Here is a 461,373-nt window from a genome sequence, read left to right on the forward strand (position 1 = left end):
GATGAGCTGGAAGAAAATGAGCAGAAAAAAGAGTATTTGCTGCCAACGATCATCGGAGGACTGCTGAAAGAGGGAAGGATTCAGGTTGAAGTGCTGCAGTCAACAGACCGCTGGTTTGGAGTGACTTATAAAGAAGATAAGGAAGATGTGACAAGAGAGATTCGAAAGCTGATCGAGTCAGGTGCTTATTGTAAGACCTGCTGATCAAAAAATATACTTTTATTGTGGGGTGAGATGTTGTGAAGAGGAAACAGATAACAGCGATTGTGCTCAGTGCCGTGTTGGCCTTCGGCACTGCAGGAACCAGTCTGGCGGCAGCGCCGGGCGTAGAATACCAGACAGCAGTTCTGGAAGAAGGACAGAGCAGCCAGGAAGTGACAGATGGAACCGGAGAAGAGACACAATTGCCAGGGGAAGGAGCCGGTGAAAACGACGGAACTGTAACAGAGCCTGGTCAGACTCCGGCAGAAGGAGAAGATCAGGAACCGTCAGGGTCTGATGAAACTGCAAATCCCGGCAATCCTTCAGGAGAGGAAGGAACGGAACAACCGGGAGATTCCCAGGATCAGGGTGAGTCCGGAGAAACCGGAGACGAAGGGAATACAGGCGAAAGCGGAAATCCGGAAGATCCCGGAGAAGTAGAAGAGCCGACAGCCCCGGTACTTATGTATCGTGCACATGTGCAGAGCTACGGCTGGAATGAATGGGCCGAGAATCAAGAAGATACATGGATCGGAACAGAAGGCGAGGCAAAACGTCTGGAAGCGCTGGAACTTAAAATTGACGGTGCAGAGGGCGAGGATGGAATTGAGTACCGCGCCCACGTGCAGAGCTATGGCTGGCAGGACTGGAAGAAGAATGGAGAGACTGCCGGAACGACTGGCCAGACTAAGAGACTGGAAGCTGTTCAGATCCGCTTGACCGGCACATTGGCAGAAAAGTATGATATTTACTACCGTACTCATGTAGAGAGTTATGGATGGCTCAACTGGACAAGCAATGGTGAAAAGTCAGGAAGTCTGGGCTATGCAAAACGCCTGGAGGCCATTGAGATCCGTCTCGTGGAAAAAGGCGGAGCAGCGCCGGAAGGTGAAGGTGACAGTTACAAGTATCCTGTTATTTCTTATAATGCTCATTCCCAGTCCATTGGCTGGCAGGGCGAAAGATTTAACGGACAGCAGGCTGGCGTAACCGGTCAGGCTAAAAGAATGGAAGCCATTAAGATCAAACTGCCGGACAGTGAATACGAAGGCGGAATCGAATACCAGACTCATGTGCAGTCTATTGGCTGGCAGGGGTGGAAGAAAAACGGTGAACTTGCCGGAACAACCGGTCAGGCGAAACGCCTTGAGGCCATTCAGATCCGTCTGACAGGAGATATGGCGGATTATTACGACATCTATTACCGCGCCCATGTACAGAGTTATGGATGGCTTGGCTGGACAAGTAATGGAGAGAAAGCCGGAAGCGCCGGATATGGAAAGCGTCTGGAAGCACTGGAAATCCGTCTTGTGAAAAAAGGTGATGAAGCACCTGAAATTGGCGCAGAGAGCTATAAATATTCATTGGTTTCTTATAGCGCACATTCTCAGTCTGTCGGCTGGCAGACGGCAAAATACGACAATGAAGTGGCTGGCGTAACCGGCCAGGCGAAACGTCTGGAAGCCATTAAGATCCAGATTCCGGACAATACATATGAAGGAAGTATTGAGTACCGTACCTTTGTACAGAGCTACGGATGGCAGGATTGGAAAAGAGACGGACAGATTGCCGGAACAACAGATCAGGCAAAACGGATGGAGGCTATCCAGATCCAATTGACTGGAGCGTTAAAAGACCACTACGATGTATATTACAGCGTTCATATGTCCAAGATCGGATGGATCAATTATGCATCTAACGGCGAGATTGCCGGAAGTACAGATTTGAGCAAACGGATTGAGGCGATCCGCATTCAGCTTGTAGAGAAAGGCGGGAAGGCGCCGGATACAAGCGGTCAAAAATATATTGAAGGGTACCAGACAGCAGACTTTACCTATTCCGGAACTATACAGGGAAAAGGTGACAGCGGAGCAGTCCAGATGGGCGGAACATTGGGAACAACTGGCCAGGGAAAGAGACTGGAAAATATTACGCTGCATTTGAACCGGAGAACAGAAAACATGCCGGAAGGAGAGATTACCTACGCTACTCACCTGTCCAGCCTGGGATGGCAGGAAGCTACCGGACTGGATACGGTAAACGGATGCACAGATGGCAAGTACGGCATGGAGGCAGTCAAAATTTCTCTGTCCGGCGACCTGGCAAAATACTATGATATCTATTACCGCGCTCATGTAGAGAAATACGGCTGGCTTGGCTGGGCGAAGAACGGACAGGCAGCAGGTACGACCGACATTGGTTACCGTCTGGAAGCACTGCAGATCAGACTGGTGTCCAAGGATGCCAATGCGCCGGGACCAAACAGCAATTACTATACGAATCTGAAAAAGCGGAGATATCAAAATCCGAGTCAGTATTATCAGATCAAGGATTCCATCACCCTCACCGGAGGAGGATATAATCTTTCCTACGGCTTTGAAGGGGTAAAGGTAATGCAGGTTATCCGGAGGCTTGGCCTTGGAAGCGGAATCGGCATGGGCGGAGCTTTTTACGGAACCAATGTGCAGAATGCCGTCCGCAATTTCCAGAGAAAAAATGGTTTGAGCCAGACCGGAAATGTGGATCTTCTGACCTGGCTGAAGCTTGGATTTAACCAGGTACAGTGGGAACAGTGGGGCGCGTATGTAAGTCCTATGAAGGTGAATCGAGACAGTACGAGATCTGACCATATTGAGGCGATGATCAGCACCGCTTATTCTTACATGGGAACAGCCTATGTGATCGGAGCATCCGGCCCTCCGGGAACCGGAATCGACTGCAGTGGACTTGTGATGCAGGCTCTTTATGGAGCCGGACTTGATATTTCTCCTATCAATCCGGTAAGACACGCTCACCCGGGTTATGAGTATGAGTCGAGAAATATGTGGGCATCACCGAAGTTTAAGCATGTACCATATAGTCAGAGACAGAGGGGCGATCTGATCTTCTATCAGAACAGCTCCGGAGTAGTGATCCATGTAGCGATCTATCTTGGAAACAATCAGGTAATCGAATCCTGGCCGAATCAGGTTGTAGTATGGCCGGTACAAAACGGACAGAGATCGAATATCAAAGGAGTCGTAAGACCTTTTGTATAGAAAACCGTGGAAAATAAAGGATAGCAGGGGCATTTCCTTGCTATCCTTTATTTTTATATGGTATAATATCCGCGTAGGCAATGAACCGTGCAAAAATGTAAGAGGGACAAATGAATGCTTGCATGCAATTTGGACATCTTGCATTTTTATAGGGCGAAAGCCCGCGAGCGAGAATCCGAAGGATTCGAGCTTGCACGTTGTATGAGAAAAGAGGAAATAATGCATAAAGCGCCCGCGGGGCTTTAACAGCTCTTTTGTCAGCTTCAGAAGAAAAACGGGGATACAAATAAGGAGGAAATATATGAAAAGAAAATGGAGAAAATGGGTTGCCCTGATCCTGTGCATGGGAATGCTGTCAGGAAGCAGCATTTTAACCTATGCTGATGAACCGGCAATGGCAGAAAGCCAATCAGCGGCAGAGGAAAACACGGAACAAACGGCAGCGTCCGAAACAGAAGAGATGGACGCGGCTTTAGAAGTTTCAGAGGAAAATGAAGAAGTGCAGTCAGAAGCAGAGCAGACGGGAGAGAGTCAGACGGCCGATACATCCTCTGGGGACCAATCCGGCGCTGACGCCGGAATGTCTATGGCTGCCAAAGAAGTCTACAGTATAGATGAAAATGGAAATGTGTATCTGCTGGAAGAAGATAACGGGGGAGTTGTAGAAGAAAGCAGCGCGAGAAGATATGCCAGGGCTGCTTCAGAAAAGATCGTAAACTTCCGTGCCAATGCCAGCGGACAGACAGTCAGTGATATTACAGAATATACAGAATACAATACCGGAGAGTCCGGCTATGTATATGGCAGAAGCGGCGCTGATGCAGCGTACCTTGGAGAAGTGAACGGAAAAGTAAAATTCATGATAGCAGGCGTTGTGGGTCTGGTGGATAAATCCAAGGTTCAGGTAGTCAACCTTAGCAGCGCCAAAAGCTATAGCTGTTACTATGCCGATGGCACGAATCTTATCCATAACATTACGATGAATATGACAACACCTGGGTATGGGGGATACGTCAATGTGGGGCCGCAGCAGTCCTATATGAAAACAGGACAGACATATTACAGTTATGATGGACACTATTTCTATCAGAATTACAGCACAATGCTTTCTGATTACAGGAATAATACAAGAAAGAACTCTATCAACCCCGACAATCCATATTATAATTATTTCCAGTACCTCCCATTGAGAAGTCAGACGGGATATTCCGGAAGTGCGCTGAACAATATGATCAACAGACATGCTTCCGGTAATTCCAAGATGAACAATACAGGTGCGAATTTTGTGAACCGCCAAAATTCTTACGGCACAAACGCACTTATCATGGCATCTGTGGGAGCGATTGAAAGCGGCTGGGGAAGCAGCAGTATTGCCCAGAGTAAAAACAATCTGTTTGGACTGAATGCGGTAGATTCCTCACCGGGAGAGAGTGCTGATACATATAAAAGCGTAGACGCATGTATCCAGACATTTTCAGAGACCTATTTATCCAAGCGGTATTTAAGAGCAGGGTGGTCCTTCTATCATGGCGGATTCCTGGGAGATAAAGCGAGCGGTATGAACGTAAGCTATGCTTCGGATCCATACTGGGGTGAGAAGATCGCTAATATTGCATGGCAGCTGGATAATGAAAACGGGCAGAAAGACCGCTATAAATATACGATCGGGATCAAAGATACCATCAATACAAAATACAATGTAGTCAATGTAAGAAAAGAGGCCAATACGGCATCCAATGTTTTGTATACAACCACAAGTTCCTCCGGGCGTTCTGTTTCCAATTATGCAGTATTGATAAAAGGAAGCAGCGGAAGCTTTTACCAGATACAGAGTGATCCGGTGCTGAACAGTGGAAGAACAGCAATCAATTCAAGTTCCGGAGCATATAATTTTTCCAATATGTATGCGTATATCAGTAAAGATTATGTGACAGTCGTATCCGGAAAAGTAAGCGGCGGCGGTGATACTCAGACACCTTCCGCCTCCGAAGGGATTACCTATTCTGTCCATGCTCAGACCTATGGCTGGATGGGCGAGCAGAAGGACGGAGCAATGGCTGGAACAGAAGGAGAAGCGAAGCGGCTTGAGGCTGTTAAGATCAAGCTTCGGGATCCATCGGTCAGCGGTTCGGTAAAATACAGAAGCCATATTCAAAGTATCGGCTGGACGGACTGGAAGTCCGACGGCGCTATGTCCGGGACAGAAGGCCAGGCAAAGCGGATGGAAGCGATCCAAATCCAGCTGACAGGAAAGATGGCAGAAAAATATGATATTTATTACCGGGTACACTGCCAGACTTACGGCTGGCTCGACTGGGCGAAAAACGGCGAGACAGCAGGAACGACAGACGGGGCAAAGCGGATGGAGGCATTGGAGATCCGGCTTGTGAAGAAAGGCGGGGCAGCTCCGGGAGAAACTATGCGTACCTATGTACAGCCGCTGCTGCAGTACCAGACCCATGTACAGACCTATGGCTGGCAGGAAATGGCAGAAGGCGGCGTAAAGGCCGGTACGGAAGGCCAGGCAAAGCGGATGGAAGCGCTGAAGCTTTCTCTTGTGAATCAGAAGTACAGCGGGAATATAGAGTATAAAGTCCATGTACAGACCTATGGATGGATGAACACGATGCGAAACGGTGCGCTTGCAGGAACGACAGGCCAGGCGAAACGGATGGAAGCCATTCAGATCCAGTTGACAGGCCAGATGGCAAAGCAGTATGATATTTATTATCGGGTACATTCCCAGAGTTATGGCTGGCTTGGCTGGGCCAAAAACGGTGAATCTGCCGGGACAAAAGGACTTGCAAAGCGAATGGAAGCCATTCAGATCGTTCTTGTGAAAAAAGGCGGAGAAGCTCCGGGAAGTACAGATCAAAGATTTGTAAAAGCATAAGATATAAAAGGGAAGAATCAGAGAAAAAAGGAGGAGTTTACATTGAAAAGAAACTGGAAGAGACTGACAGCGCTGGCTTTGGCAGTATGCCTGACGGCCGGAATGGCATTTTCAGTAGACTTTAGCAGTAATGCGGCAGAAAATGACGGAACAGCTGCAGTTTCAGAAGAAAATGGAACAGAAGCGCCTGCGACCGGACAGGATGATACAGCATCTGATCAGGAGACAGGCAGCGGTTCAGAGGGGAGCGGCACGGAAACAGAAGGGACCACTGAAGATTCGGCTGAAACTTCTGACGGGACAGGAGACAATGCGGCAGTAAGCACAGAAGAGAGTGGGGAAGCAGAAGAACAAGCATCAAATGAAGCGGCAGAAGAGCAGTCAGAAGAAGAACCACAGACTCGTCTGGCAAACAGCTGGAGATACTCCAACGGTCAGCCGATTCAGAGCAAAACGGCAAGATCAGCACGTGCAGTTTCCAATGCCTGGGAAAAGGTAAATGGAAGATATGTCAACTCCTATGGAGATCCTATTCCGGGAGCGCAGCTGAAAGGTGTGGATGTCAGCGAGTGGCAGGGAAGAATTGACTGGGCAAAAGCAAAAGCAGACGGTATCGAATATGCGATCATCCGTGTGGGCTGGCATGGAAACAATGACAGCCATGTAGATGACTGGTTTGAATACAATGTTTCCGAGTGTGAGAGGCTGGGTATTCCATATGGCGTATACCTCTATTCTTATATTACAACGACGGCAGGAGCTACAAATGCTGCAAATTTTGTATTAAATCAATTAAAAGGGCATACTCTTTCCTATCCGGTATATTTGGATCTGGAAGATAATAGTACGATCAATACAGATCATGGCGCCATTGCACAGACCTTTTTAAACAAAATCACAGCAGCCGGTTACAGAGGCGGCGTCTATGCCAATCTGAACTGGTGGAATAATTATCTGACAAGTTCTGTATTTAACAATGCGGCATGGTCAAAATGGGTGGCACAGTATAATTATGAGTGTAATTATACAGGTACTTATGATATGTGGCAGTGTACCTCTTCAGGTAAAGTTGACGGAATTTCCGGCAATGCAGATCTCAACTTCTGGATGGTGAAGACCTATGATCAGCAGCCGATTGAGGTGGAAGACCCGAATATCATCAGCTATTCGTCTCATATGCAGACATTTGGCTGGCAGCCGACGGTTCAGAACGGATATCAGACCGGAGTGACAGGATATTACAAACGATTGGAGGCTGTTAAGATTAGTATTGGCGACGGCTATGGCGATCTGGGCGTAAGGTACAGTACGCATGTGCAAAGTTACGGCTGGATGGATTATGTGGAAAACGGAGCAACTTCAGGAACAACCGGGGAAGCGAAACGAGTGGAAGCCATTAAGATCGAGCTGACAGGGAGCGAAGCTGATAACTATGATATTTACTACCGGGCACACTGCCAGACCTACGGCTGGCTTGACTGGGCCAAGAATGGAGAAGCGGCCGGAAGTCAGGGCTATGCGAAGCGGCTGGAAGCTATTCAGATTGTTGTAGTTCCGAAAGGATCCGAGGCTCCGGGAAGCACTGAGAAACCATTTGAAAAGAAACCGATGGCTGTGAAATATCAGACGTATGTAAACGGATCCGGATGGCAGGCAGCGGTGGAAAATGGAGCGACTAATGGAACAACGGGTCAGGCAAAATCTTTGGAGGCTTTGAAAGTTACCATTACAGATTCTGACTATACCGGCGGAGTGAAATATGAAACTTACATGCAGACATACGGATGGAACGGAGAAAAATCAAATGGAACAGAGGCAGGTCTTGCCGGAGGAGGCAAGCGCCTGGAGGCAGTAAGAATGTCTCTGGAAGGCGACATTGCGGAACATTATCATATTTACTACCGCGCTTACGTACAAAGCTATGGCTGGCTTGACTGGGCGAAGGACGGAGAAGCGGCTGGAACTTTTGATTATGCCAAGAGAATGGAGGCAATCCAGATCAAACTGGTGGAAAAGGGCGGAGCAGCTCCGGGAGAGACAGATACTCCGAGCAAACAGGCTCTTTTGAAATACAGTACTCACATCCAGACTTATGGCTGGAAGAGCTGGAGCTTTGATGGGGAACAGAGCGGAACCACAGGCCAGGCAAAACGTCTGGAAGCGATAAAGATAGATTTTGCTAATTCAAAATATGCAGGAAAGCTTCGCTACAAAACTCATGTACAGACCTACGGTTGGGAGGATAACTGGACAAAAGGTGGACAGATTGCCGGAACCACAGGCCAGGCAAAACGCCTGGAGGCTATTCAGATTGAATTGACAGATGAAATGGCAGAACAATATGACATCTATTACCGTGTACACTCTCAGACATATGGCTGGCTTGGCTGGGCGAAAAACGGCGAGTCTGCCGGAACAGAGGGACTGGCAAAACGTCTGGAAGCTATTGAGATCCAGCTGGTAGAAAAAGGCGGAGCAGCTCCGGGAAGCACAGAGCAGGCTTTTATAAAGGGTGAATAGAAAGAAAATTATCGAGGTGAGAGAAGTTGAGACGTTTAAAAGGAGTGACAGCCATTGTACTGAGTGCATTTCTGATTTTTGGAAGTGCGGGAAGCGCTCTGGCATCAGAGGGAACAGAAACCAGTGCTCAGGTTACTTCAGACACCGCAGATAACAGCTTAGAGGATCAGACGGAAAATGGCGGCGTTACGGGGGAAAAAGGTTTGGAGGAAACAGCACCTGAGACTGGAGATGAACAGAAAGAGACAAATCCTACTACAGATCAAGGTGAAACTGAAAAAGCAGAAAGCGACGAAACGAAGGATTCTTCTGCAGAGATGACAAATCCCAAAGATATAGCAACAGAGGATCCTGCTGCAGGAGAAGAGACAGGTACGGAAGGAACTGGTGAGGAAACCGGAGAGGGAAATGAACAGGATAAGCCGGAGGAAGAGCAGATTCCTAAGCTTTCCTATCGTGTTCATGTTCAGAGCAGCGGCTGGAACAACTGGACAGAAAACAGTGGAATCATCGGTACAACCGGAAAAGGGAAAAGACTGGAAGCGATTCAGTTGAAGGTTGAAATGCCGGAACAGGGAGCAACGGAAACACCTGTAGAAGGAAGGGATCCAGGAGCAACAGGGCTGGACGCAGCAGAGGTGGCTACGGAAGAACCGGAGCAGCCGGCTGGAATCGAGTACCGTGTTCATGCTCAGAGCTATGGCTGGATGGACTGGGTGAAAGACGGCGCACAGGCTGGAAACACAGGCCAGGGGAAACGATTGGAAGCCATTCAGATCCGTCTGACCGGTTCTCTGGCTGATCAATATGATATTTACTACCGTGCACATGTAGAAAGTTATGGCTGGCTGAATTGGACAGCTAATGGAGAAAAGTCCGGAAGCCTGGGCTATGGAAAACGGATGGAGGCCCTGGAGATTCGTCTTGTAAAGAAAGGGGAGGCAGCTCCGACAGGTGAGGGAGACAGCTATAAATACCCTGATCTTTCCTATCAGGCCCATGTACAGTCTGTTGGCTGGCAGGCGGAGAAATTTAACGGACAGACAGCCGGAGTGACCGGGCAAGCCAAGAGAATGGAAGCTATTAAAATCAAACTGCCGGACAGCGAGTATGAAGGCGGAATTGAATATCAGACACATGTCCAGTCTATCGGCTGGCAGGGCTGGAAGAAGGACGGTCAGATTGCCGGGACAACCGGACAAAAGAAGCGCCTGGAAGCAATCCAGATTCGGTTGACCGGTGAGATGGCAAATCAGTATGATGTTTATTATCGTGCCCATGTACAGAGTTTTGGCTGGCTTGGTTGGGCGAAAAACGGCGAAGAAGCCGGAACCTTGGGCTATGGCAAGCGGATGGAAGCGTTAGAGATCCGGCTGATAAAGAAAGGGGAAGATGCGCCCGCACAGACAGCGGAAAGCTTTAAGTATCCTCTTGTATCTTACCAGGCACATTCACAGTCTGTAGGATGGCAGGAGATAAAAGCTGATAACGATATTGCCGGAGTAACCGGAAAAGGCAAGAGAATGGAAGCTATTAAAATTCAGCTTCCGAATATTGGATACGAAGGAAGTATTGAATACCGCACTTATGTACAGTCCATCGGCTGGCAAGGCTGGAAGAAAGACGGACAGATTGCCGGAACCACTAATCAGGCAAAACGAATTGAGGCTATTGAGATTAAGCTGAGCGGGGAAGTGGCAGAGCACTATGACGTATATTATAGTATCCACATGTCGAAGATTGGCTGGACAAATTACGCAGTAAACGGTGAAACTGCCGGAAGTACTGACTTAAGCAAACGAATTGAGGCCATTAAGATCCAATTGGTAGAAAAAGGCGGAAAGGCGCCGAATACAAGCGGCACAAAGTTTATTGAGGGATATAAAGCCAGCGACATGTATTACAGTGGAACAATCCAGGGAAAAGGAAACAGTGGAAATGTTCAGATGGGTGGAACGCTTGGAACAACAGGTCAGAGTAAACGCCTGGAGAATATTACTGTTACGCTGAACCGCAGGACAGAGGCGATGCCTTCCGGAACTATTAAATATGCAGTGCATCTTTCAAAAACCGGGTGGACCGGCTGGTCGGAGGCGGGAAAAGTTTCCGGATGTACAGACGGCTCTAAAGGGATAGAGGCTGTGAAGTTTAGTCTGTCAGGCGACCTTTCCAAATATTATGATATTTATTATCGTACCTATGTACAGAAATATGGATGGCTTGGCTGGGCGAAAAACGGGCAGGCAGCAGGAACTTCAAAAATCGGCTACAGACTGGAAGCATTACAGATCAGACTGGTTTCCAAGGATGCCAGCGCACCGGGAGCCAATAGGAATTATTATACAGAACAAAGAATTGTATCAGGTCCGGATGCAGGAATGTATGCACGGGCAAACCTTTACAGTAGTTCGACACCGTATATTATCATGGTTGACAGAGGAAACCGGAAGGTTGGTGTATACCAGGGTTGGAGAGGAGCATGGAAAAATGTAAAATACTGGTCCTGTACAGTTGGAGCACCAAGTACGCCTACAGTTTCCGGAGTCTTTAAAGTGGGAAGCAGAGGATATTATTTCAATTCCGGAAATGTACGCTGTTTCTGGTGGACACAGTTCTATGGTGATTACCTGTTCCATTCTACTACTTATTATCATAATGGAGCAGTAGCAGACAGCAGGCTCGGGCTCGCGTTATCTCATGGATGTGTGCGTTTGAATATCAACAATGCAAAATGGATTTATGATACCGTTCCAACTGGGTCAACAGTAGTTGTGTATAATTAGAAAGAAGAAGCAGTAATTGCATTTTCTGCAATTACTGCTGTCTTGTATATAAAATTGAAAACGGTAAGAGGGCATTATGAAAAAAATTGCAAGTATTATTTGTCTGATTTTACTGATTAATTCTTTTGCGTTTGATGTTCAAGCAGATGAAGATCAGAACATGGGACAGGAACAAAAGACGGTTGCAGAAGAAAATGAGACGGAAACAGAAATTGGTGAAGATGAATCACAAATAAAGGAAGAAAACAGTGGTTTAGAAAATGTTGAAGAGGAATCGGAAGTTGTTGAAGAAAATGCAGGGATAGAAGAAGGTGCGCTGCAGCAGGAAGCGCAAGATTTTTCTGACAATTATGTAATATGGGGAACAGGTCGGGGAATCACAAATGAAACAATTCAAAGTAAGGGAAACCAGTATGTCGCTGAACAGTTAAAAATTTCGAACATTACATTGACAATACAGCAAAAAGAGATGATTGATCTGTACTGTAGGAATAATGGCATAAGCGGATGTAATTCTGGTGATTTGTCTGCATATGCTATACCCAATGCAGTCTTTGTTAAATATGAAAACGCTTGGGTCTTCATATCAGAAGATAAAATTTATAGTGTGAAGAGTCCAATATTAAATGCATATATTGCGGCAAATGGCGCAAACAGTTTAGGAGCTCCGGTGGGAGAACAATATATCAATAATAACTGTATTTACCAAGCGTTTGAAAATGGGAATTTAACATATACTCTTGAAAAGACAAGTGATACGTTGTGTGTTCGTCGTGGGAATACCTATTATTTCAAATATTCTATAGGAAGTGGTGAAGCAGACAGAATCATTACTTATGGAAAAAAAACTGATAAAACAATAGTGGGAGATTGGGATGGAGATAGAACAGATACGTTGTGTGTCCGCCGTGAGAACCGTTACTATATAAAGAATAGCCTAGAGCCAGGGGAAGCAGATATTATAGTAGATTATGGAAAGAAAACAGACCAGGTGTACGTAGGAGACTGGGATGGGGATGGAACAGATACGTTGTGTGTCCGCCGTGGGAATCGTTACTATATAAAGAATAGCCTAGAGCCAGGGGAAGCAGATATTATAGTAGATTATGGAAAGAAAACAGACCAGGTGTACGTAGGAGACTGGGATGGGGATGGAACAGATACGTTGTGTGTCTGCCGTGGGAACCGTTACTATATAAAGAATAGCCTAGAGCCAGGGGAAGCGGATATTATAGTAGATTATGGAAAGAAAACAGACCAAGTATACGTAGGAGACTGGGACGGGGATGAAATAGATACATTGTGTGTCCGCCGTGGCAATCGTTACTATATAAAGAATAGCTTAGAACCAGGAGAAGCAGATGAAATAATTGACTATGGCAAAGCGACCGATTCTGTATTTGCTGGAATGTGGATTCGTGAAGAAGTGATAAATGAACCTGATATAGAGGAATTACAGTTTAATTCTTCTTTGGGTGTACAGTTTAATTCTTTAACATCTGGGTTTGCTGGTAATGCTGTTAATGGAGTTTCTTTTAGAAAAAATGCCATTACAACATTTATTGATAAAAATGGAAATGAAAATCAGATCTGTGCGTATTATGATTATTATGGAACGATTGTATTGGCAAAGAGAGTAAATAATGGGTCATGGACTTATGAATGGACTGGATTAAAAGGGGATATAACGGATGCACATAATACGGTTTCTGTAGCTGTGGATGGGAACGGATATATACATTTGGCATGGGGACAGCATGCTGGAGGGTTAAATTATGCCCGTTCCGAAGAACCTCTTAGTTTGAAAGTAAGTGTGAAGGACATGATTGGCAGTTTGGAAGATTCTGTGACATATCCAGAATTTTATAATTTGCCAGATGGCGATCTGTTTTTCCTATATAGAAATGGAAATGCTGGTAATGGGAATTTAGTCTTAAATAAGTATTATGCAGAACAGGGAGTTTGGGAGAGAACTCAAGATAATTTGATATCTGGAGAAGGCGAAAGATCCCCATATTGGCAGGCGACAGTGGATCATTCTGGAAAACTTCATATATCGTGGGTTTGGAGAGAGACACCGGATGTTTCTACAAATTATAATATTTCATATATGGTTTCAACAGATTCCTCCGGAACAGAGTTTACAAACTCTAAAGGAGAAATTATAAATCTGCCAGTAATAGAAGATACGGCGGAAGTTATATGTGAAATTCCTCCAAACAGTTCTTTGATTAATCAAACTTCTATGACAGTAGATACGAATGATATGCCTTATATTGTCTCGTATTGGAGAGTGAATGGTGCAGTTCAGTATAATGTGATAAGGTTTACTGGAGAACAGTGGATTATCTATAATACAGATATAAGAAATACGGATTTTGTGTTATCGGGAACAGCGACACAGAAATTGCCTTGCGCTCGGCCACAGATTTTGGTTAAAGGTGCAGGTGAGGATGCAAGTATATTTTTGCTATTCCGGGATGATGAAAGAAATTCATATGCCTCTGTTGCTAAATTATCGTTAAATGGAACGGAAATTGTTACGGAAAAAATGATAGACATTTCCAATTCTTCTTTGGGAGAGTGGGAGCCGAATTATGATGTTAATTTGTGGAATCAAAAAGGTGAAATTGTTTTATTGGTACAAAAAGAGTTTTATACAAGGGACGGATTGGAAGAAAGATACCGGGTTGAGAATATGTATGCGGTAAATATTTCTAATATTTGTAATTGAAAAGATTAGTGAGGATGCGCTAAAATTTTGAAGGGTATGAGAGTATTCCTAATTTGTATAAGGGACGGTAGTATTGACTTGGTATGCTCCTTTCTAGGTAGACAAGGAAAATAGAACTTGCTGCTTAGAAGGGGGCATATTTTGTGCCTGGAATGCAAGAGTAATATTGATAGAAGAAAATTATAAAGAGGAGATTAAAGGTTGTTTCATAAGATAAATAGTGATATAATCCTTTAGGATAGCTAATAGTATTGGAGTAAAATATTATTAAAAAGTAGTATGAGTAATAAAATAGAAAAACAGAAATCAATAAAAACTAATTTGATAGCAAATGGTATAAAAACTCTGATGACTGTTCTTTTTCCTTTGATTACCTTCCCATATGCCTCAAGAGTATTAGGTGCTTCAGGAATTGGAAAAGTAAATTATGCAAGTTCTATTATATCATATTTTTCTCTATTTGCTGCTTTAGGAATTAGTACTTATGCAGTTCGTGAAGGAGCACGAATAAGAGATGATAAGGAAAAATTTAATAAATTCGCTAAGGAAATGTTGAACATTAATTTTGTGACAACATTTTTTTCCTATATACTTCTTTTGATATTCCTGAGTCTCCCCGTTTTGTCAGGGTATAAGGATCTCTTGATTATATTTAGCATAGGTATTGTATTTACAACTATTGGAACAGAGTGGCTGTTTATTATTAAGGAAGAGTATGCTTATATAACAAAAAGAGCAATTCTTTTCCAAATTATATCAATGATATTATTATTCTTATTAGTGAGAAGTAAGGATGATTATAGGTGGTATGCATCATTAACAGTGATTTCTTCTGGAGGGTCAGCAATTCTTAATTTTTGGCATTCCAGAAAGTTTATAAACTGGAGAAAAAAATACCAGTATGAATATCGAAAACATATTAAACCAATTCTCTTGATTTTTGGGACAAGCTTGGCATCTAGCCTTTATATGACAATGGATACTACTATGCTCGGGGCTATGAAAGGTGATACCGCAACAGGAATTTATACAGCTGCCGTAAAAATTAATTCGGTTATTAATACATTGCTGAATACGATTTCAGCTACAATACTTCCAAGAGTTTCTTATTATCTTGGAAATGGGCTGAAAAATGAATTTCAGAAATTAATGCAGACTTCGGCTGATATTTTGTTCATGGCGGCTATGCCGATTGCAATAGGTATGATGTGTGTTAGCGATATTTTGATTGTAGTATTTAGCGGACCGGAGTTTATAGAAGGAAGCTTGGCAGCGAAGATACTTTCTGTAAAATTAGTGTTTGGAGCAATTGATCGTATGTTGGCATATCAGGTATGCATTCCTTATAAAAAAGAGAAGGAAGTACTAATTTCTACAATTGCTGGTGCAGGAGTTAACCTTATTGCAAATACTATATTGATACGTTTTTTCGATGTGACAGGGGCGGCAGTAGCAACATTGTTGTCGGAAATGGTTGTCTTCGTTATTTTGACAATATATGCTCGGCAGTTATTTGAAATAAAGTATTTATATAAGCGCCTGCCAATTTATTTCATAGCAAGTATTTGGTTTTTTGGAGTTAGGTGGATTGTGAGTAGCCAAACTTCTGACGTCATACTAGAGCTGTTATTAACCGTATCCATTTGTGCAGTGGGATATTTTATATTACTGATTATTTTGCGTGATCCCTATCTAGTGGGAATTATAAATAATATTTATGACAAAGTTAAAGAAAAATTAAGAGGAAAAGGACATAAGTAAAAATTTTTAGGGTTATTGTTAAATAGCTCTAATATGTATTGAAAGGGAAATATTATGTATGAAAGAATAGGCTTTGTAATATTACATTACAATGCTATAAAAGAAACGATAGATTGTGTGAATTCAATTATAAATAACATAGATACGGATGATTATTTTATTATTGTTGTTGATAATAAATCTCCGAATAATACGGGAGAAGACTTAAAAAAAAGGTATGCTAAGAATAAGAAAGTAAAGGTAATTTTAAATAAAAGTAATTTAGGATTTGCAGGTGGAAATAACATAGGATACCAATATGCTGTTGAAGAGTTATTATGCTCATTTGTCTGCATTTTAAATAATGATACTCTTATTATTCAGAATGACTTTTTGGGGACCATAAAACAAGAGTATCAAAGAAGTAAATTTGGAGTTATGGGTCCTATGATTATTTTGAAAAAAGGAGAAATTAATAATTTATATTATTCTCTTCCAGATCTTGAATTTTTCAAAAAAGAAAAAAAAATCATGGAAAAAGAGTATTTTATAGCTAGATTTCATCTGCGAATTCCAAATGCTTTATTTAAAATGATAAAAAATGTGTTTTGTAAAATTGTTCGCATAAAAAGAGTATCAAGATTTCATAATTATTTTACAACTGCGGGACTCAATAATAGACATGAAGATGTTATATTGCATGGGTGCTGCCTGATTTTTTCTCCTCTTTATATTGGAGCATATAAGGAGGCTTTTAATGCCAAAACATTCCTTTATAAAGAAGAGGAGTTATTGTATCTTCGTTGCAGGCAAAAAAGCTTAAAAACAGTATACAATCCCAATCTAGTTATTAGACATTTAGAAGACGCCTCTACAAATTCTGTATTGGAAAGTAATAATGCTAAACGAGTAAGATGGGCTAAAAATCAGATTGATTCATTGCAAGTAGTCATTGAGGAGATGGAAAATGAAAGACTTTAATCCTTTAGTAACAGTTATTATACCTATGTATAATAGAGAAAACACAATATTGGCTGCAGTTACTAGTGTTTTAAACCAAACATATAGAAATCTTGAACTGATAGTGGTGGATGATTGCTCGACAGATAATTCTGTAAAAGTTGTCAAGCAATTGGATGATGATAGAATACGATTGATATTATCAAAAGAAAATAAAGGGGCATGTGTAGCGAGAAACATAGGTATCGAATGCGCTAAAGGGGAATATATAGCCTTCCATGATAGCGATGATATTTGGCATAAAAATAAATTGGAAAAATCATTATATTATATAAAAAAAACAAAGGCAGATATGGTTTTTTCATCTTTATATAAGCAGGGAGAAAAAAAATATCCAACCGGCAGAATTATTCCTAGAACTAATTTAAATGATATGGAAGATAAAGTTGGAGTTCTATTGGGGAAAAATTGTATTAGTACTCAAACAATAGTTTTGAAAAAAGAAATAATCGAACATATTAGATTCGATGAAACATTGCCAAGATTTCAGGACTGGGATTTTGCCCTTCAAATTGCTTTGAGCGGATATAAAATATATTTTATTGAAGAGCCACTGGTAGATTGTTATGAGTTAGAAGATAGTATTACTAAAAATGGTACTAAAGCTGTTAAAGCATATGAAATTTTAGAAAAGAAATATCAAAATCAAAGAGAGAAAAATAAAAAAGCTAAGTATACTTTTTATAGTCTGGCAGGGAATTTACTAGAACAAAACAAAATTAGTGGCGCAAGTTATTTTAAAAAAGCATATGAACAAAGCAAAAAAAGAATAGACTGGCTTAGATATATATTAGCAAAAGTGAGACTTTTCAGATTTTGTACATTATGTGCTGATAAGCTTCACTTAAGTTAAGAAAAAAGAAGAAAGCTCTTTGAAAAGTGGGATTGGGTAAGTAATATTGATTTGAATGAGTGGTGAATAATATGAATCAAAGTATTGCGGCGTCTATTGTATTATATAATCCTCAAATAGATCGGTTGAGAGATAACATTGTGTCTGCAGCAGCACAAACAGAGTGTATAGTTCTTATAGATAATGGAAGTTCTAATATAGATGAAATAGAAAAGGCAGATTTTGTTGTTGAGCATTGCGTTTTGATAAAAAATAGTTCCAATTTAGGGTTAGCTACAGCTTTAAATCAGGCGATGCAGTGGGCTTATGAGAATGATTATGATTGGGTTTTGACATTAGACCAGGATTCTGTTTGTGAGAAAAGTCTTGTTGTAAATTTATCTAAACATGTCAATAAAGAAAGAGTAGGTATTATTGCACCTAAATTTATAGATAGAAATTGTAAAAGACTATCAGACAGTGAAACGGGATGGAAATATATATTGAGATGCATAACTTCAGCATCGTTGACTAATGTTAAAATCTGGAAAGAAGTAGGGGAATTCAATGAGGAACTTTTTATTGATTATGTAGATTATGATTTTTGCGCAAAATTGATAAGAAGTGGATACGCAATTATAAAGGATTCAGATGTATCTCTCATCCATGAAATCGGGCATTCAAAAAGGATATTTGTGGCTAAAAAGCATTCATATATATTATATAACCATTCGGCAATGCGAGATTACTATATTGTAAGAAACACTTTGTATTATTGTTATGAATATCCAGATGTTTGGAATGTGAAAAGAGAAAAAAGAGAATTGCTGATCAGATGTGTGATGATTATGCTTTTTGAATCGGACAAGCGGCATAAGTTTGCAGCAATGCTAAAAGGATGGAAAGATTCTAAAAAGCTTATTTCTAATCAGAAGAATCGAAAAAAAGAGGAAAAAGAGGAAATAAGAAAGAAAAATATTGAATATGTAAAATAGAAGTTTTAGAGGTATTGAGATTTAAAAGAAATTTGGCGGTTAAGTTTTAGTGGGGTATACATTAATAATTTAGAACTCTATCCTATGGTAAAAGAATTTAAAGTTCAGAATCAAGTGAACAATATTGAAAGATATAAGAAAAAGCAGCAGGCAAAAAGTCATCCGACTAATAAGCTGATAAGATTATTAAAAAAAGTGTATGAAAGAACATTTAAAAAGTTTATGTTCGTTCAAAAGTATATAATATCCCTGGTAAATAGGTCTCTGATTAAAATATGTGCTGTCTAAGTAAATAATAAAAGGACTATGGAGTATAAAGAACTATGGCAGATATAAGTGTAATTGTTCCGGTATATAATTCAGAAAGATATTTAGAAAAGACTCTAAACAGTATTTTGAAACAATCCTTTCGTGATTTTGAATTGATTTTGGTCGACGATGGCTCGGCGGATTTAAGCGGGGAAATTTGTGATAAATATGCAGAGAAAGATAAACGAATTGTCGTGATTCACAAGAAAAATGGAGGTATTTGCTCTGCCAGAAACGCAGGAATGGAAATTGCGAAAGGACAATATATAGCATTTTGTGATAATGATGATTTGTACTTGGATGGCTTGTTAGAAGATAATTATTATTTGGCGGATAAATATGATGCAGATGTGGTTCGCTTTTCTCGAAGAAGAACAGACAGCCTTAATGGAAAAGTGATAGCTGTTCGTGAGACAAAAGGATTTCAAACAGGTTATATTCCTTCAAGTAAATTTGAAAAATTTTATGAGCAAATAAATAATGCCGGGGAAGGAGTATGGGCTGGATTATATAAGAGGGAATTTCTGGAAAAATATAATATTAAATTTAATGAAAATATGAAATATGGATATGAAGATTTGTATTTCATGATTCAGATATATATGCATCAACCATCGATTGTTTTAAATAGTAAAGTTTATTACCATTGGATTATGAGATATGATCACAGTACTTCAGCTAAAATTAATAAAAATAATATAGATTCATTGATGGTATGCCTGCTGGAAAAATGGAATTTGTATAAAAAATACAGAATGGAAGAAACCAAGAAATATTTGTGGATAAAAGAGTTGTCGGCGCGAATTTGTCAGGTAATTAAATATGTGGGTCCCGAAAAGGCGGGATTAAAATTAAAAGAACGAATTGATGTGATAAAATACTTTGCAACATGTAGTGTTTTTGATGAAAGATTTAGATTTAATACCATGCTTAAGATGATAAAGCAAACAGGTGTGGGAAGTGCTGGGATATGTTGGATGTTTTCGCATCGACTGTATTTCGTGTTGTATTGTTTGATAATTGGAAAGAATTTTAGGATGTATTAACAACTAAATTAAAAAGATATTATATAGAAGGGGAATTTATGCACTCAATATTGGAAGAAGATTTAGAACTGATTATTAAAAGTGATATTGCTTGGGAAAATTATCGTAACAAAACCATTTTAATTACTGGTGCAACAGGACTTATAGGGTCGTTACTTGTTAAAACTTTTGTGCGTTTTAATAGAATTAGCCAGGGAAATGTTTTGATTATCGCTGTTGTAAGAAATGGAGAAAAGGCTAAAAGGATATTAGGCGAGGAATTAAAGGAAGCAGAGGTTAAGGTATATGTAGGAGATATTACAGAGGATATTTATATAGAAGAAGATATTGATTATATATTCCACACGGCATCGGTTACTGCTTCAAAAATAATGGTGGAAAATCCTGTGGAAACAATAGAGGTATCTTATCAGGGGACGAATAATATTTTGAAGTTGGCTCGTCAAAAAAGCGTAAAAGGTATGGTATATGTATCTTCTATGGAAGCTTATGGTATTTCAAATCCTGAATTAGAATTTGTAGAGGAAAAGGATTTGGGATATATAGATTTGGCAAATGTAAGAAGTAGTTACTCTGAAGGAAAAAGAATTTGTGAGTGTCTATGTACAGCATATATGTCTGAATATCAAGTCCCGGTAACTATTGCTAGGTTAGCACAGACGTTTGGGGCAGGCATTCTGGAGACAGATAACCGGGTGTATGCGCAGTTTGCTAAGAGTGTAATAGACGAGAAAGATATTATACTCCATACTGATGGGTTATCCGAAGGGAATTATTGTTATACCCGAGATGTGATTAGAGGGCTGCTGATTTTGGGATACTTAGGAGAGTCCGGACAAGCTTACAATGTCGTAAATTCGGAATCTCATATGCAGATACGGGAGATGGCACAACTGGTGGCAGAAAAAGTGTCGGATGGGAAAATAAAAGTGATATATGATATACCGGACAACCCATTAAAATATGGGTATGCTCCTCCGGTGAAAATGCATTTAAGTTCCAGGAAAATAAATGCTTTGGGATGGAAAGCAGAAGTAGGACTAGAAGAAGCTTATAAAAGAATGATAGCAGATATGAAAGAAGGGATACAATGAACTATGCTGTAATTTTTGCCGGCGGAACAGGTACAAGAATGAATACGAAGACAAAGCCGAAACAGTTTCTTACGTTACATGGAAAAGAGATTATAATTTATACATTAGAGCATTTTGAAAATCATCCGGATATTGATGGGATTTCTGTTGTATGTATTGAGGGATGGATTGATTATTTAAAAAAACTTGTTAGTAAATATCAATTAAAAAAGGTGAAATGGATTTCTCCTGGGGGAAATACAGGACAGGAATCTATTTATAATGGTTTAAATGCTATGAAAGGAGAAATTGGTGAGGAATCAATTGTGTTGATTCATGACGGTGTGAGACCATTAATAGATGGTGAACTGATTACAAAGAACATTGAAACCGCAAAAGAAAAAGGAAGAGCAGTAACTGTTGTTGAAGCAACAGAAACAGTTATGGTTGTAAATGAAAATGGAGAACTTGTAGAAAATGTGGATCGGCATAAATGCCGTTTTGCAAGAGCTCCTCAGACCTATATTTATCAGGAATTACTAAAGGCGCATGAACACGCCAGAGAGAAGGGAATCAATACGTTTATTGATTCAGCTACTATGATGCAGGCAGAAGGATATACGCTTTATCCTGTGATGGGAAAGCCGGAAAATATTAAGATTACGACACCTTCGGATTTTTATACATTTCGAGCTATAGTAGAAGCGGAAGAAAATTCACAGATTTTGGGTTTTTAGCTTATAACTAGGATAGAACTTGTGGCATATAGGCAGATTACCCCGTTTGGTTTAGTGTATGTGCCTTGATAACGTATAATTAATTTCGCAAAATCAATTTCATAAAAATAGACATGGTCTATAGCCGTTTGGTAAAATTAAGTCACCACAACCAAATCTATCAAAGGAGGCTATCGAACCATGTCTGATAAGATTATACAACTAAATGAGGACTTAATAAAGCACGATTTAAAGGATCTTGTCCGTAACAGTGTCGAAGAAACTTTAAACGCCCTGCTCGATAAGGAAGCTGACGAATTAGTCAACGCTGAAAAGTATGAGCGTTCCTCTAATCGTCAGGGATATCGTTCCGGTCATTATAAGCGGAATCTCCATACTACCGCTGGGGAAGTGGAGCTGAAAGTTCCAAAACTCAAAGGCATTCCTTTTGAAACTGCAATCATTGAAAGATATCGCCGCAGAGAATCCTCCGTGGAAGAAGCTCTGATCGAAATGTATCTGGCAGGTGTTTCCGTCCGCCGTGTGGAGGATATCACCGAAGCCTTATGGGGAACGAAAGTCTCTCCTGGCACCATCAGTAACCTGAATAAAAAGGCTTATGAGCATATCGAAACCTGGCGTACCCGTCCGCTTTCCGGGGACTACCCCTATGTTTACGTAGATGGTGTCTACTTGAAACGCAGCTGGGGCGGTGAAATCCAGAATGTTTCCATCCTCGTTGCTATTGGAGTCAGTCAGGATGGCTGCCGTGAAATCCTTGGCGCTGCGGAAGGTATGAAAGAGGATCGTGAAAGCTGGCGTTCTTTCTTCGTGTGGCTGAAAGAACGCGGGCTTACTGGTGTACGTTTGATCATTGGCGATAAAAATCTTGGCATGCTTGAAACCATTCCGGAAGTCTTTCCAGATGCCAGATATCAACGTTGTACGGTTCATTTTTACAGAAATATATTTTCTGTCACACCTCGTAACAAGATGAAAGCGGTAGCTCTTATGCTCAAGGCAATCCATGCACAGGAGAGTAAAGAAGCTGCTCGTGAAAAAGCGCTCCAGATATCGGAAAAACTCCAGTCTATGAAGCTTGCCAAAGCCGCCAAAAAGGTGGAGGATGGAATCGAGGAAACCTTGACCTATATGGATTTTCCCACACAGCATTGGAGCCGGATTCGGACCAATAACACGATTGAGCGTCTCAACCGTGAAATTAAACGCCGTACAAAAGCCATCGGTGCTTTTCCCGATGGACAGAGTGCCTTGATGCTCGTATGTGTGCAAATGTCAACCACTTTTTTACATTGTTAGGTAAGATGTTTTTTACACCGTATGGTAAGGAGTTTTTTACATCCCTTAGTAAGCAGATTTTTACATCGTAAGGTAAGCACTTTTTTACTTTACCCGGTAAGCAGTTTTTTACATCCCTGTTTCTCCCTTTGGGTAAAGGTCAGGGTGCTTCAGCCGGTACGATTCCCCGCGGAAAGAGTAACACTTGGCATGGTGCAGGATCCGATCCAGCATTGCAGTGGTAAGTACCGGATCCCCCATCATCTCAGCCCAGTCAACGATCTCTTTGTTGGTGGTAAAGATGATAGAACTGGTTTCATAGGTATCACTGATAAATGTGAAAAATCTGTTTGCCTGTCCGCGGCTGATCGGTGTGTAGCCGATCTCATCAATTATGACAAGCTGTGCTTTCTTGATATTTTTGAGCCGGAATCCGGCTGCACGCTCTGTCTCTGCGGTATCAAGGATCTTGATCAGACTGGTCATCTTCTCAAAACATACAGTATAGCCGCTGTTGACAGCCTGCAGACCAAGGCCACAGGCAACCATGGTCTTGCCGAGGCCCGGAGGCCCCGCAAAGACAAGGTTTCCGCAGTTGTCCAGCCAGGACAGTTCTTTCAAAACGGAGAGCTGTGCGTGGGTGATACCTGACTCCAGCTCTTCCGGATCAAACTCTTCCAGCGGCCGGATATTTGGTGGAAAATGCGCCGCGGAATAGTTACGCTTCCGACGCCGTTCATTCCGCCCTTTGACTTCGGTCTCAAGAACGGCCAGAAGAAATTCCCTGCAGGAGGAGTCCTGCAGATCCGCAGTTTCCAGAAGATCCGGAAGCATGCGCGCCGCGTGCTTTAAGGTAAATGTTTCGAGCAACGCTGTGAGCCGCTGTACAGGGATATGGCCGGTATCCATACTTTTTAAGATTTCACGGTTCATCGAGCAGCAGCCTCCTTCCTTTCTGTGCGTTCCTGAAAGGCTTTTGCATAAACAGAAAGATCCGTGTAGCTGACACTGCCGGATGGAACCTGGGCACGGCAGTCGTCTGTGGTCAGTTCCCGGCCGGCTTTTGCAAGACTGTAAACAACTTTAAACTGTGAGAACTGATACCGGTATTTCTGGCAGCATTCCTTCATCACCTGCGCTACCAGGGATTTATCCGGATTCTCAGAATCAAGGAACTGTTCAATTGCCCGAAGCTGTTTGGAGATATGCCGTGGATTTTCCTTTTTCACACCATTGATGAAGTGCTGGAAGTCATAGCAGTTCCATTTCCCACGGAGACGCTCCATGATCTCGATCCAGTCTCCGGAGTCCTGTTTCCGGTGTTCCGGGAGCTGATTAACACTTCCCTTCCTCTCGCTGAGATTATGGGAACAGATATAGTTCAGCTGGTCATCATAAATGTGGATCTTCCCACTGACAACTTTGAACTGTACCGTTTTGAAAGCATAATCACGTGGAACCGAATACCTGCATGATTTATACAGGACGTAAGGTATTGCCGCGATTTCATAAGTGCGGAATGTATTCGGAGATGTTTCATACACGGATGGAAGAAGAGGCCGCATGGCTGACCTTTCAATGCTGTCGTAGACTGCTTTTGGGACCCGTAAGGTAGAACGGTGGATCCGCTGGTTCTTGCGTTCCAGCCATCCGGGCAGGGAACGCCATACATCATCGATACAGGTGACCTTCCGCGCACTGAAGAAGTTTTTCTTCACGAACCCGACAGAGTTTTCGATAGGTCCCTTGCTTTCCGGATCCGCTTTATTACACACCCAGAGCCGGATATCCTGTTCAGTACAGAAATCTTCAAAGGTCCTGGTCTTGATGACTTCACCATAGGTTTCACTGGCGACAAACACGGCGTCCTGGTCAATGACCAGTTCTTTAGGACGCCCTCCAAGCCTGCAGAAACTACGGTAGATCGCCTTACAGGCCTCTTCCGAGTTATACTTGTGATCCTGTGCATAGACGCATAAAAAACGGCTATAACGCAGCAAAAGGCACATGAAATGGATATGCGTTGTTTTTGAGAGAGTCTCCTCACCGAAGTCAATCAGCATCTGTTCTCCGGGCGGGGTGTCAAAAACATAATCATAGATACGGCGGTGCTCAGGCTCCCTGTTGATCTGTCCGGAATCCTCAAGATAATGGATGTAGTTCCGGAGCGTCTGTTGGTTCCCGGGAAGTTTCTCATAGTCTCCGTTTTCGATGAATTTTTCTTCCAGAACATCGTAAACTGATGACATACAGAACGTTTTTCCGCTGTTTGTTTCAAGGATCCTGATAATCGTACTGCGGAAAGGTTCCGCATCAAAGGTTTTCGGTTTTGCGAGCTTAGCGCCGGGATCATCCGGGAGCACATCCATGTCATAATACTTGCTGATTGTGGGCCGGCTGGGAGGCTTGCGTCCCTGCGCTTCATAGTATCTGATAATATCAGCTTTTGTGTAACCTTGCAGTTTTAAATCCTGTATTTCCTGCATTTTTGTTTTTGTCAGCATAAAGGTCTCCTCTCTTGTGCACTGCTTACAGTATACAAAATCGGATGAACTGCTGACTCCTCCTGTGATAAAACTCGCCGCAGAGGATGTAAAAAAGTTCTTACCGGACGGTGTAAACAACTTCTTACCAACTCATGTAAAAAACTCCTTACCGCATGATGTAAAAAAGTTCTTACCGCGTCATGTAAAAAACTCCTTACCCTGTGGCTGTAAAATCACCTTACCACGCACACGTATGTGCCAGACTGCGTCATGTAGCAGCAACCAGCTGGGGAGCTAGACGCTATATGAATATGGATCATCTTTTCAAACCAGAAGAGAATCTGCTGTCTGATATCATAGCCGGCTGACTACCGGCTGCTAAACGGCTAGGTTTTGATTTTGCGAAAAACTATTGACACTATCTGTGCCTTTATCAGTTATAGGGGGATATATTTTGTACTTAATATTGAATATAAAATGGAAAAAGAAATAAAAACATACCCTTGGAACAAATTTAGTATAATCTGTTCCAAGGGTATGTTTTTTCGTTATATTATCTTATTGATTATTTTGAGTAATGAATTTGCAGATATATTCGCAGGCATGCCCTGTTTCATAACTTCCCAAATCTGCGAGATGCTTCTTAACATTTGTACTATATTTTTCGGAATCAAAGGATTCGATACAATGTTCCAATTCACTTGTGTTTTCAGCCAGGGGGAAGGGCCAGGTATGAATATCAGAGTAGAATCCCCGCTTCATGTCATAAAATTTAAGATCTGTGGCATATAGAAAACAGGGTTTTCCAGTCAATGCAAAATCCCACATGGACGAGGAGTAGTCTGTAATCAGAACATCAGAAGCATACAGGAGCTCCTGCATATCAGGGTAAGCGGAAGCATCGATGTATTCGGCTTTGTCCTTTAACTGATCTATAACAAAATAGTGCATGCGAAACATAAAATACCAGTTCCCGCCAAAGCGTTCAGTTAAAGCTTTTTTGATGGCAGAACAGTCGAACAGATATTCAGATGCGGTTTTGCTGTCACGATATGTTGGCGCATACAAGAGGATATGCGCATCTTGGGGTAAATGGTAGTATGTCTTGATCTTGGAGACCAATTGTGGACGATTTTGTTTGACAAGCATATCATTCCTGGGCATACCACAGGATAATATAGTCCCGTAATGGTGGAAGCTCTGATGAATAGTTAAATCAGTAAAGGCTTTTGAACTGGATACATAAATGCAGGGCATTTCTCGGGCAATTTCCGCGCGGATCTGTTTTCCAGGGGTTTCTTTTTGGTAAGCAGCCCCGACTCTTTTGTATGCGCCGCCCCCATGCCAGGTGTTAATATATACCTGCCTTTTCATAATGGGGAACCAGGCGGGGATTTCTGAATTTGTAACAATGAATTTAGAGGTCAGACAGATTCTTAGAAATCTGGGATATAAATATTTTACGGTCTTAATATTTCTTTTCTCCAAAGATTTAAAATGCTGCGGTTGTTTAAAAGCCCAGACAATTTCGTAGTCAGGATAGTGTTTCTGCATATATTCAGAAATATACTTTGGATTACAAGAATATTGTCTGCCAAAGTAGCTGAAAAAAACAATGCGTTTTTTGTGAAAATGGCCAATAGATAATACCCTTAAAAGGCTTCGAAGTCTTGGAGCCACAACTGTCTGTAAATGATCAAACATAATACTCTCTCCTTTTCGTATAACTAATGTAAACATTTTAAGAGTGAAAGTCAATATGTTTGATTTGATTTTTGCTATATAGTTAGCTATAATAGAAAAAGACTGGAAAGGAGACTGTACAATCAATTAGAGGTATTGATTGTATATTATTTATATGAATGTAGAATTAAGTGTTATCGTGCCTTGTTATAAAGCGGAGAAGTATGTGGCTAGATGTTTGGACTCACTTTTAAAGCAAACCATAAATGAAATTGAAATTATATGTGTGAATGATGGATCGCCCGATCATACAATAGACATTCTTAAAGGGTATCAAGAAAAATATAGCGACAAGGTAAGGGTTATTGATAAATGTAATGAAGGAGTATGGAAAGCAAGACTGGAAGGAGTTACTGAAGCAAAGGGAAAATATGTAGGATTTATTGATGCAGATGATTATGTAAAACCAAATTATGCCGAAATTATGCTTAATACGGCTATAAATTATGACGCAGATATTACAATTTGTGGTTTTGAAAGAATGGATATGGAAACTGGGATTGTATTTTCAAGAGAAATGTGTAAAAAAGAAAATGCATTTTCGCCTAAGAATAATCCTGCAAAGCTTATTAGCATCAATGGAGCGGTATGGAACAAGATATTTAAAGCAGATTTAATAAAAAGTATGAAAACGATTGCCAATCCTCCGACAATTTGGGAGGATATTGTGTTTCAGTTACTTTTATATCCAAAAGTAAAAAAAGTTGCGTATACGGGAGAATGTCTCATTTGTTATATGGTACATCAAAATTCTGCAATAAATACAGTGAAACTAGAACAGATTGAAGAGATATACTGTGCTTTGACTGAAGTGCGTGATATATATGCAGAGAACGCTACAGATATGTTATCATTATTTGACACTATTGCTTTTTTACACTTAGGTATTTCGTTGAATTTTCGATTATCATGTGATAAAACGCTGGATTTAAAGAGTATATTTCAAAAAAATAACGCAATCTTAAATCAAAAGTTTCCTCTCTGGAAGAAATCAAAATATCTACGGTTCTCTTATATGGTAAAGAACGGATTTGCTAACTGGAAACTATGGATTATGAAGCTGATATACCAGATGCATGGATTAAGATTGTTTTTGTCAGTATATCGTTTTATGATTAATAAATTAAAGATAGATATCAAGTGGTAGCAGAGGTAGAGAATAATCATGAATAAATATAAACGGAGAATTAGCCATAAAGAAATACAGGATCTTGAATACGATATCTTGAGAGAGTTTGATAAATTTGCAAAAAAAAATGGGCTTAAATATTTTTTGAGCGGAGGTTCATGCCTTGGAGCTGTTCGTCATCAGGATTTTATTCCCTGGGACGACGATATTGATATCTGCATGCTGAGGGATGACTATGAAAAACTGATTAAGTTAGTGAAAGATTCACGAACTCTGGAAGGAAGGCCGGAACTGCAGTTCTGTCTGCCCCTTGATGATAATTATGTATATCCTTTTATGAAGATAGTAAATAGAAATACTATTGTTTATGAAAAAGATCTACAGCATAGATTTTTGCTGGGAGTATGGCTGGATATATTTCCTATGGATGTATGGCCGGATGATAAAAAAGAATTGCGTAGGATTATGAGGAAACATAATTTTTATAAAACTATGAATAAGGTTTATGTGGCGGGCAATTTAACCACAGGAAAAAAGAAAGTGTTGGGTGCAATTGGGAAAACGTGTTATCGTATATTGTTCCCGGGAAAAGACTACAGATATTGGAACAAAAAAATTGTAGATCTTGTTACACCATGTCGCGGTACCTATATTGGAGATAGAATCTGGCCTGTGGCAGATAAAGAATTTTTTTCCAAGAGTGTATTTGAAAAAGCTGTATATGTAAAATTTAGAGATCGAGAATTTCCAATTCCTATTGGATATAAAGAATATCTTACCAAAATGTATGGCAATTATATGAAGCTTCCTCCAGAAAAAGATCGAATATATCATGATTTTGAAGCTTATATAAAATAGATTTACAGTTTGAAACGAAGAGGACAGGATATGAAGAGTGATTTGCTTATTGTTATCCCGGCATACAATGAAGAAGAAAATATCGAAAATGTAGTGACATTTATTCGGGAAAAGTATAGTCAATATGATTATGTGGTAGTTAATGATGGATCAAAAGACCGTACGGCAGATATTTGTCGTCAGAAAGGTTATGAGCTTTTAAATCTTCCGGTCAATCTGGGATTGGCGGGAGCTTTTCAGGCGGGACTAAAATATGCCTATGCAAAAGGCTATTCTTATGCGATTCAATTTGACGCAGATGGTCAGCACAGGCCGGAATTTATAGAGCCTATGCTGGAGCGAATCAAGGAAGGTTATGATATTGTCATAGGTTCACGATTCGTAAATTTAAAGAAGGGAAATTCCTTAAGAATGGTCGGCAGTAAGATGATTACGGTGGCGATTAAAATGACGACAGGGAAAAGAGTTTCCGATCCGACTTCGGGGATGCGTATGTTTTCTAGAGATATGATCAAGGAATTTGCACAGAACTTGAATTATGGTCCGGAGCCTGATACGGTTTCCTATCTTCTTAAAAATGGAGCCAGAATTTCAGAAGTTCCTGTATATATGGAAGAACGTCAAGCGGGAGAAAGTTATTTGAATCTTGCTAATTCCTGTAAATATATGACGAAGATGCTGATGTCGATTTTATTTGTACAGAATTTCAGAAAGCGAGGATAAAAATGTCAGTATATATAAGGGTTTTGCTTATTGTAGGTGCAGTAATACTGCTTGCTTTTATGGTAAAGAGGATTCGGCAGTCAAAGTTAAAAATAGAATATACAATATTTTGGATTGGTTTTTCAGCTGTTCTTGTTCTGATGGGGCTGTTTCCGGGGATTGTTTCCTGGATTGCACACGCTTTGGGCTTTATTTCGGCTGTAAATATGGTATTTCTGGTTATTATTTTTATTTTAATCGTAAAGCTGTTTTTTAATACATTGCAGATTTCAGCGTTGGAAAATAAAGTGGACAGCCTTGCACAGCAGATTGCTATTGATCGGAAGATAGATAATGATATGAAGAAATCAGATAAAGAGAATTAGTGTGACGGAGAGTGTATCGTGAAGAATAAAAAGTTTGAAGATATAGTCAAAATGATATTAAAAAAGAAATTTGTGATTATAGTACTTTTTTTATGGGTATTAATTTCGATTTCTATGTATTTTGCATATCGGAACGAATGGGTGCCAGCTATGGAAAGACCAAAGGTTATTTTTCAGGGTGGCATTCTTAAAGATGAAGAAAATGAACAGTTGCTTACATTGTCAGAAAATAAGGAAGTCAAACAAACAATTACAATGCCAAATAATGAGATTACTGGCTTTTCGATTTTTTTAAACGCAGAAAATAATGCTATGCAGGGTGCTTTACATGTTACGCTTCAAAATGAAGGAAGTGGAGATGTCATAGAATTATGGGAGTACAATTTGGAGGAAATGAAATCTAGAGGTTTTTTCTGTTTTTTATTTCCCGAAACAGTAGAAGTTGAAAAGGGCGAGCGATATGTAATTGCTGTCTCGGTGACGGATATAGGAGAAGTTGAGCCGAACATGGTCGTTAGCGGTGTGGGTGAAGCCAAAGATGCGGTTTTAGAAATAAATGGAGAACAGCAGGATGGCATCATACCATTTCAAATTCTTAATGGTAATCACGGAACATTAAAATATTTCTTTATTGCATTGTATATAGGAATGACCGCATTATTTTCTTTAGTTGGGATTATGTATATAAAACGTATCAAAGCTGAAAGGATGTTTGTGGGATTGGCAATTTGTATGGGAATTATTTATCTTTTTGTTATTCCACCATTTGTATCTCCGGATGAAGGCCTTCATTTTTTGACAGTATATGAAAAGAGTGAGAGGTTTTTGGGAAAATCAGTGCTGAACAGTGAAGGGAAGGTAGTTTTGCCCTCTGATGCTTTATGGGGGGGAGATAAACGCCAGGCAACAGCAGATACATATATTCAATTTATGGAAGGAGCACTAGGCCATTCAGAGAGTACTGATGAAGAAGTTGTGACAAGAGCTCCTATTACAGAGAGTCTGCACCCAGGATATTTCCCGCAAATAGTAGGAGTAATGTTAGCGGAAGTATTGTCTCTTAATTATGAGCAGCTTTTATTAATGGGAAGAATATTTGCATTATTGTGGTATTGTTTCATAATGTTTTGGGCTGTCAAGCTAATGCCATATGGGAAGATGTTTTTGATGATTGTTGGTTTACTTCCAATGACTATGCAACAGATAGTTTCTTATAACTATGATTCTGTTTTATTTGGAGTGTCTTTCTTTTTGATTGCTTATCTACTCAATTTTATTTTAACAGAGAGACCTATTAAATGGTTTGATTGGATTTTGCTTGGAGGGCTAGCAATAGCTATAGCATCAATTAAATTAGTTTATTTACCAATATTTGTTTTGGCTCTTGCAATACCTAACTATAAGTTTGGAGGGAGAAAAAGGAAGGTTTTGGGAGGAGTTTGGATTTCCATAATAAGCATAGGGACTATACTGGCAACAAGAATAGCTACAATTAGTTCATATACCGTGGAAGTGGGAGAACAAGTGGCTGGGACTGTGGAAAAGATGTCTATATCATATTGTTTGCATAATATAAAATGGACAATATTGGTGATTTATAGAACTTTTGAAAGAGAATTTGATCATTATTTATCAGAAATGATAGCTTCTCCATTAGGCTGGTTAGAAGTGGAAATTCCTAATATAATTATATTGGGATTTATACTGGTTATCCTATTAAGCCTTGTGAAAAAACAGGAAGTCGGAAGAAGAATTTCGGGAGCGATACAGATAGAAGCTATTTTTATTGTTCTAGCTACAATTGGTTTAATAATGGTGGCTACATTAAATTGGACACCGATAGATTCTGCAAAAATAATAGGTATACAAGGGAGATATTTTTTGCCGATTTTACCGTTGGCATTACTTGTGTTTGAAAATAATGTATTAGTTTTGAAAAAAAATATAGATTATTATCTAGTTTTATTTATGGTATACTTGCAATGTATGACAATATATTTCTTTACATTGACAGCAATTAGCAGATAAAGTATAGGAGAATTATGATGAAGCAAAAGTTTGTTATAGATAGTTACAGATTTCATGCAAAAGATAGGAGTAGATTTTTAGTACGTGGTTGGTTTGAAGATGAATCTTGCGCTGAAAAGCATAAACTAAAAATTTTGCTGGATAATGAAGAATTACCCAAAGAAATAGAAAAGAAAATCAATACTGGTATAGCATTATTTCCTAAAAAGGATGGAAATATACCAGTCTGGTTTTACTCTGTCTGGATCACATTGCCAGAAAATTTTGAAAGAGCTAAAGTATTAAAAGTAGTAGATTGTTTTCAAGGAGAAGAGGAGACTGTATATAAAATTTCAGGGTCTAAATTGAAGAAAAAGCAGATTCGTTTAGATAAATACATAGAAGGAGGAAAGCTTACGAGAGACGGATTTAAAATCCGTGGATGGTGTATACAACTGGATAAAGTGAAAATTCAGGTATATGATGAAAAAAAGAGGAAACTACCGGTTGAGATAAAGAGAAAAAGAAGAGCTGATATTCTTTTTCAGTTTCCAGAATGTCGAGAATCTGAAATTTTTTGTTTTGAAATTTTTTATAAGGGGAAAATCCCTAAAAGAGCAACCGTTTATTTGGAAGATGGAGAAAGAAAAGGACATTATAGTGTGATTCTTGAACCTTCGACTATAAAGAAAGGAGTTGAGAAAGTAAAAGAGTATAGTCAGAAAACCTATCAATATACAAAGGATTTTGGAATGACTAATATGATGGAGCGAGCAATCGTTAAGCTTCAGAGAAAAGACTTAGATCTTTATAATTATTGGAGAAAACAAAAGGCTGTAACTAAAAAGGAATTAAAGAAACAGAAAAATACAGTTTTTCCGATACAACCTAAGATATCTATAGTAGTACCTTTATATAAAACACCGGAAGAATATCTGAAAAAAATGATTACATCGGTGGAAAAACAAAGTTACACTAATTGGGAACTTTGCCTTTCAGATGGAAGTGGCGATAGTTCTCCTCTTACTGACATTTTAAAGAATTATATAAAAAGAGACTCTAGAATAAAAGTGGTAAGTAATAAGACAGCGCTTCAGATATCAGATAATACGAATAAAGCATTGGAAGTGGCCACAGGTGATTGGATTGCATTTATGGATCATGATGATGAGTTGACTCCAGATGCGTTATATGAATGTATAAAAGCAATAAATAAAGATTCTGAAATTGATATGATTTATTCAGATGAAGACAAGGTGTCTATGGATGGTAAAGAATTTTTTCAGCCTCACTTTAAGTCGGATTTTAATATTGACATGTTACGAGGAACTAATTATTTTTGCCATTTTACAGTAGTGAAACGAGAATTGTATCAGCAGGCAGGAAAGTTGAGGGGGGAGTTTGATGGAGCGCAGGATTATGATTTTGTGTTGAGATGCGTAGAGCATGCTAAAAAGGTGAAACATATTGCAAAAGTGCTTTACCATTGGCGAGCACATAGAGATTCTACAGCAGAAAATCCAGAAAGTAAATTATATGCATTTGAAGCGGGGAAAAGAGCAGTACAGGCCCATTATGATCGTGTTGGGATTCGTGCAAAAGTGACATCCACAAAATATTTAGGGATTTATAGAAGTAAATATGATTTTGATGAAAGACCATTGGTTTCTATTATTATTCCTAATAAAGATCATATTGAGGATTTGGATAAATGTATTTCATCGATAAATCAAAAAGGGACCTATAAAAATATAGAATTTATTATTGTTGAAAACAACAGTGAAAAGAAAGAGACTTTTGATTATTATAACGTATTAAAACAAAAGAATCCTAAAGTACGAATTGTAACATGGGATGGCCCATTTAATTATTCTTCTATTAATAATTTTGGAGTTACGTTTGCCAAGGGTGATTTTTATTTGTTTTTAAATAATGATACAGAGATTATTAATGAGGACTGTCTGGAAGAGCTTTTGGGATATTGTCGACGCTCAGACGTTGGAGCAGTAGGCGCTAGATTATTCTATAAAGATGGTACTATTCAGCACGCAGGTGTAGTTGTAGGAATGCAGGGTGTAGCAGGACATGAGGCGGCAGGGGAGCCTAATGAATTTCCGGGGTATTTTGGTCGGACAATTATTGCTCGTGATTGCAGTGCTGTAACTGCAGCATGTATTATGGTAAAAAGAAAAGTGTTTGAAGAAGTTGGAGGATTTAATCCTGAACTAGCAGTGGCATTTAATGATATTGATTTTTGTTTAAAAGTGCGGAAAGCAGGATATTTAATTCTGTATAATCCATATGCAGAATTGTATCACTATGAGTCAAAATCTAGAGGACAGGAAGATACAGAAGAAAAGATTCGCCGTTTTCAAAGAGAGATTGAAATATTCCATGAAAGATGGTATGATTTTCTGTTGAAAGGCGATCCATATTATAATTCAAATTTAACATTAGCAGAAACAAATTTTGGATTACGTCTCTAAACATAAGACATAGATTGCGGAGGATATATAGTGTCAATATATATACAGAATTTTAAAAAGTATAAGCCGTTATTAAATGAATTAATAGCCAGGGATATAAAGACAAAATATAGACGGTCATTATTAGGAGTTTTATGGACAATCTTGAATCCCCTATTGATGATGGTTGTGCTATCGGTGGTATTTTCTAATTTGTTCCGATTTGATATAGAATACTTCCCGGTCTATTTGTTAAGTGGCCAGCTTATTTTCAATTTTTTTTCAGAGTCTACTACGAATGCAATGTCTGCAATCATTGCGAATGGTCCCTTGATTCGTAAAATTTATGTTCCTAAATATATGTTTGTACTATCTCGCATTTTTTCAAGTGCTATTAATTTACTAGCATCTTTTACAGCTTTGATTTGTGTAATGTTAGTAATGAGAGTACGATTGCATTACACAGTATTGTTGTCAGCAATTCCCTTGACCTTGATTGTGCTTTTTTCTTTAGGAGCGGGAATGATTTTGGCTGCGCTGACAGTGAAATTTAGAGATGTTATGCATTTGTATTCGGTCTTTACTACAGCTTTAATGTACTTAACACCGGTTATCTATCCAATGTCGATTTTACCTTCGTGGTTAGAAAAAGTTGTCTTATTAAATCCGATTACAAATATTTTGATGATGTTTCGGGAATTTATGATTTATGGAACTTTACCATCCTTATTTTCAGTGTTTATCGGATTTGTCGAGGTGATTATTATTTTGATTTTAGGAATCTATATTTTTTATAAAAACCAAGATGAATTTATTTTGAATATATAGAAAGGAATTGAAAATGAATCAGCAAGATATTATCCGTGTAGATCATGTTTCAATGCGATTTAGTTTGGCTTCAGAGAAGGTTGATAGTTTTAAGGAATATTTTATCAAAACATTAAAAAAGCAGCTGTTTTATGACGAATTTTGGGCACTGTCAGATGTTTCTTTTTCCATTCAAAGGGGAGACGCTTTAGGTTTGATAGGTTTAAATGGAAGTGGAAAGAGTACGATGCTTAAAGTAATAGCGGGAGTATTAAAGCCAACTAAGGGGAGTGTGGAAGTTAGAGGGAATGTTGCGCCTTTAATTGAATTGGGCGCAGGATTTGATATGGATTTAACTGCTTCAGAGAATATATTTTTAAATGGAGCGTTATTAGGACGTTCTCATGAAGAGATGGAAGAACATTATCAAGATATTGTAGATTTTTCAGAGTTGCAAAACTTTATGAATGTTCCTGTGAAAAATTTTTCATCAGGTATGGTATCGAGACTTGCTTTTGCGATTGCTACAATAGGTACACCAGACATTTTAATTGTAGATGAAGTACTATCTGTTGGAGACTTTCACTTTCAGGAAAAATGTCAGGCTAGGATTCAGCAGATGTTAGATGCGGGAACAACTTTGCTTTTTGTCTCTCATAGTATTGAACAAGTAAAAATGCTTTGTAATAAGATTGTATGGCTGGAAAAGGGCTGTGTTAAAATGTTTGGAGAGGCAGAGAAAATAGCAGAGATATATAGTGCATCATAAATGTTAATTAGGAGCATATAAAGTATGAAGAAAAAAATGATGATCTTTTTGGCAAGTATTTTTTTTGTTGCGCTGGCAATGATTTATGCTGTGATTGATCGGACGACAGATATATATGATAGTAATATTGACAGTAGTGATTATAATGCGGTGGGTTTGACAAAGAGTGGGGTGGTAGAACAAGAATTTGAATCAGCAGAAGAGTATTTAGATGGGATGGCGGTTAAGTTAGATGCATCGGGGAATACAAATAAAATAGTTTTAGATTATGCTTTGCTTGATAAAGACACTCGGAAAGAAATTACACAAGGAGAAATTTCTTTGGAAGATGTACAATCAGGTAAATTTTTTCACCTAAAATTCGATCGAATTAATGGGTGTATGGGGGAAAGTTATATTTTTAAAATACAAGTAAAAGAATGTGATGAAAGCAGTGTGGTATCGGTCTATTATGCAAATGATGTCCTTGTTGCACGTACATTGAGACATGGTTTTGATTTGGAAACATTCATTATTACAATTTGTTTTGTGTTATATATTGTGTTGTTTATGAAGTGGTTGTCAAAATTATTTAATCAGGGAAACTGAATGTAGGATGAAATGAGGAGAAGGATATGAAAAATAAGTTTTTTGTGACTTCATGTAGATTCCATGTGAATAACAAAAGGAAGCTATTAGTTACAGGTTATTTTCGCAGGAATCAAATGGGAAAAAACAAACTTATTATTTTACTTGGACAAGAGTGCCTTCCAAGTAAAATAGAAGAGCATGAATTTTTAAATGGTTCTATGCGTAATAGTAGTGGTATGCCAATTACTAAACAATATTATCTATGGATTACACTTCCAGATACTTGGAGAGAAGAAAAGGGGATTCGTATTATCGAATGTGAAGAAGGGAATAGAAAACAAGTATGCTATCTTCCTATAAATAAAATAGAAAAAAAGTTACAAGAATTGCCTTGCGCTATCGATAAGACAGAGATAGGGCAGGGCTGTTTTTGGTTACGTGGATGGTATGTCAACAAAGGTGATGTAGAGATGAATTTCCAAGACCAAGGGGAACGGAATTTGGAGATGCATATAGAAAAAATACGCAGACCAGACATTTGTAAAAAGTTCCCAGAGTGTACGGAAGATGAGGTGGTAGGGTTTATCGCTACGTGTGAAAGCAAGAAAATAGTTCCGCGAAAGGTCGTTATTCATATTGTTTCTGTTGAAAATGCGTCAAAGAAAATATGTATACTTCAACCAACAAATATAGAAAAAATTTTTTCGAAATCAATACTAGTAATCCAAAAAGTAAAACTTTATTATCAAAAAAATGGAATACAGGCGGTAGTGAAACGCATATGGGATAAAATTACAAATCGAACAGAAATTTCTTATAAAGAATGGTATCGTAGAAATCGTCCTTCGTTTAGGAATCTAAAAAAACAGAAAAATGAAAAATTTGAATATTTACCTTTGATTTCTATTTTCATCTTTACGGGTAAGGCTTCGCAAACGGATATCTATAAAACCCATAAAGCATTGAGAAAACAATCTTATCCTAGATGGAAAGCATATGTATTTGAAGAAGAAAGAGCACTGATGAATGAAAAACAGGGAGAGTGGTTTGCTTTTGTAAGTGCTGGGGATATTCTTAGCCCTGATGCGCTATATGAGTCAGTAAAATTAATGAATATACATCGGGATGCTGAAGTGATATATAGCGATGAAGATAAAATTGATTTTCATGGAAAGAATCATAGTGAGCCAAACTTTAAATCAGATTTTAATAAAGACATGCTCTGTAGCATGAATTATATTGGCGATTTTTTCCTTGTAAGTGGGAAATTGTATCAAAGAGTAGGTGAGCTGAATATAGAGTTGGGAGCGGCGGCAAGATATGACTATTTATTAAGATGTATTGAAAAGACAGAAAAAATTTTCCATATTCCCAAAATACTTTATTCAAAGAAGATATCTCCGCAAAAGAGGACGGAATTTGAAGAAATATTTAAGCAAGCAATTCAAAATTATTATAATAGAACAGGAGTACAAGCCCAAGTAGTAGGGACAGAACATTTAGGAGTTTACCGATCAAAATACGAATTGGTATATGAACCATTAGTTTCTGTTATTATTCCCAATAAAGACCATATTGAAGATTTGAATAAATGTCTGCGTTCACTATTCGAAACAAATGTATATCAAAATTTGGAATGCATTGTGGTAGAAAATAACAGTATGGAGGAGGATACATTTGTTTATTATAAACAAATAATGGAAGAGTTTCCAAAAGTTAAAGTGGTGTATTGGAGTGGTACAGGATTTAATTACCCAGCAATCAATATGTATGGAGTGGAAGAAGCTAAGGGAGAGTACCTACTATTTTTAAATAATGATACTGAAATTATAAATGAAGATTGTATCAAAGAATTGTTGGGATATTGTATGAGAAAAGATGTGGGTGCAGTAGGAGCCAGACTTTATTATGAGGATAGAAGTATTCAGCATGCAGGAGTAATAGTAGGCTTGGGAGGAGTCGCGGCACATGCTTTTGTTGATATGCCAGGAGATAATCCGGGATATAAGTATCGTATTGTAGTAACACAAGATTATAGCGCTGTCACAGCGGCTTGTATGATGGTGAAAAGAAGTGTTTTTGAAGAAGTGGGGGGATTTGACACAAATTATGCTGTTGCATTTAATGATGTGGATCTGTGTCTGAAAATTCGGGAAGCGGGCTACCTAATAGTTTATAATCCATATGCTGAACTTATACATTATGAATCAAAGTCAAGGGGGTATGAAGATACTCCAGAGAAAATAGCGAGATTTCAGTCGGAGATAGAGAGATTTCATAAAAGATGGTCGAAAATATTGGAAAATGGGGATCCATACTATAATCTCAATTTAACTCTGGATAAAACAGATTTTAGTATGAGCGTAGTGCCTAGAGTGAAAGGATAAAACAGAAGATGAAAGTTGTTATTGTATTTGGAACGAGGCCAGAAGCAATAAAAATGTGTCCGGTTATTAAAGCAATTAAAAGATGTGAAGGCTTAGAATGTTGTGTATGTGTAACTGGGCAACATAAGGATATGTTGCAACAGGTTTTAGATGTATTCCATGTCAAAGCGGACTACAATTTGGATATTATGAGAGAAAAACAGACATTGTATGATATTACATATGCTGTTATGGAAGGAATTCGAAATGTAATACGGAAAGAAAGACCAGGTATTGTTTTGGTGCATGGGGACACTACAACAACATTTGCAGCAGCATTATCTTGTTTTTATGAAAAAATTCCAATTGGACATGTGGAAGCAGGATTGCGGACGCGAAACAAGTATTCGCCTTATCCAGAAGAGTTTAATAGACAAGCTGTAGATATAGTTTCTGATTTATATTTTGCACCAACAAATTCGGCAAAAGACAATTTGTTAAAAGAGGGTAAGAAAGAAGAGTTAGTTTTTGTTACAGGAAATACAGCAATAGATGCACTTAAGACAACTGTAAGGGAAGATTACAATCACGAGATTTTAAACTGGGCTGCTGGAAGCCGTATGATTTTGTTGACAGCACACAGAAGAGAAAACTGGGGAACATCACTTGAGAATATTTTTGAAGCGGTGAGAACAATAGTTGATGAACAGCAAGATATAAAAGTAGTTTGTCCGGTACATAAGAATCCAATTATACAGGAAACAGCACATAGGATATTAGGAAATCATAAAAGGATTAAACTGGTGAGTCCGCTTAATGTAATTGATTTTCATAATATTATTGCAAAAGCATATTTGATATTAACGGATAGTGGAGGGATCCAGGAAGAAGCTCCTTCGCTGGGGAAACCGGTTTTGGTATTGCGGGATATGACAGAGAGACCAGAAGGAGTGGCCGCTGGTAGTCTGAAGTTGGTGGGTACAGATAAAGAGCAAATTAAAAGAAATCTAAAGAACATTCTGCGTGACTCTAAAGAATATTTAAGGATGAGCAGTGCCCAGAACCCATATGGAGACGGTCATGCAAGTGAAAAAATTGTAAAAATTCTTATGGAGTGGAGGGAGAGGTATACAAAAAATGAAAAATAGTGAGACTGAGGCAATTAAACTAAATATTCGGGAACAAACAAAAATTTTGAACGATGTTCGTAATACAAAAGCATATAAAGCCGTAGAAGGTTATCATTTCTTGAAAGGGCAAAAAGGAATCGGAAAAATCCAAAAAACAGGAGAAGTATTAAAACATATCTGTTGTCAAGCGGATAAAAGAATACAGTCTCAAGATCCCTTGGAAGCAGTGTTGAAAATGCAGGCGGAAGGGGAAGAACAGATAAATTCTCTCGGGGTAGAATTGACGGAATATCAAGGATGCATGCAGATTTTATCAAAGATTCTGGAAGTAAAAAATACTGAGCGTAAAGTGATCTGTGTTTTTGCGCCTTATGAGATGATGGACCAGCCTGACGGTTATGCAAGACGAATAAAAAATATAGATGACTTACTAGGAGACAGAATGCTTAGAATTTATATTGCAAAGTCAAGTGTAGTGAATGCAGTGTTGCCGGAATGTTCGGAAAAGTCGGGAAATTATATATCTATAAGATACAATGATTTAAAAAAGCAACATTGTGATTTTGTTACAATAATAGCGCATTTGGTAGGGAGTGTTTATATTCACAGTGTTTACCAAGCGATGTTGTCTGTGGCACAAGATAGAAATATTATTAAGCTTTATGATTTTCATGGTGTTGTTCCTGAAGAGTTAGCTTTTATGGGGATGGAGAAAGAAGCGGAATACTATAGTAAGCAGGAAGCAGAGTTAATAAATAATAGCAATTATATTATAATAGCGAATCAGGCAATGAAAGAGCATATACTTTCGAAATATCCAGGCTGTAAGTCAGAGTTTATTCTTATGCCGATGAATAATGATGATAATAATCTTGATTTAATGTCAACGCAAACAGATAAATCTGAAATAAAACAGATGAAAGAAATTGTTGAAATGCCAAGAGTTATTTATTCGGGTGGACTTCAGAAATGGCAATTGATACCAGAAATGCAAGATGCGATTTATAATAATAGAGATAAATGTGAATATCATCTTTATGTTTCTAATCCAGATGAGTTTATGAAACTCTGGGGAGATAGAGAAATTCCGAAAAAGTGGGAAGTTACAACTAAAACTGCAGAAGAATTAAAAGAAGCGTATGGCAACGCACAATATGGTTTTGTGCTTCGAGATGATATTGTTGTTAATAAGGTTGCTTGTCCTACCAAGATAATAGATTATATTAAGTATGATATTATACCAATTATGAAAACGGTACATATTGGTGATTTTGGACAATATGGCTTGGAGTATTTATCTGTAGAAGACTTTTTGGCAGAGCGATTTCCGACAGAGGAAGAACGACTGGAAATGTGCAGTAAGAACAGGAGGATAATAAATAAAATATTTGAAGAATACCAAATTGGCAGGAACATGGTGAAAAAAATCATTATAGAGCAAAATGGGTAGAAAATCATTGGAGAAAGTGAAAAAGCAGAAATGAAAAAACCAGGTTATTATTCTTCCGGAGAGTTTGCCCGCATGGCAGGCGTTACTCTAAGGACAATCCGTTATTATGATAAACAGAATATCTTAAAGCCCTCGCTTGTGACAGAAGCGGGGGCTCGTTTCTATACAGACGAAGATTTTGCCCGGCTTCAGCAGATTCTCCTGCTGAAATATTTAGGCTTTTCTTTGGATGATATCCGGGAAATGACATTTGCGGATGCAGATTATCATTTTCTGTTGAACTCTTTAAATATTCAGCTGAAGCTGGTTCAGGACCGTATTGAGAAGATGCAGCTCATGGAGAGGGCTATTCAAGATACAGAAGAAGAAGTCCGGGCGACGCACACAGTGGACTGGAATAGGATGCTGAATCTGATTCACTTAACAGGCATGGAAGAAAGCCTGAAGAAGCAGTATCAGAATGCCTCAAATATTTCAGCCAGAATTAGCCTGCATAGCCTGTATTCTCAAAATAAGCAGGGATGGTTTCCTTGGATTTTTCATCAGCTTGGTTTGAAACCTAAAATGAAGGTGTTGGAAATTGGCTGTGGAGATGGCGCGCTTTGGAAAAGTAATATGCAAAATATCCCGGATGAAGTAGAAATTACTCTTTCTGACGTGTCAGAGGGAATGCTCCGGGATGCAAGAAGAGAGCTTGGCGGAGAAGATCAAAGATTTATTTTCCAGGCATTTGACTGCCATAAGCTTCCTTATGAATCTGAAACTTTTGATATTGTGATAGCAAATCACGTGCTTTTTTACTGTCAGGACATTCCAAAGGTATGCAGGGAAGTAAAGAGAGTTCTGAAACAAGGGGGAGTTTTTGTCTGCAGCACATATGGAAATCGGCATATGAAAGAAGTGAGCCTTCTTGTACAGGAATTTGATAATCGGATTGTTTTGTCGGCAGACAGGCTTTACGAAAGATTTGGTATGGAAAATGGCCGCGAAATCTTAGAAAAGTGTTTTCAAGAGGTAGAATGGCGATTATATGAAGATAGTCTTTTGGTAACGGAGGCAGAAGCTTTAATTTCTTATATTCTCTCCTGTCATGGAAACCAGGCACAGTATATCGGAGAGCGGTATACAGAGTTTCGCTCTTTTGTGAAAGAGAAGACAGAGGATGGTTTTTATATAACGAAGGAAGCAGGGATTTTTCTATGTGAAAATAGATGACATAATTATGGCGAAATATCTTGCTTTGCTATGATCTTTTCGTTATAATATACATAAGCGACTTATTTGAAATGGAAAGTTATTGTAGCGAAGGTTATTGGATTTGGAGGAAATTATGGTTGAAGTTAAAAATTTCTTATATTGTTTAAATATTAATACGGCAGATGGAAGGACTGATATTGTAGGAATCCTGACTGCAATAACCCCTGAATATATACCAGGATTATTTTCCTTTTCTATCAATTTTACACTTTTGAATTTGACTGAAGGGGAGCATGAAGTTACGATTAAATTCAAAAATCCGGAAAACGAAATAATAACCTCAATTGATAATGTTAAACTGGACTATAAAAAAGATGAGAATAGTAACCTTCCGGAACAATATTTGGGAATTAACGTGGCGGCTGGTCTTCAGAATGTTGATTTCAAAAAATCCGGTGTATATTCTACACAAGTTATTGTAGATGGAATAGATATGGGGAATTTTAAAATATTTGCCAAGGGAAAGAATGAGGAGTAATGGTAGGAACAAATTGTGTGCGGTTATCAAATGACGCTTCTTTTTTGAAAGAAAATAGTACTTCTAACAAAAGTAATATGTATGGGGATATGTTTTTTGATAAAAAGAATATCTTTCGGTTCCCGATTCATAATATAAGCAAGAGTGAGAAATCTGCCATAATATTAATTTATGACAATAGAAATGGAATGCTTTTTATGAATAATGACGTAATTGCCAGTATCAGGAGATTGGATGAAATAAAAGAGTTGCCATATGATTGGAATGGATATGGTGCGGCTCCTTTTTCATCTGAATTAATTGATAAATGTAAAAAAATCATAAATATATTATTGCCTCAACCACAAATTTATCCGACGGGGAGACAAAGCATACAGTTTCAATATGAGTTGAAAGATAAAAGTTATTTGGAATTTGAAATCTTTGAACATAAAACAATGTGTTTATTTGTACCTAAACGAATTTACACAGAGGCTGAGGAGATAGAAATCACAGATGCGGAAGAAAAACGGATCAAGGAGATGGTAGAAAAGTTTTATGGAAACAGTAGTACAGAGAGAAGAAATATTATATAGAGTCATAAAACGGTCACAGCCAGATACGGTAGATAATAATGGGCATCCGACATCAGCGCTGTTTAAGCAGGAAGACGGTGTTTCTGTAGATCGGGATGGGGAAAGAAGAGAAAGTACTATTATTGAAACATTCAAAAACAGATTTGAAAAGAGATTCAAGGGATTAGTAAAAGTTCAGGCAAGTGTTTGTATTGACAATGCCATGGCGGTAATTCCGGAAACAAAAAGTAATATATATCATGCGGAAATATTTGAAAACACTAATAAGGAACCATTAACTCAGCTAAAGGCATTAATTTTAGCAGATAGTTCTGAAATGGTGGTCTATGATTCCAGTGTTGAATGGAGATAGAAGCGTAATTTCGTAACAAATTCTTAATATTTTCAAAAAAAGCTTGAAGGTGACCTAAGGTCACCTTTTATAATGCATGTAGATGGAAATACTGAAAGAAAAGACAGCAATCAAAATTACATTTCAGGAGGATAAAAATGAAAGGTATTATTTTAGCAGGCGGTTCAGGCACACGGCTTTATCCATTGACAATGGTAACATCCAAACAGCTGTTGCCGATTTATGACAAACCGATGATCTATTATCCTATGTCGGTGCTTATGAATGCAGGAATCCGGGATATTCTCATTATTTCCACACCGCAGGATACCCCCAGGTTCCAGGAGCTTTTAGGGGACGGCCATCAGTTTGGCGTGGAGCTTTCTTATGCAGTACAGCCAAGTCCGGACGGACTGGCACAGGCCTTTATTATCGGAGAAGAATTTGTGGGAGATGATACAGTTGCCATGGTTCTCGGAGATAATATTTTTGCAGGACATGGCCTGAAAAAAAGACTTCGCGCAGCTGTGGAAAATGCCCAGTCCGGAAAAGGAGCTACTGTGTTTGGGTACTATGTAGATGATCCGGAGCGTTTCGGTATTGTGGAATTTAATAAAGAGGGGAAAGCGGTTTCTATTGAGGAAAAACCGGAACACCCAAAGAGCAACTACTGTGTCACAGGTCTTTATTTCTATGACAATAAAGTTGTGGAGTATGCGAAAAATCTGAAGCCAAGCGCCAGAGGAGAGCTGGAGATCACTGATCTGAACCGGATTTATCTGGAAGAAGGAAAGTTAAATGTAGAACTTCTGGGACAGGGATTTACCTGGCTGGATACAGGAACACATGAGAGTCTTGTAGATGCCACTAATTTTGTAAAAACAATGGAAACTCATCAGCACAGAAAGATTGCCTGCCTGGAAGAAATTGCCTACTTGAATGGATGGATCTCCCAGGAAGAAGTGCTTAAAGTTTATGAAGTGTTGAAAAAGAATCAGTATGGGCAGTATTTAAAAGATGTTCTGGATGGAAAATATCAGGACGGATTATACTAAAAAAGAAAGCAGATAGGAGTAAATATTATGAACATTATCGTTACCGGCGGAGCCGGCTTTATTGGAAGCAATTTTATTTTTCACATGTTAAACAAATACCCGGACTACCGGATTATTTGTCTGGATTGTCTGACCTATGCAGGAAACTTATCTACACTGGCGCCTGTTATGGATAATCCTAACTTCCGTTTTGTAAAGGAGAGTATTACAGACCGTGAAGCTGTCTATAAACTTTTTGAAGAGGAACATCCGGACATGGTGGTAAACTTTGCGGCAGAGAGCCATGTAGACCGCTCTATTGAAAACCCGGAAGTATTTCTTGACACAAATATTAAAGGAACTGCAGTTTTAATGGATGCCTGCAGAAAATACGGAATCCAGAGATATCATCAGGTATCTACAGATGAGGTTTACGGAGATCTGCCTCTGGACCGCCCGGATCTCTTCTTTACAGAAGAGACACCGATCCACACAAGCAGCCCGTACAGCTCGTCCAAAGCAGGCGCTGACCTTCTTGTACTGGCTTATCACAGGACATATGGACTTCCGGTTACCATCAGCAGATGTTCCAATAATTATGGACCCTATCATTTCCCGGAGAAGCTGATTCCGCTTATGATCGCCAATGCACTGAATGACAAGCCGCTTCCGGTTTACGGGAAAGGGGAAAATGTCCGCGACTGGCTTTATGTAGAAGATCACTGCAAGGCAATTGACCTGATCATTCACAAAGGCCGTGTGGGAGAAGTTTACAACATCGGCGGACATAATGAAATGAAAAATATTGATATCGTGAAGATTATCTGTAAAGAGCTTGGCAAGCCGGAAAGCCTGATCACTTATGTGGAAGACAGAAAAGGCCACGATATGCGTTACGCTATTGACCCGACTAAGATCCATAATGAGCTTGGATGGCTGCCGGAGACAAAGTTTGCAGATGGAATTAAGAAGACGATCCAGTGGTATCTGGACAACAAGGAGTGGTGGGAGACGATCATTTCCGGAGAGTATCAGAACTACTATGAGAAAATGTATGGAAACCGGAAGGAGATGGAATAATGAAGGTTCTTGTAACAGGTGTAGCAGGTCAGCTGGGCCACGATGTAATGAATGAGCTGGCGGGGCGCGGTTATGAGGGAATCGGATCAGATATCCAGGAAGTGTACAGCGGGATTCAGGACGGTACGGCCGTGACTTCTATGCCTTATGTGCAGATGGATATTACAGATGCAGACTGTGTAAAGCGCGTGATCTCGGAAGCTGCTCCGGATGCGGTCGTGCACTGCGCGGCGTGGACAGCAGTAGATCTTGCAGAAGAGGAAGAAAAGAAGCCGATCGTCCAGGCGGTAAATGTGGACGGCACAAGAAATATTGCCAAAGTCTGCAAAGAACTGAACTGCAAAATGGTTTATTTAAGCACGGACTATGTGTTTGACGGACAGGGAGAGACGCCTTGGGATCCTGACTGCAAAGATTACAAGCCTCTCAATGTTTATGGGCAGACAAAACTGGAAGGGGAGCTGGCTGTTTCAGAGCTTCTTACAAAATATTTCATTGTACGAATTGCATGGGTATTTGGGAAAAATGGAAAGAATTTCATCAAGACCATGTTAAATGTGGGAAAGAATCATGATACCATTAAGGTAGTCAATGACCAGATCGGCACGCCGACCTACACCTTTGACCTGGCAAAGCTTCTTGTTGACATGATCGAGACGGAAAAATATGGTTATTATCATGCTACAAACGAGGGCGGCTATATCAGCTGGTATGATTTTACCAAAGAAATCTTCCGCCAGGCTGTGGAAATGGGCCATGAAGAGTACAGTGAGGACAAGGTGAAAGTCCTTCCGGTCACAACAGAGGAATATGGTGTATCCAAAGCGGCAAGGCCGTTTAACAGCAGGCTGGATAAGAGCAAGCTGACAGACAATGGATTCCATCTGCTTCCTACATGGCAGGATGCGCTGAACAGATATTTGAAGGAAATCGACTTCTAAAAAAGTGGTTTCGGTGAAAAAGAGAAGAGGAGAAGATCATAAATGGGACAGATCAAAGTAGAAAAGAACGCTGGCGGCATTGAGGGCCTGTGCGTGATCGAGCCGGCCGTTCACGGCGATGCCAGAGGCTATTTCATGGAGACATACAATCAAAGAGATATGGAAGAGGCGGGGCTTACCATGCAGTTTGTCCAGGACAATCAGTCCTGTTCTTCCAAAGGTGTTTTGAGAGGGCTTCATTTCCAGAAAGAGTTTCCCCAGGGAAAACTTGTCAGAGTGATCAAGGGCGCTGTCTTTGATGTTGCGGTGGATTTAAGAAGCGACAGCAAAACGTATGGAAAATGGTTCGGCATCGAGCTGACAGAAGAAAATAAAAAACAGTTTTATATTCCGGAAGGCTTTGCCCATGGCTTCCTGGTATTGAGCGATGTGGCAGAATTTTGTTATAAATGTACAGATTTCTATCATCCGGGCGATGAGGGCGGACTTGCCTGGAACGATCCTGAGATCGGCATTACCTGGCCGTCTCTGGAGGGAGAGTATAAGGGAAGCGCTTCCGGGGAAGGTTATCATCTGGAAGATGGCACAAAGCTGAATTTAAGCGACAAGGATCAGCTCTGGAGGGGGCTTAAGGATACGTTCCACTTCTAGGAACAAAGAGAGTGAGGGCAGAAGCTAAGAGAGGCTTCTGCCTTTTTACTTTAATCAGGAAACGCTTGCGGAACTCTTTGCTCTTTATTGTGGCAGTTATGCGGTTTTTGTGGTAAAATGACATATAACCATGTGAAAGTGAAACAGAAAAGAAAAAGTGAGGATATAAATAGAAATATATGGAAACATATAAGATCAGCTGGATAAAGTTTTTAAAAAAATTATCTCCCTACAATATAAAAAAGGGGATTCTGTATTTTAAGCATTTTGGACCAAAGGAATTTTGGGTCAGACTGACAGAGCGGTTTCAGACAGATGATGTGGATTATGAGGAGTGGTATTGTAATCACAGGCCGCAAGAAGAAGAACTGGAGAGGCAGCGGAAGGAAAAGTTTGACTACATGCCGCTGATCAGTATTCTGGTACCTGTGTATAATACGCCAGAGGCATTTTTGAAACAGATGATCCAGTCTGTGAGAGCACAGACCTATGGAAATTGGGAGCTCTGTATCGCTAATGCGAATCCGGGAAACAAAGAGGTAGGAGATATCTTAAGAATTGCATCGGAAAAGGATCAAAGGATCCGGGTGACCGATGTTCCGGAAAATGAGGGGATTGCGCAGAATACAAATGCAGCCATGAAGATTGCTTCCGGAGAATATGTGGGACTTCTCGACCATGATGATCTTTTGACAAAAGACGCCCTTTATGAGGTGGTAAAAGCGCTTAATCAGCAGGAAAGGCCGGAAATGATCTATTCCGATGAAGATAAGGTGACAACAGATCTTACCGAACATTTTCAGCCTTATATGAAACCGGATTTCAATCTGGATCTTTTGAGATCCAATAATTATATCTGTCACTTCTTTGTGGCAAAGAAATCGCTGATCGAGGATGTGGGGGCATTTCGGGGAGAATTTAACGGAGCACAGGATTATGATCTGATCCTGCGCTGCAGTGAAAAAGCAGTGGGGATTGCTCATATTCCACGGATCCTCTATCACTGGAGAGTGCATAAGGCTTCCACAGCGGATAACCCGGCAAGTAAAATGTACGCCTTTGACGCGGGAAAGCGTGCCATCGAGGATCATCTTAAACGGTGCAGTCAGGACGGGGAAGTTTCCCATGCGAAAGATCTGGGATATTACAGAGTCAAATATGAGCTGAAAGGCAGTCCGCTTGTCTCTATTATCATTCCTAACAAGGATGAAGTGGAAAGTCTGGATAAATGTCTTCAGTCCATAGAAAAATCTACCTATAAAAATTACGAGATCATTGTTGTGGAAAACAACAGTGTAAAGGACGAAACTTTTTCCTATTATAAAAAAATTGAGGCAAAAGGCGTGAAGGTCGTATATTGGGAAAAAGGCTTTAACTATTCCGCCATCAATAATTACGGAGCCAGCTATGCGAAAGGGGACTATCTTCTGCTTCTTAATAATGATGTGGAAGTGATCACACCTGACTGGCTGGAAGAAATGCTTGGCAACTGCCAGAGAAAAGAAGTGGGTATCGTCGGCGTGAAATTATACTATCCGGACGATACGGTGCAGCATGCCGGAATTATTGTGGGAATCGGGGGTATTGCCGGAAATATTTTTGTGGGTCTCCCAAGGCGGTATACCGGTTATTTCCACAAGGCTTCCGTTCAGCAGGATCTCTCTGCAGTTACAGCGGCCTGCATGATGGTAAAGAGATCTGTCTATGAGGCCGTGAAAGGACTGGATGAGAAGCTTCAGGTTGCTTTCAATGATGTGGATTTCTGTCTTCGGGTGAGAAAGGCAGGATACTTGGTTGTGTATAACCCTTATGTGGAGCTTTATCATTATGAATCAAAGACAAGGGGCGCAGAAGATACCAAGGAGAAGGTGCGTAGATTTCAAAGTGAGATTGAATATATGCGAAGCCATCACCTGGATATACTGAAGAACGGAGATCCAATGTATAACAGAAATCTGACGCTGACAAAATGGGATTATTCCCTGAAAAACAATCAAAAAGGATAAAACTATGTGTAAAGTGACGGTTGTAATACCTAATTACAAAGGTGAAAAATATCTGCTTCCCTGTCTGGAGTCTGTGTATGAGATGACAGGGATACCAGTGCATGTCATTGTTGTGGATAATGGATCCACAGACAGCTGTATTGAGAAAGCAAAAGAGCGTTATCCGCAGACGGAGTTTATCTGTTTTTCAAAGAACTACGGCTTTTGCCGTGCGGTCAATGCAGGGATTAAAGCAAGCCGCACGTCCTATGTCATCCTGTTGAATAATGATACCAAAGTAAAAGAAGGGTTTGTGGAAAATCTGCTTCACAGAATAGAAGAAAATGAGAGATGTTTTTCGGTGGAAGCGAAAATGCTGCAGTACCAGGATCAGGATAAAATGGACAGCGCCGGAACCTTTTACAACGCGCTCGGCTGGGCTTTTGCCAGAGGACGGGACGGTAAGGCAAAGCAGTATGACAGGCCATGCAGCGTATTTGCCGCCTGTGCAGGCGCTGCCATATACCGACGGGATGTGTTTGAAAAAATCGGATATTTTGACGAAAGACATTTTGCTTATCTGGAAGACATAGATGTGGGATACCGGGCAAGGATATACGGCTATGTGAATCTCTATGAACCGTCAGCGGAAGTCATTCATGTAGGAAGCGCTTCCAGCGGTTCCCGGTACAATGTTTTTAAGACGAAGTATTCTTCCAGAAATAATGTTTATTTGATTTATAAGAACATGCCTTTTTTGCAGATTCTTCTGAACAGTCCCTTCCTTTTGGCCGGGTTTGCGGTAAAAACGGTATTTTTCTTCCGGAAAGGTCTGGGAAAGGAATATGTAAAGGGGCTGCTTGCTGGTGTGAAAATCTGCCGGAAGGAAAATAAAGTGTCTTTTCAAAAGGGAAATTTGAAAAATTATCTCGTAATACAGGCTGAATTGTGGAGAAATCTTTTTCGAAAGCGATCATAGCGTGAATGAAGGTTAATGAAGTCTTAAGATAGTTTCCCTTGCCCTCGGCGAAAAAGTATTGTATCATAATAAAAGTGTTTCTATAGCGTTGGTATGTACTGACGCTTTTATTTAAGTAAAAATGTCTGTTACCATGGAGAAGATAGATGCGAGAAGAGAAAAGAATAAAGAGAAGAGAAAAGGAACTGCAGAAAAGGAAGCGAAAGAGAAGAAGGAAAAGGCGTGTGGCGGTTCTTGTGATAGAGCTGGTTATTCTGTGTGTGCTTGGAGCAGTAGCCTTTGGTATGTTCAAACTGGATAAGTTGAATCATACGGTATTTAATGAAGACAGCATTTTGAATAATGGGGTTAACCAGGAAGGGTTTAAAAATATTGCACTGTTTGGAACAGACAACAGGGCAGGAGAGACATCCGGGGTAAGAAGTGACTGTATTATCGTGGCCAGTATCAATACAAACACGAAGGAAGTAAAAATGCTTTCTGTGTATCGCGACACCATGCTTCAGCAGGCAGATGGTACATATGATAAAGCAAATTCTGCGTATGCTACAGGCGGCGCTGAGGCGGCTATCAATATGCTGAATAAAAATCTGGACTTGGATATCACAGATTATGTTACAGTAAATTTCCTTGCATTGGCAGATGCGGTAGATTTATTGGGCGGAATTGAATTGGATCTTACAGAAGAGGAAGTTGTCCACATGAATAATTACTGCGTGGAAACTTCAGAAATTACCGGGAAAGATTATGAAAGAATTGAGCCGGAGGTTGCTGGAACCTACCAGCTGAATGGGGTACAGGCAGTTTCCTATGCCCGGATCCGTTATACTGCCGGAGGAGATTTTGAGCGTACCTCCCGTCAGAGGCTTGTGATTGAAAAACTGGTGGAAAAAGCCAAAAGCGCCAATCTGGGAACTATCAATAAGGTGATCGATGCTGTTTTCCCGGAAATATCAACAAGTTTTTCTTCCACAGAGATCATAGGACTTGCGGCTGATGTTTTCAATTATGAGCTGGGAGAGAACGGCGGATTCCCGTTTACACCGGAGACTCCGGAATCCATTCCGGGATATTCGGGGTCCTATGTAGTGGCTGCAGGTTTGGCGGATAATGTAAGGCAGGCCCATGAGTTCCTTTTTGGTGATGAAGATTATGAACCGACAGAAGTTGTTCAGGGAATCAGCGATGAACTTTCTGAAATGACAGGGATATATCCGCAGGCAGATGAGGAGCAGACGGAGGATACACAAAATGAAACCGGAAGTGAATAGGCGGATCGTAGATGTGATTATACCAGTGTATAAACCGGAAAAAGATTTTTATAAGCTGGTGGAAAGACTGGAGAAACAGACAGTTCCCATAAGGCATATCCACATTATGCACACGGTAGATGGTATGGATTTGTCAGAATTAGCCGGGAAGTATGAGAATCTTCTGCTTACAGAGATACGGCCGGAAAAGTTTGATCATGGCGGGACAAGAGATCAGGCTGCCCGTATGTCAGATGCGGATATTCTTGTGTTTTTTACACAGGATGCTCTGCCAAAGGGAAAAGATTTGATTGAAAATTTGATAAGGCCCCTTGAAAATGATAAGACGGCAGTCTCTTTTGCACGGCAGCTGCCAAGAGAGGATTGTGCTATTATTGAACGGTATGTAAGGAAATTTAATTATCCGGAGAAAAGCCGGATAAAGTCAGAAGAGGATCTGGAAGAACTGGGAATAAAAACCTTTTTTTCTTCGAATGTCTGTGCAGCTTACAACAGAAGAATTTATCTTGAGGTGGGCGGATTTGAAAAGCAGACTATTTTAAATGAGGATATGCTGTTTGCTGCCAGATGTATCAAACAGGGTTACAGCGTGTCTTATACAGCAGAAGCAAAGGTGATCCATTCTCATAATTACACACATTTGCAACAGTTCAGGAGAAATTTTGATGTGGCAGTTTCACAGGCACAGCACCCGGAAATTTTCTGTGGGATAAAGTCGGAAAAAGAAGGGATACGGCTGGTAAAGAGTGGGGCAGTATATCTTCTAAGGACCGGCAGACCGTTTAAAGTACTATCGCTGTTCTGGGGAAGCGCAGTAAAATATGCAGGATTTTTTATGGGGAAACATTACCGGAGCCTTCCTAAAAGGATGATTCTTTGCTGTACCATGTTTCCGGCATACTGGAAGCGGGTAATGTGAAAAAAGAGGGGTAAAATATTGAAAAAAAGCATAAAGTAATGTATTATGTTGTTTGAAATGTTTGAAGCGCGGAAAGAAACTGTACCAAAGAAAGGATGTTACCATGGCAGGTAGAGGGCGAAAAAGAGGCCGGCGTAAGCGCCACAGTTTTGCAGCGTGGTCGCTTGGGAAAAAAATAGGAGTCATTTTTGGCGGAGTTGCATTTGCGGTGCTTTCGACAGCGGCAGTGCTGCTGGCTGGAAAGATGAGTAAGATAGAAACAACCAAAATTGATACAGACAAGTTGAATATATCTTCAGAAGTGGAGCATGAGGAGGGATATACGAATATCGCTCTTTTTGGTCTGGATTCCAGAGAAAACAGCCTTGGAAAGGGAAATCGGAGCGATACGATTATGATCGCAAGTCTCAATAATGAAACAAAAGAGGTAAAACTGGTCTCCATATACCGGGATACGCTGCTCCAGCTGGATGACGGAAGTTATAATAAAGCAAATTCCGCTTACTCTTTTTATGGACCGGAAGGCGCGATTTCCATGATCAATAAAAATCTGGATATGAATATTGAAAAGTATGTCACGGTCAATTTCAATGCACTGGTAGATGTGATCGATGCAGTGGGAGGACTGGACATAGAAATGACGGAAGAGGAAGTTGTCCATATGAACAATTATTGTGTGGAGACTTCTGAAGTAACGGGTAAAAGCTACACAAAAATCGAGCCTGAGGTTGCGGGAACCTATCATTTAAATGGGGTGCAGGCTGTTTCTTACTCCAGAATCCGTTATACAGCCGGTGGAGATTTTGAACGGGCATCCAGACAGCGGCACGTGCTGGAACTGATTGCCAATGAAGCGCAGTCTATGAGCCTTGGAACCATTAATAAGATCATTGATGAAGTTTTTCCACAGATTTCCACTAATTTTACTTTGACAGAAATGGTAAGCTATGCGAAAGACTTTGCGAAATATACACTGGGAGACTCTTTGGGCTTTCCGTCAAAGAATACGACAGATATGCTGAATGAAGTGGGAAGCGTTGTCATTCCGGATACGCTTTCGACAAATGTGCAGGAGGTTCATCAATTTTTGTTTGGCAATGATGGATATACAGTCTCCAGTACGGTTCAGGATATCGAATATGGAATTTCAGAGAGGGCGTCCAGCTCATCCTATGACAGTTCCGGAGAGACCTGGGAAGATGACAGCGGAGAGACTTATGATGACAGTTATGATACGGGATATGACTCTTCCTATTATGATGATGGAACGGATGATTCCAGCTGGGATAGCAGTGGAACTGGAGACGGCGGATATACAGATACGGGGACATCGGATGGATGGACCGATTCCGGCACTGATTCCGGAACCGATTACGGAGATGGATCAACTGACGGAGGATATGTAGACGACAGCGGAGGCGGCAGCGAATATTCTGGTACGGAATAAATAATGCATAAGAGAGGTAATGGTATGAAATTGGTAAAAAAAATGACGGCAGTTATCATAGCGCTGTGTATGACTGTTATGGTTCTGCCTTTCAGCGTAAATGCAGCTGAACCGCAGCTTCGATTTTCAGATCCTACTACTACACAGGGGGCGACTTTTGATGTGGAGGCGACCTTCTATGCAGATGCAGGAATCGGTGATGTCAATGCAACTCTGACCTATGATGCGGCGGCATTGAAATTTATCAGCGGAGATGGAGCAACAGCCAGCAACGGACAAATCCAGCTGACCGGAAACGGCGGCGGAAGTACAGAGATGAAATGGACGCTTCAGTTCCAGGCACTGGCAGTTCAGACTACAAGCATCACGATTGCTTCAGTAAGCGCTTCTTCTACTGATGGGACATCGTTCCAGGTGGCACAGGGGAGCTCCACTATCACAATTGGCGAAGGGGATCCTTCTCTGATCGACAGCACAGATTCTTCAGGAGAAACAGGTGCTGCATCCGGCGTTCAGGTAGATGTTGACGGGCAGACATACAGCGTGGTGGACTTTTCTGATATTTTAATCCCTACGGGATTTACCAAGACAGAAATGACCTTTGAAGGGCAGACCTGTCCGGCAGCGTTGCAGGAGAGCAGCGGGAAATATGCGGTTTATCTTTCCGATTCGGAGGGAGAAGAGAATTTCTTTCTCTATGACCCGGACGGAGGAACCTTCTCTCCTTTTGAACAGATTGAGGTTTCACAGGACAGATATATTATTCCTCTGACAGAGGAGGTTGGAAGTCAGCTGCCAAGCAATCTTCAGGAAACGACTTTTACAGTCAATGGCAAAGATTTTCCGGCATGGCAGAATGTAGATTCGACGGACTATTATGTATTATATGCACTGAACAGTGACGGGGAGAAAGGCTTCTATCAGTATGATTCCATAGATGACACTTATCAGAGATATACCCCGGATACCTCCTCACAGGAAGAGGAGAACGAATCTTCTTCTCTGCTGGGGGGACTGATCGATACATTACGGGATAATCTGGACAGATTCCTTGTGGGGACCTGGGTATTATTCCTAATCTTCCTCATTATTATCATTATACTTGCAATCAAGCTTCGGCATCGTAATCTGGAACTTGACGATCTCTATGATGAGTATGATATTGATGTAGATGAAGAGGAAGATAAGAAGGCCTCGAAAAAAGCTGCAAAAGATAAGAAGGCTCCGGCAGCGAAAAAGGAAAAAGCGTCAAAAGCTAAGGCGGCAGTAATGGAAGACGATGATTTCGACGATGACTTTGACGATTATGATGACGGCTTTGAATATGAAGATGACGACTTTGATGATTACGAAGACGACGGAGAAGATTTTGAAGAGGATGATTTCTCGGCCAATGATGATTTCGAAGATTTTGAAGAAGACGATGATGATGTTTTCCGCGTACAGTCCCGTGAGTCGGTTGAAGACGATATAGATGACCTTGATGCTCTTCTGGAGGCAAGAGTTCGTGAGCCGGCTAAAAGACCGCCGCGTACGCCAAAGAAGAGAAGTCATGCTGAGGAAGACGATACCTTTAAAATGGATATTATCGATCTTGATTAAAAGAAGAAAAAAGGGAAGGTGCAGTTGCTGCAGCTTCCTTTTTTCTCGTCTAATAGGAAATTTCTTTGTCTTTACATGCAGATGCAAATTTGATACAATACAATTTGATAGTGCAAAAAAAACGGATGTTTGTACAAAGAGAAAGTAAAGGAGATAAATTATGTGTGGAATAGTTGGATATATTGGAAAGCTACAGGCAGCACCTATTCTCTTGGATGGTTTGGAAAAGCTGGAATACCGAGGATATGACTCTGCCGGGATTGCGGTCTATGACGGAAAGGAAATCAACATGCTGAAAGCTCAGGGACGCCTGAAGGTGTTGAATGAGATCAGCCATGGGGGAGAGAAACTTCCCGGAACCCTTGGAATCGGGCATACGCGCTGGGCCACTCATGGGGCTCCGTCCGATATCAATGCGCATCCACATTTTAATGCAGATAAAAGTATCGTTGTTGTTCACAACGGAATTATTGAAAATTATTTGAAATTAAAGAAAAAACTGGAAAAAAAGGGATATAAATTTGTCTCTGAAACGGATACTGAGATTATAGCACATCTTCTGGACTATTATTATGACGGGAATCCTCTCCGGGCGATTACAAAAGTTATGCATCGTATGGAAGGATCTTATGCACTGGGAATTATTTTCAGCGACCATCCGGAAGAATTGTATGCGGTGCGTAAAGACAGCCCTTTGATCGTAGGTCATACAGATGGAGGAAGCATTATTGCGTCTGATGTACCTGCAGTACTGAAATACACGAGAGATGTTGTATTTATAGAAAATGAAGAGATCGTGCGGCTGACAGAAGAAAGCATGGAGTTTTTCAATGTAGATGAGGAACCTATTGAGAAGACGGCAACTCATATTGACTGGGATGTGAATGCGGCAGAAAAAGGCGGATATGAGCACTTTATGCTGAAAGAAATGTATGAGCAGCCAAAAGCGATCATGGATACATTTTCACCCAGACTTAAAAACGGAAATATTGTGATCGAAGAGCTGGGAATGTCAGAGGAAGATATCAGAAGTATCCGCAAGATTATGATTGTGGCCTGCGGAAGCGCTTACCATACGGGTATGACAAGCAAGTATGTCTTTGAAGGTTTGGCAAGGATACCGGTAGAAGTAGATCTGGCTTCTGAATTTAGATACAGAAATCCAATCCTGGATGAAGGAACGCTTCTCATTGTAGTGAGTCAGTCGGGTGAGACAGCAGATACTCTTGCGGCTCTTCGGGAAGCAAAAGATAAAGGTGTCAGAGTTCTTGGAATTGTCAACGTAGTGGGAAGCTCTATTGCAAGGGAGGCAGATAATGTAATGTATACATGGGCCGGACCGGAAATAGCGGTCGCTACTACAAAGGCTTATTCTGCACAGTTGATATCTTTGTATCTGCTTGCAATGAAGTTTGCTCATGTCAGAGGAGAATTAAGCGACAAAGGTCTGGCAGATATGATAGAAGAGCTGAAGGAGCTGCCGACACAGGTGGAGATGCTTCTCAATAACAAAAACAAAATACAGAAGTTTGCAAACCGTTACCTTGCAGCCAAGAGCATTTTCTTTATCGGAAGAGGAATCGATTATGCAATTTCCCTGGAAGGGTCTCTGAAGCTGAAGGAGGTTTCCTATATTCATTCAGAAGCGTATGCGGCCGGAGAACTGAAGCACGGAACCATTTCTCTGATCGAAGAAGGTACTCTGGTATGTTCTGTCCTTACACAGGAAGAGTTGTACAAAAAGACGATCAGCAATATGGTAGAAGTAAAGACAAGAGGAGCATTTGTGATGGCGGTCACAAATGTGGACAATACGGAAGTGGAAAAGGCAGCAGATTATGTGATCTATCTTCCGAAAACCAATAAATATTTTACCAACTCCCTGGCAATCATTCCTCTGCAGCTTTTCGGATACTATGTTGCCGTAGGCAGAGGATGCGATGTGGATAAACCGAGAAATCTGGCAAAATCTGTCACTGTAGAATAAAAGGAGCTGAAAAGATGAAATATGACTATCTGATAGTGGGAGCGGGACTGTTTGGAGCAGTATTTGCCCACGAGGCGGGGAAAAAAGGGAAAAAGTGCCTGGTGGTGGATCGGAGAAATCATATTGGGGGAAATATTTATACAGAAGAAATAGAAGGTATCCAGGTTCATCGGTATGGGGCCCATATTTTCCATACTTCAAACAAGGAAGTGTGGGAGTATGTGAACCGGTTCGCAGAATTTAATCATTATATCAATTCGCCTATTGCTGTTTATAAAGATGAACTGTATAATCTTCCTTTTAATATGAACACTTTCAGTAAGATGTGGAATATAAAAACCCCCGCAGAGGCGAAGGAGATCATTGACAGGCAGATTGCAGATCTTGGAATTACAGAGCCGGCCAATTTGGAAGAACAGGCGCTGTCTCTTGTGGGGCGTGATGTTTATGAGAAACTGATAAAAGGGTACACAGAAAAACAATGGGGACGAAAGTGTACAGAACTTCCGGCCTTTATTATCCGCCGTCTGCCCCTTCGTTTTACGTATGACAATAACTATTTTAACGATCGGTATCAGGGAATCCCCATCGGCGGCTATACCGCGATTATTAAGAAGCTTCTGGAACAGGCAGATGTAAAACTTGGGACCGATTATCTGAAGGAGCGGGAAACATACAAAGATATGGCGGACCGTATTGTTTTTACCGGTATGATAGATGAATATTTTGATTATATACTGGGAGCGTTGGAATACAGGAGCGTCCGTTTTGAGACAGAGGTTTTGGACTGCCCTAACTACCAGGGCAATGCGGTGGTAAATTATACGGAAAGAGAAGTTCCCTATACAAGAATCATCGAGCATAAACATTTTGAGTTCGGCACTTCGGATAAGACTGTGATTTCCAGAGAATATTCATCAGAATGGAAGGTGGGGGACGAGCCTTATTATCCGGTCAATGATGAGCGGAACAGCAGTCTGTATGAGAAATATAAGGAGCTGGCGGAAAAAGAGAAACGAGTAGTTTTTGGCGGTCGGCTGGGCGCTTACAAGTACTATGATATGGATAAAGTGATTCTGGCAGCGCTTGAATTAGCTGAAAAAGAATTGAATTAGAGCAGCGCCGGTATACAAAGAAATGCGGCTGAATCCGTGAAAATTCTTTTGTATACTGACGCTTTCAACATTTTTTAATTGATTTATCACAATTTATACACAATTATAAGTTAGACTACAATCATAGAAACAAAAGAAAGACATGAAAGGAGTCTTAACTATGAGTAATGAGTATAATTATTACAATCCTAATCCAGAGGATTTCGATCATAATAATATTTTTGATGAACAGCCAAAACAGGAGAAACCAAAAAAGCCAAAAAAGAAAATGCCAAAATGGGCGGGAGTTGTCGGCCTGGCCCTTGTATTTGGAATTGTTGCAAGTGCTGCCTTCCAGGCAAGCAATGTGGTATTTGACAGGGTGACAGGAAATGATACAAAGACAGTGAAGCAGTCTTCCACATCAGGGAACACGCAGCTGACACAAACTGCCAGCACAGTGACATCGGATGTTTCACAGATTGTAGAATCAGCTATGCCGTCCATCGTGTCTATCACAAACATGAGTGTACAGGAAGTGCAGAATTTCTTCGGACAGACACAGCAGGAAGAAAGCACAAGCCTTGGTTCCGGTATTATCATCGACCAGAGTGATTCAGAGCTTTTGATCGTAACTAATAATCATGTGGTGGAAGGTGCAGATACACTGACAGTTACATTTGTAGATAATGAAAGTGTAGAGGCCAATATAAAAGGAACGGATTCGGCACGGGATCTGGCAGTAGTCGCAGTGCCGGTAGATTCTATTAAGGATTCCACCATGGAAGAGATCAGTATTGCCTCCCTTGGAGATTCTGATGAACTTCAGGTAGGCGAACCTGCCATTGCAATTGGAAATGCACTTGGATATGGACAGTCTGTAACAACTGGTATTATCTCTGCGACAGACCGGGAGCTGGATGGATTTGACGGAAAACTGATCCAGACAGATGCAGCGATCAATCCTGGAAATAGTGGAGGAGCGCTGCTTAACGCTAATGGACAGGTAGTTGGTATTAATACGGCCAAGATCAATTCCAGTGTTGCGGAAGGTATGGGATATGCAATCCCGATCAGTGACGCAAGCGATATCATTACTTCACTCATGAATCAGGAGACAAAGACAAAAGTTTCTGAAGAAGAGCAGGGATATCTTGGAATTACCGGAGTAGATGTATCAGATGACAGCTCTGAAATGTATAATATGCCTACAGGCGTATATATCAGGGAGGTATCTAAAGGCAGCGGAGCAGAGCAGGCAGGCCTTGCACAGGGTAATATTATAACAGCTATCAACGGAACAACTGTTGACAGCATGTCTACTTTAAAGGAACAGCTTACTTACTATAAAGTCGGTGAAACTGTGGAACTGACAGTACAGGTTGCAGCAAACGATGGTTCCTATCAGGAACAGACAGTATCTGTAACTCTGGGAACTGCAAGTGAATAAAAAACAAAAGTGCGGCGGTAAAATCCACCGCACTTCTTTTTATTATCCGGGATGTGTGGTATAATGTCCACGTAGGCAATGAGCCGTGCAAAAATGCAAAAGGACAAAATACCTGCTTGCAGGTATTTTTGGCGTTTTGTATTTTTATAGGGCGAAGCCCGTGAGCGAGAGCCCGAAGGGTTCGAGCTTAGCAGGGCGAATGAGATCTGAGTTTGCCGAAAAGGGGCGAAGCCCGTGAGCGAGAACCCGGAGGGTTCGAGCTTGGCAGGGCGAATGAGGCTTGCAAGGCTACTTAAAAAGGAGGAAAAGGATGTACGCTTTTGAGGACATTAGAAAAACGGACAGCGAAATAGCAGATGCTATTGTAAAGGAGATGGAAAGACAGGATTCCCATTTGGAACTGATTGCTTCCGAAAACTGGGTAAGCAAGGCAGTTATGGCGGCTATGGGAAGTCCCTTGACAAATAAATATGCAGAAGGGTATCCGGGAAGAAGGTATTATGGCGGATGTGATTACGTTGATGTAGTAGAGAATCTGGCAAGGGAGAGAGCAAAGAAACTTTTTGGATGCGAGTATGTCAACGTGCAGCCTCATTCAGGAGCACAGGCAAATATGGCAGTTTTCTTTGCCATGCTGAAACCGGGGGACAAGATTCTTGGAATGAATCTGGATCAGGGAGGGCATCTGACCCATGGATCACCGGTAAATTTCTCGGGAAATTATTTTCAGACCTCCTTTTACGGAGTAAATGAGGAAGGTTTTATTGATTATGAAGAGGTGCGCCGTATTGCTTTAGAGGAAAAGCCGAAACTGATCATTGCAGGGGCAAGCGCCTATGCAAGAAAAATCGATTTCAAGAAATTCCGCGAGATTGCTGATGAGGCAGGTTCCTACCTTATGGTAGACATGGCTCATATTGCAGGACTTGTAGCGGCAGGCCTTCATCAAAGCCCGATTCCGTATGCAGATGTTGTGACAACTACAACACATAAGACTCTGAGGGGACCGAGGGGAGGCATGATCCTTTGCAACCAGGAAGCAGCGGACAAATTTAATTTTAATAAAGCAGTATTCCCTGGTATACAGGGAGGCCCGCTGGAGCATGTGATTGCCGGAAAAGCAGTCTGTTTTAAAGAAGCGCTTCAGCCTGAATTTCGCGAATATCAGGAACAGATTGTAAAGAATGCCCAGGCATTGGCCCGGGCTTTGATGGAAAGAGGAGTAAAACTGGTATCAGGAGGCACAGACAACCATTTGATGCTGGTTGATCTAAGCCAGGAAGAGGTAACAGGAAAAGAACTGGAAAAACGTCTGGATGCTGCTCATATTACATGTAATAAAAATACAATTCCAAACGATGCCAGAGGACCGATGGTGACAAGCGGAGTGAGGCTTGGAACACCTGCAGTTACCACTCGCGGATTAAAGGAAGAGGATATGGAGCACATTGCAGAAGCTATTTCTCTTGTGATTAAAAGTGAGGATAATATTGGAAAGGCACAGGAAATCGTAGCGCAGCTTACAAAGAAATACCCGCTGATCTAACAAAAAAGTACAGGCCTGAAATAGAGGAGGAAGGCGAAAGAATGAAAACAAAACACAGAAATGATGAAGAATACAGAAAACTGATGAATCGTCTGAACCGCGTGGAAGGCCAGGTTCGGGGAGTAAAAAAAATGCTGGAAGAAGAGCAGTACTGTGTTGATATTCTCACACAGGTGTCTGCAATTCAGGCGGCGCTTAATTCTTTTAATAAAGAGCTTTTATCCAGCCATATACATTCCTGTGTGGTAAGTGAAATACAGAACGGAAATACAGAAGTGGTAGATGAATTGTGTGAATCTATCAAAAAGCTTATGAAATAGTGTGCTATCAGTAAAGGGCAGTCTCCCGGAGCAAGGGGACTGCCTTTTGTAGTATGATGCCAATCACATTTTTATTCCAATCCCATACAATAATATTGTAGATTGTTATGGAAGGAGTAATGACACATGCAGAATTACCGGTATCAGTCCCAGGACTGCAGGAGAGGACAGCAAAGAAGCTTTTCTGCTCAGGGAATGCAGAGACAAAGTTCGTGCTGCGCAGAAAGAAAAGAAGTAGCCGGTCTTTCAGACCTGGCCCTTGCCATGGCGTATGTACCATGGCAGGAGTGGCGTGAAATATACGATCTGGAGAAGGGATTTTGCTGCGGCACGATTTTTCGCGAGCTGCATAAACCATTTTTAGGAGCAGGAGGGAGAAGATAATGGCAGATAACAGGCCCTGCAGGAGAGACCTGCTTCAATGGATCAATGTAGTTAGTTTCGCCGTAGATGATGTAAAGCTTTTTCTGGATACCCATCCCTGTAATTCCCAGGCTCTCGCCTTTTTTGAGGAATGTCAGGAACAAAGAAATCGGGCATTGAAAGAGTATGCCAGGTATTACGGACCTCTGACTGTGGATGCGGCAGATCTGTCTCAGACAGACAGGTGGAACTGGATCAATGAGCCATGGCCATGGCAGGAAGGGGGATGTTAATTTATGTGGAATTATGAAAAAAGATTGCAGTATCCTGTGAAAATCACTCAGACAAATCCCAAAATAGCACAGGTGATCATCAGTCAGTTCGGAGGCCCTGACGGAGAACTCGGAGCTTCGATGCGCTACCTTGCCCAGAGGTATACTATGCCTTACAAAGAAGTGACAGGAATACTCACAGATATCGGAACAGAAGAATTGGCACATCTCGAGATGATCTGTGCAATTGTCTACCAGCTTACGAAAAACCTGACGCCGGAAGAGATTGAGAAATCCGGATTTGATAAATATTATGTGGATCATACTCTGGCACTCTGGCCGCAGTCGGCAGGAGGAGTGCCATGGAGCGCGACTACATTCCAGTCCAAAGGAGACCCTGTTACAGACCTTCATGAAGATATGGCGGCAGAGCAGAAGGCAAGAACAACTTATGACAATATTCTAAGACTTGTGAAGGATCCGGAAGTGGCAGATCCTATCCGTTTCCTGCGGGAAAGGGAGATTGTGCATTACCAGAGATTCGGCGAGAGTCTGCGCATTGTGCAGGATCATCTTGACAGTAAAAACTTTTATGCTTTTAACCCGGAATTTGATATGGGGAGATGTACGAAATAATATAAAGATAAACGCGGCTGGATACTTAGGAAAAATTCCTCATTGTCATTCCAGACATATGCCGTTATAATAATAGCGATTGGAGTGTAAATAAATGGAGAATAAAAATACGAAAGTAACACAGATTCCGAAAAGAGGCCGCGGTGAGCACAGAGGCCGGTCAGCGCAGGCCAGAGAGAGTATGGGGGCAAGAATGAAAAGCGGTATGAAATATTTTGACTACAGCCTTGTGGCGGTTATTGTATTTCTTATATGCTTTGGTCTGGTCATGCTCTACAGTGCCAGCGCTTACTCGGCAGAAGTCAATTATTCGGGGGACAGTATGCATTATTTTAAAAGGCAGCTGTTTTTCTGTATCGTGGGAGGCGCGGGAGCATATGTCGTATCGCTGTGGGATTATCATAGAGTTGCCAAGCATGCGAAAAAAATCTTTTTCTTTTCTATTTTCCTGATGGCTCTTGTAAAGACGCCGCTTGGAGTGGAAGTAAACGGGGCGACAAGATGGATTGCCCTTCCGTTTGGACAGCAGCTTCAGCCTGCCGAGGTGACGAAAATAGCTGTCATTGTTTTTGTCCCGGTCGTTATATGCCAGATGGGGAAAGAGATCCGGACTCTGGCAGGAGTGATTCGGGCAATCAGCTGGGGATTGCTGGCAGCAGGCTGTGTATATTTTCTGACAGAAAATTTGAGTACAGCAGTTATCGTGCTGGGAATTACCTGTATGATGGTCTTTATTGTTCATCCCAAGACAGCTCCGTTTATTGCCCTGGTTGTTCTGGGAATCATTGCTCTTGTAGTGGGGGCGACCATCCTGGGAAGTATGATACAGGCGGGTGATCTGGGAGATAATTTCCGGCTTCGGCGTATCATTGTATGGCTGGACCCGGAAAAACATGCTTCTGATTATGGCTATCAGGTCGTACAGGGGCTTTATGCTATTGGTTCCGGCGGCTTTTTTGGGAAAGGTCTTGGAAACAGTACGCAGAAACGACTGATACCAGAAGTGCAAAATGACATGATCCTTTCGGTTATCTGCGAGGAGCTGGGAGTGTTTGGGGCCATTATGGTCCTGGTTCTGTTTGGCCTTTTGCTGTACAGGCTTATGGTAATTGCACAGAATGCTCCGGATATGTATGGAGCTTTAATTGCCAGCGGTATCTTTTCCCACATTGCGCTTCAGGTATTTCTGAATGTTGCGGTTGTAATTAATTTGATCCCCAATACCGGAATTACGCTGCCATTCATCAGCTATGGAGGGACATCATTACTTTTTCTGATGTTGGAAATGGGTGTCGCGCTTGGAATTTCAAGAAAAATAAAGATGCAATGATAGAAAAGCCTTTTCAATCTTCCTATTATATGCTATGATATATAAGTGGTTTTTGAAACTACATACACTAGAAGTCAATGACGTTAATGCTAGATATTGAAGATAGAAATGTAGGAGGATGGAAGGAAGATGAGCTATAAAATAATCGTGGACAGCTGCGGAGAGCTGACAAAAGAAATGAAAGAGTCGGAGGTTTTTGAAACAGCGTCTTTGAGTATAGACATAGATGGCCATCATATTGTGGATGATGAATCTTTTGACCAGAAAGAATTTTTAAAAATCGTGGCGGAAAGTCCCAATTGCCCGAAATCGTCCTGTCCGTCACCGGAAGCTTATATGGAAGGATACCACTGCGAGGCGGAAAGGGTCTATGCAGTGACTCTGTCAGCAGAACTCAGTGGATCTTATAACAGTGCAGTGCTTGGAAAGAATCTTTATCATGAAGAGTATGGAGAGAAGGATATCTATGTTTTTAATTCACGTTCTGCATCTGTGGGAGAAACCCTTATTGCTTTGAAAATCGAAGAATGTGAGAAGAAAAATTTGAGCTTTCACGAAGTCGTCCGGCAAGTGGAGGAATATATTGAAGAACAAAATACGTATTTTGTTCTGGAAACTCTGGAAACATTGAGAAAAAACGGACGTTTGACGGGGCTGAAGGCAATTGTGGCAACGGCGCTGAATATAAAACCGGTAATGGGAGCTACACCACAGGGAGTAATCTGCCAGCTTGGACAGGCAAGGGGTATAAAGAAAGCTCTGGTGAAAATGGTGGATGAAGTTGTGAAAGATGTGAAAAGGCCCGAGGAGAAGACGCTTGCCATCAGTCATTGCAACTGCCTGGAGAGAGCGGAAGCGGTGAAGAGGATGATTCTGGAGAAGATTTCACCGAAAAAGGTCATTATTCTGGATACAGCCGGAATCAGCAGTATGTATGCGGCAGACGGCGGTATAATCGTAGTTGTATAATCCCTGCCTTTGTGATATAATGTTATCCAGTTGACGAAGGAGTACAAAGATATGAGTCAGGAAAAAGTAGATAAATATAAAAAGGAAAAGGCGAACCGTAAGCAGATCATGCAGAAACAGAAAGTGCGTCACCTGCTAAGGCGCTGCATAGTGGCAGTATTGGGATTGGCTCTGGTGTGCTGGATTGGTTATTCGGCATATGGCGTGTATGAGGACAGCAGACCGCAGGAGAGTGCGGAAGTTGATTATTCAGCCATCACTGACTATGAAACAAATCTGAACGGAACAGAATAGATGCTCATAAAAGTAAATTGTGAGACAAAGAACAGGAATTTTTTCCTGTTCTTTTTTTGTTGCACAGGAAAACTGGGTTCCCATCACATTTTATTAAGGAATTTTTAGAAAAAAGGGCTTGAAATCAATAGTAAAGTGGTTTACAATGGTTTCAAGTGGTAGAAAGTGGCGAAAAGTGGTATAAAGTGGTGCGAAAGTGGCAGACCGCTTTGAAAGAAGGTGAGTTCTAATGTTGAAAGGAGAATACAGTCACAATATCGATCCCAAAGGAAGGCTGATTATTCCGGCTAAATTCCGTGACGATTTAGGGGAGCATTTCGTCATAACAAAAGGGATGGAAAATTGCCTGTATGTATATCCGGAAAACGAATGGAACGCCTTTGAAGAAAAACTGAACGCCTTACCAACGACCACAGATAAAAAAGCCAGAGCTTTTGCATATTTCTTTCAGGGAAGTGCAACAGACGGCGACCTTGATAAGCAAGGTAGAACACTGATTCCATCTGTTCTTAGAGAATACGCTAAACTTGGAAAAGAAGTTGTGTTTATCGGTATGGGGAAGCGTGCCGAGATCTGGGACAAGGCCAGATGGGATGAAAAGAATGCTGAAGTGGAGCTTTCTATCGAAGATATTGCATCAGATATGGAAGCAAACGGATTCAGTATCTAAGAGGGAGAAGATATGGGATTCAGTCACAAATCAGTATTGCTTGAAGAAACTGTAAATGGACTTAACATCAAGCCGGACGGCATATATGTAGACGGAACGCTTGGTGGAGGCGGACATGCATATGAAATATGCAGGCGTCTCGGAAACAAGGGGAGTATTGTAGGAATAGACCAGGATGAAGCCGCCGTGGAAGCGGCAGGCATCCGCTTAAAAGACTTCGGGGAGAAAGTTACAATAGTCAGGAGCAACTATTGTGATATGAAGTCGCAGCTCCAAAAGTTAGGCATTGACAAGGTCGATGGGATCGTGCTTGATCTGGGCGTATCTTCCTATCAATTGGATACGGCAGAGCGGGGATTCTCCTATCGCGAAGATGCACCTCTGGATATGAGAATGGACAGGCGTCAGAAAATGACGGCCAGAGACATCGTCAATGACTATAGTGAGATGGATCTTTATCGCGTGATCCGTGACTACGGGGAGGACAAGTTTGCAAAAAACATTGCCAGGCATATTGTGGCGGAACGCGCGAAAAGACCCATTGAAACAACCGGACAGCTGGTGGAGATCATCAGACATGCCATACCGATGAAATATCAGAAAAAGTCAGGGCATCCGGCAAAGAGAACCTTTCAGGCAATTCGTATTGAGTTGAACAGAGAGCTGGAGGTTTTAAGAAATTCACTGGATGATATGATCGATTTGCTGAATCCGGGAGGAAGATTGTGTATCATTACGTTTCATTCACTGGAAGACAGGATTGTAAAGAGTGCATTTAAAAAGAATGAGGATCCATGTACCTGTCCCAAGGATTTTCCGGTGTGTGTGTGCGGAAAAGTTTCAAAAGGGAGTATTGTTACAAAAAAACCGATTTTGCCAGGTGAGGAGGAAATGGAGGAGAACAGCCGCTCTAAGAGCGCAAAACTCCGCATTTTTGAACGAAACTAAAAAAACGGCAGAAACGGAAATAGAAGGAGTATAAAAAAGAAAGGGGACGATGAAGATGGCAGCAGGAAGAACTTCAAAGAGGCAGACAGCAGCATACAGCAGAAGAAGCAATCCCCAATCTATGTATGTATATGGGAATGCAGTTCCAAAGCCGGAGTATACCCCGGAGAGGGAACCGGAAAAACGCAGGAGAGATCCGCAGCATACAAGAAGAAGCCGTCAGATTCGTCAAAACCAGAGGAAGGCTTTAAAAGTCAACAAGGGTTATGTTATTTTTCTTACGGTAGCAGCTGTACTTGCGCTGGTAATCTGCGTGAATTATGTGAGACTTCAGTCACAGATTACGAGCCGTTCCAGGAACATTACTGCAATGCAGGAAGAACTGGCGGATATGAAAGAGGAAAATACAACAAAGTATAATACGATCATGGATTCTGTCAACCTGGAAGAGGTGCGCGATAAAGCTATCAATGAGTTGGGCATGGTGTATGCCGATAAAGATCAGATTGTAGAATATGATAATCCGAATGGAGACTATGTAAAGCAGTATGAGGAGATACCGGATGACGGAATGCTTGCAAGCTCCAAGGATGTACAGAATTAAGGTGGGAATATGACAAAAAAAACTATGCATCGTTTGAGAAAAAAATTCCCTAAATTTATGCAGAAAAAGCTAGTCATCCTCTATTTGGGGATTATACTAGCTTTTGTTTTTCTAATAGGAAGAATTACCTATATTAATGCATCTGACGGGGAAGAATATACGAAAATTGTTCTGGACCAGCAGCAGTATGACAGCAGGGTCATTCCCTATAAGCGGGGAGATATTGTAGACCGGAACGGCACGAAAATTGCCACCAGTGAAAGAGTGTACAATGTCATACTGGATGTGAAGACTATGCTGAGTGATGAAGATTATGTGGAACCTACAAAGCAGGTCCTGAAAGACTGCTTTGGGATAGAGGAAGAGGAAGTAGATGCTCTGATCGAAGAGTCGCCTGACAGCAGATACAGCGTGCTGAAAAAAGGAATTGACTATAATACGGCCAAAGAATTTGAAGCCATTGATGAAGATGATGAAAATTATCCGGATGTAAAAGGAATATGGCTGGAATCAGATTATGTGCGCACTTATCCCTATAATACGCTTGCGAGTGATGTTATTGGATTTACAGTAGACGGAAACGTGGGAAACGGAGGCATAGAAGGCTACTATAATACGATACTAAATGGGACAGATGGAAGAGAATATGGTTATCTTGATGGCGGGACTTCTGTAGAACAGACTGTAAAAGAACCAATTAATGGGAAAACAGTGGTTTCTACGATTGATGTACAGGTGCAGAGTATTGTAGAAAAATATATCAAACAATTCAACGATGAAAGAAAGAATAATGCAACTGCCGGCGAGGGAAGCAAAAATACAGCTGTCATGATCATGAATCCGCAAAATGGAGAGATCCTTGCCGAAGCCAGCTATCCGAATTATGATCTGAATAATCCCAGAGACCTGTCAAGCTACTATACACAGGAACAGCTGGATGCCATGTCGGATGAAGAACAGCTGGATGCCTTAAACTCTCTGTGGAAAAATTTTTGTGTCAGCGATACTTACGAGCCTGGGTCGACGATAAAACCTTTTACTGTAGCAGCAGCTTTAGAGACAGGGGCACTGAACGGGGATGAAACCTTTTACTGTGAAGGAAGCCTGCATATTGGAGGATATGACATTCATTGTATCAATCGGGAGGGACACGGAACACAAACCTTGAAAGAAGCGGTGGAAAATTCCTGCAATGTGGCCCTTATGCAGATTGGAGAAAAAATCGGCGCCGAGGATTTCATTAAATATCAGCATATATTTGGATTCGGAGAGCTGGCGGGGATCGATCTTCCCGGCGAAGCCGCTACAGAGGGGCTTTTATATACAGTAGATAACATGGATGAAACCAGTCTTGCGACCAACGCATTTGGTCAGAACTTTAATGTAACAATGACACAGATGCTGGCAGGTTTTTGTTCGCTTATTAACGGCGGAGAATACTATGAGCCTCACATTGTAAAACAGATACAGGATGAAAATGGAAATGTAGTGGAAAATGAAGAGCCGGTTCTTGTGAAACGAACAATTTCGGAAGAGACAAGTACTCTCGTAAAAGATTATATGAGGGGAGTTGTTCAGAATGGAAGCGGTAAGCTGGCGGATCTGGAAGGCTATGAAGTAGGAGGAAAGACTGGTACAGCAGAGAAACTTCCAAGATCAGAAGGAAAGAACCTGGTATCTTTTATTGGATATGCACCCCAGGAAAATCCGGAGATTGCAATTTATGTTGTGATTGATGAGCCAAATGAGTACGACCAGGCCCAGAGTTCTCTGGCGGTGCAGATGGCAAGTGATATTATGAAAGAAATTTTCCCGTATCTGGGGATCTCCAAGACATCTGAAACAGCGGACGATACGGCAACGCAATAATATGAATAACCTCACAAAAGCAGTAATAAAGTATAAAAAGGCTTTTGTGAGGTTTTTTTGTGCGTAGTAAGACATATAATAAGAAGAAAATCCTGATCGTTTTTCTGTGCGCAGTTTTTATCATTCTGTTTTTGATGGGGAGACTTGTCTACCTGATGGTATTTGACGCCGAATATTATCAGGAGAAAGCGGAAGCCCTCCATGAAAGAGAGAGGGAAATTAAGGCGGCAAGAGGAGAGATCATAGATGCTTCGGGAAATATTCTTGCGACAAACCGCACGGTGTGTACGATTTCTGTGATCCATAGTCAGGTAACAGATCCTGAAGAGGTGATCACGGCTCTTTCCCAGGCTTTGGATATGGAAGAGGCCTCTGTGCGTGAGAAGGTGGAGAAGGTTTCAGCTCTGGAAAGGATTAAGACAAATGTGGATAAAGAAATCGGTGACCGGATTCGGGAGATGAATCTTAATGGTGTAAAAGTGGATGAGGACTTTAAACGTTATTATCCCTATGATGAGCTTGCATCTACAGTGCTGGGATTTACCGGGGGAGATAACCAGGGGATTATCGGCCTGGAGGTAAAATATGAAGAATACCTGAAAGGACAGAACGGGCGGATACTGACTACTACAGATGCAAGAGGCATAGAGCTTAAAGGAGTGGCAGAAGATCGGGTGGAGCCGGTTCCCGGGAATACCCTCCGGATCACATTGGACTATAATGTACAGATGTATGCACAGCAGATGGCGGAAAAGGTGATGGAAGAGAAACAGGCCGATGCAGTATCCGTTCTTCTTATGAATCCACAGAATGGGGAGATCATTGCAATGGTAAATGTTCCGGAATTTAATCTCAATGATCCCTTCACCTTAAATACAGGAGAAGATACATCGGGACTTTCAGAAGAGGAAAAACAGGATAAGCTGAATCAAATGTGGAGAAACCGCTGTATCAATGATACCTATGAACCCGGGTCGACTTTTAAGATCATTACAGCCTCTGCCTGTCTGGAGGAGGGAGTTGTTTCCCTGGACGATACGTTTCAATGTCCGGGATACCGGATTGTGGAAGACAGGAAGATCCGGTGTCATAAAGTGGGGGGACACGGACAGGAGACATTTGTGGAAGGGGTGCAAAATTCCTGCAATCCTGTATTTATGGATATCGGTCTTAGATTAGGAGCAGATAAATTTTATGATTATTATGAAAAGTTTGGTCTTCTGAATTTGACTGGAGTAGATCTTCCGGGAGAGGCGGGGACGATCATGCATAAAAAGGAAGATATTGGAACGGTGGAGCTGGCAACGATGACGTTCGGGCAGTCCTTTCAGATTACGCCTATTCAGCTTGCCTCCACAGTAAGTTCCATCATTAACGGCGGAGTGAGGGTAACGCCTCACATTGGGAAAAGCGTGATCTCTTCAGATGGGAAAACAGAGGAAGTTTTAGGAGCTGAAAAGGGGGACAGAATCCTTTCAGAAAAAGTTTCTGGTCAGATGAGGGAGCTTTTGGAGGGAGTCGTACGGGAAGGATCCGGGAAGAACGGAGCGGTGGAGGGTTACCGTATCGGAGGAAAGACAGCTACGTCGCAGACTCTTCCGAGAAGCGCAAACAAATATATATCCTCATTTCTGGGCTTTGCACCGGCTGACAACCCGCAGATACTGGGAATGTGTATTATTTATAATCCCCAGGGAATTTATTATGGAGGTACGATCGCCGCACCGGTAATGCGGGAGATTTTTGAAAATGTACTTCCCTATCTTGGCATTGAAAAAGAATAAGAAATGAAGTATACTGTTTTAAGCTGAATAACAAAAGAGATAAGAGGTGTATCTATGGATTATACAATTTTTATTCCGGTATTGATATCATTTGCATTGAGCGTTGTAATGGGACCGGTGATCATCCCCATTCTTCGCAGACTGAAAATGGGACAGACAGAAAGAGAAGAAGGAGTAAAATCTCATCTGAAAAAGGCGGGAACGCCTACCATGGGCGGGGTAATTATTCTTATTGCTGTTGTGGTGACCTCCGTATTTTACATTGGAGATTATCCCAATATTATCCCGATTCTTTTTGTTACACTGGGATTCGGACTGATCGGTTTTCTGGATGACTATTTGAAAGTAGTGCTGAAGCGTTCCGACGGATTGTTCCCGAAACAGAAAATGGCTCTTCAGATCCTTGTGACGGCAGTATTTGCCTTTTATATGGTGAAATTTACAGATGTTTCTCTCGCCATGTTAATCCCTTTTTCAGGGGGAAGATATCTGGATATCGGATGGCTTGCGATCCCGCTCCTTTTTGTGGCGGTGATCGGAACAGTAAACGGAGTCAATTTTACCGATGGGCTGGATGGGCTGGCTTCCAGTGTTACGGTGCTTGTAGCTACCTTTTTTACAGTGGTGGCGGTGGGAACCGAGAGTGGAATTGAGCCTATTACCTGTGCGGTAGTCGGGGCCCTGATGGGATTCCTTCTTTTCAATGTATATCCCGCAAGTGTATTCATGGGAGATACAGGGTCGCTGGCTCTGGGAGGTTTTGTGGCTTCCACGGCCTATATGCTGCAGATGCCGATTTTTATTGTGATCGTGGGGCTTATCTATCTGGTAGAAGTACTGTCTGTTATGATACAGGTTACATACTTTAAAAAGACAGGCGGCAAAAGGTTCTTCAAGATGGCTCCGATCCATCATCATTTTGAACTGTGCGGCTGGTCAGAGACAAAGGTAGTAGCGGTCTTTTCGATTATTACAGCCATTCTGTGTCTGATTGCACTGATGGCTATGTAAGGAGGACAAATAATGGAAAAAACGGTACTGGTATTCGGACTTGGGATCAGCGGGATCGGAGCAGCGAAGCTTTTAGAAAAGCGAGGGGCTGATGTGATCTTATATGACGGCAATGAAAAACTCAATAAGGAAGCAACACTTAAAAAGATGGGAGAAGGCACAAAGGCACGGATTATTACCGGTTCTCTTCCGGAGGAAGTGATGGATGAACTGGATCTTGTGGTCATCAGTCCCGGAGTGCCGACGGATCTTCCAGTCGTTCAGAAAATGAGAGAGAAAAAGATTGAGATCATGGGAGAAATTGAGCTTGCCTATCTGTGCGGAAAAGGAGAAGTCCTTGCCATTACAGGGACGAATGGCAAGACTACCACAACTGCTCTGTTGGGAGAGATTATGAAAAACGCTTCAGACAGTGCATTTGTAGTGGGAAATATTGGAAATCCTTATACGACTGTAGCGGAAGATACCAGGGAAGATTCTGTCGTTGTGGCAGAGATGAGCAGTTTTCAGCTGGAGACGATTCACACATTCCGTCCCAGAGTATCGGCCATTTTGAATTTGACGCCGGACCATTTAGACAGGCATCATACCATGGAGGCATATATTCAGGCAAAGATGAATATTGCCTCGAACCAGACGGAAGAAGATTTTTGCATCTTAAACTATGAGGATGAGGTGCTTCGCAGATTTGCTGCTGAAGTGAAGGCGAAAGTTTTTTTCTTCTCCAGTGTGCATAAGATGGAGAGAGGCATTTATCTGGATAACGGGAATATAATTTATAAGAACCCGGATGATGGAAATGCCGAAGGTACGCTGATCTGTAATGTAGATGAACTGAAACTGCTTGGTGTTCACAATTATGAGAATGTCATGGCGGCATCGGCTATGGCCGCTGTGTATGGAGTGTCCCTTGATATTATAAGAAAGACGCTTCGGGAGTTTGCAGGCGTGGCCCATAGAATAGAATTTGTAGCGGAAAAAGATGGAGTCGCCTATTACAATGATTCCAAGGGGACAAATCCGGATGCGGCTATCAAAGGAATCCAGGCAATGAGGCGCCCTACCGTTTTGATTGGAGGGGGATATGACAAAAATTCAACTTACAAAGAATGGATTGAAAGCTTTGACGGCAAGGTTAAACTTCTGGTCCTTCTTGGGGCTACAAGGGAAAAGATTGCAGAAGAGGCCAGAGAGTGCGGTTTTACAGATATTGCTTTTGCCGATACATTTGAGGAGGCTGTCCTTACGTCCGTAAAGGCGGCGCAGCCGGGAGACGCAGTGCTGCTGTCGCCGGCGTGTGCAAGCTGGGGAATGTTTAAGAACTATGAGGAACGAGGAGATAAGTTCAAAGAGATTGTAAATTCCCTATAAGGAGAGAACAAGATTGCCAGATTCAGTCAAAAAAAGAAAGTATGACTATACACTTCTTACGGCGCTGTTCTTGCTGCTGCTTATCGGACTTGTGATCCTGTACAGCACCAGCGCATACAATGGAGAGGTAAAGTTTCATGATTCCTTTTACTATCTGAAGAAGCAGGTGTTTGCCACCAGTCTGGGCATTGCAGGTATGTTTCTGATGGCGCAGATTGATTACCGGAGATTGCGGAAATTTGCAGTGCCGGCCTATCTTGCAGCAGTGCTTTTGTCTGTTGCAGTGCTTTTGGTGGGAGATGAGTATAATGGGTCCAAAAGATGGTTGTCTTTGGGCCCTTTTTCTTTTCAGCCCTCTGAATTTGCGAAAATAGCAGTCATTCTTTTTCTTGCTGCTGTCGTGACAAAGAATGCAGACAAAATGGGGCAGATGAGAACGCTTCTGAAGATCATGCTCAGTGTTCTTCCTATTGCAGGTCTGGTAGGCGCCAGCAATTTGAGTACAGCCATTATTATTCTCGGAATTGCGGTTACTCTTGTCTTTACGGCAAGTCCCAAATACGGGCAGTTTATCTGGATGGGAGTGATAGGCTGCGGATTTATGGCTGTGTTTCTTGCGTTGGAGAGCTACCGGCTGGAGCGGCTGGCAATCTGGAGAAATCCGGAGGCATACGAGAAGGGATATCAGACCCTTCAGGGGCTGTACGCCATAGGATCAGGCGGACTCTTTGGGAGAGGACTGGGGGAGAGCGTACAGAAGCTGGGCTTTGTTCCGGAGGCTCAAAATGATATGATATTTTCCATCATCTGTGAGGAGCTTGGCCTTTTTGGAGCAGGATTTATTCTCCTTCTTTTCCTGATTCTGATCTGGCGTTTCTTTCGGATCGCATCCCATGCGGAAGATCTTTTCGGAGCATTGATTGCAGCCGGAGCTATGGCTCATATGATGATCCAGGTGATTTTGAATATTGCGGTTGTGACAAATACCATTCCAAATACAGGTATTACACTTCCCTTTATCAGCTACGGAGGAACATCGGTTGTGTTCCTTTTGATGGAAATGGGGGTTGTGCTAAGTGTGTCATCTCTGGTAAAATAATAGCATTGGTTTACAAGGAGGATGCTTTTTGTGGAACGAAAGAGAAAAAGCGGACATAAAAAATCTCATAAAATATATGCATTTGTTGTAATCCTGCTGGGACTGGCAATTATTGCCCTGGCTGTGCTGCTGCTGTTCTATGTGCAGCGGATCGAGGTGACGGGGAACGAATACACATCCAGTGAGGAGATTGTTAATGTAGTGGAGGAGGATCAGGGATCTTTTAACTCCATTTACCTTTTATGGAAATATCATTTTACCGATTATAAAAAGCCGGACAGCATCCAGGATATGCAAGTGAGCCTGAAAGCGCCGTGGATCGTGCAGGTGAAAGTAAAAGAAAAGCCGATCCTCGGGTATGCTGTGGCAGAAAAATCCTACCTGTATTTTGACGGCAGCGGAGAAGTGGTGTTGGAAAGCTCCACATTACTTGAAGGAGTCCCGGCAGTGGAAGGGCTTGAAGTGGGAGATGCCTCTGTAGGAGATTCCCTGAGCAAGGGAAAGGAGCGGCTGTTCAAAGAGCTGACGGAGCTGAAAGAGGATATGGAGAAATTTGAATTGTCATCGGATAGAATTGTCTGTGACGGGAAACAGATTTACACATATTTTGGAGATGTTTGTGTGGCGCTGGGCAGCAGCATCACTACGGAAAAAGTATCACAGATATCACCGATCCTGGAAAAGCTGGGCGGCCAGAAAGGGACGCTGCATTTAGAATATTTTGCGGATGAGAACGATGTGATAACATTCGATAAAGACGAGCTGCCTGAAGCGGCGCAGGAATCTACGGATGGACAGACCGGGGAGACCGCGGAAGAAAATCAATAAAAATGGGCTAAAATCCATAAAAATAGAGAAAATTCTATTGATATTTTGCACAAAAGCTTATATTATATACTATATATGGCGGACTCCGAGTCTGCCGTTTATGGGATGTATAATTATATAATAAGGATAGAACAAAGGAGGAGAAACCCTTGCTAGAAATTAAAACAAACGAATCAGAAGCAGCGGCAAAGATAATTGTTGTGGGAGTCGGCGGAGGCGGAAATAACGCTGTAAACCGAATGATTGATGAACAGATTGCCGGTGTTGAATTTATTGCAATCAATACAGATAAACAGGCCCTTCAGTTATGTAAGGCGCCGACCCTTATGCAGATAGGGGACAAGATCACAAAAGGACTTGGTGCGGGAGCACGTCCTGAAATCGGTGAGAAAGCAGCAGAAGAAAGCGCTGAGGAAATTTCAGCTGCATTAAAGGGAGCAGACATGGTCTTTGTAACCTGCGGTATGGGAGGCGGAACCGGAACCGGTGCGACTCCTGTTGTTGCGCGCATTGCAAAAGAACAGGGAGCGTTGACAGTAGGTGTTGTTACAAAACCCTTCCGTTTTGAATCCAAGACAAGGATGAATAATGCGCTGGCTGGAATTGAAAAATTAAAAGAAAGCGTTGACACTTTGATTGTTATTCCGAATGATAAACTGTTAGAAGTGGTTGACAGAAGAACAACTATGCCGGAAGCTCTGAAAAAAGCGGACGAGGTTCTGCAGCAGGGTATCCAGGGTATCACAGACCTGATCAATGTACCGTCTCTTATTAATCTTGACTTTGCGGATGTGCAGACAGTCATGACAGATAAGGGAATTGCGCATATCGGTATTGGACAGGGCCGCGGCGATGATAAAGCGCTGGAGGCTGTAAAGCAGGCGGTTGCAAGTCCGCTGCTTGAGACAACAATTGCAGGGGCATCTCATGTTATTATTAATGTATCCGGTGATATTACTCTTATGGACGCATCGGATGCGGCAGAATTTGTACAGGAACTGGCAGGAGAAGATGCAAATATCATCTTCGGTGCTATGTATGATGATTCCAGAGCAGATGAAGCTACTATTACTGTAATTGCTACGGGATTACATAATGTAGGTGGGACGTCTTCAAAATTAAAATCAAGACTGGAAGGCGTACAACGCTCCGGTATGGTTCCGCCGGCAAGCAGTTATGATAAACAGCTTCATTCCAATCATACCAGCCACAGCCCGAAAGTTGATTTGGGAGCAGCTCCGACGACAAACGGTGGTACAAGCCTGAAGCGTCCGGTTGGAGGTACAACTCCGACTCTGGATACACCAAGGACACCGACCAGCAAAGTGAAGGAGCAGTCTATCAAGATTCCGGATTTCTTTAAAAAGTAAATAACGATTCAGGCAACAGACAGCAGCCATGACAGATTGTGGATTTTTTCGACCACAGTTGACATGGCTGCTTTTTTTGTCGAAAAAATCTGTTTTCCTTCTAACAGTATCTGACAAATTCTGAACCCTTCTTTTCTTTATAATTAATCCTGCCCAGATGAGGGCGCAGGCTTTCAGGCCGCCCTATGCCGGAAGTGCAAAAGAGAAAGAAGGTGGAACGTGTATTATGAACTGTATATAGACATACTGTTTCTCGTCAACTTTATGATGGACTACATATTGCTCCTGCTGATAAAAAAGATATTGAAATGCACTGCCACGCTTGGAAATATCTCACTGGGAGCATTGACAGGAGCTCTTCTTACCTGTCTGGTAGTCGCGCTTCCTATTCCCTGGCCACTTTTGAAAATTCTTCTGTTTCATGGCGTTGTGAATATCCTGATGCTGAAAATTGCTTTACGCCTCAAATGGGACAAAAAGCTGTGGAAAGCGCTTTTCCTTCTGTACATCACAAGTTTTTTGCTGGGAGGGATTTTGGAGCATGTACGTCAGTATGTGGAGATCGGAAGTCTTTTTTTTGTACTGGCAGTAGGGTGCTATTACATCTCATCGGGAATATGGAAGATTTTGGATCTGATCTTCAAGACAGGGCAGTGCCGGTGTGATGTGGAACTATATGTAAATGGACGGTGTGTGACAGTGCCGGCTCTGATAGATACCGGAAACACACTGCGGGATCAACTGACGGGAAAGCCGGTAAACATCATAGAGAGCCAGACGGCAGAAGAACTGTTTGGTAAGGAAATCCCGGAAGGAATCCGATATATTTCCTATCACACGATAGGCAGGAAAAACGCTGTTATGCCTGTTGCCGTTCTGGATAGCCTGCGTATTGCCGGAGAAAATGAGAAATGGGTGGATAAGCCGATGATAGGAATTAGTGAAGAGAAAATATCTTCAGATGGAGAATACAGGATGATCATAAATCCTGATACATAGATTGGAGGAAACGAAACATGATGATAAAAATAGCTGTGCCAAATCAATTTAAACTGAAAGTAATGCCGAATTTCCGTACGTTTTTTTTCCCGGATAAAAAAGACGTACACTATATCGGAGGATCCGATATTCTTCCTGCTCCGCTGGAAGTGGAAGAGGAAAGCCGCGCGATCGCAATGCTGGGAACAGAGGAAGACAAAAGCGCCCGCAAAATATTGATTGAACATAACCTCAGGCTGGTAGTGTATATTGCAAAAAAGTTTGACAATACAGGCGTTGGAGTGGAGGATCTGATATCGATCGGGACGATTGGGCTGATCAAGGCAATTAATACATTTGATCCGGGAAAAAATATCAAACTGGCCACCTATGCATCCAGATGTATTGAAAATGAGATCTTAATGTATCTTAGAAGAAATAACAAGACACGCATGGAGGTTTCGATTGACGAGCCTTTAAATGTGGACTGGGATGGAAATGAGCTCCTTTTGTCGGATATTCTCGGAACAGAGGAGGACACCATATATCGGGACCTGGAACAGGAAGTAGAGAAAAAACTTCTTGTGAAAGCTCTCGGGAGGCTGTCCGGCCGGGAGCAGACGATCATAAAAATGAGATTTGGTATCGGTATGCCGGATGGGGAAGAGAAGACACAGAAAGAAGTGGCAGATATGCTGGGGATTTCTCAGTCTTACATCTCCAGACTGGAGAAGAAAATTATGCAGCGGCTGCGAAGGGAGATGGTAAAATATTCATAGTCACTTTCTGAAAAAGGTGTTACAATGAAAAGAAAAAGGGGTTGGTGATATGCGTCTGAGCTTTATTGGAGCTGCCCATGAAGTGACCGGAAGTTGTCATCTTCTGGAAGCATGCGGAAAAAATATATTGATTGACTGTGGGATGGAGCAGGGACCGGATCTTTATGAGAATCAGAAACTGCCTGTCAGTGCCGGGGATGTGGACTATGTCCTTCTGACCCATGCCCATATTGACCATTCCGGAAACCTGCCGCTTTTATGCAAACAAGGCTTTCAAGGAGACATTGTAACCACGTTTGCTACTGCAGATCTGTGCAGCATTATGCTTCGTGACAGCGCCCATATTCAGGAATTTGAGGCGGAATGGAGAAACCGCAAGGCCAAAAGGAGCGGGGAAGAGCCTTACGAACCTGTTTATACAATGGCGGATGCAGATATGGCCATCTCTCTTTTGGCCCCTTGCGATTACGGGCAGAAGATCGATCTGTGTCCGGGCGTTCAGGTATGTTTCAACGATATGGGACATCTGCTTGGTTCAGCCAGTATAGAAGTGTGGGTGACCGAAGAAAATGTTACGAAAAAAATCGTATTTTCCGGTGATGTAGGCAACATTAATCAGCCTATTATCCGGGATCCCCAGCCGGTGAAAGAGGCAGACTATGTAGTGATCGAATCCACTTACGGCGACCGGACCCACGGGGAGGAGATTCCGGATTATGTGGGAGAATTTACAAGGATCCTGAAAGAAACCTTTGATAAAGGCGGAAATGTGGTTATTCCATCTTTTGCTGTGGGGCGTACACAGGAACTGTTATATTTTATCCGTGAGATCAAAGAGAAAAGGCTTCTCCCGGAATATCAGAACTTTGAAGTCTATGTGGACAGTCCTCTTGCAATCGAGGCAACTTCAGTGTTTAACAAAAACGTAAAATCCTGTTTTGATGAGGAAGCGATGGCGCTGGTGGAACAGGGGATCAACCCCCTTATTTTCCCGGGATTGAAAACAACCATCACAACAGAGGAATCCAAACAGATTAATCTGAATGAACGTCCGAAAGTGATACTCTCTGCCTCTGGTATGTGCGAAGCAGGACGGATCCGCCATCATCTGAAGCATAATCTGTGGAGAGAGGAATGTACCATCTGCTTCGTGGGTTACCAGGCAGTCGGCACGCTGGGAAGAAAGCTGCTGGAAGGAGCAGAGAGTGTGAAACTGTTCGGTGAGAACATTACAGTTAATGCAAGGATTGAGTCTATAAAAGGGATCAGCGGACATGCGGACAGAAACGGACTCTTAAACTGGCTGAAAGGTTTTGAGAAGAAACCGGATCGTGTCATTGTGGTTCATGGCGAAGATACAGTGACGGATGCTTTTGCAGAAACGGTAGAAAAGGAGATCGGCTGTCCGGCATTTGCACCATACTCAGGCGGATGTGTTGATCTGATGGAAAACAGAATCGTGACTGCCGGCATAAAGATTCCGAAGAAATCTGCAGAGAAGCCGGCAAGAGTCAGAGCGCAGAATGCGTTTGACAGAGCGGTTGCGGCAGCAAAACATCTGGTGGAAGTTGTAATGAAAAACGAAGGACTCTCCAACAAGGATCTTGCAAAGCTGGAATCTCAGATTCAGAATCTGGCGGACAAATGGGAACCATAGCAGTCTCTTGTGCAATAATGTGAAAAAGTGAAGAAAAAGTTTTGGCCCTTGTCAAGGGCTAAAACTTTTTTTATTTCCAGCTGCTACAGTATAAGGAAAAGACATAATGAGAAAAATCTTATTGTACGTAATCAAATGACGGCAGATACGTTCAATAAGGAGGATTCAGATTATGGCACAGGGTAAGGTTGAAATATGCGGCGTAAATACAGCGAAGCTTCCGCTACTTACAGAGGAGGAAAAAGAAGATTTGCTGGCGCGCATGAAAGAAGGGGATGAAGCGGCAAAGGAGGAATATATCAAAGGAAATCTGCGGCTTGTGTTAAGTGTGATCAAACGTTTTTCGGGAAGCAATGAAAATCCGGATGACCTTTTCCAGATTGGATGCATTGGACTGATCAAAGCAATTAATAATTTCAATACAGAACTTGATGTTAAATTTTCTACTTATGCAGTGCCGATGATCATTGGAGAGATCCGGCGGTATATGAGGGATAATAATTCGATCCGTGTCAGCAGATCCTTGAGAGATACGGCATACAAAGCGATTTACGCGAAAGAACACTACATGCGGGAGAACCTGAAGGAACCAACGGTACAGGAAATCGCTGATGAGATTGGAATTTCCAAAGAAGATATTGTGTTTGCGCTGGACGCGATACAGGTACCTATGAGTCTGCAGGAGCCTGTTTACAACGATGGAGGAGACGCCCTGTATGTCATGGATCAGATCAGCGATAAGAAGAACAGAGAAGAGAAATGGATTGAAGATCTTTCTTTAGAAGCTGCTATGGACCGCCTGACAAGCCGGGAGAGATATATTATCCGTCTGCGTTTCTTTGAAGGGAAGACACAGATGGAAGTGGCAGAAGAGATAGAAATTTCACAGGCACAGGTCAGCAGGCTGGAAAAGCATGCTTTGAAAGTAATGCGGCAGTATTTGAGTGCATAACAAATCTGAAAATATGAGAAAAAAATATTCCCGCCGGCTGGATAAAAGTATAAAAACAGAGCGGGAATGTTTTTTCCTTCAGGGCATTGAAATTTTGGGCGCTTCATACTATGATAGATGAAGAAGAAAGGAGCAACATATTATGAGAGGCTGTATTTTTGACTTGGATGGAACATTGACAGATACCCTGGATTCCCTAACTTATTCAGTAAACCTGACATTGGAAGAGATGGGGCTGCCTCGAATTACGGAAGAACAATGCAGGCTGTTTGTAGGAAACGGTGCCAGATATTTGATGGAAAAAGCATTGAAAGCCTCCGGAGATGCTAATTTAAGCCGTATTGAAGAAGGAATGGCGGTATATGGAAGAATATTCAGTGCAAACTGTACATATCATGTAACACCGTACAAAGGGATCTTAGAACTTCTGGAACAGCTTAAAGTGCGGGGAATCAAACTGGCAGTGCTTTCCAATAAACCCCACGGGCAGACGGTGGACGTAGTAAAACAGATATTTGGAGAGAATGTGTTCGACTATGTGCAGGGACAGTGTGAGAACCTTGCCAGGAAGCCGGATCCTTCCGGAGTATGGAAGCTTCTTGAGGAGATGGGGATATCACGGGAGGAATGTCTGTATGTCGGGGATTCGGAAGTGGATGTGAAAACCGCAGAGGCGGCCGGCGTTCAGGAAATTGCAGTGACCTGGGGATTTCGTGACCGGGTATCGCTGGAGAAGGCGGGGGCTATGACTTTGATAGACAGCCCGAGGGAACTGCTTGCATATGTATAGGGCACAACGCCGAGAGATCCCGTCAGGAAAAAGCATGCAATAAAAGAGGGAGGACAAAGCAATGTATGAGTATGATGAGGAATGTTTACAGGTGTTTTTGGAAAATCAAAGCCAGCTTTTTGATGAGCCGGTAGCAGAGACACCGGAAGAAGCAGAGGCATTTCTGGAGGAATGTATGGCGGTAGTAGTGGACAGCATTGAAGAAGTAGCTGCATTCTTTCGGGAAGAGGGCATCGACATGGAGGATATGTCTATGGAAGAGTTGGAAGAGGCTTCCGAAGTGTTTGCTCTCCCAAGCGGTAAGTATCTGATCGTAGAAGGTTAGCGCCGGTGCGCGAAGTCTTCCGGCAGGAGGCGTACCCACTTAGATAAAAAGATGTCGCTGAAGCGGCCGTACTTGATAAAGGAGTTCCGTTTGTGGAACTCCTTTTTATACACATGCCCTTCGTTTTTGGGTGATGTTATTCGATTTCGGCATTTTTCAGTGCATTTTTAATGGCGTCTATGATGATCTGCGAGGTGTATGCGGAATCTTCGGAATATTGGATGTTTTCCAGAGACTGTGTCTCACAGATCTGCTGGGCTATATCTTCCATGGCCGGCTGAACAAGCGGAAACATGGCATCTACTGTCTCATCCATATTGGAAAAACGGATGGAATCAATCTGAGATTCGTCGACGGACACCTCTACTTCCAGTTCCGTATTGTTTAAAGTGAAAGAAGAAGTGTATACTCCTTCTTTGTATTTTTTTTCGGGAGTTTCGTTTTTGCTGTGTCCGGGAAGAAACATAAATACAAGAAGAAGGATCAGAACGATAGCCAATACAGCAAAAACGGCGGTGTATATGATCTCTTTCATATGTAGCACAAAAATTTTAGTTTTGGAACTCATAAAGGCCTCCTGTGTCTGAATGTGTATTTGTACTCTATATAATATATGAGCGAAAGCAGAGAAATATTCCGGCAGGATGGGTTTTGCGTGACAAATCTGCCGGCTTCCTGTAGAATGGAAAAGTAAGAAATGAGGTGGAAGAACAAATGTTTATTATTGCAGGGCTTGGAAATCCCGGTCTGCCCTATGAGGGTACCAGACATAATGTTGGATTTGATGTCATAGATGCTATTGCGGACGAATATAATATTTCCGTGGATTACCGGAAAAACCGCGCCTTGATCGGAAAAGGGATCATCGAAGGACAAAAGGTGATTCTGGCAAAACCCCAGACTTATATGAATTTAAGCGGAGAGAGCATCAGGGGACTTGCAGATTATTATAAGATTGATGAGGAGGCAGAGCTGATCGTTATATATGATGATGTGAGCCTTGACGTAGGACAGCTTCGTATAAGAAAAAAAGGAAGCGCGGGAGGACATAACGGAATAAAAAGCATTATTTCTCATCTTGGGACAGATGTCTTTCTAAGAATTAAGGTAGGCGTCGGTGAAAAGCCGAAGAAATATGACCTGGCGGATTATGTGCTGGGGCATTTCTCCAAAGAGGAAAGGCAGCAGATGGAAGAGGGATATCACCGTGCAGTCAAGGCTGTGGAAATGATGGTATCCGGGGAGATCGAGGCGGCAATGAATGAATTTAACCGTAAAGCAAAGAAGGATGCTGCCCGGTCCGGTGAGGAGACAAAAAGATCATAAGAATAGGAGAGAAAGGATTATGGAAGCCTTGACAAGGCCCCTGCATGAACTGGCGGAATTTGAAGAAATATGGAAACAGAGAGAGAAAGAACCGGGAATGCTGCAGATATCGGGCTGCGTCAATTCTCAGAAAACTCATCTGATGTATGCGCTTGGCGATGGCTGTGATTATAAAGTCATCGCTTGTTCCAGTGAATCAAAGGCAAAGCAGATTTATGAGGAATACCGGTTCCTGGATGGAAACATATATCTGTATCCGGCAAAGGATTTTCTTTTTTACCAGGCGGATATCCGCAGTAAGGAGCTGATGCGCCAGCGAATGACAGTGATACAGGCAATCCTGGAACAGAAGAACATTACGGTTGTAACCAGTTTTGACGGATTTATGGACGTTCTGCAGTCAAGAGAAGTTATACAGGGAAAAGTACTGGAGATTAAAAACGGCGAAATCATAGATTTTCCGGAGATTCAAAAGGCTCTTGCGGCTAATGGATACGACAGGGAAGAGCAGGTGGAAGGCCCCGGACAGTTTGCAGTGAGAGGGGGGATCCTGGATATTTATCCGCTGACAGAGGAGCTTCCGGTCCGGATTGAACTGTGGGATGATGAAGTAGATTCTATTCGGACCTTTGATGTGGAAAGTCAGCGTTCCATTGAAAATCTGGAATCTGTCTGTATTTATCCAACAGAAGATATGGAAAAGGAGACAGCCGAAAGTGTATCTTTTCTGGATTATTTCCCAAAAAAGGGAACGTTGATTTTTCTGGACGAGCCGGCCAGACTTTTGGAAAAAGGGAAAGCAGTAGAAGAGGAGTTCGTAGAAGCACAGGCGAAACGACTGGAGAGCGGGTATGAGGTCAGCGACAGGGAGATGCAGCTTTACCATACTGAAAAAATTACGGAAAAAATAAACCGCCGCTGCAGTATCGGTTTCTGTTCTCTTGATACAAAGTGTCCTCAGTTTAAGGTACGGGCTAAATATCATATACAGACAAAAGGGATCAATCCCTACAATAACAGTTTTGAAATGCTGACAAGAGATCTGAAGAGACTGAAAAGGGAAGGGTACAAAGTTGTGCTTCTTTCCGGTTCCAGAACACGGGCGAAACGTCTTGCCGAGGATCTGCGTGATTATAACTTAAGCAGCTTTTACAGTGATGAAATGGATCGGCAGGTGCTTTCGGGGGAAATCATGACAGCTTACGGCCATGTGGCGGAAGGCTATGAATACCCTATGCTGAAATTTCAGGTCATTTCCGAGACGGATATTTTTGGAAAGGTCAGAAAGAAAAAGAAAAGAAAATCCTATGAAGGACGGAAGATCCAAAGTTTTTCAGAGCTTAAGCCAGGAGATTATGTTGTCCATGAGAATCATGGACTTGGAATTTATCAGGGAATTGAAAAGATTGTGGTAGATAAAGTAGCCAAGGATTATATGAAGATTTCCTATGCAAAGGGAGGCAATCTTTATATTCCGGCTACCCAGCTTGATCTGATCCAGAAATATGCCAGTGCAGACGCCAAGAAGCCGAAACTGAATCGCCTTGGTACTCAGGAGTGGACCAAGACAAAAACAAGGGTCCGGGGAGCGGTAAGAGAAATTGCAAGAGATTTGGTGCAGCTGTATGCGGCAAGACAGGAAAAGGAAGGCTATGTTTACGGAGAAGATACCGTCTGGCAAAAAGAATTTGAGGAGATGTTCCCTTTTGAAGAGACAGAAGATCAGCTTCTGGCTATTGAGGCGGTAAAAAAAGACATGGAAAGCCATAAGATCATGGACCGTCTGATCTGTGGAGATGTAGGATACGGGAAAACCGAAATCGCTATTCGTGCCGCCTTCAAAGCTGTACAGGAAAATAAACAGGTTGTCTATCTGGTGCCGACAACGATTCTTGCACAGCAGCATTACAATACGTTTTTGCAGAGGATGAAAGAATTTCCGGTCCGTGTAGATCTCATGTGCCGTTTCCGAACTCCGGCTCAGCAGAAAAAAACCATAGAAGATACGAAAAGAGGCCTTGTTGACATTGTGATCGGTACTCACAGGGTTCTGAGCGACGATTTAAAATACAAGGATCTGGGACTTCTGATTATTGATGAGGAACAAAGATTCGGCGTACAACATAAGGAAAAGATTAAAAAGCTGAAAGAAAATGTGGATGTTCTGACTTTGACGGCAACGCCGATTCCCCGTACTCTCCATATGAGCCTCATCGGAATCCGGGATATGAGCGTTCTGGAGGAAGCTCCGCAGGAGAGAATGCCTATACAGACCTATGTCATGGAATACAATGAAGAAATGATACGGGAGGCCATAGAGAGGGAATGTGCCCGGCAGGGGCAGGTATACTATGTCTACAACCGCGTGGAAGATATTGCCGAGGTGACGGCAAGAATACAAAGGCTTGTGCCGGAAGTTTCCGTTGCTTTTGCTCACGGGCAGATGAGGGAACATGAACTGGAAAAGATCATGTATGCTTTTATTAACCGGGAGATTGATGTTCTTGTCTCTACAACAATTATTGAAACGGGACTTGACATTTCCAATGTCAATACGATGATCATCCATGATGCTGACAGGCTGGGACTTTCCCAGCTGTACCAGCTTCGTGGCAGAGTCGGGCGTTCCAATCGGATGGCTTATGCTTTCCTCCTTTACCGGAAAGACAAAATGCTCAAAGAAGTGGCCGAGAAGCGATTGTCCGCTATCCGGGAGTTTACGGACCTTGGATCCGGATTCCGGATTGCCATGCGGGATTTGGAAATCCGGGGTGCCGGAAATCTTCTGGGAGCAGAACAGCACGGTCACATGGAAGCGGTAGGATATGATCTCTATTGTAAAATGTTGAATGAAGCAGTGAAACATTTGAAAGGAGAGATGGAGGAAGAGACTTACACAACGACGATAGATCTCAATGTGGATGCCTATATTCCGGAATCCTACATTCCCAATGAATATCAGAAGCTGGATGTTTATAAGAGGATCGCTGCTATTGAGAATGAAGAAGAGATGGAAGACATGTTGGAAGAACTGATCGACCGGTTTGGAGATATACCAAAAAAGGTGCAGCAGCTTCTTAAGATCGCAAATCTGAAAGCGATGGCTCACCAGGTTTACGTTACAGCAGTAGAACAAAAGGGAGAGCAGTATATTTTTACGATGTACGAGAAGGCCAGGGTAAACCCGGCCAGGATTCCGGCTATACTGGAAAGCTATAAGGGAAGTCTCGTTTTCCGGGCGGAAGAAACACCGTGTTTTATTTATCAGAAAAAAGGCTTTAATAAGAAGGAGAAAGACGAAGATATTCTGGAAGTAGTGAAAAATGTGTTAATTTCCATGCAAGGATTGCTTGAATAGAAGAAAAACGGTATAATGACAGAGTCAGCAATACGAAGGAGGGTGTAAAAACCATGAAAAAAAGAGCAGTTATCTGTCTACTGGCAGGGGTGCTGGCGGCGGCATCTCTGTCCGGCTGCGGAAGTTTTGACGGCAGTGATGTGGTAGTGACTGTAGATGATAAAGAGATCACGGCAGATCTTGCCAATTTTCTGGCGCGGTACACACAGGCGCAGTATGAGACATATTATGCAGGGTATTTGGGCGATGATATGTGGAACAGCGAGGGATCTTCAGATGGGGAATCCTATGAGGATACAGTGAAGGATTCTGTTCTGGAATCTTTAGAGAATATGTATCTGATGGAAGCTCATATGGGAGATTATGATATTGCTTTGACGGAGGAGGAAGAAAATTCCATCAAAGAGGCGGCAAAGCAGTTCGATGAAAACAACGGTCTTGAAGAGAAGGAAAAAGTATCGGGAAATACAGATACCGTAGAGCGTATACTGGAGCTTATGACGATCCAGAAGAAAGTGCAGGATGCAGTGATGGCAGGGGCGGATACAGAAGTTTCTGATGAAGAGGCAGCTCAGAAGAAAATGCAGTATGTGACGTTCAGTTTTACCACAACAGATGAAGAAGGAAATTCCAGCGAGATGACGGATGAGGAGAAGGCAGAATTGAAAACACAGGCAGAGGAATTTGCAGCAGGAGCAGCAGGCGCCTCAGATTTTTCTGCTTATGCGTCACAGCAGGGATATGAAGCTGTGGAAGGAACTTTTGATTCAGAATCTACCGGATATCCGGAAGAGCTGGTGGCTGAAATGGATAAGCTGGAGGAAGGCGGTACTACAGGAGTAGTGGAGAGTACAGGAGGCTATTATGTGGCCAGAGTGACCAGCCTTTTTGACCGGGAAGCCACAGATACGAAGAAGACAGAAATTGTGCAGGAGCGGCAGCAGAAGCTTTTGGACGATACCATATCGGAATGGCGGGATGACGCCAAGATTGATGTTAATAACCGCGTTTGGGATAAGGTAGACTTCAATAAATTGAGTGTGACAATGAAGCAGGACGAGACAGATCCGTATGCAGACGAAGTGCAGACAGACGATCAGGCAGAGGAAACAGAATAGTTAAAAACATAACAGGGGACGTAGTAAAATTGAATTTCAATGTCATTAAGTTTAGAAAATGAGTCCTCAAAAGAAAGACAGTGTTGATATCCAAATCTACGCTGTCATTCTTTTATGCAGACCGATAAAGCAGACCGCTGTCTGCTTCAAATTCCTGTTCCGTATTTTCCCCTTTTATGCTATCCTATAAGTGAAATAGATCACTGCTTTTGGGGAAAGTGTTCTGGGAAAACTTCTTTCCCTTCTTATTGGGACTTTATATTTAAGCAGTAATATTTCAACATCTGGCGGCGCTGTCCCATTTGGACAGCGCCATGATTTTAAGCAGATATCTACTGCTGTACTCAGGCTGATCTGATAATCATATTTCCAGGATGTTTTTTGGGGAAGCGAGATGTGAAACAGGATGCTTTTACAATAATTGAACATGATGACTTTTGCATACAGTTCCTGCAGGACATACTCTATTCTTTTTGAATGAAGCGCACTGGCCCCAAGATTATATTTTAGCTGGGAAAATGCTGTCTCTATCATCCAACGCATACGGTAGAGTTCCTGAAGCATTCCAACGGGCATTTCTTCTTTGGACAGATTCGTAAAAAGGATCTCGGAAAGATCTTCGTTTACTTTCAACTTTATCACTCGTAGTTTCATCGGATATTCCGTTTGCTCTTCCGTAAAAAAGTCAAACTTTGCACCGGATCGGATCCGTTTGTAGAGTTCCGGCTGTTCTTTGGTGCCACGGCAGTGTTTTTTACAGATGACGACAGGACATTCCACATCGAATTGTTCCTGATCGGGTATGGCTAAACTGGAAAGGATCCCCCTGTCTCCCTGCCGTCCTCGGATCACAAAATTCCATCCTTTTTCCAAGATATGTGCAAAGGTATTATAACTTTCATATCCCCGGTCGGCAGTAAGGATGACTTTGCTGGAAATTTCCGTTTGTGCCAGCATGGTAATAAGGGCGGAGTGTTCATCTTTTTCATGGACAGGCTGAAACAGGACCTGATCAAAAATACCGCTGTTTAGATGGTATAAAGCGTTTAGATGGATTGCGTTTTTCCCTTTTTGTGTGTTAGGGATCTTTCGATGGCAGAGAGGTTCTTTTTTATTTTCCGGGAAGGAGAGCTCTGAACCGTCAGCAGCAAGAAGATGATAGCCATGGAAGTTGGAATGTTTGGGGAGAGAGGCCGTAAAAACAGAAAAGAGGACTTTCATAGTATTGGGCTTGAGTTTGCCGCGCTGTTGCAGCATGGCGGAAGAGGTAGGAAGATCCGGGCGATAGGAGAAAAAGTCCAAAAGTTCCTTATCCAAAGACTTAGCGCCTAAAGAAAGAAGGAAACGTAAGGTATCAAAAAAGGAAATTTTTCTGGAACGGGAAAAATCTTTTCCGGGACGTTTTACATAAGAATCAGAACTACGGGACATTTTTTTCATAATGTGTATTAATTTTTGTTTTGTGATAAGGGAATAATCAGCCATTTGAAACCTCCAAAAAAGTATATATTCAAATGGCTTCGCCACAAATTTTGTATGATTTGTCAAGTGTTTTCATCAAAAAAGCATGGAATATTTCTTGTTCCATGCTTTTCGAATCTTAATTTCTAAACTTAATGACATTGAAGTTTAACTTTACTACGTCCCCTGTTATGTTTTTAACTATTTGATATAGCTTCCAACCAGTTCATTTACCAGCTTTCCGTCAGCCTTTCCTTTTACTTTGGGCATAAGGGTTTTCATGATCTTGCCTTTATCAGAGGAGGCGGGAGTTTCGATTCCAAGCTCTTTTAGAGTTGCAGTGATAATGCCGCGAATCTCATCTTCGCCCATCATGACAGGCGCATATTGTTCCAGAACAGCCAGTCTGTTTTTGCATTCTTCGATGATTTCCGTGCGGTCAGCCGGTGTCATTTCAAGAGTTTCCTTTGTCTGTTTGATCTCCTTCATAACAACCTGAATTTCTTCGTCCTCAGTCAGATCGGCCCGTTTGTCGATTGCTTTATTTTTTAAAGCGGCAAGGAGCATGGACAGAGTTTCTTTTGTCGCCTTGTCACCGGCCTTCATTGCCTGTACCATGGCGCTTCTTACTTCATCAATTTTGCTCATGATGATATTCCTCCTAGAAAATTTTTTCTTTTATTATAACGAAGAGTACCCCTTCTTTACAAGGGCATATTGAAAAGGGGTGGGAGGTGAATTGACGGAAACACAGGAAATCTGATACAATAACTGGCAGAATATTTTAGATAAAAAGTGCAGGGAGAGCAAATGTTTGGATATATAAGAATTTATGAGCCGGAGCTCAAAATGAAGGACTTCAGAAGATATAAAGCATATTACTGCGGACTGTGTCAGGAACTGAAAAAGAAATATGGAGCTATGGGGCAGATGACGCTTACATATGATATGACTTTTGTGCTGATCTTTTTGCATTCCCTGTATGAGAGTCCGAATATTCAGGAAGAGCATCGCTGTAAAGTACATCCGGTCAAAAGGCAGAAAATGCTTTTGAATGAAATGACAGGATACTGTGCAGATATGAATATTTTGATGTCTTACTATCATTTGAAAGACGATTGGGAAGATGACAGAAAGAAAAAAAGTCTGATTGGAACAAAACTGCTGCAGTCCAAAAAGGAAAAACTCTCTCATATTTATGAGAGACAGAGCCGTGTCTTTGAAAAAGAATTGAAAGAACTTTCAGCCCTGGAAAGAGAGAGCAGCGCTGATATTGACAGAACGGCAGGATGTTTCGGCCGTATGATGGGAGAGATGCTGGCTGTCCGGGAAGATGTATGGGCAGAAACATTGAGGAGAATGGGATTTTATTTGGGGAAATTTATTTATATCATGGATGCCTATGAGGATTTGAAGGAGGATCAAAGAGCCGGCAGATACAACCCGTTGAAACAACTTTCAGAAAAGGAAGATTATGAGGAGAGGATGAGGGACATCCTGTGTATGATGATGGGCGAGTGCAGTGCGGAATTTGAAAAACTTCCTTGTTTATTAGATATAGACATTTTAAGAAATATTTTGTATGATGGAGTATGGAATCGTTATCGAAGTATACAAGAGAAAGAAAAAGAAACCGATAGAAGAGAGGACGAAAAAAACAATGACGAAAAATCCATATGATGTTCTGGGGGTTTCTCCCAATGCATCTGATGATGAGGTAAAAAGAGCTTACAGGGATTTGAGCAGAAAGTACCATCCGGATGCCAATGTAGACAATCCGCTGGCAGATCTTGCGGAAGAAAAGTTCAAGGAAATACAGGAAGCATACGATGAGATTATGCGCCAGAGGTCAACAGGCGGAGGACAGACATCCAATTCTTATAATTATGGAAGATATCAGCAACAGTCATCCGGCGATCAGGATGTGGAGATGCAGGCGGTCATTAATTTTATCAATAACAGGAGATATCAGGAAGCGCTGAATCTTTTGAATCGTATGCCAAACCGGACTTCTATGTGGTATTATGCAAGCGCCTTTGCCAATGCAGGACTTGGAAATAATATTGTCGCAAGAGATCATGCGGCTCAGGCAGTCAATATGGAACCGAATAATGTACAGTACAGGCAGCTTCTGAATCAGATCGAATTTAACAGCCGAAGGTATCAGAGTAATCCTTACGGCGGATATGGAATGGGAGGAGGAAGCTGCGGAACAGGAAATATATGCTGCGATCTTTGTATTGCAGACCAGTGCTGCGAATGTATGGGAGGAGACCTTTGTCAATGCATGTAAAGACGAAGATGATGGCGTTTGGGGGACTGCTGCTTGCGTTATGTGTTCTTTGCATGGCGCTGGGCAGTGTGTTTGAAACAGGGACACTGTTTTTTCTGGCAGCAGGATCCTATTTTGTCGGAATTGTGATCCGTGAGATGGGCATGAAAATGGGAGTTGCCTTTTATCTGGCGGCAGTGCTGCTGGGAGTGATTTTGGCGCCGAATAAATTTTATGTGCTTACTTTTGCCGCCATGGGATTTTATATTACTGCGGTGGAAGGGATGTGGAGACTTCTTGCAAAAGGCCCGGGAAAAGTTCAAAGAAGAGGGATTTTTTTTGGAATGAAATTTGTTTTGTTTAATCTAATGTACATTCCTCTTGTGGTATTTTTTCAGGAGATTTTGTTTTCACAGAAGCTATCCGGAGGGATGGCGACAGCAGTGCTGATTGGAGGTCAGATCCTGCTGTGGATATATGACAATGCGTATGAGTATTTTCAGGGACATGTATGGCCCGGATTCAGAGGCAGACTTTTTAAAATAAAAGATTAGAAAAGGCAGATGGAAGAGTATAATTTCCTCTATTTTACAGATACTACCGTTATCTACAAAAAGCAAGATAAATGGAAAGAATGTAAAATGGAGGAAATTTTATTATGAAGGCAACGGGGATTGTAAGGCGGATCGATGATCTGGGACGGGTGGTCATTCCAAAAGAGATCAGGAGGACCTTGAGAATCCGGGAAGGAGATCCGCTGGAAATATTTACTGACCGGGAAGGAGAGATTATCCTGAAAAAGTATTCTCCCATCGGGGAACTGTCGGGGTTTGCCGCACAGTATGCAGACAGTCTGGCGCAGACCTCAGAGAGGCTGGTCTGTATCTGCGATATGGATCAGATAGTGGCGGCTTCCGGAAGCGGGAAAAAAGATTTTCAGGAGAAATTCATTACCAAAGCACTGGAAAAGGCGCTGGAAGGGCGCCGTGATATCTTTGCGTCGCAGGGAGATAAAGGATTTATAAAAATTACGGAGGAACACAGCGGATACAGCCAGGAAGTAATTTCTCCCATTCTTTCCGAGGGAGATGTCATTGGAGGCGTGATCCTTTTAGAGGCAGACGACAGAAAAAAAATGAACGATACAGAAATGAAACTGGCCGCCTGTGGTGCGGGATTTCTGGGCCGTCAGATGGAGCAGTAAAAAAATCCATATCCTACTCATAAACGCCCCGGTCTTTTCATATCAATTAGATAGGAAATGACTGGACAAGGAGAAAAGGATATGGATAGGAAGATGGGGAAAGAAACAAAAATATTGTGGGTGTTAAAGGCACTTTTGATTTCGTACATTGTAACAGGAGTGCTCCTTGTGGGGCTGGCCTTTTTGCTGTATAAGCTTGATCTGGGGGAGCAGGCAGTATCGGCAGGCATTGTTGCTATCTACATTGCAGCGACTCTGGTAGGAGGGATCGTGATCGGAAAAACAGCCAAAGTAAGGCGGTTTGTATGGGGTCTGGCAATAGGAATCCTGTATTTTCTGCTCCTTGTATTCATTACTTTGGGAGTGTACAGAAGCCTTGACGGCAGCGGAATACACATGGTGACAACCTTTCTTCTGTGCGCGGGAGGAGGCATGATCGGGGGAATGATTTCCTAAAAAAGTGCTTCCAAAAAGCAGGGGCATGTGCTATAATAGCATAAGTTAAAGTAAGAGAAGGAGGCTGCAAGGATGAAACACATAAAAACATTAAATACACAGACCTTAAACAATACAATGAAAAAAGGTGGATGTGGGGAATGTCAGACATCCTGTCAATCCGCTTGTAAAACTTCCTGCACAGTAGGAAATCAGACATGCGAACAGAAGAAATAGGAATCTGATGAACAGAAAAGATCAATAATAAGGTAATTTTTGTATCGTATAGGAACCCAGGTTCCTATACGATACATTTTGTGCTTTTTTAGAGGAATTTTAGCGACAGAAAGGGGTACGAAAGGTGATACATCAGTACCGTAACAATGGATATAATATTGTCCTGGATGTGTACAGCGGAGCCGTTCATCTTGTGGACGATCTGTGTTACCGGATGCTGGAGCTTTTGCAGGAAGGAAAAGAAGATCCTACCATCGAAAGTCTGGAACAGCCGGAGACAAAAGAAATGCTCCTTGAGCGAATGCAGGATACATATAAAAAGGAAGATATAGAAGATGCTCTGGATGACATTAAAGAGCTTACCCGGGAAGGACAGCTTTTTACAGAGGATGTCTATGAGTCTTATGTGGGGGAAGTGAAGAAGAGAAAGACGGTTGTCAAAGCACTCTGTCTTCATATTGCCCATGACTGTAATCTTGCCTGTAAATACTGCTTTGCGGAAGAAGGAGAATATCATGGCCGAAGGGCGCTGATGAGCTATGAAGTGGGCCGCAAAGCGCTGGATTTTCTGATACAAAATTCCGGCAGCAGGAGGAACCTGGAGGTGGATTTCTTTGGCGGAGAGCCACTGATGAACTGGCAGGTAGTGAAAGATCTGGTGGCATACGGCAGGGAACAGGAAAAGATCCATGATAAACATTTCCGCTTTACTGTAACAACCAACGGTGTGCTCCTGAATGATGAGATACAGGAGTTTATCAATAAAGAGATGGACAATGTGGTGCTGAGCCTGGACGGAAGAAAGGAAATTAACGATCAGATGAGACCTTTCCGGAACGGCAAGGGAAGCTATGACCTGATCGTGCCGAAGTTCCAGAAACTTGCTGAGAGCAGAAACCAGGAGAAATATTATATCAGAGGAACTTTTACAAGAAATAATCTGGATTTTTCCAATGATATTCTTCACTTTGCAGATCTTGGCTTTAAACAGATGTCTATCGAGCCGGTAGTGGGAGAGGAATCTGATCCCTATGCGATCCGCGAAGAGGATATCCCGAAGATCTGTGAGGAATATGATAAGCTTGCTAAAATAATGATAGAAAGAGAGAAGGAAGGAAAGGGCTTTCATTTTTTCCATTTTATGATCGATCTGGAAGGAGGTCCCTGCATTTCCAAACGTTTGTCCGGCTGCGGGTCCGGGACAGAATATCTGGCAGTGACTCCCTGGGGAGATTTGTACCCCTGTCATCAATTTGTTGGAAAAGAAGAATTTTTGATGGGCAATGTGGATGAAGGCATCACAAAGCCGGAGATTGCCGAGGAATTTCGCGGATGCAGCGTCTACTCCAAGGAAAAATGTAAAGATTGTTTTGCAAAATTTTACTGCAGCGGCGGCTGCATGGCTAACTCTTATAATTTCCATGGAACCATCCATGATGCTTATGATATCGGCTGTGAAATGCAGCGGAAGCGTGTGGAATGCGCGATTATGATGAAGGCGGCAATGGCGCAAATAGAAGAAGAAGGAGTGTAGGCGATGAACAAGAAGAAGGGCATAATAAGCCTGATCGCAACAGCAGCGCTGCTGGTGCTTCTTGCCTTTACCTGTTTCAAAGGCTTTGGCGAGCTGGGAACAGGGGCGACCAGAAATATTACATTGGGCCTGGACCTGGCCGGAGGTGTCAGTATTACTTACCAGGTAAAAGACGAGAATCCTACCAGTGAGGAAATGAGCGATACGATCTACAAGCTGCAGCGGCGTGTAGAACAGTACAGTACGGAGGCCAGTGTCTATCAGGAAGGCGATGACCGGATCAATATTGAAATTCCAGGCGTAACTGACGCAAATACGATCCTGGATGAACTCGGTAAGCCGGGTTCTCTGGAATTTCAGACAATGGATGGGGAAACGGTTATCACAGGATCAGATGTAGAAACGGCTTCTGTCCAGTCCGGGCAGAACAGTACAACCGGAGCCACTGAGTATTCGGTAGAACTGGATCTGACCGAAGAAGGAACGGATAAATTTGCAGAAGCTACCAGTGCCAATGTAGGAAGCCAGATTGCAATTATTTATGACGGGGAAACGATCAGTGCGCCGACAGTACAGCAGGCAATCACTGGAGGACAGGCTTATATTACAGGAAACTTTACTTATGAAGAAGCAGAAAATCTCGCCTCTACTATCCGTATCGGAGGGCTGCAGCTTGAGCTGGAAGAGCTGCGTTCCAATGTGGTGGGAGCACAGCTTGGAGAACAGGCGATCAGTACAAGTCTGATGGCCGGAGCGATCGGTCTTGGTCTTGTATTCCTTTTTATGTGCTTTGTATATCTTTTGCCGGGACTTGCTTCCAGCCTTGCGCTTCTGATTTATACAGGGCTTGTTCTGGTAATTTTAAATGCATTTAATGTGACCCTTACTCTGCCCGGAATTGCAGGTATCATCCTGAGTATCGGTATGGCGGTAGATGCCAATGTCATCATTTTTGCACGTGTAAAAGAAGAGATGACAAAAGGCAAGAGTGTACGAAACGCATTGAAAGCCGGATTTCACAAGGCGATGTCAGCTATTGTAGATGGAAACGTGACAACTTTGATCGCGGCAGTCGTATTGTGGTTCCTTGGAAGCGGAAGCGTAAAAGGATTTGCACAGACTCTGGGAATCGGTATTGTTGTTTCCATGTTTACAGCGCTCGTCATTACAAGAATGATCGTCTTTGCATTTTATGCGGTAGGACTTAAAAATGAAAAACTTTACTACCGTCCGAGAAAAGAAAGAGAACCCATTAATTTTGTGGGGAAGAAAGCGATATTTTTTACAATCTCTCTTGTAGTTATTATTGCAGGTGCCGCATATATGGGTATCAATTCCGCCAGAGGAAATGGAGCCATGGCTTATAGCCTGGAGTTTGAGGGCGGTACTTCAACCAATGTGACATTTAATGAAGACTATACGATCGATGAGATTGACTCCCAGATTGTTCCGGTTGTGGAAGAAGTAACGGGAGACAAAAACGTACAGACACAGAAGGTTGCAGATACCAATCAGGTTATCATCAAGACTGTAACACTGGATCTGGATACACGTGAGGAATTGAATCAGGCCCTTGTAGATCAGTTCCAGGTAGACGAAAGCAAGATCACATCAGAAAACATCAGTTCCACTGTCAGCAGCGAGATGCGGCAAGACGCAGTGGTTGCGGTGATCGTGGCGACGGTATTTATGCTGCTTTATATCTGGTTCCGGTTTAAAGATATCCGGTTTGCCACCAGTGCGGTTCTGGCGCTCCTGCATGACGTTCTGGTTGTTATTGTGTTCTATGCAGCAGCGAGAATATCTGTCGGAAATACCTTTATTGCCTGCCTTCTGACAATTTTCGGATACTCGATCAATGCGACTATTGTCATTTTTGACCGTATCCGCGAGGAGCTTAAGCTGCAGACAAAAACGACAGATCTTGCATATCTGGTCAATAAGAGTATCACACAGACACTTACCAGAAGTATTTATACTTCTTTGACTACTTTCATGACAATTGCAGTGCTGTATGTGCTTGGTGTCAGCTCCATCAAGGAGTTTGCACTGCCGTTGATGGTTGGTATCGTATGCGGGGCTTATTCTTCCGTATGTATCACAGGGGCTCTGTGGTATGTAATGAAAACGAAGATCGGCGGAAAGAAGGCGGAAGAAGCGAAGGCCGGAAAGAAAGGAAAAAAGAAAAAATAGAACAGAAGAAGGGGGGTGCAGTTTCGGCGCACTCCTCTTTTGCATAGTAAGGAAGAAAAAAGATGGAGCGTTGGGTTTTACTTAGAAAGGGAGCAGATTTTAAAAGTATCAGCAGAAAATTCCATATCAGTCCCTATCTGGCAGTACTTGTAAGAAATCGGGGAATTATCGGAGATCAGGCAATACAGGATTATCTCTATGGAACGATTGCCGATCTGTATGATGGGATGCTGATGAAAGATATGGACAAAGCGGTAGAGATTCTTTTGGAAAAGATCCGGGAGGGAGCCAGAATCCGTATCATCGGGGATTATGATATTGATGGAGTAAATGCGACTTATATATTGATGGAAGGCCTGCGGGGACTTGGGGCAGTAGTAGACATTGATATTCCGGACCGCATGACGGATGGTTACGGGATCAATCAAAATCTCATTGAGCGGGCAAAAGAAGCCGGGGCAGACACGATCATAACCTGTGACAATGGAATTGCAGCAGCGGAGGAGATTGCCTATGGAAAGAGCCTTGGGATGACCATTGTTGTGACAGATCATCACGAGATTCCCTACCGGGAGGAAAATGGGGAGAGAAAGTATGTCCTTCCTCCGGCTGATGCAGTGGTGGACCCTAAGAGAGCGGACTGCCTCTATCCCTTCAAGGGGCTGTGCGGAGCGGCCGTTGCCTATAAACTGATGGAAGCTTTGTATGAAGCTTCGGGGAAAGATTCGGCAGATATCGATTATCTGATGGAAGAAGTGGCGATTGCAACAGTGGGAGATGTGATGGATCTTACAGGGGAGAATCGGGTCTTTGTCAGGCAGGGACTGGAAATGCTGCAGTCTACCTCTAATCTGGGACTGAAAGCTCTTATGGAATGTACAAAGATCGATCCTGCCAGAATCAGCAGCTATCATATCGGCTTTGTCATGGGGCCCTGTATGAATGCAAGTGGAAGGCTGGATACGGCCAAAAGAGCGCTGGAGCTTCTGGATGCCGGAACAAAGGCGGAAGCGGATATTCTGGCAGGAGATCTGAAAGCGTTGAATGACAGCAGGAAAGATATGACAGAGGACGCAGTAAAGCAGGCCATGGAACTGGTAGAACAAACAGCAGCAGGGCGAGACAAAGTACTTGTCCTTTATCTGCCAAAGTGCCATGAAAGTCTGGCCGGGATTGTGGCGGGGCGTATCAGGGAATATTATTATAAGCCGGTTTTTGTACTGACAGATTCAGGAGAGGAAGTAAAAGGTTCCGGACGTTCCATCGAAGCCTATCATATGTATGAAGAGCTGAATAAGTGCAGCGCTCTTCTGACGCGGTTCGGAGGTCATAAACTGGCAGCAGGACTGTCTCTTCCAAGAAAAAATGTAGAGCGGTTCCGTCAGGGAATCAATGCAGTCTGTACTTTGAAAGAGGAGGACATGCAGGAAAAGGTATCCATTGATATGGAGCTTCCTTTCGCACAGGTGACAGAAGAGTTTATAAAGGAACTGGAGCTGTTGGAGCCTTTTGGAAAAGGGAATCCGAAACCGGTTTTTGCGCAAAGACAAGTGGAAGTTCTCGCAGCTCGTCTGATTGGAAAGAAGAGAAACATGCTGCGGATGCAGGTGAGGGACAGCTATGGTACTTCTATGGAGGCAGTATATTTTGGAGATGCTTCGGCTTACTTGGATGAAGTGGAACGGCATTATGGAGCGGAAGTAAAGAAGAATTTTTTTGCCGGGGCCTGTCAGAGGATACGTATGTCCGTCACTTATTATCCGGGTATCAATGAATATATGGGAGAGAAGAGGGTACAGATTACGCTGACCCATTATCAGATCACGTAAGGCTTGCTCTTGCCAATAAAGGGGAATTAATGCTATACTAAAATATAGTGTTAACTTCGGAAATATATGATAGGAGGGCTTGACAATGAAGCCGATAGAAGAATATGTAACAAGTATTCCGGATTTTCCGGAAGAGGGGATTATTTTCAGAGATGTGACCAGTGTGCTGCAAGATGCGGACGGGCTGCACCTTGCAGTGGATCTGATGCAGGAGAAACTGGAAGGGATAGATTTTGACGTTGTTGTAGGACCAGAGTCCAGAGGCTTTATTTTCGGAGTCCCCATTGCTTATAATCTGAGAAAACCGTTTATTCCGGTTCGTAAAAAAGGAAAGCTTCCAAGAGAGACAGTTTCCATTGAATACGAGTTGGAATATGGAACGGCATCTATTGAAATGCACCGTGACTCTATAAAGCCGGGAGAAAAGGTTGTGATCATCGACGACCTGATGGCCACCGGAGGAACGACAGAAGCAATCGTGAAGCTGGTGGAAGGCCTTGGAGGAGAGGTAGTAAAGATAGTATTTCTTATGGAACTGGCTGGACTGAAAGGCCGGGACAGGCTGGGTGATTATGATCTGGACTCTGTCATTATTTATCCGGGTAAATAAGAATTGTTTGTAGAGTGTGAAAGAAAAGGAAGAGAAAGGAGGGAATTGATATGGCGGGGATCACGACATATGAATCTGACAGCCGTAACCGGATAGCGCCGGAATCCATTATGGAAAATCAGATGCTGGGACTGGAGATCGTTGACGGACATGCAGTAAAAGCACCTGCTGATTACCAGGATCCGGATGAGCTTTATCGAATGCTGATCGGACGGATACGCAAATATCATCCTTCTACAGATGTGTCTATGGTGGAAAAGGCATATCGGATTGCGAAGAATGCTCATGAGGGACAGTGCAGGAAATCTGGTGAGCCATATATCATTCATCCTCTGTGGGTTGCGATCATCCTTGCAGATCTGGAGATGGACAAGGAGACGATTGTGGCAGGGATGCTCCATGATGTGGTGGAAGATACTGTCATGACGGAAGAAGGGATCAAGGAAGAATTTGGAGAAGAGGTGGCCCTTCTTGTTGACGGTGTGACGAAGTTGGGACAGCTGTCCTATTCATCGGATAAACTGGAAGTCCAGGCGGAAAATTTAAGAAAAATGTTCCTGGCTATGGCAAAGGATATCCGTGTCATCATCATAAAATTGGCAGACAGGCTGCACAATATGCGGACACTGCAGTTTATGCGTCCGGAGAAGCAGAAAGAAAAGGCAAAAGAGACTATGGACATCTATGCTCCGATCGCACAGAGACTTGGTATTTCCAAGATCAAGACGGAGCTGGATGACCTTGCGCTGAAATATTCGCAGCCGGAAGTCTTCTATGACCTTGTGGATCAGATCAACGCCCGCAAAACAGAGCGGGAAGAGTTTGTGCAGCAGATTGTAGAGGAAGTGTCGCAGCACATTAAAAATGCAGGCATCAAAGCTGAGATCAATGGAAGAGTAAAGCATTTTTTCAGTATCTATAAAAAGATGGTTAACCAGGATAAGACGGTGGATCAGATCTATGACCTTTTCGCGGTGCGCATTATTGTAGATTCCGTCAAGGACTGCTATGCGGCTCTTGGCGTGATCCATGAGATGTATACGCCCATACCGGGAAGGTTTAAGGATTATATCGCCATGCCTAAGGCAAATATGTATCAGTCCCTCCATACGACATTGATGAGTTCTGTGGGACAGCCCTTTGAAATACAGATCCGTACCCAGGAGATGCATAAAACAGCGGAATATGGTATTGCCGCTCATTGGAAATACAAGGAATCAAACGACGGAAAGAAGAATGTCAAGGCCCAGGAAGAAGAAAAGCTGAACTGGTTAAGACAGATCCTGGAATGGCAGAGAGATATGTCCGACAACCGGGAGTTCTTAAGTATGCTCAAAGGAGATCTGGATCTCTTTGCAGAAGATGTATACTGCTTTACTCCAAACGGGGATGTAAAGAGCCTGCCCAACGGATCGACGCCGGTGGATTTTGCCTATGCCATCCACAGCGCGGTGGGAAATAAGATGGTAGGCGCCAGGGTCAACGGGAAGCTGGTAAATATTGATTATAAGATTCAAAACGGAGACCGTATTGAAATTCTGACTTCTCAGAACTCCAGAGGACCAAGCAGAGACTGGCTCAATATTGTCAAAAGTACCCAGGCGAAGAATAAGATCAACCAGTGGTTCAAAAAAGAGTTTAAAGAAGAGAATATTATCCGCGGAAAAGAGATGGTGGCCGCTTACTGCAAGGCAAAAACCATTACTTTAAGCGATATCATGAAACCGAAATACCAGGAAGTTGTGCAGAAAAAGTACGGATTTCGGGATTGGGATTCGGTTCTTGCTGCCATCGGCCACGGAGGTTTGAAAGAAGGGCAGGTTGTAAACCGTCTTGTAGAGGAATATGGAAAAGAACATAAGCAGGAGATTACAGACGAGGTTGTTCTTGAAAAAGTGGCAGAGGCTGCGAAAAACAAAGTGCATATTGCCAAATCAAAGAGCGGAATCGTAGTAAAAGGAATTGACGATATGGCAGTGCGTTTTTCCAGATGCTGCAATCCGGTTCCGGGAGACGAGATTGTTGGCTTTGTGACCCGGGGAAGGGGGCTTTCCATTCACCGGACGGATTGTGTCAACATGCTTCATCTTACAGAAGCAGAAAGAGCCCGGCTCATCGATGCAGAGTGGGAGAGTGATGTGGCAGAGAAAGCCGGCGGCCAGTATTTGGCGGAAATTAAAATGTATGCTCATGACAGACAGGGACTTTTGATGGAAATGTCTAAAATTTTTACAGAGTGCAAAATAGATGTAAAATCTATGAATGTACGGACCAGCAAACAGGGAACGGCGACTATTGAGGCCGGATTTATCGTCCATGGACGGGAGGAGCTATCTTTGGTTGTGAAAAAATTAAGACAGCTGGAAGGCGTTATAGACATTGAGCGTGCAGTGGGATAGAAAATAAGATATGAGGTGAAAACAGCATGAAGATAGAAAAATTTGTCACGGGAATTATCAGTACTAATTGCTATGTCGTTTCCAATGAAGAGACAAAAGAGGCCGTCATTGTCGACCCGGCTGCATGCCCGCCTTCCATCCTCAATTATATAAAAGAGGAAGAACTGAAAGTAACGGCCATTTTACTGACGCATGGCCATTTTGACCATACGATGGGAATAGGAGGCTTTCTTGAAAAGTTTCCTGTGCCGGTTTATGTACATGAGAAGGAAGAAGACACCCTGAAGGATCCGGCGCTGAACCTCTCCGGGATTTATACAGCAGGATTCACTTTTTCCGATGTTACCTATATCAGGGACAATCAGGTGTTATCCCTTGCCGGATATGACTTCCTTGTACTCCATACGCCGGGCCATACACCTGGAGGAGTATGTTATTATGTGGAAAAAGAAAAAGTGCTGTTCAGCGGAGATACTCTGTTTCAGGGCTCTGTGGGAAGAACCGACTTCCCCAACAGCAGCATGTCAGATTTAGTTCGCGGGATCCGGGAGAAGATTTTCACTTTGCCGGACGATGTGAAAGTGTATCCGGGACATATGGGCGAGACTATGATCGGTTACGAAAGAGAACATAATCCGTTTGTTTAACGCAACTTGGGACGTAACAAACTTTAAAAGTGTTACGTCCCAAACTGCGTTAATCCCTGGGTAAAATTGCGAAATACCCCGGGTAAAACTGCGAAGGTGAAAGAAAGGCTGTAAATATTATGATTTTTTTGAGCTGTAAGGAAGATTTATATGCATACAATGCCTACCACCTGGTGAAGGCTTTTTTTTCGGAGGAGGAAGTGCATCAGACAGTGGATCAGGGGCTTGGGGAGACGCTCCGCATGAAGTTTCCGGATGGGCAGATTCTGACGGTTGAGGAGTGTGAGCTGTCTGGAATCGAGGATCGGAAGCAGAGAAAATATATGGTGGATGTGAAGCTCTACAAAGCCTGCCAAAGCTATACGAAGCGGGAACTGGCCTGGGGTATCCTGACAGGGGTGCGCCCTACAAAGCTTGCCATGCAGAAGCTGGAGGAAGGCATGGATGAGGAGGCATTTGTGGACTGGTTTACAAAAGACTCTTTTGTGACGCCCCAAAAGGCCAGACTTGCCTATGAGATTGCCGGACGCGAAAAACAGATCTTAAGCGGCCTGGACTGCCGGGATGGTTACAGCCTTTATGTAGGTATTCCTTTTTGCCCTTCGGTATGCAGCTACTGTTCCTTCAGTTCCGGTTCTGTCGATGCGTGGAAAGATCATATAGAAGCTTATGTGGATGCCCTGTTGAAGGAGCTGTCCTACATTGGGGAGAGGGCAAAAGAAAAAAATAAGAAACTGAACACGATCTATATTGGAGGAGGAACGCCGACTACTTTAAGCGAGGAGCAGCTGGACCGCCTGCTCACTCACATTGACCGGACGTTTTCACGGGAATTTCTCCTGGAATACACGGTGGAAGCCGGCCGGCCGGACAGTATTACGGAAGGGAAATTAAAGGTTTTAAGGCAGCATGAAATTACACGAATTTCCATCAATCCCCAGACGATGCAGCAAAAAACTCTGGATCTGATCGGGCGGAAACATACGGTGGAGGACATCCGGGAGACATACGCTCTTGCAAGAGAGCTGGGATTCGATAATATCAATATGGATCTGATCGCAGGGCTTCCCGGGGAGCGGGCGGAAGATATGAAAAATACGCTGTCCCAAATCTGTGAAATGGCCCCGGACAGCCTGACCGTCCACGCTCTTGCCATTAAGCGGGCGGCAAAAATGGGTCAGGAAAAGACAACTACGGGAACCATCGCTTCTTTGGAACATGCGCCGGTGAAAATGGGTGAGGAACTTCCCAAAATGATCGAGGAAGCTTATGAAGCTGCCGCAAAGATGGATCTTATGCCCTATTATCTGTACCGTCAGAAAAATATTGCCGGTAATTTTGAAAATGTTGGCTATGCAAAGGTTGACAAAGCGGGAATATACAATATACTTATTATGGAAGAAAAGCAGTCGATTATTGCAGCCGGAGCAGGCGCTTCTACAAAGATTCTTCTGGATGAGTCGATTATTGTTCCGGGAAGCAGGAATCAGAGAAAGACTACATTGATGCGGGTGGAAAATGTAAAAAATATCAAGGATTACATTGGACGTATTGATGAAATGATAGAACGAAAAGGAGAATGGCTATGGCGCTGAAGAAAAAACCGGTCACGGGAATGAAAGATATCCTTCCCAGAGAAATGGAAATCAGAGATTACGTGATCCAGATGATCAAAGACACCTATAAAACCTACGGATTCATGTCTATGGAAACTCCCTGCGTGGAGCACATTGAAAATCTGTGCAGCAAACAGGGCGGAGATAATGAAAAACTTATTTTCAAAATTTTGAAACGCGGGGAAAAGCTGAAAATTGCCGAGGCAACAGAGGAAGCGGATGTGGTGGACGGAGGTCTGCGCTATGATCTGACTGTGCCTCTTGCAAGATATTACTCCAATCATTCTAATGATCTGCCGTCTCCTTTTAAAGCGCTGCAGATCGGAAATGTATGGCGGGCGGACCGTCCGCAGAAAGGACGTTTCCGTCAGTTTATTCAGTGTGACATCGATATTCTTGGAGAGCCGGGCAACCTGGCAGAGATCGAACTGATCCTTGCCACTACAGCGATGCTTGGCAAAATGGGCTTCCGGAATTTTACCGTATGCATCAATGACCGCAATATCCTCAAAGCCATGGCCGCTTACAGCGGATTCGCGGAAAAGGACTTTGATGATGTATTTATCATTCTGGATAAGATGGACAAGATCGGTCCGGAAGCTGTGGCAGAAGAGCTGATGGAACTTGGATATGCAAAAGAAAATGTAGATACTTATCTTAAGCTCTTTGAAGAGACTCCTGAAGATGCAGGAGGTATCCGTTTCCTGAAGGAAAAGCTGGGAGATTTCCTCAAAGCAGAGACAGCAGACAGCATGGAAATGATCATGTCCAGCGTCGAGGCTGCAAAAGAAGCTGATTTTAAGATAAAATTCACTCCGACTATGGTGCGGGGACAGTCCTACTATACAGGAACGATTTTTGAAGTTGTGATGGACGACTTCGGCGGTTCCGTTGCCGGAGGAGGACGCTATGATAAGATGATCGGGAAGTTTACCGGCCAGGATACGCCGGCCTGCGGATTTTCAATCGGTTTTGAGAGAATTGTTATGCTTCTTCTGGAAAACGGATATGAAGTGCCCAGAAAAGGCGAGAAAAAGGCTTATCTTATGGAAAAGAACATGCCGAAAGAAGGCGTGCTGAAAGTGCTGGGACTTGCCAAGAAGGACAGAGAAGAAGGAAAACAGGTTCTGGTAGCGAATATGAAGAAAAATAAAAAATTTCAAAAGGAACAGCTTATGGGAGACGGATATGAGACGATCATAGATTGTTATGCAGATTCCGTGGACAAGCTGTAACAGGAGGAGAGAGAAACAATGGCAGAATCAATGCAGGGTTTAAAAAGAACCCACCGTTGTGGGGAACTGTCTGCAGCACAGATCGGTGAGAAAGTTACCGTGATGGGATGGGTGCAGAAGAACAGAAATAAAGGGGGACTGGTCTTTGTTGATGTGCGGGATCGTTCCGGAATCATTCAGGCTGTTTTTGAAGAAGGAAAAACAGAGGCGGCGCTTTTGGAAAAGGCAGCAAAGCTTCGTGCAGAATATGTAGTGGCAATTGTGGGAACAGTAGAGAAACGCTCCGGCGCTGTCAATGAAAATATTTCCACCGGAGAGATTGAGATCATCCCGGAAGAACTGCGTATTTTATCAGAAGCGGAAACACCTCCGTTTCAGGTAGAAGAAAATTCCAAAACAAAGGAAGAAGTGCGCTTGAAATACCGCTATCTGGACCTTAGAAGACCGGATATGCAGAGGAACCTGCTTATGAGAAGCCAGGTGGCTACACTGACAAGACAGTTTCTGGCAGAGGAAGGTTTTCTGGAGATAGAGACGCCTGTTCTTGTGGGAAGCACGCCGGAAGGAGCCAGGGATTATCTTGTGCCGAGCCGTATCCATCATGGACATTTTTATGCGCTTCCACAGTCTCCGCAGCTTTTTAAGCAGCTTTTGATGTGCTCCGGATGTGACCGCTATTTCCAACTTGCAAAATGTTTCCGTGATGAAGATCTGCGTGCGGATCGCCAGCCGGAATTTACCCAGATCGACATGGAGCTTTCCTTTGTGGATGTGGATGATGTGATCGATGTCAATGAGAGGCTTCTGAAGAAACTTTTCCATGAAGTGCTGGGTGTGGAGGTGTCTCTTCCAATCCCGCGGATGACCTGGCAGGAGGCTATGGACCGCTTCGGTTCCGATAAGCCGGATATCCGTTTTGGTATGGAGCTTCATGATGTGACAGAAGTTGTCAAAGACTGTGAGTTTGTTGTATTTAAAGGGGCTATTGAAAACGGCGGAACTGTCCGGGGAATCAACGCCAAAGGGCAGGGCGCAATGCCGAGAAAGAAAATTGACAAGCTGGTGGATTTTGCAAAAGATTTCGGTGCAAAAGGCCTCGCTTATATTGCTATCCAGGAGGATGGAACGGTAAAATCCTCTTTTGCGAAATTTATGAAAGAAGAAGAAATGACAGCCCTTATTCAGGCAATGGAGGGAGAGAACGGAGACTTTCTTTTGTTTGCAGCTGATAAAAATAAAGTTGTCTGGGATGTTCTTGGAAATCTCCGACTTGAGCTGGCGCGCCAGATGGAACTGCTGGATAAAAACGAGTATAAATTTATCTGGATCACAGAATTTCCGCTTCTTGAGTGGAGTGAAGAGCAGAACCGTTATACGGCAATGCACCATCCATTTACAATGCCTATGGAAGAAGATCTGCAGTATATTGATACAGATCCGGGAAGAGTCCGTGCAAAGGCTTATGACATTGTTCTGAACGGAAACGAGATCGGCGGAGGAAGCGTCCGTATCTTTAATCAGGAAATACAGAGCAAAATGTTCGAGGTGCTGGGCTTTACGCCCGAACAGGCCGAGGAGCAGTTCGGATTCCTTTTGAATGCGTTTAAATACGGAGTGCCGCCTCATGCAGGACTGGCATATGGTCTGGACCGTCTTGTCATGCTGATGGCAAAAGAGGACAGTATCCGTGATGTAATCGCCTTCCCTAAGGTGAAAGATGCATCAGATCTTATGACAGAAGCGCCTACGCCGGTAGATCAAAAACAGCTGGATGAGCTGGGACTTCAGATTGTAAGAGAAGAAAAGAAAGAAATCCAGGAATAGAAGCCTGTTTTGGCAGGCGCCGAAGAAAAAACGGCGTCTGCCAGGACTGTAAAAAGCAGGGAAAAAATAAATAAAAAAGTTTGAAAAAAGTGTTGACAAACAAAACATCATATAGTATATTATTTATTGTTCTGATGAACACGAACTACAAGATATGCGACAGTGGCTCAGTTGGTAGAGTACGACCTTGCCAAGGTCGGGGTCGCGGGTTCGAGCCCCGTCTGTCGCTTCAGAAAGCACCGAAAAGAAAGGGATCCGATAGTTGATGTTCTCAAGTGTAATCAAAGGTGTAATCAATCGGTGCTATTAGCAGATGGCTATTAAAATGATTATCTGATTTTAGGTAATGATTTTAGTAGCCATTTTACTATTATTGGTAAATCGTAAAAAAACAACTTTTTTCGTATCTTCTCATAAGTCCTCGAATTGCCGACATATCCTTATTTCTCAAGGGCTATCGGTTCTTCGTATTCTTGATTTGCCCCTGTTTTTGATGTATGAGCATATAATCGGGATTGGCTTTTAATATATCACGAATAATCGCTAATGCGTCGGTGGTAGGAAAGCGGACAAGAAAGTAATCAATTTTTGCACAAACTTGAATTACTTCAAATCAAAGAGAGAATTTTCATAATCCTTTACATAGTATCGTATATTTTTACGACCTTTTTGAATAATAGTATGTCCTTCTGCTTCTAATTTCTCTTTCTGTGCTTCAATACCATTTGGATATTTAGCATTTAGTTCTCCGTTTGCTTTCAATGTTCTCCAATAAGGCGTTTCATCTTCTAAACGCTGATAACTCGCCCATGCAACAATGGAAACAAAAATTCCTGCTGTAATCGGCTCTGTAAAATCAGCACCACTCAATTCTGCAAAGTATTTCCGTATTTCCCCAACGGTAATTATTTTACCATACGGAATTTTTTTCATTACTTTGTCATAGTCGATTGGTGGTGCAAAATACATTTTATTTCCACCATATTTTTCAATGCTTTTCTTGTCTGTAATGATTTGAAATTTTGGCATATCCTTATTATCGTGCAGCATAGCATTAAAATCTTTTTTATTTTCGTTTGCCATTTTGACACCTCCTACTTTAAGGATAGACTGTTTGTTATTCCTATGCAATGAGGCTGTTTGAAAAAATAGATAATTTATCTGTACCAACATTATATCACGCTCTTCTAAGCGTTGCCATTCTGTTTCGCTGCATAGAAAAAGACACTCTGTTTCAAGTGCCGTTCTTCCATAATTTTGTATAACTTTCTATTGAATAGAGGAAAATTTATTTATAGTAAGCTAAGTTGCAGACCGGACGTTGAGGTAATCAAAAAGAGGTTCCAGATAAGCTCTGTCTGTCCAGTCACAGCTTTTACCATCCGCTTCCAGGAAAGCTTCCATCCATGGTTCCAATGTCTCTGGTTTGCTTTTCTGAAGCGATTTTTTTAACATTCTGCACAGAGTTCTGTCCTTAAAGCTCATGACAGATTCATCGTATGCTCCCCGCCCATAAAACATGGTGACAGAAAAGGAGAGATCCTTTAAATTTTGCTTTTTAAGTTCTTCAAATGTTTTGGGATAAAAAGGACTTGCGCCGACGGCAAAGATAACCACATTTTTATCCGAAAGAAAACGCTGATTCCGCCGGATATCTTTCATAACGGATATCCCTCCTGCATATATGCCGCCTGCCGCAATAATAAAATCATAATGCTCCGCCTGATGAAAAGGAAAATTTCCTATTTCGAAGACGTCACAGGCCAGTTCCTCTTTTAACATATCAGCATACTTTTTGGTTGAACCATATTTAGAACGATACAATACTAAAATTCTGCTCATACTTAGTTCTCCTTTTTTCCTGTTTTTGATTCCAGATTTTCAATCCCTTTGTAGAGTTTCATCATTAACCGGAAGAGTTGTGCGATCTCTTCTTTAGAGTAGACTTCAAAAAGAAAGCGCAGATCCTCTTGATATGTAGTAAATACATTTTCAAAATAGTCATTTAGTTTGCTTGTAGGGTAAATGCTGGAAGCACGTGCATCCTGCTGACAGGGGGCGATTGTAACGAATCCCTTCTTTTCCAGTGCGAGGGCAAGCTTTTTGATATTCTGTCTGGAACAGCCAAGGAGGCGTCCAAGCTGGGTGAAAGTAGGATGATTCTTCGATTGCCTTACCATAGTCAGGAGCATGAACTGCTTCAGGGACAGTTCCGGGATGGTGTTGTCAAATATGGTCTGCAGTCTGTTTTCAACGATGAACAGCGTACTGAACAGTGCTTTGCATTGATTTTCTGTTGAATCAGAAAATTTTTGAATGAGATCATTGATTTCCATACGTCCTCCGTTGAGTGGATAGGAAGAAAACCCTATCTAAAATAGTAACTTATTACTAATATGATAGCAACTAGTTACGTATTTGTCAATAAAGGAAAACAGAAGAATAGATTTGTTAATGATTTATTTATTCTGGAAGAACCATAGTAACTGTGCTATACTTTACGACATGAAACGGAGGGAGCATATGACAGAACGAAAGATAATCAAGGCAGGGCTGCTTGGCCTTGGAACAGTAGGAACCGGTGTCTACAAACTTGCCAAGAGACAGAAGGAAGAAATAGAGAAAAAAACAGGTGTTTCTTTGCAGATTGAGGGTATCCTTGTACATAATATTGAAAAGAAGAGAGAAGGAGTGGATCCAAGTCTTCTGACAGATAATTACAGAGATCTTACTGGAAATGAGGAAATCTCAGTTATCATTGAGGTGATGGGAGGTATTGAGCCGGCGAAAACCATTATTCTGGAGGCGATGCGCGCAGGCAAAAGCGTAGTGACAGCCAATAAGGATCTGGTAGCGGTTCACGGAGCACAGTTATATGAAACAGCGGCGGAAAACGGAGTGGATTTTCTTTTTGAGGCAGCTGTGGCAGGAGGGATTCCCATTATCCGTCCTCTCAAACAGTGTCTGGCCGGAAACGAAATATCCGATGCAGTGGGAATTGTCAACGGAACGACCAACTATATTCTCACACGCATGTTTGAAGATAATATGGAATTTCAGGAAGCCTTGGATCAGGCAACAGAGCTTGGCTATGCGGAGGCGGATCCCACAGCGGATATTCAGGGCCTGGATGCAGGAAGAAAGATAGCCATCCTTGCCTCTACAGCCTTTCACTCCAGAGTTGTGTTTGATGATGTATACACAGAAGGAATTACCAAAATCACTGCAAGAGATATCCGGTATGCAAAAGAATTTGACAGTGTTATTAAATTGCTGGGCATTGCCCGGCAGAGGGACGGACAGATTGAAGCGGCCGTGTATCCCATGTTGATTTCCAAAGATCATCCGCTTGCCACAGTAAGGGATTCTTTTAATGCAGTGTTTGTGCATGGAGATGCGGTAGATGATGTGATGTTCTACGGACGGGGAGCAGGCGAATTTCCCACAGCCAGCGCTGTCATGGGAGATGTGATCGATGTAATACGCAATATGCAGTACGGCTGCACAGGGCGGATCGGCTGTACCTGTTACCGCACAACTCCTGTGAAAAATCCGGGAGATATCAAAAATAAGTTTTTCATCCGAATGCAGGTGGTAAATAAGCCGGGTGTACTGGCTGCCATTGCAGGAGAACTGGCTACTCATAAGGTGAGCATTTCCAAGGTGGTGCAGAAGGTAATTAAAAGCGGAATGGCTGAACTTGTTATAGGAACAGAAGAGGTAAAAGAGTACCATATGGCAGATGCGCTGAATGATCTGAAAAAGCTTGATGTCGTACATGAAATCAGCAGCGTAATCCGTGAATATTAGGTTGGAGTAAAAAAATAGTCAGAAAGCATTGTTTCATGGCAAGAAGTGTGCTAGAATAAAACAAAATCATCATAGTATTTGGATGAACACAAACAAAAAAGGAAGAGCAGAGTAGGAATGTGTGCGTTAAGTGCCGGCTGGACGGGGAGTTGCCAGCGGGACGAAAAGCAAGAAGCTTGCGGTACATGTTCCGCATCCCGCTGCTACACATAGACAGAAATACCTGCTTATGGGTAGCTGAAAGGACTACTGCGAAAAGGAGGTATTTTTTTATGAAAAAAACAAAAAAATTATTTGCAGATTCACTTCATGAATTTCAGGATGTCAGAAAACTTGCGGTTATGGCAATGCTGCTTGCGCTGGCGGTTGTGTTGGGATTTTATGCTACGATTCAGATTGGGGATTTTTTGAGAATTGGATTTGCATTTATCCCAAATGAATTGACGGGAATGTTGTTTGGACCGGTAGCGGGAGGATTTATGGGAGCGATCGCCGATATTGCTAAATACGCAGTAAAACCCATCGGAGCATTTTTCCCGGGATTTACGATCAGCGGCTTGCTGGCCGGCCTGATCTATGGCGTTGTGCTCTATAAAAAGCCGGTGAGCCTGAAGAGGATTATTGTGGCAAACACACTTGTGACAGTTTTTGTGAATCTGCTTTTAAATACGTACTGGCTTACGCTTCTTTATGGAAATGCCTTTGCAGTACTGCTCCCGGCCAGAATTATAAAAGAAGCGATTCTGCTTCCGATAGATATTGTGTTGTTTTTTACAGTTGCCAGAGTGCTTGGAAGGACGCAGATATTTTCTGTATTTGCCAGACCAGCCAGATAAGAAAGGATGATATGATGCAGGAGCGGCTCCCTATCGGTTTTTTGTTCAAACAGATCAATAATGTATATGAAAAAGATTTTAATAACAGGCTGCGTACGCTGGGAATAACAGCCTCCCAATGTGCAGTGCTGGATTATCTGTTTCACAGCAGAAAAGAAGAGATTAACCAAAAGGATGTGGAAAAGGCATTGAGCCTGAAAAATCCTACGGTGACAGGGTTGCTGAAAAGGTTGGACGAAAAAGGATTTATACTGATCGTCCCCAGCACGAAAGATAAGCGATGTAAAAACATTTATCTGACGGAGAAGGCCTATGATATTCAGAAAAGAATGGAGGCGGACCGCAAAAAGATCGATAAAGAGCTTACGATCGGAATGACAAAAAAGGAAGTCCAGGCTTTGCAGAAGATGTTAAGCCGGGTACTGTATAATGTATCAGAACCATAGAAATATAACAAAGAAGGCGTCGGATGTTCCGATGCCTTCTTTTTGAAATTGATAAAAGTTATCAAAAAATGTATTGATAATTTGAGTGGGATATGCTATATTGTTAAAAGCAAATGATAATCAATTTCAAAATACGGAGGAATTTATGCCGGTAGAAGTGGTTTCTTACCTTTTGTCAGATGGAGATGAAGTGAGGAGGATACAGTCACAGCTTGTTCTGCAGTGTGCCCCTTTCCTGAAAGGAATTAAGCTTGCAGCGATTACGAACATGGCGCCGGATGCCTGTGAAATGCTGGAGAGGATATTGGAGGGATCCGGTATTTCCTTTCGTATCCTCGCTTCCGGGAAGAAACGTTGTCTTGTATTTTTGTATCGGGAAGAAGCGTTTGCCAGATATATACGGACCGGGAAAATAAGAAGGTTTCTTTCTTCTTACGGATACAGAGGGTATATGGTAAAAGAAACGCTGGATCGTTTGTCGGAACGGATCGGCATGTACTCCAGAGAGGATATTTCCTTTCCGCATGAGATTGGAGTGTTTCTTGACTATCCGCTTCGGGATGTAGAAGGCTTCATTCAAAACGGAGGAAAGGATTATCTGTTGTCCGGGTACTGGAAAGTATATCATAATCCGGAGCGGGCAAGAAAACAGTTTCAGGCATACGACAGAGCCAGGAACGAGGCGGTAAAAGAGCTGCTGGCCGGAAAGCGATTTACGGAAATTGTGGCATGGGCGGCTTAAAATGTCAGTTTATTGATTTTTACATGATAGGAGGATGCAGGTATGAGTATTGCAGTTGTGTATTGGAGCGGAACAGGAAACACACAGGCTATGGCGGAGGCTGTCGTGAAAGGGATCGTAGAGGGAGGAGCAGAAGCGGAGCTCCTTTCAGTAGATCAGGCGGATGCGTCAGAAATTGCCAGAGGGGATGTATTTGCCCTCGGATGCCCCTCCATGGGTGCGGAAGAACTGGAAGAGTCGGAGATGGAGCCTTTCGTACAGGAATTGGAAGGGAGGGTGAGCGGAAAGAACATTCTTTTATTTGGTTCGTACGGATGGGGAGACGGAGAGTGGATGCGCACCTGGGAAGAGCGCATGAAAGCGGAAGGAGCTGTGTTGATCGGAGGATCGGGAGTGATTGCCAACGAGGCCCCGGATGAAGAGGCGCTGAATGCATGTGAAAAGGCAGGGAAAGCATTGGCGGAAGCGGCGAAATAGGATAGGAAAAGAGGATTCGGACAGAAAGGAGATTATGACATGAGTATTGTGATTATTGGCGGAAATGAACGGATGGAATGTCAATATAAGCAAATCTGTAAAAAATATAATTGCAAGGCAAAAGTATTTACGAGAATGGCAGGAAATTTAAAAACACAGATTGGGCGTCCGGATCTTATCATCCTTTTCACCTCTACGGTGGCCCATAAGATGGTACACTGTGCTCTGAAAGAGGCGGAGCGTTATGATGTACGGGTGGAGCGTTCCCACAGCAGCAGCGCAAATGCACTGGACGGCATTCTAAGAGAGTGTTGTAATTAATCTGTGAAAGGATGGAATTGCTGTTTCAAAAAGAGTATTTTCGGCAGGACAGGGAGAATTCCCTGTCCTGTTTGGACTTAAGAAATCGCTATTTCTATCTGCTAAATTGAAATTTTAAATTCCGGTGAAGAGGTAAATTCCACCATACTTTATTTTTCGCGGATTTTACAGGGGATTTTTAAGCAAAATCTCCAGTTTTCTGTTATAATTAGCTAAACTCATCGAAAAATACTTGATTTCTGGGCATGGGAAACGGACCGCTGGAATACGGTGTGCGGGACTGAATTCCACCGGCCACATCTAAAAAATGTGAAACGTTTACTTCCAGTCTGACAGCAGATTTCGATCAGTTGATTAGTGATTAAAGCGGATCAGCTTAGGCGTCAGATTTACCTCATCCGGGGCAATCGGTCTAAGCTGAAATGCGTTTAAGACCTCTTCTCCAAGTGCTTCCAACGCGACGCTGTATGGCGTCCTCCCACCCAGGCTTTCCCTCGGTGTGGAATTGATATGGTTCACAATCAGGTTTACGTCCCATTGTGTAAGGAATTCAAAACTGGTTCCTTTTGGGAGGATCATCCGCAGCATCGTGTGTGCTTGTTCCAATCCGCCCTTCTGCCCACTCTGCATCGGGTCACAGTAATAAATGCTGGAACGCTGTATTCCGTTTACGCCGGTTTCCAAAGCATCCGGATCACCAAATTCAGAGCCCCGGTCCGTGAGGATATATTCAAACACGGAAGTAAATTCATAGGTTCCCATACGCTTTTCCAGACGGTCAAAAACAAGACGGACAGCGCCTTTGGTGCAGCGGTTCATCAGAAAAGCAAGGAAGAGTTTTTCTTTGGTGAAAAACATGGTCAGCAAGGTCTTTTTTGATTCCCTGGAAGAATGGACAGTATCCATCTGGACATAGCCTGTAAGGGCAAGGGAACAGAAGTCATGATATAATCGGTTGCTAAAGACTGCTCTGTCCGTGATCTGTGTTTTATGGCACCTTCTTGGTTTGAAATGAACTTTCCGTTTCAGATCTATGTTCCTTGCCGTAAAGAGTCCCTGGTCAAGATACGAATACAGGGTACGGACGGACATATCCAGCTCCGGATGGTTTGTCAGGATATGATAGGGAGACTGTCCCTGTTCGATCAGAGGGGAAATGATCTGATCCTTTTTGTGAAGCTCCCGTTTGGTCATGTTAATACCTGTTCTAGAATCCCGGAGTTTTTCCCGGTATTTCCTGTCAGCGAACCTGGCGTTATAAGAGTATTTGTGGGCAAGCGTGCAGTGATTGATTTTTTTCGTACAGCCGTTGCAGACATAGGGAGCCCGGTCAAGCCTTACGCAATGCTCTTTTTCAAAGTTTCTGCAGGTTTGGTTGCAGGTAGGACAGGATGCGCATTTGATTCCGCACAGGACAATCTTTCCACAGGCGTTCGTTTTCTTACAGTGATAGCGGTGAATACAGAAGTTTTTGGCATTATAGAAAGTCCCTTTGTGATACCAGTCTGAGAGACGGTGAGCCCTGACTTCTTTAGAGATTGTAGTAGGATCCTTACACAGGAACCTGGCAATATCCTTAAAGGAAGTGCCCTTATTTAGTTCGTTTTCGATATAGATACGGTTTTCAAGGGTAAGATGTTTTTGGTTACCAGGAATATATTTACTCATGATGAGCCTCCTTCTACTGCTGTCAGAAGGAGAGATAACCATACCATGGATGTATGAAAGAGTAAATATCAACTGTGCAGAAGTAAACGCTACTACCCGTAGGAGAGGTGGAATTTAAAATTTCATTTTTGGGCTATTTCTATCTGCCGGGTTTTCCTTGAACCATGAGACGGAAACTGATATAATATTTCTATGTGGAAAAATAAGCAGAAAGAAGGATAAAAGATTGAAGAAAAAGCCGGAATTTCGGTTCGCTTTCCCGGAAGATACGGGGAAGATTTTATTTTTTATAAAGAATCTTGCCAGATATGAAAAGTTGGAAGACGAGGTGGTGGCGACAGAGGAACTTCTCAGAGAGTGGATCTTTGAAAAGAAGAAAGCAGAGGTTCTTTTTGCGTTGGAAGATGGAAAAGAAGTAGGGTTTGCTCTGTTTTTTTATAACTTTTCCACATTTCTTGGCAGAGCCGGAATCTATTTGGAAGATCTGTTTGTTCTTCCGGAATATCGCGGCAGAGGCTATGGAAAAGGGCTTCTTAGAGAGCTGGCCCGGATTGCGGTAAAGCAGAGATGCGGCCGCCTGGAATGGTCCTGCCTGGACTGGAACCGGCCAAGTATTGAGTTTTATTTATCTCTTCATGCACAGCCGATGAAGGGGTGGACAGTTTACCGCCTGACAGGTAACAGCCTGAAAAATATGGCAGGATCAGACGAGGAGGAAATGCAATGAGTTATGCGGATAAAATCTTTATTCAGATGTGCCGGGATATTATAGATAATGGGACAAGTACAGAGGGAGAAAAGGTGCGCCCGGTGTGGGAGGACGGCACCCCTGCCTATACGATTAAAAAATTCGGGGTTGTGAACCGTTACAATCTGGCGGAAGAGTTTCCGGCCCTGACACTTAGAAGGACGGCGATAAAGAGCTGTACAGATGAGCTTTTGTGGATCTGGCAGAAAAAATCAAATAATATTCATGACCTGAAGTCCCATATCTGGGACAGCTGGGCAGATGAAAGCGGATCCATCGGAAAAGCATACGGTTATCAGATGCAGGTGAAGCATCAGTACAAAGAAGGAATGATGGATCAGGTGGACCGGGTGATCTTTGATCTGAAAAATAATCCTTACAGCAGAAGAATTATGACGAATATTTATGTTCATCAGGATCTTCATGAGATGGCGCTGTATCCCTGTGCCTACAGCATGACATTTAATGTGACAAAGGAAAAAGGGAGTGAAAAGCTGACGCTCAATGGTATTTTAAATCAGAGATCCCAGGATGTCCTGGCGGCAAACAATTGGAACGTATGTCAGTATGCCGTACTGCTCCATATGCTGGCACAGGTGTGTGACATGAAAGTGGGCGAATTTGTTCATGTGATCGCCGATGCCCATATCTACGACCGCCATATTCCGATGATCGAAGAACTGATGCAAAGGGAGCCGCTTCCGGCGCCGAAATTCTGGCTGAATCCGGAAGTGAAGGACTTTTATGATTTTACGCCGGACGATGTGAAACTGCTTGATTATGAGACTCATGAACAGATAAAAAATATACCGGTAGCTATATAAATTTTTCGGGAATATAAGGGAGAATAAGATGAATTTAATCGTGAATGTAGATAAAAACTGGGCGATCGGAAAGGGAAATAAACTTTTGGTAAGCATTCCCCAGGATATGAAATTCTTTCGGGAAACAACGACAGGAAAGGTTGTTGTGATGGGGCGCAAGACACTGGAGAGCTTTCCGGGAGGTCAGCCTTTGAAAAACCGGACAAATATTGTACTGACATCGGATAAAAGTTACAAGGCAGCCGGAGCTGTTTTGGTGCATTCCATGGAAGAACTTATGGAAGAGTTGAAAAAATACAGCCAGGAAGACATCTATGTCATAGGCGGAGAGAGTATTTACCGCAGTCTTCTGCCCTATTGCAGCAAGGCATATGTAACAAAAACGGAACATGCCTATGATGCGGATACGTGGTTCCCTGACCTGGATGCGGATCCACAGTGGAAGATGACAAAGATCAGTGAGGAACAGACCTATTTTGATCTGGAATATTATTTCACGGTCTATGAAAGGATATCCTGAGAGTAATGAGAATATTGAATATCACAGCCCAGAAGCCGGACAGTACAGGGAGCGGTATCTACCTGTCAGAGCTTGTGAGGGAATTGGAAAAGGAAGGGCATACACAGGCGGTAATTGCCGGTGTATACCCGGAAGATGAGATCCTTCTTCCGCCGGATGTAGAACGGTTTTTTGTATATTTTCATACAGAAGAGCTGCCTTTTGCCATTGCCGGGATGTCCGATGAGATGCCTTATGAAAGCACGGTGTATCGCACTATGACAGAAGAGATGACAGAACAGTTTATGACAGCGTTCCGAAAGAAGATCAAAGAGGCTGTCGTTAAATTTCGCCCGGATCTGATCTTGAGCCATCATCTTTATCTTGTCACAGCCATTGCAAAGGAATGTGCCGGCAGTATTCCGGTTTATGGATTCTGTCATAATACCGACTTGCGGCAAATGAGAAGCCATGGCCTGCAGAGGAGCTATATCAGAGAGCATATAGCTGCCCTTGACAGGATCTATGCCCTTCACGATGAACAGAAACAGGAAATTCTGGAGCTGTTTCCTGTGGAGGAAAGCAGGATTTATCTTTCCGGTATCGGGTATAATGCTGAAATTTTCTGTGAAGCATCATCCCGCAAGGCTTCCCCAGGGGAAGCGAGGGAGGTGAAAGAAGGTACACAGATTATTTTTGCAGGCAAAATCACACAGAGCAAGGGAGCGGCAAGTTTGATAAGAAGCATGGATTATCTGGCAAAGAAGATGCGGGAAGATCCGGCTTTGAGGGATAAGGCCGGTTCCATCAGGCTGTTCCTTGCGGGAGGAAGCGGAAACCGGGAGGAGTATGCCGGGATTCGTAAGATTGCAGAAAGATCCCCCATTCCGGTTGATTTCCTGGGGCGACTGCCGCAAAAAGAGCTGGCGGACAGATATCGGGAATCTGATGTGTTTGTCCTGCCTTCCTTTGGTGAGGGGCTGCCTCTTACTTTGATTGAAGCACTTGCATGTGGGGACAGGGCCGTAGTGACAGACCTGCCGGGGATCCGTCCCTTCCTTACCAGTTCAGTTCCCGATGCACCGGTCTTTTATGTGAAAGCGCCAAAGGCGGCGGAAAAGGGAGCGGAAAGCGGGAGACAGGATCCAAAAGAGCTGAAACAGTTTGAACAGGAGCTGGCAGATCAGATTGCAGCGGCAATCGCAGTGGGCAGACAGCCATGCCCTGATCTTTCCGAAATTTCATGGAAAGCTGTGTGTAAAAGAGTGTTATGCCCGGGAAAAGAGAGATTAGAAAACGGATAACATAAGGAGGGGTATTGTGTTTATCGATTTGCATATGCATGAGATGCGAAATTCGGGGGACAGTTATCTTACGTTGGAAGAAATCGTTGAAATTGCAAAGAAAAAAGGATTGGATGCTATATGTATCACTGACCATGATAATATGGATATTCGTTCTTTTGCAAAAGAATATTCGGCAAAAACAGGGTATCCCATCTTTGTGGGAATTGATTTTTACTCTCTTCAGGGAGATATTATCGCCTATGGGATCGAGGATTACCCAAGAGAGCGCATTAGCGCGCAGGAATTTATTGATTTTGTCAGAGAACAGGGAGGAGTCTGCTATAGCGCACATCCTTTTCGGAATAACCGGAGGGGAATGGAGGAACATCTTGATGAGGTGACAGGGCTTTCGGGAATTGAAGTGCTCAACGGAAGTACACACAGAGAGGCTTGCATGAAAGCCGCAGAATATGCGAAAAAGCTGGATCTGATTCCGGTGGGGGCCAGTGATTGCCATGTACCGGAAAAAGTAGGAGTGTGTGCAACCTATTTTCCAATGGAAATACAGTCAGAAACAGATCTGGTCCGGGCTTTTCGCAGCGGCGGTATGAAGCCCGCTTATTATAAAGATGGAGCCTATCATATTGTGGAGATTGACGATATGGATGCATTTCCCCAGGAGGAGTGGATTTCTTCTAGGAAAAATAAAGAAAGAGGATAAATTTGCAACCTTGACAATTCCGGAGGGTATCCATTATAATATCACTAATTTACCAGATTTTATAATTTAAAATCAAAGAAAGAATTTATGGGAAAAATGCTATGACAAGGAGGAGTACATAGACACCGGATGCCAAGAGAGAAGATGGATGGTGAAAATCTTCGTGAAGGGTTTGTGGAAGTAGCCTTCGAGCAGTGGACCGAACAGAGGGAAAACATTTCCTTTTTAGTAGGCTCCAACGTATTTCCGGCGTTAGCGGAAGCAGTATCGGAGAAATTCCCGTACTGACAGAGTGCAGAGACATTGTTTCTGAATTTAGGTGGTAACACGGATGAAAGATTCGCCCTAAGCTTTTTGGCTTAGGGTTTTTCTTTGTTCGTTCCTAATAATCAAAAGGAGGTAACAGTATGAAAAAAATATCTGGAAACAAATTACTGGTAAAGGCCTTGAGAGAAGAAGGAGTGGATACAATTTTTGGCTATCCCGGAGCCTGTACAATTGATATCAGCGACGAGCTGTATAAGCAGGATTATACGAAAGTTATTCTGCCAAGACAGGAAGTGGCCCTGGTCCATGAGGCAGATGCCTATGCAAGGACAACCGGAAAAGTAGGAGTATGCCTTGTTACAAGCGGACCGGGAGCTACCAATCTGGTTACAGGGCTTGCGACTGCTAATTATGACAGTGTGCCATTGGTGTGTTTTACAGGACAGGTGGCAAAACATCTGATTGGAAATGATGCTTTTCAGGAGGTAGATATTGTAGGGATTACAAGAAGCATCACAAAATACGGAGTGACAGTCAGGAACAGAGAAGATCTTGGAAGGATTATTAGGGAAGCCTTTTATATTGCACGGACGGGGCGTCCCGGGCCGGTGCTCATTGATCTTCCTAAAGATGTGATGGGAGAACTGGGAAGTGCAGAATATCCGTCTGAAGTAAATATCAGAGGATATAAGCCAAATACTCATGTACACATCGGGCAGCTTAAGCGGGCGATTAAAATGCTTGGCAAAGCAAAGAATCCGCTGTTCCTTGCGGGAGGAGGCGTTAATATCGCCCATGCACAGGAACTGTTTACGAAACTCGTGGAGAAGACAAATGTTCCTGTTGTAACAACCGTTATGGGGCGCGGAGCGGTTCCTACAGATCATCCGCTTTTTATCGGAAACCTTGGTATGCATGGGGCGTACGCAGCAAATATGGCGGTAAACAACTGTGATCTTTTGTTTTCCATTGGTACCAGATTCAATGACCGCATTACCGGGAAACTGCATTCTTTTGCACCTTGCGCGAAGATCGTCCATATTGATATTGATACCTCTGCTATTTCAAGAAATGTGCAGGTCGATGTGCCGATTGTTGCCGATGCTCATGAAGCAATTGAAAAAATGCTGGAATATGTGGAAGTCTGCGAGACAAAAAGCTGGCTGGAGCAGATTGCTGATTGGAAGGCAGAGCATCCTCTCGTGATGAAGAAACGCCCGATCATGACTCCTAAAGATATTATTGATGAAATCAATGAAAGTTTTGAGGAAGCCATTGTCGTGACAGACGTAGGGCAGCATCAGATGTTTACGGCACAGTTCCTGGAACTGAAACCGGGAAAGCAGCTTATCATGTCCGGCGGACTTGGTACAATGGGATATGGCCTGCCGGGGGCTATCGGCGCCAAGATTGGAAATCCGGATAAGCCGGTTATCTCCATTTCCGGAGATGGGGGAATGCAGATGAATATACAGGAGCTTGCCACAGCAGTGCTGGAGGAGCTTCCGATCATCAGCTGTATTTTCAATAATAGCGTACTTGGGATGGTACGTCAGTGGCAGAAGCTCTTTTACGGCAAACGGTATTCTATGACCTGCCTGCGGTCAGGAGCAGCCTGCAGAGGTAAATGCGGCGAGGTAGAGTGTCCTCCTTATACGCCTGACTTTGTGAAACTGGCGGAAAGCTATGGAGCAAAAGGCATCCGTGTAACGAAAAAGGAAGAGATAAAACCGGCCTTTGAAGAGGCAAAGAAGAGCAAAGTGCCTGTTGTGATTGAATTTCTGATCGATCCGGAAGATCTGGTATATCCTATGATCCAGCCGGGCGGAACATTGGAAGATATGATTATGGATTGTTAAGAGAAAGGAGAGAAAAGAATGAACAGTACAATGAAAAAAAGATGGATATCCCTGTATGTGGAGAACCAGGTAGGCGTTCTCTCCAAAATTTCCGGACTTTTTTCCGGGAAATCTTATAACCTTGACAGCCTTACTGTCGGGACAACAGAAGATCCGACGGTGTCCCGTATGACGATTGCCACAGTCAGCGATGATGAGACATTTGAACAGATCAAAAAGCAGCTGAACCGTCTGGTAGAAGTGATCAAGGTCATTGATTTTACCGATATTTTTGTACGTATGAAGGAAATCCTTTATATTAAAGTAAAAAACTGTACTTCTGAGGATAAGATCGAGGCCTTTCAGATTGCAGAGACTTTCAAGGCAAAAGTCATTGACTACGGAAAAGACAGCCTTCTTTTAGAGTTCGTCCAGACCGCGACAAAGAATGATGCAGTTATCAAACTGATGAAGGAAGAATTTAAGAGTATTGAAGTAGTGCGGGGCGGAAGCGTAGGAATCGAATCCATCAGTATGATGGAGCGCTAAGTTACTATTCACAGCTGATAATATGCCCGGCAAAAAAACAGAGTGCACTCTTGAATTTTGTATATGACAGTATTATAATGAAAAAAGATTAATAAAAGAAGGAACGGAGGAATTATCCATGGAAAAGAAAAATATTGACTGGTCAAATCTGGGATTTGCCTATATGCAGACAGATATGCGATATGTCTCCAACTATAAGGACGGGGCATGGGACGAAGGGGCTTTAACCTCCGATGCAAATATTGTACTGAATGAGTGTGCCTGCGTGCTTCAGTATGCACAGACATGTTTTGAAGGCTTGAAGGCATACACGACAGAGGATGGACATATTGTAACATTTCGTCCGGATCTGAATGCCAAGAGAATGGCTGATTCCGCAGCACGTCTGGAGATGCCGGTATTTCCGGAAGATCGTTTTGTGGAGGCGGTTCATAAAGTAGTGGAAGCCAATGCAGCATACGTTCCGCCGTATGGTTCCGGGGCAACGTTATATATTCGTCCATATATGTTCGGATCCAATGCGGTCATCGGCGTAAAGCCGGCAGACGAATACCAGTTCCGCGTATTTACTACTCCGGTAGGACCATATTTCAAGGGAGGCGCAAAACCGATCACCATCCGCGTATGCGATTACGACCGTGCAGCGCCTCATGGAACCGGACATGTAAAGGCAGGACTGAACTATGCTATGAGCCTTTATGCTATTGTTGACGCACATCAGAAAGGCTATGATGAAAACATGTATCTGGATGCAGCTACAAGGACTAAGGTGGAAGAAACAGGCGGAGCTAACTTTATCTTTATTACAAAAGATAATACGGTAGTTACACCTAAGTCCGGCACAATTCTGCCGTCCATCACAAGACGTTCTCTTCTCTATGTAGCGGAGAAATATCTGGGACTTAAGACAGAAGAAAGAGAAGTTTATCTGGATGAGGTAAAAGATTTTGCAGAATGCGGTCTGTGCGGAACGGCAGCAGTTATTTCCCCGGTAGGAAAGATTGTGGATCACGATAAAGAGATCTGCTTCCCAAGCGGAATGGAAAAGATGGGACCGACCATCCAGAAGCTTTACGATACACTCACCGGAATCCAGATGGGGCATATCGAAGCTCCGGAAGGCTGGATCCATACAATCTGCTAATGGAAAGCTATACCGGATTCGCGGAAGTCTATGATACATTTATGGATAATGTTCCCTACAGGGAGTGGGCGCAGTATATAAGAAAGCTTCTGGAAAGAGAAGAAATTGACAGTGGTCTTGTTCTGGATCTTGGATGCGGCACCGGAAGCATGACGGAAGAATTGGCATCATACGGTTATGATATGATCGGTGTGGACAACTCTGAAGAAATGCTTGAGATTGCCATGAATAAGAAGGAAAAGAGCGGCCATGACATCCTCTACCTTCTCCAGGACATGCGCCAGTTTGAACTGTACGGGACCGTAAAGGCTATTGTCAGTGTCTGTGACTGTATCAATTACATAACAGAGGAAGATGAGCTGGAGCAGATTTTCAGATTAGTCAATAATTATCTGGATCCCGGAGGAATTTTTATCTTTGATTTCAATACAGAGTATAAATACAAAGAGATTCTTAGGGATGAGACGATTGCGGAAGAGCGGGAAGAGTGCAGCTTTATCTGGGAAAACTATTATGATGAAGCAGAAGGACTGAATGAATATGCACTGACTTTGTTTGTGCAGGAGAAGGGCGATCTTTACCGGAAATATCAGGAAATTCATCTGCAAAGAGCGTATACTCTGGAAGAGATGAAGGCACGGATCGAAAAAAGCGGTATGAAGTTCGTGGCTGCCTATGACTCCTACACGGAGCAGGCACCTACCAAAGAAAGCGAAAGAATATGTATGATGGCAAGAGAGTGCGGAAAATAGGCCGCACTCTTTTTGTCTGTGGTGCTACTTGTAAAGAAAGACAAAACATATTACAATAAAAGGTAATGTACAGAAAAAAGAAAAGAAAGGAATTTCAATAGATGACAGATTATATCGTAAGAGCAACAGCGGCGGAAGGGCAGATCCGTGCCTTTGCGGCAGTAACCAAAGATACAGTGGAGGAAGCAAGAAGAAGGCATGGAACAAGCCCGGTGGCAACGGCGGCGCTTGGAAGGCTTTTGACGGCGGGAGCCATCATGGGAAGTATGATGAAAAACGATACAGATATGCTGACCCTTCAGATCAGAGGGGACGGGCCGCTGGGAGGGATTACTGTAACAGCCGACAGCCATGCCAATGTCAAAGGATATGTGCTGAATCCGGATGTAATGCTGCCGCCCAAAAACGGTAAGCTTGACGTAGGGGGAGCAGTAGGGATCGGTCTTTTGACAGTCATCAAGGATATGGGGTTAAAGGAGCCTTATTCCGGGCAGACCATCCTTGTGACAAGTGAGATTGCAGAGGACCTGACCTATTATTTTGCCAATTCAGAGCAGGTCCCTTCCTCTGTCGGACTGGGTGTTCTTATGGATAAAGACAATACAGTAAAATGCGCGGGAGGATTCATTATCCAGCTTATGCCTTTTGCAGAGAACAAGACCATAGACCAGCTGGAGGAAAATCTGAAAAAGGTGACTTCAGTTACAAAGCTTCTGGATGCCGGATATACACCGCAGCAGCTTCTGGAGGAACTGCTGGGAGGTATGGGACTGGAGATCACAGATACGATGCCTGCCAGATTTTACTGCAACTGCTCTAAGGAAAGAGTGGAGCAGGCAGTTGTCAGCATCGGCAAGAAAGATATAGAAGAGATGATAAAGGAAGGCAAAGATATTGAGGTGAAGTGTCATTTCTGTAATACAGCCTACAAATATACTATAGACGAACTGAAAGAAATCCTGAAGCGGAGCAAATAGTGCCTGGGGAAAGATAGGAGGATAAGAACGTGAAACATGGTTTTGTGAAAGTGGCAGCCGCAAGCTGCGATATCCGTGTTGCGGATGTGGATTACAATACAGAGCAGATCTGCCGGATGATCGATGAAACTACAGAGGCCGGAGCCAAGGTTGTTGTGTTTCCGGAGCTTTGTATTACCGGATATACGTGTGGAGACCTGTTTACTCAGGATGTTCTTCTTAAGAGAGCAAGAAAAGCCCTCTGGAAGATTGCGGATTACACGAAAGAGAAGGATGCGCTGGTCTTTGTAGGCGTGCCTTTGGCGGTAGAAGGAGAGCTTTACAATACGGCGGCGGCTCTGAACAGAGGAAAAATCCTGGGGCTGACTACAAAGACATTTCTCCCTAATTATGGAGAGTTTTACGAGATGCGCCAGTTCAGAGAGGGACCAAGAGAGGTGCGTGAAATTGAATTTGGAGGAGAAAAGATTCCTTTTGGACCGCAGATACTCTTTGTGTCCGGACAGATGGAAGATCTGATCGTATCGGCGGAAATCTGTGAAGATGTGTGGTCTCCGGTACCGCCCAGCATACAGGCGGCAAGAGAGGGGGCAACTATCATTGTCAACTGCTCTGCCAGCGATGAGACCATCGGGAAAGCCGCATACAGGAAAAGTTTGATCGAAGGACAGTCTGCCCGTCTCATTGCCGGATACGTATATGCAAATGCCGGGGAGGGGGAATCTACGACAGATCTTGTTTTTGGCGGGCACAATATGATAGCGGAGAACGGAACGACGCTGGCGGAAGGGGAGAGATTCCGAAACGGCGCCATCTATTCTGAGATTGACATTCAGCGTGTGATAAGCGAGCGGAGAAAGAATACCACTTTCCAGACAGAAAAGACGAGGAAACTGGTGCGTGTTCCTTTTCAGGTGGAGATGACAGATACATTTCTGACAAGAGAATTTCCTTCCCGTCCCTTTGTGCCGGATTCCTCCGAAGAAAGGGAGAAGCGCTGTGAGGAAATTCTGATGATCCAGGCTATGGGGCTGAAGAAGAGACTTGCCCATACGCATGCTCAGAGTGCGGTTGTGGGCATTTCAGGCGGTCTGGATTCTACTTTGGCGCTGCTTGTGACAGCAAAAGCTTTTGATATGCTGAAAATGGACCGAAAAAGGATCATTGCGGTGACAATGCCCTGTTTTGGGACAACGGACCGAACATACAGCAACGCCTGTACCATGGCGGTAAGGCTGGGCGCCCAGTTGAGAGAGGTACAACTGGCCGAGTCAGTGACCATGCATTTTCGGGATATCGGTCATGATATGAATGATCACAGCGTCACTTACGAAAATGCGCAGGCGAGAGAGAGGACCCAGGTTCTGATGGATATTTCCAATCAGGAAAATGGAATGGTGATCGGAACCGGAGATATGTCTGAGCTGGCACTTGGCTGGGCCACCTATAACGGAGATCACATGTCCATGTATGGGGTGAATGCTTCCGTGCCAAAGACGCTGGTGCGTCATCTGGTACGCTATTACGCAGATACATTGGAGGATAAAGAACTCCAGGCCGTACTCTATGATGTGCTGGATACGCCGGTGAGCCCGGAGCTTCTGCCGCCGGAAGACGGACAGATCGCGCAGAAGACAGAGGATCTGGTGGGTCCTTATGAGCTTCACGATTTCTTCTTGTATTATTTCCTGCGTTTCGGATATGAACCGGATAAGATCTACCGGATCGCCCGTCTGGCTTTTGAAGGAGAATATGAGAAAGAAACAATTTATAAATGGCTGGAGACATTTTGCAGAAGGTTCTTTACCCAGCAGTTTAAACGATCCTGTCTGCCGGACGGACCGAAGGTAGGAACCGTTGCGCTCTCACCGAGAGGAGACTGGAGGATGCCAAGCGATGCCTGTGCGTCAGTCTGGCTGAAGAACCTGGAACAGTGATGGGAAGGAGACAAGAAATATGAAGGCAGAAGAGATACAGAATGTAGACCATCAGGAAATTGACCGGAGAGTGAGGAATTATTGGCTTCAAAAAGGACTTGGGATAACGGGCGTTGTTCTTGTAGTCCTGCATGGCCTTTTGCTCTTTGCAGGTCTGGACCGGATTATGTGGATCGGGGGATATACTAATGTTGTTACCCGGATCTGTATTATTTTGAGTCATTATGTGATCGTTCAGATTTTGATTTTTGTTATTCAGGGAGCAGAGACCCAAATTTCAGGAAGTCTGACGAAATCCTGCGATCCTTTTCTCTATGAGGCGTGCCTGTATCGGGTCGGCGGAGGAACGAAAAAGCAGATTAATCTGGCCCTTGCCCAGTATTATGAAGGTAATTTTGAGCAGTCCTGGGATACCATAAGCAGGGTCAGCCCGGACGGACTGAAGAAGAAGTATAAATATAATTATTATATGTTAAGATCCGCCCTCCTCTTTCGTCAGGGAAGAGCAGGAGAGGTGAGAAATCTCGAGGATGAATTTCAAAGAACGATCGGAGGAAGGGAGGATACGGTCTATATGCAGCTTCTGTGTGCGTCCAACAATATGAGACGCGCGCTGGAAAACAAGGATTATCCTTCTGCCTATGGATTCCTGCAGGATTATACCCGCCTGTACCAGCGTGATTCACAGCCGTGGGTTAAAGTCGGGATTGCCTGCTGGGAAGGCGTGCTGGAGTATTTATGCGGCAATGAGACAGGGGCAGACGCAAGACTTGCCTATGTGGAAAAATACGGCGGAAAGTTGTTTTATGTACAGGAGCTTAAAAAGATAAGAGAGGAAAAAGGAAAGGAGGAGACAGAGGATGAAGGAAGAACATCCGGAGAAACTTGCCAGAACAGCAGTGGAGAAATTTCAGAAGATGTATAACTGCTGTCAGTCAGTGGCCTGTTCTGTGTGTGAAGAATATGGGATAAGTGAGAAGGATATGTTTCGCCTTACAGAAGGGTTCGGCTCGGGAATCGGAGGGCTGAAGGATACATGCGGAGCCGCTATGGGAATGTTTTTGATCATCAGCCTTGCCGGAAGCGCAGGAGATATGGAGCAGCCTATGCTTACAAAATTTGAGACATATGACAGGATCCGGGAGGCTGCTGAAAAGTTTCAGGAAAAGTGCGGTTCACTTTACTGCAGGGATTTAAAAACCCAGGAAGGGGCACAGCCCCTTCCATGCTGTACTTTCTGTGTAGAGGCAGGAGCGCAGATCCTGGAAGAAATGTTGAAAAAAATGTCATAAAACAGGAAATGCGGGCATATATATGGAAAAAGGAGGAAAGTTTGAAATGAAAGAGGAAAGATTTCTAAAACTTACATATATTCATGATATTGCAACCATTGTTTCCATATTTTTGTCCGTATTTCATGTGATGAAGGGGACAGGCAGCAAAATTCGGGATGTGCTCTGCGGATCATTTCTTGTTATGCAGATTTTTGCAGCGTTAAAGATAGGAGCCAGATTTTTGGAAAAGAAAAACGATCTGCAGAAATCCATGGAAGAGCTGTATCACAGGTCAGAAAAAGAGTGGGGGGCAGGATGGAAATCGTCCTTGCTCCTTTATGTCCTGATTTCTGTCACTGTGTTTTTTAAAGTCGGAGTCCCCCTTCTGCTTGGGAAAGATAATGAAAAAGAGAGCGGTGTATGATGCGTTTACAGAACATACACAGCCCTCTTTTTGTTATATGAGAAAGTCCCAGGGACTTTTCCTTTTTCAATTTTTACAGATTCAGTTTCTTAAAAAGATCGCCGAGATTTGTTCCGATATTCTCGGATTTTGGTATTTCCACTTTTTCTTCCGGTTCTTCCTTGACCTCTTCCAGCGCTTTCATGCTGAGACTGATCTTTCCATCTTTGACTCCAATGATCTTAACGTTTACTTCATCCCCTGTATTCAGCACATCTTTTGGGGATTTTACACGTTTCTGGCTGATCTGAGAAACATGTACCAATCCGGACAGGCCATCTTCCAGGCGGACGAAAGCGCCGTAGGGCTGCAGACTTTCTACCGTTCCTTTTACTACGCTGCCGATTTTGACATTGGCGATCTTTTCTTCCATGGCTTTCTTTTCTTTTTCTTTTAAGATTTCGCGGGCAGATAAAACAAGCCGGTTTTCTGCCTGATTGACTTCGATCACGCGTACCTCAATATCTTTTAAAAGATAGGTTTCCAGATCTTCGATATAGGATAAGGATAAGCGGGATGCAGGAATGAAGCCTCTAAGCCCTTCTACCATGGCAATCGCTCCGCCATTTACGATTCCTTCAACTTTTACCGGGAGAACGGTTTCATTTTCCAGGTAGCTCTGGACAACATTCCAGGGATTGGCATCATCAAAATGTTCCTCATAGTCTGCCATGGTTTCCTCTGGTTTGTTTTCTTCTTGTTGTAATAATTCTTCACTCATTTTGTTAGTCCTTTCTCATAACCGTATTCTATGTGCTTTCACATACTATTAGTAGTATAGCATGAAATACCAGGATTGTTCAAAGAAAAAAGCAAAGATACGGGATTTTTTAGTTGACTGGACCGGGAAAAAATGGCAAGCTTACATTATAAGATGCCGCATAAGCAAGAAGGCGGCTTTGGCAGGGAGTGAAGATATGGAAAAAAAGGCAAGAAAAGTATATGTGATCGGACATAAAAACCCGGATACGGATTCCATTTGTTCAGCGATCGCTTATGCAAATCTGAAACGTGAAATGACAGGGAGAGAATATACTGCAAAGAGAGCAGGCCAGATCAACGAGGAGACACAGTATGTACTTCATAAATTTCATGTGGATGCGCCGAGGCTTCTGACGAATGTCAAGCTGCAGGTTAAGGATATGGATATTCATAAAATAAAAGGGGTGGAACCGGGAGTTTCCATTAAAGAGACATGGGAACTTATGAAGAAACAGTCTGTAAAGACGATTCCGGTTATAAAAGAAGGGGAACTTGTGGGGCTGATCTCCACAGGAGACATTGCCAAATCTTATATGGATGTATATGACAGTACGATCCTGGCAAAAGCCCGGACGCAGTACAAAAATATTATTCAGACCCTGGATGGGGAATTGATCACAGGAAATGAACACGGATATTTTGTAAAAGGGAAGGTGGCAGTAGGCGCTTCCAGCACAGATATGATGGAGGAATTTATTCAGAAGGATGACCTGGTGATCCTGGGAAACCGTTATGAATCTCAGGCGTGTGCCGTTGAAATTGATGCCAGCTGTCTTGTTGTATGCCAGGATGCAGAAATTTCAGAGGAACTGATCCGTAAAGCGGAAGAGCAGAGTATTGTCATTATACGTACGCCTCACGATACTTTTACGGCGGCAAGGCTCATTAATCAGAGTATACCGGTCAAATATTTTATGAGCAAGGGACCGCTGACTGTTTTCCGTATGGATGACTATGTGGATGATATCAAAGAACAGATGACGAAAAAGAAGTTCCGCGATTTCCCTATTCTGGATCGCCATGGAAATTTCAAAGGATTTATTTCCAGGCGGCGTTTCATGGATGTAAGCAAGAAGCAGGTCATTCTGGTGGATCACAATGAGCGTTCCCAGGCGGTAGACGGAATTGAAGAGGCAGAGATTCAGGAGATCATAGATCATCACAGGCTTGGAAATATTGAAACAATGGGGCCGGTATTTTTCCGTAATCAGCCGGTGGGCTGTACCGCTACAATAGTAGGACAGATGTACGAAGAAAACGGAGTGGAATTAACTCCGGTCATGGCCGGTCTTCTGGCCTCGGCGATCATATCAGATACTTTGCTGTTCCGTTCGCCTACCTGTACGATGGTGGATCAGAATATGGCAGAAAAGCTGGCAAAAATTGCCGGTATTGATCTGGAGGAAATGGCGGCGGAAATGTTTCATGCAGGAAGCAGCCTGAAAGGCAAAAGTCCGCAGGAAATCTGTTTCCAGGATTTCAAACAGTTTAATGTCAATGACAAAGTGTTTGGGGTAGGACAGATCAATTCCATGAATAAAGAAGAACTGAAAGAGATCAGGGAGAAGCTTCTGAAATATCTGGAAGAGGCAAGAAAGGAGCAGAAGCTTCACATGGTTTATTTTATGCTTACAGATATTCTGGATGAATCTACAGAATTGCTTTGCTGCGGACCGGGGGCAAGGGATCCTATCATTGAGGCTTTCGAACGTCCGGAGGACGAGGATCCGATTATATTAAAGGGAGTCGTCTCCAGAAAGAAACAGCTGATTCCTGCTCTTGCAGGGGCATTGCAGCAATAGGAAAGGCAGGAGGAAGAAAAGGAGTATGGAGAAGGAAATATGGAAGGCAGGAAACATGGTTTATCCGCTTCCGGCGGTAATGGTCAGTACGGCCGATAAGAAAGGGAGAGCCAATATCCTGACTGTAGCCTGGACCGGCACTGTGTGTACCAATCCGGCCATGGTGTATATTTCTGTGCGTCCGGAAAGATACAGCTATTCTCTTTTGAAAGAAAGCGGGGAATTTGTCATTAATCTGACGACAAAGAAGCTTTTGTATGCGACGGACTGGTGCGGGGTGAAATCCGGACGGGATGTGGATAAATGGAAGGAGATGCACCTCACCCAGGGGAAAGCCCATAAGCTTTCTTATGCCCCGGTGATCAAGGAATCTCCGGTTAATATTGAGTGCCGGGTTACAGAAGTAAAGGAGCTGGGAAGCCATCATATGTTCCTGGCAAAGGTGGAAGCAGTGCAGGTGGATCCTGAGTATATGGATGAGAAAGGAAAGTTCCATTTGAATCGATCCGGCCTTATTGCCTATTCTCACGGTGAATACCTGGAGATTGGGAAGAAACAGGGAAGTTTTGGATATAGTGTAAGAAAGGAAAAGAAAAAAAGGCGTCCGGTCAGATGACCGGGCGTCTTTTTTGGAAGCGAGTGAAAATCTGAAGTATGCGGAAATTATGAAAGAGCCATCAGTCTTGTTGCATAGATCCGTTTCAGCAGGATGGTACATAGAAGGAAAGAGACAACTTCTGCAATAGGAATAGCCCACCAGACCATTGAAAGCCCAAAGCAGACAGCCAGAATATATGCTACCGGAAGGATAACAACAAGCTGCCTTGCAGCAGAGACAACGAGACTGTAAACCCCATTTCCAAGAGCCTGGAACAGGGAGCTGACAATGATATTGTATCCTGCCAGCAGGAAACTGATAGAAATAATACGAAGTGCCGGAACTCCAATGGCAAGCATATGATCGGAAGCATCAAAAAGTGTTTTCAGGAAAAATCCGGTCATGGTTTGGAACAGGAGCAATCCAACAATCATAATGCAGACTGCGATAAGAATACTCAATTTCAAGGTATGAGTGATCCTTCTTTTGTTCCGGGCGCCGTAATTATATGCTATGATCGGTATCATTCCATTGTTCAGTCCGAAAACAGGCATGAAGATAAAGCTCTGCAGTTTGAAATATATTCCGAATACAGCGGCGGCGGTGGAAGAAAACATTAAAAGGATCTTGTTCATTCCAAATGTCATCACAGAACCAATGGCCTGCATGATAATGGAGGGGATTCCGACTTCATAAATGAGGGCGATCGTTTTTGCGTGAGGACGAAATCCTTTCATATTGAGATTGATCTCATGGTTTTTCTTCAAATTAAATATAAACGACAGAAGGACAGCCACAAGCTGACCAAAGACAGTGGCCACGGCAGCTCCAACCACTTCCATGCGGGGGAAGCCAAAATACCCGAAAATCAGGATCGGATCCATAACAATGTTGATGATGGCCCCTGTTCCCTGTGTGATCATATTATAGATTGTTTTTCCGGTGGACTGCAGCAGCCGTTCAAATGTAATCTGCATAAAGATACCTACAGAGAGTACGCAGATAATGGTCATGTACTGCGTTCCGTATTTGATAATAGTAGGATTGTCTGTCTGAAGCCGGAAGAAAATACCGGATCCGAAAATACCGATCAGGGCAAAGATAACGGAGCTGATCAGTCCGAGGAAAATACCATTCCTTGCAGCCAGATTGGCGCCGTTAAAATTTTTTTCCCCCAGACAGCGGGAGAGAAGCGCATTGATCCCGACTCCGGTACCGGATGACACGGCGATCATAAGAAGCTGTACCGGATAGACAAGGGAAACGGCTGTCAGGGCATCTTCGCTTAGTTGGGCAACAAACATGCTGTCCACGATATTGTAGAGTGCCTGAACAAGCATGGAAACCATCATTGGAAGCGACATAGTGATAAGCAGGCGGGGAATGGGAAGTACGCCCATCTTGTTTTCTGCCGGTGTAGATGACATGTTGTGTTCCTCCTTTTACATGAAAAAGTACGGGAAGATCCCGTCTTGTTTTGTCCATGCTAAAGTATAGCATTGCTGTATTTATAATGCAATGAAATCATATATATATTGAAAAAAGGATGCGGACGGCAAAGGAATTGAAGAAAAAGAGAAGAATTTTTATGTTCTATGCAGGAATATTGCTGATGGCGGTTCTGTTTCCGGGATGGGTAGAAAATCAGGAGCAAAAGCAGGGGGCAGAAGAAAGGAAAGAAGTAAGAGAAGCTCTGAAATATGTGGGTGATTCTATAGAGGCAGACGGAGAAGGGAAAAAGAAGATCGCTCTGACCTTTGATGACGGCCCCAACGCCAGGTGGACGCCGGTGCTTCTTGACGGTCTGAAAGAAAGAGGGATTAAGGCTACCTTCTTTCTGATCGGATGCTATGCAGAGGAAAATCCTGAGATTGTAAAGCGCATGTACGAGGAGGGACATTTGATCGGCAATCATACTTACCATCATGTCAGTCTGACAGCGGGAAGTGAAAAGGAGGCGGAAGAGGAGATTGCAATGACGGATCATATCATTTGCGAGATCACCGGAGAAGGCACCGGATATGTACGTCCGCCCTTTGGCCTTTGGAGGGAAGAACTGGAAGAGAAAATGCAGATTCTTCCGGTTATGTGGAACATTGATCCATTGGACTGGCAGAGCCGGGACACAGGAGAAATTGTGTTCAAGGTAGTGACGGAAGCGAAAGAAGATGCTATTATCTTATTGCATGATTGTTATGAATCATCTGTTCAGGCAGCCCTGGAGATTGTCGATATCCTTACAGAAGAAGGATATGTGTTTGTAACAGCAGATGAAATTTTGATGGATTAAAAAGAGGAAACTATGATACATGAATTTTCAAGAACAGAACTTCTGATCGGTCCGGAGAAATTCCGGCGGATCAAAAAAGCGTCGATTATGGTATTTGGCGTCGGAGGCGTAGGTTCCCACTGCATTGAGGCGCTGGCAAGAACCGGTGTGGGAAAGCTGATACTGGTGGATAACGATAAAGTGTCTGTCACTAATATCAACCGGCAGTCAATCGCTTTTCACAGCACAGTAGGAGAGTACAAGACGCAGGTTATGAAAAGAAAGATACTTGATATTTGTCCGGATACGGAAGTGGAAACCCATGAAGTCTTTGTTCTTCCGGATAATGTTGACAGCATTTTGGACTGCCGGCCGGATTATATTGTGGACGCCATCGACACCGTTACGGCAAAGCTGGCTCTGGCAAAAAAAGCCATGGAGTATAATATTCCTATTATAAGCAGTATGGGGACGGGAAACAAGCTGCACGGGGAGATGTTTGAGATTGAAGATATCAGCAGGACATCTGTGTGTCCTCTGTGTAAGGTGATGCGCCGGGAGCTGAAAAAGCAGGGGATTACCCATTTGAAAGTGCTGTATTCAAAAGAAAAGCCTGTCAAGACGGATCCTGACAAAATGGAAGAAGACCCGGGGACAAGACGGAGTCTTCCGGGAAGTATTTCTTTTGTCCCTCCGGTTGCGGGACTTCTTATTGCCGGAGAGGTGATCCGGGATATTGCCGGGCTCTGATGCAGGCTGAAGAGAAAGGCAGGAGTGTGCAAGATGGATTTATTTGAATATGCAAGAGAACAGAATATGGAAAAAGAAGCACCGCTGGCATCCAGGCTTCGCCCGGTGACGCTGGAAGAAGTGGTGGGGCAGCAGCATATTATCGGCAGGGACAAGCTGCTGTACCGTGCCATCAAAGCAGATAAGTTAAGTTCAGTCATCTTTTACGGCCCTCCGGGGACAGGGAAGACAACGCTTGCTAAGGTGATCGCTCATACGACAAGCGCAGAATTTACTCAGATCAACGCCACAGTGGCAGGAAAAAAAGACATGGAAGCGGTGGTGGAGAAGGCAAAGCAGCTTCGGGGAATGTACCGGAAAAAGACGATCCTCTTTGTAGACGAGATCCATAGGTTTAACAAGGGGCAGCAGGACTATCTCCTTCCGTTTGTAGAGGACGGCACCATTATTCTTATCGGTGCAACAACGGAGAATCCCTATTTTGAGGTAAATGGAGCGCTTATTTCCAGATCCAGCATTTTTGAACTGCGACCTTTGGAAAAAGAGGATATCAAAACCCTGATCAAACGGGCAGTCTATGACAAGGAAAAGGGAATGGGAAGCTACGGTGCCAAGATCGATGAGGATGCACTGGAGTTTTTGGCGGACGTATCCGGCGGAGATGCAAGGAATGCACTGAATGCTGTCGAGCTTGGCATACTTACGACAGAGAGGGGAGAAGATGGGAAAATCCATCTGACGCTGGAAGTGGCTTCCGAATGTATCCAGAAGAGAGTGGTCCGTTATGACAAAACAGGAGATAATCATTATGATACAATATCCGCTTTTATTAAAAGTATGCGGGGATCCGATCCGGATGCCGCAGTTTATTATCTGGCAAAAATGCTGCGGGCAGGAGAAGATATTAAGTTTATTGCACGAAGGATCATGATCTGTGCTTCGGAGGATGTGGGAAATGCAGATCCGATGGCTCTTACAGTAGCAGTCAGTGCAGCCCAGGCGGTGGAGCGGATTGGAATGCCGGAAGCTCAGATTATTTTATCCCAGGCTGTTCTCTATGTGGCTTCGGCCCCTAAGAGTAATTCGGCGTGCAACGCTATTTTTTCAGCGCTGGAAAATGTGGAAAAGTACAAGACAACCGTGCCATCCCATCTTCAGGATGCCCACTATAAAGGAGCACAGAATCTGGGAAGAGGAACCGGATATAAATATGCCCACGATTATCCTGATCACTATGTAAAGCAGCAGTACCTGCCGGATGAGATTAAAACAGCCAGATTTTATGAGCCGGGAGAACTCGGGTATGAAAAGGTGATAGGAGAGCGGTTAAAGAAACTGCGCAGTGAGTAAGAATTGGACATATGATGTAGAAAGACCTCCGTGGCAAGAAGCTGTTCTTCTGCTGCAGGGAGGTCTTTTAATTATTTAATATCTCTTTTGTTGAAGCTCCATATGCCAATGAAGGCTGGAAGGACAAGAAAACAGATGCCCACAGCCAGTGCCCGCAGGAGATCTCCCTGATCAGGATTCTGTGCCAGTATGCTCATGTTCATATCCGGAAGATACTGAGCCAGAGAGACAGAGTGGCCAAGAAGCTTGCCTGCCGCCATTTCTGCCAGGGAAAGGATCAGGGATGTAAACTCCAGAAAACAGATGTTAACTGCCAGAGAACCTCCATTTTGCCGGATCAGAATGCTGAACATAACAAACAGGGAAGCATATGCAGCTCCGAGAAGAAGTTCCAGTGCTCCTCTTTGCAGCGTGTGTATCCAGAAATCAGAGGAAACGTCCCCGAATCCCCACAGGACAGAAGCAATCAAAGCCGCAGTCAGCACAAACAGCAAAGTATAAAGGATGGATACAAGGATCCCTACGATCAGTTTTGACAGATAGATAGCGGATCTGCTGTAATTGCGTGATGCAATATTTTTTATAGTTCCCTGATTGAACTCGCTGCCTACAAAAAGAGAGATCAAAACGGCCATGATCAGGGTAGTATTCCCGGCAAAAAAGGTCATAAGCTGCGCAGAAGTGCTTAGGTTATCATAATTTGTCGGGATTCCTTCTGCAGAGACAGAAAGACCGGATTCTTCCATGGCAGCCTGCTGCTGCTCAATCTGCGCTTCCATGTTTTCACCGGCCAATTTATAAGTGAAATCCAATAAGAATACAGTTGCTGCCGCCAAAAGGACAGAAATGATGAGGCAGATCCAGAAATATCTGGATTTTTTTAATTTATAGATATCACATTTCACAAGACTTTTCATTTTTTATTCCCCCTATTCTGCTTAAAAAGTAATCTTCCAGATCTATATCCTGCTGACCATTTCCTATACTACGGCGCCAGATGTCTTCTTCGGTAAATTCCTCAATCAACTTGCCATGATGGATGATGCCGTATCTTGTGGCAAATTTTGAAAGTTCTCCGAGAATATGACTGGAAACAAGGACAGTGATATGGCGTTCCTGATTCAGTTTTAAAATCAATTCACGTATTTCTTTCATGCCCTCCGGATCCAGTCCATTTGTGGGTTCATCCAGGATGAGAAGTTTTGGATTGCCGATAAGGGCAATAGCAATGGCAAGACGTTGTTTCATACCAAGAGAAAAGTGTTTGCACTTTTTCCTTCCAGTATCGGTAAGACCAACAAGATCCAGAAGCTGCTGCAGATGTTCGGGATCATGAAGGTCTTGAAGTTTTGCAAAAGCAGTAAGATTTTCCATAGCAGTCATCCCCGGATAAAAAGCGGGGGATTCAATGACAGTTCCAATTTCTGCACGCTTTTCCCGGAGATTGCTGCTGTTAAAGAGGCGGATATTTCCGCTGCTTGGAGATGCAAGACCTACTGCCATGCGGATGAAAGTAGTTTTTCCGGCTCCGTTTTTGCCGATAAAGCCGTAAATATCCCCTTCGTAAATGGTCATAGATACCTGGTCTACGACTGTGCGATGTCCATACTGTTTTGTCAAACTTTGAGTTTGAAGAATGATGTCCTTCATTCGATATATTCCTCCTTTTGTATTTATGTATTAAGTATTTAATACAATAATATAATAAGACAATTGCAAAGTCAATATTTTTTACTTGAGTTTTTTAAAAGAGAAAGGTAAACTATTCATAGAAGACGTTGAAACAGTTTCAGGAGGAATAGGAAATGAAAATTTACGATACTGTGAAAAAGGAAGAAATTGAGATCGGCGATTACAAAGATCTGATCAAGATCATGCAGGACGGCAGACAGGTAGATCTCTATCTGAAAGAGAAAAAATCGGACGAGGACGGCTATCTTACATGGGATGTAGAGCATTGGTCAAGCATTGAACCCAAGAGATTTATCCGCTGCTATTCTCTGGAAGGAAGAGTGCTGGGAGAGTCTACGGGACATAATATTTATGATCTGGAAAATGAATTTAAGCCGGAAGAAGCCCGGAAGATAGAATTAAGTTAAGAAAAATCCCGGAACGCAAACGAATGGGTGCGTTTCGGGATTTCTTCTATATATCATGTCTGTGTCTGCAGATGCTATTACGTTATATTCAGCACTTCTTTCATATCGTTTGGAAGCGGGGCAGTAAATTCCATAAATCTTCCTGTAATGGGATGTGAAAATGACAGCCGGTAGGAGTGAAGTGCCTGCCGGCTGATGTATTTCATATCCGGATTATAGAGATAATCTCCGATGAGAGGATAGCCGAGGTACTGCATGTGCACCCGGATCTGATGGGTGCGCCCGGTTTCCAGTTTCAGGGCAACTAATGTGTGAGGACCGTACACACCTACCGTACGGTAGTGAGTGACAGCGTTTTCCCCGTGCTCAAAGTCTACCATCCGCTCGATAATGGAAGTGCCTTTGCGGGCAAGAGGCGCGCATATGGTACCGGACTTAGGACTTACATGTCCGCTGGCAATAGCCAGATATTCCCGGCACAGGGCCTTTTCGCTTACCATAGAGGAAAGAATGCCGGCGCTGACAAGATGCTTTGCAACCACCGTCAGACCGGAAGTGTCTCTATCCAGACGATTGCAGCAGCGGAAAATGAAAGGTTTCCCCTGTTCCTGATAGTACCAGGCCAGTGCATTTGCCATGGAATTGGTATAATTGTTCATGGACGGGTGGATGGGCATTCCAGCAGGCTTATTGATGACAATGATATCCTCGTCTTCGTATATGATATCCAGCGGCAGATGGACGGGAGGGATCTTTTCCGAGGATTTCTCTTCGCATATGTGCACGGAAAGCAAGTCCCCTTCCTTAAGCTGCTGGCGCATATAGTAGTGGACGCCGTTTACCAGAATGCTTTTGGGCATCCGTTTGATAACAGAAAGGTTCTGGCGGGAGTAGCCTTTCCTTTTCAAAAACTGCTCTACCCGAAGCCCGTCCGCTTCTTTTCCTATTTTATAATCAATGGTTCGATTCATATATTTCTCCTGTATTCAGAGTATGCCTGTGAATAGTAGCAGTATATCACGTAAAAAATAAAAAATCTATAAATCCTGTTGACAAATAAAATTAGGAGTGATACATTAATAACCGTAGAGATTAGCACTCGGATGAAATGAGTGCTAACAAAACAAAAGGAGGCAGTTAGGATGCAGAATGCAGAAGGACTGGGTGAAAGAAAACTGAAAATTCTTCATGCGATCATCCAGACCTATCTGGAGACAGGAGAGCCGGTAGGATCCAGAACAATATCCAAATATACGGATTTGAATTTAAGTTCTGCGACGATCCGAAATGAGATGGCTGATCTGGAAGAACTTGGATATATCCTGCAGCCTCATACATCGGCAGGAAGGATTCCTTCGGACAAAGGATACCGCTTATATGTGGATATGCTGATGGAAGAAAAGGAGCAGGAGCTGAATGAAATGCAGGAGCAGATGCTGCAGAAAGCTGATAAAATGGATCAGCTTCTGAAACAGGCAGCACAGGTGCTTGCGGCAAATACCAATTATGCGACCATGGTTTCCACTCCGAGAAACAGTGCCAACAGGCTGAAGTTTATTCAGCTTTCCCAGGTAGATGAAGAGCAGGTTATTGCAGTCATTGTGCTGGGGGGGAATGTAATCAAGAATAAGATTATTAATGTAAGAGAACCCCTTGGCAATGAAAATCTTCTGAAACTGAATATGCTTTTGAATACATCACTGAACGGCATGTCTATTGAAGAAATCAATCTGGGACTGATCGCGAGGCTGAAAGAGCAGGCTGGAATCCACAGTGAAGTGATCAGCGATGTGCTTGATGCAGTTGCCGATGCAATACAGATTGATGAGGATATGCAGATTTATACAAGCGGCGCTACGAATATTTTCAAATATCCGGAGCTTAGCGATAAGCAGAGCGCCCAGGAAATCATCAGTGCCTTTGAGGAAAAACAGCAGCTGACCGAGCTGGTTACCCAGACCCTTTCACAGGAAGACAATACCGGGATTCAGGTATATATTGGAGATGAGACTCCGGTACAGACCATGAAAGACTGCAGCGTTGTAACTGCAACATATGAATTGGGAGATGGGATGCGGGGTACGATAGGTATTATCGGACCGAAGCGAATGGATTATGAACATGTGTTAAAATCGCTGAAGCGCCTTCAAGGTGAATTGGATGCGATGTTTCATAAGAAAGAATAAGAAAGGTGGATGAACCCTTGGAAGAGAATAAAAAAGAGACAGGACAGGAAAAGAGCCAGGAAGAAATGGTAAAAGAAGCTGTGGAGGAAGCAAAAAAAGCAGCAGCTGACCAGGAAAATGCTGAAACAGACAAAGAGGAAACAGCAGAGGGTCAGGAAGAAGCCAAAGAAGAAGACGTTAAAGAAGGGGAAGACACAGAAGAAACCCAGCAGGAGAAGCAGGGCGATAAAAAGTTCTTTGGCAGAAAGAATAAAAAAGACAAAAAAGATGAAAAGATCGAGGAGCTTACAGATAAGCTCACAAGGCAGATGGCCGAGTTTGATAACTTCCGCAAACGTACAGAAAAGGAAAAATCCCAGATGTATGAGGTTGGAGCGAAAGATATCATAGAAAAAATCCTTCCGGTTGTTGACAACTTTGAGCGAGGACTTGCAGCGGTAGCTGAGGAGGATAAGGAGCATCCGTTCATGCAGGGCATGGATAAGGTGTATAAACAGTTGATGACTACACTGGATGAGATTGGGGTGAAACCGATCGAGGCAGTGGGTCAGGAATTTAACCCTGATTTTCACAATGCAGTGATGCATGTGGAGAATGAAAATTTCGGTGAGAACATGGTAGCCGAGGAATTTCAGAAAGGTTATACCTACCGTGACAGCGTGGTAAGACACAGCATGGTAAAGGTAGCAAACTAACAGGCAAACAATCAAATTTTTATAAAACAGGAGGAATAGATCATGGGAAAAATCATTGGTATTGACTTAGGTACGACAAACAGCTGTGTAGCCGTAATGGAAGGCGGACAGCCAGTAGTTATTGCGAATACAGAAGGCGCAAGGACAACACCGTCTGTAGTGGCATTTACAAAAACAGGAGAAAGGCTTGTAGGTGAGCCTGCAAAACGTCAGGCAGTTACAAATGCTGAGAAGACAATCTCTTCTATCAAAAGAGAGATGGGATCTGATTACAAGGTAGAGATTGACGGAAAGAAATACTCTCCGCAGGAAATCTCCGCAATGATCCTTCAGAAACTGAAAGCAGACGCAGAAGGATATCTTGGCGAGAAAGTGACAGAGGCAGTTATTACAGTTCCTGCTTATTTCAACGACGCACAGCGTCAGGCAACAAAGGATGCAGGAAAAATTGCAGGTCTGGATGTAAAACGTATTATCAACGAGCCTACAGCGGCAGCTCTTGCATATGGTCTTGACAATGAAAAAGAACAGAAGATCATGGTATACGATTTAGGAGGCGGTACATTCGACGTTTCCATCATTGAAATCGGCGACGGTGTTATTGAAGTATTGTCTACAGCCGGAAACAACAGACTTGGCGGTGATGACTTCGACCAGAAGATCACAGATTATATGATCTCTGAATTTAAGAAAACAGAAGGTGTTGACTTATCTACAGATAAGATGGCGCTTCAGAGACTGAAAGAAGCTGCAGAGAAGGCAAAGAAAGAGCTGTCTTCTGCAACAACAACAAATATCAACCTTCCGTTCATTACTGCAACAGCAGAAGGACCGAAGCATTTCGATATGAATCTTACAAGAGCAAAATTTGATGAACTGACTCACGACCTGGTAGAAAAGACTGCAGAGCCGGTACAAAGAGCACTCTCTGATGCAGGCATCACATCTTCAGAACTTGGTCAGGTACTGCTGGTAGGTGGTTCTACACGTATTCCGGCTGTACAGGATAAAGTAAAACAGCTGACAGGCAAAGAGCCAAGCAAATCTCTGAATCCGGATGAATGTGTTGCACTTGGTGCTTCCGTACAGGGCGGTAAGCTGGCAGGAGATGCAGGCGCAGGAGATATTCTCCTTCTGGATGTTACTCCACTTTCCCTGTCTATTGAGACAATGGGAGGCGTTGCAACAAGACTGATCGAGAGAAACACGACCATTCCTACAAAGAAGAGCCAGATCTTCTCTACAGCTGCAGACAATCAGACAGCAGTAGACATCAACGTTGTACAGGGTGAGAGACAGTTCGCAAGGGACAACAAGTCACTTGGACAGTTCAGACTGGATGGAATCCCGCCGGCACCACGCGGAATCCCGCAGATCGAAGTTACATTCGATATCGATGCAAATGGTATTGTAAATGTATCTGCAAAAGACCTGGGAACAGGAAAAGAACAGCACATTACAATTACTGCCGGATCCAATATGTCTGATGAAGATATTGAGAAAGCTGTAAAAGAAGCTGCAGCATTTGAGGCACAGGATAAGAAACGAAAAGAAGGAATTGATACAAAGAACGATGCAGATGCATTCGTATTCCAGACAGAGAAAGCTCTGGAGGAAGTAGGAGATAAGATCGACGCTTCCGAGAAAGCAGCAGTAGAGGCAGACTGCAAAGCGCTGAAAGAACTGCTGGAAAAAGTAAACATGGAAGATATTTCAGATGCCCAGATCGCAGAGATCAAAGCAGGAAAAGAAAAGCTGATGGAAAGCGCACAGAAAGTATTTGCCAAGATGTATGAGCAGGCTGGCGCTAATGCCGGAGCAAATGCAGGCGCACAGGGAGCAGGTCCGAATCCGGGAGCAGGAGCAGGTCCGTCTCCGGAAGGATTTGGCGGCGACGATGTAGTAGATGGAGACTACAAAGAGGTCTAAGGACAGGTAAGTAGCCAGGATAAAGGCCTAATAAAAAAGAGTTCTGCGGAACCCAATGCAGGCTTCGGGCTTAAAAAGCCCGGACAGTATTGGGCCCCGCAGAACTTTGTATGCAGGCAAAAGCTTGCTGCCTTCACATGAAAAAAACGAAAGGTGATAGATAATGGCAGAATCAAAAAGAGATTACTATGAAGTGCTGGGAGTCAGCAAAGATGCCGATGAAGCGACTCTGAAAAAGGCATACAGGCAGGTGGCAAAGAAGTACCATCCGGATATGAATCCTGGAGACAAAGAGGCAGAGAAGAAATTCAAAGAAGCTTCCGAGGCCTATGCTGTTTTGAGTGATCCGGAGAAGCGTCGTCAGTATGACCAGTTCGGGCATGCAGCATTTGAAGGTGGGGCCGGCGGAGCCGGAGGCTTCGGTGGTTTTGATTTCAGTGGTGCAGATTTCAGTGACATTTTTGGTGATATTTTCGGTGATCTGTTTGGCGGCGGAAGACGTTCCGGGCGTGCAAATCAAGGCCCGATGAAAGGAATGAATATCCGCAAGAGTGTCCGTATTACTTTTGAGGAGGCTGTATTTGGCTGTGAGAAGGAGCTGGATGTAGTTCTGAAGGATCCATGCCCGAAATGTAACGGAACAGGAGCTAAGCCGGGAACTTCTCCTGAAACCTGTCCGAAATGCGGCGGTAAAGGACAGGTGGTATACACACAGCAGTCTTTCTTTGGTACCGTCCAGAATGTACAGACCTGTCCGGAGTGTCATGGAAGCGGAAAGATCATACGTGAAAAATGTCCGGACTGCAGCGGCTCTGGATACATTTCCAGTAAAAAGAAGATTTCCGTATCTATTCCGGCAGGAATTGATAACGGTCAGAGTGTAAGAATACGTGAAAAGGGAGAACCGGGAGTCAATGGAGGACCAAGAGGAGATCTTCTGGTGGAAGTTAGCGTTTCACGCCATCCAATCTTCCAGAGACAGGATATGCATATTTTCTCTACTGCGCCCATTTCTTTTGCGCAGGCTGCCCTCGGCGGTGATGTGCGCATCAAGACAGTAGACGGAGATGTGATCTATACGGTGAAACCGGGAACAAAAACAGATACAAAAGTACGTCTTCGCGGAAAAGGAGTTCCATCCATCCGCAATTCCCAGGTACGGGGCGATCATTATGTGACCCTTGTTATCCAGACACCGGAACGGCTGAGCAGTGAGGCGAAAGAAGCGCTGAAGAAATTTGACGCTTTGACAGGGAATACTCTGAATCAGTCACAGGAAGAGCTGGAATCGGCCAAAAAAGGGAAGAAAAAAGGATTTATGGATAAGATGAAAGAGGCCTTTGATGATTGATCATCAGGGGCTTCTTTCGTAAATATCGTAAAAAGACAATTGTCGAAAAGAGAGGATTCAAGTATAATAGACAAAAGAAGGAGAGAAAGGAGGGATCATATGGCAGGAATACGAGATGTTGCCAGGGAAGCGCATGTAGGTATTGGCACGGTATCGCGTTACTTAAACGGAAGCGGCTATGTGTCTGAAGAGAGCAGAAACCGGATAGAGACCGCTATCAAAACACTTGATTATCAGCCCAATGAATTGGCGAGAAACCTCTACAGGAACCGATCGGGGATCATAGGAGTGATCGTACCGGACTTGGAACATCCTTTTTTCTCAAAGCTGAGTAAATACATTGAGATCAATCTTTATGAGCGGAATTATAAGACTATGATCTGTAATACTGTAGGGATCAGTAACCGGGAAAAAGAATATTTGAAGATGCTGGAGAGAAATGTGGTGGACGGGATAATTGCAGCTGCCCATACGCTGCACAGCGAGGAATATCTGAAGATCAACAGGCCGATCCTGGCCATGGATAAAGACTTTAACGGGCAGATACCGTTGGTACATTCCGATCACAAAAAGGGAGGTGCCCTTGCGGCTGAAGCAGTGATAAAGGCGGGATGCCGTAATGTCTTGCAGTTTACTACTTCCTCAAAAGTGACGACACCGGCCAATCAGCGGCATATTGTATTTGAGGAGATCTGTACGAAACATGGCATCAGGGTAAGGACTGTGGAGACAAACTGGAATCTGTTTTCCCACGAGCATTTCAGGCGTTATATGCAAAAAGAGATGGTAAAATACCCGGATGTAGACGGTATTTTTTCAGCAGATATTCCGGCTATCGCCTGCATGAATGTTTTAAAACAGAGAGGATACAAAATCCCTCAGGATGTAAAGATCATAGGCTACGATGGTTTGGATGTCATTTACATGACAGATCCGCCGCTTACATCGGTTTCGCAGGATATTGAAAAACTTGCAGAATGTTGTGTGGATACAATCATTCGGATTATTGAAGGAAAAGAATACGAGAGTCATCAGGTGATTGATGTGGACTTTGTACAAGGGAAGAGTATATGAGAAATTAGTAAGAATACACAAAAAAGCATATTTTTTGATGTTGGTATTGACACAAATAGACAAGGGTGCTATATTGAAAATAACTTATAAAGTATTCCCGGAGCGCGCAGGGAAATACGGAATAAGATGTAACCGGAAAAATGAAAGCCAAAAATTATTTTTTTTACTGAAAAGTGGAACGGGTTCCATTATCAAACAGAAACAATTTGGCTTTTCATTTTTAACTACTATGGAACGGGTTCCATAAGGAGAAAGAGGAGGACGATTTTTATGAAAAAAATGACGGCAAAAAGGTGGATTTCCGCAAGTCTCGTTACAGTTCTTTCAGCAGGCCTGCTGGCGGGATGCGGAAGCAGCACAGACGAAGAGAACAGTGACGGTGGAGAAACTACGATCAAGTTTGGTATTCATGTAGCCAACCCGGAAGATCAGGAGCCTGTGACTTACAACATTGTCCAGGAATTTAACAAGAAGTATGAAGGAAAATATAAGGTGGAATTTGAAGCGGCAGATACGGAAACTCATTCCAAGAATCTGAAGCTTCAGTCTACGGATGGAACCCTTCCGGATATTTTCTGGGTGGAGGGAGCTCAGGCTCCAGAGTATGCAGAGTCGGGTGTGTTGATGGATCTGTCAGATTATCTGAAGGAAAATACAGATATTGACGAAGCTTTAAATGGAATGGAAGACAGTTATAACAACGGTGAGATTCAGTATGGTTTGCCTTATCAGTGTAATGTTCAGGGATTTTTCTATAATAAAGAATTATTTGACGCTGCCGGGGTAGAATATCCTACAAATGAGACTACATATGAAGAGTTTCTGGATATGATCGCCAAATTAAAGGAATCCGGCGTCACTCCGATTGCCATCGGAAGCAAAAACAGCAGCTACACAATGTGGGAGTTTAATGAATTTCTGGAAAGATACGGATGGTCTGAAAATATCGATGCGATTTTAAGTGGAGAGAAGAAATTCAATAATTCGGATCTTGTTGCCTGCTTTGAAAAAATGGAAGGGTTAAAAGATGCAGGTGCTTTTCCGGACAATATGGCAACTATTGAATATTTTGATGCAAAACAGCTCTTTGACAACGGTACGGCAGCAATGTTTGGCACAGGACAGTGGGATTGCAGTGAGTTTGATGAAAATCTTGGCGATAAAGTAGGATTCTGGTGGGGACCTGTCTTTACAGACAGTGATTATGAACAGAACGTGGCGATGAAAGTTCCCGCAGCTCCTATTGCAGTCAATGCAGAAACAGCAGATGACGAGACAATGAAGGAAGCTGTCTATACATTCCTTAATTTCTACTACAGTGAAGATGCGGCAAAAATGTCCTATGAAGGCTCTATCTTCCCGGCAACCTCTTATGAAGGTATTGCAGCTTCCGACACACAGTATGCCATGAACGCAATGCTGGAAGCTCTGTCAGCAGGATGGCCAAGCCCCGAATCAGCTCCGGACCTTACAGTTGGCTCTGCTGTTCAGACAGAACTTTACAATGGTATTTTCGGAGTGCTTCAGGGAACATACACACCGGAAGAAGCCCTGGACAAAATGGATGAAACTTTGTCCTATGAATAGAGCGGCAGCAAAAACAGAGTATATAGCAGGAATCAAGTTATGATATAGAAGAAACTGCCGGAGGAGATAAATTATGTATTGGCTTAGTAAAAAAAGATATAAGATCGGACTGGTACTACCTACGTTGATTGTTTACAGTGTGTTTATCATTTTGCCGATCGGGATTGCTGTATGGTACAGTTTCACCAAATATTCGGGAATCGGAAAAGCAACGTTTGTAGGACTTGAGAATTACATGAGGCTTTTTAAAGATAAAGTGTTTTGGGTGTCGCTTAAAAATACAATGATCATTTTTGTGCTTGCATTTGTTCTTCTTTTGACAATTTCATTTTTGATCGCCCTTTTGCTGAACAATAAACTGAAAGGCACAGATTTTGCGAAAGCCCTTATATTCTCCCCGGCAATTATTGCGCCGATCATTGTAGGTATTATCTGGGTTTATATTTTGGATCCCAATGTGGGGATCATCAACAACATTTTAGACGCGCTTCATCTTGACTTTTTAAAACAGAAGTGGATCGGCGGAGAGACGCTTTCGCCCTACAGTATTGCTTTCATTTATTTCTGGCAGCAGCTGGGGTATCTGGTGACTATTTTTATTGCAGGACTGAAAATGATACCGGAGGAAGTGCTGGAAGCAGTAAAGATTGATGGCGCCAGCACGATGCAGAAGATTCGATATGTCATTATTCCTATGATGCGTTCCACCATCTCTACGGTGGCGGTGCTCATCATTACCGGAGTATTCAAGATCTTTGAGATCGTGCAGCAGACAACGGGAGGTGGTCCGAACCATCTGTCGGAAACACTGGTTACCTATAGTTATTCTACTACATTCACCAGCGGCAATTATGGATACGGAATGTCTCTTGCAACGGTAACATTTGTACTGTCTTTAATTATTACGGGGATTTATTCCTTTTTGACACGGGAAAGAGAAGGAGGGAACAAAAGATGATCGGAAAAAAGAAAAAAACAGTGATGTATATTTTGATCATTGCCATTACATTGATTGTTGTATTCCCTTTTATCTGGATGCTGATCCTCTCCTTCAGGAGCAGCGCCGATATTATGACAAATCCACTGGCGCTTCCGGAATCACTGAATCTGGAGAATTATATCAATGCCACTAAGACTCTTGATTTTATCAGACTTTATGGCAACACAATCTTTGTGTGCGTGGTTTCGCTGATCATAGAGCTGGTGATCACCTTTTTCAGCTCTTTTGTCTTAAGCAGGATGGTGTTCAAAAACAAAAAGATCCGGTCCATGCTGTATGGATTTTTGATCATTGGATTGTCAATCTCACCATTTATTCTGCTGTTTCCGGTGTATCAGATCAATGTGAGGCTTCATTTAAGGGAACAGTTTGCGCTGATCATGCCCTATGTGGCGACATCAATTTCCTTTAATACGCTTTTGCTTACCAATTATATGAAATCTCTTCCTGTGGAGATTGACGAGGCGGCCATTATAGACGGCTGTTCCCTGTGGGATCTGATGTTCCGGGTGATCCTTCCTATGTCGAAGCCGGTCATCGCTACTATTGTAACATTTAATGTCCTTTATATCTGGAATGAATATCCGTTTGCCTCAGTTATGCTAAGGGATGTATCAGATTACACTCTTTCCATGGGAGCATCCTTCTTTAAGGGCAACTACACAGTGGATTACGGCGGCATTATTGCTTCCAGTGTGATGATCATTATTCCAGAGCTGATTTTCTATGGGATTTTCCAGAAGCATATTGTAGAAGGAATGACAGCAGGAGCTGTCAAAGGATAAAAACAGGAGAAAGGAAAAGAATTATGAGTAATGTATCAGGATTATTTAAAGATTTGACAACAATTAAAAAGGCAAGAAACGGGCGCCTGGCGAGCTGGGATCAGAGAGGAAAAAATCAGGATTACTGGGAAATTCCAGCAGGGGAGAGCATTACACTTGGAGAAATAGAAGGACCGGGTTGTATTACACATATCTGGATGACCTCTTCCTGCAGAAGAGTGAAATCCCCCAGTATTCTGGATCCGAAGCTGAATGCATCGGCAGCGCCTGTTATGGAAATCCATCCGGCGCTGGGTGTAATCTGGGATGATTATGATCCTTTCTATTACAGAAAGGCTCTGATTAAAATTACATGGGACGATCAGGATACTCCGAGCGTGCTTGCACCTTTTGGCGATTTCTTTTGCATCGGTAACTGTTATCCGGGGAATTTTTCCTCCCTTCCTTTTAATGTTTCCCTGAAGCCGGAGGAGGCAGGAAGATATGGAGCACCCTGTTCGGTGTCCTGTTATTTCCCGATGCCTTTTAATAAGAAGGCAAAAATTGAGATCATCAATGAAAATGACATTCCGTTTATTTTATATTTTAATATTGATTATGAAATGTACAAGGAACCACTGGATGAGAACACAGCATACTTCCATGCTTCCTGGCATCGGGAAAATCCCTGCGATGGATGGGGACCGGATATTCAGGTCAATTCTCCGGAGGTAAATAATGTTACTAACTTAAAAGGGGATGGCAATTATGTTGTACTGGATGTGGAAGGAACCGGACACTATGTGGGCTGCAATCTGACAGTAAAACATTACCAGGGTAGCTGGTGGGGAGAAGGAAACGATATGTTCTTCATCGACGGAGAAGAGTATCCTAGCCTGAATGGAACCGGAACAGAGGATTACTTTAACCATGCCTGGGGAATGCAGAGGAATGCCTTTCCGTTTTTCGGAACAATTGTCCACGAGGGAGACACAGACGGATTCCAGGTATCTTACCGTTTCCATATCACAGATCCGGTACGGTTTGAAAAACATTTGAAAGTAACGATTGAGCATGGACATGCAAATCATCTCTCTGACGATTGGAGTTCTACCGCATATTGGTATCAGACTCTTCCTACAGCGCAGCCCATTGAGATCCTTCCTGTGGAAGAAAGACTGCCGAATGTTCCTAAGCTTCCGGAGAGGAAACTGACACAGCCGGAATTGACAGAGGAAATGAAGGCGGCCAGAAGTTCTTATGAAGAGCGCTGGAATGTCTATAAACCGGCCAGGGAAGAGCAGTTCAGAATCAAGGAGGATAAAGCAAGAAGAGAATCCCGCCTGAATACAGAATTTGCAAAAAAATTAAGAGATGACTATAAATAACATAAAGGAAGCAAACGCTTATGTCAAAGAAATTAATGCAGGAAAAAATAGAAAAGGCCCAGGAAGAGATTGACAGAAAGAAAGAGCTGGTAAAGCAGGGCAGGATGCGTCAGAATTATCATTTCATGGCCCAGACCGGGTGGATCAACGACCCTAACGGCCTGATTTATTACAAAGGCAGGTACCATCTGTTTTTCCAGTATAATCCCTATTACGGATTCTGGGATTACATGCATTGGGGCCATGCAGTCAGTGAAGATCTGGTGCACTGGGAGTACCTTCCTTTGGCTCTTGCACCAAGCGAAAGCTATGATGACCATATGAGGGGAGGATGTTTTTCAGGAAGCGCTATTGAGCATGATGGCAAACTGTTCCTTATGTACACCGGAACAAAGAATGACGGAAATGGATTTGAACAGTCCCAGTGTATCGCCTACAGCGAAGATGGGATCCATTTTGAAAAGTATGAGGGCAATCCTGTACTCACGGCTCCTCCAAATGTGCCAAAAGATTTTTTTCGTGATCCAAAAGTCTGGAAACATGGTGGAAAATATTATATGATATGTGGTGCAAGGAAAAATAATTTTGCACAGGCTTTGCTTTACTGCTCCAGGGATATGCTGAATTGGGATTTTGTAAATGTACTGGCAGAAAGCCGGGGCGAGTGGGGCTACATGTGGGAATGTCCGGATATCTATCCGCTGGGAGACAAATATGTCCTTATGTTTTCACCTATGGGGGCTGGTGAGAGGACCAGCGTCTATCTGGTGGGAGATCTTAACTATGAAACGGGAAAGTTTGTCTATGATGTCAGCGGGGAGATCGATTGGGGATTTGACTATTATGCGCCGCAGTCTTTTGAAGACCCGAAAGGAAGGCGGATCCTCATCAGCTGGGCTAACGGTTGGGATTGGATGCCTTTCTGGAAAGACTGGGGACCGACATACAAAGAAGGATGGTGTGGGTCTTTTAATATCCCAAGGGAAGTGAAATTGAACCCGGATCATACGCTGAGGTTTGAGCCGGTAGAAGAGCTGAAGACTCTTAGAGAAGGTGCCCGTGCGAAAGAAGAAATCCTGCTGGAGGAGGAGATCATGGATATCCCGCTTAGCGACGGCGTGTCCTATGAGCTTAAACTGGAAATTGATCTTAACAGTACGACAGCGGAGACTTTTTCTTTGCAGCTTCGGTCTGATAACGAGAGAAAGACCGAGGTTACATTTGACCTTAGGGATCAGAGTATGCAGGTTTCGCGGGAGCATGCGGACGGATGGAGCAAAGGGGCCAGCCACAGTCCTCTGAAAATGAAGGACAGGGAAAAGCTTCTTGTACATATCTTTTCAGATAAAAGTTCCATAGAAGTTTTTGCGGAAAATTATGAGACAAACCACAGTTGTAATATTTTTGCAGACGAGACACAGGATCATAACAGGATATCTGTTCCCCGGGGAAAATTAAAAATCCGATCTCTGGAGACATGGGCCTTAAAAAAGGTGATGGACTGCTAGGGACGACGAAAATAAGGAGGAAAGATATGGAGAAGAAGTATGATGTTGTGGCATTGGGAGAGCTTTTGATTGATTTTACGGAAAATGGTTTAAGCAGCCAGGGGAATCCTCTGATGGAGGCAAATCCGGGGGGAGCGCCCTGCAATGTACTGGCTATGCTGAACAAACTGGGAAAGAAGACGGCCTTTATCGGAAAAGTGGGCCGGGATCAGTTTGGAACCATGCTGAAAACAGTAGTGGAGGAGAGCGGAACAGATGTCACAAATCTGATGATGGACGATGAGGTTCACACCACACTTGCCTTTGTCCATACCTTTCCGGATGGGGATAGAGAATTTTCTTTTTACCGGAATCCGGGAGCGGATATGATGCTGAAGAAAGAGGAAGTCGATCCCGAGATCATAAAAGCGGCAAAAATTTTCCACTTCGGTACTTTGTCCTCCACTCACCCGGAAGTGCGGGAAGCTACAAGGTATGCCATTGATGTGGCAAAAGAGAACGGCCTTTTGGTTTCCTTTGATCCTAATTTAAGAGAGCCTCTCTGGGACAGCCTTGAGGATGCCAGAAAAGAGATCGAATATGGTCTTGGAAAATGCGACATTCTGAAAATTTCCGATAATGAGATGGAATTTATGACTGGAACGGACGACTACAACAAAGGTGTGGAGATGCTAAGAGAAAGCTATGATATTCCTCTTATCTTTGTGACTCTTGGAAAAGAAGGAAGCAGGGCATATTACAAGGACATGATCGTAGAGGTAGCTCCTTTCATTAGAAAAGATACTATTGAGACTACGGGGGCGGGCGATACTTTCGAGGCGTGTGCTTTGAATTATGTGCTGGAGCATGGCCTTGAGAATCTGACAGAAGAAAATTTAAAAGAGCTTCTTCGCTTTGCAAATGCAGGAGCATCCATCATCACAAGCCGCAAGGGAGCTTTGAAAGTGATGCCGGAAAAAGAAGAGATAGAAAAAGTCCTGGGCTTATAAGCCCGGGACTTTTTATTTAGCGGAACTCTTTGTTCCAGCACCTATGGGTGGGAAGCCACAAGAATAACCACGGAGCGTTCTCCAATAAGAAAGTGATCGCAGGAGAGCACAGGAAGGGGATCATGAAACAAGAGGTGTTCCTGATCGCCGGTATTGACAGCAAAGTGCCAGCAAAGCCCCTCTGGGAGATGGGGAACCTGGATATCATGGGCTTCCCAGTGTACGTTAATGGCGAGAAAAACAATGTCGTCTCTGGCAGCATCCGCGTCATAGCCGGCAAAGAGAACTCCGGCTACCCCGATTCCGCTTGAATCGGGAGACTGCCATGGTATTTCAGAGTGAAAACTTACGTCGGGAAGATCATAGCGGCAGCTTTTTCCGGAACCTCGAAGAACCGGATGATTTTTGCGGAAATGGATCATATACTGGAAAAAAAGGAAGATATCCTGGTGTTTTTCAAGAAGGGTCCAGTCGAGCCAGGAGATCTCATTGTCCTGACAGTAAGGATTGTTGTTGCCGAACTGAGTATTACAAAATTCATCTCCTGCAAAAAACATAGGGGTTCCCCGGCTGCACATCAGCACTGCGCAGGCGTTTCGGATCATCTTCATGCGAAGGGAGAGGACATCCGCGTCATCTGTATCTCCTTCAGCGCCGCAGTTCCAGCTGCGGTTGTCGTTGGCCCCGTCTGTATTATCCCAGCCGTTTGCCTCATTATGTTTTTCATTGTAAGCGTAAAGATCATACAATGTAAAGCCATCATGGCAGGTGAGGAAATTGACAGATGCGTGGGTGCCTCTGATTTCCGGATCGTAAATATCCGGGGAACCGGCAATTCGGCAAAGAGCTGCAGGTGTGTATTCAATCTGTCCTTTCAGGAAATTTCTCATATCGTCCCGGTAACGTCCGTTCCACTCACTCCATCTCCGGAAAGAAGGAAAATTTCCCACCTGATAGAGACCGCCTGCATCCCAGGCTTCTGCAATCAGTTTTGTATTTCCAAGCACAGGATCAAAGGCAAGGCTCTTAAGAAGGGGAGGATGTTCCATGGGAGAACCATCTTCATTTCTCCCCAGGATGGAGGCAAGATCAAAGCGAAAGCCGTCAATCCGGTAGGTAGTCACCCAATACCTGAGGCAGCTTTGGATCATCTGCTGTACAACCGGGTGATTACAGTTCATGGTATTTCCGCACCCGCTGAAATTGTAATAGCAGCCTTCCGGAGTGAGCATGTAATAAATATTGTTGTCAAATCCTTTGAATGAAAAGACAGGCCCCTTTTCATTGCCTTCGGCTGTATGGTTGAAAACCACATCCAGAATGATCTCAATTCCGTTTTCGTGGAGTTCCTTGACCAGTTCTTTCAATTCCAGTCCTTCCCGATTATATTCAATATCAGAAGCGTAACTTGTGTTGGGAGCATAGAAGCTGACAGTGCTGTAGCCCCAGTAGTTAAGGAGCTGATGTCCGTCTACGGTGCGTTCATCCATCAACTCGTCGAATTCAAAGACGGGCATCAGTTCCACGGCGTTTATACCCAGAGACTTCAAATAGGGTATTTTTTCACGCACCCCGCGAAATGTGCCGGGAGCAGTCACATCCCGGGCCATCTTTGTGAACCCCCGGACATGGAGTTCATAGATGATAAGATCCTCGATGGGCGTGCAGAGCTGCGGTTCTACTCCCCAGTAAAAGTTGTTTTTGACAACTCGTGCCCGATAGCCGCTCTTTTGGACTTTCTTTCCCCAGGTGCTCTGTCCGGTGATGGCTTTGGCATAGGGATCGATCAGAATATTTTTTTTGTCAAAGATCAATCCCTTTTCCGGTTCATAAGGCCCATCCAGGCGGAAGGCATATTCAAATTCCTCCACATCCAGACCAAACACGATCATGGAAAAAACGTGGCCGATCCGGTAACTGTCCGGGATGGGGAGTACAGCATATGGCTCTTCGGCTTCCCTGTGAAAGAGAAGGATCTCACAGGAGAAGGCATTTTGGGAATGGACCGTGAAGCTGACGCCGCCCGGAATGGCCCATGCGCCGAAATATTCATAGAGCCCGGGACGGACGGGAAAGCCTTTAATCGTATCCAATGGTTTCATATGCTGCGGCAGAGTTTCTTTGATCATAAATGAAATGCCTCCTTTTGTGAGCAAAATGACATGTGACATTAGATTTTCCTGTGTTTATTATATGCGGGATATGGAGGAAAATCAATGGAAGAGCCAAGTGCCTCTTTAGAGTCTGCCCTTTAGAAGCGGATCATAACCGGAACCTGTCATCCAAAAGAGCAGAAAGCCTTTCCTGATAGCGAAATTGTAAAACGGAACCGGCAAAAACAAGTCCGATGCCGATGAAGATAACAATAGCCTGGCGCGGAGAGGATGGAGCCATCAGGCCGCCTATTATAAGACCGGTTCCCGCGCCACAGAGAAAGTCTGTCACAGCCTTCTGACGTTTGAAAGACCCGCGTATGCGCTCCTGGTCAATGGTTTTTACCATTCTTGGATTTTCTTTCAATATCTGATCCAGAGAAACAGAGAAGCGGTCGCTTATTTCAATCAGTGTTTTCAGATCCGGATAATTTTTTTCATTTTCCCAATTAGATACGGTCTGCCTTGTGACATGGAAGAGTGCGCCAAATTCTTCCTGGGTCATATTGCAGGCTTTACGGATATTACTGATCTTTTTCCCGATATCTATATCATTTTCTTTCATGGCGGGTTCTCCTTTCAATAAAGAGTCTGCTGTTACTGCTATTATGACGGAAGTCCATATGAAAAGTAAAGCAAGAAACGTTTGACATGCGGGGCAATCCGGGTTTTTGTCCGCAGAGAACCGGTCGGATTGAATTGGCCGGTTTCTTGTGATACAATGCAAATGAATAGAAAATTGCAGCGCAAGGGGGTCTTTTATGAAAAATTTTGTACAGTATGCGCCAACGGAAATTGTATTTGGCGAAGATGCCGAGAATGAAGCGGGAAGACTCGCAAAAAAATGGGGCGGAAGCAAAGTACTGGTTATTTACGGCGGCGGGAGCGTAAAACGAAGCGGCCTTCTTAATAAGGTGGAGGAGGAGCTGGAAAAAGAAGGAATTGACTATGAAGAGCTGGGAGGCGTACAGCCTAATCCGCGCCTTGGACTTGCAAGAGAAGGTGTGAAAAAGGCAGTCAGCTTTCAGGCAGATCTGATCCTGGCGGTAGGCGGCGGAAGCGTCATTGATACAGCAAAGGCGGTAGCCATTGGAGCAGCAGATCCGGGAACAGATATCTGGAGCTTCTGGATGGGAGAAAAGGCAGTGACAAAAGCGCTTCCGGTAGGTGTGATCCTGACTATATCTGCAGCGGGAAGTGAGACAAGCGATTCGGCAGTGCTGACAAATGAGGAGACAGGGAAAAAGGCCGGGATCAACACGGATTTTAATCGGCCGAAATTTGCAGTTATGAATCCAAAGCTTACCTACACTTTGCCGAAATATCAGCTTACATGCGGAATTGTAGATATTATGATGCACACGCTGGAGAGATATTTTACGCCTGTAGACGGCAATGCTCTGACAGATGAGATTGCAGAAGGACTTTTAAGAACCATGATCACATACGGAGCGAAAGCTTATGAAGATCAGACGGACTATGACGCCATGAGTGAGATCATGTGGTGCGGAAGTGTTTCGCACAATAATTTAACCGGACTTGGACGTCCAAAAGATTTTCTCTGTCATAAGCTGGGACATGAGATCAGCGGTATGTTTGATGTGGCTCACGGAGCGACTTTGTCTGCTGTGTGGGGAAGCTGGGCCAGATATGTGTACCGGATCGATGTTTCAAGATTTGCCCGCTATGGAAGACGGGTGTGGGGAATTGAGGAAGAAGAGGACGAGGCGGCAGCAGTCAAAGCTATCGAGAAAACAGAAGACTTTTTCCGTTCTCTCCACATGCCGGTGTGCATAGGTGAGTTGGAGATCGGCGTTCAGCCGGACGAGATCCTTCGGAAACTGGCGGACAGTGCGACAAAGGGGAATACGATTCTCCTTGGGGCCTTCAAGAAAATAAACGCTCAGGATGCATATGAGATATACAAGGCAGCTAACCACAACTAGTCCGGAAATCGACTGGAAAGGATTTTATAGAAGCGTCTTTGCACTGGTGCTTCCGCTGGCGTTGCAGAATCTGATCAATGTAGGCGTGACGGCGGCAGACGTGATCATGCTTGGAAAAGTAGGAGAAAAGGTGCTCTCCGGAGCCTCTCTGGCCGGGCAGGTTCAGTTTATCATGACGCTGATCTTCATGGGGATTACATCGGGAGCTACGGTGCTCACGGCACAGTACTGGGGAAAACAGGATACTGAAACCATTGAAAAGGTACTGGGAATGGGGCTTGTGGCAGGAATCGGCACTGCGCTTGTCTTTGCCGTGGCAGCGATCGGCGCCCCGGAAATGCTGATGCGGATTTATACATCGGACGTTCAGGTGATCAGTGAAGGGTCAAAGTACTTGAGGATTGTAGGGCTTTCCTATCTTTTCATGGCAGTGACCCAGGTCTATCTGAATATTATGAGAAGTATTGAGAGAGTGGCTGTGGCTACGCTGATCTACCTTATTTCTCTTCTGGTAAATATTGGGATCAATGCTCTTTTGATTTTCGGACTTTACGGCGCACCGAAAATGGGTATCGTAGGAGCGGCCATCGGGACCCTGTGTGCCAGGATCACAGAGACAGTTCTCGTTTTGTGCTATGCATTTTTCCGCAATAAGACGGTAAGGATCCGATTCCGGTATTTTATCCGTATTGACAGAGTTTTGCTGAAGGATTACATGGTCTATGCCATGCCGGTGGTGCTCAATGAATTGATGTGGGGACTTGGAAGCTCGGCAAATACAGCGGTGATCGGTCATCTTGGAAGCGCGGCTGTGGCGGCCAATTCTGTGGCCCAGGTGGCAAGACAGCTGGCGACGGTCGTGGTGTTTGGGATTTCTCATGCAACGGCCATTTATCTGGGGAAGACGATCGGTGAGAAAAAGCAGGCTCATGCAAAGGCATATGCAAAGCGGTTTGCCGGACTTAGCCTGATCTTAGGGGCAGCGGGAGGGGCGGTTATCCTGATCGCAGCGCCTATTGCAAATGCAAATCTGGCTCTTTCTGGACAGGCAAAGAGTTATCTTATTTTTATGTTTTTCGTGATGTCGTATTTTACAGTGGCGCAGTCATGGAATACGACTATGGTGGTAGGAATTTTTCGCTCCGGAGGCGATACAAGATTCGGGCTTATCATGGATGTGTCTACCATGTGGGGATGTTCTATTTTGCTGGGGGCAGTGGCAGCATTTGTGTTTCATGCCAGTGTACCTGTAGTCTATGTGATCCTGATGAGCGATGAGCTGATTAAGGTACCTATTACGTTAAAAAGATATTTCAGTTATAAATGGCTGAAAGATGTAACAAGAGAAAAAGAAGAATTGGGAGGAAGATGAAAATGCTTTTTTTAGGAAAGGAAGAAATTGAAAAACTGACAGATCCTCAGGAGATGATGGATCAGATTGAGGAGGCGTATCGTATTTTTGGCGCAGATGAATATTATATGCCGCCGCGTCCGGTGATCGAACATGAAAACAAAACGCTGATTTACATGCCCTGTTATACAAAGAGCATTATCGGGACAAAAATGCTTACGATTTTCCCGGAAAATGCAAAACTTGGACTGCCGTCTATCGATGGCCTTGTTATCCTCAATGACCAGGTGACAGGCGCTCCGCTTGCTGTATTGGACGGGCAGGCTGTGACTGCATGGAGAACCGGTGCAGTGGGCGGAGTAGGTATGCGCCATCTGTCCAGAAAGGATGCTCATACAGTAGGAATCGTAGGAGCCGGTATGCAGGGATTTTACCAGGCAGTCTATGCGTGCGCTGCAAGGGATATTAAAACAGTGTATATCTGGAACCGCACCAAGAAGGACCTGACAGATTACATAGAAAGACTGAAGAAGACTATTGATAATCCGGCAGTGGAAGTAGTACAATGTAATACAGTGGAAGAATTAGTCAAAGCAAGTGATATCATCTGTACGACAACAGCCGCTACGACTCCGGTGCTGCCTGACGATAAAGAGCTTCTGGAAGGAAAATGTATTATCGCCATCGGTTCTTATACGCCGGAAATGCGGGAGATACCGGATGCAGTATGGGATCTTGTAGACAATGTATACATTGAACTGCCATATGCATGTGAGGAGAGCGGAGACTTAAGCGTACCTCTGGCAGAAGGCCGTCTGACAATGGATAAGGTTGTTTTGATGGACAAGTTCCTGGCATCGGATGCAGATGAAGATGAGATTGCAAAGAAAACCACATACTTTAAATCTGTAGGCATGGGTCTTTTTGACGTGTGTGTCGCACAGAAATTATTAGAAAAGGCAAAGGAGAGATAGAAATGAAAGTAGTAGCAACAGAAAAAGCACCAAAGGCATTGGGACCATATTCACAGGGATATATTTACAACGGCGTATTTTATGCAGCAGGACAGATTGCCATTAATCCTGCTACAGATGCAGTTGAGGCAGAGACAATTGAAGGGCAGACAGAGCAGGTATGTAAAAATATCGGAGAACTTCTTAATGCCGCTGGAACCACTTATGACAAAGTTATCAAGACAACATGTTTCCTGGCAGATATGGGAGACTTCGGTGCATTCAATGAAGTATATGCAAAATATTTTACGTCCAAACCGGCAAGAAGCTGTGTCGCAGTAAAAACACTTCCAAAGAACGTACTGTGTGAGATCGAAGTGATCGCAGCAGTAGAAGAATAAAACGGAAGATCAGAAAAGAGGTAAAAGACATGGCAGAGCAGCAAAATGGTTGTTCCCCTTCCGACTGCGCCGGATGCGCGCATGCGGATTCCTGTGGAAGTAAACCCCAGGATATGAAGGAACCGGCAAATCCATTTTCTCATATCAATAAAGTAATTGCAGTAGTAAGCGGAAAAGGCGGTGTCGGCAAGTCCATGGTGACAGCTTCCCTGGCAAGAATGATGCGCCAGCAGGGATTTTCCGTCGGAATCCTTGATGCCGATATCACAGGCCCGTCTATCCCGAAAATGTACGGCCTGCATGAGAAGGCTAAAGGAAGCGAGCAGGGAATTTTCCCCTGTGAGGCGAAGGACGGAACAAGGATTATGTCCGTCAATCTTCTTCTGGAAAACGAATCAGATCCGGTGATCTGGAGAGGGCCGGTTATTGCCGGCGTGGTGACACAGTTCTGGACCGACGTAATGTGGGGAGAGCTGGATTATCTGTTTGTAGATATGCCGCCCGGAACAGGAGATGTGCCGCTGACAGTATTCCAGTCCCTTCCGGTGGACGGTATCGTCATTGTGACATCCCCGCAGGATCTTGTGCAGATGATTGTGGAGAAAGCTTATCATATGGCGGAAAAAATGAATATTCCGGTTTTAGGAATTGTAGAAAACTACAGTTATCTCGTATGTCCGGACTGTGGAAAAAAGATTTCTGTCTTTGGAGAAAGCCATATTGAAGAAGTGGCAGCAGGGCTTGGCATACCGGTTCTCGGAAAAATGCCTGTAGACGCAGGGCTGGCAGAGCTGGTAGAAGAAGAACGTTTCTATGAGGCTGACAACCGGTATCTGGAAGATGCGGTGAATAAGATTTGATTTCAATTTGGGACGTAACACTTTTTAAAAGTGTTACGTCCCAAATTACGTTAAACGGTGTGTTTTTTTGCGCCAAACGGTGGGTATTTTTGTATAAGGTGGTGTAAATCCGTATAAGTATATATTGACAACAAGAACATATGTTTGTATAATTAGCACAAACATATGTTCTTGTTTGCGGAGGGGATAATAAAATGAAGTTACAGGAATCCATGTCAGTATATGAAAAACTCAGGATTTTAACAGATGCTGCAAAATATGATGTGGCCTGTACGTCCAGCGGAACGGAGAGGAGAAATGATGGTACAGGGATTGGAAGCTGCGCACAGGCGGGAATATGTCACAGTTTTTCAGCAGATGGCAGATGTATCTCTCTTTTAAAGATCCTTTTTACAAATGAATGTATTTATGACTGTAAATACTGTATCAATCGCCGAAGCAACGATGTGCCGAGAGCCTCTTTTACCCCGGATGAAATTTGCAGTTTGACAATGGAATTTTATAGAAGGAATTATATAGAAGGCCTTTTTTTAAGTTCCGGTGTTCTGCACAGTCCAGACTATACGATGGAACTTATTTACGCTGCCCTCTACAAGCTGCGTACAGAATTTCATTTTCAAGGCTATATTCATGTCAAAGCGATCCCTGGAACAAGTCAGGAGTTGATCCAAAAGCTTGGTTTTCTTGTGGACAGAATGAGTGTTAATCTGGAGCTTCCGACAGCCGAAGGATTAAAACGTCTGGCGCCCCACAAAACAAGGAAAAATATACTTTCTCCTATGCGTCTTGTGCAGAACAGAATGGAAGAAAATAAGCAGGAGATTCAGGTGTACAGACATGCGTCTCGTTTTGTCCCGGCAGGACAGAGCACACAGATGATCATAGGGGCGACTCCCGATACAGATTTTCAGATTATCCATGTGGCGGAATCTCTTTATAAAAAATTTGGGCTGAAAAGAGTATTTTACTCTGCTTTTGTACATGTCAATGAGGACAGCAGTCTTCCGGCAAGGACAGGGGAGGGGCCGCCTCTTCTTAGAGAGCACAGGCTTTATCAGGCTGACTGGCTGCTTCGGTATTATCATTTTGAAGCAAAAGAGCTTCTTACGGAGGATAATCCTAATTTTAATGTCCTGTTGGATCCGAAATGCAACTGGGCCCTGCGGAATTTGGGCATTTTCCCGGTAGAGATCAGCACCGCGAACTATGAGACTTTGCTAAGAGTCCCGGGAATCGGTTATCGCTCGGCAGGCAGGATTGTCAAAGCCAGGAGGTATGGAAAGTTGAGCTTTGAAGATTTGAAAAAAATGGGGGTAGTATTAAAGAGAGCACTATATTTCATTACCTGCGGCGGAAAGATGATGTATCCGGTAAAGATAGAAGAGGATTACATTACGAGAAATCTTCTGAATACAAAAGAAAAACTTCCGGAAGGAATAGATGGGATGACTTATCGCCAGATTTCTTTGTTTGACGATGTGAGATTTCGGGAGGGATGTTATGAAAATAGTATATGTGTGCAAAGATAGTATTACGGGGATTTTTTCGGCAGTATATGAGGCGTGGAAGAGGAGAAATGAAGGAAGAGAACTTAGTATAGCGATACAGGGAAGTGTGGAGCCGGCGCTTTTTTGTGAATACCAGGAAATTGAAGAGTCAGAGAGGAAAGCGGCAGCTGTGGAGAAGATGATTCTTAAAAATCTGGGAAGTCTTGTATACCGGGATTTGTATTATGCATCGCTGTCAAGAAACCTGGAAAAGGGAGATGCGATTCTGGGGACTTTGCTTGCGGCAAGAAAAATTCCGGACAGCAGAAAGATTATGGATCATCTTGGGGAAACACATGTAGAAAAAGTATTTGAATTGAGCAGAAATGTAGGGGAAGAGGCTCATTTGCTGACAGGGTTTATAAGATTTCGGGAGCTGGAAAATGGAGTGCTTTTATCAGAAATTACGCCTAAAAATCAGGTGCTTCCCTGTCTGGGGCCTCATTTTCAAGATCGTTTTCCGATGGAAAACTGGATGATATATGATAAAGGGAGACAAATGTTCGCGGCACATGAGGCTGGAAAACAGTGGGTTTTGGCAGAAGGAGAAAAGCTTGATGAAGAAGTATCCGGACGGTTGTCCGAAAAAGAACTTGAGTTAGAAGAACTGTGGAAAATGTTTTGCAGAACAATCGCTATCAAAGAAAGGAAAAATCCGGTCTGTCAGAGAAATAATCTGCCGCTGTGGTACAGACAGAATATGACAGAATTTCAGGAAATCCATGCAAAGTGACAAAAATGCATACCGCTTGGCGCAGAAATACACACCGATTCATTCAAAAATACACACCATTTACTGCAAATTGGGACGTAACACTTTTTAAAAGTGTTACGTCCCAATTTGCAAAATCTACTATCCTCTACTATAATGAAAAGCATGGAAGAGCAAGTGATTAGAATATCTGTCCGTGCCCTTGTGGAATTTATCCTGCAAAGTGGTGATATCGACAACCGTATTGCCTCCGCCGACAAGGATGCCATGCAGATGGGAGCCCGTATGCACCGGAAGATCCAGCGTCAGATGGGAAGCAGCTATCATCCGGAAGTAACGATGAAGATACAGGTTCCTTTTGAAGGATTTACTCTGCAGATAGAAGGCCGTGCGGACGGAGTGATGGAGACGGATGAAGGAACCGTCATTGATGAGATCAAGGGAGTTTTTAAGAATCTGGATACAATGAAAGAGCCTGTGCAGGTACATCTGGCACAGGCAAAGTGTTATGCTTTCATTTATGGGGAGCAGAACGGTCTGGACAGTATGGGAGTCCAGATGACCTACTGTCATCTGGAGACAGAGGAAATCCGCCGTTTTCGCAGCGAATATGAAATGGAGGAACTGCGGAAATGGTTTTATGAACTGACGGATCAGTATGAAAAGTGGGCAAGATTCCAGGTGGAATGGAAGAAACTTAGGAATCAGTCCATTAAGCAGACGGAATTTCCCTATGAGTACCGGGAAGGGCAAAAAGATCTGGTTACGTCAGTTTACCGGACAATCCTGCGGAAGAAGAAGCTTTTTATCCAGGCTCCTACCGGGGTGGGAAAGACGATGGCAACAGTGTTCCCGGCAGTGAAAGCAGTGGGGGAAGGGCTGGCGGAAAAGCTGTTTTACCTGACTGCAAAGACCATTACCCGCACAGTGGCACAGCAGGCTTTTGAAATTTTAAAAGAGGGGACGCACCGGGAAAACGGGCAGATATCAGAAAGTGAGCAGATGAGGTATAAGACAATCGTGCTGACTGCCAAAGAGAAGATATGTTTTTGTGATAAAGCGGAATGTAATCCGGATTACTGCCCCTATGCAAAAGGGCATTATGACCGGATCAATGATGCGGTTTATGAGATGATAACAGAGACCGACGATCTAAGCCGGAGCGCCATTGAGCAGCAGGCAAAAAAGTGGCAGGTCTGTCCGTTTGAGCTGGGGCTAGATCTGTCGCTTTGGGCAGATGCAGTGATCTGCGACTACAATTATGTGTTTGATCCGAACGCAAGACTGAAACGCTTTTTTGGAGATAATGTAAAAGGTGAGTATCTCTTTTTGATCGACGAGGCCCACAATCTGGTGGAGAGGGGCCGGGAAATGTACAGTGCCAGCTTGTACAAGGAAAATATTATGAAAGTGCGACGGCTGGTAAAGGAAAGAGACGGAAAGCTTGCACGTCAGCTGGAGGACTGTAATAAGCAGCTCCTTGCTCTCAAACGGGAGTGCGACGGCTGCCAGGTGCTTGGAAGTGCCGGGGGTATCTACCTGAAGCTGCTCTCCGTTATGGCGGAAATGGAGCGTTATCTGGAGGAATGTACGGAAGAAGAGATACGGGAGGAAGTACTTGCTCTTTATTTTGAGGTGCGGATGTTTGAGACGATTTATGAGAGGCTGGATGAAAATTATATGATTTATTCGGAAATCGATAAGGAAGGAAAATTCCAGATCCGGCTTTTCTGTGTAAATCCCTCGGTCAATCTTAAGGAATCTCTGGATAAGGGCATCAGCACAGTATTCTTTTCGGCAACCCTTCTGCCAATCCGGTATTATAAAGAACTTTTGAGTACAGAAAAGGACGACTATGCAGTCTACGCCAGGTCGGTTTTTGATAAAAAGAATCGCCTTTTGATGGTAGGAAACGACGTCAGCACCAGATACACGAGGCGGGGGGAGAAAATGTACCGCCGCTATGCCCTTTATCTGAAGGAAATGGCCCTGGCAAAAACAGGGAATTATATGGCGTTCTTCCCCTCTTACCGTTTTATGGAAGAGGTATATGAATGTTTCCTGGATATGGTGGAAGAGGAAAACATCCAACTGGACTGTCTGATCCAGGCTCCCTATATGTCGGAAGAAGCAAGAGAAATCTTTTTAGAAGGATTTGAAGAGGAAAGGGATGTCAGTCTGATGGGATTCTGCGTCATGGGCGGTATTTTTTCAGAAGGAATCGATCTTTCCGAAGACAAGCTTATCGGAGCGGCGATCATAGGAACCGGATTGCCCCAGGTGTGCAGGGAAAGAGAACTTTTGAAGGAATATTTTGATAAAAAAGAAATGCGAGGGTTTGATTACGCCTATGTATATCCGGGTATGAATAAAGTGCAGCAGTCAGCGGGAAGAGTAATACGGACCGAAGAGGACAGGGGGATTATTCTCCTTCTGGATGACCGTTTTCAGGAGAAACGTTACAAAGAAACCTTCCCGCGGGAATGGGAAGGCTATCAGATGTGTAATATAAAAAATGTAAAAGAAAAAATCCGGAAATTCTGGGATCAGACCTCTTCAAAATAATTTAAAAAAGCAGATGCAGCTTTGGACAGGGGAAGGTGCTGACTGTGAACAGCAAGAAGCTCTCTGGATGGAAGTTCCTCCTTTGTCTTAACCACAAAAAGGTCCGGATCATCTGGTGGAATGCAGTAGTCGGGAAGGAAAGCGATTCCCAGACCGATGCGCGCCAGATCGATCAGAAGATCATTGCTGCTAAGCTCTGCTTCCGGCACCAGATCCAGGTGATGCTGTTGGAACAGATTATGGAGAAATTCACTGGTAGTGCTTTTTTTGTCCAACATAAGGATTGGATATTCCAGCAGTTCCTGGAAGGAAAGCTGGCGTCCCTTCAGTTCTTTGAAAGACTGATTTGCCAGAAAAACATCCTGGAAAATTTTGATCCTTTTTATTTTTGTCACGCTTCCCAGATAGGCATTGGGAGAGTTTACCACAATGAAATCCACCTGGCCGGAGTTTAAAAGTTCCACGCTTTGTATGGAAGTTGCATTTGTGACTTTAATATGGGCACCGGGAAAAGCCTTATGAAACCGTTCGATAAAGGGAACAAGAAAATAGCGGCAGATGGTGTCGCTGGCTCCAATGCGGATCTGCCCCCCTGTAGAGGCAGAATCAAGAAGCTGGGCCTCGCCCCGTTTAATAAGATTCATAGCAGGTTCCACATGGCGAAGGAGTATTTCCCCCTCTGGCGTGAGCTGTACTTTTTTCGTGCTGCGAATGAAAAGCACCTGGTCCAGCTTTCGCTCCAGAGTCTTGATAGACTGGCTGACAGCAGACTGGGAAATGAACAGCTGCTTGGAAGCTTCAGAAAAGCTTAAGGTGGAAGCTACATAATAGAAAACTTTATATAATTCGTAATTAATATCCATGATAAGTCCTCCTAATAAGTTCATAAGTATTATAAGGGAAAAGATAAAAAAATACAATCACAGAATAAAAAACAGCAAAAGAAAGGGGAAAGACATGAAAAAAGTACAGGGCATTACTGCGGTCATAGGAATGTTTCTTCTGATCATCGCGATCTTGATCACAAGCTTTCAGGCAGCAATTTACGGAGATCCGGAATATAAGTTCTATGAAAAAGAGTATGAGAAATATCAGGTTACGGAATCTTTGCAGATGGAGATGGAGGACGTCATGGATGTGACGGAAAAGATGATGGATTATCTTATTGGAAAACGTCCCGAACTTTCCGTAGAGACAACAGTTAACGGGGAAAAGCAGGATTTCTTTAATGAACAGGACAGACTCCATATGGCGGATGTGAAGAATCTTTTTCTGGGAGGCCTTGCGCTTCGCTGGTGGCTTCTGGGCATTTTTGCTCTTTTGATGCTGGTGTTGATTTTTCCTTTGAAAGCAGACTGGAAGCGCGTTTTGCCCAGAGCCTATTTTATTTCCCTTGGGATTTTTCTGGTTCTTACAGTTTTCCTGGGAGTTTTATTTGCCTCGGATTTTACAAAATATTTTACCATTTTCCACGAAATATTTTTTACTAACGATCTGTGGCTTTTTGATCCGTCTACAGACCTGATGATACGGATGCTTCCGGAAGGATTTTTCTACGACATGGTTATGCGGATAGGGCTGTATTTCCTTGGGGGACTGGCAATTTTTGCAGCTGCTTTTGCCTTGATAGGGAGGTTTGGCAGAAAAAAGAAATAAAATAAGAAATACTTATAAATAACTTTAGTTATATTAACTTTATTAATAATAAACCTCATGGTATAATAAACACAGAATGTGCAGTTCGGGATGGTATCATCAGCCTGAGTTGTTTCACAGGGGCAATATTTAGAAAGACCGCAGCATGTAAAGGAAGTTTTGCCTCCTTTCCGGGTGCGCGGCAGAAACAAAATAGTAATGGAGGAAGTTTTATGGGTAATGTAAGACGTGTATATGTGGAGAAAAAGCCGGATTATGCAGTACAGGCAAAGGATCTGCGGCATGAGATCAGGGGATATCTTGGAATTGATTCCCTGGAAAATGTACGTGTGCTCATCCGCTATGATATAGAAAATCTTTCAGACGAAACGTTTGAAAAAGCGTGCAAAGGTATTTTTTCGGAGCCGCCGGTAGATACCCTGTATCAGGAAGAATTTCCGGTAAAGGAAGGAAGCAGAATTTTTTCAGTAGAATTTCTTCCGGGACAGTTTGATCAAAGAGCGGACTCTGCCGTACAGTGTGTGCAGTTTATTAAGGAAGATGAAAAACCGGTGATCCGCACTGCAACTACCTATGTAATAGAAGGGAATATTTCAGATGATGCGTTTGAGGCGATTAAAAATCACTGTATCAATCCGGTAGATTCCCGTGAGACAGGGATGGAGAAGCCGGATACCCTGGTGACAAAATTTGAAGAGCCGGCAGATGTGATCATTTTTGACGGATTTAAGGATCTGGATGAAGACAAGCTGAAGGAACTCTATGATTCCCTTGGACTTGCCATGACATTTAAGGATTTCCTTCATATTCAGAATTATTTTTCCGCGGAAGAAAAAAGAGATCCTTCCATGACAGAGATCCGCGTTCTGGATACGTACTGGTCAGACCATTGCCGCCATACGACATTTTCCACGGAACTGAAGGAAGTAACATTTGGCGAAGGGGATTACAAAGCTCCGATAGAAGAGACTTACCGCCAGTATCTTGCAGATCACAGCGAGATTTTTAAGGGCAGGGAGGATAAATTTGTCTGTCTGATGGATCTGGCGCTTATGGCAATGCGCCGTCTGAAGAAGGAAGGAAAACTTCAGGATCAGGAAGAATCAGAAGAAATTAATGCCTGCAGTATTGTTGTTCCGGTGACCGTAGACGGCAAAGAGGAAGAATGGCTTGTAAACTTTAAAAATGAGACTCACAATCATCCTACAGAGATTGAGCCTTTCGGTGGGGCGGCAACCTGTCTTGGAGGAGCGATCCGCGATCCGCTTTCAGGCCGTACCTATGTTTATCAGGCAATGCGCGTGACGGGAGCTGCAGATCCTACTGTCTCTGTAAAAGATACCATGAAAGGCAAGCTGCCACAGAAAAAACTGGTAAGAGAGGCAGCGCACGGATACAGTTCTTACGGAAACCAGATCGGACTTGCCACAGGAGCGGTCAAAGAAATTTATCATCCGAATTACGTGGCAAAGCGTATGGAAATCGGTGCTGTATTAGGCGCGGCTCCGCGTCGGGCAGTAATCAGGGAGACATCAGATCCGGGAGATATTATCATTCTTCTTGGCGGACGTACCGGCCGTGACGGCTGCGGAGGAGCCACCGGATCTTCCAAAGTCCATACAGAAGAATCCATTGAAACCTGCGGTGCAGAGGTGCAGAAAGGAAATCCGCCTACAGAGAGAAAGATACAAAGACTTTTCAGAAGAGAAGAAGTCAGCCGCCTGATCAAGAAATGTAATGACTTTGGCGCAGGCGGAGTCTCTGTTGCCATTGGAGAGTTAGCTGACGGCCTTAAGGTGGATCTTGATAAGGTACCGAAGAAATATGCAGGACTGGACGGAACAGAGATCGCGATTTCAGAATCCCAGGAGAGAATGGCTGTTGTTGTAGATCCAAAAGATGTAGAACAGTTTATGGGATATGCAAAGGAAGAGAACCTGGAGGCTGTGGAAGTGGCAGTTGTCACCGAAGAACCGAGGCTGGTGCTTTCCTGGAGAGGAAAAGAGATCGTCAATCTTTCCAGAGCATTTCTTGATACAAACGGCGCTCATCAGGAAACAGCGGTAGCTGTGGATATTCCAAACAGAAAAGACAGCATTCTGACAGAGAAGGCAGAGGTTGCTGATGTAAAAGAAAAATGGCTGGATACATTAAAAGATCTGAATGTATGCTCACAGAAAGGCCTCGTGGAAATGTTTGACGGATCCATTGGAGCTGGCTCTGTATTCATGCCTCACGGAGGAAAGTATCAGATGACAGAGACCCAGGCAATGGTAGCCAAACTTCCGGTACTGAAGGGAGACTGCGATACTGTCACGATGATGAGCTATGGCTTTGACCCCTATCTTTCCAGTTGGAGTCCTTATCACGGAGCAGTTTACGCAGTGACGGAATCCGTTGCAAAAATTGTTGCAAACGGGGGCGATTACAGGAAGATCCGCTTCACATTCCAGGAATATTTCCGTCGGATGTCGGAAGATCCGCATCGCTGGAGCCAGCCGTTTGCAGCGCTTCTTGGAGCTTACAGCGCACAGATCGGTTTCGGTCTTCCGTCCATTGGAGGAAAGGACAGTATGTCCGGTACATTTGAAGATATCGATGTTCCTCCGACCCTTGTTTCTTTTGCGGTAGACGTTGCCAAGGAAAAGGATATCATTACACCGGAACTTAAGAAAGCCGGTAGCAAGCTTGTATGGCTTCGCATACCGAAGGACGAGTACGATCTTCCGGTTTATGATAAAGTGATGGAGCAGTACGGAAAATTTGCAGAGGACATCAAAGAGGGAAGAATTCTTTCCGCTTATGTTCCGGACCGTCATGGAGTGATCCCGGCAGTCAGCAAGATGGCTTTTGGAAACGGTATGGGTGTGAAAATAGAGCACAGCATGGATCCAAGAGAACTGTTTGCACCGGCATTTGGCGATTTAGTGGCAGAGGTTGCAAAAGACAAGGTAGGCGAACTGCAGATTTCCTACACAGTGATCGGTGAAGTGACAGCAGACGGAACATTCGCATATGGCGATACGGTGATCGGACTTGACGAGGCGGAAGATGCATGGAAGGGAACACTGGAGAGAGTATTCCCGACTACTTCCGGCGCAGAGGAGGATCCGGCTGCCTATTTCCTGGCAGAAAAGGAAACAGAAGAGGGAAGACTGGATGAGGATGGGTGCTTCCATGCGGCTAAGGTGCATATCTGCAGCCATAAGATCGGGCAGCCTACTGTATTTATACCGGTATTCCCTGGAACAAACTGCGAATATGACAGCGCAAAAGCTTTTGAAAGAGCCGGGGCAAAGGTGATCACCAAAGTATTTAAGAATATGGATGCGGCAGATATCGTAGATTCTGTACAGGTATTTGAAAAGGCCATCGGACAGTCTCAGATCATCATGTTCCCAGGCGGGTTCAGTGCAGGAGACGAACCGGACGGATCTGCAAAATTCTTTGCAACCGCATTCCAGAATGCGAAACTGAAAGAGGCGGTAGAAAAGCTTCTTGGAGAGCGGGACGGACTTGCACTTGGTATCTGCAACGGTTTTCAGGCGCTGATCAAACTTGGCCTTGTTCCAAGCGGAAAGATCATCGGACAGACAGAAAACTCTCCGACTCTTACCTATAATACTATTGGACGTCACATTTCCAAGATGGTATATACAAAAGTAGTGACGGACAAATCTCCGTGGCTTGCCCAGGCACAGCTTGGCGGTGTGTATGTGAATCCGGCTTCTCATGGCGAAGGACGTTTTGTTGCGCCTAAGGAGACAATTGAGGAATTATTTGCAAACGGTCAGGTTGCCACACGCTACTGTGATCCGGAAGGCAATATTTCCGTCGGTGATGAAGAATGGAACATCAACGGATCTTATTTTGCCATCGAGGGAATTACAAGTCCGGACGGAAGGGTTCTTGGAAAGATGGCTCACTCAGAGAGAAGAGGACGCAGCGTAGCAGTTAATATTTATGGAGAGCAGGATCTGAAGATTTTTGAATCCGGCGTCGCTTATTTTAAATAGTCAAGTAAATGCATTTTTACTCATACAATGTTGCAATCCGTTTTGGGAAAATGCACGAAACGGATTGCAAAATGCAGGAATGAAAGTATAAAGTTGCAAAAAAATAATAAAAAATGCAAAAAACACTTGTGTTTTGCCTTGAAATATTTTATCCTTTTAAAGAGGCAAAGAAGTCACAAAGAGTGGGCAGATTGTCTGCTCTTTTTCTTTGGCGATTAACAGGAATATTCAAGGAGGAATAAAACGATGTCATATGTTGATGAGGTAATTGAAAAAGTAGTGGCTAAGAATCCGGCTGAACCGGAGTTCCATCAGGCAGTAAAAGAAGTGCTGGAATCTTTACGAGTTGTGATTGAAGCGAATGAAGAAAAGTACAGAAAAGAAGCGCTTCTGGAGAGACTGACTGAGCCGGAGAGACAGTTTAAATTCCGTGTGCCGTGGGTAGACGACAAGGGACAGGTTCAGGTAAATACAGGTTACCGTGTACAGTTTAACAGTGCAATCGGACCATACAAGGGAGGACTTCGTCTTCATCCGTCTGTAAACCTTGGTATTATTAAATTCCTGGGATTTGAACAGGTGTTCAAAAATTCCCTGACAGGTCTTCCGATCGGTGGAGGAAAAGGTGGATCTGACTTTGATCCGAAAGGGAAATCAGACAGAGAAGTTATGGCATTTTGCCAGAGCTTTATGACAGAGTTGTGTAAATATATCGGAGCAGATACAGACGTTCCGGCTGGTGATATCGGAACAGGAGCAAGAGAGATCGGCTATCTGTTCGGACAGTACAAACGTATCCGCGGACTGTATGAAGGTGTCCTGACAGGAAAAGGATTAAGCTACGGCGGATCTTTGGTAAGAACAGAGGCTACCGGATACGGACTCCTTTATCTGACAGAGGAAATGCTGAAAATGAACGGTAAAGACATTGCGGGAAAAACAATCGCAGTATCCGGTTCCGGAAATGTTGCAATCTATGCAACAGAGAAAGCACAGCAGCTTGGCGCTAAAGTTGTGACAATGAGCGATTCTACAGGCTGGGTATATGACGCAGAAGGCATTGATCTGGCAGCTGTAAAAGAAATCAAGGAAGTAAAACGTGCAAGACTTTCCGAGTATAAGAACTATCGTCCGAATGCAGAGTACCATGAAGGAAAAGGCGTTTGGAGTGTAAAAGTTGACATTGCACTGCCATGTGCAACACAGAATGAGCTTCATCTGGAAGACGCAAAGGCTCTTGTTGCAAATGGATGCTTTGCAGTAGCAGAGGGAGCAAACATGCCGACTACGCTGGAAGCAACAGAATATCTGCAGGCAAACGGCGTTCTTTTTGCTCCGGGAAAAGCTGCAAATGCAGGCGGTGTTGCTACATCTGCACTTGAGATGTCCCAGAACAGCGAACGGTTAAGCTGGACATTTGAGGAAGTAGACAGCAAGTTGAAGAATATTATGGTAAATATCTGCCACAATATGGCTGATGCTGCAAAGAGATACGGAGCAGAAGGAAACTATGTGGTAGGTGCAAATATTGCAGGATTTGAAAAAGTCGTAAATGCAATGGAAGCACAGGGAATCGTATAGAATTTTACAGAAATATAAATGAAAAAAGCAGATCGGAGGGCAGTGTGATCCGCCGGTCTGCTTTCTCTATTTAACAGTTAACAGGGAATTTTATACGAAAATTGGGAAGAAAACGGCCTCTTGGGATACTCGAAAAAAAGGCTGAAAAAAATTGTAAAAAAGTGTTGACATTTCATGAAATATAATAGTATAATAGCAAAGCGGGTTGCGGGAAAGCGACTTGCAGAAACAAAAATATGGGATCTTAGCTCAGCTGGGAGAGCATCTGCCTTACAAGCAGAGGGTCATAGGTTCGAGCCCTATAGGTCCCATATATATTGCGGCGGGATAGCTCAGTTGGCTAGAGCATACGGTTCATACCCGTAGTGTCGCTGGTTCGAATCCAGTTCCCGCTATTTGAACAGACATGGTATTAAGAACAATCTTAGTGCTGGGTCTGTTTTTTTGTTTGACAAGCTGGTGCGGAAAATTATATACTTGTACATATGAAAACTGGAGGATGAAAAAATGAGTAATAAGACAAGACACGGACTTTGGCTGGTTGCAGGCGTTTACCTGGCCTATAACGGAATCAGTTTGTTTGTAAATGTTATGAAAGAAAAGCCGGATAATTATATGATGTTTTCAGCGGCAGGCGTGTTGTTTGTTTTGTTTGGGGCTTATATTGCAGTGCAGGGTATAAAAGGGCTGCGTAAAAAGCAAGACAGTACTGAATCACAGCCTGAAAAAGAGGAGACAGAGGTACAGGAGATAGAAAAGAAAGAAGAGAAAGAAAGTAGAGATGGTGAGTAGATTATGAGGATTGGAATGGGATATGATGTTCACAGGCTGACGGAAGGAAGAAAACTGATTCTTGGAGGCGTGGAGATTCCATACGAGAAGGGGCTTCTCGGACATTCGGATGCCGATGTGCTCCTTCATGCTGTGATGGATGCGCTTCTGGGAGCGGCGGCTCTTGGAGATATCGGAAAACATTTCCCGGATACGGATGATGCATATAAAGGAGCTTCCAGCATGAAACTTCTTGCAAAAGTTGGAGAATTGATAGAACAAGAAGTGTACGTTATCAGTAATATCGATGCGACAATTATCGCCCAAAAGCCGAAAATGGCTCCTTATATAGAGAAAATGCGGGAAAATATTGCCGGAGTTCTCCGTATAGATAAAAGTCAGGTGAATGTTAAGGCGACAACAGAAGAAGGCCTTGGTTTCACAGGAACAGGAGAGGGAATCTCTGCACAGGCTGTTGCCTGCCTGGAAACGATTGCAAATTACAGCTATGCAGTTGGTGAAGAAGGGTGTGCCGGGTGTAAGGGATGCCCGCGAGAGGTTTAAAAAGCGGAGGCTTGAGATTATGGAAATCAGAAAATTGGATCCGACAGAGCATTCTGCTACAAGATCCCTGTATGAGGAGGTTTTTTCAGAGGACAGCGAAAGCTTTGTAAATTATTACTATACAGAAAAGACGAAAGATAACATTATTTATGCAGTGACAGAAGATGGGGAAATTCGTTCCATGATTCATCTGAATCCCTATGATGTCATGGTAAACAAAAAAGAGGAAAAGCTGCATTATATTGTGGCCGTGGCAACTCAGGAACCTTACCGGAAGAGGGGGTATATGGCTGCGCTTTTAAAAGAGTCTCTTCAGGCAATGTACCGCCAGGGAGAGCCCTTTACCTATCTGATGCCGGCATCGGAAAAGATTTATTACCCCCACGATTTCCGTACGGTTTATGAACAGACAACAAAATACTGGGAACCGTCAGAGAAGAAGGCGGATATCCGGGAGAGACGGGCAGTGCCTAAGGACGCTGCTTCTATGGCCCGAATGGCAACGGCTGCCCTGGAAGGAAATTTTGATGTCTATGCAAAACGGGAAGAAGAGTATTATGTCCGTCTTATGAAAGAGTACGAAAGCGACGGCGGCTGTCTGATGATCGGTGAAAAGGACGGGGAGATTTTGTGGTGCTGCCCCCGTGTTTCGGAGATTCCCAAGGAAAGACCCAAGATTATGGTGCGGCTTGTGGGCGTCAGAAGGATGCTGCTTCTGCTCGATTTGAACTATCTGACAGCAGTCTGTTTTCATGTGACGGACCCTCTGATCGAAGAGAACAACCGGTGTTTCCTTATTACCGGCACGGAAGCTTCCGGTGTTATGCTCATGGAGGGGAAAGAGGAGAACAGCGAAGGTACGCTTACGGTCGGAGCCCTGGCAAGGCTGATCTTCGGAGCGGCCTCAGTGGAGGAGATTGCAGAAGAAAAAGGCGTAAAAATGTCAGACAGGATGAAAAATGAGCTGAAGAAAATCGTACCTTTGTCCCGGATTTTTCTGAATGAGGTTGTATAAAAGGATTTCAGAGGTTGACAAAAGGAAAATTTTCACATAGTATATAACCAACAGTGAAAAGACGAGGAACGGGAAAAGTAATATGGAGTAAACCTGAAAGAGAGAGACTGTCACCGGCTGAAAGCAGTCTTAAGGGGAGACCATATGAAGTGCCCCCGGGAGTTGATCCGGCGAAAGCAAGGAGTAGCCGGATACGTTTTGCAGGCGTTAACTGCCAAAAGCGGAGAATGGGATATGACGTCCTGTTCTTTATAAGAGTGGAACCGCGGATTTATTCGTCTCTTACAGATATACTGTAAGGGACGTTTTTTATTCAAGGAGTGGAGCATGGGACTTATATCATACGTAAAAGAAGAAATACAGGTTATCAGGGAAAGAGATCCGGCAATAAAATCAAATTGGGAAGTCTTTTTATATCCCAGTTTTAAGGTAATATTGAGCTATCGGGTAGCACACCGCCTTTACCGGAAAAAGCATTATTTTCTGGCAAGATGGGTTTCCCAGAGGGCAGCCAGAAAGACCGGGATCGAGATCCATCCCGGCGCCAGGATAGGGAAAGGGCTGTTTATCGATCATGGTACAGGGGTCATTATCGGGGAGACAACTATCATCGGTAACAATGTGACTTTGTATCAGGGAGTAACCCTGGGAGGAACCGGAAAAGAGAAAGGGAAACGGCATCCTACATTGAAGGATAATGTAATGGTGAGCGCCGGTGCAAAGATTCTGGGATCTTTTACTATTGGAGAAAATTCTAAGATCGGTGCCGGATCAGTGGTCTTGAAGGAAGTGCCGCCCAACTGTACTGTAGTTGGAGTTCCGGGAAGAGTCGTGCGGATGGGAGATCAGAAGATTCCCCGTTCCGACATGGATCAGGTTCATTTGCCGGATCCTATCAGCAATGATATCAGGGAACTGCAAAAAGATAATATCCGCCTTCAGAAAAAGGTGAAGGAACTGGAGAAACACATGCGCTGCGTGCGTGATAATTCAATAGAAATCCGGCCGGATGAAGCCGGGGAAGACAAGGAGGAAAATCATGAAAATCTTTAATACAATGACAAGGAGAAAGGAAGAATTTGTTCCGGTGGAGGAAGGAAAGGTAAAAATGTACGTGTGCGGACCTACAGTGTACAATTTTATCCACATTGGAAATGCAAGGCCCATGATCGTGTTTGACACAGTAAGAAGATATTTTGAGTACAAGGGCTATGATGTGAATTATGTATCCAATTTCACAGATGTAGATGACAAGATTATCAACAAGGCAATTGAGGAGCATGTTTCCGCAGATGAGATTTCCAAGCGTTACATCGAAGAGTGCAAAAAGGATATGGAAGGGATGAACATTAAACCTGCCACCAAAAATCCTCTCGCCACAGAGGAAATCTGCGGGATGGTGGAGATGATCCGGCAGCTTATTGACAAAGGATATGCCTATGAAAAGAATGGTACAGTATATTTCCGTACAAGAAAATTTGAAGAGTATGGAAAGCTGTCTCATAAAAATCTGGATGATTTAAGATCCGGTAACCGGACCCTTTTGGTAAGCGGGGAGGATGAAAAGGAAGATCCTTTAGATTTCGTATTGTGGAAGCCGAAAAAAGAGGGAGAACCGGCCTGGGAGTCGCCGTGGAGCGACGGACGTCCGGGATGGCATATTGAGTGCTCTGTTATGTCCAAAAAATATCTGGGGGAGGAAATAGACATTCATGCAGGAGGAGAAGATTTGATCTTTCCTCACCACGAAAATGAGATTGCCCAGAGTGAGGCGGCAAACGGAAAAACATTTGCAAAATATTGGATGCACAATGCGTTTTTAAATATTGACAACCACAAGATGAGCAAATCTCTGGGAAATTTCCGTACGGTTCGGGAAATCAGCGAGCAGTATGATCTTCAGATCCTTCGTTTCTTTATGCTGAGTGCACATTACAGAAGTCCGCTGAATTTCAGCGCAGAGCTGATGGAAGCTTCCAGAAACGGTCTGGAGCGAATTGTAAATGCAGCGGAAAATCTGAAATTCCTGTCCGGAAATGCCAAGACAGAAGATATGACTGAAAAAGAGAAGACAGATCTGGAAAAGACAGAAGATTTTGTGAAAGCCTTTGAAGCTGCTATGGATGATGATTTCAATACAGCAGACGCAATTGCATCTATTTTTGATCTGGTAAAATACTGCAATACGACAGCAGATGGAAACAGTTCCAGAGAATATACAGAGAAGCTGTTATCCGTTCTTCAGAAACTGACAGATGTGATGGGACTGATCGTTAATAAGAAAGAAGAAATTCTGGATGAAGATATTGAGGCATTGATCGAAGAGCGTCAGGCAGCGCGAAAAGCAAAGGATTTTGCAAGAGCTGATCAGATTCGTGATGAATTGGCCGGGAAAGGAATTATTCTGGAAGATACCAGGGAAGGGGTAAAATGGAAAAGAGCTTAGAAGATCGTAACGAGTGGGAATTTGATTCCTGTATGAGAGAAATGTTCAAGATGAGGGATGTGGATGTGCGGGAATATTCCCCCCTCACTCTCGCCTATATCGGGGATGCGATATATGATCTGATCATAAAAAGCCTTATGATAAATGAGGGGAATCAGCCTGTTCAGAAGCTTCACAAAAGAACCAGCTCTTATGTTCAGGCATCGGCGCAGTCCAGAATGATGCGGAAGATTCAGGAATATCTGACAGAAGAAGAGCACGGAATTTACAAAAGGGGCAGAAATGCAAAAAGCGTATCCCCTGCAAAGAACCAGTCCGTGACAGATTACAGACGGGCGACAGGATTTGAAGCTTTGCTTGGCTATCTTTACCTGAAAAAAGAGTGGAAGCGAATGCTGGAGCTGGTGAAGATCGGTCTGGATGATATAGCCTCCCGGGAGTCCCGGGATCTGTAGATTTTGCAAGGGCGAGTTTCACTCGGCAAAGGATAGCGTCGGTGTACAAGGGGACTAAAATCTACCCTTTAGCGACCGTGTTGCCCCTTGTACATCGACGCTAAATATATAAAAACAAAAAGACAGGAGTAGAAATGAAAGAAAAAAATGCGGAGAGCAATCTTACAGTGATCGAGGGGAGAAATGCGGTGCTGGAGGCATTTCGCTCCGGCAAAACGATTGACAAGCTGTATGTGCTGGATGGATGTCAGGATGGTCCCATCCGTACGATCATAAGAGAAGCGAAAAAAACAGATGCGATCCTTAATTTTGTCAGCAAAGAGAGGCTTGCACAGGTTTCGGAGACGGGAAAGCACCAGGGCGTTGTGGCTTATGCGGCAGCATACAAATATTCAGAAGTAGAGGATATGCTGGCTTTGGCTGAAAGCCGGAAGGAACCTCCCTTTTTGATCCTTTTGGATAATATCGAAGACCCCCACAATCTGGGTGCGATCATCCGTACAGCGAACCTGGCAGGTGCGCACGGTGTTATCATACCGAAACGGCGTGCCGTGGGCCTGACGGCGACAGTAGCCCGGACATCTGCAGGGGCGCTTCATTATACCCCGGTAGCTAAGGTGACGAACCTTGCGAAAACAATGGAAGAGCTGAAGCAAAAAGGACTGTGGTTTGTCTGTGCCGATATGGGCGGAACACAGATGTATGATCTGGATTTGAAGGGGCCGATAGGGCTGGTGATTGGAAATGAAGGAGAAGGAGTCAGCCGCCTGGTGAAGGAACACTGTGATTTCACAGCAAGTATTCCCATGAAAGGAGACATCGATTCTTTAAATGCCTCAGTGGCGGCGGGAGTACTGGCTTATGAGATTGTGAGGCAGCGCATGAGTGTGTAACGTAAGGCTGCCGGAGGGATTATATGTCAAGATATGAGACGATGACCGACGAGCAGCTGATTCGTCGGCTGCGAGGCGGCGACAGAGCCATCATAGATTATCTGATGGAAAAATATAAAGGAATGGTCCGCAAGGAGGCCAAGGCAATGTATCTTCTTGGGGGAGAGAGTGACGACCTTATCCAGGAAGGGATGATCGGCCTTTTTAAAGCGGTTCAGAATTACGATGCAGATCAGGAGTCGTCCTTTTACAGTTTTGCTAAACTGTGTGTGACAAGGCAGCTTTACAGTGCGATCGAGGCGTCCCGCCGGAAAAAGCATATTCCTCTTAATTCCTATGTGTCTCTCTACGAAAATGAAAACGACGAGGAGAATACCAATCTTCTTGATACAATAGAGGCCGGGAAGGAAAGTAATCCGGAGCAGGCGTTTTTGAGTAAAGAAAATGCCCGGAGGTTGGAAAAAGAGTTGGGAGAAAATCTAAGTGATCTGGAGAAACGTGTATTGTATCTCCACCTTCTTGGGACGGATTACCGGACAATTGCGGAGCTGCTGGATAAAAGTCCGAAGACAGTAGATAATGCCATTCAGAGAATCAAAGCAAAAACAGAAAAGATTCTTTTGAAAGAAGAGGATTGACAGAAAGTTTTTGCTGTGATATCTTATTATTCATCTGAAAGCTGTATAAAGTGAGCATTCAGGATATCAGAAAAGAAAGGTGTGATCAAATACATGGATGACAGTGGAGAAAGCGACACTGAACAGGAAAAAAATACTCAGGTAGAAATCAGAAAAAAAATCCATGTAGAACATTATGAATAGATAAGGGTATAGCCTGCACAGGTCTGTATATAGAAAAGCCTGTGCGGGTTATACCCTTCTGCGGTTTTTACAGCGATATTTGTGCTTGAGATTAGGAGGAAAATATAAAAATGATAGGACCAATTGTACTGCAGATTGTGCTGATTTTATTAAACGCTACATTTGCAAGTGCTGAAATTGCAGTAATTTCCATGAATGAGACAAAGCTTAGAGTTATGGCGGAAGAAGGGAATAAGAAAGCCCGCCATTTGTATACACTGACGGAACAGCCTGCCCGTTTTCTGGCTACAATACAGGTGGCGATCACTCTGGCGGGACTTCTGGGAAGTGCTTTTGCGGCGGAAAGTTTTTCGGGACCTTTGGCAAAATGGATTGTAGGACTTGGGGTGGAAATACCGGAAAACGTCATCAAATCAGTCTCACTTGTGCTGATTACTCTTGTACTTGCCTACTTTAATCTGGTATTCGGTGAACTTGTTCCCAAAAGGATTGCCATGAAAAAATCAGAGCAGCTGGCACTGGCTCTTTCCGGGCTCCTCTACGGAGTTTCCAAAGTGTTTGCGCCCCTTGTGTTTCTGCTTACCGGATCAACCAATGGGATTTTAAAACTAATGGGAATTAATCCGGAAGAAGAGGAGGAACAGGTGACGGAAGAAGAAATCCGTATGCTTCTTGTGGAAGGAAAAGATCAGGGGAATATTGATGAAGAAGAAAGTGAAATGATAAGAAATGTCTTTGAATTTGACGACATTTCTATTGAGCAGATCTGCACGCATCGGGTGGATATGGAAACACTTTATCTGGATGAAGATGTGAGTGAATGGGAAGCCAGAATACATGCTACAAGACATACCCATTATCCGGTGTGCAAAGAAAATCAGGAAGATATCGTGGGAATCCTCGATACAAAGGATTATTTCCGGCTGGAAGATAAGAGCAGGGAAAATGTGATTCATCATACACTGGAAAAACCATTCTTCGTGCCGGAAACCATGAAGGCAAACACGCTTTTCCAGAAGATGAGAGAAAAGAGAGTATATTTTGCGGTACTTGTAGATGAGTACGGCGGCGTCAGCGGCATTATTACCCTTCATGATCTGATAGAGTCCCTGGTAGGCGATCTTTATGAGCAGGATGAAGCAGAGGAACCGGAGGATATTGTGAAAATCGGTGAAAATCAGTGGAAGATCCAGGGAAGCGCCGATGTAGAGGATGTGGAAGAGGAATTAAAAATAGAAATTGCAGAAGATGATTATGACACATTTGGCGGATTCGTGTGCGGCGTCATTGACCGTATACCGGAAGACGGGGAATGTTTTTCATGTGAAACAGAAGAGCTGCAGATTGATGTGCTGAAGGTGGAAAATCACAGAATCGTTGAGATGATAGTAAAAAAGAACTCCTGATATTCAGGAGTTCTTTCAGACTGTAGACAAAGTTGGTGCTGGAGCTAGGGCTCCAGCACCACTCTTTTTGCCAAAATGCCAACTCCCATATTTTTTTATAAAGGATAAAAAAGAATCCTGATTTTTTGTCCTGCCTTCCCCTTACATCCAGAATCTTTGCCAGCTTTTTCAGATTCATGCACGCAAAGGTCAGCCCGGCTTTCATTCTCATCCGGGCGTTCCCGATATATTGTGTGTATCGAAATCCATGCTGTTCTTTTGCACTTCCGAACAATCTTTCAATGGTTTCTTTTCTTAACATATAAATCTCTTTGTTCCCGAGAGTATAACGAATATCCTCACTGGTTTCCAGATACTCTTCCCAAATGTGGCGGGAGATCGTTTTTTCATGCTCTTTGCTTTCTGTACATTTGGAAAGGTAAGGACAGTTTTTACAGATACTTTTATCGCTCTTGTATTCTTTGTAACCCTCCCGGTTCGTTGTCCGATAAGTAAGGATCTGATCTGCCGGACAGATATAGCAGTCATAGTACTCATCATAGACATACTCGTATTTCTTAAAGAATCCTTCTTTTGTCATGGGCCTTTTATACGGAAACAGAGGATCTATCCCGTCTTTTAACAATTCTCTGGCAATTGCCGGAGTCTTATATCCAGCATCCAATACCATCCTCTCCATATCCAGATCCTTTATTTTGTCATACAAAGGTTTCCATGTCCTGCTGTCATGTTCATTCCCCGGATGCACCGTATAGCCCAAGATCCATCCATGTTTGTCACATGCTGTCTCTATGCTGTATGCAAAAACATGTTTATGTTCACCTTTTCGGAACCAGCCGCTCTCCGGATCTGAAGTACTGCATTTTTGCGTCTTGGCTCCTTCCGGGATTTCCTCTGAAGAACCGCTTTCACCAGAAGTGCCGCCGCCCGCTGCTGGAGGTGTATTTGAATCATCCTTCTTTTCTTTTAAAGGCTTCTTTCCATGTTTTTTGCGGTCTTCATTGATTTCCTTTTTCAACTCTTCCTCATACCATAATGCCTCTTGAGATGCGATCCTCTTTCTCATTTTTTTGCTGTTCGCACAGGCTTTTACATGGGTAGAATCCACAAACACAGTGGAGGGATCTACCAGATGGAATTTCATGCATTGTTCCAGGATATGGGAAAAAATCTGTTCAAACAGATCCGTATCCTTAAAACGGCGGGTATAGTTTTTTCCAAAAGTAGAAAAGTGAGGAACCGGATCCAGCATGTCCAGACCGAGAAACCAGCGATAAGCTACATTCACTTCAATTTCTTTTATTGTCTGGCGCATACTTTTAATCCCATAGAGATACTGGATAAAAGGGATTTTGATCAGCATCACCGGATCCATGCTGGGTCTACCGTTATCTGCACAATACTTGTCTTCTACAAGATCGTAAATAAAGTTCCAGTTGATTGCCCGGTCAATCTTTCGGAGCATGTGATCCTTTGGTACCATGTCATCCATGCTGAACATCATCATTTGTTCTCTTTTTTTATTGGCATCTCTTGTCATCATAAGCGGAACCTCCCTATAAAATAATTATACCATGTGGAAGGAGAACACCGTTTAACTTTTGCGTTGATAAGAAGAACATTTTTCTTGATAAAAACAGAAAAGATATAAAAAAAGTGGATAACTGGAAAAGAAAAGCCCCGGCGTATGCCGGGGACTTTGTCTACAGTCTGAAAGAACTCCTGATATTCAGGAGTTCTTTTCAAGCTGCCTAGCGGACTTGAACCGCCGACCTCCGCCTTACCAAGGCGACGCTCTACCGACTGAGCCAAGGCAGCACATATTTTTTATGCAACGTGATTAATATACAATATGCAAGGTGGTTTGTCAATGGTTTTTGAAAATAATTCTATTGTCGATTTTTTGGAAGTATGATAAGATAAAAGCCATGATTAGATTATAGTTAGCAGGAGGTTGCCATGGGAGAAGAAGTGGTTTCTAAAAATTTTATTGAACAGGAAATAGATAAAGATCTGGCAGAAGGTGTTTATCAGAATGTTTGCACCCGGTTTCCGCCGGAACCAAACGGTTATCTTCATATTGGGCATGCAAAATCAATTCTTTTAAATTATGGACTTGCAAAAAAATATAATGGAACATTTCATTTAAGGTTTGATGACACAAATCCTACAAAAGAAGATATGGAATTTGTGGAATCCATCAAAAAAGATGTGGAATGGCTGGGGGCTGACTTTGGTGATCATCTGTACTATGCATCCGACTATTTTGACATTATGTATAAATGTGCAGTAAAACTGATCAAAAAAGGAAAAGCTTATGTCTGTGACTTAAGCCCCGAAGAAATCAGGGAGTACCGCGGAACGTTGACAGAACCGGGGAAAAACAGTCCTTACAGAGAGCGTTCTGCGGAAGAAAATTTAGCGCTTTTTGAAGAGATGAAAAACGGCCGGGTGGAAGATGGAAAAAGAGTTCTTCGTGCAAAAATTGATATGTCCTCACCTAATATCAATATGAGAGATCCTATTATTTACCGTGTGGCGCATATGTCCCATCACAATACAGGAGATAAATGGTGTATTTATCCGATGTATGATTTCGCTCACCCTATTGAGGATGCGGTGGAAAAGATTACCCACTCCATCTGTACACTGGAATTTGAAGATCACAGACCGCTGTATGACTGGGTGGTAAGAGAATGTGAGTTTGATCCGGCTCCGCGTCAGATCGAGTTTGCCAAGCTGTATCTGACAAATGTTGTGACAGGAAAACGTTACATTAAGAAGCTGGTGCAGGATGGTATTGTGGATGGATGGGATGACCCGCGCCTTGTTTCTATTGCGGCCCTTCGCCGTCGCGGATTTACACCGGAATCCATTAAAATGTTTGTGGATATGTGCGGTGTTTCCAAGAGCCAGAGCTCTGTGGATTACGCGATGCTGGAATACTGTATCCGGGAGGACTTGAAAATGAAGCGTCCGCGTATGATGGCGGTGCTGGATCCCATTAAACTGGTGATCGACAATTATCCGGAAGACCAGGTGGAATATCTGGATGTTGCCAACAACCTGGAAAATGAAGACCTGGGGACGCGAAAGGTTCCTTTTGAACGGGAGCTGTTCATCGAACGGGACGACTTTATGATCGAGCCGCCGAAGAAATATTTCCGTCTGTTTCCGGGAAATGAAGTGCGCCTGATGCATGCTTATTTTGTGAAATGTGTAGGATATGAAACAGATGAACAGGGAAATGTAACAGTAGTGCATGTGACATATGATCCGGAGACAAAGGCAGGGACAGGATTTACCGGACGGAAGGTAAAAGGAACGATCCACTGGGTGCCGGCCAGCCATGCACAGAAAGCAGAGGTTCGGCTGTACGAGAATCTGGTTGATGAAGAAAAGGGCGTCTATAATAAGGAAGATGGTTCTTTGAATCTGAATCCTAATTCTCTGGAAATTCGAAGGAACTGCTATGTGGAACCGAGCTTTGACGGATGTGGGGCGTATGACAGTTTCCAGTTTGTACGGAACGGATATTTCTGCATTGACGCCAAAGATTCCGCTCCGGATACACTGGTGTTTAACAGGATCGTTTCGCTGAAGAGTTCATTTAAATTACCGAAATAAAGAAGGAACCATGCATGAATTAACGATTAATTTACGACCGTCAGATAAAGAGCCTCTTTATGAGCAGATTTACACTTATATTAAAGATGAGATCAGAGCCGGAAGGATCCTGTGCAAGGAGAAGCTTCCGTCTACAAGAGCGCTCTCCTCTTACCTGGAGGTCAGCAGAAGCACGGTGGAACTTGCCTATGAACAGCTTTTATCCGAGGGATATATTGAATCAGTGCCTTACAGAGGTTTTTTTGTAGCGCAGGTGGACGAGCTGTATCATTTGGAGGCGGAAAGAAAAAAGGATTCTTTTCTGGAGAAAAAAGAGGAGTCCAGGGAACAAATGGAAATAAACGGGGAAAAGAAAATCAAGTATGATTTTACTCCCAATGGAGTGGATCTGAAAAGTTTTCCCTATAATACCTGGCGGAAGCTATCAAGAGAGATTTTATCCGATGACCGCACGGAACTGTTCCGGCTGGGAGATCCGAGAGGTGAGTATGAGTTTCGGAGTGTGATCTGCCGGTATCTGTATCAGGCAAGAGGAGTGAACTGTACCCCGGAACAGGTTATCGTGGGAGCCGGAAGCGATTATCTCATGATGCTTTTTTGCACCATTATCGGAAGAGATCATGTGATCGCAGTAGAGAACCCCACTTATAAGAAGGCTTACAGATTGTTTCAAAGTCAGGAGTATAAAGTGATGCCTGTTCCTATGGACGGGATGGGAATGAAGATAGATCCTCTTAGAAAATCAGGGGCAGATATTGCATATGTTACGCCGTCCCATCAGTATCCCACAGGGATCGTAATGCCTATAGGCAGAAGAATGGAGCTTTTGAAATGGGCGGAGGAGGAAGAAGGACGCTATATTGTAGAAGATGATTATGACAGTGAATTTCGCTATAAAGGGAAACCGATCCCGGCCCTTCAGGGCTATGATGCCCATGGAAAAGTAGTGTATCTCGGCACATTTTCAAAGTCGATTGCTCCGGCTATCCGTTTAAGCTATATGGTGCTTCCACCGGAGCTTTGTGAAGCCTACCAGCAAAAGTGCCGGTTTTTAAGCTCCACTGTTTCCAAAGTAGATCAGCTGATCGTATGCCGATTTATTGAGGAAGGCTATTATGAGCGTCATCTGAATAAGACAAGGGCGCTCTATAAAAGCCGCCATGACCAGTTGATCCTGGGACTTCGGCCATTGGCAGGACAATGCCGGATATCCGGAGAAAATGCAGGTGTGCATCTTCTTTTGCATTTCCCGGGAGGCCGGGAAGAGTCAGAGTTGATTCTCCGGGCGGCGGAAGAAGGGATCAAAGTATACGGATTATCCGATTATATTGTAGATGAGGACGAGAAAAGGGAAGAAGCAACGATTTTGCTTGGATATGCCAATATGTCGGAAGAGAAGATTAAAGAGGCGTGCGCTGTCCTTGGGGAAATCTGGAAAAATTGATAAAAAATAGCAGAGGATACAACAAAATTACATTCCGCTGTATCCTCTGTTATTTTTTAATCCTCAGAATCTTCCTCTTCAGAGTTGCTTTCCTCTTCCTTCGTTTCCTCTTCGGCTGTTTCTTCCGTTTCCTTCGGGGTTCCGCCAAGGGGGACATATTCACGGTCAGTGACAGGTTTCAGATCATTATCAAGATCAAAGTCATCGTCTTCAAAGTCATCAGAATCTTCTTCCGGTGTATCTTTAGAAGACTTTTTCAGATAATAAATAAGTCCGGCGATTGCGCTTCCTACAGCGGCCAGTCCTAATAAACGTTTTAACCATTTAGACATATATGTGGCTCCTTTCTCTGCTTTGCAAATATGTTAAGATATATTGTAATACTTTTCGAAAGAAAAAGGAAGGGGGGAGCGTTAAATATTGTACTGAATTTGGACCTTCTGTTTGGAAGAGTATAGACAGTTCGGATTCACTGTAGATGAGTTGTGGAGATCTTGAAAGTATGTTACACTATATGTTGTGTTTAGAAGGAGGTACATATGGATCACAAAGAACCAGGAAAGGCAAAGAAAGGCTTGTCAAGAATTATATTCAGCCGGACGGGTTTCATTCTTTTGCTGATCCTGATACAGCTTGGAATATTTGTCATTACAACGAATCTGCTGCAAAACTATGCAATGTTTATCCACGGGACGATGACAGTATTGAGTGTCATTGTGGTAATCTACATCATTAATTCTGAAGATAACCCAGCTTTTAAAATGACATGGATGCTGTGCATTGTGGGATTACCGGCAGTGGGAACGCTTTTCTATATATATGTAAAAACCCAGGGGGGAGTACGATGGATGGGGAAACGTCTGGCTACGCTCCGGATTGAGACGGATTCGTATATGCTGCAGGACATGGATGTGGTAGATGCCCTTAGAGCCAGCAAGCCGGCGAATGCCAACCTTGCATATTATCTGTCTCATCACCTGGGATTTCCGGTATATCGTAATACGGAAATCACTTATTTCCCGCTGGGTGAGGATAAGTTCCGTGCAATGATCCCGGAATTGGAAAAAGCCCGGAAATATATTTTTATGGAATACTTTATTGTGGAGAAAGGGTATATGTGGGACAGTATTTTGAAGGTTCTCACCCGGAAAGCAAGAGAAGGGGTGGAAGTCAGATTTATGTATGACGGCACCTGCGCGATTTCCATGCTTCCCTACGATTATCCTTCAGAGCTGGAAAGCAGAGGAATAAGGTGTAAGATGATGAACCCTATCAAGCCTTTTTTGTCCACAGTACAGAATAACCGAGACCATAGAAAGATCTGTGTGATAGATGGAAAGGTTGGTTTTACCGGCGGAATTAATTTGGGTGATGAATATATCAATCGAAAAGAAAGATTCGGGCACTGGAAGGATACGGCGGTTATGCTGAAAGGGGATGCAGTGCAGAGCCTTACAATGATGTTTCTGCAGCTGTGGAACATCGATGAAAAGCGGCCGGAGAGGTATCAGCGGTATCTGACGCCCAGAAAAGACGGACTGAGAAGGGAATTGGGATATGTGCTCCCCTATGGGGACAGTCCTTTTGATAACGAAAACGTAGGGGAAGAAGTCTATTTCCATATATTGAATCACGCAAAGAAATATGTACATATTATGACGCCTTATCTTATATTGGACAGTGAGATGATCTCTGCGCTTACAAGAACTGCAAAGAGCGGAATCGAAGTAATCATTATCATGCCGCATATACCGGATAAATGGTACGCATTTGCATTGGCTAAAACTTATTACAGAGAATTGATCCGGGCAGGAGTGCAGATCTATGAATATACACCGGGATTTGTACATGCGAAAGTCTTTGTCTCAGATGACGATACGGCAACAGTCGGAACGATCAACTTGGACTATCGGAGCTTGTATCTGCACTTTGAATGCGGTGTATTTATTTATAACAATTCAGTTATCGATAAAATTGAAAGAGATTTTCAGCAGACTCTGGCAAAATGCCACAAAATCAGCCTGTTGGATGTAAGAAAGAGAACAATGCTGACCAAACTGGCAGGTCAGGTGCTGCGTCTTTTTGCTCCTCTTATGTAGAAGAAGGAAATCAGATAGATTAGCAAAAATAATAATGTACAATAAGAAAAAAATATAGTATAATGCTTATGGCTGTTAAAGAGCAGCTATTGGATAGTAATGTAAATGACACACAGGAGGAATTGATATGGTAAAAGCAGTAGTAGGCGCCAACTGGGGCGATGAAGGTAAAGGGAAGATTACCGATATGCTGGGAGAAAATGCGGATATTATTGTCCGTTTCCAGGGAGGAGCCAATGCAGGGCACACGATCATAAATGATTATGGTAAATTCGCACTTCATACACTGCCTTCCGGCGTATTCTACAGCCATACAACAAGTATCATTGGAAATGGAGTGGCCCTTGATGTGCCGAGGTTATTTGAGGAGATCCAGTCCATTGTGGAAAAGGGGGTTCCTATGCCGAAGATCCTTGTATCGGACCGCGCGCAGATGGTAATGTCCTATCACAAAAATTTTGATGCCTATGAGGAAGAAAGGCTGGGAGGCAAATCTTTTGGCTCTACAAAGTCCGGAATCGCGCCGTTTTATTCAGATAAGTATGCGAAAATCGGCTTCCAGGTGAGCGAGTTGTTTGATGATGAGCTTCTGAAGGAAAAGACAGTACGCGTGGCGGAACAGAAAAATGTACTGCTTGAGCATCTCTACCATAAGCCATTGATAGATCCTGCTGATTTATATAATGAGTTGCAAGAATATAAAAGAATGATAGAGCCATATGTGTGTGATGTGGCATTGTTCCTTCATAATGCGCTGAAGGAAGGGAAAGAAATCCTTCTGGAGGGACAGCTTGGTTCTCTGAAGGATCCCGATCACGGAATTTATCCGATGGTCACTTCTTCTTCCACCCTTGCTGCATACGGTGCAATCGGAGCGGGAATCCCTCCATATGAGATTAAAAAGATCATCACAGTGTGCAAAGCATATTCCAGTGCTGTAGGGGCAGGAGCTTTTGTCAGTGAGATCTTCGGGGAAGAGGCAGATGAGCTTCGCCGCCGGGGAGGCGACGGAGGAGAATTTGGAGCTACCACAGGACGTCCGAGACGTATGGGATGGTTTGACTGTGTTGCTTCCAAATATGGCTGCAGGCTGCAGGGAACGACAGATGTGGCTTTCACGGTTCTGGATGTTCTGGGATATCTGGATGAGATTCCTGTATGCGTGGGATATGAAATTGACGGAGAAGTGACAACAGACTTCCCGACTACACATCTTCTGGAAAAGGCAAAACCTGTATTGAAGAAGCTTCCGGGATGGAAGTGCGATATCCGTGGAATTAAAAAATATGAAGATCTTCCGGAAAACTGCAGAAATTATATAGAGTTCGTAGAAAAGGAGATTGGATACCCGATTACAATGATCTCAAATGGACCGGGGCGTCATGATATTATTTATCGGTAATTAAAGGGCGGATATAACAAATAAAATTGAAAAATAGTTCGTACAAAAGCGGAAAAAGTGTCAAAGATGACAATTTTTCCGCTTTTTTTAAGAAATTCCTTAGTTTTATTTTATCCATTTTCCACAGACTGTACATATTTAACTGCTATACTTGAATCTGTAAACAAAAAGAGTCATAACATCGGAAAATGGCAAATATAATAATAAAGCCGAAAGATTTGGATAAAAAGAAAGTCAGTAAAGAACGGAGGTATGAACATGAGACATGATATGAGAAAAAGCGGCAGCCAGGAAATCATATCCCTGGAGGAATATCTGGACAGAAGACAAAAAATAAAAGAAAAAGAATCCAAAAAAGAACAGAGAAAAACAGAAAAGAGCCCCGCCTGGATGTGGGCAGAGCTTTACGTTTGATTATCCTGTTCCGTATCATCCTTATAGGAAAGCTCATCTGGCTTCTGGTGATCGCCTCTGATATTTTTGTATACCAGTGTGTAGGCATAAAGAAGGACAGGGATAATGATCGTACAGGCAATGGAAGCTTTCAGCATTCCCATTGCAGCAGAGCGGTCTGTGAAAGCAAAAAATAAAGTGCTTCCATATAAGGCGAAAAGCAAAACAGCGCCGAACAATGCAAGAAAACGTTTCATTTTTTTCATAAGCAGAAATCCTTTCTTTGTGCAGCAAGAGGAAGCTTTTGCCGCAAGTTTGTCAGATGTTTCATATTATATATGGAAACAGTGAAAAAATCAAATACTGGCTCTTTGAAAAAAATGGAAAATGGTATATAATAATTCGTGCAGAATAACTTACAAAGGAGTATATAGAATATGAGCAATACATTATTAGAGCAGTGGAGAGCAGTTGCTTATAATGAAAAATCAGACAGAGGACAGCTTCAGCAATTCTGGGCATCCTATTTTCAGATTGAAAAGGAGATCTACGAACAGCTTCTTTCTAATCCGGAAGAAGAGGTAAGAGGGACAGTAAAAGAGCTGGCTGAAAGATATCATCAGAGCGTCATGACAATGGTAGGTTTTCTGGACGGCATTGATGAGAGTCTGAAAGTTCCGAATCCGATTGAGACAATGGATGAGGATACAGAAGTAAACCTTGTATATGATAAAGAACTTCTGTATAAAAATATGGTGGCTGCAAAGGCGGACTGGCTTTATGAACTGCCGCAGTGGAAAGAAATTTTTTCAGAGGAAGAACGGAAAAAACTTTACAAAGAGCAGAAGGAATCCGGTACAATACGCAAGGGCAAAAAAGTGGGACGAAACGATCCTTGCCCATGCGGAAGCGGAAAGAAGTATAAAAAGTGCTGCGGAAGATAGAAAATGACTGAACTGGGTATATTCTGTCTGTTGTATTTTGTATTAATACGTCTGGCAATGGGAAAGTGGACCTCTACATTTGCAGGCTTCTGGGCGGCGGCCGGGATCGGCTGTCTGGCTGTCCGTCTGCTGACGGCATATCTTCCGGAATGGCTGGAAACGGTGGTGTGGTTTACTTTTTCCGTTGCTGTTTTTATTTTTTTGGCTGTAGAGATCAGAATTTTTTCGGAACTTTTGAATAAGCAGGAAAAGAAGTGCGACTACCTGATCGTATTGGGCGCACATATAGAGGGCGATCAAGTTACAAATTCGTTAAAAAGACGTTTGGATAAGGCGATGCAGTATAAAGAGAAATTTCCAAAGACCCGGATCATTGTTTCCGGGGGGCGAGGTACGGGTGAAACAGTCACTGAGGCAGAGGCAATGAAGAAGTATCTTCAGCAGCATGGGATAAAAGAGAGCTGCATTGAAATGGAAGATCAGTCAACGACGACAAAAGAAAACCTTGCGTTTTCGGCAGCAATGCTTCCGGATATGAATTGTCCGGTGGGGATTGTGACCAATAATTTTCATATTTACAGGGCAAGACAATACGCCAGGAAACTTGGATATCAAAATACATGCGGCATTCCGGCAGGGTGCAGCAGGATCTTGCTTCTTAATTATGCAGTAAGAGAGTTTTTTGCAGTGTGGAAGATGTGGATTTTGGGATAGACTATAGAGGACCGGAAGGAGAGAAAAGCAATGAAGGATATGTATGATGCATTTCAGTTGAATAACGGTGTGGAAAATCCGTGTATCGGATTTGGTACATTCAAAGCGGCTGACAGTAAAAGTGCGGAGATTATAAGGACAGCCATTGACGCTGGATACCGATATTTTGATACTGCATCTTTTTATGGAACGGAAGGATATCTGGCCGAGGCAATCAAAGCCAGCGGCATAAAACGAGAAGAGCTTTTTATTACATCAAAAGCCTGGAAAACAGAAATGGGATATGAAAATGTAAAAAAGGCTTTTGAGAAGACACTGGAGACACTTGAGACAGATTATCTTGATATGTATCTCATCCATTGGCCCTTGCCGGAAGAAGGCTATAAAGACTGGAAGAGACTGGATATTGAGACCTGGAGAGGAATGGAGGAAATTTACCGGAGCGGCCGGGTAAGAGCGATCGGCGTAAGTAATTTCCTGCCTCACCATATTGAGAATATTCTTCAAAATTGCGAAATCAGGCCGGCTGTAGATCAGATTGAATTTCATCCAGGCTATACTCAGGAGATGACGGTTCAATACTGCAAAGAAAAAAATATTCAGGTTCAGGCCTGGAGTCCCATAGGGAGAAGTGCACTCCTTAACCATGAAATGCTGATGGAGATCGCTGATTCCTACGGAGTTTCTGTGGCGCAGCTGTGCATTCATTATGCCCTTCAAAGGGGAATTATTCCGCTTCCGAAATCCTCTACAATAGAGAGAATGAAGCAGAACCAGGATGTATTTGGTTTTGAGATCAGCAAAGAAGATATGTACCGTATTGGAACAATGGCTCAGGCCGGCTGGTCAGGACTGCATCCCGACTTTGGGAGTATACGCGGGGCTTCCAAATAGATTTTAGTCAGACTGGGCAGGTGAAATCCGGGGAAAGGTAAGAGAGAAAGGCGGAGCAAAATGAACAATATCAGGCCTTACAGGCATAAAGTACAGTATTATGAGACAGATCAGATGGGAGTTGTACATCATTCCAATTATATCCGTTGGTTTGAAGAAGCAAGGACAGATTTCATGGAACAAATGGGGATGGGGTACGATGAGATGGAAAGGAGAGGGATCGTAAGTCCGGTCCTTTCTGTGGAGGCAGACTATCGCCGGATGGTTTACTTTGGGGAGAGCGTTACAATAGAGACGAAAATCCGGGAATATAACGGGATCAAAATGACAGTGGAGTATGAGATCGTTGATGATAAAACAGGTATGGTACACTGCCGGGGACTTACAAAGCACTGCTTTTTAAACAGCAAGGGCAGACCGGTTTCCCTGAAAAAAGATTTTCCTGATTTTCATGAAATGTTTGTAAATGCACCTGGAATGGAACAGAAAAAATAAAAGTATATTTTATAAAAAAATGCAGATACTACTTCTGATAAACAAATCTAAGGAGGTAGTATTATGCCGGAATTAAAATGTACTGTACAGACTTGTATGCACAATAAAGATTTTTACTGTGCGTTGGACAAAATCCAGGTGGGAGGCTCATCCGCAAAGAATGCAGAGGAGACATGCTGCGACAGCTTTGAGGAAAGAAAAGGATCCGCACAGAATTCTTATGGAAATTCCGCCGGACAGACAGCATCTGCATGCAGCAGCGTAGATTGTCAGGCAACACAATGCCGGTACAATGATAATTGCCAGTGCCATGCCGGCAAGATCAGCGTGGAAGGCAGTAATGCCTGTCAGTGCGGGCAGACAGAATGTGCGACATTTAAGTGTTAAATGATTAACGGGGGACGTAGTAAAGTTAAACTTCAATGTCATTAAGTTTAGAAATTAGGATTCAAAAAAGCATGGAACGAAAAATTCCATGCTTTTTTATAAAAAACACTTGACAAATCATACAAAATCTGAGGCGAAGCCATTTGAATATATTCTTTTTTTTGGAGGTTTCAAATGGCTGATTATTCTCTTATTACAAAACACAAATTATTGCATATGATGAAAAAAATGTCCCGCAACTCTGATTCTTATGTAAAACGTCCCGGAAAAGATTTTTCCCGTTCCAGAAAAATTTCCTTTTTTGATACCTTACGTTTCCTTCTTTCTTTAGGCGCTAAGTCTTTGGATAAGGAACTTTTGGACTTTTTCTCCTATCGCCCGGATCTTCCCACCTCTTCCGCCATGCTGCAACAGCGCGGCAAACTCAAGCCCAATACTATGAAAGTACTCTTTTCTGTTTTTACGGCCTCTCTCCCCAAACATTCCAACTTCCATGGCTATCATCTTCTTGCTGCTGACGGTTCAGAGCTCTCCTTCCCGGAAAATAAAAAAGAACCTCTCTGCCATCGAAAGATCCCTAACACACAAAAAGGGAAAAACGCAATCCATCTAAACGCTTTATACCATCTAAACAGCGGTATTTTTGATCAGGTCCTGCTTCAGCCTGTCCATGAAAAAGATGAACATTCCGCCCTTATTACCATGCTGGCACAAACGGAAATTTCCGGCAAAGTCATCCTTACTGCCGACCGGGGATATGAAAGTTATAATACCTTTGCACATATCTTGGAAAAAGGATGGAATTTTGTGATCCGGGGACGGCAGGGAGACAGGGGGATCCTTTCCAGTTTAGCCATTCCCGATCAGGAACAATTCGATGTGGAATATCCTGTCGTTATCTGTAAAAAACACTGCCGTGGCACCAAAGAACAGCCGGAATTCTACAAACGGATCCGATCCGGTGCAAAGTTTGACTTTTTTACGGAAGAGCAAACGGAATATCCGATGAAACTACGAGTGATAAAGTTGAAAGTAAGCGAAGATCTTTCCGAGATCCTCTTTACGAACCTGTCCAAAGAAGAAATGCCCGTTGGAATGCTTCAGGAACTCTACCGTATGCGTTGGATGATAGAGACAGCATTTTCCCAGCTAAAATATAATCTTGGGGCCAGTGCGCTTCATTCAAAAAGAATAGAGTATGTCCTGCAGGAACTGTATGCAAAAGTCATCCTGTTCAATTATTGTAAAAGCATCCTGTTTCACATCTCGCTTCCCCAAAAAACATCCTGGAAATATGATTATCAGATCAGCCTGAGTACAGCAGTAGATATCTGCTTAAAATCATGGCGCTGTCCAAATGGGACAGCGCCGCCAGATGTTGAAATATTACTGCTTAAATATAAAGTCCCAATAAGAAGGGAAAGAAGTTTTCCCAGAACACCTTCCCCAAAAGCAGTGATCTATTTCACTTATAGGATAGCATAAAAGGGGAAAATACGGAACAGGAATTTGAAGCAGACAGCGGTCTGCTTTATCGGTCTGCATAAAAGAAAGACAGCGTAGATTAGGATACTAACACTGTCTTTCTTTTGAGGACTCATTTTCTAAACTTAATGACATTGAAGTTAAACTTTACTACGTCCCCCGTTAACGTTTTAACAAATTTGATTTTTCCCTTATTCGTTGCTATAATATAATCTACATGTGTAATGAGTATCGGAAGGATCTGAATAGACAATGGAAAAGGAAACTCAGGAAAAGGACCTGAAAAATAACAAAACCAACAGCGGTTATTATGGTAATCGTCTGCGGATCGGAGCCAGCAGGGGCTCTTCCTGGATCAGACAGCAGTTTGGAAAAGGAATGACCTATTTTCTGGTGATCGCAGCGAGTATTGTTTTTTATTTTGCGTTGCTTAGAGCAACAAACCTTACAGATGTATTCTGGAAGATTATCGATGTATTGAAGCCCATTCTATACGGACTTGTAATTGCCTATCTTTTAAATCCTATTGTGAAAAAGGTAGATCACTACTTTATTCCATTTTTGGAGAAAAAGCTGAAAAACAAACAAAAGGCGGCAAAGCTTTCACGGGCAACGGGAATTTTTTTTGCGATCATTGTGTTTTTTGTTATCATCATTGCTTTGTTCAGCATGTTGATCCCGGAATTATATAAAAGTGTCCGTGATATGGTGATTACCCTTCCGGGGCAGTTAAATGATTTTGTCGCTGATCTCAATGAGCTTTACAGTAACGATTCGGCAGCAGGTAACCTTGTGAAAGCAGGGATTAGTGAGGGGGCACAGATGTTTCAGACCTGGCTTCGTACGGATCTTCTGCCCCGGGCTAATGATCTGATGTCCAGTCTTACCGTGGGAGTGCTGAATATACTTCGGGAATTATTTAATGCTCTGATCGGTGTCATTGTCTCGGTATACATACTGTTCAGTAAAGAAAAATTCGTGCGTCAGACAAAGAAGACGGTATATGCAGTGCTTTCTTTTCACAATGCCAATGTGCTCCTTCATCTGACAAGAAAGAGCAATGAGATTTTTGGTGGTTTTATCATTGGCAAAATCATAGATTCTGCTATCATCGGAGTGTTGTGCTTTATTGGGATTTCCCTGCTTGATATGCCATATGTCATGCTTGTGAGCGTCATTGTAGGGGTGACTAATGTAATTCCCTTTTTCGGTCCTTATATTGGAGCAATCCCCAGTGCACTCCTGATCCTGCTTTCTGATCCTGTTAAGGGGATTTATTTTATCATTTTTATCTTTTTACTGCAGCAGCTGGACGGAAACTTTATAGGTCCGAAGATCCTGGGAAATTCAACAGGCCTGTCAGCATTTTGGGTTATTTTTTCCATTTTGCTGGGCGGAGGACTCTTCGGATTCCTGGGTATGCTGATGGGAGTACCAACCTTTGCAGTAATTTATTATATCGTCCAAATGATCATTAACAGCCGATTGGAGAAGAAGCATCTTCCCGGGCATTCGGATTACTACGATGAAATGAGTTATGTGGATGATGAGGGAAATTATGTGCATTCAGAAGAAAACATTTCACAAAAGGAAAATAAAGGAGAGTAAGCTATGCCGATTCGAGTACAAAACGATCTTCCGGTAAAAGAGATATTGGAACAGGAAAATATTTTTGTCATGGATGAGCACCGGGCTGTTCATCAGGATATCCGTCCGATCCGCATCGGACTTTTGAATCTGATGCCGCTGAAGGAAGATACAGAACTTCAGATTCTCCGCTCTTTGTCCAATACACCTCTGCAGGTGGATGTTGTTTTTGTAAATGTGTCAAGTCATGTATCAAAAAACACATCGACCAGCCATTTAAACAAATTTTACCTGCCTTTTACAGATATTAAGGATCAGAAATTTGACGGTTTTATTATTACAGGAGCTCCGGTGGAGCAGATTCCGTTTGAGGAAGTAGACTACTGGGAAGAACTGACAGAGATCATGGAATGGACAAAGACCCATGTAACTTCCACGCTCCATCTTTGTTGGGGAGCCCAGGCTGCCCTGTACTATCATTATGGGATCAACAAGGAGCCTTTGGAGGAAAAGTTGTTCGGCGTATTCTGGCATAAGGTGCTGAACCGGAAAATTCCTCTTGTGAGAGGCTTTGACGATGTCTTTTTAGCGCCTCATTCCCGCCATACGGATGTGCCTGTGGAAAAGCTCCGTGCAGATGACAGGATTACGATTTTAGCAGAATCAGAAAAAGCAGGCGTATTTCTTTCCATGGCAGAGGAAGGAAGACAGATTTTTGTCATGGGTCATCCGGAATATGACAGAATTACTTTGGATGGAGAATATAAGAGGGATCTGTCCAAGGGACTGCCTATCAAGATGCCCGAAAATTATTATCCGGAAAATAATCCGGAAAACAAACCTTTACTGACCTGGAGGGCGCACGGTAACAATCTCTATACAAATTGGCTTAATTATTATGTATATCAGGTAACACCGTACGACATGATAGGAACACCGTTTTAAGGGCGTTTTTGCTTGATTTTTCGGGGTTTTTGATAATGCAAAAAACAGCCCAAAATGCCATATTTTGTCATAGTTTTCCATATCTCGTCAAAAAAATGGGGTACAGATGGGGTACGGAGGTTTAAAAAATGGGGTACGGAGTAGTTTACATATTGTATAATTTATTTCAACCAACAAATAAAGCCGTTTTTATGGCTTTATTTTTTTCTTTATAGGAAATTCCGATTTTTGGATAAGGGGGAAAAAGCCCTACTGATCGAACATATGTTAAATCAACAGGGGAGTGGGCATGACAATAGGACGATGGTTAGATTTAGAAGATATAAAAACCTTCTTCTCCAAACAAATCGTCAAAAGGGTCGTCTTCATTCAGAAAATAATCCATATCCAGAAGGTCATCCTCGCTCATATGGCGAATGTCCTCGGATGTCATTCCTTCGGGTGGATTCTCTATGTACTTTTTGCGCAGTTCCTCAATATCTGGTTTCATGGTAAGCAACCTCCTTTGAGAGGATTATATCACAACGGTTCTACGCGGAGGAACGCTTTCCACGAGATTTGGACATTACTTTCTCGTACATTTCTTCGAGAGGTACGCGCTTGTGGTTGTAATAAAGTTCCAAGAACTCCATTTTATGATTACACTCGGAACAATACAGGGGGTCATATCCGAAGGAGAGAAAAAGAGATGTTCTCCATTGAGTGAAGCTGCGGTATATCCTATGCTTTTCTTTTGAGATGACACGGTGCAGTTTTGAATCAATCTTGCGGTGCCTTGCATACAGACCGCCATAGCGGATCATTTTAAAATGTTTTTCCGGGATGTGTCGGATGAGACGTTTTATGAAATCCATAACAGGCAAAGTTTCTTCCACATACTGTTCATCTTCGTGACGGTTATAGTGGAAAGTAACGATATCTCCGTCATACCGGTCAATCCTGGAAGTGGCAATTACTGGCCTGCCAAGATAGCGGCCGATGTATTTAGCCACTACTTTCGGATCGCAGAGATTCGGTTTAGCATAGACATAGAAGCCCTGCTTATGCTGAGTGTAACATTTCGCTTTCACTTTTTTGAAAGAAGGTCCAATCCGGTCTTCCAGTTCATTGAGAAGAGCCGTGCGGAAAGCATTGCGCAGATAGTTGTAGTTAAAGTGTTTTACATGGCGCCAGAAGCCGTCATTACTGTAGCCACCTTCGGAAAGGAGGCAGTGAATGTGGGGATTCCATTTGAGATCGCGGCCAAAAGTATGAAGGACCATGATATAGCCGGGAGTAAAATTTTGGGCATGGTTTAGATTGAAAAACATCCTTGATATTACACTGGAGACGGAATGGAAGAGACAGTTCAGAAGAGATCGGTCCTGAAGGAAGAAGCTGCGGAGATTTTCATCAATAGTAAAAACGCAATGGCGGTGTTGGACGCTAACGAGTTTGAAAGACATACTGGTGGTGCGTTCCATAGAATATTTGTTGCCACATGAAGGGCAAAAACGGCTGTGACAGCGGAAAGGAACGAATTTGAAGTTCCCGCAGTGCGGACAATTGTACATGGCACCGCCAAAAGAAGGATCACCACAGTTGATCATCTTATTGATATTTTCCATCTCAGTCTCTCTGGGATGAAGAGTATATTTAATTTCTTCATAATGGTCTGCAAAGATTCTTTGTAAGATGTTCATAAGTCTATTATGCAAGAAAAAGTAACAAAAGAAAACCCCCTATCCCCTCATGATTGAGGGGTAGGGGAGTTGAATAGGCGAAGCCTATTTTTTATCTCTTCTTTTCTCATTTTCTTTTGAAAATATATTCTGATAAGAGGAGGAAACAACGATGATTAATTTGAATGAAGTAGTACGGTATTTAGAAGAGAACTATTCCGAGCTTAAACCGGAAATAGTCACAACCGCGAAAAACGGTGGGGAGAAAACAGGAATTTCTGTATTGGTCCACGAAGGCTTCTCAGTGATTTACTATCCAGCAGAAGAGGATATAGACCAGCAGGATATTGCAAAAAAGATTCTTGATCAATTGGGAAACTAATTTATCAATCGTAGGACTGGTAAAAGCGAATTAAATAAGGTATTTAAGCGGTTTCTGGCTATTTTGACAAGTGTTATAAACTACTGTAAAATCTCACAAAATATCGTGCTATTTTGGGTACAGATTGGGTAGGGCATTGGGTAAAGAAATTTACCCAACCTCTTAACGAGGAATTTGCTTGTTGTTTAAAATAGAAAGGGAACGCTGTGAATGTTGAGGGTGTATTGTATTTTGCAATACGCCCTTAAATTTTTGGGAAAAATAATGTTAAAAACTAGGAAATGTGTTAGAATGAAAGAAATAAACAAATTAGAATTTGAAAGGATGTTAAAAATATGGTAGATGAAGTGGTATTAGGGAATGTTATGGTTGATTGTGATGATGAAAGAAAATTGCAAAGATTCTATGGAGAATTATTAGGTTGGGAAATGTGTGAACTATTTGCAAGACCGGCTGTCCGTAGTTCTTCGGGGATTGTTTTTTTGTTTATTGAGGAAAAAGATTATGTTCCTCCTGTATGGCCAGAAGATACAGGAAAACAACAAAAACAGATGCATTTTGATTTTCAGGTTGATAATGTTGCAGAAATGGTTAAGAAAGCGGAATCATTGGGAGCGAAGAAAGCGGAAAGTCAATTTGGAGGAAATGATTTTGTAACCATGTTTGATCCGGCAGGACATCCGTTTTGTTTATGCCGGAAGTGACAATTCCAGTTTGTAGCAGACAGTTTTGGCAGGACTGTCTGCTTTTCCTTTTCAATCATAATTGATAGTAGTGGTATAGAATGGCTCGTATCCGTTGTGAAAAGACCATTTAGAGTAGTATAGATTGATTGTAAGGATAGTGGGAGTTCCGTTGATTTGATTATGTTCTGCTTCGATTTCCGCTACCACTTCATCAGTATTCCAGTATTGATATACGATAACTTGTAATTCGGTATCACGATTAGCCCTATTACTGAATGACATACTGTTAAATACAAGATAATCGGGCAAGCTAATGTAAGAGAGAACGCCTGCAAGCAAGATTAGAATAATAGTGACAAATAATAATTTCTTTTTCATTTTGACATACCTCTGTTTCTATATAGTTATAAGGATAACTATATAGTACCTCACTATATAGTGAATTACTACATAAAGATTTATTGAATATACTTTTATGTAGAGGTGAGGAAATGAAGTACGGACATTTAGAACTTCACATAGAGGAACTGCTGAAAGAAAAAGGAATTAGTAAGAATACCATTTGTAAGGAATTGGATATACCGAGGTCTAACTTTAATCGTTATTGCAGAAATGAATTTCAAAGATTAGACGCACAACTAATCTGTAAACTGTGCAGTTACTTGGATTGTGGAATAGAAGAATTGATAGAGTATGTGAAAGAATGAGAGCCTGTCGGATTGGAGAAAATTCGTATAGGCTTTTGTTGTGTCAAGAAATAGAGAAAATGTAGTGAGGTCAAGGAACAAGGCGAAGCCGATACGCCGTAGGGCAGTCCTTGACGGAACGAACACAGCCAACAGAACCATGATACAGCAGAGGACTTGAAAGGTCAGAAACCTTGCAAGTCCTCTTGTCTGTTACTGGGCGTTGTGTTTTAAGTAAAGTGCTTCTTTTACCACTTCTTTTTCAAATGCTTTGGAAGCAGCAAAAGAAGATAGCTCACTTGGCAATATCAAAATGCCCACGAACCTTAGTGAGGTAGAAAATATCCTCTCTATTGGTGTCATGAACGAAAAGTATGAAGAAATGCTGAAATCTCATCATGTCATTCTGAAACGAGTGGAAGATCTTATTCTTTATCCGGTTGTCGTGCTGGACCAAAATTTGATCTTTAAGGTAACTGAAAATCTCCTTAACTTATGGAACGTAACAGTAGACCAGGTATTCGATGCAGCACTTGCTTCAAAAGAGCTTAATAATGTCAAACTTCTTAGCTTTTTAGATTGCTTTTCAAGCGAACCTGTAGACTATTTCGTTGGACAATTAGATATACCTGTTGATATTACATTTCTTGTCCTTTCTTCACAAGGAAAATGTACTACTGCCGGCTCTATCTTTTCCCAGGAAATACAAAATAAGCTGGTATCAACTTTTCCTGATGGTTTCTATATTTTACCGTCAAGTATCTATGAAGTCCTGATTGTGCCATCCAGAATGGCAGGAGCAAAAGATGCGGAAGAGTTTAAGTCCATCGTTATGGATGTGAATAGTACACAGGTATCTTCTGAAGACTACCTGTCCGACTCCGTATATACCATCGAGAAAGGAAAATTCAAAAAAATTGCATAAGCAGGAAAGGCGCCTTTGGGCGTCTTTTTCTCGTCTCAGGTAGTCAGCTACCATATTACTATGTAGCGATAAACACTACCGAAAGGAGATTTGTATGATAACAACAACTGAACAGAAATTTTTGAATAATTTTACAACGATGGCAAATGTCATCAATCATATTGATGAGGATGGGATTCTCAAGGTAGAACGAAAGGAAGGCGATCTGGTTGTGATGTCTGCCGAAAAATTTGACCAGATTTGCGAAGAGGCGATCTCTATACTTGCCATGCTAGAAGGAGTTCAGGGCTGTGATGGCGAATGTGAGAACTGTGAATATACAGAGAACTGCCCGCTCGAAGAGATGTTAGAAGAAGAGCCTGCTTGTGATGGATGTCCTAAGAGAAATACGTGTGCTAAATTCTGAAACGGAACCTGGTTCCGCTTTTTCTGAAAAAAAAGAAGGAGATATTATGGATTATTCATACAATAATTGCGCTAACAGGGCCCAAGGGCAATATTTTGAAGAGATCATTGCAAGATCCCTAGAATATTACCTAGAAAAAGGATGGGCATCCATCGAGAAGACCCCGGAACCGATGAAAACGATCAAAAACAACGGAGATGGCACTTTCCAGGCTGTTTTTACGAAAAAGGCGCAACCAGATTATAAAGGAGTCCTATCTGGTGGGCAGGCCATCATATTCGAAGCCAAATATACGGAAAAGGACAGGATATACCAAAACGTAGTCACAAAAGAACAGGAGACATATTTGGAACGATATGCTTCCTTAAATGCAAGATGTTTTATCATGGTTTGTTTGCAGGGCAGCGGTTTTTACCGTGTCCCTTGGACGGTTTGGAAGGGCATGAAAGAAGCTTTTGGCCACAAATATATGACCAGAATTAATCTGGAGCACTATAAAGTTCCAAGAAAGAGCATTGTTCATCTGCTTGATGGATTGGAGCTTTTCGACTGCAGTTAAAATTCCCTGCATTCACTTTTTCTCATATTCTTCTGTAAACTAGCAGAAGAGGAGGAAGACATATGGAGATAGCAAGAAAGGAATCTATTATTCTCCAGACAGGAGGGAGGATAGATGGCTAACCCTAAAAATTCAGGAACGTATACAGGCCGTGTAACACGGCTTCATTTCATATGCGACAAAACAAATGAGCCGTTTCAGCTTCGCTTTGTCATCAAGGTAGAGCGAGTGGATATTTCTAAATCTGGAAAAAAACTGTATGATTTTCTTCCTATGAGGATCAGCGGGGCTAAGAGGATGCATATTGCCCAGCGGCTGAAGGAGGGGGACTATATCAGTACTACAGGGGATATGCGGAGCGAGTCATATGAAGTGAATGGAAAACCTTACTACGGGGTATACGTCAATGTAGAAGACCTTGCCTGGATCACAAATGGCCGTCCGAATTATTCTTTGGATGGGGATGGGATCCCAGCTCCTCCAATTGAGGAACTCCCTTTCGGATAGGGAGGATGAAAGGCGCTGGCTTGACTGGCGCTTTTTTTCGTGCCTATGTGAAAAAATCGAGAAAAAAGAAAAACTGTTACAATATGTTCAGGAAATAAAAGGAAGGAGCAAACCATATGAAATTAAAAGATCTGCAAATCGGAACACAGCAACCAATCACTCTGATGGTAAAGAAAATAGAACAGGCGACTGCAAGGAACACAACGGTATATCAGCGCCTTACAGTACGTGACACAGATGGCGGAGAAGCTACAATCCTTAACTGGGGTGATCCGATGCGGCTGAATGTTCCTGCTGTAATCAATGCAAACCTGGAAACGTCTGAATATAGGGAAACACCATCTTACAGACTTATCGGGTTCAAAGTTGATGACAATGCAGACATCCAGTCCTTCCTTCCTAAGCCAAAAATCGATGCTGTAAAGAGTTGGAATGACCTTGTAACGATGTCGAAAGGGATGCGGGAGAGCTTGCGGCTCATTGTTGGAAACGTCCTTACAGAAAATAAAGAAAACTTCAAACACTTACCACTTTCCCAGTCTAAGAGCTATGCCCGCCAAAACGGCGTTTTAGAAGCTACATTAAAACTTTGTAAGCTTGTTGATGGCGTATGTAACCAGATTGAACTTGACCGGGATCTAGCGTTATCTGGAGCGATGCTCTATTACATCGGAGCTGTGGACACCATTGATGACGCATTCAATTATACGTCAGCGGACACATTGATCGGACTTGGCGTAAGTTCTTACGCAAAACTGATGGAGACAGTAACCAAAAGTCTGGCAGCCAAAGATAAAGTCTCAAAGGTGATTGACCTGGAAGAGATCAAAATGGTAGGGCATATCCTCCTTAGCAGAAGCAAGGGAATACAGACATCTATCCCTGAAGCTATTGTTTTAAGGCACCTAGACCAGATTGTAACTGAAACAGAACTTATGGAAAATAGCATGAGTGATATGGAAGCTGGAACTTCCGCATTCATCAATGGACAAAAAGTGTACAAAAAAATAGAAAATAAATAAAATGACGGCTTTTCACCCCCTTGATGCCTTCTGTTTGGAAGGAGGGCTATCACATATGTATGAAGTTACGATTTTTTTTAGCGAGAAAGAAATGGCGCTGTTGCTTGAAAAAGATGGACTTGAATGTACAGAAAGAGAAGAAGCCTATTATAAGTCCCTCGGTTTTCAAGTAGATGCGAGTAAAAATCGGATCACTCTTATACGATATGGAATAACCAATACAGACCAGGAGACAGTAATCCGAAGATTAAATACGATTATCAAACAGGCGAACCTGATGTATCATTTTTTTTCCTAAAACAACAAAATCCATTTTACTCATATTCTTCTGGATATAATTATTAGAGGAGGAAGAGATAATGGATAGGAAAAAATTATTAAAACTATGTAACAAGGTATCAAGGGCGATAAAGCCATCCACGCAACCCATTATGGAATGCATTTTGATCCATATCAAAGATGGCACTGTAACAATACGTGCCGCGGGCAATGGAATGCAAATCATGGTGTGGGATAAAGTAGACGATACATCGACTCAACTGCTTGCAGCCGTAAACGCAGTAAGCCTTAAGGAATTACTGAACAGACTTCCGTCGGACGAAGTATCCCTTTCTAAAGTGGGTGATACTTTATCCATAAAAAGCGGGAGCATTTCTCTTACTATTCCCTGCAGAAATGAGCCATTCCCAAAAGAAATGCAGATGGGGAAAACGAAAGTAAAAGCTGCTATTCCTTGTAAGGACATAGAAGCCTGCAAACACTCTGCCCTGCCAAAAACAATGCTCAACGACAAAATGTCAGGTTATGGTGTTGATATCAAAGGCGATTCCTACATGATTACAACAGTTGATGGACACCGCCTTTCAAGCAGAGGAAGAAGGACGGTTGTTTTTTCGAATGCATTAACAAAAATTGTTGCACCTGGCGAGATGATGGAAGAAGCAGTCAAAATTTCTGAAGAAGATGAATTTGAGTTTGCTTATGATGGGAGCAATATACAAGTCTCTGGATCAGGGTATAGTATTATCGGTGCAACCCAGTATAATTGCTTTTTCAATCTTGAGCAGATCCGAAATCCTGGCTTTACATCATTTTTTGAAGTAAACCGGACAAGTCTTTTGGAGGCTTTGAAGGTAGTCACATTTTTTGATAAGCTGACCGTGCTTAAAATCCTAAAAGAGAATCTGATTATTAGCAGCAGGGATGCAGCAAAAGGCGACAGCCAAGCGGAAGTACCTATTGTAACAAATGGCAAGGAAATTGAGTTAGGTGTAAATGGGAACTTTTTATGTGAGGCACTCGACAGCATTTCAGAAGAAACACTTCGGATATACTATTCGTCTAAAATAGCGCCCATTTATTTTGAAAGTGAAGATATCAAAGAAGTGATTATGCCTGTTCGTTATTAACGGAAAGGGATGTTCCGATATGGAGCATCCTTTTTCTTGTGGCAGAAAACCAATCGAACACTATATATGGTATATTACTATTTAGAAGGAGGCAAGTATATCCAATTTAGCAATTAATACTTGGACTGGAAAATTATGATTAAAGAAATAATTGGATGGATCTTTTATTTTATTGGGACACCATTTCACAAGTTAATTTTATTTTTTAACAAATATGTGGAGCAGGCAACCATGGCTGCAGAAATACCCTGTGTCCTCGTCTTACTATATTCTTTATATAAGATTATAGCGGATGGATCCTATATTGGAGAAAGTTCTGCCACGACAGTCTTATACCTGTTGTTGCTTTTGGGTATATGGATATTGTTGGCAACTTTTGGGTTCGCTGTGTATTCCCTGGGTGTAATGATCATTTTCTATATTTTATTCTTGGTATCCTTGTTTGGAGATATCATCTTTGAATTTGGGAAATATCTTCTGGATAAAAGGGAAGAGCAAGGTTCCCAAGGGATAGGAAGAACATTTGATAAAGACGATTTACAAAATGAAAAGATACGGGAAAAAGAGCGTGAGGAGTTCTGGAGGATGTATAGGGAAGTAAATGCCTTCTATACAAGGGAAAAGACAAGGAAAGAAAGAGAGAGGCATGATGATACATCGTATGTTCATGTGGATAATATAAAAGAAAATGAGCTCCAGAGGGCAAAGTTACTTTTTGGAGTATCTGATACTTTTACTTACGGAGAACTAAAAGCATCAAGGAATCAGTTGATGAGGAAATACCATCCGGACAATCAAGAGGGAAATAGCGCCATGGCCAGAAAGGTTAATGAGTATTATGAATTTCTCTTGCCTTATGCCAGAAAAACTTAAACTCTCTTAAACTTTCATATTTGATCGAAATAAAATCAGAGGAGGATTTACTTATGACACTTTATGAACTTACTGAACGGGAACTGGCGCTTTTGGACCTTATGGAAGATCCAAATACAGACAAAGAAGACTTAAATCTACTGATTGAAGCTTCGGACCAGGAGTTTGGGAGAAAATTGGATGCATATGCAACAATCCGTGACCGCATGTTGTCAGATGCCGATATGATCAGCAAAGAAATTAATAGGCTCCAGAAAATAAAAAAAGCAATTGAAGAAAGTGAGGATTCTTTAAAAGAAAGTATAATCATGTCGATTCGGGCGCTCGGTAAAGCAAAGTACGAGACAAAACTTAGAACCTTTTTAGTCAAAGACTGTGCGCCCAAACTTATAGTGGATGACCAGGAAGCTGTTCCAGCTGAGTACCTGGTCAAACAGCCGGACAAAATTAATAATGCAAAACTCAAAAAATACTTAACAGAGCATGGAGATGAGGATTGCGAATATGCACATTTAGAGTCCGTTCAGTCACTTGCGATCAAGTAAAACAATGAGAGGTGCAGATAACTGTACCTCTACTAAAGAAGATTCCGGCATCTGCCGAAAAAGATAAAGGAGATAATTATGTTCAACCTTGAAGAAAGAAAAGAAGGAATTTCAAAGAAGGAGCTGGAAGAGACAGCGCTCCGGTTCCGGATTGGTGATGAGGTATATATACCTGCAGCATTGATTGAAGATTATGACAGAGAAAATAAAGAAGCGACCGAAGCGGTAGTGCAGCAGATATGTAGGCACCATATTGTGTTTAAATTAAAGAAAACTGGAGTTATGCGCTCTTTCGTCCTTCCTGATTGTATGAATATAACAGTAACCAAGCCATCTGATTTTACGGTTTCTGGCATAGATAGAAAAATGAATGATACACTATCTTCTATGGACAAGAAAGAGGAAGAGCATTAAGCCCTCCCCCTCACATAGCTCCCCGGAACCAGACCTAATCGAAATAAATCCCCAATCCATTTGGAATCTTTTGTATCATCCTTATTACCTTTGATAGCTTTCACCCATTTAGGATTAGCAATAGTGACATTCATTTCGTCCTCCAAAAGGTTAAAGACAGGAACCCAGTATTTACCGGTAGATTCCATACAGACATCATGGCAATCGTTTTCCAGCAGCCATTCTTTGAATTGCAGAATAGAATGGTTAAAAGTGGAGAACCGCTTCTTCTGATAGGAAGGCTGAACTCCGGAAGAGGTTTTAATGATTGTGGCAACGAGAAAAGATTTGTGAACATCGACGCCACAACAGGTTTGATAAACAACTTTCATAGTCAAAAAACTCCTTTCAAGTTTGATAAAGAAGCCATTGACTGTTCCATCACACAATTAACAGAGAAGTTAAAACAATTCTTACTGTGCGGTCTTATAGAGCCACTTATTTGTGCTTGAAAGATGAAACTTACACTGATTACCATGCTGTCTAAAACAGAAGAAAGTCTTTACGACTCACCTCCCCGTGCTTTGTAGTATAGCTTCTTTAACCATTATTTTATCAGCAACGTGGAGGATTGGAAGACTTTCATTACTATTTGTGCCGCCAACTTGGCGGCGGAATGGAGATTACTATGAAAAGGGGAAATAATACAGGCATCAATTCGACATTTCTAAACTATTTCGAAGATCCAATAGTATCCGTTTCGATGGCATTGTTGATTGTGGACTATGAATAAATAACATTCAATTAAAAATGAAATAAGTGGTTCGGTATATTAAAATAATCTATAAATCAAACTGCTTTCCGTGCTGGCATTATGAAGTACAGTATGATATGCTTTTATCTGTGTTTATAGAAAAATATATGAGTGATGAAAGGAAGAATTTTGTATGAACAAAAGAAAAATTAGCGGAATCATTATATTAATTGCAGCTATTTTTATGATTGGGGCAGTGAAAGTCTGGGCACCGGTTTGTCAGAAATCCTTGGAACTTGCCAATGGTGGCGAAACCCATATGAAGTGTTTTTATTATGGAACGACCATGATGTATATCGGGGTACTTCTTTTGGCGGAGGCTATTGTTATGTTTTTTGTGAAGAATACAAGAGCAGTCGGTATTATCGCAGTTGTTACAGGTCTTTTGATGATTGCACTGACAAGTGGAAATATAGGAATCGGTGTTTGCCCAAATCCGGAGATGATGTGTAATTCCACCGCATTGTGGGGAAGAATAGGTGCAGTCGTGGCAATGTTTGGCGGTATCGTTGCAATTATTGGAGAAGGTACCAACATTCCGCAGGTAAAATAGTGGAATGTTATTTTTATATTGGACTGGTGGTAAAGAAATGGGTAAGGAAAAAAGAATCAATTGTTTTTCAATTGCGGTTAGAAATTTGAATGCACAGATGTACCGAAGTCTGTTTATGATGTTTTTTGTGCTTCTCATGTCAGCAACATTCTTTTTCAGTAATGTATTAGTAGAGAATATGAGACTTGGAATCAAAAATACAACGGAGAGAATGGGAGCAGATATTATAGTGATTCCGAATAAGGGAACGGAAGATATCAGAGAATCATTATTTTCCGGAACACCTTGTTCTGTGGCAATCTCAAAAGACTGGGTGGAAAGGCTTGGAAAAATCGAGGGTGTAAAAAGACTGTCACCGCAGCTTTATGTTGCTACGCAGGCAGCATCCTGCTGTGATGCAGCAGTTCAGCTTATCGCATTTGATCCAAAGACAGATTTTGTCGTGAGTCCATGGCTGAGTGAAAAGCAGGAACTGAATCTCGAAGTGGGAGAAGTTGTGGTCGGCTATAATGTTGCGGCTAAAATTGGTCAAAATATAAAATTTTATAATACGGAATTTAAGGTGGCAGCAAAGCTTGATAAGTCAGGAATGGGATATGATAATTCTGTTTTCATGACTTTCGATACAATATATAAACTGGCAAATTCCGATATTGTATCTGAGAATCTGGATAAAGAGAATCTGAAAAATATCGCATCCATGATTATGATCGAGGTAGAGGACGGCGTGTCAGTAGGTTCTTTCGGCGTGGATCTTCAAGAGGCATATCCGGAAGAAGAGGAAATCTATGCATGTACAGCAAGTGATTTGATGAGCGGAATGGCAAAGGAAGTGGAAAAATTGTCGGGATACGGCAATTTATTGATTGTATTGCTTGTTGTATCTACGGCTCTTGCCTTAATCAGTATTTTTATGCTTACAATCAATGAAAGAAAATATGAGTTTGGTATTTTGTATGTTCTGGGAGCTAAGAGACGACAAGTGTTCCAAATTATTATATCGGAAGCAATGATTATTAGTTTGGTCGGAGGATTTATCGGGTTAATTGTGGCGTATTTCGGAATGGCTGTTTTTGGTGATGTAATTCGTAAAAAACTGGAGATTCAATATATGAGTATGAAATTGGAGCAGGTAGGAATGACGGCTCTAATCTGTATGGGAATTTCATTCTTGACAGGAATACTTGCTGCTGTTAGTTCTGTATATAGAATCAGTAAAGAAGAACCGTACCGGCTGATAAGGGAGAAAGAGTAAGATGATAAAAACAAAAGGTTTGACAAAAAAATTTAGCAGAAACGAAAAAGAGTTTTACACATTGAAAGATGTGAGTCTACATGTAGGAAAAGGTGAATTTGTCGGTATCGCAGGACATTCAGGAAGCGGAAAAACAACCTTTTTCAATATGATTGCAGGTCTGACAAAACCTACTTCCGGTAAAATCTACATAAACGACAAGGAAATTACAGCAATGTCTGAAAATGAACTGGCGGAATGCAGAAATAAGGAAGTTGGTTATATTTTGCAAGGTAGCAGTCTTCTTAATAATTTTACGGTATTGGATAATGTCTGCATGCCGGCGTATTTAGCTTCTTCTTATGAAAAGAAGAGAGAGCATGCAAGAAAGCTGCTGAAGGAAATGGGAATTGAGCATTTGGAAAATGAATTTCCAGAGTTTTTGTCAGGCGGAGAGCGAAAGAGAGTTTCCATTGCCCGCGCCATGCTGAATGAACCATTAGTTATTCTTGCCGATGAACCGACCAGCAATCTGGATATGGAGAATTCTAAAAAAGTCATGGAGTTATTAAAACAGATCAGCGAACAGGGAACGACTGTGTTGGTAAGTACACATGAATTGGAATGGTTAAAATATACGGATTATGCCATGGAGATGGAGGATGGTGTCTTAAAACACTATAGATAATATCTATAAATATAGAAGTATATATTTGTGGAATCGATTGGACATGAAAAATCTACTTAAGTATAATAGAAATGGTGAGTCATATACAGAAATCACTCTAATACTAAACTACAGGAAAGGAGAAAACAGTGGAAGAAAAGGATTTAACGAAAAAAAGAAGTAGACGAATTCAACAGATTGTTGTAATTGCCCTTTTTGCAGTGGCTATTTTATCATACTTTTTTGTCCCAGGTGTCAGAAAGATGGTAGGTACTATTACGAAGATGTTTGCTACGGGTGATTTTACGGTTGTCAAAGAGTTTGTTGCTTCTTACGGAGCCTACGCAGCAGCAGTTTCTTTCATGTTAATGATTGCACAGTCAATAGCAGCGCCGTTGCCAGCCTTCTTGATTACATTTGCGAATGCAAATCTTTTTGGCTGGTGGAAGGGTGCAATTCTTTCATGGAGCAGCGCTATGGCTGGAGCGGCAGTATGTTTCTGCATCGCAAGAATTCTCGGACGTGATGTGTGCGAGAGACTTACAAGCAAGGCAGGACTCAAGCAGATTGATGAGTTCTTTGAGAAACATGGAAGAATGAGTATTCTGATTGCAAGACTGCTTCCGTTTATGTCATTTGACATTGTGAGTTATGCAGCGGGTCTTACGTCCATGTCATTTTGGAGCTTTTTTGTAGCGACTGGTATTGGACAGCTTCCGGCAACTATCATTTATTCTTATGTTGGAGGAATGCTCACAGGTGGAGCAAAACTATTTGTGACAGGTTTACTTTTATTATTCTCAATTTCAGCATTGGTTGTTTTGTTCAGACAGCTTTATGTAGAAAGACAGAAGAAAAAAGCCAAAAAGTAAAAACAGTAAAGATAGGAGAAAAAATATGAAATTAAGAAAAATGGCAGCAATTTTTGCCGCAGCAGCAATGGTATTTTCTTTGGCAGCATGTGGCGCTAAAGATACAACTTCTGATGACGGAACAAAAAAAGATACAGAAGCAGAAACTATGATTGTAGATAAAGAAAATAAAGAAATCACAATGCTTTGCGAAGTAAACGGAACATATTTTACAGAGCCTACAAGACACGGTATTGTATATGCAGAAGGTTCTAACGGAGAGAAAGCTGTACTTCGCGGACTTGCTGATGAGAAAGAGTTTTATCAGGCACTTCTTGATATCGGTGCAACTGCAGGTGACAACCTGACAGATGAGGATATGAAAGCGGGTCCAGATAATGGTAAAGCTGTAGAAGGTGACAAATTAAATGTATTTGTAAAATGGGAAGGACAGGATGAGATTCCATTTGCTGATATCATTAAGTGTTCTGAGGGAGAATATGAGATGGACATCCGTTTCGGCGGCAACATTGAGAGTGCAAAGAAGTATAATACAGGTTGTGTACTTTGCCTTGACAGCTGTGCAACGGGTATCACAAGTGATGCAACATGGCCGACAGGAACAACTCAGAATGAAGTTGCAAAATTCTATGGTGATGATTCCGTATTGCCGGAAGATGGAACACAGGTAACAGCAATCTTCCGTTTAGCTGAGTAGTAATGAGTTACATAAAAAGTATTTATACAGGTTTTTTGTGGGCATTGACAATTGCTACTCTCTGCTTTAAAAATGAGTGGCTTCAAATGCGTGTAAATACAGGATTGATTTTTGGCGGACTTTTGTTGGTTCTTTCAATTGTGCTAATTTTACTTTCCCAAAAGAAAAAAATAACACTGAATTGGATAACGACGTTAGGAAGCCTTATAATCTGTACGGTAATCGGTCTTGCCGTTTACGGTTTTAGCAGAATGAAAGTAGTGCCTGCAGCATTGGTACGAGAAGGAATTAATCAGACAAGAATTCCATTTGCAACTATCAATAAGGTGTTGTTAATAGTGACTTTTGGAGGAGCTATTATAATTTTGGCAACAGAGCTAATGAATAGAAAGAAATAAAATATAACAAAAATGCCTTGAAGGAATTACAGTTGTTCGTGATTATTCAAGGCGTTTTTATATAGAAAAGACATGGTGTAATAGGAGACAAGATAAAATGCAAAAGAAAAAGAACTGGATTAAAATCATAATATTTGTATGTATTGTGACGGGGATTTTAATGTTAAATCATCATTATGGCTGGTCTTCTTACCTTGGAGATATGAGCAATCTTATGTTCCTAAAAACCATGGTAGAAGAAAATATTGTGGCTGCATTAGCTTTATATATTATAATTACAATTGTCGGATGTGTCGTACTTGCCCTTCCGGGCGTTACTTTTGCAGTAATAGCGGGAATGTTATTTGGCCCGATATGGGGGATTTTTGCTTGCCTTCTAGCAACAACAGTAGGTGCAATGCTGGCATTTCTCGTAGGAAAGTTCTTTTTGAAAGATGCAGTTAAGCCAATGCTTGAAAAGAATAAATTAATGAAAAAGCTGCTGTTTTCAGATGATAGGAAAAGCGATATTATTATACTTATAATAACCAGAATGGTTCCAATATTTCCTTATAATCTGCAAAATTTTGCCTATGGGATTACGGATATCGGGTTTTGGAAATATTCGATTTTAACCTTTGTATTTATGTTTCCGGGGGTGTCCTTTTTCACAATTGGAGCGGCAGGACTTACTGCGGGAGAAGATAAATGGAAATACTTTTTAATTGCCGGTGTATTGGCGGTTGCGGTAACGGTAGCCGGACTGTTGATAAAGAAGAAATTTCTTGGAAATGAGATAGACGCGGAGTAGAAAAAATGAGTGAAATAAATGTAGAAAATTGTATCCATTGCGGTCTTTGCACGAGAAATTGTTCCTTTTTGAAAAAATATGATTTGGATCTTCAGAAGTTTTCAGAGCATCCAGAACTGGCATATTCTTGTTTTATGTGCAGAAAATGTTCACAAGTTTGTCCTAAAAAAATCAGCGGAGAAAAGATTGCGCTTGCAATGCGCAAAGAACAGGTGCAAAATGGAGAAGGTGCAAAAAAGGATTTGGCATATAGAGGGCTTTTATGGGAAAAGAACAGATATAAGTTTGCCAATTATAAAAAGAGCAAAAAGAAGTCTGTTTTTATGCCTGGCTGCAATTTTTCTTCCTTTTTTCCAAAGACAACGAAACGTCTGGAGGAAATTATGAAGAAGCACGATATAGGAATTCTGTATGAGTGCTGTGGAAAGCCTGTTTATGAATTGGGATTGATATCGGATGCAGAAAATAGTTTGCAACGTATAGAAGAACGATTGAGGAAAAATGGAGTGGAAGAGCTTATTCTTCTTTGCCCGAATTGTTATCATTTTATGAAAGACAAAATCAGGATTCCGATTGTTACTATTTATGATAAACTGAAAGAATTGGGCGAAGGAAATGTGGTGAAAAAGGATGTGATTCCTATGTATTATCCGTGCCCAGACAGAAAAGACAAGATTCTTTTTGAAGATATGCGGTACTTTTTGAAAGGGAAAATTGAATCACCGTTTCAAAATGTACAGTGTTGCGGGCTCGGTGGGTGCGCGGCGGCAAAAGAACCGGAACTATCCAAAGGAATGCCAAAGCAAGTGATTGAAGGAGATACAAAAATTCTTTATACATATTGCGCTTCTTGTGTATGTAATTTTAGAAGAAAAGGATTTGAAGAGGCGTATCATGTACTTCCCCTCATATTGGGAGTGGATGAAAAAGTACCTCTTGGCATGCAGCCATTTTTTAACCGGGCAAAACACTTGGTGATATAAATCTGCGAAAAGTACGTGGGAGAGAATATGGCATTAAAAATTATTACGGATTCAGCCTCTGATTTACCAAAAGCAGTAACAGAAGCGTTAGAGATAGAAGTGATTGCGACACCTGTGCTTATAAATGGAAGTGATTATTTTGACGGCGAGACCATACAGGCAAAAAAAATTTATGAAATTTTGCGTGACGGAAAAGAAACGGTATCCACTTACCATATCAATACATATATGTTCATAAAGCATTTTGAGCCATATGCAAAGCGAGGAGACCAGTTGATTTACATTTGTTTTTCTACGGGAATTGCAGGAACATACAATGCGGCAAATCAAGCAAAAGAGGATTTGATGGAGATATATCCGGATTTTGATTTGACAATTATTGATTCGAAATGTGCGTCTTTGGGCTTTGGACTTGTTGTAATGTATGCAGGTTGGATGCTCCGGGCAGGGGCTCAAAAAGAGGAGATTATAGAAGCTATAAAATATCATTGTGAACATATGAGACATGTGTTTACTGTAGATACACTTGAATATTTGTTGAAGAGTGGACGAATCGGTAAGACTTCTGCCATAGCCGGAGAGATTTTGAATATTCGCCCTATCATTACTGTGGATGACAATGGAAGTTTGAAAGCGGAAGAGAAAGTGCGAGGAAGAACAAAATCTATCCGTAGACTAATTGATTATGTGGGAGAGCATGGTGTAGAGCTTTCTAAACAAACGGTTGGAATTGTTCATGGTGATGACGAGGAGACGGTGAATAAAATAAAAGAAATGCTAAGAGAAAAATATGGGGTAACCCTTACGATAGATAATTATGTAGGGTGTGCGATAGGTGCTCATACTGGTCCCGGAATAGTGGGGATTGTTTTTTTGGATGCGCATTCACCGTATATTACAAAAGAAACCTAGGAGGAAAGAAAGATGAAGAAACTATTATCTTTACTGTTTGTTGCAATATTGGTATTTCCCCTTGCAGCATGTGGCGGTAATAAAGAGAAAGCTGACACAACAAAGGAAGACAAGAAAGAAATCAGCGTAGAGGAAATGTCCTTTGATGAGCTCAAAGAAGCGGCAAAAGGTTCCACGGTTACTTTCTATGGATGGGGCGGAGATGAGGTATTGAATGAGTGGCTAGACAATACCTTTGCTCCGATTATGAAAGAAAAATATGATATCACTATGGAACGTGTTCCGATGGATATTGATCAGGTATTAAGCCAGCTTTCGGGAGAGATTCAGGGCGGTGAGGAAGACGGAAGTATTGATATGATCTGGATTAACGGTGAGAATTTCCGTTCTGCAAAGGAAAATAACATGCTTTTCGGACCGTTTACAGAGAAACTTCCGAATTTTAATGACTATGTTGATGCGACGAATGAAGACGTAACACTTGACTTTGCTTATCCGATTGAAGGATATGAAGCTCCGTACGGGAAAGCGCAGTTTGTAATGATGGCTGACACGGACAAGACACCGGAGCTTCCTGCAAGTGCAGAAGAATTCAAGGCATTTGCAGAAAAATATCCGGGGAAAGTAACTTATCCTGCACTTCCGGACTTCACAGGCAGTGCATTTGTAAGAAATATAATATATGAACTGTGTGGATATGAGCAGTTCCTTACAATGGAAGCAGACAAAGAAGTGATCAGAGAGGCAGTTGCACCTGCCATGGAATATTTGAGGAACTTAAATCCATATCTCTGGAACGAAGGAAAGACATTTCCAGACTCTTCTACAACACTTGACAATATGTTTGCCGATGGGGAAGTTTTATTATATATGACATATGGCGCTTATGATGCAGCGGTTAAGATTGCAGACGGAGCTTATCCGGAGACCGTACAGTCCTTCCAGTTTGATAAGGGAACGATCGGGAACACGAACTTTATGGCAATTGCAGGGAACTCGGGAAACAAAGCCGGAGCAATGGTAGCAATCAATGAAATGCTTTCACCGGAAATTCAGGCCAGCCGTTATGACAGTATGAAAGTGCTTCCTGTTCTTGATAACACAAAACTTTCTGATGAGCAGAAAGCAGCATTTGATGCGGTTGATCTTGGAAAAGGAACTATTCCGCAGGATGAACTTTTAGCAAAACGACTTCCGGAGATGCCGGCAGAACTTGTGCCGATCATTGAGGAAATCTGGGCAGAAGAAGTAGTAGGAAAATAACATGAAAAAAACGGTACCATATTTATTACTGGTTCCACAGACTATCCTTGCCGTATTATTTTTAATAGGGCTCATAACCGGAATTATCCAAAGTCTAGGGGTGATTCCGGCTTTTGGCTTAGAGGAACCGACGTTATCTTATTATAAAGAAGTGCTGCAGAGGCCGGATATGCTGGAATCTGTGGCGTTCAGTATTAAGACGGCATTCATATCGGCGGCTTTTGCCACTTTGATGGGGGTGTTCTTAGGCGGACTTTGCGTCATGAGGAAACGCGCAGAGGGAGGATTCATGCGTGTGGTGCAACTTCCGATCATTGTGCCTCATGTAGTGGCGGCGCTTTTTATGGTCAATATCTTTTCCAGGAATGGGATTTTGGCGAGGGTATGCTATATGCTGGGAATGATTAACGATCAACAGCAGTTTCCAATGCTGATTTATGATGCAAATGGTGTTGGAATCATTATGGCCTATCTTTGGAAGGAGATACCGTTTATCATTTACTTTGTGATTGCATTGATGGCGAATATTAATGGGAACTTTGGAGAAGCCGCGATTAATTTAGGTGCGGGGAAGTGGACTGCGTTTTGCAGAATAACCCTTCCACTGTGCAAAAATACTATTATAAGCGGTTTCCTGATCATATTTGTATTTGCGCTTGGAGCATATGAACTCCCGTTGATCTTAGGGGCGACAACGCCAAAAGCCTTGCCGATCCTGGCTTACCAGCAGTATATTCACCCGGATTTGCGGAATCGGCCTTACGCGATGGCTTTAAATGGGATCATTATGATCATTTCATTGATTAGTGCGTTGATTTATTTTATAATGACGCAGAAAAATATGAAAGAACTGACGGATAAAAAATAGATTATGATGAAGAAAAAGAACTCATGGATTGAAAATCTGATATTGGCCTTATTAGCATTGGTGATTTTGCTGCCGATACTCACACTCTTGATATGGACATTTACGGAACGCTGGGCATGGCCTGATTTGATCCCTCAGGTATTTTCTGCGAGAGCTTTGCGGGAAATACTGCGCCAGAAGGAGAGTCTTACAAAGATATTTGTGTCGAGTATTTTGATTTCTACGGTGGTGGCGGTACTTTCGGCGACCATCGGGCTTATGACGGCCAGGGCATTGGTGTTCTACGATTTTGCAGGTAAGAAGACTATATCATTTTTGACGATATTGCCATTTATGGTACCAGTGACAGTGTTTGCTATGGGAGTGCAGGTCGTATTTATTAAGATGAGGCTTAACAATACCATCACAGGTGTGATCATTGCCCATCTCATTTGTTCCCTGCCTTATGCAGTAAGGCTTTTGACGGATGGGACACAGGCTGTTGGCATGAGACTGGAGGAACAGGCAAGAGTCCTTGGAGCTTCGGCGTTTACGGCATTTTTTAGGATATCTCTTCCGATGCTTGTACCGGTGATATTATCAGCGGTGAGTATGTCATATATCGTTTCATTCAGTCAGTATTTCCTGACACTCATGATCGGAGGGGGAAATGTAAGAACATTTACCATTATTATGGTGCCGTATCTGCAGAGCGGTAATCGGAATATTGCCTGTATTTATAGTGCGATCTTCCTTGGTATTACGCTGGCAGTGTTTGGTATATTCGATGAGATTGCAAAACATTTTACAAAAAACAATGGCGGCGATTACTACAGTTAGCGGAGGAGAAGATGAGCTTAACGATAGAGAATCTGAAAGTAACATTACAAAAAAAGGAAATACTTCATGGGATAAACCTGGATGCGAAAGAGGGAGAATTTATATCCCTTCTGGGAGCATCCGGATGCGGAAAGACTACGCTTTTAAAAAGTATCGCGGGACTTCTGGATGTACAAGACGGAAATATCAGAATCCGTAAAGAATCTGTGCTCGGAGTTGCTCCGGAGAAAAGGGGAACGATTATCGTGTTTCAGGATCTGAGATTGTTTCCACATATGACGGTGGAGAAAAATATTACGTTTCCGATGGAATTGAAGAGAGTACCCAAAGAGGAACAGCGGGCTAATGTAAAGAAACTTTTGGAGGCGGTGCAGTTATCCGGTTTTGAAAAGCGGAAGATGCGGGAAATGTCCGGCGGTCAGATGCAGCGGGTGGCTCTTGCGAGGGCACTGGCGGCGAATCCGAAGGTACTTCTTCTTGATGAACCGTTTTCCGGGCTGGATGAAAAACTCAGAGAGGAGATGGGACGCCTTGTGAAAGAACTGCATGAGCTGTGGAAGATTACCACGATCCTTGTAACTCACGATATTCGTGAGGCGCTTCAGATGTCAGACCGTATCGCTGTGATGAGCGAAGGAAATGTTTTGCAGTATGATACTCCGAAGAATATAATGGAGCATCCCGCAAATCAGACTGTGGCGGATTATTTTGGGAAAATGAACTATGTGGAAGGAGTTGTAAAAGACGGAAAGTTCGTAAGCGGACTTTTTGAGGCAGAGGTGGATTTGCCAGACGGCGAATATAAAGCCGGAATCACATGGTTTAAGAAAGGAAGAAAATAATATGAAGCATATCGTATTTGACTGTGACTGTACGTTTGGCGTGAATAAATGTGACGTAGACGACGGACTTGCCCTTATGTATCTTTTGGGATGTGAAGAGGCAGAGGTTCTCGGAGTGACGGCGACTTATGGAAACAGTACTCTGCCTGTAGTCTGGGAAGCATTAAACCGATTGCTTGCCGATCTCGGAAAGAAAGATATTACTGTGAAAAAAGGCGGGGAAGCAAGGGAATATTATAAGAGTGAGGCGGCAGATTTTCTGGTGGATATGGCAAATAAAAATCCGGGAGAACTATCTGTCCTGGCAACCGGGTCTCTTACGAACCTTTATGGAGCTTACGAAAAGGACAGCGCCTTTTTCGATAAGGTAAAAGAGATCGTGCTTATGGGTGGAATTACCAGCCCGTTGATTTTTGAAAAAAAGGTCATGAATGAACTTAATTTTTCTTGTGATCCTAAAGCCGCATGGACAGTACTAACTAAAGGAAAAAACGTGTCCGTTATTACGGGGAATAATTGTTTGAAAGTGCTTTTTACAAAGGAAGAGTATAAAAAACGTTTATTTACCATGGAAAATCCGGCGGCAGTCTATATCCGGGAGAAGACGGATTATTGGTTTGGTTATAACGAAGAAGATTATGGTATCGGCGGATTTTATAATTGGGATGTGACGGCGGCAGTGTATCTGATGCATCCGGAACTTTTTAAAGACGTAAAGGATGTGTTTGAGATCACGGAGACGGATCTTCAGACTGGCTTTTTGAGAAAAGAACATTCCGGAAACTGTGTGCTGAATCTTCCCGAAATTGATGAAGAAGAGTCGTTTAAAAATAATATCTATGACACATGGATGGAGGTTAGGATGCTATGAAGAAATATTGGCGAAGGAGCAAAGTGTTTCGCTGAAATCACTTGCGGTGACAGGAAGTGATTTGATTGTCATGGGATGAAGCCGGGAAAAGAGATTGGAGAGACGCTTAACAAGCTTTTAGAAATGGTGATTGAAGAGCCGGAGCTGAATGCCAAAGAGCGATTGACGTGGAAGATTATATATGTCTTGAATAAATAGAAGAAATTATTAAATAGATCTATTGGACGGGCAAAATGCCTGCCATTATAATGGCTTTGGTATAAATATATTTGGAGGAATGAAAGATGAAGAAGAAACTTTTAAGCGTTGTTCTCTGTGGCGTAATGGCAGCCGCATTACTTGCCGGATGTGGAAAAAAGATCGGCAAAGACAGAGCTGCGAACAATAAAAACTGGTGTGGTATAAAAAAAGTTGACAGCTTATTCTCAAGGATTCCATAATAAAACCAAGAGAATAAGGAGGTATTCAAAGTGGCACGTAAATATGACCATGAATACAAAGTACAGGCAGTAAAACTTGCCAAAGAAATCGGTGGCGCTAAGGCTGCTAAAGAATTAGGAATCCCTGAAGGAACTATCCATACTTGGCTGAAAGCTGTAAGGGCCGGTAAGTTAGATATCGGGGAAGGCTCCCATACCCCTGCTAGTGCAATGAGCCTGTCAGAAGAGATTGCTATGCTGCGTAAGCGGGTAAAGGAGCAGGATAAAGAAATTCGCCGCTTGAAGGAAGAAAACGAATTTCTGGAGGAAGCCAGCGCTTTTTTCGCCGCCAGCCGTCGGAAGTCAGCAAAAACCAGAGAATGATATTTCTGGCTTTGAAAACAGAGGACGGCAGGATTACCGGGAAAATCTCATTTTATTGCCGGATGCTTGGTGTCAGCCGGCAAGGTTTCTATAAATATCTTGCGAATAAAGACCGTCCTTGGAAGTACCAGGATTTGGCAGATGCCATGAAAGAAATCATCAACGAGGACGAATGTAACGATACTTACGGACGGATCCGGATGTATCAGACACTGTTGCTGAAACAGCCGGAGGGAGTGCATATCCCAAGTGAGCGGACTGTATACCGGGTTATGGATCAAATCGGTCTGAGTCATCGGCCAAAAAGAAAACCGAATGGACTCACAAAGGCAGACCGGGAAGCCATGAAATCGGATGATCTGCTGAAGCGGGATTTCCATTCCGATGTCCCATTAGAAAAGTGCATTACAGATATCACAGAGATCCCGGCATCCAATGGAAAACTGTATGTATCTGCGATTTTCGACTGCTTTGATCTTAGCGTCCTCGGTCTGGCAATGGAAACAAACATGAAAGCAGATTTGTGTATCCAAACACTGGAAAACGCCCTGACTGCTTATCCCACGCTGGAAGGCGCTGTTATCCACAGCGACCGTGGGGCACAGTATACCAGCGAAGCCTATCGTCAAGCTATCCAGAAATATCATATCCACCAAAGCATGAACAGCGCGGGAGGGCGCTGCCATGATAATGCACGCTGTGAGAGTATGTGGGCCAGAATGAAGACAGAGCTCCTTTATGACCGTTATGATACAAAGCAGATGACTGTAGAGGAATTAAAGGTACTCATTTGGAGATACTTCCTCAGCTACTGGAATAACCGGAGGATCTGCTCTGACAATGGAGGGGTTCCTCCTGTGATAAAACGCAGGCAGTATTATGAGACTTTGGAGCTGGCGGCATAGTCAGTGATATCCTTGAGAAAAATGTGTCAACTAATCTTGACAATATCATATTGTATGCAGGAAGCCATCTACCAGCTTGGAGAAAAAGGATATACTAACCCAACGGATGAATTGATTGCTAAAACAACAGAAGGCTTGTTCGAAAGTGAGCGGTTTGCAAGTGGAAATGAAGCGGATGAGATTGTAGAAGATGTATTATCCAGATGGGAATTGAACCTTTCTGACCTGCTTCATGAAGATGAATATCTGGCAGAATACGCCACCACAGGTTCTTATAGCACCTACCATTGTATCATGGAAAAAGGTAGCACACATATTGCCTTATCCAAAAGGCAAAAAAGGATATTCTCTTTTGTTATATATTATATTTTATAGGAATTTAGGAGAAGAAAATGAAAAATCGGGTAATGTCTGTTTTGGCAACACTGTTATTTCTATTATGTCTTGGATATGGAGCATATCAGGAAAAAGGATTAAATGTGCTTGAGGAGGAAATTATTTCAGTTGAAGTACAAAGGAGATCTCCTTACCTGTCAGAAAGCGAGGTTGACAGCGAGGATTTAATGAAACAATTATCACGGGAAATCAAAGCTACAGATTTTATTGAGCAGGATGAAAGAAAAGCAGAGGTTAAAGATAAATCAGGGCAGCCTGATATCGTATTTCATATTTATGGAGAAGAAAGAAGTATACTATATACGTTAGAAATAACAAATAATTTTGAACAAGTAACAATGAACATAAACCAGAAAAACTATTTCTATGATAACGAAAAATTAGACCGTATATTCAGAGAAATTTTTTCAGAAGCACAGGAAAAAAGAGAAAGGGAAGAAATCATTCCTCTATAGATAAGATTAAAAGACTTCGTGCAGGTGGTTTGTATATGACGCAGCTGCCTTTGTCTGAAATGTGATAGTAAAACAGGAAAAATTGTACCCGGATCGGTAAGAAAAAGCATCACTCCCATACAGTTAAATAGTAGTGAGGCAAAGGGATTTTGGCTCTATTGTCTGAAAAAAATCAAGTATGATAAAGAAAAGACAATAATATCACGAAAGTATGGAAGATATACAGAAGGAGGAAGAAAATGTTTGAACGATTGTTTTCCCCTATCCGTATCCGGGATATGGAGTTGGAAAATCGGGTAGTGATGACAGGAATGGGGACCCGGATGGTCGGAGGAGATGGAAGAGAAGTAACTGACCGCTTGATCAGATATCATGTAGAACGTGCCCGTGGCGGTGTGGGACTGAATACGGTGGAAGTCTGTTCTGTAGATGCGGCAAGTGCGCCGAAAGGATTCCTTGCCTTGAGCGATGACAAGTATATTCCGGGGATGAAGAAACTGGCAGATGCAGTGCATGAGGCGGGAGGAAAGATCTGCCCGCAGCTGTGGCAGGGGTCACTGGCTGTGGGAAGCGATCCGGATGCTGAAATTTTAGTTGCCTCAAAAATGAGGCTTTCACGGAAAGTAAGCATAAAAGGAATGAGTAAAGAACGGATCCATTCCATTGTGAAAGCTTATGGCGAAGCTGCCAGAAGAGCTGCACAGGCAGGAATGGACGCTGTAGAATTTCATGCAGCGCACACCTACCTGCCCCATGTTTTTCTGTCAGGAGGCATAAATCACCGGACAGATGAATACGGAGGCAGCTTTGAAAACAGATGCAGATTTCCTTTGGAATGTATCCGGGCTATTCGTCAGAATATTCCGGAAGGGATGCCTCTTTTCATGAGGATTGTCTGCCATGACGATTATCTGGAAAATGGTCTGACAGAGGGGGAAGTTATTGAATTTTGTAAGCTGGCAGGCCGGGAGGGAGTGGATGTTCTGAACATTTCCAGAGGTAATTTCCTGACCCGTGCCCAGATTTATGAAATTCCTCCGATTGATCTTCCTAAAGGAATAAATGTAGGGCCGGCTTCCCGTATTCGAAAGGAGACAGGAATGTTGACAATGCCGTCCGGACGTATCAATACGCCGGGGTTTGCTGAAGAAATCCTGGAGGAGGACAAAGCCGACCTGATCGCCATGTCCCGCGCACAGCTGGCAGATCCTTACTTCTGTAAAAAAGCAAAGGAAGGCAAGCTGGCTCAGATTAATTATTGTGTGGGATGCGACCAAGGGTGTTATGATTATTTTATCAACCCGGAGAAAGATCATATCAGCTGTATGAGAAATCCGGCGGTAGGAGAGGAAGAAGAACTGAAAGTTCAGGCTGCCGAAAAACCGAAACGTGTCATGATTGCAGGCGGTGGAATTGCCGGACTGGAAATTGCGGATATCCTTCATCAAAGAGGACACAAACCTGCTATTTATGAAAAAACCGGAACCCTGGGAGGTCAGTTTGTGCTTGCGGGGACCGCGCCGAGGAAGGATGACTTTGGCATGGCCGGAAGAATGGCCGCCCAGAAAGCGATGGAGTCAGGAATTGATATTTTCCTGAATACCGAAGTGACTGCAGAAGTTATTGAGAAGGAAAAGCCGGATGTCGTCGTTGTTGCAGTTGGTTCAGTGCCTTTTGTTCCACCGATAGCAGGTATTGATCAGGCAAATGTTATGAGTTCTAAAGAGGTACTCTCGGGAACCAAAGTTCCCATGAGCGGAAATGTTGTAGTGATCGGCGGAGGTCTGGTAGGATTGGAAGTCTCAGAGCATCTGGAGCGCCGGGGCTGTCATGTGACAGTAGTTGAAATGCGCGAGGGTATTGGGATCGATCTGGGACATATGAGGAAAACAGCGGTACAGATCCAGCTGGAACAAGGACATATTCACCAGATTGTAAATGCAGCATGTAAGGAAATTCGGGAAAAAAGTGTTGTGCTGGAAGTAAAGGGAGAAACGATGGAAGTTCCGGCGGACTATGTGGTGATTGCTACTGGTTCCCGGGCAAAAGACAGTACAGATCTCCAGGAATGCTGTGAAAGGCTGGGAATACCGGTATATGTGATCGGCGACGCAAAACGGGCAAGAAAGGCTCTGGATACGATTTATGAAGCCTATCTTGCCGCATTGGAAATATAAAAATCGGGGAACGAAAATCGCCAACAGGTTCTTTGGGATCTGCTGGCGATTTCGTAAAAAAAGAATGATCGGAAAGGCAAAGAAGGGAGAAGAAAATGAAAGTAATTAAGCAGGATATGACAATTAAAAAAATGGTAGTAGAAGTTATGAAACATGCCAGAAGCCAGAGTTATACGCCGCAGCAGCTCTGTGAGAGGCAGAAGATCATAGATGCCCAGTTCTTTTATTATTGGGCTATGGATATGAAAAAAGAGGAATATATCTGTGATCTGTTTACAGAAGACTTCACCTACCGGTGCTATGTGGAAAATAAAACAGCTCCAAAGGATCAGGCAATGAGATCCAAGTATGTCAATCGGAATATGATGACAATGCATATGAGCCATAATCCGTTGATCTGGCTTATAAGCGATACAGAGGCAAGGGGAATTTTCCTTTATGAGGATAACAATACCTACCGGGAAAGCAAACAGACCGCTGAAGGATTTTCGGTATACTGTGATGATTTCCGCAAGTGTGAAGACGGTATCTGGCGGATCAGTACAATGCGGATCGGATATCGGAAAATGGAAGGAGAACTGGAGGATTACGATGTTCCTGAAGGCTGGACACCGAAATCCTGGGAAGAATGGCGCTGTGGACAGGAGTAACGGAGTTATTTGTAAAAGAAAGTGCATTGACGCAAGTGGAAAATTGAAATAGAATGTGAGGGAAGGAATTAGAGATTTATTGTAAAGCAGCTGTTTTGATCAGCTGAGGGGGAATTATGAAAAAAGAAAATAGTGGAATAGAGCGTGAGAAAGTTCTTGCGCAGTTTTATTCTTCTCGTTTTGATTCAATACAGATATTGCGCGGCATTGCCGCGCTGTTTGTGGTGGCGGAACATATTCGCTTTCTGCATTGCGGCGCATTTGGAGTGGATATTTTCTTTTGCATTAGCGGTTTGATCATTCTATTCACAACCTATACCCATACAGAGCATTTTCTTGCCAGAAGATGGGTCAGAATTTTTCCGCTGTATGCGTTGATGACAATGGCTGTATTTACTATGACCCAAATTGCATCATCGGCTTTTGCGGAGACCCAGGCAACAGAGATAAGTCTGATTAAAAGTTTATGTTTTATTCCCTTTGATGTCGGAGCAGGCGTGATCCAACCGCTGGTCCGTGTCGGCTGGACATTAAATTGCGAAATGTTTTTCTATCTGATTTTTTGGATTTCTTTTCATATTTCCTACAGATATCGGGCGTGGATCTGTTCGGGGTTTCTTGTTCTGATCGTTTCTTCAGGACAGTTGATCATGCAGAATGGCACAGTACCGTCCTGGCTCCTTGCCCCTCTTCAGCTTTACGGCAATCCGATCATGTTGGAATTTGTCCTGGGAATGATTGCCTGTGAGATTGTCCGGCAATGTTACCTGCTTGTTCATTTGCACCCACTGAAGCGTCCCAAGATATTTGCGGCAGTCTGTCTTGGCGGGGCTATTATAGTTCTGTGTATTCTGGCAACCACCAGCAAAGTGTCTGTTGTTTCAGGATTGCAGCGCTTTTTCTTCTGGGGGATTCTGTCAGCAGGTGTTGTGATACTGTTTTTACTGGCAGGTCTGTTTTTGAAATTCCCGCGCTGGATGACCAGACTGGGTGATATCAGCTTTTCCTTATATTTACTGCACTACTATCCGATCCAGTTTTTCGACCGCTTTGTTTTTGATTTTTCTGTTCTGACAGTGCGATCGGCAGTGGGAGCTGTTATCGTGGTGGCAGGTACGCTGGTCCTTTCCTATCTGACATGGCTTTGGATTGAAAAGAGACTGGGACGTATTTTGAATGCATGGATATGCAGGAAAAAGGTTTGGGCATAAGGCCATGCCAGATGACGGAGATACTATTGTGCCTGGTTAGTGATATACCATTCTTCTACAGGTTGGGATAGATAGACGACAATGACATCATCCAGTTCTTTTATACTTCCTTCCTGTGGCCAGACAGTCATGGAAGCAGATTCGACGAGGGCTTTTTGAAGCTGTGTGCTGTCAGCTGCTCTGACATTATAACCTCTGGTCTGGATAAAGTCCGTCATACGAAGATTATTCCCTTCGTCCCAGGCAAACATAGAACCGCCTAAAACACCTAATTCTTTTGTGGGCTGCGGTTCCTGGGCTACCATGCCGATAAAAGCGAGCGGTTTTTCGCGGTAGTCGATGCCCTTTTCTTCTATATCATACATGATTTCTTCGGCGATGGAGCAGTCTTTCTCATATACAATACTGCTGTAATAGTAAAATAAATTCATATCGCGCGCATTTATAAAAAGCAGATAGCCCGAAGCTGCCATGGCGGCATATAAAAGTGCTTTTTTGTTTATTTCCCTCAGAATAAGGTATAGCTGCACAGCGCCAACCAGAGGAAGAGCAAGCATCATTCTTCCCTGGGTTTTATATGTGGCGATAGCAAGATAAAGACTGAAAGGAGCGAAGCATAAGGCTACGCTAAAGAAAAATATGCCGGCCTTTTTTCTTATACCGTTGCACTTGAAAAATTTCCATATTGCATAAATTACGAAAGCAATCGTCACCCATCTAAGGGCTGTGCCTCCGTTGACATATACGTCAAGAACAGGAATAGCAAAAGATACACGTCCAACGTTTGCCATAGCCAGGGCAAAGGCTTTGAGAGGCTCACCGCTTGTCCAGCCGATGTAATTGTCAGTGAGGTATCCCTGTGTTCCAATGGCTTTCCCGATTATGAAATTGATCAGATAGTAGGATGCAATTGCAATAAGGCATAAGACGGCAGAGATAATGATGTCATATTTTATTCTGTCGCGATGACCTGAAAGGAAACACAAAAGGCAAAATGCTGCAACTGCCGATATATATACACAGATAAAGGCCTGATATGTTCCAAAGCTATAGAGCAAAAGTCCCAGAACAATGAGCGCTGTTTTCCAGTTCTTCTTTTCCAGATACTTTAGCGTATAATAGAAAGCGGCTGCCACAGTAACAGATGCCAGACCGATCTGCAGGCTGTACATAGAAAAAGAAAAAACATCGCCCAGAACAAAGGTCAAAGAAGAGTAATAGGAGAGAAAAATAAATAAAATCCATTGTTTTATCTCTGTTTTGGCAAAAAGGCAATAAGCAAAAATAATGCCTGATAAATTCCAAAAAAGAATGCCTGAAATATCCCATAAGAACGGAGCATAATTTCCCCCCTCTGTAAATATCAGATCAAACAGCCAGATAATAAATCTTCCCTGATAAAGCCACATCGTTTCGTCGCGTGCCGATAAGATCCAGGATTCTTCATCAATCGTGATGGTAAAATGGGTCAGCATAAATCCAAAACACAGAAGACTGAACAATACGGACAAAAATATGCTGGTTTTGTATTTTTTAACAAATTCTATCATTTTAGTTTCTTTTCCCCCTGAAAATTTAGTTTTCTTTCTCATATATAGTGCCGGTTTTTTCGCTGATAATATAGCGGGGACGTTTCTTTACTTCCATGTAAATTTTTCCTATATACTCGCCGATCACTCCGATACAGAGCAGCTGGATTCCACCGATGAAGCAGATCGTACTTATTGTACTTGCCCAGCCGTCTACACTGTGCCCCATAAGTCTTACAGATACAGACCAAATGACCCCAATAAAGCTGATTAACGAGATCAGGATTCCTAAAGCGACAATGATACGGATTGGTTTTACGCTTAAACTTGTGATCCCGTCAAAGGCAAGAGAAAGCATTTTAGACAGAGGATAGTGACTTTCCCCTGCTATTCGTTCGTGCCGTTCATAATATACGCTTGTACTTTTGAAGCCTACAAGAGGAAACATGCCTCTAAGAAACAGGTTTACTTCTTTAAAATCAGAAAAAGCTTCCAGTGCTCTGCTTGATACAAGCCTGTAATCTGCATGGTTGTATACAAGATCAACGCCCATGCTGTTCATAAACCGGTAAAATCCCAGGGCAGTTGTACGCTTGAACCAGGTGTCGGTATCACGTTTGCTTCTCACTCCATAAACAATTTCGCAGCCGTTCCAGTATTCCTCTACCATCTGATCCATTGCGTTGATATCATCCTGTCCGTCACAGTCAATAGATATTGTGATGTCGCATTTGTCCTTGGCTTCCATAAGACCGGCCAGGACAGCGTTTTGGTGTCCTCTGTTCCTGCTTTGAGATATACCGATGTAATGAGGATTCTTTTTGGAAAGCTCAACGATAATTTCCCAGGTATTATCTTTACTGCCGTCATTGACAAATAAAATCTTACTTTGCTCATCGATTTTTTCTCTGTCGATAAGCTCCAAAATTTTCTTTAAAAACATACTGCACGTAATGGGCAGTACTTCCTGTTCATTGTAACAAGGAATTACAATGTACAATATTGGCTTTTTCATTTTCCCCCTCCGTTCTTCTGTTCGCAGACTGTTTTTTGGATCGACAGCACTGTCCAGTGTAATATAACATATTCGTGCAGTATCCACAATCCGCACGTTGCACCCTAACCTATTATTTCTCCCAGGCATTTCAAAAGCCGGTCATTATCCTCGGGGTGCATAATACAGAAACGGATATATTCTCCCTCCAGTTCTTCAAAAGAAGAACAGTCGCGGATCATCATTTTCTGCCGGATGGCATGCTCAAATACCTGGAAGGAGGAGAGTCCCTCCTTTTCGATGCGCACTAAAATGAAATTGGCATAAGGCTCATAGTATCTGGCATTTTGAAAGCCGTCCAGAACCTGACAGATCCGCTTTTTCTCGGAAAGGATAAGATTCCGGGTCTTTTCGATATACCCGGCATCCTTCAGCATTTCTTCCCCGGCAAAGGCAGCAATGCTGCTGACGCTCCAGGGATTTTGATGAATCTGAAGAGCCTTAAGAAAGTCCTTGCTGCTGGTGATCCCATAGCCCAGGCGAAGGCCCGGAGCTGCAAAAAATTTGGAAACGCCGCGGATAACCATAAGGTTGTCGAAAGAGCGAGTCAGAGGAACGGCGGAGATCTCATCTACAGAAGGAGCAAATTCTGCATATGTCTCATCCACCATAACAAAAACACCTCTTTTGCGGCAGGAAGCTATGAGGTTTTCCAAATCAGAGATAGGGACAGCGGAAGAAGTAGGATTGTTAGGGTTGCATAGAATGATAAGATCTGCATCTTTCGGAAGCTGTTCCATAAAATCATTGATATCCAGGCAGAAATTATCCGATTCTTTTAATGTGTAGAAGGAGATATGTCCGCCGGTAAGGGCAAGTTCTCTTTGGTATTCAGAATAAGTGGGACCGATAACGACTGCATGAGAGGCTTTAAGCTGTGTGATTAAAAGAGAGATCAGTTCTGTGGAGCCGTTGCCGGTGACGATGTACTGGACAGGAATTTTGCAGTACGCGGATATGGTTTCCTTTAAAGTAGTATAATTACGGTCGGGATATCTGGAAATAATATCCAGATTTTCAGCAAGTTTTTCTTTGACCCGGGCGGAAAGTCCCAGCGGGTTTACATTGGCTCCAAAGCTTATGATCTCTTTTTTTGGAAGATTGTAATATTCTGCAATCTGTTCCAGATCGCTTCCGTGAAAAGCGGGCTGTTTCGCGTTTTGCATATAAATTCCCCCATATTTCTTCTATATTTTCTGATTACGGCATTGCCATACTTGTCAGAATAATGCTATAATCCATTATAGTATGTTTAAAGAAAAATGCAACGCAAGAAGAGGTGGAAGGCTTGAAAAATAAAATTAAAAAATTTTCAAAAGGGGACTTTCAAGTGGTACATCCGGAGATTGTTTTTAATGACACATGTCTGATCCTCACCATTGGAGAGGGAGAAGTGTACCGGGGAAGTTTTACGATGAAAAGCCGGACAGACGGAGCAATACGAGGAATTGTTTATCCGTCTTCTTTTCGTATGCACTGCATTGAGCAGGGCTTTGAAGGAAACCCTGTGACAATCCAATTCGAGTACGACGGGAAAGGACTTACGCCGGGACATGTGGAGCAGGGGAAATTTTCTATTGTGTGCAACGGCGGAGAATTTGAAGTGCCTTTTACCGCAATTATAGAAAAACCCTATGTCATGACAAATTATGGAAAGGTGCAGAGCACAGATGACTTTAAGAGACTGGCTATCAAAGACTTTTCAGAGGCGCAGAGGCTGTTCCGCTCCAGAGAATTTTATGAAGTTTTAAAATATGAAAATCCCCGGGTTTTTCATTTATATGATAATATGAGAAAATGGTCCCTTGATGAGCAGGCCATGGAAGAGTTCTTAGTCGGAATTAAGCAAAAAGAGTGTATTTTTCTGACGCTCCAAGGAGAAGGAATGCTCTTTGAGGATTTGAAAGAGTCTACGAAAGGGAGCCTGACTGTTATCAAAAACACATGGGGATTTATGCCTGTGAGAATAGAGTCGGAGGGCGGATTTATTACAGTCAGCCGTCCGGAGATTACGACAGATGATTTTGTCGGTAATGTTTACGAGCTGGAATTTGTTGTCAATGCAGAGAAATTGCACGCAGGAAGAAATTTCGGAAAGATTCATCTTGTAACTCCCTATGAAATTCTTACCTACGAAGTAGAAGTTTTGCAAAATGGAGAATATGATGAGAACCATCGGGAAATCGAATTTCTTATGGCACAGATCCTGAAGGAATATGTGGCGTGTGAGGCAGGAAGGATTGATATTAACAGCTGGGTTGACAGCGCCATAGAAAAATCAAAAAAAATGCGGAACTACGCGCCGATGGATGATTCTTTGCAGCTGTTTCAGGCGCATATTTATATTAAGGGCGACCGCATGGAAGAGGCAAAGTGGATTCTGGAAAATTATAATTACAATCGTTTTGCTATTGGAAAAGATCCTACAACAAACGCCTACTATCTTTTCCTCACCGCATTGATCCGGCAGACCGGAAATCATGTGGAGAGGGTGATCGATGAAATCGGAAAGACCTATCTTCGGCATCAGGATTCCTGGGCGCTTCTGGCTATGCTGTTGATGCTGGATCCGCAGTACAGGGATTCCTACAGGCGGATCAAAGTCTTGGAACAGCAGTTTTATTCATATGGCGCGAATCATGTTCTTTTTTACCAGAAAGCATATCTGTGTTATCAGGACCGAAGCAATCTTTTGAAAAAGCTGGGAAAATTTGAACTGCATGTGCTTAATTTTGCTACAAAATACCGGCTTATTACGAGAGAGCTGGCTCTTTATGTGGCCAACCTTGCCAGTCAGCAGAAGCACTATGACAGCGGACTGTTCCGGATCCTGGAGAGGATCTATGAAATGTATGAGGAGCCGATGATACTGAATGCGATCTGCACGCTTCTTATTAAAGGGAATAAGATGCAGCAGAGATATTTTGTATGGTATCAGAGAGCGGTAGATGCAGAGCTTAAAATTGCACAGCTCTATGAGTATTACATGGAAACCATTGAGGAGGACCGGGTGAGGGAAGCGCTTCCCAGATCCATTTTCCTCTATTTTATGCATGGAAATAATCTGGATTATAAGAAGGCGGCGCTTTTGTATGCCAACCTTATTACCTATGAACAGTATGCAAGTGATCTGTATATCAGTTATCGGGAACAAATGGTAGAATTTGCATGGGATCAGCTTGTCAAAAGACATATCAATGATTCTCTGAAGGTGATTTATAAAAGATTCTGTACAGAGGAAGAAATGACAGGCGAACGTCTGGAAGCGATGAGGGACATTTGTTATGCATATGAAGTGACAACTAAGGTGCAGGGGATGAAATGTGTTCTTGTGATCGAAAAAGACGGAACAGTGAAACAGAGAGTTCCTTATACAGAAGGGGGAGCAATTGTCTATCTTTATGACAAAGAGGCGCGGATCGTATGGGAGTCTATGGAAGGGCAGCACCATACAGATTCCATTGTTTATGAGACAAGACGCCTTTTTTACGAACCCAGATATCTGGAAATGTGCAAAAAGTATCTGTCCCATATCAATAACTGGGGAGGAGAAGGGCAAAAAGAAGAGGTGACATTTGAAAACCTCCGTATGAAAGGGCTGGAAGAATTTGAGGAAAAAGAGGTATTTCAGCTTTGCAGCAAACGCATACGCGAAGAGAATTATGAAGAAGATGAATTTCTTCTGTATCTTTGCTTTGAACTGTTTAAGAGACAGCAGTATGATAAAGTGACCCTTACCTATCTTGTTAATTTCTTCTGTGGAGCAACAAAAGATATGAAAGCTCTTTGGAAAACAGCGAAGGATTATGGAATCCAGGAAGGGAAGCTGGGAGAGAGGATCATTACACAGATGCTCTTTTCAGAAGATATGTTTCAGGAGGAAGAGATTTTTGTTGAGTATTATCTGAACGGAAATGCTTATTTCCGTCTGAAACAGGCCTATCTTGCCTTTGTATCCAGGGAATATCTGGTTAGCGGGCGGAAAACGGGCCACACCATTTTTGAGATTATCGTCAATGAGTATCGGCTGGGAGAAAGCCTGGCGGATATCTGCAAAATTGCGCTTCTTCATTATTACTCGGACAAGGAGTATGATCATGAAGTGGAGGAAGTTTTGCATAAGGTACTGGGACAGCTGTGCGAGAAACAGATTATTTTCCCGTTCTATCTGAAGTATCCTGATAAATGGCTTAGAGAGGCACAGCTCTATGATAAGGTTATGGTTGAATATCATGCAAAGAAAGGCGGAAAGGTACGCATCTCCTATAAAATGCGCCAGGATGCTGTGGAAGATCTGGGTTATCAGAGCGAAAGCCTGACGCCTATGTATGAAAATATTTATGTGAAGGATTTTATTCTCTATCAGGGTGATGTAGTTCGGTATTATTTCCAGGAAACACAGGAAAAAGAAAAGAAAACCATACGTCAGGAAGAGAGGATCCTGGAACAGACCCGGGAAGTGCCGGCAATTGGGAAATACGGCAAACTCAATGCGATGGCTGGCATGTCTCCTGCAAAGAGAAAACAGGCAATGATCGATTATCAGAAAGAAATCGTCATGGCAGAGGAGATTTTCAGGGAATATTAAAAAAAGAGAGTAGAAACAGTACAAAAGCTTAGGAGGAATTACGGTGAGAGGCGGAAGTATTTTAGGAATTGAACTGAATGACCAGTATTGCCAGATCAGCTTTTACGACGAAGCGAAACATGAGCCGGAAACGCTGGAAGTGGCGGTAGACAATTATCAGATTCCTCTCATCCTGGGATATTATAAGGAACAGTGGGTTTACGGCAAAGAGGCAAAAAGACTGGCGACGATCAATGAAGGATGCACGGTCTCTGACCTGTATCAGAAAGCGCTGCGTCAGGAGAAAGTCCGGATTGGAGGGAAGAATCATGACGCGGTCTGGCTTCTGGCCAAGTTTTTTGAGCTGGCGTTAGAGAGATTCCGGCAGATTGAATATCTGACTTTTTCGGTTCCTCGCACAGATATCGATATCAGTAAGATGCTGAAGGGGATTGCGCAGTTCGTAGGAATCGCTAAGGATTCTGTCTATGTGCAGGATTATAAGGAAAGCTTTTGCCATTACATGTTTTATCAGCCTAAAGAGTTATGGCAGTATGAGGCTGCTTTGTTTTACTGCGACAGGAATGAGATCAGAGCCTATATGCTGCGTCGTCTCCGTGGTGTCAGAGGGCGCGGCGATGAACTGTTCGTAGCGGTGGATGAGGTGGCAAATGCCCATATGAAAGAACTTGCGGCGATCTATCCTGTACTGAATGTAGACAAGGCGAAGGATGCGGATGAACGGTTCAAGGCGTTTATTCAGAGTGTATTTGATAAAAAAGTTGTCTCTTCTGTGTATTTGACAGGAGAAGGCTTTGAAAACAACTGGTATCCGGCATCTTTGAAAGTGCTCTGCAATGGAAGAAGAGCCTTCCTTGGCAACAATCTCTACAGTAAGGGGGCTTGTTATACGGCGTACCGTAAATGCAGAGATTATGAGGACAGTCCTATTTATCTGGATGAAAGTAAGATGACGGATCAGATCTGTCTGCGTATGCGGGTAAGAGGCAAGGAAGGGTGGTATCCTATTGTACAGTGGGGCTCTCACTGGTACGAGGCTGACGGGCAGTGGGATGTGCTTCTTGAGGATACCTCAGACATTGAGATACATATTGAATCACTGGCCAGCGGAGAACTCCAGGCGGAGACAGTGTCGCTGGCAGGGCTGCCGGAGAGAAAAGACTATGCGATGCGTCTGACGATCGAAGTGATGTTTTTAGATGAACAGACCTGCCGGATTACATTTAAGGACGCCGGATTTGGGGAGTTTTTCCCGGCAACAGATTTTCAGGTGGAAAAGACCATACATTTAGGAGGAAGCAATGGGCAGTTTAATTCTTTGTCATAGAAAGAAAGCAAAGCATCCGTATGAGATTGCAAGAATCCATAAAAGGATCTATACAATAGAAGAACTGTGCTACTATTTTTGTAATAATCTCTATCTGGTAGATTATACAATCGTAAACCGTCAGCTCTGCGACTGGCTGGAGGAGGAGCTGGAACTGTATGATCTGGCAGATGAGCTGCGAAGTCAGTTGGAACAGAACGGCCCGGTGGAACAATTCCTTCTGACCGTCTTAAGTCATTCTTCCATTTATTCACCGGCAGAGATTACAAGGATCCATAATGTGCTGGAACGTCTGAAAAGCCAGAATGAAGTGGAGAGAGAAAAATATAAGGCGGACAATCTGCTGCAGACAGGAGAGTATGCGTCAGCCATTCTTGTATATCAGGGGATTGTAAACAAGGAGTGGGACGAGACAGTAGGAAAGGAATTTTACGGACAGGTCTATGGATGTCTGGGTGCGGCTTACGGTCGGATGCTTCTTTATGAAGAGGCGGCCTCCATGTATGAAAAAGGATTCCGGGTATGTCAGGATACAAAAATGCTGAAAGCTTATCTGTACTGCTGTTACCGCTATTTGCCGGAAGCGCAGTATGTAAAAATGCTGTCGGCGGAGCCTGTCTACCTGAGCATGGACTCCATTTTAAAGGAAGAGCTTCGCAAGGCAGAGGAGAAGATCAATATGGATGTAACAGAAGAAGATTTCCGTCAGTGGAAAAAGGAATACAGGAAAACAGGAAAATAGGGATGTTGTTATAGAGTGCTTTGCTTGACAAGCAAAGCACTTTCGTGTTATGATTACAGAGCAATTTAGCGTGGTAGAGTAATCAATTGGTAAATTGATAATATAATAAAGCTGATTGCAGGAGGGTCATATTATGAAAAAAAGATTAGCATTGCTTCTTGCGCTTGCAATGACAGCATCTGCAGTAGTTGCCGGATGCGGCAGCAGTTCCGACAGTAACAGCAGTTCCGACGAAAATACAGAAAGTCAGGAACAGACAGAAGTAGAATTTAAAGAAAAAGAGGCTGGAGATACTTTTACAGTCGGATTTGATCAGGATTTCCCGCCTATGGGATTCGTAGGGGATGATGGTGAGTTCACAGGATTTGACCTGGAGCTTGCGCAGGCTGTCTGTGACAAGCTGGAGCTGGAGTTCGTTGCAGAGCCTATTGCATGGGATTCCAAAGACGCTCTTTTAAATTCAGGCGCAATTGACTGTATCTGGAATGGATTTACTATCAATGGAAGAGAAGACGACTATACATGGTCTGATCCTTACCTTGACAATAAACAGGTCTTTGTTGTGCGCGGAGATTCGGGAATTGAATCAGAAGCCGACCTGGCAGGAAAGATCGTAGATGTTCAGACAGATTCTTCTGCACAGAAAGCGTTGGAAGATAATCAGGATCTGACTTCTACATTCAGTAATCTGCAGATTGTGCCGGACTATAATACCGGATTTATGGAACTGGAATCCGGTGCCGTGGACGCAGTTGCAATGGATATTGTTGTAGCTTCCTATCAGATTGATTCCAGAGATGCGGATTTCAAGATCCTGGATTATGAGATTGCATCCGAAGAGTATGGAGTAGGATTTGCCAAAGGAAATGAGGCATTGAGAGATCAGGTACAGCAGGCTCTTAACGAACTGGCGGAAGAGGGAAAAGTTGCAGAGATCTCTACCAAATGGTTTGGAGAAGATATTACAACAATTGGAAAATAAGTTAAAAAGAAAAAGGGCTGTCCTTTGGGCGGCCCGTTTTTAGCGGAGAGGAGTTAAGTTATGGCTATTTCAGTCATGTTGAGTCAGTTGATGGAGGGAATGGTATGGTCGCTTGCCATTTTTGTGATCACCCTTATCTTTTCCCTTCCGGTGGGACTTCTTGTATCCTTTGGAAGAATGTCCAAAAATATCGTTATTCGTTCGGTCTTTAAACTTTATATCTCGATTATGAGAGGAACGCCCCTTATGCTGCAGCTTATGGTAATCTTTTTTGGGCCTTATTACATATTCGGTATTCCAAATTCACCAAGCTGGAAGACGATCGCATGTATGGTGGGATTTGTTTTGAACTATGCGGCTTATTTTGCGGAGATTTACCGGGGCGGCATAGAGGCAATGCCCCGCGGACAGTACGAGGCTGCACAGATCCTGGGATATACGAAAGCACAGACATTTGTGCGGATCATCCTTCCACAGGTGATCAAAACCGTGCTGCCGTCCATTACGAATGAAACTATCACGCTTGTAAAGGATACTTCTCTTGCATTTACCATCGGTATTGTGGAAATGTTTACAAAAGCCAAGGCTCTGGCGGCATCACAGACAAATATGCTGCCCTTTGTATTTGCGGGAATATTCTACTATGTATTGAATCTTATTGTGGCATTTTTGATGGAACGTCTGGAAAAGAAACTGAACTATTATCGCTAGGAACCAGGAAGGAGAAAAGAGTATGAGTCTGTTGGAAATGAAAAATATAAAGAAAAGCTTTGACGGACAGGTTGTGTTAAAAGACATTTCCCTTTCTGTGGAAAAGGGCGAGGTACTGGGGATCATCGGACCTTCGGGATCCGGGAAATCCACCCTTCTTCGATGTGCTACCGGGCTGGAGAAGCAGGATTTCGGTGAGATCAAGTACGAAGGTACTTTTGGCCTGGTTTTCCAGAACTTCAATCTGTTTCCTCACTATTCCGTGATGAAAAATATTACGGATGCGCCTATTAAGGTGCAGAAGAGAAAAAAGGAGGAAGTCTATGAAGAGGCGAGGGAGCTTCTTCGCAAAATGGGGCTGGAGGACAAGGAGAAGGCATATCCGTTCCAGCTCTCCGGAGGACAGCAGCAGCGTATCTCCATAGCAAGGGCTCTTGCCATGAAACCGGATATTCTCTTTTTTGATGAACCTACATCCGCTCTCGATCCGGAGCTGACGGGGGAAATACTGAAAGTTATCAGGGATCTTGCTGCCGAGCATATGACAATGGTTATTGTGACACATGAAATGAACTTTGCAAAAAATGTTGCAGACAAGATTATTTTTATGGATCAGGGCATTATTGCGGAAGAAGGGACTCCGGAAGAAGTTTTTGGTTCTTCTAACAAAAGAATGCAGGAATTTCTTGGAAAATTAGGTGATAACTTATAAATAACGGATGAGTTATAAGAAAAAGTAATAAGTGGGTTGAAAAATAAATAATAAATAAGACATAATACAAGGCAGGAGGGAATATTGCTTTTCCTTCTGCCTTGTATTATACTTATACGTGCAAATGCTGACAGAAAGCTGCGGCTTATGTCCGCGGCGAAAAAAATAGAAAAGGATGGGTGTTCATATGCAGAAATTAGAACAATTGTATGAAGGAAAAGCCAAAAAAGTATTTAAGACGGATGATCCGGACATTGTAATTGTGGATTACAAAGACGATGCAACTGCTTTTAACGGCGAGAAAAAGGGAACGATTGTCGGAAAAGGTGTGATCAACAACCGTATGACAAACTATATTTTCCAGGTTCTGGAAAAAGAAGGCGTTCCGACCCATTTTGTAGAAGAGTTAAGTGACAGAGAGACAGCGGTAAAGAAAGTGGAGATCGTACCACTTGAGGTAATTGTCCGCAATGTTGCTGCAGGAAGTTTTTCCAAGAGACTGGGTATTGAAGAAGGAAGCGCACTGCTGGCACCTACTCTGGAGTTCAGCTATAAAGATGATGATCTGGGTGATCCTTTGATCAATGATTATATGGCGATCGCTATCGGTGCTTCCACAAGAGAAGAGATTGACAAAATTACAAAATATACTTTTAAAGTAAATGAAGTACTGAAGAAATTCTTTGCAGATGCAGGGATCGAACTGATCGACTTTAAAATCGAATTTGGAAGATACCACGGCGAGGTGATTCTGGCAGATGAGATTTCACCGGATACATGTCGTCTGTGGGATATCAAGACACATGAAAAACTGGACAAAGACCGTTTCCGCCGGGACATGGGAAATGTAGAAGATGCATATCAGGAAGTATTCCGCAGAATTGGCATTAAATAGGGAGCAGGAAAGAATTCATGAATGACTTTGAAAAAGTAACAACAGGCCTGGGTGAAGAGTGCGGTGTGTTTGGAGCCTATGATATGGATGGGGGCGATGTAGCCCCCACTGTATATTATGGGCTTTTTGCATTGCAGCACAGAGGGCAGGAAAGCTGCGGAATTGCTGTGACAGACACATATGGAGAGAGAAAGGTACAGTCGAAAAAGGGCCTCGGACTTGTAAATGAAGTGTTTGACAGCGAAACCCTCCACAGCTTAAAAGGAAATCTTGGTGTGGGACATGTACGCTATTCTACGGCGGGAGGTTCCAGGGCAGAAAATGCAATGCCGCTTGTTATCAATTACGTGAAAGGTATTTTGGCGATCGCGCACAATGGTAATCTGACAAATGCGATAGAACTTCGGCGGGAGCTTGAGTTGACAGGAGCAATTTTTCAGACGACAATTGACTCCGAGGTAATTGCCTATCACATTGCGAGGGAGCGGTTAAAGACATCTTCGGCAGAAGAAGCGGTAAAGAATGCTATGAAGAAGATTGAGGGAGCATACGCTCTTGTAGTGACCTCGCCCAGGAAGATGATCGGAGCAAGAGATCCCTTTGGTCTGAAACCTCTTTGTCTTGGGAAAAGAGATAATACCTATATTTTTGCTTCGGAGAGCTGCGCTCTTGCGGCAGTGGGAGCAGAGTTTGTAAGAGACGTTCTTCCGGGAGAGATTGTGAGCATTACAAAGCACGGTATCGACTCGGATATGAGTATGGCAATTGCACCGGAAAAACAGGCCAGATGTATTTTTGAATATATTTATTTTGCCAGAACGGACAGTACGATTGACGGGGTAAATGTTTACCATTCCCGTCTTACTGCCGGAAAAGCGCTGGCAGAATCCTATCCGGTAGAAGCAGATCTTGTGGTAGGTGTTCCGGATTCAGGGCTTGTTGCAGCAAAAGGATATTCAGAACAGTCGGGAATCCCTTATGGAATGGCTTTCCACAAAAACAGCTATGTGGGCAGAACATTTATCAAACCGAAGCAAAGTGAAAGGGAATCCAGTGTCAAGATCAAACTGAATGTGATCGAAGAAGTTGTCCGCGGAAAACGTATTGTCATGGTGGACGATTCGATCGTGCGGGGAACTACCTGTGCGAATATTATCCGTATGCTGAAAAAGGCAGGAGCGACAGAGGTTCATGTCAGGATCAGTTCGCCTCCGTTTTTGTATCCCTGCTATTTTGGAACGGATGTACCGTCCAATGAACAGCTCATTGCCCATTCGCACACAACGGAGCAGATCCGTGAAATGATAGGAGCAGATTCGCTTGGTTATATGGAGATAGAGAAATTAAAAGATATGGTCGGGGAGCTGTCCTATTGTGACGCATGTTTTACCGGGAAATATCCGATGAAGGTGCCGGGAAGAGATATCTCCCAGGCTTTTGAATAAAACTCAAAAGAGAAAGGAAAAACCGATATGAGTCATGACAGATATGTAAGTCCGCTGTCAGAGCGTTATGCCAGCAGCGAAATGCAGTATATTTTTTCACCTGATATGAAATTCCGTACTTGGAGAAAGCTTTGGATCGCACTTGCAGAGACGGAAAAAGAGCTGGGGCTTCCTATTACAGAGGAACAGATTGAAGAACTGAAAGCCCATGCAGATGATATCAATTATGAAGTGGCAAAAGAACGGGAAAAGATCGTTCGTCACGATGTAATGTCCCATGTATATGCCTATGGACAGCAGTGCCCGAAAGCAAAAGGGATTATCCATCTGGGAGCTACCTCCTGCTATGTGGGGGATAATACGGATATGATCATTATGTCCGAAGCTCTGAAATTAGTCCGCACAAAACTCATCAATGTTATTGCGGAGCTGGCGGATTTTGCAAAAAGCAACAAAGATCTTCCGACCCTGGCGTTTACCCACTTCCAGCCGGCACAGCCGACTACAGTGGGGAAGAGAGCAACGCTTTGGATGCAGGAATTTCTTATGGACCTGGAGGATCTGGAGTATGTGCTTGGAAGTCTGAAACTTCTGGGATCCAAAGGAACTACCGGAACGCAGGCAAGTTTCCTGGAATTGTTTGATGGAGATCAGGAAACGATCGATAAAATTGATCCCATGATTGCAAAGAAAATGGGATTTAAGGAGTGCTATCCGGTATCCGGGCAGACTTACTCCAGAAAAGTGGATACAAGAGTGCTGAATGTCCTTGCGGGAATTGCAGCAAGTGCGCATAAGTTCTCCAACGATATCCGTCTTCTGCAGCATCTGAAAGAGGTAGAGGAGCCGTTTGAAAAGACACAGATCGGTTCTTCCGCCATGGCTTACAAGAGAAATCCTATGAGAAGCGAAAGAATTGCTTCCCTTTCCAGATATGTAATGATAGATGCACTGAATCCGGCAATTACTTCCGCTACACAGTGGTTTGAGAGAACGCTGGATGATTCTGCAAACAAGCGGCTGAGTATTCCGGAAGGATTCCTGGCAATAGACGGCATTTTGGATCTTTGCCTGAATGTAGTGGATGGACTGGTAGTTTACCCGAAAGTTATTGAAAAGAGACTGATGTCAGAGCTTCCGTTTATGGCTACAGAAAATATTATGATGGATGCAGTAAAAGCAGGCGGAGACCGTCAGGAGCTGCATGAAAGGATCCGTGAGCTTTCTATGGAAGCGGGACGCAATGTAAAAGAAAAAGGACTGGACAATAATCTGCTGGAACTGATCGCAGCGGATCCAGCCTTTGGATTAAGTATCGAAGAACTGAAGGAAACGATGGATCCGTCAAAATACACAGGACGGGCTGCTTATCAGGTGGATCATTTCCTGGCAGAAGTCGTGGCCCCGGTTCTGGAGAAAAACAAGGACATTCTGGGAGTAAAAGCAGAGATTAATGTCTAAGCAGCGGCGTTTTTAGAAAGAAAGCGTCGGTGTACAAGGAGCGTGTTGCCCCTTGCACACCGACGCTATCTTTTGATCAGGAAATAAAGAGCGAAAATATAGAGATATTGCTTGCAACAGTTACCTGCTTCCCATATAATTGTGGAATGACCCAATAGGAAATGACTAAGGAGGAAACGACAGATGATGCTGGAAAAGAAAACAACGGAATTTCTGGAAGAACTCTCCTCGGCGGCCCCGGTGCCGGGCGGTGGAGGCGCATCGGCGGCTGTGGGAGCTTTTGCAGCAGCCCTGGGGCTGATGGTGGCGAATCTGACAATAGGGAAGAAAAAATACAAAGACGTAGAAAATCAGATGGAAGAGTCAAAAAAAAGCCTGGAATTTCTTAAAGAAAAACTAATCAGGCTGACAGATCAGGATGCCGAAGCCTTCGTTCCCCTGGCAGAAGCGTACCGCCTGCCCAAAGAAACGGAAGAAGAAAAGAAATATAAGGAACAGATTATGGAGGAAGCGCTCTATCAGGCGGCTATTGTGCCGCTGCAGATCATGGAAACAATCCATCTGGCAATGGAGGAATTGGAGCTGCTTGGAAAGAAGGGCAATCTGCTGGCAGTCAGTGATGCCGGGACGGGAGTCCTGTTTGCGCAGGCAGCTATGGAGGGAGCGGCGTTTACCGTATTTATCAATACAAAGCTTATGAAGGATAAAGAAAGGGCAGAGGATCTGAATGCCCGTGCAAACACATTGATCGCGGAAGGACGCAGTATAAAAGAAGATGTGTACCGGGAGGTTATGAAGAATATCAAATAGTGCCGGCATAGACCGGAGCTGAAAGCGGAAAGGAGAAAACATCATGGGAACTGTCATGAAAGGGGCAGAGGTAGCAAAAGAAATGAAAGAAACGCTGATCCGGGAAGCGAACGAGCTGAAAGAAAAAGGGATTGATCCCTGCCTGGCTATCATACGCGTTGGGGCCAGAAGCGCTGATCTGTCTTATGAAAGAGGCGCGAAAAAAAGAATGGAGCTTGCGGGCATTGCGTGCAAAGTTGTAGAGTTGTCTGAGGATATTACTCAGGAAGAATTTGAAGAGGAATTTCAAAAGGTGAATCAGGATCCGGAAGTGCATGGTATCCTTTTATTTCGACCTCTTCCGAAACATTTGAATGAGGAGAAGATCAAAAATATCATTCATCCTTTTAAGGATGTGGATTGTATGAGTCCGGTAAATCTTGCAAAAGTATTCTCGGGGGATGACAGCGGATTTGCACCCTGTACGCCGGAAGCGGTAATAAAGATGCTGGAACATTACGGTATTTCTCTTTGTGGGAAGAAGGTGACAGTTGTGGGAAGGAGTATGGTCGTAGGAAGACCGCTTTCTATGCTGCTCCTTAAGCGTCATGCTACCATTACGATCTGCCACACGCGTACAAAAGATCTGGAGAAGGTTTGCCGGGAGGCGGATATCCTCATAGCGGCAGCAGGGAAACCGCGGATGATCACAGGGGATATGGCAAAGGAAAATGCCGTGATCGTAGATGTGGGGATCAACGTAGACGAAGAGGGAAGAATGTGCGGAGATGTGGATTTTGAGTCTCTTGCAGAGAAAGCCGCCTTTATCACTCCGGTACCGGGGGGAGTGGGAGGCGTGACGACCTCTATACTGGCGGCCCATGTGCTTCGGGGGGCAAAGTATTTAAATGGGATTTCAAAAGAATAAAATGTTTAAGGCTGGATATTGCACTTGTCCTACAAAAGTGATAAGATAATTTTCGATAGATTGTTATTTATTTATCGAAGTTATCTATAGGAGAAGGAGGGTGTGTTGTGGAAACACTAAACGAGATTGTGCTGAAGGTGCAGCACTACTTATCAGACTACATTTTGATTGTCGCCCTTGTGGTGGCAGGGCTGTGGTTTACAGCTCGCACAGGATTCATTCAGGTGAGAGGCTTCAAACGCGGTATGAAGCAGGTGTTCGGAGGGCTTTTCGGCAAGAAAGGTGAGGCTGGCAATGACGGAATGAGCTCTTTCCAGGCCCTGGCGACAGCTATTGCGGCGCAGGTCGGAACTGGGAATATTGCAGGTGCAGCTACTGCGATCGCAATTGGAGGTCCGGGAGCGATCTTCTGGATGTGGGCGGCAGCGTTTCTTGGAATGGCAACGATCTATGCAGAAGCACTGATGGCACAGAAATATAAACAGGTAGGAGCAGACGGAATCGTAACGGGAGGTCCGGTTTACTATATCAGGGCAGCGTTTAACAATGTTTTTGGAAAAGTACTGGCAGGTATTTTTGCAGTACTTTTGATTTTTGCCCTTGGATTTATGGGAAATGCAGTGCAGTCCAATTCCATTGCATCTTCTTTTAACACCGCATTTGGTATTCCGCAGTGGATCATGGGCCTGATCGTGGCTGTCCTTGCATTGTTTATCTTTTCCGGCGGTATGAAGAGAATTGCCAAGGTTACGGAAACCATGGTTCCTCTTATGGCTGCTCTTTATATTATCGGTTCTCTGATCGTTATTATTTATAACTGGAGAAATATTCCGCTTGCATTCTATGAGATTTTTGTGGGAGCTTTTGCGCCGTCTTCTATTGCAGGAGGTGCAGTTGGCGCTACTATTAAACTGGCTCTGACAAAAGGTGTTGCCCGCGGACTTTTCTCAAATGAAGCAGGTATGGGATCCACACCTCATGCGCATGCGGTTGCGAAAGTGGATCATCCGGTTGAGCAGGGGCATGCCGCTATGATCGGCGTATTTATTGATACCTTTGTTGTGCTGACAATGACAGCACTTGTAATTGTTACAACCCGTGCATTGCCGGAGTCCTACAAAGTAGTGGACGGAGGATATACAGCGGCGGCACTTAGCCAGTTTGCATATTCTCTTGTATATGGAAAAGGCGGAGAGATATTTATTGCAATCTGCATGTTCTTCTTTGCATTTTCCACGATCGTGGGATGGTATTTCTTCGGTCAGGCAAATATCAAATATCTGTTCGGACCCAAGGCAGTGCCGATCTACTCTATACTGGTATGCATCTGTGTATTCCTGGGGTCTCTGGCGCAGGTAGATCTTGTATGGAATATGGCGGACTGCTTCAACAGTATGATGGTTGTGCCGAATATAATCGGTCTTCTGGCCCTTAGTGGAATGGTGAAGAAAGTACATGATGATTATTTTAATAACTTCCTTCCGAAACAAAAGGAAAATATGAAAAATAAATAAAAACATATATTTTGAATTGTGCAATACGCACAAAAGTGAGTTTGTTTTTTCCCAAAAATGAAATTTTAAATTCCACCTCTCCTACGGGTAGTAGCGTTTACTTCTGCACAGTTGATATTTACTCTTTCATACATCCATGGTATGGTTATCTCTCCTTCTGACAGCAGTAGAAGGAGGCTCATCATGAGTAAATATATTCCTGGTAACCAAAAACATCTTACCCTTGAAAACCGTATCTATATCGAAAACGAACTAAATAAGGGCACTTCCTTTAAGGATATTGCCAGGTTCCTGTGTAAGGATCCTACTACAATCTCTAAAGAAGTCAGGGCTCACCGTCTCTCAGACTGGTATCACAAAGGGACTTTCTATAATGCCAAAAACTTCTGTATTCACCGCTATCACTGTAAGAAAACGAACGCCTGTGGAAAGATTGTCCTGTGCGGAATCAAATGCGCATCCTGTCCTACCTGCAACCAAACCTGCAGAAACTTTGAAAAAGAGCATTGCGTAAGGCTTGACCGGGCTCCCTATGTCTGCAACGGCTGTACGAAAAAAATCAATCACTGCACGCTTGCCCACAAATACTCTTATAACGCCAGGTTCGCTGACAGGAAATACCGGGAAAAACTCCGGGATTCTAGAACAGGTATTAACATGACCAAACGGGAGCTTCACAAAAAGGATCAGATCATTTCCCCTCTGATCGAACAGGGACAGTCTCCCTATCATATCCTGACAAACCATCCGGAGCTGGATATGTCCGTCCGTACCCTGTATTCGTATCTTGACCAGGGACTCTTTACGGCAAGGAACATAGATCTGAAACGGAAAGTTCATTTCAAACCAAGAAGGTGCCATAAAACACAGATCACGGACAGAGCAGTCTTTAGCAACCGATTATATCATGACTTCTGTTCCCTTGCCCTTACAGGCTATGTCCAGATGGATACTGTCCATTCTTCCAGGGAATCAAAAAAGACCTTGCTGACCATGTTTTTCACCAAAGAAAAACTCTTCCTTGCTTTTCTGATGAACCGCTGCACCAAAGGCGCTGTCCGTCTTGTTTTTGACCGTCTGGAAAAGCGTATGGGAACCTATGAATTTACTTCCGTGTTTGAATATATCCTCACGGACCGGGGCTCTGAATTTGGTGATCCGGATGCTTTGGAAACCGGCGTAAACGGAATACAGCGTTCCAGCATTTATTACTGTGACCCGATGCAGAGTGGGCAGAAGGGCGGATTGGAACAAGCACACACGATGCTGCGGATGATCCTCCCAAAAGGAACCAGTTTTGAATTCCTTACACAATGGGACGTAAACCTGATTGTGAACCATATCAATTCCACACCGAGGGAAAGCCTGGGTGGGAGGACGCCATACAGCGTCGCGTTGGAAGCACTTGGAGAAGAGGTCTTAAACGCATTTCAGCTTAGACCGATTGCCCCGGATGAGGTAAATCTGACGCCTAAGCTGATCCGCTTTAATCACTAATCAACTGATCGAAATCTGCTGTCAGACTGGAAGTAAACGTTTCACATTTTTTAGATGTGGCCGGTGGAATTCAGTCCCGCACACCGTATTCCAGCGGTCCGTTTCCCATGCCCAGAAATCAAGTATTTTTCGATGAGTTTAGCTAATTATAACAGAAAACTGGAGATTTTGCTTAAAAATCCCCTGTAAAATCCGCGAAAAATAAAGTATGGTGGAATTTACCTCTTCACCGGAATTTAAAATTTCAATTTAGCAGTTTGTTTTTTCATAGGTGTTGCAAAAAAAACGTTCATAATGTACTATAGACACATAGAATAATTCAGTAAAATATATGTAGAAAATCTATAAGTAAATTTTGACAGCAGGTAGATTTTTCCTACGAGAGAGCTGTGACGATGCAGCCGCCGAAGAGGCAAACCGCAAGGATGAGGGTGAACATCCGGGCGGTGAAACTTTCAGGCAAAAGGATTAGGGAAAGTACTGCATTCTGGATCTTGTAAGAGCTGGCAGAGTAAAAGTGTTCTGCGCAGACAATAAGACAAAAGACAGAAGAGGGCGATGAACACACAGAAGTGTTTTCAACGTCCTTTTTCTTTTTAACGTAACTCTTTGTTTATCTATAGAAAAGTCCTATAGAGCAAAAAGTTCTCTTACAGACATCTTTGGGAAGGAGATTGAAAACGTGGCAAGCTATAGTGTCCTGACAAACAATCCTCTTGTTCGCGATACGCTGAAAGACAAAAAAGAGGTCATTTATAAAGAAATTTCTTACGAAGATGTTTTGCGGGAAGCAAGAGACAGAGTATACCGGGGATACAGGCTTTTATCACATCCTTTATCAGGAAGTGTAAAACCTAATGAAACACCATACAAATCCATTATGATTGGGAACAGAAAGGAGGAGATTGACGCACAGTCCGTCAGGATCATAGAATCCGCTATAGAATCATGCCGGAAGTTTGTTTTTAAATCTGACAAATATAAGCCGGAAGTGTATAAGGATTTTCAACTGATCGACTGGACTTTGCTGGAAAGTGCAATGGCATCGGCAGATGCGTAGTAATGCCTTGAGATGGTTTTTCTGTGAAGCCAGAAAACAAAAAAGAAAACAATGATTAACAAGGAGGGAACACACAGTGAAATTAGAAATGGGGCACATATACATTAAGGACATCCAGTTTGCAAGCGAGTCAAAAATCGAAGACGGAATCCTCTATGTATCCGAAGAAGAAGTAAAGAAAGTAGCTCTGGAGGACGAGAAGATCAAAAGCGTATCCTTTGATATTGCCCGTCCGGGAGAGTCTGTTCGTATTACACCGGTAAAGGATGTAATTGAGCCGCGTGTGAAAGTAGAAGGCAAGGGAGGAATCTTCCCGGGAGTGATCGCCAAAGTTGATACAGTAGGAAGCGGAAAGACTTATGCGCTTAAAGGAATGGCAGTTGTAACTGCAGGACGTATTGTCGGATTCCAGGAAGGTATCATTGATATGACTGGCCCGGGAGCAGAATATACTCCATTTTCACAGACAAATAACCTGGTAATGGTATGTGAACCAGTTGATGATATCAAACAGCATGACTATGAAAAGGCAGTGAGATTTGCAGGATTCAGAGTGGCAGTTTATCTTGGGGAACTGGCACGTAACCTGACACCTGACGAGACAAAAGTATATGAGACATGTACGATCAAGGAAGGATTTGAGAAATATCCGGATCTTCCAAGAGTTGCTTACGTTCAGATGCTTCAGAGCCAGGGACTTCTGCATGATACATATGTATACGGCGTAGATGCAAAGAAAATTGTTCCGACAATTTTAAGCCCGACAGAAATTATGGATGGTGCGATCGTATCAGGAAACTGTGTATCCGCATGTGACAAGAACCCAACTTATGTACATTTGAATAACCCGGTTGTCCATGACCTTTTTGAGGAACATGGAAAGACGATCAACTTTGTATGCCAGATCATTACAAATGAGAACGTATACCTGGCAGACAAGCAGCGTTCCTCTGACTGGACAGCAAAACTTTGTAAAATGCTGGATCTGGACGGTGTTATCGTATCACAGGAAGGTTTCGGTAACCCGGATACAGACCTTATCATGAACTGTAAGAAGATTGAAGCAGAGGGTGTTAAGACTGTTATTATTACAGATGAATACGCAGGACGCGACGGAAAATCCCAGTCTCTTGCAGACGCAGACGTTGCAGCAGATGCAGTTGTAACAGGCGGAAATGCAAATGAGGTTATTATTTTGCCGAAGCTTGACAAAGTGATCGGAACACTGGATTATGTGACAAAGATTGCTGGTGCAAGTGAAGAAACATTGCGCGAAGACGGCTCCTTAGAGGTTGAGCTTCAGGTAATTACCGGAGCAACAAATGAGACTGGCTTTAACAAGCTGAGCGCAAGATAGAAGGGAGGACATACGCGAAAATGAGTAAAATAAAAGTAGTACATTACATTAATCAGTTCTTCGCAAATATCGGTGGAGAGGAAAAAGCAGATTACCCGGCAGAGCTTCGTGTAGGCGAAGTAGTAGGACCAGGTATGGCGTTCAATATGAACTTTAAGGATGAAGCAGAAATTATTGCAACAATCGTCTGCGGTGACTCCTATTTCAATGAAAACCTTGACAAGGCAAAAGCAGATATCCTTGCTATGGTAAAAGAGCAGGCGCCTGACGTATTTGTTGCAGGACCGGCTTTCAATGCAGGACGTTACGGCGTTGCATGCGGAACGATCGCAGCAGCGGTTCAGGAAGAACTTGGTATTCCGGCAGTTACAGGTATGTATGTAGAGAATCCAGGTGCTGATATGTTCAAGAACCAGGTATACATGGTATCTACAAAGAACAGCGCAGCAGGTATGAGGGATGCAGTGGGCAAGATGGCTCCTCTTGCGCTGAAGCTTGCGAAAGGCGAAAAGATCGGCGCTTCCTGTGAAGAAGGATATATGCCGAACGGCATTCGTGTAAACTTCTTTGAGAAGGAGAGAGGATCCAAACGTGCAGTGAAGATGCTCCTTCAGAAACTGGCTGACAAGCCGTATGTGACAGAATATCCGATGCCGAGCTTTGACAAAGTAGCTCCGAATCCGGCTGTGAAAGATCTTGCACATGCAAAGATCGCTCTGGTTACTTCCGGCGGTATTGTTCCGAAGGGAAATCCGGACCACATCGAAAGCTCCAGTGCTTCTCATTATGGAGAATATGACATCACAGGCGTTATGGATCTGACAGCAGATACATATGAGACTGCTCACGGCGGATATGACCCGGTATATGCAAATGAAGATGCAGACCGTGTTCTTCCGGTAGACGTTCTTCGTGAAATGGAAAAAGAAGGAAAGATCGGTGAACTTCACCATCTGTTCTATACAACAACAGGTAACGGTACAGCCGTAGCATCTGCAAAGGCTTTTGCAGATGAGTTTTCACAGAAATTGAAAGCAGACGGAGTTGACGCAGTTATCCTGACCTCCACTTGAGGTACCTGTACTCGTTGCGGTGCAACGATGGTAAAAGAAATCGAGAGAGCAGGAATCCCGGTTGTACATGTTTGTACAGTTACTCCGATTTCTATGACAGTAGGAGCAAACAGAATCGTTCCGGCGATCGCAATTCCTCATCCGCTTGGAAATCCGGCACTTGACCCGGCGGAAGAGAAAGAACTTCGCCGTCACATCGTAGAGAAAGCTCTGGAAGCTCTTACCACAGAAGTGGATGGTCAGACAATCTTTGATTAATAAAAACAGCTGAAAAAGGAGATGTTACCGATGAGCAAAATTTATGACGTAATCATCCTTGGAGCAGGTCCGGGAGGACTTGCTGCAGGACTGTACGCAGGACGGAGCCGCCTGTCTACCCTTGTCATCGAAAAGGGACAGGACGGCGGACAGATTGCGATCACAGACGACATTGAGAACTATCCGGGACAGATCGTAGAAGGAGAGTCCGGTCCGTCATTGATCGCAAGAATGACACAGCAGGTGGAAAAGTTCGGTGCAGAGCGTGTTTCTGACACGATCAATGCTGTGGATTTCAGCGGAGAGATCAAGATCTTAAAGAGCGCAAAAGCAGAGTATCAGGCAAAGAATGTCATTATTGCAACCGGCGCATATGCAAGACCGATCGGATGCAAAGGAGAAGCGGCATTCAGAGGAAAAGGAGTTTCCTACTGTGCAACATGTGATGCAAACTTCTTTGAAGATCTGGAAGTATTTGTAGTCGGAGGCGGTGATTCTGCAGTAGAAGAAGCAATGTATCTGACAAAATTCGCGAGAAAAGTTACGATCATCCACAGAAGAAACGAGCTTCGCGCAGCAAAATCTATCCAGGAGAAGGCATTTGCAAATCCGAAGATTGAATTTTTCTGGGACAGCGTAGTAGAGGAAGTCGGCGGAGACGATATCCTGCAGTGGATGAAAGTAAAGAATGTCAAGACTGGCGAAGTAAAGACAGTGGAAGCCGACGAAGAGGACGGCATGTTCGGTGTGTTTGGATTTATCGGAACGGTTCCAAATTCCAAGATCTTTGAGGGCATCATTGATATGGACGAAAGAGGCTATATTAAGACAGATGAGAATATGCACACCAATATTCCAAATGTATATGCAGTAGGGGATGTCAGGATCAAGAGCCTGCGTCAGGTAGTGACAGCGGCAGCTGACGGCGCAATTGCAGCTGTTCAGGTAGAGAGAAGTCTTTCCGATTATTTCTAAACCGCTGAAGCAAAAAATGCCATAAATATTCATGAAGGAGTGATTACAATGATAGAAGTAGATAAGAATACATTTGAAGAAGAAGTTCTGAAAGCAGACGGTTATGTTTTCGTAGATTTTTACGGTGACGGATGTGTACCGTGCCAGGCATTGATGCCGAAGGTACATGAGTTTGCTGATACTTACGGGGATAAAATGAAATTTACAGCCCTGAATACAACAAAGGCACGCCGCCTTGCAATTTCCCAGAAAGTACTGGGACTTCCTGTGATGGCTATTTACAAGGACGGAGAGAAGATCGACGAAGTTGTAAAAGACGATGCTACAGAGGAAAGCATTGAAGCGATGATTAAGAAATATCTTTAATCATAAAAAACAACCAAAATGAATTACTGAAGAAAGGAGAAAGCATAATTATGGCTATTTTAGAAGGTAAAAAAGCAATAATTATCGGAGACCGTGATGGTATCCCGGGACCGGCTATCGCAGAATGCGTGAAAACAGCTGGTGCTGAGGTTGTATTTGCATCAACGGAATGTTTCGTCTGAACGAGCGCAGGCGCAATGGATCTGGAAAACCAGAAGAGAGTAAAAGAATTTGCTGACGAGCTGGGAGCTGAGAATTTAGTAGTAATTCTCGGTGCAGCAGAAGGTGAAGCTGCAGGACTTGCAGCTGAGACTGTTACAGCAGGAGATCCTACTTTCGCAGGTCCATTGACAGGAGTCCAGCTTGGACTTCGTGTTTATCACGTATGTGAACCAGAAATGAAAGAAGAATTTGACGAAGCAGTATATGACGAACAGATCAGTATGATGGAAATGGTTCTCGATGTAGATGATATCATCTCAGAGATGACAGCCATCAGAGAACAATACTGTAAATTCTAATCAGGCGGGGCGGCGTCACCCCGCCGCTCCGTATATCAGGTAATATTTGGTTGGAACAATTTAAGATGGAAGGAAAGGGAAAACCCATGAACAGTGTAATTAAAGGAGCCAGCTATGTATTAGTACATACTCCTGACATGGTTTTATATAATGGAACAACACAGACAACAGAGCGTATTGTAAACCCGGAATCTGAGTATCTGAAAGAAGTGCCGGAGAAACTTCGTTCCTATGAGGATGCAGTTGCTTACTGGCCGAACCAGACCTATATCGGAAACGTACATCCGGAAGAGCTGGCAGAAGTAGAGTTCCCATGGTATGACAAGAAGATGGAAAACGCCGACCGCTATGGAAAATATGGCGAGATCATGCCGGAAGAGGAATTTTTGCTTCTTGTACAGGCAAGTGATATGTTTGAAGTCGTACGTCTGGATAAAGATTTTGTTGCAAAATATAAGGATGCATTTGCAAAAGATCCTATTATCTCAGAGGATATCGTTGAGAAAGTTCACGAGGGTGTGGAATTAAGCGAGATCGAACATTTTGTGAACGAAGAACATGCAGAAGGGCTGTATTTCGATGGAAAACTTGTAGGCTGTGTAAAGGCTGCTCACGACATTGATGTGAACCTGTCTGCTCATGTTATGCATGAGAACCTGATGAGCAAGGCTTCCAGTATTCTGGCTCTGCTCTATGCGGTTCGCAATGCGGGAATTGATAAATCAGAAGTAGAATACGTGATCGACTGTGCAGAGGAAGCATGCGGTGATATGAATCAGAGAGGCGGCGGAAACTTTGCAAAGGCTGCAGCTGAAGTGGCCGGACTTGTAAATGCAACAGGTTCTGATGCAAGAGGATTCTGCGCTGCACCTACTCACGCTGTGATTGAAGCAGCTGCTTTGGTAAAATCCGGAGCATACAAAACAGTTGTTGTTACGTCCGGAGGATGTACTGCAAAACTTGGTATGAACGGGAAAGACCATATCAAAAAAGGTCTTCCGATCCTGGAGGACTGCCTTGGAGGATTTGCTGTTGTTATTTCCGAAAACGATGGTGTAAATCCGGAGATCGATCTTAGCCTTCTGGGACGCCACACTGTTGGGACAGGTTCCGCTCCGCAGGCTGTTATCGGAAGCCTGGTGGCAGATCCACTTGACAGGGCAGGCATGAAGATTCCGGATATCGATAAATATTCACCGGAAATGCAGAATCCGGATATTACAAAACCGGCAGGAGCAGGGGATGTTCCTCTGGCAAACTACAAGATGATCGCAGCTCTGGCTGTAAAACGCGGTGAGCTGGACAGAAAAGAACTTGCTGACTTTACAAAGAAACACGGACTTACCGGATGGGCTCCGACACAGGGACATATTCCTTCCGGAGTACCTTATATCGGAGTTGCAAGGGAAGACATTCTGGAAGGAAAGATCAAGAATGCCATGATCATCGGTAAAGGAAGTCTTTTCCTTGGACGTATGACAAATCTTTTTGACGGTGTATCTTTTGTTATTCATGGAAATACTGCAGAGGCAGAGAAAGCTGAAGCAGGCGTTTCTGAAGAGGAAGTAAAAGGACTGATCGCAAAAGCGATGAAGGATTTTGCAGCAACATTAATGGCAGAGTAAAGGAGTGGAGAAAATGGCAAATAGTATTGAAAAAATGATTGCCTCCACCTTTATGGAAATGGCAGAGGGTCTGGAGACCGGAAGCTTTGGGAAAAAGCCGAAGATTGCTCTGACAGGTATGGGCAGTGAGCATGGGGAAGAAAATGCAATGGAAGCTGCCGTTGCTGCGGCAAAAGAGGGCATAGATGTATACTACATTGGTACTCTGGAGGCAGAAGGGGTAACCACGGTAAAGGTGGCTGATGAAGAAGAAGGCCACAAAAAGATGGAAGAACTTCTGAAAAATAAGGAAGTGGACGGTGCAGTAACAATGCATTTTCCATTCCCGATCGGAGTTTCTACAGTGGGACGCGCTGTGACACCGGCAAAGGGAAAAGAAATGTTTGTCGCTACAACGACAGGTACTTCCAGCGCAGACCGCGTGGAAGGAATGATCAAAAATGCGATTTATGGAATTATTGCTGCAAAAGCATGCGGGAAGAGCAATCCGACCGTAGGTATTCTGAACGTGGATGGGGCACGTCAGACAGAAATTGCGTTGAAGCAGCTGAAGGAAAATGGGTATGATATCTCATTTGCAGAATCAGCAAGGGCAGATGGAGGCTGCGTAATGCGCGGGAATGACGTGCTGCAGGGCTCCCCGGATATTATGGTATGTGATTCGCTGTCCGGAAATATTCTGATTAAAATGCTGTCATCCTTTACGACAGGAGGAAGCTTTGAAGCAACCGGTTATGGCTATGGCCCTGGTATCGGGGAAGGGTATGATCAGCTTGTTATGATCATTTCCAGGGCGTCCGGAGCACCTCTCATCACGGGGGCTATCCGGTATGCAGCAGAGCTGATCCGCGGAAAGGTATTTGATGTTGCAAAGAAAGAGTTTGCAGCAGCCAATAAGGCCGGGCTGAAGGATATCCTGAATGCCAGAAAAGCGGCAGCAAAACCGGCAGCGGAAGAGGAAGAAGTAAAAGCACCGCCGAAAGAACCGGTAACTTCACAGATTGCAGGAATTGAGATCATGGATCTGGAAGACGGAGTGAAAGTTCTGTGGAAGCTTGGCATTTACGCAGAGAGTGGAATGGGATGTACAGGTCCTATTATCCTCGTGTCAGATGCAAATTATGAAAAAGCAGCAGAAGAGCTGAAAAAAGCAGGTTATATTAACTAAAGTTCAGTACAGGGAAGTGGCAGCCGGTGTGCCGAGATGCCACTTCCTTTTTCTGCGCCTTATATTGTTTGGAAAATTGTGGAATTATATAATAGAGGATATGAGAACAGAAACCATAGCGTTAATAAATGAGGGGTCATTGGGGCTGGATTTTAAGCCGGTGATGACAAGGGTGTTAAAAGGCGTACTGGTGGCGGCTTCAGTATGGATTACAGCATCTGTAGTGTCTAAGGAGGAGGCAATGAACCCGGGAACAGGAGAAAGCTTTGGCCTGGAAACAGCCAGAGAAAGCGTCGGACGGTATCCCGGAGTCGGCAGTGAAGTGACAGAAGAAGCACACAGTATTTTAAAATTGATGGAAAATCGAATTGTTTTGGCAAAAGCAGTTTTGGAGGAAAAAGAAAATACAGCTTTGAATGAGACAGAAAACCCGGGTCGGAAACTTTCTATAGAAATGGCGGCACCTGCCGTTATATCAGAAGGAGCGTCAGGGGTAAAAGAAGTAATAACAGTTCCGGCAGCGGATAAGGAATCTTCCGATACAGCAGGAGGAGAATATGAGCTGACATTTGATGGTTCTCTTCCTATGGATTACTGTGTGGGCAGTACAGTGGAACTGTCGGATATCACTTTAATGTATCGGGGCGGGAAGATCATGCCGGAGGATGCGGCAGTGAAAATTCCCGATACAGGAAAAGCAGGGAATTATAAAATTTCTGTGGAGTACAAAGGCTGTAAAGCAGAGATTCCCTTTGGTGTTGTGGATTATAAAGTCCATTTGAACGGAAATGGAGGAAGTTGTACGACAGATATGGCATATCTGACAGATTATATGCTGGAAGAGACGGCAGTTCCTGTTCGTCCCGGAAAAGAATTTGTCGGATGGTATAGAGATGAGGCGTGTACGATTCCTTTTGAGAGAGCCAAAAGGGGAGAGACAGAGCTGGAATTATATGCAGGATGGAAAGAATATACGGGATTTCTCTGTGATGACGCAGGATATATTACAAGTTATACAGGAGAAGGAAATAGGATTACAGATGGGCTGCTTGTTTTGCCGGATAGAGAAGGATGTGTCGGAATCAGGGCAGGATCCTTAGATGGATTTGCAGAAGAGATATTTGAAATTTATGTTCCTGCCGGAATTACTGACATTGAACCTGGAACTCTGGAAAACCTGCCTCTGCTGTTTTATATTGAAGTGGATTCAGATAATCCGGTATATGAGAGCAGAGAAGGGCTTTTATACAGCAGGACAGACGGAAGTCTTATTTTACGGCCGGCAGGAAGATAAAAAAATATCTGTAATTTTTCCCCGGATAGTGATATAATAAGCAAGATACAGCTGTTAATATTATAACCGAGGAATCAAAAATATGAGGATTCATCAGATTACAGAAAATAAAAAGGCATTTTTGGATCTATTATTACTGGCAGATCCCCAGGAGGACATGATAGAGAAATATCTGGACGCTGGGGATATGTTTGCGTTATATGACGAAGAAGGTGAAGTGCAGTCAGTCTGCGTTGTTACCATGAACAAAGCAGGGAGCTGTGAATTGAAAAATATTGCTACAAGAGAAAAGGCGCAGGGCAGAGGATACGGAAAGGCCCTGCTTCACTATGTGTGCGAGAAGTACAGTTTCCAATGCTCTACCATGTATGTGGGAACGGGAAACAGCAAAAAGACGATTGGCTTTTATGAACACTGCGGTTTTACTCCTTCTCATATCGTGCCGGGATTTTTTACGGAAAATTACCGGGAAGAAATTTATGAAGATGGTGTGCTGCTGACAGACATGGTTTACCTGAAGAAGGATCTGGCTAAGGAATCGGATCCGAAGCGGGTTATGGATCTGGCTTTGGAGGCAGGAAGGATCCTTTTGAAAAACGGCGGAGAGATTTTTCGTGTGGAGGAAACAATTGAACATATCTGTAAACGTTTCCATGTCAATGATGTAGATACATTTACCATGAGCCATGCAATTATCATCAGCGTTAAAATCGGAGATGGTGATTCCTACACAAAGGTAAAACATATACCGCTTTCTGCCGCTCATCTGGGAATTGTAGCTGAAGTGAACGATTTATCCAGGGAGATTGCCGCCGGCATGGTGGGATTGGATGAGGCGTTTGAGCGGCTTGCGGAAATTGAAAAAATACCGCCAAAAAGAAGCTATTTTCAGGTTCTTTCTGCCGGTATAGGCAGCGGATGCTTCGGGTATCTTTTGGGAGCAGGAGTCCCGGAGAGCTTTGTAGCATTTTTGATAGGATGTATTCTGTATATTTGGGTGCTGACCGCGAAAAAGCATCACATGTCCAAAATTCTCGTAAATATTACAGGCGGCGTGCTGCTGACAACTCTCGGTCTTGTGGCATTGCAGATTGCCCCTGTTCCACTTCAAAGAGACGGGATCATCATTGCATCTATTATGCCTTTAGTGCCCGGAATGGGATTTGTCAATGCAATCCGTGATATAGCAGACAGTGATTTCCTGTCTGGGACAGTGCGGATGATCGATGCGCTTCTTGTGTTTGTATATATAGCGATCGGCGTGGGGATCACACTTGGGATTTATGCAAATATGGCAGGAGGTGTTCTTGGATGATAGAGTACATTGTGGCAAATCTGATATGCCCCTTTTTTGGCACCATTGCTTTTTCCGTTCTGTTTAACGTGCCGAAACGGTTTTATTTAAGCTGCGGCATTACTGGTACAATGGGGTGGATCGTATACTGTCTGACAGTCAATTTAACCTCGGCAGCCATTGCTTCTTTTTTGGGAACACTGGTGGTAGTTCTGATATCGAGAATGCTGACAGTGCGGATGAAGTGCCCGATCACGGTTTTTCTGATCTCCGGCATTTTTCCTCTGGTGCCCGGAGCGGGCGTTTATTATACCGCCTACTACCTTGTCATGAATCAGCTGGGAGAGGCTGCACAGCGTGGGATTGGAGCGATAAAAGTGGCTTTTGCCATAGTACTTGGCATTGTCTGCATTGTCTCTATTCCCAGAGAATTTTTCCGCCCGGATTACTGGAGGAGCCGCCGGCTCCACAAGAGAAAGATTCAGAATAGTTGATTACCATAATTCACATGTGTTATACTGATTATGAAAAGCATAATACACAGCCTGAAAGAGGAGGCGAATAGGTATGTCAGATATAACGGAAATCATCTGTCAGATACTGAAGAAAAGCAGGTACACAGTGGCATTAAGCGGTTTTGGAATGCTTGTGGAAAGCGGATATCCGGCAATTCGTGACGGGGGAGAGTCCTACGATATTGAACAGAAGTACGGATATTCAACAGAAGAGATCTTTTCCAGTTCCTTTTTTTCGACGCGTAAACCGCAGTTTTACGATTTCTACAGAAAAGAAATCCTTTCGGCTCTGGATACACCGCCGGGGAAAGGATTTTATGAGATGGCCAGGCTGGAGGAGATGGGGATTTTGCAGACCATTATTACCCGGCGTATTTTCCATTTGCCCTCACGTGCAGGATGTAAAAAGGTCATTGAGCTTCATGGAAATGTATACCGCAATTATTGTACACATTGCGGCCAGGAGTATTCTATGGAGTATGTAAGGGATGGAGAGAAGATTCCTTTATGTGAAAAATGTAAACAGGCTATTCGGCCGGATGTGCGGCTGTTTGGGGAAATGGTGGATAATCAGGTTATTACAAGAGCTGCAACGGAGATTCAGAAAGCCGACGTGCTGCTGGTGCTTGGTACGAACCTGAAAAGTTATCTCTGTACACAGCTTCTGGATTACTATGAAGGAGATAAGCTTTTGCTGATCTCGAAAGAACAGCATTTTTCAGATAAATTTGCAGATATATACTGGAACAGCAGAGTGGATGATGCTCTGGATAAAATTATAACAGAAATGGAGAAGAACAATGAGTAAAGTAAGAACAAGATTTGCACCAAGTCCTACGGGAAGGATGCATGTGGGAAATTTAAGGACGGCATTATATGCTTATCTGATAGCGAAACATGCGGGAGGAAGCTTTATGCTTCGGATTGAGGATACAGACCAGGAACGTTTTATGGAAGGGGCTCTTGAAATTATTTACCGGACTCTGGAAAAGACCGGACTTGTACATGACGAGGGACCGGACAAAGACGGAGGAGTGGGTCCTTATGTGCAGAGCGAGAGAAACGCTGCAGGTATCTATATGAAATATGCCAAACAGCTCATTGAGCAGGGAGATGCATACTACTGTTTCTGTGATAAAGAACGCCTGGAGTCTTTAAGGAGCAAAGTGTCAGAAGACGGAAATACAGAGATTGTTGTCTATGATAAACACTGCCTTCATCTGAGCAAGGAAGAGATTGAAGCGAACCTGAAGGAAGGAAAGCCATATGTGATCCGCATGAACATGCCCACAGAAGGGACAACAACCTTTCATGATGAAATATACGGGGACATCACAGTGCCCAATGAAGAGCTGGATGATATGATTCTGATCAAATCGGACGGATATCCGACTTATAATTTTGCAAATGTAGTGGATGACCATCTGATGGGAATCACCCATGTAGTCCGCGGAAATGAATATCTGTCCTCTGCTCCGAAATACAATCGTATTTACGAAGCTTTCGGATGGGAAGTGCCGGTTTATGTGCATTGCCCGCTTATTACGGATGAAAACCACAAAAAGCTGAGTAAACGCTGCGGCCATTCTTCTTATGAAGATCTTCTGGATCAGGGATTTGTATCAGAAGCAATCGTGAATTATGTGGCTCTGCTGGGATGGTGTCCGGAGGGAACACAGGAAATCTTCTCTCTGGATGAGCTGGTAAAAATCTTCGACTATCATCATATGAGTAAGTCTCCGGCTGTGTTTGACATGACAAAGCTGAAATGGATGAATGGCGAATATCTGAAAGCAATGGATGCAGACAGGTTTTATGAGATGGCAAAGCCTTATATTGAAGAAGTGATCACAAAAGATTATGATTTGAAGAAGATTGCGGCGCTTGTAAAGACCAGAATCGAAATCTTCCCTGATATCAAAGACCAGATTGACTTTTTCCAAGAATTGCCGGAATATGACACAGCAATGTACTGCCATAAGAAAATGAAAACAAATGAAGAGACTTCTCTGGAAGTTTTAAAAGAAGTTCTTCCGATCCTGGAAGCGCAGGATGATTACAGCAATGACGCCCTGTATGCCACCCTGAAAAAGTATATTGAAGAAAAAGGTTACAAAAACGGCTATGTAATGTGGCCGGTGAGAACTGCCGTGTCCGGCAAGCAGAATACGCCTGGCGGAGCGACAGAAATTATGGAAGTACTTGGCAAAGAAGAGTCCCTGTGCAGGATCCGTAAGGGAATTGAATTGTTAGAAACGAGGTAAGGAATGCATCTGAATAAGGCACAGCAAAAAGCAGCCTGTCATTTCCAGGGGCCATGTATGGTCCTTGCCGGTCCCGGTTCCGGGAAAACGCTTACCATTGCAGCAAGAATAGAAAATCTGATTAAAAGGTACAAAGTAAGACCAGAAGAAATTCTGGTCATTACTTTTACCAGATATGCTTCCTATGAAATGCAGAACAGATTTAAAAGTCTTATGGGAGGAGTCTGTCCTCCTGTAACATTCGGGACATTTCATGGGATCTATTACGGGATTCTAAGGTGGGCTTATGGATTTACTTCGGCAAATATTCTGACCGGGGAAGAGAGCAGCAGACTTTTGGGGCAGATTCTGGCTCTGCCGGAACTGGATCTTAAGCTGGAAGTGGAAGATGAACAGGATTTTATCAGAGATCTTCTGACAGAAATCGGAAAAGTAAAAAATAACGGGTTGGATATTCAGACATATAAAGCGTCCGTATGTCCGGGAGCATTTGCAGATATCTACCAGATGTATGAAAAGAAGAGAAAGGAAATGCGCAAGATCGATTTCGACGATATGCTGATCCTCTGCCATGAGCTTTTTAAGTCCAGACCAGATATTCTTGAAAAATGGCAGGCCAGGTTCCGGTATATTCTGGTAGATGAATTTCAGGATGTCAATAAAATACAGTATGAAATTTTGAAGATGCTGGCGCTTCCTGAAAATAACCTGTTTGTAGTAGGAGATGACGATCAGTCGATCTATCAATTCCGGGGAGCGGACCCTTCTATTATGCTTGGTTTTTCCAGAGACTATCCCGATGCCGGGCAGATTCTCCTGGACGTCAATTACCGCTCCACTGCTCATATTTTAAACGGCGCCCTCCGAGTGATCGGACATAATGAACAGAGATTTTCCAAGGAGATCAAACCCCATGCGGGAAAAGGAGAGTGCGTCCATGTGCAGGAAGTCCTGGATGTGACAGAGGAAGGAAAGTATGTGATAGAGGGCGTGAAAAAGAGGATGGAACAGGGCGTGCCGGCAAGAGAAATCGCAGTACTGTTCCGTACGAACCGGGATGCCAGGATCCTGGCGGAAATGCTGGCGGAATACCAGATTCCCTTTGAAATGAAAGAAAATATCCAGAATATTTATGATCACTTTATTGCCCGCAATATAAAAAGCTATCTGAAACTGGCTGCCGGAAGCAGGGAGAGAAGATATTTTCTGGATATTATGAACTGTCCGAAACGCTACTTAAGCAGAGAATGTCTGGAATCTTCCAGAGGGGATTTTGAGGAGATGAGGAAATTCTATTGTGACAAGGGGTGGATGCAGGACCGCATCGATCAGTTTGAGTGGGATGTTAAGATGATGGAAAACAAAACCCCTTATGCGGCAATACAATATATAAGAAAGAAGATCGGCTATGACGATTATCTGAAAGAATATGCCAAAATCCGGCGTATACGGGAGGAAGATCTTTTTGAAATTCTCTATGAAATTCAGGAAAGATCCAAGGAATTTCAAAGTTTTGAAGAGTGGTTTCTCTATATAGAGAACTACGGACAAATGTTAAAGGAGAAGAAGGGCAGAGGCAGAAAAGATCAAACTGGGGAACAGGGCGTGTCGCTTATGACCATGCACGGCGCAAAAGGCCTGGAATTTGATACAGTATTTGTGATCGGAGGAAATGAAGGCGTCACTCCTTACCGAAAAGCCAAACTTGATGAAGAGATCGAGGAGGAGCGCCGGATGTTTTATGTGGCTATGACACGGGCAAAGAGAAAACTGGTAATCAGTTATGTAAAAACGAAAAACGGAAAGGAACTAAGTCCTTCCCGCTTTGTTGAAGAGCTTTTGTTGAAAGAAGGAGAAAGCAGACATTAAAGATCCTCTTCCTCGCCAAATTCCTGCTCGTCCAGCCATTCGTCAAATGCATCTGCCGCGATTTCATATTCTTCATCGTCAAGAATATTTTCCAGATCCGGATTTTCCGGGTCTGTGTCAATATAACGGTAAAGATATACATCGCCTTCTTCGCTTTCGCCGTTTTCATCCAGAGGAAGAAGGGCAATATATTGACGTCCGCCGGCTTCATAGACAGTCAGAACAGCGCATTCAATCTCTTCATCGTTATCCAGAGTCAGTGTTACAGTAATTTCATCCATATTTTCTGTAGCCATACAAAAATCTCTCCTTTATTCTTTCTGTTTTTACTCTATCAGAGCGACGCCACAAAAGCAAGTAAAATCTATGTTGCGAAAAGAGAAAGGAAAAGGAGAGGGAAATGGCTGGGGCTGGTAAAAATGAAAAAAATGTAGTAAAATACAAAATATATGTGACTGGAATCATTCGCAAGGAGGAGCAGATATATGAAAAACCGCAAGATAAAAGTGCTTCTGGCACTTGTTGTCATGGGAATTATGATGTTGGCCGGATGTAAGAAGCAAGTGGGCACACCGGAAGATAATCCGGTTCAGGAAGAAGATACAGAAGAAACAGACGAGGAAGAAGCAGAAGAGGAAGGGTACAAATTTGGTTTCAGCGGAATCAATATGGAGAATCCTTATTTTATTACGCTGGAAAATGCAATTCGCGAATCGGTTACAAGCTCAGGGAATACACTGATTACCGAAGACCCGGAAGGAGATGCCCAAAAACAGGCTTCACAGATCACAGAGATGATCGAGGCAGGGATTGATGCCATTTTTTTAAGCCCGGTAAATTGGGAGGAAATTACTCCCTCTTTGCAGGAACTTCAGGAAGCGGATGTACGCATTATCAATGTAGATACACAGGTTAAGGAAATGGATTATGTAGATGCCTATGTGGGATCTGACAATGAAGCAGCCGGACGTATGTGCGGTGAGGCGTTGATTGAGAAATGTCCGGACGGAGGCAAAGTACTGATACTGGAATGCCCGACACAAAATTCTATTAATGAGAGAATTACAGGATTTGAGGAGGCGATTTCAAAAGCGGAGGTCGGTTTTGAAATTGTGGCAAGAGAAAATACAGACGGAAAATTTGAAAAGTCAGTGGAAGTGGCACAAAATATCCTCAAAGAACATACGGATGTAACAGCCATTATGTGCGGAAATGATCAGATCGCGGTAGGAGCGCAGACAGCAGTGAACCTTCTTGGAATGGATGATGTAATTATTTACGGTGTGGACGGTTCCCCTGATATCAAAAAAGAGCTGGAAAAATCAGACACACAGATTGCAGGTACAGCGGCACAGTCTCCGATCAATATGGGGAAAAAGGCTGTGGAAGTAGGGCTTGCTATTTTGAACGGCGAAGAATATGAAAAAGAAAATTATGTAGAGATCATTGATATGATCACGAAAGATAATGTGGAAATGTATGGAGCAGATGGCTGGCAGTAGAAGCAGCAGGAAGGACGGAACATGAGAAGAGAAAAAGGGAAACCGCTGCCTTTGGGCGTGAGTGTGGGAAAAGACAGCGTTAATTTTGCAATAGAGGTTCCGGAAGGAAAAGAATGCAGATTGCTCCTTTACAAAAAAGGAGAACGGGAGGCTTCTGTCATTTTTGAAATGCCGGAAGAAGACGGAGTCGGAAGTGTACGTTTTCTGTCGCTTTTTGATTTTGCATATTCGGAGTATGAGTATAATTATCTGATAGATGAGGAGGTCTGTGTTGACCCCTATGCCAGAAGCCTTGCGGGAACAGAAGAGTTTGGCCGCAAATGGGAGCTTCAGGAGCATGAGGTTCGTGCCGGAATTTATGAGGATCACTATGACTGGGAGGGTGATCTTCCTCCCTGTATTCCTGCCAATGAAGTGGTGGCCTACAGTCTCCATGTGCGGGGATTTACGAAACACAGCTCTTCAAAAGTTGCCCATAAAGGTACTTTCCGGGGAGTCATTGAAAAAATTCCTTATCTGCTTGAGCTGGGGATCAATCAGATCCATCTTATGCCGGTATATGAGTTTGAACAGCTGGGAAAATATGTAAATTACTGGGGATACGGACCGGGATTTTATTTCGCTCCCAAAAGAGCTTATGCGGCATCAGACAATCCGGCGTCAGAATTAAAAGATATGGTGCGGGAATGCCACAAGGCCGGGATTGAGGTAATACTGGAAATGCCTTTCGAGGGCGGCACTTCCAGAATCCTTATGGAGGAGTGTCTGCGCTGGTATATGATGGAATACCATGTGGACGGATTTATTTTGAACCCGGATGTAACGCCGACAGATGGGAGCTATGCTGACCCGCTTTTAAGCAAAATGAAACTTTTCCATCATCAGGCAGGTTTTCAGAATGTTATGCGAAGGTTCCTGAAGGGGGACGAGGGCATGATTGAAGAGGTGATATACTGGCTTCGAAGGCCTGCAGGGGCGGAAGGCATGTATAATTATATTGCAGGTCATAATGGATTTACCCTGAACGATCTGGTTTCCTATGATGCAAAACACAATGAAGCAAATGGAGAAAACAACCAGGATGGACCGGATTACAATTACAGTTGGAACTGCGGAGCAGAAGGACCCAGCCGCAAGAGGGCGGTCGTGGCGCTAAGAGCAGGACAGATGAGAAATGCTTTTATGCTTGTTCTCCTTGCACAGGGGATTCCCTGTATTCTTGCAGGAGATGAATTTGGAAATACTCAGAAGGGGAACAACAATGTGTACTGTCAGGACAATCCGGTGGGATGGCTGGACTGGAGCAGACTTGAGAAAAACCGCGCTCTCCATGAATTTGTAAAGGAGATGATCGCGCTTCGCCGCAGTCACCCGGCGCTTCGGCAGAAAGAGGAACTTCGGGGCATGGACCAGATCAGCTGCGGCGTACCTGATGTGTCTTATCATGGAGAATATGCATGGCAGACGCCATCAGAAATATCCAGCCGCCAGCTTGGAGTATATTACTGCGGTATTGCAGCAAAAGATACGGATTGTTTTGTTGCTTACAACATGCATTGGGTAGAGCACAGTTTTGCTCTCCCGGCGCTTGGAAAAGGGAAAAAGTGGTATCTGACAGCGGACAGCAAAACAGGAGTCCTTGAAGATCCGGAAGTGCTGAAAAATCAGAGAGAAGCCGTTCTGGAAGAAAGGACGATCGCGCTGTTTATCGGCAAATAATTATGCAAGACTACTTTTGCGGACAGGAGATTATGTGAGATGAAAGCCTGGGGGCATTTTTGTACAATAACGCATCACAAGATTCTCGTAATGAGAGGCTGCTTTAAAATCGGATTATACAGACAGGGACTGCTGCATGATATGTCCAAATATTCCCCTGTAGAATTTCTGGTTGGCTGTAAATACTATCAGGGCAACCGAAGTCCCAATAATGCAGAGCGGGAAGAAAAGGGCTATTCCCTGGCGTGGCTTCATCATAAAGGGAGAAACAAGCATCATTATGAATATTGGATCGACTATGGCCTGGAAAAAGAGGACGGCATTATCGGGATGAAAATGCCGGTGCGCTATGTGGCGGAAATGTTTGTAGACCGCATTGCTGCCTCGAAGACTTATCAGAAGGAAAATTACCGGGATGAACATCCGCTGGCCTATTATGAAAGAGGAGCTGCCAGGCTGGGACGGATGATCCATCCGGATACAGCAGCTCTCCTCCACAGCCTGCTGAAGATGCTGGCAGAGGAAGGAGAGGAGCGGACCTACGCTTATATCCGCAATGTTGTATTAAAGAAAGATTTTCCCTATTAACTAAAAAGAGTTCCGTAAATGGAACTCTTTTGCAAAACATGGACGTTTTTCAATGAATTATTCAGGATATACGAGTCTGTCATCGGATATATTTTCCAGGACTTCCATACGGTATTTCCGGGCAAGATATCTGGCCATCGGAAGATTCATATCCAGATAGTTCCCGCAGTCTTTTGGGGAAGCACCGGGAACCTCACCTTCAAAATCAGCAATAAAATCAAAAAGCGCCTGTATAAGAGGGATGATATCCCTGGATTCATAATCGCCTGCCAGCAGCAGATAAAAACCGGTGCGGCAGCCCATAGGACCGAAATAAAGGACTTTGTCAGCGTATGTTTCGTCATTTCTAAGGAAGGTGGCGCCTAAGTGTTCGATGGTATGTACCTCGGCAGTATTCATGACCGGCTCTTCATTAGGGCTTGTCATACGAAGGTCAAAGGTGGTGACAGTACAGTCGCCGGCTTTGTCTTTTCGGGACACATATACGCCGGGCTGCAGTTTCCAGTGGTCTATGGTAAAACTGGTAATTTTTTTCATTTTTGTCTCATCCTTTCTCAAACATATTCCTTTTTCAGTGTAACACTTTTTCCCTGAAATTTCTATGAAAAGAACCATTCAGTGTGGTATACTGGTACTGGACTTGCAGAAAGGATGGGCGATGAATCATGAAATTATATCTTGTACGCCACGGCGAGACAGATTGGAACAGGGCGAGAAAAATACAGGGGCAGGTAGACATTCCCCTCAACGAGTTCGGAATACATCTTGCAGAGGAGACAGGGAAGGGACTGAAAGATATCCCCTTTGATCTTTGTTTCACGAGTCCTCTTGGCCGGGCAAAGCAGACAGCTGAAATTATTCTGAAGGGCCGGGACGTTCCGGTGATAGAGGAACCGCTGATCATGGAGATGGCTTTTGGCGTGTATGAGGGCAAATGCTGTTCCAGTGAAGGATGGGAGCTTCCGGAAAGTTTCCACCGCTTTTTTGACGGACCGGAGGAGTATGAAGCTCCGGAAGGCGGGGAGGATTTTAAACAGGTAAAGGAAAGAGTGGGAAAGTTCCTGGAAAGGATCGGGTCAGACGACACATTAAAAGACAGCACGATCCTCATTACAACCCATGGAGCTGCATTGGCAGGTATGCTTAATTATATAAAAAAAGAACCCCTTTCGAAATACTGGGGGCAGGGAGTACATAAGAACTGTGCAGTGACGGAAGTAGAGGAAAGGAACGGCAGTTTCCATATTTTGGCGGAAAATACCGTATATTATAAAGACAAGGTTGAACCTTGGAAAAAGTAGCAGACGGAGGGTAAAAAGATGATTAACGATAAAAAAGTGTTGTTCAGCGGTATGCAGGCAACAGGGAATCTTACTTTGGGAAATTATCTGGGAGCACTGAAGAACTGGGTGACATTAAGTGATGAATATGAGTGTTTTTACAGTGTTGTGGATATGCATTCTATTACAGTAAGGCAGGATCCGGCGGTGCTTCGCAAAAGAGCAAGGGCATTGTTGATCCTGTATATTGCAGCAGGTCTGGATCCAAAGAAAAACTGCATTTACTATCAATCCCATGTTTCCGGGCATGCAGAGCTTGCATGGATTCTCAATTGTTTCACTTATATGGGCGAACTGAACCGGATGACCCAGTTCAAGGATAAAGCGGCGAAGCATGCAGATAACATTAATGCGGGACTTTTCACTTATCCTGTGCTGATGGCGGCAGATATTCTCCTGTATCAGGCGGATGTGGTTCCGGTCGGAGTGGATCAGATGCAGCATCTGGAGCTGACAAGAGACATTGCGGAGCGTTTTAATAATATTTACGGGGACGTATTTACGATCCCGGAGGCATATATCGGAAAAGTGGGCGCTAAGATCATGAGCCTTCAGGATCCTTCTAAGAAAATGTCCAAATCAGACGAAAACCCCAATGCCAGCATTTATCTGATGGATGATCCGGATACTATTATGAGAAAGTGCAAGAGAGCTGTGACAGATTCTGAAGCCCAGATCCTTTACCGTGATGAGCAGCCGGGGATCAAGAATCTGATCAATATCTACAGTGCATGTACCGGAAAGACTCCGGAGGAAGTAGTAAAGGAATTTGACGGAAAAGGATATGGCGAATTTAAGCCGGCAGTGGGAGAAGCAGTCGTATCCGTGTTAAAGCCTCTTCAGGAGGAAGCGGCACGTCTGGAAAAAGATAAGGCATATATTGACGGTATTATAAAAGAAAATGCGGAAAAAGCAGGTTATTTTGCAAATAAGACACTTAGAAAAGTGCAGAAGAAAGTAGGATTCCCGGAAAGGATCCGCTAAAATTCCGGAAAGGCAGAGAAAAAGAGATGGCAATACAGACAGCGGGAGAGCAGAAGTATTATGATCTGATTGAAGAAAAAGCAAAAAAGATGCGCACAGCAATGATCATCTGGATCAGCTTTCTTGCGCTTGCCTTGATCTCTGTATTTTCTAATATCCTGTTGGGAGCAGTGTTTGGAGCGCTGGGCGTTTTTCTGGCAGTAAGAAACCGAAAAGAACAGAAAGAAATGGACAAAGAGCTGGAAAGAGCCGGGGATAAAACAGAGTTCTTTAATCAGCTGATTGCGCCGGATGCACTGGAAGTTCCCGACTTTCAGCTGATAGTGACAAGGGATTACATTGTGCAGTGCACAAGAGAGAAGCTTTATATCCGGCCGCGAAGTGAGATCAGGAGCAAGGATATTGCCACAGAGAAAGGGACGAAGGTTCTGATCCTTACAGATCAGAATGGGATCAGACACGAAGCGGCCAGAGCGAAGAAAAAGGATGCAGCAGCATTTGACAAAATCTGTCGGGCGCTGCAAGCAGAAGAATAAAAAATCAAGCCCATTTCCAAGGGGCTTGATTTTTTGTCATTAATTTAGGAAAATTTAATCCTCATCGTCGCTTTGTACCGTATAAGTCTGGCGTTTTCTTGCCATCTCGTCACTTTCCAGATATTCGTCATAAGTGGTGATCTTATCGATCAGTTTTCCGCCCGGCACAATTTCCATGATGCGGTTTGCGGTCGTCTGTACGATCTGATGGTCGCGGGAGGAGAAAAGCAGGACGCCCGGAAATTTCATCATCCCGTTGTTGAGGGCGGTGATGGATTCCATGTCCAGATGGTTGGTAGGCTCATCCAGAATCAGGACATTTGCTCCGGAGATCATCATCCTGGAAAGCATGCAGCGGACTTTTTCACCTCCGGAAAGAACATTTACCCGTTTTACTCCGTCATCGCCGGAGAAAAGCATACGGCCAAGGAATCCCCGGACATAAGTAACATCCTTTTCTTCCGAATACTGCATCAGCCATTCTACGATGGTGTAATCGTTATCAAACTCAGAACCAAAATCCAGAGGGAAATAAGCCTGTGACGTTGTAACGCCCCACTTGTAAGTACCTTCATCCGGTTCCATCTCCCCGGTCAGTATCTGGAAGAGAGTGGATTTGGCAAGCTCATTTCCGCCTACAAATGCCACTTTGTCTTCTCGGTTCAGCGTGAAGGAAATGTTGTCCAGAATCTTTTCCCCGTCAATGGTTTTGCTAAGGCCCTCTACAGTGAGAACTTCATTTCCGATTTCACGGTTGGGGCGGAAATCGATATAAGGGTAGCGGCGGCTGGAAGGCTGAATGTCATCCAGCTGGATTTTCTCCAGGGCCCGTTTTCTGGAAGTAGCCTGCTTGGATTTGGAAGCATTGGCGCTGAAACGGGAAATAAATTCCTGCAGTTCCTTAATCTTTTCTTCTTTTTTCTTATTGGCTTCTTTCATCTGGCGGATCAGAAGCTGGCTGGATTCATACCAGAAATCATAGTTTCCGGCGTAAAGTTTAATTTTGCCGTAGTCAATATCGGCAATCTGTGTACAGACCTTGTTCAGGAAATAACGGTCGTGGGAGACAACAATCACTGTATTGTCGAAATTAATCAGAAATTCCTCCAGCCACGCGATAGCATCCAGATCCAGATGGTTGGTAGGCTCGTCCAGAAGGAGGATATCCGGGTTACCGAAAAGAGCCTGGGCAAGGAGAACCTTTACCTTTTCCGGTCCGTTTAAGTCCTTCATAAGTTTGTAATGCATTTCTGTGTCAATGCCAAGTCCGTTCAGTAAAGAAGCGGCGTCAGATTCTGCCTCCCAGCCGTTCATTGTGGCAAATTCCGCTTCCAGCTCACTGGCACGGATGCCGTCTTCGTCAGTGAAGTCCTCTTTGGCATAAATGACTTCTTTTTCTTTCATGATTTCGTATAGCCGGGCATTTCCCATAATGACTGTATCCAGAACGGGAAATTCATCGTATTTAAAATGATCCTGCTGAAGAAAGGAAAGCCGCTCTCCCGGAGTGATGATCACCTCGCCTTTGGTAGGTTCCAGCTGCCCGGAAAGGATCTTCAGGAAAGTAGATTTTCCGGCTCCGTTGGCGCCGATCAGACCGTAGCAGTTTCCTTCGGTAAATTTAATGTTTACATCTTCAAACAATGCTTTTTTGCCGACACGCAGCGTTACATTACTTGTACTGATCATAAATATCCGTCTCCTTAATATTATCCTTAATAATTAGGTTTCAATCCCATGAATGGGGATGTGCGCATATCTCGATGCGATACAAAGCATATCTTAGCAAAAAATACCGGAAATAGCAAGAAAATAAGGTTCCCATTCAGGAGAAATCCGTTTATAATGAGAAAGGAAAGTGAGGAGATGAATATGGAAAAGGCAACAATGGTGCTGGAGGGCGGAGCCACCAGAGGCGTATTTACATCCGGAGCTTTGGACTACCTGATGGAGAGGGATTTTTATACCTCCCATGTGATAGGGGTATCCGCCGGAAGCTGCAATGGCGTGGACTATGTTTCCAGACAACCGGGACGTACAAAAGACTGTATGATACATAAGGAAAAAGAATATAGCTACTATTATGGATTTGCAAAATTTATAAAAGAAAAAAGCCTTCTTGATATGGATATGGTATTTGAACGTTATCCAAAAGAAATCTTCCCCTTTGACTTTGATACTTATTTTGCATCGGAGATGGAGTGTGAGATCGTAACGACCAATTGTATTACAGGAGAGGCAGAATATATGACTGAAAGAAAAGATGAGGACAGGCTGATGAAGCTTTGCAGAGCGTCCAGCAGTATGCCGCTGATCAGTCCTATTGTCAATGTTGACGGCGTTCCTTATCTGGACGGCGGTCTTGCTGATTCTATTCCGATCCGCCGGGCAATGGAGATCGGAAATGAGAAGATCATAGTGATCCTTACGAGGAATCCGGGATACCGCAAGAAAATGCCTTCAAAAGCGGCAGTAAAAGTATACCGCCGGGCATACCGGAACTACCCGAAGCTGGTAAAGAGCATCGTCCGGCGCAATGTTGTCTACAACAGGACAATGGAGATGCTGGAACGCCTGGAGGAGGAAGGAAAGATCTTTGTCCTTCGTCCGCTGATCCCTACTGTATCACGGCTGGAGAAGGACTATGATGTACTGATGCATTTTTATGAACATGGATACCGTCTGATGAAGAGAGAATATGACGCACTTCAGAAATATATGGAACAATAAATATGGGAGGAAAGAACATGTATTTATATAAACATCATATTGCCACAAGAGGCGCACAGCAGATGTCAAAAGTAACGGATATGGTGCGGGAAGATATTGAAAAGAGCGGGGTAAAGGACGGCATTGTGGTTGTATTTTCCCCTCATACAACGGCGGGTTTTACGATCAATGAAAATGCCGATCCGGATGTGGTGCATGATATGCTGAAAGGATTTGAAAAGGCATTTCCTACAAACGCAGATTTTTACCGCCATGCAGAGGGCAATTCCCATGCACATATGAAGACGACGCTGGTAGGCCCGTCACAGACTCTGATCTTAAGCGGCGGAGATCTTCTCCTTGGAATCTGGCAGGATCTGTATTTCTGCGATTTTGACGGGCCAAGGAACCGTACGTTTTATGTGAAGATCCTGGAGGGATAGTCGGCAGGAAAAGGAGTGCAAACGAGATGGAAGAAGAGACATTGCTTCAGTTTCTTGATTTGGCAGAGAAACTGAAATGTCATACAAGACATTCCTGGACATCCAGCGGAAGGCAGGAGAGTGTGGCGGAACATGTGTACCGCCTTCTGGTTTTTGCCTGGCTTGTAAGAGAGGAATTTCCGGACTATGATATGAACCGTGTTATGGAACTGGCACTGTTTCACGATATGGGAGAGGCTCTGACAGGAGATATTCCGGCTTTTGAAAAGGACAAAGAGGACGAAAAAAAGGAAGAACAGGCTCAGGAGAAGATTGCAGGGATGCTCCCGGAGCCATACCGGGAGAGACTTGCAGACATCTTCCGGGAAGTAGAAAAGAAGGAAACGAAAGAATCCCGGCTTCTTGCGGCATTGGACAAGCTGGAAGCTCTGATCCAGCACAACGAGGCGGATTTATCTACCTGGCTGCCGCTGGAGTATGATCTTCAGCTTACTTATGGACAGGAGCAGACAAAGTCAATTCCTTATATGAAAAAACTCCGCAAAAGAGTCTATGAGGATTCTGTAAAGAAGATGGAGGAAGCATAGTTAATAGCGGACCTCCTGCAGGTAAAGTCCCTTTGCATCGCAGGGAAGGCTTGCGGACTGCCGTCCGGCAAAAATTTCTTCGATATCTTCCTTTTTTCGCGTGCCGAGACCGATTTCAAGAAGTGTGCCAATGATCATTCTTGCCATGTTGTGAAGGAAGTCGTCAGCGTGAATGGTAATCTGCATTTCTTCCCCATCATCATAGACTTCAATTTTATAGATTTCCCGTTCTGTAGACTTAGTCTGTTTTACGGTAGAAAAGCTCTTAAAATCGTGACGGCCGGTCAAAAGGAGAGCAGCCTGCTGCATCGCTTTTTTGTCCGGCGAACGGAAACAGTGGAATGTATATTTGCGGTCAAAAACACTTGGCACATCGTTGATGGTCATACGGTATACATAGATTTTTGATCTGGCGTTGAGCTGTGAATGAAAGCGCTCGGGAACATCTTCCACCTGGATGACCGCAATATCCATAGGAAGATAGCGGTTCAGATAATGCTGGATTTCGTAATCCTTCATTTCGGTATTTGTTTTGAAATTGGCAATCTGCGCGTAAGCGTGGACGCCTGTCTCCGTTCTGCAGCCGCAGAAAAGTTCCACCGTTTCGCCTGTCATTTTCTGTATTACTTCAATGATCTTATTAGAGATCGTATTTGTAGATTCATTTTTGCCAAGGCGTGTCCAACCCTGATATCTGCTTCCATCATATTCGATTGTAAGTTTTATATTACGCATAACGTCACCCTCCGGATTCCGGTAATTATTTTGAAAAATCAGTTTTAGTATAGCAGATTTTCTGGTATACTGTCCAGTGACTGGAAAGTATAAAAATCAGAATGGAGAATAGAAACTATGGCAGAAAGCAGAAAGGTATCAGAATCATTGACGGAGACTGTGCACATGGTAAGGCCCAATCATTTAAATGCAGCAGGGCGTCTCTTCGGAGGCATTCTGATGCAGTGGATGGACGAAATTGCGGGACTTGTGGCAAAGCGTCATACAAGAAAAAATGTAATCACTGCATCTGTGGATAATCTGCGGTTCTTAAGGGGCGCTTACCAAAGAGATGTAGTTGTGATCACAGGAAAGGTTACTTATGTGGGAAATACATCCATGGAGGTGAAAGTGGATTCCTGTGTGGAACATTTAAATGGGGAAAGGACACTGATCAACCGTGCCTATTTTACCATGGTGGCGCTGGATGAGAACGATCACCCCACACCTGTTCCGAAACTGATCCTCGAGACAGAGGAAGAAGAACAGGAATGGGAAAGCGGAGCCAAAAGAAGGGTGATGCGCAAAATGAGAAAAGAAGAGGGATTTTAAAATAGGGTCTTTAAAGGCCCTATTTTTTTCTCCGCATCTGTGTCATAACAAGATTTACCATAGTGTCAATCTGATTCTTTTCTTCATCCGAACGTCCCTCTTTCAGAATTTCCAGAATCAGTGATGTTTCTTCCGGGGTAAACTGGATGCCTCGTTTCCCGGCGGAAGTGATCAAAGCCATCATAACTGCCGCAAGAGAATTTCCGGATTTCCCTGCGGTCTGCTGTGCAGCGGTTTTGATGAGTTCCAGTTTGACGGGATCAATATCTTTCATCGCCGGGTGGTTCAGCCATTCCTGGGTCATTTTCATCATCTCCTTCCTGATCTTCGTTCGAGTGATCTTCACTTTCCGATGTATTCTGGAATGCATTCATCATCTGTATGACGCCGGAAAGGTCGCCCATATCTGCACCGGAAAAATCAGGCATATCCATATCTTTCATCATATCCATCATACTCATGGCAGACAGCAGCATATCGATAGTTTCGGCGTCCTTTCCAAGATAAGGTCTTACATCTTCCAGAATTTCCGTGACAGAAGCAGAAGATTTAGAGAAAGTATCCCTCTGGGAAACAGAGCCGAAGAGGCCGAAATACTCTGCAGTTTTTTTGAGTTCCAGAAATTTAATATAGAAGGCCAGCATCCGCTGGATGCCAGGCGGGGTATACGGAAGCATCAGCTTCATCATCTGCAGCTGAGTAGAACTGGTAAGTATGTCAAAAGGAGTCATGGGTAGAGGAGGATGTTTTTCCATATGACCCACCTTTGCGTGGCGTTGTAACTATGTATATGAAGAAAGAAAGACGGATATGCAGCAAGAAAGAGCGTCATTTACTAAATGCAGGAGGGAACAGCCGCAGCTGTCCCCTCTCTAACAGATTAGCAGCATCCGTTTCCGCCAAAGCCGCCGCAGCAGCACAGGAGAAGGATGATCCACAGGCAGCTGTCGTTTCCGCATCCGCAGCCAAAGTCGCCGCTTCTTCCAAAACCATTGCCGCCGCAGCAGCACAGAAGAAGAATGATCCAGATACAGCTGTTTCCTCCAAATGTATTTCCACATCCGCAGCCTCCGCCGGAACGTACTCCTGAATCGCATCCGCATGATAAATCGCTCATAAGATAGCCTCCAACATATTTTGTTTACAGTACATCATATGCCCGGGAGAAAAAAGTGTGAAAGAGAAAATAAAAAAGATAGTAGTATTTGATTGATAGAATCTGTGAACTATGATATATTATGTCTACGAAAGCCATAGAGCAAAGGCGGCTGCCCTCTCTAATCAGGAGGGGATGTCCCTCCGGACGAAAGAAAGGAGGGCGATGCCAATGTATGTTACATATGCTGATCTGATTCAGCTTTTAATATTCATTGTTGGTTTAGTGGGATTGTGTTATACAATTTTCAAAGAAAAACGAAAATAGCCGCCAAACTATTCGCACTAGTTGACGGCTGTTGTATATAACAGTTAGTTTGATGTGAGGGTAGCCGTTTCTATGGCTTTCCCTTTTTCTATATTTAATATAACATATCAGACAATATGAAGCAAGGATTATATATTTTTTCTGCCGGATTCAGACTAATATTAATCTGTCAAGAAAAAATGCTTGACACCACAAGAGAATTATTATATGATGACACAGGTGATAAAAAATGAATGAAATACTAGAACAGGCGCTGCTGTATGATTTTTACGGTGAGCTGCTAACCAGTCACCAAAAAGAGATATATGAACAGTTTATTCTTGAGGATCTGTCCCTGGGGGAGATTGCTTCCGATGCAGGGATCAGCCGTCAGGGAGTTCATGACCTGGTTAAGCGGTGCAGCAAGACACTGCAGGGGTATGAAGAAAAGCTGCATCTGGTAGAAAAGTTTCTTTCTATAAAAGAAAAGATAGAGAGAATGGATCATATTCTGGAGCAGCATACAGAGAAAGAAAATCAGGAACTGGTATCCAGTATCCGGACGATCGCAAGAGAGATCATAGAGGAATTGTAGTATTAATATAGAGGAGTTAAAGAATGGCTTTTGACAGTTTGACAGAAAAACTTCAGAACGTATTCCGCAATTTGCGGAGCAAAGGCCGGCTGACAGAGGATGATGTCAAGGAGGCAATGAAGGAGATCAAAAGAGCGCTTCTTGCCGCTGACGTAAACTTTAAAGTCGTAAAGAATTTTATAAAAAATGTCCAGGAGCGAGCCATCGGGCAGGATGTGATGAACGGTCTGAATCCCGGCCAGATGGTGATAAAGATTGTAAATGAGGAACTGATTTCTCTGATGGGTTCCGAAACAACCGAGATCAAGCTTCAGCCCGGAAGCGCCATTACTGTTATTATGATGGCTGGTCTCCAGGGTGCAGGTAAGACAACAACTACCGCAAAACTGGCGGGAAAATATAAATTAAAGGGGAAGAAACCTCTTCTTGTAGCATGTGACGTGTACAGACCGGCTGCTATCAAACAGCTGCAGGTCAATGGAGAAAAGCAGGGTGTGGAAGTCTTTTCCATGGGAGAAAATCACAAGCCTTCCAATATCGCCAAAGCAGCTCTGGAGCATGCGCAGAAAAATGGCAATAACCTGGTGATCCTTGATACGGCAGGACGGCTTCATATTGATGAGGACATGATGGCAGAGCTTCAGGAAATCAAGGAAGCGGTAGAAGTACATCAGACGATTCTTGTTATTGACGCCATGACCGGACAGGATGCGGTTAATGTAGCAGAAGAATTTAATCAGAAAATTGGAATAGATGGTGTGATCGTTACAAAACTGGACGGTGACACAAGAGGCGGTGCGGCGCTGTCTGTTAAGGCGGTGACCGGGAAACCGATTCTCTATGTAGGTATGGGAGAGAAGCTTTCTGACCTGGAACAGTTTTATCCGGACAGAATGGCATCCCGTATCCTGGGAATGGGGGATGTGCTTACCCTCATCGAAAAGGCGGAGGCAGAAATCGACGAAGAAAAGGCAAAAGAAATGTCCCGCAAGATGAAAAAAGCACAGTTTGACTTTGATGATTTCCTGGAAAGCACCAAACAGATGAAAAATATGGGCGGTCTTTCCGGTATTCTAAGCATGCTGCCCGGCATGGGTCCCATGGGAGGTCTCGGGAAAAAAGGCATGCAGTTGGATGACAGTCAGACAGAAGAAGCAGAAAAGAAAATGGCGCGGATGGAAGCAATGATCTATTCTATGACTCCCCAGGAGCGCCGCGATCCGGATCTTCTGAATCCTTCCAGAAAGCACCGTATAGCCAGAGGCGCCGGTGTGGACATCAGTGAAGTGAACCGTATGGTAAAACAGTTCAATGAGATGAAAAAGATGATGAAGATGATGGGAAAAGGTGGTAAAAAGGGAAAATTCAGATTACCTTTTTAACCAGCACATATGCGGGTATCCGCAGTGTGCCAGATAGATAATAAAAAATGTGGAGGTGAAAAAAATGGCAGTAAAAATCAGATTAAAAAGAATGGGACAGAAAAAAGCTCCTTTCTATAGAATCGTTGTAGCTGATTCCAGATCCCCAAGAGATGGAAAGTTCATCGAGGAGATCGGAACATATGATCCGAACCAGGATCCTAGCGTGTTCAATGTAAATGAAGAAGCAGCAAAGAAATGGCTGAACAACGGTGCGCAGCCTACAGAAGTAGTAGGAAAGATTTTCAAGGCAGCAGGCATTGAAAAATAAGACCGGGAGGTGTGCGTATCATGAAGGAATTAGTAGAAGTCATCGTTAAAGCACTGGTAGATGACCCGGAAAGTGTTGTTGTGACAGAGAAAGAGGAAGGCCGTACAACAGTAGTTGAAGTGAAGGTGGCAGATTCCGATATGGGAAAAGTCATTGGAAAACAGGGCCGAATTGCAAAAGCAATCCGCGCTGTCGTAAAAGCAGCAGCATCGAAAGAAGATAAGAAAGTGGTAGTTGATATCGCTGGCTAGAAAGAAAAGCGCGTTTGGGGAAGCGAAGGGTCCAAAAAGACCATTTCCCGGACACGCTTTTATTCTTCTAAAGAAGAATTTTGGTTTCTGCAAAGAAGTTTTATTTGACGAATAAAAATATGTAAAAAGAGCAAAAGCAAGGAGAAAAACTATGGAAAAACAGCTTCGGGTAGGCGTTATTTCTTCCACCCATGGGATAAGGGGCGAAGTAAAGGTATTTCCTACAACAGATGATGTGAAGCGTTTCAAAAAACTGAAGAAAGTTTATCTGGATACAGGAAAAGAACAGATTCCCCTGGAGATAGAACAGGTCAGATTTTTTAAACAGTTTGCTATCTTAAAATTCAAGGGAATTGATAATATAAATGACATTGAGAAATATAAAGGGAAGGACATTCTGGTTGACAGAGAAAATGGAACTCCTCTTGGGAAGGATGAGTACTATATTGCTGATATGATCGGAATGGATGTATATACAGACAATCTGGAGGAACATTTCGGCAAATTGAAAGATGTTATGGCTACAGGCGCCAATGATGTCTATGTCATTGATTCCGACAAACATGGAGAGGTGCTTGTACCGGCGATCCGGCAGTGTATCCTGGGTATTGACGTAGAAGAAAGAAAGATGACCATTCATCTGATGGAGGGACTGTTATCATGATGCATTTTCATATTATGACACTGTTTCCGGAAATGGTGATGGCGGGACTTGGGACGAGCATAACCGGACGGGCCATCGACAGGGGACTTTTGTCTATTGATGCAGTCAACATCCGGGATTATGCGTTCAACAAGCATAACAGTGTGGATGACTACCCTTACGGCGGAGGAGCGGGGATGCTGATGCAGGCGGAACCGGTGTATTTAACTTATGAGGCAATCCGGGAGAAAATAAACAGCCGGGAAGGGAAAGAAATATCAAAAGCGCCTCGGGTGATCTACCTGTCTCCCCAGGGAAAAACATTTTCACAGGAAATGGCAGAAGAACTTGCAAAAGAGGAAGACTTGATCCTTCTGTGCGGCCACTATGAAGGGATTGACGAAAGGGTACTGGAAGAGATCGTGACAGACTATGTTTCCATCGGCGATTATGTACTTACCGGAGGAGAACTTCCGGCTATGGTAATGGTGGACACCATTTCCAGGCTGGTTCCGGGTGTTCTGCACAATGATGTCTCTGCAGAGTTTGAAAGCTTTCAGGATCATCTTCTGGAATATCCCCAGTATTCCAGACCGGAAATCTGGCATGACAAGCAGGTGCCGCCTGTCCTTTTATCAGGTCATCATGCCAATGTGGAAAAGTGGAGAAGAGAGCAGTCCGTGATCCGCACGGCAAAGAACCGACCGGATCTTCTTAAGAAAGCCCAGCTTACGGAAGCGGAGAGGAAGATGCTGGAAGAGAAGGGGCTGTTGGATGATACAATTTAGATAACAAAAATCGCAGAGTAAACTACTCTGCGAAAATCATTTCATAATTTGTTTTGGAAAATAAAAATTCTCTGGAAGAATCCAGAGAATAATCAGATATTATTTTGAATAAATATGAGATTAGTTGTTATAGAAAAAAATTAAGATTAGTTTTATTAGCATAAAATGAATCAAGAAATGGCTAAAATTATCGTAAAATGTACTTATTTAGTATTTTTTCTTGAACAGCTATACTTTATGATGTATAATAACTAAAGTTTCGCAGAGTAGTTTACTCTACGAAAATCAAACAGGGAAGTGATGATATGTGGTACGCCTTAAAATGTCATCCCGGAAAAGAGCAGGAAATTCTGGAATCCTGCCGTCAGGAAATTGACAGCAGGATTCTTTGTGACGCCTTCCTTTTCACTTACGATCAAATGAAACGTTACGAAGGAAGCTGGCATGTGGAGAAAAAGCAAATGTTTCCGCAGTACGTTTTCCTGGAAACCCAAGATGGCAGGGCGCTATTGGAACATTTTAAGTTTTCATCTGCATTCCCAGCGGCGGAAATCAAAGAAAATTTGAAAGAGATTTCTTCTGAAGAAGAAAGATTTTTGCAGAACCTTTACAGTACAGGACATCACCTTCCTATGTCGGAAGGATATATCCAGGATGGAGAAACCCACGTGACATGCGGTCCGCTGGTGGGATGGGAAAGGCAGATCAAAAAGATTAACCGTCATAAACGTCTGGCAAAGCTTGCATTTCCAGGAGACAACTTTGTGACCATGATACCGGCAGGGTTGGAAATCAAAAGCAAGTCCTAGAATAGAAATCCGAAAACAAAATGTTTGTAAAGTGGAGATTTCGGCAGGAGTGAAGAAGCAGTGGGAAAATGGTATGTGATGCGCACTGTTCCCGGAAAAGAACAGGAAGCGGGAGCGCTGATGGAAAGGACCATAGATAAAAGCCTGTGGAGTCAGTGGAGAGTTTTGAAAAAACAGAAGCTGTTCCGTGCCAAAGGGAAGCTGTTCTTAAGTATGGAGACGATGTTCCCAGGCTACATTTTTGTCAAAAGCAGTCTGCCAAAAGAGCTGGAGGAGGAACTAAACAAATCCAGGGAGTATCCGAAGCTGATCGGAAATGAACCAATAGAAACCGTACCGGTGGAGGAGCAGGACTTGAGATTTCTCCAGGCTGTATGTGGAAAAGAATTGGAAAAGCCTATGAGCCTTTCCAGAGTAGAGGCAGACGAGGAAGGAAAGCTGATCCATGTAGATGGAATCCTGAAGAAGTATGAGGGACAGATCATAAGGCAGCGCTTAAGGAAACGGTATGTGCTGGCAGAAGTAGAGCTGTTCCAGAGGAAAGAGAATGTACTGTTCGGGGTTTACTTGCCGGAGGATGAGATCTGGCAGGAAAGATGAGTGATAGAAGCAGTAATCACAGAGGAGTAAAAATGTAATGGACAAGGAAACGTATTTGGCAGATCCGAGATTTAAGGGAATCGAGCCATTTAAAAATAAAGTGTGGCTTTCTTCTCCCACAATGCACGGGGACGAGCAGCGTTGGGTAGATGAAGCAATCTTGCTTACAAATCAATTATGAAGAGTAATTGAAGCTGTATTTTGAAATGATTCGAAAAGATAGAGGGAATTTGGTGGTAAGTTAATGAAAGCATATGACAGTATTTATAACAGATATATTAAGAGGATTATAGATCTTATTCTTGCTGTGCCCTTCCTTATTGTTGCGATTCCACTTTACCTTGTGATTGGTATTGCGATTATAGCAGAAGATGGTAGACCGATGTTCTATCGTCCGTTGCGTGGAGGGTATAGAAATAAACCTTTTCGAATTTTCAAGTTCCGTACCATGGTTAAGAATGCGGACAAAATCGGTGGGGGAACGACAGCAATGCACGATCCGCGTATTACGAAAGTCGGAGTTTTTCTTCGAAAGACAAAACTGGATGAGACAGCAAATCTTATTAATATCATACTTGGAACAATGTCTTTTATCGGCCCCCGTCCTGAATTACTTCAATATACGGAGAAATATAAGGAAGACGAAAAAGAAATACTTGAAGTTCGCCCTGGAGTAACAGATTTTAGTTCCATTGAGTTTATAAATCTGGATGAGATTGTGGGGGCAAGCAATGCAGATGAAATGTACGAGAAATATGTTTTAAAGGAAAAGAATGCTTTGCGAGTAAAGTATGCGGAATCAGTAAGCTTCAAAACAGATGTAGAGATTTTCTTTAAAACCATTTGGAAGGTACTACAGAAAACATTCAGATTTGTTTTCCGGAAAGAACATAGATAGTTTAGGGACTGCATTTGTAAAGGAGTGGAAAGCATGGAGTATATAACATTAAAAAATTCGGATTTAAAAGTTTCAAGGCTGTGCATGGGAGGATGCCCCATGGGAAAATATGGATGGGGAGATGTACAAGAGAATGAATTGATTGATGCAGTCCATGCCGCGTTGGATAGAGGAATTACAATGTTTGATACTGCTGATACATACGGCCTTGGGCAGAGTGAACGAATACTGGCAAAAGCTCTTGGTAAAAGGAGAAAGGATGTTGTAATCGCAGACAAATTTGGTGTAAGAGTGGGATCCAATGGAACAGTTTATGATAACAGCCCACAGTATATAAGAGAGGCTTTAGATAATTCATTACAACGACTTGAAACTGATTATATTGACCTTTATCAAGTTCATTACAGAGATAATTTTACGCCTTTATCAACGGTGATTGATACACTAGAGGAATTAAAGAATGCTGGAAAGATTCGATATTATGGTTTATCAAATATTCATGAGAAAGACTATGATGAAATAAAACCATATATTGGACGGATTGTCAGCGTTCAAGATGAATATAGTTTAGCATGTCGTAAAAACGAGATGGATTTATTGAGATTAAGCGAAGAGTTCAGGATTACTCCATTAACATGGGGAAGTCTGGGGCAAGGTATATTGACCGGAAAATATACAAAAGATAATGTGACTTTCGGTGCAGATGATCGTAGAAGTAGAGATATTTACGTTAATTTCCATGGAGATAAGTTAATTAAAAATCTTGAAATCGTAGAAGTAATGAAGGAGATTGCAGTAAGGTACAATAAGCCTGTTTCGGCTGTCGCGATTCGGTATATTCTCGATTTTATACCAAAGTCAGTAGTACTTGTAGGTGCAAAACGTCCAAGCCAGATTATTGGCAATATTGAAGGTACTGATTGGAAACTGGCAGAAGATGATATTAGAAAATTAGATGAGATTTCTAAATAGAGTTGAAATATGAATAGTTTGAGTGAGGAGATAATTATGACAAGTCAATGGACAAGCGAACAGTTAGCTTGGAAAATACGTCGGCACGGTGTGGAAATGACACATCTCTCGGGAGGTAGTCATATAGGAGCAATCATGTCAGTTGCTGACATCGTTGCAGTTTTGTACACAGATATTATGAAGTACCGATCAGAAGAACCTGATTGGAAAGATAGAGATCGTTTCATTCTCAGCAAAGGACATGCTGGAGCAGCTATCTATGCGGCACTTGCAGAAGAGGGGTTCTTCCCGGTAGAAGAACTAAAGACTCATTATCAGAATGGAAGCAGATTATCTGGGCATGTTTCGCATCATTTGCCAGGTGTAGATTTTTCCACAGGGTCATTGGGACATGGATTATCAGCGGCTGTTGGAATGGCATATGCTTCGAAAAAAAATAAGGATAACAGGCATAAAGTCTATGTAGTCCTTGGGGATGGGGAGTGTGATGAAGGGGCTGTATGGGAGGCGGCGTTATTTGCTAATCACTTTAGGCTTAATAATCTGGTAGCGATTATAGACCACAATCATATGCAGAGCCTAGATTTTCAGGAGAATACCTTGGAGATTGAGGATTTCGGATCTAAATGGAGAGCTTTTGGTTGGAACGTTGTTGAGATAGATGGAAATAATCATGACGAGTTAAAGGAGGCTTTTTCTGTGGCTGATAAGTATAGTGCAGAGGAGTCTCATAAACCAACTGTAATTATTGCAAATACAATCAAGGGTTATGGTGTTTCCTTTATGCAGAATGATATTCTGTGGCATTATAGATTTCCTCATGAGGGCTGGGAGTATGATTGTGCTGTAAATGAGTTGCATAAGGTTAAGCCGAATGGTGTGGACGATCCATATACACCAGAAGGAATTTTGAATCCTGCGTTACCAAAGGAGGATGATGATATCTATAATGACCATACATTCTCTTTTACATGGGTGACAAATTATCCAGAGAAGATGAGGAGAGTAGAAGCTCCCACAGGGAGCGGAGAAAGAGAGCATAGAATCTAAGGAGATAGGCAAGAAATGAGGGACACATTTGTCAGAACACTAATTGAGTTAGCTAAAGAAGATAAAGATATTGAACTGATAACGGGTGATCTTGGATTTGGAGTTCTAAAACCTTTCTGGGAACAGTGCCCAGATCAGTTTACTAATGCAGGAATTGCAGAACAGAATATGACAACTGTAGCGGCAGGAATGGCACTGGAAGGGAAAACAGTATTTACCTATAGTATTGGGAATTTTCCGACCTTGCGTTGCTTGGAGCAGATTAGGAATGACTGTGCGTATCATAACGCAAATGTAAAAATTGTCTGTGTCGGTGGTGGATTTGTATATGGTTCTCTTGGGATGAGCCACCAGGCCACGGAAGATTTGGCGATTATGAGGGCTTTGCCTGATGTTGTTGTTATGGCTCCGGCCGATTTGGTAGAAGCAGAGGAATGCACAAAAGCATTAGTCAAGTATCCTGGCACTGCCTATTTGAGACTTGGGCGAGGTGGCGAGAAAAGAATTCATGAGAAAATTGATTGTTTTCAGATTGGTAAGGCCGTTAAAGTAAAAAATGGTGAAAGAGTTGCCATTTTTTCGACAGGAGCGATATTTGAAGAGATAGAGAAGGCTTATGAACTTCTTGTTAATGAAGGATACTATCCAGCAGTCTATACTTTCCCTACAGTAAAGCCTATTGATAAAGAAGTGATTCAGAAATGTGCATTAGATTTTGATTTAATTGTTACTTGTGAAGAACATAACATAGTCGGGGGATTTGGGTCAGCCGTTGCTGAGGTGATGGCTGAGATGAAGCAGAAAAAAGCCACTCTTTTAAGAATCGGAATTGATGATGAATACTCTGTTAGTGTAGGAAATCAAAACTATCTCAGAGGACAATATGGAATAAATGCCAATGGAATTGAAAAACGAATAAAAAAAGCATTAGCATAAATTAAGGGGTAGAATATAAGACATGTATAAGGTGAAAGTATTAATGTCTACATATAATGGAGAAAAATATTTAGGTGAACAGCTTGAAAGCATATTTAAGCAAATAGATGTAGAAGTAAGTTTATTAGTTCGAGATGATGGATCAACAGATAAAACGTTGGACATTTTAAATGAATGGGCTGAAAATCATGAAATAATAATTGTTAAAGGAAAAAATTTAGGCTATGCCCATAGTTTTATGGCCCTTTTAAATAGCGCATCAGGAGCTGACTATTATGCTTTTGCAGATCAAGACGATGTATGGTTACCTAAAAAACTAATAACTGCAATAGATTGTATGAATTCAGGTAATGAGAAGAATCACTTATATATGTCACAAGCAATTATAGTAGATGATAGATTGTATCCTATCAAGGTCAAATTTCATAAGAGATATATTACCCTTGATAGACTTATAGCACATAATTTTGCAATAGGTTGCACTATGGTTTTTGATGATTATCTTCACGGTATTCTTAAAGCGTCACCTGAAAAAATGGAGTTGAGGGCAGGACATGATTATTGGATATCGTGTGTAGCATGTGCAGTGGGGGGGAATATATATTGGGATGAGAATGGATATGTTTTATATAGACAGCATGGAAATAACGCTTCTGGGAAGATTGTTTCAATTAGGCAAGCTTTTCGTGCCATAAAAAAAATACTCTATAAATGGAAGCACGTGCGCGAAAATATTGCAAAAAAAATATTGATAAATTATTCGGAATATATTTCTAATGATGATAAAAGGATATTAAAAATTGCGGCTTATTATCGGGATAATTTTCAAACATATTTAAGATTTTTGCTATCAAAAAAGTTTTTATCCAACTATTTTATTGCAGATGTCGTGACGAAAATTTCCATTCTGATATGCGCATTTTAACGAGGTGAAGTTAATGAAAGTTTTAGCAATGTATCTACCACAATATCATCGAATGAAAGAGAATGATGAGTGGTGGGGCGAAGGATATACAGAGTGGACAGCAGTAAAATCCGCAAAGCCATGCTATAGGGGGCATAAACAACCAAATGTACCACTTAAAAAATTTTATTATAACTTAGCTGAAGAAGATGGATCTACATGGGCTGAACAAGCACAATTAGCTAGAGAATATGGGATATACGGATTTTGTATCTATCACTATTGGTTTAAGACAGGTCAGCAATTGATGGAAAAACCTATGGAGATATTACTTGATCATCCTGAAATAGATATTAATTATTGCTACTGCTGGGCTAATGAAAATTGGACAAGAACTTGGGATGGAAAATCTAACCATATATTAAGAAAACAAGAATATGGTGATATTGACGAATGGAGAAATCATTTCTACTATTTACTCAAATTTTTCGAGGATCCACGATATATAAAAATTGATAACAAGCCTGTTTTGAACATCTACCATAGTGCCAAGATTCCTTGTTTAGCAGAGATGAAATGTGAGTGGAATAGAATGGCGAGAGAAAATGGATTTAATGGAATATATTTAGTAAGTGGAAATACTTTTTTTACACTTGATAAAAGATACGATCTTATAGATGCTTACTATAATTTTGAACCATTATACACTTTTAAATATAAAAGTCCCTTATGGAATAAGGGGGCATATAAAGCGGCTTCAATTATGAGACATTTATATAATAAGGTCACTGGAAAAACGATTTTAGAGAAAAGAGTTCCATCTAAGAGATTTGTGAAATGGATGGGTAAACCAGATATGCAAAAAGCAAAAATAGTATTTCCTGGGGCTTGTCCAAGATGGGATAATACACCTAGAAAAGGTTATAAAGGAATGGAATATGTCGGGTTAGATTTAGATAGTTTTAGACAACAATTGTGGGCAGCGAAAAAAGAGTATAAAGATTCTGAATTTATTTATATCAATGCATGGAATGAATGGGGAGAAAGTGCATATTTGGAGCCAGACGAGATGATGGAATATTCATTTTTAGAGGTAGTAAGAGATGCATTTAAGAATTCCTAACAGTGAAACATTATATAAAAATTTATATTGGATAATTATAGCGACATTTTTGCTATCTATGTTTTCGAATAGTGTTCCAAGAGTACTAATTAACGGAACTGTAATTTTGGCAATTAGTATAGGAATTATTCGAAAAAATAGTTCAATAATAATAAAAGATCAGATAGTATTATTGACATTTTTGTTGTATTGTGTTGCTTCATTTGTTCTATTTATAATTAACGGTTACCCTAAATATGTTTTATTATCAGCAATTGCAGGATCTTTTCTTCCAATAGTGCTTGCATTTTGTCGTGATACCGACCTATATGAAAGATTTTACAATAATACATTTGTGGCATTAGTAATATCATTTGTCATAAGTTTATTATTACATATAAACACCCCGCAGTTTTATTGCGACTATTTATATAATATGGGGTATACTTCATCAAATAGTATTTTTTGGGCAAAATATTTTTTTCAGGGATTATTTGGAGTTACTTCATTAGGAACACTTTCTACATGTACAGCCTTATTTTATCTTTGTAAACTCTATCAAGATAAAAAAATGAAAACTGCTATAATGATGGGGATATCAATTGTTACGCTTTTTGTAACAACAAGACGCTCTGCAATTGCGGCATTTTTGTTAGGCGCATCTTATATCATTGTATCAAATACTTTTAAAAGATTCATGAAGAAGAAGTACAAGATAAATGTAAAAACTCTCAGTGTGATTTTACTAATTGTAATTATCGGTATTTATGCGGTAATTAAAAATTATGAGAGTATTATAGTAATAATGAGTCGTGTGTCAAATATATCTGGAGCTGTTGGAGAAAGAAGTGACGAATGGCGAAAAAATATACAAAGCTTAAGCGAATTTCAAATTTTTTTTGGGACTGGATTTGGAAGTAGATCTCATACGGCTTTACAGTATGGATTACAAGCAGTTACTGATAGCGGATTTGTTCAATTATTTTGTGAGCTTGGGCTTCTAGGTTTCATTCTTTTTATAGCGTGTATTACCACTATTACTATAAAGTGTATTAGAGTCCCAAATAAAAACTTTTATTATTTATCTTCCATGTTAATAATTTTTGTATATTTGCTTCAAGCTATAGGTTCTAACGTTTTTGAATTTCAAGTGACATCCCCCCTATTCTGGGTTTCATTAGGATATTGCATTAACAAAAAAGGTAGGATGAATTGATGAATAAGAAAAAGAAAGTATCGATAATTATACCTGTGTATAAGGTTGAAAAGTATTTAGTTAGATGTCTGAATTCAATAATTAGTCAAACATATGGGAATTTAGAAATAATACTTATTGATGATGGTTCGCCAGATAATTGCCCCAGAATATGCGATGCTTTTATGGAGAAAGATAAAAGAATAGTAGTAATACATCAAGAGAATCGAGGACTCTCATCGGCGAGAAATAGTGGACTAAAAATTTGTACTGGTGAATATATAGCATTTTTTGATAGTGACGATTTTGTCAATGTTAATGCAATTAAGAGATGGGTTGAATTACTTGAAAGCACAGAGGCAGATTTAGTGGTCGGAAATATTGAAAAATTCTATGGAACTAAGGATTCAGATGAAATCATAAAAAGTCGGCCTGATGGTAAGAAGTACTTTGTAAAAAGATCAGAGGACTTATTAAAGGCAATGTTTCTGAGCAATTGTGATTTGTGCGTTGCATGGGGAAAACTGTATCGCAAAGAGTTATTAGCAGGTATTTACTTTAGGGAAGACGTTTTTTTTGCTGAGGATATGTTTGTCTCACATATATTATTCGATAGATCAAATAAAATAATTGTTGATCAATTTACCGGGGTCTATTATAGCCAAGAGGGGACGAGTTTAGTCAGGTCCTCTTTTAATATTAGGAAATTAGATATGCTTTATGCGTCAGATGAATGGCTTGAATTTGTTAAGAATAAATATCCAAATTTGATTGAGGCTGCTTTTTATAGAAATATCGTTATTACATGTAATATGTTTGGCGATGTGGTTTACTGGAATAACTCTAAAGCAGAATCAATACTCAATATACTTTCCAATAAGGTAACTAATAATTGGGAATCGATAAAAACCAATCAATATTTTTCGTTTAAAGATATATTTAAAGCATATATGGTTAAAATGAATTGGATAAAAACTATGAAAATATACAAAACTGTCCGTTTAAAAATAGCACAATTGCAGAGAAAATTGCAAGATATAAAAGTATAATGTGCCATAGAAATGCTTAACATGCTCTAAGGAGAATTATATATGAGTATTGATACAGTATCACATAAAACAAAATTAATGGTTAAGTCCATAGCTTGGTATACAATTTCTAATGTATTACTTCGATCTGTGAGCCTGATTACTTCTCCTATATTTACAAGACTATTAAGCACCTCAGATTACGGGATTGTTAGTAACTTTCAAACGTGGACACAGCTTATTGGTTGTATTACCGGTCTTGGTCTTGGTACTGCAATAATCCGTGGTAAAGTTGAATTTGGAGAGGATTTTAAAGAGTTTTTATCTAGTGTTCAGACACTTGGCTTTATATCAGCCATATCTGCTCTTATAATTTGTCTCCCCTTTTTAAGAGAACTTTCCCAGTTTATGGTATTAGATCAATTTTGCATAATTTTTATGTTGATATATCTAGTATTTTCCCCGTCTGTCACTTTTATGCAAATAAATTATAGATTTGAATATAAGTATAAGAAAAATATCCTAATTGCGGTTTTTAATACATTAGGGAATGTTGTTTGCTCGATTACTTTAATTTTAATGTGGACAGATAAAAGATATTTTGGGCGTATTATTGGAACATCAATTCCGATGCTTTTACTTGGAATAGTATTTTTCGTTAAAATATTTCATGATGGAAAAATTTTTTACAACAAAGGATATTGGAAATATGCACTCCGCCTTGGGTTACTAATAATACCGCATTCTCTTGCAATGATAGCTCTGGGACAGATAGATAGAATTATGATTATTCGTATGTGTGGAGAATCAGAGGCAGGAATTTACAGTTTTGGATATGCTTACGCTATTGTTATTGGAATGCTTACTAATGCTATCAATGAGGGAATTCAACCTGAAATATATGATTTGATTCAAAAAAAAGCCTATAAAAATCTTAATATTATGACTAGAAATATTTGTTTAATCGTTTCTGCCATAGGTTTTGCGATGATACTTTTTGGTCCGGAAGCATTAAAAATATTAGGGACAGAGTCATATTACGAAGCGAGATGGGTGATTTTTCCTATTGTTATCGGATCTATTTTTCAACTTATGTATCAAAATTATGCTTGTGTAGAGATATATGCGAAAGACACAAAGATTATAGCAATAGGTTCTATATTGGCGGCCTTAATTGATATAGTATTAAATTATATTTTTATTCCTATATACGGCTATTTTGTTGCGGGATACACAACTCTAGCAGGATATTTTTTCTTGATGATTTTTCATTTTTGGGGTGCTAGAAAGGTAATGAATGGAGAAAAGATATTTATTGGAAGCGACGTTGTTGTATTAAGCGTGATTTTGATTATGGGCGGTATGTTTTGTAATTTGTGCTATTTTCTAGAGGATTACGTGCGTTATCTGGTTTTGGTATTAGTAATTTTTGTGGCTATTTGGAAAGGAGAGGCGTTTGTAAGTAAATACTTTGGGAAAACGAAAAATTGTAAATGATAGTACAATGCCGTTAAAAGTAAAATCACAAATATCGTTTGATATAGAGAGGGATGTGCTTATGATAATAAAAAATGAATTAAAACGGTTCTTGTTGAAGAAAAAAAATATTGAGATAGATTATAATACACGAATGAATTTTAATGTTAAGGCTTCGCAGAAGGGGCCAGTAAATAGGCTAGTCAATTTTCATGGACAAATTACTAGAATGGGATGTGGTTGCTTTTTGGAGAATGTGTACGCTTACGGTAATATTGAACTGGGAGATTTTGTTTCGATTTCTGGACCGGGTACTATCCTACACGCAGAAATCGGTAAGATAAAGATTGGAAGTTTCTCTTCTATAGCAGCGAATGTAAGTATACAGGAATTTAATCATCATTTGAACAGACCAACGACGTATGCCATTCATCATAATGTGTTTCATGAAAAATTTGATAAAGATTGCACTTCAAAAGGAGATATTATTCTTGGAGAAGATGTATGGATAGGATCAAATACAGTGATTCTCTCTGGTGTATCTATTGGAAGAGGTGCAGTAGTTGGAGCAGGTAGTGTTATTACATCAAGCATTCCTCCTTATGCAATTGTAGTAGGCAATCCAGCGAAAGTAATCAAATACCGTTTTAATGAGGAACAAATTAATGCGTTGAATATGACTAAATGGTGGACATGGAATGAGGAAAAATTGAAAAGAAATCAAGGCTTTTTTGAAAAAAATATAGCAGATAATGAGATATATGTGGTTAGTAAATAAAGAAATATTATTATTGTGCTAAGAAATCTAAGTATGTTCACTTTGTTTTATAAGAAATTTTTTCGGATTATTAAATGAATGATTGTTTCATATGAGATTGAAATCTTGTTGTGATCTTATTAGATATTAAAATAATTCAGAAAGAAGTTGATTTGTTAAATAAAGTAGGAGGGAGCAGATGAATAATAAGAAAATATTGATGGTAGGAAAGGAAACATTTACATACCCGTTTTATTTTTTGTCTAAGAGGTGGAAAGATAATAACAATCAGCTTGCAATGTTGTGGATTAATCCAATAGAAACAGAGTATGATGAATGTGATATAAATTCTTCAACGTACTATGCGTTTGAAAGGCTTGGATATATAAAAAATTATACTTTAAATTGGGCAGCGGATTTATATACTAAAAATCTTAATACTCCTAATGTTGATTATAATTATTTGAAATATGTTGAAGAAAAGTATACACACTTTAAGAACTTGAACTGTCAATTAATTTCAGATCAAAAAATGACGGGACATTATCATTTTAGAACAATGTGTGTTCCTCTAACATATGAACAACAACTACTATGGATTCAGCTTGTTTATCAGAATATCGAAAGGGTCTTAGATGAATTTAAACCAGATGTAATCTTTGACTGTGATATTGCGGAACTTGCGAGGACTGTGCTAAATGAAGTGGCTTATGAAAAAAATATACCATATGTTTCGATAGCATATCCGAGATATGAAATGTATAAGATTCCCAGTTATTGTTTAAGTATTAAGAGTGATGAATATTTTGTGAAAGAATATCAAAAGTGCTTAAAAACTGATAACGAAGAGGAAAAAAGATATATCTATCAATATAGAAATAGTGTATCTATTAAAAATAAAATGTATTTGGGAGTAAATAATCCTACATATCAGTACAATGCGGATCCATTAATGAAAACTATTAAAGCAATCTATGAAAGAGCTATTTATTTTTTAAAACAAGATTTGTCAAAGAATAATCGACTGTTAAAGAAGAAAAATCCTATTTTATTTGATAGCAGTAAAAAGTACATGTGTTTTTGGATTAAATATCAGCTTTTTAGAAGAAAACTTATGAGAAGCACAACTTTTTTTGATACACCCGTTGAGGGGGAGAATTATATCTATATGCCTCTTCATCTGATTCCAGAATCTACAACTTTTAGTATGGCACCATTTTGGATAAATGAACTATCGGTAATAGAAGCTGTTTCAAAGGCGTTGCCTACAGAATGGTATTTGTATGTCAAAGAACATCAAGCAATGTTGGGAGAAAGAGGGAGAGATTTTTATAATAAGATTAAGAGCATACCTAATGTTAGACTGGTAAAATTTAATTATTATAATGATCCCAAACCATGGATAGAAAAGGCGAGAGCTGTTGTTGCAATAACTGGTACATCAGTTTATGAAGGAGCGTTAATGGGAAAGCCAGGATTTATTTTTGGAGATGTACCGTTTGGTGTTATCAAAGGAATTCAAAGGGTAAAAAATATTGAAGAATTACCGTTACTATTTAAAAATCTTGATTCAGTAGATAATATTAATGAATGTGCGGCATACATACGAGCTGTTAAAAATGTTGGTATGGATATCAACCTAAATTTTATTATTAATGAAGCATATGAGAATCTCGTTCGTAACAAAAAATTAAGTAATAATTTTGATGAGGAGTTAGAAAAACTAAGATTATTTTTTGAAAGAGCAATTAGTTATATTTGAAAAGGCATAGTTGTTGATTGGAGGAGAAAATGAAAATATTAGCTGTTATCCCAGCGAGAGCGGGATCAAAAGGAATTCCAAATAAAAATATCAGAATAATAGGTGGCCATCCATTGATTTACTATTCCATTAAAAATGCATTGAATTCTGAAATGATAACGGACGTGATAGTATCTACAGATTCTCCAGAGGTGAGAATTATTGCAGAACAGATGGGGGCTAGAGTGAGATGGAGAGATTCATTTCTTTGTGGCGATTCAATTACGTTAGATTCAGTTATTTTTGATGCCGTTCCCGAAGAAGACTGGTCTTATATTGTAACAATGCAACCTACTTCACCAACACTTAGTGTTTTGACATTGGATGAGGCAATAAAATATACAATTAAGAATGATTTGGATACAGTGATTTCTGCAATTAATGCACCACGTTTGTCGTGGCGAGAAAAAGATGGTAAAAAAATACCTAATTACACAGAGAGATTAAATAGGCAGTACTTGCCGTCTTGTTATGTGGAAACCGGTGCGTTTGTAGTGTCGAAGGCAACTGTTGTTACACCGAATACGCGAATTGGTAATAAAGTTGACGTGTATGAAGTTCCACAGGATGAGTCCCTAGATGTTGATACATTTGAGGATTTGAGGAGTGTAGCCGCAATATTAGAACGTCAGAAAGTTGCTATTTATGTAAATGGGAATAATAAAAGAGGGATTGGACATATTTATAGAGCTCTTGAAATTGCGGATGAATTCTATGTTAAACCTGATATTTATTATGATATAAATCAAACAGATTCTAAGGTATTTGGAAAAACAACTCACAATCTAATTGCGGTCAATGGAATTGCAGAGTTGTTTGATAAATGCAAAGAAAAAAAATATACAGTTTTTATAAATGATATTCTTACCACCTCTATTGATTATATGATAGGATTGCGTTCAGTATTGCCTAACGCTAAGATTGTAAATTTTGAAGATGATGGAGAGGGTATTATAAAAGCAGATCTTGTATTCAATGCTTTATTCCATGAAAATGAGTATTCACAAGTTTATGCAGGTGAGAAGTACTATATTTCTGGCAAAACATTTATGTTCTATGAGCCGATTACTATTAAAGATAAAGTAGAAAAAGTCTTCGTTTCATTTGGTGGAGCAGATCCCCAGAATTACTCTGATCGAATTCTTAATATGCTAATAAAACCAGAATACAAAAAGTTCCATTTTGTGGTTGTTCTTGGAAGAGCAAAAAATAATGTTGATGCATTATTGAAGTATAATAAATATGACAATATAGACGTCCTTTTTGATGTTACAAATATGCCAGAGCTTATGAGTGGTTGTGATATCGGAATAACATCAAGGGGAAGGACGGGGTATGAACTGGCAATTCTTGGTATTCCATCAATATCGATGGCGCAAAATCAGAGAGAAGAAAAACATGGATTTGTATGTAATGAGAACGGATTCACATATATTGGACTTAATCCAGCAGACGAGATTATTGAAAGTAATTTAAAGATGTATCTTTCTATGTCAAAAGAGAGTAGAACAAGATTTCATGAAAAACTTTTAAGCCACGATTTAAGAGGTGGTCGTAAAAGAGTAATGGGACTTATTAATAGTTTATAAGAAAGTTGAGGTATATTATGAATAAACCATATGTTATAGCTGAAATGGGTGTTAATTTTTATGATACCGCTAGAGAGATGAGGATTTCTGCCCTTGATGCTGCAAAGTTATATATTGATAAAGCAGCAGAAATAGGAATTGATTGCGCAAAATTTCAATCATATAAGGCGGGAACAATTGTTTCAAAGAATTCTCCTGCTTATTGGGATACTACTAAAGAACCTACAAAAACACAGTATGAACTATTTTTGAAGCATGATAAATTTGGAGAGAAAGAGTATAGAGAATTATGTGAATATACACATTCCAAAGGTATGGATTTTACATCTACTCCTTTTGATTATACATCTGCAGACTATTTGGAAGACATGGTTGATTTCTATAAAATTTCTTCTTCTGATCTTTCCAATATCCCATTTATTAAGCATATTGGGAGAAAGGGGAAAGCTGTATATATATCAGTAGGAGCAGCTTATCTATCTGAAGTTGATGTAGCAGTTAGAGCATTAAAGGAAGTAGGGTGTAAAGATATTGTTGTGTTCCATTGTGTCCTTTCTTATCCTACTGATCCTGCAAATGCTAATCTAAGAGTTATTGAGACGTTGAAAAAAGATTTTCCAGATGTAAGAGTTGGATTTTCTGACCATGTTGCGCCTGATGATACTATGATGACATTAGCAACAGCTTATTTGCTTGGGGCAGAAGTTATTGAAAAGCATTTTACGCTTGACAAAACGCTTCCAGGTAATGATCATTATCATGCTGGGGACCCCGAAGATTTTAAAAAAGCAATTACTAATTTCAAATGGATTGACACAGTACTTGGTAGTGCAGAGAAAACAGTATTTGCTTGCGAGACTATACCAAGAAGAGAGGCAAGACGTTCACTTGTTTTGACTAGAAATATGAAAGCCGGAGAGATTATTAAGGAAAAAGATTTAATGCCTAAGAGGCCTGGGACTGGGATTTCACCAGCATATGCTGAAATTGTTATTGGAAGAAAAGTAGTTAAAGACCTTGAAGAAGACACGATTTTGACGTGGGAAATGGTGTGAGATATGAAAGACTTTATTTTAGCCGATGGTTCCATACAAAGTTATATTCAGTTACAATGGTGAGAAGTAAGCGATTACTCTCAATCTGTGATGAGTGGATGGTATATATGCTTTGTCAACAGTAGTGTTGGTAGATATTAAGAAAAGGCATATTATCTAATTACCCTACTGGTCCACTTGGGGGGGGATATTGATTAGTGTTAGGTTATAAATTTGTTCTTCTTTTTTAATGAGGTTTAGCTCTTGATAGATGCAATGATATTTGGCAACAATACTTTTTTATGGGAACCCTAACAAAGGAGATTATAATACCACATCTGATAAGAGTAGACAGCTAAATGAGGACTTAATAAAGTATGATTTAAAAGCTCTTACCCGTAATGGTATGGAGAAACTTTAAGTAATCTGTTCGATAAAAAAGTGGGTGAACGCATCAATTAGACTTCCGAAGAGAAACTCTCATCACCGCAATCCATAGAAAGCATGCAGAATGAACTTCTGTATTTAAGGCAAGAGGTGGAGTTCCTAAAAAAAATTATTATCGCAGACAATTCAAAGAAGAGAGATTAGTCATGGAGACTTCAGAAAATAAATTTGAAATCATCCATGAGACAATTCATAAAGCGGATAATAGATTATCAGTCAAAATGCTCTGTGAAATAGCAGGAGTATCCAGATCCGGTTATTACAACTGGGTACATTCAGCAGAAAAAAGAGCCAAAAAGGAAGAACAAGACAGAGCTGACTTCGAGAGAATATTAGAGGCTTACAGCTTCAGAGGTTATGATAAAGGGGCACAGGGAATCTATATGAGACTGCTGCATATGGAACCGCCCATCATCATGAATGTTAAGAAAATAAGGCGGTTGATGAAGAAATATGGTCTTATGTGTAATGTTAGAAAAGCAAATCCATACAGAAGGATGGCGAATGCAATAAAAACAAATAACGTTGCAGATAATCTTGTGAAGCGAGAGTTTGAAAAGTATGGTCCTAGGAAGATCCTGCTTACAGACATTACATATATTCCATTTGAAGGACGATTCTGCTATTTATCAACGATTATAGATGCATTTACAAAAGAGATTTTATCCTATGTGCTAAGTGAATCGTTAGAAGTGGACTTTGTTCTGGAAACAGTTCATCTGATGATAGAAAAGCATGGAGTATCTCTTACAACAGAAACCATCATACATAGCGACCAAGGCTGTCATTATACAAGCTGCAGTTTTATACAACTGATTAAAGACAAAGGATTAAGGCAATCTATGTCCAGAAGAGGAAATTGTTGGGATAATGCACCACAGGAAAGTTTCTTTGGTCGAATGAAGGATCATATAGGAGATAGGATAAAAGAATGTACAACATACAGAGAGGTTCTTGGTATTATTGATGATTGGATGGATTATTATAACAAGGATCGATATCAATGGGAATTAGCCAAGCTTTCACCCAATGAATACTATAAATACATAACAACAGGAATATATCCGATCAAGGGGAGAAAACCTTCTGCGGATATGGAAGAAGAAGGTAATTAAACATAGTGATATAGCCATCTATTGGTTAGAAAATAAAAATCCCTTCTTCTTAATTTGTCCTTGACAAAGGGTACACTTTACTATCTATGTTCAATCTTGGCATGCCGGTGGAGCAGATTGCAGCAGTAGTGAAAGAAAGCGTTGGCATGGTTCAGAAGTGGATTTCTGAAAGTAAGGCAGTAATATAAGGAAAACTGAGGTTGGACTGTATAGGTCACACTGAAAATAAGGAGTTTAGAGGGGAAGTAAGAGCAGATATTAATTTTCGTAAATCAGGTCTTTACTTTCCCTCTTTTTTGTTCTATAATAAAATTATGTAAATTAATAAAAAGGGCAGATGGAATATGGGAAGGTCGTCTGCCCTTGACGATGAATAGAGATATAGCCTGGAGCAGATTCTTTCGTGATAGCCAATCAGATACAGTAATGACAGATTGTTACTTATTTTCAGCAGCAGAATTGAAAGAGGAGTGAATATGAGAAACACGGGAATCAAGCCAGATGTTATATTTAAAAACTTTTGGAGAGATAACGGACATTTTGCCAGTCTCTTTAACACAGTTGTGTTTGGCGGTAAGACGGTGATCCAGCCGGAGACGCTGAAAGAGCTGGATACAGATGTATCCAATTTCATAAAATTTGGAAAGTACGAAGAAAGTTTGACAAGAACCAGAGATCTTGTGAAAAAGGCAGCTCATGGCACGGACTTTGTGATACTGGGAATTGAGAATCAGCGGAAGATCCATTATGGGATGCCACTGAGAGTTATGATTTATGATGCGCTAAGTTACCTGAAAGAATGTCAGGAAATTGCAGGGGAGCATAAGGAATCTGGTGCTAAGGCGACCGCTGAAGAATTTCTTTCCGGCCTGCATAAAGGGGACCGGCTGCATCCTATTATAACCATTGTGCTCTATTATGCAAATGTCAACCACTTTTTTACATTGTTAGGTAAGATGTTTTTTACACCGTATGGTAAGGAGTTTTTTACATCCCTTAGTAAGCAGATTTTTACATCGTAAGGTAAGCACTTTTTTACTTTACCCGGTAAGCAGTTTTTTACATCCCTGTTTCTCCCTGTGGGTAAAGGTCAGGGTGCTTCAGCCGGTACGATTCCCCGCGGAAAGAGTAACACTTGGCATGGTGCAGGATCCGATCCAGCATTGCAGTGGTAAGTACCGGATCCCCCATCATCTCAGCCCAGTCAACGATCTCTTTGTTGGTGGTAAAGATGATAGAACTGGTTTCATAGGTATCACTGATAAATGTGAAAAATCTGTTTGCCTGTCCGCGGCTGATCGGTGTGTAGCCGATCTCATCAATTATGACAAGCTGTGCTTTCTTGATATTTTTGAGCCGGAATCCGGCTGCACGCTCTGTCTCTGCGGTATCAAGGATCTTGATCAGACTGGTCATCTTCTCAAAACATACAGTATAGCCGCTGTTGACAGCCTGCAGACCAAGGCCACAGGCAACCATGGTCTTGCCGAGGCCCGGAGGCCCCGCAAAGACAAGGTTTCCGCAGTTGTCCAGCCAGGACAGTTCTTTCAAAACGGAGAGCTGTGCGTGGGTGATACCTGACTCCAGCTCTTCCGGATCAAACTCTTCCAGCGGCCGGATATTTGGTGGAAAATGCGCCGCGGAATAGTTACGCTTCCGACGCCGTTCATTCCGCCCTTTGACTTCGGTCTCAAGAACGGCCAGAAGAAATTCCCTGCAGGAGGAGTCCTGCAGATCCGCAGTTTCCAGAAGATCCGGAAGCATGCGCGCCGCGTGCTTTAAGGTAAATGTTTCGAGCAACGCTGTGAGCCGCTGTACAGGGATATGGCCGGTATCCATACTTTTTAAGATTTCACGGTTCATCGAGCAGCAGCCTCCTTCCTTTCTGTGCGTTCCTGAAAGGCTTTTGCATAAACAGAAAGATCCGTGTAGCTGACACTGCCGGATGGAACCTGGGCACGGCAGTCGTCTGTGGTCAGTTCCCGGCCGGCTTTTGCAAGACTGTAAACAACTTTAAACTGTGAGAACTGATACCGGTATTTCTGGCAGCATTCCTTCATCACCTGCGCTACCAGGGATTTATCCGGATTCTCAGAATCAAGGAACTGTTCAATTGCCCGAAGCTGTTTGGAGATATGCCGTGGATTTTCCTTTTTCACACCATTGATGAAGTGCTGGAAGTCATAGCAGTTCCATTTCCCACGGAGACGCTCCATGATCTCGATCCAGTCTCCGGAGTCCTGTTTCCGGTGTTCCGGGAGCTGATTAACACTTCCCTTCCTCTCGCTGAGATTATGGGAACAGATATAGTTCAGCTGGTCATCATAAATGTGGATCTTCCCACTGACAACTTTGAACTGTACCGTTTTGAAAGCATAATCACGTGGAACCGAATACCTGCATGATTTATACAGGACGTAAGGTATTGCCGCGATTTCATAAGTGCGGAATGTATTCGGAGATGTTTCATACACGGATGGAAGAAGAGGCCGCATGGCTGACCTTTCAATGCTGTCGTAGACTGCTTTTGGGACCCGTAAGGTAGAACGGTGGATCCGCTGGTTCTTGCGTTCCAGCCATCCGGGCAGGGAACGCCATACATCATCGATACAGGTGACCTTCCGCGCACTGAAGAAGTTTTTCTTCACGAACCCGACAGAGTTTTCGATAGGTCCCTTGCTTTCCGGATCCGCTTTATTACACACCCAGAGCCGGATATCCTGTTCAGTACAGAAATCTTCAAAGGTCCTGGTCTTGATGACTTCACCATAGGTTTCACTGGCGACAAACACGGCGTCCTGGTCAATGACCAGTTCTTTAGGACGCCCTCCAAGCCTGCAGAAACTACGGTAGATCGCCTTACAGGCCTCTTCCGAGTTATACTTGTGATCCTGTGCATAGACGCATAAAAAACGGCTATAACGCAGCAAAAGGCACATGAAATGGATATGCGTTGTTTTTGAGAGAGTCTCCTCACCGAAGTCAATCAGCATCTGTTCTCCGGGCGGGGTGTCAAAAACATAATCATAGATACGGCGGTGCTCAGGCTCCCTGTTGATCTGTCCGGAATCCTCAAGATAATGGATGTAGTTCCGGAGCGTCTGTTGGTTCCCGGGAAGTTTCTCATAGTCTCCGTTTTCGATGAATTTTTCTTCCAGAACATCGTAAACTGATGACATACAGAACGTTTTTCCGCTGTTTGTTTCAAGGATCCTGATAATCGTACTGCGGAAAGGTTCCGCATCAAAGGTTTTCGGTTTTGCGAGCTTAGCGCCGGGATCATCCGGGAGCACATCCATGTCATAATACTTGCTGATTGTGGGCCGGCTGGGAGGCTTGCGTCCCTGCGCTTCATAGTATCTGATAATATCAGCTTTTGTGTAACCTTGCAGTTTTAAATCCTGTATTTCCTGCATTTTTGTTTTTGTCAGCATAAAGGTCTCCTCTCTTGTGTACTGCTTACAGTATACAAAATCGGATGAACTGCTGACTCCTCCTGTGATAAAACTCGCCGCAGAGGATGTAAAAAAGTTCTTACCGGACGGTGTAAAGAACTTCTTACCAACTCATGTAAAAAACTCCTTACCGCATGATGTAAAAAAGTTCTTACCGCGTCATGTAAAAAACTCCTTACCCTGTGGCTGTAAAATCACCTTACCACGCACAGAATTCCGGGAATTCTCGAAAGCTTCCCTGCGCAGGATCCTCTGCCAGTAGAAGAACTGCTTCACTGAAATCCCATTTGCTTTGCACCAGGCAGTTTTAGACATTCCGCTGTTTATGCATTCATTCATGATTTTGGCCCAGTGCTCCGCACGGACCTGATGTGTGATCTTATCCATAGGGACAACTCCTTTAAAAAACTTGTAGTTTTCTGGAGCTATTATCTCATGGATAGATAAAACTAGCACGGTACTAGTGATTTACCGTGTACGACATATCTGAAGAGATACCTGGACGATGGTCATTTAAGTATCGATAACCTGGCTGCGGAACGTGCATTGAAGAACTTCGCGACAGGAAGAAAAAACTGGCTGTTTGCAAAGAGCATCCGGGGAGCACAGGCCAGTGCAACCGTATACAGCATTACAGAAACGGCCATGTTAAACGGGCTGAAGCCATACCATTATCTTACTCATGTGATGGAGAAGATGAAAGCCCTGGGGCCATTTCCGGAAAAGGCAACTCTTCAGGAACTGCTTCCATGGTCGGACAGCCTGCCGTCCGATTGCTACTGCAAACTCAAAAAGTAAGAAACGATCCTCCCGCAATAGGTGCTGGGGGATTTTCTTATTTTGTCAAGGTACGGATGATTACCTACTTACATATTTTCTAAAAAATCGTCAAGAAGGGAAGGCAGAATTTTAGAAATAAGGAAGCGTTCGAAATACGCTTCTGCATGGTCGATTACTTCTTTTTTACTAGTACCTCGCTGAATTTCAAGCTTTACGTCTCTTTTTCCTTTTAGTAAATAACTGCATTCACCTTTTCCGGCATAATATGGATTGCCATTTTTATCTTTCAAATCTAATGGTTCATAGACACAAGCTAAAAGAATGTTAACTAAATCTTCATTAGTGAGTTTGGTGGCATAAATTAATTCATTTGCAAGTTTTGCAAACGTTAACATACAATCGCTCCTTTCTTGCAACTTTCTGCAACTTCAAGTAAACGACATCTTATCCGACCTAAAATATAATTTGAAATGTAAAAGCAAAAATACTTTATACATGAAAGGAGAACACATATGTCCTATATTAGTAATTGTGGTGTATTTATTGGCATTCTTATTTGGTTTTTAGGTGGCTTAGATAACTTACTATTGTCTCTGATAATTTTTGTTGCTGTTGAGTGTTTAGCGTCCGCCTTATGGTTTCTTTCTTTATACCAGTTTTCGATAAAGTTTATTGTCCGTTGGATTGCAAATAAATGTGCTATATTTTTATTAATAGGCATTGCAAATACAATCGATACTTTCTTGATTCAAAGTGGTGAATCTTTGCGGACAATTGCATTATGGTTTTATATATCCTATGAATGTGCAGATTGCCAGCCTAAACGGACACCTGTGCCATATTCGGCGGACAGTCTGAGACATAATTAGCGGACAAGTAGGGACACATTAACCGGACAATAGATCTTCAGATATAATAAGCGCATCTCCTTAAAATGGAGAAATATTATATCTGGAGGTCCTACTATGGATTACAAAAAAGTACTACGGCTTCACTTTGTGAACCATCTTAGCTGCCGTGAGATTGCCGAAAGCTGCGGCGACTGCAGCAAAACAACTGTCAACGAGTTCCTGAAACGCTTCAGGGAGAATCCGGAGCTTTCATACCCTTTACCGGCAGATGTCACGAATGAATACATCGGAAACATGCTTTATAAAAAGCCTGGTGTATCGGCGGATCAGCTCCTCTACCGGGATTTTAACAAGGAAGCTGTCTACAAGGCTCTGGCCCGCAAAGGAGAGACCCTGAAGCATCTGTGGCAGAAATACAATGCCATAGGTGTCGTAGATGGAAAGAAGCCAATGAGCTATCGCCAGTACTGCAGGCGTTACAGCGAATGGGCTGATTCCAAACAGCTGACCTTCCACATCCAGCGTTATCCCGGTGTCAATCTTGAACTGGACTATGCGGGGAAGCAGCTCTATCTGCATAATCACCAGAACCCGGATGAGACCACAAAGGTCACGATCTTTATCGCTGCCCTCACCTACAGTGATTATTTTTACGCTGAGGGAATGACCGAATGCGATATCCGGAACTGGATCCGGGTCAACAATAATGCTCTGTCCTATTTTGGCGGCGTGACGCCGACAATCACCCCGGATAATTGCAAAGTAGCAGTTGCCCGGAACAAAGACTGGATCAGCCCTGTCTTGAATAAAGATTTCCAGGCATGGGCAGAACATAACAATACGGTTTTAACCCCTGCCAAAGTGAAATCCCCCCGCTGGAAACCAGTTGTGGAAGGCCACGTAAAGATCATTACCATGCACATCCTCATGGATATGGAAGACATGGTCTTTTATTCGCTGGATGATTTAAACCGTGTCCTGATGGAAAAGGTGGATGCCGAGAACCGGAAGCCTTTTGAGGGGCTCACCTATTCCCGGTATGATCTCTTTACAACAGAAGAGAAGGAGACTCTCCTGCCTCTTCCGCCCAGCCGTTTTGAATATCTTGAACGAAAGACTGTTAAAGTAGCACAAGATTTCTCCTTCACCTTCGACAAAGTCCATTATAGCATGCCCCGGAAATATCTGCGACAGGAACTTGAGATCCGGGCAGGGGAAAAAGAAATCTATGTCTATAACAAACACGGCGACTTCATCCGGACGCATAAGCGGAGCTACACACCGAAAGACTGGGTGATCATCCCCTCGGATATGCCTGCCGGATACAAAGACTATGGCTATTGGACGGTGCCTTATTTTCAACAGAAAGCATCTGCTATCGGACCCAGCACCCGTGCTTTGATCGATGCAGTCATTCGAAAATACGCTTATCCGGTGCAGTCATTCCGAAGCTGCTTTGGTATTCTGCGGTATGCGGAGAAGTACTCGCCGGAAGCCCTGGAACGCTGCTGTAAAGACGCCGTTTTAGCTGGGAGATGCAACTATTCCTATATCTGTAACACAATCTCAACTTACCATAAAGAGCCGCTGCAAAGTACAATGCCACAGAGCAGTCCCAACGAAGATGCTGCAACAGCCGTATCCGGCGCCTACAAAGATGATGACAGCAAGTATTCCCTTAAGAACCTGCTGAAGCGTCAGGAAACGGAGGCAGGCAATGAAGAATAAGACTACTGATATCTATGAGATGTTGGACACACTATCCCTGCCGGTAGCCGCCCAGCGTTTCGCAGAACTGTCTAAAAGCCCTGAATTCGGCAGCTATACCGCTTTGCAGTTTATCCGTGAGGTTCTGGAACCTCAGTACATAGAAACACTCAACAACAGGTTTGAAACAAATCTGCGGCTCAGCAGCCTGATCAATAAAGGTGCTTTGGCCGAGAATCTGAAAACCGGCAACGGACGCATCTACAATGATGCCACCGTTGAACAGATCCTGAAATTTCATTTCGCTGAGAACCGGCAGAACGTCGGGATCTATGGAGTCACCGGTGCCGGCAAGTCTTATTTCCTGTCTGCCTGTTGTGTGGAAGCATGCAGACGTAATTACCGTTGTAAGTTCGTAGACTATAGTGACCTGCTGGACGAACTGATCGTCCTCAACCGCCAGGAAGACCTAAACAAGTATCGTAAGAGGATCAGATACTATGCACGGATCCAGCTGCTGTTCATTGATGATTTTGCCATAAGCAGGTATTCAGAAGAAGGGATCAAGATTCTGTATCATCTCATAAAACTTCGGGATGACCTTGGCACCTCCACACTCTTCAGCTGTCAGTATTCTCCAGATGAGTGGGGAAATCAGCTGAGTGACGAAAAGGAATGCTACGGTAAGCTTGACGGGATCAGACGCAGACTAACGACAGGATTTACTGTACTTATTGAGAAAGCATAGCTTTCTTCTGGAACACCGATCAATACTGATCAGTGGGGCGGAGTACCCTCTGCCCTGCTGATAACCCAGGCTGTCCGTTTAATATGGCCCTGACTGTCCGGGAAATGCGGCCCTGCTGTCCGCAGAAAGTGGCTGTTTGCAGAATGCATCATTATTTTAGATAATTCAAAAAAACTTGGCTTACCTATTCCAGAAAAACTTGTTGATTTTGTACATGGAATTCTGAAGCAGTCTAGGAAAGGAAAATATGATGATTAAAATATCCTATGGGTTACATATATTGGAAATCTAACTACCAATTTGGCTAATTATAACAGAATAATAAGAGAAAATGAAGTGTAATCTACGATATAGACAGTTACCACACAAAAAGATTGACCTTGATTTGAATGTTGGTTATACTATAATCAGGTGATAATATGAGCTTATTGGAAAATGCGGTTGCGCAAGAGCAACGGCGGATTGAGTATATGATAGAAAAATACGAGACAGAGCTGGCTGATTTGCCGAAAGGTGTGTTAATCGCCAAAATGATTAAAGGAAATCAATATTATTATTTGCAGTATCGCAGCGGGAAGAAGACAATTTCAGAGTATATTGGGAGAAAAAGCGATAAAGTTGAAAAAGTACAGCAGCAGATTGAACGGCGTAGGCATATCCAGTCCATGCTGAAAGCCTTGTCTGAAGAATATGCTACAGCACAGAAAATGATGGAGGTTTGTATATGATTGTATATCATGGAAGTAATATGATAGTAGACCATCCAAGATTAGTTCGCCAAAATCGGACATTGGATTTTGGATATGGTTTTTATACAACGTTCAATAAAGATCAAGCAGTAAATTTCGCAGAGAAAGTAACGGCTCGAAGGGAAACAGGTATTTCTTGTGTCAGCATGTATGAAACAGCAGAGTTAGAAGAACTGAAAAACAAATATAAACTCCTGTTTTTTTCAGAAGCAAATGAGGAATGGTTGGATTTCGTATTTGCAAATCGTAATGGAAGTTATGAAGGGGTAAATTATGATATTATTTTCGGACCAGTAGCTAACGATACAATTTATCGGACGTTTATCGCTTATGAGGAAGGTATTTTAACAAAGGATGAGACGATTGCCAGACTGAAAGTTAAGAAGCTGTATAATCAGATGACTTTTACAACAGAGAATTCCTTAAAAGAGCTAAAATATATAGGGCAGTTGCCGATAGGGAGGGATTGCAATGAGTGAAAAGGGGATCAAAGGAATGCTGGAGCTTATTGTGCCGCGTCTGCTCCGGATGATAATGGAAAAACAGTCACTTACAGAAAAAGAAGCCTTGACACAGCTATATGCTTCTGAACTTTATCGTCAGTTAGAACGAGAGGAAACAAAGCTTTGGCATTTAAGTATTCCTACTTTATATGAAATGTGGTTGGAAGAAAAAGAGAGCGGGCATATTACTTATCCAGAGGAGGTCTGAGTATGGATGAAAAAATGAATTTTATCGTATATTGTATAGAAGAATATAAAAATGAAAAAGGAATGAATGGAAAAAATGTCATTGATTTGTTTAATCGGTATCGTGTGATCGATTATATTCGGGACTATTACGAAGCACTTCATACTACTGGCAGACAGTATATTGTTGATGATATTAACATGTATATTGAGGCAAGGCAGTCATCTATAGGGTAATGGGGCTTCAGTGAAAAAGCGTTGAAAGAATGTATCCAGGGGGGATCCACTGGATATTTCAAGTTTTATGAAGGAAATGAATGATGTTGCTGTCAAAAGTGGATAAGCAGATAGGAGAAAGAATGCAACATATTAAATACATATATGGCGTAGAGGAATTAAGAGAAAGATGTAGGGCAGCACTAAACCTTGCCGGTCTGTCATCGTAATCGTCATCATATTCATCATCGAAAAAATCATCGTTATCGTAATCGTCATCCTCGTCGCTCAATTTCATAATGTCAAGAAACTTATCTAATACTCCCATTTTAAATTCTCCTATCTTACGTTCTCCTAAATCTGAGCATAATCACGCACGCCAAACAATCCAGTTCCCACACGAACCATCGTGGCGCCCTCTTCGACTGCCACTTCAAAATCATTCGTCATGCCCATCGAGAGAATACTCATAGTAACATTATTAACTTTTTTTGCCGCGATGTCAACAGATAATTTACGTAAACGCTGAAAATATGGTCGATTTTCTTCCGGATTTTCTACAAAAGGAGCAATTGTCATTAATCCACATACTTTTATATGGGAAAATTTAGCAATTAAGACTAGATACAGATACGGAGTACTCTATGGAAGACATTATAGAGTATTATAATATTGGACATTTTATAGAAGAAAAAGATAAGATTAATAATAGTATTTTCAATTATGAAGAAGAAAAATTGAAAGAGTATGAAAAGAAGATTAAGCAAGTGACTGGAAAATTTATGAATTCCATAGATGACTCGAACTGTAAAGAAATTTATGATCAACTGGATATAGGATGGAGAGAAGACTTTTGGAAATTATTTGCTGAATTTAAAGTGTATAGCCATGTTGGAGAAAGAGCTTTTGAAGATATAGCAAACAGCCGCATTTCCCGGCCAATCAGGGCCATATTAAACGGCCAGTTTTAGAGATAGGCAGGGCAGAGAGGGGGCTCCGCCCTGCTAATCAGTAGACTTATCCTTGCCGATGGTCTGGGCGATGGCCGTTTTCGTGGAGTCGTTCGTAATGCCGGCGAGAATGATATGGTTCGTCTAAAGTCAAATGAGAAAAAGAGTTTTGAGTTTTTATAATAGACACCAACTTTTCCGGCGACTGCCTACCATGAAAAGTGTAAGACTAAATGCCGCATTTGGGGAAGTGGAAATGAGTGAAAGACTAAAATCTACTTTTACCTATTCAAAGTGGAAATAAACTTTTCACTTCAGCAGGGATAATTCTGCGGAAACTCAAGAATATAATTTATTGTCCAAATATATTAAGTGTGATATAATAAATTGACGGCAAAATTCTTCAGTACTATTTAAAGAGGGGAAGTTTGCCGTTTTTTAATTATTAAGAAAATTTGAAATAATGATTATGATGAGGATATTTTATAGATTTATTTTGACATTTAATTCACTCCTTTTATTATTGGTGGTATATCTCATAAAATCTCATATATGGATATGGGAACAGGAACAATGGTCTATTGCTGTTTATCTGCTTGTTCCGATTACTTTGTCAATAGTATGTATAAAGATTTCGGATTTTTTGAGTTTGGATTCGATTGAATATGTGCAAACTATAGAAGTGGGGGAAGAGTCTTATATGGCTGTATATTTGGGATATTTCTTTGTGGGAACAAGCATTTCAGATGGAGATTGGATAACATTAATTTGTGTTTTTGGGATGATTTTCCTTTTCGTTTTTTGTTCCCAGGCGCAGTATTTTAATCCGATTTTTCTACTGCTGGGTTATAAGTTTTATGGTGTTACGAAAGAAAATGGGGTGAAAATATTTGTGATTTCTAAAAGGCGCATACAGGAAACGGAAGGATTACAATTTTTGGATTTACGAAGAATTAACGATTTTACTTTTATCGATAAGGGGTGTTAGACCATGGATCACTTATTCGCAAGAATGAAAGGTCGAATAGAAAAATATGAAAAAATATTATCTGGAAAGACTATATATGAAAGACCAGAGGATATAGAAAATGCAGTAGAATATGATGTGGATTATAAACTTGAGGAAGATGAATGGTATGCCGTGAAAAGCCTGTCAAAAAAGGATTTTTGTTTACAATTTTTGGGAGCACCTATTGACTCTACTACATATGCACAGATGAAGAAAGGGGATATAAATCAGATTCAATATCTTTGTGCATATCAGTCGGGAAATGAATTTTATTTTCAGAGAGCAATGGAAAGTAGAATTATGCGAAAGCAAAAATTTCTTGATTGCTCAGGAGATTTTAAAATTGAAGAAACAGGACAAGGTATTATTATCAATAAAATTCCTGATGCCATTTATCTGCGAGAGAGGGATATTCTATATTTTAAGAAGTTGGAGACAATTTCGCCGATTTTTAAAGGGATTGATAAGTTATATCGAGAAGCTACAGGAGAAGAAGTTGAGAAGTTTCTTGATAAGAAATTTATAAAGCTTGGGAATGATTACAATGTAAACAGGGTAGGAAAAGCCAACAGAAAGAGAATTGCATTGGCGATGGATACATTAGTTAAATTAAATAAAACTGAAAAAAAAGAGTTGTTTATATACACAAATGACTATTTCCCAGGACTAAAATATAATGGAAAATCATTTGAAATAAATAACGAAGAAGATTTGAAAAAGCTTCTTTATGGTATAGAACAAAGGTGTTATACAACGCCGATTACAAATGAGAAGCGAGTGGCAAATTCAGTTTACAAGCTAGAATGATGTGAGAATAGTTGAAGATTATGAAGGATAATTAGCAGTTATCCTTTATCTATTATTATGGTTTAAAGAACGATCATGCTATAATAAAAGGGAAACAAATCATTTAATGGGGTGGCGTTATGAGAAAAATAATTAGCTTTTTCCAAAAAAATACGAAAGCCAAAAAGATGTTTCTATACAGACTTTTAACTTATTTTCCCAATAGATGTCAATATGGCAGGTTCGAAAAAAGCTCTTTGATATATTTTCCAATGTTGGTAAACAATAAAAAATGTATATTAATTGGAGAAAATGTGACTTTTCGGGAGCGACTTCGTATGGACGCGATAAAATGCATGAATGATCAGGTCTTTCATCCTCGCATCATTATTGAGGACAATGTTCATGCCGAACAGGATTGTCAGATATTCGCTACAAATCTCGTGCATATCAAAAAAAACGTAACATTATCTTCCCATGTTTTTATAACTGATGCAGAGCATGAATACCGAGGAGTGGAACATGAGAGTATATTAAAACAAAGATTAAAATGCGGTAAAACCATTATAGATGAAGAAGCGTTTCTGGGAATCGGCGTGCGAGTCATTAAAGCTGTACATATCGGAAAACATGCTGTGATTGGTGCGAATTCTGTCGTAACAAAAGATATTCCCGCATACAGCGTAGCCGTGGGCAATCCGGCAAAAATAATTCGTAAATATAATCACCAAACAAAACAATGGGAAGCTGTATCATTTGATACCGGAGAGCGTTATGAAGTATTTGACAGAAGCCTTTAAAAATGAATTTATAGAATATAAGCAAAAAAAGAAAATCTATTCAGGGGTATTATTTGAAAATCTAGTATCGATGCTGCTGGAGGAACTTTTTCCATCATTTTCGTGGCAGAACACACCGGTTACGCACGATGGAAGCAAAGATTTTTATGCTCAGTATGATGAAACATTGTACTGGGCAGAATGTAAAAACTATAGTGATAAAATATCGCTTCAAGCAATTGCTCCGACATTGGTTATGGCACAATTATGTAATGCTGATGAGATTTATTTTTTTTCGCGATCAGAAATAAAAACCAATGTAAAAAAGAAACTTTGCTATTATGCCAATATTAACCGTAAAAAAATAAGGTTTTATGACGATGTTGCACTTGAGCAGATAATTTTTGAACATAAGCGGGTATATGATCATTTTTTTAAGTCATACCGGTTTTCGGACGTGGATTTCCAGCAAGAAACAACGCCTCTGATTCTTTATAATTATTTAAAAAATCCATTTTTGAATCTAAAAAAAGGAGAATCTTTTTTTTCTGCAAATAACCTTCCGGAATTCAGAACAAACGAGATTATTTCAATCCATATATACGGCATTAATAACAACAGCAGAAAAAGTGCTGTATTTACTGTGCGGATTAACGCAGACAGCAAAGATTTACTGTGCTTTGAATTGCTGGATGAATATATGAAACGAAGCAATATCATTAATTATTGCTATTCAGCAAAAACAGCCCCCAACGAAACATTTTTTCATAGCATTAATTTAAAAATTCTATCGCACGAAACTCAGTTGCAGCTTCCGGAATTAATCGTAAATGTAGTACAAGAGGATTATACCAAAAGCCAAAAATTGGGAGGGATGAACTTTCAGTGCGCATTATTACATAGAGCTGAATTTCTCGATCCTTATTATCAAAATATCCTTTATGTATTAGAACAAGAAATGCTGGATCTTAATGTATTGTCGGGGATTCTCCTGATAGGAAGCAGCGGTACCGGAAAAACAAGAACTCTTGAAGAAACGCTCTCACTCTTGGTTAAGTATAATTATCGGGTATTAAATTTTATCGGAGTAGAACATGATTCCGGCAAAAGCATTCTAAAGGAAATCATTTATATTTTATTTGAAGTAAGTGAAGAATTAATTATGGAATCCTTTACTATCAAGGACACATCCGATTCACTTTCGGGTATTTTTGAAATGTTATATAAAATGAATCATAATTTAATCGACCCTATAGATATAACGGATCAATATGGAGAATTAATATTTGAACGTATGATTCATGGGAAATATGCGCTTGTCATCGACAACATTCAGTATTTTGAGTATCCCCTTTTGCACTTTTTAGAAAAATTAATTATATATGGGAAAAACTGTGGAAGAGGGAACTCGCTGTTTTTAGCTTTTAGCATAAATACAGATTATGCTTTTGACAATGAGGATATCACCAAAATTAAAGGCCTGTTTCAACAGCTTCAACATACTAGTGTTTGCAAAATGACTCCATGGTTTCTGGATGGCTTTCATAGTCCTGGAAGCGCATTGGAATTCATCAAACAACTACTGGGAATTCATAATGCGAATTATGATGCTCTTTTCCAAAAGGTTTTCGATAAAGCATCCCTGCTTCCTTTTTATATTGAGTGTGTTGTTGAAGTTCTCCGTAATTTCAAATCCGTTACTTTCTCGGAGTCACGTTGCGTTATCAATAACCCTGTGCTTTTCGCAGATGAATTAGCAAATTTACCGGACAGTGTAGAAGGAAATCTTGAAAGACGATGGAAATTCTTTATCAGTCAACACTCAAATAAAGATGATTATGTCAGATTGCTTTCATTAGTACATACATTTGGAGAATGCGAAAAGGATTTCATGAAGAGTCTGGGATTAAATACTGCATTACTAAAGGATTTATGTAAATACCATTTTTTAAAACAGGAAAAAACAGTAAATACAGACAAATATACCTTTGTCCATGACTTAATGGAGAAATTTTTCTGCGAATATATTCCGGATTTTGATAATATCGCCTATGATTATTTAACAAAGTCAGGTTATAAACATCTGAAAAATTTATACCCTGTTATATACAACCTGTGCATTTTATATTCAAAAGACTATAAACCTGAAAATTTAACAACCATCATACAAGTGGGGATTCATATAGAAATTCCATACAAGATCTTTTATAGTTATTATAAGAATTGTATGAATGCCATGCTGGAAAATTATGAAAATTTTCAATGTAAAAATGATTGGTATGGTCTGGGATATTTTATTGCAAAACAGTTGAAACTCCGCATGGGAAACAAAGCCGCATATGATATGATCAGCAAACTGTTTTGTACATTAGAAGCAGGGAGCTTTGAAGACAGGTATTGCTATAACAGTTTCGTGGAGTTACTATTTTTCTATGGCGAAATCAACCAGCAACTCACCTATTATCAAGATGTTATATCTTTGTATTTAAAGTATCTTGATCGTTACAAAATCCTGGAAAAATCCGAATCTACGGAAGAAATTCGCAATGTCATTGCCTTTATTTACAACCGTTTGTCAGTGGCCTATAAACATTTACCAGATTCTGTAAGTTGTAAAAAGCATCTGGACTACATCAACCAGTCGCTGTACATGTCCCGTACCCTGAAAAACCGCCAGTTTCTAGCTGAAAACTGCTATGATAAGGGGACTTATTATTACTGTCACATCAAATATAAAAAACGAGTTCTTGATTACTGGGAATCCTGTTGCAATTTAATAGAAAAATATAATATTGAACTGATGACTCTTCATTACATTGAGCATCAGATCCAAATCGCTTTGATTCGTCAACAACCAAACGAAATTCCTCAATTACTCGAAAAAGGGTTTGATTATATAGAGCATGGCAAATACAATGAACAAGGTATTTACTTCAAACGTTTTTTTTATTATGCAAAAGCAATTTACTATCTGTTGAAAAAAACAAACTATGATGACGTTTATCAGGCGTTACAAAACGCAGAAGAAGCTTTACTAATGCTTGGGAAGAATAATATGACCTATATTAATTACCTGCGCGGGAAATTGTATGCACGTCTTAACGACCCTGAGCACACGTATGAGTTTTACAAAGACGCTTATCTGCAATCCTTCGACCTGACAATTTTGTATAAAGATATATTTATTGATCTTTTGACAGAAGATATGCTGATTAAGTTCCGTCAATTAAATATAGACCCGGAACGGTTCCCGGTTGATTATTTAGAAAAAGAAAATCATCGTCTTATGGCAAAACGTATATTGTCAATGGATCAAAAACATTTTTTGCGGTTTTGGAATAATTATCGAGCTACATCTATTATACAATCGCTGGACGGGAAAGAAAATTACCCTAATATATAACAAAAAGCAGGGCTTCTTTGCAAAATCTATGTGCAAGAAGCCCTGAAAGTTAATATAATTTTTGTACATCGTGAAAAGATAGAATGTTTCCATGAAAATCAACGGCAATATCTCTGGAAGTATCTCGTAAATGATCCCAGATTTTATTATCCCTTAAACTTTTCAGCTGATCGACAAAATAGATAAAAGGGGCAGTATGCTTATGAAAGCTAAGAGGAATGTAATCATATAACTGTAATTGTTTTATCCAGCGTTCATACGGATTAAATGAATAAACATCATAATATTCAATAGATAATGCATCTTTAATAGTTTCATAGTACCAATCGCTGCTGAAAAAACTGGAAATATTGATCATTGTATATCTGGGAAGCAATTCGTGATCAGACTGATACATTTCTCCCACTTTATGTATCCATTTATCCATATCAATTTCAATTTTATAATAGTTCTTTCCATAAAACATAGACCGTGCATCTGCGGCCAGATAGGAATATCTGCTGATTTTTGTGTTGCGGGAAGAGGTGTTGCCCTTGTGATAGACTTTCGATTCTGCAACAACCCATGTTTCCAGCCCGATTTCCTTTAATTTGATTACATAATCGCAATCACAGCATAAGTACGACATTGAGACGTCCATTCCGCCAACCTTCTGGTAAATACGTTTGGTTGTCATTAGCACCGCACTGCATACAGATTGAACTTTACGGTCAAAAGAAGCATATCGATGATCTGCAGGCAGTCCCAATGTTGGATGGTTAATATTGTATGGAGAAAAGGCCACCCCAAAGTCCTGAATTGTATTATCAGAAGGATTGATTAATTTCGAACTTACAGCTCCTATCAAACCACTGGAATTCAACTTTTCAAACAGTGGTTCATACCAATGTGGAAGGTAGAATAAATCTTCATCACATAATGTGACAATATCCCCATTACATACATCCACTCCCATATTGACTGCGTTCGCGTATAAAATATCATCATTCACTTTAATAATGGTATATTTAGATTCCGGAAGGTCTAAATCCAGCTCTTTCTCGTCTTTATTGTTTGCAACAATAATTATTTCCTTTTTTATATCTGAAGGCAATGTTTCTTCCAAAAGTTTAAGATTCAGATATAATAGTTCACGGTTAGAGTGATAAGGAATCACAAAACTATGTAGACACTCATTTATCTTCATTTTGTATGCTAAGATTTTAAAATCCCTTTTCCTTTCATAATATTCAACGATTCTTCATAGTGATTATTTGAAAAACTATTTTGCTTAGTCCAGTCTGTAAATTTTAGAAGTCCTTCTTCCAAAGATACTTTTGGTTCATATCCAAGCACATGTTTCATTCGGCTTATATCCGCATGGTTATGCCGGATATCTCCAAGGCGATACATATGGTTGATATGGTAATTTGGAGGTTCTCCATAGTAAAAATAAAGAAGTTTTGTCAATTCTAATATTGTTGTATTATGTCCGGTCCCAACATTAAAAACTGTATTTGAAGCTTCTCCGTTAATCGCAAGTAAAACTGCCCTTACAACATCTTCTACATGAACAAAATCTCTTGATTCCATTCCGTCTTCAAAAATTTCGATAGGTTTGCCGGACATAATATTCGATGAAAATACGGAGAGAATGCCTGTATATGGGTTGATAAGAGATTGTCCTTCTCCATAAACATTCTGGAATCTGAGAATCGTATATGGAATATTCATAGCTTTACATATCGTACGAAGATACAATTCTTGCGTCATCTTTGTTACTCCATAAATGGATTGCGGTTTTAACTCCGATTCCTCACAGGTTGCGGTCTGTTTTAGAAACCCGCTGCATATGGGACAACGTGGCTCATAAATACGATGTTTTAAGTCCTCTGAACAGCGCCCGTCGGGATATACGATTCCGCACTGTGGACAAATGTATTTACCTTCTCCATAAACAGCTCTGGATGAAGCAAGGACAAGTTGGTCTATTTTTGTGTGCTGATTACAGATCGCTTGTAAAAGATTTGCAATGCCCGAGATATTGCTATTTGTGCATTTTGTAATCTCGTACATGGATTGACCAGTTGCAGTATCAGCCGCCAGATGTATAATTACATCCTGATTTTGAACAGCCTGTTCACATATGTGATAATCAAAGATGTCTCCTTGTATAAAATTGACATATGGGCTGACAGAAAGGTCTAGTTTTGCATTTGGCCCATGAACTTGAGGATCTAAGTTATCAAGGATTGTAATCTGGCAATTCATCTGTAATAATTTTTTGACCAGATGTACACCGATAAATCCGGCGCCACCTGTCACCAATACGCGTTTCATAGATCCCTCCCTTTGTTTGTTCAATAAAGATAACTGCTAATTATCTTCGATTCTGGGATAAAAAAGTGAGGACTTTATAACTGACGGATACTGCGGAAAATAATACAGTAAAATGCTATATCAAATCAAAAAGTTGAAGTGGGGCATTTTACTTTAATTAGAATTGAACGACTTGCAATAAGATAGCCGTTATTTTACTGAGAGATTACAAAAAAGAAATGCGTATTAGGTAATTTTTTGTGAATATGCTACACTACCGAAAAAAGGTTATGGAGGACAGAAAAGTGGCTTGTACGGAACAAATGAAAAAATATCTGGAATATTGTGAGTTTAGAAAGGAACTGGATTGGAATACTTTAAAAGCATACAGAATTGATTTGAGACAATTTTTTGAATATACGCTGGAAGATATACCAGACAAAGATAAAATAGAAGATTATATAACAGAATTACATAAGAAATATAAACCAAAAACTGTAAAGCGAAAAATAGCATCTATTAAGGCGTATTATACTTATTTAGAAGAAAGGGATATTATTACAGACAATCCATTTAGAAAAATAAAAGTAAAATTTAAAGAGTCGGTAATTCTTCCCAGAATTATCCCACGGGAAGAAATTGAACAGCTTTTGAATTATATGTATTTACAAGAGAATAAAAATGATGAAAAGGTTTATAAATACTGGCTGCGGGATGTGTCAGTGATAGAAACTTTTTTTGCTACCGGCGCAAGGGTTTACGAAATATCCAATATTAGAGCAGATAGTGTAAACCTTAATACAGGGCTTATCAAAATTATGGGGAAGGGTGGAAAAGAGCGATATATCCAAATTGCTTCGACAGAAATATTGGGTATCTTAAGAAAATATTATCATCAAAATGCCGAAGTGATTAAGGAGAGTGGATTTTTCTTTGTTAATAACCGTGGAAGCAGATATACGGAACAATCAATAAGGCTAATGTTAAAAAAGTATACAAAATTAGCCGGGATTGAAAGAAATATAACACCGCATATGTTTCGTCACTCATTTGCAACATATTTGATTGAAGAAGGAGTAGATGTCAGTTGTGTACAGCAGATCTTAGGACATAGTTCTATTAAAACTACCCAGATTTATATACATATTGCGGCAAAAAAGCAAGCGGAGATTTTGAGGGAGCTGCATCCCAGAAATCGGATGAGGATAGGGGAAGCGGCATAAACTATATTTTATCATACTATTACAGACAAACGGATCGGCTGAATGATAGGTGGTCTTTTTTGCGTATGTAAAAATAATTATGATTCTGAAATTATGTCAAACTACACTAGACAACCTACCCTACATATGTTAACATATATCCAAAGCATTATATCTTCACAATCTTTTGTGTCTTTCACAGGAAGCGGCAAGCGTCTTAGTTTTGTTTCCTGCATCTTATTTTCTAAATACACATCAGGAAAGATATCTCAATGCTTTTACAACTGACTTATATACAGTAAAGAGGTTCTTTCCTGGATGGTATGGAAAATAAGATATGATAATCAGAGAAACCAGTAGGAGAAAGAGCCTCTTCATACTACCAAGAAAAGGAGGCTGCCTATGGGGAAAGAGGCGCAAGATGCCAGAAACTTTACCGCACCAGTGGAAGATCATGAGCTTGGAATTCGATATGAAAAGTATAAGCGGATCCTTGCGGGACTTACGATCATGAGTGATATTTTCATGCGGAATGTCTTGAAAAAGCGGGAATGCACAGAGTATATTTTGCGAATCATTATGGACAGAGAAGATTTGGAAGTGAAGGAGCAGATTCTGCAGAAGGATTATAAGAATCTGCAGGGAAGATCAGCCATTCTTGACAGCGTTGTTTGTGATATGGAAGAGAAACGGTATAATGTAGAGATTCAGCAGGAAAACGAAGGGGCTTCCGTAAAAAGAGCGAGATATCACAGTAGCCTGCTAGATGTAAACGAGTTGAAGGAAGGACAGACTTTTGAGGAACTGCCAGAGAGTTATGTGATTTTTATTGCCAGAAACGATGTGCTTGGCTATGGACTTCCCATTTATCATATTACTAAAAAGGTTGAAGAAGTGCGGGAGGATTTCCGAGACGGTGCTCACATTATCTATGTGAATGCAAAAATCAAGGATAAAGAGACAGCATTGGGGCGCTTGATGTATGATCTGCAATGAAGAACTGCAGACGAAATGTTTAGCGAGATTCTGGCAGAGCGTGTCAGGGAGTTAAAGGAAACGCCGGAAGGAGTGGACAGTATGTGTCGTGAGATGGACGAGATTTACAATGAAGGAATTGAGATTGGAATTGAGAGAGGACTGGAGAAAGGAAAAATGGAAATGAAACAGGAAACGGTTCTATCTATGTTCAATCTTGGCATGCCGGTGGAGCAGATTGCAGCAGTAGTGAAAGAAAGCGTTGGTATGGTTCAGAAGTGGATTTCCGAAAGTAAGGCAGTAATATAAGGAAAACTGCGGTTGGACCGTATATGTCACACTAAAAATAAGGAGTTTAGAGGGGAAGTAAGAGCAGATATTAATTTCCGTAAATCAGGTCTTTACTTTCCCTCTTTTTTGTTCTATAATAAAATTATGTAAATTAATAAAAAGGGCAGATGGAATATGAGAAAGGCCGTCTATCCTTGACGATGAATAGAGATATAGCCTGGAGCAGATTCTTTCCGTGATAGCCAATCAGATACTGTAATGATAGATTGTTACTTATTTTCAGCAACAGAATGGAAGAGGAGTGAATATGAGAAACACGGGAATCAAGCCTGACGCTATATTTAAAAATTTTTGGAGAGATAACGGACATTTTGCCAGTCTCTTTAACACAGCTATCTTTGGCGGAAAGACAGTGATACAGCCGGAGGAGCTGAAGGAGTTGGATACAGATGTATCTAATTTCATAAAATTTGGAAAGTATGAAGAAAGTTTGACAAGAACCAGAGATGTTGTGAAAAAAGCGGCTAACGACACAGATTTTGTGATACTGGGAATTGAGAACCAGCGGAAGATCCACTATGGGATGCCGCTGAGAGTTATGATTTATGATGCGCTAAGTTACCTGAAAGAATGTCAGGAAATTGCAGGGAAGCATAAGGAAGCTGGTGATAAGGCGACCGCTGAAGAGTTTCTTTCCGGCCTGCATAAAGGGGACCGGCTGCATCCTATTATAACCATTGTGATCTATTATGATGAAAAGCCGTGGGATGGAGCACAGAGCCTGAAGGAAATGATCGGAGATATGCCCTCGGAGGTTTCCGGAGTGTTTTCGGATTATCGGATGAATCTGCTGCAGGTGAAGGAGTCATCCCAATATCATTTTGATAATGAAGATGTCCAGACCATTTTTGAAATCACCAGATTTATTTATCAGGGTGAATTTGATAAGGTAAAGAAATTTTATGGAGAAAAAACAGTGAAATCCGACGTGGGTGCGGTGATCGGAGTTATGACAGATAGCAGCCTGATCGTTGAAGAGGCCTTGGAGAGTGAAGGAGGAATGAATATGTGTACGGCATTAGAGAAACTGGAAGAAAAGAGTCGTGAGGAAGGAAGATTAGAAATGAAACAGGAAACGGTTCTATCCATGGCCAATCTTGGCATGCCTGTAGAGCAGATTGCAACAGTAGTGAAAGAGAGCGTTGGTATAGTCCAGAAGTGGATTTCCGAAGGAAAAGCAGCGATATAATCGGAAAATAATCCTTGCATTCTTCTTTCTCATATGGTATCATAAATCATGTTGTGAGAAAAAGAGATGGTCCTCTGATACGCGCCCTTTGTAAGAGAGGGAAATAGAAATGTATTAAGAACGTCCGAATAACAAGGAGGTCACACATGAACGAAATTATTAAGAGCATTGAAGCAGAACAGCTCAAAGAGAATGCGCCGGAGTTTAATGTAGGCGATACCGTAAAAGTATACGGTAAGATCAAAGAAGGAAACCGTGAAAGAATCCAGGTTTTTGAAGGAACAGTCCTGAAGAAACAGGGTGGAAGCACAAGAGCGACATTTACAGTAAGGAAAACATCCAACGGTGTAGGTGTTGAGAAGACTTGGCCGCTTCATTCTCCTAACGTGGAGAAAGTTGAAGTAGTTCGCCGCGGTAAAGTAAGAAGAGCGAAACTGAACTACTTAAGAAACCGTGTAGGTAAAGCTGCTAAGGTAAAAGAGTTAGTAAAATAGGAAAACACAAGAGGAAGGGACAAATACATATTGTATCTTGTCCCTTTTTGTTACTATTCACAGTCTTAGCCCGTAAGGGGCGGAAGTGAAGTGCATAAGCGCGACGAGTGCCATGTAGGTGGAGCGGCTGTGAATAGTAACTCTCTGCTATATATAGGTACAGCTGATTATGAGAGGATTAAAATTCAGAAGAAGATATAAAAGAAAAAAATTTCACATTGAAATGCTGAAGCCGGTTGTGGTATGGGCAGGAAAAATTGCCCTTGTCTGTCTATTCGCTTTTGTGTTCGTGTGGTATTTCGGACAGAGGGTAGCGACAGTCGGGGATTCCATGAAGCCGGTTTTGGAAAATGGAGATGTTACTCTGGTAAATCGTATTGTCTATGATGCTACAGCGCCAAAACGGGGCGATATTATTGTGTTTAAGCCAAAAGGAAATGAAAATTCCCATTACTATATCAAACGAATTGTAGGCCTTCCGGGTGAAACCGTGGAGATTATAGAGGGGAAAGTCTATATTGACGGTGAAAGGCTGGAAGAAGACTACGAGACAACGGAGATCACAGATGTGGGAATTGTGGACAAAGAAATAGAACTTGCCGGCGATGAGTTCTTTGTGCTGGGGGATGACCGTCAGAACAGTGAGGACAGCAGGATGGCGGATATTGGGAATGTGAAGAGATCTTATATTTACGGGAAAGTATGGTTTGTCATTTCGCCGGGAAATAATTTTGGCTTTGTCAGATCATAGAGATAACATGTTTGAAATAAAAGAGGAGAAGAGAACAGATGCACTTTCAATGGTATCCTGGACATATGACCAAAGCAAGGCGTATGATGCAGGAAAATATAAAATTGATCGATCTTGTGATCGAATTGGTGGATGCCAGGATTCCTCTAAGCAGCAGGAATCCTGATATTGACGAACTGGGCAGGCAGAAATCCAGACTGATCTTGCTGAATAAAGCGGATCTGGCGGAAAATAAGTGGAATGATGCCTGGATAGAATATTTTAAAGACAAAGGCTATCTTGCGGTGAAGGTTAATTCCAAGAAGGGCGGCGGGATCAAAAATATCCAGTCTGTCATTCAGGAAGCCTGCAAAGAGAAGATTGAAAGAGACAGGAAAAGAGGAATTTTAAACCGGCCGGTCCGCGCTATGGTAGTGGGGATTCCTAATGTAGGAAAATCTACGTTTATTAATACGCTGGCGGGAAAGGCCTGTGCAAAGACGGGCAATAAGCCGGGAGTGACGAAGGGAAAGCAGTGGATCCGCCTTAATAAAGGGGTAGAGCTTTTGGATACGCCGGGAATCCTCTGGCCGAAATTTGAAGATCAGCAGGTGGGAATGAAGCTTGCCTTTATTGGATCGATCAAAGATGAGATCTTAAATACAGAAGAACTGGCGGCGGAATTTCTGAAACTTATGCAGCAGCACTATCCGGGAATCATTGCCGGAAAATATAATATAGAAGAAACCGGAGACGTTTACGAAGTGCTGAATCGGATTGCGGAAAGCCGGCATTGTATTGTGCGGGGAAATGAGCTGGATGTGGAAAAGGCAGCGGCCCTTCTGATGGATGATTTCCGCAGTGGACGGCTGGGAGAGCTTACTCTGGAATATCCGGACAGGATATGATAAAATCAAGACAGAATGCGACAGGAAAAGAGGATAAACATATGGCTAGATATAGGAGAGGCCGTCGGAAGGAACACGGAATTATCCGGGAACTGCTGGGCTGGATCATCTATATACTGATTATCATTGGGCTGACTTACCTGATTATTACTTATGTAGGACAAAGGACGCGGGTCAGTGGATCATCGATGGAGACAACGTTAAGTGACGGGGATAACTTGATCGTGGACAAGATTTCCTATCGGTTCCGGGATCCCAAACGATATGATATTATTGTATTCCCTTATAAATATGAAGAAAATACATATTATATCAAGAGGATCATCGGGCTGCCGGGCGAGACGGTGCAGGTGACAGGAGGATATGTATATATTAACGGAGAACTTCTGGAAAGTGATATTTATGGGGCGGAGCCTATGGCGGATGGAGGAATTGCATCAGAGCCTATTACCCTGGGAGCGGATGAATATTTTGTTCTGGGAGACAACAGGAATCATAGTTCGGACAGCAGGGATCCAAGTGTAGGAATCCTGCACCGGGAGGATCTGCTGGGAAGAGCCTGGGTCAGAATCTATCCGTTTGACCAAATGGGAGTGATCCGCCATGAATAAAAAAGAGCAGGAAAGAATGGAAAAACAGGCCGCCAGACTTGCAAAAGAACGAAAGCGCCTGGAAGCGATGAGCGTATATGAGAAGCAGTATGCCTCCTGCTTGGCCATATGCGGCATTGATGAGGTTGGAAGAGGCCCGCTTGCAGGCCCGGTGGTGGCAGGAGCGGTCATTCTTCCCAGGGATACAGAAATTTTATATCTGAATGATTCTAAGAAACTTTCAGAGAAGAAGCGGGAAGCGCTCTATGATGAGATCATGGAAAAGGCAGTTGCTGTCGGCATAGGGATGGCCAGTCCGGCCAGGATTGATGAGATCAATATTCTTCAGGCAACTTATGAGGCAATGCGCATGGCGATTGATAAGCTTCAGGTGCGCCCGGATCTTCTGCTGAATGACGCGGTGACTATTCCTGGTGTGGAAATTTCCCAGGTCTCCATTGTAAAGGGAGATGCCAAGAGTATTTCCATCGCTGCAGCCAGCATTGTCGCAAAGGTGACAAGGGATCGGATGATGAAGGAATATGAGGAGATTTTTCCTGGATATGACTTTGCATCCAACAAAGGATATGGGACAAAGGCGCATATCCAGGCGCTGAAGACACTGGGACCATGTGTGATACACAGACGAAGCTTTATCGGAAATTTTGTGAAATGAGAAAGCGGGAAGAAAATCGGAGACAAACAGGGACATTTTATGAAAGAAAAGCAGGGGAATACCTGGAGAAACAAGGCTATAAAATCCTGGAATACAATTACAGATGCAGGGCAGGAGAAATTGATATTGTAGCAAGGGATGGAGAGTACCTTGTATTCTGTGAAGTGAAATACAGGAAAGACAATAAAAAAGGCACACCTCTGGAAGCGGTGACGCTGCAAAAACAGCGGACGATTTCCAGGTGCGCCATGTTTTATATTATGGAAAGAGGACTGGATGGAGAAGCCTGCCGTTTTGATGTGGCGGGAATTACCGGAAGCGGGGAAAAGATCGAACTGATCCGCAATGCATTTCCCTATATGGAGTAAGCTTGCAGGATAAGATGACGGATGATAAGGCGATAGAAGGAGAGGAAGGGCCTATGAGTATTGGATTGATCTATAAAAATAATGACCATGTAATAGAAGAAAAGGTAAAAGAGGGAGTACCATTTCTTTCCTATCCGATTCTGGAAAATACCGGTATCGTCTCTCATGGCTTTTCCACCCGGCTTGGCGGTGTGAGTGAAGGCGGGTATTCCTCTATGAATTTAAGCTTAAGCAGGGGAGACAGTCCGGAAGCAGTAGAGGAAAATACAAAGAGGATTGCCCGGGCCATTGGTGTGGAAAAGGAGAAGATGGTCTATACACAGCAGACTCATACAACCAATGTTGCTGTTGTGTCCCAAAAGGATGCGGGAAGTACGCTTAAAGAGACAGACGGGCTTGTAACAAACAGCCCCGGTATTTGCCTGGTGACATTTTATGCTGACTGCGTTCCTTTGTATTTTGTGGACCCGGTAAGACGGGCGATCGGACTTAGCCATTCGGGATGGCGGGGAACCGTAGGAAAGATGGCGGCGGCTACTGTGGAAAAAATGAAAGAATGCTTTGGGACAAGGCCGGAAGATATCATAGCGGCGGTTGGACCTTCTATCTGCCAGGACTGCTATGAGGTAAGCGAAGATGTGACCAGCCGTTTTAAAGAGACTTTTCGGGAGGAAGACTGGAAAGATTTATTTTATAAAAAAGAAAACGGGAAATTTCAGCTTGATCTATGGAAGGCAAATGAGATCAATCTTCAGGAGGCAGGCGTGCTTCCGGAACATATTGCAGTGACAAATGTGTGTACCTGCTGCAATCCGAAGATTTTATTTTCACACAGAGTCCAGGGATGGAACAGAGGGAATTTGTGTGCATTTCTTGCACTGAAGGATAAAGAATAAGGAGGCAGAAAGATGGATACAGAAGAAATTGCACAGACAACAGAAGAAACAGTGGAAAATGTAAACCTTTTTATTCAATATGCTCAGGATCATATTCCGGATCTGATCGGATTTGGGATCAAAATTATTCTGGCAATTCTTGTATTTGTAATAGGAAAATGTGTGATCCGGATGGTGAGAAGGCTGACAGGAAAAGCATTTGAACGGTCCCATGCGGACAAGGGAGTACAGCAGTTTACCGATTCCATCATCAAATTCGGGCTGTACTCGGTGCTGGTCATCCTGATCATTACCAGTTTTGGCGTAAATCTTTCTTCTATTACAACCATCCTGGCGGCGGCAGGCGTGGCAGTCAGCCTCGCACTGCAGGGCGTGATCTCCAATTTTGCGGGAGGCGTGCTGATCCTGACGCTTCGTCCTTTTGTGGTAGGAGATTATATTATTGAGGATAACAATAAGAATGAAGGTACGGTAAAGGAAATCCAGCTTTTTTATACGAAGCTGACAACGGTTGATAATAAAACCATTGTTGTACCGAACGGTATGCTGACCAACAATAGTCTGACGAATGTGACAGCGAGGGATGAGCGGCAGCTGGATCTTCGAATAGAGATTTCTTATGAATCTGATCTGCGCAAAGCCAAGGATATTCTTGAAAATCTGCTGGAGAACACACCGGAAATCATGAAGGATAAAGAGAGGAATGTGTTCGTGGATGAACTGGGAGCCAGCGGAGTACGTCTGGGCGTCAGGGCATGGACAGGCATGGATGAATACTGGAAAGTACGGTGGAAATTTTTAGAAGATATTAAACTTAGTTTTGACCGGGAAGGAATCGTCATTCCTTACCCGCAGATTATGGTGCATAAGAGTACTGATGAGGGATAAAAACAGATGACGACAAGAAAAGAGATGAAAAGAAAGGCCAAAAAGGCTGTGAAAAAGCACTATATTCTCTATGTGGCAGTATGTCTTATCATGGCATATATGGGAGTGGAATTTTCCTCTTCTCTCAATGTGCTGGATATCACTCCGGCAGAGGAAGTATACCGCATGGAGGATGAAGAGCGCCTGACGAGAATCGGCGCAAACAGCGACGGGCTGATCGATGTTATTGCAGATCTGCTGGCGGGCGATCAGGAAGGCGGGCAGGAGCTCTCCAGTCAGATCAAGGAAGAGGAGAAAGAAAGATCCCTGGAGGGGAATCCGGTATTCGGAAGAACCCGGGGAGTGTTTGCGGGTATTGTAAACAATATTACATCAGGATCAGCGCTGGTCTTTTTAGTGGGCGCGCTTCATTCGCTGCTGGGATCAGAGAGTGCGGCAATTTTGGTTTTGGTACTTTTTGGAATTGCATTTCTGTTTTCTGTCTGGTTTTTCATAACTAATGTTGTATCCGTGATTGCCAGGAGAATTTTTCTGGAAGGGCGGATTTATGAAACGGTACCTTTTCAAAGGTGCCTGTTTTTGCTGCGGGTGAAAAAGTGGGTAAAAGCATGCTGTACCATGTTTTTGACCGCCTTTTTTCAGTTCCTGTGGTCCTTTACAATTATCGGAGGAATCATCAAGTATTATTCCTATTACCTGGTGTCCTATATTGTGGCGGAGAATCCGGATATTTCCTCCAGGGAAGCGATTCGTCTTTCCAGAAGGATGATGAAGGGACATAAATGGGAATGCTTTGTCTATGAGCTTTCTTTTTTGCCGTGGACATTTTTGGGAGCGGCTACAGCAGGGCTGTCTGAGATATTTTACTCTAATCCTTACCGGGCAGCTTCCTTCAGTGAATACTATGCACAGCTTCGGGAGGAAGCAAAAAAGGCCCGTATAAAGGGAAGTCAGTATTTGAATGATACTTATCTTTTTGAAAAGGCAGAAGATGAGATGATCTATCTTGCCTATGAAGATGTGATCTCAGCGCTGGTAAGACCGAAAAGAGATGGAAGGAAATTGAAGGGGATCCGAAAATTCTTTGCTGATTATCTGGGTATCCTGCTGACAAATACAAAAGAAGAAAGAGAATATGAGGAGACGCAGGCTCTTCATATGCGTATGCAGTTTTTAAAAGACGCAGTGGACAGAAAGTCATATCCCAGCCGATTGTCGGCGCTTCCGGAGCAAGAAAAGCGAAAAAAGGTGGAAATGATCCATTATCTTCGTCATTATTCAGTGTGGTCTGTCATTGTTTTATTTTTTGTCTTTTCCTTCATGGGATGGCTGTGGGAGGTCAGCCTTCATCTGGTGCAGGACGGAGAATTTGTGAACAGAGGAGTCCTTCACGGACCATGGCTGCCGATTTACGGGGGCGGAGGGGTTCTCATTCTCTTATTGCTGAACAAGATCAGAAACAGGCCGTTGGCAGAATTTGTGGGAATTATTCTTCTCTGCGGAACAGTGGAATATTTTTCCTCCTATTATCTGGAAATGGCTCACAACGGGGAAAGATGGTGGGATTACAGCGGATATTTTCTGAATCTGCACGGGAGGATCTGCGCAGAGGGACTTCTTGTATTCGGAATTGGGGGTATAGGTCTGGTCTATGTCCTGGCGCCTCTTTTGGACAATGCGATCCAGAAGATACCTCTTCAGATTTTGGCCCCCTTCTGTGTGGTGCTCACAGTGATCTTTGCGGCAGATACCGTTTATTCTATGAAATATCCAAATACCGGAAAGGGAATTACGGATTATGAAAGTAGAGTGGTAACAGATAACTGGAATCAGGAAAACAAGATTTACATACATATACAGGAGAACAATAAATATGCTTGCAATCTATTTATCCCCAATTTATATACTGGTTAATCTATACTTATTTCGCTGGCTGCTCCGCTGGATGGGAGCCTGCCATCACTTCTTTCAGAAGAAATGGATGAAAGCAGGGATGGCCGTGATTTATTTTATCCTGGCCCTTTCCCTTTTGATCGGCTTCCTTCTTCCGGCGGGCAATCTGCAGAGATTTTTCAAATCACTGGGAAATTACTGGCTCGGCGTACTTTTGTATGCGGTTTTGGCAGTTGTCATTGCAGATGTGATACGATTGATCCTGCGGCGGGTAAAGAGGATCAATCAGGATAAACTTCGCTCCCGCAGGACGCTGGCCGTTGGAGGAGGAGCGGCCCTTCTTATCATTATGGCCGTTTCTGTCTGGGGGGTAGTGAATGCCAGAATCATACGGACAACAGAGTATGAGATTACCGTAAAAAAGAACGGAGGCAATCTGGATGAACTGAATGTGGTGCTTCTTGCAGACCTGCATTTGGGCTATAATATCGGATGCCATCAGATGGAACAGATGACAGAGAAAGTCAATGCACAAAACCCGGATCTGGTTGTGATAGCGGGAGATATTTTTGACAACGAATATGAGGCGCTGGACGATCCGGAAAGATTGATTTCCATTTTGAAAGGAATCAAGAGTAAATATGGTGTGTTTGCCTGCTATGGGAATCATGATATTCAGGAAAAGATCCTGGCAGGCTTTACTTTCGGAAACAGGGAAGGAGAAAAAGCCAGTGATCCGAGGATGGACGAGCTTCTTGAAAAAGCAGGAATCACTCTTCTTAGGGATGAGGGAGTGCTGATCGACAACAGCTTCTATCTCTATGGGCGTCCGGATGAAAAGCGCCCGGGAAGAGGAATTACCAGGCGGGCCAAGCCGGAGGAGATTACAAAAGATATGGATCAGGATAAACCGATCCTTGTGATAGACCATGAGCCAAGCCAGCTTGGAGAATTATCCGAGGCCGGCGTGGATGTAGATCTGTGCGGACATACCCACGACGGGCAGATGTTCCCCGGCAATCTTGTTATGGATTTTCTGTGGGAAAATCCGTGCGGTTATCTTAAGAAAGGTGACATGCACAATATCGTGACTTCCGGCGTAGGGCTGTTCGGGCCGAATATGCGGGTTGGGACGAAAGCGGAGATCTGCCCCATTAAGATACAGTTCGAGGCGGCTTGAAACAGTTGAATTTTGAAAAATGAAAATCTTTTAGAATAGAAGAGCAGATGAGTACATATAATTGTACTAAGAGAATTGACGTACAAAATATTGTACGTTATAATGTAAATACAGAAAACAGTATGTCTGGAGGTGCGATATATGTTGGCTGTTAATTATACTATGCTTAGAGAAAATATGAAAAGCTGTATGGATAAAGTTACAGATGACTATGAAACGATGATCGTAACCAGAAAAAACAATAAAAATGTGGTTATGATTTCGGAAGAATCTTATAACAATATGATGGAAAATCTGCATCTTGTCGGGAATAAGACAAATTATGACTGGCTGATGGAGTCTAAGAAACAATTAGAACAGGGAATGGTTTCCATGCACAATCTGGATGAGGCGGGCGATGAATAAAGTTTTTACAGAAAATGGATGGAAAGACTATATATATTGGCAGACAGAAGACCGGAAAACATTGAAGAAAATAAATCGCCTTCTGGATGACATATCAAGAAATGGGAATACAGGCATAGGAAAACCAGAACCGTTGGTTGGGAATCTGTCTGGATTCTGGAGCAGAAGAATAAATGACACTGACAGGTTGGTATATAGAATAGATGAAAATAATGTTTACATTCTGGCTTGTAGGTATCATTATGATATTTAAGAAAAATGTGTGCAGCAGTATCTTATGGGTACTGCTGTTTTTTATTTATAAGAGAGTTGGAAAATTCAAAAAACAGATTAACATATGATTGAATATACTGATAATTTATCTTATAATAATATCAACAATACAATATATAAATAGTCCTGCAAAAGGAAGAAGATGTGGGTGTGGAGGATAAATGTATGAAAAGAAAGATATTATCCATTTGCTGCGTTTTATGTATGGTATTATCTTTAGCTGCCTGTCAAGAGACTCCGGAAGAGGAGATTGTGCTTGATAAGTCTAAGGGACTGCCAAAGGATAGTATTCTTCCAAAGGAGTCGCAAATACCCAAGGACTTTGGAGCGCCAGATCAGTGGCAGGAATCGGTAGAAAAAGGAAACATAGCAGTATCCATCAAGGCGGACTGTCAGATCAATCTTCCGCAGATTTATAATGCACCGGTATATGAGTTGGAAGTGCAGCATATGACAGGGGAACTGCTGGAGCAGCTTTGTGAGTATTTTTCGGACGGAAATCCGCTGTATAAGGAGCCGGAGATGAGCAAAGCGCGCCTTGAGGAAGAAAAGGAAATTCTCCAGCAAGGCAAAGGAGAGTGGGGATTTGACGATCAGGAGATCATAGATGCCAAAACAGGCCAGATTGATGAACTGTTGCAGGATGCGCCGCCAAAAGAGAGCAAAGAGTCTGTGGAGGTGAAACTTGATAAGCCACGCCAGACAGAGTACGAACGGATACAGACAAAGAGCGGTTCTATAGCACCGAGATACAGTAAATTTTATTTTGATACAGATGAGAAGATCGGATTTCAGGCAAGGGTAGATTGCGGGAAGAAAACGGATCCATTGATTTATGCGATCGACTATGATGAGGACGTTGGAAGTACCACAAATTTTCTTTTTCAGCAGGGGAATTTTATAGACGAAAAAGAATTGGCAAAAAAATTGAAAAACTGTGAGCTTTTGCAGATCGGTCAAAACTATCTGGAATATCTTCAGTGGATAGAAACAGAGATGAACGATACAGACCGTTTTACAATTTCGGAGGAAGAAGCAGTTGCGATGTGCGGAAAAGTATTAGAAGATCTCGGACTTAATGATTACACGATGACGGGATGCTGCAGGACGGTTGGAAATGCAGAGGGTGAGAGTATGGCAGGCGTGAATCAGGATGAGGGAATCACAGATTACGGATTCTCCATTTATTACAATCGGAAGGCGGGAGAGCTTGCAGGATATGAACAGCCGTTTCAGCAGCCTTTCAATGATCTGCCGGAAGAAGTTTATGCACCTCCTTTTGCTACGGAGCAAATCCGTATTATTGTGACCGGGGAAGGGATCATGCAGTTTGAATGGGATAATCTTTCCCAAAAGGCAGGGACGATAGCAGAGAATACTGAATTATTATCTTTTGATGAAATAAAAGAAAAATTATATGATCATCTGCTGTATGTTTCTCTGGCAAAGTATGGGGAGGAGGACTATGGAGATATCTATTATTATGAGATTAGAGATGTCCAGCTTCGCGGAGCAAATGTCCCGGCATTTGAGAATCCCGACGGAGCGTGGCTTGTGCCGGTTTGGGTCTTTACTGTGGGACACGAAGTGACTTTTGGAACTTTGGGAACCACTCCTTTTAGTGATATGATAGTTGTTTTAAATGCCATTGACGGAGGGTATATCCAGCCTAATATTGATTCTCGGATTCCGGTAGACTAATTTCTGAAAGGAAGAATCATGAACAGAATGTATCAGGTAGACTGTAAGCGTGGATTGTGTTCCACAGGTTTTTATGTGGGGATTGTGCTGTGCTTTTTAGCCGGAGCGTTTGGTATGGGAGAAATGCTGGAATACATTTCTGAAACAGTGCTGCCGGAAGGGGAGATCCGTTTCCTTTCTGCAGCTTATCTGGCCCTTCATACAGACGCTCTGACTTACGTACTGCCAATCGCATGTACTCTGGCAGCAAGCGGGATGTATATAGAAGATTTACAGAGTGGGACATTGTATTACAGTATTCTTAGAACAACAAAGAAACGATACTACACCAGTAAGATACTCAGTTGTATTACATTTGGAATCCTGACTGTTCTTGCGACAGTTCTGCTTCTTATGGTTGTGTTTATGCTTATGTTTCCCACGGATAAAATGGAAATACAGAACTTTCAAATGGAAAGTCTTGTATATTTGTGTAAACGAACTGTAATCTTGTGTATGAACAGCTCTTTATATGCTTTGCTTGGAGGAGCAATTGCAGGCACTTCCAATAATCGCTATATGGCATATGCGGCTCCTTTTATACTATACTATGTGATATCCACACTGTTTCAGGCGTATCTTTCAGACTATCCGCTTTTAAATCCCAAAGAGTGGATGTTACTGCGGATTTCCCCGGTGTGCCGGGTTGTAGTGGTTTTGGCCGTTGCTAACGTGCTGGCGGCAGCGTGCTATCTGTTCGTCATGGAAAGAAGGTGGACCCATGAATGAGTTTCGTCTTGTATGTTCCATAACTAAACTGAATTTCCTGGGATGGAAGAAAAATTCCCGAATCATGCTGGCTTTTGTATTGGCCTTTGTATTTTGCGTTATGATGTCAGCCAAAGCCATCATGTTTGCACGTACATATGAGACTACCATGCAGATTTTTGAACCCTTTGTGTGGGCGTTTAGTGGTGGGGAATCCATTTTGCTGGCATCTTTTCTTCTGATTTTTTTCTTTATGGATATGCCTTTTCTCAATGAAGCCACGCCCTATTATCTGATGAGGAGCGGACGAAAGGCCTGGATGGGCGCACAAATTCTGTATATTGTAACGGTAACATTTCTTTACATGTTTTTTGTGCTGGTAATGTTTTGCATTTTGTGTGCACCTTTGTCTTTTGTGGGAAATATGTGGAGTGAGACAGGAGCGCTTCTTGGTTATTCTGGCGTGGGAGAGGATATAGCGTTGCCGGCATCCGTGAAAACGATGGAAATGTCAAAGCCTTATCAGTGCATGGCAGAGATCTTTCTTCTGATGACTCTATATACGCTGCTGACAGCGACGATTATGATGATATTTAATCTTTTGAAAAATCAGTTCGGAGGGGTCTTAAGTGTATTTATCCTGAATCTTTATGGGCTTTTGTTAAATCCAGAAATCATCGGGAGAATCCTGGACATACCACAGATACTGCAGTATAAAAGCAATGTGATCACTGGATGGATTTCACCCTTAAATCACGCTACCTACTATATGCATAATTTCGGATATGATTTGTTACCAAGGTTATGGCATAGTTATCTGATCCTTGGCCTATGGATTCTGTTAAACATTTTTATCATCAGAAAGCTGGCTAGACGATATCAGTTCGTATTTTCATAGAGAAACGGAGGGGCGGAGGATGAATGAAATAATGGTAAAGATAGAAAATTTAAGAAAAACCTTCCGGGAAGAAGAGGTTCTTAAGGGAATCAACTGCGAGTTTCAACGAGGGAAAACTTATGCGGTAATTGGAAATAATGGTTCAGGGAAAAGTGTGCTTTTTAAATGTATCTGCGGTTTTCTTACCCCAACAGAAGGGAAGATTACAGTAGATGGGAAACAGATTGGAAAAGATGTGGATTTCCCGGAATCTATCGGGCTGATCATTGAGCATCCAGGATTTATTCCACAAATCTCAGGGTTTAAAAATCTCCGGCTGCTGGCAGGAATCCGCAGGTGCGTTACAGACGAGCAGATTAAGGAGGTAATCCGCAAAGTAGGACTGGATCCTTCCTCAAAAAAAGCAGTAGCCAAATATTCTATGGGAATGAAGCAAAGACTGGGAATCGCTCAAGCGATCATGGAGGATCCGGATCTTCTTATTTTGGATGAACCTTTTAATGGATTAGATAAGAAAGGGGTGGAAGAAATACGTTCCTTGCTGATGGAGCGGAAAGAGAAAGGCAAGACGATTCTTCTTACCAGCCATAATAGTGAAGATATCACACTTCTTGCAGATCATGTCTGGGAGATGGACGCAGGCAGGATGACAAAAGTCAGATAGCGTTGCCGTTTATACGGATTGTGAATTTGAGAAAAAAGACAATACCCCTTTAAAAATCTATTGACAAACGATCGACACACAGCTATACTTGAATGCGTACTGGTTTGAAAATGACATTTACAGTTTGCTGGAATAGCTCAGTCGGTAGAGCACTTCACTCGTAATGAAGGGGTCGTCGGTTCAAGTCCGATTTCCAGCTCTCCTAAAATTCCTTGAAAAAGATGGGTTTGCGATACATACCCATCTTTTCTATTTTGCTGAAATGGGAATAGTTACCCTAACCAGAAATTTCTTGGATCTTTAGTTTCCTTTTTTTGAAAGAAAACTGCAAAAGAAAAAATTTATTACTATTTTAAGCAGCTAAAAAATTTAAATATGTTCTTTTCATCATATTCCTCTGAAAAATCAATATAAGAGAAGGAAACAACGATGATTAATTTGAACGAGGTAATACAGTATCTTAAATGGAAGTTATTCCATGTGCGTAAATCTGCTGTCCGTAAATAGAACTGCTCCACAGAAAGACGGAATAATTCAAGAAACGCTTTATGCGAAATGCCCTGCCTTGCCTTTGAAACAGCCTGTTTTGATACAAATGGAGGAACCACAGATGGAAACGTATCTAAAAATCGGGAATAGTTTATGGGAATGGATTTATGAACCGACTGGAGCACAAAGCAAATCAGGTTGGAGAAAGGAAGCTTCCCTGAATGTGTAAAAGCATTACCGATGCGTTTTGTATTCATAAAAACACCTCGCATTGAAAATGTAATCAATGCGAGGCAACATTTTTTGAACGTTTTGTCAAGTGTGTTTAGGCATTTTTTATTTTTGATATATTTTAAGTTGACGACATTGTGATATTGTCAAGATTAGTTGACACATTTATTTCAAGGATATTACTGACTATGCTACCAGTTCCAAATCCTCATAATACTGTCTGCGTTTTATCATGGGAGGAAGCCCGCCATTGGCAGAGCAGATCCTCCGGTTATTCCAGTAGCTGAGGAAGTATCTCCAAATGAGCGCCTTTAATTCCTCTACCATCATCTGCCTTGTGTCATAGCGGTCATAAAGGAGCTCTGTCTTCATTCTGGCCCACATACTCTCACAGCGTGCATTATCATGGCAGCGTCCTCCTGCACTGTTCATGCTTTGGTGGATGTGGTGCTCCCGGATGGTCTGGCGGTAAGACTCACTGGTATACTGTGTCCCACGGTCACTGTGGATGATCGCTCCTTCCAATGCGGGATATGCAGTCAGGGCATTTTCCAGTGTTTGGATACACAGATCTGCTTTCATGTTTGTCCCCATTGACAGACCGAGGACGCTAAGATCAAAGCAGTCGAAAATCGCAGATACATACAGTTTCCCATTGCGCGCCGGGATCTCCGTGATATCTGTAATACATTTTTCTAATGGGGCATCTGAATGGAAATCCCGCTTCAACAGATCATCCGATTTCATGGCTTCCCGGTCTGCCTTTGTAAGTCCATTCGGCTTTCTCTTTGGCCGATGGCTCAGGCCGATCTGATCCATAACCCGGTATACGGTCCGTTCACTGGGTATATGTACGCCCTCCGGCTGCTTCAGCAACAGCGCCTGATACATCCGGATCCGTCCATAAGTATCGTTACATTCATCCTCACTGATGATTTCTTTCATGGCATCCGCCAGATCCTGGTACTTCCATGGACGGTCTTTGTTTGCGAGATATTTATAGAAGCCCTGCCGGCTGATACCAAGCATCCGGCAATAAAATGAAATTTTTCCGGTAATCCTGCCGTCCTCTGTTTTCAAAGCGAGAAAGATCATTCTCTGGTTTTTGCTGACTTCCGACGGCTGGCGGCGAAAAAAGCGCTGGCTTCCTCCAGAAATTCATTTTCTTCCTTCAGGCGGCGGATTTCTTTATCCTGCTCCTTCACCCGCTTACGCAGCATGGTAATTTCTTCTGACAGGCTCATTGCACTGGCAGGGGTATGGGAACCTTCCCCAACATCCAGCTTACCAGCTCTTACAGCTTTCAGCCATGTATGGATGGTTCCTTCAGGGATTCCTAATTCTTTAGCAGCCTTAGCGCCGCCGATTTCTTTGGCAAGTTTCACTGCCTGTACTTTGTATTCATGGTCATATTTACGTGCCACTTTGAATACCTCCTTATTCTCTTGGTTTTATTATGAAATCCTTGAGAATAAGCTGTCAACTTTTTTTATACCACACCATTGCCCGTTTTACGGGTGGGAGCGACTATAAAATGGTAATTTAAGATTTATCTAAAATTAAAGAAAAAAGATACAAAAGAGACGAAACCAAAAAGCCAGTTGTAATATGGTATAATTCTAAAGATTCAAATGGATATATTGGTATGACATAATATAAAAAGAAAGAAATACTAATCCATTTAAGTGCTCTTTTATTTTGAAATATAAAAGGACTATCTTTTTCCATTATATTTTTAAACAATCTTTTTGAACATTTAGAAAATATTAAGAAAAAAAATAGTTTGACTAAGTAAAGGATAAGAGAAAGAATGAAAAAAGGATAAGAGAGATTAGGCATTACTTGTCTTAAGGCAATCATTCCCTTTTCAAATTGAGATGGAGATATAACAGGTAAAAGAGAAGATAGAATAATTAGAATAAAAAGGGCCAGACATTGAATCGCTATTATTATATATACCACATAGAATACTTTGTAAAAAAAACTTGTATACTTTTTTACCATTATATTGTGACTCCCAACACTTTTTCGTTAAATTATAATAGCCCGTTAATAAACTATATGCTCAACAGAATGTGAGCTTAACAGGGCTACGCCCCATAGTAGTACAAAGGATTGTCAGAAGACAATCCTTTGTATAATTTAAGAAATTATTACACCGCGTCCGTCAAATTCATCGTAGTAAGAATCAAGATAATATTTATGAGCACTATCTAAGAAGTACATTGCAGATACTGCCTCTCTAACAATTACAAACTGGTTCGTATCACTTAACATATAGCTGTATGTTTCATGAGTATAAACGTATTCTGAATTTCTATTGAAAAGAGCTTCAGCAATAACCAAGAGCTTAGATGGTAACTTTTCGGCTAAAACTACACCTAAAGCCATAAAGAGGAGCTGGGCAATTGTAGCGATAGGAGAACCCTTAATATATAATTTTGAATCGAAAGTCTGAGTAACCCATTCTCCTGTTGTGCCATCAGAATAAGGAATTATCCTAGCTGGTTGGGGAGATATAGTTTCTACGTTAGTTTGTCCGTCTGGAGTAGTTGTCTCTATGATAACATTTCCACCATCAATATAGGATTGTACCGTTTTGACTAAAGAACAATCACCTTGTTCATTTACGGTGTAAGTGTAGCTTGTCACATTTTGAAAAGAAGCATCTGTTTCTTCCACTACTTTATAATGCGTTCCATTTTCATCGTATGTGTATACATAGCTTCCTTCATTAAAACTTCCTTCTTCAATGGTAAGATTTTCTCTAGTTTGATTAACATCAGCGTTTTCTACGATTGGCGTCTCTTCAGCAGCCATAACAGTTGCAGGTCCGGCATAGCTAATGATACTAGATGTACACAATAATATAGCTATTGCTTTTATAATATTTTTCTTCATTCCTTTAATTCTTCTCTAATTTAATTTAGTCCGGACTAGAAGATGTTTAGATATTACTACATTTTTGTAATTACCCAATGAAGATTAAGTTAAAAAGAAGTAAAATTTTTGCGCTTTATACCTCACAAATGGCGGGGCTCCATTCTCCTAAAGCTTGCAAAAGGAAATCTTCTTGTAACTCACCTCCAACAAATAACTCTGGTGTTTTCCTTGCTTTTTTATGGGTTGCCATCTTCCATATTTATAGGAATGGACAAGTATATAGTCCGGCGGTGATATGTCAAGAGGAAAATGAATAAAAATCAATAGATTTAATAAAAAAATAAGGAAGAAGTATGGCGGAAAGAACAGGATTGGTAGTATGATAGATAGCGTAAAGCAGAAAGGAAAAGGAGACAGGGCAATGAAAAAAATAGCATTTATCGGATTAGGGATCATGGGAAAATCCATGGCCAGAAACGTGATGAAAAAAGGATATGAACTTAATATTTATGCAAGGACCAGAAGCAAGGTGTCTGATCTGGAGCAGGAGGGAGCTGTATTTTACGAGACGATTCCGGCGTGTGTGAAAGATGCAGATGCGGTGATTACGATCGTAGGTTATCCGAAAGATGTGGAGGAAGTTTATTTTGGAGAAAATGGTATTTTGCAGAATGCGAAACAGGGAACCTATGTCATTGATATGACAACTTCCAGTCCGAAGATCGCAGAAAAGATTGACAGAGAGGCCAAAGAGAGAGGTCTTCATGCGCTGGATGCACCGGTGACAGGAGGAGACACAGGGGCAAAAGCAGGAACGCTTTCCATACTGGTGGGAGGAGCGAAGGAAGATTACGAGTCCTGTCTGCCGCTGTTTGAAGCAATGGGAAATAATATCAATTATGAAGGAGCGGCAGGAGCAGGACAAAATACAAAACTTGCGAACCAGATCATGATAGCAGGAACCATATCCGGACTCTGCGAAGCTTTAAGCTATGCAAAGGCCAAGGGCCTTGATCTTCAGACTCTCCTTGATTCGGTGGCAACGGGAGCAGCGGGAAGCCGTCAGCTTGATACCCTTGCCCCCAGGATATTAAAAGGGGATTTTGCTCCGGGATTTTTTATCAAGCATTTTATCAAGGATATGAAGCTGGCCGCCAGCGAGGCGAAGAGCGAGGAGCTGGAGCTGAACGTACTGGAAAGGGTGCTGGACAATTATGAAACGCTTGCAGAGGCAGGCTGTGAAGAGGACGGCACACAGGCCCTGATTAAATTTTATGAGAAATGTGAAACAGGAAAGGAAAATTAAAAGATGAAGCTTACAATTTTAGGAACCGGAAATGCAGCTGTTACGGAATGCTACAATACATGCTTTGCATTTTCAGATGGAGACAGGCACTTTTTGGTAGATGCAGGGGGCGGAAATCAGATCCTGAAGCGTTTGAAAGACGCAGGAATACCGCTGTCCCAGATCCACGATATTTTCATTACTCATGAACATATTGATCATCTTCTGGGGCTGATCTGGCTTGTACGGATGATCGGGCAGAATATGAATAAAGGCAAATATGAGGGAAATTTGAATATCTATTGCCATGAAGATTTGATTCCGGTTATCAGGACGATCACTGATCTGACTATACAGAAAAAAGTAACAAAGCATATCGGAGAGAGAATCCTCCTTACTCCGGTGGCTCATGGAGAGACAAGAGAAATTCTGGACTGTCCGGTAACTTTCTTTGATATTTACTCCACAAAAGCAAAACAGTACGGCTTTACTATGATGCTTCCGGGAAATGTGAAATTTACCTGCGCAGGGGACGAGCCGTATAATGAGAAGGATTATGAGTTCGCAAAGGACAGTGACTGGCTGATGCATGAGGCGTTCTGCCTGTACAGCGAGGCGGATGAATTTGGCCCTTACGAAAAACATCACAGTACGGTAAAAGAGGCGTGCCAGACAGCAGAAGAGCTGAAAATCCCGAATTTGATCCTCTATCATACTGAGGATAAGAATATCGCAAGGCGCAAAGAGCTTTATACAGAAGAAGGAAAAGAGTACTATCACGGTAATCTGTATGTGCCGGATGATATGGAAGTATTTGAATTATAATTATAAAGGAAAAGGTGAAGGAATCATAATGACCATTTCAAGAGAAATGCTGTTTCCTCTTGCATTTTACAAAAAATCTGTTTTCAATGGAAGCCGGGGAAAGATGAATTACCGGATAGAGAAGAAAGAGAACGAAGAAAAAAAAGAAGAATTTCTTCTTACTGTCTGGGAAGGACCTTTCTGTTATGATGCGACGAAGGAAGAGAAAAAGACCTTCCATTATGATTTCAGTGAAGAGGGGATGCAGAAAATTATGGAGCAGCTTAATGAGCTGTAGTAAATAAAGTATGTAGGGCAGCCGGTACAAAAGTACGGCTGCTTTTTTGCGACAAAGTCATACCCGCTTTCGATACCATCTTTCCAGAAGATTGATCAGCGAATACAACCCCATTGCCATGATACACAAAAGCACGATAGACATGAGAAGCCAGTCAAGCTTGAAGGTCTGGCTGGCGTATATGATCAGATAACCAAGCCCCTCTCTGGCAGCCAGAAACTCGCCGATGATCACTCCTACCAGACAAAGGCCGATGTTAACCTTCATGGTGCTGATGACAGCAGGAATGGAACTTGGAATGACAGCCTTTGTAAGAGCGTGAAAACGGTTTCCGTGCAGGGTGTAGATCAGTTTGATCTTTTCCGGATCCACGGTCTTGAAGGCGGTGTGAAGGTTTAATATACTTCCGAAGATCGCCACAGACATTCCGGCTACAATAATGGTTGTTGTAGTTGCGCCAAGCCATACGATCAAAAGGGGAGCAAGGGCGGATTTCGGCAGGCTGTTCAGTACCACGATGTAGGGATCCAGTACCTCAGAGAGGCGGGGACTAAGCCAAAGAGCAACTGCCATCAGAAGGCTGATGGCAATTACAAGGGCAAAACTGACAATTGTCTCATAGAGAGTTACTCCTATATGTGTAAAAATACTGTGATCTTTCAGCATATCCCAAAAACACAGTGCGATTTTTGAAGGGCTGCTGAAGATAAAAGAGTCGATCAGACCGATGTTTGCGCTGAATTCCCAGATGAACAGAAAGGCAAGCAAAAGAAAAATCCGGGAAATCTGCACGATCCGGGTATATTTTTTCTGTTTGTTCAGATAGTTTAATTGTGCAGTAGATAAATCACTCATTGCTGTTCAATTCCTTCCAGATCAGATTAAAATAGGTTTTAAATTCCGGTGCATCTCTCCGTTTCAGCGGGGTATCCTCATCCAGATGAAAGACAAGAGAGAGGGTTTGTTTGATGGACGCCGGGCGGGGGCTTAAGATAATGACTCTGTCTGCCAGCGAAACGGCCTCTGATAAATCGTGGGTTACTAAGATGGCAGTTTTCTTTTCCTTTCGTATGATCTGGCCGATATCGTCGCCGACATGAAGCCGGGTCTGATAGTCAAGAGCCGAGAACGGTTCATCCAGAAGAAGGATATCAGGTTCAAGTACAAGCGTGCGGACGAGAGCAGCCCTTTGCCGCATTCCTCCGGACAGTTCGGAAGGCCTGGAATTTTCAAACTGTTTCAGACCGTAAGTATCCAAGAGTTCGTGGGCTTTCTCTTTGGATTTTGTCGTCAGCATATGCTGCACTTCCAGCCCTAAAATGACATTGTTGTAGATAGTGCGCCACTCAAAGAGCTGATCATGCTGGAGCATATAGCCAATATTTGTTGTGCTTTCCCGGAGATATTTTCCTTTGATCTTAATCAGTCCTCTTTCGGGTTCCAAAAGTCCGGCGATCAGAGAGAGCAATGTGGATTTGCCACAGCCGGAAGGGCCGACGACAGCCACAAATTCTCCTTCTTTCATGCTGAAAGAAATATCGGTAAGAGCCGGTGTTTCGCCATCCATTGTGTGATAAGAATAATAGATATGTTTCAGTTCTAAAATTTCTTCCATAGGAAATCCTCCGCGTATCAGCGCTGTTGTAAGTATATATTAGTTTATGCGGTCCGCGGCAAACGGTGCTTGCAACAAAGGGGAAAATACCATATACTAAGTATCAGATTCTATTAGAACAAAAAGTGAGGAAAGAGGAGACGTTCTATGAATTACCAAAGAGAGCTGGATATGCTGCTGGCAAAGCTGGAAAAAAGCGGGGAAGTTCCCAGGCTTTTGCTTCACAGCTGCTGTGCGCCCTGCAGCAGTTATGTGCTGGAATATTTAAGTGATTATTTTGAAATCACTGTATTTTATTATAATCCGAATATTTTTCCGGAAAGTGAATATACCAAAAGGATTCTGGAACAACAGACGCTGATCGGAGAGATGCAGGTAAAATATCCGATATCTTTTCTTGCAGGGCACTATGACAGGGAGAAGTTTTATAAGATGGCAGAAGGGCTGGAACACCTCAAGGAAGGTGGAGAGCGCTGTCTGAAATGCTATGAACTGCGTCTTAGGGAGTCGGCACAGATCGCGAAGAAGGGCGGATTTGATTATTTTACGACCACGCTTACCATCAGTCCTTTGAAAAATGCAGACCGGCTTAATGAAATCGGCAAGAAAATGGAAGAAGAATATGGCGTTACGTATCTTCAGTCTGATTTCAAGAAGAAAAATGGTTATAAAAGATCCATAGAACTTTCAAAAGAATTTAACCTGTATCGTCAGGACTATTGTGGATGTGAATTTTCTCTGGCAGAGGCCCAGAAAAGAAGGAATTATGAAAAATAACTGGGTTTTTACAGGGAAATGTGTTAGAATAACGAACTATAATACAAAAGAAAGGGGATTCCACTTATGGCGCAGTTATGGGGCGGTCGATTTACAAAAGAAACAGATCAGTTAGTATATAATTTTAATGCTTCCATTTCTTTCGATAAAAAGCTGTATGCTCATGATATTGAGGGAAGCATTGCACATGTGATGATGCTGGCAAGGCAAGGGGTCTTGAGTGATGCAGAAAAGGAAGATATTATAGCAGGACTTCAGGGAATCCGGTCAGATGTGGAAAAAGGAAAACTGGAGATTACAGACGAATATGAGGACATTCACAGCTTTGTGGAGGCAGAGCTGACCAGGCGGATCGGAGAGGCAGGGAAAAAGCTTCACACAGGGCGGAGCAGGAACGATCAGGTAGCGGTTGATATGAAGCTTTATACAAGAGATGAAGTAAGGCAGATGAACAGCCTGATCAAGGAAATGCTGCATACGCTGCTTTCCATCATGGAAGAAAATACGGAAACTTTTATGCCGGGATTTACCCATCTGCAGAAAGCACAGCCGATTACGCTGGCTCACCATATGGGAGCATATTTTGAAATGTTCAAAAGGGATCATGAGCGTATGGTGGATATTTGCCGCAGGATGGATACCTGCCCCTTAGGTTCAGGAGCGCTGGCAGGGACAACTTATCCTCTTGACCGGGAATATACAGCGAGGCTTTTAGGATTTAGCGGACCGACACTCAACAGTATGGACGGAGTGTCAGACAGAGATTATCTGATTGAGTTTTTATCTGCCCTGTCTATGGTCATGATGCATTTGAGCAGGTTTTCAGAAGAAGTCATTATCTGGAATACGAATGAGTATCAGTTTGTGGAAATCGATGATGCATACAGCACAGGAAGCAGTATTATGCCCCAGAAGAAAAATCCGGATATTGCCGAGCTGGTACGTGGAAAGACGGGAAGGGTTTATGGCGCTTTGATGTCTCTTCTTACGACTATGAAGGGGATTCCTCTTGCTTATAACAAAGATATGCAGGAAGATAAAGAACTTGTATTTGACGCTATTGATACGGCAAAAGGCTGTCTGTCCCTGTTTACAGGTATGCTTAGAACTATGAAATTCAACCGGAAGAAAATGGCGGAAAGCGCAAGGCATGGATTTACCAATGCTACGGATGCAGCTGATTATCTGGTAGGCAAAGGTGTGCCCTTCCGGGATGCTCACGGCATTGTGGGACAGCTGGTTCTGTATTGTATCGATAAAGGAATTGCCCTGGATGATATGTCCCTGGAGGAATACAGGCAGATATCTCCGGTCTTTGAGGAAGATATTTACGATGCCATCAGCATGGAAACCTGTGTCAATAAGAGAGTGACAATAGGAGCACCCGGAAAGGCTGCTATGCAGGATGTGATCGGGAAATATAAAAAATATCTGGAAGGCTATGGGGATGACCGCATCTGACCGGACAGAGAAATAAAAGGAAAAGGAGAGAGAAAATGGAACAGAAATTAAGAGTAGGCATTTTGGGAGCGACAGGTATGGTAGGACAGCGTTTTATTTCTCTGCTGGAAAATCATCCCTGGTTTGAGGTAGTAACAGTAGCGGCAAGCCCGCGTTCTGCCGGAAAAACATATGAGGAGGCAGTGGGAGGAAGATGGAAGATGGATACTCCCATGCCGGAGGCGGTAAAAAAACTGACAGTACTTAATGTAAATGAAGTGGAAAAAGTTGCAGCGACTGTAGATTTTGTTTTCAGCGCTGTTGATATGACAAAAGAAGAGATCAAAGCGATCGAGGAGGAGTATGCAAAGACGGAGACTCCTGTGGTATCCAATAACAGCGCCCATCGCTGGACTCCGGATGTGCCGATGGTAGTTCCGGAAATCAATCCGGAACATTTTGACGTCATCGAATCACAGAAAAAGAGGCTGGGAACAACAAGAGGATTTATTGCTGTAAAGCCAAACTGCTCGATCCAAAGTTACGCACCCTGCCTTGCTGCATGGAAGGAATTTGGTCCTAAGGAACTTGTTGTTACTACATATCAGGCGATTTCCGGTGCAGGAAAAACATTTAAGGACTGGCCGGAGATGGACGGCAATATTATTCCCTATATTGGCGGAGAGGAAGAAAAAAGTGAAAAGGAACCTTTACGTGTTCTTGGCCGGGTAGAAAACGGCGAGATCGTTATGGCAGATGCCCCGAAGATTACATGCCAGTGTGTGCGAGTTCCTGTTTTAAACGGGCATACGGCTGCAGTATTTATTAATTTTGAGAAGAAACCTTCAAAAGAGGAACTGATCGAGAAGCTGGTAAGCTTCCGGGGATTTCCGCAGGAGGCTGATCTTCCGAGTGCGCCGAAGCAGTTTATCCAGTATCTGGAGGAGGACAACCGTCCGCAGGTAAGCCTTGACGTTGACTATGAAAGAGGAATGGGTGTATCCATCGGACGTCTGCGGGAGGATTCAATTTATGATTATAAATTTATCGGTCTGTCCCACAATACAGTACGCGGCGCTGCCGGCGGCGCAGTGCTGTGTGCGGAAACACTGACTGCAAAAGGATTTATCCAGGCGAAATAGTCAATTTGGGACGTAACACTTTTTAAAAGTGTTACGTCCCAAATTGCAGTTTACGGTGGGTAAAAATGTCAAATACCCTGTGCTTTTTTGTTGATTAGTCCAGAATGTCCCCTTCGATGGAGATGGTTACAACCTGCCAGGGAATCCATTTCCCGCTGTTTTTCAGTGCTTCTGCAGCAGCATGTTCGATTCCGCCGCAGCAGGGAACTTCCATGCGGACGATGGTGACATCTTTTATATTGTTATTTTTGATAATGTCTGTCAGTTTTTCGGTATAATCTACTGCGTCCAGTTTTGGGCAGCCGATCAAAGTGACTTTGCCGCGGATGAAATCCTGATGGAAGTTTCCGTAAGCATATGCGGTGCAGTCAGCGGCGATCAGAAGATGTGCGCCGTCAAAGTAAGGGGCGTTGACAGGAGCCAGTTTGATCTGTACCGGCCATTGGCGAAGCTGGGATTCCACCGGCGATGTGTTCGCTGTGCTTCTGTTGGAAGAAGTTTTTCGACTGGAAAGGTGGCGTTTCACTGCCTCTTCATCATAGGCTGCCGCTTCCCTTTCAACAAAGGAAATGGCATTAGTGGGACAGGTCGGAAGACAGTCGCCTAAGCCGTCACAGTAATCGTCGCGCATCAGCTTTGCCTTGCCGTTTACCATTTCAATGGCGCCTTCATGGCAGGCATCGGCACAAAGCCCGCATCCGTTGCATTTTTCTTCATCAATCTGAATGATTTTACGTATCATAATTTTTCTCCTTATCTTTGTATTGTATGTCGCTGCCTGACTTAGTATAGTATAAAAGAAAAAAAGAATCAGTTGCTTTTGCAACAGAAAAGAGGAAATATGGATGATGTTATAAAAATGCTGTTGGTATCACCCTTGTTTCAGGGCATACCTGAAGAAAAAATGATGGAAGTTCTTCGGTGCCTTGATGCAAGATGGGCAGACTTTGAAAAAGGACAGCAGCTTTTCAGACAGGGAACTTCTCTGAAAGCAGCCGGATTCCTGGTAGAAGGGAGCCTGTCTCTGGAGAGGGAAGATTTCTGGGGCAACAGAAGCATTCTTGCAGTCGTAAGGCAGGGGGAGATCTTCGGAGAAGTGTACGCCTGCAGGCAGGAAAAGAGGCTGAATATCAATATTACAGCTCTGGAAAAAGCCAGCGTTTTATTTTTAAATCTTGAAACAATACTTGAGAGTCAAAAATTCCCGGAGGATATAAGGACTGTGCTCCTTGGAAATCTTGTGGGTATCCTGGCGGATAAAACATATTACATGTCACGAAAAGCAGAGTTTTTAAGTGCAAGGACAACGAGAGAAAAACTGATGAGTTATCTGTCGGCTCAGGCGCAGGAGACAGGTAAGACCGAGTTTCAGATTCCTTTTAACAGACAGGAGATGGCAGATTTTTTATCTGTTGAGAGAAGCGCCATGTGCAGGGAGCTTGGCAAAATGAGGCGGGAAGGCATTGTAAGCTTTTCCAAAAAGCAATTCTGCCTGAAAGGAAAGGCAAAGGAGGAGTAAATCTTCTGGATATATTTTTGCTTTGCATGTATAATCTTAATAGAAGGAATGCGCTGCAAGGAGGAAGGAAAGCATGGAGGAAAAGAAAAATAAAAAAGAAGATATTTTGAAATACACTCAAAACAGAGAGCTGTCCTGGCTGAAATTTAATCAGAGAGTTCTGGAAGAAGCCCAGGATCCATCCGTTCCCCTTCTGGAACGAATGAAATTCGTGGCAATTTTTACGAGCAATCTGGATGAGTTTTTCATGATTCGTGTGGGAAGCCTTTTTGATATGGCAGCGGCCGATCCGAAAGCGGTGGATTCCCGTTCGGGAATGACACCGTCGCAGCAGCTGGAAAAAATTTACGAGGCAGTGGCGCCTCTTTATAAAGAAAGAGATAAAACTTACGCGGAAATTAAGAAGCAGCTTCATCCTTATGGAGTGTGCGGTCTGGATTTTAAAGAGCTGGAACAAAGTGAGAAAAAGTATGTAAAGAAATATTTCAAGGAACAGGTACTTCCCGTCCTCTCGCCGCAGATCGTGGACGCCAACCATCCGTTTCCCCATCTTTTAAATAAAGAGCTATATGTGACTGCTATGCTGAAGCAGAACAACAGGACGATGCTGGGAATTGTTCCCATCCCTAACTTTATTTCCGACATTTTGTATCTTCCGGGACATGATATCCGCTATATCCGCATGGAAAAGGTGATCATGGAATATTTGAATCTTGTGTTCGGCCAATATGAAGTGACGGAAAAGAATTACATATGTGTTACAAGAAATGCAGATATTGCGCCGGATGACGAAGCTTTGGAGGTAAATGATGATTTCCGGTATCTGATGAAGCAGACCCTGCACAAAAGAAAAAGAATGGCAGTGGTAAGGCTGGAGATTGCAGAAAAGCTGAATGCGGAAACGGAAAAATATTTCTGTGAAAAGTTCAATATTACGAAACGGCAGATTTTCCGTACAAAGATGCCTATGAAACTGGACTATATGTTTGCCATCAGCGGCAACCTGCCGGATTCTATGAAGCGGGCGCTGATCTATCGTCCGTTTTCGCCGCAGCCTTCCGGCAGGCTGGAGGAGGGCAGCATTATGCGGCAGATCCGGAAAAAGGATGTTCTGCTTTTTTATCCTTATGAGAGTATGGAACCCTTTCTGCAGCTGATCAAGGAAGCAGCATTTGATCCGTCTGTCATGACGATCAAGATTACCATTTACCGCCTTGCCAAAAAGGCCAGACTGGTGGAGTATCTCTGTGCGGCAGCGGAGAACGGTAAGGAAGTAACGGTCCTTATTGAGCTTAGGGCAAGATTTGACGAGCAGAATAATATTGACTGGTCAGAGCGGCTGGAAGAAGCAGGATGCCGTGTGATCTATGGATTTGAAGGATATAAAGTTCATTCCAAGATTTGTCTGATCACCTATCGGCACCGTAATGAGATTCAGTATATTACTCAGATCGGCACAGGAAATTACAATGAGAAGACGGCTGCCATGTATACGGATCTTTCGTTAATGACGGCCGACAGGGAGATAGGGGAAGATGCCGCTTTGTTTTTCCAGAACATGTCCATTGGAAATCTGGACGGAATCTATCGCCATCTGATCGTATCGCCCACTTCACTGAAGCCAAAGATCCTGCAGCTGATGGATCAGGAAATACGAAAAGGGGCAAAAGGCCGGATTATTATGAAAATGAATTCCCTGACAGATGTGGATTTTATTGAAAAGGCGGCGGAAGCCTCTCAGGCAGGTGTCCGTGTAGATTTGATCGTCAGAGGGATCTGCTGTATTCTTCCGGGTATACCGGGATATACAGAGAATATTACCATATCCAGCATTGTGGGAAGATATCTGGAACATCCAAGGATCTTCAGCTTTGGAACAGGGACAGATCAGAAAATCTATATCGGATCAGCGGACATGATGACAAGAAATACAGAAAAACGTGTGGAAGTTGCAGCGCCTGTGCTGGATCCGGATGTGAAGCGCCAGGTAAACGGATATCTGGAGGTCATGCTGGCGGATAATGTAAAAGCCAGGGTACTGCAAAAAGACGGAACATACAAAAAGAAACCGATCACGGAAAAGAGAGTCAATTCACAGGAACACTTTATGAAGTCTGCTGTCCTGGCAGCAAGGAACAAAAAGCCGGCGCCTAAAAAGCAGGGGCTGCGTGAGCGGTTTGCAAAGATATTCAGAAAATAGGAGAACAGACAGCATTTATGGGAAAAGCATTATATATTGCCGAAAAGCCAAGTGTAGCACAGGAGTTTGCCAAGGCTTTGCATCTTAAGACAAGAAGAAATGACGGATACCTGGAATCGGCAGAGGCAGTTGTGACATGGTGCGTCGGGCATCTGATCACAATGAGTTACCCGGAAGCTTATGATGAAAAATATAAGCGGTGGAGTCTTGCGACTCTGCCGTTTTTACCGGAGGAGTTCCGCTATGAGGTGATTCCCTCGGCAGCGAAACAGTATCGTATTGTAGCAGGCCTTCTGAACCGGGAGGATGTGGAAGTGATCTATGTCTGTACAGACTCGGGACGGGAGGGAGAATATATATACCGTCTGGTAGAACAGATGGCGCAGGTAAAAGGGAAGATCAGGAAGAGAGTGTGGATCGACTCCCAGACAGAAGAGGAAATCCTAAGGGGTATCCGTGAGGCAAAAGATCTGTCGGAGTATGATGATTTGTCCGCATCAGCCTATCTTCGCGCCAAAGAAGATTATCTGATGGGGATTAACTTTTCCCGCCTTCTGACACTGAAATACGGGGACAGTATTTCCCGTTATCTGAACACAAAGTATTCGGTTGTGTCTGTGGGACGGGTGATGACCTGCGTTCTCGGCATGGTAGTAAGAAGAGAACGGGAAATCCGGGATTTTAAAGAAACGCCCTTTTACCGTGTCGTCAGCACCATAAGAGCAAAAGAAGGCGGACAGACTTTCGAGGGAGAGTGGAGGGCAGTCAAAGGCTCACGGTATTTTGAATCCTTTGATCTCTACAAAGAAAATGGATTCAAAGAAGAGGCAAAGGCCAGGGAACTGGTGGACTTTCTGCAGGATCCGTCCCCTGTTTCCTGCAAGATTCTTTCCATTGAAAAGAAAAAGGAAAAGAAAAATCCTCCTTTGCTTTTTAACCTGGCGGAGCTGCAGAATGAGTGTTCTAAAAGGTTTAAGATCAGCCCGGATGAAACGCTTCGCATTGTGCAGGAACTGTATGAAAAGAAACTGGTTACTTACCCCAGGACAGACGCCAGAGTACTGTCCACAGCGGTGGCAAAAGAAATCAGCAAAAACTTAAACGGGTTGATGAAATATACGCCGGCGGTGCCCTGGCTGAACGATATTGCCAGCCGGCAAAGTTATAAGGGGCTGGCAAAGACACGGTATGTCAACGACAGCCAGATCACGGATCATTATGCCATTATTCCTACAGGACAGGGTATGAGCGCGCTAAATAGTGTGGCGCATACGGCAAAATCGGTGTATGATATTATAGTGAGGAGATTTTTGAGTATTTTTTATCCCCCGGCAATTTATCAGAAAGTGGCGATCGTCACCGAGATCAAAGGAGAGCAGTTTTTCTCCAGCTTCAAAGTCCTGGCGGAGGCCGGATATCTGGAAGTGGCAGGTGTTCCGGGACAGAAGAAGGAAAGCTCTGAAAACGGAGAAAATGAGGACGGGGAAGGAACCGCGGGAGAGGAGTTTTTTGAGACAGTAAAATCCCTGAAAAAAGGCATGGTCCTTTCGGTGGAATCACTGGATGTGAAAGAGGGAAAAACCTCTCCGCCGAAACGATACAATTCCGGCTCACTGATCCTTGCCATGGAAAACGCCGGGCAGTTGATCGAGGACGAGGAGCTTCGTTCACAGATCAAAGGAAGCGGAATCGGAACCAGTGCCACAAGGGGTGAGATTTTAAAAAAATTATTCAACAATAAATATCTGGCACTCAATAAGAAGACCCAGATTGTGACTCCCACACTTTTGGGCGAGATGATCTATGACGTGGTGGATCATTCTATTCGCTCCCTTCTTAATCCGGAACTTACAGCCAGTTGGGAGAAGGGCCTCACTTACGTGGCGGAAGGGGAAATCACTTCAGACGAATATATGGTGAAACTGGAAAATTTTATCCGCACAAGAACAAGCGGAGTGCTGGGGCTGAATAATCAATATGAATTAAGGAGCTGCTATGATAAAGCGGCATCTTATTATAAAAAATCAAAAAGTAAAAAACAAAAGCCGAAAGGCGGAAATGGAGCAGAACAATGAAAGAAATGACTATTAAAGAACTGTATACTCTGGAAGAAACGATTGCAAAGGATATTTTTGAAGGAGCAACCTATCCATGGGAAGTCCTTCCTAAAATCGGATCCTTTATCAAAGAACTTGGAGAGACACTTTCCAGCGAAGAGTATGATAAGGTGGGAGAAGATGTCTGGATCGCGAAATCTGCAAATGTATTTGAGTCTGCATATATTCACGGACCTGCCATTATCGGGAAAAATGCGGAAGTGCGTCACTGTGCTTTTATCCGCGGCAACGCTATTGTCGGAGAAGGAGCAGTTGTGGGCAATTCTACAGAGCTGAAAAATGTAATTTTATTTAATAAGGTACAGGTGCCCCATTACAACTATGTCGGAGACTCTATTCTTGGGTACAAAGCTCATATGGGAGCAGGATCCATCACATCCAATGTAAAATCCGACAAAAAGCTGGTTGTGATCAAGACGTCGGAAGGACCTGTTGAGACCGGATTGAAAAAATTCGGCGCCATGCTGGGGGATGAAGTAGAAGTTGGATGCGGAACTGTATTGAATCCGGGAAGTGTGGTAGGAAGCCATACAAACATTTATCCTTTGTCTTCTGTGCGGGGATTCGTTCCGGCAGGAAGCATTTATAAAAAGCAGGGAGAAGTTGTAGAGAAGCAGTAAACACCGAAGGAGGTGGAAGGCTGTGAAGAAAAGGACCGAGGAGAAATACTGTCTGTAAACCAGAAGGATGAAAAAGTGGAAATCCTGCTTTCAAAAAGCGGCGAAACAGTCAGTCTTGATTTTTCTGAAATGGAGGAATCTGGCGGGGCGGATTTGAAAGAAGGAGATTATATCTATTACAGTACCTGGGGAAATACGCCGGAAAAACTGGATACTATAGAGAAAACTGCTCCATATACACTGAATTATGAGGTGGGGAGCGGGGAAATTGTATCTATTGATACAGAAGAGATGATAATGACCGTGGAGCTTGACCGCGGAATGGAATTTTACGATGACAGTACAGCTGTCCTTGATTACAGCTGCAGTACCGGATGGCTGAAAAACAACAAGGACTTTGAAGTAAATCCGGGAGAGAGTATTTACTATTCATTTTTTGACGGAAAACCGGAAGAAATCTATTGCATCGAACGTATCGTTTCGGAAGAAGCGTAAACAGACTGTTGCTTTGTGTGGATAAAATGTCAAAGACAGTAGAGTTTTGCGGAACAGAAAGGGCATGTTGCAAATAGTTCTGTAAATTGTTATTATTATGAGTGGAATGAAATACCGTATCACGCATAACAAAGGACACAGGAGCTTAGGTACAGAAGAATAGATTGATGGAGGTACAAGATGAGAGTTGCAATTATTACAGCAAATACAGCAATATACAGAGGAAAGGAAGAGGATGCAGCGGGAAAAGTGATCCAGAAGATCATTGAAAAGGAAGGACATACCATTGTGTTCCAGAAAGCCCTTCCTTGCGACAGGCAGGTTTTGTCTACCGTCATGCAGAGAATGGCGGACGGACATTTAACAGACCTGATCCTGACAACAGGAGGAGCAGGATGTAACGCGGGGGACTGCACGCCGGAGGCGACAATGGATGTAGTGGATCGTCCGGTCCTTGGCATCCCAGAGGCAATGAGAGCTTATACCATGAAGCTGACAAAGCGTTCCATGCTCAACAGAAGCGCGGCAGGGATCCGAGGAGATGTTATGATCGTGAATCTTCCCGGTAAAGCCGGCGCGGTTAAGCAGTGTCTGGAATATCTGCTTCCGGAAATTACGCATGCAGTTGAACTGATCCAGAAGACTCCGGAAGAGTAAGAGATGAGAAAAGCCCAGGCAGGAATGGCAGAATAGATGTAGCAGGAGGGGAGTATGCAGGATATGAAAATTACGTATATCGGACATAGCGGATTTGCAGTCAGATGGGATGGACATGCAGCTGTGTTTGACTATTTTCAGGGAGAAGTGCCCGAGTTTGAGAAAGACACGAAAATCTATGTTTTTGCCAGTCATGCACACTACGATCATTTTCAGCCGTGTATTTTCGAATGGGCGTCAAAATATCCTGATATCACCTACATTTTATCCAGCGATATCAAATACAGGATTCCGGAAGAGATTTCAGCAGAGCAGGTGTATTATATGAAACCGGGCCGGCGTCTGGAGTTGGAAGAGGATTGTCCGGTGGCAGTGCGTACTCTGAAATCAACAGATGAGGGAGTGGCATTTTTGATCCGGATCGGCGAGAGAATTATCTATCATGCAGGTGACCTGAACTGGTGGCATTGGGAGGAGGAATCCCCAAGATACAATAAACTGATGATGCAGAGCTATCAAAGAGAGATTGAAAAGCTGGAGGGGCGTCATATTGATGTGGCTTTCGTTCCGGCAGATCCAAGACAGGGAGAACAGTATTATTGGGGACTTGACTGGTTTATGAAACATACGGATACAGCCAATGTATTTCCTATGCATAACGGGCAGGAACATGAGGTTTATGAAAGGCTGATGGTACAGCCGGAAACGGAAAGCTACCGGGAACACATTATGCATATTACCGGGAAAAACCAGATATTTGAAGTGGCGTTCCCGGAAAATGGGACTGCCCGGACAGAATAGGAGTGGCATAACATGCAGGTAAAGATATATACAGATGGAGCGGCCAGAGGGAATCCGGACGGGCCGGGAGGCTACGGGGCAGTCCTGGAATATGTAGATACGAAGGGACAGCTTCATACAAAGGAACTTTCCCAAGGATATAAGAAAACGACAAATAACCGGATGGAACTGATGGCAGTGATTGCAGCGCTGGAAGCACTGAACCGGCCCTGCAGCATTGAGCTTTACTCAGACTCCAAATATGTGGTGGATGCTTTCAATCAGAACTGGATCGGCGGATGGCTGAAAAAAGGCTGGAAAAGGGGAAAGAATGAGCCGGTAAAAAATGTGGATCTCTGGAAGCGGCTCCTGAAGGCAAAAGAACCTCATCAGGTACAGTTTATCTGGGTAAAAGGACATGACGGACATCCGCAGAATGAAAGGTGCGATACTTTGGCCACATCGGCAGCAGATGGAGACAATCTGATCGAAGATACCGGGCTTGAAGTATAAGATTTGGCTTTACAGAAATTTTATTATGTGATAAAATCGAAAATCGTGGAAGTCAAGTATAACAGGTAATCGCGGCTGCAATCGCCGAAAGGCGGCAGGTGAGGAAAGTCCGGGCTTCACAGGGCAGGATGCCGGATAACGTCCGGTGGAGGCGACTCCAAGGCCAGTGCAACAGAAATGTACCGCCGGGAAGATTTCCCGGTAAGGGTGGAAGGGCAGTGTAAGAGACTACCGCCCTCCTGGTAACAGGAGGGGCACATGTAAACCCCATCCGAAGCAAGACCGAATATAGACAATGCGGCGGCCCGTCGCGTCTTAGGTAGGTCGCTTGAGCCTGCCGGCAACGGCAGGCCTAGATAGATGATTACCCAACGACATAACCCGGCTTATCGTTATGCTTGATTTTCAATTTGGGACGTAACAAAGTTAAACTTTGTTACGTCCCAAATTGACATTAGTGGTGGGTAAAAATGCAAAAGGCCCCGGGTAAAATTGGAGGAACAAGTCTATGAAGAATATTGTTGTGATTACGGGAAGCCCGAGAAAGGGCGGAAATAGCGATAAAATGGCAAATGCTTTTATCAAGGGGGCGGCAAGCCAGGGACACAAACTGGCTAAGATTGCAGCGGCTGATATGAATATCCATGGCTGCCATGCGTGCGATGCCTGTTATTCAACAGAAAAGCCCTGTATTTTCCATGATGATTTTAATCAGATTGCGGGGGCGATCCTGGAAGCGGATGTGATTGTTCTTGCTACGCCTATGTACTGGTTTTCTTTTTCCGCGCAGATAAAAGCCCTGATTGACAGATGGTATTCTCTGAATCGGAGCCAGGAAGGATTAAAAGGCAGAAAGGAATGTGTTCTTCTGGCCTGCGGAGCAGATGACAGAGAACATTTTGAAGGGTTGGAGAGGACATATGAAATCATGGCGGAATATCTGCAGTGGAAGGACGCGGGAAGAGTGATCGCACCAGGCGTCAGTGCAGTGGGAGATATTGAAAACACCGATGCTCTGGAAATGGCGGAAGCGCTTGGCAGAAAGATTTGAAATGGCTATGCCAAAGATGCAGAAAAATAGGTGAGAAATAAAAAAGCGGTCGGAAATTTCCGGCCGCTTTTTTAATCCAGTCTGCACATCTGACAGGACTGGCAGTATATACAGTTTTCAATTTAACTTTTATCCGCGGTGCCGGGAACGTCCCTCGTATTTTTCTTCGCAGTACATGCAGCGGTAAATCTCCTTTTCAGGGTCTGTCAGAACAAATACATGATCCAGCTCCTGTTCAATAGAAGTAATACAGCGGGGATTCTTGCAGCGGATTACATTTGTGATCTTTTTCGGCAGGTGAAGCCGCTTTTTCTCTACAATTTCTTCGTCTTTAATAATGTTGATGGTAATATTGTGATCGATGAAACCGAGAATATCAAGGTCAATAAAGTCGATGGGACATTCAATTTTAATGATATCTTTTTTTCCCTTTTTACTGCTTTTGGCATTCTTAATGATAGCTACACAGCAATCCAGCTGATCCAGATGAAGATATTTATAAATTTCCATACTCCGTCCGGCCTGAATGTGATCCAGCACAAAACCTTCCGAAATCCGTCCTACATTTAAAGTATTTTTTACCATGTTTTTCCTCCTATACTTCTATTTCCAGCAGAGTCAATATAAGAGCCATACGAACATAGACGCCGTACTGCATCTGTTTGAAATAAGCGGCCCTTGGATCCTTGTCCACTTCTGTGGAAATCTCGTTTACTCTGGGAAGCGGATGAAGAACATACATATCTTCGGGGGCAAGTTTCATTTTTGCAGCATCCAGGATATAGAAATCCTTCATGCGCACATAGTCTTCTTCATTGAAGAAACGTTCCTTCTGTACGCGGGTCATATACAGAAGGTCCAGTTTTGGAAGGGCGTCCTCCAGGCGTACTACCTCTTCATAAGGAACTTCGTTTTTATCCAGAACATCATGGCGGATATATCCGGGAAGTCTCAATTCTTCCGGCGAGATTAAAATAAAACGGATGCCCGGATAACGAACAAGAGCGTGAATAAGGGAATGTACGGTACGGCCGAATTTCAAGTCGCCGCACAGACCAATTGTCATATTGTCAAGGTGCCCTTTCAGGGAACGGATTGTCATAAGATCTGTCAATGTCTGAGTCGGATGCTGATGCCCTCCGTCTCCGGCATTAATAACAGGGATGGAAGAGTGCTGGCATGCAACCATGGGAGCGCCCTCCTTCGGATGACGCATGGCACAAATGTCAGCGTAACAGGAAATGGTACGGATTGTGTCAGATACACTTTCACCTTTTGCAGCAGAACTGGAATCAGCGGAAGAAAATCCCATGATACTTCCTCCCAGATTCAGCATGGCAGCTTCGTGGCTCAATCTTGTCCGAGTACTCGGCTCATAGAATAAAGTAGCCAGCTTCTTTCCTGCACAGGCATGTGCATATTTCTGGGGATTTGCTTCAATATCAGAAGCAAGATCCAGAAGCTGCTCCAGCTCTTCCACGGAAAAATCCAGTGGACTCATTAAATGTCTCATAAATACCTCCTTGATATATATCATCCATTTCCCGAAAATGATCGAAAGAAATGGAAATCTGCTTTTCATACATCATATAATAAATGAAGAAGTTTTTCAATGTCTGCCGTGGATTTTGCCGAGGGTTTGTATTATAATACAATTTAGTATGTGAAAAAGGAGATTGTGAAAATGCAGCAGTTGGAAGAATTGAGAGAGGATCTGGCCGGAATCGACAGCCAGATTGCGGAACTGTATAAAAAGAGAGTAGCGGTCTGTGAGAAGATCGGAGATATAAAAATTGACGCCGGACAGAAAGTATTTGATAAAAAAAGAGAAAAAGAGCAGTTGAGCAGGATTACAAAAGGGATTGATGATGAATTTATGAAGCTTGGGCTGACTGAGCTTTTTGAGCAGCTGATGTCCCAGAGTCGGAAGATGCAGTATCAGATGCTGACAAAAAAAGGTGCCCTTGGGCGTCTTCCTTTTATTGGAGTAGACAAACTGGACTGGGAACAGTCAAGGATCGTTTTCCAGGGGACAGACGGAGCTTATTCCCAGGCTGCTATGCATGCCTATTTTGGAAAGAATGTCAATAGCTTTCATGTGCAGACTTTCAGGGATGCAATGGAAGCAATCGAAGAGGGGTCGGCTGATTTTGCGGTTCTGCCCATCGAGAATTCCTCCGCCGGAGTGGTAAGTGAGACTTACGATCTTCTGGTTGAATTTGAAAATTATATTGTAGGGGAAATCGTCCTGCCTATTGAACATGCCCTGGCCGGGGTAGAGGGGACAACACTGGAAACGATCCAGCGTGTGTATTCTCATCCACAGGCATTGATGCAAAGCGCAAAATATCTGGACGAGCAGAGAGGATGGCAGCAGATTGGTGTGGCCAATACAGCTGTTGCAGCGAAAAAGATCCTAAATGAAAATGATGTGACCCAGGCTGCTATCTGCAGCGAACATGCGGCGGAAATTTACGGGCTGAAAATACTGGACCGCAAAATCAATTATAATGATAACAATTCTACCCGGTTCATTATTGTGACGAACCAGAAGATTTTTCTGAAAGATGCCAAAAAGATCAGCATTTGCTTTGAAGTAGACCATTCCAGCGGTTCCCTTTACCACCTGCTGGCCCATTTTACTTACAATAACCTGAATATGACAAAGATAGAATCCCGCCCGGTAGAGGGGAGAACATGGGAGTACCGCTTCTTCGTGGATTTTGACGGGAACATGGGAGAAGGGGCTGTGAAAAACGCTATCCGGGGACTCAGAGAAGAATCAAGAACTTTGAAAATTCTAGGAAACTATTGATTCCAGCCGCGATGCCAATGACTGGACAGTGCAGTGCCGATAGAAAAGGCAGAAAGGAAGAAAAAATGAGGATACATGAGCTGATCATCTATAAAAATCTGGAGCAGGAACAGATTTTAAATGATATGACGTTTCTGATGGAAAATTACGACAATGAGTACTACAACAAAGAGGACTTGAAAAGTCTTCTCTTTGAGTGTACAGGCAGCATACTGGAGCTGTGCGTGGATCATGGGTTTGAGGGGAATCTCTGGCATGATTACCTGACATTTCTCCTGGCCAATGATGAGAATGCCTACAGCACCTCCTGTGAGATTGTGGGGGAGACAGCAGGAAGCATCAACAAGGTGGCCCGCCATGATTTCGCTATCTTCAAGGAACTGTTCGACTACGATTTCACAGCGATGGAGGCAGACCTTGGCGTGGACTGCGTTTCCATGATACTGGATTACACAGGGTCAGGAACCCACGGCAGTGTGTTCAACAGCCGTATCCGAGATCGAATCTGTGCTCTGGCGAAAAGCCTGGGACAGACAAAGGATGCGGAGGAGTTCAAGGCTTCCGTGACCCAGTTCTACAAGGAGTTCGGTGTAGGTAAGCTGGGGCTTCACAAGGCATTCCGGGTGGTCCACGACGAGGAAGGAGTCCATATTGCGCCTATCACAAAGATTGCCCATGTACAGCTTGACGAGCTGGTGGGATACGAGAGCGCCAAGAAAAAACTCGTCGACAATACAGAGGCATTTGTGAAGGGACGCCGGGCCAATAACTGTCTCCTCTTCGGAGACGCAGGAACCGGAAAATCCTCCTCTATCAAGGCCATATTAAATAAATATTACGACCAGGGGCTGCGGATGATCGAGGTATACAAGCACCAGTTCCAGGATCTCAATGACGTTATCGCCCAGATCAAGAATAGAAATTACAAATTTATCATCTATATGGATGATCTTTCTTTTGAAGAGTTTGAGATAGAGTACAAATATCTGAAGGCGGTCATTGAGGGGGGACTGGAGAGAAAGCCGGACAACGTGCTGATCTATGCCACCTCCAACCGGCGCCATTTGATCCGGGAGAGCTTCCGGGACAAGGAAGAGAGAGATGAAGAGCTGCACACAAACGACACGGTGCAGGAGAAACTTTCCCTGGTGGCCAGGTTCGGCGTCACCATCTATTTTGGAAAACCGGCCAAGAAGGAATTTCAGGAGATTGTGCGTCAGTTAGCAAAGAGAAATGGCATAGAGATGGATGAAGAGCAGCTCCTTCTGGAAGCAAATCGCTGGGAGTTGAACCACGGCGGCATGTCCGGGCGGACAGCCCAGCAGTTTATCGACTATCTGCTGGGGATGGAAACGCAGCCCTGATGATCTGACCACAGGTCTCGCTTTGTGGGAGGGATGATTGATGAAAAACAAAGGAGGAAATCCCGCATGCCATTTATGGCTTCGAGGTTTCCTCCTTTTTCGGAACGCTTTATTCTTTTACCTCTTCAATTCCGCTGATATCGGAATCTATGATAAGAGAATAATTCGTATGATAAATGACAAATCCCGGCCGTCCGCCTGCCGGTTTTTTTACATGTTTTTTTTCAATATAATCAATTTCTGACTTTTCAGCTCCGCGGCTTTTGGAGTAGTAAGCAGCCAGTCGTCCGGCCTCTTCGAAAGTGCGGTCAGGAAGCTCCTCTCCATTTGACTTGACAATGACATGGGATCCGGGAACTTTTTTGGCATGGAACCACCAGTCGTTTCCGGAAGCAAAATGAAAAGTAAGCTCTTCATTCTGCAGATTATTCTTTCCTACATACATGTGGAAGCCATCGCTGGAAATATAGTGGAAAGGCTTGCTGGTAATGCGGACTTTCTGTTTGGAATAACGGCGGCGGATATATCCTGCTTCAGTCAGCTCTTCCTTGATCTGTGTAAGGTCTTCTTCGGCGGAAGCAATATCGAGGGAGGTGCTTATGGACTCCAGATAATGGATATCATCCAGGGTTTCCTTGATTCGTTCGGTCAGCGCTTCAAACGTTCGTTTCTGCTTATTGTATCTGGAAAAGAAACGCTGTGCATTTTCGGATGGAGTAAGGTGTTCATCCAGCGGGATGGTAATTTCTTCATTAGTATAATAATTGAGAGCAGTGAGAGATTTCGCCCCTGGTTCCAAACTGTAGCCGTAAGTGTGGAGAAGCTCACCGTATACTTTATATTGTTCTCTGTTTTCTGTATCCTTGAGCTGTTTTGCCTGCAGCTCATACTTTTTACGGTTCCGTTCCAGAGCAGTCTGGACAACGTGTCTAAGATCTGCAGACTTCTGGCGGATCCTTGTCAAGGTCTCCCGGGAGGAATAGAAGGTGCGGATCACCCTGGAGATGGAGTCAAAAGATTCCTTCCTGTAGTTGGAAAAATGAGTCAGAGGCAGAGCAGAAAACTCTTTCGGCTCATTTTTGTCGTAATATATGGCGGGAGAAAACTCAAGAGAAGAAATCTGCTCCATATAATAGGAAAACTGCTTATATAGATGAAGCAACATTTCCTCTGTCATATCCCTGGCAGTCATTCGGGACTCCAGACCGGACAGATAACAGATCTCTTCCGCGACCACAGGGCTGATTCCGGTAAATCCTGTGTAAAGGGCCTTGGATAAAGGAAAGGAAGAGGAAGAAAGGGTCTGTATGAAAAGTTCCCGATCTGCATGGAGGGGATCCTCCTTTTTTGTGGTTTCCGGAATAAAGTATTCTCTGCCGGGAAGAACTTCACGGACAGAACTCATCTGTGCGGAAACGTGTTTAATACTGTCAATGATCCGGCTTTTATCATCGCAGAAAATAATATTACTGTGTTTTCCCATGATTTCAGCGACAAGGGTCTTTCGGCATAGATCACCCATTTCATCCAGATGTTCGATATCAAAAAAGAGAACACGCTCCAAAGAGGGCTGACGGACGGAAAGGATCCTGCCGTTCCCGATATGTTTGCGAAGAAGCATGCAAAAGCCGGGAGCGGTCATAGGGCTTGGTTTGTTGTCGTCTGTCAGATAAATAAGAGGCAGAGAAGCGCTGGCAGAAATACAGAGCTTTTTTTGTCCTCCCGGCGTCTTTATGGTAAGGAGGAGTTCGTCATTTTCCGGCTGCGCGATTTTAGCGATCCGGCCTCCTGCTAATGTATCATTTAATTCCTGTGCCAATGCGGCAATGGTAATTCCGTCAAAAGCCATAAAAATCTTCCTTTCTGTTTCGGTGTCAGAATCGGGGAAATGATCTCATCAGATGTCCCCTTTGCCTAGTTTACCATAGAAACCGGATTTTGCAAAACCTGTGTTTTGGAAAGTTGACGGAAACGGTCAAATGAATTATAATAAACCAGGATTAAAAATAGCCGGAACAAGATAGAAGAGGTTGCAGAAATGATAAAAAGTATGACAGGCTTTGGCAGGTGCGAACTGGCAGACGGAGAGAGAAAGTTTACAATTGAGATGAAGGGAGTCAATCACCGGTACCTGGATGTAAATATAAGGATGCCGAAAAAGCTTAATTTTTTTGAGACAGCGATCCGTAATCTTCTGAAGCAGTCTGTATCCCGCGGCAAAGTAGATATTTTTATTACTTATGAAGATTTGTCAGAAGGGCAGGCAGTGCTGAAGTACAATGAAACTTTGGCAAAGGAATACCTGGTGTGTCTGAAACAGATGGAAGAAAGTTTCGGGCTGGAAAATGATATCCGGGTCTCTACCTTATCCAGATATCCGGAAGTGCTGACAATGGAAGAGCAGGCGCTGGATGCGGAAGAGATATGGAATGTACTGAAAAAGGCGATGGAAGGTGCTCTGGAACAGTTTGTTGAGACCAGGACAATGGAAGGAGAAAACCTGAAAAAGGACATTTTAAGCAAGCTGGACGGTATGCAGAAGCTTGTGGCTTATATTGAAGAGCGCTCACCGGAGATTGTCAAAGAATACAGAGAAAAGCTGGAAGAAAAAGTGAAGGAGCTTCTGGAAGACAGCCAGATTGACGACGGAAGGATTGCTGCAGAGGTGGTGATATTTGCGGACAAGATCTGCACGGATGAAGAAGTGGTAAGACTGAAAAGCCATATCAGCCACATGCAGGAAGTGCTCCGATCAGAAGAGTCCGGAATCGGAAGAAAGCTGGATTTTATCGCGCAGGAAATGAATCGCGAGGCAAATACGATCCTGTCAAAGGCAAATGATCTGGAAGTTTCCAATTGCGGGATTGACCTGAAAACAGAGATTGAAAAAGTCAGAGAACAGATCCAGAATATTGAATAGGGGGAGAAAGAATGAAGGAAGGCCAGGGTATACTGACAGTCATATCAGGATTTTCCGGGGCAGGAAAAGGAACAGTAACGAGAAAGATACTGGAACAGTATGACAATTATGCGCTTTCGATTTCCGCTACGACGCGTGATCCCAGAGAGGGCGAAGAGAACGGAAGAGAATATTTTTTCAAAACAGCAGAAGAATTTGAAAAAATGATTGCGAAAGATGAACTGATAGAGTATGCTAAGTACGTGAATAATTACTATGGTACACCGAAGATGTATGTGCAGGAACAGCTTCAGAAAGGGAAAGATGTAATTCTGGAAATTGAGATCCAGGGAGCATTGAAGGTAAAGGAAAAATATCCGGACACCCTGCTCCTTTTTATTACACCGCCCAGCGCACAGGAGCTGAAGAACCGACTGATCAGGCGGGGTACGGAAGAAATGGACGTCATTGAAAAGAGAATGAAGACAGCAGCCTGGGAGGCGCAGTTTATGGACCAGTATGATTATATTGTCATCAATGACGAACTCCAGACTTGTGTGGAAGAGCTTCATGCTATTATTCAGAGCGAACATAAGAAGAGTGCTCGGAACCTTGTATTTGCAGAAAAGATAAAAGAAGAGCTGGAAAAAGAAGTGAAGGATTGAAAGGAGAATCAATATTATGCTGCATCCATCTTATACGGATTTAATGAAAGTGGTAAATAAAGAGGTAGAAGAAGGAGAGACAAAAGTAGTCAACAGCCGTTATTCTATCGTAATGGCTACAGCAAAAAGGGCAAGGCAGCTGATTGACGGCGATATCCCTCTTGTAAAAACCAAGAACGGCGAGAAGCCGCTTTCCATTGCAATTGATGAGCTGAACAGCGGAAAGATCAAGATTATCGCAGAGGATACAGAAGAATAATATGGAAAAACGGCAAGGCAGATGCTTTTACAAGGTATCTGCCTTTCTGACTAGAAGGAGACAGACTATGAAGGTACTATTTATATCCCTCGGCTGCGACAAAAACCTGGTAGATTCAGAAGTGATGCTGGGACTGCTGGCGGAAAAGGGATACCAGATGACAGATGATGAGACAGAGGCGGAAGTGATCGTGATCAATACCTGCTGTTTTATTCATGATGCCAAAGAGGAAAGCATTCAGACCATTCTGGAGATGGCGGAATACAAAAAAGAAGGAACGCTGAAAGCTCTGATCGTAACCGGATGTCTGGCCCAGCGTTACCAGCAGGAAATTCTGGATGAAATCCCGGAAGTAGATGAAGTGCTTGGGACCACTTCTTATCCGGAGATCGTGGATGCCATTGAAAACGCCCTGAAGGGGCGGGCAGAGGTGAGGATGACAGATATTGACGCCCTTCCTCTTGTGGATACTGCAAGACAGGTGACAACGGGAGGACATTTTGCTTATCTGAAGATTGCAGAAGGGTGCGACAAGCACTGTACTTACTGCATTATTCCAAAGATCCGCGGGAATTACAGAAGCGTACCTATGGAAAGGTTGATAAAAGAGGCGGAAGGACTTGCAGAAAAAGGGGTAAAAGAGCTGATCTTAGTGGCGCAGGAGACGACTCTTTACGGAAAAGATCTGTACAGGGAAAAATCTCTTCACAGACTTTTGAAGGAACTGTGCCGGATCAGCGGTATCCGGTGGATCCGGATCCTGTACTGCTATCCGGAGGAAATTGACGATAATCTGATTCGGGTGATGAAGGAAGAACCGAAAATCTGCCACTATGTGGATCTTCCGATCCAGCACGCAAATACGGATATCCTGAAGAGAATGGGAAGAAGGACATCCAAAGAACAGCTGGAAGAGATCATCGGGAAGCTGAGAAAAGAAATCCCGGATATCGCAATCCGGACCACACTGATCACCGGTTTTCCGGGAGAAACAGAAGAGCAGCATCAGGAGCTTGTGGACTTTGTAGATGAAATGGAATTTGACCGCCTCGGTGTGTTTACCTATTCACCGGAGGAGGATACTCCGGCGGCAGAAATGGAAGGACAGATTCCTGAAGAGGTGAAGGAAGACCGCCAGGCAGAGATTATGGAGCTCCAGCAGGAGATTGCCTTTGAACAGGCAGAGGATATGGTAGGAAAAGAAGTTCTTGTTATGATCGAAGGTAAGGTTGCGGATGAAAATGCTTATGTGGGACGGACATACAAAGACGCCCCCAATGTGGATGGCCTGATCTTTGTCAATACAGAAGAAGAGCTTATGTCCGGAGATTTCGCCAGAGTCAAAGTGACAGGGGCGGCAGAATACGATTTGATAGGAGAGTTGATATCATGAATTTACCAAATAAACTGACAGTGTTAAGAGTGATTATGGTTCCGTTTTTCGTGCTTTTTATGCTGACTGATCTGGGGGGAGAAGCAGGAAAGTGGATTGCCCTTGTGATCTTTTGTCTGGCAAGTCTTACAGATATGCTGGACGGCAAGATCGCCCGGGCCAGAAACCTGGTGACGAATTTCGGGAAATTTATGGATCCGCTGGCAGATAAGCTTCTTGTCTGCTCGGCGATGATCTGTCTCATTCCTACCGGACAGCTTCCGGCATGGGTTGTGATCGTTATCATTGCAAGGGAATTTATCATCAGCGGCTTCCGTCTGGTGGCATCTGACAGTGGAATTGTGATCGCGGCAAGTTATTGGGGGAAATTTAAGACCGTTTCTCAGATGCTGATGGTGATCGTACTGATCGCTGACCTGGGGGGTGTGTTCGATATGATCGGCACAGCTCTGATCTGGATTGCTCTTATTCTCACTGTCGTATCTTTGGTTGATTACATTGCAAAGAATGTGCAGGTACTGACAAAAGGAGGCATGTAAAATGACAGTGGAACTCATATCCGTAGGGACAGAGATCCTTCTTGGAAATATTGTAAATACCAATGCGGCTTACCTGGCTGAAAAGATCGCGATTCTGGGCTTATCCTGCTACCATCAAAGCACGGTAGGCGACAATGAAGAAAGACTGGAAGATGCGATCCGTCTGGCGCTTTCCAGATCAGATATTGTTATTTTAAGTGGCGGACTGGGTCCCACAAAAGACGATCTGACAAAAGAAGTAACAGCGAAAGTATTCGGCAGGGAGCTTTACGAGGATGCCCATACAAAAGAGCGGATCCAGTCCTATTTCGATCAGACAGGACTGAAAAAGGAGATCACGCCCAACAACTGGAAACAGGCTCTTGTGCCGGAGGGAGCAATTGTAGTGGATAACCATAACGGAACGGCTCCGGGGCTGATTCTGGAAGGTGAGGGAAAGACAGCGATCCTTCTTCCCGGTCCTCCAAATGAGATCAAACCAATGTTCGAACGGGACATTGCTCCCTATCTGAACCGCCTGCAGCCGGAAGGAATCTATTCTACCATGGTAAAGGTTTGCTCTATTGGAGAGAGTAAGGCAGAAACGATGGTGGCAGATCTGATGGAGGAGCAGACCAATCCGACTCTTGCGCCGTATGCCAAGACCGGTGAAGTACATTTCCGTGTAACGGCTAAGGCGGCGGACGAAGAGACAGCCGGAAAATTAATGGAGCCCATGCTCCAGGAGCTGAAAAAGCGGTTTGGAAATTATATTTTCACCATGGATGAAAATGTAACAATGGAGGAGTCTATTGTAGATCTTTTGAAGGAAAAACAGATGACAGTAACGACTGCGGAATCCTGTACAGGCGGTCTGCTCTCCGGTCGTATTTTAAATGTACCCGGGGCATCTGCTGTATATAAAGAAGGATATATTACTTATTCCAACGAAGCCAAAGAAAAATTGCTTGGTGTGTCCCATGAGACGTTGGAGACATATGGTGCTGTCAGCTATGAGACTGCCAGGGAAATGGCAGCCGGAGCAGCGCGGTCGGCCGGGGCAGATGTAGCTTTGGCGGTGACGGGAATTGCCGGACCGGACGGAGGAACGAAGGAAAAACCGGTAGGACTTGTCTATATCGGGTGCTTTGTGAAGGGGAAAGTAAGAGCAGAAGAATTTCATTTTACAGGCAACAGAAGCAAGAACAGAGATTATGCAGTGATAAAGGCGCTGACCCTTCTTCGGGAGGAGCTGCTTGAGAAGTAAGCTTAAGGAGGAAAAGAATATGATGATACGACGGCTGTACGGTCAGGAAGTATTGGATGCACTTCACCTTGTATGGGATGTTTTTGTACAGGATGTAGCTCCCTGTTATACGTCAGAGGGAGTGGAGGCCTTTTCCCAGTTTATCCGGTATGAAAATATTGAGCAGAAAATGAGAACAGAAGGATTGACTGTATTTGGCGCTTATGAGGGAAATGTGCTGAAAGGCGCAGGTGCCATCCATCCTTCGGGACATATTGCACTTTTGTTTGTGAAAAAAGAAGATCAGGGCAAGGGAATCGGGAAGCAGATTTTTCATGCCCTGTGCGGGTATGCGGCGCAGACTTTCCATGTGACAAAGATTACGGTAAATGCGGCGCCCGGATCAGTCGAGGCATACCGTCATTTTGGAATGCGGGATGTGGCTTCGGAACAGGTAAGGGACGGCATCCGGTTTATTCCGCTTGAAATGTGGATCACACCTGCAGCGCCGAAGAAAGATCATAAAAAGATCTATCTGATCATCGGAGCGGCAGTCCTTTGCCTGGCAGTTTTTGTGCTCTCAGCTGTGGCAGTGTTCCGGGAGGTAGGCAATGCAGTGACAAGCCAGTCCCCATCAGAAGGCTGGCAGGACGGCGGCGAGGATTTTTATGACTGGTATGAGCAGATGCCCTATTCTTCTGACGGCCAGGATGGACAGGATTCTTCCGGGCAGGAGGACAGCGGGCTGGACGCGATCGACGCATATGTTTCTGATGAAGCGGATTATGAAGTAAAAGAAGAAAATTACAGCTATATTCCCGACGATACCACAAGTACGGTGATCCAATTTGAGGTTTATTATCCGCAGATAGAGGGATTAAGTGACTCTGTACAGAAGAAAGTGAATCAGACACTGGAAAACTGTGCCATGGAGACGGTGGATAAGCTCTATCTGAATCCTTCACAGGAAATGAAAGAGAAAGTATTAAGTGAGGATAATCCGGTACTTGCAAGTCTTGTAGAATATAAAGTTACGTATCAGGGAAAAGATATGTTAAGTGTCATGTTCCAGGATTACGGCTATGAGGGAAGCATGAGTGACAGCTATACAGCTCTTCGCTGTGTGAACATCAACCTGAAAGACGGAACAATCTATGATGTGAAAGATATTGTGGAGCTGAATGACGAGTTTATAGGAGAATGGCTGGACGGAATGCGGGATGAGGCAGATGAGGAAACTCTTCTTTCTGAATTGAACGAGGAAGAGATGAAGGAAGTGCTGGCAGGTGACAGCAGGGACGGCTGCTATGATGACAATTTCTTTGTAGATGCCGATGGAATAGAGATTGGCCTTAGCTTCCGCTATTCCGACACATCAGAAGCCAATACAGGCTTTGCGTGGGTGACAGCGCCTTTTGAGCTGGATGAACTTGCGCCTTATCAGACAGACAGCAGTTTCTGGGATCTGCTGGAATCATAAACGGAGAAAACAGAAAATATGAAAGCATTAGTAATAGCAGAAAAGCCATCAGTAGCAAGGGATATTGGCCGTGTTTTGAAATGTACCAAAAACGGCTCCGGCTTTCTGGAGGGCGGACAGTACGTGGTAACATGGGGCCTGGGGCATCTGGTCACCCTGGCAGATCCAGAGGATTATGATCCAAAATATAAGACCTGGAAGATGGAAGATCTTCCGATGATGCCGGAACATTTTAAACTGGAAGTGATCCGTCAGACACAGAAACAGTATCACGCGGTGAAAAGCCAGATCCACAGAAAGGATATAGGAGAGATCATCATTGCTACAGACGCGGGGAGAGAAGGAGAGCTGGTAGCACGGCTGATCCTGGAAAAAGCCGGGAGCAAAAAGCCGGTGAAGAGACTCTGGATCTCTTCTGTAACAGATAAGGCGATCCGGGAAGGATTTGCTCATCTAAGAAGGGGAGAAGATTACAAGCCTCTTTATGATGCAGCGCTTTGCCGGGCAGAGGCAGACTGGCTGGTGGGCATGAACGCTACCAGAGCCCTGACCTGTAAATATAACGCCCAGCTTTCCTGTGGGCGGGTACAGACGCCGACGCTTGCTATTGTAGCCAAACAGGAGGAGAAGATCCGGAAATTTGTTCCGGAGACTTTCTATGGGCTGAATGCGTATGCAAAAGGGATCACTCTGACGTGGAGTGATCAGAAATCGGGAAGCAGCCGTACATTTGATAAAAACAGAATACAGGAGATCAAAAAGAAGGTGACCGGGAAGGAAGCGGTAATAACCGAGATGAAGACTTCCAGGAAGAAAACATTCCCGCCTCTTTTATATGATCTGACAGAACTTCAGAAGGATGCGTACCGGCGATTCGGATTCTCGCCCAAGGAGACGCTGAATATTATGCAGAGGCTTTATGAAAATCATAAGGTACTCACTTATCCAAGGACAGATTCCCGCTATATCAGCAGCGATATTGTGCCCACTTTGAAAGACAGGGTACAGGCCTGTGCTGTGGGACCTTACCGGAAAGCTGCAGGGAAAGTTTTCAAAGGGCCTTTCACGAAAGATGCGCCCTTTGTCAATGATAAAAAGGTATCGGATCATCATGCCATCATTCCCACAGAGCAGTTTGTTCAGCTGGAGCATATGACAGGCGAGGAACGAAAGATCTATGATCTTGTGATCAAAAGGTTTCTTGCGGCTTTATATCCCCCGGCAGAATTTGAAGAGATAAAAATAACTGCCGTAATAGAAGGAGAAACCTTTACGGCAAAAGGCAGGAAGGTGCTGAAAGAAGGCTGGAGAGAAGTATACAGTCAGGAGGAAGACCCGGACGAAGAACAGGATATGCCAAAAGCATTCCCTCCCATGGAAAGGGGAAAACATATACAGGGGCTGTCTTTTACTGTCACAGAAGGAAAGACAAAGCCCCCGGCAAGATTCAACGAAGGAACTCTTCTTGCCGCTATGGAAAGTCCTGCTGCTTACATGGAAACACAGGATAAGAAGGCTGCAAAAACACTGGGAGAGACCGGAGGGCTCGGAACCGTGGCAACCCGCGCGGATATTATAGATAAGCTTTTCGGCAGTTTTCTCCTGGAAAAAAAGGGAAGCGAGATCTATCTGACTTCCAAGGCGAAACAGCTTCTTGAGCTGGTGCCGGAAGACCTGAAAAAGCCGGAACTCACGGCAGACTGGGAGATGAAGCTTTCCAGAATCGCTGACGGGAAGATGAAGCGAGGCACATTCATGCATGAGATCCGGGACTATGCAAACAGTCTGACAGAAGAGATACGGATGGGAGAAGGTACTTTCCGTCATGATAATCTGACCAATACAAAATGTCCGGTGTGCGGGAAGAGAATGCTGAAAGTACAGGGAAAGAAGTCAGAAATGCTGGTCTGCCAGGACAGGGAATGCGGACACCGGGAGGTGCTGGCAAGAGTATCCAATGCAAGATGTCCAAACTGCCATAAGAAAATGATGCTTAGAGGGCAGGGGGATGGCCAGGTATTTGTATGTGCCTGCGGATATAAGGAAAAACTTTCCGCTTTCAAAGAGAGAAGGAAGAAAGAGGGAGCAGGAGTCAGCAAAAAGGATGTTCAGAAATATCTGAACAAACAGAAGGATGAACCTGTGAATCTGGCTTTTGCAGAGGCTTTTGCGAAATTGAAGCTGGATGAATAGAATAGAAAAAATCCGCTGTGATAATCAGGTCACAGCGGATTTTTGACTCTTTTGAGATTTCCTTAGAATTTTCCTGCCTTTGCAGCTTCTTCAATAGAAACGGCAACAGCAACTGTCATACCAACCATCGGGTTGTTTCCTGCTCCGATCAGACCCATCATTTCAACGTGAGCCGGAACAGAAGAGGATCCTGCAAACTGTGCATCAGAATGCATACGTCCCAGTGTATCTGTCATACCGTAGGAAGCCGGTCCTGCAGCCATGTTGTCCGGGTGAAGAGTACGTCCTGTACCACCGCCGGAAGCAACAGAGAAGTATTTCTTTCCTGCTTCTACACATTCTTTTTTGTATGTTCCTGCAACCGGATGCTGGAAACGTGTCGGGTTTGTGGAGTTACCTGTGATGGAGACATCAACGCCTTCCTTCCACATGATAGCAACACCTTCACGTACATCGTTTGCACCATAGCAGTTTACTTTGGAGCGAAGTCCGTCAGAATAAGCGATTCTCTGAACTTCTTTCAGTTCTCCTGTATAGTAATCATATTCTGTCTGTACATAAGTAAATCCGTTGATTCTGGAAATGATCTTTGCAGCGTCTTTTCCAAGTCCGTTCAGGATAACGCGAAGAGGTTTCTTACGAACTTTGTTTGCTTTTTCAGCAATACCGATTGCACCTTCAGCAGCGGCAAAAGACTCATGTCCTGCAAGGAAAGCGAAACAGTCTGTTTCTTCTTCCAGAAGCATTTTTCCGAGATTTCCATGTCCAAGTCCAACTTTACGCTGATCAGCTACAGAACCCGGAATACAGAAAGCCTGAAGACCTTCTCCGATTGCAGCAGCAGCGTCAGCAGCTCTTGAACATCCCTTTTTGATTGCGATTGCAGCACCTGTAATATATGCCCAGCAGGCATTTTCAAAACAGATAGGCTGGATTCCCTTGATCTGATTGTATACGTCCAGTCCGGCGTCCTTTGTGATTTTTTCAGCTTCTTCTAATGAAGCAATGCCGTAGCTGTTTAATACTTCATTGATTTTATCTATTCTTCTTTCATATGATTCAAATAAAGCCATTTATGTATCCTCCTGAATTATTACCTTTATTACTCTTTGCGCGGATCGATGATTTTAACAGCATCAGCAACACGGCCGTACTGACCTTTTGCTTTCTCCCATGCATCGTTTGGTGTGTCACCGGCTTTGATGAAGTCTGTGAACTTTCCAAGGCTTACGAACTGATATCCGATGATCTCATCATGTTCATCCAGTGCGATTCCTGTGACATAACCTTCAGCCATTTCGAGGTAACGAGGTCCTTTTGCCAGTGTACCGTACATAGTACCAACCTGAGAGCGAAGTCCTTTTCCAAGGTCTTCAAGTCCTGCACCGATCGGAAGCCCGTCCTCAGAGAATGCGCTCTGAGTTCTTCCGTATACGATCTGGAGGAAAAGTTCTCTCATTGCTGTATTGATAGCGTCGCAGACCAGGTCTGTATTCAGCGCTTCCAGAATTGTTTTTCCAGGAAGGATTTCAGAAGCCATAGCTGCAGAGTGAGTCATACCGGAACATCCGATTGTCTCTACAAGTGCCTCCTGAATAATTCCGTCTTTGACATTTAAAGTCAGTTTGCAGGTTCCCTGCTGCGGAGCACACCAGCCTACACCGTGTGTCAGACCGGAAATATCTTTAATTTCTTTTGCCTGCACCCATTTTGCTTCTTCCGGGATCGGAGCTGGTCCGTGATTTGCACCTTGAGCTACCGGACACATCATTTCTACTTCATGTGAATAAATCATTTTAAAACTCCTTTCGATATGTATACATACTACTAGGACAGTATGTATGATTTTTCTGTAGGGTTTGTTATGTCTTTAACCCATACTTAAATTTATTTTCGCATAATTTGCAGGATTCGTCAATCAGGATTTGCCTTGAGTTTCCGCAGAATTATCCCCTAAGACAAATATGCTGCGTTTTGTTATCCACAACTTTCAAAAAATGTCCAAAATATAAGGAATCCTGTTCCTTTTTGATGTAAAATTAAGCTACCAAACAAAAACTTTACTAAACAAAAAAGAAAGGGGATTCCTTATGGCTAATTCTACATCAACTACTTATCGTTTGAAAAGAAAAATTTTGACTTTTACTAATAAAATCTCCCGCAGACTTTCGAAACCAGACCGAAAGTTCACAGCAGATATGGTTTATGGCATTCTGGCATCCAGAAGCTGCCTGCTCACTGATATTTCCGACCAGCTTCATGAAACAGTACAGAAAGCCAATACTGTAAAACGGCTTTCCAATCATCTTTCAGAAGGAACGCCGGCTTCTGCGGCTGCTTCTTATCTCCATACCGTAAAGAGACGCGTTCCCTCTGAACCAGTGGTCCTCATTGATGAAAGTGATATCGTAAAACCAGATGGAAAACAGTTTGAAGCTCTTGGTATCATTCGCGATGGTTCTGAAAGCACACAGACGAAAAGTGTTTATAAAAAAGGATACCATGTAACAGAGGCCTGTGCCCTGACTGCCAGCAAGCATCCTGTCAGTGTTTTTTCCATGATCCATTCTTCTGCTGAGAAGGACTATAAATCTGTAAACACCATCACGTTTGATGCGATCAAACAGGCAGCTGCTCTTTTTGGGAAGGCCACCTTTGTTATGGACCGCGGTTATGATGACAATAAGATATTTCTCGTCCTCGACCATCTGAAGCAGAATTACGTGATCCGTCTGAAATCCAACCGGAAACTTCTTTATCACAATAAATGGACAAAGGCAACGGAACTGCGGAACCGGAGGAAAGGAAAAGTAAAAGCGGATGTTTTCTATAAAGGAAAAAGACATACCGCATATCTTTCCCACGTAAAAGTTCATATCACTGCCTCCCGGAAGGATATCTATCTGGTCCTGGTCTATGGGATCACGGAACATCCCATGATGCTGGCTACAAACAAAGAGATCCGTTCAAAGGATGATGTGATCCGCATTGCCAGAACCTACTTTTCCAGATGGCGGATCGAGGAATATTTTCGTTGTAAAAAGCAGACCTATCAGTTTGAAAACTTCCGTGTAAGGAAACTGGAAGCCATTAATGCGCTTAACTTTTATATTACTTTAGCCATGGCATTTTTAGCGCAGGAAGAATTAAGTCCTGATACAAACCCCCTGAAAGTTTCAATCATACAGGAAGCTAATCCAATCAAGGAGAAAGTCAGTTTCTGCTATTATCGGTTGGCAAAAGGCATCTTCGGCATACTGTCATATGCAAAAGAGGGCATCCGGCTCTGGTACAGGACAAAACGTCCAGTGAACCGTCAACTCTGCCTTAAGCTGACCGTTTGAATAGATAAAAGAATATATCTCCCCAAGCCCGGTTCCGACGGGGCTTATAAAAGTGCCTCTATTCTCGGTGCTGCCATTCTAAATTTCTCAAAAAACAGCAGATTGGTACTTTAGGAAGACATATCTATCTTTTTAATGCAGTTTGCGGAAACTCAAGGGATTTGCAGAAAAACAGGTTTGTAGTAGGAGAGATGATATGGTAAACTTCTATTTAGGAAAGAGGTGTCAAGAATATGGTAAAATTAAACGATAATGCAAAAAAATATATGCTGAAGTTTGGGTGGAATGACGTAGTCTTAAGTGTGGAGGAATTTACCAGCTGATGTGCGCCTCCGTATAAGGAGATAGTGGTAAGTTTTACCAACGAGGATGAAGAAGCTATGGCGGAAAAAGGATACAGGGCAGATACAAGCGAGATAGGAAAAGTATACTATCCGGATCAGGGCGTAGAGTTGTCGGAAGAAATCGCTGTCAATTATGTGGAGTATCCGTGGATTACCTGTTTTCAGGTGGAAGGGATCCGGCCGGCAGAAGAAGAAAACAATATTTAAAATAAAAAAATTTTTTATTTTATTTTGATTGCAAATCACGGAAAAAGAAGATATACTTTAAATAAGCAGAGCGCATGAGAGGAAAGGCGGATGAAAGATGAAAGTAAAAGTAAACCTGGATGAAGTTCTTTATCATAAGATCATTGAAAGTTTGATCCGGGGAGAATATGCTGTCGGTGAGAAAATTATGCTGAATGATCTGTGTGAAAAATTCGAGGTCAGCCGGACTCCTGTTGTGCAGGCTGTAAAAATGTTAGGCAAAGATGGAATTTTAAAGATCATGTCAAATGGAAGGGTGTATGTGCCGGATCTGGAAGAAGGAACAGTAGATCAGATTATTGAAATCCGCCGGCTTCTGGAGGGGCATGCTCTGGAGAAAACATTGAACGGAAGTAAAGAACATGTTGAAAGAACGATAAAAGATCTGCGAAAATATGCCGAACAGTGTCGGGAATGTTTTGAGAAGGAAGAATATGTAGAACTTGCAATGGCAGATCTGAAGTTTCACAGAGCAATCGTACAAAGCGCCGGAAATAAGATCATGGATGATCTTTACACTGGAGTGCAGGGAAGGTTTATCGTACTGAATTACCTGATCAGGCCTTTGAAGACGAGAAAGTATGAAAGAACGGTAGAGGACCATTTTATGCTGATCGAGTTGATGGAAAACGGGAAAACAAAAGAAGCACTGCAAAAACTCGGCAATCATATCGGTGGATCAGGAGTTCCCGATACAGAAACAGACAAGGAAAAATAGTGAAAGAATAACGGAAGCCTTCGGGCTTCCATAAAAAAACATAAAAATAAAATTTTTTATTTTTAATTTTAAATTGCAAGAAAGGAGAAAATGATGAAAAAGAGCATCACATGCGAATCGTTTCTTGACTATCAGTTTGTCAGTGATCCCCGTATTTCACCGGATGGGAAACACACTGCTTTCATTGTAAAGAAAGCAGATATTAAGGCGAATACATATCAGAGCAGCCTTTATCTGTTCAGTCATGAAACGAACGAGACAAAACAAATGACTTCTTTGGGCTCTGTAAACTCTTTTATCTGGGAGGACAATCAGACTATTTTATTTGCTTCTGTAAGAAGTGATAAGGTAAAGGAAGCCATAAAAAGCGGAGAGGAGATCATGAGTTTTCATACGCTGGATATTACAGGGGGAGAGGCAAAAGAAAGCTTCATTCTTCCTGTAAAGGGAACGTCTCTCATCCCGGTCGGAGGGGACAATTATGCTGTGATCGCCTCCTTCGATAATGAAAGACCGGATGTGGAGGGATTAGACGAGAGCGAAAAAAAGAAGCGGCTTCTGGAATATAAAAACAGAGGATATGAACATATCAGAGAGGTTCCTTTTACCGTTAATGGAGGCGGATATATCAGCCGTATCAGGAACCGGCTCTATCTCTACAACAGAAAGACAGGAAAGATCGAGGCTTTGACAGATCCCATGTTTAATGTGGCAGGAGTAAAGGCAGAACAGGGACGTATTCTGTATATCGGACAGAAATTTGAAGATGTCAAAAGCCTGAAAAACGGAGTCTATCTCTATGATACAGCGGCGAAAAAAAGCAGCTGCCTGCTGGAGCCGGGGAGATATCTTATCAAGGGATTCGATCTGTATCAGGACAAGGCTGTCCTGAATCTTACAGACGGTGAATCATATGGAAATGGACAGAATGGGGACTTTTATACCATTGATATTCAGACAAAGGAGCAGAAACTTCTCTTAAGCCATGAGCATCACTGTGTAGGAAATACTGTGACTACAGATGTGAAGCTGGGAGGCGGGCAGACCATGAAAAAGGACGGAAAATATTTGTATTTTACGTCTACTGTGGATATGGACTGCGTCATTGAACGGCTGGATATGGAGAGCGGGGAATGTCTGCGTATTACAGATAAAGGTTCCGTTGATTTCCTGGATGTGAAAGACGGGAAGCTGGTCTGTACTGCATTTACCGAAAGCCGCTTGGAAGAACTTTACGAGTGTAAGGACGGAAAACTTTGCCAGTTAACTCATCTCAATGATTTTGTTCAGGATGAGTATGATGTATGCACGCCGGAGTATATTGAAGTAAAGGGGAACGCTCCATGGGAGATCCAGGGATATGTGCTGAAACCGGCAGATTATGTTCCCGGTAAAAAGTATCCGGGCATCCTGGCAATGCACGGGGGTCCGAGACTTACTTATGGTCCGGTATTTATGCATCAAATGCAGATGTTTGCAAATGCAGGATATTTTGTATTTTTCTGCAATCCACGGGGATCAGAAGGAAGAGGAAATGAGTTCGGAGATATCAGACGCCGGTTTGGTGAGATAGATTATCAGGACTTTATGGAGTTTACAGACGGAGTGCTGAAAAAATATCCGGATATTGACGCCGGCCGTATCGGAGTAGAAGGCGGAAGCTATGGAGGATTTATGACAAACTGGATCATCGGGCATACGGATCGTTTCGCGGCGGCATGTTCCCAAAGATCGATCGCGAACTGGACATCTATGGAAGGATCCACTGATATCGGATATTATTTCTGCAAAGGACAGACCGGAGCCTCTCATATGGAAGATCATGAGCTTCAGTGGAAACAATCGCCGCTTGCCAGCGCTGATAAGTGTACCACCCCCACCTTGTTTATCCATGGAGAAAAGGATTATCGCTGTTATATGGGAGAGGCATTCCAGATGTTTGCAGCGCTGAAGCTGCACGGATGTGATGCGAAACTATGTCTGTTTGAGGGTGAAAACCATGAGCTGTCCAGATCGGGAAGACCGAAACAGAGGCTGAAGAGGCTGGAAGAGATGAAGGCCTAGTTTGATAAATATCTAATGAAAACAGATAAGGAGGTGTAGGAATATGGAAAAGAGAAAAATAGAACCCAATGATCTGTATGAATTTCCGCTGCCCTATGATGTCACCTGCTCACCGGATGGAAAATATGCCGCTTATCTGTTTGCATTTCTGAACAAAGAAAAAGATTGTTGTGAGTCAGAACTTAGGGTACTGTGCCTGGAGACAGGAGAAGAGAAAGTCCTGACTGCCACAAGAGATGTGGGTGCCTATAAATGGATTTCTTCAACGGAGATCATATTTTCTTCCAGGCGTTCCAACCCGGCGCCGGGAAGCACAGATTTCTACATCCTTTCTCTGGAAGGAGGAGAGGCGAAAAAAGTCCTGTCTATTCCGAGAGTATGTACAGTGCCGGAACAGTTAAAAGAAAAAGAATGGCTGATCCTGTTTAAAGCTCCGACAGATCCGTCTGAAAAGACCGCAGACCGTGCGGAGGAAGGGAAAGATTACTGGACCTTTACGGATAAGCCGTTTATCCGGGACGGAGAGCCGCTTGGACAGCGCCGGAGAATGCAGGCAGCAATCTACTTAGAGGAAACAAAAGAGATCCGCAGGATCAGTGAGAAATATTTTGAAGTGCGGGGCTGTACGACAACAGAAGACCGCCAGAAGATTCTCTATTTTGGAAGGAACTATGAGGATAGTGAGCCTATGTTTGACACTCTGGTGGAGTACGATGTGGCGGAAGGAAAGAACAAAACCCTGATAGAGGGAGGCAAACTTCAGATCAGTCTTGCAAAATATGTGGGAGAGAAGGTTATTCTGCTTCAGGCATCTCAACTGAAAAGTTCAGCGACGGAAAATCATGACCTGTATCTTTATCACAGAGACACAGGGGAATTGGAGCTGATGGCAAAACCGGATGGAATGTTTACGACAATGCTGGATGTGGATTCTGTAAAGACCGGAGGACAGGGCGTGAAGGTCAGCGGCGACTGTCTGATCGGAGCAGTTATCCGCGGATGCAGAACAGTATTTGATGAGGTCAATGTGACAACAAAAACCATCCGTACCATTGCATCTGTAGACGCATTTATGTCACTGGATGTATTTGGAGATAAAATCTATACTTTTGCCCTGGAAAACTATCAGCTGACAGAGCTCTACCGGATTGACAGGAAGAGCGGCCAAAAAGAGAAGCTGACAGATTTTTCCTCCGACTATATGGGAACGCATAAAGTTTCCCTGCCTGAGAAACTGACCTTTTTTGCATCAAACGGAGAAGAAGTGGACGGCTTTGTTATCCCTCCTGTGGATGAGGATAAAACAAAAAAATATCCGGCTGTACTGCTGATCCATGGGGGCCCGAAGTGGGCGTACGGTTCTATGTTTACCCATCTGAAGCAATGTCTTGCGGCCAGGGGGATGTATGTTATCTACTGTAATCCTCATGGCGGAGATGGAAAAGGGAATTCGTTTCTGGAGATGGTGGATCGCTGGGGATGTGAAGATTATGATCAGATCATGGAATTTACAGATGAGTGTATCCGCCTCTATCCGGGAATTGATGAGAATCGTCTGGGAGTGACAGGAGGAAGTTATGGCGGATACATGACGAACTGGATCATCGGTCATACAGATCGTTTTAAGGCGGCTGTGACTCAGAGGGGAATCTGTAATCTGACGACAGAGGGGCTTATCAGTGATTTCGGAGACAGAGTAATGAAACAATCCTCCGGAGACAAGACGCCCTGGAATAAGGAGGAAGCTCTCTGGGATCATTCTCCTTTAAAGTATGTGAAAAATGTTAAGACTCCAACATTGATCATGCACAGCGACCGGGATTACCGTTGTCCTGAAATAGAAGCATTTCAGATGTTCACGGCGCTCAAGCAGACGGGAGTGGACACAGAGATGATCCTGTTTCACGGGGATTCTCACGGACTGTCAAGAAATGGGAAACCGTCTCACCGCATTGTCAGGATCAATGCGATCATAGACTGGATGGGAAAATACTTATAGAGAAAGAGAAGGTGTAAAGTTATGGGAGATATGTTATTATGGTTTAGCGTTGTGCTTATATTATTTGCAGTAGGTGATCTCATTGCCAATCTCACCAAGGCAAAAATTTCGGCAGTGTTTGTTACTTTGTTGCTGTTTTTGATCCTCTTTGTGACAAAGGTAATCCCGTCCGACATTATTGATCGGGCAGGTATGACAGATGCAGCCAGCTGGAGTGTTCCGATGATCATGTTCAGTATGGGAACAATGCTTAATATCAGACAGTTTATAGATGAATGGCGTACAGTGTTGACTGCCTGGCTTGGAATCGCGGCAGTTATTATCCTTGTTCCGGTGTTGATTCCATTTATCGGAAAAGCTACTGTGCTGGCAAGTATTCCGGTCATTAACGGAGCGCTTCCGGCAACAACAATTATGACGCAGGCTGCAATGGAAAAAGGATTGACTCTGGCAGCGGCAGAGGTAGGAAGCAAAAAGACAGAAAAGGCAGAGCAAACAGAGAAAAAATCTTTTGTAAAGCTTGCGGAAAAATATGACAAATACTATGGAACAAATGTATGTATCTTTTTGACAGCATTCTTTGCTTTTGTGGGCTATAAGTTGTCAGAAATCATCCATGTAAATTACTCTATCGTGTGCCTTGTTATAGGTGTTATTGTGACAGCGCTCGGCATTGTACCAAAAGATATTCTGGAAAAAGGAAAACTGAAAGGGTTCATTAACATGGTTGTATTTGCAGCGGTTATCCCATCGCTGGCGTCCATATCCCTTACAGACCTGATCAGTCTGATCGTCCCGGTTGTTGCCATGTTTGCCGTATCTATCGTGGCGGTTTTCATTATGATGAAAATTCTTCCCGGATGGAAGATCATCGGCTCCAAACCACTGGCTTTCGGTGTGGGATTTTGCCAGATGCTGGGATTCCCGACTACCTACCTTATCTCCAATGAAGTGTGCAATGCAGTAGGAGAGACTGAGGAAGAAAGAGCTTACCTGATGTCAAAGATCATGCCGAAACTGGTAGTAGGCGGACTGGCATGTCTCGTATCTGTACTGGTAGCCGGCGTAATGGCACCTATGCTGTAATATAAAGAAAGAAAAAGTAAAAGCAGATCCTGCATTTCCACGGCTTGAACCTGGAATGCAGGATTTTTTTGAAAAAAAGATTGCAATTTATATGCAACTATGTATAATAGGATTTGTTCGGTAATTTTTAACCAAAAGTATAGTATTAGAAAACAGGAGGCGTCAACGTGGATATCGGAAAGAAAATAAAGGAGCTTCGCCTGCAGAACGATCTGACATTAGGCGATCTTGCATCCAGAAGTGAACTGACCAAGGGCTTTTTGTCGCAGGTGGAGAGAAATCTCACTACACCGAGCATAGCGACACTGGAGGATATCCTGGAGGCTCTTGGAAGCAATCTGTCCGACTTCTTTCATGAGGAGGAAGAAAAGAAGATTGTATTTCAGACCCAGGATTTTTTTGTGGATGAACAGGAGGACTGCACCATTGAATGGATCGTTCCCAATGCACAGAAAAATCAGATGGAACCGATCATCCTGACACTGCATCCCAGAAAAAAGAGCCAGATCATGTCAGCTTATCAGGGACAGGAATTTGGCTATGTATTAAAGGGGAATGTGACGATCGTACAGGGCAGTAAAAAGTACAAAGTGAAGGCAAAGGAAACATTTTATATGGACGGATCCAAAAGCCATTACCTGTATAATCACGGAAACAGTGACGCCAAGATCCTTTGGATCACAACACCGCCAATGTTTTAAGGAGGAGAGGAAAGATGGAAGAGAAGAAGCTGATAGAGTTTCGGGATATTGTAAAAAACTTTGACGGACAGATTGTTTTGAAGGGGATCAATCTGGACATTTATGAGAATGAATTTGTAACGCTGCTTGGTCCAAGCGGCTGCGGGAAGACGACACTTCTGCGCATTTTGGGAGGGTTTCTGGACGCTGACGAGGGAAAGGTCATTTTTGATGGAGAGGAGATCAGTAAAAAGCCTCCCTATGAGAGAGAATTGAATACAGTGTTTCAGAAATATGCGCTTTTTCCCCATTTAAGTGTATATGAAAATATTGCGTTCGGACTGAAGATCAAGAAAATGAGCAAGGATGTCATTGAGCAGAAAGTCATGAAAATGTTAAAACTGATCGGTCTGGAAGGATTTGAAGATAAAAACACCATGCTGCTCTCCGGAGGACAGCAGCAGAGAGTTGCCATAGCAAGAGCGCTGGTAAATGAGCCGAAAGTACTCCTTCTGGATGAGCCTCTTGCAGCGCTGGATCTGAAGCTTCGAAAAGAGATGCAGTACGAACTGAAGAGGATCCAGCAGGAAGTCGGGATTACCTTTATCTTTGTTACCCACGATCAGGAGGAGGCACTTACCATGTCTGACAAGATCGTGGTTATGAAAAACGGAGAGATCCAGCAGGTGGGAACGCCGCAGGATATCTATAATGAGCCGGCCAACCGGTTCGTGGCAAATTTCATCGGAGAGAGCAACATCATTCCGGCTGTGATGCTTGAGGATTATAAGGTGCGCTTTGACGATATTACCTTCGACTGCGTAGATTTCGGATTTAAGGAAAACGAGCCGGTGGATGTGGTGATCCGTCCGGAAGATATTGATATTGTGGATGTTGAAAAGGGCAAAATGACAGGAGAAGTATTGAGCGTCCTGTTCAAGGGAGTTCACTATGAAATTATGGTGGAAACTGTGCCTGGTACCAGTGTGACAGTCAACATGCGTGTGATCCGCAATCAGGATGTGACAAGTGCGGACGGAAAGGAAAAGATCAGCGCCAACAATTTCTATGTGGATATTGATGATGTGGAAGATCTGGACGACAAGGAGATCATTGCCCTTTCCAACGCACAGGCGTGGGATCCGGAAAGCGATGAGTTTATCTCCATTGCAAAAGTAGAATATGAGCTGTCACGGGAGGAAGGGCAGTATCCTGTCAAATTTACAACCTCAAATGGAACCAGTATTGAGCGTACCATCTTTGTAGTAGACCAGCCTTTCGTAAAAAATGAAAAAGCAAATGAGGCGGTCATGGCATTTAACTTCTTCAAGACAGTGGATGAGATCACAGAGTCCCAGGCTCTTGATACCGACCTTAAGACATGGGCCGGGGCACAGGGATGGAAATTAAGTGATGAAGACCAGAGCGTTGACATCAGTGTTGACTATGATTTTGAACCGGAGGATGTAAAAGAGGGAGTATACCAGATCACATTCTCCACAACAGGACGGGAACTGAAGATCCATACTACTGACTACTCGGAAGAGGGACAGGAGGTAGGTCTTACCTTTTTCCCGGAAGATATTCATGTTATGTCCAGGGGGGTATATTAAATGAAAAGATTTTCACAGTTGGCAGTGCCATATATTATATGGGCGGCGCTTATGCTGGTGCTTCCCATGGCATTGATCGCCGTGTACTCCTTTATGGAGCAGGGAAACAGTATTATATCCTTTTCCTTTACATTGGATCACTACATCAAATTTTTTACAGATAAGGATTTCCTGCTGATCCTGTGGCGTTCAATCTTTATTGCTTTGAAAACAACAGTTATCTGTCTGATCCTGGGCTATCCTGTAGCATATTTTATTGCCAGAAGCCGGGAAAAGGTGCAGAATATCCTGATTCTGTGCGTGACGATCCCCATGTGGATCAACATGCTTGTCCGTACCTATGCGTGGATCGGACTTTTGAGTGAAGGGGGACTTGTGCAGAGATTCCTTGGCCTGTTCGGTCTTGGCAATACTGAGCTTTTATATACGGAAGGATCTGTCCTTCTTGGTATGGTCTATAACTTTCTGCCCTTTATGGTTCTGCAGATCCAGACCTCTTTAAGCAAAATGGATCACTCTCTTCTGGAAGCCAGTGCAGATCTGGGAGCCGGCCCTGTCCAGACATTCGGGCGGGTAACGCTGCCGTTGTCCCTTCCGGGAGTGATCAACGGGATTACCCTCGTATTTCTTCCGGCAGTCAGCTCATTCTTTATCCCGAAACTTTTGGGAGGAGGGCAGTATTTCCTGATCGGAAATATGATTGAAAACCAGTTTATCACTGTAGGTGAATGGAATTTCGGAAGCGCCATTTCTATGATCATGGCAGTTATTATGATGCTGCTGATGATGGCAGTGCGCAAAATAGAGATCCATAACCAGGGAGGAAAGGGGGAGAGAGTATGAAAAAAGGAAAACGCCCTTTTGGCAAGGTGCTCATGATCCTGACGATCATCTTTTTTTACCTGCCTATTGTGTACATGGTGATCTTTTCCTTTAATGATGGAAAGTCACTGACAAGCTTTACAGGATTCTCTCTTCGCTGGTACAAACATATGCTGGAATCACAGGATATGATGACAGCGCTTTATACTACTTTCAGCGTGGCGCTGATCGCAACTTTTGTTTCCACGGTAGTAGGAACGATTGCAGCGATCGGGCTAAGTAAGGCAAAGAAAATTGTCCGGGATGTGATGGAGCAGGTCAACAATCTGCCGATGATGAATCCGGAAATTGTGACTGCTATAGGATTTATGCTCTTATTTATTACTTTTAAAATAGAAAAAGGCTACATGACTATGCTGCTTGCCCATATCGCGTTCTGCATTCCCTATGTTATGCTGTCTGTTATGCCTAAGATCCGCTCCCTGGATCCCAATCTGGCGGATGCGGCTATGGATCTTGGGGCAACGCCCTGGAAGGCGCTGACGAAAGTTATTGTTCCACAGATTACGCCGGGTATTGTTTCAGGAGCACTGATCGCATTCACCATGTCAGTGGATGATTTCATTATCTCCTATTTCGTAACCGGAAGAGGGGTAAAGAACTTAAGTATTGTTGTGTACACTATGAGTAAACGTGTGAATCCAAGTATTAACGCAGTGTCCACCCTCGTAGTTGTGATCATTACAATTGCCCTTCTTATTATCAATATTGCTCCTTTGCTTGCGGCAAAACGAAGCAGCAAGGATGTAATAGGCAAGAGAAGAAGGATCCTTCCGGCGGCGCTGGTATGCATGGCGCTTATTATAGGAATATTTGCTGTTAATATGCGGGGAACAGGCACCGCAAGACCGTTTGAAGGACAGACTCTTCATATCTACAATTGGGGAGAATATACAGGAGAAAATATTATCGGTGATTTTGAAGAGGAGACCGGGGCTACCGTCGTTATGGAGAATTTTGATTCCAACGAGCAGATGTATATTAAGGTGGCAAATGGGGAATCCTATGATATTTTAGTTCCAAGCGATTACATGATACAAAGGCTGATCGAGGAAGACTATCTGCAGAAACTGGACAAATCCAAACTGGACTGCTTTGACAAACTTTCCGATGCGGTGCTGGGTCTGCCTTATGATCCTGATAACGACTATTCCGTACCTTATTTCTGGGGAACGGTGGGTATTGTATATGATAAAACAAAGGTGGATCTGGAAGATCTGGAACGGGAAGGATTTAATATTTTCCTGGATGAGAAATACAAAGGAGACGTATATTTGTATGATTCTGAACGAGACTCCTTTATGATGGCGCTGAAAGCTCTCGGATATTCCATGAACACAGAAAATGGGGCAGAGCTTCAGGAGGCCTATGACTGGCTGGTACAGTGTGTGGAGACAATGGATACGGAGATCGTGACAGACGAGATCATTGACAATATGGCTCAGGGAAGAAAGGCGTTGGGCCTCATTTATTCCGGTGACGCATCCTATGTCATGGCAGAAAATGAAAATATGGGTTACTATATGCCGGAATCAGGTACGAACCTGTGGTCAGACGCGATGGTTATTCCGAAGAACGCCAAAAACCCGGAACTCGCCCATGCATTTATTAATTATGCAAGCGACTATGACGGAGCATATGACAACTCCAGCTATGTCGGCTATACGTCGGCTAACCAGGAGGTTATGGATGTGCTTTCAGGAGAAGGCGGAGACTATGAGGGAATCAATGCCTACATTCCTCGGACAGATAATGAAAATGATGAAGTTTTCGTGTATAATGAAGATACAAAGAAAATCATCAGTGATCTGTGGAGCCGTGTAAAGATTGCAGCAAGCAACGCAGGTTAGGAAAGAGAGGAGCAAAAAGCAGTATGAAAGTATTAATGATCAACGGAAGCCCTCACGCACAGGGAAACACAAGCATCGCACTTCAGGAGATGGAGAAAATCTTTATCCAGGAAGGAATTGAGACAGAAGTTCTCCATGTGGGAAATCAGGATATCAGAGGATGTATCGCCTGTCATTCCTGCATGAAAAATGGAAAATGCGTGTTTAATGACAGTGTGAATGAGGCGGCTGAAAAGTTCCGGCAGTGTGACGGCCTGGTTGTGGCAAGTCCGGTATATTATGCTTCCGCAAACGCCACGTTGATCGCTTTTCTGGATCGTCTGTTTTACAGCACATCTTTTGATAAGACTATGAAAGTAGGAGCAAGTGTCGTAGTGGCAAGAAGGGGAGGACTTTCTGCCACTTTCGATGAGCTGAATAAGTATTTTACCATCTGTGGAATGCCGGTGGCTTCCAGTCAGTACTGGAACAGTGTGCACGGCCGTCTGCCGGGCGAGGCAGCCCAGGATGCAGAAGGACTGCAGACCATGCGCACGCTGGCAAGAAATATGTCCTTTCTCATGAAGAGTATTGCTCTTGGAAAAGAGAAATACGGACTTCCGGAAAAGGAACCGCAGCAGCCTACTAATTTTATACGATAGAAGGATTGTAAATCATGGAACAGATGACTTTGTTTGATGAGCGTCAGGAGATGGTCCCTCTGGCTACGCGTCTTCGTCCTTCCTCCCTGGAAGAGTTTGCGGGTCAGGAGCATCTTTTGGGAAAAGGGAAGATATTAAGACAGCTGATCGAAAAGGATCAGATTTCCTCCATGATCTTCTGGGGTCCTCCCGGAGTGGGAAAGACGACGCTTGCCAGCATTATTGCAGGAAGAACAAAAGCAGAGTTCATTAATTTCAGCGCTGTCACCAGCGGGATCAAGGAGATACGCTCTGTGATGGAAGCGGCGGAAATGAGCCGGAGAATGGGGAGAAAAACTCTTCTTTTTGTAGATGAGATCCATCGGTTTAACAAAGCACAGCAGGATGCGTTCCTGCCTTATGTGGAAAAGGGAAGCATTATTCTGATCGGCGCCACTACAGAGAATCCTTCTTTTGAGGTAAATGCAGCGCTTCTTTCCAGGTGCAGGGTCTTTGTTCTGAAGGCGCTGGGAGAAGAGGATATCCTAAGATTGTTAAAGCACGCACTGGAAAGCCCCAAAGGATTTGGTATGCAGAGAGTACAGATAGAAGAATCCCAGCTTTTGGCTATTGCCTCGTTTGCAAATGGGGATGCCAGGACAGCATTGAACACGCTGGAAATGGTGGTTTTAAATGGCGAGATTTTAGCGGATGGCACTATTCATGTCACGAAGGAGGGAATGGAACAGTGTATCAGCAGAAAATCTCTTCTCTATGACAAGACAGGGGAGGAACATTATAATCTGATTTCCGCCCTTCATAAATCCATGCGGAACAGTGATCCGGATGCGGCCATTTACTGGATGTGCCGGATGTTGGAAGGAGGGGAAGACCCCTTATATATTGCAAGGAGGCTGATCCGGTTTGCCAGCGAGGATGTAGGTATGGCGGACAGCAGGGCTCTTCAGGTGGCAGTAGCAGCATATCAGGCCTGTCATTTTCTTGGAATGCCGGAATGCGATGTCCATTTGACACATGCAGTCGTCTATCTTGCCATGGCGCCTAAGTCAAATGCGCTCTATACGGCATGTGAGGAATGCAAGAGGGATGTAAAAGAGAGGCGGGCAGAACCGGTTCCGCTCGTCCTTCGCAATGCGCCAACCTCTCTTATGAAAGAACTGAATTACGGGAAAGGATATGAGTATGCCCACGACACAGAAGAAAAGCTGACTCATATGCAGTGCATGCCGGATTCCATGACGGACAGAACTTATTATCATCCCGGAGATCAGGGGGAAGAAAAAGCAGTAAGAGATCGGCTGGAAGCAATAAAGCTGTGGAAAATGGGCAGCGATCAAACAGAATAGTAACAAAAAGTCAGGCACAAAGAGGAGTCTTTGTGCCTGACTTTTTGTTATCATTATCTTTGCTTTGCAAATAGTTAGCTTTGAGGTTTTTCTGCTTCTTTTGGCAGGATGACATTCAGGATAATAGCCATCAGTGTAGCAACAACTACCGGTGAGCTTCCGAATACCGTTGTCACCCATTCCGGGAAAGAGGCCAGAGAAGCGGAAGCCTGGGTAATGCCCATACCAAGGGCAACAGAAAGTCCTACGATCGAAGTGTTGCGGAAGTTCATTTCCTGCTGGAAGATCAGCTTGATCCCTGTCATGGCGATGGAGGCAAACACAGAAATGGTGGCGCCGCCCAGCACACATTGAGGAATAGTAGTTAAAAGACCGGAGAATTTCGGCACAAAACCGGCGATCATCAGGATAATAGCAGCAAGTCCCAGCACGCACCGGTTAATTACCTTTGTAGTGGTAACGATACCGACATTCTGACTGTAAGTTGCAGTCGGAAGTCCGCCGAAAAAGGCACAGAGGATATTGCTGATTCCGTACATGATGATACCGCCCTGGAGTTCTTTATCTTCCGGCATACGGTTCATACTTCCGGAAGTGGTTGCAGAGAAGTCTCCGATGGCCTGGATAGAATTAATGGCAAACAAAAGTCCGATGGCCACACAGGCGGAGGGTTCAAAGCTTATAGAAAAATGCAAAGGCTGGGGAAGCTGGAAAAGCCCCGCCGACTGAACCCCTGACAGATCCACCAGCCCGAAGGGGATAGCAAGAAGGTATCCCGCAATGATACCGATCAGAATGGAAGCTAACTTCAGGAATCCTTTTGCAAAATGATTCAGACCTGTCACAACTGCAAGGGTAAAGAAGGCTACCAGCCAGTTCTGCCAGGAACCATAATGATCACTGGAAGTTCCTCCTGCCATGTAGTTGACAGCAGTGGGATACAGAGAAAGTCCGATGGTGAAAACAACAGTTCCGGTTACAAGGGGCGGGAAAAGGACTCGGATCTTCTTGATGCAGAAGCCTACTATGATGGCAATGACGCCGCCCACAACCTGTGCTCCAAGGATGGTGGCAATATCGTAAGTTCCGGCAATCGCCTGCATGCTCGGTACATAGGCGAAGCTGATTCCCAGAATGACCGGGAGGGCGCTGCCCAGCTGAAAATTCCTGAATTTGATAAAGGGGAAGAGCTGAAGCAATGTGCTGATAGCGGAACAAAACAGAGCAGCCTGAATAAGGATGACCCTGTCACCGGCATTGATGCCGGCGACTCCGGCAACGATAATAGACGGAGTGACACACCCCACGATCATGGCAACTACATGCTGCAGAGACAGAGGCAGTGCCTGCCCGAAAGAGGGGATGCCGTTCAGCTCAAAAACGGATGCATGTTTTTGTGTGACAGATGAGTTTGAATTTGACATAATTTCCTCCTGAGTAAAATATAGATTTACCTTTTGTTTCTATTAGTAAAGAAAATGAAGATAGAAACTACCTTATTACTTTATCACTAATAGGGGAAAATGCAAAGAAGAAAATCTGCTGTCTGGTAAATTTGTACGGAATGAGATATAATGGATGAGATGTATAAGCATGAGGAGGAATATCAAATGGCAGATTATGTAATTACAACAGATTCTAACTCTGATGTGCCGGAAGAGTTTCTGAAAGAAAATCAGATTCCTGTTATACCGCAGTATTATATGTTCGGCGATACAGTGTATGGTGATGAGCTTAAGATGGAGCCGAAAGAATTTTATGAGACAATGCGTAAGGGTGAGCTTCCTAAATCTATGGCAAATAATCCGGAGGTAATCCGTGAAACGTTTGAAGCAATCCTGAAAGAAGGAAAGGATATTTATCACATTGCTTTTTCCAGTGCACTAAGCGGAAGCTGCGGAAATGTACAGATAGCCGCAAGAGATCTTATGGAGAAATATCCCGGAAGAAGGATCCTTGTATTTGATTCTCTGAATGCCTCTCTTGGAGAGGGAGTATCTGTGTTCAGAGCAGTACAGCTTAAGAAGGAAGGAAAGACACTTGATGAACTGGATGCGGTTCTCCGGGAAGAAAGAGAGTGTATCAATGTGATTTTTACTGTGGATGATCTTCATCATCTGCAAAGAGGGGGCAGAGTATCTAAAACGACGGCAGTTGTAGGAAGTGTGATCAATATTAAACCTTTGCTTACTGTCACCGCCGAAGGAGAACTGAAGTCAGACGGGACAGTAAGAGGACGGAAAAAGGCTTTGAAGACTTTAGTGCAGCGGATGGAGCAGAGCCTGGATACTGAAAAGTTCGGAAAAGACAGAATGGTAGCCATTGTTCATGGAGACTGCCTGAAAGAGGCAGAGGAAGTGGCGCATTATGTCAGAGAAATGGGCTTTGAAAAAGTAGTGATCAATGATGTGAGCCCAAGTATAGGGACTCATGCAGGACCGGGAGTAGTGGGTCTGATCTTTTACGGGAAAAAGGTTGGATAGCATACATGGAAAACAGATTTACAAATATGGAGCGAAGAGAGAATCTCAGGGGGATGTCGATTGCCCTGATCGGCGGAATCTTCTGGGGGCTGGCCGGAGTGTTCGGACAGTATCTCTTTGAGTACAAGGGGACAAATGCCAGATGGCTCGTCAGTGTAAGACTTATCATTGCAGGCCTGCTGCTGCTTTCTACAGTATGGATTAAACAAAGAGATACCTTCTGGAAAATATGGACAAGAAAGAGAGATGTCCTGACTCTGCTGCTTTTTTCTGTGTTTGGAATGGCGGGATGCCAGCTTTCCTATTATACGGCAGTAGAGCTTTCCAATGCCGGTACTGCTACTGTTCTGCAGTATACTGCTCCGGTCATGATCCTGGCTTTTGAGGCCGTAAAAGACCGGAGAAGACCGGATAATTTTGAAATTGCAGCCCTTATATTTGCGCTTGTGGGAACATTTTTTCTCGCTACGCACGGAAACATTCAGTCTATGCCCATATCAACGGACGCCCTTATCTGGGGGCTGATGTCGGCAGTCATGATGGCGGTTTATAATCTGCTTCCTATCAGGCTGATGAAAGAATACGGAACATTCTGTGTGATCGGCTGGGGAATGTTTGCAGGAGGCATTATACTGTCAGCATTTACACATCCATGGCATGTGGCCGGTCAATGGGATCTGCAGGCGGTTGGGGCCCTTGCAGTGGTTATTGTAGTAGGAACGGTCCTTTCCTTTTCATTTTACATGGAAGGAGTTCGAATGATAGGGGCCGCAAAAGCGAGTCTTTTGGCGTCGGCCGAGCCTGTTACAGCAACGATTGCTTCTGTGTTTATGATGCATGTGGCTTTTGCGGGAATGGATCTGATCGGTATTATCGGTATTTTAACGGCGGTTCTTTTATTGTCTGCACCGGGACTCAAAAAGGCGGGCCGGTAAGATAGAAAATAGATGGGTAAAGGAGAGGAATAGAATGGAAAAATCAAAAGTTTATTTTACGGATCTTCGTGCACTTCCCGGTACAAACCTGCCGGGCAAATTGCAGAAATTAATGAAAAGAGCAGGAATTGGAGAGATTGATTTTGAGAAAAAGATGGTTGCGATCAAGATACATTTTGGAGAGCCCGGCAATCTGTCCTTTCTCCGTCCTAATTATGCAAAAGCAGTTGCGGATGTAGTAAAAGAGCTGGGAGGGAGGCCTTTTCTGACAGACTGTAATACGCTGTATGTGGGACGCCGCAAGGATGCACTGGAACATTTGAGCGCCGCCTATGAAAATGGTTTTAATATTCTGTCTACAGGCTGCCATATCATTATTGCAGACGGCCTGAAGGGAACGGATGAAGTGTATGTACCGGTAGAAGGCGGAGAACTTGTCAGGGAAGCAAAGATCGGCCGTGCCGTTATGGATGCGGATATTTTTATAAGTCTGAATCATTTTAAAGGACATGAGGCGACCGGATTCGGAGGAGCGCTGAAAAATATCGGAATGGGATGCGGAAGCCGGGCCGGTAAAATGGAGCAGCACAACAGCGGAAAGCCTACTGTAGACAGAGAGCACTGCGTGGGATGTAAAGTCTGTTCCAAAAACTGCGCGCACGGAGCAATCTCTTTCCCGGAAAACAAGGCAAGCATTGACCATGAAAAATGTGTAGGATGCGGACGCTGTCTGGGGGCATGCAATTTTGACGCCATTTATAATGAGAACAGTTCTGCTGTGAAGGAACTGGATATGAAGATTGCAGAATATACCAAGGCAGTCATTGACGGACGTCCGAATTTCCATATCAATCTTGTGATAGATGTGTCGCCGTACTGTGACTGCCATGCAGAAAATGACCTGCCGATCCTTCCGGATGTCGGTATGTTTGCGAGCTACGATCCGGTTGCACTGGATCAGGCCTGCGCAGATGCGTGCAATGCACAGCAGCCGATCCCGGGAAGTCTCCTGGATGACAATATGCATGCCAGCGATTTCTGTGATCACCATGATCATTTCACGAATACCACACCGGAAAGTGAATGGCAGACCTGTCTGGCGCATGCGGAGAAGATTGGCATCGGAACGCGGGAATATGAGCTGATAGAAGTAAAATAGGTTTTATAAAAGATTGGATGAGGCGTCGGTATATACCGGCGCCATATTCAGTTTTTGGATCTGTTTCTGGATCAGCAGCCCGGCAGCCCGGGAAAAGTGTTCTATTTTCTCGATGCGGACAAAGTCATTCCCGAATATGCTCTTTGCAGCAGCCGCGTCGCCGTCCTCACCAGTAAGTATAGCGCATACGTGGATTCCTGCTTTTCGAAGCGCGCGTACTTCTCTGGCTGTGTCGGTGATCCCTGCCTGCCCTGAATAATCCCTGCTTACGTGGGAAGCGCCGGGTGATCCCAGGGGAATGCGGTGATCGTCGTTGGGACTTGCATCTGTCAGGATGATCAGGATTTTATTCCTGGCAGGAGAGGAGTGCATCAGCTCTCCAGCGCCTCTTAGGGCAAGCCCGTCCCTGTTCCAGCCGGCAGCAAAGTAGCGGAAGAGAGAACGGCAGTCCCCGGATATTCCGTCGCTGTATTGGAGAAAACGGTTCATTACAGTAAAGCCGCGTATACTTAGATAAGAGTATACCTGTACAGGGATATCGCATTTTTGCAGACTTTTGGCAATAACATAACCCTGGCAGGAGATGAGTTCCTGATATTCCAGGCGGGAGGCAGACGCATCCAGCATCAGATCCACAGAAAAATCAACAGAGTTTTCTTTCAAAGTGTCAGTAAATACTCTTGGATCATTAAGATACAGACCCCGCCAGATCAGGCCGGGACAGAAACGGCCGCTTCTGGCAGGAAGGGGCAGAGACTGAGGATATACCAGCAGAGCGTTTTTGATCTGTTCCGTCAGATGAAGGATACTGTTCCGGTAAAAGACCCGACGGCTTCTGTAGTGGGCCAGGTTTTGCTGATATTGCCTGTGGGCATCAGACCGGACTTTCTCCACAAGGGGATCTGTATCCGGGACAGAGGAGAGTTCTCCGTCTGTAAAATGAAGATGACAGTTCCGGTGTGCCAGTGTGCAGAGACTCTGCTCGATCGCTTCATTTTCCGCATCTGTATAGATGGATCTTCCAAAACATCCTTCTATATAGGAAAAATCTTCCGGAGAAGAAAACTGCTTCTTTCCAATACCGCCTTCCCGGATGGTGAGACGTCCGCCTGTCCGGGAAGGACTGACTCCGGTGAGAAGATATTCAGTGCGGACTGTTTTTGAGGGAAGGTGTCTTAACATACGCCGTTGAAAAGATGATCTTAGGTTTTGAAAGAAGGAAGGTTTTGCAAGGTTTTCCCGGAAGAAAAAATATTTTCGGAAAATAAGGAGAGACTGATCGTAGATTTCCTGCGTGTTCATATTACCGCTGTACTGCAGATCACGAAAAAGATTCCGCTCCCATGGATTGAGAAGGGAAGCTTCTTTGCCAAGTATAAGCCGGCATCTGGCTGCCTGCAAGGCATAAACCAGGCTGTTTTGAGCCATCCATTGCTGGCGGGAACGGAACTGTTCCTGCTCAAAAAAGAGACGGGCGTGCTCCAGGCGTAATTCCTCAAGAACCGGACGCTGTTTCACTTCCTTTTCGTAAGCGCAGTTTTCCAGCGCAACCCACAAAAGGCCATCCAGTGTTTCATGGAAAAAAGAGCGGCCGGCAAGATCAAAAAGCCGGTTTATGATTTCCGGCTCATACCATTTCCGGACATATCCGATGATTGAGTTCATATAAAAATCGGGCGTTCCATCCTGGAAAAAGGAGAGGAAAGCCGGTGTAAAGCTGTAATCTCCAGCGGCGGTCCAGACGATGTTCATAGCACGCCGCTGTTCTTTTGAAACGGAATGTTTTTGCTGCATTGTATTATCCTGCTTCTTGCTGTAAATTTGTTTTTTTTAATCTGGTTATGGCCGGCAGCCGGGCGTCTCTTCTGAAGAATACCGTAATGCGGCCCGAATCTACAAGTCAAATAATTTTCCGGGGTCTGTTTTGGCAGAAAACCGGGAGGAGATGATATCCCGGACCAGTGACTGCTCATAGGGATCCGGGGTTTTACCGGTGATACCCATATGAAGAGCAGGATATACCTCAAGTCCGCCTTCTATCATGCGAAGGGCGCCTATGAGTCCGCGGAGGTCCAGTACTTTTTCTGTCAGTTCACCGCTTCTGCATTTGGAACGGATGTCCAGGAAAAGAGCAGTGAACTGCTTTCGATATTCTTTGCGGAGAGAGGGAAATTCTTTTTCAAGAAGTTTCTCTAAATTTTCAGATTCAATTTCCGGCATCTGCAGTACCATGAAACGGGAAGAGAGGGCTTCATTTACTTCTCTGGTTCCGGCGTAGCCGTAATTCATAGTGGCTATGAAGCGGGAAGCTTCGTGGATCTTTATCGGTCCGTATCCCGGGATCTGAATGGATTTCCTGAAATCCAGAAGGGAGTGAAGGACGGCCAATGCCTCGTTGCGTGCCATGTTGATCTCATCCAGTATGCAGAATCCTCCGGCAGAAGCGCATTGGCATACCGGACCGGGACGAAAGACAACTTCCCCGTTCTGGAAGGTATCTGTTCCGAGCAAAGAGGAGGCGTCTGTATTGATGTGAAGGGAAACGTTCCAGACGGGACGTCCGAATACAGCAGCCAGATTTTCTGCAAGGACATTTTTGCCTGTGGCTTTGGCTCCGGCCAGCAGGAGATTTTCGCCGGCCAAAAGAGCGTGCGCAGCCTGCTCCCATACTTCTTTCCCATAATAGAAATATCTGGGCGGAACAGCAGCTGTTTCATCAGGCGGAAACTGCTTCCTGTAATCCCGGATTCCATTGAGAACGCCGGGAGATATATGTTCTTCTTCGAGATAAGTAAAATAATCAGTCACGGTATTTCCCCTTTTCCTGTTGGTATTCATTCAGACCGGATCGGCCGGATCTGACAGAAATATTATAGCACTTGACAGCTGCAATGAAAATATGATCAATTTAACCATGACAAATTTAACATCGAAATGAGGATAAATTTGCACCTTTACTTTTAGAAAACAGGTTGTTATACTGTTGAGTTGTGTGAAAAATCATATGGAAATGAGAAAAGGAGGGATTCATATGATAACTTTTATCATTGGTCTTGCAATTCTTTTTGTAGGGGCAGCTCTCTACGGAAAGTTCTGTGAGAAAGTATTCGGTCCTGACGACAGGAAAACACCTGCCTACTCCAAACAGGACGGGGTTGATTATGTTCCTATGCGAGAGTGGAAAAACAGTCTGATCAACCTTTTGAACATTGCAGGTACCGGACCGATCCTTGGACCGATCCAGGGTATTTTATTCGGGCCTATCGCTTTTATTACAATTCCTATCGGAAATATCATCGGCGGTGCGATGCACGACTATTTTTCCGGTATGATCTGTCTGCGTGACGGCGGTACACAGATGCCGGATATGATCCGCAGATACAGCAACAAGGGCGTATATACAGTATACCAGATTTTCTGCAGTCTGCTGCTTCTTCTGGTAGGAGCGGTCTTCATCTATACACCTGGAGATATTGCGGCAACACAGGTGTTTGGATTTGATGGAAAGGCAACTTCTGTATCTACATGGGTGATCTATGGAGTTATTTTTGTTTACTATCTGATCGCGACAGTATTCCCGATCGATAAGATCATCGGACGTATCTATCCGATTTTCGGTGGGATTCTCCTGTTCTCCGCGATCGGAGTATTTATCGGTCTTTTTGTAAAGGGATATCCGCTGATGGAGCTGTGGGATAACTGGAATGGCGTTCTTGTTCCTTACGGGGATTATTTCAGCGCCAATCACTTTATTCCGATTTTCTTTATTACAGTAGCCTGTGGTATTTTGTCCGGATTTCATTCTACACAGACAGCCATTATTTCACGTACCATGAAGAGTGAGCGCCAGGGCCGCATGACTTTCTACAACATGATGGTTCTGGAAGGATTCATTGCAATGGTATGGGCTGCAGGAGCTATGGGGGCTTACAACCTTGGCCTGCAGGCAGCGGACGCTTCTCTGGCAACCGCAACCATCGGTGTGATCTGTAAGGATATTCTTGGAAATGTCGGCGGTATCATTGCGCTTCTTGGAGTCATTGTGCTTCCGATCACATCAGGAGATACGGCGCTTCGTTCTCTCAGACTGGCAGTTGCAGATGCGTTCCATCTGGATCAGACAAATGTGAAAAAGCGTTTGTCCCTGGCCGCGGTGATCTTCATTCTTGTGGCGGTAATTCTTGTATTTGCAAAGAGCAATGCAGACGGATTCAATATTTTGTGGCGTTACTTCGCATGGTCCAATCAGACGCTGTCTCTGTTTGCATTCCTGGCAATCTCTGTCTGGATGTTTGAAAACAATAAGGCTAAATTCGTCTGGATGCCTATGATTCCGGGTGTCTGGTATGCATTTGTCACAATCACATATATCGTAAACGCAAAAATCGGATTTAATGTACCATGGGGCGGCGCATATGTGATCGGTGCTGCAGCAGCGATCATCTACGGCGGCGTGATCATCTGGTACGGCAAAAAACGCGCTTCACAGAAGAAATTTATCTGATGGCAGATAGATGAACGGATGTGAAATGAGAAAGAGGGCAGGGCTTTACAAGTCCTGTCCTTTTCTTTATGATTAATGTGAAAGACATACAGGCGGAGGAACCGACACAATGAATTTTATAAATATTGAACATATCAGTAAAATATACGGCGGAAAAACGATTTTTCAGGATGCTTCCTTCGGAATCCAGCAAGGGGATAAGATCGGGATCGTGGGGATCAACGGGACGGGAAAGACGACACTTCTTAGGATGACGGCAGGCCTGGCAGAACCTGACGAAGGACAGATTGTTAAACAGAATGGAATGAAAATGGCATATCTTCCACAGATGCCGGAATTTCCTGCAGAAGCTACTGTGCGTTCCTATGCTTTTTCAGGAGAGCAGGATTATGACTGGAAAGTACAAAGTTATCTGACGAAGCTTGGTATTACTGATTTCGAGGCCAGGATTGCCAGCTTATCCGGTGGTCAGAAGAAAAGAACAGCTCTTGCTAAGGTGCTTGCACAGTCATTTGATGTGCTTCTTTTGGACGAGCCTACCAACCATCTGGATGAAGAGATGATCCTGTGGCTGGAAGATTACCTGAAAGCTTTTCGAGGAACAATCCTGATGGTGACCCACGACCGTTATTTCCTGGATAAAGTTACAACAAGGATCCTGGAGATCGAAGGAGGGAAGCTGTATAGTTACGATACCGATTATTCAGGCTTCCTGGAACGTAAGACGCAAAGAGAGGAGAGGGAACTGGCTGCAGAGCGGAAGAGAAAAAGTGTCCTTCGCATGGAGCTTGAGTGGGCCAGCAGAGGATGCAGGGCCCGCACGACCAAGCAGAAGGCGAGACTTGACAGACTGGAGGCTTTAAAGAATGCGAAAGGCCCTTCCGGGGAGGTTAAAGCACAGATTGATTCTGTTGAGACAAGGATGGGAAAGAAAACGATAGAACTGTATGACGTCAGTCATTCCTATGGTCAGCGTCAGCTGATCCGGGATTTCAGCTATATATTCCTGAAAAATCAAAAGGTAGGAATTGTGGGACCCAACGGGTGCGGGAAATCTACGCTGCTCAAGATCATTGCCGGATTGATCCGGCCTGATGCAGGCAGAAGAGAAGTGGGTGAGACAGTAAAGGTCGCCTATTTTTCGCAGGAACTTCCTGAAATGGATGACAGCCGGCGTGTGATAGACTATGTAAAGGATATAGGGGAGTATATTCAGACTACAGAGGGGCGGATCACGGCATCGCAGATGCTGGAACGTTTTTTGTTTACTCCGGATATGCAGTATGCTCCCATTGAAAAGCTTTCCGGTGGAGAGAAAAAGAGACTTTTTCTTCTCGGGATTCTGCAGTCTAATCCGAATTTCCTTGTGCTGGATGAATGTACCAATGATCTGGATATTCCTACGATGACGATTTTGGAGGATTATTTAGCCTCTTTTGTGGGAATTGTTGTGACGGTGTCCCATGACCGGTATTTTCTTGATAATGTAGCGGACAGGATACTTGCCTTTGAAGAAGGCGGAATATTGAGACAATATGAAGGAGGCTACACGGATTATATCAGTGCACGGGATGCTGATCAGAAGAAAAAGAGTGTTGGATCGTCAGAAAGTGAAAAAGAGAAAAAGGCGGAAACAGTCCGGCAGTGGAAGGAGAACCGCCCGTCCAGATTAAAGTTCAGCTATAAAGAGCAGAAAGAATACGAGACAATCGACGGTGATATTGCACTGCTGGAAGAAAAGCTGCAGAAACTGGAAGGGGAGATAAATGAAAACGCCACCAATTCAGTAAAACTGGGTCAGCTTATGAAGGAAAAGGATGAGACAGAAAATTTACTGGAAGAAAAAATGGAGCGCTGGGTTTATCTGAATGATCTGGCAGAGAAAATCGCTCTGCAGTGATACGTTTTCAGAAAATACAGTTATGAAGTTTCCGGAAAGCTATTGACAAAGGGGTAGGAACTTGTTATTATAAAAAAACAGAACGCACTCTGTTTTTGTAAAAAGAAAGAAAAGAGGTGCTTGTATGAAACGAGTTTTTTCGTTGCTGGTAGATAATACACCAGGTGTGTTAAGCCGTATTTCAGGGCTGTTCAGTCGAAGGGGCTACAGTATTGACAGTATTACAGCAGGAGTAACTGCAGATCCCAGATTTACAAGGATCACGATTGTAGCAAGCGGAGATGAACTGATCCTGTCACAGATTGAAAAGCAGGTACGCAAGCTGGAAGATGTCATTGAAATCAAAGTGCTGAAGGAAGGGGAGTCTGTATACAGGGAACTGATCATGGTAAAGATCAGAGCCAATGCTTCCGAGAGAGCAGAAGTCATATCCCTGGCCGATATTTTCCGTGCCAAAGTAGTGGATGTAGAAAAGGAATCACTGATGCTTGAGCTGACTGGAAATCAATCCAAACTGGAGGCCTTTTTGAATCTGCTTGACGGGTATGAAATACTGGAACTTGCCAGAACCGGAATTACGGGGCTTTCCAGAGGTATACGGGATATCACCTGCATTGACGAGAACGGCCAGAAATGGACATGGAGTTCGGATGAGGAGAACAGACAAAATACAGCAAGCTAAAGGAGTTTCCTTTAACGAATATAAAAAAGAAATCAAAATTTTAGGAGGAATGCAACATGGCAGCAAGAATTTTTTACCAGGAAGACTGTAATATGGCAGCACTGGAAGGACAGAAAATCGCAATTATCGGATATGGAAGCCAGGGACATGCACATGCCCTGAACCTGAAAGAATCAGGATGCGATGTTATTATCGGTCTTTATGAAGGAAGTAAATCCTGGGCAAAGGCAGAGGCACAGGGATTCCAGGTTTATACAGCAGCAGAGGCTGCAAAACAGGCTGACGTGATCATGATTCTGATCAATGATGAGCTGCAGGCTGATATGTACAAGAAGGATATTGAGCCAAACCTTGAGGAAGGAAATATGTTGATGTTCGCTCATGGATTCAACATTCATTTCGGATGTATCAAACCTCCGAAGAATGTGGATGTTACAATGATCGCTCCGAAAGCTCCGGGACATACTGTAAGAAGCGAGTATCAGGCTGGAAAAGGAACCCCTTGTCTGATCGCTGTTGAGCAGGATGCAACAGGAAAAGCATGGGATCGTGCACTGGCTTACGGACTGGCTATCGGCGGAGCAAGGGCAGGACTTCTGGAAACTACATACCGTGTAGAGACAGAGACAGACCTCTTTGGAGAGCAGGCTGTTCTGTGCGGCGGCGTATGTGCATTGATGCAGGCAGGTTTTGAGACATTGACAGAAGCCGGATATGATCCGAGAAACGCATATTTTGAGTGTATTCATGAAATGAAGCTGATCGTTGACCTGATTTATCAGAGCGGTTTTGCAGGAATGAGATATTCTATCTCTAACACAGCAGAATATGGCGATTATATTACAGGACCGAAGATCATTACAGAAGATACAAAGAAGGCAATGAAGAAAATCCTTTCAGATATCCAGGATGGTACATTTGCAAAAGACTTCCTGACAGATATGTCTGATGCGGGACGCCAGGTACATTTCAAAGCAATGAGAAAACTTGCTGCAGAGCATCCGGCAGAAAAGATTGGTGAAGAAATCAGAAAACTTTACAGCTGGAACGGCGAAGACAAACTGATCAACAACTAATTTATACCGAAATTCAAAGGAAAATGAAAAGATACGTGCGAATGATGTGCGTATCTTTTTTTGTTCGATAGGAAACTCTTTGTTCCAAATTTATCTGATAATAATGAATTTTTGGATTATTTATGATAAAATACAAATCAGATATTAGATTTTCAAAGAATCCAATTTAAGAAAAAATGAAAAGCAGAAAGGAGGAGTTTTAGTTATGGACATTCAGTTTGAAGATCTGCGCTCATGGAAAAATCCGAAAGCACGTGTAAAGATTATGAGAGGACATTTTGTTACGACTCATTCCCACGTCAATACCTACATTGATCTGTCAACCATAAAATCACGCTGTAATAATGCTCGTGAGACAGCAAAAGTGCTGGCAGAGCCATATCTTTCCTCGGTTGAGATTGATACGATTGTCTGCCTTGACGGTATGGAAGTGGTGGGTACTTTTGTGGCAGATATACTTTCCAGACCGGGAACGGTATCTTTGAACAGCGGAAAAAATATTTCTCTTGTCACACCAGAGTTGAATCAGATGGGGCAAATGATGTTCCGGGACAATACAAAACGTATGATAGAAGGACAGCAGACACTGATCATAGCAGGACTTATTACTACCGGAAAAACGATGATGCAGGCAATTGAGAGTGTTCTTTATTACGGCGGAAGAGTCAATGGTATCTGCGCTGCTTTCAGCCAGGTATCCAAGGTGGCCGGAATGGATATCAATGCGGTGTTTACACAGAAAGATGTGGCAGGTTATGAGAAATATGCCAACGGAGATTGTCCGATGTGCGCGGCCGGACAGAAGATAGACGCTTTTGTCAATAGTTTTGGACATTCGTCAATTTAGATTATAGCGTCAGTGTAGACTGACGCCAGCAAAAAACAAAGACAGCCACTGACGGTATGGCTGTCTTTGTTGTGTTCTTTCATTTTATGATTAAGCAATTCCGTTTACAGCTTTTGCTAAACGGGAAATCTTTCTGGCGCATGTGTTTTTATGATAAACACCCTTGCTTCCTGCTTTGTTGATCTCTACAGTAGCAATTTTAAGAGCTTCTGCAGCAGCAGCGGCATCTTTATTTGCAACAGCTGTTTCAACTTTCTTTACACAGGTTTTTACTTTAGATTTGATTGCCTTATTTCTAGCAGCCTTTGTTTCGTTTACTAAGATTCTCTTCTTAGCAGATTTAATGTTAGCCAACTTGTCCACCTCCAAATAATACTATTTCGATGATCTCGATTTCCGATTCGTTAGAGCCGGACACGGACAGTCTAACGAAACATACTCATTTATTTTATGCCAATGATTCCGGGATGTCAATACATATTTCGCAAATATTTGTAAAAACTATAGGAAAAACAAGACTGAAATGAGGGTGCCAAAATGATTGAGAAGTACAGTATTCGGACAGATCTGGCTTTAGAGCAGAAAGAGCGTTTCGAGGCGGATAACGTAGAGATTCCGGGGGTTGTTCTGGAAGAAAATTATGATGAGGAGAGGGAAATCAGAGTCACGACTGTGAGAATTACAACAGAAAACGGGGCCCGCACCATGGGAAAGCCTGTAGGGAATTATATTACACTGGAGGCGCCAAAACTGGCTGTGCCGGATGAATATTATCACAGGGAAGTATCGGAAGAAATGGAATGTTTTTTACGGCAGCTTCTTCCCGCCGAAAAGAAAGACTGTTCCGTACTTGTAGCGGGGCTTGGAAACCGTCAGGTAACTCCGGATGCGCTGGGGCCCTATGTTGCGGATAATCTGAATATTACAAGACATATTGTAAAAGAATATGGAAAATATGCGATGGGGAAAGATCGGGTTGATCCTTTGAGCGCTATTGTACCAGGAGTTATGGGACAGACCGGGATGGAGACAGTGGAGATCATACGAGGAGTGGTGAAAGAGACAAAACCGGATGTGGTTATTGCAGTAGATGCCCTGGCAGCCCGCAATTCCAAAAGGCTGAACCGGACGATCCAATTGTCTGATACAGGGATCAATCCGGGTTCCGGCGTAGGAAATCACAGGAATGCCATTACGAAAGAAACTGTGGGCGTGCCGGTCATTGCCATTGGAGTACCTACCGTGGTGGATGCAGCAACGATCGTAAGCGACGCCATGGAAAGTCTGATCCGGGCCATGGAAACATCAGATACCCTAAGAGGAGTAGGGGTGGTCCTGCAGGGATATAATGCGGCGGAAAAGTATGAACTGGTAAAGGAACTGATCGCACCCCACCTGAACGGGATGTTTGTTACTCCGAAGGATGTGGATGAGACGGTGAAGAGGATCAGCTATACTATTTCCGAAGCTCTGAATCATTTGTTCGGATCGTAATGAAAACGAAGGATCCGACCTGCTTCATTCTTTCATAAAACGGAACCGGAGGTCATATAGTGGTAAAAGATTCAGTAAGCAGGTGAGAAAGTGAAGAGGAAATGGAGGCTTAGCAGAATCGGAATAATGTGCATTTTGGTTCTGTTACTGGGATATGCCGTTGTACAGGCAGGTGTAAAACCCTGGAAATGCGGAGGAGAGAAAATAAGCGGAGCACTTTTTGGGCATGTGGAGGAGGTCTGGCTGCCCGGCTTTTCCTATGAGGAGAAAGGCGGACAGTTCTCCCTGTCCGATATGATTGCAAGAAGTACCTCGCTTCTTGTTCCGCTGGGATCTTATGTAGAAGAAAAGGAAGGAGGCGGTACAGATGTGGAAGATGCGGCTACCTATGAAATGATATTAAGCCGGCAGGCCCATGATGAAAATGAAGTCGGAGCGGATGGAAAACTGATCAGTGGAAAGGACGATTCGGCGGAAACGATACATACATCCGGGACGCCGATTGATACTTCTATTGAAAAAATGAGCGATTTTAATTATCTTCTCAGTAATTTTTATACAGTGGACAGCACTACTATGATCCGGCCTGACGAGCTGAAAGGCGGGGAGCTGATGGCAAAGAACATGAAGATCGACCAAAGTCAGGAGGGACCGAAGATCCTGATCTATCATACCCATTCACAGGAAATGTTTGCCGATTCGGTACAGGGTGATGAGTCCACCTCGATTGTGGGGATCGGGGATTATCTGACAAGCCTTTTAAATGATACCTACCATATTCCTACCCTTCATCATAAAGGCGTATACGATCTGATCGACGGAAAGCTGGATCGCAGCCTTGCATATGATATGGCGAAACCGGATATTCAGAAGATCCTGGAAGAGAATCCCACTATCGAGGTAGTGATCGACCTGCACAGAGACGGCGTAGGAGAAGGGACTCACCTTGTAACGGAAGTCAACGGAAAACAGACTGCTCAGATCATGTTTTTCAACGGTCTTAGCAAGACAAGAGCCAATGGAGAGATTGATTATCTGGCAAACCCTTACATACAGGATAACCTGGCTTTTTCCCTTCAGATGCAGGTGGCTGCCAACAACAGATATCCGGGATTTGCAAGGAGGATCTACCTTAGGGGCTACAGATATAACATGCACTTTATGCCAAAGAGTCTCCTTGTGGAAGCAGGGGCTCAGACAAACACAGTACAGGAAATGAAAAACGCCATGGAAGTTCTGGCAGATCTTCTCAATACGGTGCTGACAGGCTGAGGCAGAAGGGTGTTTTTGTTTGCACAACCCTGTATTTTATGCTAATATTGGAATGATATGGTGAAAAATCAGGAGAAGGGGTAAAAGCGATATGGCAAAGAAAAATACCTATGATGCAGATAGCATTGCCATACTGGAAGGTCTGGAAGCAGTGCGGAAACGTCCGGGAATGTATATAGGAAGCGTTTCCACAAAAGGATTGAATCATTTGATCTATGAGATGGTGGACAATGCGGTGGATGAACACCTGGCAGGATACTGCAGTGAGATCCATGTGGTCCTGGAAAAGGACGGATCCTGTACAGTAAGCGATAACGGGCGGGGCGTTCCGGTAGGTATGCATGCCAAAGGCCTGCCGGCGGCGCGTATCGTCTATACTACTTTGCATGCCGGCGGAAAATTTGATGATTCAGCTTATAAGACGAGCGGTGGACTTCACGGCGTAGGTTCCTCTGTTGTCAACGCGCTCTCATCCTATATGGATGTGGAAATCAGCAGGGAAGGATATGTGCATCACGACCGCTATGAGAGAGGAATCCCTGTTATAGAGCTGGAAGACGGACTTCTGCCCAGGATTGCCAAGACAAGAAAAACCGGGACAAAGGTAAACTTCCTTCCGGACGATACGATCTTTGAAAAGACCCGCTTCCGGGGAGAAGAGGTAAAGAGCCGTATGCATGAGACGGCTTACCTGAATCCTTCTTTGACAATTATATATGAAGACAGACGGGGCAGTGAACCGGAGAAGATCACTTATCATGAGCCGGATGGAATACTGGGATTTATTAAAGAACTCAATGAAAAGAAGGAAATCATCCATGAGCCGGTTTATTTTAAAGGAGAGGCGGAAGGCATTGAGGTGGAAGCCGCCTTTCAGTATGTCAATGAATTTCACGAAAATGTGTTGGGATTTTGCAATAATATTTATAACGCCGAAGGCGGCACACATCTGACCGGATTTAAGACAACCTTTACGACGGTAATGAATCAGTATGCAAGAGAACTCGGCATTTTAAAGGAAAAGGACAGCAATTTTACAGGAGCGGATATCCGCAACGGAATGACAGCCATTATTTCCATTAAACACCCGGATCCCAGATTCGAGGGACAGACAAAGACCAAGCTGGACAATCCTGATGCGGCAAAAGCTGTCAGCAAAGTGACCAACGATGAGATCGTAAGGTATTTTGACCGGAATCTGGAAAACCTGAAAAAGGTTCTTTCCTGTGCGGAAAAAGCGGCAAAGATACGGAAGACAGAAGAAAGGGCCAAGACAAACCTTCTGACAAAACAGAAATATTCCTTTGACAGTAACGGGAAGCTTGCAAACTGTGAGAGCAGGGATGCTTCCAAATGCGAGATATTTATTGTGGAGGGAGATTCCGCGGGAGGATCTGCCAAAACAGCAAGAGACAGAATGTATCAGGCAATCCTGCCCATCCGGGGGAAAATCCTCAATGTGGAAAAGGCGAGCATTGATAAGATTCTTGCCAATGCCGAGATCAAAACTATGATCAACGCTTTCGGATGCGGATTTTCGGAAGGATATGGCAACGATTTCGATATTACAAAGCTGCGGTACGATAAGATCATTATTATGGCAGATGCAGATGTGGACGGAGCACATATTTCCACGTTGCTTTTGACATTGTTTTATCGGTTTATGCCGGAGCTGATCTATGAGGGACATGTGTATATCGCCATGCCGCCTCTTTACAAAGCCATGCCCAAAAAAGGCGAGGAAGAATACCTCTACGATGATAAGGCACTGGAAAGATACCGGAAAACCCATGAAGGACCATTTACCCTCCAGCGATACAAAGGCCTTGGAGAAATGGACGCAGAGCAGTTATGGGAGACAACCCTCAATCCAAAGACAAGAATCCTGAAGCTGGTAGAAATAGAAGACGCCAGAATGGCTTCCGGCGTAACAGAGATGCTGATGGGAAATGAAGTGCCTCCCCGACGGGCTTTTATTTACGAAAATGCCACAGAGGCAGAGCTTGACATTTAGAAGGGAGAATAGCAATGCAGGAAGAACAGATCATTCGTACGGAATACTCGGATCTGATGAAAAAATCTTATATTGATTATGCGATGAGCGTCATTATTGCAAGGGCCCTTCCGGATGTGCGCGATGGGCTGAAGCCTGTTCAGCGGCGGACACTTTATGACATGCACGAGCTGGGTATCCGCTATGACAGGCCTTACCGTAAATGTGCCCGTATAGTAGGAGATACGATGGGTAAATACCATCCTCACGGAGACAGTTCCATTTATGAAGCCCTTGTGGTAATGGCACAGGAATTTAAAAAAGGCATGGTCCTTGTGGATGGCCACGGGAATTTTGGTTCCATTGAAGGAGACGGGGCGGCGGCCATGCGTTACACAGAGGCCCGCCTTGCCAAATTTACACAGATGGCGTTTCTTAAGGATCTGGACAAAGATGTAGTCAATTTTATGCCCAACTTTGACGAGACGGAAAAAGAACCGGAAGTGCTTCCGGTGCGTATTCCCAACCTTCTCGTAAATGGAGCGGAAGGAATCGCAGTCGGTATGGCGACCAGTATTCCGACTCACAATCTGGGCGAAGTCATCGACGCAGTGAAGGCCTATATGAAAAATGATGAAATCAGCACAAGGCAGCTGATGAAATATGTAAAAGGGCCGGATTTTCCTACCGGCGGCATTGTGGTAAACAAGGATGATCTCCTGAACATCTACGAAACAGGAACCGGCAAGATCAAACTGCGGGGTAAAGTGGAAGTGGAGGACATGAAAGGCGGAAAACAGCGTCTAGTCATTACAGAAATCCCGTATACCATGATCGGGGCAGGAATCGGAAAATTCCTCAACGATGTTTGTGCCCTTGTAGAAACAAAAAAGACAAACGATATCGTAGATATTTCCAACCAGTCCTCCAAGGAAGGGATCCGCATTGTCATTGAGCTGAAAAAAGGGGCGGACGTCAAAAATCTGACCAATATGCTCTATAAAAAGACACGGCTGGAAGATACTTTTGGCGTCAATATGCTGGCGGTTGCAGACGGACGTCCGGAGACCATGGGGCTTAAGAAGATCATTGAGCATCATGTGGATTTCCAGTTTGAACTTGCAACACGCAAATACAAAAATCTTCTTGCAAAGGAGCTGGACCGCAAAGAAATCCAGGAAGGTCTGATCAAGGCATGTGATGTCATAGACCTGATCATTGAGATCCTGCGTGGAAGCCGGTCGGTGAAGGATGCGAAGGAATGTCTGACAAAAGGGATCACGGATAACATTGTCTTTAAATCCAAGATTTCCAGGAAAATGGCGTCCATGCTGCGCTTTACGGAGCGGCAGGCCACAGCCATCCTGGAAATGCGCCTTTATAAGCTGATCGGGCTGGAAATCGAAGCGCTTATGAAGGAGCATGAGGAGACCCTGGCTAATATTGCAAGATACGAGGATATTTTAAATAACTATGATTCCATGGCAGACGTTATTATAGAAGAATTAGATGCGTTCAAAAAGGAATTTGCAGTCAAACGAAAGACTGTGGTTGAGAATGCAGAGGAAGCTGTCTTTGAAGAAAAGAAGATCGAGGAGCAGGAGATCGTCTTTCTTATGGACCGTTTCGGATATGCAAGATGCGTGGATGTTCCTACCTATGAGAGGAATAAAGAGGCGGCGGACAGTGAAAACAAATATGTAGTGAACTGTCTGAATACCGGAAAGATCTGTATCTTTACTGACGGCGGAAAGATGCATCAGCTGAAAGTTCTGGATGTTCCTTTTGGAAAATTCAGAGATAAAGGCCAGCCGGTGGATAATATGAGCAACTTTGACAGCACGCAGGAAGAGATCGTCTATCTGTGCGACGCGGAACAGATGCGTTTCTCCAGAATCTTTTTTGCCACTAAGCAGGGAATGATCAAGCAGGTGGAAGGAACAGAATTTCAGGTATCCAAGCGGACAATAGCAGCCACGAAGCTGCAGGAGGGAGACAGCCTTGTCAGTGTGGCGGTCATTACCGACAATAAGCAGGTGGTCCTTCAAACAAAGGATGGGTATTTCCTTCGTTTCCCGGCGTCAGAAGTTTCAGAAAAGAAAAAAGGAGCTGTGGGTGTAAGAGGAATCCGGCTTAAGAAAAACGATGAGCTGGAAGCAGCGTATCTCTTCGACGAGGGGACAGAGGCCAAGGCGGTATATAAAGAGAAAGAAGTAGTTCTTAACCGCCTCAGGATCGGAAAGAGAGACACCCAGGGAGTAAAGAACCGGGGATAAGATTTAGGACAGAAAATCCGGTATATAAAAAAAGTACGGGAAATCCCTTGATTTTCCGTAAAAACAGTGCTATACTAAACAGCAGTTACATAAACATGCGGCAGAAGAGTGGACGAAAGTTCACTCTTCTTTATATGATGGAAAGGTTTTCTGGATTTCCCATATTTCCGCTGGAGTTATGAAGCAGAAACGGTACGAATAGGAGGTTTTACGTTGGCAAAAAGAGAAATTTATGAGCAAAGAACAGAAGAACTCTTAAATCCGATCATGGAAAGAAACGGATTTGAACTGGTGGATGTAGAGTATGTAAAAGAAGGCGGAAACTGGTATCTTCGCGCTTACATCGACAAACCGGGAGGAATCAATGTGGATGACTGTGAGAAGGTCAGCAGAGAGCTCTCCGATCTCCTGGATGAAAAGGACTTTATCGAAGAGTCCTATATTTTGGAAGTAAGTTCACCGGGACTTGGCCGTCCCCTGAAAAAAGAGAAGGACTTTAAAAGAAGTCTCGGGAAGGAAGTAGAGATCCGCACGTACCGTATGGTGGACAAAAAGAAAGAATTTACCGGAATCCTTACAGGCTATGATAAAGATACCGTAACGATTGAAATGGAAAACAGTGAACAAAAAACATTTGACAAAGGCGATATCGCGCTCATTCGTCTGGCATTCGATTTTTAATTTAGGAGGAAAGTCACATGAACACAGAATTATTAGAAGCGTTGAATATTTTGGAAAAGGAAAAGGACATCAGCAAGGATACCCTGATGGATGCCATCGAAAATTCTCTGATCAATGCCTGCAAAAATCATTTTGGAAAAGCAGACAACATCAAGGTGATCATGGACAGAGAAACCTGTGATTACCAGCTGATCCAGGAAAAGACAGTGGTAGAGGAAGTAGAGGATAAAGTGGAGCAGATCAGTCTGGCTGACGCAAAGATGATCGACAGCAAATTTGAGCTGGGCGATATTGTACAGATCCCGGTTGAGTCCAAATCCTTCGGCCGTATTGCGACACAGAATGCCAAGAACCTGATCCTTCAGAAGATCCGTGAAGAAGAAAGAAAAGTGGTATACGATCAGTATTTTGAAAAAGAGAGGGATATTGTAACCGGTATCGTACAGCGTTATGTCGGAAAAAATGTCAGCATCAATCTTGGAAAGGCAGACGCCATGCTCACGGAAAATGAACAGGTAAAAGGCGAGGTGTTCAAGCCTACCGAGAGAATCAAGCTGTATGTGGTTGAAGTAAAAAATACAACAAAAGGTCCTAAGATCCTTGTATCCCGTACCCATCCGGAGCTTGTAAAGAGATTGTTTGAAGCAGAAGTGACAGAGGTGAAAGACGGCATCGTGGAGATCAAGAGCATTGCCAGAGAGGCAGGAAGCCGTACAAAGATTGCAGTATGGTCCAACGATCCGGATGTGGATCCCGTGGGAGCCTGTGTCGGAATGAACGGGGCAAGAGTAAACGCAATTGTCAATGAACTGCGCGGCGAGAAGATCGATATTATCAACTGGAGTGACAACCCGGGAATTTTGATCGAGAACGCATTAAGTCCCGCGAAGGTAATTTCTGTTATGGCTGATCCTGATGATAAGACAGCAAGCGTTATCGTGCCGGATTACCAGCTTTCTCTTGCGATTGGTAAAGAAGGACAGAACGCAAGACTTGCAGCACGTCTGACCGGATACAAAATCGATATTAAGAGCGAGACACAGGCCATTGAATCAGGAGAGCTTCCGGAAAATTATATGGAGCTTGGCGAAGGGGTATACGAAGAAGAAGTATACGAGGACGGATACGATGAAAATACTTATGAAGAAGAGTATCCGGAATCCTACGAAGAAGATTACGACAGCCAGGAAGAAGCAGAAGAAATCGAATTTCAGGAATATGAAGAATAGGTGATAAGTTGAGCAGTAACAAAAAAGTTCCTATGCGCAAATGTGTAGGGTGTCAGGAAATGAAGAGTAAAAAGGAAATGCTTCGGGTTATCAGAACCTCTGAAGGAGAGTTTTTACTGGATGCTACCGGAAAAAAGAATGGGAGAGGCGCTTACCTGTGTCCTTCCAGAGCATGTCTGGAAAAAGCAATAAAGGGAAAAGGCCTGGAACGGTCTTTTCAACAGGCAATTCCCAGAGAAGTGTATGAAACACTGGAAAGGGAGATGAGAGAAATTGATACAGAATAAAGCGCTGTCCATGATCAGTCTGGCAACTAAAGCCGGGAAAACAGTGAGCGGAGAGTTTTGTACGGAAAAAGAAGTGAAAACCGGAAGGGCTGCTTTGGTAATTGTAGCCGGGGATGCATCCGAGAATACAAAGAAAAAATTCCGGAATATGTGCGATTATTATCATGTTCCAATTTATTTTTACGAAGATAAAGATACCTTGGGCCATGCAATGGGAAAAGAGTTCAGAGCATCTCTTGCGGTATTGGACGCGGGATTTGCAAAAGGAATTATGAGACATTTGGATGCTTAAGAGATAACAGAAGTTGCATAGAGGAGGTAGGTTGTATGTCAAAAATCAAAGTATATGAACTTGCAAAGGAACTCGGCAAAACAAGCAAAGAGCTGATGGAGTTTCTTGCAGAAAAAAATATAGAAGTTAAAAGCCATATGAGTGCTTTGGAAGACGAAGATACTGAGATGCTTCGCAAGGCATTCGGGAAAAAGAAAGAAGAAGGGCCGAAGAAAAAGAATATCGTTCATGTATTCCGTCCGCAGAATTTAAGGGACAGCAAACCCGGAAACCGTCAGGGGCGCTCGCAGGGGAACCGTCCTGCACAGGGTCAGCAAGAGCGTTCCCAGGGAAGCCGCCCGGTACAGAATCAGGCAGAGCGTCCACAAGGGAACCGTCCTGCACAGGGTCAGGCAGAGCGTCCCCAGGGAAGCCGCCCGGTACAGAATCAGGCAGAGCGTCCGCAAGGGAACCGTCCTGCACAGGGTCAGCAAGAGCGTTCCCAGGGAGGCCGTCCGTCCTTTGGGCAGGCAGACCGCCAGCGTCAGAGCCGTCCGGTAAGACCGTCCGGTGACAGAAGAGATGACAGAAGAGAAGAGAAAAGAGAAGACAGAAGAGAGCCCGGCGACAGAAACCGCGGAAGAGGCACAGGAAGACCATCTGGCGACAGAAGAGATGATAGAAGAGAAGACAGGAGAGATCAGGGCGGAAGATTCGGGGATAATAAAGACCGTCAGCAAAGACGCGGACAGTCAATCCCGGCGCCGGCTCTGGAAGGACAGAAGCCGCAGAGAAATAAGAATAAAGGCAAAGACGACTATAAGAAAAAAGATTACAGAAACGATGATGAAGACAGAATGCCAAAGGGAAGAAAGCAGAAGCAGGAACAGAAACCGCAGATGCAAAAACCTCAGCATAAAGAGCAGAAACAGGAAGAGACGATCAAATCTATTGTGATTCCGGAAGTGCTGACTATTCAGGAGCTGGCTGATAAGATGAAAGTTGTTCCGTCGGCTATTGTCAAAAAGTTGTTTATGCAGGGCAAGATCGTTACAGTGAATCAGGAAGTGGATTATGAAACAGCAGAAGAAATCGCGCTGGAATTTGACATTCTCTGTGAGAAAGAAGAAGTAGTGGATGTTATTGAAGAACTTCTGAAAGAGGATGAAGAGGACGAAAAGAAGATGAAAAAGCGTCCTCCGGTTGTCTGTGTTATGGGGCATGTTGACCATGGAAAGACTTCCCTTCTTGATGCAATCCGCCACACAAATGTGATTGACAGAGAAGCCGGAGGAATCACACAGCATATCGGTGCATATGTGGCAGAAGTAAACGGAGAAAAGATTACGTTCCTTGACACGCCGGGACATGAAGCGTTTACTGCAATGCGTATGCGCGGCGCTAATTCTACAGATATCGCCATTCTTGTTGTGGCGGCAGACGATGGTGTTATGCCTCAGACAGTGGAGGCGATCAACCATGCCAAAGCGGCAGGTATAGAGATCGTGGTTGCAGTCAATAAGATTGATAAGCCAAGCGCCAATATTGACAGAGTAAAGCAGGAGCTGGCAGAATATGAGCTGATCCCGGAAGACTGGGGCGGAAGTACTGTTTTTGTTCCGGTTTCCGCGAAAACGGGAGAAGGGCTGGAAGATCTTATGGAAATGCTGATCCTGACAGCGGAAATGCTGGAGCTGAAGGCCAATCCGAACCGACGCGCAAGAGGGCTTGTAATAGAAGCGCAGCTGGATAAAGGAAAAGGATCCGTGGCAACCGTACTCGTACAGAAAGGTACCTTAAGAGTAGGGGATCCTATTGCAGCCGGAAGCGCTTACGGAAAAGTAAGAGCAATGATGGACGATAAAGGAAGACGTGTGAAAGAAGCGGGACCGTCCATGCCGGTGGAAATTCTCGGACTGAACGATGTTCCTAATGCAGGAGAAGTCTTCGTGGGATGCAAGAATGAGAAAGAGGCAAGAAACTTTGCGGAAACATTCATTTCTCAAAGTAAAGTGAAGCTTCTGGAAGAAACAAAATCCAAGCTTTCTCTGGATGATCTGTTTACGCAGATCCAGGAAGGAAACTTAAAAGAACTCGGCATCGTTGTAAAGGCAGATGTGCAGGGATCTGTGGAAGCTATCAAGCAGAGTCTTCTGAAACTGTCAAATGATGAGGTTGTTGTGAAGATCATTCACGGAGGAGTCGGAGCGATCAATGAATCTGACGTCAGCCTTGCATCGGCATCCAATGCGATCATTATCGGATTTAATGTCCGTCCGGATGCAACAGCCAAAGAGACAGCTGAAAGAGAAGGAGTTGACATCCGTCTGTATCGTGTTATCTATAATGCGATCGAAGACGTGGAAGCAGCTATGAAAGGTATGCTTGATCCGGTATTTGAGGAGAAAGTACTTGGTCACGCTGAAGTGCGTCAGACATTTAAAGCTTCCGGTGTGGGAACAATTGCAGGTGCTTATGTTCTGGACGGTACATTTGAAAGAGACTGCCAGACAAGAATTATGCGTGACGGCATTGTGATCTATGACGGAAAGCTTGCTTCCCTGAAGAGATTTAAAGATGATGTAAAAGAAGTAAGAGCAGGATACGAATGCGGATTCGTATTTGAAAATTATAATGATATCAAAGAAGGTGACCAGGTAGAATCCTTCAAAATGGTAGAAATCCCAAGATAGGGTTTTGCCTTGTCCTCCGAAAGGAGATGAAAGATTAATGAGAAAAAACAGTATCAAAAATACAAGAATTAATACAGAAGTTCAAAAGGAGCTTTCCAATATTTTGCGATCAGGGATCAAGGATCCCAGGATCGCTCCCTGGACTTCTGTGGTTGCGGTGGAGGTTGCTCCTGATCTGAAAACATGTAAAGCCTATATCAGTGTTCTCGGGGACAAAAAAGCCCAGGAGGACACAGTTGCGGGCCTTAAGAGTGCAGAAGGATATATCCGCCGGGAACTCGCACATAGTCTGAATATGAGAAATACTCCGGAAATACGCTTTATTCTGGATCAGTCCATTGAGTACGGCGTAAATATGTCAAAAAAGATTGATGATGTAACCAAAGGTCTGGATTCAAAAGGAGATGCGGATGAATCAAAATAAATGGAAGGAAATCCTGAAGGGTAAGACTTCTGTTGCAATCGGAGGCCATGAGCGTCCGGACGGAGACTGTATCGGCTCTTGCACGGGGCTGTATCTTTACCTGAAACAAAACTATGAGAATATAGAAGTTGATCTTTATCTCGAACAAATCCCGGAGACATTCCAGGTAATCAGAGGAACTGAACATATACGGCACAGTATTCCGGAGGAGAAACAATATGATCTGTTTATCTGTCTGGACTGCGGCGACAAAGAAAGACTTGGATTTTCCGTCCCATTATTCCAAAATGCCGGAACCACTTTATGTATCGACCATCATATCAGCAACACTGAATTTGCGGATGAAAATTATATTGTGCCGGATGCAAGTTCCACTTCAGAGCTGGTATATCGTCTGCTGGATAAGGAGAAGATTGAAGAAACAGTGGCAGAAGCGCTTTATATGGGGATCGTTCATGATACCGGTGTGTTTCAGTATTCCTGCACAAGTCCGGATACGTTGAGGGCGGCGGCAGATCTTCTTTCCAGGGGGATCAACGCCCCGGCACTGATCGAGCATACTTTTTATGAAAAAACATATGCACAGAATCAGATTTTGGGGCGAGCGCTGCTGGAAAGTATTGTGTTTATGGATGGGGCGTGTATTTTCACTTCATTGACGAAAGCAGTCATGCAGTTTTATGGTGTGACTGCAAAAGAGCTGGAAGGAATTGTCAGCCAGCTTCGTGTGACAAAAGGAGTAGAGGTCGCAATTTTTATGTATGAGCTGGAGCCGAATGTATACAAGGTGAGTCTGCGTTCCAAAGAAAAGGTTGATGTGAGCAGGATTGCCAGATACTTCGGCGGAGGCGGACATGTGCGAGCTGCGGGCTTCACTATGCCGGGAACGGTACATGATGTCATTAACAATCTGTCAAAGCAGATTGAACTGCAGCTTGGACCAAAAGAGAAAACAAAGAGTGAGGCATAACAGATGATACACGGAATATTAAATGTGTATAAAGAACAGGGATACACTTCCCATGATGTTGTTGCAAAACTTCGGGGAATTACGAAACAAAAAAAAATCGGTCATACAGGGACGCTTGATCCGGATGCGGAAGGCGTCCTTCCCATATGCCTCGGAAGTGCTACAAAAATATGCAGTCTTTTGACAGACAGAAGCAAAACATACAGGACGGTGCTGCTTCTTGGGCAGACGACAGATACACAGGATGTTTCCGGCAACTGTCTGGAGAGCCAATCTGTCAGTCATTTGACAGAAAGTCAAGTGAAAGAAGCAATCCTGAAATTTGAGGGGGAATATGAACAGGTACCACCTATGTATTCAGCGCTCAAAGTAAATGGGAAAAAGCTGTATGAACTTGCACGGGAAGGGAAGACAGTAGAACGCTCCGCAAGGAAAGTTGTGATCCATGACATAAAGATAGAAAAGATAGAACTTCCCCGGGTATGGATGGAGGTTTCCTGTTCCAAAGGTACCTATATTCGTACACTGTGCAATGATATTGGCGGTGTACTTGGAACCGGAGGATGCATGGAGAAACTGAAAAGAACCAGGGTGGGGGAACTGTCCATTGAAAACAGCCTTACTCTGGGAGAAATACAGAATCATATGGAGGAAGGAACACTTAATGAAATCCTTCTTCCGGTTGACCATTTTTTCAGAAAGTATCGTAAGATCACTGTAGGAAAAGAGGAAGAAAGGTTTCTGTATAATGGCAACAGTTTTTTCATCCCTCATTTAAAAGAAAAACCCGATGATAAAGAGCTGGTGAGAATGTATAACAGAGAGGGAAACTTTATTGCGCTTTACCGGTACAGCGGGAAGACAGAACGATTTGAGACAGAAAAGATGTTTTTAAATGACAGGCAATAGAAGCAGACGACGATGGAAGGGATAGATATGCAGTATATAAGAGGAATTGAATCCTACAGCTGTGGAGAGAGAAGTGCTGTGACGCTGGGAAAATTTGACGGGCTTCACAGAGGACATCAAAAGCTGGTGGAAAGAGTACGTGAATATGCAAAGACAGAAGGGGTAAGAAGCATTGTATGTGCTTTTGATATGCTTCCTCTTCGCGAGAGGATGCACATGCCCGGTAAAGTGCTGATGACAAAGGAGGAAAGGGCAGATCATCTGGAAGGAAAGGTTGATTTTCTGGTAGACTGTCCATTTACCGAGAAATTCAGTGAAATGGAAGCCGAGGATTTTATTCGGGACATACTGGCGGATACCTTCCATGCCTCATATGTCGTGGTGGGAACGGATTTTCACTTTGGTCATGGGAAGAAGGGAGATGTGCGTATGCTGGAAAAATACCAGGAAGAATACGGATATCACCTGGAAGTAATTGAGAAGGAACGGTATGGAGAACGTGTGATCAGCAGCAGTTATATCCGTGAAGCACTCAAAGAAGGGGATATGTCTCTGGCAGAGACTCTTCTTGGATACCCGTACAGTGTGACAGGGATCGTAGAACACGGAAAACAGCTTGGAAGAACCCTGGGTTTTCCCACAATTAATGTGGCGCCTCCCCAAGAGAAACTCCTCCCGCCCAATGGCGTTTATTTAGGGCAGATTTGTATGGACGGAATTTGGTACAATGCTATAGGAAATGTAGGGGTGAAACCTACTGTGACAGACAGCGGGCGTATGCTGGTGGAAAGTTATCTGATCGGATACAGCGGGGATGCGTACGGAAAAGAAACAAAGATCCGTATCAGGCATTTTTGCAGGCCGGAGAAGAAATTTGCAGATGTTCAGGATATGAAAAATCAGGTAAATGCAGATATTGCACATGCCGAAGCGTTTTTTGCGGAAAAGGCCGGATATCCGGAATAGAAAAGGCTGCTTGAAAAAGCATCTGGGTAAAAGCGAAGAGTATTTGAAGAAAAGGTTTACAATACAGAAGTCCTGTGTTATACTAGGCAGGTATGAACAGCCGGTGTTCGGTAACTGGATCACTCCGACCATTACTTAATGCAGGCCAAGTAGAAAGAATATAAGGAGGAAAACAAAATGATAACAAAAGAGCAGAAAGCACAGATTATTGCTGAATACGGAAGAGGAGAAGGAGATACAGGATCTCCGGAAGTGCAGATCGCAATTCTGACAGCAAGAATCAACGACCTGACAGATCATTTCAAGGCAAATCCGAAGGATCATCATTCCAGAAGAGGACTTCTGAAAATGGTTGGTCAGAGAAGAGGTCTTCTGGCTTATCTTAGAAAGAAAGATATCGAAAGATATCGTGCACTGATCGAAAGACTTGGACTTAGAAAATAATTTGTCCGGTATTTCAAAGGGCTTAGGAAAAGGGTGTCCGTATGACACCCTTTTTTCTTGCTTATGAGAGCTGTATATGCTATAATATTTTAGACTGCGAGCGGGAGAAAAATCCCGAGACCACTGAAAAGCGTATTTGTCTCAAATACTTTTTTCAGTAGTTTCGGTATTGCCTGCTGCAGCATAAAAGTAAGATGAAGGAGAATGACATGTACAAGAAGTATGAAATGGAATTAGCCGGAAGAACTCTGTGCGTGGATGTAGACAGAGTGGCAAAGCAGGCAAACGGTGCGGTTTTAATGCACTATGGGGATACGACAGTGCTGTGTACGGCCACAGCGTCAGAAAAGCCGCGTGAGGGAATTGATTTCTTTCCCTTAAGTGTAGAATATAATGAGAGAATGTACGCAGTTGGAAAGATTCCGGGAGGATTTAACAAGCGTGAGGGGAAAGCATCTGAAAATGCGATCCTTACCTGCCGTGTAATTGACCGCCCGATGCGTCCTCTTTTCCCAAAAGATTACAGGAATGATGTTACACTGGAAAATCTTGTGTTGTCTGTAGATCAGGACTGCTCACCGGAGCTTACAGCTATGCTGGGAGCAGCAATTGCAACCTGTATTTCAGATATTCCTTTTGACGGTCCGATTTCCACTACTCAGGTAGGACTGGTTGATGGAGAATTTGTATTCAATCCGACAGCAGCACAGAAGGAAGTTTCAGAACTTTCCCTTACCGTTGCTTCTACGAAGGAAAAGGTGATCATGATCGAAGCAGGAGCAAACGAAGTTCCGGAAGAGCGCATGATCGAGGCAATCTATGCAGCTCATGAGCTGAATCAGAAGGTGATCGCATTTATTGATCAGATCGTGGCAGAATGTGGTAAGCCGAAGCATTCCTATGAAAGCTTTGCAGTTCCGGAAGAACTGTTTGCAGCGATCCGGGAGATCGTAACTCCGCAGGAGATGGAAGAAGCAGTCTTCACAGATGACAAACAGACAAGAGAGGAAAACATCCGCCAGATTACAGATAGACTGGAAGAAGCCTTTGCAGATAATGAAGAGTGGCTGGCAAAACTTCCGGAGGCAGTATATCAGTATCAGAAGAAAACGGTACGTAAGATGATCCTGAAAGATCATAAGCGTCCGGACGGAAGAGCAATTGACCAGATCCGTCCTCTTTCAGCAGAAATCGACCTGATCCCAAGAGTACACGGTTCTGCTATGTTTACAAGAGGACAGACACAGATCTGTACTATTACGACTCTGGCTCCTCTTGCAGAGGCACAGAGACTGGATGGCCTGGACGAGGCAGAGACATCCAAGCGGTATATGCATCACTATAATTTCCCGTCCTACTCTGTAGGTGAGACAAGACCGTCCAGAGGACCGGGACGTCGTGAGATCGGCCATGGGGCTTTAGCAGAGCGCGCCCTTGTTCCTGTACTTCCGGATGAAAATGAATTTCCATATGCGATCCGTACTGTATCAGAGACATTCGAATCCAATGGATCCACTTCACAGGCAAGTATCTGTGCATCATCCATGTCTCTGATGGCTGCCGGAGTACCGATCCATTCTGCAGTTGCAGGAATTTCCGCAGGTCTCGTGACAGGAGATACAGATGACGATTATCTTGTACTGACCGACATCCAGGGCCTGGAAGACTTCTTTGGAGACATGGACTTCAAGGTGGCTGGTACACATAAGGGTATTACAGCAATCCAGATGGATATTAAGATCCATGGATTGACAAGACCGATCATTGAGGAAGCGATCGCCGCTACAAAGAAAGCGCGTACCTATATTCTTGATGAGGTTATGTCAAAGGCAATCAGCGAGCCGAGACCGGAAGTGGGACCGTATGCTCCGAAGATCATCCAGATGCAGATCGATCCTCAGAAGATTGGCGATGTAGTAGGCCAGAGAGGAAAGACAATCAACGCTATTATTGAGGAGACTGGAGTTAAGATCGATATCACAGACGATGGCGCTGTGTCCATCTGCGGAACAGAAGCAAAAGGAATGGAGAGAGCGAAACGTCTGATCGAGATCATCGTCAGTGATTTTGAAGCCGGACAGGTACTGGAAGGCAAAGTGGTCAGCATCAAAGAATTTGGTGCATTCCTTGAGTTTGCCCCAGGTAAAGAGGGAATGGTTCACATTTCCAAGCTTTCCAAAGAACGAGTAAAACAGGTGGAAGATGTACTGACACTTGGAGATGTAGTAAAGGTTGTATGCCTTGGAAAAGATAAGATGGGACGTTTCTCCTTCAGCATGAAGGACGTTGCAGAATAAGAAAAAGAGAAAATGACAGAGGGTCATATGCGAATGCATATGGCCTTTTTTCTTGTAATAAAATGCTCTGCCTTACATATATATGGGTTAAAGAGGTGGACAAAGATGGAAAAAAACAGAGTTTTAAAAATCCTTCCCGGCAGGGTCAGAGAGATGATAGAGAAGGAGATTGATACTTATGAGGGACTTCAGGAGATCAAGCTTAGAACCGGAAAACCGCTTCTGATGAGATGCGGAGGGGAGGAATACATTCCCGGAAGAGGACATCCCTATATCGTGACAGCGGAGGACGTCAGGGAGACCATTGACTACGCCAGCAATTATTCCCTCTATGCTTATGAAGAGGAAATGAGGCAGGGGTTTATTACGATTGAAGGAGGACACCGGGTAGGCATGACAGGACAGGCAATCCTGGAAAAAGGACAGGTAAAGAATCTGAAATATATTTCCTCGGTAAATATCCGCATTTCTCATGAGGTACAAGGATGCGCGGATCAGGTGTTTCCATTCATTCTGTGCAGACGCCAGCTTAAGCATACGCTGATCATATCGCCGCCCGGGTGCGGGAAGACCACGCTCCTTCGGGACATGATACGGCAGATATCCGACGGCAACCAATATATAAAAGGGATGACAGTGGGGGTAGTGGATGAAAGATCGGAAATTGCCGGATGCTATATGGGAGTGGCACAGAATCATCTTGGCATCCGCACGGACGTACTGGATGGATGCCCGAAAGCAGAAGGGATGATCATGCTGATCCGATCTATGGCTCCCCAGGTTATTGCAGTAGATGAGATTGGCGCCCGGGAAGATGTACATGCCATCGAATATGCCATGCACTGCGGATGCAGAATGCTGGCTACCATGCATGGTGCCTCAATCGAGGAACTTAGGAGAAAGCCTGTGTCGGGGAAAATGATGGAAGAAAAGAGATTTGAACGATATATCATACTGGAAGGGAAGGCGAAGATCCAAGGGATATATGATGAAAACGGGAAACTTATGGAGAAGAAGATATGATGCTGCAGGCGGTGGGAGGGACTCTTGTTATTGCTTCAGCCTTCCTTATAGGATGGAGAGCTTCAGAGGACCTGGAAAAGGAATACCGGCAGCTGGGAGAACTTCAGAGGATCAGCAGTATGCTGCAGGGGGAAATCCGTTATGCCAGAGCCTTTCTGGCAGAAGCCTTTGGCAGCATTGCACGGACAGTACAGGAGCCGTACAAGAGCTGGATGCTGGAAATGCATCAAAGGATGAATGCAAAGGAAAGCGGAAGCTTTGCATGTATCTGGGAGAAGACGGCCAGAGAATGCCTGGCGGATCTGTCCATTAGCGATATAGAGAAAAGAAGACTTTATGATCTGGGAAAATATTTGGGCAATGCAGATACACAAATGCAGCTGACCCATTTGAAAATGTATGAAGAACAGCTGGAGATCTTAAGGGCGGAAAAGCGTCAGAGTCTGCATACAAAGAAAAAGCTGTACCGGGTTCTGGGAGCCGTCGGGGGAATATTTTTGGCAATACTGCTGATATAAGGAGGCATTCATGGAAGTAAATCTGATCTTTAAAATAGCAGCTGTGGGAATACTGGTATCGGTGTTAAGTCAGGTACTGAAACACAGCGGAAGGGAGGAACAGGCCTTTCTCACCAGTCTTGCCGGACTGCTTTTGGTACTCTTTTGGATCGTTCCTTATATTTATGATCTGTTTGCGGCGATACAGGAGTTGTTTTCGCTGTAGATCCTAAGAAGCAGGGAAACACAAGGAAAGAAGGGGAAAAATGGGTATGCTGCAGATTGGTCTCCTGGGCGTGGCGGGGGCATTACTTGCAATACAGTTTAAGGGAGGAAAAACAGAATACGGGATTTATATATGTGCGGGAATCAGCCTTATCATCTTTTTGGGCATTTTAAGCCGACTTACAGTGGTGCTTGATATTATGGAGGAAATTGCGGGATATATTGACCTTGCGCCTGCTTATACAGGAATGCTGATAAAAATGCTGGGCATTACATATGTGGCGGAATTTTCTTCCGCCATATGCCGGGATGCCGGATATCAGACGATCGCACAGCAGATTGAAATTTTCGGAAAGGCAGTGGTTCTGGTTCTGGGATTGCCGGTAATCCTGGCCCTTTTGGAAATGATAAGGGATTTTTTGGCATGAGACGAAAGATAGCAAGGGTATTCGGCGTAACTTTACTGCTCCTTTCCTTCTTTTTCCTGTGGGGGAGCAAAGAGATACCGGTTAAGGCGGCTGATATTGCGGAAAATGAAAAAGCGGAATATGAAGCGGAAACAGAATATGAGGAGACGGAAGCAGGAGACGTTCGGGCGTACATGGAGGAGAAACTGGAATTTGACGATATTAATCGGGAATTGGAGGGATTGTTTCCTGATGAAAAGCTGGATTTTGGAGAGACAGTGCTCCAGATCCTGTCAGGGGATCTCTCTGTTTCGGCGGACCTTTTAAAAAGACTGTGTGCAGATCAGCTCACTTATGCGTTTCAGGTAAATCAGGAAAGCTTAATACACATGCTTTTGATTGCTTTGATCGCAGCGATCTTTACAAAATTTGCAGATGTATTCGATTCCAGGCAGATTTCAGATATCAGTTTTTATATTTTGTACATGTTGATGATCGCTCTTTGTCTGAATGCATTTCAGAGTGCTGCAGAATGGACGGAAGATGGAATCCGGCTCCTCGCTGATTTCATGCAAGCATTGTGTCCGGTATATTTTCTGGCAGTTTCTCTGGCAAAGGGGAGCGTTACGGCAGCGGCTTTTTATAATCTTATTTTATTACTGATCTTCCTGATTGAACTTTTGATCATTGGTTTCCTTTTGCCGGTAATACATATTTATATGATGATGAAGGTGCTCAACTATCTTTCGGAAGAAGAATATCTGTCACGCTTTACAGAGCTGATAGAAACAGTGGTATCCTGGACACTGAAAACGATGCTTGCATGTGTGATCGGGCTGAATACCATACAGGGGCTGATCATGCCTGCTGTGGACAGTGTGAAAAGGAGCGCAGTGGCAAGAGGCGTGGAAGCGATCCCCGGTATCGGAGACGCTGTAAGCGGAACCGCGGAAGTGATTTTGGGAACGGCTGTTGTAGTGAAAAACGGAGTGGGAGCAGCCGGAGCAGTCATATGTTTTGCATTGTGCCTTGCACCCCTTATCCAGATTGGAGTAATGGTACTTTTCTATAAACTTGCGGCAGCTTTAGTGCAGCCGGTGGCAGATAAACGGCTTACCGGCTGTATTGGAGGAATGGCGGATGGCTGTCAGCTCCTGATGCGCATGATATTTACGGCAGGGATTCTTTTTTTGATAACCATCGCAATTGTTGCGGCAACGACAAGCAGCGTATAAAAGAAAGAGGGGGAAAATACATGTTCCAGTATCTTTATGATTGGATGCAAAGTATTGCCTATTTTATGATACTTATTACAATTCTGATGCATGTTATCCCAAATCAGGGATACCAGAAATACATTCGTTTTTTTACGGGAGCGCTTCTTGTCATCCTCCTTTTAACACCTGTCTGGAAGCTGACAGGAATGAGCGAGGACATACGGAAGATTTATGAAGGGAGTGATTATGAAGAAGCGGTAGAACGGATCGAAGAAGCAGGCGCCGATCCTGGAGATATGGGACAGCAAAGAACCGGAGAAGTCGGGAAAGCAGGAGAAGAGGAAACGGAGATCAAGGTGGAGGAGATTCAGATTGGAAGGTGAAAAAAGAGAAAAAATAGGGGAGCGCTTTTTGAAAATATTAGGACAGAGAAAATTTCCAAAAAAGGACAGTCTGGTGATCCTCCTTTTATGCGGGGTTCTCCTTTTGGTCATAGCCCTCCCTGTATCGAAAGGGGAGACGGATGAAGAGGGGATGGCAGAAGAAAGGAGGGCTGCCGGAATGTCAGAAACGGATGGAGGAAATTATGCTGATTATCTGGAAACACGGCTTGAAGACACCCTGTCACGGGTGTCGGGAGTTGGGAAGGTAAAAGTTATGGTGACTCTGGGATCCACAGCAGAAAAGGTCATTGAAAAGGACAGCCAGACAGAGAGTGAAAATGTAACGGAGGAAGACAGCCAGGGCGGAGTCCGCTCTACAGTAAGGAACTCCTCAGATGTAGTTACCGTATATGGAGAGGAGGAGCAGGGGGAAGGAGGGACGCCCTATGTAACAAAGGAGCTGAGCCCGAAAGTAGAGGGAATTGTAGTGATTGCGGAAGGAGGGGATAAGGGAGTTGTGGTACAGAATATAACGGAAGCAGTCCAAGCATTATTTGGAGTAGACACGCATAAAATTAAGGTAATGAAGCTCAATGAAAAATAAGGAGGAGAAAAGTGAAAAAAATATTCAGAAAAAATCAGATTATTATTGCCGCACTTGCAGTTATGATCGCGGCCGCCGGATATCTTAATTATTCCGGGCGCCTTTTTGGCGAGAAAGATGATGCGGCACAGACCAGCGGCGAACTGGCAAACCAGGAACTTCTGGATATTTCAGAAGAAGATGTGACAGCAAATACAGAAGATATTGAAAGTCAGGATGGGGAAGCGGCAGATGACGGGACGGTGGAGGGTACGCCGGGAGAAGCGGTCCTTACCAGTGGAGAGACCAGCGCAGTCGTGGCGGAAGCTAAGGTCACAAGAGAACAGGTGAGGGCAAAGAATAAGGAAGATCTTCTGGCGATCATTGATAATCAAAGCTTAAGCGACGAACAAAAAACGGAAGCGGTAAATCAGATGGTTGAGATGACGGATCTGGCGGAAAAAGAAGCGGCGGCAGAGACATTGCTTGCATCCAAAGGGTTTTCAGAAGCTGTAGTAAGTCTGACTTCAGACAGCGCAGATGTTGTGGTGGATGCAGCGGAGCTTACTGACGCAAACCGGGCGCAGATCGAGGATATTATTACAAGAAAAACGGGAGTGGCCGCGCAGAATATTGTTATTACCCCGGTTCATGCTGAAGCGGAGTAAATTTTACAGAGATTTAACAGTGTGAACCCGGAGATTTCAAAAAGATAGTGTAAAATAGCAGCAAAGAAAAGGTTTCTAATGATGAATGAGAAGGGGATGAGCAAGATGACTTCAAAGGAAAATGCAGTTTTGAAAAAAGCAGCGTGGAAGCTTTTGTCAACAGCTGTTATTGCGCTAAGTCTGGCTGGAATGTACAGCCTTCAGTCAGATGGGGCAGAGAAGGAAAGTACGGTTGTCATTTCGAAATTTTACGGCGCTGGAGGTAAGGAAGGCGTATTTTCCAATGATTTTATAGAACTGTATAATCCGGGTACACAGGACATTTCTCTGGAAGGATACATATTGGGCTACAGTTCCGGAAGAATCGAAGGAATGGCGGGTTCAACCATAAGCAGCGACGGTATACGGGAAGAAAAATTTATTGATCTGGCAGGGACCATTCCGGCCGGAGGATATTATCTGATATGCGGAGAGGAAAACGCATGTCCAAATGAGGGATATCAGATTGAAAAATACAACCGCCAGTGGAAAGGGCTTATCATAGACAATCAGGCTACCGTAACAGTAAAGCTCTATAAAGGGAAAGAACCTGTAGATATGATTTCTACGGAAGGAAGCAGCTGCAAAGATATGATTTCCGAAAATACGATTGTAACAAGAAGCGGAAAACGAGGGACAGAAGATGCATACCTTGGAAGAATACGGACTTTTTACTGGAGCAATAAAGTGACAGGAGAGTACGAAAAGCAATATGAACCTTGCTGTTCTTATGGGGCGGCAGATGGTGAAGGAGTCTGAAGAACGCGAAAAAGCACCGGAGCATGGGATTTTGAAATGCCGGAAAGGCAGGGGCAGAATCCCATGCTCCGGTGCTTTTTTGCCTGCTTTCGGACGTTTATCTGCCGGAAATTCATTGAACCGGGCATATAAAAGGGGTATAATCAGAGCAGAAAATGCGGAGGAGCATAATTATGGGAAAAAGAGTATTTATTATTGTACTGGACAGTGTGGGAGCAGGGGAAGCGCCGGATGCAGCGGCATATGGAGATGAAGGCAGCAATACCCTTGGAACAGTGTCGAAACATCCGGCGTTTCATATGCCTTATGCAGAGGCGCTGGGACTGTCGTCTATCAGGGGGACAGGCATGAAGAAACGATCCGGGATCATTCCGGAAGGAGCATATGGGAAAATGCAGGAGGCGTCCTGCGGAAAAGATACTACAACAGGACATTGGGAGATCGCAGGGATTATTTCCACGCGTCCTCTGCCGGTGTATCCGGACGGATTTCCGGAAGATGTGATAAAGACTTTTGAGGAGAAGACCGGGCGGAAGGTGATCTGCAACCGTCCTTATTCCGGAACAGAGGTCATCAAAGATTACGGACGGGAGCATATGAAAAGCGGCGCTCTTATTGTCTATACATCAGCAGACAGTGTATTTCAGATTGCAGCTCATGAGGATATTGTTCCGACGGAAAAACTTTATGAATACTGCAGGATTGCAAGACAAATCTTAACTGGAGAGCATAATGTGGGACGGGTCATAGCAAGGCCTTTTACCGGAACCTGGCCTGATTTTGTCCGCACGGCCGGAAGACATGATTTTTCCGTACATCCTCCGAAAGATACAATGCTTACGTATATTCAGAAGGCGGGTATGGATGTGCTTTCCGTAGGAAAGATTATAGATATTTTTGCCGGAGAGGGGATTACAGAGGCACAGCGTACGGTCAGCAACCGGGACGGAATCGAAAAATTGCTTGCATATATGGAAAGAGATTTTACAGGACTTTGTTTTGTAAATCTTGTGGATTTTGATATGATATACGGACATCGAAATGATATAGAAGGATATGCAAAGGCTCTGTCGGAATTTGATACCTTTCTTCCGGAAATCCGAGGACGGATGAAAGAGGACGATCTTCTTATCATTACGGCTGACCACGGCTGTGATCCGGGAACGCCGTCCACGGATCATTCCAGAGAATACGTGCCTCTTTTGATAAGCGGGGAGCATGTCAGAAAAAATCATGATCTGGGAATCAGAAATACATTTGCAGATGTGGCTGCAACTGTGTTACACTATCTTGGTGTGCCGGGCAAGTTGGAAGGGACTTCCATGTGGCCGGAAATTGAGAAGAAAAACGGAGATTGAAACGATGTCAGAGTTAACAAAGGATATGAAAGAACAGATAAAGAGACGCCGGACGTTTGCCATTATCTCTCACCCGGATGCAGGTAAAACGACGTTGACGGAAAAATTCCTTCTATATGGAGGAGCCATCAATCAGGCAGGAAGTGTAAAAGGAAAGGCTACAGCAAAGCATGCGGTATCAGACTGGATGGAGATTGAAAAAGAGAGAGGAATCTCAGTTACTTCATCCGTTCTGCAGTTTGAGTACGACGGTTACTGTATCAATATTCTGGATACCCCGGGGCACCAGGATTTCTCGGAGGATACCTACCGTACATTGATGGCCGCTGATTCAGCGGTAATGGTGATTGATGCCTCCAAGGGCGTGGAGGCGCAGACAAGAAAGCTTTTTAAAGTATGTACCATGCGTCATATTCCTATTTTTACTTTCATTAATAAAATGGACCGAGAAGCGATGGACACTTTTGAGCTGCTGGACGATATTGAAAATGAACTTGGTATTGCAACCTGCCCGGTAAACTGGCCTATTGGATCAGGAAAGAACTTTAAAGGAGTCTATGACCGCGAAAAAAGAGAAGTAGAGCTTTTTTCCGACACGAAAAAAGGAACTGCCCAGGGGGAAGTTAAAAAGGTAAAGATCGATGATCCCGAGATTACATGGCTGATCGATGATTCCCAGAGACTTCAGTTGGAAGAAGAAATAGAGCTTCAGGATGGAGCAGGAGCTGCCTTTGACCAGGAGCTTGTGAGTAAAGGGGAACTGTCACCGGTATTTTTCGGCTCAGCGCTGACAAACTTCGGCGTAGAAACCTTTCTGCAGCATTTCCTGGCAATGACAAGTTCTCCGCTGCCCAGAATGTCAGATCAGGGAGAGATCGATCCTATGGAGGAAAAAGACTTTTCCGCATTTGTATTTAAAATCCAGGCGAATATGAATAAAGCTCACCGTGACCGTATTGCTTTCATGCGTATTTGTTCAGGAAAATTCGAAGCAGGCATGGAAGTGCAGCATATTCAGGGAGGCCGTAAGGTGCGCCTCTCCCAGCCGCAGCAGATGATGGCAAGCGAGAGAAAGATTATTGAAAATGCCTATGCAGGAGATATCATAGGAGTGTTCGATCCTGGAATCTTCTCCATTGGGGACACACTTACAGCATCCGATAAGAAAGCGGTCTATGAAGGAATCCCTACATTTGCGCCGGAACATTTCGCCAGAGTGCGTCAGGTGGATACTATGAAAAGAAAGCAGTTTATCAAAGGAATTTCCCAGATCGCACAGGAAGGAGCTATCCAGATTTTCCAGGAGTATAATACCGGAATGGAGGAAATCATTGTGGGCGTAGTAGGTGTCCTTCAGTTTGACGTTCTGAAATACCGGCTGGAGAATGAATACAAGGTGGAGATCCGGCTGGATCCCCTTCCATATGAGTATATCCGGTGGATCGAGAATGAAAATCTGGATCTGGACCGTCTGACGGGCACATCAGACATGAAGAAGATCAAAGACCTGAAGGATCGTCCTTTGCTCCTTTTTGTCAATGAGTGGAGTATCCGAATGACTCAGGACAGGAATGAAGGTCTGATCCTCTCCGAATTTGGCCGTTCCTGACAGGGACTTTGGAAAGAATATTGGCATTTGAATATAAATTTGTTATAATGTATATTACTAGTTGTAATGTGAGCCAAAAACAAAACGTGATAAATGGAGGGCAATAGAATGGGAAAAGAAGAAAGAAGTACCTATACAATAAAAGAGGATGAAAATCTCGGCGAAGTAAAGATTGCCGATGAAGTTGTTGCGATTATTGCAGGTCTTGCAGCCATGGAAGTAGAGGGAGTTGCTTCTATGTCCGGCAATGCAACAAAAGAGCTGATCAGCCGTCTTGGGATGAAATCCTTATCTAAAGGTGTGAAAGTAGATGTGCTGGAAGGAATTGTAACCGTATCACTGAAACTGAATCTTCAGTATGGTTACAATGTGCTGGAAGTTTCCGGCAAAGTGCAGGAGAAAGTAAAGACTGCAATTGAGAATATGACAGGTCTTACCGTGGCTGATGTCAATATTCGTGTTGCAGGAGTAGATATTCCGGAGGAAGTGTAAGTGAGAAGGTCAGAAGCAAGGGAACATATTTTCAAAATGGTGTTCGGACTGGAATTTAATGAAAAAGAAGAGATGCCGGAACAGGTAAGACTGTATTTTGAACAGCTTGAGCAGATGGAGGAGAAAGATAAAGAATACATTCAGAAGAAAGCGTGGGCTATAGCAGACCACAAGGATGAGATCGATACTCTGATCAATGAACATGCAAGCGGATGGAAGACAACACGAATGAACAAAGTGGATCTTACACTGCTTAGGCTGGCGGTCTATGAGATGAAATGGGATGATGATGTGCCCGTATCTGTTGCGATCAATGAGGCAGTGGAACTTGCAAAACGGTTTGGAGGAGAGGAAAGTCCCTCTTTTGTAAACGGTGTCCTTGCAAAGCTGGCGGTATAGCTGGAGGGTGTGTATATTATGGCGGGAAATGTGTACACAGTCGGACAGGTAAACGCATATATCCGTAATATGTTTACACAGGATTTTATGCTGAATCGGATCTACGTGAAAGGCGAGGTATCAAACTGTAAATATCATACGTCAGGCCATATATATTTTTCTCTGAAGGATGAGTCCGGAACGATTGCCTGTGTCATGTTCGCAGGGCAGCGGAGCGGGCTCTCTTTTCGTATGTCCGAAGGACAGCAGGTTATTGTGCTGGGGTCTGTCAGTGTTTATGAAAGAAACGGGACTTATCAGCTTTATGCAAAAGAAATCCGGCTGGACGGAGAGGGAGTCCTTTATGAAAGATTTCAGGCCTTGAAAAAGGAACTGGAAGAGATGGGGATGTTTGCAGAAGAATATAAAAAGCCGATACCGCCTTTTGCTATGCGGATCGGTGTAGTTACGGCTTCCACCGGAGCGGCCATCCGGGATATCATGAATATATCCTCAAGAAGGAATCCTTATGTACAGCTTCTTCTTTATCCGGCCCAGGTACAGGGGGAAGGTGCGGCAGAAAGCATTGTAAAAGGGATTTCTGTTTTGGAAAAAGCCGGAGTGGACGTAATGATCGTTGGCAGAGGCGGAGGTTCTATCGAGGACTTGTGGGCTTTTAATGAGGAGAGCGTGGCGAGGGCGATTTTCCATTGCAGCGTTCCTGTGATCTCGGCTGTAGGACATGAAACAGATACCACGATTGCCGATTTTGTGGCGGATCTTCGTGCGCCCACTCCATCGGCAGCTGCAGAGCTGGCTGTGTGGGATTACAGATTGTTTGCCGGGCAGATAGATGAATATGGCAGAAAGCTTAGAAAAAATATGGGACGTCAGCTGGAACTGGCTCGTCTGAAAAAAGACCAGTATGCGTCCAGATTAAAATATCTGCATCCGGGAGTAGCGTTGATCCAGAAAAAGCAGAGACTTGCAGATGCAGAAGATACGCTTCGGCAGCTTATGGAAAAGCGTATGGAGGGGAACCGTCATCGTCTGGCACTCTGTGCGGAGCGGATCAGAGGCCTTTCTCCGGTTGAAAAATTGGGAAAAGGCTTTGCCTATGTGGAACAGACAGAAAATGGAAAAAAAGCAGCCGTGAAAAGTGTATCGCAGGTGCGTCCCGGTCAGGAACTGTATGTTTATGTGACTGACGGCCAGATACATGTAAGAGCAGAAAAGATAAGGGAGGCGTCTTATGGACGAGAGTAATAAACAGATACAGCAGCCGGAAGAAGAGCGTACTCTGGAAGAGGAATTTCAGGAGCTGGAGCAGGTGCTGGAGGCAATGGAGCAGGAAGTGACGCTGGAGGAATCGTTCCGTCTTTATCACAGAGGAATTGATCTTCTGAAAGCCTGCAGTGATAAGATTGACCGTGTAGAAAAACAAATTCAGATATTGGATGAAGAAGGAGAAAGCCATGGATTCTGAACAGATGAAGTTTGAAAAAGCAAGGGAAGCAAAAGTGAAAGAGATCGAGGAGATTTTGCAGGCCTATCTTCCGAAGAAGGAAGGCTTCCAGAAAATCATTATGGAGGCTATGGAATACAGTCTGATGGCTGGTGGAAAAAGGATACGGCCTATGCTGATGCAGGAAATGTATCATCTTTTCGGCGGAAAGGAAAAGCTGATATATCCCTTTATGGCCGCGATTGAGATGATCCATACGTATTCTCTTGTCCATGACGATTTGCCGGCCATAGACAATGATGACTATCGTAGAGGGAGAAAGACAACCCATGTAGTTTATGGAGAAGATATGGGAATCCTTGCGGGAGATGCTCTTTTGAATTATGCTTTTGAAACGGCGGCTACCGCTTTTGCAGATTTCCCGGAGGACAGTCTTCTGATTGGAAAAGCAATGGGGATTCTTGCAAAAAAGGCAGGGATTTACGGGATGATCGGAGGTCAGGTGACGGATGTCAGGGAAACAGGCCATAAGCTGTCCAGGGAGAAGCTGGATTTCATTTATGCTCTGAAGACAGGGGCGCTGATCGAGTCATCCATGATGATTGGTGCTGTTCTTGCAGGCGCTTCGGAAGAAGAAATAAAGCAGGCGGAAAAAATAGCAGCAAAAACCGGTTTTGCTTTCCAGGTACAGGATGATATTTTGGATGTGACAAGTACCAGTGAGACTCTTGGCAAACCGGTGCATAGCGATGAAAAAAATGAAAAGACAACCTACGTAACATTGGTTGGAATAGAGGAAGCAAAAAAAATCGTAGAGAGGGAGTCTGAAGAAGCCATCAGGATACTTGAGACCCTTCCGGGGGAAAAAGGCTATCTTACCTGGCTTCTTGAGGAGCTTATCCATCGGGAAAAATAAGGAGCATTGCCATGCTGTTAGAGCGGATCGAAAAAGAAAATGATATTAAAGAATTAAATATGGAAGAGCTGGATCAGCTTGCCGGGGAAATCCGGGAATTTCTGATTCAGAAGATCAGTCTCACCGGGGGACATTTGGCTTCAAACTTAGGAGTTGTAGAGCTTACCATTGCCATGCACCGCGTTTTTACTTTGCCAAAAGACAAAATGATCTGGGATGTGGGGCATCAGTCTTACACCCATAAAATACTGACCGGGAGAAGAGCAGGATTTGACGCACTGCGAAAATACGGAGGGATGAGCGGATTCCCTAAAAGGAAAGAAAGTCCCTGTGATGCCTTTGATACCGGACACAGTTCTACATCCATATCGGCAGGTCTTGGCTATGTAGAGGCAAGAGATCTTAAGGGTGAAGACTACAGTGTGATTTCTGTGATTGGCGACGGAGCCATGACAGGCGGTATGGCTTACGAGGCGCTGAATAATGCGGCGCATCTTAAAACGAATTTTATTATTGTTCTCAATGATAACTACATGTCCATTTCAGAAAATGTGGGAGGCATGTCCAATTATCTTGCGCAGCTTCGGACAGCTGATTTCTATACGGGACTGAAAAAGGGAGTCACAAACGCTCTTCATAAAATTCCCACAGTGGGCGATCATATGATTGAGCAGATCAGGAGAACAAAGAGCAGCATCAAACAGCTTGTGGTTCCCGGGATGCTTTTTGAAGATATGGGAATTACTTATCTTGGACCGATCCCGGGGCATGATATCGGTATGCTCTGCCGGGCTTTCCGGGAAGCAAAGAAAGTAGAAGGGCCCGTCCTTCTCCATGTTCTGACTCAGAAAGGAAAAGGCTATGCGCCGGCAGAGAAGGATCCATCCCGGTTCCATGGAACAGGACCCTTTGACATCAGTACCGGAGAGCCGCTGCAGAAAGCATCCAAAGATACATATACCGATATTTTTTCTAAGGTAATCTGTGATATCGGGAAACATGATCCGAATGTAGCGGTCATTACGGCGGCTATGGCAGACGGCACAGGACTTTCGGCATTTGCCAGATATTTCCCGAAGCGGTTCTTTGATGTTGGTATCGCCGAGGGACATGGCGTTACATTTGCAGCCGGACTGGCAGCCGGAGGCATGCATCCGGTATTTGCAGTATATTCCTCCTTTCTGCAGAGGGGGTACGACCAGCTGATCCATGATGTAGGGCTTCAGAATCTTCCGGTAGTTTTGGCAGTAGACCGGGCAGGTCTGGTGGGAAGTGACGGTGAGACCCATCAGGGAATCTTTGATCTGTCTTATCTTGGAGGGATTCCTAATATGACGGTCATTTCCCCTAAAAATCGATGGGAGCTTGCCGATATGCTAAGGTTTGCTGTGCAATTTGACGGCCCTGTTGCAATACGCTATCCACGAGGCACAGCTTATGACGGCTATGAAAAATACCGCGCCCCAATCTGTTATGGGAAAAGCGAAGTGATCTATGAAGAAGAAGGCATTGCTTTGATCAGTGTGGGACATATGTTTGAGGAGGCTGAAAAAACCCGGAGAGCTATCAAAAAGATCGGCTATAACTGCAGCCTTATAAACGCAAGGTTTGTAAAGCCTCTTGACGGGGAAATGATCGATGAGCTCTCGAAGACTCATCGTTTGATCGTAACAATTGAAGAAAATATCCTGTGCGGCGGCTTTGGCGAGCGGGTATCGGATTATGTTCTGAAAAATCATATTCCGGTGCAGGTGCTTAGCCTGGCTTTGCCGGATGATTATATTGAACATGGAAGCGTGGATCTCCTTCGTCGGGAGGTGCTTCTGGATGCCGATTCTATGACAAAGAGGATCGTGACAGAATATGTTCAGCTTCAGCAGGAAGAGGAGAGAAAATGAAAGAACGCTTGGATGTTTTACTTGTAAAAAGAAATCTTGCCGAATCGAGGGAGAAGGCTAAGGCCGTTATTATGTCCGGAAATGTATTTGTAGACGGACAGAGGGAGGATAAGGCCGGTGCCTCCTTTTCCGAGGAAGTGCAGATTGAGGTAAAAGGAAATACGCTTCCCTATGTAAGCAGAGGGGGATTGAAGCTGGAAAAGGCTATGGCTAATTTTGATGTTTCTGTGGAAGGGAAAGTCTGTACAGATGTAGGTTCTTCTACAGGAGGATTTACGGACTGTATGCTGCAGAACGGAGCGAGAAAGGTGTATGCCATTGACGTGGGGAGAGGTCAGCTTGCCTGGAAGCTTCGGCAGGATGAGCGGGTTGTCTGCATGGAAAAAACAAATATCCGTTATGTGACGCCGGAAGATTTGGGAGAAAGAATAGACTTTTCGTCTATTGATGTATCTTTTATTTCCCTTACGAAAGTGCTTGAGCCGATCCGGAATTATCTTCAGGAAAACGGGCAGATTGTGGCTCTTATTAAGCCGCAGTTTGAAGCCGGACGGGAGAAAGTCGGAAAGAAAGGCGTTGTCAGGGAAGCGTCTACTCATGAAGAAGTAATAGAAAAAGTGATCGATTATGCAAAGTCTATTGGATTTAACGTATTGAATCTGGAATTTTCTCCAATTAAAGGACCGGAAGGAAATATCGAATATCTGGTTCATCTGGAGAAATGTCCGGAGGGAGAAGGAAAAGTGGCAGAGGGAATTTCTATTGACCAGACAGTTTCAGAAGCCTTTCATCAGCTGGCAAAATAGGATACGGCAAATAGAAGGAAAAGATAGTGAGGTAAAAAATGGAACGGTTTTATATAGTCACCAATGACGGAAAAGACAAAGACAGGAAAATAACGAGGCATATTTGTGATATACTGAAAAGGGCCGGAAAAACATGTCTTTTAGCACAGAAAGATGAAAAGAAAAATATCATACCGGACACAGTTCCCCGGGAGCTGGACTGCGCCATTGTTATCGGTGGGGATGGAAGCCTGATAGAAGTGGCAAGACTGGTAAAAAGCGAAATTCCTATACTTGGCATTAATATGGGCACTTTAGGCTATCTTACGGAAGTGGAGATTTCTGATCTGGACGAGGCTATTGGGAAAATCCTGGATGGAAATTACCAGATTGAAAGCCGGATGATGCTGGAGGGGAGTTTTGAAAAAGCAGACAGCGACATTGCCCTCAATGACATTGTAGTTTCCAGGAAAGGAGACCTTCGGGTCATCCATTTCAATATCTATGTGGATGGCGCTTTTTTAAATTCTTATGAGGCTGACGGTATGATCGTATCGACGCCCACAGGGTCTACGGCGTATAATCTGTCTGCAGGAGGTCCGATTGTAGAACCGACGGCATCCATGATCGTTCTGACCCCTATCTGTTCTCATGCTCTCAATACCAGCAGTATCGTTCTTCCGGCAGAAGATGAGATTGTTATTGAGATAGGAGAAGGACGAAACGGGAGAGAAGAAGAGGTTTTTGTTACCTTTGACGGAGCAGATGTGGTAGAATTGAGAACGGGAGATAAAGTGACTATTACAAAATCCCAACATGAGACAAAGCTCATGAAATTGAGCAAAGTCAGCTTTTTGGAAATATTACGCAGGAAAATGAAAGGAAACTAGCACAATGAAAATCAACCGACATGCGAAGATTGTGGAACTGATCAATAAACACCGCATTGAAACGCAGGAAGAACTGGCGGAATATCTGAATAAAGAGGGATTTAAAGTAACCCAGGCTACAGTTTCAAGGGATATTCGTGACCTGAAGCTTACAAAAGTACCTACTGACGATGGAAAGCAAAGATATGCTGTCCACCAGAAGGATGAATCAGAAATGAGTGAAAAATATATCCGTGTTCTGAAAGATGGTTTTGTTTCCATGGATATGGCACAGAATATTTTAGTGATCAAGACAGTCTCCGGTATGGCGAGTGCTGTGTGCGCCGCTCTGGATGCAATGAGATGGAATGAAATCGTAGGCAGTATTGCTGGAGATGACACGATCATGTGTGCCATCCGCAGTGTGGAAGATACTGTCAGCGTTATGGATAAAATCAGTAAGATTGTTTTATAAGGGCACTTAGGAGGACATATGTTACAGAATCTGCATGTGAAAAACCTGGCTCTGATCGATGAAATTGAAGTGGATTTCAAAGAAGGGCTGAACATACTGACAGGGGAGACCGGAGCGGGAAAATCTATTATTCTTGGTTCGGTCAGCCTTGCGCTTGGAGCCCGGTATTCGACAGATATTTTAAGAAAGGGTGCACAGTATGGTTTTGTGGAACTGACCTTTTCAATAGAAAATGAAAAACAGGAAAAGCAGCTGAACAAACTGGATATCTATCCGGAAGAGGGAGAAGTGGTGCTTAGCAGACGCTTAATGGAAGGCAGGAGTACCAGCAAGATCAATGGTGAGACAGTGCCGATCTCCCTTCTGAAAGAAGCGGCCGGCATTCTGATCGATATACACGGACAGCACGAGCATCAGTCTCTTCTCTACAAGAAAAAACAGCTGGAAATCCTGGACAATTTTGCAGCGGACAAGATTCAAAAGACAGCAGAGCAGGTAAAAGCTGCCTATGCGGAATACAAAAAATGGAAAAAAGAGCTTGAACAGGCGGACAAAGATGAAGCAGAGCGTGCAAAGGAACTCTCCTTTCTGGAATTTGAAATAAAAGAGATTACTGAGGCAGGGCTTAGAAAAGGTGAGGATGAGGAACTGGAGGAAGCCTACCGCCGCATGGTAAACAGCCAGAAAATCGTAGCGGGAGTAAACGAGGCTCACGGTCACACAAGTGAGAGCAGTGACAGTGCCAGCGAATCCATCAGCAGAGCGATCCGCTGCCTGGCTGATGCGGCAGGAATGGATGAACAGGCCGGCGGCCTGTACGAACAGCTGATAGAGATTGACAGTTTATTAAATGATTTTAACTGGGAACTTTCTGCCTACAGTAAGAGCCTGGATTTTTCAGAAGAAGAGTTTGCACAGACGGAAGAGAGGCTCAATGAAATTAACCGGCTGAAAATAAAATACGGAAACAGTATTGAAGAAATTCAGACCTACTGCAAAGAGAAGGAAGAACGGCTTAAAGTATTAAATGACTATGACTGTTATCTGGAACAGTTAAGGAGCAGCCTCCAAAAAGCGGAAGATGAATTGGATAAGCAGACAAAGAAGCTGACAGATTTGCGGCAAAAGGAAAGCGCCGTTTTTGCAAAAAAAATCCAGGGAGGACTTAAGGATCTTAATTTTGCAAATGTACAGTTTGAGATTGCTTTTGACCTTCTTCCGGAGTATACTTCATCCGGAAGAGATGATGTGGAATTTATGATATCCATGAATCCGGGAGAGCCGGTCAAACCGCTTTCGGAAGTGGCGTCAGGAGGAGAACTTTCCAGGATTATGCTGGCCATCAAGACAGTTATGGCGGATAAAGATGAAATCCCCACATTGATTTTTGATGAAATTGATGTAGGGATCAGCGGACGCACGGCACAGAAAGTTTCGGAGAAAATGGCGGTAATAGGCAGAAGCCATCAGGTAATCTGCATTACCCATCTTGCACAGATCGCTGCCATGGCAGACGCTCATTATGTGATTGAAAAGACGGTGGAAAATGAAAGGACAAGGACAGGCATCCGTCTGCTAAGCAATGAGGAATCTGTGGATGAACTGGCAAGGATTCTCGGAGGTGCAAAGATTACCGAGGCTGTCCGTGAAAATGCAAGAGAAATGAAAGAACTCGCAAAAAGCTCACATTGATAAATTGATAAGGGGGAACATTATGGCTTCAAAGACGGGAAACAGGCGAAAGAAAAGCCCGACGAAAAAAAAGAAGAACGTACAGCAGAGCTTTGTGGCTGATGAAATTACCATATGGCTCACACTTGCAGTCAGTATTCTTCTGCTTTTAAGCAATTTTGGCCTGGGAGGATTTGCAGGGGAGGCAGTCTCTTCCTTTTTGTATGATCTGTTTGGTTACGGTGCTTATTTAATGCCCTTTCTTTTGTTTGGGGGCGTTGCTTTTACAGTTTCCAATAAAGGAAACAGGAGTGCTTATATAAAGACCGGGGCAGCAACTATGCTTTTTATCCTGATCTGCACCTTTCTGGAACTTCTGGTGTTGGAAGGCGGAATGCTCGGCACCTTTCTGGCGGGGATTCTCACTCCGGCCATCGGTACAGCAGGAACTTATGTTGTTGTAATTATTCTGATGATCATCTGTATGGTGATCATTACAGGAAAATCTGCTCTGAAAGGTGTAACGGAGCGGGGAGGACAGGCGTACGGCAGAGCGCGGGAGGATGCGGCGCGGCGCCGGGAACTTCACGAGACCCGTCGCCTTAATCGGATCAAGGAGGAAGAAAAGGAAATTGAAAAAGCCCGAAAAGCCGGACTTCTTGATGCAAAAGCAGAGAAGAAAAAAGAAGAGAAAAGTGAAGCAAAAAGAAAGGACAGACTGGTATCAGGGGTATCTTTCGATACAACATTAAAAGATGCCAAGAAGTCTCCTGATCTTAGAGAACTTACACCGGAGGAAGAACCGGCGCCGACAGAAAATATCCGGGAAGAAGAGCCGCAGTTTGTCATTAACCGCGCCACAGTTCCGGATATTCCCGATGAAGAATTACTGCCGGACAGTGAAGAAATCCCGGCACCGGAGACGGCAAAAGCGGAGCCATTGGAAGAGCAGATTTTGGTTCCGGCGCCGGCAGAGGAAAACAGAGGGAAGAAAACAAAAATGGGAGCAGCGGCTGTGGCGGATGAGGCGGCTATGGTGAGTCAGGCAGTCGAAGCGGCGGAGGCGAAGCCGAAAAAGGTCTACAAGATTCCGCCTCTTTCCCTTCTTACACGAGGGAAAAAAGGAGGGGGAGATTCCGATGCTCACCTTAGGGAGACAGCCCGTAAGCTTCAGGAGACGCTCCACAGCTTTGGAGTCAATGTAACCATTACCAATGTAAGCTGCGGACCTTCGGTAACCCGCTATGAAATGCAGCCGGAACAGGGGGTAAAAGTCAGCAAGATCGTAGGGCTCACTGATGATATCAAGCTCAATCTGGCAGCGGCGGATATACGGATCGAGGCGCCCATTCCAGGGAAAGCAGCTGTTGGGATCGAGGTGCCAAATAAAGAAAACGCAGTGGTAAATTTAAGGGATCTGCTGGAATCTGAAGAATTTAAGAACAGCAGTTCCAAACTGGCATTTGCGGCAGGAAGAGATATTGCGGGAAAAGCAGTGGTGACAGACATTGCAAAAATGCCTCACCTACTGGTGGCGGGAGCTACAGGATCAGGAAAATCTGTCTGCATTAATACGTTGATCATGAGTATTTTGTATAAGGCGACTCCGGATGAAGTAAAGCTGATCATGGTTGACCCGAAAGTGGTGGAGCTTAGCGTGTACAACGGCATTCCCCATCTGATGATCCCGGTTGTGACAGATCCCAAGAAGGCAGCCGGGGCACTCAACTGGGCAGTCGCGGAAATGACAAAGCGTTATCAGCTGTTTGCACAGTATAATGTCCGGGATCTGAAAGGATTTAATGAAAAGGCAGAGGCCGCAGAAAAGGCAAGACATTCGGAAGAAGAGGATATTCCAAAGAAAATGCCGCAGATTGTTATTATCGTGGATGAGCTTGCAGACCTTATGATGGTTGCACCGGGCGAAGTGGAAGAGGCAATCTGCCGTCTGGCACAGCTTGCAAGAGCGGCCGGCATTCACCTTGTCCTTGCAACGCAGAGACCTTCTGTCAACGTCATTACCGGTCTGATCAAGGCGAATATGCCGTCGCGGATTGCATTTTCTGTATCTTCAGGTGTGGATTCACGTACGATCATCGACATGAACGGAGCTGAGAAACTCCTTGGAAAAGGTGATATGCTGTTCTATCCATCCGGATATCAGAAGCCGGCCAGAGTGCAGGGGGCATTTGTATCTGACAAAGAAGTACAGAATGTGGTAGAATATCTGAAAAAGCAAAATGGGGAAGCCGCCTACAACGAAGAGGTCGTAACTCATGTAAATACCAGTGCGGCCGGAGTTTCATCCGGAGGAGGCATTGCCGGATCGTCAGAGGAAGAAGAAAGAGATGTTCATTTTGTAGAGGCGGGAAAACTGATCATTGAAAAAGAAAAAGCATCTATCGGTATGCTGCAGCGCGCTTTTAAAATAGGATTCAACCGGGCGGCCCGCATTATGGATCAGCTCTGCGAGGCAGGCGTAGTCGGTGCGGAAGAAGGTACAAAGCCAAGGAAGGTATTAATGTCAATGGAAGAATTTGAACAGTTCATTGATGAATACATATAAAGAATAAAGGAAAGGACGGGAAGGGAAATGAAAACAGATATTCAGATTGCGCAGGAAGCGCAGATGGCTCACATCAAAGAAGTAGCAGCATCCATAGGGATTCAGGAGGAAGATCTGGAGTTTTATGGCAAATATAAGGCAAAGCTTTCAGATGAACTGTGGGAAAAAATAAAGGATAAAAAAGACGGGAAGCTGGTTCTTGTTACAGCGATCAATCCCACTCCGGCAGGGGAAGGTAAGACAACCACTACAGTCGGACTTGGACAGGCAATGGCAAAGCTTGGGAAAAAAGCGCTGATTGCCCTTAGAGAACCATCTCTTGGACCGTGTTTTGGAATCAAGGGAGGCGCAGCAGGCGGAGGATATGCTCAGGTTGTGCCGATGGAAGATCTGAATCTGCATTTCACTGGAGATTTCCACGCGATCACATCCGCCAACAATCTTTTGGCGGCGCTTTTGGACAATCATATCCAGCAGGGAAATGAGCTTGGTATTGATCCGAGACAGGTTGTGTGGAAACGCTGTCTGGATATGAATGACAGATCTCTTAGAAATATAGTGGTAGGATTGGGGAAGAAGACAGATGGAATGGTAAGAGAGGATCATTTTGTCATCACTGTCGCTTCTGAAATTATGGCAATCCTTTGTCTTGCTGATGACATTTTTGATCTGAAAAAGAGACTTGGCAAAATCATTGTAGCCTACAACTTCAAAGGCGAACCTGTTACGGCAGATGACCTTCACGCCACAGGAGCCATGACCGCCCTTTTGAAAGATGCCATTAAACCCAATTTGATTCAGACGCTGGAACATACGCCGGCTCTGGTTCATGGAGGGCCTTTTGCCAATATTGCACATGGCTGCAACAGTGTACGTGCCACAAAAATGGCGCTGAAACTGAGTGATATCACGATCACAGAGGCAGGATTCGGAGCAGATCTGGGAGCTGAAAAATTCATGGATATTAAGTGCCGGAAAGCAGGACTTTCTCCGGATGCAGTAGTTTTAGTTGCAACTGTGCGTGCTTTGAAGTATAATGGAGGAGTTGCAAAGGATAAACTTTCAGAAGAAAATCTGGAAGCCCTTGCAAAAGGAATTGTAAATCTTGAAAAACATATTGAAAATATTCAGAAATACGATGTTCCTGTTATCGTAACACTCAATTCCTTTGTGACAGATACAGAGGCTGAAAACGAATTTATCCGTCATTTCTGCGAAGAGAGAGGATGTGAATTTGCTCTTTCTGAAGTATGGGAGAAAGGCGGAGATGGAGGTGTTCAGCTGGCAGAAAAAGTACTGGATACACTGGAGAAGAAAGAAAGTCATTTCCATCCATTATATAAAGACGAATTATCTTTGAAAGAAAAAATTGAGACAATCGCCAAAGAAATCTATGGAGCAAGAGGAGTTATTTACGAGCCGACGGCGGAAAAACAGCTTGCCAAAATTGAAAATATGGGCTTTGGCGAACTTCCGGTCTGTATGGCAAAGAATCAATATTCACTGTCAGACGATGCAACAAAACTCGGAAGGCCGACGGACTTTGATATACACATTCGCGAAGTATATGTGAGCGCCGGCGCCGGATTCGTTGTTGCTTTAACTGGCGCGATCATGACAATGCCGGGACTTCCAAAAGTACCTGCTGCAAATGGAATCGATGTATCAGATGAGGGGAATATCACAGGACTGTTCTAAGGAGAGAGGAATATGCCCCGAATGACAGGCAGAATAGGAAAAAAAATATCAGTAAACAGTAACCAGAAACAATATCATACACGACTTGGCAGGCAGGGGGAGAATGCCTGCCTTGTTGGCGTACTTCGGAATAAATTAACAGGGGGTATCGGACGATGAAATGCAGATACTGCGGATGCGAAATCCCATCTGGGGAGTTGTATTGCCCGGAGTGCGGAGAAGAAGTACAGATTGTGCCGGACTATAATCCGTTAGATGATGTGCTTGCCGCACAGGTGAAAGGGGCAATTGATGGCAGTGAACGTCCCTTGGACGACTATGATTATGAGGAATATCATACAGCCAGTATACAGGGAAGGCGGAAAAGTTCCGCGCAAAGAGAAAGAAATGGAGCAAGGGAGAGGAGAGACTCCAGAGAAAATACGTTGACGCGGAATACATCTTCCGGAAGAAGAACCGGAAGGACTTCCGTTGACCCGGCGTTGGAAAGGGAGAGAAGAAAACGTCAGGCAGAAAGGAAAAGAGCCAAGAAAAAAAAGCTTAGAAGAAAAATTATCATTTTGCTTATCCTGTTTTTTGTTGCGGTAGGAGCAGGTATCTTCTTTCTGTATCAAAATTCCTATGCAGGACAGGTGCGGAAAGGAGAAAAGGCAGCGTCAGAGAAAAATTATGACGAGGCGGAAAGATATTATAAGAACGCAATAGAAAAATCACCAGAAAGGGCGGAAGCATATACCGGTCTTGCGGATGTTTATATGGCGCAGGATGAACAGGAAACAGCAGAGGAAATGTTCCTTAACGCTATTGACAGTAATCCGTCAGAATCACAAATTTATGAAGCTGCCATTCAGTTTTATATTGATACCAAGCAGCCCCAGGAAGCTTCAGTGATTTTGGAGGACGCCGAAGACAGTGTGCGTGAGGATTTAAGTAAATATATTTCAGATGCGCCTTCCTTCAGCCTTGATGATTCAGAAGTATTTGAGGATGTGCAGCAGCTGACACTGGAATCCGATGGAGAAGCAATCTATTATACAACAGATGGAACAGAACCGACGACTTCCAGTACGAAATACAGTGAACCGATCCAGATTTCAGAAGGAACAACGACGATATCGGCAATTTCCGTGAACAAAGAAGGGATTCCAAGCCTTGCTGAAACAAAAGAATACACAGTTGAACTTCCTATTGAGGATGCCCCGGCAGTTTCGCCATCGACAGGACAGTATGACGAACCGACACAGATCGTGATCCAGGTTCCGGAAGGTTACACGGCATATTATACGACAGATAAAAGTAATCCAACAGAGAACTCAACGCAGTATACAGGACCTATCGACATGCCACAGGGAAGTACGATTTTCAAGGCAGTGCTCGTTAATGGAAAAGGCAGGCTTACAGCTGTTACTACAAGGAACTATGAACTGGTTTATTAAATTTATCTCCTTTTTTTAAAAATACTATTGCATGTCCATAAATAGAGAGTTATAATATTGATAAATAATTAACAGGAACAACAAATTTTTATCAATCTTAAAAGGAGATGCGAAACATGAGCAGATTTTGTTTACCAAGAGATATTTATCATGGAAAAGGCAGTCTGGAAGAATTGAAAAACCTGAAAGGGAAAAAAGCCATCCTTGTTGTAGGCGGCGGATCTATGAAACGCCAGGGTTTTCTTGATAAGGCGGTTGATTATCTGAAAGAAGCAGGAATGGAAGTAGAGGTTTTTGAAGGTGTTGAGCCGGATCCTTCTGTAGAGACAGTTATGAAAGGTGCAGAAGTCATGAGAAGCTTTCAGCCGGACTGGATCGTGGCTATGGGCGGAGGTTCTCCAATTGATGCAGCAAAGGCAATGTGGGCATTTTATGAATATCCGGATACATCCTTTGAAGACTTGTGTACACCGTTTAATTTCCCGGAACTTCGTCAAAAGGCAAAGTTTGCTGCAATTCCATCCACATCGGGAACAGCTACAGAAGTTACGGCTTTCTCTGTTATTACAAATTATCAGACAGGCGTAAAGTATCCGCTTGCAGATTTTAACATTACACCGGATGTGGCTATCGTTGATCCTGATCTTGTAGCGGCACTTCCTGTAAAACAGGTGGCTTATACGGGTATGGACGCTTTGACACATGCAATTGAAGCGTATGTATCTACGTTGAACGGACCGTTCACAGATCCACTTGCTTTGCAGGCGATAGAGATGGTACTGGATTATCTGCCGGCATCCTATAATTGCAACATGGAGGCAAGAGAGCAGATGCATTATGCACAGTGTCTGGCTGGAATGGCATTTTCCAATGCACTGCTTGGTATTGTTCATTCTATGGCCCATAAAACAGGTGCAGCATTTTCAACCGGACATATTCCACATGGATGTGCCAATGCCATTTACCTGCCATATGTCATTAAGTACAATGCAAAAGATCCGGTTGCTGCAAAACGTTACGCAGAGATCGCCCGCCGCATGGGACTTGATGGAATATCTGAAAAAGCACTTATTAACAGCCTCTGTGAAAAGATTGATGAATTTAATGTTAAATTGAATATTCCAAAGACATTGAAAGAATTTGGAATTGATGAAAATGAATTTAAAGAAAAGGTGGCCAAAATCGCGGAACTGGCAGTCGGTGATGCATGTACAGGCTCCAATCCACGTTCTATTGATCCGGCTACAATGGAAAAACTGCTCACATGTACATATTACGGTGTAGAAGTTGATTTCTAAAAGCCGATAAAACATGAGGCAGGCGCTTGAGAAGGCACCTGCCTCATGTTTTGCAGTACTGAAAAGGCAGGAAGATATGTATGACTCTTCAATAGTTGCTGATTATCTTTTTGTAAATTTAGGGAAAATATTGATATTTGTTCACAATTGCATTATTATAAAATAAGTATGAATATTTAGGAGGAAGCGAGATGTACAAGATAGTAAAGGCTGAAAAACTGGCTGACAAGATTTATCTTATGGACGTGGAAGCGCCTCGTGTTGCAAGACACTGTGAGCCGGGGCAGTTTGTAATTGTAAAAATAGATGAGAAAGGGGAAAGGATTCCTCTTACCATCTGCGATTATGACAGCGAAGCAGGCACGATCACAATTGTATTCCAGTCAGTAGGAGCTTCAACAGAAAAGATGACGAATCTGAAAGCAGGCGATGCATTCCGTGATTTTACCGGGCCGCTTGGATGTCCTTCAGAGTTTGTCCACGAAGATCTGGATTCATTAAAAAATAAAAAGATGCTGTTTGTTGCAGGCGGTGTCGGAGCAGCTCCGGTATATCCGCAGGTAAAATGGCTCAAAGAGCACGGAATAGACGCTGATGTTATTGTAGGGGCAAAGACAAAGGATATGTTGATCCTTGAAGAGGAGATGAAAGCAGTTTCCGGAAATTATTATCCCTGCACAGATGACGGTTCCTATGGACATTCTGGTATGGTGACAACCATGGTAGAAGAACTGGTAAATGAAGGAAAGAAATATGACGTCTGTGTAGCTATCGGGCCTATGATCATGATGAAATTTGTCTGTCTGCTGACAAAGAAACTGGAGATTCCAACAATCGTCAGCATGAACCCGATCATGGTAGACGGTACCGGAATGTGCGGAGCCTGCCGCCTTCATGTTGGAGATGAAATTAAATTTGCCTGTGTAGACGGACCGGAGTTTGACGGACATCTGGTAAACTTTGATGAAGCGATGAAGAGACAACAGATGTATAAGACACAGGAAGGAAGAGCATTACTTAAATTACAGGAAGGCGATACCCACCATGGTGGATGTGGCCACTGCGGAGGTGATAACTAATGGCTGATATGTTAAAAAGAGTTCCTGTCAGAGAACAGGACGCAAAAGTGAGAGCAACAAATTTTGAAGAAGTATGCTATGGTTACAATAAAGAAGAAGCAATGGAGGAAGCAGCACGCTGCCTGAACTGCAAGAATGCAAAATGTATCCAGGGCTGTCCGGTTTCCATTAATATTCCGGGATTTATTTCAAAAGTAAAAGAAGGAGACATTGAAGGCGCGTATGAAGTGATCGGAGAGTCTTCCGCCCTCCCGGCTATCTGCGGTCGTGTATGTCCGCAGGAGTCACAGTGTGAGTGCAAATGTATCCGGGGAATTAAAGGAGAGCCGGTTTCTATCGGTAAACTGGAAAGATTTGTTGCAGATTATGCTCTGGAAAACGATATTAAACCGAAAAAGGCAGAAAAGCTGAACGGGCACAAAGTTGCAGTCATTGGTTCCGGCCCATCCGGACTTACCTGTGCAGGGGACCTGGCAAAGCTTGGCTACGATGTAACAGTATTCGAGGCTCTTCATGAGCTTGGCGGCGTTTTGGTATATGGTATTCCCGAATTTCGTCTCCCGAAAGAAAAAGTCGTAAAAAAGGAGATTGAAAAGGTAAAAGAACTGGGTGTGAAATTTGAGACAAACGTTGTGATCGGAAAGTCAACAACGATCGACCAGCTGATGGAAGAAGAAAATTTTGAGGCTGTCTTTATCGGGTCAGGAGCAGGCCTTCCTATGTTTATGGGCATTCCGGGAGAAACAGCAAACGGCGTATTTTCAGCCAATGAATATCTGACAAGAAGCAACTTAATGAAGGCATTTGATGATTCTTACGATACACCGATTGCAGCAGGAAAGAAAGTAGCAGTCATCGGAGGCGGAAACGTTGCTATGGATGCTGCAAGAACAGCACTTCGTCTCGGCGCTGAAGTACATATCGTGTACCGCCGAAGCGAAGCAGAGCTTCCGGCTCGAGTGGAAGAAGTTCATCATGCAAAAGAAGAAGGAGTTATTTTTGATCTTCTGACAAATCCGAAGGAAATTCTTGTGGATGAAAACGGATGGGTAAAAGGCATGAAAGTGATCAAGATGGAACTGGGAGAGCCAGACGCATCCGGAAGACGCCGTCCGGTAGAAATTCCGGGATCAGAGTATGAGATTGAAGTAGATACAGTTATCATGTCACTGGGTACTTCGCCAAATCCGTTGATTGCTTCCACGACAAAAGGTCTGGAAACCAACAGAAGAAAATGTATCGTTGCAGAAGAAGAAAACGGACAGACTTCCAAGGCATGTGTATTTGCCGGAGGAGATGCCGTAACAGGAGCAGCGACTGTTATCCTTGCTATGGGAGCCGGAAAAGCAGGAGCAAAAGGAATCCATGAACTGCTGTCACAGAAATAGACAAGATGAACTATGCAGGAAGATCCATCAAAAGGTCTTCCTGTTTTTCTCTGTATGTAAGAGCTGTTCTTACATGCAGACATAATGAAAGTACGAGTATGAAAATGCCAAAATGAAGGAGAAAAGTCCGGATGAAAATAACTATCATTTCCGTTGGAAAGATAAAAGAGAAATACCTAAAGGATGCTATTGCAGAGTACGCGAAGAGATTGGGAAAATATTGCAGACTGGAAATTATAGAAGTAGCTGATGAGAAGACGCCGGATCAGGCCAGTGAAACAGTAGAGGAAGGAATACGGGCGAAAGAAGCAGAGAGGATCTTGAAAAATATCAAAGATGATATGTATGTGATCACACTGGAAATCCAAGGAAAAATGCTGACATCAGAAGAGCTGGCGGACAAGATTGAGACGCTTGGCATCCAGGGAAAGAGCAGCATTGCTTTTGTGATCGGTGGCTCTATCGGCCTTGGTAAGGCAGTATTGGACCGTTCTGATTTCGCTTTAAGCTTTTCCAGGATGACTTTTCCGCATCAGCTGATGAGGGTAATCCTATTGGAACAGATATACAGAGGATTCAGGATCATAAATGGGGAGCCGTATCATAAGTAAGGGCGGTTTTTGCGTTTGGGTGTGATATGGTGTGAAATAATAAGGCATGTAAAACGGTTGGTAAGAGAGTGGACAGATGATGTTCTGCTCTCTTTTTACATGTGTAGAAAATAAAATGACAGGGAAATAAAGGAATGGTATAATGAAGAAAAGTGGCGCGACAGATTGGAATTTAAGGAGAAGTCGAAAATGAGGATAAATTTCCGAACGCAAATAATCGTTACTATGACTTTGGTTATTGTGGGATTTATAAGTTCTTTATAGTTGGCTAAGGATATATACTATAATCTTGCATGGGCTTTTACAGGTCTTGTTTTTTTCATTAACCCTGTATATCCTATAAATATAACAGATTTAGAACAAGAAAAAGTGAAAAAGGGAATACGAATAGCAGGAATGATTTTAGTTTTTATCGGATTAACAAATGGATTCGGTGTATAAATCCTAATTTATGGAGGAGCTAATGATGGATAAAAAAAAAGGAGTGATTTGTCCAATTGTACAGATTATATTAAGCATGATATGCCTGATTTATAATGCGATAAATCAAGAAAATATAATAATCTGGATATTATTTTTATTCTCTGGAATTTTATTGTTAAGCACGAATGTCAGTAGATACAATAAAAAAGAAGACGAGTGAGAAAATACAAATCCTAATTCGTGAAGGAGTAAAAAGTATATGATTTTATATCATGGAAGCAATGTTATAGTCCAGGAACCGCAGATCTTGGAAAATGGTTTTTACAAAGATTTCGGCTACGGATTTTATTGTACAATTTTAGAAAAGCAGGCGAAACGCTGGGCTTTGACAAAACGTAGAAGGCATATTGTAAATTTTTATGAATATTCACCCGATAAGAGCCTGAATATTAAAAAGTTTAGTGAGATGACAGAGGAATGGTTACAGTTTGTTGTAAACTGTCGGCTTGGCTTAAAACATGATTATGATGTTGTCGAGGGCCCGATGGCGGATGATACAATCTGGGATTATGTTGAGGACTATATGGCTGAACGAATTTCGAAAGAGGCGTTCTGGGAACTGGTTAAGTTTAAGTATCCGACACATCAGATTGTATTTTGTACGGAGAAAGCATTACAGACTATCAAATTCGAAGGGAGTTATTCGCTATGATAAATAAATTTTTCCCGGAAGAGCAAATAACCGAGAATGATCTTTATTTTTTATGTTATATGATAGAACGTGTAGCAAGGAAATTACATCAGAAAAACAAATATGTTGTTAATTCTATAGCGAAAGATGAGTGGGTGCGTCTGATTAGCCTGGCTAATGTACTTCACTGTGAGAATCCCCTTAAAATTGAAGATGAATGGATTGAAGAGTATAAGCTAGAAAAGGGAAAATTCGATATAACGGATGTGGATTTAGAACTTGTAGAGGAGATTCCATCAGAAACACAGATGGGCAAGGTGTATACAAGGCTGATTCTGTCAACGTTACAGCCAGAGGAAGATTATATCGATGGAATGATCCGAGTATACAATGATGAAATATGCGATACGATTGATAATTACAATAGCAGTGCATATTATGAACCGTCTTATGTAATAACAAGAGCCTATAATAATGGAGGATTTTAAAAAGCAGATAACCGCATTTGGATATGTTATGGAGAGCCGTATCATAAATAAGGACGGTTTTTCGTATTTGGTTGTAATATGGTATGAAGTAATGAATCATGAGGAGTATTTAGAAGGGAGTTGGACAGATGATGTTCCGCTCTCTTTTCGTATGGGGCAGAAAGACAATGACAGGGAAATAAACGAATGGTATAATGAAGTAAAACTAGGTCGACAAATCCTAATTGGTAAGGGAGATGACTTTGTGAAAAAATTAAGTGAAGATGTTGAAAAAATAATGGCGGAACGATTTGGAAAAGATACCATTATTGCATTGGCAACAGTAGAAAATGAGGTGCCTTTTGTACGTTATGTAAATGCTTATTATGAGAACGGTGCATTTTATATTATTACATATGCACTTTCAAATAAAATGAGGCATATGGAAAGCAACTCTACTGTTGCAATAGCTGGTGAATGGTTCACGGCACATGGAAAGAGTATCAATTTGGGATATTTCGGGAAAGAGGAAAATTATCGGATTGCCGAGAAATTAAAAAAAGTATTTTCTGAGTGGATCGACAATGGACATAATAATTTTGATGATGAGAATACTATAATTTTATGTGTAGAATTAACCGAGGGACTGTTACTTTCACATGGAACAAAGTATGAGTTTTAGTTTTCGGTTTCCGGTTTGTATGGCAGATCCTAATTGAAAATATTCTTAATGGGATATAATAGTAGCGTATAAGAAGTAGGGAGGAATGCTGATATGATGTATCCTTTTATGACATTGAACGATGAAACGGAAATTGTTCATTCTGATATGCAGGATAATGGAAGAGTTAAAGTGTATATTGAGAGACCAGATGAAAAATATGGATTTAAACATGCTGCATGCTGGCTCCCCGATTACACATGGGAAGATATTTACCATTTTTCGGAGGAAGAGATTAAGCAATTCGAAGAGATAATAAGATCAACTGCTCATCTTATTATTGAATTCTCTCAGGAAGGGGGCTTTGAGAATGCCTCAAATCTTTAGAATGGGAGAATACTGGATTTATTTCTGGACAAATGAGAATAAACCTGTTGAACCGATCCATGTACATATCGCAAAAGGAAAGCCTTCCGAAAATGCAACAAAGGTATGGATTACCAGCGCAGGGAACTGTCTGCTCTGCAATAATAATTCAAGAATACCTTCACATACGTTGCGGAATATTATGAGAATGATTGAGGCACGAAGTGCTGATATTATTCAGAAATGGTTTGCATATTTTGGAGAGATAAGTTATTATTGTTGATTTTTGTTAGACCGCACTTGAGTACGTTATAGGGAGCCATATCACAAATAAATGAGTTTTTTCGCATTTGGGTATGATATAACGTGAAGTAATAAAAATGGAAAAACAAGGTTGACAGATCGGAACTTGTCAAAGTGTTTTTATGAAAGGAGTTGAAAGTATGAATTTCTTTGAGATAGTCCTTACATTGGCAATTTCTTTGGGGGCAGTAGTATGGGGCGTGAATATTTATAATCAAAAGGGCACTTGGTTTCTTGCCGGATGGAATACAATGAGTAGAGAAGAAAAAGCAACATACAATGAGAAAGCAATATGTCATTTGTTTGGAAAATGTGTTGTTTTCTGTGGAATAGGAGCATTTCTTTTATTATATGGTAGCTTTAATCACAATGATTATATTTTATGTGTTGGACTTGGTATAATTGCAATAATGATTATTCTATCCATTATAATACCAAAGATAAATTCAAAAAAATATCGTCAGTACAAATCCTAATTTATCTGTACACAATATGATGTCTAAGCTATAATAAAATTAGTCATATGCAATATTATTAAAGAAGTATGCTCTTAAGGTAGAGGTATATGTATGCCGGAAATTGCTTTGTTTTATGGAATAAGGATTACTATGTATTATGATGACCATAATCCACCCCGCTTTTATGTGGAGTATAATGGGAAAAAGGCTCTGATCGACATAAATGATGTCTGTGTTTTGCAGGGAGCATTGCCATCAAGGCAACTGAAACTTGTGTTGGCATGGTGTGTGATCCATCAGGATGAATTAATGCAAAACTGGGAACTTGCAAAAGATGGGAAACCGTTAAACAGAATCAATCCTTTGGTTTAAATATGAAGGAGGCGCTGTAATGTTAGAATATATTCCAACTGTGGTTCAGGTAATACCGTACGAAGATTATACTGTGGATGTATATTTTGATGATGGGAAAATTGTATGCTGCCATGCAGAAAAAGATTTGTCTCCTAATATTTTTGATCGAATAAAGGCGTATCATATTTTTATGGATAAATGTGTGGTTTTAAATGGAACATTGGCATGGGATGTGGCTGGAGGAAGAAATGTAAACGAGTGCATTGATATCGATCCTCTATATTTGCACGAGTTGAAAAAAAGTAAAGAACGAATAGCATAGAATATTAAATATATAAACCGCACTTGAGTACGTTATAGGGAACCGCGTCACGAGTAAGTGTGGTTTTTCGCATTTGGATATGATATGGTGGGAAGTGATGAATCATGAAGATCAGCAGGACTTGATTTTGCACACATCGTGTTAGTTGCTTATATGCCAATTTTTCATATCGTACCATTAGAAAACGTTGGATAGAGTTTAGAGAGAGTTTGGAAACAGGCAAATCCTAATTTGAAAATAACCTTAATGGGATATCTATAATCATCCAAAGACCTGGTAATCTGGAAGTTAAGGAGGTACATAACAATGAATAAAATGATTGCATATTGTGGACTGGATTGTGAACACTGCGATGCATATCTTGCAACAATGAATGACGATCAAGAATTGAGAAAAAAGACAGCAAAGCTATGGGCTGAATTAAATAATGCACCTATCCTTCCGGAGCATATCAATTGTCAAGGTTGCCGTGTTGAAGGAGTTAAAACGGTATTTTGTGATAGTATGTGTGGTGTTCGCCAGTGTGCAATGAAAAAAGGAATCGATACTTGCGGCGACTGTTCAGAGCTGGAAAGATGTTCTATTGTTGGAGCTATCCTGGAGAATAATCCATCTGCTTTGAAGAATTTGAAAGGATAAATCCTAACTTGTGAAGGGAGTGAATAGACGATATTCCGCTTCCTGTTTGCATGAGTGAGAAAGAAAATGATAGGGAAATAAACGAATGATATAATGAAGAAAACAAGGTTGGAAGGTTAAAATTTGCAGGGAGAAAATATGATTCGACGACAGGATATAAGGGAGACGGTTTATAGATATATTGCGGAACAAATGAATTGCAGTGTACAGGATTTACATGCGGGTGAAACAGTTTTTATTGAGGATGATACGAAACCAGAGAAGTATATAAAAATTCTAAGTGTTGAAGATACAGATATTATTACGTTATCTTCAGATGTATTTCCTGATGGCATGAGGTGCCTTAATGGAAAAAGCCGGGATGAACTATATGAAAGCAATTATGTATTTGGTCAGACACTGCATTATGTTCCGGATATGAACCAAATGGAACGATTGCCTTTTGTAGAAGGATATACGTTTGAATTAGTTGGTGCCGATGAAATACGGAAACTATACGGGATAAAAGGATTTGATAATTCGTTATCATTCGATGAGGATGGTAATACTTCGACATGCATCGCCCTCTACGCTAAGAAGGATAATGATATTATTGCATTAGCAGGAGCGTCCTATGTAAATAACGAATTGCGGGAAGTTGGAATTGATGTTAAAAAGGAGTTTCGCGGGAAAAAACTGGCTTCGCTATTGGTACATAATTTGACTGTTGAAATATTGAAACAAGGGAAAATACCATTTTACAGTGTTTCAGTGACCAATATCGCATCACAGGCAGTTGCGATCCGAAGCGGTTATATGCCTTTATGGACGGATACATTTGGTGTTCGGGGGATTTAGTGATGGATTCCATTTTTTCAATAGCAGGAACAAAAATTAAAATCTGGATTTGAGAGGTGTTTTATGAAACGAGAGTTAGGAATTGCCCGCTGTGGCCTTGCCTGTTGTTTGTGCTCAGAAAATGAGACGTGTTCTGGTTGTGATTCGGGCGAATGTCCGGATAAGGATTGGTGTGAAAACAGGAAATGTTCAATTTCTAAAAGAATTGAGCATTGTTATGAATGCAAGGATACATGCACAAAAGGCTTATTAAGTAAAATAAAACCGTATGCTTTTACAGAATTTGCCAGAAGATATGGTGAGGATTACCTTTTGGACTGCCTTGAAAGAAATGAGAAGAAAGGTGTGATTTATCATCGTGAAGGTATAAATGGTGATTATGATGATTTCGATGACGTGGATGCACTGATAGAATATATAAAAACCGGATATAGATAAATTTGGATTTGGAGGAACTGTTCAGTTCCTCCTTATTTTATGTCTTAATGTTATCAGAACCTGAGTTCATTCTTTCTTCCGTGTTAAGAAAATTCCAATAAGAGACTGTGAAGAAAAGTCTGTAAATAAGATTCTTCTATGATAAGAATGGGTGAAAGGCTTAAAAAATAAGCTTTTCACCTTTGTTTTATATATACCATCTGGCCGATGGCGTGTCAATAACAGGCGGCTTTTCCGCCTTCGTTAACCTGAATATTTTTAGTCCGGCAGCCTGCCTTCATACATGATACTCAGCTCGCCATATACCTGGCCCCAGTTCCGGATGGTAGTAGTCCATCTTTTGGTGGCTTCGAAGGTAGCGAGATATAGGGCTTTCAGCAGCGCCGTATCGCTCGGAAAAACGCTTCTCTGCTGGTTCAGTCTCCGATAGGTGGAGTTTAACGATTCTATCGCATTTGTCGTATATATGACCTTCCGGACAGCTGCTGAAAACTTGAAAATCGGAGAAATCGCATCCCAGTTATCCTTCCAGCGCTTCATGGAATTCGGGTATTTTGGCGTCCATTTCTCTGTTACCCGGTCAAGGGCTGCCAGGGCTTTCTTTTCGTCGGCCGCCTGATAGATGGTTTTCAAATCCGTTGCGAAGGCTTTCCTGTCTTTATCCGGAACATACTTCAGGGTGTTTCTTACCTGATGGACAATACAGCGTTGATACTCTGTTTTCGGAAAGGAGGCTGCAATGGCTTCTTTGATCCCGGTCAGACCATCAGCACAGAGAATCAAGATATCTTTTACACCGCGGTTTTTCAGCTCATTCAGAACGGACAGCCAGTATTTAGAGCTTTCGTTATCTCCAACCTGAATGGTAAGAACTTCCTTCTTTCCTTCCGTATTGATCCCTAAGATCACATATGCCGCCAGTTTGCGGATCACTCCATTATCCCGGACTGAATAGTGGATCGCATCGATAAAGAGGATTGGATATACTTCATCCAGAGGGCGGTTCTGCCAGTCCTCTATCTGTGGAAGGATTTTATCCGTCACATCAGAGATAAAACCCTCTGAAGTTTCAAAACCATAAATATCCTCTATGGTTTCAGAAATCTGTCTGGTTGTCATTCCTTTGGCATACATGGATATGATCTTCTGATCGATATCAGAGATATCTTTCTGGCGCTTTTTGACCACCTGTGGCTGGAAAGTTGATTTGCGGTCCTGTGGAACCTCAATCTCCATAGAGCCATAGCTGCTGTTTATACGTTTACGTTTGTAACCATTCCGGTAATCATCATTATCTGAACGCTCAGATTTTTCGTACCCAAGATGATCCTCCATTTCTGCTTCCATCATTTCTTTGATTGTTCCGCCAAGTAAATCCTTGAGAGCATCCTGAATATCTTCGGCTGTCTGAATATCGTATTCTTCCAGTAGCTGATGGATAATGTTACGTTTCCCTTCTGTCATTTGTACTCGATGGACAGGTTTCTTCTGTTTTGCCATAATAAAAGGCCCTCCTATGAATTAGATTTTATCATAGAAGAACCTTTGATGACATATTTACAGAAAAAGTTTCACACCGCCTCCAATAATTGCAATAATAAAGATAATCGGTGCTATTCTGACAAACAACCATTCAAATGAGTGAAATGCCACTCCAAGAACAGCAGTTTCAGGGTTACTATAATCCCAACCTAAATAAGGACTATTTAATATTATAAAGCCTGCAAAAACCATTACTATGATTGTACATAATGAAATAAGCAGCCAACGAATAATTTTTCTTCTCATGTTTTTTCTCTGCGCCAGTTGCCAATTGATTGCTTCCAGTTTTTCGGAAAGAGCTTTTATGTTATCAACCTCTGTTTCAATAACAGTTTCTCCAAGCAACGTGCTCACAGGTGTTTCAAGCGCTTCTGATATGGAGATTAACATATCAGAATCAGGAACCGACAATCCTTGCTCCCATTTAGAAACAGTTTGCCGCACGACGTTCAGCTTGACAGCAAGATCCTGCTGCGAAAGTCCTTTTGACTTTCTGATTGCTTTAATGTTTTCATTAAGCATTAGGGATGCCCCCTTTCTTGTTATCGTTACCATTATTGTAGTATGAATTGCCCATTGCCACAAGCAACGTATCTTAACATTTTTAGAAAAACTATCGACAAGTGTACTTGGCAATGTTATGATGAAGATACGACAAGAAAACTTGGCAATTTGATTTGGAGGCTTCCATTATGAACAAGGATGAAATTTTAGCAAAAAGCAGAGCGGAAAATAGAAATAAGGACGTATACGAGCAAGAAGTTATAAAGCAGGCAAGTCAAAAGGCAGTTGTGGTTCAGATGGCTTTGGCGACGCTCTTTTTCGCGATACAGATAATTGCCTATACGATATTGGTATTCGTAATGTCCGGATGCTATATTTATGACCTGAGCGTATCTTCCACAATTTTGTAGGGCGGTGGAAAATATGGATGACAAGCTGATATTAAAAAATCGCCTTAAAGAAACACGGATGGAATTGAAATTATCACAGAAGCGGCTGGCAGATATGGTTGGCGTGTCTCGGAACACGATCAGCTCCATTGAAACAGGACAGTTCAATCCTACAGCGAAACTGGCGCTGATTCTCTGTATTGCATTGGACAAAAAGTTTGAAGATTTGTTTTACTTTTGAATATGCTTGTAGACAGGCATTATTGTAAATTGTGTGTTCCTATTCTTTGATTTGGATTTGAGATATTGTTTCGGATAGGAGTTATGCTGGGCTATTGATGAGAAATACGAAATGGAACGACTATGGAATACCGGTGGTAAGAAGTGGACTTACGAGTACAAATATCGTAGAGGCGGTAAAACTCTTTGCTGTCTATATGCAAAAAGTAATTGCGTTGGTTTCCTGATTATTTTTGGAAAGGATGAAAGAACCAAATTTGAAGCTATAAGAGGCAGTCTTTCTGATGCTGTTTGCAGAAAATATGATGAAGCAGAAACCTATCACGATGGAAAATGGGTAATGTTTGAACCGAACAATACCGATGAGTTCGATGATTATATTAAATTGTTAGCTATGAAAAGAAAGCCAAATCGGAAATGACAATTCCAGTTTAACAGCTTGAGACTTTAGAATAGGACGGATTTGAGGGAGGTTATATATGCGCACAGAGAAAGAGATGTTTGATATCATTATCGATACAGCCAGGTCGGATGACCGTGTGCTGGCAGGATATCTGAAAGGTTCAAGGGCAAATCCCAATGTCCCCAGGGATATTTATCAGGATTTTGATATTATGTATGTAGTGAAAGAGACAGAAAGTTTTCGCGCTGATACGTCGTGGATGAATCCATTTGGAAAAGTTATTCTGAAACAGGAGCAGGATGATGCGTATGGTTATGGAGAACGTTTTGGCCTGTGCAGCCATTATGATAAAACCTATTCCTGGCTGCTGATATTTGAAGATGGAAACCGCATTGATATCGGTGTTGAAACTTTGGAAACTATGAAAGAGGGGAGCAACAGAAATAAACTGTTCCTTCCGCTTATAGATAAAACAGGATGTCTTCCCCAGCTGCCTCCGCCTACAGACGAGGAATTTTACGTCAGAAAACCCACAGAAGCGCAATTTCAGGGATGCTGTAATGAATTTTTCTGGTCGCTCTGTGATGTTGTAAAAGGAATCCTTAGAGATGAACTTCCTTTTGCTATGACAACTTATTATGCGCAGCCGCACCATATGCTTGAAGTCATGCTGGGATGGTATATCGGGAGTAAGACAGACTATTCGGTTTCCTGTGGAAAACAGAATAAATATTTTAAACAATATCTTCCGGAAAATGTTTATCTGCTATACGAGAAGACTTTCCCTGACAGCAGCTATGAACATTTCAAGGCGGCCATTAAAACTTTATGCAGACTGTTTCGTGAAATGGCAGTGCTGATTGCCGAGAGCCTTGGATGCACATATCCGGAGGAATTTGAGCAGGGATTTATGAAGTATACGAAAGCGGTTAGTAGTGATTGAGGAAAGGATGGATCTGATGCATGGACAATGAAAAAGTTTATAAAATGGAATTTGCGAAAATTTATCCTCTTTTGGTAAACAAGGCTGTCAGAAAAGGACGGTCGAAAGAGGAAGTAGACGAGATCATCTGTTGGCTTACAGGATATAAACCGGAAGACTTGGAAAGGATGGCTTCAACATCTGTTAATTATGAAGAGTTTTTCAACAGTGCTCCGGAAATGAACGAAAATAGAAAACGGATCAAAGGTGTTGTCTGTGGAATACGGGTAGAAGATATCAAAGAACCTCTTATGCAAGAAATTCGATATTTGGATAAATTGATCGATGAACTGGCAAAAGGGAAGAAGCTGGATAAAATTTTGCGGATAAGGGAATAAAGGAATTGGAACTCTCTGTTACGAGAGCAACGGAGGTGAGATAATGTACGAATTAATACAATTGTCAGAGCATGATTACTATATTGACTGCCCGGCCAAAATCGGACTGATAAAAGCAAGCGATAATGAAGTTGTACTGATTGATAGCGGTAATGATAAAGATGCTGGAAAAAAGGTCTGCCGCATCCTGGAATCAAAAGGCTGGAATCTGAAAGCAATTTTTAACACGCATTCTCATGCAGACCATATTGGCGGAAATTACTTTTTACAGAAGAAAACCGGGTGTAAGATTTACGCAAAAGACATGGAATATATTTATTCCAATATGCCTGTATTGGAACCGATCGGCCTTTATGGCGGCCGTCCTTTCAAAGAATTGAAGAATAAGTTTCTTATGGCGCAGGGAAGCAATGTGCTTCCTCTTACAAGCGATATTCTGCCTGAATATATGGAGCTTTTGGAATTGCCGGGCCACTGCTTCGACATGGTTGGTTTTCGGACTAAGGACGGAACAGCTTATATTGCGGACAGTGTATCTTCAGAGGAAACACTTGGGAAATATGGCGTCAGTTATCTTTGGGATCCTGAAAAGACGCTGCAGACGTTGGAATATATTCAGACATTGGATGTGGCGCGCTTTGTACCATCCCATGCTCCTGTCATGACGGATATCAGGGAACTGGCACAGTTTAACCGCAGAGCAATTACAGAAATCAAAGGGAAAATCAGGGAACTGTGTAATACGCCGATTACATTTGAAGTGCTGCTGAAGAATATTTTCGATGCATATGATCTTCAGATGTCAGCGCAGCAGTATGCGCTTATTGGCAGTACGATCCGTTCCTATCTCTCAAATATGTATGAAGAAAAAGAAATTTTTTTCAGTTTTAAAGATAATCAGATGATCTGGCAGACAGTATTGGAGGAGAAAGATGAAATTAAAAAATATATTGATCGTTGTTAAGGATATCGAAAAATCAAAGAAGTTTTATCATGATCTGTTTGGATTGGATATGGTGCTTGATAATGGTGGCAATATGATTTTAACGGAAGGTCTTGTGCTTCAGGATGAAAAAATCTGGAAAAATTTTTTGAAAAAGGAGGTTATTCCGGAGAACAATTCCTGTGAATTGTATTTTGAAGAACATGATATAGATGCATTTGCTCAAAAACTTGAAAAATTATATCCATTAACAAAATATGTCAGCGAACTTATGACCCATGACTGGGGACAGAAAGTGATTCGTTTTTATGATCCGGACGGTAACCTGATTGAAGTAGGGACGCCGATGCAGTCATAGTGGAAGATAAGAATTGAGGGGGAACTATGTGGAATCGAAAGAACTTAAAGAAAAATGGGAAAAAAAACCTGAAGAAAAATTATTGGAGAATTTTGGGAATCAGTCTTCTTGTTGCCTTTATCGCAAGTGGTATGAAAGTAACGCATCAGGTGGACAATGCGGCGATGTATTTCGTAGGAGGCAGATTTGACCTTCCAAGTAATGCGCAGATTGTAAATGACTGGTATTTCAGTATAAGAGAATCAGATGCCCCGCAGAACAATCAGGTGCTTGAATTTCTGGGAGAACACTATACTCCAAAAAAGGGAGCGCTGGCACATATCTATAATCGCATGACAGAAGAAAAATCAGCACTATATGGGTTTATTAATGCAATGAACGACTTTATTTTTAAGGATAAAGCGACAGAAGGTATGATTATTCTTGCAGGCGTTTTTCTGATGATCTTATTCCTTGCGCTGGTCAGCAATGTGCTTGCAGTTGGGCAGTGTCGTTTCCTTTTGGAAAACCGTACATACAGACAAAGTAAAATGGGAAGGCTGGCATTTCCGTGGAGGGTAAAACGATGGAAGGCAACCGCCTTCACCATGTTTGAGAGATCCTTTTTGATCTTTCTGTGGGACTTGACGATCATCGGGGGAATCATCAAGAGATATTCTTACAAAATGATTCCTTACATTCTTGCAGAAAATCCGGATATCGGACATAAGGAAGCCTTTGCATTGTCAAAAAGGATGATGAAAGGGAATAAGATGCGGGGATTTCTGCTTGATTTTTCTTTTCTGGGGTGGCGGATACTGAGTGCTTTCACATTAGGTATTCTGGGGTATGTATGGATCAAGCCATACACAGAAACTGTGTGGGCGGAGGTTTATGCTGCTCTCAGGCAAGAAGCGCTGGAACAGGGATACAGCGGAGCGGAGTATTTAAATGATAAGCTTTTGTTTGAAGAATCTGATGCTGAAGAGTATCCGGTAGAATTGTACCCGCTTTATAATCCTGAGACTAAAACCTGGATCCGGATCAATTACCGAAGAAAATATACAGTCTGTTCATTGATTCTGATGTTTTTTTCCTTTTCAGTAATCGGATGGCTCTGGGAAGTTTCGCTCCACTTATTCGGGGATGGAGTGTTCGTCAACCGGGGATTTTTCCACGGACCATGGCTTCCGATTTATGGAGCCGGCGGTGTTTTGATCGTAGCTTTGTTAAAGCGCTTTCTAGATAAACCGCTTATTTTGTTCTTGTTGACAATGGTTGTCTGCGGAATAGTTGAATATACTGCGGGATTTATTCTTTGGGAGACAAAACACATGTACTGGTGGAACTATTCCGGATATTTTCTTAATCTGCACGGAAGGATATGTGCGGAAGGGCTGATTGTTTTCGGATTGGGCGGATGTGCATTTATATATATAATCGCGCCGTTCTTTGATGAGATTTTCAAGAAAATTCCACGCCGTGCGGCAATTATTTTATGTGTGATCCTGTTAAGTGTTTTTGCGGCAGACAGTGTTTACTCAGCTGTTTATCCTAACAGCGGAGCCGGAATCACGGATTATGAGAATCACGGATAAGGTTTTTTGATTTGTGCGGAAAGAGATTTAACAGTATTTTTATGGAATTTTTCTTTTGATCCGGATGCTGTACCGGAAAAGATATATGAATCACTATACAGGGCTGGAGGAAGATTTTGCACTGAAATTGGCGGAAGAAGTGCCCTGTATCAGCAGGGAAGATGCCGAAAAACTGATTTAAATCACCACATAATATATAGGAGGGAATTTGAAATGGACTATCGAAAACTGCCTCATGGAGAGGAAGAAATCAGTGTAATCGGACTGGGTACCAGTTCTATTGGCGCTGCCGGTGATAAGGAAATTGAAGCGGTAATGACACTGGCACTGGAAAAAGGAATCAATTATTTTGATCAAGCGCTCTGTTGACTGGCAGCTTAATGCTCTGAAAACAGACTATCGGACTTTCTTCCCATACGCCCAGCGTGGTGTACGAGGTGTTAGATTCAGGAATTTTGGATATGCTGATGTTCAGTATCAATCCTGCCTATGATTATCAAAAAGAAGGCGATTATGCCATTGGAGGTGTGAATGAAAGACCAAATCTTTACCGTCGCTGTGAGAGTGAGGGAGTTGGAATTTCAGTTATGAAAGCTTTTGCCGGCGGACAGCTGCTGAATGCAAAGACTTCCCCATTTGGCAAAGCTTTGACAGAGTACCAGTGTATTCAGTATGCGCTGGATAAACCAGGCGTTATTACAGTACTGCCAGGGGTGAGAAGTTGTCAGGATTTAAGACGTATCTTGGGATTTACTGATGCTTTACCAAAAGAAAAGGATTACTCGATTTTGGGAACATTTGCGCCGCAGGAAGCAAAAGGGGCATGTGTGTATTGCAATCACTGCCAGCCATGTCCTGCCGGACTGGATGTGGGGCTTATTAATAAATATTATGATCTGGCGCTGACCGGAGATGATCTGGCCAAATACCATTATGTAAGTCTTAATAAAAAGGCGAAAGACTGTATACAATGTGGACACTGTGATTCCCGTTGTCCGTTCCATGTTAGCCAAGTGGAGAGGATGGAAAAGATCAGAGAGTATTTTGGAGAATGATTCGTCATTCCACTCCCCAAAGGGACGGAACTTACTGTGTGTTCCGTCCCTTTGCGCCGCGGTGCCTGCGAGACTGTGAAGAAAAGTCTGTAAATAAGATTCTTCTATGATAAGAATGGGTGAAAGGCTTAAAAAATAAGCTTTTCACCTTTGTTTTATATATACCATCTGGCCGATGGCGTGTCAATAACAGGCGGCTTTTCCG

General features: G+C 43.0%; 448 protein-coding genes, 5 tRNA genes, 1 other RNA gene, 10 pseudogenes, 2 riboswitches and 2 other annotated features (1 of these 468 cut by a window edge). Of the genes and pseudogenes, 400 read left to right on the forward strand and 64 right to left on the reverse strand.

Annotated features, from left to right (window positions below; translation table 11 throughout):
* The 14 genes and pseudogenes from R2J37_RS06185 to R2J37_RS06250 all read left to right on the forward strand — a co-directional run.
* A protein-coding gene (locus R2J37_RS06185; RefSeq protein WP_316266670.1) for a nucleotidyltransferase family protein crosses the window boundary here: on the forward strand, positions 1–204 show its final stretch. The gene continues 708 nt to the left of window position 1, outside the view; the window shows 204 of its 912 coding nt (coding positions 709–912); its start codon lies off the left edge, out of view; the stop codon is at positions 202–204.
* A 35-nt stretch (positions 205–239) separates the two neighbouring features.
* Positions 240–3,239, forward strand: coding sequence for an NlpC/P60 family protein (locus R2J37_RS06190; RefSeq protein WP_316266672.1), 3,000 nt, complete (start codon positions 240–242; stop codon positions 3,237–3,239).
* 301 nt (positions 3,240–3,540) lie between these two features.
* On the forward strand, positions 3,541–6,132 hold the full coding sequence (locus R2J37_RS06195; protein WP_316266673.1) for a glucosaminidase domain-containing protein: 2,592 nt from the start codon (positions 3,541–3,543) through the stop codon (positions 6,130–6,132).
* A 42-nt stretch (positions 6,133–6,174) separates the two neighbouring features.
* Entirely contained in the window at positions 6,175–8,652 is a 2,478-nt protein-coding gene (locus R2J37_RS06200; RefSeq protein ID WP_316266675.1) for a GH25 family lysozyme, read from the forward strand.
* Between the two features lie 26 nt (positions 8,653–8,678).
* Positions 8,679–11,435, forward strand: a complete 2,757-nt coding sequence (locus R2J37_RS06205; protein WP_316266677.1) for a L,D-transpeptidase family protein — start codon at positions 8,679–8,681, stop codon at positions 11,433–11,435.
* Between the two features lie 76 nt (positions 11,436–11,511).
* Positions 11,512–14,169, forward strand: a complete 2,658-nt coding sequence (locus R2J37_RS06210; RefSeq protein WP_316266679.1) for a BNR-4 repeat-containing protein — start codon at positions 11,512–11,514, stop codon at positions 14,167–14,169.
* A gap of 279 nt (positions 14,170–14,448) precedes the next feature.
* Positions 14,449–15,930 carry a flippase gene (locus R2J37_RS06215; protein WP_316266681.1) on the forward strand — a complete coding sequence of 494 codons (1,482 nt, stop codon included), beginning with the start codon at positions 14,449–14,451 and terminating at the stop codon, positions 15,928–15,930.
* Positions 15,931–15,984: 54 nt separating this feature from the next.
* Positions 15,985–16,890: a glycosyltransferase gene (locus tag R2J37_RS06220; RefSeq protein ID WP_316266683.1), complete on the forward strand. Its 906-nt coding sequence runs from the start codon at positions 15,985–15,987 to the stop codon at positions 16,888–16,890.
* Positions 16,877–17,782 (forward strand): glycosyltransferase family 2 protein, encoded by a 906-nt coding sequence (locus tag R2J37_RS06225; RefSeq protein WP_316266685.1) that lies wholly within the window; start codon positions 16,877–16,879, stop codon positions 17,780–17,782. The genes R2J37_RS06220 and R2J37_RS06225 overlap by 14 nt, the downstream gene beginning before the upstream one ends.
* A 71-nt stretch (positions 17,783–17,853) precedes the next feature.
* Positions 17,854–18,756: a glycosyltransferase family 2 protein gene (locus tag R2J37_RS06230; protein WP_316266686.1), complete on the forward strand. Its 903-nt coding sequence runs from the start codon at positions 17,854–17,856 to the stop codon at positions 18,754–18,756.
* A gap of 323 nt (positions 18,757–19,079) precedes the next feature.
* The gene (locus tag R2J37_RS06235) at positions 19,080–20,111 is read left to right on the forward strand and encodes a glycosyltransferase family 2 protein (RefSeq protein WP_316266688.1); all 1,032 of its coding nucleotides are present in this window, start codon (positions 19,080–19,082) and stop codon (positions 20,109–20,111) included.
* 38 nt (positions 20,112–20,149) lie between these two features.
* Positions 20,150–21,205, forward strand: a complete 1,056-nt coding sequence (locus tag R2J37_RS06240) for an NAD-dependent epimerase/dehydratase family protein (RefSeq protein ID WP_316266690.1) — start codon at positions 20,150–20,152, stop codon at positions 21,203–21,205.
* Complete coding sequence (locus tag R2J37_RS06245) at positions 21,202–21,921, forward strand: IspD/TarI family cytidylyltransferase (RefSeq protein ID WP_316266691.1); 720 nt, start codon at positions 21,202–21,204, stop codon at positions 21,919–21,921. The genes R2J37_RS06240 and R2J37_RS06245 overlap by 4 nt, the downstream gene beginning before the upstream one ends.
* A 180-nt stretch (positions 21,922–22,101) precedes the next feature.
* Positions 22,102–23,196 (forward strand): annotated as a pseudogene (locus tag R2J37_RS06250) (IS256 family transposase); the annotation flags it as partial.
* A 132-nt stretch (positions 23,197–23,328) separates the two neighbouring features.
* On the opposite strand, the gene istB (R2J37_RS06255) reads toward R2J37_RS06250, so the two are convergent.
* The 3 genes from istB (R2J37_RS06255) to R2J37_RS06265 form a co-directional block, all read right to left on the reverse strand.
* Complete coding sequence (gene istB / locus R2J37_RS06255; RefSeq protein WP_316265078.1) at positions 23,329–24,132, reverse strand: IS21-like element helper ATPase IstB; 804 nt, start codon at positions 24,130–24,132, stop codon at positions 23,329–23,331.
* The gene (locus tag R2J37_RS06260) at positions 24,129–25,703 is read right to left on the reverse strand and encodes a Mu transposase domain-containing protein (protein ID WP_316264354.1); all 1,575 of its coding nucleotides are present in this window, start codon (positions 25,701–25,703) and stop codon (positions 24,129–24,131) included. Before R2J37_RS06260 ends, istB (R2J37_RS06255) begins: the two co-directional genes overlap by 4 nt.
* A gap of 540 nt (positions 25,704–26,243) precedes the next feature.
* Positions 26,244–27,389 (reverse strand): CDP-glycerol glycerophosphotransferase family protein, encoded by a 1,146-nt coding sequence (locus R2J37_RS06265; protein ID WP_316266694.1) that lies wholly within the window; start codon positions 27,387–27,389, stop codon positions 26,244–26,246.
* Positions 27,390–27,594: 205 nt separating this feature from the next.
* On the opposite strand from R2J37_RS06265, the gene R2J37_RS06270 reads away from it, so the two are divergent.
* The 53 genes from R2J37_RS06270 (at position 27,595) to R2J37_RS06530 (ending at position 83,913) form a co-directional block, all read left to right on the forward strand.
* Positions 27,595–28,575: a glycosyltransferase gene (locus R2J37_RS06270; RefSeq protein WP_316266695.1), complete on the forward strand. Its 981-nt coding sequence runs from the start codon at positions 27,595–27,597 to the stop codon at positions 28,573–28,575.
* An 18-nt stretch (positions 28,576–28,593) separates the two neighbouring features.
* Positions 28,594–29,415: a LicD family protein gene (locus R2J37_RS06275; RefSeq protein WP_316266697.1), complete on the forward strand. Its 822-nt coding sequence runs from the start codon at positions 28,594–28,596 to the stop codon at positions 29,413–29,415.
* Positions 29,416–29,445: 30 nt separating this feature from the next.
* Positions 29,446–30,138: a glycosyltransferase family 2 protein gene (locus tag R2J37_RS06280; RefSeq protein WP_316266699.1), complete on the forward strand. Its 693-nt coding sequence runs from the start codon at positions 29,446–29,448 to the stop codon at positions 30,136–30,138.
* Positions 30,139–30,140: 2 nt separating this feature from the next.
* Positions 30,141–30,503, forward strand: coding sequence for a DUF2304 domain-containing protein (locus tag R2J37_RS06285; RefSeq protein ID WP_316266701.1), 363 nt, complete (start codon positions 30,141–30,143; stop codon positions 30,501–30,503).
* An 18-nt stretch (positions 30,504–30,521) separates the two neighbouring features.
* Positions 30,522–32,531 carry a DUF2142 domain-containing protein gene (locus R2J37_RS06290; protein WP_316266702.1) on the forward strand — a complete coding sequence of 670 codons (2,010 nt, stop codon included), beginning with the start codon at positions 30,522–30,524 and terminating at the stop codon, positions 32,529–32,531.
* Between the two features lie 14 nt (positions 32,532–32,545).
* Positions 32,546–34,996, forward strand: a complete 2,451-nt coding sequence (locus R2J37_RS06295) for a glycosyltransferase family 2 protein (RefSeq protein ID WP_316266703.1) — start codon at positions 32,546–32,548, stop codon at positions 34,994–34,996.
* A gap of 30 nt (positions 34,997–35,026) precedes the next feature.
* A complete protein-coding gene (locus tag R2J37_RS06300; RefSeq protein ID WP_316266705.1) occupies positions 35,027–35,803 on the forward strand; it encodes an ABC transporter permease in 777 nt (258 codons plus the stop codon).
* 13 nt (positions 35,804–35,816) lie between these two features.
* Complete coding sequence (locus R2J37_RS06305; RefSeq protein WP_316266706.1) at positions 35,817–36,551, forward strand: ABC transporter ATP-binding protein; 735 nt, start codon at positions 35,817–35,819, stop codon at positions 36,549–36,551.
* A 24-nt stretch (positions 36,552–36,575) separates the two neighbouring features.
* Complete coding sequence (locus R2J37_RS06310) at positions 36,576–37,139, forward strand: hypothetical protein (protein ID WP_316266707.1); 564 nt, start codon at positions 36,576–36,578, stop codon at positions 37,137–37,139.
* 26 nt (positions 37,140–37,165) lie between these two features.
* A complete protein-coding gene (locus R2J37_RS06315) occupies positions 37,166–39,508 on the forward strand; it encodes a glycosyltransferase family 2 protein (protein ID WP_316266708.1) in 2,343 nt (780 codons plus the stop codon).
* Positions 39,509–39,516: 8 nt separating this feature from the next.
* Positions 39,517–40,635, forward strand: a complete 1,119-nt coding sequence (gene wecB, locus R2J37_RS06320) for a non-hydrolyzing UDP-N-acetylglucosamine 2-epimerase (RefSeq protein ID WP_316266709.1) — start codon at positions 39,517–39,519, stop codon at positions 40,633–40,635.
* Positions 40,625–42,067 carry a hypothetical protein gene (locus tag R2J37_RS06325; protein ID WP_316266711.1) on the forward strand — a complete coding sequence of 481 codons (1,443 nt, stop codon included), beginning with the start codon at positions 40,625–40,627 and terminating at the stop codon, positions 42,065–42,067. Before wecB ends, R2J37_RS06325 begins: the two co-directional genes overlap by 11 nt.
* A 30-nt stretch (positions 42,068–42,097) precedes the next feature.
* Positions 42,098–43,282, forward strand: a complete 1,185-nt coding sequence (locus R2J37_RS06330; RefSeq protein WP_316266712.1) for a MerR family transcriptional regulator — start codon at positions 42,098–42,100, stop codon at positions 43,280–43,282.
* Positions 43,283–43,397: 115 nt separating this feature from the next.
* Positions 43,398–43,802 (forward strand): DUF6941 family protein, encoded by a 405-nt coding sequence (locus tag R2J37_RS06335; protein ID WP_316266714.1) that lies wholly within the window; start codon positions 43,398–43,400, stop codon positions 43,800–43,802.
* Positions 43,802–44,377, forward strand: coding sequence for a hypothetical protein (locus R2J37_RS06340; protein ID WP_316266715.1), 576 nt, complete (start codon positions 43,802–43,804; stop codon positions 44,375–44,377). Before R2J37_RS06335 ends, R2J37_RS06340 begins: the two co-directional genes overlap by 1 nt.
* Positions 44,340–44,729 carry a hypothetical protein gene (locus R2J37_RS06345; RefSeq protein ID WP_316266717.1) on the forward strand — a complete coding sequence of 130 codons (390 nt, stop codon included), beginning with the start codon at positions 44,340–44,342 and terminating at the stop codon, positions 44,727–44,729. The genes R2J37_RS06340 and R2J37_RS06345 overlap by 38 nt, the downstream gene beginning before the upstream one ends.
* A 137-nt stretch (positions 44,730–44,866) precedes the next feature.
* Entirely contained in the window at positions 44,867–45,763 is an 897-nt protein-coding gene (gene rfbA, locus R2J37_RS06350) for a glucose-1-phosphate thymidylyltransferase RfbA (RefSeq protein WP_230106559.1), read from the forward strand.
* A 27-nt stretch (positions 45,764–45,790) separates the two neighbouring features.
* Entirely contained in the window at positions 45,791–46,822 is a 1,032-nt protein-coding gene (gene rfbB / locus R2J37_RS06355) for a dTDP-glucose 4,6-dehydratase (RefSeq protein WP_256194483.1), read from the forward strand.
* A complete protein-coding gene (gene rfbD / locus R2J37_RS06360) occupies positions 46,822–47,763 on the forward strand; it encodes a dTDP-4-dehydrorhamnose reductase (RefSeq protein ID WP_230106557.1) in 942 nt (313 codons plus the stop codon). Before rfbB ends, rfbD begins: the two co-directional genes overlap by 1 nt.
* 42 nt (positions 47,764–47,805) lie before the next feature.
* The gene (gene rfbC / locus R2J37_RS06365; RefSeq protein ID WP_316266719.1) at positions 47,806–48,414 is read left to right on the forward strand and encodes a dTDP-4-dehydrorhamnose 3,5-epimerase; all 609 of its coding nucleotides are present in this window, start codon (positions 47,806–47,808) and stop codon (positions 48,412–48,414) included.
* Between the two features lie 179 nt (positions 48,415–48,593).
* On the forward strand, positions 48,594–50,420 hold the full coding sequence (locus R2J37_RS06370) for a glycosyltransferase family 2 protein (protein ID WP_316266721.1): 1,827 nt from the start codon (positions 48,594–48,596) through the stop codon (positions 50,418–50,420).
* A gap of 4 nt (positions 50,421–50,424) precedes the next feature.
* Positions 50,425–51,378 carry a glycosyltransferase family 2 protein gene (locus R2J37_RS06375; protein WP_256194477.1) on the forward strand — a complete coding sequence of 318 codons (954 nt, stop codon included), beginning with the start codon at positions 50,425–50,427 and terminating at the stop codon, positions 51,376–51,378.
* A 146-nt stretch (positions 51,379–51,524) separates the two neighbouring features.
* Positions 51,525–52,649: an LCP family protein gene (locus tag R2J37_RS06380; RefSeq protein ID WP_316266723.1), complete on the forward strand. Its 1,125-nt coding sequence runs from the start codon at positions 51,525–51,527 to the stop codon at positions 52,647–52,649.
* Positions 52,630–53,568, forward strand: a complete 939-nt coding sequence (locus tag R2J37_RS06385; protein WP_316266725.1) for a glycosyltransferase family 2 protein — start codon at positions 52,630–52,632, stop codon at positions 53,566–53,568. Before R2J37_RS06380 ends, R2J37_RS06385 begins: the two co-directional genes overlap by 20 nt.
* Positions 53,569–53,671: 103 nt before the next feature.
* Positions 53,672–55,015: an LCP family glycopolymer transferase gene (locus R2J37_RS06390; RefSeq protein ID WP_316266727.1), complete on the forward strand. Its 1,344-nt coding sequence runs from the start codon at positions 53,672–53,674 to the stop codon at positions 55,013–55,015.
* A 24-nt stretch (positions 55,016–55,039) separates the two neighbouring features.
* Entirely contained in the window at positions 55,040–56,617 is a 1,578-nt protein-coding gene (locus R2J37_RS06395; RefSeq protein WP_316266729.1) for a hypothetical protein, read from the forward strand.
* Positions 56,618–56,777: 160 nt separating this feature from the next.
* On the forward strand, positions 56,778–58,604 hold the full coding sequence (glmS, locus tag R2J37_RS06400; RefSeq protein WP_256194469.1) for a glutamine--fructose-6-phosphate transaminase (isomerizing): 1,827 nt from the start codon (positions 56,778–56,780) through the stop codon (positions 58,602–58,604).
* A gap of 14 nt (positions 58,605–58,618) precedes the next feature.
* Complete coding sequence (gene glf, locus R2J37_RS06405; protein ID WP_230106548.1) at positions 58,619–59,719, forward strand: UDP-galactopyranose mutase; 1,101 nt, start codon at positions 58,619–58,621, stop codon at positions 59,717–59,719.
* Positions 59,720–59,879: 160 nt separating this feature from the next.
* Complete coding sequence (locus R2J37_RS06410; RefSeq protein ID WP_230106547.1) at positions 59,880–61,148, forward strand: S1C family serine protease; 1,269 nt, start codon at positions 59,880–59,882, stop codon at positions 61,146–61,148.
* A 310-nt stretch (positions 61,149–61,458) separates the two neighbouring features.
* Complete coding sequence (locus tag R2J37_RS06415) at positions 61,459–62,694, forward strand: serine hydroxymethyltransferase (RefSeq protein ID WP_256194467.1); 1,236 nt, start codon at positions 61,459–61,461, stop codon at positions 62,692–62,694.
* Between the two features lie 41 nt (positions 62,695–62,735).
* Positions 62,736–63,014 carry a metal-sensing transcriptional repressor gene (locus R2J37_RS06420; protein WP_230106545.1) on the forward strand — a complete coding sequence of 93 codons (279 nt, stop codon included), beginning with the start codon at positions 62,736–62,738 and terminating at the stop codon, positions 63,012–63,014.
* A 126-nt stretch (positions 63,015–63,140) separates the two neighbouring features.
* Positions 63,141–63,398, forward strand: a complete 258-nt coding sequence (locus R2J37_RS06425) for a spore coat associated protein CotJA (RefSeq protein WP_230106544.1) — start codon at positions 63,141–63,143, stop codon at positions 63,396–63,398.
* Positions 63,398–63,670, forward strand: coding sequence for a spore coat protein CotJB (locus R2J37_RS06430; protein WP_230106543.1), 273 nt, complete (start codon positions 63,398–63,400; stop codon positions 63,668–63,670). Before R2J37_RS06425 ends, R2J37_RS06430 begins: the two co-directional genes overlap by 1 nt.
* 3 nt (positions 63,671–63,673) lie before the next feature.
* Positions 63,674–64,285: a manganese catalase family protein gene (locus R2J37_RS06435; RefSeq protein WP_256194464.1), complete on the forward strand. Its 612-nt coding sequence runs from the start codon at positions 63,674–63,676 to the stop codon at positions 64,283–64,285.
* 181 nt (positions 64,286–64,466) lie between these two features.
* Positions 64,467–65,615 (forward strand): FtsW/RodA/SpoVE family cell cycle protein, encoded by a 1,149-nt coding sequence (locus R2J37_RS06440; RefSeq protein ID WP_230107528.1) that lies wholly within the window; start codon positions 64,467–64,469, stop codon positions 65,613–65,615.
* A gap of 129 nt (positions 65,616–65,744) precedes the next feature.
* Positions 65,745–66,584: a DegV family protein gene (locus tag R2J37_RS06445; RefSeq protein ID WP_316266734.1), complete on the forward strand. Its 840-nt coding sequence runs from the start codon at positions 65,745–65,747 to the stop codon at positions 66,582–66,584.
* Positions 66,585–66,635: 51 nt separating this feature from the next.
* Positions 66,636–66,878 (forward strand): hypothetical protein, encoded by a 243-nt coding sequence (locus R2J37_RS06450; protein ID WP_230106540.1) that lies wholly within the window; start codon positions 66,636–66,638, stop codon positions 66,876–66,878.
* Between the two features lie 229 nt (positions 66,879–67,107).
* On the forward strand, positions 67,108–67,548 hold the full coding sequence (gene mraZ / locus R2J37_RS06455) for a division/cell wall cluster transcriptional repressor MraZ (RefSeq protein ID WP_230106539.1): 441 nt from the start codon (positions 67,108–67,110) through the stop codon (positions 67,546–67,548).
* 12 nt (positions 67,549–67,560) lie between these two features.
* Positions 67,561–68,496, forward strand: a complete 936-nt coding sequence (gene rsmH / locus R2J37_RS06460) for a 16S rRNA (cytosine(1402)-N(4))-methyltransferase RsmH (RefSeq protein ID WP_230106538.1) — start codon at positions 67,561–67,563, stop codon at positions 68,494–68,496.
* A gap of 55 nt (positions 68,497–68,551) precedes the next feature.
* Positions 68,552–69,100: a hypothetical protein gene (locus R2J37_RS06465; RefSeq protein ID WP_230106537.1), complete on the forward strand. Its 549-nt coding sequence runs from the start codon at positions 68,552–68,554 to the stop codon at positions 69,098–69,100.
* Positions 69,101–69,109: 9 nt separating this feature from the next.
* On the forward strand, positions 69,110–70,969 hold the full coding sequence (locus R2J37_RS06470) for a peptidoglycan D,D-transpeptidase FtsI family protein (protein ID WP_316266737.1): 1,860 nt from the start codon (positions 69,110–69,112) through the stop codon (positions 70,967–70,969).
* A gap of 59 nt (positions 70,970–71,028) precedes the next feature.
* A complete protein-coding gene (locus R2J37_RS06475; RefSeq protein WP_230106535.1) occupies positions 71,029–72,753 on the forward strand; it encodes a peptidoglycan D,D-transpeptidase FtsI family protein in 1,725 nt (574 codons plus the stop codon).
* 54 nt (positions 72,754–72,807) lie between these two features.
* Positions 72,808–73,764: a phospho-N-acetylmuramoyl-pentapeptide-transferase gene (mraY, locus tag R2J37_RS06480; protein WP_230106534.1), complete on the forward strand. Its 957-nt coding sequence runs from the start codon at positions 72,808–72,810 to the stop codon at positions 73,762–73,764.
* Between the two features lie 12 nt (positions 73,765–73,776).
* Complete coding sequence (gene murD, locus R2J37_RS06485) at positions 73,777–75,135, forward strand: UDP-N-acetylmuramoyl-L-alanine--D-glutamate ligase (RefSeq protein ID WP_230106533.1); 1,359 nt, start codon at positions 73,777–73,779, stop codon at positions 75,133–75,135.
* Positions 75,136–75,148: 13 nt separating this feature from the next.
* Entirely contained in the window at positions 75,149–76,234 is a 1,086-nt protein-coding gene (gene ftsW, locus R2J37_RS06490) for a putative lipid II flippase FtsW (RefSeq protein WP_316266740.1), read from the forward strand.
* Between the two features lie 30 nt (positions 76,235–76,264).
* A complete protein-coding gene (locus R2J37_RS06495; protein ID WP_316266742.1) occupies positions 76,265–77,062 on the forward strand; it encodes a cell division protein FtsQ/DivIB in 798 nt (265 codons plus the stop codon).
* Between the two features lie 149 nt (positions 77,063–77,211).
* On the forward strand, positions 77,212–78,432 hold the full coding sequence (gene ftsZ / locus R2J37_RS06500; protein WP_230106530.1) for a cell division protein FtsZ: 1,221 nt from the start codon (positions 77,212–77,214) through the stop codon (positions 78,430–78,432).
* 219 nt (positions 78,433–78,651) lie between these two features.
* Positions 78,652–79,431: a sigma-E processing peptidase SpoIIGA gene (locus R2J37_RS06505; RefSeq protein WP_316266745.1), complete on the forward strand. Its 780-nt coding sequence runs from the start codon at positions 78,652–78,654 to the stop codon at positions 79,429–79,431.
* A gap of 17 nt (positions 79,432–79,448) precedes the next feature.
* Positions 79,449–80,189: an RNA polymerase sporulation sigma factor SigE gene (gene sigE / locus R2J37_RS06510; RefSeq protein ID WP_230106528.1), complete on the forward strand. Its 741-nt coding sequence runs from the start codon at positions 79,449–79,451 to the stop codon at positions 80,187–80,189.
* 49 nt (positions 80,190–80,238) lie between these two features.
* A complete protein-coding gene (locus R2J37_RS06515) occupies positions 80,239–81,846 on the forward strand; it encodes an MBL fold metallo-hydrolase RNA specificity domain-containing protein (RefSeq protein WP_316266747.1) in 1,608 nt (535 codons plus the stop codon).
* 172 nt (positions 81,847–82,018) lie between these two features.
* The gene (gene sigG, locus R2J37_RS06520) at positions 82,019–82,798 is read left to right on the forward strand and encodes an RNA polymerase sporulation sigma factor SigG (RefSeq protein WP_230106526.1); all 780 of its coding nucleotides are present in this window, start codon (positions 82,019–82,021) and stop codon (positions 82,796–82,798) included.
* 139 nt (positions 82,799–82,937) lie between these two features.
* Positions 82,938–83,588 carry an HAD family hydrolase gene (locus R2J37_RS06525; RefSeq protein WP_230107527.1) on the forward strand — a complete coding sequence of 217 codons (651 nt, stop codon included), beginning with the start codon at positions 82,938–82,940 and terminating at the stop codon, positions 83,586–83,588.
* 61 nt (positions 83,589–83,649) lie between these two features.
* Positions 83,650–83,913 (forward strand): glyoxalase, encoded by a 264-nt coding sequence (locus R2J37_RS06530; RefSeq protein ID WP_230106525.1) that lies wholly within the window; start codon positions 83,650–83,652, stop codon positions 83,911–83,913.
* 136 nt (positions 83,914–84,049) lie between these two features.
* Here the strand turns inward: R2J37_RS06530 and R2J37_RS06535 are convergent, their stop codons facing one another.
* Positions 84,050–84,481, reverse strand: coding sequence for an FMN-binding protein (locus tag R2J37_RS06535; protein ID WP_230106524.1), 432 nt, complete (start codon positions 84,479–84,481; stop codon positions 84,050–84,052).
* Between the two features lie 146 nt (positions 84,482–84,627).
* Here R2J37_RS06535 and pth point away from each other — a divergent pair, with 146 nt between their 5' ends.
* From pth to R2J37_RS06550, 3 genes are read left to right on the forward strand one after another with little or no spacing between them, the layout of a single operon-like run.
* Positions 84,628–85,239, forward strand: a complete 612-nt coding sequence (pth, locus tag R2J37_RS06540) for an aminoacyl-tRNA hydrolase (RefSeq protein WP_230106523.1) — start codon at positions 84,628–84,630, stop codon at positions 85,237–85,239.
* A gap of 19 nt (positions 85,240–85,258) precedes the next feature.
* Positions 85,259–88,597: a transcription-repair coupling factor gene (gene mfd, locus R2J37_RS06545; RefSeq protein WP_316266750.1), complete on the forward strand. Its 3,339-nt coding sequence runs from the start codon at positions 85,259–85,261 to the stop codon at positions 88,595–88,597.
* A 53-nt stretch (positions 88,598–88,650) separates the two neighbouring features.
* Entirely contained in the window at positions 88,651–89,715 is a 1,065-nt protein-coding gene (locus R2J37_RS06550) for a peptidyl-prolyl cis-trans isomerase (RefSeq protein WP_256194442.1), read from the forward strand.
* Positions 89,716–89,889: 174 nt separating this feature from the next.
* Here R2J37_RS06550 and R2J37_RS06555 read toward each other — a convergent pair whose 3' ends face one another.
* Both R2J37_RS06555 and R2J37_RS06560 read right to left on the reverse strand, forming a co-directional pair.
* The gene (locus tag R2J37_RS06555; protein WP_316266753.1) at positions 89,890–91,200 is read right to left on the reverse strand and encodes an IS4 family transposase; all 1,311 of its coding nucleotides are present in this window, start codon (positions 91,198–91,200) and stop codon (positions 89,890–89,892) included.
* 177 nt (positions 91,201–91,377) lie between these two features.
* On the reverse strand, positions 91,378–91,824 hold the full coding sequence (locus tag R2J37_RS06560; protein WP_316266755.1) for a GatB/YqeY domain-containing protein: 447 nt from the start codon (positions 91,822–91,824) through the stop codon (positions 91,378–91,380).
* Between the two features lie 162 nt (positions 91,825–91,986).
* Here R2J37_RS06560 and R2J37_RS06565 point away from each other — a divergent pair, with 162 nt between their 5' ends.
* The 16 genes from R2J37_RS06565 to R2J37_RS06640 all read left to right on the forward strand — a co-directional run bounded on the left by R2J37_RS06565 (position 91,987) and on the right by R2J37_RS06640 (position 109,440).
* Complete coding sequence (locus tag R2J37_RS06565; protein ID WP_230106519.1) at positions 91,987–92,856, forward strand: DUF5685 family protein; 870 nt, start codon at positions 91,987–91,989, stop codon at positions 92,854–92,856.
* Entirely contained in the window at positions 92,837–93,469 is a 633-nt protein-coding gene (locus tag R2J37_RS06570; RefSeq protein WP_230106518.1) for a DnaJ domain-containing protein, read from the forward strand. Before R2J37_RS06565 ends, R2J37_RS06570 begins: the two co-directional genes overlap by 20 nt.
* On the forward strand, positions 93,460–94,002 hold the full coding sequence (locus R2J37_RS06575; protein WP_316266757.1) for a hypothetical protein: 543 nt from the start codon (positions 93,460–93,462) through the stop codon (positions 94,000–94,002). Before R2J37_RS06570 ends, R2J37_RS06575 begins: the two co-directional genes overlap by 10 nt.
* Positions 94,003–94,106: 104 nt before the next feature.
* The gene (gene spoVT, locus R2J37_RS06580; protein WP_316266759.1) at positions 94,107–94,652 is read left to right on the forward strand and encodes a stage V sporulation protein T; all 546 of its coding nucleotides are present in this window, start codon (positions 94,107–94,109) and stop codon (positions 94,650–94,652) included.
* Positions 94,653–94,733: 81 nt separating this feature from the next.
* Entirely contained in the window at positions 94,734–95,108 is a 375-nt protein-coding gene (locus tag R2J37_RS06585) for a TIGR04086 family membrane protein (protein ID WP_256196147.1), read from the forward strand.
* A 72-nt stretch (positions 95,109–95,180) separates the two neighbouring features.
* A complete protein-coding gene (scfA, locus tag R2J37_RS06590; protein ID WP_008976445.1) occupies positions 95,181–95,324 on the forward strand; it encodes a six-cysteine ranthipeptide SCIFF in 144 nt (47 codons plus the stop codon).
* Positions 95,325–95,448: 124 nt separating this feature from the next.
* Positions 95,449–96,858, forward strand: coding sequence for a thioether cross-link-forming SCIFF peptide maturase (gene scfB, locus R2J37_RS06595; protein WP_316266765.1), 1,410 nt, complete (start codon positions 95,449–95,451; stop codon positions 96,856–96,858).
* 3 nt (positions 96,859–96,861) lie between these two features.
* A complete protein-coding gene (gene secD / locus R2J37_RS06600; protein ID WP_316266767.1) occupies positions 96,862–99,051 on the forward strand; it encodes a protein translocase subunit SecD in 2,190 nt (729 codons plus the stop codon).
* Positions 99,052–99,113: 62 nt separating this feature from the next.
* A complete protein-coding gene (gene recJ, locus R2J37_RS06605; protein WP_316266769.1) occupies positions 99,114–100,880 on the forward strand; it encodes a single-stranded-DNA-specific exonuclease RecJ in 1,767 nt (588 codons plus the stop codon).
* Positions 100,881–100,965: 85 nt separating this feature from the next.
* A complete protein-coding gene (locus tag R2J37_RS06610) occupies positions 100,966–101,490 on the forward strand; it encodes an adenine phosphoribosyltransferase (protein WP_316266771.1) in 525 nt (174 codons plus the stop codon).
* A gap of 50 nt (positions 101,491–101,540) precedes the next feature.
* Positions 101,541–103,889, forward strand: a complete 2,349-nt coding sequence (locus tag R2J37_RS06615) for a RelA/SpoT family protein (protein WP_230106510.1) — start codon at positions 101,541–101,543, stop codon at positions 103,887–103,889.
* Positions 103,890–103,915: 26 nt separating this feature from the next.
* Positions 103,916–104,536, forward strand: a complete 621-nt coding sequence (locus R2J37_RS06620) for an MBL fold metallo-hydrolase (RefSeq protein ID WP_230106509.1) — start codon at positions 103,916–103,918, stop codon at positions 104,534–104,536.
* Between the two features lie 119 nt (positions 104,537–104,655).
* Positions 104,656–106,131 (forward strand): coproporphyrinogen dehydrogenase HemZ, encoded by a 1,476-nt coding sequence (gene hemZ, locus R2J37_RS06625; protein ID WP_316266773.1) that lies wholly within the window; start codon positions 104,656–104,658, stop codon positions 106,129–106,131.
* Complete coding sequence (gene hisS / locus R2J37_RS06630; protein ID WP_256195351.1) at positions 106,116–107,387, forward strand: histidine--tRNA ligase; 1,272 nt, start codon at positions 106,116–106,118, stop codon at positions 107,385–107,387. Before hemZ ends, hisS begins: the two co-directional genes overlap by 16 nt.
* Positions 107,388–107,405: 18 nt before the next feature.
* On the forward strand, positions 107,406–109,211 hold the full coding sequence (gene aspS / locus R2J37_RS06635) for an aspartate--tRNA ligase (protein WP_316266776.1): 1,806 nt from the start codon (positions 107,406–107,408) through the stop codon (positions 109,209–109,211).
* Positions 109,212–109,367: 156 nt separating this feature from the next.
* Positions 109,368–109,440, forward strand: a tRNA-Gly gene (locus tag R2J37_RS06640).
* Positions 109,441–109,710: 270 nt separating this feature from the next.
* Here R2J37_RS06640 and R2J37_RS15285 read toward each other — a convergent pair.
* The 4 genes and pseudogenes from R2J37_RS15285 to R2J37_RS06655 all read right to left on the reverse strand — a co-directional run.
* A pseudogene (locus R2J37_RS15285) lies at positions 109,711–109,797 on the reverse strand (hypothetical protein); the annotation flags it as partial.
* Between the two features lie 17 nt (positions 109,798–109,814).
* The gene (locus R2J37_RS06645) at positions 109,815–110,294 is read right to left on the reverse strand and encodes an MGMT family protein (protein ID WP_230106505.1); all 480 of its coding nucleotides are present in this window, start codon (positions 110,292–110,294) and stop codon (positions 109,815–109,817) included.
* A gap of 219 nt (positions 110,295–110,513) precedes the next feature.
* Positions 110,514–111,053, reverse strand: a complete 540-nt coding sequence (locus tag R2J37_RS06650; protein ID WP_230106504.1) for a flavodoxin domain-containing protein — start codon at positions 111,051–111,053, stop codon at positions 110,514–110,516.
* 2 nt (positions 111,054–111,055) lie between these two features.
* Positions 111,056–111,547: a MarR family winged helix-turn-helix transcriptional regulator gene (locus tag R2J37_RS06655; RefSeq protein WP_316266778.1), complete on the reverse strand. Its 492-nt coding sequence runs from the start codon at positions 111,545–111,547 to the stop codon at positions 111,056–111,058.
* Positions 111,548–111,734: 187 nt separating this feature from the next.
* Here R2J37_RS06655 and R2J37_RS06660 point away from each other — a divergent pair, with 187 nt between their 5' ends.
* The 6 genes from R2J37_RS06660 to R2J37_RS06685 all read left to right on the forward strand — a co-directional run bounded on the left by R2J37_RS06660 (position 111,735) and on the right by R2J37_RS06685 (position 115,843).
* The gene (locus tag R2J37_RS06660; protein WP_230106502.1) at positions 111,735–113,021 is read left to right on the forward strand and encodes a homoserine dehydrogenase; all 1,287 of its coding nucleotides are present in this window, start codon (positions 111,735–111,737) and stop codon (positions 113,019–113,021) included.
* Between the two features lie 105 nt (positions 113,022–113,126).
* Positions 113,127–113,226: riboswitch (THF riboswitch) on the forward strand.
* A 67-nt stretch (positions 113,227–113,293) separates the two neighbouring features.
* Positions 113,294–113,857: a folate family ECF transporter S component gene (locus R2J37_RS06665; protein WP_256195358.1), complete on the forward strand. Its 564-nt coding sequence runs from the start codon at positions 113,294–113,296 to the stop codon at positions 113,855–113,857.
* A gap of 14 nt (positions 113,858–113,871) precedes the next feature.
* Positions 113,872–114,303, forward strand: coding sequence for a MarR family winged helix-turn-helix transcriptional regulator (locus tag R2J37_RS06670; protein ID WP_230107526.1), 432 nt, complete (start codon positions 113,872–113,874; stop codon positions 114,301–114,303).
* Between the two features lie 145 nt (positions 114,304–114,448).
* A complete protein-coding gene (locus R2J37_RS06675; protein WP_230106500.1) occupies positions 114,449–115,045 on the forward strand; it encodes a DUF3793 family protein in 597 nt (198 codons plus the stop codon).
* Between the two features lie 42 nt (positions 115,046–115,087).
* Entirely contained in the window at positions 115,088–115,522 is a 435-nt protein-coding gene (locus R2J37_RS06680; RefSeq protein ID WP_316266780.1) for a flavodoxin, read from the forward strand.
* A gap of 39 nt (positions 115,523–115,561) precedes the next feature.
* A complete protein-coding gene (locus R2J37_RS06685; RefSeq protein WP_230106498.1) occupies positions 115,562–115,843 on the forward strand; it encodes a DUF2325 domain-containing protein in 282 nt (93 codons plus the stop codon).
* Between the two features lie 354 nt (positions 115,844–116,197).
* Here the strand turns inward: R2J37_RS06685 and R2J37_RS06690 are convergent, their stop codons facing one another.
* Positions 116,198–117,511: an IS30 family transposase gene (locus R2J37_RS06690; protein WP_316264893.1), complete on the reverse strand. Its 1,314-nt coding sequence runs from the start codon at positions 117,509–117,511 to the stop codon at positions 116,198–116,200.
* A 226-nt stretch (positions 117,512–117,737) separates the two neighbouring features.
* Between R2J37_RS06690 and R2J37_RS06695 the strand changes: the two genes are divergently transcribed.
* The 14 genes from R2J37_RS06695 to R2J37_RS06760 all read left to right on the forward strand — a co-directional run bounded on the left by R2J37_RS06695 (position 117,738) and on the right by R2J37_RS06760 (position 130,751).
* Positions 117,738–118,238: a GNAT family N-acetyltransferase gene (locus tag R2J37_RS06695; protein ID WP_256195363.1), complete on the forward strand. Its 501-nt coding sequence runs from the start codon at positions 117,738–117,740 to the stop codon at positions 118,236–118,238.
* Positions 118,235–119,083, forward strand: coding sequence for a thymidylate synthase (thyA, locus tag R2J37_RS06700; RefSeq protein ID WP_316266783.1), 849 nt, complete (start codon positions 118,235–118,237; stop codon positions 119,081–119,083). The genes R2J37_RS06695 and thyA overlap by 4 nt, the downstream gene beginning before the upstream one ends.
* Positions 119,084–119,111: 28 nt before the next feature.
* Positions 119,112–119,603, forward strand: a complete 492-nt coding sequence (locus R2J37_RS06705; RefSeq protein WP_316266785.1) for a dihydrofolate reductase — start codon at positions 119,112–119,114, stop codon at positions 119,601–119,603.
* 5 nt (positions 119,604–119,608) lie between these two features.
* Positions 119,609–120,886, forward strand: coding sequence for a glycosyltransferase family 4 protein (locus tag R2J37_RS06710; protein WP_316266786.1), 1,278 nt, complete (start codon positions 119,609–119,611; stop codon positions 120,884–120,886).
* 16 nt (positions 120,887–120,902) lie between these two features.
* Positions 120,903–121,589, forward strand: coding sequence for a PHP domain-containing protein (locus R2J37_RS06715; protein WP_316266787.1), 687 nt, complete (start codon positions 120,903–120,905; stop codon positions 121,587–121,589).
* Positions 121,590–121,681: 92 nt separating this feature from the next.
* Positions 121,682–121,940 (forward strand) — a binding site (T-box leader).
* A gap of 56 nt (positions 121,941–121,996) precedes the next feature.
* On the forward strand, positions 121,997–123,715 hold the full coding sequence (ilvB, locus tag R2J37_RS06720) for a biosynthetic-type acetolactate synthase large subunit (RefSeq protein WP_230106492.1): 1,719 nt from the start codon (positions 121,997–121,999) through the stop codon (positions 123,713–123,715).
* 18 nt (positions 123,716–123,733) lie between these two features.
* Entirely contained in the window at positions 123,734–124,243 is a 510-nt protein-coding gene (gene ilvN, locus R2J37_RS06725; RefSeq protein ID WP_230106491.1) for an acetolactate synthase small subunit, read from the forward strand.
* A 118-nt stretch (positions 124,244–124,361) separates the two neighbouring features.
* The gene (locus R2J37_RS06730; RefSeq protein WP_230106490.1) at positions 124,362–125,387 is read left to right on the forward strand and encodes a branched-chain amino acid aminotransferase; all 1,026 of its coding nucleotides are present in this window, start codon (positions 124,362–124,364) and stop codon (positions 125,385–125,387) included.
* Positions 125,387–126,139, forward strand: coding sequence for a class I SAM-dependent DNA methyltransferase (locus tag R2J37_RS06735; RefSeq protein ID WP_316266789.1), 753 nt, complete (start codon positions 125,387–125,389; stop codon positions 126,137–126,139). Before R2J37_RS06730 ends, R2J37_RS06735 begins: the two co-directional genes overlap by 1 nt.
* A gap of 101 nt (positions 126,140–126,240) precedes the next feature.
* Positions 126,241–127,116 carry an Hsp33 family molecular chaperone HslO gene (gene hslO / locus R2J37_RS06740; RefSeq protein WP_230106488.1) on the forward strand — a complete coding sequence of 292 codons (876 nt, stop codon included), beginning with the start codon at positions 126,241–126,243 and terminating at the stop codon, positions 127,114–127,116.
* Positions 127,117–127,145: 29 nt separating this feature from the next.
* Positions 127,146–129,053, forward strand: coding sequence for an NAD(+) synthase (locus R2J37_RS06745; RefSeq protein WP_230106487.1), 1,908 nt, complete (start codon positions 127,146–127,148; stop codon positions 129,051–129,053).
* 19 nt (positions 129,054–129,072) lie between these two features.
* Entirely contained in the window at positions 129,073–129,978 is a 906-nt protein-coding gene (locus R2J37_RS06750; protein WP_230106486.1) for a hypothetical protein, read from the forward strand.
* Complete coding sequence (locus R2J37_RS06755) at positions 129,914–130,345, forward strand: C-GCAxxG-C-C family protein (protein ID WP_316266792.1); 432 nt, start codon at positions 129,914–129,916, stop codon at positions 130,343–130,345. Before R2J37_RS06750 ends, R2J37_RS06755 begins: the two co-directional genes overlap by 65 nt.
* 46 nt (positions 130,346–130,391) lie before the next feature.
* The gene (locus tag R2J37_RS06760) at positions 130,392–130,751 is read left to right on the forward strand and encodes a hypothetical protein (protein ID WP_316266794.1); all 360 of its coding nucleotides are present in this window, start codon (positions 130,392–130,394) and stop codon (positions 130,749–130,751) included.
* A gap of 73 nt (positions 130,752–130,824) precedes the next feature.
* Here R2J37_RS06760 and R2J37_RS06765 read toward each other — a convergent pair whose 3' ends face one another.
* Complete coding sequence (locus R2J37_RS06765; RefSeq protein WP_256195378.1) at positions 130,825–131,511, reverse strand: S1 RNA-binding domain-containing protein; 687 nt, start codon at positions 131,509–131,511, stop codon at positions 130,825–130,827.
* A gap of 196 nt (positions 131,512–131,707) precedes the next feature.
* Here R2J37_RS06765 and R2J37_RS06770 point away from each other — a divergent pair, with 196 nt between their 5' ends.
* Both R2J37_RS06770 and R2J37_RS06775 read left to right on the forward strand, forming a co-directional pair.
* On the forward strand, positions 131,708–133,354 hold the full coding sequence (locus R2J37_RS06770) for a putative manganese-dependent inorganic diphosphatase (RefSeq protein WP_230106482.1): 1,647 nt from the start codon (positions 131,708–131,710) through the stop codon (positions 133,352–133,354).
* 25 nt (positions 133,355–133,379) lie between these two features.
* A complete protein-coding gene (locus R2J37_RS06775; protein ID WP_230106481.1) occupies positions 133,380–133,970 on the forward strand; it encodes a flavin reductase family protein in 591 nt (196 codons plus the stop codon).
* A 47-nt stretch (positions 133,971–134,017) separates the two neighbouring features.
* Here the strand turns inward: R2J37_RS06775 and R2J37_RS06780 are convergent, their stop codons facing one another.
* Positions 134,018–135,379 carry an MATE family efflux transporter gene (locus R2J37_RS06780; protein ID WP_316266797.1) on the reverse strand — a complete coding sequence of 454 codons (1,362 nt, stop codon included), beginning with the start codon at positions 135,377–135,379 and terminating at the stop codon, positions 134,018–134,020.
* 161 nt (positions 135,380–135,540) lie between these two features.
* Between R2J37_RS06780 and R2J37_RS06785 the strand changes: the two genes are divergently transcribed.
* The 3 genes from R2J37_RS06785 to R2J37_RS06795 are packed head-to-tail and all read left to right on the forward strand — an operon-like array spanning position 135,541 to position 138,321.
* On the forward strand, positions 135,541–136,242 hold the full coding sequence (locus tag R2J37_RS06785; protein WP_230106479.1) for a polysaccharide deacetylase family protein: 702 nt from the start codon (positions 135,541–135,543) through the stop codon (positions 136,240–136,242).
* Positions 136,243–136,254: 12 nt separating this feature from the next.
* Positions 136,255–136,971, forward strand: a complete 717-nt coding sequence (locus R2J37_RS06790) for a tRNA threonylcarbamoyladenosine dehydratase (RefSeq protein ID WP_316266799.1) — start codon at positions 136,255–136,257, stop codon at positions 136,969–136,971.
* A 33-nt stretch (positions 136,972–137,004) separates the two neighbouring features.
* Positions 137,005–138,321 (forward strand): replication-associated recombination protein A, encoded by a 1,317-nt coding sequence (locus R2J37_RS06795; RefSeq protein WP_316266801.1) that lies wholly within the window; start codon positions 137,005–137,007, stop codon positions 138,319–138,321.
* A gap of 71 nt (positions 138,322–138,392) precedes the next feature.
* On the opposite strand, the gene R2J37_RS06800 is transcribed toward R2J37_RS06795, so the two are convergent.
* On the reverse strand, positions 138,393–139,238 hold the full coding sequence (locus R2J37_RS06800) for a DUF2705 family protein (RefSeq protein WP_256195385.1): 846 nt from the start codon (positions 139,236–139,238) through the stop codon (positions 138,393–138,395).
* Complete coding sequence (locus tag R2J37_RS06805) at positions 139,216–139,971, reverse strand: ATP-binding cassette domain-containing protein (RefSeq protein ID WP_316266804.1); 756 nt, start codon at positions 139,969–139,971, stop codon at positions 139,216–139,218. Before R2J37_RS06805 ends, R2J37_RS06800 begins: the two co-directional genes overlap by 23 nt.
* 155 nt (positions 139,972–140,126) lie before the next feature.
* Here R2J37_RS06805 and R2J37_RS06810 point away from each other — a divergent pair, with 155 nt between their 5' ends.
* Positions 140,127–140,420 carry a hypothetical protein gene (locus R2J37_RS06810; RefSeq protein ID WP_230106474.1) on the forward strand — a complete coding sequence of 98 codons (294 nt, stop codon included), beginning with the start codon at positions 140,127–140,129 and terminating at the stop codon, positions 140,418–140,420.
* A gap of 77 nt (positions 140,421–140,497) precedes the next feature.
* Here the strand turns inward: R2J37_RS06810 and R2J37_RS06815 are convergent, their stop codons facing one another.
* On the reverse strand, positions 140,498–141,391 hold the full coding sequence (locus R2J37_RS06815; RefSeq protein WP_316266806.1) for an RluA family pseudouridine synthase: 894 nt from the start codon (positions 141,389–141,391) through the stop codon (positions 140,498–140,500).
* Between the two features lie 171 nt (positions 141,392–141,562).
* Between R2J37_RS06815 and hrcA the strand changes: the two genes are divergently transcribed.
* The 11 genes from hrcA (at position 141,563) to R2J37_RS06870 (ending at position 154,891) form a co-directional block, all read left to right on the forward strand.
* Entirely contained in the window at positions 141,563–142,606 is a 1,044-nt protein-coding gene (hrcA, locus tag R2J37_RS06820) for a heat-inducible transcriptional repressor HrcA (protein WP_230106472.1), read from the forward strand.
* A gap of 65 nt (positions 142,607–142,671) precedes the next feature.
* The gene (gene grpE, locus R2J37_RS06825; protein WP_316267005.1) at positions 142,672–143,301 is read left to right on the forward strand and encodes a nucleotide exchange factor GrpE; all 630 of its coding nucleotides are present in this window, start codon (positions 142,672–142,674) and stop codon (positions 143,299–143,301) included.
* A 42-nt stretch (positions 143,302–143,343) separates the two neighbouring features.
* Positions 143,344–145,230 (forward strand): molecular chaperone DnaK, encoded by a 1,887-nt coding sequence (gene dnaK / locus R2J37_RS06830; protein WP_316266808.1) that lies wholly within the window; start codon positions 143,344–143,346, stop codon positions 145,228–145,230.
* Positions 145,231–145,393: 163 nt separating this feature from the next.
* Entirely contained in the window at positions 145,394–146,581 is a 1,188-nt protein-coding gene (gene dnaJ, locus R2J37_RS06835) for a molecular chaperone DnaJ (RefSeq protein WP_316266810.1), read from the forward strand.
* Between the two features lie 99 nt (positions 146,582–146,680).
* Entirely contained in the window at positions 146,681–147,655 is a 975-nt protein-coding gene (locus tag R2J37_RS06840; RefSeq protein ID WP_316266812.1) for a LacI family DNA-binding transcriptional regulator, read from the forward strand.
* Positions 147,656–147,925: 270 nt separating this feature from the next.
* Positions 147,926–149,242, forward strand: coding sequence for an ABC transporter substrate-binding protein (locus tag R2J37_RS06845; RefSeq protein WP_230106468.1), 1,317 nt, complete (start codon positions 147,926–147,928; stop codon positions 149,240–149,242).
* Positions 149,243–149,315: 73 nt separating this feature from the next.
* On the forward strand, positions 149,316–150,200 hold the full coding sequence (locus R2J37_RS06850) for a carbohydrate ABC transporter permease (RefSeq protein ID WP_230106467.1): 885 nt from the start codon (positions 149,316–149,318) through the stop codon (positions 150,198–150,200).
* Positions 150,197–151,027: a carbohydrate ABC transporter permease gene (locus R2J37_RS06855; RefSeq protein ID WP_230106466.1), complete on the forward strand. Its 831-nt coding sequence runs from the start codon at positions 150,197–150,199 to the stop codon at positions 151,025–151,027. Before R2J37_RS06850 ends, R2J37_RS06855 begins: the two co-directional genes overlap by 4 nt.
* Before the next feature lie 23 nt (positions 151,028–151,050).
* Positions 151,051–152,394 carry a glycoside hydrolase family 172 protein gene (locus R2J37_RS06860; RefSeq protein ID WP_230106465.1) on the forward strand — a complete coding sequence of 448 codons (1,344 nt, stop codon included), beginning with the start codon at positions 151,051–151,053 and terminating at the stop codon, positions 152,392–152,394.
* A gap of 20 nt (positions 152,395–152,414) precedes the next feature.
* Positions 152,415–153,902 carry a glycoside hydrolase family 32 protein gene (locus R2J37_RS06865; RefSeq protein WP_316266814.1) on the forward strand — a complete coding sequence of 496 codons (1,488 nt, stop codon included), beginning with the start codon at positions 152,415–152,417 and terminating at the stop codon, positions 153,900–153,902.
* A gap of 26 nt (positions 153,903–153,928) precedes the next feature.
* Positions 153,929–154,891, forward strand: coding sequence for a carbohydrate kinase family protein (locus R2J37_RS06870; protein ID WP_230106463.1), 963 nt, complete (start codon positions 153,929–153,931; stop codon positions 154,889–154,891).
* A gap of 41 nt (positions 154,892–154,932) precedes the next feature.
* On the opposite strand, the gene R2J37_RS06875 is transcribed toward R2J37_RS06870, so the two are convergent.
* Both R2J37_RS06875 and R2J37_RS06880 read right to left on the reverse strand, forming a co-directional pair.
* Positions 154,933–157,020 (reverse strand): glycogen debranching protein, encoded by a 2,088-nt coding sequence (locus tag R2J37_RS06875; RefSeq protein ID WP_316266816.1) that lies wholly within the window; start codon positions 157,018–157,020, stop codon positions 154,933–154,935.
* 133 nt (positions 157,021–157,153) lie between these two features.
* A complete protein-coding gene (locus R2J37_RS06880; protein WP_230106461.1) occupies positions 157,154–157,609 on the reverse strand; it encodes a helix-turn-helix domain-containing protein in 456 nt (151 codons plus the stop codon).
* Positions 157,610–157,805: 196 nt separating this feature from the next.
* Here R2J37_RS06880 and R2J37_RS06885 point away from each other — a divergent pair, with 196 nt between their 5' ends.
* From R2J37_RS06885 to R2J37_RS06920, 8 genes are all read left to right on the forward strand, one after another.
* The gene (locus R2J37_RS06885; protein ID WP_316266818.1) at positions 157,806–158,990 is read left to right on the forward strand and encodes an iron-containing alcohol dehydrogenase; all 1,185 of its coding nucleotides are present in this window, start codon (positions 157,806–157,808) and stop codon (positions 158,988–158,990) included.
* Complete coding sequence (locus tag R2J37_RS06890; protein ID WP_256193937.1) at positions 158,959–160,362, forward strand: MATE family efflux transporter; 1,404 nt, start codon at positions 158,959–158,961, stop codon at positions 160,360–160,362. Before R2J37_RS06885 ends, R2J37_RS06890 begins: the two co-directional genes overlap by 32 nt.
* A gap of 2 nt (positions 160,363–160,364) precedes the next feature.
* Positions 160,365–161,315, forward strand: coding sequence for an ornithine cyclodeaminase family protein (locus R2J37_RS06895; protein WP_316266821.1), 951 nt, complete (start codon positions 160,365–160,367; stop codon positions 161,313–161,315).
* A gap of 2 nt (positions 161,316–161,317) precedes the next feature.
* Positions 161,318–161,695, forward strand: a complete 378-nt coding sequence (locus R2J37_RS06900) for a Rid family detoxifying hydrolase (RefSeq protein ID WP_230106457.1) — start codon at positions 161,318–161,320, stop codon at positions 161,693–161,695.
* 29 nt (positions 161,696–161,724) lie between these two features.
* Positions 161,725–162,555 (forward strand): Mrp/NBP35 family ATP-binding protein, encoded by an 831-nt coding sequence (locus tag R2J37_RS06905; protein ID WP_230106456.1) that lies wholly within the window; start codon positions 161,725–161,727, stop codon positions 162,553–162,555.
* 194 nt (positions 162,556–162,749) lie between these two features.
* Positions 162,750–164,084: a putative DNA modification/repair radical SAM protein gene (locus R2J37_RS06910; RefSeq protein ID WP_230106455.1), complete on the forward strand. Its 1,335-nt coding sequence runs from the start codon at positions 162,750–162,752 to the stop codon at positions 164,082–164,084.
* Positions 164,056–164,835: a TIGR03915 family putative DNA repair protein gene (locus R2J37_RS06915; RefSeq protein ID WP_230106454.1), complete on the forward strand. Its 780-nt coding sequence runs from the start codon at positions 164,056–164,058 to the stop codon at positions 164,833–164,835. The genes R2J37_RS06910 and R2J37_RS06915 overlap by 29 nt, the downstream gene beginning before the upstream one ends.
* Before the next feature lie 144 nt (positions 164,836–164,979).
* Positions 164,980–167,379, forward strand: a complete 2,400-nt coding sequence (locus tag R2J37_RS06920) for an ATP-dependent DNA helicase (protein ID WP_316266824.1) — start codon at positions 164,980–164,982, stop codon at positions 167,377–167,379.
* Here the strand turns inward: R2J37_RS06920 and R2J37_RS06925 are convergent.
* Positions 167,361–168,242: a LysR family transcriptional regulator gene (locus tag R2J37_RS06925; protein ID WP_230106452.1), complete on the reverse strand. Its 882-nt coding sequence runs from the start codon at positions 168,240–168,242 to the stop codon at positions 167,361–167,363. The two genes, R2J37_RS06920 and R2J37_RS06925, sit on opposite strands and share 19 nt — an antisense overlap.
* Positions 168,243–168,336: 94 nt before the next feature.
* On the opposite strand from R2J37_RS06925, the gene R2J37_RS06930 reads away from it, so the two are divergent.
* The 14 genes and pseudogenes from R2J37_RS06930 to R2J37_RS06995 all read left to right on the forward strand — a co-directional run.
* Positions 168,337–169,035 (forward strand): TIGR01906 family membrane protein, encoded by a 699-nt coding sequence (locus R2J37_RS06930; RefSeq protein WP_230106451.1) that lies wholly within the window; start codon positions 168,337–168,339, stop codon positions 169,033–169,035.
* Positions 169,036–169,247: 212 nt separating this feature from the next.
* Positions 169,248–173,051, forward strand: coding sequence for a phosphoribosylformylglycinamidine synthase (locus tag R2J37_RS06935; RefSeq protein WP_316266826.1), 3,804 nt, complete (start codon positions 169,248–169,250; stop codon positions 173,049–173,051).
* Between the two features lie 246 nt (positions 173,052–173,297).
* Entirely contained in the window at positions 173,298–174,632 is a 1,335-nt protein-coding gene (gene gdhA / locus R2J37_RS06940; RefSeq protein WP_230106449.1) for an NADP-specific glutamate dehydrogenase, read from the forward strand.
* Positions 174,633–174,870: 238 nt separating this feature from the next.
* A tRNA-Val gene (locus tag R2J37_RS06945) sits at positions 174,871–174,943 on the forward strand.
* A gap of 10 nt (positions 174,944–174,953) precedes the next feature.
* Positions 174,954–175,027, forward strand: a tRNA-Met gene (locus tag R2J37_RS06950).
* A 112-nt stretch (positions 175,028–175,139) separates the two neighbouring features.
* Positions 175,140–175,424: a hypothetical protein gene (locus tag R2J37_RS06955; RefSeq protein WP_230106448.1), complete on the forward strand. Its 285-nt coding sequence runs from the start codon at positions 175,140–175,142 to the stop codon at positions 175,422–175,424.
* Between the two features lie 3 nt (positions 175,425–175,427).
* Positions 175,428–175,967: a 2-C-methyl-D-erythritol 2,4-cyclodiphosphate synthase gene (gene ispF, locus R2J37_RS06960; protein ID WP_316266829.1), complete on the forward strand. Its 540-nt coding sequence runs from the start codon at positions 175,428–175,430 to the stop codon at positions 175,965–175,967.
* 19 nt (positions 175,968–175,986) lie between these two features.
* Complete coding sequence (locus R2J37_RS06965; protein ID WP_316266831.1) at positions 175,987–176,982, forward strand: GNAT family N-acetyltransferase; 996 nt, start codon at positions 175,987–175,989, stop codon at positions 176,980–176,982.
* Positions 176,983–177,037: 55 nt separating this feature from the next.
* Positions 177,038–177,268: a binding site (T-box leader), on the forward strand.
* A 41-nt stretch (positions 177,269–177,309) separates the two neighbouring features.
* Positions 177,310–178,035: a serine O-acetyltransferase EpsC gene (gene epsC / locus R2J37_RS06970; RefSeq protein WP_316266833.1), complete on the forward strand. Its 726-nt coding sequence runs from the start codon at positions 177,310–177,312 to the stop codon at positions 178,033–178,035.
* Entirely contained in the window at positions 178,022–179,428 is a 1,407-nt protein-coding gene (gene cysS, locus R2J37_RS06975) for a cysteine--tRNA ligase (RefSeq protein ID WP_230106445.1), read from the forward strand. Before epsC ends, cysS begins: the two co-directional genes overlap by 14 nt.
* Positions 179,413–179,883, forward strand: coding sequence for a Mini-ribonuclease 3 (locus R2J37_RS06980; RefSeq protein WP_316266835.1), 471 nt, complete (start codon positions 179,413–179,415; stop codon positions 179,881–179,883). The genes cysS and R2J37_RS06980 overlap by 16 nt, the downstream gene beginning before the upstream one ends.
* A gap of 134 nt (positions 179,884–180,017) precedes the next feature.
* Positions 180,018–180,776 (forward strand): 23S rRNA (guanosine(2251)-2'-O)-methyltransferase RlmB, encoded by a 759-nt coding sequence (gene rlmB / locus R2J37_RS06985; protein ID WP_316266837.1) that lies wholly within the window; start codon positions 180,018–180,020, stop codon positions 180,774–180,776.
* Positions 180,777–180,799: 23 nt separating this feature from the next.
* Positions 180,800–181,414 carry an RNA polymerase sporulation sigma factor SigH gene (gene sigH / locus R2J37_RS06990; protein ID WP_230106442.1) on the forward strand — a complete coding sequence of 205 codons (615 nt, stop codon included), beginning with the start codon at positions 180,800–180,802 and terminating at the stop codon, positions 181,412–181,414.
* 374 nt (positions 181,415–181,788) lie between these two features.
* Positions 181,789–182,937, forward strand: a pseudogene (locus R2J37_RS06995) (hemolysin family protein); the annotation flags it as partial.
* Here the strand turns inward: R2J37_RS06995 and R2J37_RS07000 are convergent.
* Positions 182,882–184,546, reverse strand: a complete 1,665-nt coding sequence (locus R2J37_RS07000) for an IS1182 family transposase (protein WP_316266839.1) — start codon at positions 184,544–184,546, stop codon at positions 182,882–182,884. The pseudogene R2J37_RS06995 and the gene R2J37_RS07000 overlap by 56 nt on opposite strands.
* Before the next feature lie 202 nt (positions 184,547–184,748).
* Positions 184,749–184,821 (reverse strand) — tRNA-Thr (locus tag R2J37_RS07005).
* Positions 184,822–184,962: 141 nt separating this feature from the next.
* Between R2J37_RS07005 and R2J37_RS07010 the strand changes: the two genes are divergently transcribed.
* Together R2J37_RS07010 and pdxR are read left to right on the forward strand one after the other, a co-directional pair.
* A complete protein-coding gene (locus tag R2J37_RS07010; RefSeq protein ID WP_316266841.1) occupies positions 184,963–186,630 on the forward strand; it encodes a glutamine--tRNA ligase/YqeY domain fusion protein in 1,668 nt (555 codons plus the stop codon).
* A gap of 10 nt (positions 186,631–186,640) precedes the next feature.
* Positions 186,641–188,074: a MocR-like pyridoxine biosynthesis transcription factor PdxR gene (gene pdxR / locus R2J37_RS07015; protein ID WP_230106439.1), complete on the forward strand. Its 1,434-nt coding sequence runs from the start codon at positions 186,641–186,643 to the stop codon at positions 188,072–188,074.
* A 56-nt stretch (positions 188,075–188,130) separates the two neighbouring features.
* On the opposite strand, the gene R2J37_RS07020 is transcribed toward pdxR, so the two are convergent.
* Complete coding sequence (locus tag R2J37_RS07020) at positions 188,131–188,406, reverse strand: hypothetical protein (protein ID WP_256193970.1); 276 nt, start codon at positions 188,404–188,406, stop codon at positions 188,131–188,133.
* A gap of 207 nt (positions 188,407–188,613) precedes the next feature.
* On the opposite strand from R2J37_RS07020, the gene cls reads away from it, so the two are divergent.
* From cls to R2J37_RS07035, 3 genes are all read left to right on the forward strand, one after another.
* A complete protein-coding gene (gene cls, locus R2J37_RS07025) occupies positions 188,614–190,173 on the forward strand; it encodes a cardiolipin synthase (protein WP_316266843.1) in 1,560 nt (519 codons plus the stop codon).
* Positions 190,174–190,300: 127 nt separating this feature from the next.
* On the forward strand, positions 190,301–191,575 hold the full coding sequence (locus tag R2J37_RS07030) for an adenylosuccinate synthase (RefSeq protein WP_230106436.1): 1,275 nt from the start codon (positions 190,301–190,303) through the stop codon (positions 191,573–191,575).
* Positions 191,576–191,833: 258 nt separating this feature from the next.
* Positions 191,834–191,989 carry a hypothetical protein gene (locus R2J37_RS07035; RefSeq protein WP_230106435.1) on the forward strand — a complete coding sequence of 52 codons (156 nt, stop codon included), beginning with the start codon at positions 191,834–191,836 and terminating at the stop codon, positions 191,987–191,989.
* Here the strand turns inward: R2J37_RS07035 and R2J37_RS07040 are convergent.
* Complete coding sequence (locus R2J37_RS07040) at positions 191,980–192,234, reverse strand: hypothetical protein (protein WP_230106434.1); 255 nt, start codon at positions 192,232–192,234, stop codon at positions 191,980–191,982. The two genes, R2J37_RS07035 and R2J37_RS07040, sit on opposite strands and share 10 nt — an antisense overlap.
* 171 nt (positions 192,235–192,405) lie before the next feature.
* Here R2J37_RS07040 and R2J37_RS07045 point away from each other — a divergent pair, with 171 nt between their 5' ends.
* The 8 genes from R2J37_RS07045 to metA all read left to right on the forward strand — a co-directional run bounded on the left by R2J37_RS07045 (position 192,406) and on the right by metA (position 199,419).
* The gene (locus R2J37_RS07045) at positions 192,406–192,912 is read left to right on the forward strand and encodes an SEC-C metal-binding domain-containing protein (RefSeq protein ID WP_230106433.1); all 507 of its coding nucleotides are present in this window, start codon (positions 192,406–192,408) and stop codon (positions 192,910–192,912) included.
* Between the two features lie 3 nt (positions 192,913–192,915).
* The gene (locus tag R2J37_RS07050) at positions 192,916–193,626 is read left to right on the forward strand and encodes a YdcF family protein (RefSeq protein ID WP_230106432.1); all 711 of its coding nucleotides are present in this window, start codon (positions 192,916–192,918) and stop codon (positions 193,624–193,626) included.
* A 30-nt stretch (positions 193,627–193,656) separates the two neighbouring features.
* The gene (locus R2J37_RS07055) at positions 193,657–194,520 is read left to right on the forward strand and encodes an aldo/keto reductase (RefSeq protein ID WP_316266846.1); all 864 of its coding nucleotides are present in this window, start codon (positions 193,657–193,659) and stop codon (positions 194,518–194,520) included.
* Between the two features lie 60 nt (positions 194,521–194,580).
* Complete coding sequence (locus R2J37_RS07060) at positions 194,581–195,015, forward strand: acyl-CoA thioesterase (protein ID WP_256193972.1); 435 nt, start codon at positions 194,581–194,583, stop codon at positions 195,013–195,015.
* 63 nt (positions 195,016–195,078) lie between these two features.
* Positions 195,079–195,402, forward strand: coding sequence for a DUF1540 domain-containing protein (locus tag R2J37_RS07065; RefSeq protein ID WP_230106429.1), 324 nt, complete (start codon positions 195,079–195,081; stop codon positions 195,400–195,402).
* A 174-nt stretch (positions 195,403–195,576) separates the two neighbouring features.
* The gene (locus tag R2J37_RS07070; RefSeq protein WP_316266848.1) at positions 195,577–196,887 is read left to right on the forward strand and encodes an IS4 family transposase; all 1,311 of its coding nucleotides are present in this window, start codon (positions 195,577–195,579) and stop codon (positions 196,885–196,887) included.
* A gap of 252 nt (positions 196,888–197,139) precedes the next feature.
* The gene (locus R2J37_RS07075) at positions 197,140–198,495 is read left to right on the forward strand and encodes an AI-2E family transporter (RefSeq protein WP_316266850.1); all 1,356 of its coding nucleotides are present in this window, start codon (positions 197,140–197,142) and stop codon (positions 198,493–198,495) included.
* Positions 198,496–198,498: 3 nt separating this feature from the next.
* On the forward strand, positions 198,499–199,419 hold the full coding sequence (metA, locus tag R2J37_RS07080) for a homoserine O-acetyltransferase MetA (protein ID WP_256193974.1): 921 nt from the start codon (positions 198,499–198,501) through the stop codon (positions 199,417–199,419).
* Positions 199,420–199,732: 313 nt separating this feature from the next.
* On the opposite strand, the gene R2J37_RS07085 is transcribed toward metA, so the two are convergent.
* Complete coding sequence (locus R2J37_RS07085) at positions 199,733–199,909, reverse strand: hypothetical protein (RefSeq protein WP_164488446.1); 177 nt, start codon at positions 199,907–199,909, stop codon at positions 199,733–199,735.
* Positions 199,910–199,949: 40 nt separating this feature from the next.
* Positions 199,950–201,101, reverse strand: coding sequence for an IS91 family transposase (locus tag R2J37_RS07090; RefSeq protein ID WP_463510212.1), 1,152 nt, complete (start codon positions 201,099–201,101; stop codon positions 199,950–199,952).
* 151 nt (positions 201,102–201,252) lie between these two features.
* On the opposite strand from R2J37_RS07090, the gene R2J37_RS07105 reads away from it, so the two are divergent.
* Both R2J37_RS07105 and R2J37_RS07110 read left to right on the forward strand, forming a co-directional pair.
* The gene (locus R2J37_RS07105; RefSeq protein ID WP_316266852.1) at positions 201,253–201,462 is read left to right on the forward strand and encodes a hypothetical protein; all 210 of its coding nucleotides are present in this window, start codon (positions 201,253–201,255) and stop codon (positions 201,460–201,462) included.
* A 335-nt stretch (positions 201,463–201,797) separates the two neighbouring features.
* Entirely contained in the window at positions 201,798–202,166 is a 369-nt protein-coding gene (locus R2J37_RS07110) for a VOC family protein (RefSeq protein ID WP_230105743.1), read from the forward strand.
* A gap of 51 nt (positions 202,167–202,217) precedes the next feature.
* On the opposite strand, the gene R2J37_RS07115 is transcribed toward R2J37_RS07110, so the two are convergent.
* The gene (locus R2J37_RS07115) at positions 202,218–202,526 is read right to left on the reverse strand and encodes a hypothetical protein (protein WP_230105744.1); all 309 of its coding nucleotides are present in this window, start codon (positions 202,524–202,526) and stop codon (positions 202,218–202,220) included.
* A 113-nt stretch (positions 202,527–202,639) separates the two neighbouring features.
* Here R2J37_RS07115 and R2J37_RS07120 point away from each other — a divergent pair, with 113 nt between their 5' ends.
* From R2J37_RS07120 to R2J37_RS07170, 11 genes are all read left to right on the forward strand, one after another.
* Positions 202,640–202,855: a helix-turn-helix domain-containing protein gene (locus R2J37_RS07120; RefSeq protein ID WP_004611575.1), complete on the forward strand. Its 216-nt coding sequence runs from the start codon at positions 202,640–202,642 to the stop codon at positions 202,853–202,855.
* Positions 202,856–203,105: 250 nt separating this feature from the next.
* Positions 203,106–203,759: a DUF5688 family protein gene (locus R2J37_RS07125; RefSeq protein ID WP_316266858.1), complete on the forward strand. Its 654-nt coding sequence runs from the start codon at positions 203,106–203,108 to the stop codon at positions 203,757–203,759.
* A 94-nt stretch (positions 203,760–203,853) separates the two neighbouring features.
* Positions 203,854–204,165, forward strand: a complete 312-nt coding sequence (locus R2J37_RS07130) for a hypothetical protein (protein WP_316266860.1) — start codon at positions 203,854–203,856, stop codon at positions 204,163–204,165.
* 46 nt (positions 204,166–204,211) lie between these two features.
* Positions 204,212–204,724: a Holliday junction resolvase RecU gene (locus R2J37_RS07135; protein WP_316266862.1), complete on the forward strand. Its 513-nt coding sequence runs from the start codon at positions 204,212–204,214 to the stop codon at positions 204,722–204,724.
* A gap of 114 nt (positions 204,725–204,838) precedes the next feature.
* Complete coding sequence (locus R2J37_RS07140) at positions 204,839–205,231, forward strand: single stranded DNA-binding domain-containing protein (RefSeq protein ID WP_316266864.1); 393 nt, start codon at positions 204,839–204,841, stop codon at positions 205,229–205,231.
* 116 nt (positions 205,232–205,347) lie between these two features.
* The gene (locus R2J37_RS07145) at positions 205,348–206,253 is read left to right on the forward strand and encodes a hypothetical protein (RefSeq protein WP_316266865.1); all 906 of its coding nucleotides are present in this window, start codon (positions 205,348–205,350) and stop codon (positions 206,251–206,253) included.
* 55 nt (positions 206,254–206,308) lie between these two features.
* Positions 206,309–206,551, forward strand: coding sequence for a hypothetical protein (locus tag R2J37_RS07150; protein ID WP_316266867.1), 243 nt, complete (start codon positions 206,309–206,311; stop codon positions 206,549–206,551).
* A 61-nt stretch (positions 206,552–206,612) separates the two neighbouring features.
* Complete coding sequence (locus R2J37_RS07155; protein ID WP_316266869.1) at positions 206,613–207,662, forward strand: DNA polymerase III subunit beta; 1,050 nt, start codon at positions 206,613–206,615, stop codon at positions 207,660–207,662.
* Between the two features lie 135 nt (positions 207,663–207,797).
* Complete coding sequence (locus tag R2J37_RS07160; RefSeq protein ID WP_316266871.1) at positions 207,798–208,535, forward strand: J domain-containing protein; 738 nt, start codon at positions 207,798–207,800, stop codon at positions 208,533–208,535.
* Positions 208,536–208,588: 53 nt separating this feature from the next.
* The gene (locus R2J37_RS07165; RefSeq protein ID WP_316266873.1) at positions 208,589–209,080 is read left to right on the forward strand and encodes a siphovirus Gp157 family protein; all 492 of its coding nucleotides are present in this window, start codon (positions 208,589–208,591) and stop codon (positions 209,078–209,080) included.
* A gap of 78 nt (positions 209,081–209,158) precedes the next feature.
* A complete protein-coding gene (locus R2J37_RS07170) occupies positions 209,159–209,494 on the forward strand; it encodes a hypothetical protein (RefSeq protein ID WP_316266874.1) in 336 nt (111 codons plus the stop codon).
* Between the two features lie 11 nt (positions 209,495–209,505).
* On the opposite strand, the pseudogene R2J37_RS07175 reads toward R2J37_RS07170, so the two are convergent.
* A pseudogene (locus R2J37_RS07175) lies at positions 209,506–209,865 on the reverse strand (IS110 family transposase); the annotation flags it as partial.
* A gap of 555 nt (positions 209,866–210,420) precedes the next feature.
* On the opposite strand from R2J37_RS07175, the gene R2J37_RS07180 reads away from it, so the two are divergent.
* From R2J37_RS07180 to R2J37_RS07290, 23 genes and pseudogenes are all read left to right on the forward strand, one after another.
* A complete protein-coding gene (locus R2J37_RS07180; RefSeq protein ID WP_119209656.1) occupies positions 210,421–210,840 on the forward strand; it encodes a DUF4418 family protein in 420 nt (139 codons plus the stop codon).
* A gap of 37 nt (positions 210,841–210,877) precedes the next feature.
* Entirely contained in the window at positions 210,878–212,095 is a 1,218-nt protein-coding gene (locus R2J37_RS07185; RefSeq protein ID WP_316266876.1) for an ABC transporter permease, read from the forward strand.
* 1 nt (position 212,096) lies between these two features.
* Positions 212,097–212,762, forward strand: coding sequence for an ABC transporter ATP-binding protein (locus tag R2J37_RS07190; protein ID WP_119196293.1), 666 nt, complete (start codon positions 212,097–212,099; stop codon positions 212,760–212,762).
* A gap of 128 nt (positions 212,763–212,890) precedes the next feature.
* Positions 212,891–213,613, forward strand: a complete 723-nt coding sequence (locus tag R2J37_RS07195; protein WP_119196292.1) for a TVP38/TMEM64 family protein — start codon at positions 212,891–212,893, stop codon at positions 213,611–213,613.
* 25 nt (positions 213,614–213,638) lie between these two features.
* Positions 213,639–214,310 (forward strand): YdjY domain-containing protein, encoded by a 672-nt coding sequence (locus tag R2J37_RS07200; RefSeq protein ID WP_316266880.1) that lies wholly within the window; start codon positions 213,639–213,641, stop codon positions 214,308–214,310.
* Between the two features lie 2 nt (positions 214,311–214,312).
* Positions 214,313–214,708 carry a hypothetical protein gene (locus R2J37_RS07205; protein ID WP_316266881.1) on the forward strand — a complete coding sequence of 132 codons (396 nt, stop codon included), beginning with the start codon at positions 214,313–214,315 and terminating at the stop codon, positions 214,706–214,708.
* 97 nt (positions 214,709–214,805) lie between these two features.
* On the forward strand, positions 214,806–215,498 hold the full coding sequence (locus tag R2J37_RS07210) for a TVP38/TMEM64 family protein (RefSeq protein WP_316266882.1): 693 nt from the start codon (positions 214,806–214,808) through the stop codon (positions 215,496–215,498).
* 5 nt (positions 215,499–215,503) lie between these two features.
* Positions 215,504–216,481, forward strand: coding sequence for a (Fe-S)-binding protein (locus R2J37_RS07215; RefSeq protein WP_316266884.1), 978 nt, complete (start codon positions 215,504–215,506; stop codon positions 216,479–216,481).
* Positions 216,482–216,508: 27 nt separating this feature from the next.
* Complete coding sequence (locus R2J37_RS07220) at positions 216,509–217,393, forward strand: DegV family protein (RefSeq protein ID WP_316266886.1); 885 nt, start codon at positions 216,509–216,511, stop codon at positions 217,391–217,393.
* Between the two features lie 12 nt (positions 217,394–217,405).
* Positions 217,406–218,656, forward strand: coding sequence for an ABC transporter substrate-binding protein (locus tag R2J37_RS07225; RefSeq protein ID WP_316266887.1), 1,251 nt, complete (start codon positions 217,406–217,408; stop codon positions 218,654–218,656).
* Between the two features lies 1 nt (position 218,657).
* Positions 218,658–219,524, forward strand: coding sequence for an ABC transporter permease (locus tag R2J37_RS07230; RefSeq protein WP_316266889.1), 867 nt, complete (start codon positions 218,658–218,660; stop codon positions 219,522–219,524).
* A 6-nt stretch (positions 219,525–219,530) separates the two neighbouring features.
* Positions 219,531–220,343 carry an ABC transporter permease gene (locus tag R2J37_RS07235; protein WP_316267007.1) on the forward strand — a complete coding sequence of 271 codons (813 nt, stop codon included), beginning with the start codon at positions 219,531–219,533 and terminating at the stop codon, positions 220,341–220,343.
* A gap of 11 nt (positions 220,344–220,354) precedes the next feature.
* A pseudogene (locus R2J37_RS07240) lies at positions 220,355–221,158 on the forward strand (ABC transporter ATP-binding protein); the annotation flags it as partial.
* Between the two features lie 28 nt (positions 221,159–221,186).
* Positions 221,187–222,056, forward strand: coding sequence for a nucleoside hydrolase (locus R2J37_RS07245; protein ID WP_316267009.1), 870 nt, complete (start codon positions 221,187–221,189; stop codon positions 222,054–222,056).
* Positions 222,052–222,254, forward strand: a pseudogene (locus R2J37_RS15195) (CCA tRNA nucleotidyltransferase); the annotation flags it as partial. The gene R2J37_RS07245 and the pseudogene R2J37_RS15195, both read left to right, overlap by 5 nt.
* A gap of 86 nt (positions 222,255–222,340) precedes the next feature.
* Complete coding sequence (locus R2J37_RS07255) at positions 222,341–222,496, forward strand: hypothetical protein (RefSeq protein WP_316266891.1); 156 nt, start codon at positions 222,341–222,343, stop codon at positions 222,494–222,496.
* A 30-nt stretch (positions 222,497–222,526) separates the two neighbouring features.
* Complete coding sequence (locus R2J37_RS07260) at positions 222,527–222,859, forward strand: transposase (protein WP_230106671.1); 333 nt, start codon at positions 222,527–222,529, stop codon at positions 222,857–222,859.
* Positions 222,856–223,764, forward strand: a complete 909-nt coding sequence (locus R2J37_RS07265) for an IS3 family transposase (protein ID WP_316266894.1) — start codon at positions 222,856–222,858, stop codon at positions 223,762–223,764. The genes R2J37_RS07260 and R2J37_RS07265 overlap by 4 nt, the downstream gene beginning before the upstream one ends.
* A 36-nt stretch (positions 223,765–223,800) precedes the next feature.
* A complete protein-coding gene (locus tag R2J37_RS07270; RefSeq protein ID WP_316266896.1) occupies positions 223,801–224,139 on the forward strand; it encodes a hypothetical protein in 339 nt (112 codons plus the stop codon).
* 17 nt (positions 224,140–224,156) lie between these two features.
* Positions 224,157–224,615: a hypothetical protein gene (locus R2J37_RS07275; protein WP_316266898.1), complete on the forward strand. Its 459-nt coding sequence runs from the start codon at positions 224,157–224,159 to the stop codon at positions 224,613–224,615.
* 239 nt (positions 224,616–224,854) lie between these two features.
* The gene (gene baiCD / locus R2J37_RS07280; RefSeq protein ID WP_316266900.1) at positions 224,855–226,792 is read left to right on the forward strand and encodes a bile acid Fe-S flavoenzyme BaiCD; all 1,938 of its coding nucleotides are present in this window, start codon (positions 224,855–224,857) and stop codon (positions 226,790–226,792) included.
* 95 nt (positions 226,793–226,887) lie between these two features.
* On the forward strand, positions 226,888–227,442 hold the full coding sequence (locus R2J37_RS07285; RefSeq protein ID WP_230106424.1) for a nuclear transport factor 2 family protein: 555 nt from the start codon (positions 226,888–226,890) through the stop codon (positions 227,440–227,442).
* A gap of 116 nt (positions 227,443–227,558) precedes the next feature.
* Positions 227,559–228,653 (forward strand): acyltransferase family protein, encoded by a 1,095-nt coding sequence (locus R2J37_RS07290; protein ID WP_316266903.1) that lies wholly within the window; start codon positions 227,559–227,561, stop codon positions 228,651–228,653.
* Between the two features lie 23 nt (positions 228,654–228,676).
* Here the strand turns inward: R2J37_RS07290 and R2J37_RS07295 are convergent, their stop codons facing one another.
* The 3 genes from R2J37_RS07295 to R2J37_RS07305 all read right to left on the reverse strand — a co-directional run bounded on the left by R2J37_RS07295 (position 228,677) and on the right by R2J37_RS07305 (position 232,402).
* On the reverse strand, positions 228,677–230,203 hold the full coding sequence (locus tag R2J37_RS07295) for a glucosyltransferase domain-containing protein (protein ID WP_316266904.1): 1,527 nt from the start codon (positions 230,201–230,203) through the stop codon (positions 228,677–228,679).
* 25 nt (positions 230,204–230,228) lie between these two features.
* Positions 230,229–231,197: a glycosyltransferase family 2 protein gene (locus R2J37_RS07300; protein WP_316266906.1), complete on the reverse strand. Its 969-nt coding sequence runs from the start codon at positions 231,195–231,197 to the stop codon at positions 230,229–230,231.
* Between the two features lie 104 nt (positions 231,198–231,301).
* Entirely contained in the window at positions 231,302–232,402 is a 1,101-nt protein-coding gene (locus R2J37_RS07305; RefSeq protein WP_316266908.1) for a pyridoxal phosphate-dependent aminotransferase, read from the reverse strand.
* A 113-nt stretch (positions 232,403–232,515) separates the two neighbouring features.
* Here R2J37_RS07305 and R2J37_RS07310 point away from each other — a divergent pair, with 113 nt between their 5' ends.
* The 27 genes from R2J37_RS07310 (at position 232,516) to R2J37_RS07440 (ending at position 264,466) form a co-directional block, all read left to right on the forward strand.
* Positions 232,516–235,824: a DUF5717 family protein gene (locus tag R2J37_RS07310; RefSeq protein WP_311135883.1), complete on the forward strand. Its 3,309-nt coding sequence runs from the start codon at positions 232,516–232,518 to the stop codon at positions 235,822–235,824.
* 43 nt (positions 235,825–235,867) lie between these two features.
* Positions 235,868–237,151: a DUF5716 family protein gene (locus R2J37_RS07315; RefSeq protein ID WP_230106421.1), complete on the forward strand. Its 1,284-nt coding sequence runs from the start codon at positions 235,868–235,870 to the stop codon at positions 237,149–237,151.
* Positions 237,126–237,893 (forward strand): hypothetical protein, encoded by a 768-nt coding sequence (locus R2J37_RS07320; protein ID WP_230106420.1) that lies wholly within the window; start codon positions 237,126–237,128, stop codon positions 237,891–237,893. Before R2J37_RS07315 ends, R2J37_RS07320 begins: the two co-directional genes overlap by 26 nt.
* Before the next feature lie 133 nt (positions 237,894–238,026).
* Positions 238,027–238,875 (forward strand): amino acid ABC transporter substrate-binding protein, encoded by an 849-nt coding sequence (locus R2J37_RS07325; RefSeq protein ID WP_256193980.1) that lies wholly within the window; start codon positions 238,027–238,029, stop codon positions 238,873–238,875.
* Between the two features lie 60 nt (positions 238,876–238,935).
* Positions 238,936–239,586 carry an amino acid ABC transporter permease gene (locus R2J37_RS07330; protein ID WP_230106418.1) on the forward strand — a complete coding sequence of 217 codons (651 nt, stop codon included), beginning with the start codon at positions 238,936–238,938 and terminating at the stop codon, positions 239,584–239,586.
* Between the two features lie 22 nt (positions 239,587–239,608).
* Positions 239,609–240,298, forward strand: a complete 690-nt coding sequence (locus R2J37_RS07335) for an amino acid ABC transporter ATP-binding protein (RefSeq protein ID WP_276535524.1) — start codon at positions 239,609–239,611, stop codon at positions 240,296–240,298.
* Between the two features lie 187 nt (positions 240,299–240,485).
* Entirely contained in the window at positions 240,486–241,193 is a 708-nt protein-coding gene (gene purC, locus R2J37_RS07340; RefSeq protein ID WP_230106417.1) for a phosphoribosylaminoimidazolesuccinocarboxamide synthase, read from the forward strand.
* Positions 241,194–241,210: 17 nt separating this feature from the next.
* Positions 241,211–242,638, forward strand: a complete 1,428-nt coding sequence (gene purF / locus R2J37_RS07345; RefSeq protein WP_230106416.1) for an amidophosphoribosyltransferase — start codon at positions 241,211–241,213, stop codon at positions 242,636–242,638.
* Between the two features lie 27 nt (positions 242,639–242,665).
* Positions 242,666–244,099 carry an adenylosuccinate lyase gene (gene purB / locus R2J37_RS07350; protein ID WP_230106415.1) on the forward strand — a complete coding sequence of 478 codons (1,434 nt, stop codon included), beginning with the start codon at positions 242,666–242,668 and terminating at the stop codon, positions 244,097–244,099.
* A 183-nt stretch (positions 244,100–244,282) separates the two neighbouring features.
* Positions 244,283–244,909: a cyclodeaminase/cyclohydrolase family protein gene (locus tag R2J37_RS07355; protein WP_316266916.1), complete on the forward strand. Its 627-nt coding sequence runs from the start codon at positions 244,283–244,285 to the stop codon at positions 244,907–244,909.
* 43 nt (positions 244,910–244,952) lie between these two features.
* A complete protein-coding gene (locus R2J37_RS07360) occupies positions 244,953–245,816 on the forward strand; it encodes a bifunctional 5,10-methylenetetrahydrofolate dehydrogenase/5,10-methenyltetrahydrofolate cyclohydrolase (protein WP_316266918.1) in 864 nt (287 codons plus the stop codon).
* 107 nt (positions 245,817–245,923) lie between these two features.
* The gene (locus tag R2J37_RS07365; protein ID WP_230106412.1) at positions 245,924–247,330 is read left to right on the forward strand and encodes an alanine/glycine:cation symporter family protein; all 1,407 of its coding nucleotides are present in this window, start codon (positions 245,924–245,926) and stop codon (positions 247,328–247,330) included.
* A gap of 183 nt (positions 247,331–247,513) precedes the next feature.
* Positions 247,514–248,827, forward strand: a complete 1,314-nt coding sequence (locus R2J37_RS07370) for an IS30 family transposase (RefSeq protein WP_316264893.1) — start codon at positions 247,514–247,516, stop codon at positions 248,825–248,827.
* A 367-nt stretch (positions 248,828–249,194) separates the two neighbouring features.
* A riboswitch (glycine riboswitch) is annotated at positions 249,195–249,308 on the forward strand.
* A 201-nt stretch (positions 249,309–249,509) separates the two neighbouring features.
* Complete coding sequence (locus R2J37_RS07375; protein ID WP_230106411.1) at positions 249,510–249,887, forward strand: GrdX family protein; 378 nt, start codon at positions 249,510–249,512, stop codon at positions 249,885–249,887.
* Between the two features lie 76 nt (positions 249,888–249,963).
* The gene (locus R2J37_RS07380; protein WP_256193983.1) at positions 249,964–251,244 is read left to right on the forward strand and encodes a glycine/sarcosine/betaine reductase component B subunit; all 1,281 of its coding nucleotides are present in this window, start codon (positions 249,964–249,966) and stop codon (positions 251,242–251,244) included.
* 20 nt (positions 251,245–251,264) lie between these two features.
* Positions 251,265–252,575 carry a glycine reductase complex selenoprotein B gene (grdB, locus tag R2J37_RS07385; protein ID WP_230106409.1) on the forward strand — a complete coding sequence of 437 codons (1,311 nt, stop codon included), beginning with the start codon at positions 251,265–251,267 and terminating at the stop codon, positions 252,573–252,575.
* A gap of 30 nt (positions 252,576–252,605) precedes the next feature.
* A complete protein-coding gene (gene trxB / locus R2J37_RS07390; protein WP_230106408.1) occupies positions 252,606–253,550 on the forward strand; it encodes a thioredoxin-disulfide reductase in 945 nt (314 codons plus the stop codon).
* A gap of 48 nt (positions 253,551–253,598) precedes the next feature.
* On the forward strand, positions 253,599–253,916 hold the full coding sequence (gene trxA, locus R2J37_RS07395) for a thioredoxin TrxA (protein WP_230106407.1): 318 nt from the start codon (positions 253,599–253,601) through the stop codon (positions 253,914–253,916).
* A 50-nt stretch (positions 253,917–253,966) separates the two neighbouring features.
* Entirely contained in the window at positions 253,967–254,437 is a 471-nt protein-coding gene (gene grdA, locus R2J37_RS07400) for a glycine/sarcosine/betaine reductase complex selenoprotein A (RefSeq protein ID WP_230106406.1), read from the forward strand.
* Positions 254,438–254,523: 86 nt separating this feature from the next.
* On the forward strand, positions 254,524–256,062 hold the full coding sequence (gene grdC / locus R2J37_RS07405) for a glycine/sarcosine/betaine reductase complex component C subunit beta (RefSeq protein WP_256193985.1): 1,539 nt from the start codon (positions 254,524–254,526) through the stop codon (positions 256,060–256,062).
* Between the two features lie 13 nt (positions 256,063–256,075).
* On the forward strand, positions 256,076–257,230 hold the full coding sequence (grdD, locus tag R2J37_RS07410) for a glycine/sarcosine/betaine reductase complex component C subunit alpha (protein ID WP_230106404.1): 1,155 nt from the start codon (positions 256,076–256,078) through the stop codon (positions 257,228–257,230).
* Positions 257,231–257,330: 100 nt separating this feature from the next.
* Positions 257,331–258,524: an InlB B-repeat-containing protein gene (locus tag R2J37_RS07415; protein ID WP_316266923.1), complete on the forward strand. Its 1,194-nt coding sequence runs from the start codon at positions 257,331–257,333 to the stop codon at positions 258,522–258,524.
* 82 nt (positions 258,525–258,606) lie between these two features.
* On the forward strand, positions 258,607–259,839 hold the full coding sequence (locus tag R2J37_RS07420) for a GNAT family N-acetyltransferase (RefSeq protein ID WP_256193987.1): 1,233 nt from the start codon (positions 258,607–258,609) through the stop codon (positions 259,837–259,839).
* Positions 259,836–260,312, forward strand: coding sequence for a threonine/serine exporter family protein (locus R2J37_RS07425; protein WP_316266926.1), 477 nt, complete (start codon positions 259,836–259,838; stop codon positions 260,310–260,312). The genes R2J37_RS07420 and R2J37_RS07425 overlap by 4 nt, the downstream gene beginning before the upstream one ends.
* 73 nt (positions 260,313–260,385) lie before the next feature.
* On the forward strand, positions 260,386–261,141 hold the full coding sequence (locus R2J37_RS07430; RefSeq protein ID WP_316266928.1) for an SIR2 family NAD-dependent protein deacylase: 756 nt from the start codon (positions 260,386–260,388) through the stop codon (positions 261,139–261,141).
* Positions 261,134–262,597, forward strand: coding sequence for a glutamate--tRNA ligase (gene gltX, locus R2J37_RS07435; protein ID WP_230106399.1), 1,464 nt, complete (start codon positions 261,134–261,136; stop codon positions 262,595–262,597). Before R2J37_RS07430 ends, gltX begins: the two co-directional genes overlap by 8 nt.
* Positions 262,598–262,600: 3 nt before the next feature.
* Positions 262,601–264,466 carry an ATP-dependent helicase gene (locus R2J37_RS07440; protein ID WP_316266930.1) on the forward strand — a complete coding sequence of 622 codons (1,866 nt, stop codon included), beginning with the start codon at positions 262,601–262,603 and terminating at the stop codon, positions 264,464–264,466.
* Here the strand turns inward: R2J37_RS07440 and R2J37_RS07445 are convergent.
* Positions 264,463–264,762, reverse strand: a complete 300-nt coding sequence (locus R2J37_RS07445; protein ID WP_230106397.1) for a DUF1292 domain-containing protein — start codon at positions 264,760–264,762, stop codon at positions 264,463–264,465. The two genes, R2J37_RS07440 and R2J37_RS07445, sit on opposite strands and share 4 nt — an antisense overlap.
* Positions 264,763–264,951: 189 nt before the next feature.
* Here R2J37_RS07445 and R2J37_RS07450 point away from each other — a divergent pair, with 189 nt between their 5' ends.
* The 3 genes from R2J37_RS07450 to R2J37_RS07460 are packed head-to-tail and all read left to right on the forward strand — an operon-like array spanning position 264,952 to position 268,275.
* Positions 264,952–265,968 (forward strand): sugar ABC transporter substrate-binding protein, encoded by a 1,017-nt coding sequence (locus R2J37_RS07450; RefSeq protein ID WP_256193990.1) that lies wholly within the window; start codon positions 264,952–264,954, stop codon positions 265,966–265,968.
* A gap of 21 nt (positions 265,969–265,989) precedes the next feature.
* On the forward strand, positions 265,990–267,687 hold the full coding sequence (locus R2J37_RS07455; RefSeq protein WP_316266933.1) for an alpha-amylase family glycosyl hydrolase: 1,698 nt from the start codon (positions 265,990–265,992) through the stop codon (positions 267,685–267,687).
* A gap of 39 nt (positions 267,688–267,726) precedes the next feature.
* Positions 267,727–268,275: a DUF5662 family protein gene (locus R2J37_RS07460; RefSeq protein WP_230106394.1), complete on the forward strand. Its 549-nt coding sequence runs from the start codon at positions 267,727–267,729 to the stop codon at positions 268,273–268,275.
* Between the two features lie 57 nt (positions 268,276–268,332).
* On the opposite strand, the gene R2J37_RS07465 is transcribed toward R2J37_RS07460, so the two are convergent.
* Positions 268,333–268,812 carry an S-ribosylhomocysteine lyase gene (locus R2J37_RS07465; protein ID WP_230106393.1) on the reverse strand — a complete coding sequence of 160 codons (480 nt, stop codon included), beginning with the start codon at positions 268,810–268,812 and terminating at the stop codon, positions 268,333–268,335.
* A gap of 128 nt (positions 268,813–268,940) precedes the next feature.
* Between R2J37_RS07465 and R2J37_RS07470 the strand changes: the two genes are divergently transcribed.
* Genes R2J37_RS07470 through R2J37_RS07480 form a run of 3 tightly spaced genes read left to right on the forward strand, consistent with a single transcriptional unit; the run spans position 268,941 to position 271,135 of the window.
* A complete protein-coding gene (locus R2J37_RS07470; RefSeq protein WP_230106392.1) occupies positions 268,941–269,576 on the forward strand; it encodes a histidine phosphatase family protein in 636 nt (211 codons plus the stop codon).
* A gap of 18 nt (positions 269,577–269,594) precedes the next feature.
* Positions 269,595–270,599, forward strand: coding sequence for a tryptophan--tRNA ligase (gene trpS / locus R2J37_RS07475; RefSeq protein ID WP_230106391.1), 1,005 nt, complete (start codon positions 269,595–269,597; stop codon positions 270,597–270,599).
* A gap of 26 nt (positions 270,600–270,625) precedes the next feature.
* Positions 270,626–271,135: a hypothetical protein gene (locus R2J37_RS07480; RefSeq protein ID WP_316266936.1), complete on the forward strand. Its 510-nt coding sequence runs from the start codon at positions 270,626–270,628 to the stop codon at positions 271,133–271,135.
* A 54-nt stretch (positions 271,136–271,189) separates the two neighbouring features.
* Here R2J37_RS07480 and R2J37_RS07485 read toward each other — a convergent pair whose 3' ends face one another.
* Positions 271,190–272,824 carry an ABC-F family ATP-binding cassette domain-containing protein gene (locus R2J37_RS07485; protein ID WP_256193993.1) on the reverse strand — a complete coding sequence of 545 codons (1,635 nt, stop codon included), beginning with the start codon at positions 272,822–272,824 and terminating at the stop codon, positions 271,190–271,192.
* A gap of 183 nt (positions 272,825–273,007) precedes the next feature.
* Between R2J37_RS07485 and R2J37_RS07490 the strand changes: the two genes are divergently transcribed.
* Genes R2J37_RS07490 through R2J37_RS07500 form a run of 3 tightly spaced genes read left to right on the forward strand, consistent with a single transcriptional unit; the run spans position 273,008 to position 274,874 of the window.
* Complete coding sequence (locus R2J37_RS07490; protein ID WP_316267011.1) at positions 273,008–273,865, forward strand: patatin-like phospholipase family protein; 858 nt, start codon at positions 273,008–273,010, stop codon at positions 273,863–273,865.
* 17 nt (positions 273,866–273,882) lie between these two features.
* The gene (locus R2J37_RS07495) at positions 273,883–274,287 is read left to right on the forward strand and encodes a secondary thiamine-phosphate synthase enzyme YjbQ (protein WP_230106388.1); all 405 of its coding nucleotides are present in this window, start codon (positions 273,883–273,885) and stop codon (positions 274,285–274,287) included.
* Positions 274,288–274,313: 26 nt separating this feature from the next.
* Positions 274,314–274,874: an HD domain-containing protein gene (locus R2J37_RS07500; protein ID WP_316266940.1), complete on the forward strand. Its 561-nt coding sequence runs from the start codon at positions 274,314–274,316 to the stop codon at positions 274,872–274,874.
* Here the strand turns inward: R2J37_RS07500 and truA are convergent, their stop codons facing one another.
* Positions 274,875–275,609: a tRNA pseudouridine(38-40) synthase TruA gene (gene truA, locus R2J37_RS07505; RefSeq protein WP_230106386.1), complete on the reverse strand. Its 735-nt coding sequence runs from the start codon at positions 275,607–275,609 to the stop codon at positions 274,875–274,877.
* 117 nt (positions 275,610–275,726) lie between these two features.
* On the opposite strand from truA, the gene R2J37_RS07510 reads away from it, so the two are divergent.
* Complete coding sequence (locus R2J37_RS07510) at positions 275,727–276,200, forward strand: acyl-CoA thioesterase (RefSeq protein WP_230106385.1); 474 nt, start codon at positions 275,727–275,729, stop codon at positions 276,198–276,200.
* Between the two features lie 19 nt (positions 276,201–276,219).
* Here R2J37_RS07510 and R2J37_RS07515 read toward each other — a convergent pair whose 3' ends face one another.
* The 3 genes from R2J37_RS07515 to R2J37_RS07525 form a co-directional block, all read right to left on the reverse strand.
* Positions 276,220–276,504 carry a hypothetical protein gene (locus R2J37_RS07515; protein ID WP_230106384.1) on the reverse strand — a complete coding sequence of 95 codons (285 nt, stop codon included), beginning with the start codon at positions 276,502–276,504 and terminating at the stop codon, positions 276,220–276,222.
* Positions 276,461–276,955 carry a hypothetical protein gene (locus R2J37_RS07520; protein WP_316266942.1) on the reverse strand — a complete coding sequence of 165 codons (495 nt, stop codon included), beginning with the start codon at positions 276,953–276,955 and terminating at the stop codon, positions 276,461–276,463. Before R2J37_RS07520 ends, R2J37_RS07515 begins: the two co-directional genes overlap by 44 nt.
* A 125-nt stretch (positions 276,956–277,080) precedes the next feature.
* Positions 277,081–277,317, reverse strand: a complete 237-nt coding sequence (locus tag R2J37_RS07525) for a chorion class high-cysteine HCB protein 13 (RefSeq protein WP_230106382.1) — start codon at positions 277,315–277,317, stop codon at positions 277,081–277,083.
* Positions 277,318–277,852: 535 nt separating this feature from the next.
* Here R2J37_RS07525 and ylxM point away from each other — a divergent pair.
* The 24 genes from ylxM to R2J37_RS07645 all read left to right on the forward strand — a co-directional run bounded on the left by ylxM (position 277,853) and on the right by R2J37_RS07645 (position 300,306).
* The gene (ylxM, locus tag R2J37_RS07530; RefSeq protein ID WP_230106381.1) at positions 277,853–278,197 is read left to right on the forward strand and encodes a YlxM family DNA-binding protein; all 345 of its coding nucleotides are present in this window, start codon (positions 277,853–277,855) and stop codon (positions 278,195–278,197) included.
* Between the two features lie 23 nt (positions 278,198–278,220).
* Entirely contained in the window at positions 278,221–279,579 is a 1,359-nt protein-coding gene (ffh, locus tag R2J37_RS07535) for a signal recognition particle protein (protein WP_230106380.1), read from the forward strand.
* A 64-nt stretch (positions 279,580–279,643) separates the two neighbouring features.
* Positions 279,644–279,889, forward strand: a complete 246-nt coding sequence (gene rpsP, locus R2J37_RS07540) for a 30S ribosomal protein S16 (protein WP_230106379.1) — start codon at positions 279,644–279,646, stop codon at positions 279,887–279,889.
* 20 nt (positions 279,890–279,909) lie between these two features.
* Positions 279,910–280,140: a KH domain-containing protein gene (locus R2J37_RS07545; RefSeq protein ID WP_033125422.1), complete on the forward strand. Its 231-nt coding sequence runs from the start codon at positions 279,910–279,912 to the stop codon at positions 280,138–280,140.
* Positions 280,141–280,291: 151 nt separating this feature from the next.
* Complete coding sequence (gene rimM / locus R2J37_RS07550) at positions 280,292–280,804, forward strand: ribosome maturation factor RimM (RefSeq protein WP_316266945.1); 513 nt, start codon at positions 280,292–280,294, stop codon at positions 280,802–280,804.
* Positions 280,804–281,571, forward strand: a complete 768-nt coding sequence (gene trmD / locus R2J37_RS07555) for a tRNA (guanosine(37)-N1)-methyltransferase TrmD (protein ID WP_316267013.1) — start codon at positions 280,804–280,806, stop codon at positions 281,569–281,571. The genes rimM and trmD overlap by 1 nt, the downstream gene beginning before the upstream one ends.
* 305 nt (positions 281,572–281,876) lie before the next feature.
* Complete coding sequence (locus R2J37_RS07560; protein WP_316266947.1) at positions 281,877–282,380, forward strand: transcription termination/antitermination NusG family protein; 504 nt, start codon at positions 281,877–281,879, stop codon at positions 282,378–282,380.
* A gap of 60 nt (positions 282,381–282,440) precedes the next feature.
* Positions 282,441–282,980: a transcription termination/antitermination NusG family protein gene (locus R2J37_RS07565; protein WP_316266949.1), complete on the forward strand. Its 540-nt coding sequence runs from the start codon at positions 282,441–282,443 to the stop codon at positions 282,978–282,980.
* 37 nt (positions 282,981–283,017) lie between these two features.
* A complete protein-coding gene (locus R2J37_RS07570; protein ID WP_316266951.1) occupies positions 283,018–283,161 on the forward strand; it encodes a hypothetical protein in 144 nt (47 codons plus the stop codon).
* 63 nt (positions 283,162–283,224) lie between these two features.
* Entirely contained in the window at positions 283,225–283,878 is a 654-nt protein-coding gene (locus tag R2J37_RS07575; RefSeq protein ID WP_316266953.1) for a sugar transferase, read from the forward strand.
* A 33-nt stretch (positions 283,879–283,911) separates the two neighbouring features.
* On the forward strand, positions 283,912–284,850 hold the full coding sequence (locus R2J37_RS07580; protein WP_316266955.1) for an aldo/keto reductase: 939 nt from the start codon (positions 283,912–283,914) through the stop codon (positions 284,848–284,850).
* 36 nt (positions 284,851–284,886) lie between these two features.
* Positions 284,887–285,900: a transketolase gene (locus R2J37_RS07585; RefSeq protein ID WP_316266957.1), complete on the forward strand. Its 1,014-nt coding sequence runs from the start codon at positions 284,887–284,889 to the stop codon at positions 285,898–285,900.
* Positions 285,901–285,915: 15 nt separating this feature from the next.
* Complete coding sequence (locus R2J37_RS07590) at positions 285,916–286,836, forward strand: transketolase family protein (RefSeq protein WP_316266959.1); 921 nt, start codon at positions 285,916–285,918, stop codon at positions 286,834–286,836.
* A 43-nt stretch (positions 286,837–286,879) separates the two neighbouring features.
* On the forward strand, positions 286,880–287,761 hold the full coding sequence (locus R2J37_RS07595) for a glycosyltransferase (RefSeq protein WP_316266961.1): 882 nt from the start codon (positions 286,880–286,882) through the stop codon (positions 287,759–287,761).
* A 13-nt stretch (positions 287,762–287,774) separates the two neighbouring features.
* Positions 287,775–288,863: a glycosyltransferase WbsX family protein gene (locus tag R2J37_RS07600; protein ID WP_316264335.1), complete on the forward strand. Its 1,089-nt coding sequence runs from the start codon at positions 287,775–287,777 to the stop codon at positions 288,861–288,863.
* Complete coding sequence (locus R2J37_RS07605) at positions 288,844–290,058, forward strand: O-antigen ligase family protein (protein WP_316264337.1); 1,215 nt, start codon at positions 288,844–288,846, stop codon at positions 290,056–290,058. The genes R2J37_RS07600 and R2J37_RS07605 overlap by 20 nt, the downstream gene beginning before the upstream one ends.
* The gene (locus tag R2J37_RS07610) at positions 290,058–291,086 is read left to right on the forward strand and encodes a glycosyltransferase family 2 protein (RefSeq protein ID WP_316264339.1); all 1,029 of its coding nucleotides are present in this window, start codon (positions 290,058–290,060) and stop codon (positions 291,084–291,086) included. The genes R2J37_RS07605 and R2J37_RS07610 overlap by 1 nt, the downstream gene beginning before the upstream one ends.
* A 42-nt stretch (positions 291,087–291,128) precedes the next feature.
* Positions 291,129–292,562, forward strand: a complete 1,434-nt coding sequence (locus tag R2J37_RS07615; RefSeq protein ID WP_316264341.1) for a lipopolysaccharide biosynthesis protein — start codon at positions 291,129–291,131, stop codon at positions 292,560–292,562.
* Between the two features lie 61 nt (positions 292,563–292,623).
* The gene (locus R2J37_RS07620) at positions 292,624–293,319 is read left to right on the forward strand and encodes a CatB-related O-acetyltransferase (RefSeq protein ID WP_316264343.1); all 696 of its coding nucleotides are present in this window, start codon (positions 292,624–292,626) and stop codon (positions 293,317–293,319) included.
* Positions 293,320–293,497: 178 nt separating this feature from the next.
* On the forward strand, positions 293,498–295,060 hold the full coding sequence (locus tag R2J37_RS07625; protein WP_316264345.1) for a hypothetical protein: 1,563 nt from the start codon (positions 293,498–293,500) through the stop codon (positions 295,058–295,060).
* Positions 295,061–295,089: 29 nt separating this feature from the next.
* Positions 295,090–296,688: a cytidylyltransferase domain-containing protein gene (locus R2J37_RS07630; RefSeq protein WP_316264347.1), complete on the forward strand. Its 1,599-nt coding sequence runs from the start codon at positions 295,090–295,092 to the stop codon at positions 296,686–296,688.
* 17 nt (positions 296,689–296,705) lie between these two features.
* Positions 296,706–297,743, forward strand: a complete 1,038-nt coding sequence (locus R2J37_RS07635; protein ID WP_316264348.1) for an N-acetylneuraminate synthase family protein — start codon at positions 296,706–296,708, stop codon at positions 297,741–297,743.
* 572 nt (positions 297,744–298,315) lie between these two features.
* A complete protein-coding gene (locus R2J37_RS07640) occupies positions 298,316–299,284 on the forward strand; it encodes an IS3 family transposase (protein WP_316264350.1) in 969 nt (322 codons plus the stop codon).
* 476 nt (positions 299,285–299,760) lie between these two features.
* The gene (locus R2J37_RS07645) at positions 299,761–300,306 is read left to right on the forward strand and encodes a hypothetical protein (RefSeq protein ID WP_316264351.1); all 546 of its coding nucleotides are present in this window, start codon (positions 299,761–299,763) and stop codon (positions 300,304–300,306) included.
* A 37-nt stretch (positions 300,307–300,343) separates the two neighbouring features.
* Here R2J37_RS07645 and istB (R2J37_RS07650) read toward each other — a convergent pair whose 3' ends face one another.
* The 3 genes from istB (R2J37_RS07650) to tnpA all read right to left on the reverse strand — a co-directional run bounded on the left by istB (R2J37_RS07650) (position 300,344) and on the right by tnpA (position 303,126).
* The gene (istB, locus tag R2J37_RS07650) at positions 300,344–301,147 is read right to left on the reverse strand and encodes an IS21-like element helper ATPase IstB (RefSeq protein ID WP_316264353.1); all 804 of its coding nucleotides are present in this window, start codon (positions 301,145–301,147) and stop codon (positions 300,344–300,346) included.
* Positions 301,144–302,718: a Mu transposase domain-containing protein gene (locus tag R2J37_RS07655; protein WP_316264354.1), complete on the reverse strand. Its 1,575-nt coding sequence runs from the start codon at positions 302,716–302,718 to the stop codon at positions 301,144–301,146. The genes istB (R2J37_RS07650) and R2J37_RS07655 overlap by 4 nt, the downstream gene beginning before the upstream one ends.
* A gap of 180 nt (positions 302,719–302,898) precedes the next feature.
* Entirely contained in the window at positions 302,899–303,126 is a 228-nt protein-coding gene (tnpA, locus tag R2J37_RS07660; RefSeq protein WP_331490042.1) for an IS66 family insertion sequence element accessory protein TnpA, read from the reverse strand.
* Between the two features lie 93 nt (positions 303,127–303,219).
* Between tnpA and R2J37_RS07665 the strand changes: the two are divergent.
* Positions 303,220–303,537 (forward strand): annotated as a pseudogene (locus tag R2J37_RS07665) (IS66 family transposase); the annotation flags it as partial.
* Positions 303,538–303,605: 68 nt separating this feature from the next.
* Here R2J37_RS07665 and R2J37_RS07670 read toward each other — a convergent pair.
* A complete protein-coding gene (locus R2J37_RS07670; RefSeq protein WP_316264356.1) occupies positions 303,606–303,914 on the reverse strand; it encodes a hypothetical protein in 309 nt (102 codons plus the stop codon).
* Positions 303,915–304,031: 117 nt separating this feature from the next.
* On the opposite strand from R2J37_RS07670, the gene R2J37_RS07675 reads away from it, so the two are divergent.
* From R2J37_RS07675 to R2J37_RS07705, 7 genes are all read left to right on the forward strand, one after another.
* Positions 304,032–304,388, forward strand: a complete 357-nt coding sequence (locus tag R2J37_RS07675) for a phage holin family protein (RefSeq protein WP_316264357.1) — start codon at positions 304,032–304,034, stop codon at positions 304,386–304,388.
* A gap of 96 nt (positions 304,389–304,484) precedes the next feature.
* A complete protein-coding gene (gene istA, locus R2J37_RS07680) occupies positions 304,485–306,098 on the forward strand; it encodes an IS21 family transposase (protein ID WP_316264359.1) in 1,614 nt (537 codons plus the stop codon).
* Positions 306,088–306,825: an ATP-binding protein gene (locus tag R2J37_RS07685; protein ID WP_087150789.1), complete on the forward strand. Its 738-nt coding sequence runs from the start codon at positions 306,088–306,090 to the stop codon at positions 306,823–306,825. Before istA ends, R2J37_RS07685 begins: the two co-directional genes overlap by 11 nt.
* Positions 306,826–307,253: 428 nt before the next feature.
* Positions 307,254–307,553, forward strand: coding sequence for a DUF6788 family protein (locus tag R2J37_RS07690; protein ID WP_316264361.1), 300 nt, complete (start codon positions 307,254–307,256; stop codon positions 307,551–307,553).
* On the forward strand, positions 307,550–308,053 hold the full coding sequence (locus R2J37_RS07695; protein WP_316264363.1) for a DUF3990 domain-containing protein: 504 nt from the start codon (positions 307,550–307,552) through the stop codon (positions 308,051–308,053). Before R2J37_RS07690 ends, R2J37_RS07695 begins: the two co-directional genes overlap by 4 nt.
* On the forward strand, positions 308,046–308,285 hold the full coding sequence (locus R2J37_RS07700; RefSeq protein ID WP_316264365.1) for a hypothetical protein: 240 nt from the start codon (positions 308,046–308,048) through the stop codon (positions 308,283–308,285). Before R2J37_RS07695 ends, R2J37_RS07700 begins: the two co-directional genes overlap by 8 nt.
* Before the next feature lie 2 nt (positions 308,286–308,287).
* Positions 308,288–308,500: a DUF3791 domain-containing protein gene (locus tag R2J37_RS07705; RefSeq protein ID WP_316264366.1), complete on the forward strand. Its 213-nt coding sequence runs from the start codon at positions 308,288–308,290 to the stop codon at positions 308,498–308,500.
* 187 nt (positions 308,501–308,687) lie between these two features.
* Here R2J37_RS07705 and R2J37_RS15200 read toward each other — a convergent pair.
* Positions 308,688–308,807 (reverse strand): annotated as a pseudogene (locus R2J37_RS15200) (cell division protein SepF); the annotation flags it as partial.
* A 26-nt stretch (positions 308,808–308,833) separates the two neighbouring features.
* Positions 308,834–309,094, reverse strand: a pseudogene (locus R2J37_RS07715) (alanine racemase); the annotation flags it as partial.
* Positions 309,095–309,123: 29 nt separating this feature from the next.
* Here R2J37_RS07715 and R2J37_RS07720 point away from each other — a divergent pair.
* The 5 genes from R2J37_RS07720 to R2J37_RS07740 all read left to right on the forward strand — a co-directional run bounded on the left by R2J37_RS07720 (position 309,124) and on the right by R2J37_RS07740 (position 315,406).
* On the forward strand, positions 309,124–309,450 hold the full coding sequence (locus R2J37_RS07720) for a hypothetical protein (protein WP_316264368.1): 327 nt from the start codon (positions 309,124–309,126) through the stop codon (positions 309,448–309,450).
* Between the two features lie 679 nt (positions 309,451–310,129).
* A complete protein-coding gene (locus tag R2J37_RS07725) occupies positions 310,130–310,417 on the forward strand; it encodes a KwaA family protein (protein ID WP_316264369.1) in 288 nt (95 codons plus the stop codon).
* Between the two features lie 3 nt (positions 310,418–310,420).
* Positions 310,421–311,245, forward strand: a complete 825-nt coding sequence (locus R2J37_RS07730) for a hypothetical protein (protein ID WP_316264371.1) — start codon at positions 310,421–310,423, stop codon at positions 311,243–311,245.
* A 317-nt stretch (positions 311,246–311,562) separates the two neighbouring features.
* Positions 311,563–312,024, forward strand: coding sequence for an acyltransferase (locus R2J37_RS07735; protein ID WP_316264373.1), 462 nt, complete (start codon positions 311,563–311,565; stop codon positions 312,022–312,024).
* On the forward strand, positions 311,999–315,406 hold the full coding sequence (locus R2J37_RS07740) for a P-loop NTPase family protein (RefSeq protein WP_316264374.1): 3,408 nt from the start codon (positions 311,999–312,001) through the stop codon (positions 315,404–315,406). Before R2J37_RS07735 ends, R2J37_RS07740 begins: the two co-directional genes overlap by 26 nt.
* Positions 315,407–315,455: 49 nt before the next feature.
* On the opposite strand, the gene R2J37_RS07745 is transcribed toward R2J37_RS07740, so the two are convergent.
* Positions 315,456–316,592 (reverse strand): glycosyltransferase family 2 protein, encoded by a 1,137-nt coding sequence (locus R2J37_RS07745; protein WP_316264375.1) that lies wholly within the window; start codon positions 316,590–316,592, stop codon positions 315,456–315,458.
* Between the two features lie 8 nt (positions 316,593–316,600).
* The gene (locus tag R2J37_RS07750; RefSeq protein WP_316264377.1) at positions 316,601–317,725 is read right to left on the reverse strand and encodes an NAD-dependent epimerase/dehydratase family protein; all 1,125 of its coding nucleotides are present in this window, start codon (positions 317,723–317,725) and stop codon (positions 316,601–316,603) included.
* Between the two features lie 284 nt (positions 317,726–318,009).
* On the opposite strand from R2J37_RS07750, the gene R2J37_RS07755 reads away from it, so the two are divergent.
* The 21 genes from R2J37_RS07755 to R2J37_RS07855 all read left to right on the forward strand — a co-directional run bounded on the left by R2J37_RS07755 (position 318,010) and on the right by R2J37_RS07855 (position 334,931).
* A complete protein-coding gene (locus tag R2J37_RS07755; RefSeq protein ID WP_316264379.1) occupies positions 318,010–318,927 on the forward strand; it encodes a tyrosine-type recombinase/integrase in 918 nt (305 codons plus the stop codon).
* Between the two features lie 381 nt (positions 318,928–319,308).
* A complete protein-coding gene (locus R2J37_RS07760; RefSeq protein ID WP_316264380.1) occupies positions 319,309–319,902 on the forward strand; it encodes a PD-(D/E)XK nuclease family transposase in 594 nt (197 codons plus the stop codon).
* 15 nt (positions 319,903–319,917) lie between these two features.
* Complete coding sequence (locus tag R2J37_RS07765; protein WP_316264382.1) at positions 319,918–320,190, forward strand: hypothetical protein; 273 nt, start codon at positions 319,918–319,920, stop codon at positions 320,188–320,190.
* A 289-nt stretch (positions 320,191–320,479) separates the two neighbouring features.
* Complete coding sequence (locus R2J37_RS07770) at positions 320,480–321,421, forward strand: RpnC/YadD family protein (RefSeq protein WP_316264384.1); 942 nt, start codon at positions 320,480–320,482, stop codon at positions 321,419–321,421.
* Positions 321,422–321,567: 146 nt separating this feature from the next.
* A complete protein-coding gene (gene rplS, locus R2J37_RS07775) occupies positions 321,568–321,915 on the forward strand; it encodes a 50S ribosomal protein L19 (protein ID WP_230106350.1) in 348 nt (115 codons plus the stop codon).
* Between the two features lie 169 nt (positions 321,916–322,084).
* Positions 322,085–322,666: a signal peptidase I gene (lepB, locus tag R2J37_RS07780; protein ID WP_316264387.1), complete on the forward strand. Its 582-nt coding sequence runs from the start codon at positions 322,085–322,087 to the stop codon at positions 322,664–322,666.
* 38 nt (positions 322,667–322,704) lie between these two features.
* A complete protein-coding gene (gene ylqF, locus R2J37_RS07785) occupies positions 322,705–323,553 on the forward strand; it encodes a ribosome biogenesis GTPase YlqF (protein ID WP_316264388.1) in 849 nt (282 codons plus the stop codon).
* A gap of 41 nt (positions 323,554–323,594) precedes the next feature.
* Positions 323,595–324,164 (forward strand): signal peptidase I, encoded by a 570-nt coding sequence (gene lepB, locus R2J37_RS07790; RefSeq protein WP_230106347.1) that lies wholly within the window; start codon positions 323,595–323,597, stop codon positions 324,162–324,164.
* Positions 324,157–324,819, forward strand: a complete 663-nt coding sequence (locus tag R2J37_RS07795; protein ID WP_316264390.1) for a ribonuclease HII — start codon at positions 324,157–324,159, stop codon at positions 324,817–324,819. The genes lepB (R2J37_RS07790) and R2J37_RS07795 overlap by 8 nt, the downstream gene beginning before the upstream one ends.
* The gene (locus R2J37_RS07800; RefSeq protein WP_256194050.1) at positions 324,816–325,187 is read left to right on the forward strand and encodes a YraN family protein; all 372 of its coding nucleotides are present in this window, start codon (positions 324,816–324,818) and stop codon (positions 325,185–325,187) included. Before R2J37_RS07795 ends, R2J37_RS07800 begins: the two co-directional genes overlap by 4 nt.
* Positions 325,188–325,240: 53 nt before the next feature.
* Complete coding sequence (gene pgeF / locus R2J37_RS07805) at positions 325,241–326,083, forward strand: peptidoglycan editing factor PgeF (RefSeq protein ID WP_316264394.1); 843 nt, start codon at positions 325,241–325,243, stop codon at positions 326,081–326,083.
* 12 nt (positions 326,084–326,095) lie between these two features.
* Positions 326,096–326,971 (forward strand): mechanosensitive ion channel family protein, encoded by an 876-nt coding sequence (locus tag R2J37_RS07810; protein WP_230106343.1) that lies wholly within the window; start codon positions 326,096–326,098, stop codon positions 326,969–326,971.
* Between the two features lie 6 nt (positions 326,972–326,977).
* Positions 326,978–328,885, forward strand: a complete 1,908-nt coding sequence (locus R2J37_RS07815) for a DUF975 family protein (protein WP_316264397.1) — start codon at positions 326,978–326,980, stop codon at positions 328,883–328,885.
* On the forward strand, positions 328,845–330,044 hold the full coding sequence (locus R2J37_RS07820) for a metallophosphoesterase (protein ID WP_316264399.1): 1,200 nt from the start codon (positions 328,845–328,847) through the stop codon (positions 330,042–330,044). Before R2J37_RS07815 ends, R2J37_RS07820 begins: the two co-directional genes overlap by 41 nt.
* A gap of 141 nt (positions 330,045–330,185) precedes the next feature.
* Positions 330,186–330,449: a type II toxin-antitoxin system Phd/YefM family antitoxin gene (locus R2J37_RS07825; protein ID WP_316264400.1), complete on the forward strand. Its 264-nt coding sequence runs from the start codon at positions 330,186–330,188 to the stop codon at positions 330,447–330,449.
* Positions 330,442–330,702, forward strand: a complete 261-nt coding sequence (locus tag R2J37_RS07830) for a Txe/YoeB family addiction module toxin (RefSeq protein ID WP_230106339.1) — start codon at positions 330,442–330,444, stop codon at positions 330,700–330,702. The genes R2J37_RS07825 and R2J37_RS07830 overlap by 8 nt, the downstream gene beginning before the upstream one ends.
* Positions 330,703–330,887: 185 nt before the next feature.
* The gene (locus tag R2J37_RS07835) at positions 330,888–332,423 is read left to right on the forward strand and encodes a DUF6034 family protein (RefSeq protein ID WP_316264403.1); all 1,536 of its coding nucleotides are present in this window, start codon (positions 330,888–330,890) and stop codon (positions 332,421–332,423) included.
* A gap of 18 nt (positions 332,424–332,441) precedes the next feature.
* The gene (locus R2J37_RS07840) at positions 332,442–333,191 is read left to right on the forward strand and encodes a hypothetical protein (protein WP_316264405.1); all 750 of its coding nucleotides are present in this window, start codon (positions 332,442–332,444) and stop codon (positions 333,189–333,191) included.
* On the forward strand, positions 333,184–334,068 hold the full coding sequence (locus tag R2J37_RS07845) for a hypothetical protein (protein WP_316264406.1): 885 nt from the start codon (positions 333,184–333,186) through the stop codon (positions 334,066–334,068). The genes R2J37_RS07840 and R2J37_RS07845 overlap by 8 nt, the downstream gene beginning before the upstream one ends.
* A 19-nt stretch (positions 334,069–334,087) precedes the next feature.
* Positions 334,088–334,732: an ATP-binding cassette domain-containing protein gene (locus tag R2J37_RS07850; protein ID WP_230106335.1), complete on the forward strand. Its 645-nt coding sequence runs from the start codon at positions 334,088–334,090 to the stop codon at positions 334,730–334,732.
* A gap of 126 nt (positions 334,733–334,858) precedes the next feature.
* A tRNA-Thr gene (locus R2J37_RS07855) sits at positions 334,859–334,931 on the forward strand.
* A gap of 148 nt (positions 334,932–335,079) precedes the next feature.
* Here R2J37_RS07855 and R2J37_RS07860 read toward each other — a convergent pair.
* The 5 genes from R2J37_RS07860 to R2J37_RS07880 form a co-directional block, all read right to left on the reverse strand.
* Complete coding sequence (locus tag R2J37_RS07860; RefSeq protein WP_256196303.1) at positions 335,080–335,478, reverse strand: hypothetical protein; 399 nt, start codon at positions 335,476–335,478, stop codon at positions 335,080–335,082.
* A 160-nt stretch (positions 335,479–335,638) separates the two neighbouring features.
* Positions 335,639–336,547 (reverse strand): IS3 family transposase, encoded by a 909-nt coding sequence (locus R2J37_RS07865; RefSeq protein ID WP_316264409.1) that lies wholly within the window; start codon positions 336,545–336,547, stop codon positions 335,639–335,641.
* Positions 336,544–336,876: a transposase gene (locus R2J37_RS07870; RefSeq protein ID WP_072524275.1), complete on the reverse strand. Its 333-nt coding sequence runs from the start codon at positions 336,874–336,876 to the stop codon at positions 336,544–336,546. The genes R2J37_RS07865 and R2J37_RS07870 overlap by 4 nt, the downstream gene beginning before the upstream one ends.
* A 118-nt stretch (positions 336,877–336,994) precedes the next feature.
* Positions 336,995–337,456, reverse strand: coding sequence for a hypothetical protein (locus R2J37_RS07875; RefSeq protein WP_256194430.1), 462 nt, complete (start codon positions 337,454–337,456; stop codon positions 336,995–336,997).
* Between the two features lie 138 nt (positions 337,457–337,594).
* Complete coding sequence (locus R2J37_RS07880; RefSeq protein WP_256194429.1) at positions 337,595–338,353, reverse strand: hypothetical protein; 759 nt, start codon at positions 338,351–338,353, stop codon at positions 337,595–337,597.
* Positions 338,354–338,756: 403 nt separating this feature from the next.
* Here R2J37_RS07880 and R2J37_RS07885 point away from each other — a divergent pair, with 403 nt between their 5' ends.
* The 3 genes from R2J37_RS07885 to R2J37_RS07895 are packed head-to-tail and all read left to right on the forward strand — an operon-like array spanning position 338,757 to position 340,722.
* Positions 338,757–339,641 (forward strand): NAD(P)-dependent oxidoreductase, encoded by an 885-nt coding sequence (locus R2J37_RS07885; protein ID WP_316264414.1) that lies wholly within the window; start codon positions 338,757–338,759, stop codon positions 339,639–339,641.
* 3 nt (positions 339,642–339,644) lie between these two features.
* Positions 339,645–340,445 carry an MBL fold metallo-hydrolase gene (locus R2J37_RS07890; RefSeq protein WP_256194426.1) on the forward strand — a complete coding sequence of 267 codons (801 nt, stop codon included), beginning with the start codon at positions 339,645–339,647 and terminating at the stop codon, positions 340,443–340,445.
* Between the two features lie 28 nt (positions 340,446–340,473).
* The gene (locus R2J37_RS07895; protein WP_230106331.1) at positions 340,474–340,722 is read left to right on the forward strand and encodes a hypothetical protein; all 249 of its coding nucleotides are present in this window, start codon (positions 340,474–340,476) and stop codon (positions 340,720–340,722) included.
* 57 nt (positions 340,723–340,779) lie between these two features.
* Here the strand turns inward: R2J37_RS07895 and R2J37_RS07900 are convergent, their stop codons facing one another.
* The gene (locus R2J37_RS07900; RefSeq protein WP_230106330.1) at positions 340,780–341,577 is read right to left on the reverse strand and encodes an ABC transporter permease; all 798 of its coding nucleotides are present in this window, start codon (positions 341,575–341,577) and stop codon (positions 340,780–340,782) included.
* Entirely contained in the window at positions 341,570–342,337 is a 768-nt protein-coding gene (locus R2J37_RS07905) for an ABC transporter ATP-binding protein (RefSeq protein ID WP_230106329.1), read from the reverse strand. Before R2J37_RS07905 ends, R2J37_RS07900 begins: the two co-directional genes overlap by 8 nt.
* A 147-nt stretch (positions 342,338–342,484) precedes the next feature.
* Here R2J37_RS07905 and R2J37_RS07910 point away from each other — a divergent pair, with 147 nt between their 5' ends.
* The 3 genes from R2J37_RS07910 (at position 342,485) to asd (ending at position 345,696) form a co-directional block, all read left to right on the forward strand.
* On the forward strand, positions 342,485–343,114 hold the full coding sequence (locus R2J37_RS07910; protein ID WP_316264419.1) for an epoxyqueuosine reductase QueH: 630 nt from the start codon (positions 342,485–342,487) through the stop codon (positions 343,112–343,114).
* Positions 343,115–343,180: 66 nt separating this feature from the next.
* On the forward strand, positions 343,181–344,575 hold the full coding sequence (gene argH, locus R2J37_RS07915) for an argininosuccinate lyase (protein WP_256194420.1): 1,395 nt from the start codon (positions 343,181–343,183) through the stop codon (positions 344,573–344,575).
* A gap of 35 nt (positions 344,576–344,610) precedes the next feature.
* The gene (asd, locus tag R2J37_RS07920; RefSeq protein WP_316264420.1) at positions 344,611–345,696 is read left to right on the forward strand and encodes an aspartate-semialdehyde dehydrogenase; all 1,086 of its coding nucleotides are present in this window, start codon (positions 344,611–344,613) and stop codon (positions 345,694–345,696) included.
* A gap of 94 nt (positions 345,697–345,790) precedes the next feature.
* Here asd and R2J37_RS07925 read toward each other — a convergent pair whose 3' ends face one another.
* A complete protein-coding gene (locus tag R2J37_RS07925) occupies positions 345,791–346,438 on the reverse strand; it encodes an ATP-binding protein (RefSeq protein WP_230106325.1) in 648 nt (215 codons plus the stop codon).
* A 99-nt stretch (positions 346,439–346,537) separates the two neighbouring features.
* On the opposite strand from R2J37_RS07925, the gene R2J37_RS07930 reads away from it, so the two are divergent.
* The 10 genes from R2J37_RS07930 to R2J37_RS07975 all read left to right on the forward strand — a co-directional run bounded on the left by R2J37_RS07930 (position 346,538) and on the right by R2J37_RS07975 (position 355,648).
* Positions 346,538–347,215 carry a Crp/Fnr family transcriptional regulator gene (locus R2J37_RS07930; RefSeq protein WP_316264421.1) on the forward strand — a complete coding sequence of 226 codons (678 nt, stop codon included), beginning with the start codon at positions 346,538–346,540 and terminating at the stop codon, positions 347,213–347,215.
* A 73-nt stretch (positions 347,216–347,288) separates the two neighbouring features.
* Positions 347,289–349,415 (forward strand): polyphosphate kinase 1, encoded by a 2,127-nt coding sequence (gene ppk1 / locus R2J37_RS07935; protein WP_316264423.1) that lies wholly within the window; start codon positions 347,289–347,291, stop codon positions 349,413–349,415.
* Between the two features lie 17 nt (positions 349,416–349,432).
* Complete coding sequence (locus tag R2J37_RS07940; RefSeq protein ID WP_316264425.1) at positions 349,433–351,490, forward strand: DNA topoisomerase; 2,058 nt, start codon at positions 349,433–349,435, stop codon at positions 351,488–351,490.
* Positions 351,487–352,152 carry an LbetaH domain-containing protein gene (locus tag R2J37_RS07945; protein WP_316264426.1) on the forward strand — a complete coding sequence of 222 codons (666 nt, stop codon included), beginning with the start codon at positions 351,487–351,489 and terminating at the stop codon, positions 352,150–352,152. Before R2J37_RS07940 ends, R2J37_RS07945 begins: the two co-directional genes overlap by 4 nt.
* A 12-nt stretch (positions 352,153–352,164) precedes the next feature.
* A complete protein-coding gene (locus tag R2J37_RS07950) occupies positions 352,165–352,647 on the forward strand; it encodes a hypothetical protein (protein ID WP_316264428.1) in 483 nt (160 codons plus the stop codon).
* A gap of 180 nt (positions 352,648–352,827) precedes the next feature.
* On the forward strand, positions 352,828–353,304 hold the full coding sequence (locus R2J37_RS07955; RefSeq protein WP_230106319.1) for a MogA/MoaB family molybdenum cofactor biosynthesis protein: 477 nt from the start codon (positions 352,828–352,830) through the stop codon (positions 353,302–353,304).
* 54 nt (positions 353,305–353,358) lie between these two features.
* Complete coding sequence (locus R2J37_RS07960; RefSeq protein WP_316264429.1) at positions 353,359–354,105, forward strand: MBL fold metallo-hydrolase; 747 nt, start codon at positions 353,359–353,361, stop codon at positions 354,103–354,105.
* Between the two features lie 12 nt (positions 354,106–354,117).
* On the forward strand, positions 354,118–354,597 hold the full coding sequence (gene rnhA, locus R2J37_RS07965; RefSeq protein WP_316264431.1) for a ribonuclease HI: 480 nt from the start codon (positions 354,118–354,120) through the stop codon (positions 354,595–354,597).
* A gap of 53 nt (positions 354,598–354,650) precedes the next feature.
* Positions 354,651–355,002, forward strand: an RNA gene (gene rnpB / locus R2J37_RS07970) — RNase P RNA component class A.
* A gap of 103 nt (positions 355,003–355,105) precedes the next feature.
* Entirely contained in the window at positions 355,106–355,648 is a 543-nt protein-coding gene (locus tag R2J37_RS07975; protein ID WP_230106317.1) for a flavodoxin family protein, read from the forward strand.
* A 129-nt stretch (positions 355,649–355,777) separates the two neighbouring features.
* Here R2J37_RS07975 and R2J37_RS07980 read toward each other — a convergent pair whose 3' ends face one another.
* Positions 355,778–356,233 carry an aspartate carbamoyltransferase regulatory subunit gene (locus R2J37_RS07980; protein ID WP_230106316.1) on the reverse strand — a complete coding sequence of 152 codons (456 nt, stop codon included), beginning with the start codon at positions 356,231–356,233 and terminating at the stop codon, positions 355,778–355,780.
* Positions 356,234–356,243: 10 nt separating this feature from the next.
* Positions 356,244–357,161, reverse strand: a complete 918-nt coding sequence (gene pyrB, locus R2J37_RS07985; protein WP_230106315.1) for an aspartate carbamoyltransferase — start codon at positions 357,159–357,161, stop codon at positions 356,244–356,246.
* Between the two features lie 171 nt (positions 357,162–357,332).
* Between pyrB and pheA the strand changes: the two genes are divergently transcribed.
* A complete protein-coding gene (pheA, locus tag R2J37_RS07990; protein ID WP_230106314.1) occupies positions 357,333–358,463 on the forward strand; it encodes a prephenate dehydratase in 1,131 nt (376 codons plus the stop codon).
* Positions 358,464–358,528: 65 nt separating this feature from the next.
* Positions 358,529–359,827 (forward strand): ATP-binding protein, encoded by a 1,299-nt coding sequence (locus R2J37_RS07995; RefSeq protein WP_230106313.1) that lies wholly within the window; start codon positions 358,529–358,531, stop codon positions 359,825–359,827.
* Positions 359,828–359,936: 109 nt separating this feature from the next.
* On the opposite strand, the gene R2J37_RS08000 is transcribed toward R2J37_RS07995, so the two are convergent.
* Positions 359,937–361,676 (reverse strand): Rqc2 family fibronectin-binding protein, encoded by a 1,740-nt coding sequence (locus R2J37_RS08000; protein WP_316264434.1) that lies wholly within the window; start codon positions 361,674–361,676, stop codon positions 359,937–359,939.
* 189 nt (positions 361,677–361,865) lie between these two features.
* Between R2J37_RS08000 and R2J37_RS08005 the strand changes: the two genes are divergently transcribed.
* The 8 genes from R2J37_RS08005 (at position 361,866) to R2J37_RS08040 (ending at position 370,480) form a co-directional block, all read left to right on the forward strand.
* On the forward strand, positions 361,866–362,747 hold the full coding sequence (locus R2J37_RS08005; protein WP_316264436.1) for a YicC/YloC family endoribonuclease: 882 nt from the start codon (positions 361,866–361,868) through the stop codon (positions 362,745–362,747).
* An 11-nt stretch (positions 362,748–362,758) separates the two neighbouring features.
* Positions 362,759–363,391, forward strand: a complete 633-nt coding sequence (gmk, locus tag R2J37_RS08010; RefSeq protein WP_230106309.1) for a guanylate kinase — start codon at positions 362,759–362,761, stop codon at positions 363,389–363,391.
* 16 nt (positions 363,392–363,407) lie between these two features.
* Positions 363,408–363,650, forward strand: a complete 243-nt coding sequence (rpoZ, locus tag R2J37_RS08015) for a DNA-directed RNA polymerase subunit omega (protein WP_230106308.1) — start codon at positions 363,408–363,410, stop codon at positions 363,648–363,650.
* A 67-nt stretch (positions 363,651–363,717) separates the two neighbouring features.
* Positions 363,718–365,043 carry a 30S ribosomal protein S12 methylthiotransferase RimO gene (gene rimO / locus R2J37_RS08020; protein ID WP_316264439.1) on the forward strand — a complete coding sequence of 442 codons (1,326 nt, stop codon included), beginning with the start codon at positions 363,718–363,720 and terminating at the stop codon, positions 365,041–365,043.
* Positions 365,040–365,582 carry a CDP-diacylglycerol--glycerol-3-phosphate 3-phosphatidyltransferase gene (gene pgsA / locus R2J37_RS08025; RefSeq protein WP_230106306.1) on the forward strand — a complete coding sequence of 181 codons (543 nt, stop codon included), beginning with the start codon at positions 365,040–365,042 and terminating at the stop codon, positions 365,580–365,582. Before rimO ends, pgsA begins: the two co-directional genes overlap by 4 nt.
* Before the next feature lies 1 nt (position 365,583).
* The gene (locus R2J37_RS08030) at positions 365,584–366,828 is read left to right on the forward strand and encodes a competence/damage-inducible protein A (RefSeq protein ID WP_316264440.1); all 1,245 of its coding nucleotides are present in this window, start codon (positions 365,584–365,586) and stop codon (positions 366,826–366,828) included.
* Between the two features lie 19 nt (positions 366,829–366,847).
* On the forward strand, positions 366,848–368,287 hold the full coding sequence (locus tag R2J37_RS08035) for a GNAT family N-acetyltransferase (RefSeq protein ID WP_316264441.1): 1,440 nt from the start codon (positions 366,848–366,850) through the stop codon (positions 368,285–368,287).
* Between the two features lie 18 nt (positions 368,288–368,305).
* A complete protein-coding gene (locus R2J37_RS08040) occupies positions 368,306–370,480 on the forward strand; it encodes a DNA topoisomerase III (RefSeq protein ID WP_316264442.1) in 2,175 nt (724 codons plus the stop codon).
* 62 nt (positions 370,481–370,542) lie between these two features.
* Here R2J37_RS08040 and R2J37_RS08045 read toward each other — a convergent pair whose 3' ends face one another.
* Together R2J37_RS08045 and R2J37_RS08050 are read right to left on the reverse strand one after the other, a co-directional pair.
* On the reverse strand, positions 370,543–371,553 hold the full coding sequence (locus tag R2J37_RS08045) for a GGGtGRT protein (RefSeq protein ID WP_230106302.1): 1,011 nt from the start codon (positions 371,551–371,553) through the stop codon (positions 370,543–370,545).
* 29 nt (positions 371,554–371,582) lie between these two features.
* Positions 371,583–372,275 carry an iron-sulfur cluster assembly scaffold protein gene (locus R2J37_RS08050; RefSeq protein WP_230106301.1) on the reverse strand — a complete coding sequence of 231 codons (693 nt, stop codon included), beginning with the start codon at positions 372,273–372,275 and terminating at the stop codon, positions 371,583–371,585.
* A gap of 295 nt (positions 372,276–372,570) precedes the next feature.
* Between R2J37_RS08050 and R2J37_RS08055 the strand changes: the two genes are divergently transcribed.
* The 12 genes and pseudogenes from R2J37_RS08055 (at position 372,571) to R2J37_RS08110 (ending at position 387,293) form a co-directional block, all read left to right on the forward strand.
* Entirely contained in the window at positions 372,571–373,824 is a 1,254-nt protein-coding gene (locus R2J37_RS08055) for a transposase (RefSeq protein WP_316264445.1), read from the forward strand.
* Positions 373,825–374,171: 347 nt separating this feature from the next.
* The gene (locus R2J37_RS08060) at positions 374,172–374,375 is read left to right on the forward strand and encodes a hypothetical protein (RefSeq protein ID WP_256194386.1); all 204 of its coding nucleotides are present in this window, start codon (positions 374,172–374,174) and stop codon (positions 374,373–374,375) included.
* A 97-nt stretch (positions 374,376–374,472) separates the two neighbouring features.
* Complete coding sequence (locus R2J37_RS08065; protein WP_230106299.1) at positions 374,473–375,132, forward strand: GntR family transcriptional regulator; 660 nt, start codon at positions 374,473–374,475, stop codon at positions 375,130–375,132.
* A gap of 90 nt (positions 375,133–375,222) precedes the next feature.
* Positions 375,223–377,196 (forward strand): alpha/beta hydrolase family protein, encoded by a 1,974-nt coding sequence (locus R2J37_RS08070; protein WP_316264448.1) that lies wholly within the window; start codon positions 375,223–375,225, stop codon positions 377,194–377,196.
* A 43-nt stretch (positions 377,197–377,239) separates the two neighbouring features.
* The gene (locus R2J37_RS08075) at positions 377,240–379,195 is read left to right on the forward strand and encodes an alpha/beta hydrolase family protein (protein WP_316264450.1); all 1,956 of its coding nucleotides are present in this window, start codon (positions 377,240–377,242) and stop codon (positions 379,193–379,195) included.
* A 21-nt stretch (positions 379,196–379,216) separates the two neighbouring features.
* On the forward strand, positions 379,217–380,281 hold the full coding sequence (locus tag R2J37_RS08080) for a permease (protein WP_316264452.1): 1,065 nt from the start codon (positions 379,217–379,219) through the stop codon (positions 380,279–380,281).
* Positions 380,282–380,448: 167 nt separating this feature from the next.
* Positions 380,449–380,982: a helix-turn-helix domain-containing protein gene (locus R2J37_RS08085; RefSeq protein ID WP_230106294.1), complete on the forward strand. Its 534-nt coding sequence runs from the start codon at positions 380,449–380,451 to the stop codon at positions 380,980–380,982.
* Positions 380,983–380,996: 14 nt separating this feature from the next.
* A pseudogene (locus tag R2J37_RS15205) lies at positions 380,997–382,085 on the forward strand (ABC transporter ATP-binding protein); the annotation flags it as partial.
* A 489-nt stretch (positions 382,086–382,574) separates the two neighbouring features.
* On the forward strand, positions 382,575–383,417 hold the full coding sequence (locus R2J37_RS08095) for an ABC transporter permease (RefSeq protein ID WP_256194375.1): 843 nt from the start codon (positions 382,575–382,577) through the stop codon (positions 383,415–383,417).
* Entirely contained in the window at positions 383,414–385,306 is a 1,893-nt protein-coding gene (locus R2J37_RS08100) for an extracellular solute-binding protein (protein WP_316264455.1), read from the forward strand. The genes R2J37_RS08095 and R2J37_RS08100 overlap by 4 nt, the downstream gene beginning before the upstream one ends.
* Before the next feature lie 23 nt (positions 385,307–385,329).
* Positions 385,330–385,947 (forward strand): flavodoxin family protein, encoded by a 618-nt coding sequence (locus tag R2J37_RS08105; protein ID WP_316264457.1) that lies wholly within the window; start codon positions 385,330–385,332, stop codon positions 385,945–385,947.
* 14 nt (positions 385,948–385,961) lie between these two features.
* Complete coding sequence (locus R2J37_RS08110) at positions 385,962–387,293, forward strand: replication-associated recombination protein A (RefSeq protein ID WP_316264459.1); 1,332 nt, start codon at positions 385,962–385,964, stop codon at positions 387,291–387,293.
* A gap of 74 nt (positions 387,294–387,367) precedes the next feature.
* On the opposite strand, the gene R2J37_RS08115 is transcribed toward R2J37_RS08110, so the two are convergent.
* Positions 387,368–388,717 carry a uracil-xanthine permease family protein gene (locus R2J37_RS08115; RefSeq protein WP_316264461.1) on the reverse strand — a complete coding sequence of 450 codons (1,350 nt, stop codon included), beginning with the start codon at positions 388,715–388,717 and terminating at the stop codon, positions 387,368–387,370.
* Between the two features lie 186 nt (positions 388,718–388,903).
* Here R2J37_RS08115 and R2J37_RS08120 point away from each other — a divergent pair, with 186 nt between their 5' ends.
* The 3 genes from R2J37_RS08120 to R2J37_RS08130 are packed head-to-tail and all read left to right on the forward strand — an operon-like array spanning position 388,904 to position 391,870.
* Positions 388,904–389,776 carry a DegV family protein gene (locus R2J37_RS08120; protein ID WP_230106288.1) on the forward strand — a complete coding sequence of 291 codons (873 nt, stop codon included), beginning with the start codon at positions 388,904–388,906 and terminating at the stop codon, positions 389,774–389,776.
* Positions 389,777–389,781: 5 nt separating this feature from the next.
* Positions 389,782–390,711 (forward strand): DMT family transporter, encoded by a 930-nt coding sequence (locus tag R2J37_RS08125; protein WP_316264464.1) that lies wholly within the window; start codon positions 389,782–389,784, stop codon positions 390,709–390,711.
* A 34-nt stretch (positions 390,712–390,745) separates the two neighbouring features.
* Positions 390,746–391,870: a DUF362 domain-containing protein gene (locus R2J37_RS08130; RefSeq protein WP_230106286.1), complete on the forward strand. Its 1,125-nt coding sequence runs from the start codon at positions 390,746–390,748 to the stop codon at positions 391,868–391,870.
* A 3-nt stretch (positions 391,871–391,873) separates the two neighbouring features.
* On the opposite strand, the gene R2J37_RS08135 is transcribed toward R2J37_RS08130, so the two are convergent.
* Entirely contained in the window at positions 391,874–393,664 is a 1,791-nt protein-coding gene (locus R2J37_RS08135; RefSeq protein WP_316264466.1) for a vWA domain-containing protein, read from the reverse strand.
* Between the two features lie 99 nt (positions 393,665–393,763).
* A complete protein-coding gene (locus R2J37_RS08140) occupies positions 393,764–394,708 on the reverse strand; it encodes an AAA family ATPase (RefSeq protein ID WP_316264468.1) in 945 nt (314 codons plus the stop codon).
* Between the two features lie 193 nt (positions 394,709–394,901).
* On the opposite strand from R2J37_RS08140, the gene R2J37_RS08145 reads away from it, so the two are divergent.
* The 5 genes from R2J37_RS08145 (at position 394,902) to R2J37_RS08165 (ending at position 400,879) form a co-directional block, all read left to right on the forward strand.
* On the forward strand, positions 394,902–396,374 hold the full coding sequence (locus R2J37_RS08145; RefSeq protein ID WP_316264469.1) for a carbon starvation CstA family protein: 1,473 nt from the start codon (positions 394,902–394,904) through the stop codon (positions 396,372–396,374).
* A gap of 109 nt (positions 396,375–396,483) precedes the next feature.
* Positions 396,484–398,274, forward strand: coding sequence for an ABC-F family ATP-binding cassette domain-containing protein (locus R2J37_RS08150; protein ID WP_316264471.1), 1,791 nt, complete (start codon positions 396,484–396,486; stop codon positions 398,272–398,274).
* A 124-nt stretch (positions 398,275–398,398) separates the two neighbouring features.
* Positions 398,399–398,956, forward strand: a complete 558-nt coding sequence (gene ilvN / locus R2J37_RS08155) for an acetolactate synthase small subunit (RefSeq protein WP_316264473.1) — start codon at positions 398,399–398,401, stop codon at positions 398,954–398,956.
* A gap of 56 nt (positions 398,957–399,012) precedes the next feature.
* A complete protein-coding gene (gene ilvC, locus R2J37_RS08160) occupies positions 399,013–400,032 on the forward strand; it encodes a ketol-acid reductoisomerase (RefSeq protein WP_230106280.1) in 1,020 nt (339 codons plus the stop codon).
* A gap of 205 nt (positions 400,033–400,237) precedes the next feature.
* Complete coding sequence (locus tag R2J37_RS08165; protein WP_230106279.1) at positions 400,238–400,879, forward strand: type I phosphoribosyltransferase; 642 nt, start codon at positions 400,238–400,240, stop codon at positions 400,877–400,879.
* A 90-nt stretch (positions 400,880–400,969) separates the two neighbouring features.
* Here R2J37_RS08165 and rpsT read toward each other — a convergent pair whose 3' ends face one another.
* Positions 400,970–401,233, reverse strand: a complete 264-nt coding sequence (gene rpsT, locus R2J37_RS08170) for a 30S ribosomal protein S20 (RefSeq protein WP_230106278.1) — start codon at positions 401,231–401,233, stop codon at positions 400,970–400,972.
* A gap of 183 nt (positions 401,234–401,416) precedes the next feature.
* Here rpsT and gpr point away from each other — a divergent pair, with 183 nt between their 5' ends.
* From gpr to R2J37_RS08445, 55 genes are all read left to right on the forward strand, one after another.
* Complete coding sequence (gene gpr / locus R2J37_RS08175) at positions 401,417–402,373, forward strand: GPR endopeptidase (protein ID WP_316264476.1); 957 nt, start codon at positions 401,417–401,419, stop codon at positions 402,371–402,373.
* A 90-nt stretch (positions 402,374–402,463) separates the two neighbouring features.
* On the forward strand, positions 402,464–403,645 hold the full coding sequence (locus R2J37_RS08180) for a stage II sporulation protein P (RefSeq protein WP_316264477.1): 1,182 nt from the start codon (positions 402,464–402,466) through the stop codon (positions 403,643–403,645).
* A 91-nt stretch (positions 403,646–403,736) separates the two neighbouring features.
* On the forward strand, positions 403,737–405,659 hold the full coding sequence (locus tag R2J37_RS08185) for a DNA gyrase/topoisomerase IV subunit B (protein ID WP_230106275.1): 1,923 nt from the start codon (positions 403,737–403,739) through the stop codon (positions 405,657–405,659).
* A 14-nt stretch (positions 405,660–405,673) separates the two neighbouring features.
* On the forward strand, positions 405,674–407,914 hold the full coding sequence (locus R2J37_RS08190) for a DNA gyrase/topoisomerase IV subunit A (RefSeq protein WP_316264479.1): 2,241 nt from the start codon (positions 405,674–405,676) through the stop codon (positions 407,912–407,914).
* A gap of 213 nt (positions 407,915–408,127) precedes the next feature.
* On the forward strand, positions 408,128–408,595 hold the full coding sequence (locus R2J37_RS08195) for a ribosome maturation factor RimP (protein WP_230106273.1): 468 nt from the start codon (positions 408,128–408,130) through the stop codon (positions 408,593–408,595).
* A 17-nt stretch (positions 408,596–408,612) separates the two neighbouring features.
* Positions 408,613–409,824: a transcription termination factor NusA gene (gene nusA / locus R2J37_RS08200; protein ID WP_230106272.1), complete on the forward strand. Its 1,212-nt coding sequence runs from the start codon at positions 408,613–408,615 to the stop codon at positions 409,822–409,824.
* 59 nt (positions 409,825–409,883) lie between these two features.
* Positions 409,884–410,111: an RNase P modulator RnpM gene (gene rnpM / locus R2J37_RS08205; protein ID WP_331471488.1), complete on the forward strand. Its 228-nt coding sequence runs from the start codon at positions 409,884–409,886 to the stop codon at positions 410,109–410,111.
* 10 nt (positions 410,112–410,121) lie between these two features.
* Complete coding sequence (locus R2J37_RS08210; protein ID WP_465220975.1) at positions 410,122–410,403, forward strand: L7Ae/L30e/S12e/Gadd45 family ribosomal protein; 282 nt, start codon at positions 410,122–410,124, stop codon at positions 410,401–410,403.
* A gap of 35 nt (positions 410,404–410,438) precedes the next feature.
* Entirely contained in the window at positions 410,439–413,075 is a 2,637-nt protein-coding gene (gene infB / locus R2J37_RS08215) for a translation initiation factor IF-2 (protein ID WP_316264481.1), read from the forward strand.
* 37 nt (positions 413,076–413,112) lie between these two features.
* On the forward strand, positions 413,113–413,499 hold the full coding sequence (rbfA, locus tag R2J37_RS08220; RefSeq protein WP_230106268.1) for a 30S ribosome-binding factor RbfA: 387 nt from the start codon (positions 413,113–413,115) through the stop codon (positions 413,497–413,499).
* Complete coding sequence (locus R2J37_RS08225; RefSeq protein ID WP_316264482.1) at positions 413,486–414,469, forward strand: DHH family phosphoesterase; 984 nt, start codon at positions 413,486–413,488, stop codon at positions 414,467–414,469. Before rbfA ends, R2J37_RS08225 begins: the two co-directional genes overlap by 14 nt.
* Positions 414,470–414,472: 3 nt before the next feature.
* The gene (gene truB, locus R2J37_RS08230; protein ID WP_316264483.1) at positions 414,473–415,378 is read left to right on the forward strand and encodes a tRNA pseudouridine(55) synthase TruB; all 906 of its coding nucleotides are present in this window, start codon (positions 414,473–414,475) and stop codon (positions 415,376–415,378) included.
* Between the two features lie 27 nt (positions 415,379–415,405).
* The gene (gene ribF / locus R2J37_RS08235; RefSeq protein ID WP_230106265.1) at positions 415,406–416,344 is read left to right on the forward strand and encodes a riboflavin biosynthesis protein RibF; all 939 of its coding nucleotides are present in this window, start codon (positions 415,406–415,408) and stop codon (positions 416,342–416,344) included.
* 177 nt (positions 416,345–416,521) lie between these two features.
* Complete coding sequence (rpsO, locus tag R2J37_RS08240) at positions 416,522–416,788, forward strand: 30S ribosomal protein S15 (RefSeq protein WP_230106264.1); 267 nt, start codon at positions 416,522–416,524, stop codon at positions 416,786–416,788.
* 209 nt (positions 416,789–416,997) lie between these two features.
* Entirely contained in the window at positions 416,998–419,085 is a 2,088-nt protein-coding gene (locus tag R2J37_RS08245; RefSeq protein ID WP_230106263.1) for a polyribonucleotide nucleotidyltransferase, read from the forward strand.
* Between the two features lie 105 nt (positions 419,086–419,190).
* Positions 419,191–420,108 carry a stage III sporulation protein AA gene (spoIIIAA, locus tag R2J37_RS08250; protein ID WP_230106262.1) on the forward strand — a complete coding sequence of 306 codons (918 nt, stop codon included), beginning with the start codon at positions 419,191–419,193 and terminating at the stop codon, positions 420,106–420,108.
* Entirely contained in the window at positions 420,105–420,626 is a 522-nt protein-coding gene (locus tag R2J37_RS08255; protein ID WP_316264486.1) for a stage III sporulation protein AB, read from the forward strand. The genes spoIIIAA and R2J37_RS08255 overlap by 4 nt, the downstream gene beginning before the upstream one ends.
* 10 nt (positions 420,627–420,636) lie before the next feature.
* A complete protein-coding gene (spoIIIAC, locus tag R2J37_RS08260) occupies positions 420,637–420,831 on the forward strand; it encodes a stage III sporulation protein AC (protein ID WP_230106260.1) in 195 nt (64 codons plus the stop codon).
* A 40-nt stretch (positions 420,832–420,871) separates the two neighbouring features.
* Positions 420,872–421,258, forward strand: coding sequence for a SpoIIIAC/SpoIIIAD family protein (locus R2J37_RS08265; RefSeq protein WP_256194331.1), 387 nt, complete (start codon positions 420,872–420,874; stop codon positions 421,256–421,258).
* Positions 421,255–422,472 carry a stage III sporulation protein AE gene (locus tag R2J37_RS08270; RefSeq protein WP_316264489.1) on the forward strand — a complete coding sequence of 406 codons (1,218 nt, stop codon included), beginning with the start codon at positions 421,255–421,257 and terminating at the stop codon, positions 422,470–422,472. The genes R2J37_RS08265 and R2J37_RS08270 overlap by 4 nt, the downstream gene beginning before the upstream one ends.
* A 20-nt stretch (positions 422,473–422,492) precedes the next feature.
* The gene (locus R2J37_RS08275; protein ID WP_316264491.1) at positions 422,493–422,837 is read left to right on the forward strand and encodes a stage III sporulation protein AF; all 345 of its coding nucleotides are present in this window, start codon (positions 422,493–422,495) and stop codon (positions 422,835–422,837) included.
* Positions 422,827–423,441: a SpoIIIAG-related protein gene (locus R2J37_RS08280; protein WP_316264492.1), complete on the forward strand. Its 615-nt coding sequence runs from the start codon at positions 422,827–422,829 to the stop codon at positions 423,439–423,441. Before R2J37_RS08275 ends, R2J37_RS08280 begins: the two co-directional genes overlap by 11 nt.
* 11 nt (positions 423,442–423,452) lie before the next feature.
* Positions 423,453–424,088, forward strand: coding sequence for a SpoIIIAH-like family protein (locus R2J37_RS08285; protein WP_316264494.1), 636 nt, complete (start codon positions 423,453–423,455; stop codon positions 424,086–424,088).
* Between the two features lie 78 nt (positions 424,089–424,166).
* A complete protein-coding gene (locus tag R2J37_RS08290) occupies positions 424,167–424,886 on the forward strand; it encodes a lamin tail domain-containing protein (RefSeq protein WP_316264496.1) in 720 nt (239 codons plus the stop codon).
* 173 nt (positions 424,887–425,059) lie between these two features.
* Positions 425,060–426,244, forward strand: a complete 1,185-nt coding sequence (locus tag R2J37_RS08295) for a phosphopentomutase (protein ID WP_316264498.1) — start codon at positions 425,060–425,062, stop codon at positions 426,242–426,244.
* A gap of 4 nt (positions 426,245–426,248) precedes the next feature.
* The gene (locus R2J37_RS08300; RefSeq protein ID WP_256194321.1) at positions 426,249–427,853 is read left to right on the forward strand and encodes a peptide chain release factor 3; all 1,605 of its coding nucleotides are present in this window, start codon (positions 426,249–426,251) and stop codon (positions 427,851–427,853) included.
* A 108-nt stretch (positions 427,854–427,961) separates the two neighbouring features.
* On the forward strand, positions 427,962–428,345 hold the full coding sequence (locus R2J37_RS08305; protein WP_230106251.1) for an Asp23/Gls24 family envelope stress response protein: 384 nt from the start codon (positions 427,962–427,964) through the stop codon (positions 428,343–428,345).
* Complete coding sequence (gene nusB / locus R2J37_RS08310; RefSeq protein WP_230106250.1) at positions 428,346–428,744, forward strand: transcription antitermination factor NusB; 399 nt, start codon at positions 428,346–428,348, stop codon at positions 428,742–428,744.
* A gap of 18 nt (positions 428,745–428,762) precedes the next feature.
* The gene (xseA, locus tag R2J37_RS08315) at positions 428,763–429,989 is read left to right on the forward strand and encodes an exodeoxyribonuclease VII large subunit (RefSeq protein WP_316264501.1); all 1,227 of its coding nucleotides are present in this window, start codon (positions 428,763–428,765) and stop codon (positions 429,987–429,989) included.
* A complete protein-coding gene (gene xseB, locus R2J37_RS08320) occupies positions 429,976–430,209 on the forward strand; it encodes an exodeoxyribonuclease VII small subunit (protein ID WP_230106248.1) in 234 nt (77 codons plus the stop codon). The genes xseA and xseB overlap by 14 nt, the downstream gene beginning before the upstream one ends.
* Positions 430,199–431,104: a polyprenyl synthetase family protein gene (locus R2J37_RS08325; RefSeq protein WP_256194316.1), complete on the forward strand. Its 906-nt coding sequence runs from the start codon at positions 430,199–430,201 to the stop codon at positions 431,102–431,104. Before xseB ends, R2J37_RS08325 begins: the two co-directional genes overlap by 11 nt.
* A gap of 11 nt (positions 431,105–431,115) precedes the next feature.
* Positions 431,116–433,002, forward strand: a complete 1,887-nt coding sequence (dxs, locus tag R2J37_RS08330) for a 1-deoxy-D-xylulose-5-phosphate synthase (protein ID WP_316264504.1) — start codon at positions 431,116–431,118, stop codon at positions 433,000–433,002.
* Positions 432,999–433,808, forward strand: coding sequence for a TlyA family RNA methyltransferase (locus R2J37_RS08335; RefSeq protein WP_230106245.1), 810 nt, complete (start codon positions 432,999–433,001; stop codon positions 433,806–433,808). Before dxs ends, R2J37_RS08335 begins: the two co-directional genes overlap by 4 nt.
* A 38-nt stretch (positions 433,809–433,846) precedes the next feature.
* Positions 433,847–434,677 (forward strand): NAD(+)/NADH kinase, encoded by an 831-nt coding sequence (locus tag R2J37_RS08340; protein ID WP_230106244.1) that lies wholly within the window; start codon positions 433,847–433,849, stop codon positions 434,675–434,677.
* 4 nt (positions 434,678–434,681) lie between these two features.
* A complete protein-coding gene (argR, locus tag R2J37_RS08345; RefSeq protein WP_230106243.1) occupies positions 434,682–435,131 on the forward strand; it encodes an arginine repressor in 450 nt (149 codons plus the stop codon).
* An 18-nt stretch (positions 435,132–435,149) separates the two neighbouring features.
* Entirely contained in the window at positions 435,150–436,823 is a 1,674-nt protein-coding gene (gene recN / locus R2J37_RS08350) for a DNA repair protein RecN (RefSeq protein ID WP_316264507.1), read from the forward strand.
* A 22-nt stretch (positions 436,824–436,845) separates the two neighbouring features.
* The gene (locus tag R2J37_RS08355) at positions 436,846–439,368 is read left to right on the forward strand and encodes an FtsK/SpoIIIE family DNA translocase (protein ID WP_316264509.1); all 2,523 of its coding nucleotides are present in this window, start codon (positions 436,846–436,848) and stop codon (positions 439,366–439,368) included.
* 27 nt (positions 439,369–439,395) lie between these two features.
* Positions 439,396–441,066, forward strand: a complete 1,671-nt coding sequence (locus tag R2J37_RS08360; protein ID WP_230106240.1) for a formate--tetrahydrofolate ligase — start codon at positions 439,396–439,398, stop codon at positions 441,064–441,066.
* Between the two features lie 155 nt (positions 441,067–441,221).
* Positions 441,222–442,502, forward strand: coding sequence for a chitobiase/beta-hexosaminidase C-terminal domain-containing protein (locus tag R2J37_RS08365; RefSeq protein ID WP_316264511.1), 1,281 nt, complete (start codon positions 441,222–441,224; stop codon positions 442,500–442,502).
* A gap of 116 nt (positions 442,503–442,618) precedes the next feature.
* Positions 442,619–443,800 (forward strand): iron-containing alcohol dehydrogenase, encoded by a 1,182-nt coding sequence (locus R2J37_RS08370; RefSeq protein WP_316264512.1) that lies wholly within the window; start codon positions 442,619–442,621, stop codon positions 443,798–443,800.
* A gap of 191 nt (positions 443,801–443,991) precedes the next feature.
* On the forward strand, positions 443,992–444,879 hold the full coding sequence (locus R2J37_RS08375; protein WP_316264514.1) for a sulfide/dihydroorotate dehydrogenase-like FAD/NAD-binding protein: 888 nt from the start codon (positions 443,992–443,994) through the stop codon (positions 444,877–444,879).
* Positions 444,879–446,267 carry an NADPH-dependent glutamate synthase gene (gltA, locus tag R2J37_RS08380; RefSeq protein ID WP_230106236.1) on the forward strand — a complete coding sequence of 463 codons (1,389 nt, stop codon included), beginning with the start codon at positions 444,879–444,881 and terminating at the stop codon, positions 446,265–446,267. The genes R2J37_RS08375 and gltA overlap by 1 nt, the downstream gene beginning before the upstream one ends.
* Before the next feature lie 131 nt (positions 446,268–446,398).
* Positions 446,399–446,878: a 23S rRNA (pseudouridine(1915)-N(3))-methyltransferase RlmH gene (gene rlmH / locus R2J37_RS08385; protein WP_230106235.1), complete on the forward strand. Its 480-nt coding sequence runs from the start codon at positions 446,399–446,401 to the stop codon at positions 446,876–446,878.
* A 463-nt stretch (positions 446,879–447,341) separates the two neighbouring features.
* Positions 447,342–447,521, forward strand: coding sequence for a hypothetical protein (locus R2J37_RS08390; RefSeq protein WP_316264516.1), 180 nt, complete (start codon positions 447,342–447,344; stop codon positions 447,519–447,521).
* A 39-nt stretch (positions 447,522–447,560) separates the two neighbouring features.
* Entirely contained in the window at positions 447,561–448,013 is a 453-nt protein-coding gene (locus tag R2J37_RS08395) for a DUF3990 domain-containing protein (protein ID WP_256194300.1), read from the forward strand.
* Positions 448,010–448,480: a hypothetical protein gene (locus R2J37_RS08400; protein WP_316264518.1), complete on the forward strand. Its 471-nt coding sequence runs from the start codon at positions 448,010–448,012 to the stop codon at positions 448,478–448,480. The genes R2J37_RS08395 and R2J37_RS08400 overlap by 4 nt, the downstream gene beginning before the upstream one ends.
* 277 nt (positions 448,481–448,757) lie before the next feature.
* Positions 448,758–449,141 (forward strand): pyridoxamine 5'-phosphate oxidase family protein, encoded by a 384-nt coding sequence (locus R2J37_RS15210; protein WP_276535540.1) that lies wholly within the window; start codon positions 448,758–448,760, stop codon positions 449,139–449,141.
* Positions 449,142–449,234: 93 nt separating this feature from the next.
* A complete protein-coding gene (locus R2J37_RS08410; protein ID WP_230106231.1) occupies positions 449,235–449,507 on the forward strand; it encodes a hypothetical protein in 273 nt (90 codons plus the stop codon).
* Positions 449,491–449,769, forward strand: coding sequence for a DUF4160 domain-containing protein (locus R2J37_RS08415; protein WP_230106230.1), 279 nt, complete (start codon positions 449,491–449,493; stop codon positions 449,767–449,769). The genes R2J37_RS08410 and R2J37_RS08415 overlap by 17 nt, the downstream gene beginning before the upstream one ends.
* A 160-nt stretch (positions 449,770–449,929) precedes the next feature.
* Entirely contained in the window at positions 449,930–450,265 is a 336-nt protein-coding gene (locus tag R2J37_RS08420; RefSeq protein WP_230106229.1) for a DUF3784 domain-containing protein, read from the forward strand.
* Positions 450,266–450,358: 93 nt separating this feature from the next.
* Positions 450,359–450,619, forward strand: coding sequence for a DUF4160 domain-containing protein (locus R2J37_RS08425; RefSeq protein WP_316264520.1), 261 nt, complete (start codon positions 450,359–450,361; stop codon positions 450,617–450,619).
* 19 nt (positions 450,620–450,638) lie between these two features.
* Positions 450,639–450,923, forward strand: coding sequence for a DUF2442 domain-containing protein (locus R2J37_RS08430; RefSeq protein ID WP_256194294.1), 285 nt, complete (start codon positions 450,639–450,641; stop codon positions 450,921–450,923).
* Between the two features lie 306 nt (positions 450,924–451,229).
* Positions 451,230–451,562, forward strand: a complete 333-nt coding sequence (locus R2J37_RS08435) for a DUF3795 domain-containing protein (RefSeq protein WP_230106224.1) — start codon at positions 451,230–451,232, stop codon at positions 451,560–451,562.
* Between the two features lie 138 nt (positions 451,563–451,700).
* Positions 451,701–452,399 carry a GNAT family N-acetyltransferase gene (locus R2J37_RS08440; protein WP_316264525.1) on the forward strand — a complete coding sequence of 233 codons (699 nt, stop codon included), beginning with the start codon at positions 451,701–451,703 and terminating at the stop codon, positions 452,397–452,399.
* 63 nt (positions 452,400–452,462) lie between these two features.
* Positions 452,463–452,837, forward strand: a complete 375-nt coding sequence (locus R2J37_RS08445) for a DUF3795 domain-containing protein (RefSeq protein ID WP_316264527.1) — start codon at positions 452,463–452,465, stop codon at positions 452,835–452,837.
* Positions 452,838–453,095: 258 nt separating this feature from the next.
* Here the strand turns inward: R2J37_RS08445 and R2J37_RS08450 are convergent, their stop codons facing one another.
* On the reverse strand, positions 453,096–454,337 hold the full coding sequence (locus R2J37_RS08450) for an IS256 family transposase (protein WP_256194440.1): 1,242 nt from the start codon (positions 454,335–454,337) through the stop codon (positions 453,096–453,098).
* A gap of 57 nt (positions 454,338–454,394) precedes the next feature.
* The gene (locus R2J37_RS08455; RefSeq protein ID WP_316264529.1) at positions 454,395–454,901 is read right to left on the reverse strand and encodes a helix-turn-helix domain-containing protein; all 507 of its coding nucleotides are present in this window, start codon (positions 454,899–454,901) and stop codon (positions 454,395–454,397) included.
* 170 nt (positions 454,902–455,071) lie between these two features.
* Here R2J37_RS08455 and R2J37_RS08460 point away from each other — a divergent pair, with 170 nt between their 5' ends.
* From R2J37_RS08460 to R2J37_RS08505, 10 genes are all read left to right on the forward strand, one after another.
* Positions 455,072–455,293, forward strand: a complete 222-nt coding sequence (locus R2J37_RS08460; protein ID WP_316264530.1) for a DUF6442 family protein — start codon at positions 455,072–455,074, stop codon at positions 455,291–455,293.
* Positions 455,294–455,306: 13 nt separating this feature from the next.
* Positions 455,307–455,513 (forward strand): helix-turn-helix transcriptional regulator, encoded by a 207-nt coding sequence (locus R2J37_RS08465; protein ID WP_256194287.1) that lies wholly within the window; start codon positions 455,307–455,309, stop codon positions 455,511–455,513.
* Between the two features lie 111 nt (positions 455,514–455,624).
* Positions 455,625–455,933: a DUF3788 domain-containing protein gene (locus R2J37_RS08470; protein WP_331490052.1), complete on the forward strand. Its 309-nt coding sequence runs from the start codon at positions 455,625–455,627 to the stop codon at positions 455,931–455,933.
* 58 nt (positions 455,934–455,991) lie between these two features.
* Complete coding sequence (locus R2J37_RS08475) at positions 455,992–456,858, forward strand: aminoglycoside 6-adenylyltransferase (protein ID WP_316264533.1); 867 nt, start codon at positions 455,992–455,994, stop codon at positions 456,856–456,858.
* A 20-nt stretch (positions 456,859–456,878) separates the two neighbouring features.
* Positions 456,879–457,235, forward strand: coding sequence for a DUF2200 domain-containing protein (locus R2J37_RS08480; protein WP_316264535.1), 357 nt, complete (start codon positions 456,879–456,881; stop codon positions 457,233–457,235).
* Between the two features lie 43 nt (positions 457,236–457,278).
* Positions 457,279–458,199, forward strand: a complete 921-nt coding sequence (locus tag R2J37_RS08485) for an MBL fold metallo-hydrolase (protein WP_316264537.1) — start codon at positions 457,279–457,281, stop codon at positions 458,197–458,199.
* Positions 458,168–458,536, forward strand: coding sequence for a VOC family protein (locus tag R2J37_RS08490; RefSeq protein WP_230106212.1), 369 nt, complete (start codon positions 458,168–458,170; stop codon positions 458,534–458,536). The genes R2J37_RS08485 and R2J37_RS08490 overlap by 32 nt, the downstream gene beginning before the upstream one ends.
* 26 nt (positions 458,537–458,562) lie before the next feature.
* The gene (locus tag R2J37_RS08495) at positions 458,563–460,113 is read left to right on the forward strand and encodes a DUF975 family protein (RefSeq protein ID WP_316264538.1); all 1,551 of its coding nucleotides are present in this window, start codon (positions 458,563–458,565) and stop codon (positions 460,111–460,113) included.
* A gap of 213 nt (positions 460,114–460,326) precedes the next feature.
* Positions 460,327–460,482 (forward strand): hypothetical protein, encoded by a 156-nt coding sequence (locus R2J37_RS08500; RefSeq protein WP_230106210.1) that lies wholly within the window; start codon positions 460,327–460,329, stop codon positions 460,480–460,482.
* Positions 460,483–460,574: 92 nt separating this feature from the next.
* Positions 460,575–461,168, forward strand: coding sequence for a 4Fe-4S dicluster domain-containing protein (locus R2J37_RS08505; RefSeq protein WP_316264539.1), 594 nt, complete (start codon positions 460,575–460,577; stop codon positions 461,166–461,168).
* The last annotated feature ends 205 nt before the right edge of the window (positions 461,169–461,373 follow it).

It is taken from the genome of Claveliimonas bilis, from assembly GCF_030296775.1.
GTDB classification, from domain to species: domain Bacteria; phylum Bacillota; class Clostridia; order Lachnospirales; family Lachnospiraceae; genus Claveliimonas; species Claveliimonas bilis.

Bases quoted from the DNA above. Each gene is read 5' to 3' on its own strand.
- R2J37_RS06195 (WP_316266673.1), top strand. From the start codon at position 3,541: ATGAAAAGAAAATGGAGAAAATGGGTTGCCCTGATCCTGTGCATGGGA.
- R2J37_RS06210 (WP_316266679.1), top strand. From the start codon at position 11,512: ATGAAAAAAATTGCAAGTATTATTTGTCTGATTTTACTGATTAATTCT.
- R2J37_RS06215 (WP_316266681.1), top strand. From the start codon at position 14,449: ATGAGTAATAAAATAGAAAAACAGAAATCAATAAAAACTAATTTGATA.
- R2J37_RS06220 (WP_316266683.1), top strand. From the start codon at position 15,985: ATGTATGAAAGAATAGGCTTTGTAATATTACATTACAATGCTATAAAA.
- R2J37_RS06225 (WP_316266685.1), top strand. From the start codon at position 16,877: ATGAAAGACTTTAATCCTTTAGTAACAGTTATTATACCTATGTATAAT.
- R2J37_RS06230 (WP_316266686.1), top strand. From the start codon at position 17,854: ATGAATCAAAGTATTGCGGCGTCTATTGTATTATATAATCCTCAAATA.
- R2J37_RS06235 (WP_316266688.1), top strand. From the start codon at position 19,080: ATGGCAGATATAAGTGTAATTGTTCCGGTATATAATTCAGAAAGATAT.
- R2J37_RS06240 (WP_316266690.1), top strand. From the start codon at position 20,150: ATGCACTCAATATTGGAAGAAGATTTAGAACTGATTATTAAAAGTGAT.
- R2J37_RS06245 (WP_316266691.1), top strand. From the start codon at position 21,202: ATGAACTATGCTGTAATTTTTGCCGGCGGAACAGGTACAAGAATGAAT.
- istB (WP_316265078.1), bottom strand. From the start codon at position 24,132: ATGAACCGTGAAATCTTAAAAAGTATGGATACCGGCCATATCCCTGTA.
- R2J37_RS06260 (WP_316264354.1), bottom strand. From the start codon at position 25,703: ATGCTGACAAAAACAAAAATGCAGGAAATACAGGATTTAAAACTGCAA.
- R2J37_RS06265 (WP_316266694.1), bottom strand. From the start codon at position 27,389: ATGTTTGATCATTTACAGACAGTTGTGGCTCCAAGACTTCGAAGCCTT.
- R2J37_RS06275 (WP_316266697.1), top strand. From the start codon at position 28,594: ATGAATAAATATAAACGGAGAATTAGCCATAAAGAAATACAGGATCTT.
- R2J37_RS06280 (WP_316266699.1), top strand. From the start codon at position 29,446: ATGAAGAGTGATTTGCTTATTGTTATCCCGGCATACAATGAAGAAGAA.
- R2J37_RS06285 (WP_316266701.1), top strand. From the start codon at position 30,141: ATGTCAGTATATATAAGGGTTTTGCTTATTGTAGGTGCAGTAATACTG.
- R2J37_RS06295 (WP_316266703.1), top strand. From the start codon at position 32,546: ATGATGAAGCAAAAGTTTGTTATAGATAGTTACAGATTTCATGCAAAA.
- R2J37_RS06305 (WP_316266706.1), top strand. From the start codon at position 35,817: ATGAATCAGCAAGATATTATCCGTGTAGATCATGTTTCAATGCGATTT.
- R2J37_RS06310 (WP_316266707.1), top strand. From the start codon at position 36,576: ATGAAGAAAAAAATGATGATCTTTTTGGCAAGTATTTTTTTTGTTGCG.
- R2J37_RS06315 (WP_316266708.1), top strand. From the start codon at position 37,166: ATGAAAAATAAGTTTTTTGTGACTTCATGTAGATTCCATGTGAATAAC.
- wecB (WP_316266709.1), top strand. From the start codon at position 39,517: ATGAAAGTTGTTATTGTATTTGGAACGAGGCCAGAAGCAATAAAAATG.
- R2J37_RS06325 (WP_316266711.1), top strand. From the start codon at position 40,625: ATGAAAAATAGTGAGACTGAGGCAATTAAACTAAATATTCGGGAACAA.
- R2J37_RS06330 (WP_316266712.1), top strand. From the start codon at position 42,098: ATGAAAAAACCAGGTTATTATTCTTCCGGAGAGTTTGCCCGCATGGCA.
- R2J37_RS06335 (WP_316266714.1), top strand. From the start codon at position 43,398: ATGGTTGAAGTTAAAAATTTCTTATATTGTTTAAATATTAATACGGCA.
- R2J37_RS06340 (WP_316266715.1), top strand. From the start codon at position 43,802: ATGGTAGGAACAAATTGTGTGCGGTTATCAAATGACGCTTCTTTTTTG.
- R2J37_RS06345 (WP_316266717.1), top strand. From the start codon at position 44,340: ATGGAAACAGTAGTACAGAGAGAAGAAATATTATATAGAGTCATAAAA.
- rfbA (WP_230106559.1), top strand. From the start codon at position 44,867: ATGAAAGGTATTATTTTAGCAGGCGGTTCAGGCACACGGCTTTATCCA.
- rfbB (WP_256194483.1), top strand. From the start codon at position 45,791: ATGAACATTATCGTTACCGGCGGAGCCGGCTTTATTGGAAGCAATTTT.
- rfbD (WP_230106557.1), top strand. From the start codon at position 46,822: ATGAAGGTTCTTGTAACAGGTGTAGCAGGTCAGCTGGGCCACGATGTA.
- rfbC (WP_316266719.1), top strand. From the start codon at position 47,806: ATGGGACAGATCAAAGTAGAAAAGAACGCTGGCGGCATTGAGGGCCTG.
- R2J37_RS06370 (WP_316266721.1), top strand. From the start codon at position 48,594: ATGGAAACATATAAGATCAGCTGGATAAAGTTTTTAAAAAAATTATCT.
- R2J37_RS06375 (WP_256194477.1), top strand. From the start codon at position 50,425: ATGTGTAAAGTGACGGTTGTAATACCTAATTACAAAGGTGAAAAATAT.
- R2J37_RS06380 (WP_316266723.1), top strand. From the start codon at position 51,525: ATGCGAGAAGAGAAAAGAATAAAGAGAAGAGAAAAGGAACTGCAGAAA.
- R2J37_RS06385 (WP_316266725.1), top strand. From the start codon at position 52,630: ATGAAACCGGAAGTGAATAGGCGGATCGTAGATGTGATTATACCAGTG.
- R2J37_RS06390 (WP_316266727.1), top strand. From the start codon at position 53,672: ATGGCAGGTAGAGGGCGAAAAAGAGGCCGGCGTAAGCGCCACAGTTTT.
- R2J37_RS06395 (WP_316266729.1), top strand. From the start codon at position 55,040: ATGAAATTGGTAAAAAAAATGACGGCAGTTATCATAGCGCTGTGTATG.
- glmS (WP_256194469.1), top strand. From the start codon at position 56,778: ATGTGTGGAATAGTTGGATATATTGGAAAGCTACAGGCAGCACCTATT.
- glf (WP_230106548.1), top strand. From the start codon at position 58,619: ATGAAATATGACTATCTGATAGTGGGAGCGGGACTGTTTGGAGCAGTA.
- R2J37_RS06410 (WP_230106547.1), top strand. From the start codon at position 59,880: ATGAGTAATGAGTATAATTATTACAATCCTAATCCAGAGGATTTCGAT.
- R2J37_RS06415 (WP_256194467.1), top strand. From the start codon at position 61,459: ATGTACGCTTTTGAGGACATTAGAAAAACGGACAGCGAAATAGCAGAT.
- R2J37_RS06420 (WP_230106545.1), top strand. From the start codon at position 62,736: ATGAAAACAAAACACAGAAATGATGAAGAATACAGAAAACTGATGAAT.
- R2J37_RS06425 (WP_230106544.1), top strand. From the start codon at position 63,141: ATGCAGAATTACCGGTATCAGTCCCAGGACTGCAGGAGAGGACAGCAA.
- R2J37_RS06430 (WP_230106543.1), top strand. From the start codon at position 63,398: ATGGCAGATAACAGGCCCTGCAGGAGAGACCTGCTTCAATGGATCAAT.
- R2J37_RS06435 (WP_256194464.1), top strand. From the start codon at position 63,674: ATGTGGAATTATGAAAAAAGATTGCAGTATCCTGTGAAAATCACTCAG.
- R2J37_RS06440 (WP_230107528.1), top strand. From the start codon at position 64,467: ATGGGGGCAAGAATGAAAAGCGGTATGAAATATTTTGACTACAGCCTT.
- R2J37_RS06445 (WP_316266734.1), top strand. From the start codon at position 65,745: ATGAGCTATAAAATAATCGTGGACAGCTGCGGAGAGCTGACAAAAGAA.
- R2J37_RS06450 (WP_230106540.1), top strand. From the start codon at position 66,636: ATGAGTCAGGAAAAAGTAGATAAATATAAAAAGGAAAAGGCGAACCGT.
- mraZ (WP_230106539.1), top strand. From the start codon at position 67,108: ATGTTGAAAGGAGAATACAGTCACAATATCGATCCCAAAGGAAGGCTG.
- rsmH (WP_230106538.1), top strand. From the start codon at position 67,561: ATGGGATTCAGTCACAAATCAGTATTGCTTGAAGAAACTGTAAATGGA.
- R2J37_RS06465 (WP_230106537.1), top strand. From the start codon at position 68,552: ATGGCAGCAGGAAGAACTTCAAAGAGGCAGACAGCAGCATACAGCAGA.
- R2J37_RS06470 (WP_316266737.1), top strand. From the start codon at position 69,110: ATGACAAAAAAAACTATGCATCGTTTGAGAAAAAAATTCCCTAAATTT.
- mraY (WP_230106534.1), top strand. From the start codon at position 72,808: ATGGATTATACAATTTTTATTCCGGTATTGATATCATTTGCATTGAGC.
- murD (WP_230106533.1), top strand. From the start codon at position 73,777: ATGGAAAAAACGGTACTGGTATTCGGACTTGGGATCAGCGGGATCGGA.
- sigE (WP_230106528.1), top strand. From the start codon at position 79,449: ATGATGATAAAAATAGCTGTGCCAAATCAATTTAAACTGAAAGTAATG.
- R2J37_RS06515 (WP_316266747.1), top strand. From the start codon at position 80,239: ATGCGTCTGAGCTTTATTGGAGCTGCCCATGAAGTGACCGGAAGTTGT.
- sigG (WP_230106526.1), top strand. From the start codon at position 82,019: ATGGCACAGGGTAAGGTTGAAATATGCGGCGTAAATACAGCGAAGCTT.
- R2J37_RS06530 (WP_230106525.1), top strand. From the start codon at position 83,650: ATGTATGAGTATGATGAGGAATGTTTACAGGTGTTTTTGGAAAATCAA.
- R2J37_RS06535 (WP_230106524.1), bottom strand. From the start codon at position 84,481: ATGAGTTCCAAAACTAAAATTTTTGTGCTACATATGAAAGAGATCATA.
- pth (WP_230106523.1), top strand. From the start codon at position 84,628: ATGTTTATTATTGCAGGGCTTGGAAATCCCGGTCTGCCCTATGAGGGT.
- mfd (WP_316266750.1), top strand. From the start codon at position 85,259: ATGGAAGCCTTGACAAGGCCCCTGCATGAACTGGCGGAATTTGAAGAA.
- R2J37_RS06550 (WP_256194442.1), top strand. From the start codon at position 88,651: ATGAAAAAAAGAGCAGTTATCTGTCTACTGGCAGGGGTGCTGGCGGCG.
- R2J37_RS06555 (WP_316266753.1), bottom strand. From the start codon at position 91,200: ATGGCTGATTATTCCCTTATCACAAAACAAAAATTAATACACATTATG.
- R2J37_RS06560 (WP_316266755.1), bottom strand. From the start codon at position 91,824: ATGAGCAAAATTGATGAAGTAAGAAGCGCCATGGTACAGGCAATGAAG.
- R2J37_RS06565 (WP_230106519.1), top strand. From the start codon at position 91,987: ATGTTTGGATATATAAGAATTTATGAGCCGGAGCTCAAAATGAAGGAC.
- R2J37_RS06570 (WP_230106518.1), top strand. From the start codon at position 92,837: ATGACGAAAAATCCATATGATGTTCTGGGGGTTTCTCCCAATGCATCT.
- R2J37_RS06575 (WP_316266757.1), top strand. From the start codon at position 93,460: ATGCATGTAAAGACGAAGATGATGGCGTTTGGGGGACTGCTGCTTGCG.
- spoVT (WP_316266759.1), top strand. From the start codon at position 94,107: ATGAAGGCAACGGGGATTGTAAGGCGGATCGATGATCTGGGACGGGTG.
- R2J37_RS06585 (WP_256196147.1), top strand. From the start codon at position 94,734: ATGGATAGGAAGATGGGGAAAGAAACAAAAATATTGTGGGTGTTAAAG.
- scfA (WP_008976445.1), top strand. From the start codon at position 95,181: ATGAAACACATAAAAACATTAAATACACAGACCTTAAACAATACAATG.
- secD (WP_316266767.1), top strand. From the start codon at position 96,862: ATGAACAAGAAGAAGGGCATAATAAGCCTGATCGCAACAGCAGCGCTG.
- recJ (WP_316266769.1), top strand. From the start codon at position 99,114: ATGGAGCGTTGGGTTTTACTTAGAAAGGGAGCAGATTTTAAAAGTATC.
- R2J37_RS06610 (WP_316266771.1), top strand. From the start codon at position 100,966: ATGAAGCCGATAGAAGAATATGTAACAAGTATTCCGGATTTTCCGGAA.
- R2J37_RS06615 (WP_230106510.1), top strand. From the start codon at position 101,541: ATGGCGGGGATCACGACATATGAATCTGACAGCCGTAACCGGATAGCG.
- R2J37_RS06620 (WP_230106509.1), top strand. From the start codon at position 103,916: ATGAAGATAGAAAAATTTGTCACGGGAATTATCAGTACTAATTGCTAT.
- hemZ (WP_316266773.1), top strand. From the start codon at position 104,656: ATGATTTTTTTGAGCTGTAAGGAAGATTTATATGCATACAATGCCTAC.
- hisS (WP_256195351.1), top strand. From the start codon at position 106,116: ATGGCTATGGCGCTGAAGAAAAAACCGGTCACGGGAATGAAAGATATC.
- aspS (WP_316266776.1), top strand. From the start codon at position 107,406: ATGGCAGAATCAATGCAGGGTTTAAAAAGAACCCACCGTTGTGGGGAA.
- R2J37_RS06645 (WP_230106505.1), bottom strand. From the start codon at position 110,294: ATGGCAAACGAAAATAAAAAAGATTTTAATGCTATGCTGCACGATAAT.
- R2J37_RS06650 (WP_230106504.1), bottom strand. From the start codon at position 111,053: ATGAGCAGAATTTTAGTATTGTATCGTTCTAAATATGGTTCAACCAAA.
- R2J37_RS06655 (WP_316266778.1), bottom strand. From the start codon at position 111,547: ATGGAAATCAATGATCTCATTCAAAAATTTTCTGATTCAACAGAAAAT.
- R2J37_RS06660 (WP_230106502.1), top strand. From the start codon at position 111,735: ATGACAGAACGAAAGATAATCAAGGCAGGGCTGCTTGGCCTTGGAACA.
- R2J37_RS06665 (WP_256195358.1), top strand. From the start codon at position 113,294: ATGAAAAAAACAAAAAAATTATTTGCAGATTCACTTCATGAATTTCAG.
- R2J37_RS06670 (WP_230107526.1), top strand. From the start codon at position 113,872: ATGCAGGAGCGGCTCCCTATCGGTTTTTTGTTCAAACAGATCAATAAT.
- R2J37_RS06675 (WP_230106500.1), top strand. From the start codon at position 114,449: ATGCCGGTAGAAGTGGTTTCTTACCTTTTGTCAGATGGAGATGAAGTG.
- R2J37_RS06680 (WP_316266780.1), top strand. From the start codon at position 115,088: ATGAGTATTGCAGTTGTGTATTGGAGCGGAACAGGAAACACACAGGCT.
- R2J37_RS06685 (WP_230106498.1), top strand. From the start codon at position 115,562: ATGAGTATTGTGATTATTGGCGGAAATGAACGGATGGAATGTCAATAT.
- R2J37_RS06690 (WP_316264893.1), bottom strand. From the start codon at position 117,511: ATGAGTAAATATATTCCTGGTAACCAAAAACATCTTACCCTTGAAAAC.
- thyA (WP_316266783.1), top strand. From the start codon at position 118,235: ATGAGTTATGCGGATAAAATCTTTATTCAGATGTGCCGGGATATTATA.
- R2J37_RS06705 (WP_316266785.1), top strand. From the start codon at position 119,112: ATGAATTTAATCGTGAATGTAGATAAAAACTGGGCGATCGGAAAGGGA.
- R2J37_RS06710 (WP_316266786.1), top strand. From the start codon at position 119,609: ATGAGAATATTGAATATCACAGCCCAGAAGCCGGACAGTACAGGGAGC.
- ilvB (WP_230106492.1), top strand. From the start codon at position 121,997: ATGAAAAAAATATCTGGAAACAAATTACTGGTAAAGGCCTTGAGAGAA.
- ilvN (WP_230106491.1), top strand. From the start codon at position 123,734: ATGAACAGTACAATGAAAAAAAGATGGATATCCCTGTATGTGGAGAAC.
- R2J37_RS06730 (WP_230106490.1), top strand. From the start codon at position 124,362: ATGGAAAAGAAAAATATTGACTGGTCAAATCTGGGATTTGCCTATATG.
- R2J37_RS06735 (WP_316266789.1), top strand. From the start codon at position 125,387: ATGGAAAGCTATACCGGATTCGCGGAAGTCTATGATACATTTATGGAT.
- hslO (WP_230106488.1), top strand. From the start codon at position 126,241: ATGACAGATTATATCGTAAGAGCAACAGCGGCGGAAGGGCAGATCCGT.
- R2J37_RS06750 (WP_230106486.1), top strand. From the start codon at position 129,073: ATGAAGGCAGAAGAGATACAGAATGTAGACCATCAGGAAATTGACCGG.
- R2J37_RS06755 (WP_316266792.1), top strand. From the start codon at position 129,914: ATGAAGGAAGAACATCCGGAGAAACTTGCCAGAACAGCAGTGGAGAAA.
- R2J37_RS06760 (WP_316266794.1), top strand. From the start codon at position 130,392: ATGAAAGAGGAAAGATTTCTAAAACTTACATATATTCATGATATTGCA.
- R2J37_RS06765 (WP_256195378.1), bottom strand. From the start codon at position 131,511: ATGAGTGAAGAATTATTACAACAAGAAGAAAACAAACCAGAGGAAACC.
- R2J37_RS06770 (WP_230106482.1), top strand. From the start codon at position 131,708: ATGGAAAAAAAGGCAAGAAAAGTATATGTGATCGGACATAAAAACCCG.
- R2J37_RS06775 (WP_230106481.1), top strand. From the start codon at position 133,380: ATGGAGAAGGAAATATGGAAGGCAGGAAACATGGTTTATCCGCTTCCG.
- R2J37_RS06780 (WP_316266797.1), bottom strand. From the start codon at position 135,379: ATGTCATCTACACCGGCAGAAAACAAGATGGGCGTACTTCCCATTCCC.
- R2J37_RS06785 (WP_230106479.1), top strand. From the start codon at position 135,541: ATGTTCTATGCAGGAATATTGCTGATGGCGGTTCTGTTTCCGGGATGG.
- R2J37_RS06790 (WP_316266799.1), top strand. From the start codon at position 136,255: ATGATACATGAATTTTCAAGAACAGAACTTCTGATCGGTCCGGAGAAA.
- R2J37_RS06795 (WP_316266801.1), top strand. From the start codon at position 137,005: ATGGATTTATTTGAATATGCAAGAGAACAGAATATGGAAAAAGAAGCA.
- R2J37_RS06800 (WP_256195385.1), bottom strand. From the start codon at position 139,238: ATGAAAAGTCTTGTGAAATGTGATATCTATAAATTAAAAAAATCCAGA.
- R2J37_RS06805 (WP_316266804.1), bottom strand. From the start codon at position 139,971: ATGAAGGACATCATTCTTCAAACTCAAAGTTTGACAAAACAGTATGGA.
- R2J37_RS06810 (WP_230106474.1), top strand. From the start codon at position 140,127: ATGAAAATTTACGATACTGTGAAAAAGGAAGAAATTGAGATCGGCGAT.
- R2J37_RS06815 (WP_316266806.1), bottom strand. From the start codon at position 141,391: ATGAATCGAACCATTGATTATAAAATAGGAAAAGAAGCGGACGGGCTT.
- hrcA (WP_230106472.1), top strand. From the start codon at position 141,563: ATGCAGAATGCAGAAGGACTGGGTGAAAGAAAACTGAAAATTCTTCAT.
- grpE (WP_316267005.1), top strand. From the start codon at position 142,672: ATGGTAAAAGAAGCTGTGGAGGAAGCAAAAAAAGCAGCAGCTGACCAG.
- dnaK (WP_316266808.1), top strand. From the start codon at position 143,344: ATGGGAAAAATCATTGGTATTGACTTAGGTACGACAAACAGCTGTGTA.
- dnaJ (WP_316266810.1), top strand. From the start codon at position 145,394: ATGGCAGAATCAAAAAGAGATTACTATGAAGTGCTGGGAGTCAGCAAA.
- R2J37_RS06840 (WP_316266812.1), top strand. From the start codon at position 146,681: ATGGCAGGAATACGAGATGTTGCCAGGGAAGCGCATGTAGGTATTGGC.
- R2J37_RS06845 (WP_230106468.1), top strand. From the start codon at position 147,926: ATGAAAAAAATGACGGCAAAAAGGTGGATTTCCGCAAGTCTCGTTACA.
- R2J37_RS06850 (WP_230106467.1), top strand. From the start codon at position 149,316: ATGTATTGGCTTAGTAAAAAAAGATATAAGATCGGACTGGTACTACCT.
- R2J37_RS06855 (WP_230106466.1), top strand. From the start codon at position 150,197: ATGATCGGAAAAAAGAAAAAAACAGTGATGTATATTTTGATCATTGCC.
- R2J37_RS06860 (WP_230106465.1), top strand. From the start codon at position 151,051: ATGAGTAATGTATCAGGATTATTTAAAGATTTGACAACAATTAAAAAG.
- R2J37_RS06865 (WP_316266814.1), top strand. From the start codon at position 152,415: ATGTCAAAGAAATTAATGCAGGAAAAAATAGAAAAGGCCCAGGAAGAG.
- R2J37_RS06870 (WP_230106463.1), top strand. From the start codon at position 153,929: ATGGAGAAGAAGTATGATGTTGTGGCATTGGGAGAGCTTTTGATTGAT.
- R2J37_RS06875 (WP_316266816.1), bottom strand. From the start codon at position 157,020: ATGATCAAAGAAACTCTGCCGCAGCATATGAAACCATTGGATACGATT.
- R2J37_RS06880 (WP_230106461.1), bottom strand. From the start codon at position 157,609: ATGAAAGAAAATGATATAGATATCGGGAAAAAGATCAGTAATATCCGT.
- R2J37_RS06885 (WP_316266818.1), top strand. From the start codon at position 157,806: ATGAAAAATTTTGTACAGTATGCGCCAACGGAAATTGTATTTGGCGAA.
- R2J37_RS06890 (WP_256193937.1), top strand. From the start codon at position 158,959: ATGAGATATACAAGGCAGCTAACCACAACTAGTCCGGAAATCGACTGG.
- R2J37_RS06895 (WP_316266821.1), top strand. From the start codon at position 160,365: ATGCTTTTTTTAGGAAAGGAAGAAATTGAAAAACTGACAGATCCTCAG.
- R2J37_RS06900 (WP_230106457.1), top strand. From the start codon at position 161,318: ATGAAAGTAGTAGCAACAGAAAAAGCACCAAAGGCATTGGGACCATAT.
- R2J37_RS06905 (WP_230106456.1), top strand. From the start codon at position 161,725: ATGGCAGAGCAGCAAAATGGTTGTTCCCCTTCCGACTGCGCCGGATGC.
- R2J37_RS06910 (WP_230106455.1), top strand. From the start codon at position 162,750: ATGAAGTTACAGGAATCCATGTCAGTATATGAAAAACTCAGGATTTTA.
- R2J37_RS06915 (WP_230106454.1), top strand. From the start codon at position 164,056: ATGAAAATAGTATATGTGTGCAAAGATAGTATTACGGGGATTTTTTCG.
- R2J37_RS06920 (WP_316266824.1), top strand. From the start codon at position 164,980: ATGGAAGAGCAAGTGATTAGAATATCTGTCCGTGCCCTTGTGGAATTT.
- R2J37_RS06925 (WP_230106452.1), bottom strand. From the start codon at position 168,242: ATGGATATTAATTACGAATTATATAAAGTTTTCTATTATGTAGCTTCC.
- R2J37_RS06930 (WP_230106451.1), top strand. From the start codon at position 168,337: ATGAAAAAAGTACAGGGCATTACTGCGGTCATAGGAATGTTTCTTCTG.
- R2J37_RS06935 (WP_316266826.1), top strand. From the start codon at position 169,248: ATGGGTAATGTAAGACGTGTATATGTGGAGAAAAAGCCGGATTATGCA.
- gdhA (WP_230106449.1), top strand. From the start codon at position 173,298: ATGTCATATGTTGATGAGGTAATTGAAAAAGTAGTGGCTAAGAATCCG.
- R2J37_RS06955 (WP_230106448.1), top strand. From the start codon at position 175,140: ATGAGTAATAAGACAAGACACGGACTTTGGCTGGTTGCAGGCGTTTAC.
- ispF (WP_316266829.1), top strand. From the start codon at position 175,428: ATGAGGATTGGAATGGGATATGATGTTCACAGGCTGACGGAAGGAAGA.
- R2J37_RS06965 (WP_316266831.1), top strand. From the start codon at position 175,987: ATGGAAATCAGAAAATTGGATCCGACAGAGCATTCTGCTACAAGATCC.
- epsC (WP_316266833.1), top strand. From the start codon at position 177,310: ATGGGACTTATATCATACGTAAAAGAAGAAATACAGGTTATCAGGGAA.
- cysS (WP_230106445.1), top strand. From the start codon at position 178,022: ATGAAAATCTTTAATACAATGACAAGGAGAAAGGAAGAATTTGTTCCG.
- R2J37_RS06980 (WP_316266835.1), top strand. From the start codon at position 179,413: ATGGAAAAGAGCTTAGAAGATCGTAACGAGTGGGAATTTGATTCCTGT.
- rlmB (WP_316266837.1), top strand. From the start codon at position 180,018: ATGAAAGAAAAAAATGCGGAGAGCAATCTTACAGTGATCGAGGGGAGA.
- sigH (WP_230106442.1), top strand. From the start codon at position 180,800: ATGTCAAGATATGAGACGATGACCGACGAGCAGCTGATTCGTCGGCTG.
- R2J37_RS07000 (WP_316266839.1), bottom strand. From the start codon at position 184,546: ATGATGACAAGAGATGCCAATAAAAAAAGAGAACAAATGATGATGTTC.
- R2J37_RS07010 (WP_316266841.1), top strand. From the start codon at position 184,963: ATGGGAGAAGAAGTGGTTTCTAAAAATTTTATTGAACAGGAAATAGAT.
- pdxR (WP_230106439.1), top strand. From the start codon at position 186,641: ATGCATGAATTAACGATTAATTTACGACCGTCAGATAAAGAGCCTCTT.
- R2J37_RS07020 (WP_256193970.1), bottom strand. From the start codon at position 188,406: ATGTCTAAATGGTTAAAACGTTTATTAGGACTGGCCGCTGTAGGAAGC.
- cls (WP_316266843.1), top strand. From the start codon at position 188,614: ATGGATCACAAAGAACCAGGAAAGGCAAAGAAAGGCTTGTCAAGAATT.
- R2J37_RS07030 (WP_230106436.1), top strand. From the start codon at position 190,301: ATGGTAAAAGCAGTAGTAGGCGCCAACTGGGGCGATGAAGGTAAAGGG.
- R2J37_RS07035 (WP_230106435.1), top strand. From the start codon at position 191,834: ATGAGACATGATATGAGAAAAAGCGGCAGCCAGGAAATCATATCCCTG.
- R2J37_RS07040 (WP_230106434.1), bottom strand. From the start codon at position 192,234: ATGAAAAAAATGAAACGTTTTCTTGCATTGTTCGGCGCTGTTTTGCTT.
- R2J37_RS07045 (WP_230106433.1), top strand. From the start codon at position 192,406: ATGAGCAATACATTATTAGAGCAGTGGAGAGCAGTTGCTTATAATGAA.
- R2J37_RS07050 (WP_230106432.1), top strand. From the start codon at position 192,916: ATGACTGAACTGGGTATATTCTGTCTGTTGTATTTTGTATTAATACGT.
- R2J37_RS07055 (WP_316266846.1), top strand. From the start codon at position 193,657: ATGAAGGATATGTATGATGCATTTCAGTTGAATAACGGTGTGGAAAAT.
- R2J37_RS07060 (WP_256193972.1), top strand. From the start codon at position 194,581: ATGAACAATATCAGGCCTTACAGGCATAAAGTACAGTATTATGAGACA.
- R2J37_RS07065 (WP_230106429.1), top strand. From the start codon at position 195,079: ATGCCGGAATTAAAATGTACTGTACAGACTTGTATGCACAATAAAGAT.
- R2J37_RS07070 (WP_316266848.1), top strand. From the start codon at position 195,577: ATGGCTGATTATTCTCTTATTACAAAACACAAATTATTGCATATGATG.
- R2J37_RS07075 (WP_316266850.1), top strand. From the start codon at position 197,140: ATGGAAAAGGAAACTCAGGAAAAGGACCTGAAAAATAACAAAACCAAC.
- metA (WP_256193974.1), top strand. From the start codon at position 198,499: ATGCCGATTCGAGTACAAAACGATCTTCCGGTAAAAGAGATATTGGAA.
- R2J37_RS07085 (WP_164488446.1), bottom strand. From the start codon at position 199,909: ATGAAACCAGATATTGAGGAACTGCGCAAAAAGTACATAGAGAATCCA.
- R2J37_RS07090 (WP_463510212.1), bottom strand. From the start codon at position 201,101: ATGAACATCTTACAAAGAATCTTTGCAGACCATTATGAAGAAATTAAA.
- R2J37_RS07105 (WP_316266852.1), top strand. From the start codon at position 201,253: ATGATTAATTTGAATGAAGTAGTACGGTATTTAGAAGAGAACTATTCC.
- R2J37_RS07110 (WP_230105743.1), top strand. From the start codon at position 201,798: ATGGTAGATGAAGTGGTATTAGGGAATGTTATGGTTGATTGTGATGAT.
- R2J37_RS07115 (WP_230105744.1), bottom strand. From the start codon at position 202,526: ATGAAAAAGAAATTATTATTTGTCACTATTATTCTAATCTTGCTTGCA.
- R2J37_RS07120 (WP_004611575.1), top strand. From the start codon at position 202,640: ATGAAGTACGGACATTTAGAACTTCACATAGAGGAACTGCTGAAAGAA.
- R2J37_RS07130 (WP_316266860.1), top strand. From the start codon at position 203,854: ATGATAACAACAACTGAACAGAAATTTTTGAATAATTTTACAACGATG.
- R2J37_RS07135 (WP_316266862.1), top strand. From the start codon at position 204,212: ATGGATTATTCATACAATAATTGCGCTAACAGGGCCCAAGGGCAATAT.
- R2J37_RS07140 (WP_316266864.1), top strand. From the start codon at position 204,839: ATGGCTAACCCTAAAAATTCAGGAACGTATACAGGCCGTGTAACACGG.
- R2J37_RS07145 (WP_316266865.1), top strand. From the start codon at position 205,348: ATGAAATTAAAAGATCTGCAAATCGGAACACAGCAACCAATCACTCTG.
- R2J37_RS07150 (WP_316266867.1), top strand. From the start codon at position 206,309: ATGTATGAAGTTACGATTTTTTTTAGCGAGAAAGAAATGGCGCTGTTG.
- R2J37_RS07155 (WP_316266869.1), top strand. From the start codon at position 206,613: ATGGATAGGAAAAAATTATTAAAACTATGTAACAAGGTATCAAGGGCG.
- R2J37_RS07160 (WP_316266871.1), top strand. From the start codon at position 207,798: ATGATTAAAGAAATAATTGGATGGATCTTTTATTTTATTGGGACACCA.
- R2J37_RS07165 (WP_316266873.1), top strand. From the start codon at position 208,589: ATGACACTTTATGAACTTACTGAACGGGAACTGGCGCTTTTGGACCTT.
- R2J37_RS07170 (WP_316266874.1), top strand. From the start codon at position 209,159: ATGTTCAACCTTGAAGAAAGAAAAGAAGGAATTTCAAAGAAGGAGCTG.
- R2J37_RS07180 (WP_119209656.1), top strand. From the start codon at position 210,421: ATGAACAAAAGAAAAATTAGCGGAATCATTATATTAATTGCAGCTATT.
- R2J37_RS07185 (WP_316266876.1), top strand. From the start codon at position 210,878: ATGGGTAAGGAAAAAAGAATCAATTGTTTTTCAATTGCGGTTAGAAAT.
- R2J37_RS07190 (WP_119196293.1), top strand. From the start codon at position 212,097: ATGATAAAAACAAAAGGTTTGACAAAAAAATTTAGCAGAAACGAAAAA.
- R2J37_RS07200 (WP_316266880.1), top strand. From the start codon at position 213,639: ATGAAATTAAGAAAAATGGCAGCAATTTTTGCCGCAGCAGCAATGGTA.
- R2J37_RS07205 (WP_316266881.1), top strand. From the start codon at position 214,313: ATGAGTTACATAAAAAGTATTTATACAGGTTTTTTGTGGGCATTGACA.
- R2J37_RS07210 (WP_316266882.1), top strand. From the start codon at position 214,806: ATGCAAAAGAAAAAGAACTGGATTAAAATCATAATATTTGTATGTATT.
- R2J37_RS07215 (WP_316266884.1), top strand. From the start codon at position 215,504: ATGAGTGAAATAAATGTAGAAAATTGTATCCATTGCGGTCTTTGCACG.
- R2J37_RS07220 (WP_316266886.1), top strand. From the start codon at position 216,509: ATGGCATTAAAAATTATTACGGATTCAGCCTCTGATTTACCAAAAGCA.
- R2J37_RS07225 (WP_316266887.1), top strand. From the start codon at position 217,406: ATGAAGAAACTATTATCTTTACTGTTTGTTGCAATATTGGTATTTCCC.
- R2J37_RS07230 (WP_316266889.1), top strand. From the start codon at position 218,658: ATGAAAAAAACGGTACCATATTTATTACTGGTTCCACAGACTATCCTT.
- R2J37_RS07235 (WP_316267007.1), top strand. From the start codon at position 219,531: ATGAAGAAAAAGAACTCATGGATTGAAAATCTGATATTGGCCTTATTA.
- R2J37_RS07245 (WP_316267009.1), top strand. From the start codon at position 221,187: ATGAAGCATATCGTATTTGACTGTGACTGTACGTTTGGCGTGAATAAA.
- R2J37_RS07255 (WP_316266891.1), top strand. From the start codon at position 222,341: ATGAAGAAGAAACTTTTAAGCGTTGTTCTCTGTGGCGTAATGGCAGCC.
- R2J37_RS07265 (WP_316266894.1), top strand. From the start codon at position 222,856: ATGATATTTCTGGCTTTGAAAACAGAGGACGGCAGGATTACCGGGAAA.
- R2J37_RS07275 (WP_316266898.1), top strand. From the start codon at position 224,157: ATGAAAAATCGGGTAATGTCTGTTTTGGCAACACTGTTATTTCTATTA.
- baiCD (WP_316266900.1), top strand. From the start codon at position 224,855: ATGTTTGAACGATTGTTTTCCCCTATCCGTATCCGGGATATGGAGTTG.
- R2J37_RS07285 (WP_230106424.1), top strand. From the start codon at position 226,888: ATGAAAGTAATTAAGCAGGATATGACAATTAAAAAAATGGTAGTAGAA.
- R2J37_RS07290 (WP_316266903.1), top strand. From the start codon at position 227,559: ATGAAAAAAGAAAATAGTGGAATAGAGCGTGAGAAAGTTCTTGCGCAG.
- R2J37_RS07295 (WP_316266904.1), bottom strand. From the start codon at position 230,203: ATGATAGAATTTGTTAAAAAATACAAAACCAGCATATTTTTGTCCGTA.
- R2J37_RS07300 (WP_316266906.1), bottom strand. From the start codon at position 231,197: ATGAAAAAGCCAATATTGTACATTGTAATTCCTTGTTACAATGAACAG.
- R2J37_RS07305 (WP_316266908.1), bottom strand. From the start codon at position 232,402: ATGCAAAACGCGAAACAGCCCGCTTTTCACGGAAGCGATCTGGAACAG.
- R2J37_RS07320 (WP_230106420.1), top strand. From the start codon at position 237,126: ATGGGCAGTTTAATTCTTTGTCATAGAAAGAAAGCAAAGCATCCGTAT.
- R2J37_RS07325 (WP_256193980.1), top strand. From the start codon at position 238,027: ATGAAAAAAAGATTAGCATTGCTTCTTGCGCTTGCAATGACAGCATCT.
- R2J37_RS07330 (WP_230106418.1), top strand. From the start codon at position 238,936: ATGGCTATTTCAGTCATGTTGAGTCAGTTGATGGAGGGAATGGTATGG.
- R2J37_RS07335 (WP_276535524.1), top strand. From the start codon at position 239,609: ATGAGTCTGTTGGAAATGAAAAATATAAAGAAAAGCTTTGACGGACAG.
- purC (WP_230106417.1), top strand. From the start codon at position 240,486: ATGCAGAAATTAGAACAATTGTATGAAGGAAAAGCCAAAAAAGTATTT.
- purF (WP_230106416.1), top strand. From the start codon at position 241,211: ATGAATGACTTTGAAAAAGTAACAACAGGCCTGGGTGAAGAGTGCGGT.
- purB (WP_230106415.1), top strand. From the start codon at position 242,666: ATGAGTCATGACAGATATGTAAGTCCGCTGTCAGAGCGTTATGCCAGC.
- R2J37_RS07355 (WP_316266916.1), top strand. From the start codon at position 244,283: ATGATGCTGGAAAAGAAAACAACGGAATTTCTGGAAGAACTCTCCTCG.
- R2J37_RS07360 (WP_316266918.1), top strand. From the start codon at position 244,953: ATGGGAACTGTCATGAAAGGGGCAGAGGTAGCAAAAGAAATGAAAGAA.
- R2J37_RS07370 (WP_316264893.1), top strand. From the start codon at position 247,514: ATGAGTAAATATATTCCTGGTAACCAAAAACATCTTACCCTTGAAAAC.
- trxB (WP_230106408.1), top strand. From the start codon at position 252,606: ATGAGCAAAATTTATGACGTAATCATCCTTGGAGCAGGTCCGGGAGGA.
- trxA (WP_230106407.1), top strand. From the start codon at position 253,599: ATGATAGAAGTAGATAAGAATACATTTGAAGAAGAAGTTCTGAAAGCA.
- grdC (WP_256193985.1), top strand. From the start codon at position 254,524: ATGAACAGTGTAATTAAAGGAGCCAGCTATGTATTAGTACATACTCCT.
- grdD (WP_230106404.1), top strand. From the start codon at position 256,076: ATGGCAAATAGTATTGAAAAAATGATTGCCTCCACCTTTATGGAAATG.
- R2J37_RS07415 (WP_316266923.1), top strand. From the start codon at position 257,331: ATGAGAACAGAAACCATAGCGTTAATAAATGAGGGGTCATTGGGGCTG.
- R2J37_RS07420 (WP_256193987.1), top strand. From the start codon at position 258,607: ATGAGGATTCATCAGATTACAGAAAATAAAAAGGCATTTTTGGATCTA.
- R2J37_RS07425 (WP_316266926.1), top strand. From the start codon at position 259,836: ATGATAGAGTACATTGTGGCAAATCTGATATGCCCCTTTTTTGGCACC.
- R2J37_RS07430 (WP_316266928.1), top strand. From the start codon at position 260,386: ATGTCAGATATAACGGAAATCATCTGTCAGATACTGAAGAAAAGCAGG.
- gltX (WP_230106399.1), top strand. From the start codon at position 261,134: ATGAGTAAAGTAAGAACAAGATTTGCACCAAGTCCTACGGGAAGGATG.
- R2J37_RS07440 (WP_316266930.1), top strand. From the start codon at position 262,601: ATGCATCTGAATAAGGCACAGCAAAAAGCAGCCTGTCATTTCCAGGGG.
- R2J37_RS07445 (WP_230106397.1), bottom strand. From the start codon at position 264,762: ATGGCTACAGAAAATATGGATGAAATTACTGTAACACTGACTCTGGAT.
- R2J37_RS07450 (WP_256193990.1), top strand. From the start codon at position 264,952: ATGAAAAACCGCAAGATAAAAGTGCTTCTGGCACTTGTTGTCATGGGA.
- R2J37_RS07455 (WP_316266933.1), top strand. From the start codon at position 265,990: ATGAGAAGAGAAAAAGGGAAACCGCTGCCTTTGGGCGTGAGTGTGGGA.
- R2J37_RS07460 (WP_230106394.1), top strand. From the start codon at position 267,727: ATGAAAGCCTGGGGGCATTTTTGTACAATAACGCATCACAAGATTCTC.
- R2J37_RS07465 (WP_230106393.1), bottom strand. From the start codon at position 268,812: ATGAAAAAAATTACCAGTTTTACCATAGACCACTGGAAACTGCAGCCC.
- R2J37_RS07470 (WP_230106392.1), top strand. From the start codon at position 268,941: ATGAAATTATATCTTGTACGCCACGGCGAGACAGATTGGAACAGGGCG.
- trpS (WP_230106391.1), top strand. From the start codon at position 269,595: ATGATTAACGATAAAAAAGTGTTGTTCAGCGGTATGCAGGCAACAGGG.
- R2J37_RS07480 (WP_316266936.1), top strand. From the start codon at position 270,626: ATGGCAATACAGACAGCGGGAGAGCAGAAGTATTATGATCTGATTGAA.
- R2J37_RS07485 (WP_256193993.1), bottom strand. From the start codon at position 272,824: ATGATCAGTACAAGTAATGTAACGCTGCGTGTCGGCAAAAAAGCATTG.
- R2J37_RS07490 (WP_316267011.1), top strand. From the start codon at position 273,008: ATGGAAAAGGCAACAATGGTGCTGGAGGGCGGAGCCACCAGAGGCGTA.
- R2J37_RS07495 (WP_230106388.1), top strand. From the start codon at position 273,883: ATGTATTTATATAAACATCATATTGCCACAAGAGGCGCACAGCAGATG.
- R2J37_RS07500 (WP_316266940.1), top strand. From the start codon at position 274,314: ATGGAAGAAGAGACATTGCTTCAGTTTCTTGATTTGGCAGAGAAACTG.
- truA (WP_230106386.1), bottom strand. From the start codon at position 275,609: ATGCGTAATATAAAACTTACAATCGAATATGATGGAAGCAGATATCAG.
- R2J37_RS07510 (WP_230106385.1), top strand. From the start codon at position 275,727: ATGGCAGAAAGCAGAAAGGTATCAGAATCATTGACGGAGACTGTGCAC.
- R2J37_RS07515 (WP_230106384.1), bottom strand. From the start codon at position 276,504: ATGACCCAGGAATGGCTGAACCACCCGGCGATGAAAGATATTGATCCC.
- R2J37_RS07520 (WP_316266942.1), bottom strand. From the start codon at position 276,955: ATGGAAAAACATCCTCCTCTACCCATGACTCCTTTTGACATACTTACC.
- R2J37_RS07525 (WP_230106382.1), bottom strand. From the start codon at position 277,317: ATGAGCGATTTATCATGCGGATGCGATTCAGGAGTACGTTCCGGCGGA.
- ylxM (WP_230106381.1), top strand. From the start codon at position 277,853: ATGAATGAAATACTAGAACAGGCGCTGCTGTATGATTTTTACGGTGAG.
- ffh (WP_230106380.1), top strand. From the start codon at position 278,221: ATGGCTTTTGACAGTTTGACAGAAAAACTTCAGAACGTATTCCGCAAT.
- rpsP (WP_230106379.1), top strand. From the start codon at position 279,644: ATGGCAGTAAAAATCAGATTAAAAAGAATGGGACAGAAAAAAGCTCCT.
- R2J37_RS07545 (WP_033125422.1), top strand. From the start codon at position 279,910: ATGAAGGAATTAGTAGAAGTCATCGTTAAAGCACTGGTAGATGACCCG.
- rimM (WP_316266945.1), top strand. From the start codon at position 280,292: ATGGAAAAACAGCTTCGGGTAGGCGTTATTTCTTCCACCCATGGGATA.
- trmD (WP_316267013.1), top strand. From the start codon at position 280,804: ATGCATTTTCATATTATGACACTGTTTCCGGAAATGGTGATGGCGGGA.
- R2J37_RS07560 (WP_316266947.1), top strand. From the start codon at position 281,877: ATGTGGTACGCCTTAAAATGTCATCCCGGAAAAGAGCAGGAAATTCTG.
- R2J37_RS07570 (WP_316266951.1), top strand. From the start codon at position 283,018: ATGGACAAGGAAACGTATTTGGCAGATCCGAGATTTAAGGGAATCGAG.
- R2J37_RS07575 (WP_316266953.1), top strand. From the start codon at position 283,225: ATGAAAGCATATGACAGTATTTATAACAGATATATTAAGAGGATTATA.
- R2J37_RS07580 (WP_316266955.1), top strand. From the start codon at position 283,912: ATGGAGTATATAACATTAAAAAATTCGGATTTAAAAGTTTCAAGGCTG.
- R2J37_RS07585 (WP_316266957.1), top strand. From the start codon at position 284,887: ATGACAAGTCAATGGACAAGCGAACAGTTAGCTTGGAAAATACGTCGG.
- R2J37_RS07590 (WP_316266959.1), top strand. From the start codon at position 285,916: ATGAGGGACACATTTGTCAGAACACTAATTGAGTTAGCTAAAGAAGAT.
- R2J37_RS07595 (WP_316266961.1), top strand. From the start codon at position 286,880: ATGTCTACATATAATGGAGAAAAATATTTAGGTGAACAGCTTGAAAGC.
- R2J37_RS07600 (WP_316264335.1), top strand. From the start codon at position 287,775: ATGAAAGTTTTAGCAATGTATCTACCACAATATCATCGAATGAAAGAG.
- R2J37_RS07605 (WP_316264337.1), top strand. From the start codon at position 288,844: ATGCATTTAAGAATTCCTAACAGTGAAACATTATATAAAAATTTATAT.
- R2J37_RS07610 (WP_316264339.1), top strand. From the start codon at position 290,058: ATGAATAAGAAAAAGAAAGTATCGATAATTATACCTGTGTATAAGGTT.
- R2J37_RS07615 (WP_316264341.1), top strand. From the start codon at position 291,129: ATGAGTATTGATACAGTATCACATAAAACAAAATTAATGGTTAAGTCC.
- R2J37_RS07620 (WP_316264343.1), top strand. From the start codon at position 292,624: ATGATAATAAAAAATGAATTAAAACGGTTCTTGTTGAAGAAAAAAAAT.
- R2J37_RS07625 (WP_316264345.1), top strand. From the start codon at position 293,498: ATGAATAATAAGAAAATATTGATGGTAGGAAAGGAAACATTTACATAC.
- R2J37_RS07630 (WP_316264347.1), top strand. From the start codon at position 295,090: ATGAAAATATTAGCTGTTATCCCAGCGAGAGCGGGATCAAAAGGAATT.
- R2J37_RS07635 (WP_316264348.1), top strand. From the start codon at position 296,706: ATGAATAAACCATATGTTATAGCTGAAATGGGTGTTAATTTTTATGAT.
- R2J37_RS07640 (WP_316264350.1), top strand. From the start codon at position 298,316: ATGGAGACTTCAGAAAATAAATTTGAAATCATCCATGAGACAATTCAT.
- R2J37_RS07645 (WP_316264351.1), top strand. From the start codon at position 299,761: ATGAGAAACACGGGAATCAAGCCAGATGTTATATTTAAAAACTTTTGG.
- istB (WP_316264353.1), bottom strand. From the start codon at position 301,147: ATGAACCGTGAAATCTTAAAAAGTATGGATACCGGCCATATCCCTGTA.
- R2J37_RS07655 (WP_316264354.1), bottom strand. From the start codon at position 302,718: ATGCTGACAAAAACAAAAATGCAGGAAATACAGGATTTAAAACTGCAA.
- tnpA (WP_331490042.1), bottom strand. From the start codon at position 303,126: ATGGATAAGATCACACATCAGGTCCGTGCGGAGCACTGGGCCAAAATC.
- R2J37_RS07670 (WP_316264356.1), bottom strand. From the start codon at position 303,914: ATGTTAACGTTTGCAAAACTTGCAAATGAATTAATTTATGCCACCAAA.
- R2J37_RS07675 (WP_316264357.1), top strand. From the start codon at position 304,032: ATGTCCTATATTAGTAATTGTGGTGTATTTATTGGCATTCTTATTTGG.
- istA (WP_316264359.1), top strand. From the start codon at position 304,485: ATGGATTACAAAAAAGTACTACGGCTTCACTTTGTGAACCATCTTAGC.
- R2J37_RS07685 (WP_087150789.1), top strand. From the start codon at position 306,088: ATGAAGAATAAGACTACTGATATCTATGAGATGTTGGACACACTATCC.
- R2J37_RS07695 (WP_316264363.1), top strand. From the start codon at position 307,550: ATGATTGTATATCATGGAAGTAATATGATAGTAGACCATCCAAGATTA.
- R2J37_RS07700 (WP_316264365.1), top strand. From the start codon at position 308,046: ATGAGTGAAAAGGGGATCAAAGGAATGCTGGAGCTTATTGTGCCGCGT.
- R2J37_RS07705 (WP_316264366.1), top strand. From the start codon at position 308,288: ATGGATGAAAAAATGAATTTTATCGTATATTGTATAGAAGAATATAAA.
- R2J37_RS07720 (WP_316264368.1), top strand. From the start codon at position 309,124: ATGGAAGACATTATAGAGTATTATAATATTGGACATTTTATAGAAGAA.
- R2J37_RS07725 (WP_316264369.1), top strand. From the start codon at position 310,130: ATGGCTGTATATTTGGGATATTTCTTTGTGGGAACAAGCATTTCAGAT.
- R2J37_RS07730 (WP_316264371.1), top strand. From the start codon at position 310,421: ATGGATCACTTATTCGCAAGAATGAAAGGTCGAATAGAAAAATATGAA.
- R2J37_RS07735 (WP_316264373.1), top strand. From the start codon at position 311,563: ATGGACGCGATAAAATGCATGAATGATCAGGTCTTTCATCCTCGCATC.
- R2J37_RS07740 (WP_316264374.1), top strand. From the start codon at position 311,999: ATGAAGTATTTGACAGAAGCCTTTAAAAATGAATTTATAGAATATAAG.
- R2J37_RS07745 (WP_316264375.1), bottom strand. From the start codon at position 316,592: ATGAAGATAAATGAGTGTCTACATAGTTTTGTGATTCCTTATCACTCT.
- R2J37_RS07750 (WP_316264377.1), bottom strand. From the start codon at position 317,725: ATGAAACGCGTATTGGTGACAGGTGGCGCCGGATTTATCGGTGTACAT.
- R2J37_RS07760 (WP_316264380.1), top strand. From the start codon at position 319,309: ATGGGGAAAGAGGCGCAAGATGCCAGAAACTTTACCGCACCAGTGGAA.
- R2J37_RS07765 (WP_316264382.1), top strand. From the start codon at position 319,918: ATGTTTAGCGAGATTCTGGCAGAGCGTGTCAGGGAGTTAAAGGAAACG.
- R2J37_RS07770 (WP_316264384.1), top strand. From the start codon at position 320,480: ATGAGAAACACGGGAATCAAGCCTGACGCTATATTTAAAAATTTTTGG.
- rplS (WP_230106350.1), top strand. From the start codon at position 321,568: ATGAACGAAATTATTAAGAGCATTGAAGCAGAACAGCTCAAAGAGAAT.
- lepB (WP_316264387.1), top strand. From the start codon at position 322,085: ATGAGAGGATTAAAATTCAGAAGAAGATATAAAAGAAAAAAATTTCAC.
- ylqF (WP_316264388.1), top strand. From the start codon at position 322,705: ATGCACTTTCAATGGTATCCTGGACATATGACCAAAGCAAGGCGTATG.
- lepB (WP_230106347.1), top strand. From the start codon at position 323,595: ATGGCTAGATATAGGAGAGGCCGTCGGAAGGAACACGGAATTATCCGG.
- R2J37_RS07795 (WP_316264390.1), top strand. From the start codon at position 324,157: ATGAATAAAAAAGAGCAGGAAAGAATGGAAAAACAGGCCGCCAGACTT.
- R2J37_RS07800 (WP_256194050.1), top strand. From the start codon at position 324,816: ATGAGAAAGCGGGAAGAAAATCGGAGACAAACAGGGACATTTTATGAA.
- pgeF (WP_316264394.1), top strand. From the start codon at position 325,241: ATGAGTATTGGATTGATCTATAAAAATAATGACCATGTAATAGAAGAA.
- R2J37_RS07810 (WP_230106343.1), top strand. From the start codon at position 326,096: ATGGATACAGAAGAAATTGCACAGACAACAGAAGAAACAGTGGAAAAT.
- R2J37_RS07815 (WP_316264397.1), top strand. From the start codon at position 326,978: ATGACGACAAGAAAAGAGATGAAAAGAAAGGCCAAAAAGGCTGTGAAA.
- R2J37_RS07820 (WP_316264399.1), top strand. From the start codon at position 328,845: ATGCTTGCAATCTATTTATCCCCAATTTATATACTGGTTAATCTATAC.
- R2J37_RS07825 (WP_316264400.1), top strand. From the start codon at position 330,186: ATGTTGGCTGTTAATTATACTATGCTTAGAGAAAATATGAAAAGCTGT.
- R2J37_RS07830 (WP_230106339.1), top strand. From the start codon at position 330,442: ATGAATAAAGTTTTTACAGAAAATGGATGGAAAGACTATATATATTGG.
- R2J37_RS07835 (WP_316264403.1), top strand. From the start codon at position 330,888: ATGAAAAGAAAGATATTATCCATTTGCTGCGTTTTATGTATGGTATTA.
- R2J37_RS07840 (WP_316264405.1), top strand. From the start codon at position 332,442: ATGAACAGAATGTATCAGGTAGACTGTAAGCGTGGATTGTGTTCCACA.
- R2J37_RS07845 (WP_316264406.1), top strand. From the start codon at position 333,184: ATGAATGAGTTTCGTCTTGTATGTTCCATAACTAAACTGAATTTCCTG.
- R2J37_RS07850 (WP_230106335.1), top strand. From the start codon at position 334,088: ATGAATGAAATAATGGTAAAGATAGAAAATTTAAGAAAAACCTTCCGG.
- R2J37_RS07860 (WP_256196303.1), bottom strand. From the start codon at position 335,478: ATGAATACAAAACGCATCGGTAATGCTTTTACACATTCAGGGAAGCTT.
- R2J37_RS07865 (WP_316264409.1), bottom strand. From the start codon at position 336,547: ATGATCTTTCTCGCTTTGAAAACAGAGGACGGCAGGATTACCGGAAAA.
- R2J37_RS07875 (WP_256194430.1), bottom strand. From the start codon at position 337,456: ATGGTAAAAAAGTATACAAGTTTTTTTTACAAAGTATTCTATGTGGTA.
- R2J37_RS07880 (WP_256194429.1), bottom strand. From the start codon at position 338,353: ATGAAGAAAAATATTATAAAAGCAATAGCTATATTATTGTGTACATCT.
- R2J37_RS07885 (WP_316264414.1), top strand. From the start codon at position 338,757: ATGAAAAAAATAGCATTTATCGGATTAGGGATCATGGGAAAATCCATG.
- R2J37_RS07890 (WP_256194426.1), top strand. From the start codon at position 339,645: ATGAAGCTTACAATTTTAGGAACCGGAAATGCAGCTGTTACGGAATGC.
- R2J37_RS07895 (WP_230106331.1), top strand. From the start codon at position 340,474: ATGACCATTTCAAGAGAAATGCTGTTTCCTCTTGCATTTTACAAAAAA.
- R2J37_RS07900 (WP_230106330.1), bottom strand. From the start codon at position 341,577: ATGAGTGATTTATCTACTGCACAATTAAACTATCTGAACAAACAGAAA.
- R2J37_RS07905 (WP_230106329.1), bottom strand. From the start codon at position 342,337: ATGGAAGAAATTTTAGAACTGAAACATATCTATTATTCTTATCACACA.
- R2J37_RS07910 (WP_316264419.1), top strand. From the start codon at position 342,485: ATGAATTACCAAAGAGAGCTGGATATGCTGCTGGCAAAGCTGGAAAAA.
- argH (WP_256194420.1), top strand. From the start codon at position 343,181: ATGGCGCAGTTATGGGGCGGTCGATTTACAAAAGAAACAGATCAGTTA.
- asd (WP_316264420.1), top strand. From the start codon at position 344,611: ATGGAACAGAAATTAAGAGTAGGCATTTTGGGAGCGACAGGTATGGTA.
- R2J37_RS07925 (WP_230106325.1), bottom strand. From the start codon at position 346,438: ATGATACGTAAAATCATTCAGATTGATGAAGAAAAATGCAACGGATGC.
- R2J37_RS07930 (WP_316264421.1), top strand. From the start codon at position 346,538: ATGGATGATGTTATAAAAATGCTGTTGGTATCACCCTTGTTTCAGGGC.
- ppk1 (WP_316264423.1), top strand. From the start codon at position 347,289: ATGGAGGAAAAGAAAAATAAAAAAGAAGATATTTTGAAATACACTCAA.
- R2J37_RS07940 (WP_316264425.1), top strand. From the start codon at position 349,433: ATGGGAAAAGCATTATATATTGCCGAAAAGCCAAGTGTAGCACAGGAG.
- R2J37_RS07945 (WP_316264426.1), top strand. From the start codon at position 351,487: ATGAAAGAAATGACTATTAAAGAACTGTATACTCTGGAAGAAACGATT.
- R2J37_RS07955 (WP_230106319.1), top strand. From the start codon at position 352,828: ATGAGAGTTGCAATTATTACAGCAAATACAGCAATATACAGAGGAAAG.
- R2J37_RS07960 (WP_316264429.1), top strand. From the start codon at position 353,359: ATGCAGGATATGAAAATTACGTATATCGGACATAGCGGATTTGCAGTC.
- rnhA (WP_316264431.1), top strand. From the start codon at position 354,118: ATGCAGGTAAAGATATATACAGATGGAGCGGCCAGAGGGAATCCGGAC.
- R2J37_RS07975 (WP_230106317.1), top strand. From the start codon at position 355,106: ATGAAGAATATTGTTGTGATTACGGGAAGCCCGAGAAAGGGCGGAAAT.
- R2J37_RS07980 (WP_230106316.1), bottom strand. From the start codon at position 356,233: ATGGTAAAAAATACTTTAAATGTAGGACGGATTTCGGAAGGTTTTGTG.
- pyrB (WP_230106315.1), bottom strand. From the start codon at position 357,161: ATGAGACATTTAATGAGTCCACTGGATTTTTCCGTGGAAGAGCTGGAG.
- pheA (WP_230106314.1), top strand. From the start codon at position 357,333: ATGCAGCAGTTGGAAGAATTGAGAGAGGATCTGGCCGGAATCGACAGC.
- R2J37_RS07995 (WP_230106313.1), top strand. From the start codon at position 358,529: ATGAGGATACATGAGCTGATCATCTATAAAAATCTGGAGCAGGAACAG.
- R2J37_RS08000 (WP_316264434.1), bottom strand. From the start codon at position 361,676: ATGGCTTTTGACGGAATTACCATTGCCGCATTGGCACAGGAATTAAAT.
- R2J37_RS08005 (WP_316264436.1), top strand. From the start codon at position 361,866: ATGATAAAAAGTATGACAGGCTTTGGCAGGTGCGAACTGGCAGACGGA.
- gmk (WP_230106309.1), top strand. From the start codon at position 362,759: ATGAAGGAAGGCCAGGGTATACTGACAGTCATATCAGGATTTTCCGGG.
- rpoZ (WP_230106308.1), top strand. From the start codon at position 363,408: ATGCTGCATCCATCTTATACGGATTTAATGAAAGTGGTAAATAAAGAG.
- rimO (WP_316264439.1), top strand. From the start codon at position 363,718: ATGAAGGTACTATTTATATCCCTCGGCTGCGACAAAAACCTGGTAGAT.
- pgsA (WP_230106306.1), top strand. From the start codon at position 365,040: ATGAATTTACCAAATAAACTGACAGTGTTAAGAGTGATTATGGTTCCG.
- R2J37_RS08030 (WP_316264440.1), top strand. From the start codon at position 365,584: ATGACAGTGGAACTCATATCCGTAGGGACAGAGATCCTTCTTGGAAAT.
- R2J37_RS08035 (WP_316264441.1), top strand. From the start codon at position 366,848: ATGATGATACGACGGCTGTACGGTCAGGAAGTATTGGATGCACTTCAC.
- R2J37_RS08040 (WP_316264442.1), top strand. From the start codon at position 368,306: ATGAAAGCATTAGTAATAGCAGAAAAGCCATCAGTAGCAAGGGATATT.
- R2J37_RS08045 (WP_230106302.1), bottom strand. From the start codon at position 371,553: ATGGCTTTATTTGAATCATATGAAAGAAGAATAGATAAAATCAATGAA.
- R2J37_RS08050 (WP_230106301.1), bottom strand. From the start codon at position 372,275: ATGATTTATTCACATGAAGTAGAAATGATGTGTCCGGTAGCTCAAGGT.
- R2J37_RS08055 (WP_316264445.1), top strand. From the start codon at position 372,571: ATGGCTAATTCTACATCAACTACTTATCGTTTGAAAAGAAAAATTTTG.
- R2J37_RS08065 (WP_230106299.1), top strand. From the start codon at position 374,473: ATGAAAGTAAAAGTAAACCTGGATGAAGTTCTTTATCATAAGATCATT.
- R2J37_RS08070 (WP_316264448.1), top strand. From the start codon at position 375,223: ATGATGAAAAAGAGCATCACATGCGAATCGTTTCTTGACTATCAGTTT.
- R2J37_RS08075 (WP_316264450.1), top strand. From the start codon at position 377,240: ATGGAAAAGAGAAAAATAGAACCCAATGATCTGTATGAATTTCCGCTG.
- R2J37_RS08080 (WP_316264452.1), top strand. From the start codon at position 379,217: ATGGGAGATATGTTATTATGGTTTAGCGTTGTGCTTATATTATTTGCA.
- R2J37_RS08095 (WP_256194375.1), top strand. From the start codon at position 382,575: ATGAAAAGATTTTCACAGTTGGCAGTGCCATATATTATATGGGCGGCG.
- R2J37_RS08100 (WP_316264455.1), top strand. From the start codon at position 383,414: ATGAAAAAAGGAAAACGCCCTTTTGGCAAGGTGCTCATGATCCTGACG.
- R2J37_RS08105 (WP_316264457.1), top strand. From the start codon at position 385,330: ATGAAAGTATTAATGATCAACGGAAGCCCTCACGCACAGGGAAACACA.
- R2J37_RS08110 (WP_316264459.1), top strand. From the start codon at position 385,962: ATGGAACAGATGACTTTGTTTGATGAGCGTCAGGAGATGGTCCCTCTG.
- R2J37_RS08115 (WP_316264461.1), bottom strand. From the start codon at position 388,717: ATGTCAAATTCAAACTCATCTGTCACACAAAAACATGCATCCGTTTTT.
- R2J37_RS08120 (WP_230106288.1), top strand. From the start codon at position 388,904: ATGGCAGATTATGTAATTACAACAGATTCTAACTCTGATGTGCCGGAA.
- R2J37_RS08125 (WP_316264464.1), top strand. From the start codon at position 389,782: ATGGAAAACAGATTTACAAATATGGAGCGAAGAGAGAATCTCAGGGGG.
- R2J37_RS08130 (WP_230106286.1), top strand. From the start codon at position 390,746: ATGGAAAAATCAAAAGTTTATTTTACGGATCTTCGTGCACTTCCCGGT.
- R2J37_RS08135 (WP_316264466.1), bottom strand. From the start codon at position 393,664: ATGCAGCAAAAACATTCCGTTTCAAAAGAACAGCGGCGTGCTATGAAC.
- R2J37_RS08140 (WP_316264468.1), bottom strand. From the start codon at position 394,708: ATGAATACCAACAGGAAAAGGGGAAATACCGTGACTGATTATTTTACT.
- R2J37_RS08145 (WP_316264469.1), top strand. From the start codon at position 394,902: ATGATAACTTTTATCATTGGTCTTGCAATTCTTTTTGTAGGGGCAGCT.
- R2J37_RS08150 (WP_316264471.1), top strand. From the start codon at position 396,484: ATGAATTTTATAAATATTGAACATATCAGTAAAATATACGGCGGAAAA.
- ilvN (WP_316264473.1), top strand. From the start codon at position 398,399: ATGAAACGAGTTTTTTCGTTGCTGGTAGATAATACACCAGGTGTGTTA.
- ilvC (WP_230106280.1), top strand. From the start codon at position 399,013: ATGGCAGCAAGAATTTTTTACCAGGAAGACTGTAATATGGCAGCACTG.
- R2J37_RS08165 (WP_230106279.1), top strand. From the start codon at position 400,238: ATGGACATTCAGTTTGAAGATCTGCGCTCATGGAAAAATCCGAAAGCA.
- gpr (WP_316264476.1), top strand. From the start codon at position 401,417: ATGATTGAGAAGTACAGTATTCGGACAGATCTGGCTTTAGAGCAGAAA.
- R2J37_RS08185 (WP_230106275.1), top strand. From the start codon at position 403,737: ATGGCAAAGAAAAATACCTATGATGCAGATAGCATTGCCATACTGGAA.
- R2J37_RS08190 (WP_316264479.1), top strand. From the start codon at position 405,674: ATGCAGGAAGAACAGATCATTCGTACGGAATACTCGGATCTGATGAAA.
- nusA (WP_230106272.1), top strand. From the start codon at position 408,613: ATGAACACAGAATTATTAGAAGCGTTGAATATTTTGGAAAAGGAAAAG.
- rnpM (WP_331471488.1), top strand. From the start codon at position 409,884: ATGAAGAGTAAAAAGGAAATGCTTCGGGTTATCAGAACCTCTGAAGGA.
- R2J37_RS08210 (WP_465220975.1), top strand. From the start codon at position 410,122: ATGATCAGTCTGGCAACTAAAGCCGGGAAAACAGTGAGCGGAGAGTTT.
- infB (WP_316264481.1), top strand. From the start codon at position 410,439: ATGTCAAAAATCAAAGTATATGAACTTGCAAAGGAACTCGGCAAAACA.
- rbfA (WP_230106268.1), top strand. From the start codon at position 413,113: ATGAGAAAAAACAGTATCAAAAATACAAGAATTAATACAGAAGTTCAA.
- R2J37_RS08225 (WP_316264482.1), top strand. From the start codon at position 413,486: ATGAATCAAAATAAATGGAAGGAAATCCTGAAGGGTAAGACTTCTGTT.
- truB (WP_316264483.1), top strand. From the start codon at position 414,473: ATGATACACGGAATATTAAATGTGTATAAAGAACAGGGATACACTTCC.
- ribF (WP_230106265.1), top strand. From the start codon at position 415,406: ATGCAGTATATAAGAGGAATTGAATCCTACAGCTGTGGAGAGAGAAGT.
- rpsO (WP_230106264.1), top strand. From the start codon at position 416,522: ATGATAACAAAAGAGCAGAAAGCACAGATTATTGCTGAATACGGAAGA.
- R2J37_RS08245 (WP_230106263.1), top strand. From the start codon at position 416,998: ATGTACAAGAAGTATGAAATGGAATTAGCCGGAAGAACTCTGTGCGTG.
- spoIIIAA (WP_230106262.1), top strand. From the start codon at position 419,191: ATGGAAAAAAACAGAGTTTTAAAAATCCTTCCCGGCAGGGTCAGAGAG.
- R2J37_RS08255 (WP_316264486.1), top strand. From the start codon at position 420,105: ATGATGCTGCAGGCGGTGGGAGGGACTCTTGTTATTGCTTCAGCCTTC.
- spoIIIAC (WP_230106260.1), top strand. From the start codon at position 420,637: ATGGAAGTAAATCTGATCTTTAAAATAGCAGCTGTGGGAATACTGGTA.
- R2J37_RS08265 (WP_256194331.1), top strand. From the start codon at position 420,872: ATGGGTATGCTGCAGATTGGTCTCCTGGGCGTGGCGGGGGCATTACTT.
- R2J37_RS08270 (WP_316264489.1), top strand. From the start codon at position 421,255: ATGAGACGAAAGATAGCAAGGGTATTCGGCGTAACTTTACTGCTCCTT.
- R2J37_RS08275 (WP_316264491.1), top strand. From the start codon at position 422,493: ATGTTCCAGTATCTTTATGATTGGATGCAAAGTATTGCCTATTTTATG.
- R2J37_RS08290 (WP_316264496.1), top strand. From the start codon at position 424,167: ATGATGAATGAGAAGGGGATGAGCAAGATGACTTCAAAGGAAAATGCA.
- R2J37_RS08295 (WP_316264498.1), top strand. From the start codon at position 425,060: ATGGGAAAAAGAGTATTTATTATTGTACTGGACAGTGTGGGAGCAGGG.
- R2J37_RS08300 (WP_256194321.1), top strand. From the start codon at position 426,249: ATGTCAGAGTTAACAAAGGATATGAAAGAACAGATAAAGAGACGCCGG.
- R2J37_RS08305 (WP_230106251.1), top strand. From the start codon at position 427,962: ATGGGAAAAGAAGAAAGAAGTACCTATACAATAAAAGAGGATGAAAAT.
- xseA (WP_316264501.1), top strand. From the start codon at position 428,763: ATGGCGGGAAATGTGTACACAGTCGGACAGGTAAACGCATATATCCGT.
- xseB (WP_230106248.1), top strand. From the start codon at position 429,976: ATGGACGAGAGTAATAAACAGATACAGCAGCCGGAAGAAGAGCGTACT.
- R2J37_RS08325 (WP_256194316.1), top strand. From the start codon at position 430,199: ATGGATTCTGAACAGATGAAGTTTGAAAAAGCAAGGGAAGCAAAAGTG.
- dxs (WP_316264504.1), top strand. From the start codon at position 431,116: ATGCTGTTAGAGCGGATCGAAAAAGAAAATGATATTAAAGAATTAAAT.
- R2J37_RS08335 (WP_230106245.1), top strand. From the start codon at position 432,999: ATGAAAGAACGCTTGGATGTTTTACTTGTAAAAAGAAATCTTGCCGAA.
- R2J37_RS08340 (WP_230106244.1), top strand. From the start codon at position 433,847: ATGGAACGGTTTTATATAGTCACCAATGACGGAAAAGACAAAGACAGG.
- argR (WP_230106243.1), top strand. From the start codon at position 434,682: ATGAAAATCAACCGACATGCGAAGATTGTGGAACTGATCAATAAACAC.
- recN (WP_316264507.1), top strand. From the start codon at position 435,150: ATGTTACAGAATCTGCATGTGAAAAACCTGGCTCTGATCGATGAAATT.
- R2J37_RS08355 (WP_316264509.1), top strand. From the start codon at position 436,846: ATGGCTTCAAAGACGGGAAACAGGCGAAAGAAAAGCCCGACGAAAAAA.
- R2J37_RS08360 (WP_230106240.1), top strand. From the start codon at position 439,396: ATGAAAACAGATATTCAGATTGCGCAGGAAGCGCAGATGGCTCACATC.
- R2J37_RS08365 (WP_316264511.1), top strand. From the start codon at position 441,222: ATGAAATGCAGATACTGCGGATGCGAAATCCCATCTGGGGAGTTGTAT.
- R2J37_RS08370 (WP_316264512.1), top strand. From the start codon at position 442,619: ATGAGCAGATTTTGTTTACCAAGAGATATTTATCATGGAAAAGGCAGT.
- R2J37_RS08375 (WP_316264514.1), top strand. From the start codon at position 443,992: ATGTACAAGATAGTAAAGGCTGAAAAACTGGCTGACAAGATTTATCTT.
- gltA (WP_230106236.1), top strand. From the start codon at position 444,879: ATGGCTGATATGTTAAAAAGAGTTCCTGTCAGAGAACAGGACGCAAAA.
- rlmH (WP_230106235.1), top strand. From the start codon at position 446,399: ATGAAAATAACTATCATTTCCGTTGGAAAGATAAAAGAGAAATACCTA.
- R2J37_RS08390 (WP_316264516.1), top strand. From the start codon at position 447,342: ATGATGGATAAAAAAAAAGGAGTGATTTGTCCAATTGTACAGATTATA.
- R2J37_RS08395 (WP_256194300.1), top strand. From the start codon at position 447,561: ATGATTTTATATCATGGAAGCAATGTTATAGTCCAGGAACCGCAGATC.
- R2J37_RS08400 (WP_316264518.1), top strand. From the start codon at position 448,010: ATGATAAATAAATTTTTCCCGGAAGAGCAAATAACCGAGAATGATCTT.
- R2J37_RS15210 (WP_276535540.1), top strand. From the start codon at position 448,758: ATGGCGGAACGATTTGGAAAAGATACCATTATTGCATTGGCAACAGTA.
- R2J37_RS08410 (WP_230106231.1), top strand. From the start codon at position 449,235: ATGATGTATCCTTTTATGACATTGAACGATGAAACGGAAATTGTTCAT.
- R2J37_RS08415 (WP_230106230.1), top strand. From the start codon at position 449,491: ATGCCTCAAATCTTTAGAATGGGAGAATACTGGATTTATTTCTGGACA.
- R2J37_RS08420 (WP_230106229.1), top strand. From the start codon at position 449,930: ATGAATTTCTTTGAGATAGTCCTTACATTGGCAATTTCTTTGGGGGCA.
- R2J37_RS08425 (WP_316264520.1), top strand. From the start codon at position 450,359: ATGCCGGAAATTGCTTTGTTTTATGGAATAAGGATTACTATGTATTAT.
- R2J37_RS08430 (WP_256194294.1), top strand. From the start codon at position 450,639: ATGTTAGAATATATTCCAACTGTGGTTCAGGTAATACCGTACGAAGAT.
- R2J37_RS08435 (WP_230106224.1), top strand. From the start codon at position 451,230: ATGAATAAAATGATTGCATATTGTGGACTGGATTGTGAACACTGCGAT.
- R2J37_RS08440 (WP_316264525.1), top strand. From the start codon at position 451,701: ATGATTCGACGACAGGATATAAGGGAGACGGTTTATAGATATATTGCG.
- R2J37_RS08445 (WP_316264527.1), top strand. From the start codon at position 452,463: ATGAAACGAGAGTTAGGAATTGCCCGCTGTGGCCTTGCCTGTTGTTTG.
- R2J37_RS08450 (WP_256194440.1), bottom strand. From the start codon at position 454,337: ATGGCAAAACAGAAGAAACCTGTCCATCGAGTACAAATGACAGAAGGG.
- R2J37_RS08455 (WP_316264529.1), bottom strand. From the start codon at position 454,901: ATGCTTAATGAAAACATTAAAGCAATCAGAAAGTCAAAAGGACTTTCG.
- R2J37_RS08460 (WP_316264530.1), top strand. From the start codon at position 455,072: ATGAACAAGGATGAAATTTTAGCAAAAAGCAGAGCGGAAAATAGAAAT.
- R2J37_RS08465 (WP_256194287.1), top strand. From the start codon at position 455,307: ATGGATGACAAGCTGATATTAAAAAATCGCCTTAAAGAAACACGGATG.
- R2J37_RS08470 (WP_331490052.1), top strand. From the start codon at position 455,625: ATGGAACGACTATGGAATACCGGTGGTAAGAAGTGGACTTACGAGTAC.
- R2J37_RS08475 (WP_316264533.1), top strand. From the start codon at position 455,992: ATGCGCACAGAGAAAGAGATGTTTGATATCATTATCGATACAGCCAGG.
- R2J37_RS08480 (WP_316264535.1), top strand. From the start codon at position 456,879: ATGGACAATGAAAAAGTTTATAAAATGGAATTTGCGAAAATTTATCCT.
- R2J37_RS08485 (WP_316264537.1), top strand. From the start codon at position 457,279: ATGTACGAATTAATACAATTGTCAGAGCATGATTACTATATTGACTGC.
- R2J37_RS08490 (WP_230106212.1), top strand. From the start codon at position 458,168: ATGAAATTAAAAAATATATTGATCGTTGTTAAGGATATCGAAAAATCA.
- R2J37_RS08495 (WP_316264538.1), top strand. From the start codon at position 458,563: ATGTGGAATCGAAAGAACTTAAAGAAAAATGGGAAAAAAAACCTGAAG.
- R2J37_RS08500 (WP_230106210.1), top strand. From the start codon at position 460,327: ATGGACTATCGAAAACTGCCTCATGGAGAGGAAGAAATCAGTGTAATC.
- R2J37_RS08505 (WP_316264539.1), top strand. From the start codon at position 460,575: ATGCTGATGTTCAGTATCAATCCTGCCTATGATTATCAAAAAGAAGGC.